Here is a 456,469-nt window from a genome sequence, read left to right on the forward strand (position 1 = left end):
GTTGGCCCGGATCCCGGCCGGCCCGCGCTCGGCCAGCGCCACCGGGATGAGCAGCTGCGAGCGGCCGAACTGCTTGCGCAGCAGCGCCCCGAGCCGGCTGTCGTCGTCGTGCCGGCCGGCCATCTCGGCGCTGAGCACGATCCCGTGGTGCGCGCCCAGCCGGTCGCCGAACTCCACGTCCTCGGAGGCGCGCAGCCGCTCGTCGAAGCCGCCGACCTCGTCGAACACCGCACGGCGGATCGCGCACAGCGCGAACAGCGTGGTGCGGACCCGCCCGGCGTGCCGCCGCCGCCAGTAGTGCCCGTGCAGCAGCCGGTACGCCTCGATCGGGCCGTCGTCGAACATCGGCTCGAGCGCGTAGATGCCGTGCACGCACACCACGTCGGGCTCGTCGCGCATGATCCGCAGCGCCACGCCGAGCGCGTCGGGCAGCGGCGCGCAGTCGGAGTCGACGAAGAACAGGATCTCGCCGCGGCTGGCCCGGATGCCGAGGTTGCGGGCCGCGGCCGGCCCCCGGTTCACCGGCGACTCGACCAGCCGGCAGCCGAACCGGCGGGCGATCTCCCGGGTGCCGTCGGTGCTGGCGTCGTCGACCACAATGACCTCGGCGACCGGCTCGCGCTGCGCACGGATCGCCGCCAGGCAGGCCCCGAGGGTCGTCGCGCTGTTGTAGGCGGGGACGATGACCGACACCTCGGGTCGCATGATCCGTAACTCCCTTGGTCACCACAAGGCGATCATGGCATTAAACATTCATGCACGTGCCTGTGTTGCCAGTCAAGCTATCGGGATCGTCACGGCCCAAGCAAGCGTTGCGGTGGGTAGTCCAGACGAGATACAGGGCCGGTTCAGAAACCATTTCGGCTGCCTCGCTAGGTTTCTGCCCATGCCCAACCTGATAGGCGTCGATGAGTGCGAGCGGCTCACCGCCCGCGAGACGCAGGACCTGTACCGCCGCTACGTGAACTCCAGTCAGGTCAGCCTGATGACGTCCTTCGGGTTCGGCCGCGAATTGGTCGACCGGGCCGAGGGCGCATATCTGCTGCAGCGCGACGGACGGCGCATCCTCGACCTGACCGGCGGCGTCGGGGTGCTCAGCCACGGGCACAACCACCCGCGCATTCTCGCCGCCCGGCAGCGCTTCGCCGAGCAGCGGCGGATGGAGGTGCACAAGACCTACTTCTCGCCCTACGTCGCCGCGCTCGGGCACAACCTCGCCCAGCTGCTGCCCGGCGACCTCACCATGTCGTTCCTGCCCAACTCCGGCGCCGAGGCGGTCGAGGGCGCGGTCAAGCTCGCCTACAAGTACCACGGCGGCAAGCGGCACACCATCCTGCGCGCCGATTGCGGGTTTCACGGCAAGCTGCTGGGCTCCGGCGGGCTCACCGGCCAGCCGCACTTTGCATTTCCCACCATTCCGGGAATCGCGACATTTACCTACAACGACATCTCCTCGGTCAAACAGGCAATTGCCGAGCACTCCGGCGACGTCTACGCGCTCATCGTCGAACCGTTCAGCGCGTCCACCGTCTCATGGTGCGACGAGGATTTTCTGCGCGAAATCCGGCAGCTGTGCACCCGGCACGACATCGTGCTGATTTTCGATGAAATCTACACCGGGTGGGGAAAAACCGGCGAACTGTTCTACTTCATGCGGTACCCCGGCCTCGTGCCCGACGTGCTGACCACCTCGAAGGCGTTCGGCGGCGGCAAATCCTCGATCTCCGCCTACGTCGCCCGCACCAAGATCTTCCGCAAGGCCTACGACAACCTCGGCGACGCGCTGCTGCAGAGCACCAGCACCACCTACTACGGCTTCGGCGAGGAGTGCGCGACCGCCATCGAGGCCATCGCCGTCGTCGTCGAGGACGACTACCCGGCCAAGGCCCGCGCCCTCGAACGGGTCCTCGAGCCGTCCCTGCAACGGCTCGCCAAACAATACCCGGACGCGGTCGGCCGGGTCGCCGGCGCCGGCGCGCTCTGGGGCGTCTTCATCGACGGCGGCCCCGCCCTGCTCGACCTCGTCGCCCGCCTCGCCCCCGGCGGCATGGCCCGCGACCCGCAGTTCAAGACCAAGCTCGTCACCTGCGCCGTCATCAACGCCCTCTACGAGGACCACGACATCTACACGTACTACACCCTCAACGGCCGCAACCCCCTCGTCATCGGCCCCGCCCTGATCACCGACCCGGCCGACGTCCAGCGCGGCGTCGACGCCCTCGGCGCGGTCCTCGACCAGGGCCTGACCCGGCTCGTCACCCGGTTCGTCAAGCAGAAGGTCGGCTCGCTGTGGTGATCACCGTGACCGGCGCCGCCGGCATGCTCGGCTCCCGCCTCGTCGACCGGCTGCGCGCCGACGGCCGGGACGTGCGCGGCGTCGACCTCCGCCCGGCCGGCACCGTCAGCCTCATCGGCGACGTCCGCGACCCCCACGCCATGGCCGAGGCGACCGGCGGCGCCGACGCGGTCATCCACTGCGCCGCCGCACTGCCCAGCTACCCCGCCGACGAGATCCGCTCGATCATCGTCGACGGCACCGGCACGGTACTGCGCGCCGCCGCCGACGCCCGAGTACCCCGGGTCGTCCACGTCTCCTCCACCGCCGTCTACGGCCTGCCCAAGACCGTGCCCACCCCCGAGGACCACCCCCGCCGGCCGGTCGACACCTACAGCGCCGCCAAGGCCGCGGCCGAGGAGGTCGCCGAGCGGCACCGCGCCGACGGCATGTGCCTGTCCGTCCTGCGGCCCAAGACCTTCCTCGGCCCCGGCCGCATGGGCCTGTTCGCCATGCTCTTCGAGTGGGCCGACGAAGGCCGCAACTTCCCCGTCCTCGGCCGCGGCGACGTGCGCATCCAGATGTTCGCCGTCGAAGACCTCGTCGACGCCGTCGCCACCGTGCTGGCCGCACCCGCCGACATCGCCAACGACACCTACAACCTCGCCGCCGCCGAATTCGGCACCCTGCGCGAGGACTTCCAGGCCGTCCTCGACGCCGCCGGGCACGGCAAACGGGTCGTCTCCGTCCCCGCCCGCCCCGCGCTGCTCGCCCTGCGCGGCCTGCAACGACTGCGCCTCTCACCCGTCTACGAACGGCTGCTGCACAAGCTCATGGCCGACTCGTACGTCAGCATCGACAAAGCCCGCGACCGGCTCGGCTTCGCCCCCAAACGGTCCAACCGCGACGCGATCCTCGCCACCTTCGACTGGTGGCGGCAGCAACGCGAACCGGCCGGGCCGGCCACCCGCCCCGCCCGCAGCGGCCGCACCAGCCGCGACCCGTGGCGGCAGGGCGCCCTGTCGGCCGCGAAGGTCTTCTTCTGAGGCCCGGCACCGATGTCCGCGGAGACCGTGGTCGACATCCCGGCCACCACACCGGCCGCCGTCCGCTCGGCGGCCTGGCAGCTGCTGCGCCTCGCCCGGCCGCGGCAGTGGGCCAAGAACCTGCTCGCCGTGCCGCTCGCGCTCATCGACGCGCCCGCCTGGAGCCTGCCCGCGCTGGCCCGCACCGGCTGGGCCGTGCTCGTCTTCACCCTCGCCGCCGTGCTCGTCTACGTCGGCAACGACATCGCCGACCGCCGGCTCGACCGCGAACACCCCGGCAAACGGCACCGCCCGATCGCCGCCGGGCACGTCTCGGTGCCCCTCGCCGTCGCCTTCGCCGGCACCGTCGCCGCCGCCCTCACCGCGGCCCTGCTCTTCGGGCCCGACCTGCCGCGCTGGCCGCTGCTGTCGTACCTGGCGATCAACGTCGCCTACAGCGTCTGGCTCAAACACACCGCACCCCTCGACATCTGCGTCGTCGCCGCCGGATTCGTCCTGCGGGTGGTGTACGGCTACGGCGCGGCCGGCACCGAACCGTCCCCGCCCCTGCTCGGCGCCGTCTTCACCGGCTGCCTCGTGCTCATCCTCGGCAAGCGCCGGCACGAGCTCACCGCCGTCGGCCCCGCCCACCGCCCGGCGCTGGCCGGCTACAACCTCGCCCTGACCGACCAGCTCCTCGGCCTCAACCTCGCCCTCACCGCCGGCGCCTTCCTGCTCTACCTCGCCACCGACGCGCCCCTGGACCCGTTCCGCGAGCCGGTGCTGCTCGTCGCCGCGCCCGCCGGCCTCTTCGCCGCGTTCCGCTACCTGCAAGGCGTGCACGTCCACCAGTCGGGCGGCGACCCGATCCGGGCGATCCTGCACGACCGCCTGATCCTGGCGTGTGTCTGCGTGGTCGGTCCCTTGCTGTCCGCCGCGCTCGTCCTGCACCATTACCCGACCCTGCTGAACTGGATGGGCAGATGAGCAGTCCCCTGGTCTCGGTCGTCGTCCCGAACTACAACTACTCCCGGGCCCTGCCGCTGTGCCTGCAGGCGCTGCTGGACCAGACGTACCCCAACCTCGAAATCATCGTCGTCGACGACTGCTCCACCGACGACTCCGCCGCGGTCGCCGCCTCCTTCGGCGTGCGCGTGCTGCGCACCACCAGCAACGGCGGCCCGGCCGCCGCCCGCAACCTCGGCGCCCGGCACGCCACCGGCGAGATCCTGTTCTTCGTCGACTCCGACGTCGCCGCCCACCCGGACGCGGTCGCCAACGCGGTCGAACTGCTCGCCGCCGACCCCGCCATCGGCGCGGTCTGCGGCAACTACGACCCGGTCCCGCTCATCCGCGACAGCCTGCTCGAGGAGTACCGCTGCCTGCAGCAGTCGTACTGGCTCATCGCCGACGAAGGCCGCATCGCCACCCTCTACACCGCCCTGCTCGCCATCCCGGTCACCGTCTTCACCGAGATCGGCCCGTTCAACCCCCGGCTGCGCGAGACCGAGAACGCCGACTACGGCCGCCGCCTCGCCCAGCACTACGAGATCTGGCTCTCGCCCCGGGTCCGCGGCGTCCACGACCACGACCACGACCTCGGCGTGCTGATCCGCAAAGTGTTCCTGCGCACCGCCCTGCACATGCCCATGTTCATCCGCAAGCCCGCCTTCCCCGGCGGAATCACCAGCGGCCCCCGCGCCTGGGTCAGCATCGCCGCCCTGCTCGCCGTGCTCGGCGTCGCCCTGCCCGTGCTGCTCGGCCCCGTCCTCACCGTGGTACCGCTGGCGTTCCTCGCCCTCTGCATCGCCGGCGACCTGCCGATGTACCGCTTCGTCGCCCAACTGCGCCCGCCGCTGTTCCTGGTGTACTTCGTGGCCATGCACTTCCTGCTCAACCTGGTCATCGCCGTCGCCGCCCTGGCCGGCATCGTGGCCTGGCTCGGCTCCGGCCGGTTCCGCACCCTCTACGACCGCCCGGAGCTGGCCCGGTGAACGCCGAACTGGTATCGGTGATCGTGCCGAACTACAACTACGCCGAATCGCTCGACCTCTGCCTGCGTTCCGTGCTCGACCAGACGTACCAAAACCTCGAAGTCGTGGTCGTCGACGACTGCAGCACCGACGAGTCGGTCGCCGTCGCCCAGGCCCTCGGCGTGCGGGTGGTCAGCACGGGCACGAACGGCGGCTGCGGCAACGCCCGCAACGTCGGCGCCGCCAGCACAGCGGGTGCGATCCTCTACTTCGTGGACTCCGACGTCAGCCTCGCACCCGACGCCGTCGAACGCTCCGTGCGACTGCTGCGCTCCGACCCGGCGATCGGCTGCGTCTGCGGCATCGAGGACCCCGAACCGCTGCTCCACGACACCCTCGTCGCCCGCTACCGCGGCCTGCAGTACCACTACTGGTCGATCACCGCCGAGGGCGACATCTCGCTGCTGTTCCCGGCGATGTGCGCCATCCGCCGCGACGTCTTCGACGACGTCGGCCTGTTCAACCCCGCCCTCAAACAGACCGAGGAGGTCGACTACGGCTACCGCCTTAGCCGCCGCTGGCGCATGGTCCTGACCGGCGACGTCCGCGGCCGGCACGACCACGACCACACCCTGCGCGGCCTGCTGCGCAAGCTGTTCCACCGCGGCCGGCTCCGGGTGCCGCTCTACCTGCGCGCCCGCCGGTTCGCGTCGGGCTTCGAAACCGCCACCCGCGCCTGGGGCAGCCTCGCCGCGTTCGCCGCCCTCGTCAGCGTGCCGCTGATGCTGCTCTCCCCATGGCTCGCCGCGGTACCGCTCACGCTGCTCGCCGCCTCGCTTGCCTGCGACGCCGGCATGTACCGCTTCGTGCACCACCGCGCCGGCACCGGCTTCCTCCTCCTCTTCGCCGCGCTGCACTACCTGGTCAACGTCACCATCACGGCCGGCGTGGCCGCCGGGGCCCTGCAGTGGCTGAGCTCCCGCGCGTTCCGCCACCTCTACGACGCCACGTTCCCCCTGCCGGCGGAGGCCACGGCATGACGGCGGTCACCTCGCCCTCACCGTCGCCCCAGGCGCCGGCCGCCGCGACCCGCCCCCGGCACGGCTGGCGGTTCTGGCTCTACAACATCCTCGTCGCGGCCGCCGCCGGGTGGCTGTGCTTCGTGCTGCTCCACCTGCTGATCAGCGGCCGGTGGTGGTTCTGGCTGATCATCGACGTCATGCCGCCCGCGGTACTGCTCATCGTCCCCGTGCTGCTCGCCGCCGGCGCCGCCCCGTGCCGCCGCTCACGCCGCCCCGTCGCCCTCCTCTCCTTGGCGGCACTGGTGATCGGCGCCCCGATCTCCGGCCTCAACTTCCGCGCCCTGGCCGGCGGCGACGGCCCCGCCCCGCCCGGCGCCCTGCGGGTGTTCAGCTGGAACACCGAGTACTGGGACAGCGACGGCGGCCCCTTCTACGACTTCCTGCGCGACCAGCACGCCGATGTCTACCTGCTGCAGGAGTACCTCCGCGACGGCGACATTCCCGGCCGGATCGACGACTCGTCCCGGCTGCGCGCCGAGTTCCCCGGCTACGACCTGGCGATCGCCGGCGAGCTGGTCACGCTGTCCCGCCTGCCGATCGTCCGCTCCTACCCGCTGCCGGCGGCCGTACCCACCACGGACACCGGCTGGCTGGGGGAGTACACCCGGGACAAGATCCTGCGCACCGACCTCTCCCTGGCCGGCGGCCACCAACTCTCGATCTACAACCTCCACATGCCGGTGCAGATCAACCCTACGAGCCCGTTCTCGGCCGCCTTCTACCGGACGATCCGCGAGCAGCGCGCCCAGCGCGAGCCGCAGTGGCGGGCGCTTGCCGCGGACGTCGCCGCCAACCCGGGCCCGGCCCTGGTGGCCGGCGACTTCAACACGACGCCGGCGATGGGCGACCTGAACAAGGTTCCCTCCCGCCTGCGCGACGCGAGCACCGCGCTGCCGGACCTGTACCCGACCACGTACCGCGACCGCCCGGGCCTGCCCCGGTGGTGGCGGCTGGACTGGGCCTTCGTGACCCGGGACGTGCGGGTGCACGACTACACCTTCGGCAGCTCCCACGGCCAGTCCGACCACCGCTTCCAGCTGCTGCAACTGTCTACGGCCCCGTAGCCACCGCCGTCCGCGGTGCGGCCGCCCGCCCGCGCACCTGCTGCCGGACGCCGTGACCACCAAGTCTCCGTGATCATGCATGGTGTCCGGTCCGATGTCGGGGTTTTTCATGATCCTGGAGACATATGGTACCTATAGGTGCACAATCACTCCGCGATCATGAGAAACGCGTGGTGTCAGTGGCCGGGCGGGCATGATCACGGAGACTTATGGCCGGTTTTGAGGCGCCGTGCTCGGGGTCGTCACCGGCCGCACGCCCGGGGCGCGGCAGTGGGCGTGGTCGGCCGACGCCGGCGAGTGGAGGCGGGCCGGTCGGGTCCTCGATCGTGTGCTCGGCCGCCACGCCCGCGCCGCCGCGAACTCCCGCGCCACCGCAAGCAGTCGCGCCCGGCGCTTCCAGCTGCTGCGGGGCGTCGTGACCACAAGTCTCCGTGATCATGCATGGTGTCCGGTCCGATGTCGGGGTTTTTCATGATCCTGGAGACATATGGTACCTATGGGTACACAATCACTCCGCGATCATGAGAAACGCGTGGTGTCAGTGGCCAGGCGGGCATGATCACGGAGACTTACGGCCGGTTTCGAGGCGCCTTGCTCGCGGCCGTCACCGGCCGCACGCCCAGGGCGCGGCAGTGGGCGTGGTCGGCCGACGCCGGCGAGTGAAGGCGGGCCGGTCGGGTTCTCGATCGTGTGCTCGGCCGCCACGCCCGCGTCGCCGCGAACTCCCGCGCCGCCGCAAGCAGTCGCGTCCGATTCAGCATGGTAAATGACGAAATATGCCAGCAAAGCGTGATTCCTCCTGAGCCGTGACGGACGGGCGGGTGGAGGAGGAGGGCGCGCGGTTCGCAGCCCCGCGCCCCGGGCCTCGGATTCGACCGGGCTCAGCGCCGCGCGCCAGCCAGGTGGCCGGCGAGGTGGTCGATCACCTCGCGCGCGTCGTCGGCGATGCCGTGGATGAACGTCGACTTGCGCCGCCGCAGCACGGGCAGCCCCAGCGCGTACAGCCCCGGGCTGGCCACCACGCCGCCGTCGTGGTCGAGCCGCCCCTTCGCGTCGAGCACCGGCACGTCGAGCCAGCTGTAGTCGGGCCGGAACCCGGTCGCCCACACGATCGTGCGGATCTCCCCGCCGCGCAGATCAAGCTGCAGCCGCGCCGTCGCCGGCACCCGGGTCGGCGCGAGCCGCTCGGCCGGCCCACCCCCGTCGGCCGCAAAGGCCGCGGAGGCGACAGAGGGCGCGGAGGCGACAGAGGGCGCGGAGGCGACGGAGGGCGCCGAGGTGGTCGAGGCCCAGGTGTCGAACGAGTCCAGCAGGCGGCCCAGCTTGAGGTCGGCCAGCGCGAACACGTTGCGCAGGCCGCCCGAGAACAGGGCGCGGCCGTCGCGCACCGCGGCCCAGCGGCCCACCAGGGCCACGCCCAGGTCGGTGAGCGCGTTGAGGTCCAGGGTGGCGCGGTGCGGGGTGCCGGCGAGCTGCGGCGAGGGCAGTCGCCGGGCCCGGGTCAGGTCGTCGATCTCGTCGTAGCGCTGGTCCCACACGCCCGCGGCGTCCATCCACCACAGCACGTCGCGGCCGCGGTACGTGCGGGGCATCCGGACGTGCTCGCCGACGGACAGGGTCACCGGGCGGCCCGAGCGCTGCAGCTCGGCGGCGAGTTGCACGCCCGTTGCCGAGGCGCCCACGACCAGGACGCCGCCGTCGGGGAGCTTCTCCGGGCCGCGGTAGTCGAACGGCGTGAGTTGCTCGACGGACGCCGGCACCGCGTCGTGGAACGGGGGCACCACCGGGCGGTTGCAGGCGCCGCTGGCGATGACGACCGTGCGGCAGGCGAGCTCGCCGGTGCTGGTCGTGACGCGGTAGCCGGCGTCGGTGCGGCGCAGCGATGTTACCTCGGTGCCCGTCCGGACGGGGGTGCGGGTGGTGGTGGCGTAGCGCTCGAGGAACTCGATCAGCTCGGCCATCGCCAGGTACCCGTCCGGGTCGGGGCCGTCGTAGGGCTGGCCGGGCAGGCGGCACAGCCAGTTGGGGGTCAGCAGCCGCAGGGAGTCCCACCGCTCGCGGCGCCACGAGTTGGCGACCTCGCCGCGCTCCAGCACGACGTGGTCGATCGAGCGGGCGGTCAGCTCATGGCTGGCGGCCAGGCCGGCGTGACCGGCGCCGATGACGACCGTGGTGACACGCTCGATGGCTCGGCCCCCCAAAAAAATCAGGCCCCCAACAAAACTCAGGCCGCGAAAACCCAGGGCCCCCAGAAACTCAGGCCGCGAAGACTCAGGCCCCCAACAAAACTCAGGCCCCGGAAAACTCAGGCCCAAATGCTCAGGCCGTCAAATCCAAGAAAGTCAGGCCCAAATGCACAGGGGAAGCACAGGTCTCGCGGTCCCGCTCCGGTCTCTTCGCAACGCTAGCATGCGCCAAAAAACGCGTAGCGTAGTGTGACCGGGTGGCGACGGTCAGGCGACTTCGACCGTCACGTCGGTCGGGTTGGTCAGGGCGTCGAAGACGGCGGAGCGCTTCTGTGACTGGGCGACCAGCGCCTCGATGTCCTCCTTGGACGCGTCGGCGTCGATGTGGAAGGTCACCTTGATGTTGTTGAAGCCGTTGCGCACGTCGCTGTCGACGCCGAGGATGCCGCGGATGTCGTGCTCGCCCTCGACGACCGACTCGACGGAGCGCAGCTGGATGCCGCGGTTCTGCGCGACCGAGGCCACGCCCGCGGTCAGGCAGCCGGCGAGGCCGACCAGCAGGAACTCGATCGGCGTGATGCCGTTGTCCTCGGCGGCGAAGACCTCGGGGTGGTCGGCGTCGAACACCGACTCCGACTTGTGGCTCTGCTCCTGGCCGAGGCCGAAGAACTGCTGGACGCGGGTGGTGCTGTGCACGCCGTTCGTCCATTTGGACGACGCCCGCCAGGTGAACTGCGCCGCCTCCGGCGCGTCCTTGAGCGCCGTCCGCGCGTCGAGCAGGGCCTGCACGTTGACGCCGTTCTCAACCGTGGTCATGTGACGCTCCCTTCGATCTATCCCATAATCCCGATCGGGATGGTTGACAGTACATCGGCCGAACGGTTCCGGCTATGATCGCGGGCATGGGACCAGCCTCGACGCGTGCAAACGCCGGTTCCGTCGGTCTCGTCGAGACACAGTACGCCGATCTCCCCCACCCGGTGCCGCTTGACTGCGGACAAAGCCTGCATCCGGTTCGCGTGGCCTACGAGACCTATGGCACGCTTTCGCCCGATCGGGACAACGTCATCCTGGTGTGCCACGCGCTCAGCGGCGACGCCCACGCGGCCGGCCGGTCGGCCGCGCCGGGGGAGAGCACCCGCGACGGGTTCGGGGCCGAGGACCGCGACGGCACGGCCGGCCGGGGTCTCGGATGGTGGGACGGCATGATCGGGCCGGGCAAGGCGTTCGACACCGACCGGTTCTACGTCGTGTCGACCAACCTGCTCGGCGGCTGCCGCGGCACCACCGGGCCGGCGTCGATCGACCCGGCGACCGGGCGGGCCTACGGCTCCGGCTTCCCGGTCATCACCGTCGCCGACATGGTGCGCACCGAGAAGGCGCTGCTCGACCTGCTCGGCATCGAGCGGCTCGCGGCGGTGGCCGGCGGGTCGCTGGGCGGCATGCAGGCCCTCGAATGGGCGATTCTCTACCCCGACCGGGTCGACGCGGTCGTGGCGATCGCCAGCACGCACGCGCTGCACCCGCAGGGCGTCGCCTGGAATGCGATCGCCCGCGAGTCCATCATGCGCGACCCGGACTGGCAGGGCGGGCACTACCACGGGACCGGCCGGGCGCCCGAGGCCGGCATGGGCGTGGCCCGGATGGTCGGCCACATCACCTACCTGTCCGGGGTGGCGCTCGACGACAAGTTCGGCCGGCGCCTGCAGTCCGCCGACGACGTGCGCTACACGATCACCGAGGCCGAGTTCGAGGTCGAGAGCTACCTGCGCCACCAGGCCGACTCGTTCGTGCGGCGCTTCGACGCCAACACCTACCTCTACATGTCGCGCGCGCTGACCTACTTCGATCTCGCCCGGCAGCACGGCGGCGGCTCGCTCGCCGCGGCGCTCGCCGGTGCGAAGGCCCGCACGCTGCTCATCGCGTTCAGCTCCGACTGGCTGTATCCGCCGGTCGCCTCCGGCGAGATCCACGACGCGCTGCGCGGCCTGGGCAAGCCGGTGGAGTACCACGTCATCGACGCGCCCTACGGCCACGACTGCTTCCTGCTGGAAGAGGCGCGCCAGACGCCCATCATCCGTCGATTCCTGGGGGAGGACGAGTCGTGACCGAGCAGGCCCGCGACTTCGGGTTCGAGACCCGGCAGCTGCACGCCGGGCAGCGCCCCGACCCCAACACGGGCGCCCGGGCGGTGCCCATCTTCCAGACCACGAGCTACGTCTTCGAGGACCCGGAGTCCGCGGCGGCGTATTTCAACCTGCAGGAGTACGGCAACACGTACTCCCGCATCATGAACCCGACGGTCGCGGTCTTCGAGGAGCGGGTCGCCAACCTGGAGGGCGGCGCCGGCGCGGTGGCGTTCGCCAGCGGGATCGCCGCCCAGGCGGCCGCGCTGTTCACGCTGCTGCAGCCGGGCGATCACGTGGTCTCGTCCCAGGCGTTGTACGGCGGCACGGTCAACCAGCTCAAGCACCTGCTGCGCAAGATGAACGTGGAGCTGACCTGGGTCGACCCCGACGACCCGGACGCGTGGCGCAAGGCCGTGCGGGACAACACCAAGGCGTTCTTCGGCGAGACGATCGGCAACCCGTCGGGCAACGTGCTCGACATCGCCACGGTGGCGGGCATCGCGCACGAGCACGGGCTGCCGCTGGTCGTCGACAACACGTTCGCCACGCCGTATCTGTGCCGGCCGATCGAGTGGGGCGCCGACATCGTCATCCACTCGGCGACGAAGTTCATCGGCGGCCACGGCACGAGCATCGGCGGCGTGGTCGTCGAGGCGGGCACGTTCGACTGGTCCAACGGGCGCTTCCCGGTGGTCGCCGACCCGTCGCCGGCCTACCACGGCCTGCAGTTCCACGAGACGTTCGGCACGTATGGGTACCTCATGAAGCTGCGCGCCGAGACGCTGCGCGACCTCGGCGCGGCGCTCTCGCCGTTCAACGCCTTCCTGTTCCTGCAGGGCCTGGAGACGCTGTCGCTGCGCATGGAGCGCCACGTCACCAACGCCCTCGCGGTCGCGGAGTTCCTGCAGTCGCACGAGCTCGCGGAGAACGTGACGTATCCGGGCCTGCCGGGCAGCACCTACCGGCCGCTGGTGGAGAAGTACCTGCCGCGCGGGGCGGGCGCGGTGTTCTCGTTCGACTGCGCCGGCGGCCGTGAGGGCGGGCAGGACCTCATCCGCGGCGTGACGCTGTGGTCCCACCTGGCCAACGTCGGCGACGCGAAGAGCCTGATCATCCACCCGGCCAGCACCACGCACCGCCAGCTCAGCGACGAGGAGCTGCGGGCGGCCGGCGTCGCGCCGGGCACGGTGCGGCTGTCGGTCGGCACGGAGTCCGTCGACGACCTGCTGTGGGACCTCGACCAAGGCTTCGCCAACGTAGCCAAGCAGCTGGGAGTGACGGCATGACGGATCTCGCCCGGTATCAGGATCCGCTGACGATCCAGCGGGTGCTGCACGGCGCCGGCACCATCGCGATCGTCGGCCTGTCCAACAACGAGCTGCGGGCCAGCTACTTCGTCGGGTACTACCTCAAGCGCCACGGCTACCGGGTGATCCCGGTCAACCCGCGGGTGAGCGAGATCCTCGGCGAGACCAGCTACCCGAGCCTCACGGACGTGCCGGTGCCGGTGGACATCGTCAACGTCTTCCGCGCCCCGGACGCGCTGCCCGGCATCGCCCGCGACACCGTGGCGATCGGCGCGAGCGCGCTGTGGTGCCAGTTCGGCGTGATCAACGAGGAGGGGGCGCGGATCGCCGAGGAGGGCGGCGTGACGGTCGTCATGGACCGCTGCCTGAAGGTCGAGCACGCGCGGTACGTCGGCCGCATGCACTGGCTGGGGTTCAACACCCAGCGCATCACCGCGGTCCGCGGCGGGCTGCAATAACGCTCCATCGCACAGCCCGCCGCGGACGACGCGATCACTTGGTGAAGCCGACGTCCACGTACTGCCGCTCGCTGCGCAGCCCGAACGAGCCGAAGTTGGCCAGGGTGGGCCGGACGGCGTTGATCTGCGGGGTCTGGAACAGCGGCACCGAGTGCCCGGCCTGCCACAGCAGCACGTCGGCCTGGTTGAGCAGGTCGACGGCCTTGGCCCGGTCGGTCTCCGCGCCGGCCTGATCGAGGAGCTTGTCGATCTCCGGCGTGCCGACCCGGCCGTAGTTCTGGTCGCCGTCGCTGCGGTACACCGGGAACAGCAGTGAGGGGTAGATGTTGTCGACCTGGCGGAACACGACCAGGTCGAAGGCGCCGATGTTGACGTATTTGGCGAAGAAGTCGTTGCCGGGCACCTTGCGCAGCTCCACCGCGATGCCGGCCTGGGCCAGCATGTTCTGGATCAGCTGCGCCTGGTCGGTGCTGCCGGTGGCGTTGACCACGTAGACGAGCTTGAGCTGCGCGCCGTCCTTGGTGCGGGTCTGCCCGTCCGCGGCGGCGACCCAGCCGGCCTGGTCGAGCAGCTGCTTGGCGTGGGTGAGGTCGAACCGGCCGGCGTCGCCGCTGTTGTCGCGGTACCCGTCCTGGCTGGGCATGAAGAAGTGGCTGCCGAGCGTGTTGACCTTGAACGGCAGGCCGGCGGACTGGGCCGTGGCCAGCGCGGTGCGGTCGATGGCGCTCTGGATCGCCTGGCGCACCCGCACGTCGGCGAGGGGGCCGTTGCGGCCGATGGTCAGCTGCGTCTCGTCCCAGCGCCCGCCGGTGCGGATGACGGTGTTGGCCGACCCGGCGAGGCGGCGGTAGGCGTCGGGCTGCCGGCCGGGTGCCTGGTCGATCTCGCCGTTGAGGTACGCCTCGGTGATGGCCGTGGAGTCCAGCGCGCGGAACACGATCGAGTCCAGCAGCGGCCTGGTGCCCCAGTACTGCTCGTTCGGCACGACGGTGATCGTCTGGGTGGTCTTGTCGAGGTTGCCGATCTTCCACGGGCCGCCCCATACCGGGATCTTCTCGATCCAGCCGGTGTTGAACTCCTCCGGCGTGTCGAGGGCCTCGCCGGGCAGCAGTGGCGTGAACAGCGACTGCCAGTCCGCGTAGGGCGTCTTGAACGTCACCTTCGCGGTCCGGTCGTCGGCGCCGCGCTCGACGGCGGTGATGACGTCGTAGCCGGTCGTGGTGGAGACCTGGAACCGTTCGTCGGTGCCGTTGAGGGTCTTCCACTGGGTGGCGAAGTCCTGCCAGGTGATGGGCGTGCCGTCCGACCAGGTGGCCTTTGGATTGATGTGGTACGTCGCGATCTGGCCGGCCCCGGCCTTGGCGACGTCGGCGGAGACGAGCACGTCGGGGTTCGCCGACGGCACGCCGTTGTCGTCGAGGAACCACAGCACCGGCTGGGTGAGCCCCAGGATCGCCTGCCCGTCGCCCTGCGTGCCGTCGACCTGGCCGATGTTGTACTGGGTGATCCACTGCTGGATCGACAGCTTCAGCGTGCCGCCCTTGCGCAGGCTGTCTCTTGGCTGCGGGTTGATGTCGCTGCTGCCCGTCTTCGGTGCCGCGCTGTGCTGCGCGGACGCGCCGCCGTCCGCGCCGCCGCACGCCGTCAGGCCGGCGCCGGCCAGCAGCAGCGCGGCCACGGCCAGCCCCGTGGAGTTCCTCATCGAACCCGCCTCTCGCCCTAGTTCATACCTTGTAGGCTTTATAGGTATACATCCTCTGTTACGTACATCGATATGATGAACGTTAATTTGGAGGTGTAGTGGTAGGGTTCCTTGCCAAGCGGCTGGCGTACTACGTCGTGCTGCTGCTCTCGGCCGCGTTCCTGTCCTACATGCTGGCGGCCACCGCGCTGTCGCCACGGGCGTATTTCCAGGCCCGGCTGCCCCCGCCGCCGGCCGCGCAGGTCGACCGGCAGCTGCGCGCCATCGGCCTCGACGACCGGCAGCCGGTCGTCGAGCGCTTCGCCGGCTGGGCCGGCCGCGCCGCCCGCGGCGACCTGGGCGTGAGCATCACCGGCACCTCCGTCAACGCCGAGCTCGGCCGGCGGATCGGGGTCAGCCTGCGGCTGCTCGTGCTCGGCACCACGCTGGGCATCGGCGCCGGGGTCTCGGCCGGCGCGTGGAGCGCGGTCCGGCAGTACCACCTCTCCGACCGCGCGTTCACCCTGGTCGCCTTCCTGCTGCTGTCCACGCCGACGTTCCTCATCGCCGTCCTGCTCAAGATCGGCGCGATCGCGGTGAACCAGGCCAGCGGCCGGCAGCTCATCGCGTTCACCGGCGAGTCGACGCTGGGCCTCACCGGCTCCGGCCCGGCCGTGTTCGCCGACCGGGCGGTGCACCTGCTGCTGCCGACGCTGTCCATCGGGCTCGTCGCGCTCGCCACCTACAGCCGCTACCAGCGCAGCGCCATGCTCGACGTGCTCGGCGCCGACTACCTGCGCACCGCCGAGGCCAAGGGGCTCTCCCGCGGCCGGGTGCTGGTCAAGCACGGCCTGCGCACCGCGCTCATCCCGATGTCGACGTTCTTCTCGTTCGGCTTCCTCGGCGTGCTCACCGGCGCCACGTTCACCGAGAAGGTGTTCGGCTGGCACGGCATGGGGGAGTGGTTCATCGACTCGGTGAACAACAACGACGTCAACGCGGTCGTCGCGGTCAACCTGTTCGCCGCGGTCACCGTCCTGTTCGCCGGGCTGCTCGCCGACGTGCTGCACGCCCTGCTCGACCCGCGGGTCCGGCTCGGCGGCCGCCGTGGCTGACACCCTCGCCGCCGAGGTTGCCGACGAGGCCGGGCAGGCGCCGCCGACCAGGCTGCGGGTCGTCGCCGGCCGGTTCCGCCGCGACCGGGCGGCGCTGGCCGGGGCCGCCATCGTCGCGCTGCTGTTCGTGCTCGCCTTCGCCGGGCCGCACCTGACGCACTGGTCGTACCGCGACATCGACTACACCGCCCTGCGCGCCGCGCCGTCCGCGGCCCACTGGTGGGGGACCAACGGCATCGGCCAGGACGTGTTCGCGCAGGACCTCCACGGGCTGCAGAAGTCGCTGCTCATCGGCCTGGCCGTGGCCGTCGTCGCGACCGCCCTGGCCGCCCTCGTCGGCGCCGTCGCCGGATACGCCGGCGGCTGGACCGACCGCGCCCTCGTCCTCGTCGTCGACCTGCTGCTGGTCTTCCCGTCGTTCCTCGTCGTCGCCGTCGTGTCGCCCCGGCTGCGCACCAGCGGCTGGGTCGGCCTCGCCGGGCTGCTCGCGGTCTTCGGCTGGATGATCTCGGCCCGGATCGTCCGGTCGCTCACCATCTCCCTCAAGGAGCTGCAGTTCGTCCGGGCGGCCCGGTTCATGGGCGTCTCCGGGCCGCGCATCATCGCCCGGCACGTGCTGCCGAGCACCACGTCGTTCCTCGTCATCGACGCCACCCTGGCCGTCGGCTCCGCCGTCATGACCGAGGCGTCGCTGTCGTACTTCGGCTTCGGCGTCCAGCCGCCGGACGTCTCCCTCGGCACGCTCATCGCCGACGGCACCTCGTCGGCCGTCACCGACCCGTGGATGTTCTTCTTCCCGGCCGGGCTGCTGATCGTCTTCGTCCTCGCGGTGAACCTCGTCGGCGACGGCCTGCGCGACGCCGTCGACCCCCGCTCCCGCCCGTCCCGCACGCCCCGGCCGCGGCCGGCCGCGCCGCCTCCGTCCACTTCGGACACCGGCACCGGGGACGGGGTGGTGCTCGCCGTGCGGGATCTGCGGGTGAGCTTCGGCGACGGGCCGCCCGCCGTCGACGGCATCGACCTCACCGTCCGGCGCGGCGAGGTGCTCGGCATCGTCGGCGAGTCCGGCTCCGGCAAGTCCGTCACCGTGCTCGCCGCCATGGGCCTGCTGCCCGCCGGCGCCGCCGTCTCCGGCAGCGTCGCGCTCGCCGGCGCCGAGGTCGTCGGCGCCGCGCCGCGCACCCTGCGGCGGCTGCGCGGCAACGTCGCCGCCGTCGTCTTCCAGGACTCGCTGTCGGCGCTCAGCCCGGTGTACCGCATCGGCGACCAGCTCGCCGAGGCCGTCCTCGCCCACCGGGACGTGCCCCGGGCCGAGGCCCGCCGCCGCGCCGTCGACCTGCTGCGCCTGGTCGGCATCCCCTCGCCGCAGTTGCGCGCCCGCGCGTTCCCCGACGAGCTCTCCGGCGGCATGCGGCAGCGGGTGATGATCGCCATGGCGATGGCCAACGACCCCGACCTCATCCTGGCCGACGAGCCGACCACCGCCCTCGACGTGACCGTGCAGTCGCAGATTTTGCGGGTACTCCGGGACGTGCGCGAGGCCACCGGCGCCGCCCTGGTGCTGGTGAGCCACGACCTCGGCGTGGTCGCCGGCATCGCCGACACGGTCGCCGTCATGCGCGCCGGCCGGATCGTCGAGCACGCGCCGGTGGAGCAGGTGTACGCCCGGCCCGCGGACCCCTACACCCGCGAGCTGCTCGCCGCGCAGCCCCGCCTCGACGCCGCGTTCACCCCGCGCCGCCCGCCCGCCGGCCCGCCGGTGCTGCGGGTCACCGGCCTGCGCCGCACCTTCGGCGTGCACCGCGGCCGGGTCTTCCCCCGCCGGGTCGGCACCGTCCACGCCGTCGACGGCGTCGACCTCACCGTCCACCCGGGACAGACACACGCGCTCGTCGGCGAGTCCGGCAGCGGCAAGACCACCACCCTGCTGGAGATCCTCGGCCTGCAGCCGCCCGAGGGCGGCACGATCGAGCTGTTCGGCCGGACCGTGGACCGGACGCTCACCGCCGCGGACCGCTCCGCGCTGCGCGCCCGCATGCAGCTGGTGTTCCAGGACCCGTTCGCGAGCCTCGACCCGCGCCTGCCGGTCGGCGACGCGATCGCCGAGCCGATGCTCGCCCAGCGCTACGACCCCGCCCGGGTCCGCGCCCGGGTGACCCGGGTGCTGCGCCTCGTCGGCCTGGAGCCGTCCCTGGCCCGCCGCTTCCCGCACGAGTTCTCCGGCGGCCAGCGCCAGCGCATCGCCATCGCCCGGGCCATCAGCGTCGAGCCGGACCTGCTCGTCCTCGACGAGCCGGTCTCCTCCCTCGACGTGACCGTCCAGGCCGGCGTGCTGGACCTGCTCGCCCGGCTGCAGGCGGAGCTCGGCCTGGCGTACCTCTTCGTCACCCACGACCTGGCCGTCGTCGCCCGGATCGCGGACGTGGTCAGTGTCATGTACCTCGGCCGCACCGTCGAGACCGGCCCGGTCGCCGGCGTGCTGGGCCGCCCCCTGCACCCCTACACCCGGGCCCTGCTGTCCGCCGTCCCGGTCCCCGACCCCGCCGCCGAGCGCACCCGCGAGCGCATCCTGCTGCCCGGCGACCCGCCCGCCGCCGACGTGCGGCCCACCGGCTGCCGGTTCCGGCCGCGCTGCCCGCTGTACCCCACCCTCGACCAGGCCGGGCAGGCACCCTGCGAGACCACCGATCCCCCGATGACCGGCGCCGCCCACCGCGCCGCCTGTCACCACACCGGTGGAGTGTGACGGGCGCCTCCGGGGAACGTCACAGGTCCTGTCCGGATCGGGACTGTCGGCCCTGGCCGGGTGGGACGTGCGGCCCTGCATCGCCCATCCGGGCAGATGGTCCGCTGAGCCCGTCGCCGCCGATGGTGCGGCGGGTCTGGAGGGTTCGCGTTCATGGCGGAAGTTGCGGTGCCCACGGCGGTCGACGCCGGCGACGGGGCCGCGGTCGAGGGCACGCTGAGCGCCGACCGTCAGGGGCCGTGGCAGCGGCTCGTGCTGGCGGTGTTCATCGCGGTGCCGTCGCTCGCGGTGCCGGCCGCCGTCTGGGTGGCCTGGGGGCGGGGGATCGGCTGGCGGGACGTGGCGATCGCGGCCGTGTTCTACGTGGTGACCGGCTACGGGGTCACCGCCGGCTTCCACCGGTACTTCACCCACGGCTCCTTCCGGGCCGGCCGCGGCCTGCGCGTCGCGCTCGCCGTCGCCGGCAGCATGGCGCTGGAAGGGCCGGTGGTCCGGTGGGTCGCCGATCACCGCATGCACCACCAGTTCTCCGACCGCGACGGCGACCCGCACTCGCCGTGGCGCTACGGCACGTCGGCCTGGGCGATCGCCCGCGGGCTGGTGTGGTCGCACGTCGGCTGGCTGTTCGCGCCCGTGCAGGCGCCGCTGCGCCGCTACGTGCCCGACCTGCTCGCCGACCGCGACATCGTGCGGGTGTCGCGCACCTTCCCGCTGTGGGTGGCCGTCTCGCTGCTGCTGCCCGCCGCCCTCGGCGGCCTGATCGGCATGTCCTGGCAGGCGGCGCTGACCGCGTTCTTCTGGGGCTCGCTGGTGCGCATCGGCCTGCTGCACCACGTCACCTGGTCGGTCAACTCGATCTGCCACGTCTTCGGCAAGCAGCAGTTCGCCTCCCGGGACCGCTCCACCAACGTGTGGTGGCTCGCCCTGCCGTCGTTCGGGGAGTCGTGGCACAACCTGCACCACGCCGAGCCGACCAGCGCCCGGCACGGGGTCCTGCGCTTCCAGCTCGACCCCAGCGCCCGGCTGATCCGCATCTGGGAGCGGCTGGGCTGGGTGTGGGACGTGCGCTGGCCCGACCCGGCCCGGATCGCGGCGAGGCGGCTGCCCTGATGCGGATCACCGGGACCGGCCACGCCGGCATGCTCATCGAGACCGCGGCCGGCAGCATCCTGTGCGACCCGTGGGTCAACCCGGCGTTCTTCGCCTCCTGGTTCCCGTTCCCGGACAACTCCGGGCTGGACTGGGAGCGGCTGGGCCGCTGCGACTACCTCTACGTCTCGCACCTGCACCGCGACCACTTCGACGCGGAGAACCTGCGCCGGCACGTGTCCAAGCGGGCGACCGTGCTGCTGCCCGAGTACCCGACCCGCGAGCTCGAGGACGAGCTGCGCGAGCTGGGCTTCACCGCGTTCCTGCGCACCCGCAGCAACGAGCCGGTCGCCCTCGACGGCGGGCTCACCGTGATGATCCAGGCGCTGGTGTCGCCGACCGACGGGCCGATCGGCGACTCGTCGCTGTGGGTGGAGCACGGCGGGGTACGCCTGCTCAACCAGAACGACGCCCGCCCGCGGGACCTGTCCGTGTTCGCGGCACTGGGCCACGTGCACGCGCACATGCTGCAGTTCTCCGGCGCCATCTGGTATCCGATGGTGTACGAGCTGCCCGAGGCCGCCAAGCGGGCGTTCGGCGTGCAGAAGCGGGAGCGGCAGTTCGACCGCAGCCTGCGCTACATCGACGAGCTGGCCGCCGACCGGGTCTTCCCGATCGCCGGGCCGCCGTGCTTCCTCGACGACGAGCTGTGGCCGAACAACGACCTCGGCACCGAGCCGGGCAACATCTTCCCCGACCAGCAGGTCTTCGCCGACCACTACGAGAAGCTCGGCCGGGACAACGCGGTCATCCTGCTGCCCGGCACCACGGCCACGGTCACCCCCGGCGGCTGCGACGTCGTGCAGCCCGTCGCCGACGTCCGCGCGTTCTTCGACGGCAAGGAGGCCTACCTGCGCGACTACCAGCGGCGGCAGCGGCCGGCCATCGAGGCGGCCAAGGCGTCCTGGCGGCACCCGGAGATCGACGTCCTCGCCGAGCTCCAGCGGCGGGTCCACCCGCTGCTCGCGCAGAGCGAACGGCTGGCCGACGGCATCGGGGGGCCGGTGCGCCTCGAGCTCACCGACGACGACGGCCGGGTCACCGACCGCATCCTGTTCGACTTCCCGGCCCGCGAGGTCCGCGCGGCCGGCGAGGAGAAGGTGCGTTACCGGTTCCGCACCGGCCGGCGCCTGGTCGAGCACCTGCTGTACACCGGCGAACCGGACTGGGTGAACAGCCTCTTCCTGTCCTGCCGCTTCACCGCGGCCCGCATCGGGCAGTACAACGAGTACCTCTACACGTTCTTCAAGTGCCTCAGCGCCGAGCGGCTGCAGTACGCCGAGGGCTGGTACGCCGAGCAGGACACCGACGACGAGGACATCGAGGTCGGCGACTGGCTCGTGCAGCGGCACTGCCCCCACCTGAAGGCCAACCTGGCCCGCTTCGCCCGCCTCGACGACGCCGTCCTGACCTGCCAGATGCACGGCTGGCGGTTCGACCTGCCCACCGGCCGCTGCCTCACCACCGCCGGATACCAGATCCGGGCCGGCCGCGCCCACCACCCCGCCGGAGAGACCTCATGACCGCCCTGACGCCCAAGCCGATCGCCGTCCGCTCCGCCCCGGTGCAGCGGGCGCCCCGCGGATCGGCGCTGGCCCGGCTGCTGCGCACCACCGACGCCAAGCAGATCGGGCTGATGTACCTCGTCACCTCGTTCGCGTTCTTCGCCGTCGGCGGGATCATGGCGCTGCTCATGCGGGCCGAACTGGCCCACCCGGGCCTGCAGTTCCTCTCCCTGGAGCAGTACAACCAGCTGTTCACCATGCACGGCACGATCATGCTGCTGTTCTTCGCCACACCGGTGGTGTTCGCCTTCGCCAACTACATCGTGCCGCTGCAGATCGGCGCGCCCGACGTGTCGTTCCCGCGGCTCAACGCGTTCTCGTACTGGCTGTTCCTGTTCGGCGGGTCGCTGACCATGATCGGGTTCATCACCCCGGGCGGCGCGGCGGACTTCGGCTGGTTCGCCTACTCGCCGCTGACCAGCGCCGCGAACTCGCCCGGCGTCGGGGCCAACCTGTGGATCGTCGGCGTCGCCGTCTCCGGCCTGGGCACCATCCTCGGCTCGGTCAACATGGTCACCACCATCATCACGCTGCGCGCGCCCGGCATGACGCTGTTCCGGATGCCGATCTTCACCTGGAACATCCTGGTCACCGCGCTGCTGGTGCTGCTGATCTTCCCGTTCCTGGCCGCCTCCGGCCTCGCGCTGCTCGCCGACCGGATGCTCGGCGCGCACGTGTTCGACCCGGCCACCGGCGGGCCGGTGCTGTGGCAGCACCTGTTCTGGTTCTTCGGCCATCCCGAGGTGTACGTCATCGCCCTGCCGTTCTTCGGGATCGTCTCCGAGGTCGTGCCCGTGTTCAGCCGCAAGCCGCTGTTCGGCTACAAGGGCATGGTCATCGCCACGCTCGCCATCGCCGGGCTGTCGCTGAGCGTGTGGGCGCACCACATGTACGCCACCGGCCAGGTCCTGCTGCCGTTCTTCTCGCTGCTGACGTTCCTCATCGCGGTGCCGACCGGGATCAAGTTCTTCAACTGGATCGGGACCATGTGGCGCGGCCAGCTCACGTTCGAGACCCCGATGCTGTTCTCGATCGGCTTCCTGACCACGTTCCTCTTCGGCGGGCTGTCCGGGGTGCTGCTGGCCAGCCCCCCGATCGACTACCACGTGTCGGACACCTACTTCGTGGTGGCCCATTTCCACTACACGCTCTTCGGTACGATCGTGTTCGCGGTCTTCGCCGGCGTCTACTTCTGGTTCCCGAAGATGACCGGCCGCCTGCTCGACGAGCGCCTCGGCAAGGTGCACTTCTGGCTCACCCTGATCGGCTTCCACGCCACCTTCCTGGGCATGCACTGGCTGGGCAACGAGGGCATGCCGCGCCGCTACGGCGACTACCTCGCCACCGACGGCTTCACCACCCTCAACGCGATCTCCACCGTCGGCGCCCTCATCCTCGGCGTCTCCACCCTGCCGTTCCTCTACAACGTGTGGATCTCCTACCGGGCCGGCCGGGTGGTGGAGGTCGACGACCCGTGGGGCCACGGCAACTCGCTGGAGTGGGCCACCTCGTGCCCGCCGCCGCTGCGCAACTTCGACCGCATGCCCCGGATCCGCTCCGAGCGCCCCGCCTTCGACGCCCGCCACGGCTCCGAGCGCGATTCCGGCGGCTTGACCGCGGTGGGCGGCCCCGCAACGGCGCAACAGCACGAATGAACGCCTAGGCGCGGACGTATGTCTCCGCGATCATGGCGCGCGCGGTGGCCGCACACCGGTTTGCCATGATCCCGGAGACTTGCGGTACACGGGGGTACATCACCACTCCACGATCATGAAAAACCGTTGGTGTCGGCGGCGGCCACAGCATGATCGCGGAGACTTCCCGTCGCTACGCTGCGCTCCACAGCGGCCGGCGCCGGCGGACGCGGCCGGCGGGGTCCGGCGCAGCCCTCGCCGCGCCGGGTTGACCCGGGTTCATCAGAGCTCCTCGCGGACCATGTCGATCGCGCCGACCGGGCACTCGGCGGCGCAGATGCCGCAGCCCTTGCAGTAGTCGAGGTCGATCTCGTAGCGGTTGCCCGGGCCCAGCTTGATCACCGCGTTGTCCGGGCACATGCCGAAGCAGTTGTCGCACTCGAAGCAGTTGCCGCAGGACAGGCAGCGGCGCGCCTCGAACAGCGCGGTGGCGCCGTCCAGGCCGCCGACCACCTCGTCGAAGGTGGAGGCGCGCCGGGCCAGGTCCAGCCGGGGCCGCACGGTGGCCGGGGCGTCGCTGTAGTACCAGGTGTTCAGCCGCTCGAAGCCGGCCAGGCCGGGGCGCGGCGCGGCCTCGGCCGCCGCGCCGCGCAGCCAGGCGTCGATCTCCCGGGCGGCGCGCTTGCCGTGGCCGACCGCGTCGGTCACCGTGCGCTCCGACGGCACCATGTCGCCGCCGGCGAAGACGCCCGGGTAGCCGGTCATGCGGTGCGCGTCGACCTGCACCGCGCCGTCGACGACGGCGATGCCGGGCGAGCCGTCCACGATGGACCGGTCGACCTCCTGGCCCAGCGCCAGCACGACCGAGTCGGCGGCCAGCTCCTCCACCTCGCCGGTCGGCTGCGGGAAGCCGCGCTCGTCCAGGCGCATCCGCTCCACCGTGATCCGCCCCGAGTCGGCGTAGGCGATCGTCGACAGCCAGCGCAGCCGCACGCCCTCGGCGATGGCGTCGTCGACCTCCTCGGCGTTGGCCGGCATCTGCGCGCGGGTGCGCCGGTAGACGATGACCGGGTCGGTGGCGCCGAGCCGGCGGGCGCTGCGGGCCACGTCGACGGCGGTGTTGCCGCCGCCGTAGATGACCACCCGCCGGCCCAGCCGCGGCGGCTCGCCCTCGGCGATGCCGTGCAGGACCGACAGCGCGTCGAGGACCCGGGCCGACTCGCCGGCCGGCACGTAGGCGCGCTTGGCCAGCTGGGCGCCGATGGCCAGGAAGACGGCCTCGAAGTCGGCGAGCGCGGCGACCGGGTCGTCGACGCGCCGCCCGAGCTCGATCGTCACGCCGAGGCCGGCGATCCGGGCGATCTCGGCGTCGAGCACGTCGCGGGGCAGCCGGTAGGCCGGGATGCCGTAGCGCATCATGCCGCCGGCCTCGTGGCCCGCGTCGCGGACGGTCACCGCGTGGCCGAGCAGCGCCAGATGGTACGCCGCGGCCAGCCCGCACGGGCCGGCCCCGACGACCAGCACCCGGTGCCCGGTCGGCGGCGCTGGCGTCGGCGGGCGCCAGCCCTGCTTGAGCGCCTCGTCGCCGAGGAACCGCTCGACGGCGTTGATGCCGACCGCCTCGTCGAGCTTGCCGCGGTTGCAGGCGGTCTGGCACGGGTGGTAGCAGACCCGGCCCATGACCGCCGGGAACGGGTTGTCCAGCATGATCTGCCGCCAGGCCTGCTCGTAGCCGCCGTCCTCGCCGTCGTAGAGCCAGCGCTGGACGTTCTCGCCGGCCGGGCAGGCGTCGTTGCACGGCGGCATGCGGTCGGCGTACACCGGCCGCTTGGTGCGCCACGCGCCGGTCTTGTTGGCCAGGCTCGAGCCGACCCCCAGCGTGATGGCGAACGGTTTCTCACTCATCGGAGGCTCCCGGGAGCAGGCCGAACCGCGCGATGTTGCGGTCGGCAATGGCCTGGATGCGGTCGAGCACGTCGCGGTGCGGCTCGGGGCGGAACAGGTGCGCGTAGCGTTTCTGCGGCCGGAGGTACTCCTCGACCGGGACCCGGTGGCGGATCGGCGTGGCGGCGGTGATGGTGCCGTGCTCGGCCTCCCACACCGGGAACAGCCCGGACTCGGTGGCCAGCCGCGCGATGCGGATCGTCGCCGAGGACTCGCTGCCCCAGCCCAGCGGGCAGGGCACCAGCACGTGCAGGTAGCGGGCGCCGCGCACCCGCATGGCCCGGTCCACCTTGTACTCCAGGTCGCGCAGGTCCGCGACGGTGGCGGTGGCGACGTAGGGGATGTCGTGGGCCAGCGCGATCAGCGGCGCGTTCTTGCCCTGGCCGAAGGCGTTGCCCGGCTCGGGGCCGACGGCGTCGGTGGTCGCGGTGCGGGCGGCCGGCGGGGTGGCGCCGGAGCGCTGCACGCCGGTGTTCATGTAGGCCTCGTTGTCGTAGCAGACGAACAACACGTCGTCGTTGCGCTCGAACATGCCCGACAGGCAGGCGAAGCCGATGTCGACGGTACCGCCGTCACCGCCCTGCCCGATCACCCGGATGTCGGTGCGGCCCTGCGCCCGCAGCGCCGCCGCGACCCCGGCCGCCACCGCCGGGGCGTTGCCGAACAGCGAGTGCAGCCACGGCACCCGCCACGACGACTCCGGAAACGGGGTGGAGAAGACCTCGAGACAGCCGGTGGCGTTGACGGCGACGAGCTTGCCGCCGGTGGCGCGCATCGCCGCGTCGAGCACGAACCGGGCGCCGAGCGCCTCGCCGCAGCCCTGACACGCGCGGTGGCCGGAGGTGATGGCGTTGCTGCGGGCCGCGTCGGACTGCACGGACCGGTCGTCGGCGGCCAGCAGCCGGTTGCCGACGACGAAACTGCCGGTCTGGTAGAACTTCACGCGTTGCGCCGGCATGGTGTACCCCTCTCAGCGCTCGGCGGTGGCGAGCAGGTCGGTGTCGAGGTCGAGGAACGTCAGCGGGTCGAGCAGGTCGCCGGCCGCGTCGGTGAGCATCGCCGCCAGCGACGCCTTGGTGACCGGCCGCCCGCCGAGACCCGCGATGACGGTGTACCGGGCGACGTCGACGCCGGCGAGCGCGGTGGCGACGTCGGCCGACACCACCCCGCCGACGCCGACCGCGAGGGCCCGGTCGAGCACGACCACCCGCCGGGCGCCGGCCAGCGCGGCGCGGACCGCGGCGAACGGGAACGGGCGGAACGTGGTGATGCCCAGCACGCCCACCGAGCGCCCGGCGGCGCGCAGGTCGTCCACGGTGTCCTTCAGCGTGCCCAGGACCGACCCGAGCGCGACGACGACGGTGTTGGCGTCGGCGTGGTACGGCGTGACGAGCTCGGCGCCGGGCCGGCCGAACACGCGGGTGAACTCCGCGCCCAGCTGCGGGATCCGCTCCAGCGCGCGCAGGTGCGTGCGGTGGGCGAGGTAGCGCACCTCGGTGTAGGCCTCCGGCCCGACCATCGCGCCGATGGTGACCGGGTCGGCCGGGTCCAGCGCCTGCCGCGGCACGAATGGCGGCAGGTACGCCCGCACCTGCTCGCGGGTGGGCAGGTCGACCGGCTCGAACGCGTGGGTGAGCACGAAGCCGTCCATGCACACCATGACCGGCAGCGACAGCTCCTCGGCCAGCCGGAACGCCTGGACGTGCAGGTCGGCCGCCTCCTGGTTGGATTCGGCGTAGAGCTGCAGCCAGCCGGAGTCGCGCTGGCTCATCGCGTCGCTGTGGTCGTTCCAGATGTTGATCGGCGCCCCGATCGCCCGGTTGGCGACCGTCATCACGATCGGCAGCCCCAGCCCGGCCGCGTTGAACAGCGCCTCCGTCATGTACAGCAGCCCCTGGCTGGCGGTCGCGGTGTAGACCCGCGCGCCCACCGCCGAGGCGCCGATCGCCACCGACATCGCGGCGAACTCCGACTCCACGTTGACGAATTCGCAGCCGGGCAGCGCGCCCGACTTCACCAGCACGCTGAGCGCCTCGACGATGTGGGTCTGCGGCGAGATCGGGTAGGCGCAGATCACCTGGGGCCGGCAGGCGGCGACGGTCTCGGCGACGCCGCGGGATCCCTCGAGCTGGACGGTCATCGCAGCGCTCCACTGGGTCGGTCGGCCTGGACCAGGTCGAAGGCGGCGCGGGCCGCGGCGACGTTGCCGTCGGCCAGCCGGTCGGCGAACCGGGCCCGGATCGCGTCGACGACCGCGTCGATCGGCACCAGCCCGGTCAGCGCGGCGAACCCGCCGAGCAGCGCGACGTTCGGCACCGGCCGGCCGAGGTGGGTCAGGGCGAGCTCGGTCGCCGGTACCACCGCGAAATGCCCCGGCGGCAGGCCCGGATCCGCGACCGGCGCGGCGGCGTTGAGCAGGACGTAGCCGGCCGGCTCGAGGCCGGCGAACACGTCGATCTGGTGCAGCAGCGTGGGGTCCTGCACGATCAGCCCGTCCGGGCGCAGCACCGGCTCGCGCAGCCGGATCGGCCGGTCGTCGACCCGGCAGAACGCGACCACCGGCGCGCCGGTGCGCTCCGAGCCGAAACTGGGGAACGCCTGGGCATACCGGCCGCCGGCGTGCGCGGCGACCGAGAGCAGTTCGGCGGCGGTGACCACGCCCTGACCGCCGCGCCCGTGGATCCGTACCGAGAACATGCGTCCATCGGACCGCGCCGGTCGCGCCCGGCCCAGTGCCCGCGGACCCCGGCCCGGCGGGACCAAAGGCCCGCCGGCGCGCACCCGGCGCACCGGCGGGCCGGCTCGGGCGTGGGTCAGCCGACGTTGAGCCGCGGCGGCAGCTCGTCCTTGTGCAGTTCGAGCCGCTCGTCCGCGTCCGGCCGCCACGCGCGCCGGGCCGTGGTGCAGGCCCGCCGCACGGCCGTGTGGACCGTCGCCACGCCGTCGCGCCAAGTGCGTCTCATCGCATCCACCTCCTTCCATCGCCAATGGTGGGGCGGCGACCGGGGCCCGGCAGGGTCGAAGGTCCCATCGGCGGCCGCCGGGAACGGGCGGGCCGGGCGGTCCCGCAATCGGGTGACCTTCGGCCCGTGTGCCCGGCACGGGCCCCGGCGCAGAGTGGCGTCGAAGCATCCATCAGGGAGGCGAGCAGCCATGACTGTCCCGCTGCTGGAACAGCACGCCATCCGTCACCTCGTCAAGCGGCTCGGCAAGCGCTACGCCGGCCGGCACGACGAGGAGACCATCCGCCGGACGGTCGAGGAGATCGAGCGGCGCTACCAGGACGCCAATGTGCACACCTTCGTCCCGCTGCTCGTCGAGCGCGACGCGAAGCGCGTGCTGGACCGGATGCGCTGATTTTCTTAGAGGAAGGTGACCGCGATGGGCGGGTCAACGATCGTCGGGATACTGCGGGAACGCGCCCGCACCGAGCGGCGCGTCGCGCTGGTCCCGGATGTCGTCGCCAAGCTGGCCGCGGCCGGCATCGGCGTGCTCGTGGAAACACACGCGGGCGACGGGGCCTGGTTCGGCGACGACGCCTACGCCGCCGCCGGTGCGACCGTGGTGTCGCGGCCCGAGGTGTACCGCGGCGCCGGCGTCATCGCCTGCGTGCAGCCCCCCGACGACGCCGAGGACGGGCTGAGCCCGGGCCAGACGCTGCTGGGCCTGCTCGCCCCGGCCGAGCATCCGGACCTGCTGCGCCGGCTCACCGGGCGCGGCGTCACCGCGATCAGCCTCGACCTGTTGCCGCGCACGCTCAGCCGGGCCCAGTCGATGGACGCGCTGACCTCGCAGGCCAACATCGCCGGCTACCGGGCCGCCGTGCTGGCCGCCGCCACCTACGGCGGGTTCTTCCCGATGCTGACCACCGCGGCCGGCACGATCCGGCCGGCCGCGGTGCTGGTCCTCGGCGCCGGCGTGGCCGGGTTGCAGGCGATCGGCACGGCCCGCCGGCTCGGCGCCGTCGTCACCGCCTACGACGTGCGGCCCGAGAGCCGGGCCGAGGCCGAGTCGGTCGGCGCCCGGTTCCTGCAGCTCGGCGTCGGCGACGCGACCGGCGCCGGCGGCTACGCCCGGGCGCTGAGCGCCGACGAGCAGGCCCGGCTCCAGCGGGCCCTCGACGAGCAGATCGGGCGCTTCGACGTGGTCATCACCACGGCCAAGGTGCCCGGCCGGCGCCCGCCGGTGCTCGTCACCGAGGCGGCGTTGAAGAACCTGCGCCCCGGCGCGGTCGTCGTCGACATCGCCGCCGGCGAACTCGGCGGCAACGTGGCCGGCTCGGTGCCGGACACGACCGTGGTCACCGACGGCGGGGTCACCGTCGTCGGCGCCGGCAACCTGCCCGCCGGCATGGCGCCCGCGGCCTCCACCGCTTACGCCCGCAACGTGGCCGCGCTGCTGACCCACCTGGTGCGCGACGGGGCCCTCACCATCGACCCGGCCGACGAGATCGCCGCCGCCGTCGTCGTCACCGTTCCCGCCGACGGAGGTACCCCGTGAACCTCGACCTGCTCACCGCCGTCACCGTGTTCGTCCTCGGCCTGCTCGTCGGGTTCGAGGCGATCAGCAAGGTGCCGGCCACGCTGCACACGCCGTTGATGTCCGGCGCCAACGCCATCCACGGCATCGTCGTGGTCGGCGCGCTGTTCATCACCGCGTCCGCCCGCGACACGGTCGGCTACGCCGTCGCCTTCGCCGCGGTGGCGTTCGGCGCGATGAACGTCGTCGGCGGGTACGCCGTCACCGACCGGATGCTGCAGATGTTCAAGCCCGCCAGAAAGGTCGAGCCCTGATGAGCGCCGTCGAGACCGCCATGCGGTACGTCCTGCTGGCCGCGGCCGCCTGCTTCGTGCTCGGCCTGCACCTGATGAACCACCCGGCCCGGGCCCGCCGCGGCAACCAGCTCTCGGCCGCCGGCATGGCCGCCGCCGTCCTGGCCGCCGTCGTGCTGCTCGTCGCCGACGGCGCGATCACCACCACCGGGTGGATCGTGTTCATCGTCGCCGCCGCTTTCGGCGCCACGGCCGGCCTCTACACCGCCCGGCGCGTGCAGATGACCGCTATGCCGCAGCTGGTCAGCCTGTTCAACGCGGTCGGCGGCGGCGCGGCCGCGCTGCTGGCCGTCGCCGACCTGCTGCACCCCGGCGCCGCCGGCCTGCCGGCCCGGGTCAGCCTCCCGGCCGCCCTGGACATCATCATCGGCGCTGTCACGTTCTCCGGCTCGCTCATCGCCGCCGGCAAGCTGCAGGGCATCGTGCCCGGCCGGCCGATCGTGTTCCCCGGCGCCCGCGCGCTCAACCTCGCGCTCGGGCTGGTGATGGCCGGCGGCGCCGCCTGGCTGATCGCCCGCCCGGACAGCCGGGTCGCCCTGGCCGCGCTCGTGCTCGCGGCGCTCGCCTTCGGCGTCACGATGGTCCTGCCGATCGGCGGCGCCGACATGCCGGTCGTCATCTCGCTGCTCAACGCCTTCACCGGCACGGCCGTCGCCATGGGCGGCTTCGTCCTCGGCGAGCCCAGCCTGATCGTCGGCGGCGCGCTCGTCGGCGCCTCCGGCGGCATCCTGACCAAGCTCATGGCCGACGCGATGAACCGCTCCATCCCCAACATCATCCTGGGCGGCTTCGGCACCGGCGACGCGGCCACGGCGAGCACCGCGGCGGGCGGCGGCTCGGTCCGGTCGGTGGCCGTCGACGACGTGGCGCTGCAGCTGGCCTACGCCAGCCGGGTCATCATCGTGCCCGGCTACGGCCTGGCCGCCGCGCAGGCCCAGCACGAGCTGGCCGAGCTCGGCACGGTCCTGGAGACGCAGGGCATCTCGGTGGAGTACGCCATCCACCCGGTCGCCGGGCGCATGCCCGGGCACATGAACGTGCTGCTGGCCGAGGCGAAGGTGCCGTACCCGCAGCTCAAGGACATGGACGAGATCAACCCGGAGTTCCCGCAGGCCGACGTCGCCCTGGTGGTCGGCGCCAACGACGTGACCAACCCGGCCGCCCGCCGCTCCGGCAACGCGATCTCCGGCATGCCGATCCTCGACGTCGACCGGGCCAAGAGCATCGTGGTCATCAAGCGCTCCATGGGCCACGGCTACGCCGGCATCGACAACGAGCTGTACACCGACCCGAAGACCGGCATGCTCTTCGCCGACGCCAAGCAGGGCCTCGCCGCCCTGGTCGCGGCGGTGCGCACCTTCGTCGCCTGACCCCGCACCGCTCCATTCCGCTGCCTCCCCGGCCGGGCGTCCGCTACGGCGCACCCGACCGGGGAGGCACTTTCGTCGCCTTGCCCGCGGCCACAGGAGCGACCGCCGACAGCACAGGACCGCCGCGCCGCGCATCACCGGCGCGGCTGCTCGTGTCCCGCGCTGCTCGTGTCCCGCGCTGCTCGTGTCCCGCGCTGCTTTGCCGCCGCGGCCGACGGCCGCTGCGACCACCACGCCGACCATAAGTCTCCGTGATCATGCCGGGCCGCAGCTCCGCACACGACATTTTCATGATCGTGGATGAAATATGTACCTATTGGTACCATAAGTCTCCGCGATCATGAAAAACCCGCGCGCCACCAGCGCCGCGCGCATGATCGCGGAGAGTTGCTGCCGCACCAGCGCGGCGGTGCGCGGGCAGCGCGGCGGTGCGCGGGCAGCGCGGCGGTGCGCGGGCAGCGCGGCGGTGCGCGGGCAGCGCGGCGGTGCGCGGGCAGCGCGGCGGTGCGGCGGCGGTGCGGCGGCGGGGCGGCGGCGGGGCGGCGGGGCGGCGGCGGGGCGGCGGCGGGGCGGCGGGGCGGCGGCGGGGCGGCGGCGGGGCGGCGGTGCGGCGGCGGGGCGGCGGCGGGGCGGCGGGGCGGCGGCGGGGCGGTGCTCGGGCGGCGGTGCGGTGTGGCGGTGCGCGGGCGGCGGGGCGGTGCGCGGGCGGCGGGGCGGTGCGCGGGCGGCGGGGCGGTGCGCGGGCGGCGGGGCGGTGCGCGGGCGGCGGGGCGGCGGGGGCGGGCGGCGGTGCGGAGCGCGGATGGGGCCGCGCGGGCGCGCGGCGCGGGTGGGGTGGCGCGGGCGCGCGGCGCGGGTGGATGGGGCGGGCGCGGGGCGCGGATGGGGCGGCGCTGGCGCGGGGTGCGGGTGGGGCGCGCGCGGGTGGGGTCGGTAAGGGTTGGCTGAGCGGCCGGGCCGTACCGGGGCGGGGCACACTTGATGTTGTGAATGCCCATCAAGAGGTCACGCGGTGGCGGTCGTTGCTGGCCAGCGAGCGGGACGCCGCGGAACTGTACGACCGGCTCGCCGCGGCCGAGACGGGGGAGCGGCGGGAGGTGCTGGCCGAGCTCGCCCGGGTCGAGCGGCGCCACGCCGCGCACTGGGAGGCGAAGCTGCGCGAGGCGGGCGCCGACGTGCCCGACCGCTCGCCGGTGACGCTGCGCACCCGCGCGCTCGGGCTGGTGGCCCGGACCTGGTCGGTGGCGTCGGTGCTGCCGCTGGTGGAGCGGGCCGAGAAGGCCGACGCCGGGCGCTACGACCGCGAGCCGGACGCCGCCGCGTCGATGGCGGCCGAGGAGCGCGGCCACGCCCGCACCCTCGCCGCGCTGGTGCAGGGCGACCGGCCCGAGCCGCAGGCCCGCATCGCCCGCCGCGAGCGGTGGCACCGCGGCGACCGGTCCGGCTCGCTGCGCGCCGCCGTCTTCGGCGTCAGCGACGGGCTGGTGTCCAACACCGCGCTCGTCATGGGCTTCGCCGGGTCCGGCTCGTCGCGCACCGTGATCCTGCTCGCCGGCGTCGCCGGGCTGCTCGCCGGCGCCTTCTCCATGGCGGCCGGCGAGTACGTGTCCATGTCCAGCCAGCGCGAAATGTACCAGCGGGAGCTCTCCCTGGAGGCGCAGGAGCTGTCCGAGAACCCGGCCGAGGAGCGCGACGAGCTGGTGCTGCTGTACCGGGCCAAGGGCCTGTCCCGGGTGGAGGCGGAGCGGCTGGCCGACCGGCTGATGGCCGACCGCGAGGTGGCGCTGGACACCCTGGCCCGCGAGGAGCTCGGCCTGGACCCCGGCGCGCTCGGGTCGCCGTGGTCGGCGGCGCTGTCGAGCCTGCTCGCGTTCGCCGCCGGCGCGTTCGTGGTCGTGCTGCCCTTCCTCATCGGCGGCGGTACCGCCGCCCTGGTCGCCGCCGTCGTGCTGTTCGTGCTGGCGCTGGCCGCGGTCGGGGCCGGCATCGGCGCGCTCAACGGCCGCGCGCCGATGCGTTCCGCCGTCCGGCAGCTCGCCGCCGGTGGCCTCGCCGCGCTGGTCACCTACGGCGTCGGACACCTCATCGGGGTCTCCCTGAGCTGAGCTGATGCAGCATCGCACGTCGCTCGCCAGCGGCGGCGGGTAGACGCACGACACTCGGCCGCCCCGGCGCTGGGCCGGGGGCGGTGGTGCGGCGACAGCGGCGGCGGGTAGACGCTCGGCACTCAGGCCGGCCCGCCCCGGCGCTGGGCCGGGGGGCGGTGGTGCGGCGACAGCGCGGCGGAGGCGGCGATCCCGGTCAGGCGCAGCTGCGAGGCGACCGCGGCCTGGTCGATGCGGGCGCGGGGGCCGCCGACCGCGATCGCGGCGACCGGCCGGCGGCCCGGGCCGACCAGCGGGACCGCGATGCCGACGGCGCCGGGCAGGTGCTCGCCGTCGCTGAACGCGATGCCCTCGCGCCGGACCCGGGCGAGCTCCACGGCGAGCTCGGCCGGGTCGGTGATGGTCCGGTCGGTGAACGCGGTCAGCGACCCGTCCGGGCCGGGGCGGTCCGGCGGCGGTGGCCGGTAGGCCAGCAGCAGCTTCCCGGCCGCGGTGGCGTGCGCGGGGCCGGTGACCCCGGTGAGCTGCACGAGGCGGCGGTGCCGGCCCTCGAAGAGGGTCTCCAGGTGCACCACCCGGCCGCCGTGCAGCACGCAGAGGCTGACCGTCTCCCGCACCTGGAGGTACAGCTCCATCAGGTGCGGCATCGTCGTGCGCCGCAGCGCGTCGTCGCGGGCGGCGCGGGTGGGCAGCGCGAGGCCGCTCGCGCTGATCCGGTAGCCGGCCGGGTCGCGCTCGATGAAGCCCTGCTGCTGCAGCGCCCCGGCCAGCCGGTGCACCGTCGTCTTGGGCAGTTCGGTGCGGCGGACCAGCTCCGCCAGCGACAGCGGCGCGGCGTCCGGGCTGGCCGCGATCTCGCCCAGGACCCGCAGGGCGCGACCGACGACCCCCTCGCCGATGGTCTCCACCGGTTGCGGCACGAGTGGTTGCGGCACGAGGTCATCGTGGGCGGGGCCCGGCCCGGGCGCCAGCGCCCGTTCCGGTGCCCGGGACAAAAGCACCGCGGCGGCGGGTGAGGCGGCGCGCGCGGGCGGCTCACCCGCATTGAGCGATTGTGCTCGATGGCTGACGGTGTGCAGGATGGTTGCGACCCGACCGGTCCGCGAAGGCGTGTCATGGACCCCACCAGCCCGTCCGGCTCCCGGCAGTACACCCTGGAAATCCTCAACCGCGCCATCGTGCTGCTGGAGGCCATGGCGAGCGACCGCCGGCCGCTCGGGCTGTCCGCGCTGTCGCGGCTGACCGGCATCCCGAAGACGACCACCGACCGGCTGATGGCCACGCTGTGCGCGCACGACCTCGTGGTCGCGCAGGGCCGGGGCTACCGCATCGGGCCCCGGATGGCGCGGCTGGCCGACCTGGTCCGCGGGCGCGCGGACGGCGAACTCGGCCGGCGGCTGACGCCCTGCCTCGTGGAGCTCTACGAGGCGACCGGCGACCTGACGGCGCTGGCCGTGCCGCACGGCGACGACGTGCTCGTGGTGCAGACCATCCGCGGCCCGCGCCACGCGGACCTGGCCTGGGACGAGCGGCCGGTCCCGGCGCACTGCCGGGCCCGCGGCCGGGTCCTGATCGCCGCCCGGGCCGCCGCGCCCGGCTGGCGCGCCACCGTCGGGTCGCTGCCGCGGTGCGACCCGCGGGCGCCGGTGGACGCCCGGTCCCTGGCCGCGGAGCTGCGGCGGGTGCGGCGGCTGGGGTACGCGCAGGACCGCGGCGACGGCGACCACGGCGTCATCGAGGTCGCCGTGCCGGTCTTCGGCCGCCGCGGCCCCGTCGCCGCCCTGGTCCGGGTGCGGCCGCCCGGCGGGCCGGACGATCCGGCCGCCGACGGCATCCACCGGCGGATCGCCGCCGCCGCGTCCGTCCTGGTGCAACGGCCCGGAGCGGCGCGACTGGACTAGGCGGTGAGCGTCCGCGGGTCAGGCGGTGCTCGCCGCGACCTCCTCGGGGGTGAGCCGCGGGCGGGGCGCCGCGGCGGCGCGGGCCGCGGGCGCGGGAGCGGGGTCGGCCGGCCGGCGGGTGTGCCAGTCGGTGACGGCCTGGTAGGCCGCGGCCACCTCCAGCAGGCGGTCCTCCTCGTACGGCCCGGCGCCGAGGATCGTGCCCACCGGCACCGCACCCGCGAAGCCGATCGGCAGCCCGAGCTCGGGCAGGCCGAGGATGTCGAACGGCACCGGCCCGGTCTGCAGCAGCACGTCGCAGCGGTTCAGCACGCCGTCGAGCACCTCGCGCAGCAGGTGGTGCTTGGCCCGCTGCCCGGTGATCCACTCGTCGCCGGACAGGAACAGCCCCTGCAGCCAGCTCAGCAGCGACACGCCGAAGAGCTTCGGGTCGCGCTGGAGGTACGGCAGGAACGGCTCGGTCCGCTCGCTGAGCCGGATGTTGTTGAACGTGCCGGTGAGCAGCCCCCAGTCGGCCGGATAGGTGACGTCGGCGACGCGCGCGCCGGGGATCGACCCGAGCGCGTCGAGGAACGCGCGGCGCGGCGCCACCACGGCCGGGTCGCCGGTGAGATAGTCCGGCGGTACCCCGATCGTGGTGGGCCGGCGCAGCGCGACCCGCCCCTTGCGCCGCACCGGCAGGGCCGCGGTGATGAGGTCCGGCACGGCGGGCAGCCCGAGCGTGCGCGTGTCGTTGGGGTCCGGCCCGGCCAGCACGGTGAGCATGATGGCCGCGTCGAGCGCGTCGCGGGCCAGCGGGCCGGAGTGGTCGCGGGTGTAGGACAGCGGGATCACGCCGTAGATCGAGGTGCGGCCCATGGTCGGCTTGAGGCCGGTGAGGTTCTGCTGGTTGGACGGGTTGACGATGCTGCCGCCGGTCTGGGTGCCGATCGACGACGTCGCCATCCGGCCGGCCACCGCGCACGCCGGGCCGGTCGAGGAGCCGCCCGGGTCGACCGACGGGTCGCCCGGCGTCCAGGCGTTCACCGTGGTCACGATGCCGTTCGGGGTGGTTGCCCGGGTCGTCGCCAGCGGGCCCATCTGCCCCTTGCCGATCACGATCCCGCCGGCCGCCTTGAGCCGGGCGACCGCCGTCGCGTCGTAGGCCGGGACGAACCCCGCGAAGACGAACGAGTTGGCCGTCGTGGCGACCCCGGCGGTGAAGTAGTTGTCCTTGATGCACAGCGGGATCCCGCTCAGCGGCCCGGTCCGGCGGCGGTCGGCGGCCCGGGCCGCGGCCCGCGCGGCGTCCGGGAGGGTCGCGTTGAACGCCTGGTAGACGCCGTCGAAGCGGGCGATGCGGTCCAGGTGCGCCTCGACCAGGTCGGCCGCGCTCAGCCAGCGCTTGCGCAGCAGCGTGGCGGCCTCGGCGAGGGTCGCCTCGGTCGGGTCCTTGCGCGCCTCGGGCCGCACCGCGACGTCGGGCAGCTCGACCGGCCGCGACGGCCCGGCCAGGCCCGGCGATGCGGCGGCGGCACCGCCCGGCAGCGCGGCGACGGCGGTGGCGCCCGCGGTGGCGGCGAGGAACGCGCGCCGGTTGAGTTCCCGGCTCATCGCGTCCACGCCTCGGTGATCGAAGGGTACTCCAGCGGCGCCGACAGCTGCTGGCTCAGCGCCGGGTCGCCGCCGCCGGGCCGCCACGTGTTGATCGCGGCCGGGTTGTTCAGCACGAACGAGCGCAGCGACGCGAGCACCTGGGCCCGGGTGGGCGCGCCGGTGGCCGGGTCGGGGGAGGTGGGCAGGAGGCTGAGGTCGATCCCGGAGACGGTCAGCCGGGCGACGATGTAGGCGTTGAGCTCGTCCGTGGACAGCGATGATGGACCGATGGCCATGTGCATCCTCCGCGGTGCGACGGTCGCGGCGGCACCGGCCGCCACGACGAAGATCGCATCGCCGCCCGGTTTCTCCCCCGCGACGCCGCCGTAACGATCACGTTTCTCGATGCGTTCGCCCGCTCACCGGCCGGGTGTCGCGGGCCGGGTGCCGCCGCGCGGCACCCGGCCCTGACCGGCCGGTTCGGCCCGGCTAGACCGCGGCGACCGTTGCCGCCGCGTCGACCAGGCCGGCGCCGCAGCCGCCGCTGCAGGTGCCCGGAATGGGCCGGGCGTGGGCCTGCAGCGCCGAGAGGACCTGCGCCGGCGTCAACGACGGGTGCTTGCTGAGCATCAGCGCCACGACCCCCGCCACGTGCGGCGCGGCCATGCTGGTGCCCATGTAGGTGTAGTAGATCGGGTTGCCCGGGGTGGTCGCGCCGTCGTTCAGGGTCGACAGGATGCCGTTCTGCGGCGTGGAGCGGGTGCCGGCCGGCTCGGTCTCCAGCCGGACCTCGCCGCCCGGGGCGGCCACCTCGACGGTGGTGCCGAAGTTGGAGTAGAAGGCCCGGTTGCCGTCGCGGTCCGTCGCCGCCACCGTGACCACGCCGGGGCAGTTGGCCGGGGTGAACCCGGAGGCGTTGGCGTTGGAGTTGCCCGCCGCCACGACCACGGTGGTACCGCGGCTGACGGCCGAGTTGATCGCGAGCCGGGTGGTCACCCCGCACGCGCCGCTGCCGCCGAGGCTCAGGTTGATGACCTTGGCCGGGTTGGGGTTGGCCGGCACGCCGGACACCGAGCCGCCGGAGGCCCACACGATCGCGTCGGCGATGTCGGAGGTCGTGCCGCCGCACTTGCCCAGCACCCGCACCGGCAGGATCTTGGCGTTGTAGGCGATGCCGGCCACGCCGACGCCGTTGTTGGCCAGCGCCGCGATCGTGCCGGCGACGTGCGTGCCGTGCCAGCTGGAGGTCTCGGCGGTCGTCTGGCCGCACTCGCCGGCCGAGTACCAGTCGCCCTCGTCCTGCGGGTTGGCGTCGCGGCCGTTGCCGTCGCGGGCGGTGGCCGAGCTGCTGATGAAGTCGTAGCCGGCCAGCCACTGCCCGTTGAGGTCGGGGTGCGTCGTCTTGCCGGTGTCGATGACCGCCACGGTCACGCCCGTGCCGGTGGCGAGGTCCCACGCCCCCGGCACGTTGATGCCGCCGGTCGGCTCGAAGTAGTCCCACTGCTGCGGGTAGTTCGGGTCGTTCGGCGTCGCCAGCGCGTACATCCGCGTGTCCGGCTCCACGGACTCCACCTCGCCGCGCGCCTGCAGCGCCGCCAGCAGCCCCGCCGTGCGCCGGCTGGCCGTGACGACGTGCCCGCCGACGGCGAGCTCGCGCTGATCGGTCAGCACCACGCCGAACCGGGCGCCGAGCGTCCGCAGCGCCGCGCCGCGATCGGCGCCGGCCTTGAACTGCACGATGTACTGCTCCGGCTCCCCGCCGTCCGGCACCCGGGCCTGCGCCGGCCCCGGCGCGACCAGTGTGGCCGCGGCCAGTGCCGCGGCCCCCGAGACGACCGCCACCAAACGGAATCGATTCATTTGGCCCCTCCTTGGCGGGGAGGCTAGCCGGATCGGCATCGATGTATCAATGATTATGGATCAAGATGGTCCGCCGTCAACTGGCACATGGAGCGAAATCCGGCCCCGACCGGCGCGGTCAGTGCTTGCCGTTGACTCCCAGGTGCGTGATGCCGAAGCCGTGGTCGTACTTGAGGCCGTACTTCAGGACGCGGTCGAGGCCGAGGTGGAGCAGGCCGATGGCCCCGGCGACGACGAGGGCGCTGAGGTGCCATCCGGCCCCGGCGGCGAGCAGCGCCAGCGGCAGCGGCGCGCTGTGCGCGAGGTTGTAGCACCAGGCGCCCACCTTGGGGCCGGCGACGTAGGCGAGCCAGGACAGGTCGGGGACGAGGAACAGCGCCGGGACGAGCCACCACGGCTGCCCGGTGCCGGCGAAGACGACGAGGGCGGCCACGGCGGTGCACAGGGCTTCGACCCGCAGCCAGGTCAGCGGCCGGCCGGTGACCACGCCGGGCGTTCCGGCCGGGACATCGGGGGAGTGCGGGGCGGGGACTTCCCGGTCAGCGGGTGGTTCGGCGATGGTCACGTCGGTTCTCCGGAGGGGGTCGAGTGGTAGGTGTGCAGGGCGGTGATCAGGGCGTCGACGAGGCAGCGGTAGCTGCGGGCCGTTTCGCCGAGGTGTCCGAAGGCGCCGGCGGCCTCGAGGCTGACGAAGCCGTGCATCGCCGACCGCACCCCGCGGGCGGCGTCGATGGCGTCGGCGCCGCGCAGCCCGAAGCCGGCGGAGACGTCGAGGAGGACCTGCAGGGCGTCGTCGCCGGCGCGACGGTCCTCCTCGTCGCCGGCCGCGGGCACTCGGGCGGTGGCGGCGTAGCGGCCCGGATGGTCGAGGACCCAGCGGCGGTAGGCGTCGGCGAACGCGCGGAACGCCTCCGGGCCGGACCGGCCGACGGCCGCCCGGGCCAGTGTGCCGCCGAGTTCGCGCTTGGCCCGGACGGAGATGCCCCGCTTGAGGGCGTCCAAGGAGTCGATGTGTTTGTAGAGGGACGGTGTCCGCACGCCGATCCGTCCGGCCACCAGGCCCATGGTCAGGCCGGCGAAGCCGACCTCGTCGGCGAGGTCCGCGGCGGCCGTGACGACCGCGGCCGGGTCGAGGCCACCCCTGGGCACCTGCGCTCCCCTGCAGTCGGCCGCGGATCCGTTCAGGCGCGGACGCGCTCCCGGAGGAAGCCGATGATGAGCCCGGCGATCTGGTCGGGGCACTGCGCGTGGGGATAGTGCCCGGCCCCCTTGAGCAGCTTGACGGCGCCGGTCCCGGCGGGCATCGCGGCGACGATCGCGTCGGCCTCGGCCCGGGGATCGGCGAAGTCGGGGTCCTCGAGGCCCATGATGACCAGCGCCGGGCAGGAGACGTGCGGCAGCTGGGCGGCCGCGTCGGCGGGGGAGGTCTTCAGGGTCTTGAGGAACTCGTCCTTCCGGCCGGGTTCGGACAGCTTGGCCCGCAGCCCCGCCATGTAGGCGTCGTAGTCGGCCGGCTTTTCCGGGTAGGCCACGTCCAAATAGCGCATCCACATGTCCAGGCTGCGCAGCAGCAGCACGCCGGTCATCGCCAGCGTGGCGCTGCGGTAGCGCCGGTTTCGCACCAGCCCGCCCAGGCTGTATTCGACCTTCTTGGTGAACGGTCCGATCTCGACGATGCCGCTGACCAGCTCCGGCGCCGTCGCGGCGGCGATGGTGGCGGACCCGCCCGACAGGGAGTGACCGACGATGACGGCCGGACCGCCGCCCAGGTGCCTGATCAGGGCGATCAGGTCGCCGGCGACGTCGGTGCGGGAGATCGACTTCCAGGCGCCGGGGCTCGACTCGCCGTGCCCGCGCATGTCCGCCGCCGCGACCCGGAACCCGGCCCGCACCAACTCCGGCACCACGAACCGGTAGGCCTGCCGGCGGTCTCCGAGGCCATGCGACAGCACGATCAGCGGCCCCTCGCCGGCCACGTCGTAGGCGATCCGCCCGCCCTCGATGTCGAAGAACTCGGTCATGTCCCCTCCAGAAAGCTATTGCCAATAGCCTGACGAGATATATTTATAGCCTAGTGCCTAGGGGATCTCAAGGGGCGGCCTGGGGCAGCATGCACAAAACGCCCACCCGGACGGGCCGGATGGGCGGCTGGTGGGGGGCGGAGCCGAGCGTCAGGAGAGCGCGGCCGCGTCCGGCTCGGTGCTCCAGTGCTCGAGGGCGTCGACGAGGGCCGCGACCAGGCGGCGGAAGCTGCGGTCGATGTTGTAGGGCATGGCGAACGCTCCGCTCGACTCCAGGCTGACGAACCCGTGCAGGGCGGAGCGGATGCAGCGGATGGCGTCGATCGCATCCGCGTCGGCGAGGCCGAAGCCGGACAGGACGGCGGTGAGCGTCTTGAGGTAGTCCTCCGCGACCCGCTCGTGCTCGGTGTCCCCCGGCACCGGCGGCACCTGGGCCAGCTGGTAGCGCGACGGGTGGGCGCGGGCCCACGCCCGCTGGGCGCCGGCCATGGCCATGATGGCGTCACCCCGGGACCGGCCGACGGCGGCCCGGCTGAGGGCCTCGGTCACCTCCCTGGCGGCCCGCATGGTGATGGCCCGGCGCAGGCTGGCAACCCCCTCGATGTGCTTGTACAGGGACGGCTGCCTGACCCCGAGCCGTTCGGCCAGGCTGGCCAGCGTCAGCCCGTCGAGGCCCAGCTCGTCGACCACCCGCTCGGCCTCCTCGACCACGGCCTGGCGGGTGAGGCCGGCCCTAGGCACCGATGCGGACGGCCGGACGAGCCGGCCAGGAAAGAGCCGATGTATTAGCCATAAAGCTATACTACGTAGCGCTACGGCACCCTATCAACCGGCACCCCGGGGATCAGCCCTCCGCCCATGGCCGGCGGGCGGTGCGCACGGTCGCGCCCGCCACCAGGGACTCCTCGACGGCCAGGGCGAGCAGGTGGTCCTGGCAGGCCTCGGCGAGCGGGTAGGGCGGCGGGGCGCCGTCGCGCGCCCACGCCCCGGTCCGCTCCAGCAGGGACGCGACGGCGATCTCGTCGTCGGCGAGGCGGGCGCCCTGCCACGGGTTACGGAACAGCACGGCGCCGCCGAGCGAGATGTGGTCGAGGTCGAAGCCCTCCAGGTTCATGTCGAGCCCGGTCTGGCGGCGGACCAGGTCCGACTCGACGACCGTGCGCGGGTCGCGCAGCTGCACGAGGTGGTCGTCGACGAGCTCGCCGGTGCTGCCGCGCACGACGATGCGGCTGCCGCGCAGCGGATTGTGCCACTGGTTGTCGGTGAAGTCGTAGAGGCCGGTCCGGTCGTCGCCGAAGTCGAACTGGGCCAGGGTGTTGCCCATCCGCTTGGGCGTGACGTCGTCGCTCCACCCGCTGCGGTGCATCGGGTCGGCCAGCGGGAACGTGCTGCGCCGCGCGGTCACCTCCGCGTCGGCGAAGCCGGCGCCGAGCATGTGCCGGATGATCGAGACGGCGTGGTACTGGTGGGTCGAGGACACCTGCACGTTGCTCACCGTGCCCAGCGCCCCGTCGCGGATCAGCGCGAGCCGGGCGGCGTGCCCCGGCAGGAGCAGGTACTGCTCGGCCACCTGCACCAGCCCGCTCGCGCCCACGCTCGACCAGAGGCTCAGCATGCCGTCGACGTCCAGGGCCGGCGGCGTCTCGCACAGCACCGGCAGGCCGAGCCCGACCGCCTCCCGGGCGACGCCGGGCGCGACGGTCCGCGGCACGGAGATCACCACGAAGTCGGGCCGCTCCCGGGCGACCGCGGCGGCGAGCGTGCGGTCGGTGGGCACCCCCCATTCCGCCTCGACCTCGGCACCCCGCTCGGCGGTGCGGCTGACCACGGAGGTGATCCGCAGCGTGCCTGGCAGCAGCCGGGCCAGCTTCAGGAACACCCCGGAGCGCCACCCGGTGCCGACGACGGCGTAACTGAACGGCTTCATGATGTTCGTTCCCCCTGGTGCGTCAGATGTGCGCGATGGTGAGGCCGAGGACGCCGGCCACCACGTCGAGGCGGCGGGACAGGTCGCCGTTGGCGAGGATGGCGTGGTGCGAGGGCAGCGCCTCGACGTACCGGTAGCCGTCCGCGACCCGCAGGACGGCGCCGTTGAGGCAGTCGGAGTTCTCGTACTGCGTGTAGCTCTCCAGCACCGCCGGGGCGACGGTGAGGGTCCGCATGTCGCTGGCGATCTTGACGATGGTGGTGTCCCCCTCGGGGAAACGCGCGTCGATCGCGTTGCCCTCGGGGTCGACGATCTCGAGCACCCGGGGCCGCAGCGTCCACCCGGTGGCGAAGGAGCGCGGCACCACGCCGAAGAAGCCGCAGTGTGCCACGAGGATGTGGTCCTCGGGCCGCTCGACCGGGGGGAAGTACGGGATGCGCTCGTGCTTCAGGGCCGCCTGTCCCATCAGGAAGGGGTACAGGTTGGTCATCATGACCGGCGCGCCGAGCGACTTGTGCACCAGGGTCTCGGTGATCATCGAGGTGAGGTCGGCCTCGCAGCCCCACATCAGGCCCCGCTCCTCGAAGAGCAGGTTCCAGGCCAGGCACGGCGTGGTGGTGGACGTGGCCGACTCGTTGAGGCAGTTGATCCCGGCGGCGATGACCTCGCCGGACTCGTCCAGCTCGTCGCTCAGCGCGAGGTAGAGCCGCAGCGCCTCGCCGCGGCCGCGCTTGCTGAGCCCGACGATCGGGACCGAGTCGCCCAGGCGCTCCCAGGCGGCCTCGACGCGGGCGTCGGTGACCGCGGCGGCGCGGGCGGCGAGGGCGCGGAAGCTGCGCCGCTCGATGGTGACACCGAACGCGCGCCGCATGTCCTCGACGCACTCGTCTTCCCACCAGTAGAACCGCTTGAAGATGTCGGGCTGCATGCCGGCGCCCAGGTCGTCCTGGTAGGCGAGCATCGTCGAGCGGGCCAGCGCCGCCTTCGTGGCCAGGGCCCGGCAGACGTCCTCGAGCTCCTGCCGCGACGTGGGGGCGATGGTGGCGACGCCCCGGCGGCGCAGGTGGTCGCGGATCTCCCAGTCCCACATCGAGACGGTGCCGAACTCCGACGTCACGACGAGGATCGGCACCTCGATCCGGCGGAACGCGGCGACCATGCGGTAGGCCAGGCCGCTGAGGTCGGCGACGACGACCGCGCTCGTGCCGGGCGGGACCGGGGCGTCGAGGTGGGCCGGCGGCAGCCAGTCCACGAGGTCGCCGGTCAGCCCGCGCAGGTGCGCCAGCTGACCGAGGAAGGTTTCGCCCGGATCCGGTTCGAGGTGTACGGGCAGCAGGCGGGGCTTGGTCATGGCGCGACCCTTCCGTTCGCCGACGGTTTGAGCACGACCTTGAGGGCGGCGGCGTCCTGTACCTTGTCGACCGCACGGGCGGCGTCGGCCAGGGGCAGCGTGTCGGAGACCATCCAGGCCAGGTCGATGCGGCCCTGGCCGACGAGCTCCGCGGCGCGCCGGCAGTCCTGCAGGGTGGAGGCGGTCGTGCCGGTGACGACGAGTTCCTTGTAGTGGATGGCGTTGGTGTCCAGCTCGACCGTGGGGCGGCCGCGCGGCAGGCCGCCGAAGAGCAGCACCCGCCCGCCCACCCCGGCCAGCCGGACCGCCTCGGACTGCAGCGCGTGCACCGGGGCGGCGGTGATCACCACGCCCGCGCCGGCGCCCCCGGTCGCCTCGGCCACGGCCGCGGCGAGGTCCTCGGCGGCCGGGTCCACGACGACGGCGGCGCCGGCCCGGGCGGCGGCGAGGCGCCGCTGCGGCGACGGGTCGGAGGCGAGGACCGTCTCCGCGCCCCGCGCCCGGGCCAGGGCGACGTGCAGCAGGCCGACGGGTCCGCAGCCGGCGACGAGCACGGTGTCGCCGGCGCGCACGCCGGCCTTCTCCTGGCCGCGCAGCACGCAGGCGAGCGGCTCGATGAGCACGGCGGCGTCGGGGTCGGCGGCGGCGTCGAGCGGGATCAGGTTGCCCTTGCGCACCGCCCGCGCCGGCACCACGACCCGGTCGGCGAACCCGCCGTCGAGGGTGATGCCGATGCCTTCGGTGGCCGGGCACAGGTTCTCGTTGCCGCCGCGGCACTGCGGGCAGTGCCCGCAGCCGATGTTGGGCGCCACGAAGACCAGGCCGCCCACGGCGAGGCCGGCGGGCAGGGCGCCGGGCGGGGCCTCGGCGATCCGGCCGGCGATCTCGTGGCCGGGCACCCGCCCGCGCCCGCCGGCGTAGGCGGCGTGCTCGCCCTTGAAGATGCGCACGTCGGTGCCGCAGACCCCGGCGCTCTCCACCGCGATCCGCACGTCGCCGGGCGCCAGCGGCGGGTCCGGCCGCTCGCCGTACACGAGCTCGCGCGGCCCCTCGTAGGTGACGGCGTGCATGCTCATGCCGCCGCCGCGCCGGACTGCCAGGACAGCGTGAGGCCCGGCGCCCGCAGCTCGGACAGCGCCACGGTGCGCCGCTCCAGCATCGACATCGTGCCCGCGAGGACCAGGGCGACGGCCCGGGTGCCCTCGGCCGCGCCGACCCGCACCGGCTCGCCGTCCATGGCCGCGAGGAACTCGACCATCTCCCGCGTGTAGGCGTCGGCGAACCGGTCGCGCCAGGAGCCGAACACCGCCTCGCCCCGGCGGGACGTGCCGCTGACGATGCTGGCCAGGCCGCCCGGGCCGGTGCCGCCGACCTGGATCATGCCGCCGGTGCAGGTCACCTCGACCCGGGCGTCGTAGCCGTAGTCGGCCGGGCACACCCCGGCGATGCTGGCGATGGCGCCGGATTCGAACGTCACCGTGGCGAGCAGCGTGTCGTAGAAGTGCTCCGTGGTGACCCCGCGCTCGCGGCCCTTGAAGTTGGCCACCCGCACGTGGATGTCGACCGGCTCGGCGCCGGCGAACCAGTTCACGGTGTCCAGGTCGTGGCTGTTGACCTCGGCCAGCATGCCGTTGGAGGTGCGGATGTCGTTGGCCCAGGCCGGCGGCAGGCCGGGGCCGTGGGTCAGCGACTTGATGATCATCGGCGCGCCGATCGTGCCGCCGCGCAGCAACTCGGCGGCCTCGATGAAGTCGCGGTCGAACCGGCGCATGAAGCCCAGCTGCAGGATCCGGTCGGAGCGCCGGAGCGCGGCGGTGATGCCGGCGCACTCGTCGAGGTTCATCGCCATCGGCTTCTCGAGGTGGACGTGGAGCCCGGCGTCGAGCGCCGCGACGGCCAGCGCCCGGTGCGTGAACGTCGGCGTGGTGATCACCGCGCCGTCGTAGGGGCCGTGCGCCAGCGCCTCCTCCAGCGTGGCGTACACGGCGCCGACCGCGTAGTCGGCGGCCAGCTTGCCGGCGGTGTCGAGGGACGGGTCCACGATGGCGGCGACCTCGGCGCGGCGGCCGGCGCGTTCGATGAGGTTCCTGGTGTGCAGCCGGCCGACGCGGCCCGCTCCCACCATGCACAGTCGTTTCCTGGACATCAGCTGGCCGCTCCAAGTCGGTCGGGGACTTCTCGGTCGGGGGCGCCGGCACCGGCCTGGTAGCCCCGCACCAGGCGGTCCGACCAGCGCTGGTAGTCGCCGTAGGCGGTGTCGTAGGCGGGTCGCACGTGGGGGTCCGGGATCCGGCCCGGCCCGTAGGCCGACGCCGGCAGCGGCGGGAGCGGCTCGCCGAGCGCGGCCATGGCCACCAGCGCGGCGCCCCGGGCGCCCGACTCGACGCCGGTGACCGGCCGGTAGGCGGTCGCGAGGACGTCGGCCTTGATCTGGTTCCACAGCCCGATGCGGGTGCCGCCACCGGTACCGATGACCTCCCGCACGGTGCTGCCGGGGGCCAGTGCGCGGGCGACCTCGGCGTAGCGGCGGTACTCGAAGGCGATCGCCTCCAGGGCCGCCCGGGCCAGGTGGCCGCGGCCGTGCACCGGGCTCAGCCCGATGACGGCGCCGCGCATCGCGGGCGCGGCCGGCGCGACCCGGCCCTCGAAGTGCGGGGACAGGATCAGCCCGGCGCTGCCCGGTGCGACGCCCGCGGCGGCCGCGGCCAGGTCCGCGTAGGCGGCCTCGCCGAGGACGGCGTGGCCGAGCATCTCCCGGCAGATCCACTCGACGAGCTGGCCGGCGCCGCCGACGTAGGACAGCGAGTACCACCGGCCGGGCAGCGCGGAGCGCATCGTCATCAGCGTGCCGCCGGTGTCGGGCGTGAACGCCGGCAGGCACACGCCGAAGACCGCGGCGGTGCCGGCGATGTCGAAGGCCTGCCCGGCGTCGAGCACGCCGGCGCCCAGCGCGCCCGCGGCGGTGTCGCCGCAGCCGGCCGCGACCGGGGTGCCCGGGCGCAGCCCGAAGTCGGCGGCGGCGGCCGGGGTCAGCTCCCCGACGACGCCGGAGCTTTCCACGATGCGGGGCAGCAGGCCGGGGTCCATGCCGGCGGCGGCGACGAGGTGCCCGTCCCACCGGCCGGTGCCGACGTCGGCCATCGCGGTGAAGTGCAGATGGGTCCCGTCGATGAACGCCTCGGACCCGGGCAGGCCGGCCAGGCGGCCGGCGACGTATCCGGCGGCGGTGACGAACTTGGCGGCCCGGCCGCACAGCCGTGGCTGGTGGCGCAGCCACCAGAGCATCTTGGGCCCGATGCTGATCGTCGGCGCGCACCCGGCGGCCGCGGCGATGCGGGCGCCGGCGGTGCGGTGCAGCTCCTCGACGACGGGGGCGCAGCGGATGTCCAGCCACGAGTCGAACGGCGCGAGCGGGCGGTGCGCCGCGTCGACGAGGCCGACGCCGGCCATCTGCCCGGCCACCGCGATCGCGCCGACCGCGGCGGCCACCGCCGGTACCGCCGCCAGACACTGCCGGGTGGCGGCCGCGGCGGCGGTGTAGAACTCGTCCAGGTCCTGCTCGGCGTGGCCCGGTGCGGGCCGGCGCAGGGCGATCGGCCGGGACGCGGTCGCGAGCTCGGTGCCGTCGAGGGCGAAGAGCGACGCCTTGACCACGCTCGTGCCCAGGTCGACGCCGAGAACGGCGGCGGGCGGCGCACTCATGGTGTTGCCGGTGTCTCGGGTGGGCGGCCGGGCTCGCTGCTGCCGCGGAACTTCGACAGGGCCTCCTTCATCTCGCCGAGCCGGGCCAGGTGCTCGGGCCCGCGCCGGACCGCCACCGCGGTGGCCATGACGTCGAAGAGCACCAGGCCGGCGAGGCGGCTCACGGTCGGCGTGTAGATGTCGGTGTCCTCGAAGGTGCGCAGCACGATGGCCACGTCGGCGATGTCGAACAGCGGCCCGGGGCCGCCGGTGACGCCGATGACCGTGGCGCCGCGGCGCTTGCCCTCCTGCGCGACGTCGAGCACCGACGTGGTCCGGCCGGTGTTGGAGATCGCGACGAGCACGTTGCCGGGCTGGCACATCGAGGCGGCCATGAACTGCTGGTGCAGGTCGACCGGCGCGGCGCACGGTACCCCGAACAGCACCGCCTGCTGCAGCGCGTCCTGCGCGATGATCCCGGACGCGCCGAGCCCGACGAAGAGCACCGCGCTGGCGCCCAGCAGCAGGTCGACGGCCTCCTCCACCGCGCCGGTGTCCAGCGAGCGGCGGGTGCGGTCCAGGCTGCTCAGCGTGTGGTCGAAGATCTTGGTGGCCACCGCGGCGACCGGGTCGTCGGGCTGGATCGCCGAGTGCGTCACCGGGATGCCGATGGCCAGGACCTCGGCGAGGGCGTACTTGAACGACTGGAACCCGTCGAAGCCCAGGCCGGTGCAGAAGCGCATCACGGTCGGCTCGCTCACCCCGGCGGTGCGGGCCAGCGCCGCCATGCTGGAGCGCATCACCGCCGTCGGGTCGTGCAGGACCAGCTCCGCGACCTTGCGCTCGGACGGACGCAGCTGGTCCAGCCGGCTGGTCAGCGTCTCCATCAGCGTGGCGTCGGCCATCACCTGGTTCATGCCTGCTCCAATGCTGCCAAGAGGTTCACCACTGCCTGACTCGTGGCCCGGCGGACGCTCGCCGCCGTGTATCCGCCGAGGTGCGGCGTCGCGATCACCCGCTCGTGCCGCAGGAGTGGGGTCAGCTCCGGCGGCTCGGCGTCGAAGGCGTCGACCGCATACGCAGACAGTGTGCCGTCCCGCAGCGCGGTGAGGACGGCGTGGTCGTCGACCAGCGCCGATCTGGCCGTGTTGACCAGGACGGCGCCGCGGCGCAGCAGCGCGAGCCGGTCGTCGTCGACCAGCGGCCGGCCGCCGTCGAGCGGCGGGCAGTGCAGCGTGACGGCGTCGGCGGCGGCCAGCAGCTCCTCGAGCCCGGTCATGCGCACCCCCGGGCCGGTGGAGACCGGGTCGGTGGCGAGCACCCGCGCGCCCAGGGCGGTGAAGAGCCGGGCTACCCGGGAGCCGACCGCGCCGAGCCCGACGACCCCGATCGTGCAGTCGGCCAGCTCGGCGCCGAGGGTGCGCTCCCAGCGCCCCCGGGCGACCCCGGCCGCGCTCCACGGCACGTGCCGCAGCGCCGAGAGCGTCAGGGCCAGCGTCAGCTCGGCGACGCCCTGGGCGTTGGCGCCCGCCGCCCGCTCGACCCGCACGCCGCGCCGGCGCGCCGCGGCGAGGTCGATGCCGTCGGTGCCGGCGCCGTTGCGGCTGATGACCCGCAGGCCCGGCGCCGCACCCAGGACGCGGTCGGTGATCCGCTCCACCCCGGCCAGCCAGCCGGCGCACCCGGGCAGCAGCTCGATCAGCTGCTCCTCGGTCGGCAGCCGGCCGGCCGGGCCGGCGACGAGGTCGTAGCCCTTGGCGCGCAACGGCTCCAGGTCGCCGGCCGCGGTCAGGCCCCGCTCGGTCAGCGAGCGGGGCGTCACCAGGATCCGCGGGCCGGCGCTCATCGCCGGGCCGCCGCCGCGAGGCGGTCGAGGGCCTCGAAGCGCGGCCCCGACGCCGGGATGTCGATGCCGAACACCTCGGCGATCACCTGGGTCCAGCCGTGCAGGAAGTACACCCAGCCGTCCTCGACCCGCACGTGCCCGGCGGCCCGGGCCTGGTCGAGGAAGACCAGGTCGCCGCGGTAGTTGAGGTCCCACGCGACGGCGTCGGGGGGGAACTGCGCGGCGCCGGTCAGCGGCGAGCCGGGCGCGTCCTTGCCCAGGCCGGTCGCGTTGACCACCAGCGAGCCCGGCTTCAGCCCGGCCAGCACCGCGTCGTTGTCGCCGGGGCCGGGGGTGTGCACGTATTCGAGCGGGACGTCGGTGCCCAGCCGCTCGTGCACGGCGCGCAGCGCGGCGAGCCGCTCGGGGCTGCGGTTGGACACGACGATGCGGGACGGGCGGTCCGCGCCGCGCTCCGGGCGGGAGAGGTACCAGCTGATCGCGATCGCCGAGCCGCCGGCGCCCATGAGGAACGCCTCGGCGCCGGAGCCGGCCCAGTGGCCGGGCGCCAGGAACGCCTCGATGGCCAGGCCGGAGGAGATCGGGTCCTTGGCGTGGCAGACCAGCGCGCCGTCCCGCTTGGACAGGCAGCTCGTCTCGCCCATCAGCCGGGCCAGCGGGTCGACGGTGCCGAACAGGTCCCCGCAGGCCTGGTAGAGGTCGATCTTGTGGGTCGTGACGAGGGCGCCGAGGCTCAGCGGGTCGCCGGCGATGAACTCGACGACCCGCCGGTACTGTTCGCGCGGCGCGTGCAGGGGGAGGTCGACGCCGGCCAGCCGGGCGTCGCCGAGCCCGAGCTCGCGCGCCCACAGCGGGAACACCGTCTGGATGGACGACCGGCCGGTCGTCACGCCGATGAAGTACAGGGTTGGCACGGTCGCCGGCCGGATGGACGGTCCCGCTGGGGCGGACAAGGCTCTGACCTCCTGGGATTGGCTGACGGGCGGGCGCGGTCGCGACCCGTCACGGCCGGCGGCGGTAGCCGGTGTGGCGCGGGTTGGGCCGGGTGGTCCAGCCGCCGTCCGGGTCGCAGACCACGAGCTGGGCCATGCCGCCGGCGTCGGCGATGAGCCCGTAGTCCTGGCCGGCGTCGGCGGCGTAGCAGAACAGCGTCACGAACGGCTCGGTGCCGACGTTGACGCTGCGGTGCACCCATTCGCCGGGCACGTGGACCGCCTGGCCGGGGGTGATCGCGATCGCCCGGCTCTCGCCGGACAGCGACTCGAGCAGGAGCACGCCGTGGCCGCTCAGGCAGTGGTACAGCTCGGCCCGGTCGGACTTGGCGTGCAGGTGCCCGCGGGTCAGCGCGAACTCGGCGCCGACCCTGGCCGGCAACAGGGTGCTGGTGCCGATGATCAGCGCGCCGGGGCCGGCCGCGTTGCGGTGCTCCTCGACGCGGTAGGCAAGGCTGTCCGAGCCGCGCTCGCGTAGTGCTTCTCCATACGCGGCCTCGTCGTGGTAGACGCCGCGCAGGTCGCCGAACGCCTTGTCGTATCCGCCGGTCCGGCCGTTCATGGTGCCGTCGGTGCCGATGGTCAGCAGCCCGGGCTCGCTGAGGTCGCCCGGCGTCATGGGGCGATCGGGGAGGGGTCAATGAGGGGCATGTAGTGAAACTACTAGCGAAGGCTTGCGGCAGTCAAGATCTGGGCGCTCGATGGCGAACGATGGGCCATTTTCTCGATGCGATGACAGTGGTACTACTACACAAATGGATCTCCCGACATCGCCCCCGGCCGCCGAAGGGCTCGTGCGCACCGTGCTGGGCGACCGCCCGGCCGGCGAGCTCGGCCCGTGCGACTACCACGAGCACCTGTTCCAGGTCTCGCCGCTGCTGCCCGGCGACGAGCTCGACGACGAGGCCGCCGGCCGGGCCGAGGCCGCCCGGCTGCACGCCGCCGGCATCGGCTCGATGATCGAGGCGACGCCGTGCGGGCTCGGCCGCGACCCGGCCGCGGTGGCCCGGGTCAGCGCGGCGACCGGGCTCGCGATCGTGCACGTCAGCGGCGCGCACCGGCAGGAGCACTACCCGGCCGGCCACCCGCTGCTCTCCTGCGACGAGGCCACCCTCACCGCCCGGTTCGCCGCCGACGTGCGCGACGGCCTGCCGCCCGGCGAGCCCGCGGCGGCGCTGCCGGCGCCCGGGCCGCCGGCGCTGGGCCCGCGGGGGGAGCCGGTCCGCGCCGGCATGCTCAAGGCCGGCGTCGGCTACTGGCGGATCAGCCCGTTCGAGCGGCGGGTGCTCGCCGCCGTCGGGGCCGCGGCCGGGCAGGGCGGGGTCGCGGTCATGGTGCACCTGGAGCACGGCTCGGCGGCGTGGGAGGTGCTCGCCCGGCTGGCCGAGGCCGGCCTGGCCGCCGACCGGGTCGTCCTCGCGCACGCCGACCGCAACCTCGACGCCGGGCTGCACGCCGAGCTCGCCGCGGCCGGCGCGTACCTGGGCTATGACGGCATGGCGCGCCACCGCGAGGCCCCGGACTCGGCGATCCTGGACTGCCTGGCGGCGGTGGCCGCGGCCGGCGGCGCCGACCGCCTGCTGCTCGGCGGCGACGTGGCGCGCCGCTCCCGGTACGTGGCCTACGGGGGCATGCCCGGCCTGGACTACCTGCCCCGGCGCTTCGTGCCGCGGGTCCGCGCGCGCCTCGGCGACGCGGTCACGGACCGGATCCTGGTGGCCAACCCGGCCCGGCTGCTGACGCTGCGCTGAAACGGCGCCCACCGGGGACCCTTGCGTAACGTGCTGGACATGGTGTAGTTCTACTACGTCAGTCCCGGGGGGTTTGGGCTGCTGGACCACAGCACCGCACCGTGCCGGCCGCATCGGCTCGCCGGCCCGTGCCACATCCATGTCATGCACCTGTGACGAACGTGCCCGGCCGGGTCACCCCGCCGGCCGCGGCGGCGAATCGCACCCGAATTTCAAGGCCGATGACCGCCACCGTCCCGTGCGGACGGTATCGAGCCCCACTCGCTAGTCGAAGGAGACACCCCATGACACTTGGACGAGCGGACGCCGCGCGGTCGGCGAGGTCCGGTCTGTCCCGCCGGACGTTCCTGCGGGGCGTGGCCGCGACCGGCGCCGTCGCGGCCGCCACGCCCTTACTCGACGCCTGCGGCTCGGACTCCGGCTCCGGCTCCGGCAAGGCCACGGTGACCTTCTGGACCTACCACCCGGAGGAGACCAAGTTCTGGCCGCAGGTGATCAGCGACTTCGAGGCGGCCCACCCCAACATCTCCATCAAGCAGCGCATCTTCGCCGACCCCGGGCAGTACATCTCGGCCATCCAGCCCGCCGTGGCCTCCGGCGACTACCCGGACGTCTTCCCGCCCTCGCTGTTCGTGCTCAACTTCGGCAAGCAGGGCGTGACCCGCGACCTCAACGCCGCGCTCGGCAAGCCGTTCACCGACCAGTTCTTCCCGTCGGCCAACGCGGCCTACATCGACGGCGACAAGCAGTACGGCGTGGGCTGGCAGGCGCAGACCTACGGCATGTTCTACAACCCCGAGCTGCTGGCCCGGGCCGGCGTGCAGTACCCGGAGACCTGGGACGACCTGCTCAACATCGCCAAGCCGCTGCAGGCGATCGGCGTCACGCCCTGCGTGCTGCCCGGCAACCCCGGCACCTACGCCAACGACTTCTTCCTGCCGCTGGTCACCCAGGCCGCCGACGACCCGAACGCCATGCGCAAGATGGACCTCCAGCAGGACGGCGCCACCTGGAACAGCCAGCCGGTGATCGACGCGCTGGGCATGTTCAAGAAGCTCATCGACGGCGGCGTCTTCCAGCCGGGCATCACCTCGACCACCATCCAGCAGGCGTACGCCCAGTTCTACACCGGCAAGGCCGCCCTGTTCTTCTGCGGCAACTTCGGCCAGGCGGCGCTGCAGCAGAGCGCGCCCGAGGCCTTCAAGAGCGCCTACAAGATCGGCCAGACCCCGGCCTGGAAGTCCGGGGCCAAGCACTGGTGCGGCAACCAGGCCGGCAACAACCTCGCCCTCAGCGCCAACAGCAAGAACCCGGACGCGGCGGTGGAGTGGTTCAAGTACATCTTCGAGTCCGGCCGGTACATCGCGTTCACCAACAACATCCAGGGCATCCCCTCCCTCAAGTCGCTGGCCGACCAGGTGACCGACCCGATCACCAAAGAGATGGCCTCCTGGCTCATCCAGGGCAACGGCTGCCCGCACACCTGCTACGGCACCGGCGCCTCCGACGCCGTCGCCAACCAGCTGTCCGCCCTGGTCAAGGGGGGTGTCACGGCTTCGGCGGCGGCGGCGAGCATCCAGACGGACGCGCAGCGGGCGCTCGGCCGGTGAGCCCGGGGTGACACGGAAGGACGCCATGAGCAACGAGCTTCGCGGGGCCGCGGCGCCGGCCGGCACCGCGCCGGTCCCGGCGGCCCGTCCGCCGGCACCGGCGCCGGTGCCGGCCGGGCGCAGCCGGGCCACCGCGCGACGGCTGAGGCAGCTGACCGGATTCCTGTTCGTCGTGCCGGCCGTCGTGCTGTTCTGCGGGTTCGTCGGCTATCCGTTCATCCGCAGCATCTACATCAGCATGACCCGCTGGTCGGGCATCGGCGCGCCGCAGTTCGTGGGCACCCGCAACTTCACCGCGGTCGTCCACGACCCGGTGTTCTGGGTCGCCCTGCGCCAGACGCTGCTGTTCGTCGGCGTGACGACGGTCATCCAGACCGTGCTGCCGCTGGGGCTGGCCGCGCTGCTCAGCGGCCGGACCCGGCGGGCCGGCGCGCTGCGGACCATCTTCTTCCTGCCGCACGTCATCTCGCTGACCACCGCCGGCATCATCTGGCAGAACCTCTACGACCCCAACTTCGGCGCCTTCAACCGGATCCTCGGCGCGGTGGGCCTCGGCGGCCTGCGGCAGAACTGGCTGGCCCAGGACCACACGGTGCTCTGGTCGATCGCCATGGTGGCGATCTGGGGCGGGATCGGCTACTACCTCATCATCTACGTCGCGGCGCTGCAGGGCATCTCGCCGGCGGTCTACGAGGCGGGCCGCGTCGACGGGGCGAACCGGTGGCACGAGTTCCGCTACCTCACCGTGCCGCTGCTGCGCCCGGCGACCGCCATCGTGCTCACGCTGAACCTCATCAACGGCCTGAAGACCTTCGAGGTGGTCTACGTGATGTCCGGCGGCGGGCCGAACCACGCGTCGGAGATGCTCTCCACGCAGATGTACAACGTCGCCTTCGGCTCCGCGGTCGGCGGGGTGCCGTCGTTCGGCTACGCGACCACCATCGGCCTGGTCATCATGCTGCTGGCGGTGGCCGCGGCGGTAGTGCAGATGCTCGTGGGACGGAGGGCGCGCGATGGCCGCTGACGTGGTGGCGAAACGGATCCGGCGCCGGCCGGTGGAGTGGCTGCCGGGCATCGCGCTGTGGATCGTCCTCGGTGTGCTGGCGGTGTTCTTCCTGTTCCCCTTCCTGTGGGTACTGGTGACGTCGCTGCGCCCCGCGTCGAGCGTCTACGCCGGCGGGCTGATCCCCGACCGGTGGACCTTCGGCGCCTACGGCGCGGCCCTGCACAACATCGACCTGCTGCGGCACATGGCGATCAGCCTCGGGGTGACCGTGGCCACGGTGGCGCTGGTGGTCATCGTCGCGACCCTCGCCGGCTACGGTTTCGCGCACTTCGCCTTCTTCGGCCGGGAGACGCTCTTCATCACCCTGCTCACCACCATGATGCTGCCCACCGTGGTCTTCGTGATCCCGCTGTTCATCGAGATGCGCACGCTGGGCCTCATCAACAACCCGGTCGGCCTGGTCATCGCCTACGCCGCGACCGGCTCGCCGCTGGCGATGTTCCTGATGCGGACCTTCTTCCGCAACCTGCCGCCCGAGCTCATCGACGCCGCGCGCATGGACGGCGCCGGCGAGCTGCGGATCTTCTGGTCGGTCATGCGGCCGCTGGCCGCGCCGGGCGTGGCCAGCCTGGTGGTCTTCCAGTTCATGCTGACCTGGAACGAGTTCCTCTACGCCAACACGTTCATCCGGCTGCCCGAGTGGCTGCCGCTGCAGCCGCTGCTGTACTCGCTGCAGGGCTCCTACGGCACCGACGTCCCGGTGCTCTGCGCCGGCATCGTCCTGTCCAGCCTGCCGGTCCTCATCGTGTTCGCCGGCATGCAGCGGCGCTTCGCCGAGGGCCTGACCCTCGGCGCGCTCAACGCCTGACCCTGGCCCTGCGAAAGGAATGCGAGTGTCGCAAGTGGACATCTTCGAACGGCGGCCGCTCACCGGCACCGGCCTGCGCGTGACCCCGGTCGGCGTGGGGTCCTCGTCCCTGGCCAGCATGCCGTCCCACTACGGCTACGAGGTCACCGAGGAGGCGGCGACCGCGACGGTACTGCGGGTGTTCGCCAGCGGCCTCAACCTCCTCGACACCTCCGCCGGCTACGGCAACGGCGAGAGCGAGCGGCGCATCGGCAAGGCCATCGCCGCGGCCGGCGGCCTGCCCGCCGGCTTCGTGCTCGCTTCCAAGGCCGACCCGGACCCGGTGACCAAGGACTTCTCCGGCGAGCAGGTGCGCCGCTCGCTGCACGGCAGCCTGGAGCGGCTCGGCGTCGACCGCCTCCCGCTCTACATGCTGCACGACCCGGAGCGGATCAGCTTCGCCGACGCGACGCGCCCGGGCGGCCCGGTCGACGTCATGGTCGCGCTGCGCGAGGAGGGGCTCGTCGACGCCATCGCCGTGGCCGGCGGACCGGTGGACCTCATGCGGCAGTACGTGGCCACGGACGCCTTCCAGGTGGTGCTGACGCACAACCGGTACAACCTGCTCAACCGCGCCGCCGAGCCGCTGCTGGCGGAGGCCGCCGAGCGCGGCGTCGGGGTGATCAACGCCGCGCCGTTCGGCGGCGGGCTGCTGGCGAAGGGGCCGGACCGGCACCCGCGCTTCGCCTACCGCGAGGCGGCCGCGCCGCTGCTCGACGCCGCCGCCGCGATGCAGCGGGCCTGCGCGGAGGCCGGCGTGACGCTGGCCGCCGCGGCGGTGCGGTTCTCGCTGCGCGATCCCCGCGTCGGGGTGACCCTGCTCGGCGCCAGCTCGCCCGGCCGGGTCGGCGACATCGTCGCGCAGGCCGCCGCGCCCGTCCCCGAAGACCTCTGGCCGGCGCTGGAGCGGCTCGTGCCGGCCGCCGAGCACTGGCTGTCCTGACCATCGGCACCGAGCGGGAATGAGTCTGCACATGCCCACCAGCAACGGCCCGGTCCGCACGCTGCGCGTCGCCGGCGACACGTTCCACGACGCCGACGGCCGCGAGGTCGTCCTGCGCGGCGTCAACCTCGGCGGCATCCTGCTCATGGAGAACGCCATCACCGGCTTCGCCGGCGTGGAGTCCACCATGCGGCGGCGGGTCCGCGAGCGGCTCGGCGGCGAGCGGTACGAGCTGTTCTTCGACCGGCTGATCCGCGCGATGTTCGACCACGACGACGCCCGCTTCCTGCGCTCCGTCGGCTTCAACTGCGTGCGGATCCCGGTGAACTACCGCCACCTGGAGTCCGACGACGAGCCGTTCGCGCTGCTGCCCGGCGCCTTCGACCACCTCGACCGGATCATCGGCATCTGCGCCGAGCACGGCCTGGGGGCCGTCGTCGACCTGCACGCGCTGCCCGGCGCCCAGAACCAGCACTGGCACTCCGACAACCCGACCCACCTCGCCCACCTCTGGGACCAGGCGGCGTTGCAGGACCGGGCCGTGTGGCTGTGGGAGCAGATCGCGGAGCACTACAAGGACTCCGCCGCCGTCGCCGGCTACAACCTGGTCAACGAGCCGGCCGACCCGACCCGGCGCAAGGCCGGCCCGCTGTACCGGCGGATGGTCGAGGCGATCCGCGCCCGCGACCCGTGGCACGTGCTGTTCCTCGACGGCAACACCTACGCCACCGAGTTCGACATCTTCGACGGCACCATCCCCAACGCCGTCTACACCGTGCACGACTACGTCGAGGCCGGCTTCCTGCCCGACGGTCGGTACCCGGGCCCGCACGCCGGGCAGACCGTCGACAAGGCGTACATCGAACGCTGCTTCCTGGAGCGCACCGAGTTCCAGCGCCGCACCGGCACGCCCGTCTTCGTCGGCGAGTTCGGCCCGGTGCACACCGGTATCGCCGAGGCCGACGCCGGCCGGGCCCGGATGCTGCAGGACCAGCTCGACGTCTACCGGCGCTACGGCGCGAGCTGGGCCTTCTGGACCTACAAGGCGGTGCGCGGCCAGGGGCTGGTCGGCCCCGGCGACGGCACGCCCTACGTGCGGCGGTTCGGCGACTTCATGGCCCGCAAGCACCGCTTCGGCGTCGACGCGTGGGCCAGCGACGGCACCGCCTCCGCCGAGGTCCGCCGGGCGGTCAAGGCGCTGCTGCGGGAGGAGTTCCCCGCCTACGCGCCCTACCCGCGCGGCCAGGACGACTGGGTCGACACCCTGCTGCTGCACATCCTGCTCGCCGATCCGCTCGGCGAGCAGTACGCGGAGCTGTTCGACGGCGCCTCCGCCGCCGACGTGGGGGAGCTGGGCGACTCGTTCCGGCTGGACCGCTGCGACCGGCGCGCGGACTTCGTCGACGTGTTCGCCCGCGCCTGCGGCACGGGTGACGCCGGATGAGGGCGCTCATCACCGGCGCGAGCGGCTTCCTCGGCGCGCGGCTCGCGCGGACGCTGCTGTCGGACTGCCCGGAGCTGACCGGCCTGGTGCTGGCCGACCGGGTCGAGCCGCCGCCGGACCTGCTCGCCGACGAGCGCGCCGAGTTCGCCGGCGGCGACCTGGCCGCGGGCCTGGCGCGGCCGGTCGCCGGCGCCGACGTCGTCTTCCATCTCGCGGCGGCGGTGAGCGCGGAGAGCGAGCGGGACTTCGACCTGGGCATGCGCAGCAACCTCCAGGCCACGCAGGGGCTCCTCGACGCGGTGCGGGCGGCCGGCCGCCGGCCCGTGTTCGTCTTCGCCAGCTCGCTCGCCGTCTACGGCGGGTCGGGGCGGTTCCCGCTGCCCGGCATCGTCACCGACGGCACGCTGCCGCTGCCGGGCAGCAGCTACGGTACCCAGAAACTGATCTGCGAATATCTGGTGCGCGAGTACACCCGCAAGGGCTACCTGCGCGGGCGGACCGCCCGGCTGATGACGGTCACCGTGCGGCCGGGCCGGCCCAACCAGGCGGCCTCGAGCTTCCTCAGCGGCATCATCCGCGAGCCGCTCGCCGGGCTGCCGGCGCGGTGCCCGGTGCCGCCCGCGACGACCGTCGCCGTGTCGTCGCCCGCGGCCACGATCGCCGGGCTGATCCGGCTCGCCGGCATCCCCGACGCCGAGTGGGGCGACCGGCTGGCGCTCAACCTGCCCGCGCTGACCGTGCGGGTCGCCGACATGGTGGCCGCCCTGGAGCGGGCCGCGGGCAAGGCCGCGGCCGGCCTGATCGACTGGGTGCCGGACCCGGCGGTGCAGGCCATCGTCGGCGGCTGGCCGGCCCGGTTCGACCCCGCCGCGGCGGCGTCGTTCGGCCTGGCGCCCGAGCCGGACTTCGACGCGATCGTGGCGCAGTACCGCCGGGACGCCGGGCGGTGACCGGGGTCCGCATGCCCGCGCTGCCGGCCGAGCGGCCGGTCCCCGACGAGCGGATGCGCGCCGCCGTGGCCGGCGCGCCCTGCCTGGTGGTGCTCGACGACGACCCGACCGGCACGCAGACCGTCCGCGGGCTGCCGGTCCTGACCGGCTGGGACGTCGAGGACATCCGCTGGGCGCTGCGGCAGGGTACCGACGGGATCTTCATCCTCACCAACAGCCGCAGCCTGTCCGCCCCGGCCGCCGACGCGGTCAACCGCGAGGCGGCCGCGGCGTGCCTGCGGGCCGCCGCCGCCGAGGGCCGGGCCATCACGTTCGCCAGCCGCAGCGACTCCACCCTGCGCGGGCACTTCCCGCTCGAGGTGACGGCCCTGAGCGCGGCCGTCGCGCCCGACGCGGTGATCATCGCGCCCGCCTACGTCGACGCGGGCCGGATCACCATCGACTCGGTGCACTGGGTGCGCTCGGGCGACGAGCTCGTCGCCGTGGGCGAGACCGAGTTCGCCCGCGACGCGACCTTCGGGTACACCCGCTCGAGCCTGCCGGAGTGGGTGGCGGAGAAGTCCGGCGGCGCGGTGCCGGCGGCGGACGTGGCGCGGATCACGCTGACCGACCTGCGGGAGGGCGGCCCGGACGCGGTCGCCGCCCGCCTCGCCGGCCTGCGGGGCGGCCGGATGGTGGCGCTCGACGCGGTGACCGACGACGACCTGCGGGTCTTCTGCCTCGCCGCGATCGAGGCCGAGCGGGCCGGCCGCCGGCTGCTCTACCGGGTCGGCCCGTCGTTCGTGCGGGCCCGCACCGGCCAGCCCCGCCACCCGCCGCTGAGCGACGCGGAACTGGCCGGGCTGGTCGCCCGCCCGCCGGGAACGGGCGGCCTGATCGTCGTCGGCTCGCACGTGTCGCTCACCACCCGGCAGCTGGAACGGCTCCGCCGCCGCGTGCCCGTGCGCGACGTCGAGGTCGCCGTCGGCGCACCGAGCCTCACCGCCGCCGTCCGGGCGGTGGCCGACGGCCTGGCCGCCGGGCACGTGGTCGTGCACACCCCGCGCGAGCTGGTCCGCGGCGCGACGCCGGAGGACAGCCTGGCGATCGCCCGGCAGGTCAGCGCGGACCTGAGCGACGTGGTGCGGCGCGGCATCGAGCGGGTCCGCCCGGCCTTCGTCGTGGCCAAGGGCGGCATCACCTCGGCCGACATCGCGACCCGCAGCCTCGGCATCCGCCGGGCCTGGATCCGCGGCACGCTCCTGCCCGGCGTGGTGTCGCTGTGGCAGCCGGCGCCGGGCGGCGGGCCGGCGGTGCCGTACGTGGTCTTCGCCGGCAACGTCGGCGACGAGCACTCCCTGGCCGACGTCGTGGAGCGGCTCGGGGCCTGAAGTCCCGCCGCCGGGGGCATGGATGCCCTGTCCGCGGCGGGTGGTGGCGGTCAGGGTGAGGTCATGACCAGCAGTCTGGCGGTGGTACGGCGGCCGAGGCCGGTGACGGTCACGGTGGGTCTGCTCGTGTTCCTCGCGCTCAGCGCGGTGGCCGGCGGCATCGGCCTGATCGACGGGGGCATCTCCGATCAGTTCCCCGCCGACTGGCTCGACCGCCTGCCGTTGATCGACAGCTGGCTGATCCCCGGCCTGGTCCTCGGCGTCGGCTTCGGCCTCGGTTCGTTCGTCGCCGCCTACGGCATGCTCACCCTCCGGGGCGGGCCCCGGCCGGCCGCGGCGCTGCGGTGGACCGGGCACCACTGGTCGTGGTCGGCGACGATCGCGCTGGGCGTGGGCCAGGTGGTGTGGATCGCCCTGGAGCTGATCTACCTGCCCGGCTGGTCGTGGCTGCAGGTGATCTACGGCGGCATCGGCGTCGCGCTGGCGGTGCTGCCGCTGCTGCCCGCGGTGAGCGCGCACCTGCGCCGGCCCTGACGGCGGGCGCCGTGGGCCGGTTCGGGTTCTCCTATGTCGGCGCCGCCTTCCTGCTCGCGCTGTTCGTGCCCAACCTGCTGTGGAGCCGGTATGCCCGGCCCGCCGGCTACGACCCCTCCGGCGAGCACCGCGCGCTGCGCATCGCCGAGCGGGCCGGGCAGGTGCTCACCGTGGCGGCCGCCGTCTGCTTCGCCGGCACCAACCTCCGCCCGTGGACGCCGTGGTCGTGGTGGCTGGTCGCGGCGGTGGCGGCCATGGTCGCCTACGAGGCCGGCTGGATCCGCTACTTCGCCGGCCCGCACACATCGGAAGCCTTCTATCGGAGTCTGCTCGGTGTGCCGGTACCCCTGGCCACCCTGCCGGTCGCCGCGTTCCTGCTCCTGGGCGTCTACGGCCGCCTGCCGCCGCTGATCGGCGCCGTGGCCCTGCTGGGGATCGGGCATATCGGCATCCATCTCCAGCATCGCCGCGCATCGCACTCTAGCGGAACCGGGCCCGATCGGTAGGGATAAGTGGCATTCCTGTCGATGCCGCGCCCCGATAAGCGGCTTTCGGAAACGGTTTCGTGTTTGCCGGAAACCCGGCCGCCTCCCGCAGAGCGCACGGCTGGAACACGCCGTTCGTACGTTGCTCGCGCGCTGAAGATCACGGCGCGAAAGGGAGAGCTTCCAACATGGTCCGTTTCATCCCTCTGCGGTTCCGGCGTGGATCGAGGGCGGCGCTGCCGGCCGCGATCCTCGCCGGCTGCCTGGCGGCGTCCACCCTCATCGCCGCCCCGGCCGCCGCCGACCCGATCGACGAGTCCGGAAACTCCAACGGCTTCGCGGTGGAGAACCTCCCGGACGGCGGCGCCCGGGTCACGCTGCGGCTCGACGAGCCGTTACCCGTCCGGGACGCCATCCCGGAGCTCGCCGTCGACGGCCGCGTCATCGGCGCGGCCAACGAGTCCGCCGACGGGCTCACGCTCACGGTCGACACCACCGACACGACGGTGACCCAGGCCAAGCGCGTCGAGGTCGCCTGGAACGGCGTGGTGCCCGGCACCCAGGCGGCGCCGAAGGCGGCCGCACCGGCGGCCACCGCGCAGAGCCGCGCCAAGAAGGCGGTCTACACCGATCCCGCGCAGCCCGGGCCGTACTCGGTCGAGCGGCTCGACTACGACCTCGGCGACACCGCGACCACGCTGTCCGGCCTGAGCAACCTGCCCGTCGAGATGCGGGCGGCGGTCTACGCGCCGGCCGGGGCGAAGGGCGCGCGGCCGGTCGTCATCTTCCTGCACGGGCGGCACTCCGCCTGCTACAACCCGACCACCCGGGGTACCAACAACACCACCTGGCCGTGCCCGGCCGGCTTCCTGCCCATCGACAGCTACCTCGGGTACACCGAGACCGCCGAGGCCCTCGCCACGCACGGCTACATCGTCGTGTCGATCAGCGCCGACGGCATCAACGCGAAGGACGCCAACTTCACCGACGACAACGGCGCGCTGGCCCGCGGGCAGCTGGTGCTGGCGCACCTGGACCTGCTGGCGTCGTGGAACGAGAGCAAGGGTCCGAAGCGGCATCCGCTGTCGGGCCGGCTGGACCTGGACAACGTCGGGCTGATGGGCCACTCCCGCGGCGGCGAGGGCGTGGTCGAGGCCGCGCTGCTCAATGCGGAGCGGGCCCACCAGTACGGCATCCGGGCCGTCCTGCCGCTCGCGCCGGTCGACTTCGGCCGGCCGACGCTGCCGGGCGTGCCGATGACGGTGATCCTGCCCTACTGCGACGGCGACGTCTCCAACCAGCAGGGGCAGCACTTCTACGACGACACCCGGTACTCCTACCGCGACGACGTGCTGCGCACGTCCATCATGGTGATGGGCGCCGACCACAACTTCTTCAACACCGAGTGGACGCCCGGCGTGTCGGTCGCGCCGTCCAGCGACGACTGGTCGCCGGCCAACGACGAGCTGTGCGGCAGCTCCGCCCCGACCCGGCTGGCCCCGGCCGAGCAGCGCGCCGTCGGCACCGCCTACATGGCCGGATTCTTCCGGCTCGTGCTGGGCGGCGAGGAGGCGTTCCTGCCGCTGTTCGACGGCACCGGCGGTACCGTTCCCTCGACCGGACGGGCCGTCGTCTACACCGAGGCCCAGCAGCCCCGCACCGCCCGGATGGACCTGGCCCCGCTGGAGCATCCGGCGCCGAACGTGACGGCGTCGGGCTTCGACCTCGCGGCGTACTGCTACAGCGTGTCCGCCCGGGTGCTGCCCGGCGACACGCCGTGCTCGTCGACCACCGCGACGTCGAAGATCCCGCACTGGACGCCGGCGACGTTCGCGCCGTCGGTGCCGCTGAGCCCGGTCCTGCGGCTGCAGTGGAGCGCCGCGTCGGCATCGCCCACCCTCCAGGTGGCGCTCGCGCCGGGGCACTACGACATCAGCGACTACGACGCGCTGACGTTCCGGGCGGCCCGGGACGAGTCGGCGACCGGCGACGTCGACCTCGACGTCACGCTGGTCGACGGCAAGGGCCGGTCGGCGACCGTGCGGGTCGGCGACGTCAGCCCGGCGCTGACCGCGTTCCCGTCGTCGGCGAACACCGCCAACGGGATCAGCCGGCTGGGCAAGACCTGGCTGCGCACGGTCCGGGTGCCGCTGGACGCGCTGCCGAAGGTGCACCTGGACGACGTCCGGTCCATCACGGTACGGCCGGCGACCCCGGCCGGCGGGGTGTACCTGTCGGACGTCACGTTCGACACGCCCGCCGTCGGCGCCGGCGTGGCGACCCGGGCGGAGCTGGTCAGCATCGCCGACGCCACGGTGAGCGAGGGCAACGGGCCGGGCACCGCGACGATGCGGCTCACGATCAGCAAGCCGCTGCGGGACCCGGCGACGGTCCAGGTGCAGACGGCGGCGAGCGGATCCGCGACCGCCGGTCAGGTGCCGGCGCAGTGGTTCCCGGTCACCCTGCCCAAGGGCGCGACCAGCGCCACGATCTCGGTGCCGATCACCGGCAACACCACCGTCAACACGGCGTCGCTGCAGTACAAGATCACCATCTCGGCGCCGACCGGCGTCGCGATCGGTGACGGCTTCGCCTGGCTGACGGTGCTCGACGACGACACCGCCTGACCTACCACCTCGCGCGACGGGCCGTCCGGACCTCAGTCCGGGCGGCCCGCCGTCATCCGCTCGGCGATCGTCCGCAGGATCTCCGGCTGGTGCTCGGTCAGGAAGAAGTGCCCGCCGGCGAACACCTCGAGCTCCGACCCGCCGGTGGTGTGCTCGCCCCAGGCGGCCGCCTCGCCGGTCGTCGTCTTCGGGTCGTCGTCGCCGGTGAACACCGTGATCGGGCAGGCCAGCGGCGGCCCCGGCACATAGCTGTAGGTCTCGGCCGCCCGGTAGTCGTTGCGGATCGACGGCAGCGCCATGCGCAGGAAGTCCTCGTCGCCGAGGATCGCGGCGTCGGTGCCGCTCAGCCGCCGCACGTCGGCGAGCAGCCCGGCGTCGTCGAGCAGGTGCACGGTTTCCTGCCGGTGCCGCGACGGCGCCCGCCGGCCCGAGACGAAGAGCCGCACCGGGACCGCGCCCGCGTCCCGCTCGAGCAGCCGGGCCACCTCGAAGGCGACGCTGGCGCCCAGGCTGTGGCCGAACAGGGCCAGCGGCCGGTCGGTGAACGGGCGCACCACCTCGAAGACGAGCCGGGCCAGCTCGGGCACGCCGGGCACCAGCGGCTCCCGGCGCCGGTCCTGCCGGCCCGGGTATTGGATGGCGACGACCTCGATGCCGGGCGAGAGCGCCCGCGACACCGGGAAGAAGAAGGTCGCCGAGCCGCCCGCGTGCGGCAGGCAGACCAGCCGCGCAGCGCCGGGGTCCGCCGGATGGTAGGTGCGCGTCCACAGGCCCCTGTCGATCCGCGGGGTCGTCATGCGAACCGATCCTAGTGTGTCATCCCGGGGTTGACAAGCGCCGCCCCGGTCCGTCACGCTGGGTTCCATGACCCGTAAACCCCGGGATGACAAATCGATGGATCCCGGCGCGTGGAAGGAGGTCCTCGCGCACCGGGACCCCGCCGACGCGGTCCAGGCGGCCCGCCGGTTCGACGAGAGCGGCCTGACGCCGGATCGGGTGCGGGCCGCCCTGGCCGACGGCGGCGACGCGCTCTACGCCGCGGCCCGCACCGGGGAGCCGGGCTGGGCCGAGGAGTTCGGCGGGCCGCTCGCGGTCGCGCTGCTGGCGGCCGAGGTCAGCGCCTTCGCCTCGCACCTCAACTCCCGGGCGGCCCGGCTGCGGTCCCTCGCCGTCAACCAGCTTCTCGACGACCTCAGCGCGGTGACCGTCGCCGAGCACCTCGGCGTCTCCCGGCAGAAGGTCTACGACCTCGCCCGCAACGACCAGACCGTTCCCTTCATCGATCGCGTCCCGTGGAGGCAACCATGAACCCGCCCGAGCTCGTCGCACTGCCCGATGAGTCCGTGAGCCCGCTCGTCCATCCGCTCGACCTGCCGCCCGCCCGCCGGGCTTTCTTCCACGCCTGGCTCATCGCGGTGCTCGCCGGGCCGGCCACCGTCGCGAGCCTGGTCGTGGTGTTCTGGTTCGTCGCCGAGGACCGGTGGGTCGCTCCGCCGGCCGGCCTCCTCGTCGCCGTCCTCGGCACCGCCGCGTCGGCCTACTTCCAGCGCGAGGCCTGGGCGTACATCCCGCGCAAGCGCCAGGACCGCGCCCGGCCGCTGCCGCTGTCCTGGGACCTCGGCCGCTACCTGGTCGTCGCGGCCAGCGCCGGCGCCGCGCTCGCGCTGCTCGGGCGCCGCCTGCTGGAGCCGTCGGTGCCCCAGCCGGTGGGCGCCTATGTCGTCGGCGCCTGCGCCGGCATCGTCGTCGTCATCGCCGCCGAGTTCGGGTGGCGGCTGGCGATGGCGGTCGCCGGCCGCGGCCGGCCGCGCGCCGCGCTGCTCCAGCTGCCCGGCCTGGCCGCCGTCGGCGTCGTCACCGCCTACCTCGGCGGCCTGCTGCAGGGCCGGGCGGCTCCGCGCACCTGGCACCTCTCCGACCTGCTCATCGGCGGCGCCGTGCTGGTCGCCGTGCAGGTCGCGGTCTGGATCGGCCGGGCCCGCGCCGCCCGGCGCTAGCCGCCGCGCCGGCCCGCTCTACCCTGTCACGTCGTGGAAGCCTCTCTGAGCCGGCGCGAACAGGTCAAGAACGCCGTGGACTCGGCGCCGTTCCAGCGCGCCATCATCGCCGTCATCGTCCTCAACGCCGCCCTGCTGGGCCTGATGACCTCGGACCGGACCGACGCGGACTTCCTCCATGTCCTCGACGCCGCCCTGCTCGGCGTGTTCGCCCTGGAGCTGGTGCTGCGCATCTACGCGCACGGCTGGCAGTTCTTCCGCGACCCGTGGAGCATCTTCGACCTGCTGATCGTGTGCATCGCGCTCGTGCCGGCCACCGGCGGCCTGTCGATCCTGCGCGCGCTGCGCATCCTGCGCGCCCTGCGGCTCATCACCGCCGTGCCGAGCATGCGCCGGGTGGTGCGGGGCCTGCTCGCCGCGATGCCCGGCATGCTCTCCATCGTCATGCTGCTGTGCCTGGCCCTCTACGTCGGCGCCGTGCTGGCCACCGAGCTCTACGGCGGCACCGCCCCGGAGTACTTCGGCGACCTCGGCACCTCCCTGTTCACCCTGTTCCAGGTGATGACCGGCGAGGCGTGGCCCGACATCGCCCGCGAGGTGCTCCCCGAGCATCCAACCGCGTGGATATTCTTCGTCCTCTACATCCTGATCTCGTCGTTCGTCGTGCTGAACCTCTTCACCGCCGTCGTGGTCAGCGCCATGGAGTCGGAGAAGGAGGACGAGCGCGCCGCCGAGGCCGGGTCCCCGCTGCTCGACGAGGTCCGTGCCCTGCGCGTCGAGATCGCCGAGCTCCGCGCCCACCACCTCGGCACCGGCCTGGTGCGCGAGGGCGCCCACGCCGACCAGCACAGCACCGTCTCCGGTTGACCGGCGCCGCCAGCGCGGACATGACTCTAACTGATGATGTGGATCGATAGCTAGGTGGCCGAAGGGGCAGCTTTCGGACCATGTGCCCGCTATGATCCGCGAGTATCAATGTTGATGCTCGTCAGTGGAGAGGTGCTCATTGAAAGCATTCAGCGGGCGGACCACACGGCGGCTGGCGATCCTCGCCGCAGTGTGTGTACCCGGTATCGGAATCCTCCCTCCAGTGGCCGAAGCCAAGGCTCCGGACGATCCGGCAACGCGGGCGTTCGCGCAGATCGCCGCCCTGCAGCAGATCAAGCAATCCCTCTCCGCGACCGAGCGCAAGCTCGACAGCCGGCTCGTCGTCGAGCTGCGCGGGCGTAAGGACAAGGCGACCACCGCCGCGACGCCGAAGGTGTCGACCGGCGTCGCCGTGACGAAGGCGGGCACCACCAAGGTCGACGTGCACAGCACCGCCGTCGACGACGGCCTGCTCGCGCGGCTGCGCGGGGTCGGCGCCGGCGTGCGCTACTCGTCGCCGAAGACCGGCACCGTGACGGTCGAGGCGCCGGTGACCGCGTTGACCACGATCGCGTCGTGGTCCGACGTGACGAGCGTCGGCCTGGCCGACGGGGCGATCACCGCCCGGGAGACCACGGTGCCGCGCACCACCAACGGGCCGCAGGAGTCCAAGGAGTCCAAGACCGCCCGGGTCGAGAAGGCGCTGAGCGCCGCCGCGCCCAAGCTGGCCGCCGGTCAGGGCTCGATCGTGTCCGAGGGCGACCGCACTCAGGCCGCCGACACCGCCCGCACCAAGTACAAGGTGACCGGCGTCGGCGTGAAGGCGTGCGTGCTGTCCGACGGCGTCGACTCGCTGGCGGCGTCGCAGGCGGCCGGCGAGCTGCCGCCCGACGTCGACGTGCTGACCAACCAGGACGGCTCGGGCGACGAGGGCACGGCGATGCTCGAGATCGTCCACGACCTCGCGCCCAACGCGAAGCTCGGCTTCGCCACCGCGTTCACCAGCGAGCAGAGCTTCGCCGACAACATCCGGGCGCTGCGCTTCACCGCGCACTGCGACATCATCGTCGACGACGTGCTCTACTTCCACGAGTCGCCGTTCCAGGACGGGCTCATCGCCCAGTCGGTCAACGCGGTGACCGCCGACGGCGCGTTCTACTTCAGCTCGGCCGGCAACGAGGGCAACACGCTCGACGGCACGGCCGGCAACTACGAGGCCGACTTCGCCGACTCCGGGCGCAGCGTCGGCAAGTTCGCCGGGCTGGCGCACGACTTCGACCCGGGCCCGGGCGTGCAGATCTTCGAGCCGCTGTCGCCGGGCAGCGCCGGGGTGCCGGTCACGCTGTGGTGGGCCGACCCGCTGGGCGCCTCCGCCAACGACTACGACCTCTACCTGCTCGACGCGGCCGGCAACGTGCTGTCGTTCTCCCAGGACGTGCAGGACGGCAACGACGACCCGTGGGAGATCCTCGGCACGGGCGGCGGCAGCGGGCAGCGGCTCGCGGTGGTGAAGTACTCCGGCGCCACCCGCTATCTCCAGCTCAGCGCGCTGCGCGGCCGGTTCACCGACTCGTCCGACGGGCTCAAGGCCTTCTCGACGCCGGGCGTCACCCGCGGGCACAGCGCGGCGGTGCAGGCGTTCTCGGTCGCCGCGGCGCCGGCCCACGACCCGCTGCCGTTCGACCTCGAGGCGGGCGACCCGCCGAACCCGGCCGGGCCCTTCCCGAACGTGTTCACCAAGGACTCCAAGCTGGAGCGCTTCACCTCGGACGGGCCGCGGCGGGTGTTCTTCAACGCCGACGGCACGCCGATCACCCCCGGCAACTTCAGCGCGACCGGTGGCGCCGTGCGGCAGAAGCCGGACCTCACCGCGGCCGACGGCGTGGCCACCTCGCTCGGTGACTTCTCGCCGTTCTTCGGTACCTCGGCCGCGGCGCCCAACGCCGCGGGCATCGCCGCGCTCACGCTGTCGGGCTCGCCGGGGCTGACCAACGCCGAGCTGCGCACCGCGCTGATCGGCACCGCCCTCGACCTGGCGCCGGCCGGCGTCGACACCCGGTCCGGCGCCGGGGTGATCCGGGCCGACCTGGTGCTCAACTACACCGGTGCGACGCCGCAGCCGCTCGTGCAGGCCGGCACGCCGACGGTCACCCCGGTCAACGGGGACGGCGACGCCTACCTGGAGCCCGGTGAGCGGGCCAACATCGTGCTGCCGGTGATCAACGTCGGCGACGGCAAGGCCACCGGGGTCAACGTCGTGGTCGACACCGACGACGCGCGGGCCACGGTGACGCCGCACGCCCGCTCCTACAGCAACGTCGGGCCCGGGGAGACCAAGACCAAGGACTACACGATCGCCCTCGCGGCCGACTACCCGGTCGGCCGGCCGGTGAAGCTGTCCGTCAAGATCTCCTTCGCCGGCGTGCTGTCGCCGACGGCGTCGACGCTCGTGATCCCGACCGGCCAGCCCTCGGCGACCGCGCAGACCTTCGCCTACAGCGGCCCGCCGTTGGCGATTCCGGACAACGACCCGACCGGCGCGTCCGCGACGATCTCGGTGTCCGGCGTCGGCTACGCGTCCGGGCTGACGTTCTCCGTCGACGGCGCGACCTGCACCGCCGACGTCGGGTCCACGACCGTGGGCCTGGACCACACCTACGTCGGCGACCTCGTCGGCACGCTCACCGCGCCCAGCGGCGCCACCGCGACGCTGTTCTCGCGCAGCGGCAGCAGCGGCAACAACCTGTGCCAGGTCGTCTTCGACGACGGCGCGGCCGCTCCGTTCACCTCGGTGAGCTCGAGCAACGCGCCGTTCACCGGCACCTGGCGGCCCAACGGCTCGCTCGCCGGGCTGCGCACCGGCTCGGTGGACGGCACCTGGACGTTCAAGGTGGCCGACGCGGCCGGCGCCGACACCGGCTCCATCCGGGCGTTCTCGCTGCACATCGCCGGTTTTGAGGCGAGCTGACCGACCCGTTCCACCGCTGTGAACCGAGCCGCCCCGGCACCGTCGCCGGGGCGGCTCGCCGTTGCTGGTATCGCAATGGATCGGATCCGGTGGTCGTTCGGGAGCGGCTGCGGATCAGTTCTGGCGGGACAGCGCGCGCATTGTCTGTCTCAACGATGCTGACCTTGGTCACGTCCGCTGGCGTGGTGTATGAGGCCAGCGCCTGATCATGCTGGTTGATGTCAGCCGGCCGCCGCCGCGGGCTGGGCGTCGGTGGCCACCCGCGGGGACAAGCGATCATCGACGCCGACCCCGGTGGCGGCGCGGCCGACCGGTGCGAATGTCGCACCCGTCGGGCGCGCCATCCGATCCGCGCGGCCGGGCCGGACGTATGTCTCCGTGATCATGATGCCCGCGGTGACCGCACACCGGGTTTGCCATGATCCCGGAGACTTGTGGTACACGGGGGTACATCAGCGCTCCACGATCATGAAAAACCGTTGGTGTCGACGCCGGTTGCGCATGATCACGGAGACTTCCGGCCCCTGCGCCGGGCCCCGCGGCGTGCGGCCGCCCGACGGGTAGGACGTGATCGCCGATCGTGCCCACCCCGGGGCGTTGGGACGCGCGGGCCGGGCACCGCTTGGTCGCCAGCGGGCATGGCGGCCAGCACGCAGTCCGAACCCACGGCCGGCTGGAGCACGGCGGTCACGGTCCGCGCCAACCGATCGTTCTTGCCAAGAGCTTGCGATAGCAGCAGACTGCCAATAGGGGCCGGGCGACGGTTCGCGGTATGGGGAGGACATCGTGCACATTCCGGACGGGTACCTGAGCCCGCAGACCAGCGCCGTGTTCGGCGCGGCGATGCTGCCGCTGTGGTGGCAGTCCGCCCGGCGGGTGAAAAAGGTGGTCAAGAGCCGCTACGTGCCCCTCGTCGCCCTGGGCGCGGCGTTCTCGTTCGTGGTGATGATGTTCAACGTGCCGATCCCCGACGGCACCACCGCGCACGCCGTCGGCGGCGGCCTGATCGCGATCCTGTTAGGGCCGTGGGCGGCGTGCATCGCCGTGTCCATAGCCCTGCTGATCCAGGCCCTGTTCTTCGGCGACGGCGGGATCCTGGCGTTCCCGGCCAACGCCTTCAACATGGCGGTGGTCCTGCCCTTCGTCGCCTACGGCGTGTACCGGCTGCTCACCCGCAACACCGCGCTCACCTCCCCCCGGCGGGTGTGGGCCGGCGCGGTCGGCGCCTACGTGGGGCTCAACGTGTCCGCCCTGGCCGCGGCCATCGAGTTCGGCGTGCAGCCCGACCTGTTCCACAAGGCCGACGGGACCCCGCTGTACGCCCCCTTCCACCTCTCCCAGACGATCCCCGCGATGCTGCTGGCCCACCTGGTCGTGGCCGGCGTCGTCGAGGGCGTGCTCACCGGGGGAGTGGTCGCCTACCTGCAGCGGGCCAACGTGCCGCTGCTGCGGATCAACGCACCCGAGGTACCCCTGACGCCTGACGAAGTGACCCGCAAGACCGTCAGCCCCGTGCGTGCGGCGCTGGTCACCCTCGGCATCATGGCCGTGCTCAGCCCGCTGGGCCTGCTCGCCCCCGGCGGCGCGTTCGGCGAGGACGCCCCCCAGGACCTCGACCTGGCCAAATACCATCTCGGCGCGGTGCCGGAAGGGCTGCAGCGCTACACCGACTTCTGGGGCAGCACGCTGCTGCCCGGCTACGGCGACGGCAGCTGGTGGCAGTATCTGCTCTCCGCCCTCATCGGCGTGGTCGTCGTCGCCGCCCTGGTCGGCGGCGTGACCTGGCTCATCGGCCGGATCCGCGGCGGCGAGCGGGAGGCCGCCGACCTCGACACGCCGCCGGTGCGCTCGTGACCGCCCCGGCGCCCGGCTGGCTGCTCGAGCCCGAGGTCGGGCTCTGCCCGTGCGGCTGCATCGGCAAGCGGCGCAAGGGCAGCTTCGTGGCCAAGACCCTGGCCGGCGCGTCCGGCGTGCTGCGCCAGGCCATCTTCTCCGAGGACGTCGCCGCCGGGCGGGGGCTGCTGCAGCGGCTCGACCCGCGGGTGAAACTCGTCACCATGGTCGGGCTGCTCGTCGTGGTGGCGCTGGTGCACTCGCTGCCGCTGCTCGTCGGCGCCTATCTGGCCACCGTCGCCCTCGCGGTCGCCTCCGGGCTGTCCCTCGGGTTCTTCATCAAGCGGGTGTGGCTGTTCATCCCGATCTTCACCGGGATCGTGGTGCTGCCGGCCACGCTGTCGGTGGTGACACCGGGCGACATCCTGCTGCCGCTGTGGCACTGGCACGGGCACACCCAGGGCGTCACCGAGCAGGGGCTGCACGGCGCCGGGCTGATCGTGGCCCGGGTGGCGACGTCGATCTCGCTGGTCGTGCTGCTGACCCTGACCACGCCGTGGGTGCGGCTGCTCGCCGCGCTGCGGGCGCTCGGCGTGCCGAAGATCTTCGTGCTCATCATCGGCATGGCGTACCGGTACCTCTTCCTCCTGCTCGACGCCGTCGACGACATGTACACCGCCCGCAAGGCCCGCACCCTCACCGCCGAGGCCGGCAAGCGGCGGGTCGCCGAGGGCCGCCGGTTCGTCGCGGCCGGGGCCGGCACCCTCTTCGGCAAGGCGCACCAGCTCTCCGAGGAGGTCCACCAGGCCATGACCGCCCGCGGCTACAGCGGCAACGCCCGCACGCTCAGCGGCTTCCGGCTGGGCGCCGCCGACGCCGTGTGGAGCGTGGCGGTCACCGCGCTCGCCGTCGCGCTGCTCGTCGCCGACCTCAAGGTGGGCCGGTGAACGTCTTCGAGTGCACCGACCTGCACTACGCCTATCTCGATCGGTTCACCGCGCTCGACGGCGTCAGTCTGCGCGTGGGGTACGGCGAGACCGTGGCCCTGCTCGGCGCCAACGGCTGCGGCAAGTCCACGCTGCTCAAGCTCCTCGACGGGCTGCTGTTCGCCGACCGCGGCACGTTCCGCGCGTTCGGCGCGGAGGTCACCGAGGACAAGCTCGAGGACGAGCAGTTCAACCACGGCTTCCGCGCCCGCGTCGGCTTCGTGTTCCAGAACTCCGACGCCCAGGTCTTCTCCCCGACGGTACGGGAGGAGATCGCCTTCGGCTGCCTGCAGCTGGGCCTGGACCGCGACACCGCCGCCGGCCGGGTCGACGACGTGCTGGCCATGCTCGACATCGCCGAGCTCGCCGACCGGGCGCCGTTCCAGCTCTCCGGCGGGCAGAAGAAGCGCGTCGCGATCGCCTCGGTGCTGGTCATGAACCCGGAGGTGCTGCTCTTCGACGAGCCGACCGCGGCGCTGGACCCGCGCACCCAGTTCTGGCTCATCGAGCTGCTCGAGCAGCTGCGCGCCGCCGGCAAGACCATCGTGCTGGCCACCCACGACCTGGACAGCCTGCCCGACCTCGCCGACCGCTGCGTCGTGTTCGGCGAGGACCACCGGGTCGCCGCCGACGCGCCGACCGCGGACGTCCTCGCCGACCGGGAGCTGCTGCTGGCCGCCAACCTCATCCACCGCCGCGCCGTGCGCCCCGCGCGGCCGTGATCGTGAGTTGTGGCACTGCGGCGTTCGGTGATTGACGGCCCGTGCCTCCCGGCCGTAGCGTCGGCCCGAACGACGGTGTCAGGAAGCCGGTGTGAAACCGGTACGGTCGCGCCACTGTGAGCCGTCCGCCCGCGCAGGGCGGCCGGCGAGTCAGACCCTCCACCGTCGGCCGCCACTACACAGAGGGACGCTCGATCCCTGAAGGAGGCCTCATGGAGAAGCGCATCATCGCCCGCGGCGCGCTGGCCGGGGTGATCGCCGGGCTGCTCGCGTTCGTGTTCGCGCGGATCTTCGCCGAGCCGCGCATCCAGGACGCGATCGACTACGAGTCGGGCCGGGACGAGGCGCAGGAGGCCCTGGACAAGGCGGCCGGGCTCAGCGTCTCCGAGCACGGCGGCGAGCTGTTCAGCCGTACCATTCAGGCCAACGTCGGCATCGGGGTCGGCATGATCGCCTTCGGGCTGGCGATGGGCGCGCTGTTCGCCGTCGCCTACACGATCTGCCTGGGCCGGGTCGGCAACGTGCGGCCGCGCACCCTCGCGCTGCTGCTGGCCGGGGCCGGGTTCCTGGCGCTCTACCTGGTGCCGTTCGTGAAGTACCCGGCCAACCCGCCCGCCGTCGGGCACGAGGAGACGATCGGCCAGCGCAGCGCCTACTACCTGATCATGGTGCTGGCGTCGGTGCTGTTCCTGATCCTGGCCGTCATCCTCGGCCAGCGGCTGCGCCACCGCTTCGGCACCTGGAACGCGGCCCTGCTGGCCGGCGCCGCGTTCGTGATCGCGGTCGGCGTCGTCATGGCGGTGCTGCCGGCCTTCGGCGAGCTGTCCTCCAACGTCGCCGAGTACGGCCACCACGCCACGGAGACGCCGCAGCCGCTGCGCGACCCGCAGGGCACGATCGTGTTCCCCGGCTTCGACGCCGACGTGCTGTACGACTTCCGGCTCTACTCCCTCGGCGCGCAGCTGCTGCTGTGGGCCGCCATCGGCCTGCTGTTCGCGCCGATGGCGGAGCGGCTGCTGGGCAACCGCCCGGTCCGCACGGCGCCGGTCCGGGAGACCACCCCGGCCTGAGGCCCGGGGGAGACCACAGGCGCGGCGGGGCCCGGAGGCTCCGCCGCGCCGCCGTCCGCGGGCCAGCCGGCGCGGCCCGCGGCCGCGGGTCTTCAGCCCATGGTCCGGGTTCACCCACGCCTGACCGGATCGGGCCGAGGTGCGAGCCGATCGTCTGATCATCCCCGAACGGCCGATCTCGCTACACTCAAGCGGTGCTGGTCAGCGACGTCATGACGGCGTTTCCGGCGTACATCCGGCTCGGCGCGACGATCCGCAGGGCGGCCGAGGTGGTCAGCGTGTCGGAGGTCGGCCAGCTCATGGTGCTCGACCACGACGGGCGCTTCGTCGGGTCACTGTCCGAAGAGGACCTCGTCCGGGCCATGCTGCCCGGCTTCGACGACGTGACCGAGGCCGGCGGCACGCTCGCCGACGCCTTCCGGGTCTTCCTGGAGCGCGGCCGGGCCCTCGCCGACCGCGTCATCGACCCCCTCGTGGTGCGCGACGCGGCGACGGTCCGCTCCGGCGACGAGCTCGCCCGGGCCGCGGTCGTGATGCTCGACCGCGGGATCCGGCGGCTGCCGGTGGTCGACGACGGGGCCCTCGTGGGCACGCTGTCGCGGGCCGATCTGTGCCGAGCGGTGATCTACCATTCCTGACCTGCGGCTGGTCCTCACCGATCGGCACACCCGGGAGAGCACCGAGCGGGTGTGCGCGTTACCGGCCACGCTCGGGCGGGACGCGGCCGCGGCGGCGGTGGTGCTGGACGACCGCGACGTCTCCCGCCGCCATGCCCGGCTCGACGTGGTCGAACAGCAGCTGGTGCTCACCGATCTCGGCAGTACCAACGGAACATTCGTCAACGACGAGCGAGTGACGCGGCGCGTGCTCGTGCCGGGGGACTTGCTGCGCATCGGCCGGTACGAGCTCGCGTGGGCGTTCTTCGACCCCGACGCGACGGCGTTCATCGATCCGGCCCAGCTGACCGCGCTGCGGCCGGCCGTGGCGCCGGGGGTCGCCGCGCGGCGGGTGGTGGAGGCCGCCGAGGCGCACAACCGGCGGGTCGGCCACGAGCTCGACGGGTTCCTGTCGCTCGCGCACGGGTTCCTGCCGGCCGAGCCGCCGCTGCTGGCCTTCCCGGAGTCGCACCGGGCCTGGGACGACATCACCGACCGGCTGCCGGAGCTGTTCCGCCGGCTGTCGCTGCGCCGGGCGTTCGACGCGATGCCGGTCCTCGACGCCCGGCCCGAGGCGCTGCCCGACCGCTACCTGCTGCGCGCCTCGACGCTGCTCGGCGTGTTCTCCCACGCCTACCAGTACATGGCGATCGACCCGCCGGCCGCCCTGCCCGAGTCGCTGCTGCGCCCGTGGACCACGGTGTCGCGCCGGCTGGGCAAGAAGCTCCCGGCCGTGTCGTACATCGACCTGTTCTTCTACAACTGGCGGCTGCGCGACCCGGCCGGCCCGCGCGCCCTGGACAACCTCGACCTGCTCGTGCCGACCTGGAACAACGCGGCCGAGCGGGTCTTCTACCTGGTCACCACCGAGTTCGCGATGGGCCTGACGCCGGTGCTGGGCGCCATGCTCGACGCGCAGGAGGCCGTGGTCGCCGACGACCCGGCCGCCCTGGAGCGCGCGCTGCTGGTGATCCTCGACCGGCTGCAGCACGTCACCCAGGCCATCTATCCGCAGATCGACCCCAACCCCCGCGCCCGGCACCCGCTCGACCAGGTGCTGTGGGCCAAGACGGTCGGCACCGCGGGCGTGCCCATCTTCGACGGCGCGCCCAGCCCGAGCGGCACCGCACAGCCGCAGATCCACGCCCTCGACGCGTTCCTGGAGCGCCGCGACTACGGATCGACGGTCGGGCAGCAGAGCGTCTACCTCGCCGGCTACTTCCCGCGGCACTGGCAGGAGCTGGTCGCCGCGCTGCGCGAGGTGTCGGTGCGGCAGTACGTCGAGGACACCCGCAACAGCGCGCTGCGCGGCATCTACAACGCGATGCTCGACGCCTATGTCGGCGACCGCGGCTGGATGGGCCTGCACCGCATCAAGGCCTACGGCTTCCTGGAGGTCGCGTTCAAGGTCGGCCGGCAGGTGACCACCGGCGCCCGGTTCACCGGCCTGTTCAAGGACCGCACCTGGGACAAGGTCGACGGCGAGCTGGCCGTCGTGCGCGAGGAGCGCCGCCCGCCGGTCGGCCCGCCGGTGGTGGCCGGCACCACCCGCCGGGGCCGGGTCGTCACCGGCGCGTCCGGCGCCTGGACCTGCTACCTGGACATCGACGTCGCCGGCCAGGGCGTGCACCACCTGCCCGGCGACCGGGTCGGCGTGCTGGCCGAGAACGACGACGACCTCGTCCGCCGGACCGTCGCCGCGCTGCAGGCCACCGGCGACGAGCTGGTGCCGCTCACCCCGGCGTGGCGGGCCGCGGTGTCCGGGCGGGCCGGCTACGGCGAGGTCGACGTGCTGCCGCTGCGGACGCTGCTGCGCTTCGCCCGGATCCGCCCGATCGGCCGGGACGTGGCGAAACGGCTGGTGCACCTGACCGCCGTGGGCGCCTGGCAGCGGGTGGTCGACGCGCGCATGGAGGACCAGTGGGAGCTGTGGGACGTCCTCAACCTGCTGTACGCGGCCGGATTCGACGTCACCCGGCTGTGGAAGGCCGGACCGGGCGACGGCGACGCGTTCTGCGCGGTGATCCCGCCCGAGCCGTTCCGGCTCTACTCGATCGCCTCCGCGCCGCCGCCCGGTGAGCCGGCCACCACGCTGCGGCTGGTGGTCGCCGGGCTGAGCTACACCTCGGCCCGCACGCCGTGGTCGTACCCGCGGGAGCGCCACGGCGCCGCGTCGCACTTCCTGCGCCGGGCGAGCGCCGAGGGCCGGCAGAAGCTGTCGCTGCAGATCGTGCCCACGCCCCGGTTCCGGCTGCCCGCCGACCCCGCCCGGCCGATCGTCATGTTCGCGGCCGGCTCCGGCATCGCCCCGTTCCTGGGCTTCGTCGCCGCCCGCACCGGGCCCGGCGAGAACCGGCTCTACTTCGGCACCCGCACGCCGGAGGAGTTCGCCGAGCACGCGGACCTCGACGCGGCGGCGGCCGCGGGCCGCCTGACGCTCTCCGTCGCGTTCTCCCGCGCCGACGCCGAGGTCGGCTTCGACGGCCAGCGCCACGTCGTGCGGGCCGGCCGGCGCCGCCGGGTCGACGACGTGATCCGCGCCGAGGCGGACGCCCTGTGGGAGCTGCTGCGCTCCACCGACGACGGCGGCCGCGGCGCGTTCGTCTACGTGTGCGGCAGCGCCCGGTTCTCGGTCGCGGTGATCGAGGCGCTGACCGCCGTCGTGCCGGGCGACGGCCGCGAGTTCCTCCGCCAGCTGGTCGCCGACGGCCGCCTGGGCCAGGACGTCTTCACCACCTACCTGGGCCACGCGCAGCAGGGCCCCCGCTTCGAGGTGTCGGAGCTGGCCCGGCACACCACCGCCGAGGCGGGCTACTGGATGGCGATCGGCGGCGCGGTCTTCGACGTCGGCGAGTTCCTGCACCTGCACATCGGCGGCCCGCACATCATCCGCAACCACGTCGGCCTCGACGCGACCGCCGCCTACCGCAAGGTACTGCACCACGCCCACGCCGAGATCGACGCCCAGCTCGCGATGTACCAGATCGGCCACCTGCGCCGGCTGCGCTTCGGCGCCCGGTGGGGCGTGGTGCTCACCGAGGACGGCCTGCGCTCGATGCCGCTGGAGGAGCTGTTCCGCACCTGGGTGCGGTTCGTCTACCTGCTCGTCGGCATGGAGAACGCGCTGAGCGCCGACTACGGTTTCACCACGGCGGTCACCACCCTGGGCGAAGACCCGCGGGAGCTGACGCCGTTCAAGGCGCAGTACGTCATCGAGGCCCACCGGCGGTTCCTGGTCAGCTACCTCGACGGGCTCGTGCACGAGGACCTGCGCACCCTGTGGCAGCTCACCGCCGGCTTCTGCGACCCGCACCTGGACATCCGCACCTTCGACACGGAGCTCGCCGCCGTCTCGGCCCGCCCGGAGGCGGCGCTCGTCCGCCACTCCGTGCCCGCCGTCAAGGAGCTGCTGCTCTCCGGCGACGACCTGCGGCCGGTCACGGCGCTGTGCCGGATCTACGCGTACGCCGACGTCCAGCTCCTGCGCGAGCTGAAAACCGCCGTGCTGAAGGGCATCCGCGCCTTCGAGACCCACGAGGCCGACGTCGTCGAGCGGTCCGGGGCCACGCTGCTGACCGCGGCGAGCGACGCGCTGGCCGCGGTCTCCACCTACTACCAGCGCCTGGCCGACCAGACCCGCGGCCACGGCATCACCGCCGCGGCCGCGGTCGAGGAGCAGATCCCGGCCGACCGCGGCATCCCCGGCCACGGCGGCCCCCTGGCGCTGCCCGGCTGACGCCCGCTACAGCCGGGCGAGGATCGCGCTCGTCGCGTATGCGTCCCGCACGCCGGGCGGACACACGGCGCGGCGGCTGGAAGTCTCCGCGATCATGCGCAACCCGGCCTCGACACTAACGGTTTTTCATGATCGCGGAGTGGTGATGTACCCCCGTGTACCGAAAGGTTCCGGGATCATGGCAAACCCGTGGTTCGGTCGGCGCGGGCGTCATGATCACGGAGACTTGCATCCGCCCGGCCCGGCCGTGCGACATCCGCGCCTCCCCCCGAGGGTCGGCGGTTGATCGCAGCGCACCGCCGGCCCTCGACCGCGCTCCGCGCGGCTCCGGTTGACAGAATATACCCCCTGGGGGTAAACCTGTTGTCGGAAGTTACCACTACCCGGTAGGGGTAACTTCGCGAGAAGGAGACCGTCATGACGACGCAGACCTGCGCGGCCCGCACGGTGAAGCGGTAAAGGGGGAGCAAAATGGAACCGATGGCTCACCACGCCGGGCACGACATGCACGCCGGGCACGACAAGCATGCCGGGCATGATCCGGAGATGTTCCGGCGCAAGTTCTGGCTGAGCCTCGCGCTGACCGTGCCGGTGGTGCTGACCAGCGACATGGTGATGGACTGGTTCGGCTACCGGCTCGACTTCCCGGGCGTGACCTGGGTGGGCCCGGTGCTCGGCTCGGTGGTGTTCCTCTACGGCGGCTGGCCGTTCCTGGTCGGCGGCGTCCGCGAGGTGCGCGACCGGGCGCCCGGCATGATGCTGCTCATCTCGATGGCGATCACCGTCGCCTACGTGGCGTCGCTGGCCACCAGCGCCGGCCTGTTCGGCCTGGACTTCTGGTGGGAGCTGGCCGCCCTGGTGACCATCATGCTGCTGGGTCACTGGCAGGAGATGAAGGCGATCGGCCAGGCGCAGGGCGCGCTCGCGGCGCTGGCGGCGCTGCTGCCCGACGAGGCCGACGTCGTTTCCCCGGGGGGTACCGTCCAGACGGTGCCCGTGGCGCACCTGCGCGTCGGCGACGTGGTCCTGGTCCGCTCCGGCGCCCGCGTGCCGGCGGACGGCCGGGTCGTCGAGGGCGAGGCCGAGCTCGACGAGTCGATGATCACTGGCGAGTCCCGGCCGGTCCATCGCGGCACCGGCGACCGCGTGGTGGCCGGCACGGTGGCCACCGACTCGGCGCTGCGGGTGCGCGTCGAGGCGGTCGGCGACGACACCGCCCTGGCCGGCATCGGCCGGCTGGTCGCCCAGGCGCAGCAGTCCTCCGGCCGGGCGCAGGTCCTGGCCGACCGGTTCGCCGCGGTATTGTTCTACGTCGCCACGGCGGCCGCGGCGGTCACGTTCGTGGCCTGGTGGGCCCTCGGCGAGCTGGGCGACTCGGTGGTACACACCGTCACCGTGCTGGTGATCGCCTGCCCGCACGCGCTCGGCCTGGCCATCCCGCTGGTGATCGCGCTGTCCACGGCGGTCTCGGCGCGGTCCGGCATCCTGGTCAAGGACCGCCTCGCCCTGGAGCGGATGCGGTCGGTCGACGCGGTACTGTTCGACAAGACCGGCACCCTGACCCGCGGCGCCCACGCCGTCGCCGGCGTCGCCGCCGCACCCGGCACGACCGAGGACGAGGTGCTGCGCCTGGCCGGCGCCGTCGAGGCCGACAGCGAGCACCCTCTCGCCAGGGCGATCGTCGCGGCCGCCGGCCCCCGCGCCGCCCGGGCGAGCGCCTTCCGCTCACTGACCGGCCGCGGCGTGCAGGCGACGGTCGACGGCACCCGCTACGCGGTCGGCGGCCCGGCCCTGCTACGCGAGCTGAACGCCAAGGTCCCCGACGACCTCGCCGAGCGAACCGCGGTGTGGTCGAAGCGCGGTGCCGCCGTGCTGCACCTGCTGCGCGTGGACGACAGCGGTGCCGAGGTGCTCGGCGCGCTGGCGCTCGAGGACGAGATCCGTCCCGAGGCCCGCCAGGCGGTCGCCGACCTGCGGGCGCAGGGCATCCGGCGGATCGTCATGATCACCGGCGACGCCCGCCCGGTTGCCGAGGCGGTCGCCGCCGACCTCGGCCTGGACGAGGTCTTCGCCGAGGTCCTGCCGGCCGACAAGGACCGCGCCGTCGCCGAGCTGCAGGCCCGCGGCCTCACCGTGGCGATGGTCGGCGACGGCGTCAACGACGCACCCGCGCTGGCCCGCGCCGACGTCGGCATCGCCATCGGCGCCGGCACCGACGTGGCCATCGAGTCCGCCGGCGTGGTACTCGCCTCGTCCGACCCGCGCGGCGTGACCGGCGTGATCCGGCTGTCCCGCGCGTCGTACCGCAAAATGATCCAGAACCTGGCCTGGGCCGCCGGGTACAACATCATCGCCATCCCCCTCGCAGCAGGCGTGCTGGCCTGGGCCGGCCTCACCCTGAGCCCGGCGGTCGGGGCGGTGCTCATGTCGGCCTCCACCATCGTGGTCGCCCTCAACGCCCAGCTCCTCCGCCGCGTCCGGCTGACCCCCGACCCGGCGTAACCAGTCCGCCCGCAGCGGGTGCACCACTGCCGCTCCCCGCTGCGCCGCGCGAACTCTCCGCGATCATGCGCGTTTCCGTCGCGATGCCGCAGTTTTCCATGATCGCGGAGAGTTTATGCACCTATAGGTACATAATCCATCCGTGATCATGAAAAAGTGCCGTGTGTGCTTTGAATTGGGCGTGATCGCGGAGAGTTATAGTCCGGCGTCGCCTGCGAGTCGGCATGAGCATGACCCCGCATAACCGAAATGTCGGATATGTCCGTCACGGAGTGGCGGACATATCCGTAGCGGGCGGTATGTCGTGCGGGTGGGTCCGTCGGAGGCGCGGGCGGCGGCGGTGAGCTGCGTGTTTGGTGCGGTGACAGGCGCGTCGCGCTTTCGGGCCGTGCGGCCTTCGGGAACCGTGACACTGTCATGGTCCTCCGAACCGTGACACTGTCATGGTCCTCCGAACCGTGACACTGTCATGGTCCTCCGAACCGTGACAGTGTCATGGTCCTCCGAACCGTGACACTGTCATGGTCCTCCGAACCGTGACAGTGTCATGGTCCCGGAACCGTGACAGTGTCATGGTCTTTCGAACCGTGACAGTGTCATGGTCCTCCGAACCGTGACAGTGTCACGCTCTTTCGAACCGTGACAGTGTCATGGTCTTCGGAACCGTGACAGTGTCATGGTCTTCGGAACCGTGACAGTGTCACCGGGACCGTGACAGTGTCACGGTTCGGGCGGGCGGCTTAGGCGGTGAGTTCGCCGGAGGACCGGACCGCGGCGGCGAGCAGCGCGGTCGGCACGGCCGCAGGCGCGTCCGGCGGAATCGGCCGGCCGTCGCGCCGGCCGACCCGGAAAACGCGGCGCTCACCCGGCAACAGGGTGACGACGGCATCGTCGACCGCGAGTTCCGCCGGCCCCAATCCCAGCGGCGCCGCGAGCCGGTCCGCGAACACGCACACGTCGCGCAGCAGTGTCACGGCGGTGACCGCGACCTGCAGCACGCCGTCCTCGACGGTGAGGTCCACCCGGCGCTGCGGCTTCACGGGCGTCAGGTCCCGGTCCGGCCGGTATGCCCAGGTGGTGCGGGCCCCGTCGGCGTCGACGACGAGCAACTCGGCCCGGGGGTCGGCGGGTCGGCCGAGTTCGGCGGCGATCGGCAGGCGAACGAGCCCGCCGGCCGGGCATTCGGGCTGTAGCCGGCCAAGGGCGAGCTCCCGCCCGTCGAGCCCGACCCGCCGGACGAGCACCTCTGGCCGCCACGGGGCGTCGGTGTCGTTGACGAGCACGAGCGCCAAGCCCTCGGCGCCGGTCGGGTCGTGGGTCGGGCCGGGGTCGACGGGCTGCACGGTGGCCAGGCGGGGCGCGAAGGCCCGGCGCAAGGAGTACCACAGCGGCTTCTCGATGCCGGCGTGGTCAACGGCCGACCAGCTGATGGCCGGCCAGCAGTCGTTGAGCTGCCACACGATGGCGCCGCCGCAGCGGGGGCGGGAGCGCAGCCACTCCACGCCGGTCGCCACCGCGCGGGCCTGGACGAGCTGGGTCGCGAAGTGCCAGTCGGGGCCGTCGGCCGGGGTGGGCACGTGCGGCTGCAGGCCGCGGGTCAGCTTGTGCATGCCGTCGATGGCGCGCAGGTGATGGCGGGTGAGCGGCGAGCCGGGGCCGGGCGTCTCGCCGTCGAGGACGCGCTCGAGGGTGGTCCAGGCGGCGGGGCCGCACCAGCCCATCTCGGCCACGAAGGCCGGGTCGTGGTCGCGGTAGTGGGCGTAGTCGGCCTCGTTCCAGGCGTCCCAGAGGTGGCTGGGGCCGTGGGTGTCGGCCAGCGGGTCGCGCTCGAGCGTGCCCGACCACGGCGAGTTCGGCAGGTACGGCCGGGTCGGGTCCAGCCGGGCGACAATCTCCGGCAGCAGGTCCAGGTAGTAGGTGGCGCCCCAGCCGCGCCGGCCGAGCTGGTCGGCCCAGCCCCAGTGGTGGCGGCCCAGGACGGTCTCGTTGCCGCCGCACCACAGCACGAGGCTGGGGTGGGCCGACATCCGGGTCACCGCCTGCTCGGCCTCGGCGGCGACCAGCGCGGCCGTCTCGTCGTCCTCGCAGTAGGCCGCGCACGCGAACAGGAAGTCGTGCCAGACCAGCATGCCCCGCTCGTCACACGCGTCGAGGAACGCCTCGGTCGCGAAGTGCCCGCCGCCCCAGACCCGCAGCAGGTTGGCGTTGCCGGCCACGGCCTGGTCGATGCGGGCCGTGACGCGCCGCGGCGTCGCGCGGCCGGCCAGGGTGTCGTCCGGGATCCAGTTGTACCCCCGGATCCGCACCGGACGGCCGTTGACCACGAGCGCCCAGCGGGTGCCGAGCGGGTCCGGCGTCTCGTCGACCGCCACGCTGCGCAGGCCGAGCCGGGCGGAGGCGGCGTCGAGCGTGGCGCCCTCGTGGTCGAGTTCGACCTGGAGACGGTACAGCGGCTGCCCGCCGAGGCCGACCGGCCACCACAGCTCGGGGTTGACCACGATCAGCGTGACGGCGACCTCGTCACCATCGACGACGCCCGAGCCCGAGGCGGCGGTCCGGCCGGCCGGGTCGGTCAGCTCGGCCCGCACCCGCGCGCCGGCCGGCGCGTCGACGCCGGCGTGCACCGTCACCCGGGCGGTGCCGTGGCCGGGCTCCAGCCGGACGAGGGGCCGGACGTGGGCGATCCGGGCCGAGTAGGTCTCGAGCCGGATGTCCCGCCAGATGCCGGCGGTGACGTAGTGCGGCCCCCAGTCCCAGCCGAAGTTCGCCGCGGCCTTGCGCACGTGCGCATACGGTTCGTCGTAGGGGCTGGGCAGCGGGCCGTGCGCGCGCTCGTGGGCGTGAGCGGCCGCCCAGGCCGAGCCGAACCGCACCTCGACGACATTCTCGCCCTCCCTCAGGAGGCCGTCGATGCTCCAGCGGTACGTCAGGTGCTGGTCCCGGCCGGCGCCGGCGAGCCGCCCGTTGACGTACACGTCGGCGATCGTGTCGAGGCCGTCGGCGACGAGGTCGGTGCGGGTGCCCGGGGCCGGCGACCAGTGGAAGGCGCGCCGGTAGGTCCAGTGCGAGTGGCCGACCCACAGCTGCGCGGCCTCGCCCCAGCCGGTGTCGGGGTCGGCGATGAGGCCGGCGGCGAGCAGGGCCGTGTGCACCTCGCCGGGCACGGGCGCGGGGACGGCCGCGGCGCGTACCGCCTCCGGGGTCTCCGGCGGACCCGCCGTCCAGGTCAGCTGCCACTCGCCGCCGAGGTCGAGGCGGGTGAGGGTGGTCGTCGTCGCTTGCGTGGTCAGTGTCATCCCTTGACCGCCCCTGCGGTGAGTGCTTCCTGCATGCGGCGGCTCGCCAGCGAGTACGCGAGGTACACCGGCAGCAGCGTGAGCACGGTGCCGGCGGTGAGCACGCCGAAGTTGGTGGCGTCGGAGACCAGCGTGGGCAGCGCGACCTGCACGGTGCGCACGTCCGGCCCGGTGCCGGTGATGGTGAGGGAGAAGAGGTACTCGTTCCAGAAGGTCAGCAGCTGCAGGATCGTCACGCTCACCAGGCCCGGCATCGCGATCGGCACGAACACGCTGCGCAGCAGCCGGAAATGCCCGGCGCCGTCGAGGGCGGCCGACTCCACCAGCGCCCGCGGTACCGTCCGCATGAACTGCGTCAGCAGCAGCACCGACAGCGGCAGTGCGCTCGCCGGCAGGAACAGCATCTGGAACTCGCGGGTGTAGAACAGGCCCATCCGGATCGCCAGGATGACCGTGGGGATCAGCGCGGCGAAGGGCGGGATGAGGAAGCCGGCCGAGAAGGCGCCGGTGATCGCGCGGGCGAGGCGATTGTCCTGGCGGGCCAGCGCATAGGCGGCCGGCACCGCGAGGCCCAGCGTCAGCGCGATCGCGACGAGGGAGATGTACACCGAGTTGAGCAGCGCCGGGCCGAGGTTCGCGGTCCGCCAGGCGGTGGCGAAGTTCCCCCACAGCCAGTGTGCCGGCGGCGCGAACGGCCGCGTGAAGATCTCGATGTTGGTCTTGAAGGCGCTGACGAGGAGGTAGTACAGCGGGAGCGCGAGCAGCAGCGCGTAGAGCCACGACAGCACGGTGGCGACCGGGCCGCCGGCTCGCCGCCGCCGAGGTTTCACCGTGGTCATCGCGTGTCCTCCGGGGAGGTGCGCAGCAGCGCGCGGATGAGGAGCATCCCGGCGATGCCGAGGACGAGCAGGACGACCCCGACCACCTGGCTGTAGCCGAGGTCGCGCTGGGCGAAGGCCTTCGCGTAGACGAGGTACGACAGCGTGGTGGACGAGGTGCCCGGGCCGCCCTTGGTCAGCAGCAGGATCAGCGCCGCCGAGGTGAACAGCGTCCAGAGGAACTGCAGCATCGTCAGCGTGCGCACGTAGTCCTTGACCATCGGGAACGCGATCTGCCACATCGTGCGCAGGCGCCCGGCGCCGTCGATGCGGGCCGCCTCGATCACGTCGGCGGGGAGGCTCGCCAGGCGGGCGGCGAAGAGCACCGCGGTCCAGCCGATGCCCCGCCACAGGTCGATGGCGATCAGGCTGGGCAGCGCGGTGGCCGGGTCGGCGAGCCACGGCGTGGCCCAGGCGTCGAGCCCGAGCAGGCGCAGCAGGCCGTTGACGCCGCCGTCGGGAGACAGCACCCCGTAGAAGATCATGCCGGTGATGGAGATCGAGATGAGCCCGGGGGAGAAGTACAGCACGGACAGGACCCGGTAGCCGCGGGGCCTGGTGCTGAGGTGGTAGCCGAGCATGAACGCCAGCGGGATCATCACCGGGATCACGACGGCGACCTGCACGGCGCTGTTGCGCACCGCGTCGCGGAACGCCGGGTCCCCGAGGACGTGGCCGATGTTCTCCGTGCCGACGTACGACGGCTGGTAGAGCAGCCCCTTCCAGCGCAGGGTCGCGATGACGAACATCGCGGCGAGCGGCCCGACGGAGAACACGGCGAACCACACCAGGGACGGGACGGTGAGCCACAGCACGCGGGGCGAGTGCAGGCCGTTGCCGCGCCGGCCCCGCCGTCGCCGGCCGGGCTCGGCCGCGGGCCGGGCGGGGGCGCCCGCCAGGACGCTGATCGATGACATGTGCGCGTTCCTTCGCGAGTGCCGGGGGCCGCCGCCGGGCGGCCCCCGATCGGCGGGTGGTTCAGCCCTTGGTGGCGGTGTCGAGGCCGGCGCAGATCTGCTGCGGCGTCGACTTGCCGTAGGCGCCGGTCAGGACCTGGATGATCCGGTCGGACGCGGCGCCGATCCACACGTCGGGCACGACCGCGTAGTCCACGGTGGCGTCCAGGCCCAGCGACTGGGTCAGCAGCGGATTGGTCGCGTACGACGTGAAGTCGCCGCTGGTCGGCGGCAGGATGCCGGAGTCCTTGACGAAGTCGCCGACCGCCGCGTCGGCGTAGAACTTCGTGACCAGCTTCCGCACGGTGTCGATCCGGCCCGGCTCGGCGCCGCGCTTGGTGATCATGAAGCCGACGCCGGTGAAGCCGCGGTACGCCGTCGGCTTCTTGAACGTCGAGCCGCCCGGCAGTGGGAAGCCGCCGAGGGTCGTGTGCTTGTCGATGCCGGTGCCGGAGGCGGTCGACTCGGTGTACGCCCACGATCCGGCCGGCATGATGGCGGCCTTGCCCGAGTAGTAGGACGCGTACATGTTGTCGGCGGTGAGCCCGGCGGCGTTGTCGACGAACACGCCGGCGTCGCGCAGCTGGGTGAACAGCTTGATGCCCTCGAGCACGGCCGGCGTGGCGCAGTAGCCGCCCTGCTGCATGACCTTCTCGATGGTCGCCGCGTCGGTGTAGGACTGTGCGATCTGGTAGAAGAGCTTCTGGCCGGTCCAGTCGTTGCCGCCGACCGCGAGCGGCCCGATGCCCGCCGCGCGCAGCTTCCGGGCCGCGGCGACGAGTTCGTCGGTGCTCGCCGGGATCTGCTCGACGCCGGCCTGCTTGAGCAGATCCGTGTTGTACCACAGCGGCCAGCTGAAACCGGAGAACGGCAGGCCCTGCAGCTTGCCGCCGGCGCGCCACTCGTCGAGCGCCACGGGCTTGATCTTGTCGGCGAGGCCCCAGTCCTTGACGTACTGGTCGGCCGGGACGGTGACGCCGGCGTCGAGCCAGCCCAGCGTCTTGTCGAACAGGTTGACGATCACCAGGTCGGGGGACTTGCCCGCGGCGACGGCGTTCTCGACCTGGTCGTCGATGGTCTCGAGCCCCTCGGTGAGGTTGACCTTGATGCCGGTCTCGGCGGTGAACGCGGTGAAGACGCGGTTCTGGGCGGCGGCCGCGGAGTTGCCCGACGCCCAGCGGGTGACGACGTCGATCGTGTCGCTCGCGCCGCCCTGGTCGCCGTTGCCGCAGGCGACCAGGGCGGGAGCGAGGGCGAGGGCGCTGACAATGACCGCGGCCACGGCGCGTGCGGCCCGCGGCCTGATGCGGTGGTCCATGAGAATCCTCGGCTTCTGTGCAGGGGACAGTGACAGCGCGAACGGTCGCCACGACCGGCGCTGTGAGGTGCTTGCTTTGCGGGGGAGGGGTGTCCCGGGGCGCGGTGTTGCGCTCCAGGGTCTACGACGGCAACCCCGAAAGTCAATGACTTAGATTAGTAATCTATTAAAGCCAAGCGCGGCTTCGCGTGTGGCGCGGCTTCGCGTGTGGCGCGGCGGTGCGCTGCCTAGAGGCTGGAACCGCGGACGATGAGCCGGGCCGGTGCGGCCCGCACGACGGTCGAGGCGGTGCCGGACAGCGCGTCGGCGAGGGTGTGGCCGACCTGCTCGCCGAGTTCCTGCACGTCGTGGCTCACCGCGCTCAGCGGTGGCACGGCCAGCTGGCACAGCGCCGAGTCGTCCCAGGCGACCAGGGACAGGCTCGCGGGCACGGCCAGGCCGCGGCGGCCCGCCTCGTGCAGCGCGCCGAGCGCCATCACGTCGTTGTCGAAGACCAGCGCGGTGGGCCGGTGCTCGAGCGCGGCGAGGGCCGCGACCGCCCGGACGCCCGCCGCCTCGGAGTAGTCGCCGTCGAACGACGTCGTGCGGATGCCGTGCTCGGCCGCCACCGCCTCGAACGTGCGCCGCCGGATGATGGTGTGCGCCATCTGCGCCGGCCCGCCGATGTGGCCCAGATGCGTGTGCCCGGCCGCGACCAGCTCGGTGACGACGTCACGCATGGCGACCTCGTCCTGCGTCCACACCGCCGACAGGCCGCCCGCGGTGACCGGGTCCCCGATGACGACGCACGGCAGCCCCAGCCCTTTGACCAGGGCGACCCGCTCGTCGCCGGGCAGCAGGTCGATCAGGATCAGCCCCTGCACCTGCCCGAGCCGGGCCCAGGCGCGCATCCGCTCGCCGGCGTCGTGCACGGTGGCGACCACCTGGAGCAGCACCGGCACGCCCAGCGGCACCAGGACGCGCTCCATCCCGGCGATGAACTCGTGGAAGAACGGCTCGGCGCCGAGCACCTCGGCGTCGCGCACGAGGGCCAGGCCGACCGGGGTGCCCGGGCGCGGGCGGGTCGCCGTGCCGGACGGTACCGCGGCCATCGGATCCTCCTCATGGGTTAGCCTTCGTCCCCGTAACGTAGTCGTGCGACAGCGTACGGCGAGACGAAGGGCGGTCGAGGGGTGGCGCGACGGGAGTCTGCGGCCGCGGGCCCGGGCAGCCGTGCGCTCATCGTGGACCTCATCCGGTCCTCCGGGCCGATCAGCCGGGTCGAGCTGGTCAACGCGACCGGCCTGACCCAGCCGACGATCTCCAACATCGTGCGCCGCCTCATCGACGACGGCGTCGTGCGCGAGACCGGCGACACGGTCGCCACCCGCGGCAAGCCCCGCGCCATGCTGGTCATCAACTCCCGCGCGGCCTACGGGGTGGGCATCCACGTCGGCGCCGACACCCTGACCTGCGTGGTGACCGACACCCGCGGCGGCACCGTCGGCCGCCAGCTCGTCGCCGCCCCCGCCGCCCCCCAGCACGTCGGCTCCCAGCACACCGGCGCCCCCGGCGGCCCGGCCGGCGGCCCGTCGGTCGGTGGCTCGGCCGGCGGGCCGTTGGTCGGTGGCTCGGCCGGCCGTCAGTTCGCCGGTGGCTCGGCCGGCCGGCAGCGCGTCGGCGGTCCCGTTGGCCGGGAGATCGCCGGCGGGTCGGCGGACGGTGGGCGGGAGGGCCTGGTCGACCGGCTCGCCGCGCTGTATCGCGACGTCACCGAGGGCCTGGGCCTGCCGCCGCAGAGCGTGGCCGGCCTGGCCGTGGTCGGGCCGGGCCCGGTCGACGTGGCCCGCGGCCGGTTCCTGGCCCCGCCCGGGCTGCACCGCCCCGGCGAGCCCGACCTGGCCGCCGCGCTGACCGCCCGCCTGGGCGTCCCGGTCCTCGTCGACAGCGACGCTGCGGCCGCCGCGGTCGGGGAGTTCTGGGGCCGGCAGGTGTCCCGCGAGCGCACCTTCGGCTGCCTGTACATGAACTCCGGCATCGGCTCCGGCGTCGTGCTCGACGGCGCCCTCCACCGCGGCGCCAGCTCCAACGCGGGCAAGCTCGGCCACATCTCGGTGGCCCGCGGCGGCCGGCGCTGCCCGTGCGGCAACCGCGGCTGCCTCGAGCAGTACGCCGCGCCCCACGTGCTCGTCGCCCGGGCCCGCGTCACGCCCGGCCTGGCGGACCGCCTGCACATCCGCCCCGACGACCCGGACGCCCGCGCCTTCGACGTGCTCGCCCGCGCCGCGGTCTACGCCGACCCGCAGGCCCGCGCCTTGGTCGACGAGTCCGCCGCGCTGCTCGCCGAGGGCGCCATCACGCTGGCCAACCTGTGGGACCTCGACACCCTGGTGCTCGCCGGCCCCGGCTTCGCGGTCGCCGGCTCCATCTACGTCACCGAGATCCGCCGCCGGCTCGCGGAATGGGCGTTCGCCCGCGACGTACACGGCGTCGAGGTCGACCTGTCCAGCAACCCACGCGACTCCGCGGCCATCGGCGGCGCCGCCCTGGTGCTGCAGGGCTCCGTCGCCCCCGGCCACGGCCCCCACGTCGCCGCCCGCGTATAGCCCCACCGGCCTGATCCTGCCGCCCGCCTTACGGCTCGCCCGCTCCGGCAGCGACCAGAAGTCTCCGCGATCATGCCCCACCCGCTGCCGACACCAGCGGTTTTGCATGATCACGGAGCGTCCATGTACCCCTGTGTACCGGAAGTCTCCTGGATCATGGCGAACCCGCCGCGCGGCTACCGCGTGGATCATGATCACGGAGACATTCACCCGCCGCGCGGCCGAGCCTGTCGCATGTTTCGCCCGAAGGCTGAGGCATCCGGAATGTCCGCGCTGCCATGTCGCCGGAGGTCGGTCGGCGTCGGGGGCCGCCGTGCTCCCGGGTTGACGGCGGACAGCGAGCCGCATAGATTGATGCGATCGGCGAACCAATAGATTAATAATCTAACTAAGTGGTGTGAGGCTGTGACCCTCCGCCACGACCGCCCCTGCCCTTCGCGGCGTTCGCCGAGGCCACCGACCGCCATTCGGATGGGCCGTGACCGGTGAACACGCCGGAATCCGCTTCCGCCAAGGAGCCCCCATGACTCACCGCACGACCCGGCGTGCCGCGCGCATCGCCGCCGGGTTCACGGCGCTCTGTGCCGTGGCACTCAGCCTGATCGTGGCGCCGACGGCGGCCCTGGCCGCGCGCACGATCCATGTCGCCAAGAACGGCAGCGACGCGAACGCCGGCACGCAGGCCGCGCCGTACCTGACCATCAACCGGGCGGCGCAGGAGGCGCAGCCCGGCGACACGGTCGTGGTCCACGCCGGGCTGTACCGCGAGACCGTCAAACCGGCCAGGGGCGGGACCGACGAGGCGCACCGCATCATCTACACCAACGCCGGCGACGGCGAGGTCGTCGTCAAGGGCTCCGAGGAGATCAACACCTGGGCCCGTTCGAGCGGCAACGTCTGGAGCGTCACCCTGCCGGGCTCGTACTTCGGCGACTACAACCCCTACGCCACCGGCCAGCCGCAGGGCGGCGACGGCGGCTTCTTCCCCGGCTACACCGCCGGCGACGTCTACCTCGGCGAGCAGGCCTATTACGAGAAGCCCGCGCTGAGCGACGTGCAGGCCGCGCCCAGCACCTGGTTCTCCCAGGTGTCCGGCGGCAACACCACGATCTGGGCCAACTTCGGCGGCGCCGACCCCAACGCCGGCCTCGCCGAGATCAACGTGCGCCGGCAGGTCTTCGCCCCGGACGCGTGGGGACTGGGCTACATCACCGTCGACGGCTTCACCGTCAAGCACGCGGCGAACACCTACTCGGACTTCCCGAGCAGCCCGTCGCGCCGCCAGGCCGGCGCCATCAGCGTCAACGGCGGCCTGCGCTGGAACATCCAGAACAACATCGTCGTCAACGCCCGCACCATCGGCATCGACATCGGCCTCGGCAACGACGAGTGGGCCGGCAACCGGCCCGGCACGACCCGGACGAACTTCCACGACACGAGCAAGTACGGCTCGCACATCGTGCGCAACAACTACATCGCCAAGTCCGGCCAGTCCGGCATCGCCGGCGTCTTCTCGTGGAACTCCGACATGCTCTACAACATGATCGAGGACACGAACTACCGCAACGAGTTCAGCGGCGCGGAGACCGCCCCGATCAAGGTCCACTACATGAACGAGGGCCTCATCAAAGGCAATTACATCAAGAACTCCAAGGGCGGCAACTCGGCGGGCATCTGGACCGACTGGGGCAACCAGAACGTCCGGATCACCGGCAACATCGTGATGAACTGCCCGTGGGGCTACTACGCCGAGGCCGTGCACGGGCCGATCCTGGTCGACAACAACGTGTTCATCGGCAACAGCGACATCCGCACGCTGGACGCCACCGGCATCGTCTTCGCCGACAACCTGTTCATCGACAACGGCCGGATCAACATCGACGGCAGCGGCCGCGACGCCTACTACTTCCAGCCGGGCACGATGAACGAGACGACCGCGCTCACGTCGCCGATGAAGGATTTCTGGTACAACAACCTGGTCCAGGGCTCGACCCTGCCCGACAACGCCACGAACAAAACGCACGTCAAGGAGGGCGACTTCACCGGCGCCCTGTCCAATGTGCGCTACACGGCGACCAACACGCAGATGTCGCTGACCTTCGACCTCAACACCACCGGCATCAGCGGCCTGACCCCGGTGACGAAGGCCCGGGTCGGCATCATCCCGCGGGCCAACGAGAGCATCGCCGCCGACGTGACCACCGACTTCTTCGGCGGCCCGATCAACACCGCCAACGTGATGGCCGGCCCGTTCGCCGCCGCCCACAGCGGCACGAACGCGTTCGCGCTGTGGCCGCCCGCCGGGCAGACCGTGCCGAAGCCGCCCGCGCCGCCCGCCGACGTGCCGGTGAACCTGGCCCGCGACCCGGGCGCCCGAGCGGTGGCGTCCTATCAGGACGGTACCCTCATCGCCGCCAACGCCATCGACGGCAACCCGTCCTCCCGATGGTCCAGCGACCACAGCAACGACACCAACGCGTGGATCTCCGTGGACCTGGGCGGCGCCTCCAGCGTGTCCACGGTGGCGCTGTCGTGGGAGACGGCATACGCCAGGGCGTACAAGATCCAGGTGTCCGACAACGGTACACAGTGGACGGACATCTATTCGACCACGGCCGGTCGCGGCGGGACCGAGACGGTGACGGTCGGCCGGACCACGCGTTACGTGCGCATGCAGGGGGTCACGCCGAACACGCAGTGGGGCTATTCGCTGTGGGAGTTCGAGGTGTACGGCACGGCGACCGCCACCGGCGCCGGCCCGGCGTTCTACGCCGACGCCAACTACGGCGGCGCCTCCGCGACGCTCGCCGCCGGCAGCTACGACCTGGCGCAGCTGCAGGCGGCCGGCATCGCCAACGACACCGTCTCGTCGATCAGGGTCCCGGCCGGCTACACCGTCACCGCCTACGCCGACGCCGGCTTCTCCGGCACCGCCTGGACCTTCACCGCCGACGCGCCGAACCTCGTCAACACCGGCAACAACGACGCCATCTCGTCGGTGCGCATCGCCCGGAGCGGGTCGTGAGGCGGGGCATGAAGGGCGCCGCCGTGATCCTCGCCGCCCTGCTGCTCGCCCCGGCCGCGCAGCGGATTCCCGCGGCCGCGGCCGACACGCCGGTGAACCTGGCCCGCAACCCGGGCGCCCGGGCGGTCGCGTCCTATCAGGACGGTACCCTCACCGCCGCCAACGCCATCGACGGCAACGCCTCGACCCGGTGGTCCAGCGACCACAGCAACGACACCGACGCCTGGATCTCCGTCGACCTGGGCGCCGCCGCGAGCGTCTCCACGGTCGTGCTGTCGTGGGAGACCGCGTACGCCAGGGCGTACAAGGTCCAGGTGTCCGACAACGGTACACAGTGGACGGACATCTACTCGACCACCACCGGCGACGGGGGCGCCGACACGGTCACCGTCGGCCGGACCACCCGTTACGTGCGCATGCAGGGGGTCACGCCGAACACGCAGTGGGGCTATTCGCTGTGGGAGTTCGAGGTGTACGGCACGACCGGCTCGACCGGCGGCGGCAGCGGCGCGGCCACGATCGCGCCGTCGAACAGCTACCCGCAGACCTACGCCGACTGGGCCAACGGCCTCCTCGCCGGCAACGGCAAGCAGGGCATCATCGTCTTCGGCAACCCGCGCAACGAGACCGTCGTATTCGACGACAAGCGGTTCTTCATGGCCCGCCCGGAGGCCCGCCCGCACCGCACCTTCAACACCGTCAGCCCGGACAACATCAACCGGATCCGCGACCTGCTGATCGCCGGGCAGTACCAGCAGGCCAACCAGCTCGCCGCCGACGTGCAGGGATACCAGGGCGGCGGCGAGGGCAGCAAGCACCCGGGCTTCAAGATGACCATGCAGCTGCCCGACAGCGGCCCGATCACCAACTACGTCCGCTCCACCGACTACGCAAACGGCGTGGTGTCGGTGAACTGGAACGACAACAAAGGCCGGTGGCAGCGCGACTCGTTCGTGTCCCGCACCGACGGGGTCACCGTGCAGTACCTGCCGGCGCCCAGCGGGCAGCGGCTGGACGTCAAGCTCGGCCTGTCCATCGACCCCGGCATGAACCTGACGAACAGGGGCGTCACCTACACCAACAACTCCACCACCGACTACCTCAACCTGCGGGCGAAGTACCCCAGCGGCAGCTACAACGCCGGCTACGAGGGCGTCACCCGGATCGTCACCGACGGCACCAAGGCGATGAGCGGCACCGACGTGTCGGTCACGAACGCGTCCTATGTGATGCTGCTGTCGCTGACCCAGCGCTACAACGGCACCTACAACGGCGGCGTCCCCGCCGAGCAGGAGTGGAACAAGCAGCTGCTGCAGGCGCGGCTCGCCTCGATCACCGACGGCTACCAGATCCTGCGGGACCGGCGCACCGCCAAGCACCGGGAGATCTTCGGCCGGGTGTCGTTCGACCTCGGGGCCGGCGCCGCGGACCGGGCGAAGCCGACCGAGCAGCTGCTCGCCGAGCAGAAGGCGTCGGCCAACCCGATCCCGGCGCTCTACGAGCGGATGTTCTCGGCGGGGCGGTACCACCTGCTCGCCTCCAGCAACGAGACGGCCGCGCCCGACCTGCTGGGCAACTGGACCGGCGACAGCAACGTCGGCTGGGACGGCTACTACCACCTCGACGCCAACCTCAACCTGCAGATCTCCGGCGGAAACATCGGCAACATGCCCGAGGCGATGGCCGGGTACTTCTACCTCAACCAGCAGTGGCAGAACGACTTCCGCACCAACGCCCGCAAGCTGCTCGGCACCCGGGGCATGCTCACCGGCGGCAACACGCCGAACGAGGAAGGGCTCATCTCCAACATCAATGACGATTACCCGTACCAGTACGTGACCGGCGGCGAGTCGTGGCTGCTGTACCCGTTCTGGGAGTACTACGAGGTGACCGGCGACAAGACGTTCCTCGCCAACCAGTACTACCCGCTGATCCGCGACATGGGCGACTTCTACGAGGACTTCCTCGTCAAGAAGGATGCCAACGGCAACTACGTCTTCGCCGGGTCCATCTCGCCGGAGAACCGCCCGCCGGGCGGCGTGCCGCTGGCGGTCAACTCCGTCTACGACGTCTCCGGCGCCCGGTTCGCCCTCTCCACGCTGATCCAGACCAGCCGGGCCCTCGGCCGGGACGCCGACAAGATCCCGGTCTGGCAGGAGAAGCTCGACCATCTCCCGCCGTACCTCATCAACAACGACGGCGCCCTCGCGGAATGGGCCTGGCCGGGCCTGGCCAACCAGAACCAATACCAGCATCGGCACTCCAGCGGGCTGATGCCGGTCTGGCCCTACCGGGAGATCACCCCGGAGACCAATCTCGCGCAGTACAACGCGGCCAAGGCGTTCCTGCAGCAAAAAGATGCCGGCAACTATGAAAACGCCGGCCACGGCCTGCTGCACGGCGCGCTCATCGCCGCCGACCTCAACAACGCCGACTCGGTCAACGCGAAGCTGCTGCGCTTCGCCAAGGAGGACTACTACTACTCGAGCATGGCCACGTCCCACTACAACAACCACAGCGTCTTCGCCACGGACGTGGTCAACTCGGTGCCCACGATCATGATGGAGATGCTCGCCGCCACCCAGCCGGGCACCCTGGAGCTGCTGCCCGCCCTGCCGAAGACGCTGAAACGGGGCTCCATCTCCGGCATGCTCGGCAAGGGCCAGTTCAAGATAGATAATCTCAGTTGGGATACCGACGCCCGCAAGGTCACGGTGACCCTGACGTCGAGCATCAACCAGAACCTGACCCTGATCCAGCGCTCCGGCATCGCCTCGGTCACCGCCGACGGCGTCACGGTGCAGAGCTCGCCGCTGGGCGGCATCGCCCGCGTCCTGCCGCTGCAGCAGGGCCGGACCGTCACCGTCGAGCTGACGCTGAGCGCCGCCGCCGTCAACCTGGCCCTGGGCAAGCCCGCCACGGCCTCGTCGGCGTCCAACGCCCAGCAGGCCGCCGCGATGGCGTTCGACGGGGACCAGTCCACCCGGTGGAGCGCGGGCCAGGACGCGAACAACTGGCTGCAGGTGGACCTCGGCGGCACGTACAACCTGCGCGAGGTGGACCTGCGCTGGGAGGCCTCCTACGCCAAGGCGTACAAGCTGCAGGCCTCCACCGACGGCTCGGCCTGGCGCGACATCTACACCCAGAACAACTCGCCCGGCGGCACTGAGAGGCTCGCGGTGAGCGGCCCGGCCCGCTACGTCCGCATGCAAGGCGTGACGAAATCCGCCCAGTGGGGCTATTCACTGTATGAGATGGAGGTGTACGCCTGATCCGGCGCTAACGCTCGTTCCCGGCGCGCAGCCAGCCGATGTAGTCGGCGGCTGCGCGCTCGGCGTCGTAGACGGGCCGATATCCGGTGTCCTGCCGGATGCGTGTGATGTCGAGGCAGGTGTACTGCCCGGTGCCGCCGGTGGGCAGGTCGATCCGGGCGTCCGGGACGACCCGCCTGATCGCGGCGATGACCTCGGCGTTGGTCGTGGCGCGGCCGGAGGCGACGTTGTAGGTGCGATGGTGCAACCGCCCGGCCAGCTGCAGCAGCGCGATGGCCCGGGCGCAGTCCTTGACGTAGCACAGGTCGATCGCGTCCTCGGCGTGCACGGGCGGGCGCAGCGGCCCGAGATCCGGCGCGGGGCCACGGACGGCGGCGTCGACGGGCAGGCCCAGTGGCCCGGGGTCCGGCGCGGCGCCACGGACGGCGGCGTGGACGGGCGGGCTCAGCGGCCCGAGAGCCGGCGCGGCACCACGGACGGCGGCGTGGACGAGCTGCGGGGCGGCGAAGAACGGGCTCGCGGGCCGGCCGAGCGGGCCCCAGACCGCGGAGATGCGGTAATTGATGATTTCGATGCCGGTGGCGTCGGCGAGGTGGTCGGTGAGCAGCTCGCCGACCTTCTTGAAGGCCGGGATGATGTGTCCCGCGATCATAGGCAGCGGCATGTCCTCGCGCAGCGCGCCTTCGGCGGCGACCCCGCCGTACACCCCGATGGTGCTGGCAACGCCGACCCGCGGCACGCCCCAGGCCTCGGCCGCCGCGATGACGTTGAGCAGGCTGTCGATCGCCTTGCGCGCGCCATCGACGGGCCGGTCGGCGCCGGGCGGCCACGGTACCGATCCCGCGAGGTGCACGATGCCGGTGATGGTATGGCGGCTGCCGATGTCGAGCAGCGCCGGCAGGTCGGTGATGTCGGCCCGCTCCACCGCCACCCGCGCGCCGTCGAGGCCGGCCGGCGGCCCGCCGGCGCGGCGCTGGACCAGCACGCACCCTTCGCCCAGGTCGACCAGCGCCCGCACGGTGTGTGAGCCGATGAAGCCCAGGCCGCCGGTGACCAGAATCATCGGGTCCGCCTTCCCGCAGTACCACTGATAATCAGTGCAACTGACGATCAGGCTAGAGATAGGGTTGGCGCGTGTCAACGACGGACGGCCCGGAGCCCGGCAGCCGGCTGGGCTACCTGCTCAAGCACGCGCAGCTGCGGATGGCCGAGCTCAACACGAAGGCGCTGGCCCCGCACGGCATCAACGGGCGGGAGCTGGCGGTGCTGCTGGTCCTCGCCGCCGCCGAGCCGATGTCGCAGCAGCAGGCCGCACAGCGGCTGGGCATCGACCGCACGACGATGGTCGCGCTGCTGGACGCGCTCGAGGCCAAGGGCCTGGTCGAGCGCCGCCCCGATCCCGACGACCGCCGCCGCAACGTGATCGGCCTGACCGGCACCGGCCAGCGCACCCTCCACCGCGCCCGCGAAGCGAGCGACGCCGCCGAGCGGGAGCTGCTCGCGCCGCTCAGCCGGTCGGCCGCGGAGCAGCTCCGCCGCGCGTTGCGGGCCATCGTGAGCCGGCCGGACTAGGAGCGAGCCTTGGTGGCGATGTGGTCGCGCAGGCGGTCGAGCGGCCAGGTGTTGACCACGTCGTCGGGGGTGAGCCAGCCGCGCTGGGCGGTGCCGATGCCGTAGCGCAGGTGGTCCAGGTGCACCGGCGCGTGGGCGTCGGTGTTGATGGCGAAGCGGACCCCGTGCCGCTTGGCGCGCAGGATGAGCTCGTCGGGCAGGTCGAGCCGGTCGGGGAAGCTGTTGACCTCCAGGATGGTGCCGGTGCGGGCGGCCGCGGCGAACACGGCGTCGAAGTCCGCGTCCAGCGGCGGGCGCTTGCCGAGCAGGCGGGTGGTCGGGTGGCCCAGGACGGTGACGTACGGGTTCTCGCACGCGCGCACGAGCCGTTTGGTCAGCTGGCCGGCCGGCTGGGTGAAGTGGGAGTGCACCGAGGCGACGCACAGGTCGAAGCCGGCCAGGAACTCGTCGGGCCAGTCCAGCTCGCCGTCCGGGCCGATGTTGAGCTCGGTACCGTGCAGCAGCGCCGGTCCGTCGCCGGTCTCCAGCTCGCGCAGCTCCCGGCGCTGGGCGAGCATCTTCGCGTCGGTCATGCGCTGCATCGGCATGTTCTTGGCGTGGTCGGTGACGGCGTAGTACTCGTAGCCGCGGGCCCTCGCCGCGGCCACCATCTCGGCCAGCGGCGCCACGCCGTCGGTGAGGTCGGTGTGGGTGTGCAGGTCGCCCCGGATGTCGTCCGCGGTCACCAGCGCCGGCAGCGTCCCCTCCCGGGCGGCCTCGACCTCGCCCCGGTCCTCGCGCAGCGGCGGCGGTACCCATTGCAGGCCGAGCCGCTCGTACACCGCCTCCTCGGTCTCCGACACCACGAGGCTGCCGTCGTCGACCCGGAACAGCCCGTATTCGGAGAGCTTGAACCCGGCCCGCACGGCGATCTCGCGGACCCGCACGTTGTGCGGCTTGGATCCGGTGAAATACTGCAGCGCCGCGCCCCACGCCGCGGGCTTGACCACCCGCAGATCCACCTGCAGGTCGCCCTCCAGCCGCACCGAGGACTTCGTCGCCCCCTTGGCCAGCACGTCGGCGACCGCCGGCAGCCGGGTGAAGGCATCCATCACCGGCCCCGCCCGCTTCGCCGCGACGAGCACGTCGACGTCGCCGACCGTCTCGCGGAACCGGCGCAGCGAGCCCGCCCAGGTGCACCGCTCGCACCCCGTCACCTCGCGCAGCGCCTCCACCACCTGCTCCGCGGCCGCGGTGGCCACCGACAGCAGCACCCGGCCGTGGCTGCGCTCGAGCACTTCGATGCCGTGCAGAATGTTCTCGGCCGCCTTGGCGCCGAACCCCCGGTGCCCGGACAGCTTGCCGGCGACGATCGCGTCCCGCAGCTCGTCGACGGAGGACACACCGAGCTCGTCGTGCAGCTGCACGGCCCGCTTCGGGCCCAGGGTGGGGATCCGGATCAGCTCCGGCACGCCGCCGGGCACCTGCCCACGCAGCGTGTCCACGACGGCGACATGACCGCTGCGGAGGTACTCCGCGATCTTCTCCGCGATCGAAGCACCGACGCCCGGAATCTGTCGCAGCCCGCCGTCATCCATGGTCGCGACGTCCACCGGGTGCCCGCCGACCGCACGGGCCGCCTTCTCGTACACCCGGCTCTTGAACTGCTCCCCGCCGGTGACGGTCAGCAGATCCGCATACTCCTGCAGCAGCGCCGCGACGGCGTCGTTCGCCCGCGCCATGCCTCCAGTCTAGGACCGGCCGCTAAGAGGCATTGCGTATCCTACGCCCGCCCAGTATGCTAACCCCAAGAAGATACACAACGTATCTTGTGAGGATCCTGCAGTCACGGTGCCATGCGGCGCCGGCCCTGGCGTGCGCCGCCCGCGGGGTCGGGGTCACCGCACCCGCACCCGCGGGTCGGTGCGGGTCGCGGTGCTCGGCGTGGCCGCCAGGGCGAGCCGCGGGGCGAGGTCGGGCCGACGCGCCCGGCCCGCAGCCACCGTGGCGCCTGTGCACCTTGCGGGCCGCAGGGCGCGCCCCGCACCTCGCACGCCGCGCTGGGCTGGGCCACCCGCGAACCGGCACCGCCAGCGCCGCTCCCGCGCGCCGCGTCCGCGCGCCGCGTCCGCGCGCCGCGTCCGCGCGCCGCGTCCGCGCGCCGCGTCCGCGCGCCGCTCCCGCGTGCCGCTCCCGCGTGCCGCTCCCGCGTGCCGCTCCCGCGTGCCGCGTCCGTGTGCCGCGTCCGCGCGCCGCGTCCGCGCGCCGCTCCCGCGTGCCGCTCCCGCGTGCCGCTCCCGCGTGCCGCGTCCGTGTGCCGCGTCCGCGCGCCGCGTCCGCGCGCCGCTCCCGCGTGCCGCTCCCGCGTGCCGCGTCCGTGTGCTGCTCCCGCTTCCGCGCGCTGCTCCCGCTTCCGCGCGCTGCTCCCGCGTCCGTGTGCTGCTCCCGCGCGGTCCGCGCGTCCATGGCGAGCGCGGTCCGCGGTCGGGGCCCATGCGGCGTATCGGGTTGCATGCGGTGGGGCGCTGCGCGTCGCCGAGCGCGGCGCACCCCGGCGCCGGCCCGCATCACTCGGGCAGCGGCGCCGCTGGGCGCCGTGCCTGTCGGTGGCTGCGTGTGCCCGGCCTGCGCGTCCCACATTCTGGGGCGGTCGCCGATCGCATCCCACCACTCGGGCGCTGCGCGCCGCGGGGCGCGGCGTGGCGACCGGAAGTCTCCGTGATCATGCGCAACCGGCACCGGCACCGACGGTTTTTCATGATCGTGGAGTGCTGATGTACCCCCGTGTACCACAAGTCTCCGGGATCATGACAAACCCGGTGTGCGGTCAGCGCGAGCATCATGATCCCGGAGACATACGTCCGGGGCGGCCGCGCGGATCGGCGGTCGTGCCCGGCGGGTGCGGCCATCCGCACCGGTCCGCCCTGCCGCGCCGCCCTCAGGGTCGACGACCGCCGCGGCCGTCAACGCCCCCCACGTGAAAGTCGCCGCGGGCGGCGGGTGCTGGCCGGCCACTCGCTGCGGGGGCGGGGGGTGTGGTCACGCAGGGTCTCCTTCCGGCAACTTTCCGGCCGTCGCTACTTGACGCGTGTCATGAGAACGCTAACACTCACCAACTACAACCGCGATGTCCGATGCGACGTAACCGGACTAGTTCCAGGTAAATGCCGTACACCCCCCGATGTTCGGCTATGCGTGGGTTGATGTGACCGTTCACTATCTCGAAGGGACAGACGCAGTGCTGAAGAGATGGTCGGCCGCGCTGGTCGGTGGGCTGCTGCTCGTCGGTGTGCTCGGCGCGTGCGGTGGAGAGAATGCCGGCTCCGCCGGTGGTGGGGACGGGAAGATCACCATGGGGTTCGCCCAGGTCGGCGCCGAGAGTGGGTGGCGGACGGCGAACACCAAGTCGATCCAGGATGCCGCGGCGGCCGCCGGCATCGACCTGAAGTTCTCCGACGCGCAGCAGAAGCAGGAGAACCAGATCAAGGCGATCCGCAGCTATATCGCGCAGAAGGTGGACGTCATCGCGTTCTCGCCGGTCGTCGAGTCCGGCTGGGACGCGGTGCTGCAGGAGGCCAAGGACGCGAAGATCCCGGTCATCCTCACCGACCGGGCGATCGACTCCAAGGACACCACGCTGTACAAGTCGTTCCTCGGCTCCGACTTCGTGCTCGAAGGCAAGAAGGCCGGCGAGTGGCTGGTCAAGGAGTACCAAGGCAAAACCGACCCGGTGAACATCGTCGAGCTGCAGGGCACCACCGGCTCGGCGCCGGCCAACGACCGCAAGTCCGGGTTCGCCGACGTCATCAAGGCCGACCCGAAGTTCAAGGTCATCGCCTCGCAGACCGGTGACTTCACCCGGGCCAAGGGCAAGGAGGTCATGGAGGCCTTCCTCAAGGCCAACCCGAAGATCGACGTGCTCTACGCGCACAACGACGACATGGGGCTCGGGGCGATCGAGGCGATCGAGGCGGCCGGCAAGAAGCCGGGCGTCGACATCAAGATCATCACGGTGGACGCGGTGAAGGACGGGATGACCGCGCTGTCCGAGGGGAAGATCAACTACATCGTCGAGTGCAGTCCGCTGCTCGGGCCCCAGCTGATGGATCTGGCCAAGAAGGTGGTCAACGGGGAGAGCGTGCCGCAGCGCATCCTCACCGAGGAGACCACGTTCACGCCCGAGCAGGCCAAGGCGGCCCTGCCCAGCCGCAAGTACTGAGCGGCCCGGGAGCCTGACCCAACCATGCTGACCATGACCGGCATCACCAAGCAGTTCCCGGGTGTCATGGCCCTGCGGGACGTGGACTTCCGCCTGTTGCCAGGCGAGGTCCACGCCCTCATGGGCGAGAACGGCGCCGGGAAGTCGACCCTGATCAAGGTGCTTACCGGGGTGTACGGCAACGACGCGGGCGAGATCGTCCTCGACGGCACCCCGGTGCGGTTCTCCGGGCCGCTGCAGGCCACCCAGGCCGGCATCAGCACGGTGTACCAGGAAGTCAACCTCTGCCCCAACCTCTCCGTCGCGGAGAACGTGTGCATCGGCCGGGAGCCGCGCACGCTCGGCCACATCCGCTGGCGCGCCATGCGCCGGCGGGCCGCGGACCTGCTGCGGCGGCTCGAGCTCGACGTCGACGTCTCGGCGCCGCTGTCCACGTATTCGCTCGCGATCCAGCAGATGGTGGCCATCGCGCGGGCCATCGACGTCGAGGCGAAGGTCCTCGTGCTGGACGAGCCCACGTCCAGCCTGGACGCCGGCGAGGTGGCCCAGCTGTTCCGGGTCATGCGCCGGCTCAAGGAGCAGGGCATCGCGATCCTGTTCGTCTCGCACTTCCTGGACCAGGTGTACGAGATCTGCGACCGCATGACGATCCTGCGCAACGGCCGCCTGGTCGGCGAGTACCGCGTCGCCGAACTGCCGCAGCTCGAGCTGGTCAGCCTGATGATCGGCAAGGAGCTGGCCGCGCTGGAGCGGCTGGAGGACCAGCCCAGGCGCACCCTGGAGCGGGCCGAGCCGGTGGTCGCGGCCGAGGACCTGGGGCGCACGGGGGCGATCGCCCCGTTCAGCCTGACCATCCACCGCGGCGAGGTCGTGGGCCTGGCCGGACTGCTCGGCTCCGGCCGTACCGAAGCGGCAAGGCTCTTCTTCGGCGCGGACAAGGCCGACAGCGGCCGGATCAGCGTCGCCGGCCGGCCGGTCGCCATGCACGGCCCGCGCACCGCGATCGAGCATGACCTCGCCTTCTGCCCGGAGAACCGCCGGGCCGACGGGCTCGTGGAGGACCTGTCGGTGCGGGAGAACATCGTGCTCGCCCTGCAGGCCGCGCGCGGCTGGTCCCGGCCGCTGTCCCGGCGCCGCCAGGACGAGCTGGTCGAGCGGTACATCACCGCGCTGGACATCCGCCCGGCCGACCCCGAGGCGCCGGTGCGCCACCTCAGCGGCGGCAACCAGCAGAAGGTGCTCCTCGCCCGCTGGCTCATCACCGAGCCGCGGCTGCTCATCCTCGACGAGCCGACCCGCGGCATCGATGTCGGCGCCAAGACCGAGATCCAGCGCCTGGTCACCGAGCTGTCCGACGGCGGCATGGCGGTGCTGTTCATCTCCGCGGAGGTGGAGGAGGTGCTGCGCCTCAGCCATCGCATCGCCGTGCTGCGCGACCGCCGCCTGGTCACGCAGCTGCCCAACACCGCCGACGTCGACACCGACCGGCTCATGGCCGCCATCGCCGAAGGAGGAGGTGGTACCCCGTGAAGCGCTTCGCCTGGCCGGCCGCCGTGCTGATCGTGCTGCTCGTCACGAACGTGTTCTTCTCGCCCGGGTTCTTCGGCATCGAACTGCGCGGCGGGCACCTCTACGGCTCCACTGTGGACATCCTGCGGGCCGCGGCCCCGCTCGCGCTGGTCGCGCTGGGCATGACGCTCGTCATCGCCACCGGCGGCATCGACCTGTCCGTCGGCGCCGTCGTCGCGATCGCCGGCGCCCTGGCCTGCCTGCGCATCAGCGGCCTGGCCGACCAGGGCAGCGTCGCCGGGGTGCTGCTCGCGGCCGGCCTCGCGCTGGCGCTGTCGCTGGTCCTCGGCGCGTGGAACGGCTTCCTGGTGGCCGTCGTCGGCATCCAGCCGATCATCGCCACCCTGATCCTCATGGTCGCCGGACGCGGGCTCGCCCAGCTCATCACCGACGGACAGATCATCACCGTCAACAGCGGGCCGTACAAGATGATCGGCGCCGGATATTGGCTGGGCCTGCCGCTGTGCGTGCTCATCGCGGCCGCCGTCATCGCCCTGTCGGCGGTGCTGGTGCGCCGCTCGGCGCTGGGCATGCTGCTGGAGGCGGTCGGCGGCAACGCCGAGGCATCCAGGCTGACCGGCATCCGGTCCCGCCGGCTGATCCTCGGCGTCTACGTCTTCGCCGCCGTGTGCGCCGGCATCGCCGGGCTGATGATCAGCTCGAACGTGTCCAGCGCCGACGGCAACAACGCGGGCCTGCTCATCGAGCTCGACGCGATCCTCGCCGTCGTCATCGGCGGTACGTCGCTGTCCGGCGGCCGGTTCTCGATCGCCGGCACCGTGCTGGGGGCGGTCATCATCAAGACCCTCGACATCACCATCTACACCGTCGGCGTCCCCCCGGAGGTCACCCTGCTGTTCAAGGCGATCGTCGTGATCGTGCTGTGCCTGGCGCAGTCGGCGAAGTTCCGCGCCGCGCTCCGGCGCCGCCGCCCGGCCCCGCTCGCCGCGCCCGCCAACGAGCAGGAGCGGGTGCGCGCATGACCCTCACCCTCAACCTGCTGCGCAAGCCGGCCATGGCGACCGCCGTCCTGTTGTGCCTGATGTACCTCGCGGGCGTGCTGCGCTACGACGGGTTCGACGACACGCAGGTCGTGCTGAACATCTTCATCGACAACGCATTTTTGCTGGTGGTCGCGGTCGGCATGACGTTCGTGATCCTCACCGGCGGCATCGACCTCTCGGTCGGCGCGGTCGTCGCGCTGTCCACGATGATCGCCGCGGAGCTGCTCCAGCGGCATGTTCATCCGGCGGTGGTACTCCTGGTGGTGCTCGCCACCGGCGCCGCGATCGGGCTCGGCATGGGCTGCGTCATTCATTTCTTCGACATCCAGCCCTTCATCGCCACGCTCGCCGGCATGTTCCTGGCGCGCGGCACCTGCTACGTCATCAGCACCGACTCGATCCCGATCACCGACGGCTTCTGGACGCACATGGCCCGCGACAAGGTGCGCTTCGGCGGGTTCCACATCTCCTACAGCGTGGTCGTCGCCGCCGTGGTGGTCGTCGCCGCGGCCTACGTCCTGGCGTACACCCGCCTCGGCCGCAACGTCTACGCGCTCGGCGGCAACCGGCAGTCGGCGCTGCTCATGGGCCTGCCGGTGGGGCGCACCCGGATCGCCGTCTACACCATCAGCGGCCTGTGCTCGGCCCTCGGCGGCGTGCTGCTGACCTTCTACACGCCCTCGGGCTACGGGCTGAACGCCCTGGGCATGGAGCTCGACGCGATCGCCGCCGTCGTCATCGGCGGTACCGTCCTCACCGGCGGCTCCGGCTTCGTGCTCGGCACCGTGCTGGGCGTCGGCGTGCTGGGCCTGATCCAGACCATCATCACCTTCCAGGGCACCCTGAGCTCGTGGTGGACCCGGATCGTCATCGGCGCGCTGCTGTTCGCTTTCATCGTGCTGCAGCGCGCGGTCACCCGGCGGCAGACCCGGTAGTGCGGAGCGGGACCGCCGGTTCGCCCGGCGGTTGATCGAGAGTGTCGGCGTCGTCGTCGATGGCCCGGATGCCGGCCCGCGGCACCGGCGTGCGACTCCCGGACATGCTCGCCAGCATCACCGAACCGGAACAACAACCGCGGAGCAGCCGGTGCCCGGTCAGTTCCGGGCGCTGCGCGGGTCGAACGCCGACTCCTGGGCCAGGCGCTGCCACAGCTCGCGCTCGGCGGCGCTCGGCTGGGCCGGGACGGTGATCCTGACCTCGGCGTACAGGTCGCCGGGTGCGCCCTTCGGGTTGGGCAGGCCCCGGCCGCGCAGCCGCAGCCGCCGCCCGGACGGCGAGCCGGCGGGCACCTGGACCCGCACCGGACCGGCCGGCGTCTGGACCGGCACGCGGGCGCCGAGGGCGGCCTCCCACGCCGCGACCGGCAGCTCGACGGTGATGTCGCGGCCGTCGACCCGGTAGTGCGGGTGCGGGGCCAGGCGCACCAGGAGGTACAGGTCGCCCCGCGGTCCGTCGCCGATCCCGGCCACACCCTGCCCGGCCAGCCGGATGCGCTGCCCGGCGGTCACGCCGGCGGGGACGGACACCTCGTAGTTGCGCGGGCCCGACGGGGTCTGCAGCGTGAGCCGCCGCCGGCCACCGGCATAGGCGTCCTCGACGGTCAGCTCGATCTCCGCCTCGATGTCGGCGCCCGGCATCGACGCGCCCGCGCCCGGAGCGAACCCGGCCGTACCGCCGAACAAACCACCCAGCAGATCCTCGAAGTCGATCCCGGCGAAGGACTGCGCGCCCGCGGTGCCCATGTTGGCGTAGGCGCGGCGTTCGTCACGGTCGAACGGCTCGGCGCCCGGTGCGGGGCCGTCGTAGTCCTCGGGGATGTGCCGCCACTGCTGGCCGTACTTGTCGTAGCGGACCCGCTTCTTGGGGTCGGAGAGGACCTCGTAGGCCTCGTTGATCTCCTTGAAACGCTCCTCCGCCCCCGGGTCGTCGTTGACGTCGGGGTGGAAGCGGCGCGCCAGCTTGCGGTACGCGCGCTGAATGTCCTGCTGGCCCGCCGACCGATCCACTTCCAGCCGCTGGTAGTAGTCCGCCGTCGTCGCCACCCTGTGCTCCTCTCGTGACCGGCTCGTCCACCGGGTAAAACTTGAGTCCCCTCGTATCAATTCCCGGGCGGCCAGTTTCGCAGGGCCAGGTCGGCGACCTGCTGCAGTTCGTCGCGGCCGGTGCCCCCGGCCGCCTGCACGGCGATGCCGTTGGCCAGGGCCATGATGTAGCGGGCGAGCGTCTCCGGATCGCTGCCCGGGGGCAGGTCCCCCTCGTCGAGGGCCCGCCGGAACCGGTCGCGCAGGCGGGACTGGCCCTCGTTGCGCCAGTCGACCAGGGCGTCGCGGGCGGCCCGCCCGGGGTCGCCGGCGGCCAGGCAGCCCTGGACGCCCAGGCACCCGGCGGGGTCGCCGGGGCGGGTGGAGGCCCGGACCGCGCCGGTGAGGAACGCCGTGGCCACCTCCCGGGCGGTCGGCTCGGCCAGCGCCCGGGCGGCGTAGGCGGCCGGGCCCTCGGTGTAGCGCTCCAGCGCCTTGCGGAACAGCTCCTCCTTGTTGCCGAAGGCGGCGTACATGCTGGTGCGGGTGATGCCCATGGCGCTGGTCAGGTCGGTGAGGCTGGCACCCTCGTAGCCCTGCGCCCAGAAGACCAGCACGGCGCGCTCGAGCGCCTCGTCGGCGTCGAAGCCGCGCGGCCGGCCGATCGGCGCCTTCCCGGTGGTTTCCACGGTACCGAGGGTACCCCTTCTGTACCGGACGGTCTCGAACTGCTTTCGTGATCATGATGTCCGCGGTGGCCGCACACCGGGTTTGCCATGATCCCGGAGACTTTCGGTACACGGGGGTACATCGCCACTCCGCGATCATGAAAAACCGTTGGTGTCGGTGCCAGTTGCGCGTGATCACGGAGACTTCCGGTCGCCGCGCCGTGCGGCGTCCGGCGGGTGGGAGGACGACAAGGCCGCAACGTCGCGGGGGCGCCGGCTGAGGATGTCAAGCGTTCGTCGGCAAACGGTCTGCGGCGTCACCGCTGTCCCCGGGCGGGCGTTGGCCGCGTGGAGACGGGGAGGGCCGATTGCTTGCCGCGCATACGAAACCGGCGGCCGCCGGAGCGGTGTACGGGCGCGCGCCGGTGCCGGAGCACACGGCGGCGCATGCGCTGGTACTGGTGCGGGCGCTGGCCGCGCGCCGGCTCCGCCGGCTGCGGCGGCCGCAGCTGCACGTCGTCGGGTGGGGCGCGCTGGACGCGGCGGCCGCGGGCGAACTGCGGGCCGGGCTGAGCACGGCGCCGGTGCTGCTGCTCGACCCGGCCGGGCGCGGCTCGATGCGGGACATGCTCGACGCCGCGGTCGATGACTGCGTGACGCGCGGGCGGGACGATCGGCCGCCGAAGCTTGCCCGGTACCGAATCATCGTGCGGATGCTCGGCGGTGAACTCGGCGTCAATGACGTGCTGCCGCCGCCGCGGACGTGGTGGGAGCGCGCCGTGCCGCCGTTTCTGACGGTCGCGGGGGTCGCCACGGCCGTGATGCAGGGCGCGGGGGCCGAGCACCAGCCGTTGTGGTGGCTGGGCCTCGCCATGTTCGTCGCGGCGATCGCGGTCGGTTCGCTGCACGGGGTGGCGCGGCCGCTGCTGAACCGGCGGTGGATGCGCCGGCTGCTCGGCCCGGACGCCGCGGACTGGTTCGAACGGCAGCGGCAGGGCCGGGGCGCGGATCCGGACGTGAACCGGCTGCTCGCCAGGGCGTTCCTGCTCGACCTGCGCGCCGAATGGGGGTGGGGGACGCTGCTGTCGTGGCGGCGGATGCGCGTCGATCATCCGGTACTGCTGCTGCCGGGCGACGGCACGGACCTGGCGGGCGTCTTCCTCGAGGAGTACGCACGGCTGGCGGCGCCGCCCGTCCTCCTCGTCACCGACCGGCCCGGCGGCACGCCGATCGACGTCGACGGGCTCGCCCGGCGGCCGGACGGGCCTTGGCGGGCCGGGCCGGTCCTGGTGCCGCCGCCCGGCCCCGGCTCGGGACGGCTGCGTGCGGTGTACCGCCGGGGGATCGCGCCGGCCGGCACCCGGCTGAGCGCGTTCGTCCTGGTGCCGGCGCTCGCCGCCGTCCTCGGCGTGGTCGCCGCCCGGCCGCCGTCGACCTGCTCCGGCCCGTTCGAGCCGGACGTCGTCGTGACCGATCGAGGCGAGCGGGTCGGGGTGCAGTACTGCGGGGACTCGTTCGCGGCCGCGTCGGACACCGAGGAGCAGCAGATCTACCGGCAGAACCGCGAGGTGCGCCGGCGGCACCCCGACCGGGCCGTCACGATCGTCCTGCTCACCTCGCTGACCCAGGATCCGCAGGCCGGTCCCGAGCGGTCCGTGCTGGCCGAACGCGAAGGGCTGGCCGGCGCGTACGCCGCCCAGATGAGCATCAACAGCGCGCCCGGCGTGCATCCGCTGGTGCAGCTCGCGATCGCCAACGCCGGCTACCACGCCCAGCACATCGGCGAGGTCACCGACCGGCTGCACGCGAAGCTGCGGGGCGACCCGCGGATGCTGGCCGCGGTGGCGACGGTCGACAGCACCGAACCGGTCCAGCAGGCGCTGCAGCGCCTGGCGGACCAGTCCCTGGTGCTGGCCAGCCCGACCATGACCGCCGACGACCTGCCCGCGAAGGTGCCGAACTTTCTCCAGATCACCTCGTCGAACAGCGAGCAGGTGGAGCTGGTGGCCGGCTACGCCGCGCACGCGGCGCCCGGAGCGCCGATCGACGTGGTGACCATGGCCAGCGCGCCCGGCGACCGGTACGTGGCGACCCTCGCCGGCGCCGCCCAGCGCTCGGGCATGCGGCTCGTGCCGTGGAGCCCGGGCGAGGCGGGCACCGACCTCACCGGCAGCTGCGGCGGCACACCGGCGCCGGTCGTCTACTACGCCGCGCGGTACGACCGGTTCCCCGACTTCGTCGACAACCTGCGCCTGGCGTGCGGCGGCCGGCATCCGCTCCTCGTCGCCGACGACTCCGTCTCCCGGTTCCTCGCCGACGACTCCCTCACCAGCCACCTGCCCCACGGCACCGACGTGGTCGTCACCGTCCGCGGCGACCTGCTGTCCTGCCGCGGGCTCGCCGCACCGGCGACCGCCGCCGAACGGGCCGAGGGCGTCGCCGCACGCCGGGCCGACCTGCTCGACGACTTCCGGGAGTACCTCGGCCGCTGCCGGGACACGCAGGACCGCCTGACGGATCTCGCGGGCGGCTGGGCGGTCACGGTGTACGACATCGTGCGCATGCTCTACGACGCCACCCGCCGGGTGACCCTGGCCACGCCGGGACTGCTCAAGCGCACCGGCGCGGCGCCCCGCGCGGCGCTCGCCGGCCTGCTGCTGCGCCAGGACCCGGCGGCGGGCCACACGTACCCCGGCTCGGTCGAACCGCTGCGCTGGGACGCCGGCGGCGCGGCCCACCGCAGCCTGTCGCTGCTGTGCATCCCGGAGCTGCGGACCCCGTTCGCCGGCACCGCTCCGGTCCCGGCGCCGGTCGCGTGGCGGCGCCATAACCAGAACGGATACACCACCGGCCCCGACGACTGCGCCGCCGGCCGGTGACGGCGCGGCAGGCGGCCGGTCAGTGCTGGGCCGGGTCGCGCCGCACGTGCGGGTGGGAGGGGCGCATGGCGCGCTCGACGATGGCGAGGGTGAGGCGGCGCGGCAGCAGTCCGGACAGGCGGCTGTTGAAGGCGTTGAAGCGGCCGTCGACGACGCTGGGAACATCGCGATCGAGGGCGCGCAGGGCGGTGGCGACGACCTGCTCGGGGGTGCGGTGCTTGCCGAAGCTGCCGTCCTCGGAGCCGGTGGCCGCGTGGAACGGGGTGGCCGTCGGGCCCGGGCACAGGGCCAGGACGCGGACGCCGCTGGGCCGGGTCTCCGTCCACAGGGCCTCGGTGAACGACAGGACGAACGCCTTGGTGGCGGCATAGACGGCCATGTGCGGCATGGGCTGAAACGCCGAGAGGCTGGCGACGTTGATGATCACGCCCCGGCCACGGGCGGTCATGCCGGGCAGGTAGGTGCGGGTCAGGTCGAGCAGCGCGGCGACGTTGAGCTGGACCTGGTCGTGCAGGCGGACGGGGTCGGCGGCGATGACGTCACCGTAGGTGCCGAAGCCCGCGTCGTTGATCAGAATGTCCACACCGCGGCCGAGCGCGTCGACCTGCGCGCCGAGCCGGGTGACCGCGTCCGGCCGGGTGAGGTCGGCCGGGAGCACGTCGACGCGCACCCGGTCCGCGGCGCGCAGCCGGGCGGCGAGCGCCTCCAGCTTGTCCCGGCTGCGGGCGACCAGGATGAGGTGGGCGCCGCGGGCGGCGAGTTCCCGGGCGAAGGCGGCACCGAGGCCGCTGCTGGCTCCGGTGATGAGGGCGGTCTGATCGGCGAGGTGCATGGCGAGGTGCTCCGTTTCCCGAAGGCCCGGCGAATCCCGGGCTCGGGACGGGATGCGCGAGCGTTGCCGGACGTGCGTCACCGTCGCTGTGACCGTCGTCTCAGTCCAGCGGCGCCGGCCGGTAGGCGACGCGGAGCCGCTCGGTGCGTCCCTGCCGCAGCGTGTGCAGCCAGGCCATCGCCGGCGGGCAGTGCTGCGGATCATGGGCCGGGTTGAGGAACTCGATCTCCCACAGCACGACCCCGCCGCTGGCCGCCGCGTGCACCAGTCGCAGGCTCACCCCGGCACCGAGCGTGTCGTCCATCATCGGCACCAGCACCGACATCCCGCCGGTCGACAAGCCGGCCATCGTCACGCGGGCGTCCGGGTGGAACCGGTCGCCGATCACCCGGCGGAGGTCGCCGTGCAGACCGGCCTGGATCGCCGCCTCCGCTTCGTGGCGGGTCGCCGTGGCCATGGCGCCGGAGTCCGCGTGCGCCACCGCCGCGGTATCCCGCAGCACGCGGCCCAGGGCACGCCGCCCGTCGCGCAGGCGGCTGCGGACCGTGTGTTCAGGCACCGCGCACAACTCGGCGATCTGCCGATATGAGGAGTAATCGGAGAAATAGCGCAGTACCGCAACATCACGCACCGGCTCGGGCAGCGCGGCCACCGCATGGTGCACCCAGTCGCGGGTCGCCGCCCGATCGAGCACCGCGGCCGGGTCGAGCCCATCGGCGGCCGGCATCAGCAGCGCGGGCTCGGCGACCGGCACGGCCCGGCGCGAGCGCAGCAGCATCCGGCAGTTGTTGCGCACGATGGACCGCAACCACGCCCCGGCCGCCTCCGGATCACGTAACTGCGGCAGGCTGCGCAGTGCGACGAGCACCGCGTCCTGCACGACGTCCTCTGCCTCGTCCACGTAGCCCAGCAGGGCGATCGCGACCGCCCGCATGCCGGCCAGGTGCTGCTGGATCAGCACCGCGAACGCGCCGTCGTCGCCGCTTCGCGCGGCACGGGCCAGTTCGGCATCCACAACGGAAACATATATGAGCATGACTTGCCGGCGTGCGGCATGATCGATGGGTGCGTCGTCTCCTCCTGGTCACCGCGTCCTCGGGCCGCATGCAGGCCATCCGGCGGTCACGAGTCATTCACTTCCAGCAATGCACCATGCCCTATCTGGCGGCGCTCACGCCGCCGGGCTGGGACATCGAACACGTGGACGAGGAGGTCGAGGAGGTCGACTTCACCCGGCACTACGACCTGGTGGGGATCACGTTCCACACGCCGAGCGCGCCGCACGCCTACGCGCTGGCCGACCGGCTCCGCGACCGGGGAACGCCGGTGGTGCTCGGCGGACCGCACGTGACGCTGCTGCCCGACGAGGCCGAGCGGCACGCCGACGCGATCTTCACCGGCGAGGTGGAGGACACCTGGCCGCGGTTCCTGCGCGAGTTCGAGGAGGGCCGGCACGCCAAGCGGTATGCGTGCGGCACGCCACCGTCGCTGGTGGGCGTTCCCCAGTCGCGCAAAGACCTGTTCCATCGCAAGGACCACTCCGGCGGCATCATGTTCGCGACCCGGGGCTGCCCGAGCAAGTGTGAGTTCTGCTCGATCATCGAGATGTACCGGGGCGGCCTGCGGCGGCGGCCGGTAGAGGAGGTGGCCGCGGAGTACGGCTCGTTCTCCGGCAAAGTGATCATCTTCTGGGACGACAACATCGCCGCCGACATCGAATACAGCAAGGAGCTCTTCCGCGCCATCACCCCGCACCGCAAGTGGTGGAGCAGCCAGGCGAGCATCCACGCCGGCCGCGACGACGAGTTCCTCGCCCTGGCCGCTCGCAGCGGATGCAAGCAGCTGTTCCTGGGGCTCGAGTCGGTGTCGCAGCGCAGCCTCAACCTGGCGCACAAGTCGTTCAACCGGGTGAAGGACTACCGGGACATCGTGCGGAACATCCAGTCCCACGGCATCGCCGTGCAGGTCGGGGTGGTGTTCGGGTTCGACGAGGACCAGACCGACGTGTTCGCCGACACCCTGGAGTTCCTCGAGGACGCCGCTGTGCAGAATGCGACGTTCAACATCCTCACGCCGTATCCGGGGACGCCCCTCTTCCGGCGGCTGGACGCCGAGGGCCGGATCACGACGTACGACTGGAGCCGGTACAACGCCCGGGCCGACGTCGTCTTCGTCCCCAGGCGGATGACCGCCCAGGAGCTCCTCGACGGCTTCACCTGGATCAACGACCGGTTCTACTCGCCGCGCAGCATCGCCCGGCGGCTGTCGAAGTCACCCACCGGCCTGTACTGGACGCTGCCGCTCAACCTGCGGTACCTCTACGCCTGGCGCAAGCACGGTGCCGCCCGGCTCGACGGCACCGCCCGGCTGCATGCCGCCGATCGGTCCTGAGGCGGGCACCGCCGGTCAGCGCTGGGCCGGGTCGCGGTGCACGTGCGGGTGGGAGGCGCTGGCGAACGCGATCGCGCCGGCCATGGCCAGGACCGCGGCCGCCTGGACCGCGAGCCGCACCCCGTCGGTGGAGAGCCGCTCGTGGAACGCGGTCACGCCGATCGCCACGCTGGCGGCCGGGTCGACGATGGTGATGGCGGTGAGCGGCACGGCGATCCGGCCGCTCTGGAACGCGTTCTGGTTGAGGGTGACCGCGCCGACGCCGACGATGACCAGCGCGTACACCTCCCCGCGGGAGAGCACGCCGAGCGGGTCGGTGGACAGCTGCGCGGTCAGCGCCTTGAGCAGCGACGCGCCGGTGCCGTAGAGCAGGCCGGTGGCGATGCCCAGCAGGGCGCCGCGCGGGGCGTCCCGGGCGCACCATCCGCCGACGAGGCAGGCGGCGAGGATCGGCCCGGCCCACAGCCCGACGCCGAGCCAGCCCGTCACCGACGGCTCGGACAGGCCGGTGCGGGGGTCGGCGGCGATGAGGAACGCGGCCAGGCCGGCCCCGCCGAGGGTGACCACCGCGAAGTCGGAGCGGTCGACGCGCCGGCGGTCCAGCGCGGCGGCCAGGGGTATGGCCAGGAACAGGTTGCTGACCAGCAGCGGTTCGACCAGGACGAGCGGCCCGAAGTGCAGCGCCACTCCCTGCAGGGCGGTGCCGGCCGCCTCCGGGATCCAGGCCAGCAGCCAGATCGGCTGATGCATCAGGCGCAGCACCAGCCGCGGGTCGAGCGGCCGCGCGGTGCGCTCCCGCTTGGCCGCGCGCTGCTCGAACACGGAGGCGACGGCGAACGCGGCGGCCGAGCCGAGCGCCGCGAGCACGGCTGCGATGGTCACGAGGCGGTCCCGTCGCGGCGGCGGGTCAGCGACCGGCGGGCGTGCGGACCGGGGCGGCGACGCCGGCGATGTCGGCCGCCGGGTCGGCGGCGAAGAGCGCCAGGCCGGCCTCGCGCTGCCGCCGGCCGCGTTCGCCGTCGAGCAGCGCCCCGAGCGCCGGCCCGAGCTCCGCGCGGCGGCGGACCAGGGTGGTCACGCCGGCCTCGGCCATGGTGACGGCGCTGGCCCGGCCGTGGCCGGGGATCGGCCGGTACGTCAGCACCGGCAGCCCGCTGGCCATGGCCTCCAGCGCGGTCAGCCCGCCGTTGTTCTCGACCAGGAGGTCGGCCGCCCGCAGCAGCCGCGGCATGTCGTCCACCCAGCCGAGGACGTGTCCGACGCCGCTGCCGTGCATTTGGCGGTACACCGTGAGATTGCGCCCCGTGACCGTCACCGGCACCGCGACGCCCGTGGCGGCGATGTCGGCCGCCGCCGCCCGCAATTCGCCGACGCCCCACGCCCCGGCGACGAGCAGCGCGAGCCGCTCGTGCCGCGACAGGCCGAACGCCTCCCGGGCCTGCGCCCGCTCGTCCGGCGACGCCGGGTGGCACCGGTCCGACACCACCCGGCCGGCCACCCGCACGTCGCTCGCGCCGCAGGCCACGGCCTGGTCGCGGCTGACGTCGTGGGCGGCAAGGTGCACGTCGACGCCGGGGGAGACCCAGGTCGGGTGCACCCCGAAGTCGGTCAGGTAGGTGACGACCGGCGCGGGGAGGCGCCCGTCGCGCCGCAGCGGGCCGAGCAGCTGGCTGGCGATGGGGTACGTCGACACGACCGCCCGGGCGTCGTCCGGCAGCGCCCGCAGCATCGCCGGGCGCACCGGGCGCAGCAGCGCGCGGGTGATCGGGCCGGCCCAGCGGAACCGGCGGCTGATCGCGAACAGCCCGTCGTAGACCCACGGCAGCCGCAGCAGCATCCCGTGGTACGTGCCGCGCAGCAGCCGGCCGAGCCGCCACGGGAAGACGTCGGTGACGTCGACGGTGTCGACCCGGAAGCCCCGCTCGCCCAGCCGGACCGCCAGCTCGCGGGTCGTGCCGTCGTGTCCGCCACCGACGCTGGCCGAGATCACCACGATGCGGGGCCGATGGTCGGGCTCCTCGGGCGCCCGCCGGGCGGGCAGCGCTGTCATGGCCGCGCGGTACCCGCGATCGCCTCCGCGTAACGGCCCTCGCGCGCTCCGGTCAGATGATCGCTGAGCCGGGTGAGCCGCAGCCCCTGCCGCGCGCAGTCGTCCGCGATCCCGGCGAGCGCGCCGAACCCGGAGCGCCACGACCCGGGCGCCGCCGCCCGGTCGCTGTCGTGCAGCAGCAGCGTCGCGCCGCCGCGGATGCCGCCGCGGCGCAGGTCGGCCAGGACCGACTCCGGCGTGGCGGCGGCCCGCCAGTCGCGGCCCCAGGCGCTCCAGAGCACCGGGCGCAGCCCCAGCCGGGCCGCGGCGAGCAGGCTCCCGGCGGACAGGATGCCGTACGGCGGGCGGAACCACTCGGGCGCGGTACCGCAGACATCGGAAATGAGCTCGGCGGTGCGGGCCAGTTGGTGGTGGACGCGCCACGGGGTCATCCGCAGGTGACTGCGGTGCGTCCAGCCGTGCACGCCGATCTCGTGACCGTCGTCGCGGATCCGGCGCAGCAGGTCCGGCGCGCCCTGCGCCGCGGCGCCGAGCACGAAGAACGTCGCGGGCACCCGCAGGTCGGCCAGCGCCCGCAGGAACTCGGGCGTGGACGCGGGATCCGGGCCGTCGTCAAAGGTCAGCGCGACGGTGTCCGGCCGCCCGAGGCCGCTGAGCCCGGGCAGCGCCCGCCGCCGTATCGTCTCCAGTGCCGTCACCGCCGGCCCGGCGTGCACCACCATCCCGGCCGCGGCCAGGCCACCCGCGGCAACCAGCAATCCCCTTCGCATGCCGGCCCGCTACCCGCCACGGCCCGGTTCATGTCGCCCGGTCACCGCCGCGCCGTCTCGGGCGGCGGTGACCGGGCGACGGCCGCATGGCGTCCGGCCGGGCGGCTTCAGCGCGGCAGCGGACCGGTGCGCAGGCCCTTGACCGAGCCGGTCAGGACGTCCTTGCCGGACGCCTCCACCACCACGCAGCCGGTCCGGCCGCCGTCACGCGGGGTAGCCAGCCATTGCGACCGCAGGTCGTGCCGGGCGGTTAGCTCGTCGGCGCTCAGGCCGAGGTAGGCCGCGGCCGCCTGCCGGCAGCTGGCGTCGTGGTCGCCGCCGTCCACAATGGACCCGACGTACTCCGCCGAGTGGGCCTCGGCGCACGTCAGGAACACCAGCACGCCGTCGGTGAAGCTCCCGCAGGTGATCGCCATCGGCCGGTCGCCGCTCATCGTGCCCTGCAGGCTGCCGGTGCGCAGCGCTTCGGTGCCGTCGGAGTCGCCGACGACGACCAGCGCGCACGCCAGCGAGGTGAAGTCCTCCCGCACGTAGTTGAGCCGGCGCAGCTCGACCCGTGCGTCCGCGAGCGGCCCGCCGAGGAACGCCTCGGCCGAGCGGTGGCAGCCGGCCTCGGCGCCGTCGGGGTAGAAGAAGTCGATGATCTCGGCCTCGTGCGAGCGGGCGCAACTCGAGGGCGCGAGCTTGCCGGGATCGGTCGTGCTCGCGTAACAGCCCTTGTCGCCGTAGGCATGATGATTCGGGGCGAAGTGCCGGTACAGCGCGAAACCACAACACGACACCACCAGTGCGACGGCCACACCGATCGCGATCTTCAGGCTCACCCGCGGAAAGTACACCGTGCGGCCGGATCGGTGGGGGCACGCCTGCTGGCATCTTGACATGTAGTTTTCGACATGTCAGTTTCTAGGGGTAGTCGCCGTCCGGAGTGGGGGAATCATGATCGGTACGAGCCGCGTCGCAGTCGTCACCGGCGCATCGAGTGGAATCGGCGCGGCAACCGCCCTGCGCCTGGCCCGCGGCGGACTCACCGTGGCGCTGGTCGCCCGCCGCGCCGACCGCCTCGCCGACGTCGCCGCGCAGATCGCCGGCGGCGCCGGCACGGCCGCGGTGTACCCGGCCGACCTGACCGAGGCGGCCGCCCGGGAGCAGGTCATCACGCGGATCGCCGCCGACCTGGGCCCGATCGGCGTGCTGGTCAACAACGCCGGCCACGGCTACTACGGCGCGTTCGCCGCCATGCCGTGGCCGGCCGCCCAGAACATGATCGAGCTCAACGCCGCCGCCCCGGTCCACCTCAGCGGCCTCGTCCTGCCCCACATGCTCACGGCCGGCGCCGGTCACATCGTCAACATCGGCTCGGGCGGCGCGCACGTGCACTTCCCCGGGCTCGCGATGTACACCGGCACGAAAGCGTTCCTCGCCGCCCACAGCACCGCGGTCCACCGCGAACTGCGCCGCGCCGGCGTCCACGTCAGCCTCCTGCGCTGCGGCGACGTCAGCACCGAGTTCTTCGACAGCATGGCGGCGCGCTCCATCCGGATTCCGCGCGAGCCGCGAAAGATCCCGGCCGAGCGCGTGGCCGAGGCGGTCTGGCGGGTCCTCCAACGACCGCGCCGCCTCGTGTGCGTGCCGGGCTCGATGCGACTCGTCGCCGGCCTCGAACAGTGGCTGGGCCGGCTGCTCGACCGGGCGCCCCTCGACCCCAACCTGCGCGCCCAGCTCACCGGGGCACGCCCGTAGCCAAGCGGTCCTGAGCCGCCGGGCGGGGTAGCGTGCCAGCGGTGGGGAGCACAGCGGTGCGGATCCGCACGGTCGGGCACGGGGCGCGGCCGATCGGGGCGTTCCTGGAGATCCTGGCCGAGGCGGGCATCGACACCCTGGTCGACGTGCGCCGGTTCCCGGGATCCCGCCGGCATCCGCAGTTCGGCCGGGACGCGCTCGCCGCCGCCGTGCGCGAGGCCGGGCTGGAGTACACCTGGCAGGGCGAGACGCTCGGCGGGCGCCGGCACGGGCGGCCCGGTTCCCGGCACACCGCGCTGCGCAACCCCGCCTTCGCCGCCTACGCCGACCACATGGACACCCCGGCGTTCCGGGGCGCCGTCGACGACCTGATCGCCCGGGCCGCCACCGAACTGCCGGCGGTGCTGTGCGCCGAGACGCTGTGGTGGCACTGCCACCGCATGCTCGTCGCCGACGCGCTGGTGATGCGGGGCGCGGAGGTCGAGCACCTCCTCGACGCCGGCACCCGCCAGCAGCACCGGCTCACCCCGGAGGTCCGCCGCGGCCCGGACGGCTGGCCGGTCTACGACGCCCAGCCGGTGCTCCCCGGCCTGTGACGGGCCGCCCGGCCCGGAGTGGTGCTCGGGGTGAACACGGGTGCTCACCTGCGCCGCGGCCAGGAGCACCCCGCGAGTCCGCGAGGGCCGCTCCGATGAAGCGTTAAGCTGGGTTTGAGCCTCGTCCAGCAGGTGCGGCGAGCCTTCCGGTGGGCTTGGAGGCTGCCAGTGGGCATCCGGTGTCTCATCGTCGACGACTCGAGCGCGTTCCTCGCGGCCGCCGAGCTCGCCCTGAGCAGTCAGGGGATCAGCGTTGTCGGCGTGGCGCACGACAGCGCCCAGGCGATGGACAAGATGGACGCTCTCCGGCCCGATGTCATCCTGGTGGACGTCTACCTGGGCGCGGAGAGCGGATTCGCCTTGGCCGAGCGGATCGCCGCGACCGCCCGGTCCGGCGGGCGGCCGGTGCACGTCATCCTGATCTCCAGCCACGCCCGGGACGAGATGGCCGAGTTGCTCCAAGACAGTCCCGCGGTGGCGTTCGTCGACAAGGCGGAACTCTCCGCGCAGACGATCCGCGGAGCCCTGGAGCACACCAGCGCGTAGCGGCGCGTCGGCGCCGCGAAAGCCGGGCTACGCTGGCGCTATGCGCGGCAGTCGGCTGTCGGCACTGGTCCGACCGACGCCCCCGTCCTGGTGGCGGGGGCTCCTCCTGGCGCTTCTGCTGCTGATCGTCGAGACCCTGCTCACCGCGCCGCTGCACGCCTTCACGCGGGAGACGACGCCGGGTGTCATCTACCTCGTCGGCGTCGTGGTCGTCTCGATCGTCTGGGGGCTGTGGCTGGGCATGGCCACCGCGCTGGCCAGCGTCGCCGTCTTCGTGTACTTCTACGTGAGCCCCATCGGCAACCTCGCCGACTCCGACGTGCAGGACGTGACGCCGCTGGTGGTCTTCGTCGGCGTGGCCTTCGTCGTCAGCGCGCTGGCCGACCAGTCCCGGATGCGCGCCGCGCAGGCTCAGGAGTCCGACCTCACCGCGGACATGGCCCGGCTGCTGCTCGACACCCGCGACGTCACCGCGGCGCTGCCCGCGGTCGCCGGGCAGATCGCGCACGCGCTGGACCTGCGGTCCGCCGCGATCGAGCCCGAACCCGTCGTGTGCGGCCGGCACCCTCCGCCGGACGGGACGGGCGGCGGCGAGCCCGCCGCAAGCTACCTGGCTCGCCCGGGGACCCTGCCGGTCGCGTGCCCGCTGTACTACGACGGCACCCTGCTCGGGACGCTGCGCGTGCCCGGCGACGTGTCGGACCGGCAGGCGGACCGCCTGCGCGAGCGGGTCGTCCCGCCGCTGGCGTCCCTGCTGCACGCGGCCTGCGAGCGCGAGTCGATGGTCAACGCCCTGTGGGACAAGGGCGAGGAACTGCAGCGGCGAGCCGCCCAGCAGGCGGCGTTACGCCGGGTGGCGACCCTCGTCGCCCGCGCGGTCAGCCCGGACGAGGTCTTCCACGCCGTCACCACCGAGGTGAGCCAGCTGCTGGACAACCACCACACGACGCTGCTGCACTACGAGCCCGACGACACCGTCACGGTCGTGTCCACCAACCAGCCCAACCTGGTGACCCTGGCCGGCCGCCGGTGGCCGATCGGGACGGCCGGCGAGAGCGGCAGCCGCGAGACCCGCAACGTCACCGAGCTGGTGCGGCGCACCGGCCGCCCGGCCCGCAACGACAACTGCGCCGACAGCGCCGACCCCGGCGACGACTTCCGGCGCAGCCTGGGCATCCACGCGGCGGTCGCGGTGCCGATCGTCATCGAGAACCGGCTGTGGGGCACCATCGCCGTCACCTCGACCCGGCCCGAGTCCCTGCCCCTGGACGCGGAGGCGCGGATCAGCGACTTCACCGATCTCGCCGGCACGGCCGTCGCCAACGCCGACAACCGCGCCCAGCTCATGGCCTCCCGCGCCCGGATCGCGACCGCGGCCGACGAGACGCGCCAGCGCATCGAGCGCGACCTGCACGACGGCGCCCAGCAGCACCTCATCGCGATCGGCCTCGAGCTGCGCACGGCGGAGGAGGCCGACCTGCCGCCCGAGCAGCTGCGGGCCTACATGGCGCGCGCCGCGACGAGCCTCACCGAGGTCACGACCGACCTGCGGGAGCTGGCCCGCGGCATTCATCCGGCCGTCCTGGGTACCGGTGGCCTCGCGCCCGCGCTCAAGGCGCTCGCCCGCCGATCCGCCGTACCGGTCGATCTCCACGTCGACATCGACCGCCGCCCGCCCAAGCCGGTGGAGATCGCGGCCTACTACGTGGTTTCGGAGTCCCTGACCAACACCGCCAAGCACGCGCGCGCGTCGGCGGTGCGGGTCGAAGCGACCACCCACGCCGGTATGCTGCAGATCACCATCACCGACGACGGCATCGGCGGCGCCGACCCGGCCCGCGGATCCGGGCTGACCGGCCTGCGGGACCGCGTCGAGACCCTCGGCGGCAACCTGACCCTGATGAGCGATCCCGGCGGCGGTACCTCGCTGGTCGCCACCATCCCGGACGGATCCGGTCCGCCACCGGCCTACCTGCCGCGCGTGCCGGCCCAGCGCTGAGCCGATCGCGGGCCGCGCCCGGTCAGTGCCGGTCGAGCGGGAACTCGGCCTGCAGGCGGGTGCCGGTACCGGCCGGGCTGTCCAGGACCAGCGTGCCGCCCAGCGCCTCGACGCGGTCGGTCAGCCCGGTGAGGCCCGTGCCGCGCTTCGGGTCCGCGCCGCCGACGCCGTCGTCGCGCACCGACAGGTACAGGTAGCCGCCCTGCACCCGCACGCGGACGTCGACGAGTTCGGATTCGGCGTACTTGGCGGCGTTCGTCAGCGCCTCCGCCACCACGTAGTACGCCGCCACCTCGACCGGCTCCGGTAGCCGGCCGTCCACCCGCACGTCGAGCCGCACGGCGACGGCGGAGCGGCGGGCCAGGGCGCGCAGCGCGGGCCTTAGTCCACCCTGGGTGAGGATCGCCGGGTGTACGCCGCGGGAGAGCTCCCGCACGTCGTCGACGGTCCCGCGCAGCCCGGCGGCCACCGCCGACAGCTGCTGGCGCAGCCGGGTGAGATCCGGCGGCACGTTCGCCTCCGCCTGGCGCAGGTCCAGCCCCAGCGAGATGAGCCGCTGCTGGATGCCGTCGTGCAGGTCGCGCTCGAGCTGCCGGCGGGTCTGGTCGGTCGCGAGCACCAGCCGGGCCCGCGACGCGACCAGGTTGGCGCTCTCCACGAGCGCGACCGCCTGGCGGACGATCAGCAGCGCGATGACCACGGTCTCCACGGAGATCTCCACGCCACCGATCGGGGAACCCCGGGCGAGCTGCACGATCAGCAGCACGCCGGTGCCGGCGACCGGGACGTACGGCAGCAGCAGGTGACCCCAGCGGGCGTGCGGGCGCGCCGCCCAGTGCGGCGCCTCGCGGGACGGGGTGAGCGCGGCCACCGCGACGAGCGCGTTGCCGGCGACGAATCCGGCGTCGGCCAGCGGTGGCATGCTCTGCGCACCGACGGACACCAGGTACGCGAAGACGCTGTCGGAGAACGACAGGCAGAACAGCCCCGCGCCGAGAATGATCAGCTGCGCCCGGTTCGCCGCCGACGCGGCCATGGCGACGAGCAGGATGACGATCACGGTCAGCAGCAGGTCGGTGACCGGGTAGGCGATCGCGACCCAGTAGGCGAGCGGGGTGGCCGCGCCGGTGCGCACCACCGACCCAAGCGCGGTACCCCAGGTGAGCACGAACAGCGCGCCCACGACGATGAGCCCATCGAGCACCATCACCAGCAGCGCCGGCCGTCGCCGCAGCGCGCCCTGCGCGGGCCGGTCGGCGGCCAGGGCGATGATCGCCGCGAGCGCGAACACCGGCAGGGCGAGATATCCGGCGTCCGCGGGTGACGGGGACGGCAGCCCGATGTGGTGGACCAGTTGGTACCACGACCAGATGAACTGCCCGATCGTCCAGCAGGCCGTCGCCGCGCCCATCCACAGCCGCCACCATCGCTGCGCGCCGGAGTACCGACCGGCGGTGATCCAGCAGGCGAGGGTGGCGGCGAGCGCGGCGAGGAACTGCCCGGAGTCGTCGACGAACAGCGACCACCAGGGGCTCAGCAGGCCCGAGCTGTCCAGGCCGACGACCGCGGCCACGGCCAGGGCGGCGACCGCGAGCGGGGCCGACCAAGGCCGGCCCCATAAATCGACCAATCCTGACCGAAGGTGATCAGAACGACACGTCGGCCACGCTACCGCACCCCTGTGGGCGACCGCCGCGTTTCTCCCCGATCGTCACGTTGCGGCCGGTTGACCAGCCGCCACCACCCGCCTTTTCACCCCGCCCGCCGGTGCCCTCAGGCGCCCACACCGAGACGCGCCCGCACCGCAGGGACGGCCGGCCTAACGGGACGCCCACCGCCCGATAAGTCACCCACCGCACGATAAGTAAACAACTGCACGATAAGTAACTCACTGAACGATAAGTAAATCACTGCACGATAAGTCAATAATCGCCCGATAAGTCACGACGCCTGGCGGCGTCATGACTTATAGGATTTTTCGCCTGACGGGTCATATATCCGATTCGGCGGCCATAAGTCTCCGCGATCATGCACGCGACCGCACAGGCACTCCGGGTTTCTCATGATCACGGAGACATAAGGTACCCATGCGTACGTTTTGTCTCCGTGATCACGAAAATCGCGTGGTGCACTCGGCCGGTTGAGCATGATCACGGAGACATAGCGCGGCCGACGCCGTTGCGATTGGCGGTTGTCGCCTCCGGTCTGGGGCAAAACCGGCGGCGGCCCTGATCGAGCTGCCGCTGCCCCGGCCGAACGTGTTCTCCCTGGCCCGGGCCTGCCTCGCACGGCTGCTCCGGTTGTTCGCCCTGGCCGCTTGCCGTGGCTCCGCTTGCCGTGGCTCCGCTTGCCGCGGCTCCGCTTGCCGGCCTCGTGCCGCAGGAGCCACCCGGCGCGGTCCGCACCGCATGGTCGGCGCTGCGCGAGACGGACCGCGACCTCGCCCGCTGCCGCTGCCGGGGCGTGGGCCGGGGCCGGGGTGTGGGCCGGGGCGCGGGGCGGGGCGTGGGCCGGGGCGGGCGGGGGTGTGGGCGTGGGCCGGGGCGCGGGCCGGGGTGTGGGCGCGGGCGGGGGTGTGGGCGCGGGCGGGGGTGTGGGCGTGGGCCGGGGCGCGGGCCGGGGTGTGGGCGCGGGCGGGGGTGTGGGCGCGGGCGGGGGTGTGGGCGCGGGCGGGGGTGTGGGCGCGGGCGGGGGTGTGGGCGTGGGCCGGGGCGCGGGCTGACTCAGCCGCCGTGGTCGGCGGCGGCCATGGCCTGCTGGCCGGCCAGCAGGCGGGACACGGCGTCGGCGGTCATCGGCTGGGCCAGGTGGTAGCCCTGGCCGAGCGTGTAGCCGAGCTCGCGCAGCACCGCCGCCTGCTCGGCGCTCTCCACGCCCTCGGCGACGGTGTCGAGGCCCAGGGCGTGGGCGAGCTGGATCACCGCGCGGGCCACCGCCTGGCGGGCGTTGGCGGCGGCCGGCTGGCCGTCGTCGATCTCGATGCCGTCCACGAACGACTTGTCCAGCTTGACGATCGCGGCGGGGAAGGCGCGCAGCAGGCTCAGCGACGACTCGCCGGTGCCGAAGTCGTCCAGGGCCAGGCGGATGCCCATGCGGTCCAGCTCGTACAGCGTCCGGGAGACCTGCTGGCCGCGCAGCACCGCCGACTCGGTGACCTCGAGCACCAGCCGCTTGCAGGGCAGGCCGCTGTCGGCGAGCGCGGCCCGCACGTCGGACACGAAGTCGGGGTCGTGCAGCTGCCGCGCGGACACGTTGAGCGCCGCCTCCTGCAGCGCGTCCGGGCCGAACGCGGACAGCCACGCGGCCGCCTGGCGGCAGGTCTCGCGCAGCACGAACCGGCCCAGCGGCACGATCAGGCCGGTCCGCTCGGCGGCCGGGATGAACTCGGCCGGGCTCACCACGCCGCGGGCCGGGTGGTGCCAGCGGACCAGCGCCTCGACGCCGATCATCCGGTGGTCGTCCAGCCGCAGGATCGGCTGGTAGAGCACCCGCAGCTCGTCGCCGTCCAGGGCCCGGCGCAGCTCGCCGCCGAGCTGCATGTGGGCCAGCACGGGCTCGCCCATGCCGTCGGCGTACCGCACGAAGCTCGCCTTGCCGCGCTGCTTGGCCGTGTACATCGCGACGTCGGCGTCGCGCAGCACCGAGTCGACGGTCGCGCCGGGCCGGGCGTCGGCGATGCCGATGCTCGCCTGCACCAGCAGCCGGTGCTCGCTGATCGGCCGGTCGAGCGTGGCCAGCAGCCGGCCGGCCAGCTCCTCGGGGTCGGGGCCGGCGCCGGTGAGCAGCACCGCGAACTCGTCGCCGCCGAGGCGCACCGGCAGGCCGCCGTCGCCGGTCTCGGCGCGCAGCAGCTGCGCGATCGAGACGAGCAGCCGGTCGCCGACGCCGTGGCCGAGCAGGTCGTTGACGGCCTTGAAGTCGTCCAGGTCGACCAGCAGCACCGAGGCCCGGCCGGTCGTGTCGAGCACGGTCGTGAGCCGGTCGCGGAACAGCGCCCGGTTGGCGAGCCCGGTGAGGCCGTCGTGGCTGACCTCGTACTGCAGCCGCTCCTCCTGGACCCGCGCGGTGCGCAGCAGCCGCACGTTCTCCCGGAAGGCGATGTACTGCCGGACCGTGACCAGCCCGGTCACCACCACGGCGGCGAGCACCACCACGCGGCCCGGCCAGCGCAGCGGCGCGCCGAAGGCGACCGCGATCAGCGGCACGTCGACCGCGGCCACGGCCAGGTAGGGCAGCAGCACGCCGCCGCGGGCCGGTGCGCGGCGCGGGCCGAGGCCGGCGCGCCACTGCGCCGCGACGCCGAGCGTGGCCAGCAGCGGGGTCAGCGGCATCACGAACGCCTGGGCGGGGACGGCGGCCTCGTAGCCGAACCGCACCGCGAGCACGGCCACGACCCCGCTGGTCACGCCGCCGCTGGCGGCGAGGAACCGCAGCGCGGCGCGGTCGACCGGGCCGCCCGGCACGTAGGACACCTTGGTCGCGGCGCCGACCGCGGCGAGGAACCCGAGCGCGACCAGCACCATCGCCTGCGGGCTCCACGGCTCGGACGCGCTCAGCATCGGGGCCAGCCCGAGGTACCACAGCACCGCCGCGCAGCCGAGGAACGCGATCGTGCGGTCCAGCAGCATCCGCCACCGCTCGGCGCCGCCGGCCGCGACGACCGGCACCCGGGCGATCGCCCAGATGGCGATGGCGAACCCCATCGCCACGCAGGCGGCGGCCGGCACCGGCATGGTCCGCGTGTGGGCCGTGGCGATGTGCGTGAGCATGTCCAGCGCCAGCCAGCCGTACCCGATGGTCATCATCGCCATGGCGACGAGCACGGCCCGCCAGAAGCGCCAGGCGACCGGGTCCAGGCGGGTGCGGCGGGACAGGTGCACGACGGACGCGGTGGAGATCGCGCCGGCGATCGGGACGAAGATGTAGGCGATCGCCTCGGTCGTGGCACCGATGGTGACGAATGCCACCCACCAGGCGGTGCCGAGGGCGGCGACGCCGGTCGTGGCCCAGACATACCGGACCGCGGGGCTGGCCGTCGACCGTAGCGCCTCCCGCGTCACGTTCCTGACAATATCGGGCACGTTGTGTACCGGATCTCACCCGAACGTTCGGAGTTCACCGATGCCCGCATCGAGCTACCAGCCGGTTCAGCGCCCGGCGGGGCCGAAGGGCCGGGGCGTTCCGCGGCTCGTCGCGGTGCTCGCGCTCACCCAGACGGTCGGCTACGGCGTGCTGTCCTACGCGTTCGCGGTGCTGCTCCCGCCGATGGCCGCGGACCTGCGGGTGTCGCCGGCGGTCGTGGCCGGGGCGTACACCACGTCGGTGGTGACCGCCGCCGCGGCCGCCGTGCCGGTCGGGCGGTGGCTGGACCGGCACGGGGGCCGGGCCCTGATGACCGGCGGCTCGGCCCTGGGCGTCGCGGCGGTGGTGGCCTGGTCGCAGGTCCGCACGGCCTGGCAGCTGTACGCCGTGTTCGCGGTGATCGGCGTGGCCATGGCGGCGAGCCTCTACGAGGCGGCGTTCCCGGTGCTCATCGCCGCCGCCGGGCCGGCCGGCCGGGATCGGGCGCTGGTCGCGGTCACGATCGTCGCGGGCTTCTCCTCCAGCGTGTTCTTCCCGCTCACCGGCCGGCTGCTGGAGCACCTCACCTGGCGCGCCACGCTGCTGGTGCTGGCCGCACTGCTCGCGGCGACGGCCGTGCCCGCCCACCTGTGGGCCGTGCCGGGCCGCCGCGCGCACGTCGCCGCCGCGCACGGCCACGCCGGCCCGCCGCCGGGCGAGGCGCTGCGCGACGCGCGGTTCTGGCTGCTGGCCGCGGCGTTCGTCGCCCAGGGTGCGGCGACGTCGGCGGTGGGCGTGCTGCTCGTGGCCTACCTGCGCCACGCCGGTCAGCCGGCCACGACCGCGGCGACGCTGTCCGGGCTGCTGGGCATCCTGTCGGTCACCGGCCGGGTGGCCACCGCCGGCGCCGCGCGCCGCCACGGCATGACGGCGGTGACCGCCGTGGTCTTCGCGATCCAGGCGCTCGGCGCGGCGCTGCTGCCGTTCGCGGCCGGGTCGGTGGGCTGGGCCGCGCTGTGCGTCACCGGCTTCGGCCTCGGCTTCGGCGTGGCCACGATCGCCCGGCCCGCCGTGCTCGCCGACCGCTACGGCGCGCATGGCTACGCCACCATCGCCGCCGCCATGAGCGTGCCGGTCACGCTGGCGAAGGCGGGCGCGCCGCTGGCCGGCGCGGCGATCGGCATCGGTGGCTTCCTGCCCTGGGTGGCCGGGGCGTGCCTGGTCGCCGCGGTGCTGCTGGGTGCCGTGCCGGGCCGCCGGGGGAACGGCCCGGCACGGCGGTGAGGGGGAGCGAGGCTCAGAGGACCAGCTGGGCGACGAAGCCGAGCAGGATGCTGCCGACGACGCCGATGCCGAGGTACAGCCCGAAGACCTTGTTGTTCACCACGCTGCGCACGGCCACCATGGCCGGGATGGTGGTGATCGCGCCGCCGAGCATGAAGCTGATCGCCGCGCCGCTGGCCATGCCCTTGTCGAGCAGGCCGCCGACGATCGGGATCGCGCCGACGCCGTTGAGGTAGAGCGGGATCGCGATGAGCGTGGCCAGCGGGATGGCGAGCAGGCCGACGTGGGCGCCGAGCGTGTCGGTGACGAAGCTGGTCGGCACGAACACCCGGATCACCGCCTCGAACACGCAGGCGAAGACCAGCCACTTGCCCAGGCTGAGGGAGTCCTTGCCGAAGTTGCGGGCGGTGATCTTCCAGTTGCGCCTGCTGCGCAGGCTGGCCTTCGCGGTGGGCCACCACGGGGTGTTGTCGTCGTCGTCCGCCGCGGGGGCGTCGCACGCGGCGGCGCACGCCGGCTCCGCCGGGCCGTCGCCGGTCGCGGTGGCCGGCCGGGCCGAGGTGACCGGCGGATCGGCCACGAGCACGCCGCCGGCACCGACCAGGGCCGGTTGCGCGGCGACGATCGAGGCGGCCGACACCTCCTCGGAGACCAGCGCCCGCTGGTCGACGCGGCCGTCTTCCGATTCCTCGCGCAGCACGTCCCGGAACATGCCGCGCCGCTCCAGCACGTAGATCAGCAGCCCCGCGCCGAGGCTGAGCACGAGCGCGCCGAACAGCCGGGCGGTGGCCAGCGGCAGGCCGATCTGGGCGGCGGTGAGCGCGAAGATCGGCGGGTCCATGGCCGGCGAGGCGATCCAGAAGGCCATGACCGCCGACAGCGGCACGCCGGTGCGCAGCAGCTTGCGGATGAGCGGGATGACGGTGAAGGAGCAGAACGGGCTCAGCGCGCCGATCAGGGTGGTGAACACGATGCCGAGCAGCCCGTGCTTCTTGAACGAGCGGCGGGCGATCACGTCGAGATACAGGATGTCGACCATGGCGCTGATGAAGACGGCCAGGAAGAAGTAGGGCAGCAGCTCGGCCAGATCCTCCCCGGCGATGCGGAGGATCTGCGTGATGTGGTCCATATGGCCGTCCTCAACGGTAGTGGGGTACCTCCATCAATCATCAACGATAATTGGTGGAGTTCGTCGAGGGCAATGGGTTAGATTAGTACCAATACAGGCCGATAGAACCCCACATTGTCGCGTTGTGGACGGCTCCGACGACCGGGCTTCCGCCGTACACCATCAGTCCATTGACACAGACTGGTGGAGGATGGAATTCTTCCCGCCAGGGCGGCCCGGTCGACGGCGATCGATGGCGCGCCCGCGCTGCCCGCCGATCCTCCGGGGAGGACGTCGTGTCCGATGAGCGTGTGTTGATCGTGTCGTCGTTCGAGGCCGAGCTGCAGCCGCTGGCGGCGGCCAGTTGCGCGGCGGCGATGCGGGCCGCGGGCGCGCGGGTGTCCGGCTGGGACGCGCACCTGTTCCCCGACCGGCCGCCGGAGGGCCCGTTCGACCTGGTGCTGCTCTCGGTGCAGCAGTTCGAGGGCCTGCAGCGCGGGGTGGACCTCAGCGCCCGGCTGCGCGCGGCGTACCCGGGAACGCCGATGGTGGCGTTCGGGCAGTATGCGCAGCTCAACAGCGGGCACTTCCTGGACCTGGTCGACGGGGTGGCCTTCGACGAGCCCGAGCGGCTCGCCGGGGACCTGTGCGGGGTGGCGGCCGGGTCGGGCGATCTGGCCGAGGTGCCGGCCCTGGCGACGCGCGGGCGGGTCAACCCGCGGCCGGCGCGGCGGCGCATCGACATCCCGGCGCCCGCGCGCGAGCTGTTCCCGTCGATCGTGCACTACCCGGTGCACCACGGCCCGTTCGGGCTGATGGGCAACATCGAGATCTCCCGGGGCTGCCACCACAAGTGCACGTACTGCTCCGTGTACGGCGCCTACGACGGCGGGGTCGCCCCCTACGAGCTGGACGGGGTCCTGGCCGACGCGCACCAGCTGGCCGACGAGGGCGTGCGGCACTTCTACTTCATCGACGCGGAGTTCTTCAACTCCCGCACCCTGGGCGTGGCGGCGATCCGGCGGATCGCGGCCGAGATCCCGGGCTCGACGTTCGAGTTCACCACCCGCGTCGACCACATCCTGGACTACCCGCAGATTCTCGAGGAGCTGGTGTCGCTCGGGCTGCGCCGGGTGACGTCGGCCCTGGAGTTCCCGTCGGATCGGATCCTGCGCATCTTCGACAAGGGCATCGACGTGGCGGACATGCGCCGGGCCATCGCCGAGGCGGCCCGGATCGGCTTCGAGCTCAACCCGACGTTCATCCCGTTCACGCCGTGGGTGCGCTACGAGGAACTGCTGACCTTCGAGGACTTCCTGATCGAGACCGGGCTGGCCCGCGTCGTCGAGCCGACCGCGCTGCAGACCCGGCTGCTGCTGTTCAAGGGCTCGCCGCTGCTGGGCTCCCCGTGGCTGCAGGACGTGGCCACGGTCGACCGCGGTTTCCACCTGGACTGGACCCACCCCGACCGGCGGGTGGAGTCGTTGTGGCAGGAGCGCCGCGCGGACGCCGAGGGCGCCGGCGCGGTGCGGTGCTGCGTCAAGTGCTGATCGGACACACGAGGCGAGGGCGGATACAGCGATGAGCGGGACACACAGGATCGTCGTGGAGACCGGGCAGGCGCTGCCGGAGCTGGACTGGCCGGGGGAACTGGCCGACCTCACCGACGCGTGGCCCTACCTGGGCCCGACGTGGCTGGCCGCGAACGAGCGGGCGATGCCGGAGGCCAAGCCGTGGCACACGGTGGCCAAGCGCGGCCACGGCGAGCTGGCGCTGCTGCCCGGCTTCGTGCTGACCGCTCCACCGGCGGTCGACCACGATCCGCGCACCTACCTGGGCTGGCAGCCGCCGTCCGGCGACTCGGTGTGCTGCGGGGTCGACGTGGCCGGCGCGCAGTCGGCGGCGGTGGACGCGATGGGGGAGCAGGCGTTCCTGCCGACCCTGTTGCTGGGCTCGCCGCTGGGGTATCGCACCGAGGTGGCGTACAACTTCTGGAGCCCCGGCCTGTTCGCGGCCATGGTGGAGCGGCTGGTGCCGGCCGCCTTCGACGCGGGCATCCGCTCCGTCGTCGCGCCGTGGATCCCCGACCGGGCGGGCAACGACGCGCTGGTCGCGGCGCTGCGCGAGGCCGGCGGGCACGCCACCTTCTGGGGCTACGAGGACTACGTGACGCTGTCCGCGGACTCGTGGGACGCGCACGTGGCCGGGCTGCCGACCAAGAAGCGGCAGCGGGTCAACGCCGACGAGCGCCGCGCGGCCGCCTCCGGCGTCGAGATCACCCGCGTCGACGGGGCCGACATCCGCCCGCACGTCTCCCGCATCGCCGAGCTGACCTGCCTCAACCGGGAGAAGAACGGCGCCGGCGAGCAGCCTGAGCACATCGAGACCATCCTCACCGGCCTGCTCGACGCGCGCGTGGACGTCCGCGCGTATTTCGGCCGCCTCGACGGCGAGATCGTCGCCTCCTGCGTGACCCTGCGCAAGGGCGACCGGCTCACCCCGAAGTGGGCCGGCTTCGACTACGCGCGCCTCGGCGAGCACAGCGGCATCTACTTCGCCATGGTCCTCAACGCCCCGGTCCGCGACGCCTACGCCGAGGGGCTGCACACCGTCGAGTTCGGCGCCGGCGCGCACGAGGCCAAGACCCTGCGCGGCTGCCAGTCGCGGGCCGTCACCACCGCCCTGGTCCTGGCCGACCCGGCCCTGCGGCCCGCCGCCGCCGAGCTGCTCGACGGCTTCGGCGCGGCCCGCCGGGTCGCCTTCGGCGACGCCCCGCCGGCGTCGCAGCCCCGAGCCCTGACGCTGCTGAGCAACGGCGGCGGCGCCTGCTGCGGCAACGGCTGACCACGGAAAGGGACATTGCGATGACACAGAGCGTGCAGGAGTACTACCGCGAGAAGGCCGCCGTCGCGACGTCGGGCGCGGCCTGCTGCGCCGGCGACGTCGGCGACACCGTCTTCGGCTCCACCGCCTACGGCCTGATCGGCCCCGGCGACGCCCCGGACACCGCGCTGCTGTCCAGCCTCGGCTGCGGCAACCCGACCGCCGTCGCGGAGCTGCGCGAGGGCGAGACCGTCCTGGACCTCGGCTCCGGCGGCGGCCTCGACCTGATCCTGTCCGCCCGGCGGGTCGGCCCGGACGGGCAGGTCTTCGGCCTGGACTTCCTGGAGGAGATGCTGGCGCTGGCCCGGCGCAACATCGCCGACGCCGAGATCGACAACATCGTGCTGCTCAAGGGCGTCATCGAGGCGATACCGCTGCCCGCCGACACGGTCGACGTGGTCATCTCCAACTGTGTGATCAACCTGTCGCAGGACAAGCCGGCGGTCTTCGGCGAGATCGCCCGGGTGCTGTCGCCCGGCGGCCGGGTGGGCATCACCGACGTCGTCGCCGAGGACCGGCTCACCCCGCAGGACCGCGCCGAGCGGGGCGGCTGGGCCGAGTGTGTCGCCGGTGCGCTGTCGATCTCGGAGTATCGCCAGGTCATCGCCGACGCCGGCCTGATCGACGCGGAGGTAACCTTCATCCAGGAGGCCGCCGACGGCTTGCACTCGGCGATCATCCGTGCCAGCAAGCCCGTCGACGCGGCCACCAGAGGTGACAGCGTGCCGAGCGAGCAGGCATGCTGCTAGAAGGCGCCGCCGCCCGGCGCGTCCGGCCAAGGAGATGTCGTGTCCGCCAGCTCGCCCACCGCCCAGCCACGACAGGTCGAACAGCTCGACCGGGAGACCGCCGAGACCTACGCGAAGTGGTTCCAGGCTTTGTCGGACCCCACGCGGATCATCATCCTGTCCTACCTGAGCCGCCAGCCCGACGCGGTCTCGGTCGGCACGATCGTCACCGACCTGGGCATGGGGCAGTCGACGGTGTCGCACCATCTCAAGGCCCTGCTCGACGTCGGGTTCGTCACGCGCGCCCGGGAGGGCACCGCCCGGCTGTATGCGGTGAACCACCGGTGCGTCACCCGGTTCCCGACCGCGGCCGACGTGGTCATGGGCCGTCCCCCGCGGGAGACCTGACCCGCCGGGCGACCGGCCCGGCCGCCGGCCGGCGCGGGTAGGCCGCCGTGTCCGTGACCGGCGCCGGGCGGCCGCTGCTGCTGCTCGTGGGCAGCGGGGACCGCCGCTACCGGGAGTACATCCTCGCCTCGGTCAGCCGGGAGTACCGGGTGTGGCTGCTCGACGCCCACGAGCCGAGCTGGCACCGGCCGTACCTCATCGGCCACACGACCCTCGACAGCCGCGATCCGGAGGCGCTGGTCGCGGCCGCCCTCGCCGTCCCCGCCGAGGCCGGTCCGCCCGCCGGGGTGCTGTGCTACGACGAGTGGACCGTGCACGCCGCGGCCGTCGCCGCGAGCAAGCTGGGGCTGCCCGGCCCCGACCCCGACGCGGTCGCCGCCTGCCGGGACAAGGCCGCCACCCGCGCCGCCCTCGCGGCCGCCGGGGTGCACCAGCCCGAGTCGGTCCCGGTCGGCGGCGTCGCGCAGGCCCGAGCCGCCGCGGAGCGCCTCGGCTACCCGGTCGTGGTCAAGGCCCGCGCCATGGCCGGCAGCATCGGCGTCGTCCGCGTCGACGACCCGCGGGCGCTGCCGGCCGCCTACGCCGCGGCGCACGCCCCCGGCGGCGGCGTGTTGGTCGAGCGGTACGTCGACGCCCCCGAGATCAGCGTCGACGCCGCCGTGGTCGACGGCACGGTCATCCCGCTCGCGGTCGCCCGCAAGACGGTGGGGCAGGCGCCGTTCTTCGAGGAGATGGGCCACCTGGTCGACGCCGCCGACCCGCTGCTGCACGACCCGGCCCTGCTGGCCCGGCTCACGCAGGTCCACGCGGCGATCGGCTACCGGCGCGGCCTCACCCACACGGAGTTCCGGCTCACCCGCGACGGGCCGGCCCTGATCGAGATCAACGCCCGGCTGGGCGGCGACTTCATCCCGTACCTGGGGCACCTGGCCACCGGCGTGGACCTCGCCATGGCCGCCGCCGACATCGCCGCCGGCCGGCCGCCGCGGCTCGCGCCCACCCGGCGCGCCGCGGCCGGGGTGCGTTTCCTCTACCCGCCCGGCGACGGCACGGTGGTGGGCATCCGCGTCGCCGACCCGCTGCCGGCCGGCGTGCACGCGGCGCTGGCGACCGCGGAGCCCGGCCAGCACCTGGCGCTGCCGCCGACCGCCTATTTGACGCGGTACGGCTACGTCATCGCCGCGGGCTCCGGCCCCCGCATTGTTTCGCGCACCCTGAAAGCCGCCCCCGACGTGATCGAACTCGACTACCGTCTCGATTCGTGAAAAGCGGAAATATTCGTTTTACATACCGTACATTGACAGATATCAATGCAGGATGCGACCCTTCCCAGTGACCGGCTAAATTGCGCGGGAAAGGGCATCGACATGATGAGGTTCATAGCGGTCAGCGGTTTTCTCGGTGCGGGGAAAACCACCACACTGGTCGCCGCGGCGGCCGCTCTGCAGGCCCGCGGGCGCCGGGTCGCGGTCGTCACCAACGACCAGGGCGCCGACCTGGTCGACACGAAACTCCTGCGCAGCAGCCTCGACGCGGTCGCCGAGGTCTCCGGCGGCTGCTTCTGCTGCCGGTTCGAAGACCTCATGAGCGTGGTCGAGCGGCTGCTGCTGGCCGGCGACGTGGACACGGTCATCGCCGAGGCCGTCGGCAGCTGCACCGACTTACAGGCGACCGTGGTGCGCCCGCTGCGCAAATATCACGGCGACCGGTTCACGGTCGCGCCTTTGGCCACCGTCGTCGACCCGCTGCGGCTGCGCGCGTTCGCCCGGGCCGCCGAGCGCGGCGAGCCGGAATCGGACCTGTCGTACCTTTTCGGCCGGCAAATCGCCGAGGCCGACATCATCGCGGTCAACAAGATGGACATGGTGTCGCCGGCCGAGCTCGACGGCGTCCTCGCGCGGCTGCGCGCGGTGCACCCGGCGGCGACCGTCGTCGGCTACTCCGCCCGCTCCGGGGCGGGTCTGCCCGAGCTGCTCGAGGCCTGGGACAAGGAGCCCAGCTGGGCCGAGGACCTGAGCATCGACTACGACCGGTACGCCGCGGCCGAGGCGCAGCTGGCCTGGCTCAACCAGGACTTCGTGCTGGAGGCCGCCGGCGGGCCGTTCTCGCCGGTGCGGTGGGGCCGCGCGGTGCTGACCCACCTCGCGGAGGCGGCGCGGCGCGACGGTGCCGAGATCGGGCACGCCAAGCTGACCGTCGAGACCGCGGCCGGCATGACGAAGATGAGCGTGACCGGCACGGGCACCGACCCGTCGGTCGACCTGGCCGTCGACGAGCCCGCGGCCGAGGGCCGGGCCGTCGTCAACGCCCGCGTCGCGGTCGAGCCCGAGGCGCTCGATGCCGCGGTGCTGGCGGCGGTCGCGCACGCCGACGCGACGGCCGGCGCCCGGTCGGTCGCGGCCGACGCGTCGTCGTTCAAGCCCGGCTACCCGCGGCCGGTGCACCGCCTCGCCGCCTCCGACGTCTGAGCCGGGCGCCGTGATGGCCGACCCTGCCACCGCCGCCGGCCCGGCGGCCCGGGCGCTGGACCCCGCCGCCGCCACCGAGCTGGCCGCGGCTTTCAAGGCGCTCGGCGATCCGGTGCGCCTGCGCCTGCTGTCGCTGATCGCCTCCAGCGAGGCCGGCGAGATCTGCGTCTGCGACCTCACGCCCGCCTTCTTCCTGACCGGCCCGACGATCTCGCACCACCTGCGGCAGCTGCGCGAGGCGGGCCTGATCGACGGCGAGCGGCGCGGCACGTGGATCTACTACCGGGTGGTACCGCACCGCCTGGCCCTGTTGTCCGCGCTGCTGGGCGCCCAGGCTGCGAAAGGCTTCTAATTTGGTAAATATGAAATCAGCCGTTCGTGCACGTCAGGGGCGGGTGCGGAGATCGACGACCCTGACCAGGTCTTGACGATCTTAACGGTAAATGAACACTGGGTGAATGGTCGCCCTCATCCTCGTCATGCTGATCGGACTGGCCGCCGCCAACGGCGCCAACGACGTGTCCAAAGGCGTCGCCACCCTCGCCGGCGCGGGTGTCACCGCCTACCGCACCGCCATCCTGTGGGGCACCGCCGCCACCGCGGTCGGCGCGCTGCTGTCCATCCAGCTCGGCCGAGGCATGGGGAAGCTGTTCTCCACCGGCATCTTCGCCGGCACCCCCACCAACGGGTTCGCCCTGGCCGTGCTCATCGGCGCCGCCTCGTGGGTGACCCTCGCCAGCATCACGAAGCTGCCCGTCTCCACCACCCACGCCCTCGTCGGCTCGCTCATCGGCGCCGGGCTCGTGCTGCAGTCCGGCGAGGTGCGGTGGGGCGGGCTGGTGCCCAAGGTGGTCGAGCCGCTGCTGCTGAGCATCGCCGTCGCGTACGTCATCTCGCTCGTCCTGACCATGCTGGTGAAGCTGCTGCGGTCCGTGACCGCGCCGAAGGCCGCCGCGACCGAGAAGGTCCCCGTCCCGGCGGGCGGGCCGGCCACGACCGAGAGCGAGACCGAGGCCGTCGCCGCGCCGGAAGCCGCGCCCGAGGCGCCACCGAGCCGGTTCGGCCCGATCAACGTCCTGCACTGGCTGTCCAGCGGCCTGGCCAGCGCCGCCCGCGGCCTCAACGACACCCCCAAGATCGCGGCGGTCGGCGGGTTCGCCCTCATCCCGGCGGGCTACTCGGCCAACGCGGTCAGCCTCGTCGTCGCGGTGGCCATGACCCTGGGCTCGCTGCTGGGCATCCGGGTCGCGCGCCGCCTCGGCGAGAAGGTGGTCAAGCTCAGCCACGAGGAAGGCTTCACCGCCAACCTGACCACGGCGGGCCTCGTCGGCCTCGGCGGCGTCTACGGCTGGCCCATGTCGACCACGCAGGTGTCCACCGGCGCGATCGTCGGCACCGCCGGGCTCAACCTGTCCCGGCTGTCCGGCAAGACGCTGCGCGACTTCGCCATCGCCTGGCTCGTCACCCCCATCTGGGGCGCCCTGGCCGGCGCCCTCGTCATGGCCCTGGCGAAGTGACGATGACCGCCGACGCCAGGCCCAGCGTCCTGTTCGTGTGCGTGCACAACGCCGGGCGCTCCCGGATGGCCGCCGGGTTCCTGCGCCCGGCGGTTCGAGACGCTGCTGGACGGCCTCGGCGTCAGCCCGGCACGCCCTGACCCAGCGGCAGCGGCAGCAGCGGCACCACCGCACCCGGCCGCCCGTCGTGACGGGCCGGGATGACGGCGAAACCGGCGGCGGTGGCCAGCCCGCGCAGCATCGCCGGCCCGGCGGGCGGCACCGGGTGCGCGCGGCCGTGCTCGTCGAGCCCGACCGGCACCAGGTGCGCCAGGCCGGCCCGGCCCGGGACGGGCGTCGCCAGCTCGACGGACGGCAGGGCCGGCAGCGGCCGGCCGGTGAGCCCCGCGACGACCGGCGCGACGAGCGTCAGCAGCGCCGGCACGGCGGCCCGCGCATCGGCGGGCAGCACCGCCAGCGGAACCGTCCGCCCGCCCGGGCCGGGCACCGCCGCGAGCAGCATGGGGCCCGGCCGGACCCGGACGGTGTCGACCACGGCGGTGGCGCCCAGGGCGCGCAGGTGCTCGTGCGTCGTGCCGCCGGCGCACACGATCAGGTCGGCGCCGCCGTCGACCGCCTCGCGCACGGCCGCCAGGGCGCCGGGGCCGGCGACGGGCCGAAGGCAGGCGGCACCGAGCCGGCGCAGCCAGGCCGGCAGCTGCGGGCCGGGCGCGATGACCGCGGCGCGGGGGCGGTCGCGCACGACGAGCGTGTCGTGGCCCGCCGCGGCCGCCAGGCCGAGCAGGGCGGGGGTGACCGGCGTACCGGCCGCGACGAGCCGCTCGCCGCGGGCCGCCTCCTCGCCGGGCAGCCGCCACTCCCGCTTCGGCCGCGGGGTGCCGCTGACCACGGCGTCGCCCACCCGCGCGTCCTCCGTGCGCAGGATGGCCTCGGTGCCCTCGGGGACCATCGCGCCGGTGGCGATGCTCACGCACCCGCCGTCCCGCTCGAGCGGGCCCGGCACCTCGCCCGCGAGCACCCGCCCGGCGAGGCGCCAGGGACCGGGGCCGCGCACGGCGTAGCCGTCGACGCTCGCGGTGGGGAACGCCGGGAGGTCGGCGCCGGCCCGCACGTCCGCGGCGAGCGTGGTGCCGTCGCAGCATCGCAGCGGGCGGGCCGCCGGGGCGAGCAGGGCCGCCCGGCCGGCGGTGTAGGCGGCGTGGCGGGCCCGCTCGAACGTCAGCCCGCCGGTCACGCCTTCGCGATGCGGCACGCGAAGCACTTGTAGGCCTGCTGGCCGGACAGGTTGTCGTAGAGGTGATCGTCGAGCAGGGTGTTGACCGCCTCGTAGCGCGGGTCGCCGAACACGTCGCCGACGCGCTGGGCCGGGCCGAACGTGTTGGGCACGAAAATGGTGTCCGGGCGGATGTGCGGCTCGACGAGCGCGGTGCCGGTGACCCGTCCGCGCGGGCTCTCCACGATGATGCTGTCACCGTTCTCGATGCGGTACCGCCGGGCTGTGTCGGGATGGATCTGCACCAGACGGATGCCGTTGAGCTGTTCCCCGGTGTAGGTCCAGTGCGTGACGGTCGCGAAATGCACCACGGACGGCCGTCCCGTCGTGCCCATGAGGGGGTACTGCCGGTGCACGCTCCCGTCGCCCGCCACCGCGATCCGCACGGGGTGGGTGACCGCCTGCGGGTTGACCGGGTTGGTGACGAACCCGTCCTGGTAGGCGATGGTCGGGTTGGCGCCGGTGACCTCGGGATGGGTGAAGAAGATCGGCAGCGCGTGGTGGCCGCTGGGCGCGAGCGACGACTCCAGGGCCGGCGTGTAGAGCTCGACCTTGCCGCTCGGGGTCAGGAACCGCTTGCCCTTGTTGGCCGGGTTGAGCGCCTCGGCCGCCCGGTACCAGCTCGGGTGGTCCAGGTACAGCGTGCTCACGCCCGGGTGGCTCGTCGTCGGGCACGGCCACCGCAGCGGCTCGGTGCGCCGGCGCAGCCGCTCGCGGGTCATGCCGCCCATGCCGGGCGTGTTGGCGACGAACGTGTCCCACAGCGTCTTGTAGTCGCGCCACGCGAGCGGGAACGCGTCGGTCCAGTAGCGGCCCGGGTTCCTGGTGTCGCGGGCGGCGATGGCGTGGGCCAGGTCGATCCAGATCTGCGGGTCGGTGCGGGACTGGCCGAGCGGCGGCAGGGCGGCGTCCTGCCAGCGGATCGCCCGGTCGTCGCGGCGCATGTACACGCCCTCGAACTCCAGGCCGCTCACCACCGGGAGGATGACGTCGGCGTAGTACGCGGCCTCCTCCATGAACAGCCCGGTGTAGACGTAGAACTCCAGCGCCGCGTACGCCTGCCGTACCTTGCCGGTGTTCGCGGAGCTGACCAGCGGGTTGCCCTCGGTGACCAGCGCCCGCAGTCGGTACGGCTTGCCGGTGAGGATGGCGTCGGCGAACGCGTCCGGGCCGACCGGCAGCGCGGTGCCCACCGGCGGGGTGGCGACCCGCAGCGCGGGCAGGTCCAGGCCCCCGGGCCAGGTGTTGTGCATGAAGTTGCAGCCGCCGCCGGGCACCCCGATGTTCCCGGTGATCGCGGCGAGCATGGCGATGGCACGGTACGTGTCGAACGCGCCGAGCTGGTGGGAGATCCCGGCGTTGCAGAAGATCGCCGCGGGGCGGGCGGTCGCGTAGTCCTTCGCGATGCGCCGGATCGTCGCGGCCGGCACGCCGGTGACGCCGGCCGCCCAGTCGGCGGTGTAGCGGTGCGCGAGGATGTGGTCGCGCAGCTCGGCGAAGCCGATCACCCAGCGGTTGACGAACGCCTGGTCGTACCGCCCGGTCGTGATGACCTCGTGCAGGATGCCCAGGATCAGCGCGAAGTCGGTGTGCGGCTTGGGTGCGATCCACTCGTCGGCCATGGCCGCCGTCGGGGTGCGCCGCGGGTCGACCACGACGAGCTTCGCGCCGGTGCGCTGCCGGCCGCGCAGCAGGTGCGCGAACGTGACCGGGTGGGTCTCGCCCTGATTCGTGCCGAGCATCAGGAAGTACCGCGCCGAGGCGAGATCCTCCTTGCCGGTGGACTCGTCCACGCCGTACCCGTTGGTGAAATTTCCCAGGCCGAACGTCGCGGCCAGCGCGTTGCCGCCGGCGTCGTTGCAGACCGGGCCGACGTCGGTGTCGTTGGGGCTGCCCAGCAGCGTGAACAGCCGGTGCACCAGGGAGCCGGTGCCGCGGGGGAGCCGCCCGCTCGTGCGGTTGGCGATCGCCCGCGCCTCGCCGGCGTCGCGCAGCGCGAGGAACTTGTCGGCGATGATGCCCAGCGCCTCGTCCCAGGAGATCGGGGCGAACGTCGAGTCCGGGTCGCCCTTGGCGCCGCCGGTGCGCTTCATGGGGCTGGTCAGCCGTAAGGGGTTGTACGCGAGCTGCACCATCATCGGGCCCTTGACGCACAGGTTGCCGTCCTGCACCGGGTCGTCCCGCTCGCCGAGGATGCCGATGACCCGCCCGGCCTTCAGGTTGACGGTGAGCCGGCACAGGCTGTTGCAGAACTGGCAGGCCCCGTGCACGACCGTGTCCGGTGCCAGCGCGGCCGACCCCTCCACGAAGTCGGGCATCGTCCCGCCGCTGGCCGATCCCGACGATCCGGGCGGGGCGCCCTGCGCCTCGTACGGCACCAGGGTCGGCAGCAGCGTGCCGGCCGCCGCGGCGCCGGCACCGCCCGCGAGGAGACGGCGGCGCGAGACCTGTCCGACCGGCTGCTGATCCGCTGCGCCCACGCCAACCCCCAGCGATCTCGCACCAATGGCAACGCCAAGCAGTCTCGCCAGCACGCCGCGCCATGGTCAACGTTCTTCAATGAATCTCGAATCAGCGACCGCCGGCCGGGCTTCGGGGCCGTCGGGGCGGCGTAACACCGCGGCGCGCCCGATCGCTGCTGTGTGTGGCACCGACCAGGCTCCGATGGGTCCGGCGCCACCGCCAACCGCGTCGGACCGGCCCGGGGGCGGCCGCACCCGCGGCCGCCCCCGGTCGCCGTCCGGGACCTGCTCCGGCGGGCGCCACACTCGGACGGCACCGCGCCGCCCGGTTTTGTCAGGCAGCTGATCAATGCCCTTTACCTGGTGTCTGTCCCGAATTGGAGGGTGCTGGCTAGCGTCCGGGCCGCTGGACTTGTTCCCCGAGAAGGGAAGAGCAGATGCACGTTCATCACCACGGCGGGGAGCCGCCGTCAGGGCCGGGAGCGGGACAGAGCCGGCGAGGCTTCCTGCGCACCGCCGCGCTGGCGGGCGCGGGGGCGGCGGCGCTCGGCGCGGTCGGTGCGACGCCCGCGTTCGCCACGGAGGGTTCCGACGGCAGCGCGAGCGGGTGGAGCGACGGCGTGGGCCGCTGGCGGCCCGACGCGGAGAGCCCGCAGTTCACGCTCGCCGTCATGCCCGACACCCAGTTCCTGTACTGGGGCAGCCAGAACAGCATCAACCGGGATCCGCAGGAGGAGTCCTTCCGCTACGTCATCAACAACAGCGGGAGCGACTCGGGCAACAACATCGTCTTCATGTCCCACCTGGGCGACCTCACCCAGGATGCCGACGCGTCGTCGTTCAAGGAGGTCGGCAAGGCATTCGACCTGCTCGACGCGCACGACGTCGCCTACAGCGTGGTGGCCGGCAACCACGACGTGAGCGGCGACGACACCCGCGGCTCGACGCCCTACCTGCAGACGCTGGGGCCGCAGCGGTTCAAGCGCGCGAAGACGTTCGCCGGGTCCGACCCGAGCGGGTACAACACCGCGCACATCTTCCGGGCGGGCGGTCAGGAGTGGCTGCTGCTGGCCATGGACTGGCGGATCTCGGCGCAGGGGTTCGCCTGGGCCAACCAGTTCATCAGGGACCACCCGAAGCTGCCGGTGATCGTCACCACGCACGAGATCGTCGGTTCCCTGTACGACGACAACGTGTACCCGTACCAGTACGGCGACGCCGACGACAACGCCGGGTTCTCCGCCTACGGCGACCAGGTCTTCCAGAAGCTCATCGCCAACAACGACCAGGTCTTCCTGACCCTCAACGGCCACTACTGGCCCCCGGGGCGCACGACCCGGCAGAACGCCGCCGGCAACGACGTCCACCTGCACATCACGAACTACCAGAACCGGTACTTCGGCGGCGCCGCCATGCTCCGGCTCTACCACTTCGACCTGGCCCGCAACACGATCGACGTCGAGACGGTCGCGCCGTGGATCCTGGCCCAGGACCCGGACAAGCGCAGCACGCTGGCCGCCCGGCAGGCGCGGCTGACCACACCCGTCGACTACTTCTCGATGTCGCTCGACTTCCGGCAGCGCTTCGCCAAGTTCGCCCCGGTGCCGGTCCGCTCGCCCCGCCCGGCCGACAAGCTGCTGGTGCCGGGCACCCTGGCGTACTGGCGCTTCGACGGCGGTGGCGCGAACGGCACCCCGGTCGCCGGGGACCTGAAGATCCGCGACCTGTCCGGGCACGGCAACGACCTGACCGTCCAGCCGGCCGGCGCCCCGGTCCCGGGCAGCCTGCGCGGCCAGGTCAGCAAGGTGACCGTCAGCGCCGAGAACGCGCCGAACGAGGTCGCCGTGAACCTCAAGGACGGCAACCCGTCGACCAAGTGGCTGGCGTTCGCCCGGTCCGGCTGGGTGGCCTACCAGCTGGCCAAGCCCGTCGCGGTGGTGTCCTACTTGCTGACCTCGGCCAACGACGCCCCGGGCCGCGACCCCAGGGACTTCACCCTGCAGGGCTCCAACGACGGCAACGCGTGGACCGACCTGGACCCGCGCACCGGGCAGACCTTCACCGGCCGGCTGGCCACCAACACGTACACCTTCACCAACACGACCGCCTACGGCTACTACCGGCTGAACATCACCGCGAACTCGGGCGAGCCGCTCGTCCAGCTCGCCGAGTGGGATCTCGGCGACGGCTCGAACCACGCGCTGACCTGGTCCGACGACTACCACCCCGACCAGCCCGGGCACGCCAGCCTGTCGTTCGCGGGCGGCAAGAACCCGCTGCACGGCGCCTACCTGACGACCGCCGCGAATGCCCCGCTCAACGCCGAGACGTTCGCCCGCGGGTACACCATCGAGGCGTTCCTGAAGATCCCGCTGGACTGGGACGGCACCAACAACGCCTGGATGGCGGTGCTCGGGCGCCGGGGCAAGGCCTCCGACGCCGGCAAGAGCGGCCGCAACACCGACCCGCAGGAGCCGGTCGCCACGCTCAGCATCTCCAACAACGGCCGCGAGCCGCAGTTCAACTGCTACCCGCTGAACCAGACCTATCCGACCACCAACTGGGGCCACGGCCTGCCCGAGGACACCTGGTGGCACGTGGCCGTGGTCAACGACGGCAAGCACACCGTGATGTACGTCGAGGGCAGCCCGGTGGTGGACAACCCGTCCACCGAGTCGACCGGTATCACCTCGCTCGGCCTGCCGTGGCTGCTGGGCGGCCACGAGTACGGCGGCAACATCGACCAGATCTTCCACGGCTGGATCGGCGACGTGCGGATCGTGAACCGCCCGCTCTCCGTCGAGCAGTTCCTGACCGGCAAGTAGCCGTCCCGGGCGACTCTCGTCCCGGGCGCTCCGTCCGGGACGCTCCGTCTCCGGGCCGCGTTGAACGATAAGTCGGGCGCTGGCGCGCCCGACTTATCGGACATATCACGATTTATCGCGATCCAATGCCGGGCGAGCGGTGCGACCATCCGGCTACGGGCCGGACCAGCCCTCCGCCAGCAGGTCGAAGACCGCGTTCATGGCGGCGAGCGGATCCGGGCCCATGCCCACGACGTCCGGGATCTCCAGCACATAGCGCGCCAGGGCGCGCAGGGCGGGGTCCGCCGCGTCGCGGCCGGCCTCGGCGGCGATGGCCTCGGCGAGCGCGCCCTCGCTGGCCGCCCACAGCTTGCGCTGGTAGTCGCGCAGGGCCGGGGTCGCCACGATCAGGTCGCGATACCGCCGAAGCTCCGGGCTCAGCTCGGTGGCGAACACTCCGCGCCCGGACATGAAGGCCCGCAGCGCATCCAGGATCGACGTGCCGGCCGGGCGGTCGCGGACCGTGGCGGTCAGCGCCTCGCGCCGCTGCGCGCCGTCGTCGAAGATCAGCGCCTCCTTGCCGTCCGGGACGTGCTTGAACAGCGTGGCGAGCGAGACGTCGGCCGCGTCGGCGATCTGGGCCACGGTCACCCCGTCGTAGCCGCGCTCGAGGAACAGCCGCAGCGCCGCGTCGGCCAGCGCCTGCCTGGTCTGCACCTTCTTGCGTTCCCGCCGGCCCACCGTGGTCATACCGCGACCTTACCACTCCGGTAGAACGACTCTGAAACTAGAGTGACTATGTTTTCAGAGTCATTCTAGATATGCTGACGGAGCGGACGGCACCCGCCGCCCCTCCACACCGGGAAGAGGTACCGGCAATGACCACCACGACGACCGCCCCGACCGGGGCCGGCGCCATCTCCACCCGCGCGATGTGGGCGATCCTGGGGCTGGTGCTCCTCGCCGACGCGCTCGACATGATCGACTCGACGATCACCAACATCGCCGCACCGACCATCGCCCGCGACCTGGCCGGCGGCGAGGGCCTGATCAAGTGGCTCGGCACCGCCTACATGCTGGCCATGGGCGTCCTGCTGGTCACCGGCGGCCGGCTGGGCGACAAGTTCGGCCAGCGCCGGCTCTTCCTGACCGGGATGGCGGGCTTCACCGCCGCCTCGGCCGTGGCCGGCCTGGCCCCCAACCCGGCCGTGCTGATCCTCGCCCGGATCGTGCAGGGCGCGTTCGGCGCGCTGCTCATCCCGCAGGGCGCGGCCATCATGACCAAGGCGTTCAGCCGCGACCTGCTGACCAAAGCGTTCAGCCTGTTCGGCCCGCTGCTCGGCCTGGCCACCGTCGGCGGGCCGGTCCTGGCCGGCTTCGTCATCGACGCCGACCTGTTCGGCCTGTCCTGGCGGCCGATCTTCCTCATCAACGTCGTCCTCGGCGTCGCCGGCCTCGCGATCGCCAGTCGGATCCTCCCCGCCGACGAGGGCGACCGGGCCACCGTCCTGGACGGCTGGGGCGCGGGCCTGCTCGCCGCGACGATGTTCGGCCTGCTGTACGGCCTGGTCGAGGGCTCCGCCAACGGCTGGTCCCCGGCGGCGATCCTCGCCGTGATCGGCGGGCTGGTGGCCTTCGTGCTGTTCGCCTACCGCCAGCGCACCGCGGCGTACCCCCTGATCAAGCCCTCGCTGCTGGGCAACCGCGGGTTCTCCTCCGGCCTGCTGACCGGCCTCGCCGTCTTCGCCGCCACCACCGGCCTGATCTACGTGCTGTCGCTGTTCATCCAGCAGGGCCTGCACGTCTCGCCGCGCAACGCCTCCTTCGCCCTGCTCCCGCTGACCCTGGGCATCATCGCCTCGGCGTTCGCCGCGATGGGCGGCCTGGTCGCCCGGCTCGGCCGTACCCTCATCTTCATCGGCCTGGCCGTGGTGCTCGCCGGTGGCGCCTGGATCCTCGCCCTGACCGTCACCGCCGGCACCGGCCTGAGCCTGTGGGCGCTCGCCCCCGCCCTGTTCGTGACCGGGGTCGGCATGGGCTGCTGCTACAGCACCGTCTTCGACGTCGCGCTCGGCGACATCGACCCCGACGAGGCGGGCAGCGCCAGCGGCTCGCTGAGCTCCGTCCAGCAGCTGGCCGCCGGCATCGGCTCGGCCGCCATCACCTCGATCTTCTTCCACGCCGCGGGCGCCGGCCTCGCCCACGCCGTCACGGTCACCCTGGTCGTCGCGCTGTGCCTCGTCGCGATCGGCTTCCCGCTCGTCACGCTCATGCCCCGCAATGCGCCGGCCGAGCCGGGGCCGGGCGGACATTGATGGACGACGGCCGTCACGATAAGGTTTGCTGAACGTGAACGGCCCTCGTTCAGTATTGGGGGCCCGACCGGGGGAGTGCGCCATGGGGCACGAGCGGGAATGGCGGGCGGCGCCCGGGACGTTCGAGCTCGGCACCGACGGGCCGGGCGCGATCGTGGTCGGCGTCGACGGCTCGGACTCGTCGCTGCGGGCCGCCGCCTATGCGGCCGGCCTGGCCCGCCGCCAGCGGTCCCGGCTCGTGGCGGTCTACGTGCGCGCCCTGCCCACCCCGATGCTGTCCATCGCCGACCGGTGCGGCGCCGCCGTCACCGCGGCGATCGCGGCCCAGGACGAGATCGAGACGGGACTGCGCGCCGCGGCCGGGGCGCGCGTCCCGCACCTGGACATCCCGGCCGAGCTCGTGGTGCGGCACGGGGATCCGTTCGCCGAGCTGACCGACGCCGCGATGGCGGTGCGGGCCGACGCCGTCGTCGTCGGCCGCTCGATGAGCGCCCGGCACCGCATCGCGGGCTCGCTCGCCGTCCGGCTGGTCCGGTCCGGCCGGTGGCCCGTCACCGTCGTGCCCTGATCGTCGCGTCCCGATCGCCCATGGTCGGTGTGCTCCGAAACATAACGCTCGAATATAAGCGCGTGATATAAAGTCGGCGTGTCGAAGATCCATCCGCCGGCGGAGCTCGACGGGGCCGCGCTGGCGAACAGCCTCGAGCGGGTCGTCTCGCTGCTGCGGCGGCTGGCGCTGGCCGATGGCATCTCACAGAGCAAGGCGACCACGCTGCGGACGCTGGAGACGTACGGTCCGTGCCGGCTGTCCGAGCTCGCGACTCTGGAGGGCGTCACGCAGCCGGCCATGACCCAGTTGGTGTCGCGCCTGGAGCTCGACGGCTACGCCGAGCGGCGCGCCTGCGCCGAGGACGCCCGGGTGGTGATGGTGCACCTCACCCCGGCCGGTGCGGACCTGCTGCGCCGGCGCCGCGACGCGCGCGCCCACCGGCTCATGGAACTGGCCGAACGCTTGACCGCCGACGACCGGGCCGCGCTGGCGGCCGCATCGTCCGCACTGGACCGACTCGTTGCCGCGCACCACACCGACCACCACAGGAGCACTCCCACATGAGCCACCAGCACGGACCCGTGACCGCCAGTCCCTTCCGGCAACCCAAAGCGGTGTGGGCGGTCGCGTTCGCCTGCGTCATCTCGTTCATGGGCATCGGCCTGGTCGACCCCATCCTGCCGGCGCTGTCGGTCAAGCTGCACGCCACGCCCAGCCAGGTGTCGCTGCTGTTCACCAGCTACCTGCTGGTGACCGCGGTCGCGATGCTCGGCACCAACCTGGTGTCCAGCCGCATCGGCCCCAAGCGGACGCTCATCGCCGGGCTGGTGCTCATCGTGGTGTTCGCCGGGCTGGCCGGCACCTCGCACAGCATCGGCGGCATCGTCGGCTTCCGGGCCGGCTGGGGCCTGGGCAATGCGCTGTTCATCGCCACCTCGCTCGCGGTCATCGTGGCGTCGGCGAGCGGCGGGTTCAGCGGCGCCATCATCCTCTACGAGACGGCCCTGGGCATCGGCATCGCGGTCGGCCCGCTGCTCGGCGGCACGCTCGGCGGGATCAGCTGGCGCGGCCCGTTCTACGGCGTGAGCGTGCTGATGTTCATCGCGCTCATCGCCACCATCACGCTGGTACCCAAGACTCCGACGCCCGCCCAGCGCACCTCGCTGGCCGCCCCGATCGCCGCGCTGCGCCACCGCGGCCTGCTGATCATGAGCCTGACGGCGGTGTTCTACAACTGGGGCTTCTTCACCATGCTGGGGTACGCCCCGTATCCGATGCATCTGTCCGAGCACAAGCTGGGCCTGGTGTTCACCGGCTGGGGCCTGCTGGTCGCCATCTTCAGCGTCGCCGTCGCCCCGCGCCTGCAGCGGCGCTTCGGCACGGCCAGGACGCTCTACGTCAACCTGTTCCTGCTCGCCGTGGTGCTCGCCGTCATCGCCGCGTTCACCGACTCGCCGACCACGGTCATCGTCGCCGTCATCGTCTGCGGCGCCTTCATCGGCGTCAACAACACCCTCACCACCCAGGCGGTCATGACGGTCGCGCCGGTACCGCGGCCGGTCGCCTCCGCGTCCTACGGCTTCGTGCGCTTCATCGGCGGCGGCGTCGCCCCCTACGCCGCCGGCAAGCTCGCCGACCACTTCAACATCCACGTCCCGTTCTACGTCGGCGCCGCGGCCTTCCTCATCGCGATCGCGGTGCTGGCCACCGGCCACCGCATCCTGACCGACGCCGAGACGGCGGCGGATGCGCCGGCCGCGCAACCGCAGGAGGCGCCCGCCGAGGTCGTCACCGTCGGGCGTACCGGCGAGGCGAACGGCAACCCGCCGATCGTCGTCGCCGTCGACGGCGGCCCGGCCGCCGCCGCGGTCACGGCCGCGGCCGTCGACCTGGCCGCCCGGCTGCACGCGCCGGTGGAGCTGCTGCATGTCCACGAGATCGCCGTCGTCGGCGAGGAGGCCGTCGACCGGGAGAGCTACGAGCAGGCCCGCGACCGGGTCCAGGCGTACCTGCGGGATCTGGAGGCGGCCGGGGTGCCCGCGTCCGGCCACATCCTGCGCAGTGTCGCCGACCACGGGCATGCCGGCAGCCTGATCGCCGGGTACGCCAAGGAGGTCAACGCCCAGCTCATCGCGATCGGCAGCCCGGCGCACACCGGCGTGGCCCACCTGCTCGACGGCAGTGCCAGCCAGCGGCTGATCACCGAGGCCGCCTGCCGCGTGCTGATCGTCCCGCCGGAGCCCGACCGGGCGATCGCCTCCGACGGGCAGCCCGCCATGCGCTGACTGGCCCGGGCGTGGCCGCCTGCGCCCTGCGGGTGGCTCTGCGCCGTCGGCGTTTCGATCGTGGCGGGTGCCAGCCTGGCGCCCGCTGCGCCGGTTGCGCCCGCTGCGCGGGTTGCCCGCGTTGCGCCCGCTGCGCCCGCTGCGCCCGCTGCGCGGGTTGCGTTCGTTGCGCTCGCTGCGACCGGAAGTCTCCGCGATCATGCGGACTCGCGGCCGTTCACCCGGGTTTTTCATGATCGCGGAGACATCGTGTACTCGTGGGTACCGTAAGTCTCCGTGATCATGGAAAAGCGTTGGTGTCGGCGGTGATGGGTGCATGATCGCGGAGACTTGTGGCTGGCCAAGTTGTGGCAAGAGCGGAATATGGGACATTTACTCCGTCAGGGTATAAGTCCGAAAAGTCGTGGCGCGGAGCGCCCGACTTTTCGTGTCGCTCATGGGCGCCGGCGACCTGCCGGCCGCGCTGGAGGCGTTCCGGGAGTCGCTGGAGCCCGGATCTACCTGCCCCGGCTGGCCGAACTCGCCGATGTGTTTTAAGGATGGTTTAGATCGCTATCGGGTACGGCCGGGCGGCGCCTACCATACCGGCGGCCGTCTTGATGGGGAGTGATCCGTGTCGTACACCGTGTTCAGCGAGCCCGCCGCCGGCCCGCCGCCGCGCCCCGGCCTGCTCGGGCGGCTCGGCAAGCGGGCCGTGTTCGCCGGCGTGGCCGTCGTCGCGGTTGCCGTCGCGGCCGTGGCCGTGTACCTGACCGGCGCCGCCGCCGATCCGGAACCGTCCAGTGCGGACAGTGCCCTCGCCGCCGCCTCACCCTCGGCGGCACAAGTCGAGTCGTCCGGCGCTCCGGCGTCCGCGCCCGCGTCGGCGGTACCGTCGGCCAGCGGGAAGCCTTCGAGCGCCGCCCCGCCGGCGGTTGCCGCCGGCGGCTGGGTCCCCATCGACCGCGCGGCCTGGCAGGCGCAGGTCGACGCGTACAAGGCGACGCAGACCGACCCCGTCCCGGCCGGCGTGGGCAACCTCGCGGAGTTCCGGGCGGACTGCCAGTACAGCCACTCGCTGGCCGACGACCCGATCGTCTTCCCCGGCCTGCCGGGCGCCTCGCACATGCACTCGTTCGTCGGCAACGAGGCCGCCAACGCCAGCACCGCGCCCGCGGACCTGACGAAGTTCACCGCCACCACCTGCAAGCCGACCCAGGACCACTCCGCCTACTGGGTGCCGACCCTCTACGACAACGCCACCGGCAAGCCGGTGGAGACGACGGGCTTCCGGGTGTACTACCGCTCGCTCATGAACACCTCGGCCGGCCAGATGCCGATGCCCAACGGCCTGCGCATGATCTCCGGCGACGCCAAGAAGCAGGAACCGACCCCGCGCGGGGCCCGGGGCCAGTTCTACTGCGCCTTCTACGGCCCGGGCGACCTCGACGGCGTCGCCCGCAGCAGCAACGGCAACTGGCCGATCTGCGGCGGCAACGCCACACTGCACTTTATGCTGCAGTTCCCGGACTGCTGGGACGGCCAGCACCTGGACAGCCCCAACCACAAGGACCACGTGGCCTACGGCGCCGGCAACGCCTGCCCGGCCAGCCACCCGGTGAAGATCCCGGCGATCACCTTCGACATCCAGTACGGCGCGAAGGGCACCCCGGAGGGCTACTACCTCTCCTCCGACAAGGAGGGCAAGAGCGCCTCGTCGATGCACGGCGACGCGTTCGTGATGTGGGACGTCACCACCATGAACAAGCGCACCAAGAACTGCATCCTCCAGCGCCGCACCTGCGACGACTTCGGGTATCAGGTCTAGCCGCGCGCGGTGGGCGTGGTTGCTTGTTGCGCCTTCGGCGCAGTGGGTGCTGCCCCTTGTTGCGCCTTTGGCGCGGTGCGTGGGGCTTCTTGTTGCGCCTTTGGCGCGGTGGTTGGGGTTTTTGTTGCGCCTTTGGCGCAGGGGCTGGGGTCCGAAAGCTAGCCACGCGCGACTTCGTCGCGGCGCTGTGTCTGGGGGGTTCCCACCCCAGGCCCCCCATGGCCGCTGCGCGGCCACTTTTGCTGCGCTGCGCGCCCCTGGCGTCTTGGGCGCTGCCCCTTGTTGCGCCTTTGGCGCGGTGGTTGGGGTTTGTTGTTGCGCCTTTGGCGCAGGGGCTGGGGTCCGAAAGCTAGCCACGCGCGACTTCGTCGCGGCGCTGTGTCTGGGGGGTTCCCACCCCAGGCCCCCCATGGCCGCTGCGTGGCCACTTTTGCTGCGCTGCGCGCCCCTGGCGTCTTGGGTGCTGTCGCCTGTTGCGCCTGCGGCGCAGTGGGCGCCGTTTGCTTGTTGCGCCTTTGGCGCTGTGGTTGGTGCCCACGGCGGCGCGTTGCGCGTGGCGCTCGGCGCGTGGCGCGTTGGGGGTGGGCAGGGGCTTGGCCCTGGCCCACCCCCCCGAGGGTGGTTAGGCCGGGGTTTCGGCGGTGGCGGTCAGGATCGCGCGGGCGAGGATGTGGCTGGTGATGGTGAAGCCTAGGACGGCGGGGGGGGGGCATCCGGGGCCACGCCGATGGAGTCGACGTCGAGGGCGTGGACGACGATCACGTAGCGGTGTGGGCCGTGGCCGGGTGGCGGGGCGGCGCCGATGAAGCGGGCGGCGCGGGCGTCGTTGGGTAGCTGGAACGCGGTCGGCAGGCCGGAGCCGGTGTCGTCGCCGTCGCCCTCGGGGAGGCTGGTGACGGTGGCGGGGATGTCGGCCACGGCCCAGTGCCAGAAGCCGGAGCCGGTGGGCGCGTCCGGGTCGTAGATGGTGACGGCGTAGCTCCTGGTGCCCTCGGGGGCGCCGGTCCACGACAGTTGCGGCGAGACGTCCTTGCCGCCGGGGATGCCGAAGATGCCGGACATCTGCGCGGCGCCGAACGGGGCGCCGTCGGTGACGGTGGTACTGGTGACCGTGAAGGTCGCCGCCTCGGGCAGGCGGGCGAACGGGTCGGCCGGCGAGCTGGCCCGCCGCTGGTCGGCCGAGGGCGGGCCGGCCCGCGACTACGTCGGCGAGCACCGCGCGCTGGAGGAAGCCGCGCTGGCCCGGGACGCGGACACCGCGGCCGCGCTGCTGGAGCGGCACGTCTCGCTGACCGTGGCCGGTCTCGGCGCCGGCGCGGAGCGGTGAGGAACCTCGGCTGGAGCGGCACGTGTCGCTAACTGTGGCCGGGCCCGCGGTCCGGCCGGCGAGGGCCGGGAGGAGTCGGCCGGGAGCGGTGCGGAACCACGGCGCGTCGGCGAGGATCGCCACTGCATGAGACAGCTGCTCCGGCTCGTGGTGCTGTGCGCCACGCTGACCGCCTGCACCGGCGCGCCCAACCCGCCCCGGCCGGTGCCGTCGCCGACGTTCGTCGCGGCCGGTGAATGCCCGCATCCGGCCGCGACCGCGACGACCGGGCAATCCGGCATCGGTGTCGGCTCTCCGGACGCCCCGGCGATCGGGCCGCTGACCTTTCACCCGTATTCGTACCAGCCCGGCTTCGTCACAAAGATGATCATCTATGCCGTGCGGGACCAGCCGCGGGCCGTCGCGCTCACCGGCCGGCGGTGCACGGATGGCCGGCCGTTGCGGTTCTGGTACGGCCGCAACGACCTGCCGCCGGCTCCGCCGCTGAGCGAGCAGCGGCTGCAGAGCCTCGGCGACCTCACCCAGGAGCTCCCGCCGGTCGCCGCCGGCGTGGCCCACACCGGTTACGTGCTGTTCAGCGGGGCCGGGCAGTGGGCGATCGCGGTGGAGGAGGGCGACCTCACCCTCGGCGTGCTGCTGGTGACGGTCAGGCCGGGATGAGGACGCCGTCGATGCGGCGGGGCAGGCCCGTGGTCGCGTCGCGCAGCTCCGCCGGCAGCGCGGCCTCCGGCGCGTCCTGCCAAGTGAGCGGGCGGAGGAAGCGGCGGATCGCGGTCGCGCCGACCGAGGTGTGCAGCGAGTTGCTCGCCGGCCAGCCGCCGCCGTGGTGCTGGGCCCAGGAGACCGCCACGCCGGTCGGGTAGCCGTTGTAGACGATCCGGCCGGCCCGCTCCTCCAGCGCCCGCTGCGCGGCCGGTTCCAGGGCCGGCTCGCCCGGGCCGGTGTGCAGCGTAGCGGTGAGCGACGACGGCAGCCGGCGCAGGGCCGTGGCCAGCGATACCGGGTCGCGGTAGCGGACCACGACCGCGACGGGGCCGAACGTCTCCTCGAGCATCCGGTCGGTGAGGTCGGCCTCGTCGACCTCCAGCAGCTCCGCGGCGATGCCCGGCGCTTCGGGCCGCCCCGCGGCGACCCGGGCGGTGCCGGCCTGCGCGGCCAGCTCCTCGACCCCGCGGCCGAACGCGGCGGCGATACCGGCGTTGAGCATGACCGCCGCCGGCTTGTCGCGCACCGCCGCGGCGGTCGCGGCGACGACCGCGTCGCCGGCCGGGCCGGAAGGGACGAACGCCAGGCCGGGCTTGGTGCAGAACTGCCCGGCGCCGAGGGTGAACGAGTCGGCGAAGCCGGCGCCGATGGCGGCGGCGCGCTCCCCGGCGGCGGCCTCGGTGACGACCATCGGGTTGACGCTGCCGAGCTCGCCGTAGAACGGGATGGGCGCCGGCCGCTCGGCGATGAGCGCCATGAGGGCCTCGCCGCCGCGCTGGGAGCCGGTGAAGCCGACCGCGGTGATCGCCGGGTGCCGGACCAGCCGGGCGCCGGCGGCGCGGCCGAAGACGAGCTCGACGGTGCCCTCCGGTGCGCCGGCCGCGGCGGCGGCCGCGCGGAGGAGGTCGGCGCACAGCCGGGATGTGGCCGGGTGGGACTCGTGCGCCTTCACCACGACCGGGCAGCCCGCGGCCAGGGCCGAGGCGGTGTCGCCGCCGGGGACGGAGAACGCGAGGGGGAAGTTGCTGGCGCCGAACACGGCGACCGGCCCGGTCGCCACCAGCATCCGGCGCAGGTCCGGCCGCGGGCCCATGGGGGTCGGGCCGGCGTGGTCGATGGTGGCCTCCAGGAAGCCGCCCTCGTCGACGACGCCGGCGAAGAACCGCAACTGATAGCACGTCCGGGTCAGCTCCCCGCCGAGGCGGGCGGGGCCGAGCGCGGTCTCCGCGTCCGCCGTCGCGACGATCGCGTCGCGGCGGGCCTCCAGCGCGTCGGCCATGGCGCGCAGCAGGTCCGCGCGCCAGCGCCGGTCGCGTTCGCGGATGCCGCGGTAGGCCACCGCGGCCCGGTCGCAGGCGGCGTCGACCTGCTCGTCGGTCGTCTCGGGGCCGACCACGGCGAGGACCTCGCCGGTGCGCGGGTCGATGCTGTGCACGTCCGTCATGGGTTCCTTCCGCAGCTGTCAGCAGGCTCGGGGTGGTCGGGGCCGGAAGCGGGTGCTGGGCGGAGTTGCCCGGCGGGCTCGGGGTGGTCGGGGCCGGAAGCCGGCGCTGGGCGGAAGCCGCCCAGCAGGCCCAGGGTGGCCGGGGCCGCGAGGGGGCGCTCGGTGAACGCCCCCAGGTCCGTCTCGGTCACCGCGCGCCCGCACGCGTGCGCCGTCACCGCCGCCACGCCGGCGCCGCACACCCGGCCCTGGCACCAGCCCATGCCGGTGCGGGTCAGCAGCTTCACGGTCCGCGCGTCGGTGGCGCCGAGCTCGCGGACGGCGTCCCGCACCGCGCTCACCGGCACCTCCTCGCAGCGGCAGGCGAGCACGTCATCGCCCAGGTCCTCGACGAGGTACCGCGGCACGGGGTGGACGGCGTGCAGCGCGCCGGCGAAGCGCCGTAGCGCCGCGCGGCGGGCGAGGAGGGCGCGCGGCACCGGCGCTCCGGCCGCCGCGTGGCCCGCGATCCGGCCCTCCACCACGGCCAGGTCCGCGCCGCCGATGCCGGTCGGTTCGCCGGCCGCCCAGACCCCGGCGACGCTCGTGGCCTGGGTGGCGTCCACGGCGACGACCAGGCTGCCGTCGGCGCCGATCGCGGTCGCGCAGCCCGCCTGCAGCGGCAGCTCGAGCCGCGGCGTGAAGCCCCAGCCGACGGCGAGCACGTCGCAGGCGACGGTCCGGGTCGTGCCGGGGCGGACCCGGCCCCGCCGGTCGAGGCGGGCTACCTCGACCGCCTCGAGCCGGTCGGCGCCGAGTGCCCGCACGACCGCGTGCCGGCGAAGATACGGGGTGCGGTGGCGGAGCAGTTGGGCGGCGTAGCCGAGGCCCTCGCCCAGCTTCGCGGCCGACGACGCCAGGGCGCGCGGGTGGCGGGCCAGGCCGGCCGGCGAGCCGGCCTCGGCGACGAGCGGCACCCGCGCCCCGGCGGCGAGCAGCCCGGCGGCGACGGGCAGCAGGAACGGCCCGGTGCCGGCCACCACCACGCGCCGCCCGGCGAGCACGCCGTGGGACTTGAGCAGCGCCTGCACCCCGCCGCCGGCCATGACCCCGGGCAGGTCCCAGCCGGGGAAGGGCAGCTGCCGGTCGTAGGCGCCGGTGGCCAGGACGAGCCGCCGCGCCCGCACGACGGCCGTGACGGACGACCGGGCCGGCTCGTCGCCCACCACGCAGGTCAGCGACCAGCCGCCGGCGTCGGGCACCACCGTCTGCACGTGGTGGCCGGTCCGCAGGAGGGGCTCGGTGCGGTGCCGCAGCCGTGCGAAGGTGCTCCAGCCGTGGTACAGCCGGAGGTCGGGCGCACCGCCGTGGCGCCAGTACTGCCCGCCCGCGCGGTCGCCCGCGTCGAGGAGCACCACCGAGGCGCCGGCCCCGAGGGCTGAGGCCGCGGCGGCGAGACCGGCCGGGCCGGCCCCGACGACGGCGATGTCGGCGTCGGTGTCGGTGTCGGTGTCAGCAGGCGAGGTCATCGCGGCCGGCTCCTTCCTGGCTCCGCACGACGTCGCCGGGCCGGGCTTCGGCCAGGCAGGCCCGCACCGAGGGGCGCCCGTTGACGGTGACCAGGCAGTCGAAGCAGATCCCGATGCCGCAGAACAGCCCGCGCGGCCGGCCCTCCCGCCGGGTCGTGCGCCAGGACCGCACGCCGGCGGCGGTCAGCGCCGCGCCGATCGTCCAGCCCTCCCGGCACGAGACCTCCCGGCCGTCGAAGCTGATCGTGAAGCTCATGCCGGCACCTCGGCGAAGCGCTCGGGCCGGAACGGGTGCAGCGGCAGGTCGGCCGGCTCGCCGCGCAGGCTCTGCGCGATGAGCCGCCCGGTCGCGGCGGACAGCCCGATCCCGGCGCCCTCGTGGCCGCAGGCGTGCCACAGCCCGGGCGCGCGCGGGTCGGGGCCGATGATCGGCAGGTGGTCGGGACAGTACGGCCGGAAGCCGCGATACGCGCGCAGGGCCACCACGCCGGCGAGGAACGGGAACAGCCGCACCGCGGCGGCGGCGAGCCGGCGGATGGCCTCGGGGGACCACGTGCGGTCGAAGCCGACGCGCTCGCGGGTCGCGCCGATGAGGACCGTTCCGGACGCGGTGCCCTCGACGACCGGCGAGGCCTGCAGCCCGGCGTCGTCGCTGGCCACGTCGGCGACGTAATCGGCGAAATACACCTTGTGGCGCACCACCCGCGGCAGCGGCTCGGTGACGAGGATGAACCCGCGGCGGGGCGCGACCGGGACCGGCGCCCCGGCCAGCTCCGCGACCGCGCCGGCCCAGGTGCCGGCGCAGTTGACGACCGCGCCCGCGGCCAGGGTGTGCCGCGGGGTCCGCACCCCGGTGACCCGGTCCCCGGCGCGGAGGAACTCGGTCACCGGCTCGCCGAACAGTGTGGTCGCGCCGGCGTCGCGGACCAGCCGCAGCAGCAGCGCGGTCGCGAGCATCGGCTGCACCTGCATGTCCTGCGGGTAGCGGAAGCCGCCGGCGAGGCCGGCGGCGATGTTGGGCTCGTGGTCGCGCAGGCCGTCCGCGGTCACCGGCTCCGCCGTGACGCCCGCGGCCGCCTGGTGCGCGGCCAGGCCGGCCAGGGCCGTCAGGGTCGTGTCCGAGGCGGCCACGACGAGCCCGCCCTTCGGGTCGAGCTCGGCCCGCGCGCCGAAGGTCGCGCCGCCGACCGGCACGCCGGCCATCGCCCGCCACAACTCGTTGGACAGCAGTGCGAGGTCGAGCTCCGGGCCGGGCTCCTTGTCGGAGACGAGCAGGTTGCCCTCGCCCGCGCCGGTGGTGCCGCCGGCCAGCGGCCCGCGGTCGACGACGCAGACGCTCAGCCCGGCGCGCACGGCGTGGTAGGCGCAGGCGGCGCCCACGATGCCGGCGCCGACGATCACGACGTCGAAGTTCACACCCGCCCCTTCGGAAAGTGGTAGGCGCAGGCGGCGCCCACGATGCCGGCGCCGACGATCACGACGTCGAAGCTCACACCCGCCCCTTGGGAAGTTGCCAGTAACAGTGCCATGTGACATTGTACAGACCATGACTGTCGAGCGCATTGCCTGGCACGGCGTCCTCGTGGCGACGGCGCTGCCGCTGACCGACGATCTCGCGGTCGACTTCGACCGCTATGCCGAGCACGTGGCGTGGCTCGCCGCCGAGGGCTGCGACGGCGTGACCCCCAACGGGTCGCTGGGGGAGTATCAGACGCTCACCCCGCAGGAGCGCTCCCAGGTGGTCCGCACGGCCGTCGCCGCCGCGCCGCCGGGCTTCACGGTCATGCCGGGCGTCGCCGCCTACGGCTCCGCCGAGGCGCGCCGCTGGGCGCAGGACGCGGCGGAGGCCGGCTGCGCCGCCGTGATGCTGCTGCCGCCCAATGCCTACCGGGCCGACGAGCGCGCCGTCGTCGCGCACTACCGCGCCGTCGCCGAGGTGGGGCTGCCGATCGTGGCGTACAACAACCCCATCGACACCAAGGTCGACCTCACTCCCGAGCTGCTCGCCCGGCTGCACGGCGAGGGCCTGATCGTCGGGGTCAAGGAGTTCTCCGGCGACGTGCGCCGCAGCTACCGCATCGCCGAGCTGGCGCCCGGGCTCGACGTGCTCGCCGGCGCCGACGACGTGACCCTCGAGCTGGTCCTGGCCGGCGCGCCCGGCTGGGTGGCCGGCTACCCGAATGCGCTGCCGCGCAGCTGCGCCGAGCTGTTCCGGGCGGCCCGCGCGGGCGACCTGGCCACGGCCCTGCCGCTCTACCGGGCACTGCACCCGCTGCTGCGGTGGGACTCGCGCACCGAGTTCGTGCAGGCGATCAAGCTGTCGATGGACCTCGTCGGCCGCTACGGCGGCCCCTGCCGGCCGCCGCGCCTGCCGCTCGTGGCCGAGCAGGAGCTGGCCGTGCGGGAGGCCACCGAGAAGCTCGCCGCCGCCGGACACCGGTGACCGATGCGCGCCAGCAGGGTCTTCGCGGCCGTCGACTCGCACACCGAGGGCATGCCCACCCGCGTCATCACCGGCGGCGTGGGCGTCATCCCCGGCGCCAGCATGGCCGAGCGCCGGCGGTACTTCCTGGAAAACCTCGACCACCTGCGCACGCTGCTGATGTATGAGCCGCGCGGGCACGGCGCCATGAGCGGCGCGATCCTGCAGCCGCCCACCCGCCCCGACGCCGACTGGGGGGTGCTGTACGTCGAGGTGAGCGGCTGCCTGCCGATGTGCGGCCACGGCACGATCGGCGTGGCCACCGTGCTGGTCGAGACCGGCATGGTCACCGTCACCGAGCCGGTCACCGAGATCCGCCTCGACACCCCCGCCGGGCTGGTCGTGGCCGAGGTGCGGGTCAGCGACGGCCACGCCGACGCGGTGACGCTGCGCAACGTGCCGTCGTTCGCGCACGCGCTCGACGCCGTGGTCGAGACCAAGACCTTCGGCCCGGTGCGCCTCGACGTCGCCTTCGGCGGGAACTTCTACGCCATCGTCGACCTCGACGCCCTCGGCATCCCGTTCACCCCGGCCGAGGCGCCGGTGCGCCAGCGCATGCTCGACGCGGGCCTCGAGCTCATGGACGCGGTCACCGAGCAGCTCGCCCCGGTGCACCCGGAGCAGCCGGAGATCGCCGGCTGTCACCACGTCTACCTCACCGCGCCCGGCTCGGACGCGGTCACGTCCCGGCACGCGATGGCGATCCACCCGGGCTGGTTCGACCGCTCGCCCTGCGGCACCGGCACGTCCGCCCGCATGGCCCAGCTGCACGCCCGCGGGGAGCTGGCCGTCGGCGCCGACTTCGTCAACGAGTCGATCATCGGCAGCCGGTTCGTCGGGCGGCTGGCCGGCACGACCACCGTCGGCGGCCGGCCCGCCGTCCTGCCCACCGTGACCGGCCGGGCCTGGATCACCGGCATGGGGCAGTATCTGCTCGACCCCACCGACCCGTTCCCGGCCGGCTTTCTGCTGTGATGGCCGCATGAACGGGACCTTCGAGCCGCTCGCCATCGACGGGCGCCCCAGCGTGCGCGGCCAGGTCATCCACGCCCTGCGGGCCGCGCTGATCGCCGGGCAGATGCGGCCGGGGGAGGTGTACAGCGCACCCGTGCTCGCCGCGCGCTTCGGCGTGTCGGCCACGCCGGTGCGGGAGGCGATGCTGGAGCTGGTCAAGGAGGGGCTCGTGCTCACCGTGCCGAACAAGGGCTTCCGGGTGCGCGAGCTCTCCGACCGCGAGCTGGACGAGATCACCGAGATCCGGATGCTGCTGGAGATCCCGGCCGCCGCCCGCGCGGCCGGCGCCGCCGCCCCCGCCGACCTGGCCCGGCTGCGCCCCGTGGCCGAGGCCGTGGTCGGCGCGGCCGGGCGCAAGGACCTCATCGGGTATCTCGACAACGACCGCCGCTTCCACCTCGGCCTGCTGGCGCTGGCCGGCAACGAGCAGCTGGTGGCCATGGTCGGCGAGCTGCGCGCCCGCACCCGGCTGTTCGGCCTGCAGCGCCTCGCCGACTCCGGCGAGCTGAGCGCGTCCGCGCGGGAGCACGTGCGCATGCTGGAGCTCATCGCGGCGGGCGAGACGGCCGAGCTGGAGCGGCTGATGCGCCGGCACATCGGGCACGTCCGGGGCAGCTGGGCCGGGCGCGACGAACCGGGCCCGTCGTGACCGCCCCCGTCATGACCGCACCCGTGGCCCTCTCGGCGATCGTGCTGCCCGACCGGCACCCGCCCGCGGCGTTCCTGGCCGACGTCGCGGAGGCCGAGCGGGCCGGCGTGCGCACGGTGTGGACCTACGACCACCTGATGTGGCCCGCGCTGCGGGACGGTCCGTGGTACGGCTGCGTGCCGCTGCTGGCCGCCGCCGCGACGACCACCGGCCGGGTGCGGCTGGGCAGCCAGGTCGCGACGCCCAACTACCGCCATCCGGTGCCCTTCGCCAAGGAGCTGATGACGCTCGACCGGCTCAGCGGCGGGCGGCTGGAGGTCGGCCTGGGCGCCGGCGTCGAGGGGCCGGACGCCGCCGTGCTCGGCGACCCGCCCCGCGGCCGGCGCGAGCGCACCGACCGCTTCGCCGAGTGGCTCGGGCTGCTCGACCGGCTGCTGCGCGAGCCGGTCACCACCGTGCGCGGCGAGCGGTACACCGCCGTCGAGGCCCACCAGCTGCCCGGCTGCGTGCAGGCGCCCCGGGTGCCGTTCACGGTCGCCGGCACCGGGCCGCGGGCCCTTGCCCTCGCCGCGCGGTACGGCCAGGCCTGGGTCACCTACGGCCCGTACGGCCCGCAGGTCGAGCCGGACGACTGGTTCGCCGCACTGACCGAGCAGTCCCGCCGCCTCGACGAGGCCCTCGCCGAGCAGGGCCGGGACCGCGGCGAACTGCGCCGGATCGCGCAGTTCGCCCTCGACGTGCGGTGGCCCTTTACCGATCCGCGGCGCTACGCCGACACCCTCGGCCGCCTGGCCGGGCTCGGCTTCGCCGAGGTGACCGTGCACTGGTGCCGCCCGGACGGGCGCGGCCTGCCCGCCGCCGCCCTGCCCTGGGTCGCCGCCGCGCATGGTCTGTGAGCCGGTCAGCGGGTGGTGAGGGCGCGGGCGAAGAACAGCAGGTTGGCGGGGCGCTCGGCGAGGCGGCGCATGAAGTAGCCGTACCAGTCGGTGCCGTACGGCACGTACGTGCGCACCCGGTACCCGTCGGCGGACAGGCGCCGCTGCTCGGCCGCGCGGATGCCGTAGAGCATCTGGAACTCGTAGGAGTCCGGCGCCCGGCCGGCCGCGGCCGCCGCCCGCCCGGCCGAGGCGATCATCCGGGGGTCGTGGCTGGCGACCATCGGGTAGCCCCGGCCGTCCATCAGGATCCGCAGGCACGCCTCGTAGGCGCGGTCGACGTCGCGCTTGTCGCGCAGCGCCACCGACGGCGGCTCGCGGTAGGCGCCCTTGACCAGCCGCACCCGCGAACCGGCGCCGGACAGCGCGCGGGCGTCGTCCGGGGTGCGGTGCAGGTAGCTCTGCAGCACCGCGCCGGTGCCGGGATGGTGCTCGCGCAGCGCGGCGAGGACGGCCAGGGTGGAGCCGACCGTGGAGGAGTCCTCCATGTCGAGCGTCATCGTCGTGCCGGCGCCGGTCGCGGCCGCGGCGACCGCCTCCGCGTTGGCCAGGGCCAGGTCGTGACCGCCGGGCAGCGCCTGGCCGAAGGCAGACAGCTTCACCGACACCTCGACCGCACCGCCCAGCCCGGCCGCGCCGATGGCCTCGAGCGCGCGCAGGTAGGCGTCGCGGGCCGCGGTGGCCTGGGCCGGGGCGGTGACGTCCTCGCCGAGGTGGTCGAGGGTGACGCTCAGCCCGTCGCCGGTCAGCCGGCCGGCCGCGGCCATCGCGTCGGCCAGCCGCTCGCCGGCGACGAACCGGTCGACGACCCGGCGGGTGGGCGGTGCCGCCACGACCAGCCGGCGCAGGCGCGGGCTGCGGGAGGCGGCCAGCAGGGTGCCGCCGAGCAGGGTCACAGCACGACCCCGCCCTGCACGACGGTGCGCCGCTGCGGCCCGGCCCACAGCACGGCCGGGTCGCGCAGCGGGTCCCCGTCGACGATGAGCAGGTCCGCGACGCAGCCCTCGCGGACCCGGCCGAGGTCGGCCCGGCCGAGCAGGTCGGCGTTGACCGACGTGGCCGAGCGCAGCGCGGCCGCCGGGCCGTCCACCTCGACCTGCAGCCGCAGCCCATTGAGCTGCTCGTCCTCCAGCACGCCCATGAGGTCGGTGCCGAAGCCGACCCGCACGCCGGCGGCCCGGGCCAGCTCGACCGCCGTCCGGCCGGCCGCCAGCACCTCGCGGTTCTTCTGCCGGGACACCGCCGGCATGCCGAGGTCGGCGCCGCGGCGGTCCATCGCGTCGTAGGCGGCCAGGGTCGGCACGAGGAACGCCCCGGCCGCCGCCATCGCCTCGGCCGTGGCGGCGTCGAGGAGGTTGCCGTGCTCGACGCTGCGGACCCCGTTGTCGATCGCGTGCCGGATCGCCTCGGGGGAGTAGGCGTGCGCGGCGACGTAGCTGCCGCGGCGGGCCGCCTCCGCGGTGACCGCCCGGATCTCCTCCGCGGAGTACTGCGGGACGCGGATCGGGTCGGTCAGCGACACCACCCCGCCCGACGTCATGATCTTGATGGCGTGGGCGCCCCGGCGGAACCGGTCGCGGACCGCGCGGCGCAGCGGGTCGACGCCGTCGACGACCTCGACCGAATGCGATCCGCAGCCGCAGACCTCGCTGTCGGCGGCGCGGACGTCGCCGTGACCGCCGGTCTGGCTCAGCGCCGCACCCGTCCACAGGTAGCGCGGGGCGGGCAGCAGCCCCTCGGCGATCGCCCGGGCCAGCCCGGCGTCCCCGCCGGCCGGGTCGCGCACGGTGGTGAAGCCGCGCGAGAGCGCCGCGCCCAGCCGGCGGGCCGCGGCCAGCGCCACGTAGCTCAGCGGCCGCGACTCCAGCGCCAGCATGTCCAGGTCGATGCCGTAGGCGTGGCAGTGCGCGTCGATGAGGCCGGGCAGCACGGTGCGGCCCCGGGCGTCGAGCACCCGGTCGGCCGGCCGCGGCGCGCCGCCGACGGCAACGATGCGCCCGTCCGCGACGTGCACCGGCCCCTCGACGAGGCCGTCCGACTCTCCGTCGAAGACCGCCGCGTTGACGATCGACAGCGTGCTCATGCGGCCGCCCCGCGCAGCCGGGCCGTGGCCGCCTCGTCGACGGCGAAGGTCGCCGGGTCGACGACCACGCCGTACTCGCGCTCAGCGGCGCCCGCGGAGACGAACCCGTTGCGCACGTCGGCGGCGACCCGGGCCGGTTCGCGCCGCAGCGGGTCGCCGTAGCCGCCGCCCCCGCCGGTGTTGTTCACCAGCACCTCGCCCGCCTGCAGCCGGTTGTAGCTGCCGCCCTGCACCACCTCGCGCTCGGTGCCGGGGTTGAGCACGATGTGGTTGTTGTCGCCCTCGCGGCCGCCGGCGATCGCCCACGGCTTGGTCCTGGTCTTGTAGACCAGGCAGATGCCGGTGGACGGGGCGGTGAACCGGTAGGACCGGCCCACGCCGACGCCGCCCCGGTATCGGCCCGCGCCGCCGGTGTCGGGCCGGTAGCCGTACCACTCGATGAACATCGGGGATTTGGTCTCCAGCACCTCGACGGGGTTGTTGCGGCAGCCGGGCTCCGAGAGGTGCATGATGCCGTCCGCGCCGTCGCCGCCGGCGTGCGCGCCGAAGCCGACCGCCTCGTTGGTGGCCTCCAGCCACGCCTCGCCGTTGCGCGGGTTGACGCCCAGCCCCATCATCGAGCAGACGTCGCCGCCGGAGCAGGCCGGGACGATGTCGGGCATGCCCTGGGCGAGGGCCTTGAGCACCACCTCGCCGCCGATGAGGCCGGTCCACAGGGTGAAGGTCGGCATCGGCGGTACCGCGTGCATGACCGACCCCGGCTCGGTGATGACCCGCAGCGGGCGGAAGTTGCCCGCCACCACCGGCGAGTCCGGGGTGGTCAGCGCCTTGAACACCAGGCTGCAGAAGGCGTGCGTCTGGCCCACCGGCAGGTTGATCGGGCCGCGCACGTCGCGGTCGCTGCCGGTCCAGTCGATGACCATCTCGTCGTCGGTGACGGTGACCGTGGCGTTGAGCTTGATCATGCGGTCGAGGTCGACGCCGTCGGAGTCGACGAAGTCGTACGCCGTCCAGGTGCCCTTCGGCAGCTTCGCCAGCGCCAGCCGGGCGAGCCGCTCGCCGTGGTCGTTGATCGCCCGCATGGCGGCGGTCAGCGTCTCCGCGCCGTACTTGGCGGCGATCTGCTGCGTGCGGCGTACCCCCGTGAAGCACGCCGAGACCTGGGCCTGCAGGTCGCCGATGGTGCGCTCGGGCAGGCGGCTGTTGAACCGGATGACGTTGAAGACGTCCTCGTTCGGCTCGCCCTCGCGGTAGAGCTTGGACGCCGGGAAGAACAGGCCCTCCTGGTACATGTCGGTGGAGTCCAGGACGTACCCGGGATCCTTCTGCTTGAGGTCGAGCACGTGGATGCGGCAGGAGGCGAAGCCGATCAGCTCGGCGCCGGCGTGGATCGGCGCGAAGACCAGCGGGTCGAGGGTGTGCGCCGAGGACCAGTAGGGGTAGTTGAGCAGGAAGACGTCGCCGGGGCGCAGCTTCGCCGCGCCGAGGAAGCGGACCGCCTCCTTGATGCCGTGGTCGTTGCCGCGGGTGAACACCGCGATGCCGGGCGCGTCGGCCACCACGTCGCCGGCCGCGTCGTGGATGCCGATGCCGTAGTCGTGGATCTCGTAGACGACGGTGTTGTACGCGGTGCGGCACAGGTTGCGGGCCATCTCCTCGGCGGCGGCCAGCAGGCCGTGGCGGATGACCTCGGTGGTGATCGAGTCGCTCATCGGTCGGTCGCCTCCCCTTCGGCGGCTACGGATATGACCAGCTCGCCGTGGTCGCCCACGAGCAGCCGGTCGCCCTCGTGGATCACGGTCGTGGCGGTGTGCTCGGCGATGACGGCCGGGCCGGCGATCTCGTCGCCGGCGAGCAGCGCCTCGCGGGTGTAGCGGGCGTAGGGCACCTGCGGCCGCTCCTGCGACACGTACACGGTGCGGGTGCCGTCCGGCTCCGGGGACCCGCCGCCACGCCGGCCCAGCCGGGGCAGCGACGGCTTGGCCACCACCCCGGTCGCGCGCAGCCGCAGGGTGGTGACCTCGATCGGGTCCGTCATGGTGTGGCCGTACTGCCGCTCGTGCAGCTCGGTGAAGGCGCGCTCGACGGCCGCGACCACGTCCCCGGCACCCTCCGGCGCCGGCACGGTCACCGTGTGCTCCTGGCCGGAATAGCGGACGTCCACGCTGCGGGTGAGCGTCTGCGCCGCGGGCGCGAAGCCCTCCGCGGCCAGCGCTCGCCGGGCCTCGTCGATCATCGCGTCGTAGCCGGCGGCCAGGCCGGCCGCGTCGAGCTCGGCCAGCGCCGTCACCGACGTGCGCGCGAAGTCGTGCTGGACGTCGGCGAACAGCATGCCGAAGGCCGAGAACGCGCCCTGCCCGGGCGGCACGATCACGGTGGGGATGGACAGCTCGCGGGCCACGTCGACGGCGACCAGGCCGCCGCCACCGCCGAACGACAGCAGCCCGAAGTCCTTGGGGTCGCGCCCCACCTCGACGGTGATCGCCCGGACCGCCCCCATGATCTTGGCGGTCGAGATGCGGATGATGCCGCGGGCCAGCGCCAGCGGCGTCATGCCGAGCCGGGCCGCCAGCGGCTTGAGCGCCGCCGTGGCGAGCGCGTCGTCGAGGGTGAGCCGGCCGCCGAGCGGGGTCTCCGCGCCGAGATAGCCCACGGCCAGCGCCGCGTCGGTGAAGGTCGGCTCGGCGCCGCCGAGGCCGTAGGAGGCCGGGCCCGGGTCGGCGCCGGCGCTGCGCGGGCCGACCTGCAGCGCGCCCGCCTCGTCGAGCCAGGCGATCGAGCCCCCGCCGGCGCCGATGGTGTGGATGTACAGCGAGGGCGTGTTGATCGGCAGCTGCTCGAACTCGGCGCCGGAGTGCAGCACCGGCTCGCCGTCGATGACCAGCGAGGCGTCCAGGCTGGTGCCGCCCATGTCGATGGTGATGAGGTTCGGCTCGCCGATGAGCGCGCCGAACGCGGTCGCGCCGATGACGCCGCCGGCCGGGCCGGACAGGATCAGGCTCACCGGCTGCTCCCGGGCGGCGCTCGCGGTCATCGCGCCGCCGCCGGAGCGGGTCATCAGGAACCGGCCGGTGAACCCGCCGTCGCGCAGCTCCCGCTCCAGCCGCTCGAGGTAGCGGCGCACGATCGGCTTGACGTAGGCGTCGAGCACCGCCGTGCTGGTCCGCTCGTACTCGCGGTACTCCCGCGACAGCTCGTGCGACAGCGTCACCGCCACGCCCGGCGCCGCCTCCGCGAGGATCTCGCGCATCCGCAGCTCGTGCGCCGGGTTGGCGTAGGCGTGCAGGAAGGCCACCGCCACCGAGTCGTAGCCGCGCTCGCCGATCGTGGCCGCGACCGCGCGGGCCGCGTCCTCGTCGAGCGGGCGGTGCACCGAGCCGTCGAACCGGCTGCGCTCGGGCACCTCGAAGGTGTCGTAGCGCTCCAGCAGGGCCGGCGGCGGGCGGTAGGTGATGTCGTAGTTGGTCCGCCGGTCGGTGCGCCCGAGCAGGTAGACGTCGCGGAAACCGGCCGTGCCGACCACGGCGGTCCGCGCGCCGGTCCGGGTCAGCAGCGCGTTGAGCCCGAGGGTCGTGCCGTGCGTGAACATCGTTACGCCGGACAGCGCGGCCCGGACCGTGCCGAAGGCGTTCAGCACGCCCTCGGTCGGCTGCGCCGGGGTGGTCGGTACCTTGTCGAAGCGGATCTCACCGGTGTCCGGCAGCAGTTCGACGACGTCGGTGAAGGTGCCGCCGACGTCGATGGCGACCCGGCTGGTCGTGGTCATGGTGTGCCTTTCGCGCTCATCCGTGCGGCGCGGTTCGTGAAAAAGACCGCGGCGGCCGGCCAGGTCCCGGTGTCCCAGGGCGCTGCTGAGCGCCCGTCCGGGCGACGGCCGGCCGGATCGTCTTCGCCGGTTGGCGCGGCGAGGAGTCGAACGCTGGCACAGCCGGTTTCGGGTGTCAACCGCCGCGGCGCGGGCGGGGCGGGGACGAATCCGGCATGGGAGCGCGCGTGCACAGCGGCGGCGCCGGGCGGTGTGCTGGGCGCACACCCACCGGCCGGGGGCCACCGTCAGCATTTGCCCACTCGCAACCCACAGGTTCGCCGGGAGCCACCGATGATCCGTAGTGTGCTGACCCTTCGCGCCGCCGCCGGCCAGTCCGGCGCGCTCGAGGCGTTCTATGCCGAACATCGGGTCCTCGAGCGCGCCCGGCAGTTTCCGGGGTGTCGAGACGCACTGTTGCTGCGATCCCTCGGCGGTGGCCGGGCCACGCACCTCGTCATAGCTGACTGGGACACGGCCGCGGACTACCGGCGCTGGGTCGACGATCCGTGGCGCGCTGCCCTGTCCCGGCAACTCGCCGCCGTGTTGGACACCGATCCGGACGAGCCGGTCGTTGGCGCACTCTACGAGCTCGTCGCGTTAGCTTGAGATAGGAGCACCTGTGACCCGAGCTTTCCGAGTGGCGGCGGTCGGCCTGACCGCCGCGCTCGCCATGAGTATCACGGCCTGCAGCAAACCGGCCAGCAGCGGCGCGGGCGGCTCGGCGCCGTCCGTGGCCGCCGACAAGCACCTGAACATCGGCTTCTTCGGCTTCGCGAAGGCGAACTCCTTCGCGCAGGCGGCCTGGGCCGGCGTCGAGTCGTACGCCAACCAGCACAACGCCTCGGCCACCTTCCTCGACTCCAACTTCGACGGCCCCACGCAGGTGAACCAGCTGCAGGACGCGGTGACGTCCAAGCGGTTCGACGTCGTGATCGTCCAGGCGAACGACGGCACCGCGATCGTCAACCCGGTCAAGCAGGCGGTCGCCGCCGGCATCGTGGTCGTCATCGAGTTCACCCCGGTCGGCGGCCGGTACGACACCGCCGACCCGCAGGTCCCCGGCACGATCAACATCATCGACCCGCCGACGGTCAATGGCGTCGGCCTGGCCAAGCTCGGCCTGGACGCCTGCAAGACCGTGGCCACCGGCGCCTGCACGGTCGCCTACTTCCAGGGCTTCGCGAACTACCCGCTCGACACCGCGCGGACCAACGCCGCGGTGGACGCGCTGAAGGCCGGCGGCGCCACGGTGATCTCGAACTTCGTCGGCGGCTACACCCCCGACACCGGGCGGGCCTCCATGCAGAACCTGCTGCAGTCCCACCCGGAGGTCAACGTGGTCATCGGCTCCTCCCAGGCGCTGGAGGGCGCCACGCCGCTGGCCAAGGACAAGAAGATCGCGTTCGTCGGCAACGGCGGCTCCACCCAGGCCTTCGGGTTCGTGGCCGACGGCACCTGGTACGGCGTCTACGATGTGCCCGAGAAGTCCGAGGGCGCCAAGGCCGCCGAGCTCGGCCTGGCCAAGGCCCGCGGCCAGAGCGTGCCCGAGTCGACCGTGGCCTGCACGGCGCTGACCACCTTCAACTGCCTCGGCACCAAGCAGACCCTGCAGGGCCTGACCGCCGACTACTCCGACTGACCCGGCCTCGGCCGCGGCGGCGCCCCCAGCGCGGGTGCGGCGCCGCGGCCCGACTCCTTCCAGGGGCGGCGATGACCACAACCGCGACACGGGCGCCCACCATCTCGGTGCGGGGCATCGGCAAGAGCTACAGCGGCGTGACCGTGCTGCACGACATCGACCTCGACATCGCGCCGGGCGAGGTCCACGGGCTGGTCGGGGAGAACGGCGCCGGCAAGAGCACCCTGCTCAAGATCCTCGGCGGGGCGATCCGGGCCGACCACGGCACGCTGAGCTTCGACGGCGAGCAGGTCAGCATCGGCCGGCCCCGCGACGCCATCGCGCACGGCGTCAGCCTCATCTCCCAGGAGGGCGCGCTGGTGCCGGCGCTCACCGTGCTCGACAACGTGTTCCTCGGCCGGTGGTCGCAGACCGCCGGGCTGCGCCGGTCCGGGGCCGACCGGAGCCGCTTCGCCGAGCTCGTCGAGTTGACCGGCTTCCAGGTCGACCCGCGCGAGCGGGTCGACCGGCTGCCGACCGGCGTGCAGCAGCAGGTCGAGATCCTGCGCTCGCTCGCCCGCGGCGCCCGGGTGCTCGCGATGGACGAGCCGACCGCCGTGCTCACCGAGCACGAGAAGGCGAACCTGCTGGCGCTCATCCGCCGTCTGGCCGACGGTGGCACGACCGTCATCCTGGTGTCGCATTTCCTTGACGAGGTACTGTCCGTCGCCGACCGGGTCACCGTGCTGCGCGACGGCGCGCTCGTCACCACCGGCGCCGCCGCCGAGCACTCGCCCCGCACCCTCGTCACGCACATGGTGGGCCGGGAGATCGACGTGCTGTATCCGGAGCCGGCGCCTGTGCCCGCCGGCGCGCCGGTCCTGCTCTCCGCCCGCGGCCTGCGCCGCGGCCTGGTGCAGGGCGTCGACCTCGACGTGCGGGCCGGGGAGATCCTCGGCATCGCCGGGCTGGTCGGCAGCGGCCGCTCCGAGACGCTCCGGCTGCTGTTCGGCGCCGACCCCGCCACCGAGGGCGCGGTCGAGGTGGACGGGGTCGCGCTGGGCCGGCTCACCCCGCGCCGCGCGATGGCCGCGGGCGTGGCGTTCGTGCCCGAGTCGCGCAAGGAGCAGGGCCTGGTGATGGCCCGCTCGGTGCGGGAGAACGTGGCGCTGCCCTCGCTGCCGCGCCGCCGGTTCGGCCCGTTCGTGCGCCGCGCCTCCGAGCGCTCGGCGGTCGAGTCGGCGTCGGCCCTGGTCGACATCCGGGCCGCGGCCAAGGACGCGGCCATCGAGACGTTCTCCGGCGGCAACCAGCAGAAGGCGCTGTTCGCCAAGTGGCTGCTGTGCTCGCCGCGGGTCCTCCTCGTCGACGAGCCCACCCGGGGCGTGGACATCGCCGCGAAGACCCAGATCCACCGCCTCATCACCGACCTGGCCCGCGACGGCATGGCCGTCGTGTGCGTCTCGTCGGAGATCGAGGAGCTGCTCGCCCTCTCCCACCGGGTGCTCGTCCTGCGGCACGGGCGGCCGGTCGGCGAGTATTCCCGCGGTACGGCCCCGGAGGTCGTCATCGCCGCCGCGTTCGGAGACGAAGGAGAGCCCACGTGAGCGTCGACGCAGTGACGCAGACGCAACCCACCGTGCAGGCCGCGGGCACGCTGTCACGGCGGGCGTCCCGGTTGCGCGACTACGGCATCCTGGTCGCCCTCGTCGCGATCGTGATCGCCCTGTCGGTCAGCACCGACACGTTCCTGACCACGTCGAACCTGATCAACCTGCTCGACCAGTGCGCGGTCGTCGGGCTGCTCGCGACCGGCGCGACGGTGTGCATCCTCAGCGGCGTGTTCGACCTCACCGCGAGCGCGTCGCTGGCCGTGTCGGCGATCGTCGGGGTCGAGATCGTGCGGCTGACCAACGTGGCGGTCGGCTTCGCGGCGGCCGTCGCGGCCGGGGCGCTGCTCGGGCTCATCACCGGGCTCGTGGTCGTGCGCAGCGGGGTCAACTCGTTCATCGCGACGCTGGCGACGAGCATCATCTACCGCGGCGTGGCGGTCGTGGTGACCGCGGGTTCCATCGTGTACCCGCTGAGCCGGCAGTCCGAGGACTTCGGCGCGCTCACCTGGCCGTCGCTGTTCGGGCTGACCTCGGCCACCATCGTGTTCGTCGTCGTGGTGGTGGCGATCGGCCTGCTGACCTCGTGGACGACGTTCGGCCGCCGGGTGTACGCGGTCGGCGGCAACGCCGAGGCCGCCCGCCTCTCCGGGGTGCGGGTCGGGTCGATCCACGTCTCGGTGTACGTCATCAGCGGGGTGTGCTCGGCGCTGGCTGGGCTCATCCTCGCCTCGCGGGCCGGTTCGGCCCAGTCGACCATGGCGACCGGGGCGGAGCTCACCGCGATCGCGGCGGCGGTCATCGGCGGCACGAGCATCCTCGGCGGCGAGGGAGCGGTCTGGCGCGGCGTCGTCGGCGCCTTCCTGCTGACCCTCATCGGCAACGGTTTCAACCTGCTCGGCTGGGACACGATCTATCAGCAGGTGCTGCAGGGATGCCTGATCCTGTTCGCCGTCACCACCGACCGCTGGCTGCGCAAACGCACACGGTAGCCGCCCCGGGGCCGCTGTACGCTGGGCCGATGCCTTCCCGCGCCGGCCGGCCCGCGCACGTCGGGGTGAGCGTGGACGCGGACCGCTGCCACGCGGTCGTCGTGCACGGATCCGCCGCCGTGCCGGTCGAGCCGGCCGCCCCGGCCCACGCCGACATCGACGGCACGATCGCCTCCGCCGTCCGGGCCGCGGTCGAGCTCACCGGCGCCGGCCCGGACGCGGTCATCGTGGACATCTCGCCGACGCTGCTCGACGCGGTGGTCCGCCCGGACAGCGAGCTGCCCCGGGTGGCGGCGGTCCGGATCGTCCCGCGGGCCGCCACCGACCCGGCGCTGGCCCGGTCCCCGGCCGAGCTGGTCGAGCGGCGGGTCGCCCGGCGCTTCACCGTGGCGGGCGGGCACGACCTGCTCGGCAACGAGCTGTGCCCGCTCGACCGGGGCCAGCTCGCGGCGGTCTGCGCCGAGCTGGCCGCCGGCTCCATCCGCCACGTGGCGATCGTCGGGGCCGGCTCGCAGGCCCGCCCGGCCCACGAGCGGGACGTCGCCGACGCGATCCAGGCCGCCGTGCCGGGCGCGCGCATCTCGGTCGCCAGCGAGTACGGCGGCCAGGGCCTGGTGGCCCGGGAGGCGACCGTCGTGCTGGACTGCGCCCTCGCCGTGCTCACCGAGCAGCTGCTCGACCGCTGCGAGCGCACCCTGGGCCGGCTGCCCGGCGGGATCCCGCTGCGGGTGGCCCGCGGCGACGGCGGCTACAGCACCCCGTCGCGCATCCGGGCCATGCCGGTCGTCGCGTTCGGGGCCACGGCGGCGCTGGAGCTGTGCGGCGCGGCGTACCTCGAAGGCCTCGACGACTGCCGGGTCCTGCTCTCCCGCGGCGGCGTCCAGGTCGCCGGGGAGGTGCGCCGGGGCCTGGCCCTGGTCAGCCCCGCCGAGCCGGCCGGCATCGGCACCGAGCTCGTGGTGCCGACCGCCGTGCTCTCGCCCGAGCCGGACCCGGCCCCCGGCGTCCCGGGCCGGGTGACCGACGGGCCGGTCGTGCGGGCGCAGGGCGACCCGTGGCTGCTCGCCTGCGTCGGCGCCGCGATCAGCCAGCCCACCTCTTGGCTCGACGAGGTCGCCTTCATCAAGTCCGCCGACCAGCTCGAGACCGTGCGCCGCGACGCCGAGGAGCGGGCCACCGCGTTCGTGATGGCCAACGGCGCCGCGCCCGGCACTGCCTACTTCGCGGAGGTGTCGACGGTGGCCGTGCCCTACAGCCCGGCCGGCACCGTGCGGATCCGGGTGCGCGTCGCGGGCGCGCCCGACACCGGCCTGTCCCGGACCGGCGGGGCATGACCGCGCAGGCGCCCGGCGGCTACCTCGGCGCGAACACCTGGATCGGCGCGGAGGACGTGCCGGCGCTGTACGAGGGGGCGAAGTTCTACTCCCCGGCCGTCGGCGACGCGAACCGGTCCTCGCTCACGTCGTGGCTGACCGGCCTGCTCGAACGGGCCGGACCGGTCCCGCTGCACCGGGTCGAGACGGTGGACCCCGACACGCCGTGCGTGTCGGTGTGCGTGCTCGGGTCCGGCTCGGCGATGGCCGACCTGCCGCCGGCCGGGGACGAGTTCGCCTCGGCGATCCGCCAGATCGAGCGGCTGCAGGGCGTCCGGTTCGGCGCCGTCTACCCGCTGGCCGCCGCCACCGTCAGCGCCCTGGCCCCGGTGGTCGCCGCCGCGCAGCTCGGCGTGCCGCTGCTGGACGCCGATGGCATGGGCCGCACCTACGCCCTCATCCACCACACGGCCATGCACCTGGCCGGCGTGTCGCCGACGCCGCTGGTCGCCTTCGGCCCGACCGGCGAGAGCGTGCTGGTGGAGTCGCTGGCCGGGCCGCGCGCCGACCGGCTGCTGCGGGCCAACGTCGACACCCTCGGCGGCTGGGCGGCGCTCGCGGCCTACCCCACGACGGTCGGCGTCCTGCGCCGCGCCGCCCTGCCCGGCACCGTGTCGCGGATCGCCAACGTCGGCCGGGTGCTGCTCCAGCGCACCGACCCCGACCTGCTGATCGGCCGGCTCGGCGCGGTCACCGGCTGCCGGCGGCTGGGCCGGGGCCGCATCGTCGACCTCGAGCAGCTCAGCCGGCCCAGCGACGGCACGATCCCGGCCCACCCGTCCAGCGTCGTGGTCGACGAGACCGGCGGGCTGCGCCGGCAGCTGCGCATCGAGCTGCGCAGCGAGATCGTGGCCGTCTTCGCCAACGGCGCGCTGATCGCCGGCGCGCCCGACCTGCTGTGCCTCGTCGATGTCGCCCGGGGCGCCCTCGCCACGCTCGACAGCCTCGAGCGCGGCGACCTGGTCGACGTGCTGGTGACCCCGGCCGACGCGGTCTGGTACTCCGACGAGGGCATGGACATGGTCGGCCTGGGCTCGCACGGCATCCCGCTGGAGCATCCGCGGCGGCGCGGGCGGTCCCGGTGAGCCAGCGCCCCTCGACCCTGCCGATCACCCTCGGCGAGCTGGTGAGCATCCAGCCGCTCGCCGGCGGCGACCGGCTGCACCTGGCCGACCCGTCGCGCCGGGTGGACCAGGTGGTGCTGGCCGAGACCTTCGAGCGGCTGCGCCGGTGCACCCCGCACGTGCTGGTCGTGCTGCACAACGAGGCGGCCACCGGCGGCTGGTCGCTGGCCGCCGCCCTGCACCTGGCCTGGGAGCGCAACGTCTCGGCGGTGGTGGTCTCCCGGGCCGTCGCCGGGGCGTCCAGCGCCGCCCTGGCCGAGCGGCTGAACATGTCGCTGCTCGCCATCGACGCCGACCCGGTCGACGTCGCGCTGCAGCTGGCCGGTCAGGTCAGCGCCCCGGCGGCGGCCCGGGCGCTGCGGCAGGCGCTGTGCGCGGCGCGGCTGGCCGAGCAGACCGGCATCCGCGGCGTCCTCGGCGTGCTCAACAGCGAGCTGCAGACCGTGCCGGTGGCCCTGGTGATGGGCGGGACGGCGGTGGCCGGCCGGGCCGCCGCGGTCCAGGACCGCGCCGGCGTGCAGCGGGTCGAGGTCGAGGTGCACGGCGCCGGCGAGCGGCCCTGGGCGCGGCTCGTCGCGGCCGTGCCGGCGCAGGGCCCGGCCGCCGCCGAGCAGGTCGAGGCGCTGCTGCGGCTGGCCCGCCCGTCGCTGCAGGCGGCCTGGGCACGGACCCGGCTGGACTCCTCCGTCCACGCCGCCCACGAGCAGGCCGCCTTCGGCCTGCTCCGGCGCCTGGCCACCGAGCCCGCCGACGGTGCCCGCGGCGACGCCGGCGACGTGGCGGTGCCGTCCTGGAGCAGTGAGCTGGGCTGGCAGGTCGACGGGGCCAACCGCGCGGTGTGGCTCGCGCCCGTCCACCCGGCCGGCGAGCCGGCCGAGGAGATCACCCACCTCGTGCGGGCCTCCTGGCAGCGGGGCCGCGCGAACTGGCCGCTGATCGTCGAGGGCGACGGCTGGATCTCCTGGCACAGCAGCGTGGACCCGGACGATGCGGCGCCGCTGCGCCGGGCCGTGACCGCCTTCCGCGACTCGGCCGCGGCGCACGGCCTGGTGCTCGGGATCGGGCGGGCCCACCCTGGCGTGGCCGGGCTGCTGCGCTCGGTCGCCGAGGCCCGGCTGGCCGCCCACGTCGCCCGGGAGAGCGGCCCCGGCGGCGTGCAGTGGTTCGACCAGGTCGGCCCGCCGGCGGCGCTGGCCTGGCTGCCGACCGCCGAGATCGGTCAGGTCGCCGACCTGACCCTCGACGAGCTGATGGCCGCCCGGGACCGCACCGCCCTCGTCCAGACGGTCCTGGCCGTCCTGGACTGCGGCGGCTCGCTCAGCCAGGCTTCCCAGCGCCTCGGCGTGCACCGCAACACGGTGCTGGCCCGGCTGGCCCGGGCCCGCCAGCTCGGGCTCACCTACGACGAGCCGGCCCAGCGGCTGGCGCTGCACGTGCTGTGCTACGCGCTGGCCTCGCTGTGGAGCCACCCACACAGCGAGGCCGGCGCAGAGGCCTGAGGCCTACCGGTCGAGGCCGTAGCGGGTCACCGCCGCCTCGGCGCTGACGTGGCCGTCGAGCACGTCGGCCCGCACGTCGCCGGCGGCGCGCTCGGTCGGGTCGCCGTAGCCGCCCCCGCCGCCGGTCGCGCAGCGCACCACGTCGCCGGCCTTCAGCGGAAGACCGTTGATCTTGAGGATGCGCCGCTCGTCCGGGCGCCCCGGGTTGATGACGACCTCGGGCCCGACCGCGTCCTCGCCGCCGAACAGGCCCCACGCGGGCTGGCGGGAGCGCTCGAACCACAGCGACACGGTGAGGTCGGTCTGCGCCTCGTACTGCCGGATCACGCCGTTGCCGCCGCGCCACCGCCCGGCGCCGCCGGAGTCGGGGCGGATGCGGTACTCCGTGATGCGCCACGGGTAGCGCGTCTCGTGCACCTCGATCGGGATGTCCTTGAGCGACCCGTTGACGTTGTTGATCAGCGCGCTCTCGCCGTCGGAGCCGTTCCACGCGCCCCAGCCGCCGACGGTCGCCTCGAGGCTCACGAACTCGCGGCCCACCCGCGGGTCGGTGCCGGCCGACAGGATGATCATCGAGTCGCCGTGGCTGGCCCCGGCGACGTGGTCGGGCAGGGCCGGCGCCAGGGCCCGGGCCACCATGTCGATGAGCAGGCCGAGGTGGGAGAAGTACCACTGGCAGGCGGCGGGGGAGCGGGCGCCCAGCACCGAGCCCTCCCGGACCTGGGTGGTCATCGTGCGGAACGAGCCACCGTTGCCCGGCAGGTCGGGGCTGACCAGCAGCTTGTAGCCGACCCGCAGCGCCGACACCGCCTGCGACACGCCGCAGTTCACCGGCCCGACGGTCTGGTCGGCCGACTCGGTGACGTCGAAGTCGATGGTCTCGCCGGACACCGTGATCCGCAGCCGGATCGGCACGGGCGTGTCGAGGTCGATGCCGTCGTTGTCGAGCACGCCCTCGGCGGCGTACACCCCGTCGGGGATCCGGGCGATCACCGCCCGCTCCAGCAGTTCGGTCTGGCGGAAGATCTCGTCCCGGGCCGCCTCCAGGGTGCGCAGCCCGAACCGGCGCACGATCTCCTGCAGCCGCTTCTCGCCCATCGTGATGCAGGCGATCATCGCGTGCATGTCGCCGGTGGTCGGATACGGGAAGCGGACGTTGGTGCCGATGGTGTCGATGACGTTGCGCACCGGCCGGCCGCCCTCGACGAGCTTCTGCGGGCCGAGGCGCAGCCCCTCCTGGAAGATGGTCACCGAGTCCATCGAGCCGCCGGGGTCCTTGGAGCCCACGTCGATCCAGTGCGCCCGCGAGGCGGTGAACCCGACCAGCGTGTCGCCGACGAACACCGGCCCGAAGATGGTGACGTCGTTGAGGTGGGTGCCGCCGAGGTAGCTGTCGTTGAGGATCCACACGTCGCCGGGCTGCCAGACCTCGCGGCCGAAGCGCTGCTCGGTGGCCATCGTGCAGGTCTCCAGGTTGCCGAGGAAGATCGGCAGGCCGGCGGACTGCCCGAGCACCTGGTGGTCGGCGTCGAGCAGGGCCACCACGCAGTCGCCGCACTCGTAGATGATCGGGGTGTACGCCGAGCGGATCAGCGTGGCGTTCATGTCGTCGGCCGCGGAGTTGAGCGCGTTGCGGATGATCTCGACCGTCACCGGGTCGACGTCGACCGCGTCGAGCAGAGCTGTCACTGGGAGTCCTTCCGGCGGATGAGCAGGGAGCCGATGTCGTCGAGGCGCACAGTGTGGTCGGGCGGCACGACGGTGGTCGCGGTGTCCTCGACGATGACCGCGGGCCCGTCGAAGGTGTGGCCGACGAACAGGTCGTCGCGGCGCACGACGATCGACTCCCGCGGCGCGCCGTCGAAGACGACCGTGCGGATGCGGTGCGGGAACTCGGGGCCGGTGGCCGTGGGCCACCGCTGCGGCTCGGGCCGGCCGAGGTCGCCGAACGTGGCGGTGCGCAGCGTGACGAGCTCGATCGGGGCGCCCAGGTTGGCGTGGCCGTAGCGGGACTCGTGCAGCGCGGCGAAGCGCTCCGCCAGCACGCCCAAAAAGCCCTCGCCGGCCGGCTCGGCCGCGCCGGTCAGCGGCACGGTGATGGTGTACTCCTGCGCGGCGTACCGCACGTCGACGGAATGGCTCGCGCTGCGCCGGTCGCCGGGCACGCCCTCGTGCGCCAGCGCGTCCAGGCCCTCCCGCTCCAGGCGGGCGAGGGTGGCCGCCATGTCCGCGCCGTCCAGGTCCGCGTCGAGGAAGAAGTACGGCTCCGTGTAGTCCTGCCGGATCCGCGTCTGCAGCATGCCCCACGCCGAGAACGCGCCGGGGAAGCGGGGCACCACGGTCTCGGCGATGCCGAGCTCGCGGGCCAGGAACACGGCGTGCATCGGCCCGGCGCCGCCGAAGGCGACCAGCGCGGAGTCGCGCGGCTCGATGCCGCGGGAGACGGTGATGGTGCGGATCGCCTGCGCCATCCGCGCGTTCGCCACGTCGCAGATCCCCTCGGCCATCGCGGTCGGGCTCAGCCCGAACCGCTCGGCGATCCCGGCGACGGCGGCGCCGGCCAGGCCGGTGTCGAGGGTCATCTGGCCGCCCGCGAAGCCGTCGGCGTCGATGCGCCCGAGCACCAGGTTGGCGTCCGTCACGGTCGGCTCGGTGCCGCCGCGGCCGTAGCAGGCCGGTCCCGGGCGGGCGCCGGCCGAGCGCGGCCCCACCCGCAGCCCGCCGGCCTCCACCCAGGCGACCGAGCCGCCGCCCGCACCCACGGTGTGGATGTTGACGACGCTCATCAGCATCGGCAGCCCCTCCAGCTTCGCCTCGGCCGACACGTCGGGCTCGCCGTCGACGATCAGCGAGACGTCGAAGGACGTGCCGCCCATGTCGATGCCGATGAGGTTCGGCCGCCCGGCCTGGCGGGCCAGCTCGGCGCAGGCGATGGCGCCGCCGACCGGCCCGGACAGCAGCGTCTGCAGCGGCCGCCGCCGCGCCGACTCGGCGGTGAGGATGCCGCCCGAGGACTGCATGACGTGCAGCGGTACGCCGAGCTCCCGGGCGGCCAGGCGCCGCTCGAGGTCGACGAGGTAGCGGCGCACGATCGGGCCCGTGTAGCCCTCGATCACCGCCGACGAGGTCCGCTCGTACTCGCGCCACTCCTTGGCCGCCTCGTGCGACACGGACACGGTGAAGTCCTCGCCGAGCTCGTCGAGCAGGATCTCCCGGGCGCGCAGCTCGTGCGCCGGGTTCTTGTAGCTGAACAGGAACGCCACGGCGATCGCGCCGTGGCCGCCGGCGCGGGCCCGCCGCGCGGCGGCGCGCACCGCCGCCTCGTCCAGCGGCGTCAGCTCGGTGCCGTCGGCGGCGATCCGCCCGCCGATGCCGACCACGTCGCGGCGCGGCACCAGCGGGACCGGCTTGCGGTAGTGCAGGTCGTACAGCCGGGTCCGCGGCCCCCGGGCGATGTGGTAGGTGTCCTCCACGCCGGCCGTGGCCAGCAGCAGCACCGGCACCCCGCGCCGTTCGAGGAAGGCGTTGAGGCCCTGGGTCGTGCCGTGGACGAGGAAGCCGATGTCGGCCGGGCGCTCCACGACCGCGTCGAGGCCCACGAGCACCCCCTCGCTGAGGTTGCCGGGCGTGGTGGACGCCTTCGTCGCCGCGAACACCCCCTGGTCCTGGTCGTAGGTGACCACGTCGGTGAACGTGCCGCCGATGTCCATCGACACTCGGTACCGCATGAGCCTGCCCCCTCGAAGTTCGGGTGTCCTCGCACGGTAGGGCGGGCGGCCCCCGCCGGACTGTGCGCGCGGCATAGCGGCGGCCGCCCCGCGCGTGCGGCGCGCACGGTCGGGGCGTTGCCGGCCCGGGTTCGATGACGGGCATGCCGAGAGACTGGGTCGCCGACATCGAGGCGGGGATCGCCGCCGTGGCCGCCGCCGCGGGGCCGGTCCGGGTCGCCGCCGCCGGGCCGCTCCCCGAGCGCCGGATCGCCTTCGTCACGCGCGAGCGCCGCCCGGCGGACACCGACCCGTGGCTGCCGTTCGAGGCCGCGCCCGGGGAGCTGTCCGCGGCGGCCGGCGTGCTGCGGGTCGGCCTGGGCGCCGCGGCCGGCCTCACCGCCGAGACCGCGCGCCGGGCCGCGACCGCCGCGGGCGCCCGGCTGTCGGGCGGCGCCGTCGCGGTCGAGCTCCCGCCGGACCGGCCCGACCTGGTGCCGGCGCTGATCGACGGCCTGGTCACCGGCTGCCCCGGCGCCGGCGTGACCCTGCACGTGCCGCCCGACCGGCTCGCCGCGGCGGAGGAGGGCCTGCTGGCCGCCGACGTGGCGCGGCTGGCCCGGCTGCTCGTCAGCGCCCCGGCGAACGTCCTCACCCCGCGCGCCGCGGCCGAGTGGGCCCGGGGGATCGCCGGCCGCGCCGGCCTGGCCTGCACCGTGCTCGACAGGCGGCAGGTCGTGGAGGAGGGGCTCGGCGGGCTCGCCGCCGTGGGCGCCGGGTCGGCGAACGGGCCGTACCTCGTCACACTGGACTATCCCGGCCCGGGATCGGCCGCCCCGGACGTCGCGCTGGTCGGCAAGGGCGTCACGTTCGACAGCGGCGGGCTGTCGCTCAAGTCCCCGGCCGCGATGCGGTCGATGCGCCTCGACGTCGCCGGCGCGGCCACCGTGCTGGCGGTGATGGCCGGGCTGCGCCGGGCCCGGTGCCCGCTGACCGTGCGGGCCGTGCTGCCGTTCGCCGAGAACCTGCCCGGGCCGGGCGCCACCCGCCCCGGCGACGTGGTGACCGCCTGGAATGGCACCCAGATCCAGATCCTCGACACCGACTTCGAGGGCCGGGTGCTGCTCGCCGACGCGCTCGCGATCGCCGCCGCCGGCCGCCCGGGCCTGCTCGTCGACCTCGCGACGCTCACCTACCAGGCCGAGATCGCGCTGGGCCCGCAGATCGCGGCGGTGCTCGGCCGCGACGACGGGGCCGTCGCCCGTCTCCTGGGCGCGGGCGCGGAGGCCGGTGAGCCGCTGTGGCGGCTGCCGTTCGCCGAGCGGTACCTCGACCAGGTGCGCATCCCGTCCGGGGTCCGCAACCACCCGCTGCACGACTCGGGCCGGGCGATCACCGCCGCGCTGTTCCTGGGCGAGTTCGTTCCGCCGGACGTGCCGTGGGTGCACTGCGACATGACCGGCCCGGCCTGGTCCGGCGACGCCTCCGCCGACGGCGCCACCGGCTTCGGGGCCCGCACCCTGCTCCGGCTCGTGCTGCCTGCGGCTTGAGCCGGTCAGAACACGCCGGGGACCCGCGCCTCGATGGTGGTGCCCTGGCCGGGCTGGGAGTCGATCAGCAGCTCGCCGCCGATCAGGTGGACCCGCTCGGCCATGCCCCGCAGGCCGTTCGGGACGCCGGTGGCCGGTCCCCGCGCCCGCTGCCGGTCCGGTTCGAAGCCGCGGCCGTCGTCGCTCACCGACAGCGCGACCGTGCCGCCGCGCCGCTCCAGCCGGATGACCGCGCCGGCCGCCTCGGCGTGCTTGACGATGTTGTGCACCGCCTCCTGCGCCACCCGGAACAGCGAGGTGCAGACGTGGTCGGGCAGCGGCAGATCCTGCGCGTCCACCCGGATCGGCAGGTTGGGCACGGAGCGGGCCAGGCTGGCCAGGCCGGCGGCGAGCCCGAGGTCGTCGAGCACCGGGCTGCGCAGCCCGGTGATGGCGCTGCGGGTCTCGCCGAAGGCGAGGTCCGCCAGCGACCGGGCCGCGTCGACCTGGGTGGCGACGTCGGCGATGTCGCCGTCCCGCAGGGCGGACTTCGCCGCCGACAGGTGGAAGCTGAGGCTGGCGATCGCCTGCGTCACGCCGTCGTGGAGGTCGCCGGCGATCCGGCGGCGCTCCGCCTCCTGCATCGCCACCGTGGTCGCCACCGCGCTGTCCCACCGGTCGCGGTAGCCGCCGGCGAGCGCGGCCACGGCCGACAGGCGCAGGCGCAGCCCGACCAGGTCGGCCACCGCCTGCGCGGTGGCGACCTCGGCGTCGCCGAAGGCCCGCCGCCGGCGGCTGAACACGGCGAGCACGCCGGCGCTGCCGGCGCCGGGCACCCGGGCCGGCACGCACAGCCGGGACACCGGTTCGCCCGCGCCCAGGCCGAGCACCTGCCGGTGGCGCGCGTTGCGGGGGTGGTCGTCGACCAGCACGACCGGGATCCCGTCGGCCGCCACCCGGCCGGTCACGCCGAAGCCGCGGGGCAGCCGCAGCTCCGGCCCGGCCGGCGCCGGGTGGCCGGCGCTCAGCACCAGCTCGCCCTCGTCGGCCACCAGGAACACCAGGCAGCCGTCGGCGTCCAGCGCGGCGGCGAGGCCGCGGGCGACCCGGTCGAGCACGGTGTCGAGCGACGGTTCGCGGGTCACCCACCGACGGACCTCGTCGATGAGGTCCGTCAATGGAAGAGCCCTTCGCGCAGCGCGATCGCGACGGCCGAGCCGCGGTCGTTGACCTCGAGCTTGCGGTACAGGCCGCGCAGGTGCGTCTTCACGGTGTCGTCGCTGACCACCAGGCGCGCCGCGATCGCCTTGTTCGACAGGCCGCCGACGAGCAGCGCCAGGACCTCGCTCTCGCGCTGGGTCAGGCCGAGCCGGGCGCCGGGCCAGAACTCCCCCTGGCGCAGGTGCGCGGCCGTCGCTGCCACCCGCCCGGCCAGGCCGGGGTCGATCACGACGTCGCCCAGCTGCACGCTCTCCAGGTGCCGGACCAGCTCGTGGCCGTCGATGCGCTTGAGCAGGTATCCGGACGCGCCGGCCCGCAGCGCCTGGAAGAGGTACTGCTCGTCGTCGTACACGGTCAGGAAGACGACCTTCGTCGCCGGCTGCGCCGCCCGCACGGCCTGGCACACGTCCAGGCCGCTGCCGTGGCGCAGCCGCACGTCGCAGAGCACGACGTCCGGCCGGTCCGCGCGCACGGCGGCGACCGCGGCCGCCTCGTCGCTCACCGAGCCGATCACCTCGACCGCGTCCGGGAACCGCGACAGCATCGCCCGCAGGCCCTGCAGCACCATCTCGTGGTCGTCGACCAGCAGGACCCGGATCGGGGTCCGCTCAGCCGGGCGCACCGGACACCACCGTGGACGGTGCGCGGCGCGCCCGCAGCCAGGCGCACCACTCCTCGACGCCCTCGCCGGTGCGGGCACTCACCTCGAGCACGGTGGCCGCCGGGTTGACCGCGCGCAGGTTCGCCCGGAACAGCGCCAGGTCGAAGTCCAGATGGGGCAGCAGGTCGACCTTGTTGACGATGACGAGGTCGGCGGCGCGGAACATGACCGGATACTTGAGCGGCTTCTCCTCGCCCTCGGTCACGGCGTAGACCATCGCCCGGACGGACTCGCCGACGTCGAACTCGGCCGGGCAGACCAGGTTGCCGACGTTCTCGATGATGACCAGGTCGAGCTCGGCGAGGGGGAGCCGGGGCAGCGCCGAGCGGATCATCGGCGCGTCGAGGTGGCACTCGCCGCCGAAGCCGTTGCCGGTGTTCACCAGCGTGATGGCGGCGCCGAAGCCGGCGAGCCGGTCGGCATCGAGGCTGGTCTCGATGTCGCCCTCGATGACGCCGACCCGCAGCTGCCCGGCCAGCCGTCGCAGGGTGTGCGCCAGGAGCGTGGTCTTGCCGGCCCCGGCCGAGGACATCAGGTTGATCACGAGCAGCCCGTGCGCGGCGAACACGGCCCGGTTCTCGGCCGCGCACCGGTCGTTCTCGTCGAAGATGCGCTCCAGCACCTCGACCCGCTCCACACCGGTGGCGTATCCGGAGTGGTCGTGCCCGCTGTGGTCGTCGCCGTGCTCGTGCCCGCTGTGGTCGTCGCCGTGGTCGTGCTCGGTGCCGTCGGCGTGGCGGTGGAATCGGCCCATGTCAGGCTCCCGAGAGATCGAGCGAAGTGATCAGGAACTCCTCGCCGGTGACCACCTCGAGGTCGACGCCGGCGCACACCGCGCAGGCGAAGACCGGGGTGGCGCCCAGCTCCTGGCGGTCGCCGCAGGCGCGGCAGGCGAGCCGGGCCGGCACGCGCTCCACGTCGATGCGCGACCCGGCGAGCGCGGTGCCTTCGGTGAACAGCGACCAGCAGTAGACGAGGGTGTCCGGAACGATCTGGCGCAGCTGCCCGATGGTGATGTGGATGGTGCGCACCTCGCGCCCCTCGGCGTGGCGCGTGACGACGTCGGCGATGGCCCCGCACAGCGACAGCTCGTGCATCGGCGGCTCCTATCTGCGCAGCGTTTCCGACGGGGACTCGCCCCATCGCTTGCGGTACAGCACGGCGAACGTGCCGAGGTGGTTGAAGCCCCAGTGCTGTGCCACCCCGGTGACCGTGACGCCGGCCGCCGGATCGGCGTCGACGAGCTCCTGGTGGGCCCGCTCCAGCCGGCGGTCGCGCAGGTAGGCCATGGGCGTGCAGCCCAGTTCGTCGCGGAACCCCTGCTGGATCGAGCGGATGCTGCCGCCCGTGTTCTCCGCCAGGTCGGCCATCGTGATCGGCTCGGACAGGTGCGCCTCGATGTAGTCCAGGGCGTGCCGGACCGCGCGCCGGCCGGGGCGGGTCGGCACGACGGCGAGCAGCGAGTGGAAGTTCGACGGCTGGACCAGCAGCAGGCTGCTCATGATGAACTCCTCCAGCGACCCGATCCCCTGCCCCGCGTGGGCCAGTGAGCCCTCGTAGAAGACCTCCGTGTGCAGCAGTTGGATGGCCCCGTTCCACCGCATCGCCGGGGCGGTGGTGAGGTCGAAGGTGGGTTCGAAGCCGACCTGGTGCGACAGCACCCGGCCGATGAGGCGCATGAGATGCCGCTCGAGCGCATCCTGCCGGATGTGCACGATCAGCTGCGGGGAGTCGTGGTCAAGCCGCAGTTGCAGGCGGTCCTGCGGGTTCGTCACGAGGGCCATGACGGTGTTGGCCTCGATGGCGAGGCCGTTGATGGTGCCGACCGCCCGGCCGTTGGTCGGCATGTGGACGGCATAGTAGGGCCCGCACTGCTCGATGTCGAGCGTGGCCGCCACGTGCAGGTCGAGGTAGAGCAGGCTGATGTCGCGCAGCCGCACGCCGTGCAGGTTGGCCGCGAAGCCGCGGGCGCCGACCTCGCCCAGGGTGAGCCGGGTGGGCGCCAGGGTCCGGCCGAGGAGGTGCTCGGCCTCGCCGGTGTCCTCGGTGTAGAAGACCTCGTGCCCGGTCAGCGCCGGCGGGACCCCGCGCGAGCGGATCCGCCGGCGGACCGGATCGAGCGTCCGCCGGGTGTCGATGAGGGCGAGCCTCGACAATCCGGACAACGGAGTTCGTCACTCTCTGTGCTGGCGGGAGTCCCGCAATCATGACAGTTGTGTACCCGATCGGGTACCCCCGGCCACGGCGTGGTTCGTGCGTTTCTGCCGCATATGCCGCGCTCCCCGGCTGCGCTTCTCGGATAGCCGATGGGGCGCCAACCGCGATAGTTGCGCGATCTCGATAGGACCTGCGCTTTCGCGATAGGCACTGATCACGCGGTGGGCCTAAAGTCCGGTGCCTCGGGCGTAACGCAACGGAAACGCCCCGGATCCGGTTTCCGCAATATCCGGAAAGCTGGGAGGTACCCGTGGTTTCTGCCCTGGACGCCAACCCCGACGCCCCCGTGGCACCGGAGCCCATCCACGACCTGCTCGCCCGGCTCGCCGAGCCCAGGACGGTCGAGTCGCTCAACCGGCTGCTCGACCACCTCGACCTGCTGGCGGTGCTGGTGGTCGGCCTGGACGGGCTGCTGAGCCGGGGCGACACGATCGCCGACTCGATCGGCGAGGCGGTGCGGGAGCTGCGCCCGGCCGGCTCGTCCATCGACATAGGACAGTTGCTCGGCCTCGGCCGGCAGCTGATGGACGCCGCCCCGGCGGTGCTCGCCATGCTGCCGGTGCTGGAGAGCGTCGCCGCCTCCGAGCTGAGCGACCCGCGCCTGATCGAGCTGGCCTCGACCGTCTCGCGCGCCGCGGTGCGCGGCGCGGCCGAGGCGAACCGCGAGCCGGCCAGGAAGGCCGGGCTCCGCACGCTGTGGCGCGCCTCCCGGGACGAGGACGTCGCGCGGGCGCTCGCCTTCGCCGTGACCGTCGCGAAGTCCCTCGGCCAGGAACTGGCCCGGGCCGAGCACCCGGCCGGCCCCACCCAGTCCTCGAACGCCTGATCCGGAAAGGTTCCGCGATGTCGTCAGTGCTCTGGTTCCAAGGCGGCGCGTGCAGCGGCAACACGATGTCGTTCCTCAACGCCGAGGAGCCCAACGTCGTCGACCTCATCACCGATTTCGGCCTCGACCTGCTCTGGCACCCGTCCCTCGGGCTGGAGCTGGGCAACAACGCCCAGCAGCTGTTCCGCGACTGCGCCGACGGCACCCGGCCGCTGGACATCTTCGTGTTCGAAGGCACGGTCATCAACGGCCCGGACGGGTCGGGGCGCTACGACATGTTCGCCGGCCGGGCGATGAAGGACTGGGTCACCGACCTGGCCGCGCAGGCGAGCGTGGTGGTGGCCATCGGCGACTGCGCCGCGTGGGGCGGCATCCCGGCGATGGCCCCCAACCCCACCGACTCGACCGGGCTGCAGTTCCACAAGCGGGAGAAGGGCGGCTTTCTCGGCCCGTCGTTCCGCTCCAAGTCGGGGCTGCCGGTCATCAACGTCCCGGGCTGCCCGGCCCACCCGGACTGGATCACGCAGATCATCGTGGCGCTGGCCACCGGCCGGGCCGGTGACATCGCCCTGGACGAGCTGCACCGGCCGCAGACGTTCTTCAAGACGTTCACCCAGACCGGGTGCACGCGGGTGCAGTTCTTCGAGTACAAGCAGTCCACGACCGCGTTCGGCGAGGGGACCCGGACCGGGTGCCTGTTCTACGAGTTCGGCTGCCGCGGGCCGATGACGCACTCGCCCTGCAACCGCATCCTGTGGAACCGCCAGTCGTCCAAGACCCGGGCCGGCATGCCGTGCATGGGTTGCACGGAGCCCGAGTACCCCTTCTTCGACCTCGCCCCCGGCACGGTGTTCAAGACGCAGAAGGTCAGCGGCGTCATCCCGCGCGAGGTGCCCGAGGGCAGCGATCACCTCACGTACATGGCCCACGCCACCGCCGCCCGCATCGCCGCGCCGCAGTGGTCGAAGGAGGACATGTTCGTCGTCTGACGAGGGCTCGAGCCCCGTCCCCGTATCAGCCTCTGGAGGAGGACCCATGACGGCAGTGGACCTGTTCGTCAGCCCGCTCGGCCGGGTCGAAGGTGACCTTGACGTGCGTGTCACCATCGAGGACGGCGTGGTCACGTCGGCGTGGACCGAAGCGGCGATGTTCCGCGGCTTCGAGATCATCCTGCAGGGCAAGGACCCACAGGCCGGTCTGATCGTGACCCCGCGGATCTGCGGCATCTGCGGCGGCAGCCACCTGTACAAGTCGGCCTACGCGCTGGACACCGCGTGGCGCACGCACCTGCCGCCCAACGCGACGCTGATCCGCAACATCGCCCAGGCGTGCGAGACGCTGCAGAGCATTCCGCGGTACTTCTACGCCCTGTTCGCCATCGACCTGACCAACAAGAACTACGCCCGCTCGCCGCTCTACGCCGAGGCGGTGCGCCGCTTCGCACCCTACGTCGGCGCCAGCTACGGCCCGGGCGTGGTGCTGTCGGCCAAGCCGGTCGAGGTGTACGCCATCTTCGGTGGCCAGTGGCCCCACTCGAGCTTCATGGTGCCGGGCGGGGTGATGTGCGCGCCGACGCTGTCGGACGTCACCCGCTCCATCGCCATCCTTGAGCACTGGAAGGTCAACTGGCTGGAGAAGTACTGGCTCGGCTGCTCCGTCGAGCGCTGGCTGGCGAACCGCACCTGGGAGGACGTGCTCGCCTGGGTGGACGAGAACGAGGCCCAGCACAACAGCGACTGCGGCTTCTTCATCCGGTTCTGCCTCGACGTCGGGCTGGACAAGTACGGCGCGGGGGTCGGCGACTTCCTCGCCACCGGCACCTACTTCCAGCCCGACCTCTACGAAAACCCGACCATCGACGGGCGCAACGCCGCGCTGATCAACCGCTCGGGCGTCTACGCCGGCGGCCGGTTCAGCGAGTTCGACCAGGCCCGGGTCCGCGAGGACGTGACCCACTCGTTCTACGAGGGCACCGAGGCGCGGCACCCGTTCGAGGGCGAGACCAGGCCGCTGGACCCGCAGGCCGCCCGGGTGCAGGGCAAGTACAGCTTCGCCAAGTCGCCGCGCTACGACGTGCCGGGCCTCGGCTACGTGCCGCTGGAGGCCGGGCCGCTGGCCCGCCGGATCGCCGCCGGCGCTCCCGGGGCGGCGGCGCACCAGGACGACGACCCGCTGTTCCTGGACATCCTGGCCAAGAAGGGGCCGTCGGTCTTCGTCCGGCAGCTCGCGCGCATGCACGAGGCGCCCAAGTACTTCCAGTGGGTGCGCAAGTGGCTGGACCAGATCGACCTGCACGAGCCCTTCTACACCAAGCCGACGGAGTACACCGAGGGCAAGGGGTTCGGCTCGACCGAGGCGGCCCGCGGATCGCTGTCGGACTGGATCGTCATCGAGGACGGCAAGATCGCCAACTACCAGGTGGTCACGCCGACCGCGTGGAACATCGGCCCGCGCGACGGGCAGGAGAAGCCCGGCCCGATCGAGCAGGCGCTGGTCGGATCGCCGATCGTGGACGAGGACGACCCGGTCGAGCTCGGCCACGTGGCCCGCTCGTTCGACTCCTGCCTGGTGTGCACGGTCCACGCCTACGACGGCAAGGGCCGGGAGCTGAGCAAGTTCGTCATCAACGGCTCGGTCTGAGCGGCGGCGGGCGGATGAGCGAGCCGGTGGCGTACGTCGACCAGATGGCGAGCTGGTCGCCGTGCGCCCTGCTCGTGGCCGGCTGCGGCAACCTGCTGCGCGCCGACGACGGCGTCGGGCCGGTGCTGATCCGGCACCTGTGGGAAGGCGGCGTGCCGGACGGAGTCCGGCTGGTCGACGGCGGCACCGCCGGCATGGACGTGGCCTTCCAGATGCGCGGCGCCGAGCGGGTGATTCTCATCGACGCGTGCACCAGCGGCGGCGAACCGGGGACCGTGTACCGGCTCCCGGGTCCCGCGGTCGAGCAGCTCCCGCCGCTGTCCGGGCTGCACACCCACTCCTTCCGCTGGGACCACGCTCTCGCGTTCGCCCGCTGGCTGCTCGGCGAGGGGTACCCGCGGGACGTGACCGTCTATCTCATCGAGGCGGCCGACTTCACGCCGGGCGGCGAAATCGGCCCGGCCGTCAATGAGGCGATGGGACGGGTGCTGGCGATGATCCGCGACGAGCCCGCCTTCACCCGGAGGGACGGTTCATGACCGAGCCGCGCCGCCCGCTGCCGATCGGGGCGTTCCCGCTGCCGTTCGGGTTCCTGCTGCTGCCGGCGGATCCCGGGCTGGAGCCGATCCGCGAGGGACTCCTCGCCGGCCGGCTGCCCGAGACCTGGCCGCCCGCCCTGCGCGCGCACGAGCTCGCCCTGGCGGGCGAGGACGAGGCGGCCCTGCGGGAGCTGACCGGCGACGACGCCGTCAGCCGGTTCAACCGCTTCGTGCTCGACCCGGACTCGGTCGAGCCGGAGGAGCTGCGCTCGGCCCTGGGCGAGCGGTTCTCGGGGCTCGTCGACCTCGTCGCGTTCGCGGTCGGCCGCACCGACGTCGTGCCCGAGGCGGCCGGGCTCACCGGCGAGCTCGCCGCGATGGCCCTCGCCGCCCAGGCGGTGGCGGCGCTCGCCGCCGACGACAGCGCCGGCGCGGTGTCCCGGCTGGAGCTGGCGATCGAGGCCGCCGCGCCGGTGTCCGCCGCGCTGACCGGCGTGCTGCACGGGGCCATCGCCCAGGCGCACAAGCACGGTGGCGCGCCGGCGGCCGCCATCGAGCACCTCACCGCCGGGATCGGCCTGCTGACCGGCACCGACCTCACCCTCGGCTGCGCCGAGCTGCACGTCGAGCTGGGCGCGACCTACCAGGAGCTGGCCGCGGAGCGGCCGGAGCTGCTGCACCGCGCGGTGCACCACTACCACTGCGCGCTGCAGCTGGTCACCAAGGAGCGGGCGCCCGAGCTGTACGCGGCCGCGCACGCCAACCTGGGCACCGCCTACCTCACCATGCCGATGGTCGAGGCGTCGGACCAGCTGCGGCTCGGCGTCGCGATCGGCTCGCTGCGCGCCGCGCTGAGCGTCTACGACCGCGACACCCACCCCCGGCAGTGGTCGAGCGTCCAGCTCAACCTGGCCAACGCGCTGGTGTACGCGCCGTCCGCGCACCGCGGCGACAACCTCGTCGAGGCGGTCGAGCTCTACGAGGCGCTGCTCGCCGTCCGCGACCGCGACCGCGACCCGCTCGGCCGCGCCCGGGTGCTGGCCAACCAGGGCAACGCGCTGGCCCACCTCGGCATGTTCGACCACGCCCGCGGCAAGCTGGTGGAGGCCCGGTTCATCTTCGAGGAGTTCCACGAGTACGACGCGGTCACCTCCGTGCGCGGGCTGCTCGACGAGATGGCCCGCACCGCGGCGAAGGCGGACGCCGATGCCTGAGCGCACCTTCGAGGAGCTGGCGAAGGCCGTCGACGACGCCGCGGCGGCGGTGGCGCGGCTGCACGGCACGCCGCGCCAGGCCGCCGACGACCTGCGCACCGCGATCGAGGCCGCGCACCGCGCCGCGCTGGTCACCATCGTGCGCCGGCTGCGGGCCGACGACGCGGGCCGGGCCCTGCTCTTCGAGCTCGTCGACGACCCGATGGTGCACCTGCTCTTCTCGCTGCACGGCATCATCCGGCCGGATCCGGCGACCGCCGCCCGGGCGGCCCTGGAGGAGATCCGGCCCGGCCTGCGCGGGCACGGCGGCGACGTCGAACTGGTCCGCATCGAGGACGGGACGGCGTACGTCACGCTCTCCGGCGCCTGCAACGGCTGCTCGATGGCGTCCGTCACCATGCGCACCGGCGTCGAGCAGGCGCTACGGGCGGTGCCGTCCATCCACGCCGTCGAGGTGGTGCCCAGCCCGCCCGCCCCGGCCGTCATACCCCTGTCGGCGGTGCGCCGGCGCGAGGAGACCCCGGACGAGCTCGCCGGCCACGGCTGGGTGCGCGCCCTGCCCGCCGCGCAGGTGCGCGACGGCCGGGTCAGCGCGCTCAGCCTCACCCGGCCCGACGGCCGGCCGGCGCCGGTCATCGTGGTCCGCCTCGGCGACGCCCTGTCCGCCTTCGACGACGAGTGCGCCCACCAGAGCCGCCCGATCGGCGCGGCCCTCGTCGACGCCGAGGCGGGCACCCTGACCTGCCCGTGGCACGGGTACTGCTACGACGCCCGCACCGGCGAGTGCCTGAGCGCGCCCGGCACCACTCTGGCCCAGCGCCCGCTGCGGCTGATCGGCGGCGACGTCTGGGTGCGGGTGGGCACGTGAAGACCGTCCGGTTCCGCACCGCCGCCCAGCGCGTGCCCCTGCCCGCCGAGGCCGGGACCGTGGCCGGCGCGGCCGGCGGCTGGCGGCCCGAGCGGTGGCTCGGCGCCCCGGCGTCGGGCGGGCTCGCCCTGCCCGCGGCCCGCCCCACCGCGTCCTGGCTCTACGCCCCGCGCGGGGTGCACCTCGGCCGGATCGGCGGGCGCGACGTCCTCGTGGTCGCGGACACCGGCAACCACCGGGTGCTCATCTGGCACGCGCTGCCCGACCGCGACGAGCAGCCGTGCGACGTGGTGCTCGGGCAGCCGGACGCGACCAGCGAGGGACCGGCGGCGGGCGGTACCAGCACATCGCGGGGCATGTTCCTGCCGACCGGCGTCTCCGTCCACGATGGACGGCTGATCGTCGCCGACGCCTGGCACCACCGCGTGCTCGTGTACGACGGGCTGCCCGAGTCGCCGTTCGCGCGCCCGGACCTCGTGCTCGGCCAGCCCGCCCCGGACCGGGTCGAGCCGAACGCCGGCGGACCGTGCCGGGCCACCACGATGTACTGGCCGTTCGGGGTCGGCGTCGTCGCCGGCCGGTTCTACGTCGCCGACACCGGCAACCGCCGGGTGCTCGGCTGGTCCGGCGGCGTGCCCGACTCGCCCGGCCGGGCGCCCGACCTGGTGCTGGGCCAGCCCGACGAGTCCGGCCGCGAGGAGAACCGGGGCGGGCCGCCCGGGCCGGACAGCTTCCGCTGGCCCCACGACGTCTGCGGCGACGGCGACCGGCTCCTGGTGGCCGACGCCGGCAACCACCGGGTCCTCGGCTGGCGCCCGCACCCGGACCGCGACACCGCCGCCGGCCTGGTCATCGGGCAGGGCGACCTGACCAGCACGACGGAGTGGCCGTACGGCCCGCAGCAGGCCGACCGGCTGCGCTCCCCGTACGCCGCGGACACCGACGCCGGCCGCCTCGCCGTCGCGGACACCGCGAACAACCGCGTGCTCATCTGGACCGGCGGCCCGCCCGGCGGGGGCGCGGACGTGGTGCTCGGCCAGCCCTCGTTCGCCGCCAACGGGGAGAACCGCTGGACCGGGGTGACCCCCGACTCGATGTGCTGGCCCTACGGGATCTCGCTGGCCGGCGACCGCCTCGCGGTGGCCGACTCCGGCAACAACCGCGTCGTGATCTGGCGGCACGGATGAGCACCGCCACCAGGGACCACCGCGAGTTCACCGTCACCGGCGTGGTGCAGGGGGTGGGCTTCCGCCCGTTCGTCCACCGCCTCGCCGTCGAGCTCGGGCTGACCGGCTTCGTGGGCAACGCCGCGCAGGCGGTGGTCGGCGAGGTGGAGGGCGACGCCGGCGCGGTGGCCGCCTTCCTGCGCCGGCTGCGCACCGACGCCCCGCCGCTGGCCCGGATCGCCCAGGTGCGGACCCGGACCGTCGCGGCACCGCCGCGGCCCGGCGGCGGCTTCGCGATCGTGGCGAGCTCCGCCGGCGCCGGCCCGCGGACACTGGTCGGCCCCGACGTGGCCACCTGCCCCGCGTGCCTGGCCGAGCTGTTCGACCCCGGCGACCGCCGGTACCGCCACCCCTTCATCACCTGCACCGACTGCGGCCCCCGGTTCACCATCATCCGCGACCTGCCCTACGACCGGCCGTCGACCACCATGGCCGGCTTCCCGATGTGCCCGGCCTGCCGCAGCGAGTACGAGACCGTCACCGACCGCCGCTACCACGCCCAGCCCATCGCGTGCGCCGACTGCGGGCCGGCGCTGTGGTTCGAGCAGGACGGCCTGCGGGTCACCGGCAGCGACGCCGCCGTCGCCGAGGCCCAGCGGGCGCTGATGGCCGGGCGGATCGTCGCGGTCAAGGGCATCGGCGGCTACCACCTGGCCTGCCGCGCCGACGACGAGGAGGCCGTGCGGCGCCTGCGCGAGCGCAAGCTGCGCGACCAGAAGCCGTTCGCCGTGCTCGCCGCCGACCTGGCCACCGCGCGGCGGCTGGCCTTCGTGGACGACGACGAGGCCCTGGCGCTGACCGGACCGGCCCGGCCGATCGTGCTGCTGCGCCGGCGCGGCGACGCCGCGGTGACGGCCGGGGTGGCCCCGGGCAACCCGTGGCTGGGCGTCATGCTGCCCGGCAATCCCGTGCAGCACCTGCTGCTCGCGCAGGTGCCGGGGCTGAGCCTGGCCCCGCCCGACGCCCTGGTCTACACCAGCGCGAACCTCAGCGAGGAGCCGCTGTGCTTCGACGACGAGGACGCGATCACCCGGCTGCCGCACCTGGCCGACGCCGTGCTCACCCACGACCGGCCCATCCATGTGCCGTGTGACGATTCGGTGGTACGCGTGGTGGACGGTCAGGAGCTGCCGCTGCGCCGCGCCCGCGGATACGCCCCGCTGCCGGTGCCGCTCGGCCGGGCGCTCCCGCCGGTGCTGGCCGTCGGCGGCGAGCTGAAGAACACGTGCTGTGTGCTCGACGGCGAGTACGCGTTCTGCTCGGCGCACATCGGCGACATGGGCAGCCTGGCCACCCTGCGCGCGTTCGACCGCGCGGCCGCTCAGCTGACCGCGCTGCGCCGGGTCACCCCCGTGGTCCTGGCCGCCGACGCCCACCCCGGCTACCAGACCCGCGCCTGGGCGGAGCGGCACGCCGCCGCGCCGCAGCTGGTGCAGCACCACCACGCGCACGTGGTCTCGCTGCTGGCCGAGCACGGCCGGATCGGCGAGCCGGTGATCGGGGTGGCCTTCGACGGCACCGGCTTCGGCACCGACGCGACGGTCTGGGGCGGCGAGTTCCTGCTCGTCGGCGCCGACCCGGCCACGTTCACCCGGGTCGGGCACCTGCTCCCGGTGGACCTGCCCGGCGGCGACGCGGCCGTGCGCAACCCGTGCCGGACCGCGCTGGCCTACCTCGCCGCGGCGGGCGCCGGCTGGGACCCGGACCTGCCGCCGGTCGCCGCCTGCGACCCGGCCGAGCTGTCCGTCGTGCGGCGGCAGCTGGCCACGTCCGCGATGCGGTCCTCGAGCATGGGCCGGCTGTTCGACGCGGTCGCCTCGCTGCTGGGCGTGCGGCAGCGGATCGGCTACGAGGCGCAGGCGGCCATCGAGCTGGAGGACCTGGCCGGCTCCGGCGCTGGGAACCCGGCGGCGCCGCTGCCCCCGTTCGGGCTCACCGGCGACGGCCTGCTCGACCACCGGCCCGTGATCCGCGGCCTGATCGAGCGGGTGCGGGCCGGCGCGGACCGGGCCGCGCTCGCCGAGGCGTTCCACCGGGCCGTGGCCGACGCCGTCGTGGCCGGCGCCACCCGGGCCGCCGAGGCCACCGGAGTGCGTACCGTGGGGCTGACCGGCGGCGTGTTCCAGAACGTGCGGCTCACCCGGCTGTGCCGGGACCGGCTGGGCGCGGCCGGCTTCGCCGTGCTCACCCACCGGCTGGTGCCGCCCAACGACGGCGGCCTGGCCCTCGGACAGGCGGTCGTGGCCGGATTCGTCGCGGCCCGTGCGGCGCAACCACAGAAAGGCGGGTGAGAGCCGATGTGCCTCGGAGTTCCCGGACGCATCGTCGAGGTGTGGCAGGAGGGCGGCGCGCCCATGGCGACCGTCGACTTCGCCGGCGAGCGGCGCCGCATCTGCCTGGCCTACCTGCCGGACCTCGGCCCGGGCGACTACGTGATCGCCCACATGGGATTCGCGCTGACCCGGGTCGACGAGCAGACCGCGCGGTCGACCGTCGAGCTGATGCGGGAGTACGGCGTGCTCCCCGCCGCGGAGGCGGTGTCATGACGGGCACCGCGGACGGCATCACCGCCGGCCTGCTCGACGGCAGCCTCGCCGACGACCTCGCCGCGGCGGCCCTGGCGCTGGCCCGCCGCTTCCACGCGGGCGCCACCCTGTGGTGCATCGCTCCACAGTGGACGCCGCACGCGCACCACATCGCGGTGGAGTTCGTGCACCCGGTCGTCGTCGGCAAGCGGGCGCTGCCCGCGGTCGCGCTCACCGGCCCCGACGTCGTCGCCCAGGCCCGGATGTGCGTGCGCAACGGCGACGTCGTGGTGGCCGTCGCCGCGGCCGGCGAACCCGGCGTGCTGGAGGTGATGCGGCGGGCCCCGGCGTGGGGTGCGCACACGGTGTGGATCGGCTCCGCAGACCGCCCGCCCGGCGGCGCGGCCGACCATGTGCTGTGGCAGGACGACCCGGACCCGCTGGCCCCGGCCACCGGCCGCTTCGTGCTGATGTACCACCTGCTGTGGGAGCTCACCCACGTCTGCTTCGAGCACCCCGGCCTGCTGAGCGGCGCCGAGGCGGAGTGCACCGACGACGTCTGCGTCACGTGCGGCGACGAGGGCCGGCTGGCCGAGGTGCTCCGGGCGCCCGAGACCCCGTTCGGGCCGGCCCGGGCCCGCACGGCCAACGGCGAGGAGGACGTCGACGTCACGCTGGTGTCGCCCGTACACCCCGGAGACCTGCTGCTGGTCCACGCCGGCTCGGCGCTGACCCGGCTCGACCCGGCGGTGCGGCGATGAGCGGCGCCGGCTTCCTCTACCCGTTCCTCACCGGCGCGGAGCGCGACCCCGCCGCGCTGCTGGCCGACCTGGCCGCATCCGCCCGGGCCAAGACCCGCGAGTCCGCGGCGCTGCAGCGGCGCACCCTGGCCGCCAACGCCGGGACGATCGCGCGGGCCGGCGCGGCGATGGCGGCCCGGTTCGCCGCCGGCGGCCGGCTGCTCGTGTTCGGCAACGGCGGCAGCTCGACCGACGCGGCCACCTTCGCCGGCCTGTTCACCGACCCGGTCGCCGGGCCGCCGCGCCCGGCCATCAACCTCGCGGCCGACCAGGCGGTGGTCACCGCACTCGGCAACGACGTCGGCTTCGACCTGGTCTTCTCCCGCCAGATCGCCGCCTACGCCGCCCCGGACGACATCGCGGTCGCCTTCTCCACCAGCGGCAACTCCGCCGACCTGATGGCCGGGCTGCGCGAGGCCCGCGACCGCGGCCTGCTCACCATCGGCTTCGCCGGCTACGGCGGCGGCGAGATGGCCGCCAGCCCGGCCGTGGAGCACTGCCTCGCGGTCGGCTCGCAGAGCGTGCACCGCATCCAGGAGAGCCAGGCGCTGCTCGGCTACCACCTCTGGGCCGCCGCCACCGGCGGGCCCGACCGAAAGGAGCCCGCCGATGGCCGCTGAGTCCACCATGGACCGCGAGAGCCTGGTGCTGGAGCGGATCTCCAAGGCCCGCAAGCGCCGGCCCCGGCTCGTCGACGAGGTCGTGACCCTGGCGCACGGCGCCGGCGGCAAGTCCTCGGCCGCCCTGATCGACGCCGTCTTCCTCGAGGCGCTGCGCGGCCCCGAGCTGGAGCAGCTCGGCGACGGGGCGGTGCTGACCCTGCCGTCGGGGGAGCGGCTGGCGTTCAGCACCGACTCGTTCGTGGTGTCGCCGCTGCGGTTCCCGGGCGGCTCGATCGGCCACCTCGCCGTGCACGGCACCGTCAACGACCTCGCGATGTGCGGCGCGGTCCCGCAGTGGCTGTCGTGCGCGTTCGTCATCGCCGAGGGCTTCCCGATCGCCGGGCTGCGCGAGATCGTGGCGGACCTGGCGGCGGCGGCCCGGGCGGCCGGCGTGCGGCTGGTCACCGGGGACACCAAGGTCGTGCCGGCCGGCGCCGCGGACGGGCTCTACATCACCACCGCGGGCGTCGGCGTCATTCCGGCCGGGCGGGAGCTGGGCCCGGCCGCGGTCCGCCCGGGTGACCGGCTGGTGCTCTCCGGCACGCTCGGCGACCACGGGATGGCGGTGCTGCTGGCCCGGGGCGACCTGGACATCGAGGCCGACATCCGCTCCGACACCGCGCCGGTGAACGGGCTCGTGGAGCGGCTGCTCGCCGCGGCGCCCGGCACCCGCTGGCTGCGCGACCCGACCCGCGGCGGGCTCGCCACCGTCTGCAACGAGCTGGCCGTCGACGCCGGGGTGGGCGTGATCCTCGACGAGGAGCTGCTGCCGGTGTCGCCGCTCGTGCAGGGCGCCTGCGACCTGCTCGGCATCGACCCGGTCTACGTGGCCAACGAGGGCAAGTTCGTGGCGGTCGTGCCGGCGGACGAGGCGGAGGCGGCGGTGGCCGCCCTGCGCGCCGATCCGCTGGGCGGCCAGGCCGCCGTGATCGGCGAGATCACCGAGCAGCCCGAGGGCGTCGTGGCGCTGCGGACCCCGTTCGGGGGCAGCCGCATCGTGGACATGCTCGTGGGTGACCCGCTGCCCCGGATCTGCTGAGGAGGGCCCGTCATGTGTCTGGGGATACCGGGCCGGATCGTCGACATGGTCGATCCCGCCGCGTACCTGGCCAAGGTCGACGTGAACGGCATCCGGCGCACCATCAGCGTGCGCCTGCTGGCCGGGCAGGACGTCGCCGCCGGGGACTGGGTGCTGGTCCACGTCGGCTTCGCGATGGCGAAGATCGACGAGCGGGAGGCCGAGCTGACCATCGAGGCGATGCGCCGGATGGGCCAGGCCTACGACGACGAGCTGGCCGCCTTCGATTCCACCGCCATCAGTCTGGAGCAGCGATGAAGTTCGTCGACGAGTTTCGTGACCCGGCCGCCGCCCGGGCGCTGGTCCGGTCCATCACCGAGCTGGCCGGCGACGGCGAGTTCAAGTTCATGGAGGTCTGCGGCGGGCACACGCACACCATCTACCGGCACGGCCTGGAGTACCTGCTGCCGCCGTCGGTCGAGCTGGTGCACGGGCCGGGCTGCCCGGTGTGCGTGATCCCGATGGGCCGGGTGGACGACGCGATGTGGCTGGCCGAGCAGCCGGGCGTCATCTTCACCACGTTCGGCGACATGATGCGGGTGCCGGGCAGCCGGGGCAGCCTGCTGGAGACCAAGGCCCGGGGCGCGGACGTGCGGTTCATCTACTCGCCGCTGGACGCCCTGCGCATCGCCGTCGACAACCCGGACAAGCAGGTGGTGTACTTCGCCGTCGGGTTCGAGACGACGGCGCCGTCCACCGCCGTCACGCTGGTGCGGGCCCGCGAGCTCGGGGTCACCAACTTCTCCGTGTTCTGCAACCACGTCACGATCGTGCCGCCGATCAAGGCGATCCTGGACTCGCCCGACCTGCGGCTGTCGGGGTTCATCGGCCCGGGCCACGTGTCCACCGTGGTCGGCAACCGGCCGTACCAATTCGTCCCCGAGGTCTACGGCAAGCCCATCGTGGTGGCCGGATTCGAGCCGCTGGACATCCTCGCCGCCGTGCACATGCTGCTGACCCAGATCCGGCAGGGCCGCTGCGAGGTCGAGAACCAGTACTCCCGGGTGGTGGCCGACGAGGGCAACCCGGCGGCGCTGGCGCTGCTGGCCGAGGTGTTCGAGCTGCGGCCGCACTTCGAGTGGCGGGGGCTGGGCTTCATCTCCCAGTCGGCGCTGAAGCTCGGCGGGCGCTACGCCGAGTTCGACGCCGAGCTGCGCTACGACATGCCCGGCGTGCGGGTGGCCGACCCGAAGGCGTGCCAGTGCGGTGAGGTGCTCAAGGGCGTCATCAAGCCGTGGGAGTGCAAGGTGTTCGGCACCGCGTGCACCCCGGAGACGCCGATCGGCACCTGCATGGTCTCGCCGGAGGGCGCGTGCGCGGCGTACTACAACTTCGGCCGGCTGCACCGCGAGACGGCGCTGCTCGTCGGCCGGTCGGGCCGGTGAGCCGCGAGGGCGAGCGGCTGTTCGCCCGCTACGCCTTCGCGCCCAACGACCTCGGCTACTGCGGGCCGGCCGACGCGCGGGCCCTGTTCGAGCTGGCCGCCAACGGCCACACGGCCGGCGACGTCGCGGCGATCGCCCGGCGGTTCTCCGGCGTGTGGCCGTATCTGGCGGTGCTGGCCGAGCTGACCGGGGGCGCCGATCCGCTGGACGAGACGCTGGTGCGGGCGTACTGGACGGGCACGCCCGCCCCCGGCGTCGCGGCGGCCGAGTTCGGCGCCCGCCTGCTGGACCGCCTCGGCGAGCGGGCCGGGCACTACTGGCACCACCTCGACGCGGCCCTGCAGCCGGAGGCCGCGCCGGACCACGGCTTCCACGTGTTCGGCGTCTACCCGTGGTCGCGGCTGCTCCCGGCCGGCCCGCCCGAGCAGCCGCTGCACGTGCTGGACTCGTGCCGGATCAGCTGGGGCCGGGTGGTGCGGGTGCGCGACGACCGCGTCGTGGTCCGCCGCCGGCCGCTGGGCTGGGACGGCGAGCGCCTCGAGCTGCTGGCCGAGCGCGAGCACGAGGCGAAGTACCGGATCAACGGCTGGAGCTTCGTCGCCGACCCGCGGCCGGGCGAGTGGCTGGCGCTGCACTGGGACTGGGCGTGCGACCGGATCACCCACGACGACGCGGCCCGGCTGCGGCAGGGCACGCTGGACCGGCTCGCGCTGACGAACGACCGCCTCAGCGGGGCCGGGCCACGGCGTGCAGCCGCCGCAGCGCCTCCGCGGTGACCCCGCCCCGCAGGTAGGTGGGCACGGGCGCGTCGAACAGGTCCATGGCCAGGTAGCTGGGCAGGACCGCGGCCGCGCCGGAGAACCGCGCGCCGCGGTGGTAGGCCGAGGTGACCACCAGGCACGGCAGCCCGGCCCGGACGGCGGCGTCGAGGCCGGGCGGCGAGTCCTCCACCGACAGCACCTCCTCGGGCCCGAGGCCGAGCGCGGCCACGGCCAGCCGGTAGGCCTCGGGATGCGGCTTGAGGTGCGTCACGTCGTCCGCGGTGACCACCGCCGCGAACGTGATGTCGCGGAACAGCCGCTCGAGCAGGACGCTCACCCAGGCCCGGGCGCCGGTGGTGGCCACCGCGACGGCGATCTCCTGGTCGCGCAGCTCGCGCAGCAGCTCGTGCACCCCGGGCCGGGCCATGAGCGTCCCGGTGTGCAGCCAGGCGAGGAAGTGCTTCGTCTTCGTCTCGTGCACCGCGCGGGCCAGCTCGGCGGCGTCTGGGTGGCCGCGGTCGGCGAGGTACGTCTCCAGCCGCCGCCGGCCGCCGGGGACGGCGAGCAGCCGGCCATACTCGGTCACGCTCCACTCGTAGGGCAGGCCGTGGTCGCGCAGGGCGAGGTTGAACGCGCGGCGGTGGCCGTCGCGCTCCGTCTCGGCGAGGGTGCCGTCGACGTCGAAGACCACCGCGCGCAGCCGGTACGACGGGCGCGTCCTCACCGCTGGTACACCTCCTGGGTGAGGTGGAACAGCAGCAGCTCCTGGGCGATCGCGAGCGGCGCGCTGCTGGTGCCGTCGCCGAGCCGGCCGAGCCCGTGCGGCATCGTCCGGCCGCCGGCCAGGCCGTCCCAGAGCGCCTTCTGCAGCAGCTGGGCCTCGCCGGCGGTGGCGTGGCCGTGCACGCGCAGGCAGTCGACCGGCGTGCCGTCGTCGTCGCGGATGATGTTGAGGTTCATCGCCGCGCGGACGTCGTCGAGGAGGATGCCGGTGAGCGGCGGGTGCTGGACGGTGGGCCGCAGCAGCAGCTCGGCGCTCAGCGGCGTGCCCGGCGGGTCGGCCCGGCCGGCGGCCGGGGCGAAGCGGACCACGATGTCGGCGTAGCGGCGCTGCGGCCGGATGTAGGCGGCCGAGTCGGGCTCCCGCCGGGCCAGCTCCTCGCGCACCTCGGCCTCGGTGTAGCCGCGGCTGGTGGTGTCCCGGACGATCTTCCAGCGATGCCGGATCTCCTCCGGCGGGTCGAGGAAGACGGTGATGTCGAAGCAGGCGCGGGACAGCTTGGAGTACAACGGGAACAGCCCCTCCACGATGACGAACTCGCGGGGCTGCACGTAGACCGGGCGGGCGAAGGTGCCGGTGCCGTGGTCGTAGACCGGTTTCAGGATCGGCTGCCCGGTGGCGAGCATCTGCAGGTGCTGTTCCATGATGTCGAGGTAGTTGGCCTCGGGGCGCAGCGCGGTCAGCGCCAGCGCGCGCCGCTCGGCCCGGTCGTAGCGGTGGTAGTCGTCCACGCACACGGAGGTGCACCGCTGCGGCCCGATGGCCGCGACGAGGCCCTCCGCGAGGGTGGTCTTGCCCGAGCCGCTGTCGCCGCCGAGCGCGAGCATGACCGGCCGGGCTCCGGCGGGCTCGACCGGGCGGGAACGCAACATGCGTACCAGCTTGTCAGGCATTCGCGCCGCCGTCAGCTGCCCCGGCCGGCCCGGGGTCGGCCAGCGCCACCAGCGCGTCGACGGTGAACCCGAGCGCGGCCAGCACCTGCTCGCCCGGGCCGGAGGCGCCGAACCGGTCGAGGCCGAGCACGTTGCCGGCGCCGGCGTGGGCCGCCCATCCTCCCGGCACGCCGGCCTCGACCGCGACCAGGCGGTCCGGCCGGCCGGTCAGGGCCTCCCGCTCGGCGGCCGGCAGCGCGGCGAACCGCTCCCGCCAGGGCACCGACACCACGCGGGTGGGCCGGCCCCGGGCGGTGAGCCGCTCGGCGGCGGCCACCGCCAGGGCCACCTCGGAGCCGGTGGCGAGGATGGTGACGGCCGGCGTTTCCACCGGCGGCCCGACGACGCGGGCGCCGCGCTCGGCGACGAACGAGACGCCGGCCGGGCCGAGGGGCGGCAGGGCCTGGCGGGACAGGATCAGCGCGGTCGGCCCGTCGGTGCGCCGCAACGCGCAGTGCCAGGCGGCCACGGTCTCGGCGTCGTCGGCCGGCCGCAGCACGGCGAGGCCCGGGATCAGCCGCAGCGACTCGATCTGCTCGACCGGCTGGTGCGTCGGTCCGTCCTCGCCCACCGCGATCGAGTCGTGGGTCAGCACGTGCACGACCGGCAGCCGCATCAGGGCGCCGAGCCGCAGCGCCGGGCGCAGGTAGTCGCTGAACGCGAGGAACGTGCTGCCCACCGGGCGCAGCCCGCCGTGCGCCGCGATGCCGTTGAGCGCGGCCGCCATCGCGTGCTCGCGGATGCCGAAGTGGATCCGGCGCCCGCCGTAGTCGCCGGCGGTGACCGCCGCGCCGGGCAGCGCGTCGAGGCCGGTCGACCCGGCCAGGTCGGCCGAGCCGCCGACGAGCTCCGGCAGGGCTTCGCCGGCCGCGGCGAGCGCCCGGGCCGAGGCCTGGCGGGTGGCGAGCCGCTCGCCGGTCGCCAGCCCGGCGAGCGCGGCGTCCACCGCGGCCGGCAGCGCACCGGCCTGGCCGCGCCGCCACCGCGCCGCCGCCTCGGGGCGCGTGCCGGCCCAGGCGTCGAACCGGGCCGCCCACTCGGCGCGGTGCGCGGCGCCGGCCGCGGCGAGCGCCCGGCAGCGGTCCCGCACCGCGGGCGGCACGTGGAACGGCTCGGGGGAGCGGCCGAGCCCGCGCCGGGCGGCCGCGAGGACCTCGGCGCCGAGCGGGCTGCCGTGGGCGGCCGGCGAACCGGCGACGCCGGGCGCGCCGTAGCCGATCACCGTGCGCACCGCGATGAGGCTGGGCCGGGGATCGAGCCGGGCCGCGCCGATCGCGCGGTCGATCGCGTCGACGTCGTTGCCGCCGGGCACGGCCGCGGTGTGCCAGCCGTAGGCGGCGAACCGCCCGAGCACGTCGTCGCGGCAGGACTGCGCGGCCGGGCCGTCGATCGTCACGTCGTTGTCGTCGTAGAGCACCACCAGCCGGCCCAGGCCGAGGTGTCCGGCGAGCGACGCCGCCTCGTGGCTGATCCCCTCCATCAGGCAGCCGTCGCCGGCGATGACGTACGTGCGGTGGTCCACCGCCTCCGGGAAGCGCGCGTGCAGCATGCGTTCGGCGAGGGCCATGCCCACCGCGGTGGCGAGTCCCTGGCCCAGCGGCCCGGTGGTGGTCTCGACGCCGGGCGTGTGCCCGTACTCCGGATGTCCCGGCGTGGCCGAGCCCAGTTGCCGGAACGCGCGCAGCTCGGCCATGGGCAGGTCGTAGCCGAAGAGGTGCAGCAGGGCGTACAGCAGCGCGGAGCCGTGCCCGGCGGACAACACGAACCGGTCCCGGTCCGGCCAGTCCGGGCGGCCCGGATCGTGGCGCAGGTGGCGCGACCACAGCGCCCACGCCATCGCCGCGCAGCCCATCGGCATGCCCGGGTGGCCGGAGCGGGCCGCCTCCACCATGTCGGCGCTCAGCAGCCGGATCGTGTCGACGGCCAGAGCGTCCAGCTCCGCCCCGCCCTCGCGGCCGGTCACGCCCGGGCCTCCGTTCGCCGCCCGGCGGCCGCGTGCGGCTCGGCCACGGCCGCGGCGCGCTGTTCGGCCACGGCCGCGGCGCCCTGTTCGGCCACGGCCGCCGCGCGCAGCTCGGCCACGGCGGCCGCCCGCCCGGCCGGGTGGCGCGACAGCCAGCTGCCGGAGATGAACACGCCGGCACCGGCCGCGGCCGCGCGCCGGACGGTGACGTCGGTGATGCCGCCGTCGACCTCCAACTCGATCGGGCCGCCGTGGCCGTCGAGGAGCGCGCGTACCGCCGCGATCTTCGGCTCCATCGCCGGCAGGTACTCCTGCCCGCCGAAGCCGGGGTTCACGGTCATCACCAGGACGAGGTCGGTCTCGTCGAGCACGTGCGCGACGGCGCCGGCCGGGGTGTGCGGGTTGAGCGCCACGCCGGCGCGCGCACCGAGGCGCCGGATGCCGGCCAGCGTGCGGTGCAGGTGCCGGCACGCCTCGGCGTGGACGATCACCAGCTCGCAGCCGGCGCGCACGAAGTGCGGCGCGGCCTCGTCGGGCGCCTCCACCATGAGGTGCGCCTCGAACGGCAGGTCGGTCGCGCGCCGGCAGGCCGCCACCACGTCCGGCCCGACGGTGATGGGCGGCACGAACCGCCCGTCCATCACGTCCCACTGCACCCGGTCGGCGCCGGCCGCGGCCAGCGCCCGGCATTCGTCGCCGAGCCGGGACTGGTCCGCGGCGAGCATGGAGGGCACGATCACGGCCGCGTTCACGACCGGCCCCGCCGTTCCATGAGGCGCAGGATCATCGGGGTGAGGATGAGCTGCATCGCGAGCTCCATCTTGCCGCCGGGCGCGACGATGACGTTCGGCCGCGACATGAACGAGTCGTGCAGCATCGACAGCAGGTAGGGAAAGTCGATGCCGCGCGGGTCGGCGAAGCGGATGACGACGAAGCTCTCGTCGGCGCTCGGGATGAACCGGGCGATGAACGGGTTGGACGTGTCCACCGTCGGCACGCGCTGAAAGTTGATGTGGGTGCGGGAGAACTGCGGGCAGATGTGGTGCACGTAGTCCGGCATGCGGCGCAGGATGGTGTCCATCACCGCCTCGCCCGAGTAGCCGCGCTGGGTCCGGTCGCGGTGCAGCTTCTGGATCCACTCGAGGTTGATGATCGGTACCACGCCGATGAGCAGGTCCACGTGCCGGGCCACGTCGACCTCGAGGTCGGCGAAGCCGCCGTGCAGCCCCTCGTAGAGCAGCAGGTCGGTGCCGGCCGGGATGTCCTGCCACGGCGTGAACGTGCCCGGCGGCCGGCCGAAGGGCCGGGCCTCCTCGTCGTCGTGCAGGTACCGCCGGATCTTCCCGGTGCCGGCCCGGCCGTAGCCGGCGAACAGCGCCTCCAGCTCGGGCAGCAGGTTCGCGTCCGGCCCGAAGTGGCAGAAGTGGTGGTTGCCGGACGCGGCGGCGTCGGCCATCATCCGCTGCATCTCCGTCCGGTCGTAGCGGTGGAACGAGTCGCCCTCGACGATCGCCGCGGTCAGCCCCTCCCGGCGGAAGATGTGCTGGAACGTGCGGGTCACCGACGTGGTGCCGGCGCCCGACGACCCGGTGATGGCCACGACGGGGTACATGGCCGACATCAGCGGCCGGCCCGGAACATCGACCGGACGTTGAACAGCGAGCCGTCGAAGGCGCCGCCGGCGGGCTCGCGGTGGTAGCGCTCGATCCGCTCCACCTCGGCCCGGGAGCCGAACACCAGCGGGGCGCGCTGGTGCAGCGCGGTGGGGGCGAGCTCCATCACCCGTTCCCGGCCGGTGCTGGCCAGGCCGCCGGCCTGCTCGACGAGGAACGCGATCGGGTTGCACTCGTACATGAGCCGCAGCCGGCCGGGCCGGTCGGCGTTGCGGGTGTCGGCCGGGTAGAGGAACACCCCGCCGCGGGTCAGGATGCGGTAGGCGTCGGCGACGAGCGACGCGACCCAGCGCATGTTGAAGTCCTGGCCGCGCGGGCCGGACCGGCCGGCCAGGCATTCGGCGATGTACCGCCGCACGGGCTCCTCCCAGAAGCGCTCGTTCGAGGCGTTGATGGCGAACTCCCGGGCCTGCTCGGGTATGCGCAGCTTCGGCTGGGTGAGCACGAAGGCGCCGACCTCGCGGTCGAGGGTGAACGCGTCCACACCGTCGCCGGTGGTCAGCACGAGCAGGGTGGCCGGCCCGTAGAGGGCGAACCCCGCGCCGACCTGGGCCACGCCGGGCTGCAGGAAGTCGCCGAGCCCGGGCTCCTCGCCCGGGCGCGGGGCGCGCAGCACGGAGAAGATGGTGCCGACCGAGATGTTGACGTCGATGTTGCTCGAGCCGTCGAGCGGGTCGAACAGCAGCAGGTACTTGCCCCTGCGGTACGGCGCGGGAATCGGCAGGATGTCGGGCAGTTCCTCGGACGCGAGCCCGGCCAGGTGCCCGCCCCACAGCGTCTCGGCCACCAGCACCTCGTTGCTGGCCAGGTCCAGGCGGTGCTGCGCCTCGCCGTGCACGTTCTCGCTGCCGGCGCCGCCGTGCAGGCCGGCGAGCCGGCCCCGGTTGACCTGGTTGGCGATGATCTTCACGGCGGTGGCGATCGCGTTGAGCAGCCCGGAGAAGTCGCCGGTCGAGTCGGGGTGCCGGTGCTCCTGCTCGATGGTGTGCCGGGTCAGCGTGATGCGCCCGGTCCGCGGCGATTCCATGCCGGTCACGGACGCACCGCCGGCGCCGGCTCGGGCGTGTACCGGTGGGCGGCGGCCGCCCGGGCGCAGTTTGCCGCCAGGGCCGCCTGCGCGACGGCGGTGGCGCCGGGATCGCCCTGCCAGGTGACGAGGGCGTCGTCGACGAGGGCGCGGCCGAACGAGAAGGTCAGGTGCCACGGCGCGGCCTCCTCGGCGGCGAGCTCGTTGATCGCCCGGAGGTTGGCGCAGGCCGGCTCGTTGCGCTGGCCGCCGGACAGGAAGGCGATGCCGGGCACGGCCGGCGGGACGTGCGCGCGCAGGGTCTGCAGCGTGCGCCGGGCGACCTCGGCCGGCGCGGCGGGCGTCTCGCTGAAGCTGCCCGGCACGACCATGTTCGGCTTGAGCACGATCGCGCGCGGGTCGACGCCCATCACGTCGAGCTCGGCGAACACCTGGGCCAGCACGGCGGCCGTGGCCCGTTCGCAGACCGCGATGTGGTGGTCGCCGTCCATGATCACCTCGGGCTCGACGATCGGCACCAGCCCGGCCTCCTGGCACAGCGCCGCGTACCGGGCCAGGCCGTGCGCGTTGGCGCGGATGCCGCGCCGGTTGCCGTCCTTCGTGGACGCGCCGCCGGGGGTGGCGCAGATCGGGGCGTTGAAGACCGCGCGCCACTTCGCGAAGGTGGCGCCCTGCGCGCGGTAGCGCTCGAGGCGCCCGCGCAGCCCGTCCAGCCCCTCGGTGACGCTCACCCCGTCGGTGAACGGCAGCTGGCTGACGCCGGTGTCGACCTTGATGCCGGGCTGGATGCCGCGTTCGCGGGCGGCGACCGCGAAGGGGGTGCCGTCGGCGAGCGACTGGCCCAGGGTCTCGTCGCAGAGGATGATGCCGGAGATCCAGCGGCCGAGGCCGGGCGTGGTCAGCAGCAGCGCCCGGTAGTCCCGGCGGCTGGCCGGGGTGGCGTCCACGCCGGCGCGCTCGAGCCGCCGCGACATCGTCGCGATGCTCTCGTCGGCGGCGAGGATGCCGGTGCCCGGCCCGACCAGGCCGGCGGCGGTTTCCAGGAGATCAGACACGGGGGCTCCCAACGGTCCAGCCGCGTCGGCGGCATTGGGCGAGGGTGCCGACGTTATGGGTGAGCCGGGCCGGTCGGCTTCACCCGTGCGGGCGTAGCCCGGGGTGAGCCCGCGGTCCCCCGGAACGCCAGGGCGCCGGCCTGGCGCGGGTCGGTCAGGTGGGCCAGGAACAGCTCGGTGGTGGCGGTCGGGGCGGTGGACGTGATCGCGTGCCAGGGCCGGCGCAGCGGGGTGCCGCGGGCCGGCACCCGGCGCAGGGCGCCGCCGCGCAACTGCTGCTCGACGGCGTCGGCGGAGACGAGCGTGACGCCCAGCCCGAGTACCGCCGAGGACACCACGGCACCGACCGAGCCCAGCGTCAGCAGGGGTGGCTCGATCTGCAGCGCCTGGTGCAGCGCGAGCGTCGCCTCCCGGGTGCCCGAGCCCACCTCCCGCAGCAGCCAGGTCGCGGTGGCGAGGTCGGGCTCCGGCCCGGCCGCCGCCACGACCACCAGCGCGTTGGCCCGCGTCGCCCGGGTGACCAGGCCCGGCCCGGGCCGGCCGCCGATGACCACGTCCAGCCGGTGGTCGGCGAGCAGCGCCGAGATCCGGTCGCGCACGCCCACGTCGAGCGTCACCGCGACCTGCGGGTACCGCCGCCGGAAGGAAGCGAGCAGACCCGGCACGAGCGACTCTCCGGCCGTGGTGACGGCGCCGAGCCGCAGCCGCCCGCGCTCCGCCGCCGGGCCCCGCCGGGTCGCGGCCACGCCCTCGTCGATGAGCCCGAGGATGCGCCGGGCGTAGCCGGCGAACACCTCGCCGGACTCGGTCAGCCGCAGCCCCCGCCCGTCGCGCTCGAACAGCACGACGCCGACCTCGCGCCGCAGCGCGGCGAGCGAGGCGGACACGGCCGACTCGGTGACCGAGAGCCGCTGCGCGGCGGCCCGGGCCGAGCCGGAGTCGACCACGGCCAGGAAGGTCTGCAACCGCACGGGCGTCATACGGGGGATGATAGACAAGTAAATGCTCAAGTGAGGACGGCAAAAGCTCGCTGGACACCTTGAGTGTCGGCCCGGCACCCTCGACCCCATGACGAGTGAGCAACGGTGGGACCCAGGGGTCCACAGCTACGCCAGCATGGGCTACTACGACGCCGGCTACGTCCCCCGCGACACCGACGTGCTCGCCGTGTTCCGGGTGACCCCGCAGCCCGGGGTGGACCCGGTGGAGGCGGCGGCGGCCGTCGCCGGCGAGTCCTCGACCGCGACCTGGACCGTGGTGTGGACCGACCGGCTCACCGCGCACACCCACTACCAGGCCAAGGCCTACCGGGTCGACCCGGTGCCCGGCCGCGACGGCGAGTACCTGGCACACATCGCCTACGACCTCGACCTGTTCGAGGAGGGCTCGATCGCCAACCTGACCTCGTCCATCATCGGCAACGTCTTCGGCTTCAAGCCGCTCAAGGCGCTGCGGCTGGAGGACATGCGGATCCCGGTGGCCTACGTGAAGACGTTCCAGGGCCCCGCCCACGGCATCGTCATGGAGCGGGAGCTGCTCAACAAGTACGGCCGGCCGCTGCTCGGCGCCACCGTCAAGCCGAAGCTCGGGCTGTCCGCCCGCAACTACGGCCGGGTGGTGTACGAGGCCTGCCGGGGCGGGCTCGACTTCACCAAGGACGACGAGAACATCAACTCGCAGCCGTTCATGCGCTGGCGCGACCGCTTCCTCTACTGCATGGAGGGCGTGAACCGGGCGGTGGCGGAGACCGGCGAGATCAAGGGCCACTACCTCAACGTCACCGCGGCGACCGTCGAGGACATGTACGAGCGCGCCGAGTTCGCCAAGGAGCTCGGCAGCGTCGTCGTCATGATCGACCTCACCGTCGGCTACACCGCCATGCAGTCGATGGCCCGCTGGGCGCGCCGCAACGGGGTGCTGCTGCACCTGCACCGGGCCGGGCACGCCACGTACACCCGGCAGAAGACCCACGGCGTGAGCTTCCGGGTCATCGCCAAGTGGTGCCGGCTGATCGGCGTCGACCACATCCACGCCGGCACGGTGGTGGGCAAGCTGGAGGGGGATCCGGCGACGACCCGCGGCTTCTACGACACGCTGCGCCTCGACCGCGTCCCGGCCAACCCGGCCCACGGCATCTACGTCGAGCAGGACTGGGCGAGCATGCCCGGCGTGCTGCCGGTCGCCTCGGGCGGCATCCACGCGGGGCAGATGCACCAGCTCGTCGACCTGCTCGGCGAGGACGTGGTGCTGCAGTTCGGCGGCGGCACGATCGGCCACCCGATGGGCATCGCGGCCGGCGCCGAGGCCAACCGCGTGGCGCTGGAGGCGATCATCAAGGCCCGCAACGAGGGCCACGACCTGCTCCGGGAGGGCCCCGCCATCCTGCGCGCCGCCGCCCGGCGCTGCCGCCCGCTCGACGCGGCGCTCGCCACCTGGGGCGAGGTCACCTTCGACTACGCCTCGACGGACGCCCCGGACGCCGTCCCCACCGCCAGCCGTTAGGAGCCGAACCATGTACCTGCGCCACGGAGCCTTCTCCTACCTGCCGGAGCTGACCGACGACGAGGTGGCCGCGCAGATCCGCTACGCGCTCGGCAACGGCTGGCCGGTCTCCGTCGAGTACACCGACGACCCGCACCCGCGCAACGTGTACTGGGAGCTGTGGGGCCTGCCCATGTTCGACCTCGCCGAGCCCGACCCGGTGCTGCGCGAGATCCAGGACTGCCGCGCCGCCTTCCCGCGCCACTACGTGCGGGTCCTCGCCTACGACGCGCGGCTCGGCCGCCAGACCACGGCGCTGAGCTTCCTCGTGCAGCGCCCCGGCCGGGAGCCGGGCTTCCGGCTGGAGCGCACCGAGGCCAACGACCGCGTGCAGCGCTACGCCCTGCGGCCCTACGCCACCGACGCCCCGCCCGGGGCCCGCTACGAGACGCCATGACCGGCGGCTTCGCCCTGCGGCCCGCCGAACCGGCCGCGGAGGAAACGCTCGACGCCGCGGCGCTGGTCGATCTCAACGCCGACGAGACCAGCCGCCGGGCGCGGGCGGTGCTGGCCGGGTTCGAGCGCGACATGGTCGGGCTGGCCGGGGTGAAGCGGCGCCTCGCGGAGATCGCCGCCCTGCTCATCGTGCGCCGGGCCCGGGCCCGGTTCGGCCTGTCGGACTCCAGGCCGTCGCTGCACATGAGCTTCACCGGCGGCCCGGGCACCGGCAAGACGACCGTGGCCCTGCGGATGGCCGAGATGCTGCACGCCCTGGGCTACCTGCGCACGCCGCGGGTGGTCGCGGTGACCCGGGACGACCTCGTCGGGCAGTTCATCGGCCACACCGCGCCCAAGACGAAGGAGGCCATCGCCCGGGCCGCCGGGGGAGTGCTGTTCATCGACGAGGCCTACTACCTGCACCGCCCGGAGAACGAGCGCGACTACGGCCAGGAGGCGGTGGAGATCCTGCTGCAGGAGATGGAGTCCGGGCGCGGTTCGCTCGCCGTCATCTTCGCCGGGTACGCCGACCGGATGGACGCCTTCCTGTCGTCCAACCCCGGCCTCAGCTCGCGGGTGGCGCACCACATCCACTTCGACGACTACACCCACGACGAGCTCGTCCGGATCGCCGAGCTGATCCTGGCCCGCGACGACTACGCGTTCAGCCCCGACGCGCGGCTGGCGTTCGAGTCCTATGTGGAGCTGCGCACGGCGATGCCGCGCTTCGCCAACGCCCGCAGCATCCGCAACGCCCTCGAACGCTGCCGGCTGCGGCAGGCGACCCGGCTCGCCGCCGCACCCGGGCCGGTCGGCCGGACGGACCTGATCACCCTGACCGAGGCCGACGTCCGGGGCAGCAGCGTGTTCGCCCAGGCCGGCTGAGCGGCTGTATGATCAACTCCATGAGCCGGCCGTCCATCGCGCAGACCGACGAGCAGATCGGGTTCCACTGGCTGAGCGAGAACGGGCGGCCCGTCGGCCTCGCGGAGCTGGTCCGGACCGATCCCGAGCCCGACCGCCTGCTCCCGACCCACCTGGCCGCCCTCGACGACGCGCTGATCGACGCGGCCGGGCGGTTCGGCCGGCTGCTCGGCGGCGGCGAGCCGGCGACCACCGAGACCCAGCGGCTCGACCTGCGCGAGCTGCACCGGGTGCTCGACCGGCTGTGCCTGGAGTATTCCGCCGCGCTGGCCGTGGTCGGATCCGAGGCGGAGCTGCGCGCCGGCCTGATCGTCGGCACCGCCCAGCTGTTCGCGATCCGGGCCCGGATGGCGCTCGGCGTGTCCGGACCCACGCCGCTGGCCGGCACGCTCACCGACCCGGGCGTCGGGGTGGTGTCCGGGCACGGCCGGCTCGTGGTCGTGGACGAGCGCGAACCGTGGCGCGGCGCCCGCTGGGTCGTCGAGTCCGAAACCGGCGCCCGGTTCCCGCTGACGCTGTCGATGCTGCGGTACGACAGCTCCGGCGTGAACCGGGAGGCGGCCCTGGACGAGCACCGGGAGGCCCTGCGCCGGGTCGCCGCCGCCGCCGACGAGCCCGGCGCCGACCCGTTCATCGCCGCCGGATCGGTCGAGTGGCTGCTCTACGACTGGCTGATGGCGCACCGGGAGTCGGGCTCGAGCGGCGCCATCGAGCTGCGCGGCAACCGCCTCGACGACGCCGGGCTGATCGTGACCGCCGCCGCCGCGCTCGTGCGCTGCCGGACCCGCGTCGACCCGGCGCTCCCCGACGTGCCGACCCGCCGTCGCTGATTTTCCCGGTACCGTATCGATCGGGATGGATCGCCACGCTGCGGAAACGGCCTTGGGTGATCGATAGCGGGTTAGGCGGGAGAGCCGAAGGCGCCGGCGGGGTTGTCAGGATCAGTTGGCGTCAACGGTTTTGTGGCGCGTCGGTCCAGGGCGTCGGCGAGGTCGTGGCGGCCGAGTTCGCGCAGCTGGGCGAGGAACTGTTGGCGGTGGCCGGAATGGTGGACGTGGACTCTGGGGGCGGCACGTTCGACGAGGCTCGTGATGAGTGTTTCGTCGCCGATGCCGCGGAGTTGCTGGAGGAGCTTCGTCACTCCTTCGGTGTTGGTGACGTCGACGTCGGCGGTGGCGCGTTCGGCGAGCAGCTGTGTCCAGCCGGGGGCGTTGAGGGCGCGCACCGTGTGGATGAGTGTCGCCGCCTGGTACGGCTCGGCGATCGGGGATTGGCGGACGACGCGGGCGACCAGGTCATAGGCGAGTGGGCGGGTGTCGGGGTGATCGAGCGCTTTCAAGAGGTTGGCGATGCCGAAGAGGTTCGAGATCTCGACAACCTCGACTTCCGGGACGGCTCGTTCGGCCAGGGTCTTGGCCAGGATGTCGTCGCCCGTGGTGCGCAACTGCTCCAGCAGGTAGGCGACGCCGCCCGCGTCGGTGACATCGACGTCGGGGGCGGCGCGGCGGGCCAGGATGGCGGCCTGATCGTTGGCGTCGAACTCACGCAAGACCTGGAGCAGCCTGGCGACACCGAGCGCGTATGTGACCTCGACGGCCTCGGCGACGCGGCCGGCGACATCCTCTGCGTAGCCGTCGAGACCGATTTTCCGTAGCGTCTCGATGATCGTCGCCACATCGAAGGGCTTGCCGTAGGGGAGATTGAGTTCGTGGGCAGCGACGTTGCGTTCGTCGGTTTCGGGTGAGGCGAGGTTGAGACGGTTGAGGAGGTCGTCGACTTCTTTGGCGCTGGCCTCGGCGCGAGCCTTGGCTCGGTCCAGATCCTGCTCGGCCCTGCGCAGTTTGGCCCGCAGTTCGGTGATCTCCCGTTCGAGTTTGGCGGCTTGCGCTTGAGCCGCGGCGTGGTGCTCCTGCTGGATCTGCACGAGCGTCTCTTGAAGTTCGGCAAGCTCGTGTTCCAGCCTGGCGACCTTGGTCTCAGATTCGCGCAGGTCCGCTTCGGCTTTGTCCCGTTTGTCGTAGGCCTGCCGGATCTGCGGCCCATGGGGCTGGTTCCTGGACCGTTTCACCTCCAGCGCGTCGCGGTTGAGGCGGTAGTAACGTTCGCGGGTCTCGGCAGCGACCGGCTCGCCGGTTATTTGTGCCTTTTCTTCCAGCAGCAGATCGACAAACGTCCGATTGACGGGAACCAGCACCCCGTGCAGGTATCTGGACACCGAGCTCGGGTTGATCCCTTCGAGCTTCTTGTCCGCGGCGCGTTTCACGATTTGTTTCGGCGCCAAGCCGACGGCGTCCCACAAGTCGTTGATCTCTTGAAGCCAGGCTAGCATTCGCGGATCGGGTCGCTCGGCGTCATTGGCGCGGATGCTCGGCAGGTTGTCGGACACATATCGATTGTGACCGGCGGGTCCGACCTGCATCAAGACGTCGGCCCCGATCGTGCTGTTGCCGATCCCTGGAATGCACAGATTCGCCCGTTGCGCAACCACTGCAAAAGTTGCATGAACGCTGCAAGGAATGGGGTCGTGCAGGGCGCGTTTCACTATTTGCACAAAACTGAGGCGCTCGGATGCTGAACGGCAAGTCCTTCCGACCCGGTCGGGCTTCGACTCTCGGACTCAGGAGACATCGATGCGGAACCGACGCGCCGTTCCCGCGCTGCTCACCCTGCGGGCAGCGGTCATCCTCGCCCTCACGGCCATCACTGCTGCGGTGGCCGGATCCCTCGCTTTGCGGGCCAATGGTTCTCTGCCGCAGGCACTGCTGACTGCCGGCGGCGCCGCGCTGACCGTGATCGGCATCCTCGACAAGCTCATCGCCAAGGACACCTCCGAGTAGCCACTCCGGATGCGGCGTAATCATCCTGCGGATAGCGCAACATAATCCGATCGCGGGTGAACCGGAGGAACGACCGGGCCGGTGGATCGGGCTGACCGCTCGGACAATTCCCCCGATCTGGGGATCGGTTTCCGTCGATCAGCCGAGGCTTTCCGGCTAAGAACATCACGTTCATGTGGCGGGTTCATGATCGAAGCGGGTGCTGCGCGGCGTAGCGACCGGAAGTCTCCGCGATCATGCCGTACCCGGCGCCGATACCAACGGTTTTTCATGATCGCGGAGTGCTGATGTACACCCGTGTACCGGAAGTCTCCGGGATCATGGCAAACCCGTGGTTCGGCCGCAGCACCACGCATGATCACGGAGACATTCGTCCGGCTACGCCCGTCTGGTCTTGGCACCGCGGGCCTGGCAGGGCCGGGGCCGCCCTTTAGGCGTGCCCCGGCCCGGTGTCTGACGGGAGCAACGGTCGTCAGTTGCACGGACCGGAGTCATGTGTCCCATCGTGGGAGCAGGCTTGGCACGAAGTGTGGATCTCCAGGTCAGGGGCCGTGCATAGGCTCGGCCCATCGGACCCCGGCAGGGATGCACCAGGGAGGACACCATGGACGAGTACGGCTACGGCTACGACGGCGACGGCGACGGCGACTACGGCTATGACGGCGGCGGAGACTACGGCGGCGGAGACTACGGCGGCGACTTCGATCCCGGCGCGGCGAGCCTGATCAGCGACGGCGGTGGCGACATCGGCTACGACGGCGGGTTCGACCCGGGCGCGGGCAGCATGATCAGCGACGGTGACATCACCGACGTGCTGTAGGCGGCGGCGCGGTAGCGGCCGGGTGCCTGGCCACGGGCGCGGGTGAAGGCGCGGCTGAAGGCCGGCACCGAGTGGTAGCCGACGGCGGCCGCGATGGCCTCGACGGGGTCCTGGGTGGTGCGCAGGCGGGCGGCGGCGAGGTCCATGCGCCACTGGGTGAGGTAGGCGGCGGGGCTCTGGCCGATGGCGGCCGGGAAGCGCCGGGAGAGCGTCGCGCGCGACACGGCGATCGCGGCGGCGAGCGTCGCGGTCGTCCACGGCCGGGCGGGGGCGGCGTGGATGTGCTCCAGCGCCCGGCGGACGATCGGGTCGCCGAGCATACCCAGCCAGGTGCCGCGCGGCTCGGCCGGGCGGGTGGGCAGCCAGGCCCGCACCAGCTGGATGAGCATGATGTCGACCAGGCTGTTGAGCACGGCCGTGGTGGCGATCTGGGGATGGGCCAGCTCGCGGCCGAGCAGGCGGACGGTGTCGTCGAGGCCGGCCGCGCCGTCGTCGGCGCCGACGTGCACGAAGCCGGGCAGGGCGCGCAGGACCTGGGTGCGGGCCGTGTGGTCGCAGTCGTAGTGGATGGTGACGATCCGGGTGCGCGCGGGCCGCGTACCCAGCGCGATCACCTCGCCGGAAGCTGCCGCCGGGTCGTACGGCTCGGGCCGGGCGCCGGTCGCGCTGCCCAGGGTGTGCCGGGTACCGGCCGGGAGCAGCACGACGTCGCCCGCGGCCAGCTCCAGCGGGTCGCGGCCGGCGACGGTGAGCCACGCGCTGCCGGCGGTCACCGCGTGCAGCGCTGCGCCGGGGTAGTCGTCCAGCGCGATGGACCAGCTGCCGCCGGCCTCGATGCGAGCGCCGAGGGCGCCGCGGACGCCGGACACGGCGAGCACGTCTGACACCAGATCCATGCGCGCAATCCTACGGACTGAGGCAATCGGCGAAGTTTTTGCGGCAGTGGAGCATCGACTGCCGCAGACGGTGCTTCGTATGGTTCTCGCTGTGAAGGAATGGATGAAGGCCCTTGTCGCGACGGGCTATGGACCGCCCGGCCAGCTCTCGATCGCCGACGTGCCGGTGCCCCGGCCGGGGCCCGGGCAGATCCAGGTGAGGATCGCCGCCGCGACCGTCAACCCGACCGACATCCGGGTGATCACCGGGGCGTTCGGCGACGCGGTGCGGCTCGAGTTCCCGTATACCCTCGGCACCGACTTCGCCGGCACCGTCACCGAGGCCGGGCCCGGCGTGACGCGGTACGGGGCCGGCGACGAGGTGTTCGGCCAGGCGGTGCCCCGGCCGCTGCGCGCGGTGGCCGCGCCCACCCGGCCGTCGCTGGGCACCGGCGCGCTGGCCGAGTACGCGGTCTTCGAGGCGGACACGCCGCTGCTGGCCCACCGCCCGGCCGGGGTGCCCGCCGACCAGGCCGCCGCCCTGGCCATCGCCGGGCTGACCGCCCAGGCGCTGATGACCACCGCCGAGATCCGGCCGGGCGAGTCCGTCCTGGTCATCGGGGCCACCGGCGGGGTGGGCACGACCCTGGTCCCGCTGCTGGCCGCCGCGCGGGCCGACATTGTCGCCACCGCCGCCACCGGCGCCGGTGGTGAGCTCCTGCGCCGCCTTGGCGCCGGCCGCGTCATCGGGGTCGACGCGTCGCAGTACCCCACCGGCATCGACGTCGTCTTCAACCTGGCCCTCTTCGCCGACCGCGTGGCGGCCGCGGCCCGGGCGATCCGGCCGGGCGGACGCCTGATCTCGATCATCTACCCGGCGCCGGCCCCGGAACAGCTCGGCCGCGACGACGTGGACCTGCGCTTCGTCATGGACCTGGAGGGCCGGCTCGGCGGCATGCGCGGCGTCGCCGAGGCGGCCGCCTCCGGCGCCCTGGTGGCCACCATCGGGCGCCGGTACGGTCTCGACGAGGCGGTGCGGGCGGCCGTCGACTACGCCCGTGGCGGCACGCTTGGCAAGATCGTCGTGACGATGTGAACGGAAAACGAGGGGGAAACGCGATGGCGGACGGCTCACTGCACGTTCGAGGCGCACGGCTCGCCTACAGCGACGAGGGCACCGGACCGATCGTGATCAGCGCGCACGGGCTCCTGCAGAGCCGGGCCAACGACCGCGCCGCCGGGCTGGTCGACTGGGCGGCCCTGCCGGCCGCCGGCTACCGGCTGATCTCGTACGACGCCCGCGGCCACGGCGAGTCCGAGGGGACCCCGGAGCCCGGGGTGTACCGGTGGACGTCGCTGGCCGAGGACCTGCTGGCCGTGGCCGACCACTTCTCGCCCGGCGAGCCCGTCCGCGCCATCGGCGTCTCGATGGGCACCGGCACCATCCTGTCCGCGCTCGTGCGGGCCCCGCAGCGCTTCGCGGCCGTGACGCTCGGCGCGCCGCCGACCGCCTGGCAGACCCGCGCGGCGCAGGCGGCCATGTACGAGGAGTTCGCGCGGCTCGTCGAGGAGTCGAGCGCCGACGACTTCGCCCGGATGCTCGCCGCGGCGCCGGTGCCACCGATCTTCGAGCGCCTGGAGAGCTTTCCCGGGCTCCCCGCCGTGGCCGCCGACCTCCTCCCGTCGGTCCTGCGCGGCGCCGGCGGGTCGGACCTGCCGGCGGAGGACCTCGTCGCGGCGCTGTCCGTCCCGGCGCTGATCCTCGGCTGGGAAACGGATCCGGGCCACCCGGTCGTCACCGCCGACCGGCTCGCCGAGCTGCTCCCGGCCGCCGAGCTCCACCTCTCCGCGACGGTCGAGGACATCCGCACCTGGGCCGCCCGCGCCGCCGCCTTCTTCGCCGCCGGGTGACCGGTCCGCCGGATTCCACATTTTCTCCACGCGGGTTGCACATCCGCTGCCTAGGTTCCGGCCATGGCAGTTCAGCAACGCAGCGCCGTGACCGCGATCGCCGGGGTGGACGCGATCGTGAACCGCGACCGGGTCAACCACCTCAACTGCCGCAAGGCCCAGGTGCTCGCGTTCGTGGCCGGCCGCAGTCCCTGGTGGGAGCTGCTGCTGCACGGCGCGCTCGGCTCGACGTTCGACGTCTACCGGCACTGCTACCGCCGTAAGGGCTACCGCTGGGACTACCCGGCGCCGTACGTGCGCGACGAGGACCTCGCCGCGCTCGGCTGGTTCTGCGGGCGCCAGGCCCGGGCCGACCTCGACGAGGTCCGGGCCGCCCTGCCCCAGTACCTGGCCAACGACCAGCCGGTGCTCTTCATGGCCCCGCGCGCCGACTTCCCCTACTGGGTCGACTTCATGCGCCGCCACGGCACCATCGAGGCCGAGTACCGCGAGCTGCACTCGTTCATGGTCTGCGGGCTGAGCGCGGACGGCGAGACGGTGCTCATCGTCGACAACACCACCGACAACCACGAGTACACGAGCTTCCTGATCCCGATGGCGGACCTGGCGGCCGGCTACGCGCGGGAACCCGAGCGCTGGTTCACCGACTGCCAGACGCTGCTGCGGGTCGGTGAGCCGGACCTGGCCGAGCTGGCGCTGCGCTACCACGCCGCCGTGTCCGGCTACGCCGACCGGTTCGAGATCTACGAGCTCATCGCCGACAGCCTGCCGGTCGAGCGGGCGGCGATCGCGGAGACGTACCGTACCCCGTCGGTCAACAGCCTCGCCCTGCTGGCCGGCTCCCGGACCATGTTCTGCCGGTTCCTGCGGCGCACCTCGCACGCCCCGGAGGTGCCGGCGCGCTACGAGCGGCTCGCCGCGGCGATCGGCGCGGCGCAGGAGCGGGCCGGCCGTTACCACGCCGGCGCCGCCGGCGTCTCCCTCGACGAACTGCGCCGCCGCCTGCGCGCGCTGCGGGCCCAGGAGGAGCAGGCCGCCCGGGCGCTGCGCGACGACCTGCGCCGCGCGCCGGTGACGTTCCACGCGGCCGGTGGCTGAGCCGATGCGACCGATGTACGTCTTCAGCGGCGTCGGGGACACCGGCGCCAAGCCGCTGGACCGGCTGCGTGAGCTGGCCGCCCGCCCGGAGAACGCCCGGTTCTTCCGGGCCGTCACCGCGGCCGTGCGCGACGCCTTCGACCACGTCGGCGAGCGGGCGTGGCGGCGCGACCTGCCGGGCGGGCTGCCGCTGGCCGACTGGCTGCGCGGCGGGCCGGCGCCGCCACCGGCCCTGGAGCACTCGCTGGTGCAGGGTGTCTGCGCTCACGTGTACCAGCTGTGCCTGCTCCAGCCGGGGCCGGGGACGGAGCCGGACGGCGAGCCGGTCGCGGCGGTCGGGCACAGCATGGGCGTGCAGGCCGCCATCGCCGCCGGCCACCGGGGGCTGGACCGGCGGGGGTTCGTCGCGTTCAGCCGGATCTCGGCCGGGCTGGCCACGATGATCCTGCTGCGCTGCCACGAGGTGTTCCAGCCGCGCGGCGCGGGCCGGCGGCTCGCCGCGGCCTACGCGGCCCGGGCCGGCGCGGCGGCCACCCCGCCGGCGGCGATGGCCGCGATCACCGGCATCGCCGAGGCCGACCTGCGGGGGCGGCTGGCGGCGCACCCGGGCGACGAGGGCCCGGCCGAGGTCGCCATCGTCAACGCGGAGCGCTCGCACGTGCTGGCCGGCACCCCCGACGCGCTCGCCGGCTTCTGGCTGGCCAACGCCGAGCGGTTCGCCGCGGACCGGGTCCGCTGGGCGTTCCTGGCCAGCACCGCGCCGTTCCACTCGAGCCTGCTCGCGCCGGCCGCCGCGCTCATCCGGGCGGACCGGGCCGCGATCGGCTACGAGGTGCGCGGCGCGGCCCTGTCGGTGCCCGTCTACGTCGCCGAGGCCCCGCACAACCTGCAGGAGCGCGGCGACCTGTGGCTGGACTTCCTGGAGCAGGCGGTCTGCCGGCCGGTCGACTGGCGCGCCACGGTCACCACCGCGGCCGAGGCGACCCGGCCCGACCGGGTGGTCGACTTCGGCCCGGGCGCCGCGGCCCGGCTGTTCACCCGGGAGAGCCTGCGCGCCGCCGGATACCGGCTGCGCTTCCAGGCCGTGCGCGGCCTCGACTGACCAAGGAGGACGTCAATGCGTGCACTCGTGTTTCCCGGCCAGGGCGTGCAGCGGCCGGGGATGGGCGACGACCTGTTCGACGCGGCCAAGGACCTCGTCGAGGAGGCCGACGAGATCCTCGGCTGGTCCGTGGCGCGGCTGTGCTGGGACGACCCCGACGGCCGGCTGCGCGACACCCGCTACGCCCAGCCGGCCATCTACCTCGTCAACGCCCTCGAGGCGCGGACGCTGCCGCCCGGGCGGTACTCCTGGTTCGCCGGGCACAGCCTCGGCGAGTTCAACGCCCTCGTCGCGGCCGGCGTCATCGACCTGATGGCCGGGCTGCGCCTGGTCGCCGCCCGGGCCGAGCTGATGGCGGGCGTCACCGGCGGCGCGATGGCGGCGGTCACCGGCCTGCCGGCCCGCATGGTCGAGGCGACGCTGCGCGGGGCGGGGCTGCGCGGGGTGTACGTCGCCAACCGCAACTCCGACCGGCAGGTCGCCGTCGCCGGAGCGCGGGACGAACTGCGCCGGGCCGTGCGGGCGCTGCAGGACGCGGGCGCCCGCCGGGTCACCCCGCTGCCGGTCAGCGGCCCGTTCCACACCCCGCTCATGGCCGAGGCGGGCCGGGGGTTCGCCGAACTGCTGCGCGGGGAGGCGTTCGCGCCCGGCCACACGCCGGTCATGTCCAGCGTCACCGGCGCGCCGTTCGACCCGGCCGAGGCCGCGGACCTGCTCGCCCGGCAGGTCGCCGCGCCGGTCGAGTGGGTCGCCGCGGTGCGGGCCCTGCGCGCGGCCGGCGTGACGGACTTCGACGAGGTCAACGGCACCACCCTGACCACCCTGATCGGCCAGATCGGCTGACGTCCAGCTGCGAGCGAGGTAGGCAATGGCGAAAGACATCGCGATCATCGGCATGTCGGTCGAGGTACCGCAGGCGCGGGACATCCACGCCTTCTGGGACATCGTCCGCACCGGCCGGACCCTCACCCGGCCGTTCCCGGCGCAGCGGCGCGCCGACGTCGAGGAGTACGTGGCGTACCAGCGGCAGTCGGCGGTCGGCGACTGGGGCACCGACCGGGTCGAGTTCTACCCGGGCGCGTACCTCGACCACATCGACCGGTTCGACCCCGAGTTCTTCGGCATGACCCCCCGGCAGGCCGCGGTCACCGACCCGCACCAGCGGCTGATCCTGCGCACGATGTACCTCGCGCTGGAGGACGCCGGCTACACGGGTGCCCGGGTCGCCGGCACCCGCACCGGCGTGTTCGTCGGGTTCGCCGCCAACCCCGGCTCCTCGTACCTGGAGTACTGCGCCCGCATCGACCCGGGCCTCACCCAGCTCGGGCTCACCGGGAACATCCCCACGATGCTGGCCAACCGGCTGTCGTACCTGCTCGACCTGCACGGGCCCAGCCTGGTCGTGGACAGCGCGTGCTCGGCGTCGCTGGTGGCGGTGCACCTGGCCGCCAACGCGCTGCTGGCCGGCGACTGCGACCTGGCCGTCGCGGCCGGTACCCGGGTGGTGATGATGCCGGTGAAGCACCCCAACACCCGCATCGGCATCGAGTCCTCCGACGGCATGACCCGCACCTTCGGCGAGGCCGCCGACGGCACCGGCTACGGCGAGGGCTCCGGCGTCGTCGTGCTCAAGCGGCTCGACCGGGCGCTGGCCGACGGCGACCAGGTGTACGCCGTGATCAAGGGCAGCGCCGTCAACCACGACGGCCGCTCCGACAGCATGACCGCGCCGGACCCGGCCGCGCAGGCCCGGCTGCTGCTGGCCGCCTGGGCCGACGCCGGCGTCGCCCCCGACAGCATCGGCTATCTGGAGGCGCACGGCACCGCCACCCGCATCGGCGACCCGATCGAGCTCGACGGGCTGACCCGGGCCTTCCGCGCGCACACCGACGCGGTGCGCGGCTGCGCGATCGGCACCGTCAAGGCCAACGCCGGGCACCTCTTCGAGGGCTCCGGGGTGCTGGGCCTGATCAAGGCGGCGCTGACGCTGCGGCACCGGCAGCTGCCGCCGCTGGCCGGCCGCACCACCCTCAACCCGCTGCTGGACTTCGACACCGGCCCGGTCTACGTGCCGGAGACCGCCGAGCCGTGGACGGCGGGCGACGCGCCCCGCCGGGCCGCGGTCAGCGCCTTCGGGCTCGGCGGCACCAACGCGCACGTGGTGCTGGAGGAGCACGTCGAGCCGCCGCGACCCGCCGGGCCGGGGCCGTGGCTGTTCACGCTGAGCGCGCGCGGCGAACCGGCGCTGCGCCGGCTGATCGGGCGGTACCTCGACCTGCTCGGCGCCGGCCTGGCGCCCGGCGTGACCGTGCGCGACGTGTGCTACAGCGCGAACCGGTCCCGCTCCGGGCATCCGCACCGCATCGCGTTCCCCGTGCGCGACCTCGCCGACCTGCGCGCTGGGCTGGCCGCCGCGGCGGAGGGCGGCCCCACCGGCGACCCGGGGGAGCTCGGCCGGGCCTACCTCGCTGGCGCCGAGGCCGACCTGCTCGCCCCCTACGCCGGGCAGGGCGCGCGGACCGTGTGGCTGCCCGGGTACTCCTTCGAGGAGCAGCGCTGCTGGATCGACTTCCCGGCGGACTGGGCCGCCACCGGCCGCGGCGGCGTGGCCGCGACCCGCCACCCGGTGACCCACGACGTCGGCTTCGCGCTGGCCGGGCCCGCGCCCGACGCCACCGGGGCGGCCGCCGGGGCGAGCGTGCTCGCGCTGGTCGACCCCGCCACCGGCGCCGAGCCGGTCCTCGCCGCGGCGCTGCCGCAGGCCGCGTTCGTGCGGCTGGGCGCGGCGGACGGCTTCCGGCTCGACGAGGCGGACCTGGAGCGGGTCGCCGACCTCGCCATCGAGGGCGACTACCTCCACGTCGTGCACGCGCTGGCCTTCGAGTCCGGCCCGGTGCGCGACGCCGCGGGCCTGGACGTGCGGCTGCACAAGAACCTGTCGTCGCTGCTCATGCTGGCCAAGGGGCTGATGTCGGCCGGTGCCCGGCTCACCCTGACCGTGCTCACCCGCCGCGCGGTCGCCGCGGTGGCGGCCGAGCCCGGGGTGGTCGCCGAGAACGGTGCGCTGGTGGGGCTGGCGCGCTCGATCGGGCGGGAGTACCCGTACCTCACCGTCCGGGTGGTCGACACCGACGTGGACGTGCCCGCCGAGCGGCTGCGCGACGAGCTGCTGTGCACCGACCCAGGCGTGCACCTGCTGCGCGGCGGGTACCGCTACCACGAGCGCTTCGCGGAGCTGCCCGAGATCGCCACCGAGCCGGAGCGCCGGCCCTACCTGCGCCCCGGCGGCACCTACCTGGTCACCGGCGGTACCGGAGCGATCGGACTGGCGGCGGCGAGGCACTTCGCCGCCGTCGAGCCGGGCATCAACCTCGTGCTGACCAGCCGCTCCGGCCTGCCGGAGCGCGAGCGCTGGGAGGCGGTGGAGGCAGACGGGCCCGGCTCGGCCGTCGCCGGGCGGATCCGGGCCGTGCGGGAGATCGAGGCGCTCGGGGCGACCGTCACGGTGGTGGCCGCCGACGCCGGCGACGAGCGCGCGATCGCGGCCGTGCTCGAGCGGATCCGCGAGCGGCACGGGCGGCTCGACGGCGTGGTCCACGCCGCGGGGGTGGCCGGCATCAGCCCGATCGTCGACTACGACGTGGCCGAGTTCGAGTCGGTACTGCGGGGCAAGCTGCGCGGCGCGTTCCTGCTCGACCGGCTCACCGCCGGCGACCGGCCCGACTTCGTGCTGCACCTGTCCTCGGTCGCGGCCACCATGCCGGCGCTGGGCCAGGCCGCCTACGCGGCCGCCAACTTCTACCTCGACAACCTCGCCACCGCCAACCCCGATCCGCGCTGCCACGTGCTGGCCATCGACTGGGTGTCGTGGCGGGAGGCCGGCATGGCGGTCGAGCACAACGTCAACGACGACCTGTCGTTCAAGTCCATCCCCACCGCGCAGGGCGTCGCGCTGCTGGACGACGGGCTGCGCTCGACCCGGCGGCGGTTCCTCGCCGGCGAGATCAACTACGGCAACGAGCTGACGCACGCCATCCTGGTGGCCCCGGTGGTCCTCGAGCCCGCGATCCGGGAGAAGCTCGCCGCCGGGCTGGCCGAGTCGGAGGCCCGGTCCCGGCTGGCCGTGCAGCGCACCCGCGCGGCGATCGAGGCCGTCGACGTCGAGCTCGACGGCCGGCCCGACGGCCGCTACAGCGACCTGGAGCGGCTGGTCGGGCGGTGCGTGGCGCACGCCTTCGGCGTGCCGCGCGTCGACGTGGAGGCCGACCTGCGCGACATGGGCGCCGACTCGATCACCGCGCTCACCGTCGCGGCGAACATCAGCGCCTGCATCGAGCAGCCGTTCGACGCGGTCGACCTGCTCACCGAGCGGACCGTGGCCGGGATCGCGCGGTTCATCGACGACACCTACGGCCTGCCGGCGGCGGCCCAGCCGCAGCTCGCCGCGGGGTGAGCGACCTGACCCGGGGGCCGGTCCTGACCGCCATCGTCAGGTTCGGCCTCCCGCTCGGCGCGGCGAACCTCGCGCAGCAGGGGTACCTGCTGGTCGACAGCGTCATCGTCGGCCGGTACACGGGTGTCACCGGGCTCGCCGCGGTCGGCGCCGGCCAGCCGCTGTTCGCGCTGATGACAGGGGTGTTCTTCGGCGCGGCGACGGCGTTCTCGGTGCGGCTCGGGGGCCGGCTCGGCGCGGGGGCCGGCCCCGGCCGGGCCGCGGCCGGGGCGCTCGCCGCGGTCACCGCCGGCTGGTCGGCCGCGTGCCTGCTGCTGACCGTCGCGCTCACCGGGCCGGTGCTGCACCTGCTCGGCGTCGAGGGCGCGGTGGCGGCCGGGGCGCGGCGGTTCCTGCTGGTGCTCGCGGCGGGCCTGCCGGCCGTCTTCGGCCTGGGCGCGGTCACCGCCGCCCAGCGCGGGCTGGGCGACGCCCGGTCGGCGCTGCGGGTGACGGTGCTGACCAGCGTCCTCAACGCGGCCCTGGCGTGGTGGTTCGTCGGGCCGCTGGGCTGGGGCGTGACCGGCGCGGCGGCGGCCACCGGCGTGGCCAACCTGTTCGGGCTCGCGGCCGGCCTGGCCCAGCTGCGCCGCCGCTGGCCGGCCGCGGGCGCGGCGGAGCCCGGCGGGGTCGGCGCCGAGCTGCGCGCGGCGCTGGGCCTCGGCCTGCCGCTGGCCGGGCAGCAGGCGCTGATCGGGCTCGGAGTGCTGGTGCTGGTGCTCATCGTCGCCCGCTACGGCACGGTCGCCCTGGCCGCGGTGACGGTGGTGGCCCGGCTGGAGCTGTTCACCGGCCTGCTGTTCGCGAACCTGTCCGGGGCGCTGACCGTGTTCGTCGCCCAGAACCACGGCGCCGGCCGGGCGGACCGGGTCGGCGACGGGCTGCGCCGCACGCTGTGGCTGACCGTGGCGCTGACCGCCGCCGTCACGGCCGCCCTGCTGGTGCGGCCCTCGGCCGTGGCGGCGGCGTTCGGCGGCGACGGCGCCACCCAGGCGGTGATCGCCCGGTACATCGTCGTCGCCTACCCGTTCTTCGTGCTCTACACCGCGATGGTGGTGACGCACGGCTGGCTGATCGGGCTGGGCCGCACCGGGCCGCCGCTGGTCTGCACCGTCGTTTCCTTCGTGGCGGTACGGCTGCCGCTGACGTACCTGCTGGGCCGCTGGCACGGCGTGGACGGCATCCTGTGGGCGGTCGTGGTGAGCTGGGCGGTCGGCGCGGCCTACACCGCGCTCGTGGTGCGCGCGCCCGCGCCGGCGGTGGCCGCCGCGGAGTAGGCGGGGGCGGCCGGGCTCCGCTCGCGCAGGATGCGCCGCTCCAGCTCGCGCAGGGCGGGCCCGGCGCCGAGGCCGAACTCCGTGGCGAGGCGGCGCCGGATGCGGGCCAGCACGGCCAGCGCCTCCGCCGAGCGGCCGCAGTGGTGCAGGGCCGTGGCGAGCTGCGCGGCGACCCGCTCGTCGTAGGGGTGCTCGGCGGCCAGCTCCCGCAGCGGGCCGAGCAGCGCGTCGTGGCCGCCGCGGTCCAGCAGGTGCTCGTTGGCGTCGAGGATGGCCGCGCGCCGCTCGTCGGCGAGGCGGCGGCGCACCCCGGCCAGCCACCCGTCGGCGGCGCCGCTGAACGGTTCGCCGGACCAGACGGCGAGGGCCTGCTCCCACAGCCCGGCCGCGTCGGCGCCGCCGCCCGCGGCCCGGGCCCGGGCCGCCAGCCGCCGGAAGCGCAGCAGGTCGACGGCGTCCTCCTCGACGGCCAGCCGGTAGCCGCCGGTGCGCCGCTGGATGCTCACCGCCCCGCCGGTCGGTTCGAGCAGCGCGCGCAGCCGGCCGAGGTAGCCGTAGAGCAGGTTCGTCACCGAGGCCGGCGCGCGATCGCCCCACACCCGGTCGGCGAGCTGCGCCCGGGACACCACCCGGTTCGCCTCGACCGCGAGGACGGCCAGGACGCTGCGCTGCCGGGCGTGGCCCAGCTCGAGCGGCCGGTCGCCGATCGCGACCTCGATCGGCCCGAGCAGGCGGACCGTCACCGGGTGCGGCGGTGCTGGACGTGCGGACATGTGGTCGCTCCCCAATGCTTCGTGCCCCCTTGGTCCCGCTTCAGCACACCGGGGGAACCGGCGTGTTGCCAGGCAGTTACGGCGGTAACTCCAAGGTGCCGGTCGCTCTGCCGGGTGCCGGGCCGGGTCGCGGCCATACAGTTCCGGCATTCCCCGCTCCACCCACGCACTTGGAGGTGCGTCATGCCCATCGGCAGGTACCGGCTGGGACCGGCGGCGTCGTTCTGGACGACGAGCGAGAAGGAGGCGCGCTGGCAGTACGCGGAGATCTTCGAGCACGGCTGCTACGCCGACGTGGCGCTGCCCGAGCGCGCGTTCGTCGTCGACGTGGGCGCGAACATCGGGCTGTTCTCGTACTTCATCATCCGCGCCTTCCCGTCGGTCCGGGTGCTCGCGTTCGAGCCCATGCCCGAGACGCTGGACGCCCTGCGGCGCAACGTCCGCGCGCACGGCCTGGCCGGCGTCGCGATCGAGGAGTGCGCGCTGGGGGAGCGCAGCGAGGAGAAGGCCGAGTTCACGTACTACCCGCTGCTGCCGGGCAACTCGACCCGCTACCCGCACGAGAAGGAGCTGCAGCGCTCGGTCATGTCCCGCATCGAGCCGCCGGAGGCCGTCCACCGGGAGCTCACCGGCTACCCGGTCGCCGTGGCGGTCGAGCGGCTCTCGTCGTTCCTGCCCGCCGGCCGCCCGGTCGACCTGCTGAAGATCGACGTGGAGGGCGCCGAGCTCGACGTGCTGCGCGGTGTGGACGCCGAGCAGTGGCCGCTCGTCAGGCAGGTCACGCTCGAGGTGCAGGATCTCGGCGGGCGGCTGGCCGCGGTGTGCGATCTGCTGCGCGGCCAGGGTTTCACGGTCTCGTGCGGGCCGTCGCCGATGATCCCGCCGGCGGTGCGGACGTACCTCGTGCATGCGCGGCGTTCGATGTGATGTGCGTCATACTCGACGGTGATCAACGGTGGAAATTTTCGGAAACTTGCGGGTGAACGGCGGTGACGGAGATCAATCGGTGGTGGCGTGGGCACGCTCCCATGACGTACGTGTTTCGCATAGGCTGCGCCCAGGAGCACGGGACCAGGGGGTGGCCGATGGCGATGCACGCCGAGCGAAACATTCCGGAAGATCACCGGGAATTCGGCGCGCTGCTGGCCGCGTCGCGGCGGGCCCGGGGTCTCACCCAGGAGGCGCTGGCCGAGCTGACCGCCCTCAGCGTGCGCGCCATCCGCGAGATGGAGCGCGGCCGGGTCAGCTCGCCCCAGCAGCGCACGGTCGGCATCCTCGCCGACGCGCTCGGCTGGTCGGACGCCGAGCGCAACCGGTTCCTCGTCGCCGCGCGGGTCGGGCGGCTGCGCCGCGTGGTCGCCGCCGGGCCGCGCGCCGCCCCGGCCGCGCATGCCGGGTTTCCGTCGCCGCCCGCCGAGCCGGCCCAGCCCGGCCTCGCCGCCCTGCCGTGGCGCGGGCCCGCCGAGCTGCCCGCGGCCGTGGCCGACCTGACCGGCCGGTCCGCCGAGCTGGCCGCCCTGCGCGCGTTCGCCGTGCAGGCGCGCGCCGGGCGGCTCGGCGGCACGTCGCTGGTCTCGCTGCACGGGCCGCCCGGCACCGGCAAGACCAGCCTGGCCGTCGCGGCCGGGCACCGCTTCGGCGCCGACTTCCCCGACGGCCAGCTCTTCGTCGACCTGCGCGGCCCCGCCGACGACCGCCGCGACCCGCACGACGTGCTCGGCGGCTTCCTGCGCTCGCTGGGCGTCGACGACGAGCGGATTCCGGCCCGGCCCAGCGAGCGCGCCGGGCTCTACCGCACCGTCACCCGCCGGCGCCGCCTGCTCGTCCTGCTCGACAACGCCGCCGACGAGGCCCAGGTCCGGCCGCTGCTGCCGGCCGGCCAGCAGTGCCTCGTGCTGGTCACCAGCCGCCGGCCGCTCTCCGGGCTGGAGGCGGTGCACCGCATCGCCCTGGCCGAGCTGCCGCCCGACGCGGCCCGCGCCATGATGCGCACGATCGTCGGCGCCGCCCGCGCCGCGCGGGAGGCCGAGCAGGTCGACCGGCTGGTCGCCCTGTGCGGCCGGCTGCCGCTGGCCCTGCGCATCGCCGGCAACCGGCTGGCCAGCCGCCCCGGCTGGCGGATCGAGCAGCTCGTCGGGCAGCTCGGCGACCAGCGCCACCGGCTGGCCGGGCTCACCGCGGGCGACCTCGACGTCCGGGCCGCCTTCGAGGTGTCCTACCAGCAGCTCACCCCGGCCGCGCGGCAGCTGTTCCGGCTGGGCGCACTGGTGCCCGGCGACACGTTCGGGGCCGAGCTCGCCGCGGCGCTGGCCGGAGTCACCGTCCCCGAGGCCCGGCGCACCGTCGAGGAGATCGTCGACACCGGCCTGCTGCTGTCCAGCGGCGAGCGGTACCGCTTCCACGACCTCATCGGCCTCTACGCCCAGGAGCGCCTCGCCGCCGACGAGACGCCGGCGCGGGCGGCGGCCGCCCGCGAGCGGATGGTGACCTGGCTGCTGCGGCGCACGGCCGAGGCGGGCGCGGTGTTCCTGCCGGCCGTCGCCGGGCCGCCGCGGCCGGCCGGTGCGGACACCGAGGCCCGCGCCTGGCTGACCGCCGAGGCGCCGAACTGGACCGCCGCGCTGCGCGACGCCGCCGCCCTCGGCCGGCACGACGACGTGGTGCGCACCGCGATCGCCCTGCACTGGTACTCCGACCTGGCGCACGGCCACCCCTGGGACGAGGTGTTCCGGATCGGCGCCGCCTCGGCCGAGGCCACCGGCCGGGTCGCCGAGCAGGCGGTCCTGCTCAACTTCCTCGGCTGGGCGCTGGGCTACCTCGGCCAGCGCCACGAGCAGGCCCTGCACAGCCACGAGCGGGCGCTCGCGCTCGCCCTGCGGTGCGGCGACCGGCTGGAGCAGGCGTGGGCCCGCGGCTACGCCGCCATGATGCACGGACTGCTCGGCCGGCCCGGGCCCGCCGTGCCGCTGGCCCGGCAGGCCCTCGAGCAGTTCCGCGAGCTCGGCCACGGCCTGGGCGAGCACTACGCGCTCGGCGCGCTGGCCAGCGTCCTGGGCGCCCTGGGCGACCACGCCGGCGCGCTGGAAGCGCACCGGGCGGTGCTGCGGTTCTACCGCCGCGACAGCGGCCTGACCGCGGCCGGCGTGGCGGTCTGCAGCGCCGCGATGCTGCGCTACATCGCGCAGGACCTCGCCGGGCTGGGCCGCTGGGCGGCCGCCGCCGAGGCCTACGCGCAGGCCGCCGGGCTCTCCGCCGGCTCCGGGGTCCTCGGCGAGGCGCACGCCGCCTTCGGGGAGGGCATCGCACTGCGCGAGCTGGGCCGGGCGGACCAGGCCCGCGACCGGCTGCGCCGGGCCGCGGAGCTCTACGCGCGGCTGGGCAGCCCGCGGGGCGAGGCACAGGCCTTGCACGCGCTGGCCGGGCTCACCCCGGCCGCGGACGAGGCGCGGGCCCTGCTGCGCCTCGCCGCCGAACGCTGCGCCGACCTGGACGCACCGCCGTTGTCGTGAAACGTTTCACGCGAGCGCGGTGGCGAGCCAGTCGTAGATCCGGGCGTACGCCAGCCGCTGGCCGCCGGCCTGGCAGTGTGCCCCCGCGCCCTCGGCCGTGGTGAACGGCAGCAGCGTCTTGTCGCAGGTGAGGTGGTCGAACAGCAGCTCCGGCTGGCCCTGGAAGAACAGGTCGTCCTCGCCGGCGCAGACGAGCGTCGGGCAGCCGATCCGCTCGGCGACGCCGTCGTGCAGGTGGTAGTCGAGGTAGGCGGCGCAGAACTGCCGGGGCGTGGCCACGCGGAACGCGTACATGCCCTGCTCCATGGCCCATCGCATGGTGCCGCTGGCCGCCATCAGCCGCTCGATCTCGGCGTCGAACTCGGGGTCGTGCGGCGCGCGCAGCCGGGCCTCGGCGGCGTCGCGGTCGCCGGGGATCCCGGACGTGACGATGTCGCCGAGGTCGAAGAGGCCGTCGACGGCGATGAGCGCGGCGGCCCGGGGCTCGAACGCGGCGGCGCGGGGCATGAGGACGCCGCCCATGCTGGCGCCGAGCAGCGCGATACGGTCCGGGTCGACCTCGTCGCGGGTCAGCGCGTAGTCGATGACCGGGCCGACCACCGTTTCCCAGTCGGGCCGGAACACGAGGCCCTGCTTGTGCCGGGTGCCCGGCTGGCCGGGGCCGTCGAAGGCCAGCACGTGGTAGCCGCGCTCGACCGCGGCGACCGCGTAGACATACATCTCCTCGACCGTGCCGTCGAAGCCGTTGCACATCACGACGGTGGGGCGCCGCTCGCCCGTTTCGCCGGCCCGGTAGAAGTACCCCGGCAGCAGGGTCCCCTCGTAGGGGATCTCGACCGGCTCGATCGCCGGCGTGCTCAGCCCGGCCGCGGCGCGGAAGCACTCGACGCTGCGCTCGTAGGCGTGCAGAATGCGCGGGTCGCCGGCCCGGCCGTGCAGGAAGAACTCGGCGGACCGGTAGTAGTTCGAGGCGCGCAGGTAGCCGTCGCGCGCGCTGATCCGGTGGCCGGCCGCGGCGGCGCGATCGGCCTCGGCCGCGACCCGGTCGGCGGTGGCCAGCCACTCGTCGTGCCAGCTGTCGTAGTCGCCGGCGGTGATGGCCTGCGAGGTGACCACGACCTCGCCGATGTCGGCGAGGCCGTAGGCGGTGTGGCCGAGGCTGCGCAGGGTCTCGAACCAGAACTGCGGGTGGTCGGGGAACAGGATCGGACGCACGGTGCGCTCCTTAACGCAGACAATTTCGGCGTTAGTGACCCTACGCCGCGGGTCGGCTTATCGCAAACGCCGACTGCGTTAAGGTGTGTGCCATGGAAGGCGACGCGCCGCGGGCCCGGCGCACCGGCGGGCGCAGCGCTCGCGTCCGGCAGGCGGTGCACCAGGCCGCCGCCGAACTGATCGCCGAGCGCGGCTACGCCAACTTCACCGTCGTCGACGTCGCCCAGCGCGCCGGCGTCGCCGACACGAGCATCTACCGGCGCTGGGGCAACCTCGAGGCGCTCCTGGTGGACGTCGTGGCCGAGACGGTCAGCGCCGAGTCGCCGATGCCCGACACCGGCACCGCGCGCGGGGACCTGCGCGCCTTCGCGGCCAAGCTCGCCGCCGACATCCAGGGGCCGGCCGGCCTGGCGATGCTGCGCGCCGTCAGCGCCGCGACCACCGCCGGGCAGGCCGGCCAGGCGGCCCGCGACCGGGCCCTGAACCAGCGCGCGCAGGAGCTGCAGGCGATGCTGGACCGGGCCCGGGAGCGCGGCGAAACGACGCCCGCGATCACCGACGTGGTCGACCTGATCCTTTCGCCGCTCTACATCCGGGTGCTGTTCGGCATCGGCGGCATCACCGGCGACTACCTCGACACGCTCGTCGACCGGGCCTGCGCCGCGTGAACGGCCTCGTCCCCGCGCCGGGCCATCGGCGCGGGGACGAGGAGGTCGTCAGCGGCGGGCGGTCAGACCTTGGTCCACTTCTGGTTCCCGGCGCCGGTGCAGGTCCACAGCTGCAGCTGCGAGCCGTTCGCGGTGCCGTGGCCGGCCACGTCGACGCACTTGTTGGCGTTGGTGTTCACCAGGTCGCCGGCGGCGGAGAGGGTGAACTGCTGGGCGGCGGTGCCGTTGCACGTGTACAGCTGCACGGCCGTGCCGTTGGCGGTGCCGGCCGCGGCGGCGTCCATGCACTTGCCCAGGGCGCGGACGGTGCCGTCCGAGCCGATCGTCCACTGCTGCGCCGCCGTGCCGTTGCAGTCGTAGACCTGCAGCCGGGACCCGTCCGCCGGGTTGGCGGCGGGCACGTCGATGCAGCGGCCGCTCTCGGTGCCGCGCAGCGCGTTCGTTCCGCCGGTCGGCGGGGTCGAGGTCGTGCTGACGTGCACGTAGTCGACGAGCATGCGGTTGACCGACGGCGTGCTGCCGTCCGGGCTGCCCGGGAAGCTCCCGCCGACCGCGAGGTTCATGATGATGAAGAACGGGTGGTCGTACACCCACGGGTTGCCGCGGGTGCTGGACGGGGTGGCGCGGAAGTACTCCGAGCCGTCGATCGTCCAGATGATGAGGTTCGGCGACCAGTCGACCGCGAAGTTGTGGTAGGCGTTGCCCAGCGGCTGGCCGATGTTGCGGGTGCCGCCCACCGCGTTGCCGCCGGAGTAGCCCGGGCCGTGGATCGTGCCGTAGACGGTGTTCGGGTCGCGACCGACGTTCTCCATGATGTCGATCTCACCGTCGCCCGGCCAGTTGCTGCCGCCGAGCATCCAGAAGGCCGGCCAGAGGCCGTTGCCCTTCGGGACCTGGATGCGGGCCTCGATGTGGCCGTACAGCTGGGTGAACTTGCCGGCCGTCTGGATCCGGCCGGAGGTCCACTGGCAGGTGCCGTACCAGCAGCTGTGCCCGCCGCTCTCCCGGCGCGCCTCGATCACCAGGTGACCCTGGCCGTCCTGGTAGACGTTGCTGGTGCCGCTGTTGTAGTACTCGAGCTCCGAGTTGCCGAAGCCGCCACCACCGGTGTCGAAGTTCCACTTCGACGAGTCGACCCCTTGCCCCGACGCTCCGCTGAAGTCCTCGTTCCACACGACCGCCGCCTGCGCGACGCCCGGTCCCGACACGACCGCCAGGCCGGTCGCGACGACCGTCGCGAGCAGCGCGGCGGAGGCCAACGATTTGAGTCTTCGCACCTGCATACCTCCCTGCGGGTCCCCTCTGGGCAAGGCGCCCCCGCGGACCCTCGGGCGGAAGGGCCGGGCGCCAAGGGATCTGTGAGGTTACTTAACAGATCTATCGCAGGCTATGTCTGCCATGGCGCGCCGTCAATACGGGACTTGAATCAAGGCCCAGCGGTACCGGTGGCGGCCTGGGTCCGGCCGTTGGCGTAGACGGCTTGCCTGAAGTAGCTCCAGGGCACCGCCTGCCCCTGCCCGCGGCAGGTCCAGTCCGCGCCCGGCCGGTACGCCTCGATGAAGCCGGGCACCGCCGCGTCGACCGCCTGGCTGTCGAAGATGTCCAGAACCTGCCGCAGCGGCCCCGTCTGCAGCGCGATCCGGACCGCGTCGTCACCCTTGAAGTGGCCGTCGAGCCGCTTGTCGATGAACTTTCCGACGGGGTTCTTCACGTAGAAGGCGCGGCACGTCCGGTCGATGAGGTCGAGATAGGCCCGGACGGTCGAAGGGGTCATCTCGGTGAACGAGTGGATGTTGATGCACAGGTCGAAGGGGGCGGCTCCGCTCAGCTCGGCGATGTCCTCGACGTCCACGAACCTCAGCTTGGCGAACTGCGTGCCGTCCAGCACCTTGCCGAGGTAGCTGCGGCTCAGCCGCAGGGTGTTGGTCAGGTCCACGATGCAGTACTCGGCGACGTCGTGATTGGACAGCAGGGTATGGCAGGTGCGGCCGTAACCGGCGCCGATCTCGAGGACGCGGCTACCGGCCAGCTCGACGTGCCGCTCGATGAAGCCGAGCTCCAGGACCGCCTGCAGATAGTCCATGCACAGCTCTTCTCCCCGGTGCCGGACCGTGAGCGGGTCGCCCAGTTCGCGCCCGTTGATCCGGCTGAGCTTGGCCCACTCCAGCGGGCCGAGGTTCAGGGCGAGGCTGTAGAGCAGGGTCTTGAGGTACCGGATGCCGTTCGCGGTGGGGTTCCACAGCGAGATGTTGTAGTTGCGCTGATCGGACTTGAAGTTGGTCAGGTCGAGGGATGCGTCCTCGTTGACCCACTCCTTGGAGATCAGCTCCCACTGCGGGCTGGCCTGAAACTCGTGTGTCATCTGCGTCCCTTCATCCGTTCGCGGCGGCGAACCGCGGGGTCAGGCGGCCGTGCATTCGATGACCGCCCAGTCGCCGGAGACCGGCGTGTTCGTCAGCCGGAACCCGCAGTCCGCGGTCAGCCTCCGCCACTCGATGAGGTTGCGCTCGCGGCCGCCCATCACGGTCAGCATGTCCAGGTCGAGGAACTTCGCCGGATCCCAGGTGTTCAGCGGCGCGACGACCTGCTCGAGGATCATCAGGCGGGCCGGCGCCGGGCCGATCGCCGCGCGGACCCGCCGCAGGATGGTGGCGGCATCGTCGTCGGGCCAGTCGTGCAGCACCGCCTTGAGCACGTAGAGGTCGCACCCGGCCGGCAGGTCGTCGGTGAGGAAGCTGCCGCCGACGAGCTCGACCCGGTCCGTGACGCCCCGCTCCGCGAGCAGCGCCGGGGCGCGCCGCACCACCGACGGCCGGTCGAACAGCACGCCGGTGCTCTCCGGCAGGCGCTGGAGCAACGCGGCCAGGAAGTCGCCGTGCCCGCCCCCGATGTCCGCGATCCGCCGCGGCGAGCCGAAGTCGTAGCGCCGCAGGTAGATGCCGCCGATCCGGCGGCTGGCCGCGGTGATGGCGTCGTCGAAGACCGCCTCGTGCTCCGGGTTGTCGTGCAAATGATCCCAGAAGGTCTTGCCGAAGACGGTGTCGAACGCCGGGCCGCCGGTGCGCACGCTGTGGCCCAGCGCGGAGTACGCCTTGGTGAACATCTCGGAGGCGTCCAGCAGCACCGCGTCGCGCACCGAGTCCGGCACGTCGCAGCGCAGACCCTCGGCGATCGGGGTGAGGCCGAACACCTCGGACTCCACCTCGACGAAGACGCCGATCATCGCGGCGCAGCGCAGGATCCGGAACAGGGCCGGGGCGTGGCAGCCGGTGGCGGCGGCCAGTTCGGTGACCGGCCGGGGGCCGGCGGCCAGCTCGTCGGCGATCTTGAGGGTGGCGAGGACGTGGACCATCGCCGTCATCCGCTGGCCGTTGGCGAGCAGCATCAGGCGGAGCCTGGGCGAGAGGTCCGCGCCGGCACCGGGGACCATGGCGTCGACCGATCGCTGTTCAGCCATTGCGTGACTCTCCATCCAGAAGGTGGGCGGCGAAGGCGCCGGCGGGCGGGCCGAACTGCAGTACCACGTGCCCGGCGGCGGAGTTGACATCTCGCCAGGCGCGCTGCACCGGATCGTTCTCGTGCTGTCCACGCACGCCGCCGACCCGGAAGAGCCGGTCGACGGCGTCGGCCAGGAGCTCCGTGGCGATGGCGAAGTCCCGGGGCGAGCGAACCTGCTCCGCGTCGCCCCAGGCGCCGGCGTCGGCGACCGCCGCGGCGCGCTCCAGCAGCAGCTGTGCCGCGTCGACCTCGCCCGCGCTCCGGGCCAGGGCCTGCTGGACAACGGCGCTGTCGCGGGCCCGGCCGCCGCCGACGTCCGTCTTCGCCGCCATGCGGGCGGTCCAGTGCCGCAGGGCCGCCCGGGACGTGCCGAGCACCGGTGCCGCGAACGTGATGCCGTTGACCAGCTTGAACGGCACCCGATGGCACCGGGCGTCGGATCCGGTGCCGGTCCCGGCCATCAAGGCCTTGTGGGAGAAGGACCGGTGCGCCGGCACGAACGCGTCGTCCACGGCCACCGACCGGCTGCCGGTGCCGCGCAGCCCGACGGTGAACCAGGTGTCGACGACCCGGTAGTCCGGCCGCGGCAGCAGGAAGAAGCGGTACTCGGGGCGGTCGGCGGCCGGGGCGAGCGCGCCCAGCATGGTCCACTGCGCGTAGTCCACGCCCGTCGCGAAGCCCCACTGCCCGCTGAGCCGCCAGCCGCCCGGTACGGCCTCGACGCGCCCGGCCGGCGGGATGGAGCCCGCCAGCGGGACGTCGGGGGACGCGTTCCAGATGTCGTGCTGGCCCTCTGCCGGCAGGTGCGCGGTCATCCGGCCGACGATGGCGAGCACGGCGGCGTTCCACGCGGTCGCGGCGCAGCCCTCGCCGACCAGCGTGACGGCGGTGAGCAGGTCGGCGAAGGTGCCGGCCGTGCCGCCCCACCGGGCCGGGACCAGGTGGCGGGCGAACCCCGTGGCGAGCAGCTCGTCCACCACCGCGGAGGACAGGCGTCGGCGGCGGTCGGCGTCGGCGGCGTGGCCGCCGGCCAGCGCCGCCAGCCGGGCGGCGCCGGCCGGCGGCGCACCGGACGGACGGCCGGCGACGGCGGTGCTGCCCACCGCGGGCGTGGTGGCGGTCACCGCGCCACCCCGCTCGGCGCCCGTCCGGCCACCTTCACCAGCTCCGGTACCAGGTCCGCCGGGGTCGGCAGGTCCAGTATGTCGGCCCGCAGCCGTTCGGCGTTCTCCCGGTACGAAGGCCGGTTCAGCAGATCGAACAGGGCCGCGCGGATCGTCTCGGCCGCGGTCCGCGGCTCGCCGGCCAGCTCGATGCGGACCAGATGCCGGCCGGCGCCGAGCTGCTCGAGCCGGTCGCCGGTCATCATCTGCTCGGGCCGCGGCGAGATCACCAGCTGCGGCGTGCCGCTGGCCAGCGCCGTCATCGTGGTGCCGCCGCCGCCCTGATGGACGATGGCGCTGCAGCTGGGCAGCAGCAGGTGCAGCGGCAGCGACGACGCGACCCGGGTCCGGGGCGGCAGCGCGCCGAGCCGGTCCAGCTGCGCGGGCGCGACCGCGAAGACCACCTCGATCTCGATGTCCCGCGCGAGGGCGGCGACGGCCGCGACGACGTCGTCGAAGACATCGGGCACCGCGCTGGCCTTGGTGCGCCCCGCGGTGATCCCCCAGGTGACGCAGATCCGCGGCAGGCCGGTCGCCTCGGGCGGGTCGCGCAGCCACGGCGGCACCCCGCCCCGGCCGTTGTAGGGCACGTACCGGCAGTCCAGCCGCGGCTCGGCGGAGGGCAGCCGCATCCGCGGCGGGCACGGGTCGATCCAGGCGACCGGGTCGGGGCGGGGCGGGACGCCGAAGCGCTCGAACAGCCGCCGGTAGCCTTCGACCGGTTCGCCGGTGAACAGGTTCCGCTCGTGCCGCGGGACGGCGATGTTGCCCCACAGGGTGCCGACCGTCGGCACGTCCGTCACCGCGCCCGCCACCTGCGCCGCGAAGGTGATCGCGTCGTGCACGATGAGGTCGGGACCCCACGATCGGGCGTAGCCGACCAGCCCGTCGACCATCGCCTCGGCGGTCCGGATCTGCTTCTCCCCGAGCGCTTCGTACATCTCCCGCTGCTCGCTGGTGAGCAGGTGCGGCCGGCCGTGCCAGTCGCAGGTCCAGCGGGGCTGGACGTGCCAGGACCGCAGTCCGGCGACGGCCCCGGTGGCGGTGAGATCCGGTTCTTCGGCCAGCGGCACGGCGCAGAGCCCGGCGGCGTCGGCGGTCTCGGTGAGGCCGGGCGCCACCGCGACGCGCACCTCGTGCCCCGCGGCCTGCAGCGCCCAGCCGAGCGGCACCATCGGGTACAGGTGCGATGGCCAGGCCCATGTCGTCAGTAGCACTCGCATGTCTTCCACCTCGTCGTCGGCGGCCACAGCTGCGTGCCGATGCTGGCGGGCCGGGCTCGACGGCCGCCGGAGCGGTGCTGGAGCGCGGGCCGACGCCGCGGCCGCCCGGATCGAGCGCCGCTCGAGCGCCGCTCGGCACGGTGTCGGTGGCGGCGGCCGGCCCGGCCGCGGTGACGGGAGGCGGTACGAATGGTTGGGACAACGCCCGGTGGCTCGACGGCACGGGTGCCGGTCCTCGTCGTGGGCGGCGGCGTCGTCGGCCTGTCCGCCGCGCTGTTTCTGCACTCGCACGGCGTGCCGGCGGTGGTCGTCGAGCGTCATCAAGGCACCTCGCTGCTGCCCCGGGGACGGATGCTGACGTTGCGCACGATGGAGCTGTTCCGCGGCCTCGGCCTGGAGCGCCGCCTGCGTGACGCGCCGCCGTCGGTGTTTCGCGACTGGCCCGGGAGCGTGCGCGCGGAAACCCTGAACGCGGTGCGGTTCGCGCAGTCGACCCGGGCGCCCGAGTCGAGCACCGCCGGGCTCAGCCCGTGCGGCCCGCTGCTGATCGACCAGAGCGAGGTGGAACCGATCCTGCTGCGGGAGCTGCGGCGGCGGGGCGTGGACGTCCGGCTGCACCACGAGCTGGTCCGGTTCGCCCAGGACGCCGACGGGGTGCGGGCGACGGTGGTCGACCGGGGCGGCGGCGGGCCGTACGAGGTCCGCGCGCGGTTCATGGTCGCGGCGGACGGGCACCGGTCGGGGGTGCGGGAGGCGCTGGGCATCGGCGTGCACGGCGAGGGCCGGCTCGCCGAGATGGCGAACATCGCGTTCCGGGCCGACCTGTCCGGACCGCTGCGCGGCCGGCGGCTCGCGCTGTGCTACGTCGACCGCCCGTACCCGCAGACCCTGCTGGCCCGCCTCGACCGGGGCGACCGCTGGACGCTCATGGTCCCGTTCCGGCGGGCCGAGGGCGAGACCGGGCCGTCGTTCACCCCGGAGCGCTGCGTGGAGCTGGTCCGGGCCGCGATCGGCGCGGACGACGTGGCGGTGGAGCTCATGCCCGCCTATCCCGGCGACGGACGGCTGGTGCACACGTGGGAGCTGGCCGCCTGGGTGGCCGACCGGTACCGCGCCGGCCGGGTGTTCCTGTGCGGCGACGCCGCGCATGTGGTGCCCCCGGCCGGTGGGCTCGGCGCCAACACCGGCATCCAGGACGCGCACAACCTGGCGTGGAAGCTCGCCGCGACGCTCGACGGCAGCGCCGGCCCGGGCCTGCTGGACAGCTACGAGCAGGAACGGCGGCCGGTCGCGGACCTCACCGCGGCGTGCTGCCTGCAGCGCCAGCGGCAGCGCACCCGGGGCACCGAGCTCACCATCGATCCGCTGGCCGCGGCGGTCGGCTACGAGTACCGCTCGGACGCGGTGCTGAGCGACACCGCCGAGGCGCCGGTGGCCCGCCCGCCGGCGGCGCTGGCGGCCCAGCCGGGCACCCGGGTGCCCCACGTGCCGCTCGTCGGCGACTCCGCGGCGGCATCGATCCTGGACCTGCTGGGCAATCGGTTCACGCTGCTGGCCGGCGCGCAGGGCGCGGGCTGGGACGAGCCGGCACGGCTCGCCGCCGCCGCCCTGGGCGTCCCGGTCGCCGTGCTGCGCGCCGGCCGGGACTTCCGGCCCGCGTGGGCGCAGTGGGAGGCCCGCTACCGCACCGGCCCGGCGGGCGGCGTGCTGGTGCGGCCCGACGGGTTCGTCGGCTGGCGTGCCGCCGCGCCGACCACCGCGCTCGCCGGCGCCCTGGCCGGTCTGCTCGGCCGCGTCGCACCGGCGTCGACCCCGCCTCGACCGGCCGGTGACAGCGTGACCGGCGCGGCCGTACGGGCCGCCCCACAACGGTCTGGAGAGTGATCGCATGGCGGACGTCGAACAGCGCCCGAACGCCCGGGCGGCGATGCGACTGCACGAGCTCGCCAACAGCCTCGGCGTCGCGGCGGCGGTGCAGGCCGCGGCACAGCTCGGCATCGCGGACAGCCTCGGCGAACAGCCGGTGCCGGTGGCCGACCTGGCCCGAGCGGTCGGCGCCGACGAGGGCGTGCTGCACCGGCTCATGCGGGCGCTGGCACACCACGGTGTCTTCCGCGACGCGGGTCAGCACCGGTACGCCCACACCGAGCTGTCCCGGCTGCTGCGCACCGACGCCCCGGGCAGCCGGCGCGACATGGTGCTGCTGGCCGGCATGCCCTGGGCGTGGGAGGTGTGGCCGCGGCTCGGTGATGCCGTGCGCACCGGCAAGGCGGTGTTCCCGGCGATCTACGGCAAGGACCAGTTCCGCTACCTGAGCGAGGACGCGCCAGACGCGGCGGCGGTGTTCAACCGTGCGATGACGAACGGGAGCGTGATCACCGGCCGGGCGGTCGCCGACACCCTCGACGTCGCGGACGTCCGGACCGTCGCCGACATCGGCGGCGGCCACGGCCTGGTGCTGCGTCACCTGCTCGAACGCCACCAGCGGCTGTCCGGCGTCCTGATGGATCTGCCGTCCGTCGTGGCCGGGGCGGAGGCCGCGCTGCGACCCGGCGGCGGGCTGGCCGGCCGGTGCCGGATCGTCGGCGGTGACTGCCGGGCGGAGGTGCCTTTCGTGGCCGATCTCTACCTGCTCAAGCACGTGCTGCACATGTGGGACGACGACCAGGCCGCCGCCGCGCTGAGCGCGATCGCCCGAAGCGCGCCCTCCGGCGCGCGGGTCGTCGTGGTCGAGCAGCTCGTCGACGCGAGCCCCGAGCCCGGCATCGCCGCGGTGATCGACCTGCTCATGCTGCTCAACATGGGTGGCAAGGAGCGCACCCGTGACGACTTCGCCGCGCTGTTCGAGCGGTGCGGCCTGCGCCCGGCCGGCGTCACCGCGACACCGAGCATGGTGCACCTCATCGAGGCGGTCGTGCGGTGACCGCGGACACGAGCACGGAGCCGGTCGCGGCGCCCCCGGGTCCGCCGCCGCGGCCGCGCCCCACGCCGGCCGGCCGCCTCGCCGAGCTGCGCCGCCTCTGCGACCCGGGGCAGGCGGAGACCGCGGCCGGCCGGCGCCAGCATCCGGCCGGGAAGCGCACCGCCCGCGAACGCGTCGCCATGCTGGTCGACGACGGCTCGTTCGTGGAGGTGGACGCGCTGGCGCGGCCGGCGCGCGGCGCGGACGCCGGCGGGCCGGACCGCCGCGGCGACGGTGTCGTGGCCGGGTACGCGACGGTGGACGGCCGCCCGGTGTGCGTGTTCAGCGAGGACTTCAGCGTCTTCGGCGGCACGCTCGGCGAGGTCTCGGCCGGGAAGATCATCAAGGTGATGGACATGGCGCTGCGGGTGGGCTGCCCGATCATCGGCATCAACGACGGCGGCGGCGCGCGGATCCAGGAAGGCGTCGTCGCGATGGGCATGTTCGCGGAGATCTTCTACCGCAACGTCCAGGCCTCCGGCGTGGTACCGCAGATCTCGCTGATTCTCGGCCCGTGCGCCGGCGGCGCCGCGTACTCGCCGGCGATCACCGACTTCACGATCATGGTCGAGGGCATCTCGCGCATGTTCCTGACCGGTCCGGACGTCATCCGGGCGGTCACCGGGGAATCGGTCAGCCTGGACGAGCTGGGCGGCGCCGCCGTGCACAGCTCGACCTCGGGCAACGCGCACTACCTGGCGCGCGACGAGCCCGACGCCATCGCCTACGTCCAGGACCTGCTCGCCTACCTGCCGAGCAACAACCTCGACGCCGTACCGCGGCGGCCGGGTGCCGCAACCCCCGCGACCGGGCCGGCGGACCTGGAGCTCGACCTGATCGTGCCGGCCGCGCCGAACCAGCCCTACGACATGCACGAGGTGATCGTCCGGCTGCTCGACGACGGGGACTTCCTGGAGGTGTCGGAGCTGTTCGCGGCGAACGTCATCGTGGGCTTCGGGCGGATCGACGGCCGCAGCGTCGGCATCGTGGCCAACCAGCCGATGCGGCTCGCCGGCTGCCTCGACATCGACGCCGCCGAGAAGGCGGCCCGGTTCGTGCGCACCTGCGACGCGTTCAACGTGCCGGTGGTGTCGCTCGTCGACGTGCCCGGCTTCCTCCCCGGCACCCAGCAGGAATGGGCCGGCATCATCCGGCGCGGTGCGAAGCTGATCTACGCCTACGCCGAGGCGACCGTGCCGCTGATCACGGTCATCACCCGGAAGGCGTACGGCGCCGGCTACGACGTCATGGGCTCCAAGCACCTCCGCGCCGACCTCAACTTCGCGTGGCCGACGGCGGAGATCGCGGTGATGGGGGCGGGCGGAGCGGTCAACATCATCCACCGCCGCGAGCTCGCGGCCGCGAGCGACCCGGACGGCCTGCGGGCCCGGCTCGTCGCCGACTACGAGGACCGGTTCGGCAATCCGTATGCGGCGGCCGACCGCGGCTACCTCGACGAGGTGATCGAACCGTCGGCCACCCGGCACCGGCTCGCCGCCGGCCTGCGGCTGCTGGAGAACAAGCGGGTGATCGGCGCGCCCAGGAAGCACGGCAACATTCCGCTGTGACCCGCGCCCGCCCGTGGCCGGCGCAGCGGCTCAGCGGGCCGCCTCGATCATGCCGAGCACCTCGGCCGGCAGCGGCAGCGCCGCCACCTCGTCCCGCACCGCGGCGGCCCGCCGGGCGCCGTCGGCGGTGAGCAGCCGCTCGACGGCCCGGCGCAGGCCGCCGGCGTCGCCCTCCTCGGCCGGGTCGCACATGATGCCGGCGCCGCAGGCGTCGACCCGCTCGCTGAAGGCCGCCAGCACCGGCGCGAGGGGCACCATCAGCTGCGGTACCCCGGCCGCGACCGCGGTCAGCCCGGTGCCGGTACCGCCGTGGTGGACCAGCACGTCGCAGGTCGGCAGCAGCAGGTGGAACGGCAGCGACTCCACCACCCGGGTCCGCGGCGGCAGCGCCGGCAGCCGGTCGCGGTGCGCGGCGGTCACCGCCAGGACGATCTCGAGGTCGAGATCGGCCAGCACGGTCAGGACGTTGGCGAATACCTCCGGCATGGCCTGCGGGCGGTGCCGGGCCGCGGTCATGCCCCAGGTCAGACAGGCGCGGGGCGCGCTCGGGCGGCGCCACAGCCAGGACGGGTGCTCGCCGGGGCCGTTGTAGGGCACGAAGCGCGCCGAGATCCGCTCGACCGGGGCGGGCCACTGCAGGGCCGGCGGGCACGGGTCGATCCACCCGTGCGGTCCGGCCGGCGGGGCGACGTCGAGGCGCGCGAACAGCTTGGCGTAGCCCGGCACCGGCTCGCCGGCGAAGTCCTGCAGCTCGTTGCGCATGATCATCGGCGAGCCGAACATGTGGCTGAACGCCGGGACGCCGAGCGCCGCGGCGGCCACGGCGCCGGCGTAGGCGACGCTGTCGTGGACGACGACGTCCGGCCGCCATGCGCGGGCGAAGTCCATGAGCTCGTCCAGCATGGTCTCGGCCATGGCGAACTGTTTGTCGGCGAGGGCCGCGAAGACGGCCCGGGCGCCGTCGTCCAGCGCCTCCGGCGAGCCCGCCCACCGGCGGGGCCAGCGTTGCTCGCCCCGCCAGGCGGCGAGGTCGGCCCGACCGGACATCTGCCCGGACGGGCGGTCCTGCCCGACCCCGACGGCGGTGAGGCCGGCGCCGGTGATCGCCGGGGCGCACCCGGGCGGCGCCGCCACCCGTACCTCGTGACCGGCCGCGAGCGCGGCCCACGCGAGCGGCACCATCGGAAAGAGGTGCGACCCTCCGGTCCAGGTGACGAACAGCAGTCGCATCGGTCGTTCCCTTCGTGCGTGATTCGGGCGGTTTATCGCGGGGCCCGGGCCGGCCGCGGGGCGGGTACGTCTGGTGCGAGCCGGCGAACCTCGTCCCACAGGTCGCGGAGCGAGTCCTCCAGCCGGCGGGCCGGCGCCCAGCCGAGCAGCCGCCGGGCGGCGCCGATGTCCACGCGCAGCCACTCGGGGCCGCGCCCGCCCTCGGCCGCCGGGCGGGGCCGCTCGACGACCCGGCACGCCACCTCACTCACCCGGACGAGCAGGTCGACCAGGGCGCGGATGTCGGTCGCCACGCCGCTGCCGATGTTCAGCAGCGCCGGGCCCGTCCGGGCCGCCGCGGCGGCCCGGACGGCCGCCGCCGCGTCGAGGGCGTCGACGAAGTCGCGGTGCGCTCGCAGCGCGGTGAGCTCGACCACGGCCGGCGCGTCGCCGCCGTCGGCGCGCCGCAGGCGGCGGGCCACCCGGCCGAGCAGGCTCGACGGCGGCGATCCCGGGCCGGCGAGATTGGCCAGCCGGAGCACGACCGCGTCGATCCGCCCGGCCCCGGCCGCCGCCAGCACGGCCTCGCTGCCCTGCAGTTTGGTCCGTCCGTACTGGGTCGCCGGCGCAGTCGGGGTCGTCTCGGCCAGCGCCCGGCCGAACGGCTGCGGCGTGTACTCGTTGACCGAGCCGATGTGCACCAGCCGGGGCGTGTGGACCGTCCGGCTCAGCGCCGCCACCACGTTGCGGGCCAGCGTCACGTTGCCGGCGATCATCTGGGCCTCGTCGACCTCCCAGACCGCGCCGGCCGCGTTGACCACGACCTGCGGCCGCAGGTCGTCGACGACCCGGGCGAGCGCGTCCGGCTCGCCGGCGGCCAGGTCCATCGCGATGGCCCGGGCACCGCGGGGCCGCCGGCAGACCGAGGTCACCTCGAAGCCGTCACCGGCGAACGCGGCGACGACGTGCCGGCCCACGAAGCCGGTACCACCCAGCACGAGCGCGCGTCCGCGCGGTGCTCCGTGCGCTGCCGGACCACGGGAACCGTCCTCAGCCATGCGACCCCTCCGCTTCGCCGGTCCGGCCGGTGCGGATCCGTGCGGCTCACCCACGGTGCACTGGCGCGCTCGACCCGGCGTCGATGCCCGGTCGAGTGCGCGCTCGACCGCGCGTCGATGCGCTTCGGGCACATTGCCGAGGTATGGAGATCGTCGAGCTGCCGGTGCCGGACGCATACCTCGTGACCCCGCGGCACCTGCGCGACCCCCGGGGAGCCTTTTTCGAGATCTTCCGGGCCGGCGCGGTCGGCGCGGCGCTGGGCCGGCCGTTCCCGATAGCGCAGGTCAACTTCTCCACCTCGCGGCGCAACACGCTGCGCGGCATCCATGGCACGATCACGCCGCCGGGGCAGGCGAAGGTCGTGATGTGCGTCCGGGGCGCGGTCCTCGACGCCGTCGTCGACCTGCGGGTCGGCTCGCCGGCGTTCGGCCGGTGCAGCGTGAACCGGCTCGACAGCCGCTCCGGCGCGGCGGTCTGCGTCGCCGAGGGCCTCGGACATGCGTTTCTCGCCCTGAGCGAGGAGGCGTGCGTGGGCTACCTGTGCTCGACCGAGTTCGTCGCCGGCACGCAGGTGGACGTCAATCCGCTGGACCCGTCGCTCGACCTGCCGTGGCGCACGGTGACGAGCGATCTGGTGCTGTCCGCGAAGGACCGTGACGCCATGTCGGTGGCGGAGGCGGCCGCGGCGGGCAAGCTGCCCGCGTACGACGAGTGCCGGCGGCTGTACGCGCGGGCCGGCGCGGACCCGGCCCCGCCGGTCGGCCCGCCGGCGCAGCGCCCGCCGGTCAGTCCGCAGACCCTGCGCCGGTGAGCCGCTCCAGCACCGCGACCAGCTCGGCCGGCGATGGCTGCCGGCGCATTTCGGCGCCGAGCCGGGCGGTCCGCGCCCGGTACCGCGGATCGCCGAGCAGGTCCCGGACGGCTCCGGCGACCGTTTCGGGCGCCCGCTGGTCCTCGCCTTCGAGGGTGATGCCGATGCCGCAGGCCCGCACCCGCGCGCCGAACATGGCCAGGGCCGGGTTGAACTGCGGCAGGACGAGCTGCGGCAGGCCGAATGCGATCGCCGTCAGGCCGCTGCCGGAACCGCCGTGGTGCGCCACCAGGTCACACGTGCCGGCGAAGAGGTTGAACGGCACCGAGTCGACCAGCCGGGCCTGGCCGGCGCCGCGCCCGGGCCGGTCGTCCGCGCCGGCGCCGAGAACGATCGTCTCCACCTCGGGCAGGCTGTCCAGCACGGGCAGCAGCGTGTCGAGGACGGCCCGCCCACCGAGCGCGGCCGACATGCTGCCCAGCGAGACACAGATCCGGTGGCGTGCGCCGCGGCGGCCGACCCATCCGGGCACCGAACCGGCGCCGTTGAACGGCACGAAGCGGATCGGCCGGGCCGGCGCCGCGTCCGGGCAGGCGAAGCTCGGCGGGGACGGGTCGAGCACCAGCGCCGGTTCGGGCAGCCCGTCGGGCAGCCCCAGCCGGTGGCAGATGTCGCCGAGCGCGCGCCGGGCGGGCTCACGAGCCTGCGTGGACATCGTTTCCGGCCCCCAGCGGTGCACCACCGCGGGAATGCCCAGCAGCGCGCCGACGATGAGGGCGCTGAACTCCAGCGGGTCGCCGATGATCAGGTCCGCCCGCCACCGCCGGGCGAGGTCGAGATGCTGCTCGACCACCGCGTCGACCCGCTGCCGCCAGCGGTCGGCGAGCTGCTCCCACGTCGGCTGCCACGGGGCCGCCCCGCCGGTGTGCTGCCGGGCCACCTGCGCCATCCGGGCGCGCCGCTCGGCCTCGTGGGCCTCGCTGCCGACCGTCGCGGTGGACAGGCCCATCGGGCCCGCGGCCGCCACGAGGTCGGGCTGGCCCGCGACGAGCACCTCGTGGCCGCCCGCGCGCAGCGCCATCGCCAGCGGCACGATCGGCAGGAGATGACTGGTGACCGACACACAGGTGATAAGGACCCGCACGCCGCCTCCCTGTCTGTTCGCCGGGTCGGTGGAGATCGCCTCAGGCGGTCAGGCCCTCGAGCACGGTGACCACATCGGCGGGCGTGGGCATTTCCTTGATCTCGTCGCGCAGCTGCTCGGCACTCTTGCGGTGGGCCGGGTCCTCGAGCACGGCGCGCACGGCGTCGCGGACCGCCGCCGGGTCGTTCTGGGTCTCCGCCTCGTCGAGCATCCGCCCGGCGCCCACCTGCTGAATCCGCTCGGCCACCACGAACATGTCCGCGACGCCGGGCAGCACCACCTGCGGCAGGCCGAAGGCGCACGAGGTGAGGGTCGTGCCGGCGCCGCCGTGGTGGACGACCGCGTCGCAGGTGCCGAGGAACAGGTTGATCGGGACCGGATCGACGACCCGGACCGAGTCCGGGATCGAGGTGAGCTGGTCGCGGTACTCCGGCTCCAGGGTCACGATCGTCTCGGTGTCCTCGATCTGGCTCAGCCCGTCGATGACCGTCTGGAACAGCGGAATCCCGTTGAGCGCGGCGGTGAGGCGCCCGAACGACACGCAGATCCGCCGGCCGCGCGGCTCGGCCAGCGCCCAGTCCGGCAGGGAGCCGGTGCCGTTGAACGGGATGTACCGCTCCGGCTGGCTGGCCGGCGCCTCGGGCACCTGCAGGCTCGGCGGGCAGGGATCGAGCACCAGGGCGGGCCTGGGCAGCTCGGCCAGCCCGATGCGGCCCATCAGGGTGCCCATCGTGCGGCGCGCCATCTCCTGGCCGGGGTTGCCGCTGGGGTCGATGCCCCACCGGTGGCTCACCGTGGGTACGCCGAGCACGCCGCCCACGACGAGGGCGCTGAACTCCAGCGGGTCGGAGACGATGAGGTCGGGCCGCCACTCGCGGGCGAACTCGAGGTATCGCGAAACCATGTACCGGCAGTGGATCAGCCAGATCTTGTTGACCGCGTCCCAGTGCCCGTCGCGGACCCGGATGCGCCCGACCTCGATCGGGCGCTTGCCGTCGGGCAAATTGGCGGTCAGCGGCTCCAGCGCGTCGAAGTAGTCGCCGACGATCGCGGTCGACAGCCCGGCGGCATGGGCGGCCCCGGCGATGTCGGGCTGGCCCGCGACCAGGACCTCGTGACCGCTCGCGCGGAGCGCCCAGCCGAGCGGAATCATGGGAGCGAAGTGGGTGGACACCGGGGTGCCCATGATCAGTACGCGCATCGGTGCTCCTCGTCCTGCGGGACCGTCCACGGGGTGGCGTTGCGCGGTCCACCCTGGACGCCGCGGATCGAGCGGGCCTGGCGGCCGGCTGGAGCGGTGCCGATCGCCGCTCCGGCCGGAGCGGGGCGGACGACCCCGCTCCGGCCGGCGGCCGGCTCAGCCGGTCTCGTCGGCGGCGGCGGCGAGCATCTGGTAGAGGCTGCGGCGGGTGTCCAGCAGGAGCTGCCGCACTTGGGCGATCCGGGCGTCGTCGGCCGCGTCGAGGGCGTGGCGGACAGCGGTCAGGACGTGCTCGCAGAGGGTGCCGATCTCCACGAGCCGCTCGTCGGGGGCCGGTGTGGTGTCGGCCCAGACGGCGGCGAGCGCGTCCCAGTTGTCGTTGACGTAGACCTCGCCCTGCTCGCTGAGCTGGTAGGTCTTCCGGCCGAGGGTCTCTTCGGTGCGCACGATGCCTTCTTCCTCCAGCAGTTGCAGGGCCGGGTAGACGCCTCCCGGACTGGGCTTCCAGCCGCCGTTGCTGCGCTCGGTGATGCGCTGGATGAGCTGGTAGCCGTTGAGCGGCTGCTCGGCGAGCAGGGTCAGCACCGCGGAACGGATGTCGCCGCGGTTGGTGCGGCGGCGGGCCGGGGCGATGCCGGCGATGCCGGCGATCCCGGCGAGGCTCGCCGCGGGCGGCAGGGCCAAGGTGCTGGCGGGCCGGTTGGGCGGGAACACCCGGTGGCTCGCCGGCGCGGTGGACGGCCCCTGCTCGGCCGCCGCGGCGATGGTCTCGGCCGGTCGGGCCGTGCCGACCTCCGGCGTGGTCTCGGCCGGTCGAGCCGTGCCGACCTCCGGCGTTGTTTCGGCGGGTTTGGGCGAATTCATGGTCAGTGGTCCCTCCGGTTGCTTTTTCCGAGATACGGTCTAGTCTACTAGACTATCGAGATGTTCTATAGAACACTCTACACCTGTCACGCCGATCCACAACCCGGAAGGAGTTCACATGAGCGAGCAGTCCGCGGCGACAGCGCCGCCGAAGCAGAGGCCGGGCATGTCACCCAGGGCCCGCTGGGTCTCCGCCAGCGCGCTGGCCACCCTGCTGCTGGCCAGCCTTGATCAGAACGTGGTCGGCAGCGCCGCCTGGCCGATCGCCCAGGACCTCGACCCACAGCGCGGGCTGCAGTTGCTGCCCTGGCTGTTCACGGTGTACATCCTGGCCTCCACCGCCACCCAGCCGCTCTACGGCAAGCTCAGCGACATCTACGGCCCGAAAGCGGTCTTCGTCTTCTCCACCAGCCTGTTCGTGGCCGGTTCGGCGCTGTGCGGCCTGTCCCAGAACATGATCGAGCTCATCGTGTTCCGCGCCGTGCAGGGCATCGGCGCCGGTGGCCTGGTCGGCGTCACCCTCGTCATCATCGCGGTGATCTCCCCGCCCCGGACCCGGGCCAAGCGCTCCGGCCTGGGCGGCGCGGTGATCGGCGGCGGCACCATTGCCGGGCCGCTGCTCGGCGGGTTCATCGCCGATCACGCCACCTGGCGCTGGCTGTTCTACATCAACCTGCCGCTCGGCATCGCCGCGCTGATCATCATGCTGATCGCGTTCCAGATGCCCAAGCAGCAGCGCCGCGAGCCCGTCGACATCGGCGGCGCGGTCCTCATCGCGCTGGCCACCAGCGTCATCCTGCTCATCACCGACTGGGGCGGCAACCGCTATTCCTGGTCCTCGCCGACGATCATCGGCCTCGCCGTCGTGGGCGTGGTCACCTTCGCCGTCTTCGTCTGGCAGGAGCGGCGCACGCCCGCACCGATCCTGCCGTTCTCCCTGTTCCGCAACCCCGTCTACCGCATCGTCAGCCCGCTGCAGTTCCTCACCGGCCTGTCGATCATGTCCGCGCCCGTCTACCTCGGCACCTATCTGCAGATCGGCCGCAGCCAGACGCCTTCACACTCGGCCCTGTTCACCGTCCCGCTCGCCGCCGGCCTCATCGTCATGTCGACCTTCGGCGGCATCTGGATCTCCCGCTTCGGCCGCTACCGCATGATCCTGCTCGTCGGCAACGTCCTGTGCACCGTCGCATTGTTCATGCTCGGCGTGCTCAACAGCTCCACGCCCGTCTGGTACATCGCCCTCGACCTGCTGCTGCTCGGCGCCGGGCTCGGCAGCCTCATCCAGGTCACCACCCTGGCCGTGCAGAACGCCATGCCGCCCAGCCAGCTCGGCGTGGCCACCATCTCGGTCCGGTTCAGCAATCGCATCGGCCAGGCCTTCGGCACCGCGATCCTCGGCGCCCTGCTCAACACGCTGTTCCTCGCGCAACTGCCCGCGCAGTACACCAACACCGTCGCCCACGGCGCCGTCGACATCGGCCAGATCCACGAGCTGTCCGCGCAGGCCCAGCACGTCGTCCGGGAAGCGTTCGTGACCGCGAGCAACCAGCTCTATCTCATCGCCGCGGCGCTGTCCCTGGTCACGGTCGTGCTGTCGATCTTCGTCCGCGAAACCATCCAGGACGCCGAAGCGGCCGGCGTCGGCGAGCCCGACCCGGTCCTGGCCCCGGCCGCCGCGGCCGACAGCCCCGCCGACGACACCGGGCCCGGGCTCTCCGCCCGTTCCTGACCACCGCGCCCGCACCGGAGCGCCCCGTCGGACCATCGACGGGGCGCCACATCCGCTCCGGTCCGTCGGTCACGACCGGGCGAGCGCGGTCAGCGACGGCACCAGCGCGGCCGGCGGCGGGCTCGCCGCCATCTCCGCGGCCAGGTCCTCCGCGTTGCCGCGCCACTCCGGCTCGCTCAGCAGCGCCGCGACCGCGGACTCAATGGCCTGCGCGGTCTGCTCCGCCTCGCGCAGCAGCACCCCGGCGCCGACCGCGGAGATCCGCTCGCCGTGCTCGACCAGGTAGGGCGCCTGCGGCAGGACGAGCTGCGGGCGGCCGAACGCGGTCGCGGTGAGGGCGGTGCCGGCGCCGCCGTGGTGTACCACGGCCGCCACCCGATGCATCATCAGGTTGAGCGGCACCGACTCGGCGACTCGCACGTTCGCCGGCAGGCCGGTCAGCTCGCGGCGGCGGTCGGGCCCGGTGGCGACCACGACCTCGTCCACCCCGCGCACACCGGCCACGGCTCGCACCACGTTGGCGAGCACGGCCGCCCCGTCCAGCGCCACGGTCCGGGTGCCGAGACAGACGCAGACCCGCCGGGGCGGCCGGCCTTCGCGCCGCAGCCAGGCCGGGTACTCGCCCGGGCCGTTGTACGGCACGAACCGGACCGGAGCGCCCGCGCTGATGCCGGGCTGCTGCAGCCGGGGCGGGCAGGGATCGACGACCAGATCCGGCGGGCGCGGACCGGCGCCGAGCCCGAACTCCGCGCAGACCGGCTCGAGCGCGGTGCGGGCGTGCCGCCAGCGGGTGTCGCTGAGCGCGTCCACGCCCCACCGATGGTGGACCACCGGGATGGCCAAGCCGGCGCCGACGATGCCGGCGGCGAACTCGAGCGGGTCGGCGAGGATCAGGTCGGGACGCCAGCGCCCGGCGATGCCGAGATAGTGCGGGACCACCTGCCGCATCCGGTCGCGCCACCGCTCGGCGAAGCTGTCCCAGAGCGCCTGCCCCTGCGGCGCCGGCGTGGACGCCGCCCGCCGGCGCCGGCCGACGTCGTCGTAGGCGGCGCCCAGCAGGGCCACCGGGAAACCGGCGCCGCGGGCGGCATCGCCGATGTCGGGCTGGCCGGCCACCAGAACCTCGTGGCCGGCCGCGCGCAGCGCCCAGGCCAGCGGCACCATCGGCGTGAGGTGGGTCGGCTGCGGGGAAACCATCACGAGTATGCGCATCATCCCACCTCACGCGAGCAGGCCGAGCCCGCCGTCCACGGTGATGACCTGCCCGTGGACGGCGGCGGCCTCGGGCCGGCAGAGCAGGGCGACGACGTCGGCCACCTCGCCCGGCCGGGTGAGCCGGCCGGCAGGGGTGCGGGCCACCACCCGCGCCGCCGCCTCCGAGGCGGCGCCGGCGGCGTCCTTGGACAGCTTGCCGGCGGCGACCGCGTTCACCGTGATGCCGTGTCCGGCGACCTCGACGGCGAGGTAGCGCACCAGCGTCTCGAGGGCGGCCTTGGCCATGCCGAGGCCGAGATAGCCGGGGACGACATACCGCCCGCCGCTGCTGGAGATGGCGATGATGCGACCGGTGCCCGGACGCATCAGGCGGGTGAGGTGTCCGGCGCCGTACAGCAGCGGCCCGACCGCCACCCGGTGCTCCGCCGCGCAGGCGTCGGCGTCGGGATCGGCGGTCGGCGTCGGGTGGAACACCGACGCGTTGTGCACGAAGATGTCGAGCCGGCCATGGCGGTTCTCCACATCGGCGAGCAGCCGTCGCACCTCGTCGGGCCGGCCGACGTCGGCGCGGACGAGACGCAGCGCGGCGCGCTCGCCGGTGAGCCCGCGCACTGCCCGCTGCGCCGACGCGTCGTCGCGTACATAATTGAGCAGTACCTCGCAGCCCGAACGGGACAGCTTGTCCGCGATGGCGAGGCCCAGGCCGCGGCTGGCCCCGGTCACGAGCGCGACCCGGCCCGTGAGGTCCAGCGCGGTGCGGTGTGGCATCGTGGTGGTGCGTGCGTCGACCAACAACTGCGTTCCCCATCTCCGTGCGGCGGTCGGTGTCGCGGGCCAGCGTGCCGAGCGCAGGTCGAGGCCGATTCGACCGCCGACAGAGTCGCAAATGGCGATAATTGGAGGTGGCCGCCGCCGTGAACCGACCGGTCCCGGGCGGGGCGCCCTTCGGCGTGTACAACCTTCGATACATACCCGCTACTTGCGGTTAGCGCGCCCCTTGCAATCAAATTAGTGCGGTGGGTAACGTGAGTGCCCGGACGTCCGGTCCATCGAAATAACTCGCGGGTCGCTCTGCACATTGCCGGAAGAAGACGCAACCGGGGACTAGTATGGCCTTCTTCAAGGTTCTGGGCTCTTTGGAAGTACTTTACGAGAAAGGTGTGTGCACGCCGACGGCACCGAAGGTCCGCCGGGTTCTGGCCCATCTCCTCATGAATGCAAATCAAATTGTCCACATTGATTCGCTCATCGACGAGCTCTGGGCCGAGAGCCCGCCGTTGAGCGCCACGACCACCACCCAGACGTACATCTACCAATTACGCAAACTCATCGCCAAGAAAGGGCTGGCGGCCGACGGGGAAATGCTCGTCACCCGGGCGCCGGGCTATCTGCTGCGGGTGCGGCCGGGGCAGCTGGACGCCGACCGGTTCACCCAGCTCACGACGCAGGGCCGGGCGCTGCTCGACAAGGGGATGGCGGCGGAGGCATCGGACCGGCTGCGTACCGCGCTCGACCTCTGGACGGGACCACCGCTGTCCAACGTCACGCTCGGCAATCACCTGCGCGCCTACGCCGCGTACCTGGAGGAGGAGCGGTTGCGTGCCACGGAGCTGCGGATCGAGGCCGACATCCGGCTCGGCCGCTACCGCGAGCTGATCGGTGAGCTGCGTTCGCTGGTCATCGCCCAGCCCCTCAACGAGTGGTTCCACCGGCAACTCATTGGCATCCTCACCCAGTGCGGGCGGCGCAACGAGGCGCTGCAGGCCTACCAGAACCTCCGTGCCGTGCTCAACGACGAGCTCGGACTCGAGCCATCGGCGGAGGTCCAGTTGCTGCATCGCGACATCCTGGCCATCGGCTGACCCGGCCGGGTGCCGACGGCACCCGGCCAAGTCACTCCGGCACATGCGCCACCGCGCGGGCCCAGCCCGCGCCGGCGCGGGCGATCTTCACCGGAAAGCACGAGACGGTGAAGCCGGATGGCGGGAGCCGGTCGAGGTTGGTCAGTCGTTCGATCTGACAGTACTCGCGCCGGCGCCCGGCGAAATGGGCCGGCCAGAGCACTCGCCGGTCGCGGTCGCGCCGGTACTGCTCGATGATGTGCGTGAATGGGGCGTCAAGGCTGAAAGCGTCGGTGCCGATCACCTTGACACCCAGGTCGAGCAGCAGCTCCGTCGCCGGTCCGTCGAGGCCGGTGAATTGGGTGAAGTAATCGGGCGTGCCGTGCCGGCCGGCCGCACCGGTGTGCAGCAGCGCGATGTCCATGGGCTGCGGTTGGTAGCCGATGCGGGCGACCGCGGCGGCGATGAAATCGGCGCCGACGGTTCCCGTTCCGGCGCCCGTGACGTCCAGCACGAACGCCGGCCGGTGAAACCAGTCCAGCGGCATTTGGTCGATGGTGCGTGGCGTGCCGTAGGTGGTGCGGGTGCCGTAGTGCGCGGGCGCGTCCACGTGGGTGCCGGTATGCGTGCTGGCCCGCACGAAGTCGATGTCGAGGAACTCGGCGTCGGGCAGCTCCGCCGGGTCGAAGTCCAGCCCGAAACGCTCGCGCATGCCGGCGGCCATGTGTTTGGCGCCGGCCGCCGGGCTGAGGTTCTCGTGGGTCACCGGGTCCGGCTCCCACAGCTGTGCGTCGATCGGCACGGAAAGGTCGATGATGGGCACCGCGGCCTCCTGAGTCAGGTGCGCTGGACGGCGTCCCAGAGGGACGCCAGCGAATCGGTGATCTCCCGGCGCGGCTGCCAGCCGAGCAGCCGCCACGCCGCGCCGATGTCGAGCCGTTGCCACGCCGCGCCCCCGTCGCGGCGGGCCCCGGCCGCCGCCCCGGCGGAATCCGCGGCGACGATCCGGGCGCCGACCCCGCTGACCTCGACCAGCCGTTCGACGAGCCACCGGACCTCCACGGCGCGGCCGCTGCCCACGTTCACGGGCACCCCGCTCACGCCGGCGGTCACGCTCGCGGCCACGGCGTCGGCGAGGTCGCGCGCGTCGAGGAAGTCCCGCCGGCCGTGCAGCGGCGGCAGGTGCAGCACCGGGTCCGCCGTCCCGGCGGCCGCGGCCAGGTCGGCCGCGACCCGGCCGAGCAGGCTCACCGGGGGAGCGCCGGCGCCGACCACGTTGGACGCGCGCAGCACCAGCCCGCCGACCCGGCCGGAGCGGAACGCGGCGAGCGCCACGCGGCTGCCGAGCAGCTTCGTCCGCCCGTACGGGGTGACCGGATCGGCCGGCGTGCGCTCGTCCACGCTGGTGCCCGGGGGCACCGCGGCGTACTCGTGGACCGAGCCGAGCTGGATCAGGCGGCACCGCCAGGGCAGCGCGACCAGCGCGCGCACCAGCCGGTCGACGAGGACGACGTTGCGCAGCCGCATCTGCTCCTCGTCGAGGCCCCAGACGCCGCCGGCGGCGTTCACCACGACGCCGATCCGCTCGCGGTACAGCAGATCGGTCAGCTCGGCGACGGGAGCGTCCAGCAGATCCAGCCGGACCGGGTAACTCGGCGGTGCCGGCGCGCCGCGCGGCGCCACCGCCCACACCCCGCAGCCGCGGTCGGCGAAGGCGGCGGACACGTGCCGTCCGACGAACCCGCTCGCGCCCACGACCAGCACCCGGTCCGGCCGCGGCCCGGCCACCCGGGCGCCGCCCGCGCTCACCGGCGCCGGGCCGCCGCTCATCGCAGCACCTCGACGCGGGTGTCGTCGCCGATGACCAGCCGGTGGCGCGACACCTCGGCGGCCGCCGCGATGTACGAGGACCGCCCGATGAACGACCCGGAGATGTCGCGCACGCCCCGAACCGACACCCGGTCCAGGATGATCGACGAATCCACGCCCGCGTGCTGCAGCACACAGTCCGCGCCGAGCGCGGTGTATGGCCCGACGTAGCTGTCCGTGACCTGCGCGTTCGCGCCGATGATGGCCGGGCCCTCGATGTGTGAGCGGATGATCCGCGCGCCGGGCTCGACGACCACTCTTCCGGAGAGCCGGCTGGCCTCGTCGACGTGGCCGAGGATCCGCGGCACGATGCGCTCGACCAGGACCCGGTGGCACTCCAGCACGTCCTCGATCCGCCCGGTGTCCTTCCAGTAGCCGCGGTAGCGGACCGCCCGCACGTCGGCGCCGTCGGACACCAGCAGCTGCAGCGCGTCGGTGATCTCGAGCTCGCCGCGCCGGCTGGGCCGCAGGCGCCGGACCGCCGCGTGGATGGCCGGGGTGAGGAAGTAAGCGCCCGTGACGGCGAGATCGCTGACGAACCGGTCGGGCTTCTCGACCAGCCCGGTGACCCGGGCCGCCTCGTCGAGCACCGCCACGCCGAACGCGGCGGGGTCCGGCACGGCGGTGACCACGACCTGGGCGTCCGGCCGCCGCGCGTGGAAGGCCGTCGCGGCGTCGCCCAGCCCCGCGGCGAACACGTTGTCGGCCAGGTACATGACGAAGTCGTCGTCGGCCAGGAAGTCGCGGGCGATCAGCACGCAGTGCGCCAGCCCGAGCGCGGCCTCCTGCGGCACGTATGTGACGTTCAGCCCGAGCCGGCCGCCGTCGCCGACGGTACGGCGGATCTCACCGCCGTTGGGCCCGACGACGATCCCCACGTCCTTGACGCCGATCTCGGCGAGGTTCTCCAGGCAGTAGAGCAGGACCGGCTTGTTGGCCAGCGGCACCAGTTGCTTGGGCATGGAGTAGGTCAGTGGCCGCAGCCTCGTGCCCGAGCCCGCGGAAAGTACCAGCGCTTTCACGACTCGTCCCCCCAGGTGTCCCGGTCACCACCGGGGCACGTCGAGGATCTCGACGACCGCCGCGGTGCAGGTGAAGCCGGCTCCTCCGCCGAAGAGCAGGATGCGGTCGCCGGCGGCCACCTCGCCGGTCTCGACGACGTGGGCCAGGCCGGCGAACTGGTCGCCGGACCCGACGTGCCCGGTGGTGCGGCCGAACGCCCAGCTGGTCCGCTCGTCGGGGACGCCGAGCAGGTGGTACAGCTCGTGTCCGGTGCCGCGGCGCGACACCGGGATGACGGCCCATCGCAGCTGCTCCGGGGTGGTGCCGGAGTCCTCCAGTGCCCGGTCCTTGGCGGAGACCAGCAGCTCCAGGTAGCGGTGGATCAGATCCGGGTACACGCCGGTCGACACATAATCGACGGTGCGCCGCACCAGGTCGATGGGGCCGGTCGGGCGGTGCCCGGACAGCGGTTCCAGGCCGCGGGCCAGGCCCTCGAGGGAGTTGTCCGCCGCCGTGGCGGTGGACAGCACGCGGGCGAACCCGGAGGTGGTGGAGAGCACCAGCGCCGCGGCGCCGTCGCCGTACATCGTCACGTCGACGCAGTTCCAGCGGTCGATCATCGGATCGCTGAACCGGTCCGCGGTGGTCAGCAGCGCCGCGGTGCCGCCGGCCCCGCCGGCCCCGCCGGCCGCGAGATACCGCGCGGCGAGATCGATCGACCACATGCCGCCGTTGCAGCGCTGCAGCACCTCGAACGCGGGCACCAGCCGGCCCACCGCCTCGTTCGCGACGTAGCTCGCGACCGGCCAGCAGTCGGCGCCCTGGAACCACAGGCTGCTGTGCACCACGAGGGCGACGTCGTCGGGCGAGGCGCCGGCGCGCTTCAGCGCGGCCTCGGCGGCGCGGACCGCCATCCGGGGCGGCGCGTCGGACTCGTCGTCGGAGGCCACCGTGACCGAGTCGATGCCCAGCAGGTCCCGCCGCTCGCGGGGCAGTATGCCGGCCGCGACCGCCGCGTCCGTCGTGCGCGGTTCGGGCAGCCAGGCGGCGACGCCGCTGATGTAGAGATCAGTCCATTGCATGACACGTCCTTCGGGTTGCGATCGGGTGGTTGAGCTCAGCGGCCGCCGGCGACGGTGACGACCTCGCCGTGCACGTTGCCGTTGGCCGCGGAACCGAGGAACAGCGCGACGTTGGCGATGTCCTCGGGCGCGCTGAGCCGCCGGGCCGGCGTGCGGGCGAGCTCGCCGTCGCGGACCTCGGCCGGGAGGACCGCGGTGACCCCCTGCGTGGTGGTGAGGCCCGGGCACACCACGTTCACCAGGACACCGCAGCGCCCGCAGTCCCAGGCGAGGCTGCGGGCGAGCCCGTGCAGCGCCGACTTGCCGGCGCCGTAGATCTCCTGGCCCGGTGCGCCGTCGGCGGCGACGTGCGAGGAGATCAGCACGATGCGACCCCAGCCCCGCTCGCGCATGCCGGCCAGGGCGAGCTGGACGGTGCGGACCGTGCCGGCCAGGTTGTGGGTGAGCAGCGGAAGCCACTGCGTGGCAGGCCACTCGTCGAACCGCTCCTGCGGCGCCCGGCGCCGGCCCCGGAACAGCGCGTTGGCCACCAGCACGTCGACGCCGCCCCACCGCTGCGTCAGCTGTTCGACCGCGAGTCGCGGCGAGTCCGGCTCGTCCAGCGCGTACCGGAGGTGACACGCGCGGTCCTCGGCCGCGCCGAGCTCGTCGGCGATCCCGCGGGCCGCGGCGGCGTCCGAGCGGTAGGTGAGCGCCACCCGGGCGCCCTCGCGGGAGAAGGCGCGGGCCGTCGCCGCGCCGATGCCCTTGGTACCGCCGGTGACGAGGACCGTCTTGTCGCGCAATCCCAGATCCATGTGACGCCTCCGTGTCGCCGCCCTTCGCCCGGGCCTGTGGACGGGCCCACCGCCGCGTCCGCGCAGCCATGCTCTGCCCGCCGCTTCAAACCTGGCTCGAACGCTGTCCGAGGCGGCGCGGGTGCATCCACCGGGCCTTGAAACAGCCGCGAGCCGCCCCCGGCACTGTCGTGTTCCGGCCGGGACGCGGATGGGCGTCGCCACTTGCGGCCAGGACGCGATGGGCGTCGCCACGAAGGGGTTTGGTGCGATCAGATGCGAGCAACGACTTCGGACCGGGCAGCGTGGCCGGTGCCGCCCGATGAGGCCAACACGTGGGTCCTCTGCCAGCGATGCCGGGCGGTCGTGTACGGACCGCGGCTGACGCGCATGGCGATGGTGTGCCCGGAGTGCGGCCGCCACGGCGCGTTGACCGCCGAGCAACGCGTCGGGCTGCTGGCGGATGCGGGCTCGGTCGCCCCGCTCGTGCCGCCGGGGCCCGATCCGCGGGAGGACGCCGCCGACGCGGATCCGCTCCGGTTCGTCGACAGCCGGCCGTACCCGGAACGGTTGCGCGCGGCCCGCTCCGGCACCGGCATGGCCGAGGCGGTGCTGTGCGTCCGCGCCGCGATCGACGGGCATCGCGTGGTGATCGCCGCGATGGACTTCCGCTTCCTCGGCGGCAGCCTGGGCGCGGTCGTGGGCGAGCTGATCAGCCAGGCCGCGGAGACCGCGCTGGCCGAGCGCGTTCCGCTGCTGGTCGTCACCGCCTCGGGCGGCGCCCGGATGCAGGAGGGCGCGATCGCGCTGATGCAGATGGCGAAGACGAGCGTCGCCATGCAACGGCTCGACCGGGCCGGCATCCTCACCATCTCCCTCATCACCGACCCCACCTTCGGCGGCGTCGCCGCCTCGTTCGCGACGCTGAGCGACGTGATCGTGGCCGAGCCCGGCGCCCGGCTCGGGTTCGCCGGTCCGCGGGTCATCGAACAGACCATCAAGCAGCGGCTGCCGGCCGGGTTCCAGACCGCCGAGTTCCTGCTGAAGAAGGGCTTCGTCGACCTCGTCCGGCCGCGGGCCGCGCTGCGCGCCACGCTCGGGCGGCTGCTGGCGGCCGGCCGGCGGCCCGGGCCGGCGGGGCTCGCCGCGGACGCCGACGGCGGCGATCCGGCGGTGCGCGACCCGCGTGGGCTCGCCCGGCGCGACTCGTGGCAGGTGGTTCGGCTCGCGCGCCGGGTCGAGCGGCCCACCACGCTGGACTACATCGGGCTGATGCTCGACGAGTTCGAGGAACTGCACGGCGACCGGCTCGGCGGGGACTGCGCGTCGATCGTCGCCGGCGTCGGGCGGATGGCCGGTGCGCCGGTCGTCGTGATCGGGCATCAGAAGGGGCACGGCGCCGCGGAGCTCGCCCGGCGCAACTTCGGGATGGCGAGCCCCGAGGGCTACCGCAAGGCCGCCCGCGTGCTGCGGCTGGCCGGCAAGCTCGGGATACCGGTGCTGACCCTGATCGACACCCCCGGGGCGTACCCGGGGGTCGAGGCGGAGGAGCGCGGCCAAGCGGTCGCCATCGCCGAGAACCTGCGGCTGCTCGCCGGCCTGCCGGTGCCCGTCGTGGCGGTGATCACCGGCGAGGGCGGCAGCGGCGGCGCGCTGGCGCTCGCGATGGCCGACGAGGTGCTGATGCTCGGCAACGCCGTGTACTCGGTGATCACGCCGGAGGGGTGCGCCGCGATCCTGTGGAAGGACCCCGGCCAGGCGCCGGCCGCGGCGTCCGCGCTGCGGATCACCGCCCGGGACCTGCTCGAGCTCGGCGTCGTCGACGGCGTGGTGCCGGAGCCGCCGGGCGGGGCGCAGGCCGATCCGCCGGCCATGGCCGAGGCGGTGCGGCGCGCGGTGCTGCTGCGCTTCGGCGCGCTGCGGGAGCAGGAACCGGACCGGCTGGTGCGCGGCCGCCAGGCGCGGTTCCGGGCGATCGGCGCCACGGCGGCGACGGCGGTCGGAGCACGCGGATGAACGCCGACGGCGCCCGCGAAACGGAGCACGCCGCCGGCTGGCGCGCCGACGAGCGGGGCGACCTGGCCGCGCTGGACGCGGTCCACGACACGGTGCTCAAGCTGCTGGCCGGGGTCCCGCTGCCGCCCGCCCGGCTGCGGCTGCGGGTGGGCGAGGTCGACCTCGAGGTGGGCTGGGACCGGACCCCCGACGCCCCGGTGGCGGCGCACCACCCGCCCGCCCCGGTGGCGGCGCACGCTTCGGCCGCCCAACTGGAGGCGCACGCTCCGGCCGCCCCGGTGGACGGGCACGGGCCGGTCGCCGCGGCGACGGCGACGGACCACCTGCACGCGCCTACGGTCGGCACGTTCTACGTGGCGCCGGAGCCCGGCGCGCCGCCGTTCGTCGAGCCGGGTGGCCTGGTGGCGCCCGGCCAGCAGGTCGGCATCGTGGAGGCGATGAAGCTCATGATTCCGGTGGAGGCCGACCGGCACTGCCGCATCCTGCGGGTGCTGGTCGGCGACGGCACCGCCGTGGAGTTCGGGCAGCGGTTGTTCGCGGTCGCCCCGGTGGACGCGGCATGACCGGCCGCGAGCCCTGGTTCCGCACGCTGCTGATCGCCAACCGCGGCGAGATCGCGCTGCGGATCGCCCGCACCTGCCGGGAGGCCGGCATCAACGTGGCGGCGGTGTACTCGACCGAGGACGCCGACACGACGCTCGTGCGCACCGCGGACGTCGCGGTGCGGATCGGGCCGCCACCGGCCCGGCAGAGCTACCTGAACATGGCCGCGATCCTGGAGGCCGCCCGGCGCTGCGGTGCCGACGCCATCCACCCCGGCTACGGCTTCCTCGCGGAGAACGCCGACTTCAGCGCCGCGTGCGCGGCCAACGGCATCGCCTTCGTCGGCCCCTCCGCCGCAGTGATCGCCACCCTCGGCGACAAGGTGCGCGCGCGGATGCTGCTGGCCGGCCACGGCATGCCGATGCTGCCCGGAAGCCTGCACCCGGTCGGTGACGTGACCGAGGCGGCCGCCGTCGCCGGGCAGACCGGCTTTCCGCTCATCATCAAGGCGGCGGCCGGCGGTGGCGGCCGCGGCATGCAGGTGGTGCACGAGCCCGCGCAGCTCGCCGAGCGGTACCGCGGCACCCGATCGGCGGCGCAGCAACTGTTCGGCGACCATCGCGTGTACATCGAGCGGTACATCGCCGGCGCGCGGCACGTGGAGATCCAGATCCTCTGCGACGCGTTCGGCAACGCGCTGCACCTCGGCGAGCGGGACTGCTCGGTGCAGCGCCGGCATCAGAAGATCGTCGAGGAGACCCCGGCGCCCGGGTTGCCGCACGCGCTGGTGCAACGCATGGCGGCGGCCGCCATCGAGGGTGCCCGCGCCGCGGGCTACGTCGGGGCCGGCACGTTCGAGTTTCTCGTCGACGAGGCGCAGAACTTCTACTTCATGGAGGTGAACTGCCGCATCCAGGTCGAGCATCCGGTGACCGAGATGGCGACCGGCATCGACCTAGTCCGCGAGCAGCTGCGGATCGCGGCCGGGCACCCGATCCAGCTGCGCCAGGCCGACATCCGCCCGCGCGGCGCGGTCATCGAGTGCCGGGTCAACGCCGAGGACCCGGACCGCGGCTTCGCCCCGGCGCCGGGCCGGCTGACCGAGTTCAGCCCGCCGGCCGGGCCGTTCGTCCGGGTCGACACCTACGCGCATCCGGGCTGCCGGATCTCCGCCGCCTACGACTCGCTGCTGGCGAAGGTCGTGGTGGCCGCGCCGGACCGGGAGCAGGCGATCGCCCGGATGCACCGGGCGCTCGCCGAGTTCCGGGTGAGCGGGCCGGGGGTCACCACCACGATCCCGTTCCTGCACCGGGTGCTCGACGATCCCGCGTTCCGCCGCGGCGCGCACGATACGCGGCTGGTGGCCTCGATGCTCGACGGCGCAGACCGCCGCGCGGTGCCGGCGTCCGCGCCCGCCTGAGCCGGGGCGCCCGGGTTCCGCCGCGAATCGAGCCGGAGTCGAGGCCGACCGGCGACAGTCGAAGCCAGACAGAACAGGCGCGAGAACGGTGAAAGGATCCACAGTGGACACAAGCACACCGGATGTCGTCGAGTACCAGCGCGCCGTCGAGGCGCCGGCCGAGGTGGTCTTCGCCCGGCTGGCGGACGTGGCGCGGTGGCCCCAGCTGCTCGGTGGCGTCGTGCACGCCGAGTATCTGCGCCGGGCGGGCGCCCACGAGCGGATCGCCGTCTGGGAGCTCGCCGGCAAGGACGAGGTCCGCGCCTGGCAGGCCGAGCGGACGCTCGACGCCGAGCGGCTGCTGATCGCGTTCACCGAGCAGCCGGCCTGGCTGGGCGGCGCGGCGGTGCGGGGCGAGTGGGCGGTGCGGCCCCAGCCGGACGCCACGGCCGTGGTCACGCTCCGGCTGCGGTACCGTGCGGCGGAGCGCGACGACGCCGCCGACGAGCTGGCCCGGCACAGCGCCGAGTGGCTGGACGCGGTGCAGCGGGCCGCCGAACGCGCCGACCTCGACGAGGTCACCCTCGACTTCGAGGATCCCGTCTTCGCCGGCGGTGCGGTCCCGGACGCGTGGAAGGTCCTCTACGAGGCCGACAAGTGGCCGGAGAAACTCGACCACGTCAAGCGGCTGGAGATGACCGAGGACGTGCCGAACATCCAGTTCTTCGACATGGACACGCTCGGCAAGGACGGTCGCACGGTCACCACCCGCTCGGTGCGGGTCTGCCTGCCGCAGCGGCTCATCGTCTACAAGCAGATCACGCCGCCGCCGCTGATGGAGGCGCACACCGGGCACTGGCGCTTCACCCCGACGCCGGAGGGCATGATCCTCGGTGCCCGGCACACCTGCGTCATCCGCCCGGACCGGCTGGACGTCCTCGGCGCCGGCACGACGCTCGAGGGCGCGCGCCGCTACCTGCGCCGCTTCCTCAGCGCCAACAGCACGACCAACCTGCGGCTGGCCAAGGCGTTCGCCGAGGAGCGGGCCGGCGCCTAGTGCCCACCGCGCCCGGAGGCCCGCCCGGCGTCCGGGCGCGGTGCCGTCCGGCCGGATCGCCGCCCGTGGCCCCGGCCGTACCGAGCCTTCCAGACCTGGCCCGCGACGAGGCGGAGGTATCACGTGCCCGAAATCAAGACCGACTGCTGCATCGTCGGCGGCGGACCGGCCGGTCTCACGCTGGCGCTGCTGCTGCTGCGCTCGGGCGTCGAGGTGGCGGTGGTGGAGCGCGGCTCCAGCCTGGAGCGCAGCTACCGCGGCGAGATCCTGCAGCCGGGTGGCTCGCGGATCCTGGACTCCCTCGGGGTGCTCGACGCCGCCGAGCGCCGGGGCGCCTGCCGGCTCTCCGGCTTCGCGTTCCTGGCCGGCGACAGGCAGGTGTTCGGCATCGACTACGGCGAGCTGCCCGGGCCGCACAACTACCTGCTCGCCATGCCGCAGCGGCACCTGCTCGCCGAGCTGCTGGCCCGCTGCGCCGAACACCCGCGGTTCACCTACCTGCCGGGCAACCGGGTGCACGCGCTGCTGCGCGACGGTGCCCGGATCACGGGCGTGGCCATCACCGGCGACCCCGCCACCACGGTGCATGCCCGAGTGGTCGTCGGGGCGGACGGGCGCTACTCCAAGGTCCGCCAGCTCGCCGGGGTGGACAACGTCCGGCTGGAGCTGTTCGAGCAGGATCTGCTGTGGTTCCGGCTGCGGGTGCCGGCGGACCGGCGGCCCGGGCGCGTCGAGATCGGCCGCGGCCGCGGCGGCGCGGTGCTGCGGCACGACTCGTATCCGGACTTCGTGCAGCTCGGCTGGACCCTGCCGCACCGCGGCTACGGTGCCGTCGCCGACCGCGGCATCGACGACGTCAAGGCGATGATCACCGAGACGGTGCCGCAGTACGCGGACCTGATCGCCGAGCAGATTCGCGACCTGGGGGACCTGTCGCTGCTCGACGTGTTCGCCGCGACCGCCGACCGCTGGGTCCGGGACGGGCTCGTGCTCATCGGCGACGCGGCGCACACGCACGGGCCGCTCGGCGCGCAGGGCATCAACCTCGCCATCCAGGACGCCGCGCTGCTGCATCCGGTCCTCGTGCGCGCGCTGCGCGAGGACGATCAGAGCGAGGCCGTGCTCGGCGCGTTCCCGGCCGCCCGCCGCCCCGACGTCGACCGGGTCATGCGGGTGCAGACCAGACAGGCCGAGGCGATGTTCGCGGCGGCGCCGTCCGGGCCGCCGGCGGCCCGCACGGCGCGCCCGCCGGCCGCGGCCGACATGACCGCCTGGATCGCGTTCGGCAACCCGGCGATCACCGTGCACGACGAACTCTTCCTCGAATCCTGACCATCCGCCGCGGCGACCAGAGGGGACATCATGACGATCGCTCCGCAGCACCGGCTGACGCTCGCCGAACTGCGCGCCGAGATCGAGCAGTTCTACGCCGAGCACTTCCACCTGCTCGACTCGGGGGCCGCGGCCGAATGGGCGCGGACGTTCACCGAGGACGGCGTCTTCGTGCCGCCGGGCGGCAAGGCGCCGGTTCGCGGCCGCGAGGCGCTCGCCACCGGTGTCGCCGCCGGCTACCAGCGGCTGCTGGCCGCCGGCGAGGTGCACCGGCACTGGCACGGCATGGTGGCGGTGCATCCGCGCGCGGATGGGACGGTGCAGGTGCGCTGCTACGCCCTGATCCTGGCCACCCCGCGCGGCGGCCCCACCCGCACGCACCTGAGCTGCTTCGCCGAGGACGTCTTCGTCCGGGAGGAGGGACGCCTGCTGCTGCGCGAGCGGCGGGTGTCCCGCGACGACTCCGACGACTGATGCCGCGAAAGGTCCGCCCGCGTCGCTGCGGCGACGCGGGCGGACCTCGTTGCCGGGGCGATCACAGGTCCAGCGTGACGCCGTAGGCGACGAGCCACCGGTTGAGCCACAGCGCCATCTCCAGTCCGCCCCGGTCGTACGGCAGGCTCACCTCGCCCGCCGGGCGTCCCGCCGCGGCCCGCGCGCGCCGCAGGTCCAGCAGCGGCAGCACCGGGGCGTCGCGATCGGCGAGCACCGCGGCGAGCTCGGCCCGCAGCGCCCGCTCGTAGCCCGGGTCCTGGATGGCCGGGTACGGCGTCTTCACCCGCCACCGCACCGAGTCCGGCAGCAGGTCGGCGACGGCCGCCCGCAGCAGGCTCTTCTCCCGGCCGTCGAAGGCCTTCATCGACCACGGCACGTTGAAGACGTACTCCACGAGCCGGTGGTCGCAGAACGGCACCCGGACCTCCAGCCCGACCGCCATGCTCATCCGGTCCTTGCGGTCCAGCAGCGCCCGGACGAACCGGGTCAGGTTGAGGTACGTCACCTCCCGCATCCGCCGCTCGGTGGCGTCCTCGCCGGGCAGCACCGGCACCTCCGCGACGGCGTCGGCGTAGGCCGCCCGGCGTCGCTCGGCGAGGTCCAGCTTCTCGGTGAGCCCCTCATCGAGCAGGCCGAGCCCGCCGAAGTACCGCGCGGAGCCCGGGGTCAGCCACGGAAACGTGGTGCCGCGCAGCGCGGCCGGATTGCGGAACCACCGGTACCCGCCGAACAGCTCGTCGGCGGCCTCGCCGGAGAGCGCCACCGTCGAGTGCTCCCGGATCGCCCGGAAGAGCAGGTACAGGGAGGGCCACATGTCGCCCCAGTACGCCGGCGGCTGGTCGTTGGCCCGCAGCACCGCGGCGCGGACCCCGGGCTCGACCAGCTCGGCGCTGTCCAGCAGGACCTCGCTGTGCTCGGCGCCTACGTGCCGGGCCGCCTCGCGGGCGTACGGCCGGTCGGTGCTGCCCCGCACCGCGTCGGGCTCGAACCGGTCGATCGCGGCGGCGAAGTCCACAGCGAACGACCGCAGCGGTCCCAGCCCCTGCCCGGCCAGTGCCCGCGCCGCGAGCGCCGTCACGGCCGAGGAGTCCAGGCCGCCGGAGAGCAGGACACACAGCGGCACGTCCGCGATGAGCTGCCGCGACACCGTGTCCTGCAGCAGCTCGCGCACGGTGGCGATGGTCGTGGGGAGGTCGTCGGTGTGCTCGTTCGCGGTGAGCGTCCAGTACCGGTGGACGGCCGTGCCGTGCCGGCCCACGGTGACGGCCTCGCCCGGCCGGACCTCCAGCATGCCGCCGAACACGGCGGCGCCCGGCGTTTTCACCATGTCGAGCACCTCGCACAGCCCGTCCGCGTCCACCCGCCGGGACACCAGCGGACAGGCCAGGATCGCCTTCGGTTCGGAGCCGAACAGCACCCCGCCGGGCAGCGGGTGGTAGTACAGCGGCTTGACGCCCATGCGGTCGCGCACGAGCAGCAGTTCGGCGCGGTCCGGGTCCCACACCGCGAGCGCGAACATCCCGTTGAGCCGCTCCGCGAAGCGCTCGCCCCACTGCAGGTACGCCCGGAGCACGACCTCCGTGTCGCTGTCGGTGCGGAACCGGTGGCCGTGGCCGCGCAGCTCGGCGCGCAGCTCCCGGTAGTTGTAGACCTCGCCGCAGAAGCTCAGCACGGCGCGGACCCGGCCGTCGTCGTCCGCGACCATCGGCTGCCGCCCGCCGGCCAGATCGATGACGGCCAGCCGCCGGTGCCCGAGCGCCACGTGCCGGTCGAGCCAGAGCCCTTCGTCGTCGGGGCCGCGGCAGGACAGCGTGTCGGTCATCGACCGCAGCACCGGCCGCTCCTGGAGAAGATCACGGTCGAAGTCGAGCCATCCGGTGATACCGCACATCCCATTGCCCTTCTCAGAGTTGACCGCCGGGCAGCCCCGGCATGCCTTGTGGGGCCGGGGCTGCCCGGGGAAACTCGGGCGGCCCCGGGGCGCCTCGTGAGCACCCGGGGCCGCCCGGATCTTCGGCCGCGGCCCGGCCGTACCGGACCGCGGCGGGCCGGGCGAAGCCGGCGTCCGGGGCCGGCTAGCCGACCTGCGGCCGGCTTTCGTTGATCTCCTTGAGCAGCTGGCGCGGCGTGAGCGCATCGCCGACGATCGTCTCGGGCAGGCTGATGTTCAGTTCCCGTTCGATCCGGCTGACCGTGTTGAACAGCGCCAGCGAGTCGTAGCCCAGATCCTCGAACGTCTGGTCGTGGATGTCCCCGCCCAGATCCACCTCCTCGTCCTCTCCGGCGCACTCGCGCAGGGCCTCGACCAGCTCTTCGAGCGTGTACTCCGCCATCGCCTGCACTCTCTTTCTCGTCGTTCTTCCCGATGGTTGGGCGCGCGGCCGGGCGGCCACGTCAGGCGGCGCAGCGCCGCAGGACCATGGCCGAGTTGTGGCCGCCGAAGCCCCGCGCGACGACGAGCGCGCAGCCCGGCGAGGCCGGCCGAGGCTCGTCCGCGACGAGGTCGATCAGGTCCGCGTGGGCCGGTCGGCGCACGTGCACGGTCGGCGGGACGACGCCGTCGCGCAGGGCGAGGGCCGCGGCCGCGAGGTCCAGCGACCCGCCGCCGCCGAGCAGCCGGCCGGTCATCGTCTTGGGCACGGTGACGGCCACCGCGCGAGGGCCGAACACCGCGGCCAGCGTCTCCGCCTCGAGCCGGTCCAGCTCGGCCACCCCGGAGCCGTCGGCGAACACGACGTCCACCTCGGCCGGCGCCGTGCGGGCCTGGGACAGCGCCGTCTCGATCGCGCGCCGCAGGCCGGGGGAGCGCCCGGCGCCGGGGCGGGGGTCGAAGGTGGCGGCGTACCCGGCGATCTCGGCGTACCGGCGGGTGACGCCCCGCCGCGCCGCCGCGTCCTCGTCCTCGATGACCAGCAGCGCGCCGCCCTCGCCCGGGACCCAGCCCGACGCGTCACGGTCGAACGGGAGGTACGCCCGGGCCGGGTCCGGCTCGGGGCTCAGCTGGCGGGATCGGGTCAGGCACAGCCACGACCAGGGGCTCAGCGAGCCGTCCACCCCTCCGGCGAGCATGAGCGGGGTCCCGTGCCGGGTGTTGCGCCGGGCCTTGGCCACCGCGTCGAGGCCGCCCGCCTGCTCCGCGACGAGCGCCCCGCCGGCGCCGCGGATGCCGTGCCGGATGGAGATCTGGCCGGTGTTGACCGGATAGAACCAGGCGAACGACTGGTACGCGCTGACGTACCGGCTGCCCCGGCTCCACAGTGCCTGCAGCTCCCGATGGCCGAACTCGAACCCGCCGCCGGACGCGGCCGTGATCACGCCGCAGCCGTACTCGGGCAGCGCGGACGGGTCCGCCTCCGCATCGGCGAGCGCCTCCTCGGCGGCCACCAGCGCGAGCCTCGTCATGTGGTCGGTCTGCGGCAGCAGGCGGTTGGGCAGCAGCCGGGCGAAGTCGAGGTTCACCTCCCCGGCGACCTGCGCCTGGTAGCCGGACGGATCGAATCGGCTGACCCGCGCCACGCCGGTCTCGCCGGCGAGCGTCGCCCGCCACCACGCGTCCACCCCGAGGCCGTTCGGCGCGACGACGCCGAGCCCGGTGATCACCGTGCGGCCGGAGGCGGCGGCGCGCCGCGGCGCCGCCGGCCGGGCGACCGGGGCGCTCATCGCGCGCCCAGCGCCGGTTTGGCGAGCACGACCGCGCTCTGGAAGCCGCCGAACCCGCTCGCCACGCTCAGCGCGACGTCGACCGGCTGCTCGCGGGCGGTCAGCGGCACGTAGTCCAGGTCGCAGCGCGGGTCGGGGTGGTGCAGGTTGGCGGTGGGCGGCACCACCGAGTGCTCGATGGCGAGGGCGCACGCGGCGAGCTCGATCGCGCAGATGGCGCCCAGCGAGTGCCCGATCATCGACTTGATCGAGCTGACCGGCACGTCGTAGGCGTGGGCACCGAGGCTCGCCTTGAACGCGTTGGTCTCGTGCAGGTCGTTCTGCTTCGTGGCGGAGCCGTGCGCGTTGACGTAGTCGATCGCGGTCGGGTCCAGCCGCGCGGCGTCGAGGGCCGAACGGATCGCGTCGGCCATCTCGCGGCCGTCCGAGCGCAGCCCGGTCATGCTGTAGGCGTTGCACCGCAGCCCGTAGCCCAGGATCTCGGCGTAGGCGCGAGCGCCGCGGCGGCGGGCATGGGTCAGCTCCTCCAGGACGAACACGGCGGCGCCCTCGCCGAGGGTGAATCCGTCGCGGGTCAGGTCGAACGGCCGGGACGCGGTCCCGGGCGTGTCGTTGCGGGCGGTCGTGGCCTTGATGGCGTCGAAACAGGCGACCGTGATCGGCGAGATCGCGGCGTCGGAGGCGCCCACGACCACAACGTCGGCGACGCCGTCGAGGATCAGGTCACTGGCGTGGGCCGCCACGTCGACGCCGGAGGTGCAGCCCGTGGAGACGACGCACACCGGTCCTTCGGCCTCCGCCAGCCAGGCGATCTCGGCCGCCATCGAGGAGGGCAGGAAGTAGTCGTAGAGGTACGGGCTGCCGTGCGCGTCGTCGACCTGCCAGAGCCGCCCCTCGTCGCTGACGACGGAGTACTCGTGGTCGAGGCTCATCGTCATGCCGCAGGCCGTGCCCATGACCACGGCGGTCCGCGCCGGCTCGAGCGAGCCGCGGATCCCGCTGTCGTCCAGGGCCTCCGCGGCCGCCACGACGGCGAACTGGGTCGTGCGGTCCCACCGGCGGATCTGGCGCCGGCTCAGGCCGGCGGCCACGGGATCGAAGTCCACCTCGGCCGCGACCCGCGACCGGAACTGTCCGGCATCGAACGTCGAGATGGCGCGCGTCGCCGTACGCCCGGAGGTGAGCAGGTCCCAGAATTGCTTGCGGCCCACACCACCCGGCGCCACGACGCCGATTCCGGTCAGGACGACCCGTCGTTCACCACGGGTATCTGACACTGCATCTCCCTCTGTCGCGCTCACCAGGCACCCGGGCCGGCCGGTCCGCGGTGCGCCGTGCGTCCGAGCCTGCCGACCGATCTTCAAGAGCACGTCGAAGCCGGATCGACAGGCCGCGATGCCACCCCAGCGCGCCTCAAGCCGGTGCTGCGAACATCCGGCCGGAAACGCAAATCTCAGCGCTGGGAGGCAGCAAAGTGACTGGCATTACCCAGGTGCTCGTGGTCGGCGCCGGACCGGTGGGGCTGACCGCGGCGCATGAACTGGCCCGGCGGGGCGTGCGGGTGCGGCTGATCGACGCGGCGTCCGGGCCGGCGACGACCAGCCGGGCCACCTCGTTGCACGCGCGGACGCTGGAGACCTTCGACCAGATGGGCATGGTCGAGGAGCTGCTGGCCCGGGGCCTGCGGGTGGAGGCGTTCACCCTGTACCAGAACGGGCGCCGGCTGGCCCGGCTCGGCACGAGCTACGCGCCCAATCCCACCCGGTACCCGTTCACCCTCGCGATCCAGCAGGTGACCACGGAGGAGGTCCTGCGCACGGCGCTGGAGAAGCACGGCGTGGTCGCCGAGTGGGGGGTCCGGCTCGCGGAGCTGCGCCAGGACGGCTCGCAGGTGCACGCCGAGCTCCACCACGCCGACGGGACCGTCGAGACCGTCCGCACGCCGTGGCTGGTCGGCTGCGACGGCGGGCACAGCACCGTGCGCCGGCAGCTGGGCATTCCGCTCGTCGGTGACGCCAACGAGACGTGGATGCTCGCCGACGCGGAGGTGTCGGTCGACCTGCCGCGGGACAGTCTCTATCTGGTACGGCAGCAGGGACACAACATCCTTATGGTGCCGCTGCCCGGCGAGCGCCGCTGGCGGCTGATCGACACCCGCGACGTGGCCTACGACGGCGACAACGGCGCGCTGCGCCAACGCCTGGCCGGCAAGCTCTCGGCGGGGCTCGGGCAGCCCCGGGTGCGGGTCGGGGAGCCGGAGTGGGTCTCGGTGTTCACCGCCCAGCAGCGCATGGTCAACCAGATGCGGGTCGAGCGGTGCTTCGTCGCCGGCGACGCCGCCCACGTGCACAGCCCGGCCTCCGGCCAGGGTCTCAACACCGGCATCCAGGAGGCGTTCAACCTCGGCTGGAAGCTCGCGATGGTCGTGCACGGCCGGGCCGATGCCGCCCTGCTGGACACCTACAGCCTCGAGCGGGTGCCGGTGGGTGCCGCGCTGCTGGACTCGACGAAGAACGCCGCCCGCCTGGTGGCGCTGCGCAACGCCGTCGCCGGCGCCACGCAGCCGCTGTTCTTCGCGCTCGTGCGTGCGATCACGCCCCTGCGGGTGAAGATCCAGGAGCAGATCCTCGGCAAGATCTCGGCGCTGAACGTCGCGTATCCGGACAGCCCGCTGACGGCGGCGGGCACCGGCTCCGGCAACGGCGCCCGGCCGCGCCCGGGCGAGCGCGTCGCCCGGGTCATGCCGGCGGGCTGCGGGGCGGACGGCTGGCGGATGCTCCTCGACGAGCTGCGCGACCCGCGGTGGAGCCTGCTCGCCGGGCCGGAGCTGGCCGGCGCGGCGGAGCTGGCGGCGGCCGGCCGGGGCACCGCCGGATGGCTGTCCGTGCGGGTGGCCGACGAGCGGGCCGACCCGGGCGGCGTGCTACGCGCCGACCTCGGCCTGGAGGGGGCCGGCTGGCTGCTGATCCGGCCGGACGGGTACCTCGCGGCGCGGGGCGGCTCGTTCACGTTCCCGGCGTTCGCCGCGGCACTCGAGCCGGTGGCCCTCACCGGGCAGGTCGCGGCCGGATGAGCAGGCCCGCGCCGCCGGGAGCCGCGGCGCGCACCCGGCCCCGGCGGCGCGCACCCGGCCCCGGCGGCGCGCACCCGGCCCCGGCGGCGCGCGCCGGGGCCGGGCGGGGTGCGGGCCGGGGCTCAGGCGGCCGGCCGGGCCGCCTCCTCGGTCCGCACGACGTCGTAGAGCCCGCGCTCGAACTGGGCGAGCGATCGCATCGCCCGCGCCGCGGCCAGCTGCATCAGCGCGGACACCGCGGCCGCGTGGTGCTCCCGGCTCTCCCACTCCGCCACCTCGACGAACACGGAGGGCTCGTCGGCGGCGCGCAGGAGCTGGAACCGGCGGGCCCCCGGCTGGGCCCGCATGAACGCGGCCACCTCGTCGTGGACGCGCTGGAACTCGCCGACGTCTCCGCCGACCGTGACGCGATTGACCAGTACGATCATGGTTGTCTCCCCTCGGTTCGGGCGACCGCCCCGGGCGTGCCCGCGGCCGGGTCGATGAGCTGCTCACGAAGCTGGCGCCGCTGGACCTTGCCGAAGTCGGCGCCGGGAATGGTGGCGATCGTGGTGATGTGCCGGATGCGCTGGTGCGGCGGCAGCTGGCGGTTCGCGAACGCCGCGATCTCGGCCAGCGGCGTCGCGGCGGAGCGGTCCCGGGGCACGACGAGCGCGTAGGGAACCCGGCCGAGAATCGGGTCGGGATAGTCCACGACGGCGCAGTCCCGCACGGCCGGATGGGTGGTCAGCAGCCGCTCGATCTCGGTCGGTGAGACCAGTTCGTTGCCCACCTTGAACAGGTCCCCGAGCCGGTCGACGAGCCGGAGATAGCCGTCCTCGTCCTGGTAGCCCACGTCGCCGGTGGACAGCCAGCCGTCGGCGTCCACGAGGGGCTCGTCGCTGCCGAGGTAGCCGACGGCCACCTGCGGCCCGCGCACCTGCACCTCGCCGCGCCGGCCCGCCGGCACCGGAACGCGGGTGTCGATGTCCACGACACGGCACTGGGTCTGCAGCACGGCGGGGCCGACCGAGCCGAGCTTGGGCCGCTCCCGCTTGTCCGAATGGGTCAGCGCGGCGTTCTCCACCATGCCGTACCCCTGGATGACCGGGACGCCGAAATGCGCCGAGAGCGCCGAGGCGGTCGACGGCTTGAGATCCGTGCCGCCGGTGCGGACCACCTCGACCGTCTCGAACCGCAGGTCCGGCAGGCGCTGGTCGATGGCCAGCCGGGCGAGCTGCCCGGGCTGCGCGTAGAAGCACCGGGCGCCGTAGGCGTTGGCCATCGCGATCGCGGTCGCCGGGTTCGGGTCCGGGCAGAGCACCTGGGTGGCGCCGGCCGAGATGGCGCCGTTGAGGTGCATGCAGTGGTAGATCGGCAGGTGGTTGAGCACGATCCCGAGCCGCTCGAGCTCATGCGCGTTCGCCGTCTGCACCGCGTTGGCGACGAGGTTGCGATGCGACAGCTGCACCGCGCGCGGCTCGCCCGTCGTGCCGTGCGTGAAGTGCAGGTAGGCCACGGACGCGGGGTCGGCCCGGCGGCGGGGCGGCGCCGGATCCGCGGCGGCGAGCAGGTCGTCGAGCACGAGTACGCCCGGCTCGTGGGCCGGCGCCCCCTCGTCCACGATGACGAACCGAAGGCCCGGCAGCCGGTCCGCGGCCGGGGCGATCCGGGCGTACAGCGCCTGCGTGAGGAACGCGAGCCGGACGTCGCAGCCGCGCAGCACCGACTCGATGCCGGCGGTGCGGAGCATCGGCTTGACCGTGACCGCGACGTTGCCGCTGCGCAGCACCCCGTAGAGCGAGACGGGAAACGAGGTGCAGAGCGTCGGCGTGACGGCGATCCGGCAGGGCCGCTCGCCGACCAGGTCCACGATCGCGGCGGCCAGCCGGCTGACCCGCGCGTCCAGTTCGCCGAACGACACGTCGTCGAGCGTCGTGCGGATCGCGGCGCGGTCCGGTGTCCGCGCCGCGGTCCGGGACAGCATCTCGTCGAGGGTGAGCGTCGTCGGGATGGTGGGTGTGCCGAGAGTGCGCTGCCGCACGGGGTCTCCTCTCGTCGGTACGCACGAATCGCCCGCACTCTCGCAGCACCGGATCGACCGGCGGTCGAGCACAGCTGGACCTGGGCCCCCGTGGCGGCGCCGTCCGGCGCTTGAAGCGCGCTCGATCGCCGGCCCGCACGCTCGACGCGCCGAGTGTCACCCTCATCCGGCGCGCCCGGGGCATCCCGACGGCGGGCCGGCCTGCCCCCGGAGGCAGCATTGACCGACTTCCTAACCCTGCCGGCGGCGCCGAGCTGGGTGATGGCGAACCGCTTCACCCGCGCGGCCCTCGCCGGCGACAGTGACGTCACGTCGTTCGACCAGCTGCACGACTGGGTGCGGCAGCGCCGCGCGGCGTACCGCTTCGAGGTCGAGCGCATCCGCTTCGACCAGCTCGTCGGCTGGCACCGGGCGCCGAGCACCGGCAACCTCGCCCACGACACCGGTCGCTTCTTCAGCATCGAAGGGCTCCAGCTGCGCACGGACGCCCATCCGGAGGGCGGCTGGTCCCAGCCGATCATCAACCAGCCCGAGGTCGGGGTGCTGGGCATCCTCGCCCGCGAGTTCAACGGCGTGCTGCACCTGCTGATGCAGGCGAAGATGGAGCCGGGCAACGTCAACGTGGTGCAGCTCTCGCCGACAGTGCAGGCCACCCGCAGCAACTACACCGGCGCGCACCGCGGACAGGCGGTGCAGTATCTGGAGTACTTCATCGGTCCGCGCCGCGGCCGGGTCCTCGCCGACGTGCTGCAGTCCGAGCAGGGCTCGTGGTTCCTGCGCAAGCGCAACCGCAACATGGTGGTCGAGGTGACCGGTGACGTGCCCGTGGGCGGCGACTTCTGCTGGTTGTCGCTGGGCCAGGTCCAGCGGCTGCTGCGGGAGGACAACATGGTGAACATGGACGCCCGCACGGTGCTGTCCTGCCTGCCGTTCACCGCCGTGGACACCGACGGCGACGGCTTCCGCGGCGCCTTGCAGCGCTCGATCGCCGGCTGGCCCTACGAGCGGCACACGCTGGTCGAACTGATCAGCTGGCTCACCGACGTGCGCGCGCGGCGCGATTTCGCGCAGACACCGATCCCGCTGAACGCGGTGGAGCACTGGGTGCACGAGCCGGACGTGATCCGGCATCAGGACGACCGCTACTTCACCGTGATCGCGGTCGACGTCCGGGCCACCGCCCGGGAGGTGACCCGCTGGACCCAGCCGCTCTTCGCGCCGCGGTCGCGGTCGATCATCGCCTTCCTGGTCCGGCGGATCCGCGGCGTCCTGCACGTCCTCGTGCATGCCCGGGTGGAGGCCGGGTCCGCGTCGATCGCCGAGTTCGCCCCGACCGTGCAGTGCGACCCGGCCAACTACACCGGGGCGTTCGCCGGGCTCCGGCCGCCCTTCCTCGACGTGGTCGCCGGCGCGGCGCCCGAGCGCATCCGCTACGACGTCGTGCAGTCGGAGGAGGGCGGCCGCTTCTACCACGCCGAGATCCGCAACCTCATCGTCGAGGTGGGCGACGACTTCCCGCTCGACGCGCCCGACGACTACCGGTGGATGACGGTCCGGCAGATGACGGAGCTGCTGCGGCACAGCAACTATTTCAACGTCGAGGCGCGCGGGCTCGTCGCCTGCCTGCACTCGCTATGGTGAGGTGGGGGATCCTCGGCTGCGCGGACATCGCCCGGCGTAAGACGCTGCCGGCGCTGGCCGGGCTGCCGGGCACGGCCGTGTCGGCCGTCGCGAGCCGGGACCGGGGGCGGGCCGAGCGGCTCGCCGGCGAGATCGGCTGCGCGGCGGTCACGGGCTATGCGGCGCTGCTGGAGCGCGCCGACGTGGACGCCGTATACCTGCCGCTCCCGCCCGGCCTGCACGCGCGGTGGGCGGACCGGGCCCTGCGCGCCGGCAAGCACGTGCTGGTCGAGAAGCCGCTCGCGACCCGGCGCGCCGACGCGGAACGACTGTTCGACCTGGCCAGATCGCACGGGCGGGTGCTGATGGAGAACATGACGTTCGTCCACCACGCCCAGCACCGGGCGGTCGTGGGGCTGCTGGCTGACGGCGCGATCGGCGCACTGCACGGGTTCGACGGCCGCTTCACGATTCCACCGCGGCCGGACGGCGACATCCGCCTGGTCGCGGACCTCGGCGGCGGCGCGCTGCTCGACCAGGGGGTGTACCCCGTGCGCGCCGCGCTGTACCTGCTCGGCGAGGGCCTGCAGCACGTCGGCTCGGTGCTGCGCGGCCCGTCGCGGGATACGGTCGATCTCGCCGGCCGGGCGCTGCTGCTCTCGCCGGCGGGCATCCCGGCGTCCATCGAGTTCGGCATGCTGGGGCCGTATCGGGCCGGCTACGCGCTCACCGGCGCGCGCGGCCGGATCGTGGTGCCGCGCGCGTTCACCCCGCCGGACGGGCACGCTCCCGTCGTACGGCTGGAACGGGACGGTCGCCAGGAGGAGCGCACGCTGCCGCCGGACCGTCAGTTCCGCAACGCGATCGCGTGCTTCCTCGCCGCCGTGCGGGGCGTGAGCGCTCTCGACGACTACGAGGCCGCCTCCCTGCACCAGGCCGATGTCGTGGACAAAATTCTGACGTTGGCCCGGCGAGCGCCGTGTGCGCGGTAACCTGCAAATTCATATCCGGCGATGCGACGGGGGTGCGGCAGTGGGACTGGGACTTGTCGGGTGGTACGACTGGCCTACATTCGACGCGCGCCGATGACGGGGCCGACGAGATCGTATTCACGCGTGCTCGTCGTCGATGACAACGCGCTGTTCCGCGACGGGCTGCGCGCGATGATCGATCTCGAGCCCGGGCTGGTCGTCGTGGGGGAGGGGAAGTCGTTCGACGACGCGGTCGCGCTCGCGGCCGACCAGCGGCCCGACGCCGTCATCCTGCAGGCGGAGTGTCCGGGCGGAGGGCTCGTCAGCACGGTGCACCAGCTCAGGCGCCTGCTGCCCGCGATGACCATCATCGTGCTCTGCGCCCGCCACCATCCGGCCGTGCTGCGCCGCTCGCTCGGCAAGGGCATCGACGTCTGGCCGGTGAAGGCGGTGACCCGGCGGAAGCTGATCACCAAGCTGCGGGAGATCGACAAGGTCCGCCAGGAGGCCACCTGCCTGGCCGTCTGGGCGCCCGAGCCGGCGGATCAGGCGCTCAACGGGTCGAAGGTGCTGCTGTCGGACCGGGAGCGCCAGGTGCTGGGACTCGTCGCGATCGGCCTGAGCAACGCACAGATCGCCAGTCAGCTGGACATCGTCGAGGGGACGGTCAAGCGGCACCTGCGCAACATCTTCGCCAAGCTCGGGGCCCGGTCGCGCATCGACGCCGTCAACCGGGCCGTCGCCGCGGCACTGCTGCTCCCGCCGGGGACGCTGGACTCGAACTGGGCGTGGCTCAACGGGCTCTGGATGTGAACTCGACGATGGACTCGATCATGTAGTCGACCATGTCCGTCGTGACCCCGGGGTAGACGCCGATCCAGAAGGTGGACTCGGTGACGATGTCGGAGTTGCGAAGATCGCCCACCACGCGGAACCGCACGTCCTCGTAGGCCGGGTGCCGGGTGAGGTTGCCGCCGAAGAGCCGCCGGGTGCCGATCCGCCGCGACTCGAGGAATGCCACCAGGTCGCTGCGGGTGTAGCCGGCGTCGGGCAGCACGGTGATGACGAATCCGAACCAGCTCGGGTCGCTGTCCGGCGTCGCCCGGGGGAGCATCAGGCCGGGAACGTCCGCCAGGCCGTCCCGCAGGCGCTGCCAGTTGCGCCGGCGCGCCTGGCCGAACTCGGCGATCCGGCGCAGCTGGCTCAGCGCGAGGGCGCCCTGGATGTCGGTCGACTTCAGGTTGTACCCGACGTGGGAGAAGATGTACTTGTGGTCATAGCCCGCCGGTAGGGTGCCCAGCTGATAGTCGAAGCGCTTCAGGCACTTGTTGTCCTCACCCGGCTCACACCAGCAGTCGCGGCCCCAGTCACGCATCGACTCCACGATGCGGGCCAGCTCCAGGCTCCGGGTCAGCACGCAACCGCCCTCGCCGCTGGTGATGTGGTGCGCGGGATAGAAGCTCACCGTGGTCAGGTCGCCGAACGTGCCGGTGAGCCGGCCGCGGTAGGTGGAGCCGACCGCGTCGCAGTTGTCCTCGATGAGGAACAGCCCGCGCTCGTCCGCGATCCGTGCGATCTCCTCGGCCTGGAACGGGTTGCCCAGGGTGTGCGCCATCATGATGACCCGGGTCCGGTCGGACAGGGCCGCCTCGACCCGTTCGGCGGTCGTGTTGTAGGTGCCGAGCTCCACGTCGACGAAGACCGGGGTGAGGCCGTTCTGCACGATCGGGTTGACCGTGGTCGGGAAGCCGGCGGCCACGGTGACGACCTCGTCGCCGGGGCGCAGCCGCATCTCCTTGAGCTTCGGCGACGTCAGGGCGGCCAGGGCCAGCAGGTTCGCCGAGGAACCGGAGTTGACCAGGTGGGCCTTGCGGAGCCCGAAGTACCGCGCGAAGGCGCTTTCGAACCGCCGCGCGCTCGGCCCGGCGGCAATGCGCAGGTCCAGCGCGGCCTCCACGATCGCCACCCGGTCGTCCTCGTCGAGCACCGCGCCGGACGCCAGGATCGGCGTCACGCCGGGGACGAAGTCGGCGGACTTCTGCTCCTGGTGGTACTTGCGGACCTGCTCCAGCACCAGAGCCCTGGTGTCGCCATCCATGTGTCGCCTCCAGCCGAGAATCAGACGCCCCGACTGTGCCGACCGCCGGTCGAGGACAGGTCGAACCGGACTGGTGCGTCCGGCGCGAGCGGGATTCGAGCGCCCCGGGGCACGATCACCGCAGCCGGCCGGCCGAGCGGCCGCGGAAGGGAGCGCCAGCATGGGGCCAGCACCACCCGCCGCCGTTCCCGCCGGCCCGCGCCCCGTCGCCCTGCTCTTCGCCGGGCAGGGCGCGCAGCACCCCCGCATGGGCGCCGGCCTCTACGACGCCGAGCCCGGGTTCGCCGCGGCCATGGATACCGTCCTCGGGCATCTGGACGGCGCCGGCCGGCGCCTGCGGCGGGCCTGGCTGGACACCGGCACCGCCGTGGACGGGACGCTGGAGGCCCAGTCGCTGCTGTTCGCCCTCGGGTACGCCATCGGCCGGATGGTGACCGATTGGGGGGTACGCCCGGCCGTGCTGCTCGGTCACAGCGTCGGCGAGCTCGCCGCGGCGGCGCTGGCCGGGGTCTTCGACGTCGGCGACGCGATCCGGCTCGTGGCGCATCGCAGCCGCTGTGCCGAGCGGGCCGGCCTCGGCGGCATGCTCGCGGTCGCCGCCGGGGCCGCCGAGATCACGCCCCTGCTGCCGGAGGGCACGGCGATCGCGGCGGTGAACGCGCCCCGGAACACGGTCGTCGCGGGCCCGGCCGCCGCGTTGCCGGCCGTCGGGCGGCGACTGCGCGACGCGGGGCTCGCCTACCTGCCGGTGCGCTCCGGCACGGCGTTCCACAGCCCGATGATGGCGCCGGTGGTGGCTGCCACGCTGCCCATGCTGGCCCGCACCCGGCTCCGCCCGCCGCGCATCCCGCTGGTGTCCGGCTGCACCGCCGCTGAGCTGCTCCCGGACCAGGCGACGGACCCCGCCTTCTGGGCGGCCCAGCCGATGGCCTGCGTGCGGTTCTGGCCGGCCCTCGACACGCTGCTCGCCCGCGGCCGGCTCATGCTGCTGGACACCGCGCCCCGGGCGGCACTGGCCACCATCGCGCGGCGCCATCCGGCGGTGGCGTGCCGCGCCAGCGAGGTCGTGGCCGTGCTGCCGGGCCGCCCGGGCGACGACGCGCGGGCCGCGCGGGCCGCGGCGCAACGCCTGCGCCAGGAAGGCCACCGCATCGCCGAGCACCGGTAGCGTTCTTCGACCCGCAGAGGAGTCATTCGTGCGAGTGTTGCTCACCACCATTGCGCTGTACGGCCACTTCTTCCCGATGGTGCCGCTGGCCTGGGCGCTGCGGTGCGCCGGGCACGAGGTGCTGGTGGCCGTGCCGGCGGCCGACTTCGCGGACGCGGTGACCGCGGCCGGCCTGCCCGTCGCGGTCACCGCCGGCCTGAGCCGGCAGGACTACACCAGCGCCAACGGCACCGGATCCGTCGCGGAGCGGGAAGCCGGGCTCGAGGCCAGCCTGGCGGCGAGCGGCCGCGGCTGGGCCCGGCTCGCCGCGGAAACGCTGGACGGCATGCTCGACGTCGTACGGGCGTGGCGACCGGACCTGGTGCTCAGCGAGCCGTGCGAGTATGCGGGCCGGCTCGCCGCGGCCCGCCACCGCTTGCCCTGGGTCGAGCAGAGCTGGGGTCTGGCGGCACCGCCGGAGTTCCGCGCGGCCGCCGCCCGGCAGCTCGCACCGCAACGGCTCGAGCCGCCCGCGGGCACGCTGCACCAGTGCCCGAGAACCCTGCAGCACCCGGACGCGCCGCCCGGCACCTACATGCGGTACATCCCCTACAACGGGCGATCGGAGCTGCCGGACTGGCTGGCCGGCGCGGGCGGCGACCGCCCGCTGGTCTGCCTGACCTTCGGCAGCGTCCTGCCAACCGCCGCGGCCGGACCGGAAAAACTCATCGCCGGCGTGGTCGCGCAGCTGTCCGACCTGGGCGTGGAAACGGTGCTCGGCATCGACGACGCGCTCGCCCGGACGCTGCGGCCGGCACTGGGCGACCGTGTCCGGCACGCCGGCTGGATGTCCCTGGACATGGTACTGCCGCACTGCGCCGTCGCGATCCACCACGGCGGCACCGGCTCGGCGATGACCTCCCTGGTCCACCGGGTACCGCAACTGCTGCTCCCCCAGGCCACCGACCAGTTCGGCACGTCACAGCGCTTCTGCGCCACCGGCGTGGCCCGGCGGCTGCTGCCGGACGAGGTCACCGGCGCGGCGATCCGCGACGCCGTTGTCGAACTGCTGGAAAAGCCCGACTACCGGGAGCATTCGTGCGCCCTCGCCGACGAGCTGGCCGCCCAGCAAGCACCGGCGGACGTGGTGACCGTCCTCGAACAGCTCGCCCGGACCGGGCACCGGTAAGGGCGGAAGAAAGACCAGGTGCTAGAGCGTCGGCCAAGTAATCGATCAGGCGGCTGTCTGGTCGGGTTGGCGGGCGATGATGTGGAGGTTGTGGACCACGGCGGTGCGGCGGAGGTCGAAGAGGTTCTTGCGGGTGCCTCGGTAGCGGGCGCGGTGTCCTTGCCAGTGGCCGATGTGGGCCAGGGCGTGCTCGACAGCGACGCGTTCGCGGAGTTGCGCACGCCCGGCCGGGGTGGCCTGCCGCTCGCGGAGTTCGGCCAGGAGTGCCTCATCGGGGTGGACGGCGATGCTGCGTCCGCTGCTGCTGGTGGTGCACCGGCTCCGCAGCGGGCAGGCGGCGCAGGTGGCCTTCGGGAACGTGACGGTCTTGCCCGGGGTGAACGGGATGGTCGCCTGGTTGGGGCAGGTCAGCTGCCCGCGGTCGAAATCCAGCCGGAAGTCGGTCTTGGTGTAGCGGCCGTTGCTGTTGCGGACTCGCCACGCCTTGCAGAAGATCGCCAGGGTGTCGCCGCGGTCGCGGACCAGCGTGGAGGGCAGGTAGGCCCGGTCGATGTGCAACTCGGCCAGGGTGGTGTCCGCGGCGGCCAGGTCGGCGGTGATGGCGTCGGTGACCGTCGCCTCGGGCACGTTGGCCGGGGTGATCCCGACCGCGGCGATCAGACCGGTGTCCAGGTCGCGCAGCACGTGCCGCTTGTACCCGTCGAACAGCCTGGAGCGTGATTTGCGGCCGTGGCGCATGTCCGGGTCTTCCACGCTGATCCGCCGGTCCTTGGCCACCCCACGACGCAGCGTGCCGGCATCGGTGTCCACGTCCTGGTCGCGAACCTGCCGGGCCACCGCGACCGCGGCCACCGCGGCGGGTGCCGGCTGTGGCTGGGCGGCCACGAACCCGGCCACCGCCTCCAGCGCCCCCAGCACCGTGGCCAGGGCGTGGTCGCGGGCGGCCGGGTCGTCCCAGTCCAGGTCCAGGGCCGCCTTCAGACTCGACCCGGCCAGGACCGGCGCACCGGCCTGCCCGGCCAGCACCCCGATCCCCCCGGCGGTTCCTTCGGCCAGCCCCCACCCCTGCTGGACCGCGATCACACCCAGGGCCTTGCGCAGGGCGTGTCCCATCAAGTTCAACGTGTCCTCGACCCGGCCCACTCCCCACAACGGGCTGGAGTCCAACGCCGCCCGCAACGCCCGCCCCGCCGCCGGGGTAGCGGCCAGTTCCACGGTCCGTTCGATCAACCGCCGGTCCAGGTCCGCGCCGATCAGCCGGTTGCGGAAATTCTGCAACGTGCCCTTCGCGAACGGCGGTTCCTGCACGTCGAGGCAGTCCAGCACCAACTGCCAGCGCCGGTCCATCACCAGCGCCTCGATCACCTCGTCATCCGAGACACCGGTGTACGCCTGCAGGATCGTGGCCAGAGCCAACCGCGCGGGTGGTACCGGCGGCTGCCCCTTCACCCCCGGCCCGTACAACCCGGCCAGTTCCTCCTGGAACTGCTCGTCGAACAACTCATGGCGACGCTGCCGCAACATCACGAACAGCTTCGCCCGCCGCACCCGCCGAACGATCTGCGCCTCAGCCGCCGACAACTCCACCGCCGGACGCCACACCCCCGGCCGCATCAACCAACCCCACTCCCGGGTCCACACAGGCGCCTACCGCCCACCAACCCGGCCTACCACGTGCGCTGGCCACCTCAACAGCGCCACACCGAAGAGATCCGACGAATACTTGGCCGACGCTCTAGCGGCGCTCGTCCGGGTCGAGGAGCGCGGCCGTCACCTGCTCGCGTAACCAGTCGGCGGCGGCGGGCAGGGGCCAGTGCAGGTCCTCGGTGAGCCGGAAGTAGGAGGCGTCGGCGACGAAGTACCACAGGATGTCCGTGGCCTTTTCCACGGTGAGGCCGGGCCGCAGCGCGCCCATGTCGGAGAGGCGGTGGGCGACCCGGGTCAGGCCGCCGTGGATGGCCGCGTTGGCGAGCTCCAGGCACTCCCGCACCTTGGGCTCCTGCGGCGCGGCGGCGACCACCTGGCGGATGAGCCCGGACCAGCGCTCGAACCGGGCGCGCCGCGCGTCGACGATCAGCCGGATCAGCTCCCGCGGCTCGGCGATCGACTCGATGGCGCCGCTGATCTCGGCGATCTGGTCGTCCTCGGTGCCGGCCTGGATGAGGTCGCGGAGCAGGCCGTTCTTGCCGCCGCCGACCGCGTAGACGGTGGCGGGGGAGACCCGGGCGGCCCGCGCGATCTCCTCGACCCGCGTGGCGAAGTAGCCCTTGGACACGAACAGCTCGTGCGCGGCACAGCGGATGGCATCGTGCGTCGCCTGCGCGTACTCGGCCCGCCGGCCCCTCAGGGGACTCGCCACGCCAATCATCATAGGCTTCGGGTGGCCGGCTCTCGTCGCTATAGGATAGCCCGATCGATAGAGCTGACTATGATGGGGAGAAGATCGTGGATCTCGCGGAAGTCAACCGCGGCGTCATCGCCGAGTTCCGGGCCAACGGCGGCAAGGTCGGCGGCCGGTTCGCCGGCGCTCACGTGCTGCTGCTGCACACCGTGGGCGCCCGCTCGGGCGAGGAGCGGATCAACCCGGTGGGCTACACCTCCGACGGCGGCGACATGGTGGTCGTCGCCTCGTTCGGCGGTGCGCCGGTCAACCCGGCGTGGTACCACAACCTCAAGGCGAACCCCCGCATCGTCGTGGAAGTGGGCACCGAGACCCTCGGCGTCGTGGCGAGCGAGGTGCCCGCCGAGGACTACGAGCGCGTCTGGGCGGTGGTCACCGCGGCGATGCCGGGCATGGCGGACTACCGGACCATGACGACCCGCCGCCTGCCCGTCATCCGGCTGACGGCGGTCGATCGATGAGGTCCAGCGACACCGTCCACAGCCGCCGGGCGGCGCCGGGGTCCAGCGCCCACTGTTTGACGCCGTGGCTGTTGCCGAACAGGTCCGCGTCGTCGGCGACGGTGTAGGCCTCGCGTCCGTCGTCGAGGTAGTGGCCGCCGGTGTGGCCGAACTCGGGGGCCACCGCGGCGACGAGCGTGGTGGCGGCGCCCTGCTGGGCGGTCTTCCAGACGAAGGCGCCGGACGCCTCCGCCGCGGCCAGGTATGCCAGCTGCTGTGGTGTGAAGTCCCGTTGCAGGCCGGTGGCGACGCCGCCGGGGTTGACCGCGTTCGCGACGATGCCGTCGGCCTGCCATCGGCGCGTGGCTTCGACGGCGAAGAGCGCGTTGGCCGTCTTCGATTGTGCGTAAGCGGCCTGCGGGTCGTACTCGCGCCGCTCGAAGTGGAGGTCGTCGAAGACGATCGGGGACCTCATGTGCGCCGTGGAGCTGACCGAGACGATGCGGGCCTCGCCGCGTTCCCGGGCTCCGGCGGCGAGGGCGTCGTGCAGGCCCAAGCTCAGCGCGAAGTGGCCGAGATGGTTGGTGGCGAACTGCAGCTCCCAGCCCTCCGGGCTGCGGCTCAGCCGGCTGACGACGACGCCGGCGTTGTTGATGAGCAGGTGCAGCGGCCCGGTCCACCGGCCGGCGAACCCGGCGATGGAGGACCGGTCGACGAGGTCCAGCGCGCTGACGTGCACGTTGCCGGCGCCGGTCGACGCGGCGATGTCCTCGGCGGCCCTGGCGCCCGCTTCGGTGTTGCGGACCGCGAGGGTGACCTCGGCTCCGGCGCGGGCGAGGGACCGGGCCGTTTCCACGCCGATGCCCGACGACGCGCCGGTGACGACGGCGCGGACACCGGAGAGGTCGAGGCCGGCGACGACGTCGTCGGCGGTGCTGCCGGCGTCGAACCGAGTGGTGATCAACCGCATGTCAACTGACTATACAACTGAGGCTCAGTTTGTCTAGTGAGTCTAGCCACTGGTACCCTGATGATCGTGAGCGAGAGCGACGAGAGCGGTCGGCGCGAGCGGGTCCTGGCGGCCGCGCTGGCGACCTTCGCCCGCTACGGCTACCGGAAGACCTCGATGGACGACGTCGCCCGCGCCGCGGACATCTCCCGCCCGGGTCTCTACTTCCTGTTCAGCTCGAAACAGAGCCTGTTCCGGGCCGCCGTGACGCAAGCCCTCGACGACGACCTCGAAGCCGCGAAGCGGACCCTGGACGACACCGCCCGTCCGCTGCGCGATCGGTTGATCGAAGCCTTCGACTCCTGGACGGGTCGTTACGTCGGGCCGATGGCCAAAGACGTGGCCGTCCTCATGGACACCAACCCGGAGCTGCTCGGATCCATCGTCACCGATTACCCGGAACGCTTCGCCGCGATGGTCACCGAAGCCGTCGCGACCGGCGTGCCCCGCGAGCGCGATGCGCTGGCGCAGGACACGGCCCAGACGTTGCTGAGCACCGTCAGTGGCGTCAAGCACGAGGTGGCCACCCGAGAACAGTTCGTCGCGCGGATGACCGTCGGCGTGGACCTGCTCCTGTCGGCCCTCGATTGCCGCGTGCGGCACGGAGCGTGACCCTCAGGCCAGCCGGCTGCCGGTGAAGCCGACGCTGATCGGGATCAGGGCGGCCTTGGCGGTGCCGGTGAGCTGGTCGCCGCTGACGGTGGCGGTGCAGTTCACCTTGAGTTTGAACGGTTCGGTGAGGGCCGCCTTGAAGCTGATGCGGTCGTCGTCGATCCGGCCGTGCGTGATCGGCGTGCCGTTGAGGTCGCCGGAGAGGGTCTTGCCGGCGCCGGTCAGCCGGAGCGTGGCCGGCCGGTCGCCGCCCGGGGTCTGCACGGTCAGGGTCCAGGTGCCGTCGACGTCGGCGGGGCCCGAGCCGCGCGGAGCGGCGACGGGCTCGGCGGCGGGGGCGTGGCCGGCGGGGCGGGGACGGACGGCGCCGGCCGGGTACCGCAGGCCGTGGCCGAAGCGGAACAGCGGCCCGGCGGTGTCGAACGGCACGTCCGGGCGGCTGGCCGCGACCGCGGCGGTCGACGAGGGCAGGTCGAAGGGCAGGGCGCCCTCGGGGGCGGCGTAGCCGAAGACGACGTCGAGGAAGGCCTCGTCGCTGCTGCCGTAGCTGCCCAGCAGCGCGGCGGCCGCGGCGGCGATCTCGGGGACGGCGGCGGGCCGGTCGAGGTAGAGGTCGACGACGGTGGACACCTGCCGGTAGAGCGCGGCCTGGCGCGCCCGCTCCGCGGGGGCGTACTCGAGCGTGCCGGCGTGGAACAGCGACTCGAACGCCCCCTGGCGCGGCTCGAAGGGCGCCTTGAGCCGGATCAGCGCCACGTCCGCCTCGGCGGGGGAGGAGACGACCGTGGCGTAGCGGGCCAGCAGCCGGGCGTCGACGTGCTCGGCGTAGACGCGCAGCCCGGTGGCGAGCGGCAGCCGGCCGTCCCGGTTGGTCAGCAGCGTGTAGGCCCGCCGTTGTGCCGCGGCGCCCGCCGACACGAAGGTCGGGCGGCCGACCGTCGACTCGGCCCGGTCGGGGTCGGCGAACGGGTTGTCGAACAGGCCGAGCTCGAACTTCTGGCGCAGCAGGCGGCGGGCGGACGCCTCGATGCGCTCCTCGCTGACCCGGCCCTCCTCGACCAGGCGTACCACCAGCTCGGGGACGGACTCGCCGCCGAACTGGTCGCAGCCGGCGTCGATGACCCGCTGGACGCGATCGAGGACGCCGAGCCGCTCGACGCCCCAGGCCCGGGCCGGCACGGTCTGGCCGAGCATCGCCGAGTCGGTCACGATGGCCCAGTCGGTGCACACGATCCCGTCGAACCCCAGTTCCTCGCGCAGCAGGCCGGTGATGACGGCGCGGTCGAAGGCGAACCCCACCTCCTCGTACTCCGTGCCGACGGGCATGCCGTAGTAGGGCATGACCTGCGCGGCGCCGGCCCGGATCGCCGCCTCGAACGGCGCCAGGTGGTAGCGGAAGCGGCCGCCCGGGTAGACCTGCTCGCGGCCGTAGGGAAAGTGCGGGTCCTCGCCGTCGCGCTGCGGCCCGCCGCCCGGGAAGTGTTTCACCATGGCGGCCACCGACGTGGGGCCGACGGTCTCGCCCTGCAGGCCGCGGACGTATGCGACGCCGAGTTCGGCGGTCAGGCCGGCGTCCTCGCCGAAGGTGCCGCTGATCCGTCCCCAGCGCGGCTCGGTGGCGACGTCGATCTGGGGGTGGATGGCGACGCGGATGCCGACGGCCGTGTACTCCTGGCGCACGACATCGGCGAACCGGGCGACGAGATCGGGCGAGCGCAGCGCGGCCAGGCCGATGGGCTCCGGCCACTGGGAGAAGGCCCCCGCCATCGCCGAGGCGAGCGGATTGTCGGTGAAGTGGTGCCGCGGGTCCGAGGCCAGCGTGATCGGGATGCCCAGCCGGGTGTCGAGGGCGCGCCGCTGGAGGCGGTTGTGCCACTCGGCCGTCGTGCGGGCGTCGGCCGCGGTGCCCAGCAGGTTGAGGTGGGTGAGGCCCAGGCCGCCGATCAGCTGCTCCGTGCCCTCGATGCCCAGCTCGGGGACGCCGTCGGTCAGCGTGCCGTCCGGCCCGATCACCGTCGTGGCGTGGAACATCAGGGCCGCTTTCTCGGCCAGGGTCATCCGCGCGAGCAGGTCCGCCACCCGAGCCTCGGTCGTCATCGGCATGCCGGTCATGATGCCCGGGCATCTCGCGGCTCGTCAACAGTACCGTCGAATAAACGACGTCGGTGTAGATATGAGTCGGGAACGCCGACCGGCTACGGTGCCAAGGATGGAGACGGAAGGAAAGCCGGCCGGGCCGGCCGACGGCGCGGGGCGCCGGCGCGGGCTCGTCGAGGCCGACATCCTGGAGGTCGCGGCCCAGTTGTTCGCCGCCCGCGGCTTCGCGGCGACGAGCATGCAGGACATCGCGGCCGCGCTGGGCACGAGCCGCCCCGCGCTGTACCACTACTTCCCCGGCAAGGAGGCCATCCTCGCCCGCCTCATCGACGGGCTCGCCGAGGCGACGAGCACCGCCGTCGAGCAGGCCGCCGGTCCCGGCCCGGCCGACGAGCGGCTGGACCGGCTCGTGCGGGCGCTCATCGCGCCCATCGCGGCCGCGCCGGGCCGCTTCCGCCTCATCCTCACCAGCGACCTCGCCGAGGAGTTCCGCGGCGCCGCGACGGCCACCGACGTCCGGCGGCTGGTGGTGAACAGCGTGGGGGAGGTGATCGCCGACGGCATGGCGTCGGGCGTCTTCCGGCGCTGCGACCAGCGCGTGGCCACGTTCGCCATCCTGGGCATGATCAACTGGGTGGCCTGGTGGTACTCCGAGTCGCGCGGCCCCGCGGTCGACGCCCTCGGCGACAGCCTCGCCGACCTCGCCGTCGCGAGCCTCCGCGCGCCGGGCGGCGAGCGCGCCGGCACGGATGCCGCCGCCGTGCTGGCCTCGATCCGCCGCGACCTGGACTTCCTGGAGCGGCACCTCGCCTGATCAACGTCGGCGTTGATTTTTTGACGCCCATGTTGACGAGGGTCGCCCGGAGCGGGCACGATGCCTCGCATGGCTCTGACGGCGGCGGTCATCGGCGGCGGACCCGGCGGGATGACCGCCGCCCTGCTGCTCAAGCAACGGCACCCGGACTGGTCGGTCGAGGTCTTCGAGCGCAACCCGGCCGACGCGACCTTCGGCTACGGCGTGGGCCTGCGGGCCGGCGTCCTGGCCCAGCTCGCCGATCTCGCGCCGGCCTGCGCCGCCGACCTCGAGGCCGTCGCGCACCCGCTCAACCGGCAGAGCGTCCGGCGCGACGGCGTCACGGTCAGCGTCAGCAACGCCCACGGCGTCGGCATCTCCCGCAGCGCCCTGCTCACGGTCGTCGGCCGGCACGCCGAACGCGCCGGCGTCGTCGTCCGCACCGGACGGACGATCGGCGTCGCCGACGTGGCCGGTGCGGACATCGTCATCGGCGCCGACGGCGTGGGCAGCGAGACCCGCGGGGCCCTCGCCGACCGGATCGGGGCGAGCGCGCACCCCGGCGAGCTGCTCTACCTCTGGTGCGGGGCGTCGCTGGCGCTGCCCGCGATGACCCTCAACCTCACCCGGACCCCGTCCGGCCCGCTGACGGCCCACGTCATGCCGTACGGACCCGACCGGGTGACCTTCCAGGTCGACGGTGCGGCCGAGACGATCAAGAACTGGGACGACGGGTCGCCGGTCATCGCGCGGCTGGAGGAGCAGTTCGCCGATCTGCTCGGCGGGCAACGCCTCGCCACCAAGCAGGCCGGCTGGTCGGCGTTCACGACGGTGCGCTGCGCCGCGCGCTCGGCCGGCCGGGTGGTGCTGATCGGCGACGCCGCGCTGACCGCGCACTACACCGTCGGCTCGGGCACGGCGCTGGCCATGGCGGACGCCTTCGCGCTCGTCGAGGCGCTCGACGGGGAGGCGTCGATGCCGGCCGCGTTCGCCGCCTACGAGGACGCGCGCCGCGCGGCGACCGACCGGCTGCAGCGCCGGGCCCAGCGCAGCGAGCGCTGGTGGACGACGCTCGGCATCCGCTACGACGCGCCGCTGCCCGTGCTGCTGGCCGGCTACCTCACCCGCACAGGCGCGCTCGGGCTTTCCGACCTGGCCCGGCTGGACCCCCGGCTGGTCGCCGAGCTGGCGCCGGACGGCACCGATCCGCACGACATCGCCGGCCGGTACGCCCCGGGCGGTGACGCGGAGCCGGTCACGGTCGCGGTCCCGGCCGGCGGCCTCGACGAGATATCCGGCCGGTTCGGCGGCTCCGCCACCCCGGTGCGGCTGGCCGGACCGCCCGGCCGCGACGCGGTGCTGGACCGCATGGAGCTGGCCGAGCTGCTGCGCGCCCGCGCCGTCACGACCATCGTCCAGGGCACCGCCGCCGACGTCGCCGACCTGGCGCTGGGCGCGTTGTGCCGGCGAACCGACTACGTAGAGGTCGCTCAGGAGGCTTCATGTCAGGACTCGTAGACGCCGTGCCGTACCCGGCCGACTTCGCCCGGCGCTACCGCGACGCCGGGCTCTGGGGCCGGCGCACCATCGGCGCCGAGCTGCACGCCACGGCGCTGCGCCACCCCGACGTGGAGGCGGTGGTCACGGCCGAGCGCCGGGTGACCTACGGCGAGCTCGACCGGCGCTCCGACGCCATCGCCGCCGAGCTGGTGCACCACGGGCTGCGGACCGGCGACGCCGTCATCCTCCAGCTGGGCAACACGGTGGAGGCGATCGAGGCCTTCTACGGCCTGCTGAAGATGGGCGCCGTGCCGATCTGCAGCCTGGTGCCGTTCCGCCACCACGAGATCGACGCCATCGCCACGATCGCCGGCGCCCGGGCCCACCTGGTCCAGGCCGACATCCCCGGCCGCGACCTGCTGGCCTTCGCCGCCGAGGTGCGCTCGTCGGTGGCCACGATGGAGCTGACGTTCAGCGTGCGCGGCGGCGACGGCGCGGCGATCCGGCTGGACACGGCGCCCGCCCGGGACCGCGCGCCCGAGCCGCCCGCGATCGACGCCGAGGACGTGGCGCTGCTGCAGCTGTCGGGAGGCACCAGCGGTACCCCCAAATTGATCCCGCATCTGCACTGCTCCTACTGGTACTACGGGCGGGCCTCCGCGCAGCGCTGGGACTACCGGGCCGGCGACCGGGTGGCCCATTTCCTACCCGTGTTCCACAACTCCGGCCTGCACGCCGGGCTCTTCGCCGCGCACTCGGTCGGGGCGACGCTCGTGCTGTCCGTGTGGTCGCCCGCCGCCGTGCTGGACACGCTGCGGGCGGAGCGGATCACCCACTTCGGCACGCTGACCTCCCTGATCACGGAGATCTGCGACGACCCCGCGTTCGCCGCCGCCACCGCGACGCTGCGCCGGCTGTCGCTGGCCCTGCCCCGGGTACCGGAAGAGCTCTTCGACCGGCTCGACACCGAGGCCTACCGGGTGTGCCAGTTCTACGGCATGAGCGAGGGCTTCTCCACCTCGATGCCGGCGGACGCGCCGGTGGCGATGCGGCGGGAGACGGTCGGCTACCCGCTGTCGGAGCTCGACGAGTTCCTGGTCGCCGATCCGATGACCGGTGCACCGGCCGACGACGCCGTCGGCGAGCTGTGCGTCCGGGGGCCATACACCCTGCGCGGCTACTACCGCGCCGAGGACCACAACGCGCGGGCGTTCACCCCGGACGGCTTCCTGCGCACCGGCGACCTCGCCCGCGTCATCACGATCGACGGGCGCCGGTGCCTGCGGATCGAGGGGCGGGTCAAGGACCTCGTGAGCCGCGGCGGCGAGAAGATCAACGCCGAGGAGATCGAGGAGCTGCTCCGCCAGCACCCCGGCATCGCCGACGCCGCCCTGGTCGGCCTGCCCGACGCCCGGCTCGGCCAGCGGGCCTGCGTCTTCGTCATCGCGGCGCCCGGCGCCACGCCGACGCTGGACTCGGTGACCGACTTCCTCAGCCAGCGCGACGTGGCCCGGTTCAAGTGGCCCGAGCGGCTCGAGGTGATCGACGAGTTCCCGCGCACCCCCGTGGGCAAGCTCGCCAAGCGGCTGCTCGTCGAGCGGCTTGCCAGCGGATCGGAGGTGCTCTGATGCGACTGGGCACGGTGGACGGCCGGGCGGCGATCCTCGGCGACGACCGGCGCTGCCTGGACGTGGCGCGCGCGTCGGACGGGCGGTTCCCCGCCGACCCGGTGGCCCTGCTCGAGCGGTGGGACGAGTTGCGGGACTGGGCCGCCACGCGGGCGCCGGGGCCGGGATGGGGCTCCTACGAGGACGCGCGGCTCGGCGCCCCGGTACCCCGCCCCCGGCAGGTGTTCGCGCTGGCGGTGAACTATCTCGACCACGCGGCCGAGGCGGCCGCCGCGGCGCCCGAGGCGCCGTACGTCTTCACCAAGTTCCCCTCCTGCATCACCGGCCCGTTCGACGACGTGGTCCTGCCCAGCGACCGCGCCGACTGGGAGGTGGAGCTGGTGGTGGTGATCGGCCGCCGGGCCGAGCGGGTCGCGGAGGCCGAGGCCTGGGACCACGTCGCCGGCCTCACCGTCGGGCAGGACATCTCGGAGCGGCGGGTCCAGTTCCGCAAGCCGCTGCCGCACCTGGACCTCGCGAAGTCCTTCCCGACGTTCGGCCCGATCGGGCCGGCGCTGGTCACCCTCGACGAGATCCCCGACCGGGACGACCTGCCGATCCGCTGCGCCGTCAACGGCGAGCGCATGCAGGACGCGACGACCGCGAGCATGGTCTTCCCGGTCGCGCGGATCGTCGCCCACATCTCCCGGCACGTGTCGCTGCTGCCGGGCGACCTCATCTTCACCGGGACGCCGGCCGGGGTCGGCTCGACCCGCGACCCCCGCCGCTACCTCGCCCCGGGCGACGTGATCACCAGCGAGATCGCCGGGCTCGGCCTCATGCGCAACACCTGCCGCGGGCAGGAGATCGGGTGACGACATGCCACTGCACCGCCTGACGAAGCTCACCGTCGCCGTGCCCGACGTGGCCGGGTCGACGGACTTCTACCGCGACTTCGGCCTCGACCACCTCGGCGCCGGCCGGTTCGCCACGGCCGACGGCGGCGAGCAGCTCGAGCTCGTCGCCCGCCCGCGCCGGGGCCTGGTCGAGCTCGGCCTCGGCTGCGACGACCCGGACGACCTCGACCGGATCGCCGCCAACCTGACCGGTGCGGACCACGCCTTCCAGCGAACGCCCGAAGCCGTCGTCACCACCGACGAGGGCAGCGGGGTCCGGGTGCGCGTCACCATTTCCCCGCGGTACGACCAGACGCCGCCGGACGAGCCGCGGGTGAACGCGCCGGGAGCCGACCGCCGGCGCGACGAGCGCGCCCCCGGCAGCATGCGCGCCGGCCAGGTCCGGCCCCGGCGCCTGGGCCACGTCGTGGTCGGCAGCGTCGACACCGCCCGCAGCGAGCACCTGTTCATCGACCTGCTCGGCTTCCAGGTCAGCGACACCGTCCGGCACGTCGGCAAGTTCGTCCGCTGCTCCACCGACCACCACAACCTCATGGTCGCCGCCGCCCCGGCCCGATTTCTGCACCACACGTCGTGGCAGGTCGACGACGTCGACGAGGTCGGCCGCGGTGCCGCGCACATGGTGACCCAGGACCGCACCCGCCACGTCTGGGGCCTGGGCCGGCACAACGTCGGCGGCAACTTCTTCTGGTACCTGCGCGACCCCGCGGGCAACTTCGCCGAGTACTACAGCGACCTGGACATCATCACCGAGCGGCTGCGCTGGGACGCGCTCGAGTGGCGGGGGAGGTCCAGCCAGTGCGCCTGGGCGCCGCCGCCACCGCGCGACTTCCACCTCCCCGACGACGTCGCCGAGCTGATGATGCGGGGCGAGGGCTAGTGGACACGCTGGTCCTGCGCGCCGCGACCGTGGTCGGCACCCGCACCGGCACGCTCACCCCGGCGGTCGACCTCGTCATCCACAATGGACGGATCGGGGCCGTCGGGGGCGACGCTCCCGCCGGCGCGGTCACGGTCGACGCCACCGGCCTGTTCGTCGTGCCCGGGTTCGTCGACATGCACGCCCACCCGCTGCAACTGGGCGACCCGGCCGGAGCGCTCGAGCTCATGCTGGCCCACGGCATCACCGGATTCCGTCAGATGGCCGGCAGCGCCGCCCTGCTGCGCGACCGGTCCGCGCTGCGGCTGCCCGAGGCCGCGCCGCGGCTGCTGGCCATGCCCGGCGACGTGCTCACCCCGGTCAACGCCGCCACGCCCGAGGCCGCGGTCGCCACTGTGGCCGCCCAGCACGCCGCGGGCGCCGACTTCGTGAAGCTCGCCGCCCTGCCCGCCGCCGCGCTCGAGCCGGTCCTCGCCGAGGGCCGGCGGCTGGGCATCCCGGTCGCCGGCCACCTGCCCAGCGGCGCCGACGTGGTCGCGGCCGCGCGCGGCGGGATGCGCAGCATCGAGCACCTCGGCCCCGGCACCGGCATGCTCTGCGCCTGCTCCGGCGACGCCGCCGTGCGGGCGGCGCAGGGCGGCGGCCCCCGCCTGCGGCTGCCACCGCCCAGGATGCCGTTCCTCGATCAGGTCATGCGCCGGATCACGGAACGGATCGTCATCAACCCGCTCGTCCTGGCCCGCGAGTCCTCGGTCGAGCTCTACCGGCGCGCCATCGACACGTTCGACGCCGACCAGGCCCGCGGCCTCGCCGGGCGGTTCGCGGCCGAGGGCACCTGGCACTGCCCGACCCTGATCCGCCAGCGCACCACCCACCTCGCCGACCACGCCGAGTTCCGCGCCGACGCCAACCTCCGCTACGTGCATCCCCGCGCCGTCAAACGGTGGCGGGCGTCGGCCGACACCTTCGGTCGCCGGCCCGAGGCCCAGCGGTCCGCCTTCGCCGCCGTCTACGCCACCCACCGCATCCTGACGAAGCTCTTCGACGAGGCCGGCGTCCGCCTCCTGGCCGGCAGCGACGCCTGCGGCGCGATCTGGAACATCGCCGGCGCCGCGCTGCACCAGGAGTTCGACGAGCTCTCCGCCGCCGGGCTGTCCCCGCTGCGCGTCCTGCAGACGGCGACGCTCAACGCCGCCGAGTTCCTCGGCACGACCGCGACCATGGGCACCGTCGAGCCGGGCCGCGACGCCGACCTGGTGCTGCTGCGCGCCGACCCGCTCGCCGACAGCCGGCACCTGCACGCGATCGCCGGCGTGGTCCGGGCCGGGCGCTACTACGACGCCGCGGCGCTGGCCGCGATCCGGGACCGGGTCGCCGCGAACCGAACCGTGCGATGATCACGGACCCGATCGCGCCGGCGGCGGAGCGGCTGTCCCGGGGGCCGCTGTTCCGGCTGCTCTCGCCGCTGCTGGCGGCGAACCTGGCGCTGTTCAGCACGTACCTCGGCGCCGCGGCCGTCCTGCTGCCGACCCAGGTGGCCGGGATCGATCCCGATCCGGTGCGCAAGGCGCTCAACCTCAGCATCGTGACCGGCTCGGCGGCCGTGGTCGCCCTCCTCGCCCAGCCGCTGACCGGGGCCCTGTCGGATCGCTCCGGCCGCCGCAACCCCTGGATCGCCGGCTTCGGGCTGTCGGCCGCGGCCGGGACGCTGTGGGTGGCCGGCGCCGGCTCGATCGTGCTGCTCGTCGGGGTGTGGTGCCTGGTCACCGTGCTGCTGAACGGCTTCCAGGCGGTCATCACGGCGGTGGTCCCGGATCGCGTCCCTCGCGGCCAGCGCGGCGTGGCCAGCGCCTTCGTCGGGGTGGCGACGCCGGTCGCCGCGATCGTCGGTGTCGGATCGGCCAGCCGCCTCATCGACCGCCCGGCGCTGGCCTATGCCGTCTTCGGCCTGATGGTCGCCGGTTCAGCGGTACTGTTCGTGACGCTCAACCCTGAGCGGCGGCGCCCGCGCGCCGAGGTGGTCCCGATCCGCGGCCAGCTGCTCACCGCCGCCAACGCCCTGCGCCACCGCGACTTCCTGCTCGCCTTCCTGTCGCGGGCCGCCGCGATGATGGCGTACCTCATCGTGTTTCACTACCTGCTCTTCATCCTGGAGTCCCGCGTCCGGCTTCCCGCCCGCTGGGAGGCGGCGGACGCGCTCGCCGTGCTCACCGTCATCGCCGGGACCGCGATGGTGACCGGCACCGTCGTCGGCGGCCTGCTGTCCGACCGGCTGCGACGGTACCGGCTCTTCGTCGTCATCGCCGCCACCCTCCTGATCGTCGCCGCCGTCCCGCCGATCCTCTCGACCGGCCTCCCGGCGATGATCGTCTACGTGTCGGTCATGGGGCTGGGGTTCGGGTGCTTCCTCGCGGTCGACACGGCGATCGCCACCCTGGTGCTGCCCCGCGCCGACGACGCGGCCCGCGACATGGGCATCCTCAACATCGCCAACGCGGCGCCGCAGACCCTGGCCGCCTTCGTCGCGGGGCTCGTCGTCGCCGCCCTCGGCGGTGGCCCGGACGCCTACGCGGCGCTCTTCGTGGCGAGCATCGGCTTCGCCGCGGTCAGCGGCCTGGTGATCCTCGGGATCCGCGGCGTCCGCTGACCGCGAGCCGAATCCCAGGGACCGGGGAAGACCGGCGGGTGGCTTTGATCCGTGAGGGTCGCGGCCACCCGCAGCCGGTGTTCATCCGGGCCACGCTCAGCCGCAGCAGGCGTCGCCGGCCGGTCCGCCGCTGGTGTCGATGACGGGCAGCAGGGTCAGCGGGGCGGTGAGGAGGCCGCCGCTGACGCCGGTGGACAGGCCGCGACCGGCGGGGGCGGCGACCGGGGTGGGTCCGCAGCAGCTGCCGCCAGCGGTGATGGTGGTGGCGTCGAGGGGTAGGTCGCTGCTGCAGACGCCGGTTTCGGGCAGGTCGAGCCGGACGTCGCGGGCGGCGGCCCAGTCGCCGGCCAGCGCCGCGACGACGGAGCGGGCCTGTTCGTAGCCGGTGGCGAGCAGGAACGTGGGTGCGCGCCCGTAGGACTTGACCCCGATGGTGTAGAAGCCGGGCTCGGGGTGGGTGAGTTCGTCGACGCCGTGCGGCGGGACGGTGCCGCAGGAGTGCACGTTCGGGTCGATCAGGGGCGCCAGGGCCCGGGTGGAGCCGAGGATCGGGTCCAGGTCGAGGCGCAGCTCGGCGGCGATGGTGTGGTCGGGGCGGAAGCCGGTCGCGGACACGATCCGGTCGGCGGTGATCCCGCGGGTGCCGTCGGACACGGTGACCCGGTCGTCGTCGGTGGCGGTGAGGGCCTGGATGGAGAAGCTCGTGACGAGCTCGATGGTTCCGGCTTCGACGTGTTCGCGCAGCCGGGTGCCGATCGCGCCGCGGGCCGGCAGGGCGTCGGCGGTCCCGCCGCCGTAGGTGCGGGCCGGGCCGGCCGGGCGGATCGCCCACACCACGGAGGTGCCGGGCGCCTGGGCGGCGAGCTCGGCCAGCAGGAGCAGGGTGTTGGCGGCGGAGTGCCCCGCGCCGACGACGAGGGTGCGCCGCCCGGCGAACCGGTCCCGGCCGGCGCCGAGCACGTCCGGCAGCGCCGACTCCACGAACCCGGCGGCGGCCGTCTCGCCCCGGGCGGGGATGCCGGAGGCGCCGAGGACGTTCGGCGTGGTCCAGGTGCCGGAGGCGTCGATGACCGCGCGGGCGAGTACCTCGGCACCGTCCGCGAGCCGGACGAGGAACGGTGCGGTGTCGCGGCCGGCGGTGCGCAGCCGGTCGAGGCCGAGCCGGGTCACGGCCTGCACGCGGGCGCCGTAGCGGAGGTGTGGCTTGAGCGCGGGCAGGCCGGCGAGGGGCTGCAGGTAGTCGCCGGCGAGCTGGGCGCCGGTCGGCAGGACGTCCGGGTCGGGCTCGACCCAGCCCACGTCGGCCAGCAACCGCCGGGCGGCCGCGTCGACGTTGTACCGCCAAGGGGAGAACAGCCGGACGTGACCCCATTCCCGCACGGCGGCGGCGGGCCGGTCGCCGGCCTCGAGGACGGTGAACGCGAGGCCGCGCTCGGCGAGGTGGGCCGCGGCGGCGAGGCCGACCGGGCCGGCGCCGATGACGACGACCGGCCGGCCGTCGAGCGGGTTGGTCATATCGGACATTCCCTTCGTTGTTTTGAAGAATGTCGAAACAAGAGGGCCGACGGTACCCACGGGATGGGGGACGCCGGGGGATGATCTAGCTGATGTGCGGGCTGCGGCGCTCGAGGAAGACCACGTCGCGCCACCGGTTGCCCTGGGCGGCGTGCCGGGCGACGCGTTCGCGGACGCCGACGGTGCGGAACCCGGCGGCGTGGTGCAGCGCCAGGCTGGCGGTGTTCTCCGGGAACACCCCGGACTGGATGGTCCAGATGCCGGCCGCCTCGGTGGAGGCGATGAGCGCGTCGAGCAGGGTCCGGCCGACGCCGCGGCCCTGTGCGGCGGGGCCGACGTAGACGGAGTGTTCGACCACGCCGGAGTACACGGCGCGGGCCGACACGCGGGAGACGGCGACCCACCCGAGGACGGTCTCGGTGCCGTCGACGGCGACGAGGCGGTGGTCGGGCAGCTTTCCCGCGTCGAACGCGGTCCAGTCGGGGGCGGTGTGCTCGAAGCTGGCGTTGCCGCCGTCGAGCCCGGCCTGGTAGATCGCCAGGACCGGGTCGGCGTCCGCCGCGGTCATCGGCCGCACGAGGACGGCGGTGCGGGCGGGAGTGGTGGTCATGCGCAGTCTCCGGGTCTCTCCGCTCGCCCGGCCGGTTTCGCCGTTTGTCACGATCTAGGGGGAAACGGTACCCGGGCCGGCGGTGACGAGCAACGCCGTGGCGACGACGAGCCGGGCGACGGCGGTGAGGGTGGCGATCTCGACCCGGTCCGGGGTGCCGGCCGGGCTGTGGTAGCCGGCCATCCCGGCGCCGATCCCGGCCGCGGCGAGGCCGGCGGCGGCGGAGCGGCGCCCCGGCGACGGTCGCGGCCATCCGCTCGCTGGAGACCTGGCCGAGGGCGGCTTGCAGCCGGTCGGCGATGGGCGCGGCGGGTGGGCGGGCCGGGCCGCTCATCCGCAGCAGCCCTGACCGGACGCGACCGCGTCGGCCTTCGCCGCGCTGCCGCAGCACGAGCCCTCGGAGGCCGCCTCGCCGGACGTGCCGCAGCACGGCGCGCCCGCGGCGGTCGGCTCGGCCGGGTCGAGCGTGGCGACGGCCGGGTTGCCGCAACAGCCGCCCGTCCCGGCGACGGTCAGCGCGGCCGCCGGATCGCCGGCGAACCCGCCGGTCATGGAGGTCGTGTCCGTGTCGCTCATGATCCCGTCCTTTTGCGGTGGTACCAGCCTGTCTCGATGTCTGTCGAATCATACTTGCCCGCTGATTCGATAACTGTCAAGGTAGACGCATGCCGAAACAGTCACCGGCGCCGACTTGACGCGAGGAACTAGCTCGGCAATCATTGAGTCAATGAACGTTGAGCTTTTCTCGCTGGGGGCACGGGCCCGGGTGCATGCCGCGCTCGGCGATCCGGCCCGGCTCGCGATCGTCGACGCGCTCACCCTCGGCGATGCCTCGCCCGGGGAGATCGGCCACGACCTGGGGCTGCCGACCAACCTCGTCGCCCACCACGTCAAGGTGCTGCAGGACGCCGGTCTGGTCACCCGGACCAGGTCCGAAGGCGACCGGCGCCGCACCTACCTGCGGCTCGTCCCCGGGGTCCTCGCGACGCTCGCCCCGCCCAAGCCGGCCGGCGCGGAGCGGGTCGTGTTCGTCTGCACCCACAACTCGGCCCGCTCGCAACTGGCCGCGGCGCTGTGGCGGGACCGGGTCGGCGGCCCGGTCGCCTCCGCCGGCACCCATCCGGCCGCCCGCGTCCACCCGCGGGCGGTGAAGGTCGCGCACCGGCACGGCCTGGCCCTCGACCCGGCCGGCACCGCCCACGTCGCCGACGTCGTGCACGACGGCGACCTCGTCATCGCCGTCTGCGACAACGCCCATGAAGACCTCACCGCCCCGGGCGGGCCGGTCCGGCCGCGGCTGCACTGGTCGGTGCCCGACCCGGTCCGGGCCGGCACCGACGCCGCATTCGAGGCCGCCTACACCGATATCGCCGACCGCATCACCCGCGTGGCGCCGGCGGTCGGTGCGGCACCATCGAGCTCTCCGGACAGGAACCAGCATTCGTGAACCCGACCCTGTGGCGGCGCCTGCTCGCCGAGTTCGCCGGCACCGCGCTGCTCGTGGCCGCCGTCGTCGGCTCCGGCATCATGGCCACCACCCTCAGCCCCAACGACGTCGGCCTGCGCCTGCTGGAGAACTCGATCGCCACCGCGCTCGCCCTCGGCGCGCTCATCCTCACCTTCGGACCGGTGTCCGGGGCACACTTCAACCCGGTCGTCTCCGCCGCGGATTGGTTCCTCGGCCGCCGCGCCGGCACCGGCCTGCCGGCCCGGGACCTCGGCGGCTACGTGGTGGCCCAGGTGCTCGGCGCGATCGGCGGGGCGATCCTGGCCAACCTGATGTTCCGGCTGCCCGCGGCCGAGCTGTCGACCAGGCAGCGCACCGGCGGTGACCTGTGGCTCGGCGAGGTGGTCGCCACCGCGGGCCTGCTCCTGCTCGTCTTCGCACTGACCCGATCCGGCCGCGCCGCCATCGCCCCCGCCGCGGTCGGCGCCTACATCGGCGCCGCCTACTGGTTCACCTCGTCCACCTCGTTCGCCAACCCGGCCGTCACCATCGGCCGCGCGTTCACCGACACCTTCGCCGGGATCGCCCCAGCCTCCGTGCCGGGGTTCGTCCTCGCCCAGCTCGTCGGGCTGGCCGTCGGCGTCGGGCTGCTGCTGGCGCTGTATCCGTCCGTCCGCGACGTCGCCGTCGCCCAGAACGGCGACGAACGCATGTCCGACCTCGGGAGGAACCGAACCGCATGAGCCCCACCAAGCCCACCGTCCTGTTCGTGTGCGTGCACAACGCCGGCCGCTCCCAGATGGCCGCCGGCTGGCTGCGCCACCTCGCCGGTGACACCGTCGAGGTCCGCTCCGCGGGATCCGAGCCCGCCGACCGGATCAACCCCGTCGCCGTCGAGGCCATGCGCGAGGTCGGCATCGACATCACCGCCAACACCCCGCGCAAGCTCGACTGGGACACCGCCGAGTCCTCCGACGTGCTCATCACCATGGGCTGCGGCGACGTCTGCCCCGTGTTCCCCGGCAAGCGCTACCTCGACTGGCAGCTCGACGACCCCGCCGGCCAGAGCATCGAGGCGGTCCGCCCGATCCGCGACGAGATCAGGCGCCGGGTCGAGCGGCTGCTGTCCGAGCTGCCCGTCACCACCGCCGGCGCGTGAAGGGCCGGCTCAGTCGCGGCAGCGGGCGCAGGTGCCGAAGATCTCCAGTGTGTGGCCGACGTCGATGAAGCCGTGCTCGGCGGCGATCCGCTCGGTCCATCGCTCGACCGCCGGGCCCCGCACCTCGACGGTGGCGTTGCACAGGCGGCAGACCAGGTGGTGATGGTGCACCCGGCCGCACCGCCGGAACAGCTGCTCGCCGTCGGGGCCGCGGGCCACGTCGACCTCGCCGGCGTCGTGCAGCAGTTGCAGGGTGCGGTACACCGTGGTCAGCCCGACCTGCGCCCCGCGCTGGAGCAGCAGCGCGTGCAGCTGCTGCGGCGTGCGGAAGTCCGCCACCTCGTCCAGCAGGGCCAGCACCTCGTACCGCTGCCGGGTGTTGCGCGCCGCTCCCGTCATGCCCGTCCGCCTCACTCCGCCGTTCTTGGAAATGAATTTCAGTGTAGACAGAGTCCCCGGCCGGCGGCGTGGCAGGGGCGGGAGGGCTCGGGATTCGCTGGCCAACCATCACCAAGATACCCATGATATATTTCGGCAGCCGATTGAAGGAGTGCCGGGATGTCGCTGACCGACGACGTGTACCGACGGCTCAAGGAACAGATCCTGGCGGTTGCGCGCACGCCCGGCGACATGCTGAACGAGGCGCAGCTCGCCGACGAGTTCGGCGTGTCCAAGACGCCGGTGCGGGAGGCGCTGCGGCTGCTGTCCCAGACCGGCTGGGTGGTGGTGATTCCGCGCAAGGGCTACATCGTCCGGCCGGTCGAGCTGCGTGACGTGCGGGACATCTTCGCCATCCGGCGCATGCTGGAGCCGCCGCTGGCCGAGCTGGCCGCCGGGCAGGCGTCCGAGCGGCAGCTGGACCACCTCGAGACCCTGCTCGAACAGCAGCGGGAGGCGGGCGTCGACCAGGCGCTGGAGGCCGCCCGCTCGTTCCATCTGATGCTCGCCGGCATCGCCGGCAGCCGGCGCGTGCACCTCATCCTCGAGGACCTCGTCGACGAGGTCCGCCGCCTGCACTACCTGCTGCCGCACGTGGAGGGCTACATCAGCTCCAGCGACGAGGTCGGCTGGCACGCCCTGATCGTCGCGGCGCTGCGCGAGAAGGACGGGCCGCGCAGCGCCGCGCTCGTCAGCGACCACCTCAACGAGGTGGCGAAGACGCTCGTCAGAGGCTTCGCCGGGGTCTGAGGCCGGGCACCCCGATCGCCTCCAGGCCGCCGGTGTCGTCGTCCTCGTCGCCGAGCGGATGATGGCAGTGCACCGTCCGCTCGCCGAGCCTGGACACCGGCAGCGGCGCGGCGCAGGCGTCGTCCGCGCGCCCGCACCGGTAGCGGTACGGGCAGCCGGTCCTCGGCGGCGGCGCCGTCTCCGCGCTCGGCCCCACCTGGCGGCGCAGCCGCTGCTCGACCGGATCGGGCACCGGCGCGGCGGCGAGCAGCCGCACCGTGTAGGGATGGCGCGGGTCGGCGCACACGTCGGCGGCGGGCCCGCGCTCCATGGCCTGGCCCTGGTAGAGCACCAGCACCCGGTCGGACATGTGCCGCACGACCGACATGTCGTGGGAGATGAAGAGGTACGCCATCCCGAACTCCTGCCGCAGCTCGCGCAGCAGGTTGAGAATCTTCGCCTGGACGGAGAGGTCCAGGGCGCTGACCGCCTCGTCGCAGATGATCAGCTTGGGGCGCAGGATCAGCGCGCGGGCGATCGCGATCCGCTGGCGCTGCCCGCCGGAGAAGTTCGCCGGGAAGCGCGCCGCGTCGCCGGCGCTCAGGCCGACGTGCACCAGCGCGGCCTCGACCTCGCGGCGGCGTTCGCGGCGGCCCAGCTGCGGGCGGTGCACGAGCAGCGGCTCCTCGAGCGTCTGCCCGATCGTGCGCATCGGGTTGAGCGAGCCGAACGGATCCTGGAAGACCACCTGGATGTCGCGGGTCAGCCGGCGGCGGCGGGCCCGGGTCGCCCGGGTGATGTCCTCGCCTTCGAAGACGATCCGGCCCTCGGTCACCGGCGCCGTGCCGAGCACGGCGTTGCCGAGCGTCGACTTGCCCGAGCCGCTCTCGCCGACGATGCCGACCGTCTCGCCGGGTGCCACGTCCAGGTCGACGTCCCGCAGCGCGGTGAACGGCGGGCGGCGCCGGCCCTGCGGGTAATCGACCCGCAGCCCGCGCACGCTCAGCAGCTCGGTCATCGGGCCTCCAGCAGCGCATCGGTGTGCAGGCAGCGCGCCGCGTGGTCGGCCGCCACCGCGACCAGCGACACGTCGCCCGCGTGACACTCGTCGCCGGCGTAGCGGCACCGGGACCCGAAGTGGCAGCCGGCCGGCCACCGGCCGGGCTGCGGCACGTTGCCCGCGATCGTGGGCAGCGGGCGGCCCACGGTGGCCAGCCCCGGATACGACGCCAGCAGCGCGTCGGAGTACGGGTGGGCCGGCCGGCGGTACACCTGCTCGATCGTGCCCGTCTCGACGATCTGGCCGGCGTACATCACCAGCGTGCGGTCGCAGATGTCGGCGAGCACGCCCCAGTCGTGGGTGACCAGGATGACCGCCATGCCCAGCCGTTCGCGCAACTCGCGCAGGAGGGCCAGGATTTCCGCCTGTACGGTGACGTCGAGGGCCGAGGTCGGCTCGTCGGCGATCAGCACCTTGGGGTTGGCGGCGAGCGCCAGGGCGATGCCGACGCGCTGGGCCATGCCGCCGGAGAGTTCGTGGGCCCGCCGTGGCAGTACCGCCCCGGGATCGGGAAAGCGCACCATCCGCAGCAGCTCGATGGCCCGCTCGTCCGCCTGCGCCCGGGTCATCCGCGTGTGACGCCGGATGGCCTCGCGCAGCTGGCTGCCCACCGTGTAGACCGGATCGAGGCCGTTGAGCGGGTCCTGCGACACCAGGGCGATGCCGGCCCCGCGCCTGCGGGACAGCTCCCGCTCCGAGAGCCGGGTCAGGTCGGCGCCGTCGAAGAGGACCGCCCCCGCGGTGACCTTCCCGCCGGCCGGCAGCAGGCCGAGGATCGCCCTGATCGTGGTGCTCTTGCCGCAGCCCGATTCCCCGACGATCCCGATGCACTCGCCGCTGCCGAGCCTGAAGCTGACGTCGGAGACGACGGTCGTGTCGGTACCGCCCCGGTGCAGGCTCACGGTCAGCCCCCGCACGTCGAGGACGCCGGCCCCGGGCGCGGCCGCCGCGACGTCGGTCCCGCCGCGGCGCCGGGGTGCGGACCGCAGGGGGACCGGCGGCGCCGAGCGGCCGATGGTGGCGTCGCGGATCGCGTCGCCGAGCAGGCTGAACGCGACCACGGTGAGGGCCACGATGCCGCCGGTCGGCACCAGCAGCCACGGGTTCTGCCCGCTCACGTTGGCCGCCTGCGTGACCAGGTTGCCCCAGGTCGGCCCGGCCGAGTCCGGGCGCAGCAGGCCGAGGAAGGACAGGCCGCTCTCGACCACCAGTGCGGCGGCCGCGAACAGCGAGGCCTGCACGATGATCGGGCCAGCCAGGCTCGGCAGCAGGTGGCGGCGCAGGATGGCCGGGGTGCGCAGGCCCGACAGCACCGCCGCGCGGACGAACAGCTCACCCCGGCCGGCGATGGTCGAGCCGCGGACGACGCGGGCGATGCCGGGCGTGTGCAGCAGGCCCAGCGTGATCATCGCGATCGTGTTGTTCCCCGGGAAGATCGCCACGACCATGAGCAGCACGATGATCCCGGGGATGGCGAAGATGAGGTCCGCGACCCGCATGATCACGCGGTCGACCCAGCCGCCCAGGTAGCCGCCGACGAGGCCGAGCGGGACGCCCACCGCGAGCGCGGTCACGACGGCCGTCACCACGTCCATGAGGGCGGAGCGCCCGCCGTAGAGCAGCCGGCTCGTCACGTCGCGGCCGAGCTGGTCGGTGCCGAGCCAGTAGGTCGAGCCCGGGCCGGCGAGGGCGTGCCCGAGGTCCTGCGCCAACGGATCGTGCGGGGCGATCAGGGGCGCGGCGGCGAGGGCCGCGACGAGCAGCACGAGGTAGCCGGCGCAGATCGTGCCCAGCGGATGGCGCCGGGCCGTCCGCCACGACCAGAGGCCGGCGGGCACGACGGTGGTCATCGGGCCGCCCGCGCCCGTGGGTTGAGCACGCGGTAGGAGACGTCGACCACCAGGTTGACGGCGATGACGAAGACGGCGAAGTACAAGGCGATACCTTCGATCTTCGGCAGGTCGTGCGCCACGCCGGCGATGACCGCCACCTGGCCCAGGCCCGGAATGGCGAACACGTTCTCGATGAACACGGTGCCGCCGAGCAGGCCGATGAACATCAGGCCCAGGGCGGTGACCACCGGAATGGCCGCGTTGCGCAGGGCGTGCTTGAAGATGATCGAGGTGTTGGACAGCCCCTGGGCCCGCAGCGACACGATGAAGTCCTTCGCCAGGACCCGCAGCATCGAGTCGCGGGTCTGGCGGGCGAGGAACGACGTGGCCGCCGCCGACAGCGTGATCACCGGCAGCGCGATGCTCTGGGCCCAGCGGACCGGATCGGTGGCCAGCGGGGCGTAGCCGGTGGCCGGGAACAGCCCGGCCTGGACGGCGAAGACCTCGATGAGCACCACGGCGAGCCAGAAGTTGGGGATCGCGAACGAGGTGATCGCGACGACGTCGAGCAGCCGCCCGATCACCCCGCCCCGCACCGCGCTGTAGACGCCGACGCCGATGCCGAGCACGCCCGAGACCACGAGCGTGGCCAGGATGATGGACAGGCTCGGGCCCAGCCGCGCGTTGAGCGCGTCGGTGATCGGCTGGCCGTCGAACAGCCCGTTGCCGAGGTCGCCCCGCAGCAGGCCGCTCAGCCAGTGCCAGTACTGCGCCGGCAGCGGGCGGTCGAGACCCAGCTGGTGCTTGACCTGCTCGTACTGCTCCGGGGTGGCCGCGGTGTCGTTGCCGAGCACGGCCGTGATCGCGCTGCCGGGGGCGAGCGAGGCGAACACGAAGGTCAGCCCGGTGACGGCGAGCAGCAGCGCGATCGACGAGAGCGTCCACTGGGCGACGGTGCGAAACATCCGGGTCCCTCCCTCACGCGGCGGGTTGCAGCTCGTACAGCGAGACGAACGACGTCGGCGGTCGGACGTCCGCGCCCGTGACCTTGGGGCTCACGTAGGTCGGCAGCTCCTGGGCGACCACCGGCACGAACCACGCCTGCTCGACCAGGTGGCGCACGATCTGCTTGTCGAGGTCCGCCTTGGCGGTACCGGAGGCGAGCACGTCCTGGCCGTAGAGGCCCTGCAAGGTCGGATCGGCGTAGTGGTACGGGTTGTAGGCCGCGTTCGGCAGGAACAGGCTGGTGCCCAGGGTCGCGATCGGCCGGACGTTGACGTTGTTCGTGAACGCCGGGAACTTGCCGCTGAGCGCCTGCTGCACGTAGGCGTTGCCGTTCGCGATCTCATTGATCTTGACGGTGACGCCGATCGCCTTCCACTGCTGGGCCAGCGCCTGCGCGAGCAGGTTCTGGTTGTTGGTGGTGGTCGTGACCATGTCCATGGAGAAGCCGCCCGCGTATCCGGCCTGGGCGAGCAGGTCCTTCGCCTTCGCCACGTCGTGGGGGTAGTAGTTCTCCAGCGTCTGGTCGTAGCCGTCCCGGCCGGCCGTCGCCACCTGGGACGTCGCCGTGTTGCCCGGGAAGAGCGCCTTGACGATGGCGTCCCGGTCGGTGGCGTAGTTCAGCGCCTGCCGTACCCGAACGTCGGCGAGCGGCTTCGCCGTCGTTCCGCCGCGGTCGGCCAGCGTCACGACGGTCACGTTGTTGGTGACCGAGGCCGGGCCGTAGAAGAAGCCGGCGGTCTTCGCCGCGCTCAACGTGGAGGCGTCACCGAGGGCCAGGTCGATCTGGCCGGTCTGCAGCGCCTGCAATGTCGCCTGCGGGCTCTGGATGACCTTGATGACGACCTTCTTGTAGTGCAGCGCGGAGGGGTTGTAGTAGTTCGGGTTCGGCAGGTACGTGTAGACGCTGCCGATCGTCGTGTTCTCGGCGCTCAGCACGTAGGGGCCGGCGCCGAAGGTCCGCGTGCCGAGGCTTTCCGGCGACTTGAGCCCGGCCGGGCTGATCACCTCGCCGGCCATGACGTCCTGGGTCAGGTTGTAGGGCCAGTCGGGATTGGGCGCCGCCGTCTTGATGGTGACCTCGAGCGGGCCGGTCGCGGTGATGGTGGCCCCGGCGAAGAGGGCACGGTTCTGGCCGCCCTGCGTCTGCAGGTAGGTGAAGTGGTCGGTGACGGCCTGCGCGGTCAGGGCCGAGCCGTCGGAGAACTTCACGCCCTCCCGCAGGGTCAGCACGAACGTCGTGTTGTCGGTGCCGACGTACTTCCAGCCGGTGGCCAGGCCGGGCTTGTACTGGCCGTCGCCGCCGAGCACGATCAGCGGCTCGTAGGCGACCTCGTTGAAGAAGATGCTCGAGTTGCCCAGCGACTTGGCCGGGTCGAGGGTCGGAGGAGCGGCCGGGAAGCCGACGGTGAGCAGCTCGCCGACCTTGCCGGCGGGCTTGCGCGGGGTGGTGTCCGACGACGCTCCGGTCGAGCCCGAGCACGCGGCGAGGAGGAGGGCGGTCGCGGCAACGGCGGTCGCGGCGAGCGGACGTCGGCGCCGGGCCGTCGGTGCGTATGGGGTGTGATGCATGGACTCTCCAGCGGACGGGGTGTGGTCCGGAACAACGTGTGGTGTCAGGCGGCGATCGGAGCGCTGACCGAGCGGCCGAGGAAGGCGGCCAGCCGGTCGGCCGCGGTGGCGCCGTCGGGCACCGGCTGGGGCTCGGCCACGGGCTTGCCCTCGCGCGACGAGCCGTCGAGCTTGGCGTGGTAGTGCGCCATGACGCTCTCGACGAGCTCGGGGTCGTAGTCGACCGGCTGACCGGTCGCCACGGCCAGGTCCCAGAGGTGGGCGACCAGATCGGCGACGCGCTTCTCCGCCAGGGCCTCCACGGTGAACGAACCCATCCTGGTCGTGACCGGGCGCTTCAGGTCCCCGGCCTGGGTGACCAGGTGGTAGCAGGCCGCGAGCCGCTCGAGCACGACCGACTTCGGATCGGCACCGAACTGGCCGGTCCGCGGGTTCTTGGGCGGGATCTCGCCGTGGATCCACGCCATGACGAGCAGATCGCCGTCGAGGATGTGGTTGAGGATGTCGTGCACGGTCCACTCCGAGCACGGAGTGGGCAGCAGCAGCTGGTCATCGGTGATCGAACCGACGATCTGGGCCGCTACGGCTTGGGCGCGGGCGAACTGAGCGATCCGATCCATGTGACCGAGTCAACAAACATTCCGGCCGTATGTCAATAATATTGCGCTGATATTTCACTGGTCAGCAGGTCACTAGGTGACTTGCCGAACGCCCCGGCGGCTAGCGCCCGGGGCGCCGGTCGATGATGCGGCGCATCTTGCCGACCGAGCGTTCGATGCCGTCGGGCGGCGGGACGTCGACCTCGACCGTGACGCCGATCGTCGCCTTGACCCGGCCCGCCAGCTCGCGCCCGGCCGCATCTCGTTCGTCCACGGCTCGGCGCCGAAGATGCCGATCTCGATCGACGTCGACCGGGGGTCGATGCCCTGGCGGGCCATCTCACGTGTCGAGGTCGTCACGCATGTAGGCGACCACCGTCGGCTTGCCCGTCGTTCGCACCGACCACCGCAGGCGGCGCAGCTGTGCCGAGCCCTGGCGGGGCCGCGAAGTCTACTGGTCACTTGGTAACCTGGGTGGGCGTCGATCGCAGGGAGGGGAGGGCCGCATGGCCGAGCCGTTCGAGTCCGGAGAGGCCTACCAGCGAATCCGTACCGGAGCAGCCGACCAGGTGCTGCACGACATCCGCGACCAGATCCTGTCCGGGCGGCTGCGCCGCGGGACCAGGCTGCCGTCGGAGAAGGAGCTCGCCGCGCACTACGCGGTGAGCTCGCCGACGATCCGCGAGGCCATCCGGGCGCTCAGCGCGATGAACCTCGTGTCGGTCCGGCACGGCGCCGGCACCTACGTGGTGGCCGAGTCGTCGGCGCTGATGGCGTCGGCGATCAACGCGGTGGTCGAGCTGGAGCGGGTCGACCTCCCCGAGATGTTCGACCTGTCGGAGGTCATCTACCTGAAGGCGGCGCAGAACCTGCTCAGCGACCCGCAGGGACGCTCGCTGTCCGCGCTGCGGGAGGCGGCCGAGGCGTTCGACCCGGCGATGAGCGACGAGCAGTTCGAGCTGACGCTGCGCCGGTTCCTCACCGAGCTCGTCGCGCTGTCCGGCAACAAGCTGCTGATCGCGATCGCCGGGCATCTCATCGAGGTGCAGATCACCGCCGCGCGGCGCGCCGCGGAGCGCACGCCCGAGGCGTGGCGGCGCATCGCCGGCCCGCTGCGCGACGAGCGCGTGGCGATCGTCGAGGCCCTGGCGCAGCGCAACGGCGAGGCCACCGAGAAGGCGATCCGCAGATACATGGAGCGCGGCCGCGAGCTCGTCACGCGCCACGCGGCCGAGTGACGGCGCGGTGCCGGCTCCGTCCGCTCAGCGGTGCGTGATCGGGATGGTGGCCAGCAGCGACGTCCCGGCGCCGGGCGGACTGGTGATCGTCATCTGTCCGCCGAGCGTCTCGACGCGGTCCCTGAGGCTGGTGAGCCCGGTTCCCCGATCGGGGTCGGCCCCGCCGACGCCGTCGTCGCGGATCGCGATCCGCAGCGCCTCCTGTTGTCGCTCCACGTCGACGTGAACGACCGACGCGTGCGCGTGCTTGGCCGCGTTCGTCAGTGATTGCGACACCACGTGGTATGCGGCCACTTCCACGGGCGCGGACAGCCGGAGGTCGGCGCCGACGTGCAGGTCGACCGGGACCGGGCAGCGGCGGGCGAGCGCCTTGAGCGCCGGCTTCAGGCCCGCCGTGGTGAGGATCGCGGGATGGATCCCCCGGGCGAAATCCCGCATCTGATCCAGGACGTCGTTGAGGTCCACCGACACCTGCGCCAGCTGCTTCTGCATCGGCTCGGGCGCGACGCCGCACTCCGTGGCCGTGCGCAGCTTGAGGCCGATGGCGATGAGCTGTTGCAGGCCGCGCACGTCCAGGTCGCGCTCGATGCGCTGGCGTTCCTCGTCGGCGGCGGCGGCGATGCGCGCGCGGGACGCGATGATCTGGTCGCGGTGGTCGGCGTTGACGATCGCCGTGGCGACGAGGTCGGTGAAGTCCTTGAGCCGGGCCTCCGCGTCGGCGGGCAGCGACCCGGGCTGCACCGACGTGACGGCCGCCGCGCCCCACGGCCGGCCCTCGACCACGACCGGCACGCCGACCGCGGCGCGGGTGGCCGGTCGGCGCTCGCCGGCCTCGGGAGGGCCGGGTGTATCCACGTGATCGTCGATCCGGGCGGCGCGGCCGGTGCGCCGCACCAGTTCGGCGACGCTCCTCGCCGCGCTCCGCCCGCCCCGGCCGACCGGCGGCGACAGCTGCGGCCGGCTGGTCGACACGACGGTGACCACGTCTTCGGGCTCGAAGCGCATCAGTACCGCGGGGCGATCGTCCAGCAGCCGGCCGACCTCGGCCGTGACCGTGTCGAACACCTCCGGCGGGCTGACGCCGCGCGCGACGAGCGTCGCCACCCGCCGCAGCGCGGCCTGCTGCCGCGCGAGCCGCTCCAGGGCCTCACCCCTGTCCTCCAGCGAGTTGAGCATGGCGGTGCGCTCACTCGCGGCGCGCAGCAGCGCCGTCAGCGATGGCACCACCCGCTGCCCCAGCCGCTGCGCCTGTCGCTCGGACAGCGTCGCGGACACGCGCAGGGTCCCGAGCGAGGTGCCGCCGTCACGCAGCGGGAACGTCAGGCGCCGCGCATCGCCGCGAACGTCCTGCGCCGGGCCGGGACGGTCCGCGACGTTCGTGATCTCGACCGCGGTGGCGGGCAGGCCGAGGGCGCGCGCGATGCGCTGCGCGACCGCGGGCAGGACCAGCGATACATCGTCAACGTTCAATACCAGGCGAGCCAATTCGGCGGTCAGGTCGGACTCCTGTGCCTCGATCGCCCGCAGTCTCGACAGGTCCGCGAGGCCACTGGTGAGCACCGCGACCGCGAGGAAGACCGTGAGCTGGAACCAGTCCCGGCTGTCGGTGGCGGCGAACCGGCCGACCGGTTGAACGTGGAAGAACACGTACGCGAGCGCGCTGACCACCGCCGTCGCCACGCCGAGCCAGAGTCCCCAGAGCATCGAGATGAACAGGACACCGATCAGGTAGATCGCGCTCGCGGTCCGCGTCTCGATCGCACTGAGCGGGTATAGCAGCAGCGTCTCGCCCACGATCACGAGGACGGCGACCGCGACTCCCCACGTGTAACGCGGCGGCGTGGGGCGCACCAGCCGCAGGAGCGGACCAGGACCCACGGTCCAACTCTAGTCGCGGCATCCGCATTCCGGCCCGTCTCGGGCGCGCCCTGCCGGATGTCGAGGGTGATGTTCGAGGCGTGGCGACCGCCGAGATGGATCCGCCGCGCGGCGGCGAAGAGCCGGGTCGTCGCGGGTGGTCCGCGGGGGAGGCGAGCGGCGGTCCGCGTCGCGCCTGCGCCACGCGGCGAGGACGCCCACGAGCTCGTGGAGCGGCTGCCGCTTCGCCGACGCGTGGGCATGCAGCGCGCCGCTCGCCGGTCCGGGACCAAGGTCCCTGACGGAACGCGAGCGGGCCGAGCAGGCTGGAGGTGGAAGCAGAACCGGCGAGTGCGGGAAGCGAGGTGCGATGGCGATGTCGACGATCATCACGACGCGCCCGTGGCCGGCACCGACCACGGACACGGCCGACATGGCGCTGCGCATGGCCGGCGCGGAACGGCGGATCGAGGCGCTGGCGACCGCGCTGCGCGCGCTGCTGGACCAGGCGACCGCGGACCAGGGGCGCGCGGCGGCGCTGGGCCGGGCGGCGCTGGACGACGTGGGGCTGCCGCACGGCGGCGGCCGGTGCGAGCCCGAGGAGGAGCGATGCACGCCAAGGACATCATGAGTACCCCGGCGCGGACGGTGCACGCCGACGCGCCGGTCGCCGAGGCGGTGGCGCTGCTGGAGCGGCAGTCGATCACCGCCGCCCCGGTCGTCGACGAGCACGACGTGCTCGTCGGGCTGGTCAGCGAGCTCGACCTGCTGCGGCACCAGGCCTCCCCGGCCGCCCGGGCCGGCGCGGCGGAGGCCGGGGCCCGGCGGGTGCGGGACGTGATGTCCGGCCTGCCGGTGACGGCGTGGCCGGACGCGGAGGTGACCGACGTGGCGTCGGTCATGGTCGCCCAGGACGTGCACACCGTCCCGGTGGTCGTCTCCGGGCACGTCGTCGGCGTCGTCAGCCGCTGCGACGTGCTGCGCACGCTGCTGCCGACCGACGCCGCCGCGCGGCGCGAGGCGCAGCGGCGCCTCGACGTCTACGCGGACGGGCGGCGGCGCTGGCCGGTGACCGTGGACGACGGCGTCGCGACGATCGGCGGCGAGTTCGACGACGACACCGAGCGGGCCGTCGCGGAGGCGCTGGTGCGGACCACCGCGGGCGTCGGCGCCGTGCGGGTCACCGCGCCGTCGGGCTGAGCCGGGCCGGGGCCAGGGCCGGGCCGTGGGCGACGAGGACCGGGCAGGCGGCGTGCTGCAGCACGCGGCGCGTCACCGACGGGTTCGGCGGCTGCGCCCGGTCGGCCGCGCAGCGGGTGCCGACGACGAGCAGGGAGGCCCATTGCGACGCGACGGCCAGCGCGTGCACCGGGTCGCGGGGCTCGTCCCGGACCTCGACGTCCAGTTGGGGGTACCGCCGGCACCACGGCGCGGCGGCTTCGTGCAGCGCGTCGCGGACGGCGGCCCCGTCGGCGCTGAGGTCGCAGCCGCGACCGGCGCCCGGATGCCACAGGCCGGGATGCGACCACGCCTGGACGATGACGAGGCGGCTGCCGCGGGCCGCCGCCTCCGCGAAGGCCAGGCGCAGCGCGCGGGCGGCGGAGTCGGAGCCGTCGAAGCCGGCGACGACGGGCGCACCGCGCGGCAGCGCGGCGTCCGGGGCGGCCCAGCGTCGTGCGTCGTGGACGATGAGCACCGGGGCGTCCGCCCGGGTGCCGAGCGCCTGGCTGACCGAGCCCAGCGGCTTGGCGCCGCCCGTGCCCGCGCCGGCGCCCCGGCCGCCGACGACGACCAGGCAGGCCTCCTCGGCGAGCGCGCGCAGCACCTCGATCGGCGTGCCCGGGCGGGTGGCGCCGACCGCTTCGATCCCGACCAGCCACCGCCGCGCCTCGGCGGCCGCCCGGGTCGCGACGTCCGGGCCGGCCGGCGCGCCGCCGGGCAGCGCGGTCACCGCGAGCAGTGTGCGGGTCAGCCGATGGGCCTCGTCGGCGGCCCAGCGCAGCGCGCCGATGCTGTCCGCGGATCCGTCGATACCGGCGACGACCGGACCGTATTTGTAGACCATGGCGAACCCTTTCCGTGCGTGCCGGAAATGTCTTCATTTCATGCTCTCTCGGGAGACCGGGTCCGCCACAAGGCCGAAGGTCCCGGTCGCCGGCCGAATCGCACCCGCTCGACGCATGAACCGCGGCGCGTGGGGCAGCCACGCCGTGCCGCGCCGTCACCATGAAGGAGGAGCGCATGACCACCGTGCTGCATCGGGCGGCGCAGGACGCCGGGCTCGCGCCGTCGATCCTCAACACCCAGCCGTGGCGCTGGCGCGTGGCGGGCGAGGCGCTCGAGCTCTACGCCGACGCGGCCCGCCGGCTGCCGCACGTCGACCCCGACGGGCGCCTGATGGTGCTCAGCTGCGGCACGGCCCTGCACCATGCGCGCGTGGCCCTCGCCCACGCCGGCCGCGAGCCGGCGGTCGACCGGCTGCCGGAGCCCGGCCGGCCGGAGCTGCTGGCCCGGCTCCGGGACCTGCGGGCGCGGCCGGTGACCCCCGAGAGCATCCTGGCGTACCGCTGCATCCGGCAACGCCGGACCGACCGCCGGACGTTCGCCCCGGGCGCCCAGGTCCCGGGCGCCGCCCTCGACCGGCTCCGTGCCTCCGCCGAGGCGGAGCACGCGCGGCTGTATCCGCTGCAGCGGCAGGACGTCGTGTATCTGCGCTACGCCGTCCAGGGCGCGGAGCGGGTCGGCGGCCGCGACCCGAACGCCGCCGCGGACGCGCGGCGATGGACTCACCGCGGTGCCGATGCTGCCGATGGGGTACCGCCGGAGACCGTCGCGGCGGCCGCCGACCGGCAGGTGCCGCTGCGCGACTTCGGCCTCGGCGACGAGGCGGCGCTGGCGGCGGGCCCGGGCGACGACGACGGCGCGGAGTACCTCGTCATCGCCACCGACGGCGACGAGCCGCTGGACTGGCTCCGCGCCGGCGAGGCCACCAGCGCCGTGTGGCTGGCCGCCACCGGGCAGGGCCTGGCCGCCTCGCCGCTGAGCGACGTGGTGGAGATCCCCGGCGCGCGGGCGCTGGTCCGCACCCTCCTGCGCCCGGCCGCCCAGCCGCAGCTCATCCTGCGGCTCGGCGTCGCGCAACGGGTCGAACCGCCGCCGGGGAGCCCGCGCCGCCCCGTCACCGGGATCTTCGACGCCAACTGACCGGACGCCAACTGACCGGGGGTGCCTCATGGCGGGGGAAGAGATCGTCGTCGGCGTGGACGGCGAGCCGCCGTCGCTGGCCGCGGTGCGGTGGGCCGCCGCCGCGGCGGCGCGGCGGGCCGCGTCGCTGCGGGTGGTGCTGGCCTACCACTGGCGGGTGCCGGCGGCCCTCGCGCCGCGCGGTGAACTCGCCGAGACCGCGCAACAGCTGGCGGAGCTGCTCGTGGCCAACGCGGCCCAGGACGCCCGCGACGCCTCCCCGGGCCTCGACGTCCGCCCCGAGGCGGCGCTCGGGCTGCCGGCCGAGGTGCTGCTGCGGGCGGCGACCAGCGCGTCGCTGCTCGTGGTCGGCACGCGGGGCCGGCACCGTGCCACCGGGGCCGTGCTCGGCTCGGTGAGCCAGCAGGTCGCGGCGCACGCCACCGGCCCGGTCGCCGTCGTGCGCGGGCGCGCGTACCCGTCCGGCGGGATCGTGGTCGGCGTGGACGACTCGGCCGCCGCCGGTGCCGCGCTGGAGTTCGCCTTCGCCGAGGCCGCGCGGTGGGGAACGGACGTGGCCGCGGTCCGGGCGATCGAGACCACGATCTCGCCGCCGGCGCTGGGCCTGCCCCCGCTGCTGCACGACATCGCCGAGACCACGCGGGCCCTGACCGAGGCGGCCGCCGGGCGGGTGGCCGAGGCCGGGCGCCGGCACCCGGACGTGCCGTGGGAGTTCCACGGCATCGCCGGCGACGCCGCCGACGTGCTGTGCGACCGGTCACGGCAGGCGCGGCTGGTCGTCGTGGGCAGCCGCGGCCACGGCGGCTTCGCCGGGCTGCTGCTCGGCTCGGTCGGCCTGCGCCTGCTGCACCGGGCCGACTGCCCGGTCCTCATCGTCCACGCCCGGCCGTAGCCCGGCCGGTCAACGCCGTTCATCCTGCCTGGGTGGGCCGCGGGCGCGCTTCGCGATGGTCTGCTGACGCGTAGCGATCGGCGACACCGCGTCGCGCCGGGCGGCTGGCGGCATCTGGCTCTAAGCCCTGCCCGGTCCGCGTGCACCGGCAACGGCACCAGCAGGCAGGACGAACATGCCACGCACAACCAATCCGACAACACGCGGCACCGCGGTCGGCCGCGCCACCGTTCGACCGCCGGTCCGGCCGCCGCGGCGCAGACGCCCGGGACTGATGGCGATCGCGGTCGCCGCATCCCTCGCCCTGCTCCTCGGACTCGCTGCCGGCGGAACGTTCCTGTACTACCGGAGCATCGACTCGGGCATCAAACGCACCGACGCGTTCGGTACCAATGGCCAGACCGGACTGCAGCAGGCGCACCAGGAAGCGGCCCGACCGCCGGCCGAGGTGGTCGGCGCCCTGAACTTCCTGCTGCTGGGCAGCGACTCCCGCGCCCCCGACGACCCGGACCACCGGGGCAGCGCGGGCAGCGGGCGCACGGACGCGATCATGCTGCTGCACGTCGACGCCGGCCACCGCAAGGCGTACCTGATCTCGTTGCCGCGCGACCTGTACGTGCACATCCCCGCGAGCCCGACCGATCCGCGCCTGGGCAACAAGAACGCGAAGATCAATGCGGCGTTCGCGTGGGGCGGCGTGCCGCTCACGGTGCGCACCGTGGAGGCGTACACGTCGGTGCGCGTCGACCACGTCGTCCTCGTCGACTTCGCCGGGTTCCAGCAGGTGACCGACGCGCTCGGCGGCGTCGACCTGACCAACGACTGCGCCTTCACCTCGATCGCCGAGCCCTACCGGCATTTCCCGCAGGGCGTGAACCACCTCAACGGCGCCGCCGCCCTGGACTACGTGCGCCAGCGCCAGCAGTTCCCGGACAGCGACTTCACCCGGATGCGCCACCAGCGGGAGTTCCTCAACGCGTTGCTGAGCAAAGCGATCGGCACCGACACGCTGCGAAACCCGTTCAAGCTCAACGCGTTCCTCAAGTCGGTGACGAAGGCCATCACCGTCGACCAGGACTTCTCCCTCGCCGATACCGCATTCGCGCTCCGCGACATCGGCAGCGCGGACCTGACCATGCTGGTCAGCCCGAACCGCGGCGGGGCGACGGTGAACAAGGAGAGCGTGGTGATGCCCGATCCGGCCCGGGCGAAGCCGCTCTACGACGCCGTCGTCAAGGACACGGTCGGCGACTGGATCGCGCAGAACCCGCAGGCCACCACCGCGACCACGACCGGCGGATGCCCTGCCCGCTGACGACTCCGGCCGGCGACAGGTCGGCGGGTTTGCCATGACCCCGGAGACAGTCTCCGGGATCATGGCAAACCGGTGGTGCGGCCGCTGCGGGCATCATGATCACGGAGACATACGTCCGCCCCGGGCCGCGCTGATCGGATGGTGCGCCCGACGGGTGCGACATCCGCAACGTCCGTCCCGCCGCGCCGCCCGACATGAACCACCACGATCAGGCGCTGCCCGCATACACCACGCCAGCGGACGCGACCACGGTCCGTCGCACGTTTCGCGGGTGCGGGGTCGCGCCGGGGCCGTCCAATGGCGGCGTGGGGGAGCGTGGCGGCGCGATGGGCCGGCCGTGCGGTTCGTGGGTGGGGCGTCGCGCCTGGAACGTCGGCGCGATGGGTCGGCCGTGCGGTTGGCGGGTGCGGGGTCGCGCCTGGAACGTCGGCGCACGGGCCGGTCGGGTGGGCCGGGAATCGTGGGACTGTGCCGGTCCGGCGGCGCGCGGCGGCGGCACAATGGGGGAGTGCGCATCGCCTTTGCCGCTGACGACAGCAACGCGACCACCGAGGCCGTGATCGAGCACCTCGTGTCCGCCGGGCACGAGGTGATTCGCATTGCCGATGAGCCGTGGCCGGATCTCGGTGCCTGGGTCGGGCGGGCCGTTGTCGAGGGGCGGGCCGATCTCGGCGTGGTCATGTGCTGGACCGGCACCGGTACGGCGATCGCGGCCAACAAGGTGCCCGGGGCGCTCGCCGCCGTGGCGTGGGACCCGTGGGTGGCCCGCGGTGCGCGGCTGTGGAACGACGCGAACGTGCTCGCGATGAGCCTCAAGCGGCTCGCGCCCGACGTGGCGGTCGAGGTGCTGCGCGCCTTTTTGGAAGTACCGTCGCCGGATCCGGACGAAGCGGAGAACATCGCCCTGCTGAAGGGGTTCGACGCCGGTCGGTGACCAATCCGTTATCCGGTCAATGCGTCGCGGGGTGCAACCGCCCCGCGGAGCCCGGGGTCATTGGTCAGTGAACGGCGACGCACATCGCCGTCCACGCGACGCAGCGACCTGACGGCTCCGTCGACGCCCGACGACCCACCCGGTGGGCGTGGTGCATGCCCACGCCCGCGCACAGCGCTGTGCACAGTGGAGGGTCCATAGTGGACGTCGGCTGATTCGTGCTGCCCGCGTGTGCCCGAACCGATCCGCGGCACCACAACCGCGGCAGCCGGAAAGGTCCGACACGTGAATATGCGAGCAGGTGCGCTGGTGACCGGTGCGGTCACCGCGACCCTTGTGCTGTCCGCCTGCGGCGGCTCCAGCAGCGACGATACCAGCAAGAACGGTGCGCAGAAAGGCAGCGGCTACAACGCCGCCATCACCGATGTGCTCAACCCGTCAGACAAGAAGGGCGGCACGCTCAAGCTCACCATCCACGACACTCCCGACTCGCTGGACCCGGCGATCGCGTACTACGCGCAGGAGTGGAACTTCATGAAAGGCTACTTCGTCCGCGCGCTACTGACCAACGAGGCCAAGCCCGGCGTCGACGGGCTGAAACTGGTGCCGGACCTGGCCGCGGCCATGCCATCCATTGAGGACGGTGGCAAGAAGTACACCTTCAAGCTCAAGCCGGGCGTGAAGTTCGAGGACGGCAGGCCGATCACCTCGAAGGACATCAAGTACGGCATCGAGCGCATCTTCGCCCTCGAGGTCATCAACGCCGGCCCGAAGTACCTCATCGACGTGCTCGACGAGGGCCAGCAGTACCCGGGGGTGTACAAGGACAGCGACCCGGACAAGCTCGGCCTGGCCTCGGTGCAGACGCCCGACGACAGCACGATCGCGTTCACCCTGAAGCAGCCCAACAGCAACTTCCCCTACCTGCTGGCGATGCCGGCCGCGGGCCCGGTCCCGCGGGCGTCGGACACCGGCGACCAGTACGCCAACCACCCGGTCTCCTCGGGCCCGTACAAGTTCGAGTCGTACGACGTCGGCAAGAAGCTGGTTCTGGTCCGCAACGACCAGTGGGACCCGAGCACCGATTCGGTCCGAAAGGCGCTACCGGACCGGATCGAGGTCCTTTACGGTACGGCGGTCGAGGAGATCGACAACGAACTGCTCTCCGGCGAGGTCGACCTCGACATCGCCCAGACCGGCGTCCAGCCCGGCACGCAGGCGAAGGTGCTGCTCAACCCGGACCAGAAGAAGAACGCCGACGCGCCCGTCACCGGGTTCATCCGGTACGTCGCCATCAACACCAAGGTCGCGCCGTTCGACAACATTCACTGCCGCAAGGCCGTGCAGTACGCGACCGACAAGGTCGCCCTGCAGACCGCCCGCGGCGGCGCGGAGGCCGGCGGCGACATCGCCACCAACATGCTGCCGCCGACGATCGCCGGCCACGACGACGCCGACGACGTCTTCAACACCAAGTCGGGCCATCCGCAGATCGACAAGGCCAAGGAGGAGCTCGTCGCCTGCGGCAATCCCGACGGTTTCGACACGGTCATCGCGACCCGCAACTCCGGCAAGGAACCGAAGACGGCCGAGGCGCTGCAGCAGTCCCTGGCCGCGGTCGGCATCAGGGCCCGGCTCGACCCGCAGGACGCGTCGCTGTACTTCCGGTCCATCATCGGTTCACCGTCCAATGTGCACGCCAAGGGTTACGGTCTGATGATGGCCGGCTGGGGCGCGGACTACCCGACGGCCGGCGGCTTCCTGCAGGTGATCGTCGACAGCCGGGCCATCTCGGACTCGGGCAACAACAACTACGCCGAGCTGTCCGATCCGGCCATCGACAAGCTGATCGACCAGGCCGGCGCCGAGGCGGACCCGGCCAAGAACGCCGACCTGTGGAAGCAGATCAACAAGCTGGTCTCGGAGACGGCGACGTACATGCCGTTCACCTATGACAAGGCGCTCAACCTGCGCAACCCGCGGCTGACCAACGTGTTCGTCACCCAGTACTACGGGATGTACGACTTCGGCAGCCTGGGCGTCATGAGCTGACCGCTTCGGGAGTGCCCGGGCCGGCGAGGGACGGTCCCGGGCACAGCGGTGACGCGGCCGGCCGTTCTTCCTCCTTGGGACGCCCGGCCGCGTCCGGCCCGGGTCCGTGGCCCGACGGACCCGGGCCGCTACCGCCGGGGCCGGGTCCGGAGCCGGGCGTCGTCCATGGCCTGGCGGTCCCGGGCCGCTACCGCCGGGGCCGGGTCCGGAGCCAGGCGTCGTCCATGGCCCAACGGTCCCGGGCCGCTACCGCCGGGGCCGGGTCCGGAGCCGGGCGTCAGCTCCGGTGGCGCGGCGCCGCTTGGTCTTGGCACCGCGGACCTGGCAGGGAGGGCCGTCAAGGCCCGACCGGTGTCTGGCGGGAGCAACGGTCGTCAGTTGCACGGACCCGAGTCCGCACAAGATTAATACCGGACGATGAGCGCGATCCGCTCGTCGGCGGCGAGGCTGCCGTCGCCGACAAAGGTCACCTCGCCGCCCTGGCGGGCGACCGATTCCACAATGTCGTCGACCGCGTCGTCGACCAGGACGTGCGGTGCGCCCTGATGTGGTTCCTGGTCCGGTGGGTGCAGGTGGTCCTCGTGGACCCAGGCGGCGGTGTGGTAGGTCTCCTCGACCAGCAAATGGGCGCCGCGACCCTGGCGCGCCAGAGCCCAGACCTCGGCCAGCCCGGAGGCGAAACGGTTCGCGCCGCGGGACGCGTCGAGCGCCTCCAGGGCGACCACCTGCTGCATGGTCGTGTAGGCGGCCAGCCGCGGGCCGAGCAATTGGTACACCTCGTGCGCGCCGGCGTGGTCGTAGTTGCCGGCCACCGTTCCGGCAAACGGTCTGCCCCACTCCTCGGCGAAGTAGGCCAGATACCGTTCGACGCCGAGGACGAAGACCGGACGGGTGTCGAGGTTGTCGATGCGGGTCAGGGCGGTGGCGATGTCGCGGAAGAACTGGCGGTGCCGCTCGGCCTCGTGCTTGCTGGGCTCCTGACCGTAGTCGCGGGGCAGGCCGACCAGGCCGCCGGGACCCTCGTGCGTGAACGGGAAACCGTGCGAGTGAACCTCGACCAATTCGGCGCCGTCGCCGCTCCACAGCCGGGTCGGCTGCTCGGAGAGCACCAGCGCCCAGTACCGGTGGTGCCGGGCCGCGTCGGCGACCACGTCCCGGACCTCGTACGTGTCGGCGATGACCACGCGTTCCTGGACCGGGCTCTCCAGCAGGCGGACGTGCACCTGACCGGGCGACGCGAACAGTGCCAGCCCCTCGCCGGTGTGCCGCATGTCGACGTGCTCGGCGGCGTCGGCGATCTCGTCGTACACCTGGTTCGCCACGTCGCGCGGAACGGTCTCGTCGGTCTCCAGCCGGCGCCGGGCCTCCGACAGCAGGTTGCGCAGCCGAATCGGATCCTGCTGGTTCGCCGGTGCCGTGCGGTGGGTCGGCATCAGCAGCGAGACCGCCGGGTACCCGCTGGGGGTGAGCTTCGCCAGATCCTTCACGGTCATGCGTCCAACGTGTCCCCCGGAAACGCCGGGCAGACTCGCCCGCCGGGGGTGAGCGGGAATATCGGTCCGGTCCCGGCGGTTCGGTGGAGCGATTGGAGGCTCCGATGAAGGTGCGTAACTCGCTTCGGTCGCTGAAGAACAAGCCGGGTTCGGTTGTGGTCCGCCGCCGCGGCCGGACGGTCGTGGTGAACCGGACCAATCCGCGCTGGTCTTCTCGCCAGGGCTAAATATCGCAGATTGTTGTTTTGTCTGGGTCGGTGCTGGCGAAGCTCGACCGGGAACGGGCCCGGCTGCCCCGAACGGGCGGCCGGGCCTTGCCACGTCCGCGGTTGCGCCGGCCGCATCACGCAGCGAACGAATCGCTCCGTGATCATGCGGCTCTCGCCGGCGCGTAGCGGGTTTGCCATGATCGCGGAGACATATGGTACCTATGGGTACATAGTCCTTCCGTGATCATGGAAAACGCGTGGTACGGGCGGCGACTTCGGCATGATCGCGGAGAGTTCCGGTCCCGGTGCCCCGGGCCGGCGAGCTGGTGGCCCACGGTGGCCCCGCCGGGCCGCGGCCATCATCGTCTCCGCGGTGCGGAGAGGCGCTGCGGGCGTTCGGCGGTGGTCAGGTCCGCCGGGCTGAGCATGGCGAGCTTGTCGGCGTCGGCCGTGCCGGGCGGCCGGGGCGGTGAATATCACGACCCGCAGGTCGTCGCCGTGGACGCTGACCGACGACATGGGCAAACTCGCCGGGTGGGCGGCCGGCACCTTCCGGGACCGGTGCGAGCGCGACGCCGCCGTCGAGGTCGGCGGGCGGCGGCTGCGGCCGGGGCGGCGGGTGTTGCCGCTGACGCACACGGCGAACGAGGCGCACGGCGGGTTCGACCTCGACCGGCCGGAGCCGGTCGGGCAGCGGCAGCTCCGGTTCGGTGCCGGCCGTCATTTCTGCCTCGGCGCGCCGGTCGGGCGGAGGTGGCCTGCCTGGTGGCGGCGCTGCTGAGGGCCGGAGGGCCGTGGCGGGTCGTCGAGCGGAGCGCTGATCCCGGCGTACCACCGGCTGATGATCGAACTGGTCTGAGCGGGCCGCGGCCGTCAGAGGCGCAGCTGGGCGATGAAGGCCGCCGCGGCCTCCTTGTCATCGCGCGGCTCCGGCGCGAAGTGCGCGATGAACGCGTGCTGGAAGCAGGCGCCGAGCACCAGGCCGGCCAGGGCCTCCGGGTCGGCGTCCGCGGCGATGCGGCCCAGCGCCTGCTCCGCCCGCAGGTAGGCGGCGAGGCCCTCGTTGGCCAGGTGCGGGCCCAGGCGCTGGGCGCGCAGCCGCTCGCGGTGCGCGGCGACGATCGCCGGGTCGGAGAAGATCGAGGCGAACATCGGGAACCCGTCCCGGTAGAAGGTGATGCAGACCGTCGCCAGCTCGGCGAGGATTTCGCGGACCGAACCGGTCCCGGCCCGGGCCGGCAGGGTCTGCAGCAGCGGGATGAACTGCGGCGCCCGCTCGTGCAGCACCGCGACCATCAGCTCCAGCTTGTCGCGGAAGTGCTTGTAGAGCGTCGCCTCGGAGAAGCCGGCCGCCCGCGCGATCTCCTTGGTGGTGACGTTGGCCAGGCCGCGCTCCCGCAGCACGCGCGCGGCCGCGTCGAGGATCACGTCACGCGTGGCCACGGCGGCCCTTCCGGAAGCTCGGCACGTGTGCCATTGTAGGGGTTAGTAAGTACTTACTAACGCTTGGGGGGACAGGGCCATGAAGCTCACCGTGTTCGGCGCGACCGGCGGCATCGGCCGGCAGCTCATCCGCCAGGGCCTGGACCGTGGCCACGAGATGACGGCGGTGACCCGCCGCCCGGCCGGCGACCTGGGCTGCGAGGTGGTGGTCGCCCCGCTCGACGACGCCGAGGCCCTGGCCGGAGCCGTCGCCGGCCGCGACGCCGTGCTGTCGGCGCTCGGCATCCGCGTGCCGGAGATGAGGGCGAGGCGGGCCAAGGACAAGGCCGCCCGCAGTACCGTCCAGGCCGACGGCGCCCGCGCCCAGGTCGCCGCCATGCAGGCCACCGGCGTCCGCCGCCTGATCACCGTCGACGCCTCCGGCCGGGTCGCGGACGAGGGCGACGGCCCGGTCATGCGCCTGATCGCCAAGCCCCTGGTGCAACGCGTGCTGCGCGAGGGCTTCGAGGACCTCGCCGCGGCCGAGGCGATCCTGCGCGCGAGCGACCTGGACTGGACCCTGATCGCCCCGCCCCGGCTGACCGACGGGCCGCACCGGGCGTACCGCACCGTCCTGGACATCAACGTGCGCGGCGGCCGCCTCCTGTCCCGCGCCGACGTCGCCGACGCCATGTTCCGCGCCCTGGAGGAGCCGACCTGGATCCACCGCCGGGTCAACATCGCCTACTGATGCGGTAGAAGGGAGGGGTTGGAAACCGATCAACCCCCGGGAGGGCCCATGTCGCTCGACGTCGTTGCGCTGCGGCGGGAGTTTCCGTCGCTTCGGTCCGGGATTGCGCACTTCGACGGGCCCGGTGGGACGCAGACGCCCGAGGTGGTGGCGGCGGCCGTCGCGGCGGTGCTGACCGGGCCGCTGTCCAACCGGGGGCGGGTGGTGGCGTCGGAGGTCAACGCCGACCGGGCCGTCGCCGCGTTCCGGCAGGCCTACGCCGACCTGCTCGGGGTGCCGGCCGGTGGGATCGTCCACGGGCGCAGCGCCACGCAGCTGACGTACGACTTCTCCCGGGCGCTGGCCAAGGACTGGCGGGTCGGGGACGAGGTGGTGGTCAGCCGGCTCGACCACGACGCGAACGTCCGGCCGTGGGTGCAGGCGGCGACCGCCAAGGGTGCGGAGGTCCGCTGGATCGACTTCGACCCGGCGACCTCGGAGCTCGACCTGGGCAGCGTCGAGGCGGTCATCACCCCGCGGACCCGGCTGGTGGCGATCACCGCCGCCTCCAACCTCATCGGCACCCGGCCGCCGGTGCGGGCCGTCGCCGACGTCGCGCACGCCGCCGGGGCGCTGGTGTACGTCGACGGCGTGCACTACGCCGCGCACCAGGCCGTCGACGTGCCCGCGCTCGGGGCCGACCTGTTCGTCTGCTCGCCGTACAAGTTCCTCGGGCCGCACTGCGGGGTGCTCGCCGCCGATCCGGGGCTGCTGGAGACGCTCCGGCCGGACAAGCTCGTCCCGTCCACCGACGCCGTGCCCGAGCGGTTCGAGCTGGGCACGTTGCCGTACGAGGTGATGGCCGGCGCCACGGCCGCCGTCGACTTCCTGGCCGGCCTCGCGCCCGGTGCCGGCGGCGACCGGCGGTCGCGGCTGCGCGCCGCCATGCACGCCGTCGACGAGCACGAGCGGCGCCTGCTGGGGATGCTCGAGGCCGGCCTGGCCGAGCTCGGCCCCGCCGTCGTGGTCCACTCGCGCGCCGCCGAGCGGACGCCGACGCTGCTGCTGACGCTGCCCGGGCGGGCGACCTGGGACGCGTACGAGTTCCTGGCCCGCCGCGACGTGCTGGCCCCGGCCGGCTCCTTCTACGCCTACGAGCCGTTCCGCCGCCTCGGCCTGGACGACCCGCACGGGCTGCGGCTGGGGCTGGCCCCCTACACCGACGACAGCGACGTCGCCCGCGTGCTCGACGGCCTCGCGGCGTTGCTCAAGACAGCGTCCGCGTGATGGCCCGCGCCGTCCGCTCGTCGGCGGCGACCAGGATGCGCAGCCGCAGCCACGGCTGATGGGCCGGGCGGGTCTGCGTGGCCAGCAGCGACAGCCGCCCGAGCCGGCGGTGCACGATGCGCTTGTGGGCCGGCTCCAGCACCTGGACGTGGTGCTCGTCCCACCAGGCCCGGAACGTCTCGCTGCGCCCGGTCAGCTCGTCGACCAGGGCCGCGTAGGCCGGGTCGTCGAGGTGCCGCGCGTACTCGGTACGGAAGTCCTGCAGGTTGGCCCGGGCGGTCGGCGCCCACGACTCGTGGCCGCGGTCCCACGAGCTGTCGAAGAACCACCGCAGCAGGTTGCGCTCCCGCGGCGGCCGGGTCAGCAGATCGCCCATGATCGGCGGCTGGGTCGCCGCCGAGCTCGCCCTGCTGGGCAGCCCCCGGGTCAGCGGGGCGGTGCTGGTCGACGCGGTCGGCATCGACGCGCCCGGCGAGCCGATCGCCGACATCTCCGGGCTCACCGCGGCGCAGCTGGCCGCCCTGACCTTCTACGAGCCCGAGCGCTTCCCGCCGGACCCGTCCCGGCCCGGCCCCGACCTGTCGGCGCTGGCCGCATACACCGGCATGACGATGGCCGACCCGACGCTGCGCGACCGGCTCGGCGGCCTCGACCTGCCCATCCACGTCATCTGGGGCGCCGCCGACGGCATCGCCGGCCCCGGCTACGGCCAGGCCTACGCCAAGGCCATCCCCGGCGCCCGCTTCTCGCTCATCCCCGTAGCCGGCCACCTGCCGCAGATCGAGGCGCCCGAGCAGCTGCTCGAGACCATCGGGAGCGCGACATGACCACCGACCTCACCGTGACCCGGATCGCGCACAGCTGCCCCATCACCTACGTCATCCAGGGCGGCGACCGCACCGTCTGGTTCGGCGGCGACACGCTGAAGATCCCCGAGCTGGACACGCTGCCGGACCGGTTCGGCCGCTTCGACCTGGCCCTGTTCCCGACCAACGGGCTGCGCATCCGCCCGCTGGGCGGCCGGCAGGTCGTCATGAGCGCGACCGAGGCGGCGGAGCTCGCCGCGACGCTGCGCCCCACGGTGGCGGTGCCGCACCACTACGCCTTCACCAGCGGCTGGCTCGGCAACCGGCAGATCACCCAGGGCGAGCGCGAGCCGCTGCGGTTCGCCGGCGCCGTCGCGGCGCTCGCCCCGGACACGATCGTCCGGGTCGTGCTCCCCGGCCAGCCGGTGCGCGTGCCGTGAGCGACTACCGGCCCGAGCTCCCCGGCGACCTCCCGCCCGGGGAGCGGCCGATGCTCGAGCACGTGCGCACGTTCTTCAGCGCGCTGGCCCGGTTCAGCACGGCGGACAGCGCCAAGGGCCTGGTCCAGCTGGTGGAGCTGCCCGTGCCCTGACCGCGACGATCACCCCGCGTCCCGCGGCCCTCACCCGGAGGCGCCACCCCACGGCGTGAGTTGAGTCACCAGCCGTTGGCTGATCTTGCCACGTGTGCAAGTTTGACCTGTGGTAAGCCGTCAGGTAACGGGGATGTTGCACGTCTGAAGCGGACGTCGCACGACGGTGAGGTGGTCGAATTGGGACGCGGGGGATCGGCACGAACAACACCCGTCGGCTGGGCGGCGCACCGGCGGGCGGTGGACACGCTGCGCGCCTCCTACGCCGCCATTCCGCCCGGCGACACCGTGCGGCTGGCGAAGAAGACCTCGAACCTGTTCCGGCCGCGCGCCGAGGTCCAGCACGGCCTCGACGTGAGCGGCCTGGCCGGGGTGATCGAGGTCGACCCGGCCGGGCGCACCGCCGAGGTGCAGGGCATGTGCACCTACGAGGACCTGGTCGACGCCACCCTGCCGCACGGGCTGATGCCGGCGGTGGTGCCGCAGCTGCGCACGATCACGCTGGGCGGCGCGGTCAGCGGCCTGGGCATCGAGGCCACCTCGTTCCGCCACGGGCTGCCGCACGAGTCGGTGCTGGAGATGGACATCCTCACCGGCGCCGGCGAGCTGCTCACCGTGCGCCCCGGCGACGACGAGCACGCCGAGCTCTTCTCGGCGTTCCCCAACTCGATGGGCAGCCTCGGCTACGCCGCCCGGCTGCGCATCGAGCTGATGCCGATCGGCGCCGCCGTGCAGCTGTCCAACGTGCGCTTCGACGACGTCGACGAGCTGCTCGGCGTCATCGGCGAGGTGATGAAGACCGGCGAGCACGACGGCCGGCCGGTCGACGTCATGGACGGCGTCGTGTTCCGCCCCGGCGAGTCCTACCTCGTGCTGGGCTCGTTCACCGACACGCCCGGCCCCACCAGCGACTACACCGGGCAGGACATCTACTACCAGTCGCTGCGCGCGAAGGCCACCGACCGGCTCAGCGCCTACGACTACCTCTGGCGGTGGGACACCGACTGGTTCTGGTGCTCCGCCGCGTTCGGCGCGCAGGTCCCCGCCGTGCGCCGGGTCTGGCCCAGGCGATATCGGCGCTCCGACGTGTACCACCGCATCGTCCGCCTCGAGAACCGCTACGGCGTCGCCGCCCGGGTCGGCCGCTGGCGGGGCCAGCCGGACAACGAGCGGGTCGTGCAGGACGTCGAGATGCCACTGGAGCGCACCGGCGACTTCCTGCGGTGGTTCGCCCGCGAGGTGCCGATGTCCCCGCTCTGGCTGTGCCCGCTGCGCCTGCGCGAGCGCGAGTGGCCCCTCTATCCGATGCATTTCGGTCAGGGGTACGTCAACGTCGGCTTCTGGGGCACCGTTCCGATCGCGGACGGCGCCGCCGACGGCGACGTCAACCGGGCCATCGAGGCCAAGGTCTTCGAGCTCGGCGGCCACAAATCCCTGTACTCCGACGCCTACTACGACCGGGAGACCTTCGACCGGCTCTACGGCGGCCCCGCCTACCAGGCCGCCAAGGACCGCTACGACCCCGATCACCGACTGACCGACCTCTACGACAAGGTTGTGGGGCGCAGATGACCAGCACCTACCGTTCCGGAAGCACGCACGGATCCGTTCCCGGCCGGCCCCGCCGACGGCCTCCCGTGCCCACCGTCGCCGACATCGTCAGCGCCGTGACCATCGGCGAGCCGAAGGTCCGCATCACCGCCTACGACGGCAGCGCGATCGGCCCCGAGGACGCCTCGATCGGGCTGCACGTCGCCTCCGAGCGTGGCCTGTCCTACGTGCTCACCGCCCCCGGCGATCTCGGCATGGCCCGCGCCTACGTGAGCGGCGAGCTCGAGGTGCGCGGCGTGCACCCCGGCGACCCCTACGAGGCCCTCAGGCAGCTCGGCACCGGCCTGCAGGTGCACCTGCCGTCCCCCGCCGAGGCGCTGCGGCTGGTCCGCGGCCTGGGCTGGGAGCGGCTGCGCCCGCCGCCGCCCCCGCCGCAGGAGGCCACCCCGGCGTGGCGGCGCACCCTGGCCGGCCTGGGCCTGCGCCACGCCCGCGGGCGCGACGCCGAGGCGATCCACCACCACTACGACGTGTCGAACCGGTTCTACGAGATGGTGCTCGGCCCGTCGATGACGTACACCTGCGCGGTCTTCCGCTCCGAGACCGACACTCTCGAACAGGCCCAGGCGAACAAATACGACCTGGTCGCCGGCAAGCTCGCCCTCAAGCCGGGCCAGCGGCTGCTCGACGTCGGCTGCGGCTGGGGCGGGATGGTGCGGCACGCGGCCCGCGAATACGGCGTGCGCGCCCTCGGCGTCACCCTGTCGAAGGAGCAGGCGGCCTGGGCCCAGGCGGCGATCGAGCGCGAGGGCCTCGGCCACCTCGCCGAGGTGCGCTACCTGGACTACCGCGACGCGCCGCTGGAGCACTTCGACGCGGTCAGCTCGATCGGCCTCACCGAGCACATCGGGGTCAGGAACTATCCGCGGTACTTCCAGGCGCTCCGCGATCGGCTCAAGCCCGGCGGCCGGCTGCTCAACCACTGCATCACCCGCCCCGACAACCGGGCCTCCCACAAGCCCGGCGCCTTCATCGACCGGTACGTCTTCCCCGACGGCGAGCTGGCCTCGCCCGGCCGGCTGGTCAGCGCCGTGCACGACGGCGCCTTCGAGGTGCAGCACGAGGAGAACCTGCGGCTGCACTACGCGCTCACCCTCACCGGGTGGAACCGCAACCTGGTCGAGAACTGGGACGCCTGCCTCGGCGAGGTCGGGATCGGCACCGCCCGGGTCTGGGGCCTGTACATGGCCGGCTCGCGGCTCGCCTTCGAGCGCAACGAGATCCAGCTGCACCAGATCCTGGCCACGAAGACCACCAAGGACGGCGTGTCGTCCTACCCGTTGCGGCCCGACTGGACCGCCTGATCCGGGTTCGTACCGGGCGCCGCCGGTTCCGGCCGGCGGCGCCCGGGCTGTCCGAATTGTTCCTCACGGCTTTCTCTCAGGGAGAATCCAGTTTCGCGGAAGCTCAGGTGTGCAATCTGGACACCATGAGTGACCAGGACCGCGCACCGCACGACCCCGAGGCACCCGCCGCCTCGGCGCACTCACCGTTCCCGCCGGCCGCACCGGAGCCCGCCGCGCCATCGCAGCCGTCGCCGACGGCGTCCTGGCCCCCGCCCGCGCAGCCCGCCCCGTCGTCCGCCCCGCCCGCCCCATCTGCGTCGGCCCAGTCCGCCGCTGCCTCGGCCCAGCCCGGCTCGGCTTCCGCGGGGCCCGGTTCCGGTTCGGCCTGGCCTGCCCCGTCGCCGGCTCAGCCCGCCTCTGCCCCGCCTCAGTCCGGCTCTTCGTCGGCCTGGCCTGCCCCGTCGTCGGCCCAGGCCGGCTCGGCTTCCGCGCAGCCCGGTTCCGCTTCGGCCTGGCCCGCGCCGTCGGCGGCCCAGCCCGGATCGGGGGGTTCATCCGGTTTCCAGGCCGGCTCGGGGCCTTCGTCCGGTTCGCCTGTCTGGCCTGGTTCGTCCGGGCCTTCCGGGTTTTCGGCCTGGCCGCCGCCGTCCGCTTCCGCGCCGGCTTCCGGCGCTCCGACCTCGGGCTTCCCGGCGTCCGGGGCGCCGGCTTCGGGCTATCCAGCCTCGGGCTACCCGGCTTCCGGGGTGCCGGCGACCGGTGTTCCCGGCTCGGGGGCGCCCGCCGGGTCGCCGTGGAGCCGGCCCGCCACGAACGGTCACTCGCTCGGCGGTGCGGGGAACTCGGCGACGCAGCAGCTCGGCACGGTCGGGACCAGCACCGCCTCGTTCCCCACGACGCCGTTGTCGGCGCAGGGTTCGTACCCCCAAACCGGAAATGTCGGTTATGGACAGCCCGGTCTGCCTTATGGCGCCGTTGGGGGACCCGGCTACCCGCCGCCTCCTGGCCAGCCGGGCTACGGGCAACCGGGCTACGGCCAGCCGGGGAACCGTCCGGGACGCGGCGGGCGGGTCGCGCTCATCGCCGTGTTCGCGATCGTTCTCGCCGTCGTCTCCGCCTTCGGCGGCGGCCTGGTCGCCACCCAGCTCGCCGACGACCGCCCGGCCGCCGCGCCGACCGTCGTCACCCGCGACCCCGCCCCGAACCTGGACCGCTCCTCCGTCGGCGCGGTGGCCGACAAGGTGCTGCCCAGCGTCGTGGACATCAGCACCGGTGAGGCCGAGGGCTCCGGCGTGATCATGACCGCCGACGGCCAGGTCGTCACCAACAACCACGTCGTGGAGGGCGCCCGCCAGCTCACCGTCACGTTCAGCACCGGCAAGACCGCCCCGGCCACGGTCGTCGGCACCGACCCGGCCGGCGACATCGCGGTGATCAAGGTGCAGGGCGTGTCCGGCCTGACCCCGGCGAAGTTCGGCGACAGCGACGCGCTGCGCGTCGGCGACACCGTGCTCGCCGTCGGCAGCCCGCTCGGCCTGCAGGGCTCGGTGACCGCGGGCATCGTGAGCGCGCTGCACCGCACGATCTCCGGCGAGCAGGGCGGCAAGTCGATCGCCGACGCCATCCAGACCGACGCCGCGATCAACCCGGGCAACTCCGGCGGCGCCCTGGTCAACCTCAACGGCGAGGTGGTCGGGATCAACACCGCGATCGCCACCGCCGGCCAGAACAGCAACGGCAACATCGGCGTCGGCTTCGCCATCTCCGCCAACCGCGCCCGCTCCTCCGCCGACCAGCTGGCCAAGGGCGGCAAGGTCAGCCACCCGTACCTCGGCGTGCAGCTCACCGACGGCACCAACGGCGCCCTGATCGGCGGCGTGGTCGCCGGCGGCCCGGCCGACAAGGCGGGCCTGAAGACCGGCGACACCGTGACGAAGTTCGGCTCGTCCACCATCACCGACGCGACCTCGCTGATCAACGCGGTCCAGGCCGCCAAGGCGGGCGACCAGGTGCCGGTCACCATCGACCGCAACGGCAGCACCCAGTCCATCACGGTGACCCTGGGCGAGACCCCGTAACCAAGCTCGATTCCCCTCTCGCAGCAGCGGCCCGCGTTCGCCACACGCGGGCCGCTGCGCCGTCTTGGGGCCCGTTCCGATCTCGCCCGGTGCTCCATGATCCACACGTGGTTGACCTGCTGATTCGTGACGAGACGGCGGCCGGGCGGGCGCCGGGCGGCTGGGTGGTGCCCGGCCTGCCGGACACGATCACCGCCCCGGGAACCGGCACCGCTGGCCGCCTTGCCCGCCGGCGACCAAGCGGTGCCCGGCCGCCGCGTCCCAACGCCCCGGGTCGGGCACGATCGGCGATCACGTCCTGCACGTCGGGCGGCTGCACGCCGCGGGTCCCGGCGCAGGGACCGGAAGTCTCCGTGATCTGTGCAGCCCGGCATCGACACCAACGGTTTTTCATGATCACGGAGCGCTGATGTACCCCCGTGTACCGCAAGTCTCCGGGATCATGGCAAACCCGTGGTGCGGTCAGCGCGGGCGTCATGATCACGGAGACATACGTCCGGCCCGGCCGCGCGGATCGGCGGTTGCGCCCGCCGGGTGCGACATCCGCACCGGTCGGCCGCGCCGCCCCGGGTCGGCGTCGATGATCGCTTGTGCGCCGCGACACCATCACCGACCCGGTTATCGTCCGTCCCTAGCCGGGGCGGTGGCGGCGCCACTCCTCGTAGGCGGCGACGGCGGTCGGCAAGGTGGGATAGAAGCGGTCGGCGCCGACCGAGGCGGTGAGGCCGAACGCGTCGAGCTGGTCCTGCAGGTCGCGTTTGACGCGGGCCAGCGCGAACACGACCCCGCGCCGGGCCAGCTCGGCGCGGACGCCGTCGAGCGCCTCCAGCGCGGTGATGTCGACCTCGACGTTGGCCTCCATGTTGAGCAGGAACCAGTCGATCGGGGCGCGCGAGGCCGCGGCGAGCGCCCGGCGCCGGAAGTCCTCGGCGTTGGCGAAGAACAAGGGGGAGTCGTACCGGTACACCAGCAGACCGGGAATGGTCTTCGCCTGCGGGTAATCGTCGATGTCGTGCATGCCGGCCAGATCCGGCACCAGACCCTCGATCGCGTCGTGCGGCCGGGCGACCCGGCGCAGCAGGTCGGCCACGGACAGCCCGATGGCCAGCAGCACCCCGTAGAGGATGTCGAGCACCAGCACGCCGGCGAACGTCGCCAGGGCGAGCAGCAGCTCGCTGCGCCGGAACGCGGCCAGGCGCCGGAACCCCGCGACGTCGATCAGTTGTACCGCGGCGTAGACCACGAGCGCGCCGAGTGCCGCGACCGGGAACAGCTCGAGCAGCGGCCCGGCGAACAGCAGCACGCCGACCACGGCCACCAGCGAGACCAGCGAGGACAGCTGGGTGCGCCCGCCCGCGGCGAAGCCGATCGCGGTCCGGCTGCCGCTGCTGCTGATCGGGAAGCCCCGCAGGGCGCCGGTGGCCACGTTCGACACGCCGAGGGCGAGCAGCTCCTGGTTGACGTCGATGCGGTAGCCGCCGCGCGCGGCGAAGGAGCGCGCGGTGAGCACGGTGTCGGTGTACCCGACGACCATCAGCCCGATCGCCGGTAGCACCAGCCGGGTGAGGTCACCGGCTCCCGGCAGCGACGGCACGGGCAGCCCTTGCGGGATCGGCCCGACGACCGCGATGCCGTGCCCGCGCAGCCCGAACACGGCCACCGCCACGGTGGCCAGCAGCACGGCGAGCAGCGGCCCCGGCAGGTGCGGCAGCCGCCAGCGGGCCAGGAACAGCAGGGCCAGCACCACCAGCGAGAACACCAGCGTCGCCGGCCGCAGCCGGTCGAGCTGCCGCACGGCGGACAGCAGCTGCTCGACGAGCGTGTCGCCGGCCACCGGTATCCCGGTCACCTTGCCCAGCTGGCTGACGATCATGATCACCGCGACCCCGGCCAGGTACCCCACCAGGATCGGCTTCGACAGCAGGTCGGCCAGGAAGCCCAGCCGGGCGGCGTACGCGACCAGGCAGAGCACCCCGACGACCACGGCCAGCGCGGCGGCCAGCGCCGCGTAGCGGCCCGGGTTGCCGGCCGCGAGCGGGCCGACCACGGTGGCGGTCATCAGCGCGGTGGTCGACTCCGGCCCTACGGACAGGTGCCGCGAGGTGCCGAGCAGGGCATACGCGGCGAGCGGTGCGAGCATCGCCCACAGCCCCGCCACCGGCGGCAGGCCGGCGAGGGTCGAGTACGCCATCACCTGCGGCACCAGGTAGGCGGCCACGGTGAGCCCGGCCAGCGCGTCCCCGCGCAGCCAGGACTTCCGGTAGCCGCGGAACGCCGCGACGCCCGGCAACACCCGTCCCGCTCTGCTCATCAACCCACGATAGGGACCCCCTCGATGCCGGCGGGGCACGTGGAGCGGTCTGTGCTGCGCGGGGTGAGGTTCATCGCAGGGCCGTCCCGGGGGCGTGGTCCAGCAGCGGCAGTTCGTCGCGGGTGGGCAGGCCCTCCCAGTCGCCGCGGGTGGCCACCGCGAACGCGGCGGTGGTCACCGCGCGGTCCAGCCGGCCGCCCTGGTCGAGCCCGTCGAGCAGGCCGGAGAGCAGCCCGGCGACGAACGCGTCTCCGGCACCGACCGTGTCGACGACCGCCACCCGGCGGGCCGGGCGGTGCACGGCGCCGGTGGCGGTGTGACTGGTGGCGCCGTCCGCGCCGTGCTTGACCACGACCTCGCGGATCCCGGCCGCGAGCAGCGCCGGCACGTCCCCGACGAGCGCCACCTCGTCGTCGGACGCGACGAGCACGTCGACGCCGGCGAGCAGCGGCCGCAGGGCGGCGGTCGCGGCGGCGTCGGACCACAGCCGCCGTCGGTGGTTCACGTCGAGACACACCGTGGCGCCCGCGGCCCGGCCACGCCGGACCGCGGTGCGCACCGCCTCCGCCGGCCCGGCACCGAGCGCGCAGGTGATCCCGGTGACGTGCACGATCCGCGGCCCGCCCGCCTCGAACGCGGCGTCGGCGTCGGCGGCGGTCAGGGCCGAGCCCGCCGAGCCGGTGCGGTGGTAGGTGACCCGGTCGAGGCCGGGCAGCCGCGGCTCGAACAGGATCAGCCCGGTCGGCCGGTCACCGTCGACCCGGGACCAGGTCAGGTCGACCCCCTCGGCCAGCAGCGTGCGGCGAACCAGCGCGCCCGGCTCGTCGGCCCCGGTGACCCCGGCCCAGGCGACGCGGTGACCGAGCCGGGCCAGCCCGATCGCGACCGTGGACTCGGCGCCCGCCACCGACAGCCGCGCGGTCCCGCCGAGGCGGATCGCCCCATCCATCCGGAACGCCGCCATCGCCTCCCCGAGCGTGAGCGCGTCGACGGTCACGGCGCCGCCACCGCGGGCCCGGCACCGGCACCCACGCCGGCGCCGATGCCGATGCCGGCACCGGTCCTCGGGCCGTCGTCGGTGCAGATCGCGGCGATCGTCGTCATGGTGTTGCCACCGCGGCGAGGAAGGTGGTGGCCCGGTCGCGCAGGGCGGTCCGGGAGCCGCCGCGGAGGGCGTCACCGAGCAGCGGGGAGCCGACGCCGACGGCGACCGCGCCGCGGCGGAGATACTCGGTGGCCGCCGCCGCGTCGACGCCGCCGACCGGGACGAAGGGCGTGCCGGGGAACGGGTCGCGCAGCGCCGACAGGTATGCGGGGCCGCCCAGCGACGCCGGGAACAGCTTGATCGCGGCCGCCCCGGCGGCGCCGGCCTGGTAGACCTCGGTGGGGGTCAGCGCGCCGGCGAGGACGGGCGCCCCGGCCCCGATCACGCCGGGCGCGAGCGCGGGGGTCACCAGGAAGGCGGCCCCGGCGTCGGTGGCGGCGCGCGCGTCGGCCGGGGACAGGACCGTGCCGGCGCCGAGACCGAACCCGGGGCCGAGCTCGGCCCGGGCCCGCCGGATGACGCCGAGGGCGTCGGCGCCGGTCAGCGAGACCTCGATGAGCGCCACACCGGCGGCGGCCAGGGTCAGCACGGCGGTCAGCGCCGCGTCGGGGTCGGGGCCGCGCAGGATCGCCAGGAGGCGGTGGGTGCGCAGCTCGGCGAGCAGGTCCAACGGTGTCACCTCGCGCGTTCGGCGGTCAGGGTGAGCCGCCAGGCGACCGCGCCGCCGGCGGGGACGACGGCGACGGGCGCGTCCTCGGCCACGTCGAAGGCGGCGCCGAGCATCGGTTCGACGCCGATGCTGCGATACGGCTCCGGGGCGGGCCAGCCGCGCAGGTTGCGCCACAGCGCCGTCGAGAGCGGCTGGCCGTCGCACTCGAGGGCGAACGTCAGCCGGTCGGCGCCGTCGACCACGGTGCTGCGCGCGCAGCCGACCAGGATCGCGCCGACCGCCGTGCCGTCGTCGGGGCCGAGGCGGTCGAGCGGGGTCCCGGCCGGCGCCGGCCAGGGGCCTTCGGCGGGCGGGTCGGGGTCGGGGCGGTCGAGCGGGATCCCGGCCGGCGCCGGCCAGGGGCCGTCGGCGGGCGGGTCGGCGTCGGGGTAGACGCGGGTGCGGGTGCCGGCCGGCGCGTCGAGGCGGGCGGCGGGGGAGAGGTCGAGCAGGGCGTGGGCGGCCCATACGAACCGGAAGCCGGCCGGGGCGGAGAGCCGGTAGTCGGCGACGACGGCACCGGCGCGGTGCTCGATGTGCCGCCGCAGCACGAACCCCGGGGTCTCCACGACGAGCGCGGCCGGGTCGCCGTGGTCGGGGGTGTCCGGGCGCCAGGGGCGGGACCAGACGGCGCCGTGGTCGGGTCTGCCGCGCACGGTGGGCAGGCACTCCTCGAGGCCGCCCGCGTCGACGAACGGATCGCCGGGGCGGACGGTGTGGCGGCCGGGGGCGGGGCGGTGCCACAGCCACTCGCGGCCGCCGCCGGAGAGTGAGGTCCAGCGGCCGCCGTGGCCGGCGTCCCAGCGGGCGGTCAGCGGCACGGTCACCATTCGGCGAACGACCCGTCGGCGTGCTGCCAGATCGGATTGCGCCACGCGTGCGGGGTGCGGGCGGCGGCGCGGACCGCGGCCTCGTCGACGGTGATGCCCAGGCCGGGGCGGTCGAGGCGGGCGATGTGCCCGTCGGTGAAGCGCAGCGGCTCCGGGTCGACCAGGTAGTCGAGCAGGTCCGAGCTGCCCCGGTGGTAGTGGATGCCGATGCTCTGCTCCTGGATGAGGAAGTTGGGGGTCGCGAGCGCCACCTGCAGGCTGGCGGCGAGGGCGATCGGGCCGAGCGGGCAGTGCGGGGCCAGGACGGCGCCGTAGGTCTCGGCCAGGGCCGCGATCCGGCGCACCTCCGAGATGCCGCCGGCGTGGGAGAGGTCGGGCTGCACGACCGCGATCCCGGCCTGCAGCGGGGCGAGGAACTCGGCCCGGCCGTAGAGCCGCTCGCCGGTGGCGACCGGCACCGGCGAGCAGGTGACGATGTCGTGCAGGTGGTGGACCTGGTCGGGCAGGACCGGCTCCTCGACGAAGAACGGCCGGAGCGGGGCGAGCTCGGGCAGGATGCGGCGCACGGCGGCGGCGCCGGCCCGGCCGTGGAAGTCCAGGGCGATGTCCCGCTCGTCGCCCAGCGCCGTGCGGGCGGCGGCGACCCGCTTGACGATCGCGTCGATCTCGGCGGCGGTCGGGATCGCGGTGAGCCGGCCGGACGCGTTCATCTTGACGCCGGTGAGGCCGGCCGCGGCCTGCGCCGCCGCGGCCTCGGCGATCTCGGCGGGCTCGTCACCGCCGATCCAGGAATAGACCCGGACCCGGTCGCGCACCGGGCCGCCGAGCAGCGCGTGGACGGGCGCGCCGTAAGCCTGGCCGGCGATGTCCCACAGTGCCTGGTCGAGCCCGGCGACGGCGCTGGAGAGCACCGGGCCGCCGCGGTAGAAGCCGCCCTTGGTGAGCACCTGCCAGTGCTGCTCGATGCGCAGCGGATCCTGCCCGAGGAGATACTCGGCGAGCACCTCCACGGCGCTGCGCACCACCTCGGCGCGGCCCTCGACGACGGGCTCGCCCCAGCCGACGACGCCGTCGTCGGTCTCCACGCGGCAGAACAGCCAGCGGGGCGGGACGAGGAACGTCTCGATGCGCTCGATCTTCACCGGTGGTCCTTCGGTGCGCGGAGCTTCTCGACGTCACGGACGGCCTTGGCGAGCAGGTCGCGCATCGCGGACTCGGCCGCGGACTCGTTGCGGGACCGGATCGCGTCGACCACGGCACGGTGGCTGGGCACGGGGTCGTCGTGGGCGCCGCCGTGCACGAGGCGGTCGCGCTCGGCGAGGCCGGTCTCCATCACGACCTCCATGCGCACCAGCAGCTCGTTGTGGGTGGCCGACAGTAGCGCCCGGTGGAAGATGAGGTCGGCGGCGACGGCGTCGGCCGGGTGGCCGTGCGCGTCGATCATGGCTTTCAGCGCCTCCTCCAGGGCGCTGAAGTCCTCGTCGACGGCCCGGGACGCGGCCAGCCGGGCGGCGGCCGGCTCGATGATGCTGCGGACCTCGTGCAGCTTGTCCAGCAGTCGCGGATCGGCGCCCAGCTCGAACTGCCAGCGGATCACGTCGGCGTCGAGCAGGTGCCAGTCGGCCCGGGGCCGCACGAAGGTGCCGCGCTTCTGCCGGGCGTCGACGATGCCCTTGGCCGAGAGCACCTTGAGCGCCTCGCGCAGCGCGGTGAGGCTGACGTCGAGCTCCTCCTGCAGCGCCGTGAGGTTGAGCGTCTCGCCCTCGGCGATCTCGCCGGCCAGGATCCGGCGGGCGATCACCTCGACGGTCTGGCCGTGCACGCCGCGGCCCGCGTAGTTTGCCAAAGCTCCTCGCACCCTCTCGCTCGTCGTTGCCGATCCGTCACGCTGAGGTTTTCATCGCGGTCCAGCCGCCGTCCACCACCAGGCTCGCGCCGGTGACATAGGCGGCGTCGGGCGAGGCGAGGAAGGCGACGACGGCGGCGACCTCCTCGGGCGTGCCGAACCGCTTGGCAACAGTCTCGGCGATGCTGCGGCGACGGTCCTCCTCGCCGATGCCCTCCCAGGCGGGGGTGAGGATGGGGCCGGGCAGCACCGTGTTGACCCGCACGTCCGGGCCATACTCGACGGCGAGCTGCCGGCCGAGCGCGACGAGGCCGCCCTTCGCCGCGGCATATGCGGGGCGGCCGGGCAGGCCGACCAGGGCGTGCACGGACGACACCAGCACCACCGCGCCGCCGCGCTGCCGCAGGTCGGGCAGGCAGGCGCGCAGGCCGAGGAAGGCGCCGGTGAGGCTGACGGCGAGCTGATGGTCCCAGGAGGCGCGGCTGGTGCGGTGCGCGGGCGCGACCTCGACGGCATAGGCGTTGCTGACCAGGATGTCGACCGGCCCCAGCCCGGTGCGCACGGCGGCGGCCGCGGCGGCCCAGGCCTCTTCATCGGCGACATCGGCGACCACGGAGAGTGCCCGGGCTCCGCCGGCGGTCAGCTCGGCGGCGAGCGGGGCGGGATCCCGCACGTCCATGAGCCCGACCGCGGCGCCCTCGGCCGCGAGCCGGCGCGCGGCCGCCGCCCCGATGCCTCCGGTCGCACCGGTGACCAGCGCGGTCCTGCCCTCTAGTCGCCGCATGAGCCGATCCGTCTCCCGTGCGGGCCTCGCGTCGAGGCGCCGATTAACCATTAATTACGAATACATCTTGACAGCATCGGCGGCCTCGATGCAACCTCTTGATGACCCCGTTCACATGACCGACACCCCGCGATGTCACGCAGTGTGTCGCTGAGGAAGGGACACCCCTGTGAGCGACTTCGACCCCGGTCGCCGCCGATTCCTTGGACACCTCGGTCTGCTCGGCGTCGGCGCGCTCGGCGCCGGATCGTTATTGAGCGCCTGCGCCAGCTCCGCCAGCGGGCCGTCGGGCAAGGCCGCCGGCGCCGTCACCCTGCAGTCCAACCTGTCCTCCCCGCAGGCCAAGACCGCGATGGAGCAGCTGATCGCCGACTTCAACAAGCTCGGCAAGGGCACCGCCACACTCAACACCATCGCGTCGGAGACCTTCCGCACCCAGCTGCCGACCTACCTGACCTCCGCCAACCCGCCCGATCTCTACACCTGGTATGCGGGCTCGGTCGCCAACGACTACGCGAGCAAGGGCCTGCTGCTCGACGTCTCCGACGTGTGGCAGGACCTCGGCGACTACCCGGCCGCCCTGCGCACGCTGTCCACCGACAGCGGCGGCAAGCAGGTCTTCGTGCCGATGAACAACTACTGGTGGGGTTTCTTCTACCGCAAGTCCAACTTCGCCAAGTGGGGCGTGCAGGAGCCCAAGACCTGGGCCGACTTCGTCGCGCTCTGCCAGACCCTGCAGGGCAAGGGCATCCCGCCGATCGGCATCGGCCTTGGCGACACCCCCTGGGTCGCCTCCGCCTGGTTCGACTACCTCGACATCCGCATCAACGGCGCGCCCTTCCACCGCGAGTTGCTCGCCGGCAAGCAGCGCTTCGACGACCCGAAGGTCAAGGCGGTCTTCACCAGGTGGGCCGAGGTCCTGCCGTTCTTCGACCCCAAGGGCAAGGCATATCCGTTCCAGGAGGCCACCACCGCCCTGCTCGGCGGCAAGACCGGCATGTTCCTGATCGGCACCTTCTTCGCCGACGCCGCGCCCAAGGACGCCCTCGGCGACATCGACTTCTTCCGTTTCCCGGTCATCGATCCTTCGGTACCACTAGCAGAAGAGGCCCCGACCGACGGCTTCTTCGCCAGCGCGAAGTCCGCCAACCCGGCGGCCACCAAGGCGCTGCTGCGCTACTTCGCGAGCGTCGAGGCGCAGGAGACCTATATCAAGTCCAGCTCCGGCATCGTCCTGCCCGCCAACCCCAAGGCGAAGGCCGCCGACACGCCCCTGGTCGCCAAGGGCAAGGCGATGCTCGGCGAGGCCAAGGAGCTGACCCAGTTCTTCAACCGCGACTCCAGCGACGCCCTGCAGCCCACCGCCGACACGGCACTGACGAAGTTCATCGACAAGCCCGATCAGATCGACGCGATCCTGCGCGAGTGGCAGACCAGCGCCGACAAGGTCTTCAAGGGCTGACGTGACCGCACCCGCTACCGCGCTCCGACGGCGCCGGCCCGGGCACCTGCCGGGCCGGCCGCCGGGCGCCGACGTCCGCGCCGGCCGGCGGCGACGGTCCGGGCTGTCGCCGCTGCTCGCGGCGTTCGTCCTGGTGCCGTTCGCGATCGAGAGCATCTGGGTGTTCTGGCCGGCGCTGCAGGGCTTCTGGTTCTCGTTCACCCGCTGGGACGGGATGACCCCGCCGCGGTTCATCGGCATCGGCAACTACACCGAGCTGGCCGGCGACCCGACGTTCCGCGGCGCCCTGCTCAACACCGTCATCTGGCTGGTGCTCTTCGGCGGCCTGTCCGTGGTCGGCGGCTTCGGCATGGCCCTGCTACTGCAGCGCGACCGGCGCGGCGTCGGCTTCTACCGGGCCGCCCTGTTCACGCCGGTGGTGTTCTCGCTCGTCGTCACCGCCCTGGTGTGGCGGGTCTTCTACCAGCCCGACGGGCTCGCCGACACCATCCTGCGCGCCGTCGGGCTGGGCAGCCTCATCCGGCCGTGGCTGGCCGACCCGCAGACCGCGCTGTATGCGGTGATCCTGCCGGCGCTGTGGCGGCAGATCGGCTACGTGATGGTGCTCTACCTGGCCGGGCTCAAGGCCATCGACCCGGCCCTGCACGAGGCCGCCCGGGTCGACGGCGCGAGCGCCTGGCAGCGGCTGTGGCGGGTCACCGTGCCACAGCTCAGGGGCGTCAACGCGGTGGTGCTCTCCGTCATCGTCATCGACTCGCTGCGCTCGTTCGACATCGTGTGGTCGCTGACCCGCGGCGGGCCGTATCACTCCTCGGAGCTGCTGAGCACGTACATGTACTCCACCGCCTTCCAGGGCCTGCGGCTGGGCTACGCCTCCGCCATCGCGGTCGTCATCTTCGTGCTGGCCCTGGCCGTCATCCTCGGCTACCTCGTCCGCGCGTTCCGCGAGGAGGAATCATGAGCGGGCCGCGCGGCGCGCTGCGCACCGGCGCGTTCCACACCGCCATGGCGCTGCTGTCGGCGCTGTGGCTGGCGCCGGTGCTGTGGGTCGTGGTCATGTCCACCCGCACGTTCGACGACATCGCCGCCAACGGCGTGGGCAGCCTGCCGCACTCGTTCACGCTGTCCACCTACCGGCAGGCCTGGACCGACGGCGGGGAGCTGCAGGCCCTCGTCAACAGCCTGATCGTGACGGTGCCGTCGGTGGTGCTGACGCTCGCGCTGGCGGCCGTCGCCGCGTTCGCGCTCAGCCGGTATCGCATCCCGGGACGGCGCACCATCCTGCTGCTGATGCTCGCCGGCAACCTGCTGCCGCCCCAGATCCTGCTCATCCCGGTCGCCAAGTTCAGCGAGCTCACCGGCCTCTACGACACCCTGTGGGCGCTGATCGCCGTCCAGGTCGGCTTCGGGCTCGGCTTCTACACGTTCGTGCTGCACGGCTTCATGCGCGACCTGCCCGGCGAGATCCAGGAGGCGGCCACCATCGACGGCGCCGGGCCGGCGCAGATCTTCGCCCGGATCGTGCTGCCGCTGACCCGCCCGGCCCTGGCCGCGCTCGGCGCGCTGTCGTTCACCTGGATCTTCAACGACCTGCTGTGGGCGATCACCGTGCTGCGCACCGACACCAAAATGCCGGTCACCCCGGCGCTGCTCGGGCTGCAGGGCCAGTTCGTCTCCTCGTGGAGCGTCATCGCCGCCGGCACCGTCATCGCGGCGGTGCCGACGGTCGCGGTCTTCCTGCGCTTCCAGCGCCACTTCGTGTCGGGTCTGGCGATCGGGGCGGTCAAGTGATCGGGCGCTGGACGCTGCGCGGGGCCGCCAGCGAATACACCGTCGCCGTCCCCGATCACGGGCGGTGGCTCGAGCTGGTCGCCTGGGGGCCGCCCGGGGTGTCGGACGGCCCGTCGCCGGTCGCCTACGACGGGCCGGTGCCGTTCCTGACCGGGGGTGACGCGGCGCCGGTGGAGCACGCCACCGAGACCGGCCGCCCGTTCGCCGGCGCCGACCTGGTCGTCGGTTCCCGCGCGGCGCCGCGCTTCACCGGCGCGGACGCCGACGCCGACGGCGAGGGCGGGCACGCGCTGGCGGTCCGGTTCGCCGACGACGTCAACGGGCTGCGGGTCACGCTGCACTACCGCATCCCGCCCGGCACCGACGTGGTCGAGCGCTGGGTCGAGCTGGCCAACGACGGGCCCGAGCCGCTGCGGCTGGAGCGGGCCGGCTCGGCCGGGTTCAGCGTGCCCACCCCGCACGGCGCGCGAGTCAGCTACCAGTGGGGGCAGTGGGCGCAGGAGTTCCAGCTCGACCACGTCGACCTGGGCCACGGCGCGTTCTTGGTCGGCAGCGCCCAGGGCGTGCCCGGCCACCGCTATGCGCCCTGGCTGGCCGTGCGCGACCGGGGCGACGAGGCGCAGGCCTGGGGCTTCGCCCTCGCCTGGACCGGGTCGTGGGAGATCGAGGCCGAGCGCGACACCGGCGGACTCACCCGGGTGCGGGTCGGCCGGCGGCTCGTCGACGGGCCGCTCGAGCTCGCCCCCGGCGAGCGGCTCACGCTGCCCACCGCCGCCGGGGCGTTCAGCGCCGAGGGCCTCGCCGGGCTCGCCCGCGCCTGGCACGGCTACCAGCGGCGGCTGGCGGGGGAGCGGCTCGGGGCCCGGCCCGTGCTGTACAACTCCTGGGAAGCGACCTATTTCGCCGTCGACGCCGGCGGCCAGTTGGAGCTGGCCCGGATCGCGGCCGAAATCGGGGTCGAGACGTTCGTCGTCGACGACGGGTGGTTCACCGGCCGGGACGACGACACCGCGGGCCTGGGCGACTGGACGCCCGACCCGGCGAAGTTCCCGGGCGGCCTCGACGCGTTCGTCGCCGACGTGCGAGGGCTGGGGCTGCGGTTCGGGCTGTGGATCGAGCCGGAGTGCGTCAACCCGCGTTCCCGGCTCTACGCCGAGCACCCCGGCTGGGTGTATTCGGTCGACGGCCGGCCGCTGACCGAGATCCGCAACCAGTATCTGCTCGACCTCGGCCGCCCCGAGGTCGCCGAGTGGGTCCACGGCACCGTCGACGGCCTGCTGCGCAAGCACGCCATCGACTACCTCAAGTGGGACTTCAACCGGCCCCGCACCGAGGCCGGCCGGGCGGCGGACATCGACGGGGGCCACGTGACCAACCTGTATCGCGTCCTCGACGAGCTGCGGCGCGACCACCCGCACGTGCTCGTCGAGGCGTGCGCGGGCGGCGGCGCCCGGACCGACCTGGGCATGGCGGCCCGGGCCGACGTGTTCTGGCCCAGCGACAACACCGGCCCGCTGGACCGGCTGGCGATCCAGCACGGCTTCCTGCACGCCAACGCCCCGCACCTGCTGAGCTCCTGGGTGACCGACGCGCCCGGGCTGTTCGACCCGCGGCCGCGCTCGCTCGCGTTCCGCTTCGTCCTCGCCATGGCCGGCGTCCTCGGCGTCGGCGCCGACATCCGGCACTGGAGCGCCGGGCAGCGGGCCGAGGCGGCCGGCTGGATCCGGCGGTACAAGGAAATCCGCGACATCGTCGTGCACGGCAGCGTGCACCTCATCGGCGGGCCGGGCCAGGACCGGTGCGCCGTGCAATACACCGCGCCCGACGAGCGGACCGTGGTGGTGCTCGCCTGGCACACCGGCCGGCTCGACGGCGCCGGGCTGCTGCCCGCACGGCCGGTCCGGCTCCCGCTGCGCGGCCTCGCCCCGGCCGCCCGCTACCGCGCAGGAGAACGGCAGTTTTCGGGCAGTCACCTCGGCTCCGTCGGCCTGCCCGTGCAGTGGACCGCGACGCACGACGCCGACGCCGTCGTCCTGCACCGCATCGCCTAGGACAGGAGTAACCGCTATGCGCCTGATCCGTGCCGTGACCGCCCTTGCTCTCGCCGCCCTCGGACTCGTGGCCACCGCCGCGCCCGCGTCCGCCGCGCCGGCCGAGGACCAGGGCGCACCCGACTACTACGACAGCGGCCTCGCCCCGACGCCGTACATGGGCTGGAACACCTACTTCGGCCTGGGCGGCGACCCCACCGAGGCCGAGGTCCGCTCGGTCGCCGACTTCCTCGTCACCAGCGGCCTGCGCGACGCCGGATATCGGTATGTCTGGATCGACGGCAACTGGGCCGCGCCCACCCCGCGCGACGGCGCCGGCCGGCTCGTCGCCGACCCCGCCCGGTTCCCGGCCGGCATGGGCGCGCTCGCCGCCTACATCCACGCCCGCGGACTCAAGGCCGGCATCTACACCGACGCCGGGCCGTACATTCCCGGCCAGTGCGGCCTGGGCAGCGGCGGGCACTACGACGCCGACGTGCGCCAGTTCGCCGCCTGGGGCTTCGACGCGCTCAAGGCCGACTGGCTGTGCGGGCGGGCCGCCGGGCTCGACCCGGAGACGACGTTCCGCCAGCTCTCCGCGGCGGTGCGGCACTCGCCCCGGCCGATGCTGCTCAACATCTGCAACCCGGTCAGCAGCGACTGGGGCGGCGGGCCGTATACCCCGCAGCAGCTGTCGACGTGGAGCTACACCTACGCGCCGACGGTCGCCGACTCGTGGCGCACCTACACCGACGTCGGGCTGGTCGACCCGACGCCGCAGTGGCAGTACCAGTGGGTGCTGCGCAATATGGACGTCAACGCCTACCACCCGGCCGCGACCGGCCCCGGCCACTACAACGACCCCGACTACCTGGTGCCGATGCGGCCGATGCCGGGCGGCGGCTACGAGCTGACCTTCGACGAGTCCAGGACGCAGCTGGGCATGTGGGCGATGATGGCCGCGCCGCTGATCATCGGCTCCGACCCGCGCGGCCTGCCGCAGCCGATGATCGACGCGCTGCGCAACCCGGAGATTGTCGCGGTGGACCAGGATCCGCTGGTGCGGCAGGGCGTGAAGGTCGCCGACACCAGTGGGAGCACCCAGGTCTGGAGCAAGGTCCTGGCGGGCTCCGGCCGGCGGGCGGTGGCGCTGCTCAACCGCGGCGACACCGCGCAGGACATCACCGTGGCCTTCGGCAGCGTCTCGCTGGGCGGCCCGGTCCGGGTCCGCGACCTGTGGGCGCGCGCCGACGCCGGCTCGTTCACCGGGTCCTACACGGCCACCGTTCCCGCGCACGGCGTGGCGATGCTGCGCCTCGACGGCACCGACCAGGTCACCGGCGCCGACCTCGGCGGCTCCGCGAGCGCGAGCCCGGCCCTGGTGCGCACCGACGACACGCATGCCGCCGCCTTCGTCCGCGCCGCCAACGGTTCGCTCGCCTGGACCCGCCGCAACGGCACCGCCTGGCCCGGCACCTGGCAGTCGCTCGGCGGCCCGACCGGCGGGAAGATTCTCGGCCAGCCCGCGGCATACGGCTCGCCCGGCGGGCGGATCGACGTGTTCGTGCGCGGTAGCGACAACGCCGTGTGGCAGCGCACCTTCGACGGCACCCGGTGGGGCGCCTGGCGCTGCCTCGGCGGCACCGTCACCGACGCGCCGACCGTCGCCTGGTCCGGCCCGGGCAACTGGACCGCGGTCGCGACCGGCGCCGACGGCCTGGTCTGGACCCGCACCGCGACGACGGGCTGGACGAGCATCGGCTCACCCGACGGCCGCGCGATCTACGGCCGCCCGAGCGCGGCCGTCGACGACGCCGGCGTGGTCCACGTGGCGATCCGATCCCGGACCGATTCGGTGTGGGAGCGCACCGGCGGCGGCACCACCTGGGCCGCGTGGAGCGAGCTGGGCGGGACGGTCAGCGGCAGCCCGACGCTGCTGGCGACGTCCGGCCGGGTGTACCTGTTCGTGCTCGCCGCCGACAACAAGCTCTGGCAGCGCAACTACGTCGACGGCGCGTGGGGCGGCTGGTTCGGCCGCTCCGAATACAGCACCGACGCCTTCCGCGGCGCCCCGGCGGCGGCCGCGGGCGCCAATGGCAGCGCCTGGCTCGCCGTGCGCGGCGTCGACGGCCGGGTGCACCAGACGGTCCTCTGACCTCGCCGCATACCGGCCCGGGCCCGACCGGCACGCTCGATGAGCGCGACGGCGGGCCCGCGCCCGGTGTCAACGCCGGATTCCGCGGCAATTGCCGGCCCGGGTCGCGGCGTGTCCGACCGGCGTGTGTCTGATCGGGGTGTGTCTGATCGGGGTGGTCACCAGCCGCCGCTGATGAACTGGCCGGGTTCGCGGCCCGGGTTCGCGGCGGCGAGCTCGGCCGTGAGCAGGGCCATGACCTCGAGGCCGTTCATGAGCGTCCGCACCTGCTCCGCGGACAGGGTGCGCCGCACTGCGGCGGCCAGCAGCTGCTCGCGGTGTGTGCGGTCCTCCTCGAGGGCCGTCCGGCCCCGGGCGGTCAGCGACAGCAGCTTCTTGCGGCCGTCCACCGGGTGCGGTGCGGAGGAGACCAGCCCGAGCCCGAGCAGATCGGTGACCGTCGCGGCCATCGTCTGATGGCGGACGTGACGCCGCTGCGCCAGGTCGGCCGTGGTCATGGCGCCGTGCCGATCCAGCAGATCGAGCACGGCCGCCGTCGCCGGCGGCACGCGGTCCTCGGCCCGGGAGGCTCGGACCAGGTCGCCGACCGTCGCCCGCAGTTGCCGCGCGACCTCGGCCGCTCGCTCCGTGACGTCCATGTTGCCAATCTTACAGGCGAGACTGTACAGATAGAACTGTACAGTCAAACCTGTAAACAGCATCGTCGGAGCGGAGTCCGCAGTGAAGATCACCAAGCACGCCCACGCCTGTGTCGAGCTGGAGAGCGACGGCCGGCGGATCCTGATCGACCCGGGCACGTTCACCCCGAACGCCGCCGAGCTCGTCGACGCGGCGACCGCCGTCCTCGTCACCCACGAGCATTTCGATCACGTCGACGAAGGGCTCCTGACCACCGCGCTGCGGCGGCGCGACGACCTTGTGGTGTGGGGGCCCGAGGCGGTGACCGGCCGATGGCTCGCGGACCACCCGGGCCGGGTCCATACGGTCCGCGGCGGAGACCGGTTCACCGCCAACGGGCTGAGCGTCGAGGTGCACGGCGACGTCCACGCGACCATCCATCCCGACATCCCGCTGGTCGCGAACGTCGGTTACCTCGTCGAAGGCTCGGTGTACCACCCGGGCGACGCCTACCACGTGCCCGCCGCCGAGGTGTCCACGCTGCTGCTGCCCACGAGCGGGCCGTGGACGAAGCTCGGCGAGGCGGCCGACTACGTCCGCGCCGTCGGGCCCCGGACCGTCGTGCAGATCCACGAGCTCATGCTCAGCGACCTCGGGCAGCGCTCGGTCGCCACGTTCCTCGGCCCGGCGATGCTCAGCGCCGTCCCGCTGACCCAGCTCGCCGCGGGCGAGTCGCTGGACGTGTAGGGGGCAGGGATGCGATTCGCCACGATCCGCGAGGGCGGGACCCTGTCGGGCGCCGTCGTGCACGGCCGGCGGGTCGTCAAGGTCGACGCCGGCACGGCGGTCGAGGCGTTCCTGCGCCGCGACCGCCTGACCGAGCTGGCCGAGTACGACTACGACCGGGTGCGCCTCGCCAGCGTGTCGCCGGCGCCCGCGCACATCCTGTGCGTTGGCCTCAACTACCGATCGCACATCGAGGAGCTGGGCCGGCCGGCGCCGCAGTATCCGGCCGTCTTCGCCAAGTTCGCCAGCACCCTCACCGGCCCGGGCGACGACATCGTCCTGCCGTCCATCAGCGACCACATCGACGGCGAGGTCGAGCTGACCGTCGTCATCGGCCGGACGGTGCGCCGCGAGCCCGTGGAGAGCGCGGCCGGCGCGATCGCCGGCTACACCGTCGCCAACGACCTCTCGCTGCGGGACTGGCAGCACCGGACCAGCGAGGCGCTGCAGGGCAAGGTGTTCGACGGGTCGACGCCGCTCGGCCCGGTCCTGGTCACGCCCGACGAGCTCGACGTGACCGACGCCCGGCTCACCTTCAGCGTGGACGGCGAGGTTTGGCAGACCGGATCCACCGGCGACCTGTTGTTCCGGCCCGCCGAACTGGTCTCGTACTGCAGCATGTTCGTCACGCTGCGGCCCGGCGACCTCATCCTGACCGGAACGCCCGCGAAGACGCCGGCCGCCGGCCCGTCGCTGGCCCCGGGCTCGACCATGGTCACCACCATCGACGGGATCGGCTCCGCGATCAACCGGACCGTTGCGGACGCCGACGGCACGTCGCCCGCCTGATCTCGGACCGAATCGTGGAGTGGCGGTGTTACGGTACGCTCGCGCCGTCATGGGACGAGGCCTGTTCAGCGCGATCCGGTTCGCGGTCGTCGCGGTGCTGGCGGCCGGTGCGGTCAGCGGGCTGATCCGGCTCTACGCGCCGGCGCTCGGCACCGGGAGCGCGGCCGAGCGGCAGCTGACCTTCCTGCGCGCCGAGCTCGACCACGGCGCAGGGGAGACGGCGCAGGGGTTGTTCCCCGAGGGGTACTTCTTCCTGCATGCGCTGTACGGGATCGCCTGGGTCGACGTCGGGCGGCACCGCACGGACCGGGCGCCGGCGCTGCGGGAGGCGCGGTGGGCACTGTCCAGGCTGGACGGTCCACAGGGGACGGCGCCGTTCAGCGCCGAGCTGTCCCCGGCCCACGGCGCCTTCTATGCCGGGTGGACCAATTGGCTGCGGGGCGGGATCCTGAGCCTGCAACCCGCATCGGACCGGGAACCCGCCGACGTGGAACGGTTCGAGCGGGGCTCGCGGGAGATCGCCGCCGCGTTCGACGCCTCGGACACACCGTTCCTGCAGGCGTACCCGGGGCAGTCGTGGCCCGTGGACTCGACCGTCGCCATCGCGTCGCTGCGGTTGCACGACGCGGTGCGGCCGGCGCTCTACGGTCAGACCGTTGCGCGCTGGGTGGACCGGGCGCGCGGGCGGCTCGACCCGGCGACCGGGCTGCTGCCGCACGTCACCGACCCGGCGACCGGCGAACCGTTGCAGGGGGCGCGGGCCAGCTCGCAGAGCGTGATCCAGCGGTTCCTCGCCGACATCGACCCCGGGTTCGCCCGCGAGCAGTACCTGCGGTTCCGGGAGCTGTTCGTGGTGCGGCCGCTGGGGCTGGGGCCGGCCGTGCGCGAGTATCCACAAGGGACGGACGGGGGCGGCGACGTCGACAGCGGACCGTTGCCGCTCGGGGTGTCGCTGTCGGCGACCGTTGTGACCATCGGTGCGGCAGTGGTGCAGGGGGATCGGTCGCTGGCCGCGGCGCTGTCCAGTTACGGCGAGCTGGCCGGGGTGCCGATCGACACCACGCGCACGAAACGGTATGCCCTCGGGCTCCTGCCGATCGGGGACGCGTTTCTGGTCTGGGCGCGCACCGCCGAACCGTGGGTGGCGCCGCCGCCGTCACCGCCCCCGCCGGTCATCGGTCCGGTCTGGCGGATACCGTTGACCCTGGTACTGGCCCTTTTGGTCATACCGCTGGCCGTGGTCGTTCGCCGGCACCGCAAGGCCGAGCGGGCAAACCCGCGACCCGGCGGGCCATGAAAGCTGAAGGCCGGGCCAGGCGGCGGCCGTCTCGGCAGGCCGGGCAGAATGGCGGCATGGACGAACAGCGGTACTGCCGCCTGCGCGTGATCGGCGAGAACCTCGACCTCGCCGGTCCGCCCGCCGCCCTCCGCGCGCTCGCCGCGGTGCTACGAGGCGCCGGCCCGGCGATCGAGGTGCCGATCCGCAACGGTGCCGTGGCGCAGGAGCGCGGCGCCGGTCCGCTCGCGATCGCGCTGCGTGGCGCCCCGACGCTGCACCTCAGCGGCGGCGACGACGGGCTCGCGGCGGTGTGGGCGGCGCTGGAAACGGTCGCGGCGGAGACCGAGACCGCCGAACCGGGCGGCACCGCACCGCACCGCCACGTCGAGCCGGACGGCAGCCGCGCCCTCGTGGTCACCGGCGACCGCGACGGCGACCACGAGGACCCATTGCTGGGCCTGTAAACCCGAGCGACGCCCGGTTCGGTCAGCGGCTCGTGCGGCGCTCCCAGACCGCGGCGAGGGTGGCGTAGGAGGCCGGGTCCTCGACCGGCGGGTCGGCGAGGTCGGGCCGCCACTGCGGGCTGAAGACCATGCCCGGCTCGACGAGCTCCCAGCCGTCGAGCAGGCCGAGCAGCTCGGGGCCGTCGCGCACGACCATCGAGGTGCCGGTGCGGGTATAGAGGTCGGCGAGGCGGCGCATCTCCGCCGGGCGGGCACTCGCGGTGGCGTGTGAAACCGCCAGCAGACTGCCCGGCGCGAGCGTGTCGTGGTAACGGCGCAGCGCGGCGCGCAGCTCCGGGGTGTCGGGCACGAAATGCAGCATCGCGATCAGCAGCAGGCAGACCGGCCGGTCGAAGTCGAGCTGGGCGCGCACCTGCGGGTCGTCGAGGATACGGTCCGCCTCGTGCAGGTCGGCCTGGACCACCGCGGTGCGGGGGTCGCCGGTCAGGATCTGCCGGGCGTGCACGACGGCGGTCGGGTCGATGTCGACGTACACCACCCGGGCCTGTGGATCGGCTTCCCGGGCGATCTCGTGCACGTTGCCCTCGGTCGGGATGCCCGAACCGATGTCGAGGAACTGGCGCACCCCGCGGGACACCGCGTAGCGCACCGCCCGGCGCAGGAAGCCGCGGTTCGCCCGGGCGATCCGCGGGATGGACGGCACCAGGTCGACGGCGCGCTGCGCCACCTCACGGTCGACCGCGAAGTTGTGCCGGCCGCCGAGGTAGCGGTCGTAGATGCGGGCGGCGCTCGGGCGGTTCGGGTCGACGCTCATAGGTCTGATGTTCCCGGAAATCCCGAAGACCGAAACCCATAGTGACGATAGTCCTACTCTTAGTGAAGTGCATTGGACGGTACGGCTGGCCGACGGCCTGCTGGAGGTGGCCCCGGACGCCTTGGTGGTGACCGGCGACGACGGCCGCATCCGGCTGGCCAATGCCGCCGCGCGCGACCTGTTCGGCCGGGAGGACCTGGTCGGGCGCTCCGTGGACGTGCTCGTGCCGGACGATGGGCCGTCGATGGTGCCGCGGCTGCGGGCGTACATGTCCGCCGCCCACCCGGCGCGGCGCCCCGGCCAGCCGCTGAGCATGGTCCGCGGCGACGGGGAACGGTTCCTGGCCGACATCGCGCTATCGGTCGTCGAGGTCGGCGACGAGAGCGGACCGTTACTGGTCGCCACGATCCGCGACACGTCGGCGGCCGGGTTCGACCCGGTGCAGTCGCTGCTCGCCTCGATCGTGCAGTCGTCGCACGACGCGATCGTCACCACCGACCTCGACGGCCTCGTGCTGTCGTGGAACCCCGGGGCGGAGCGACTGTACGGGTACGCCGCCGGGGAAATGGTCGGCCGATCGAAGGACGTGATCATACCGCCCGACCGGCGCCCCGACGAGGCCGAGATTCGCGCCGTCGTGGCCGCCGGTGGCCGGGTCGACCGGTACCGCACCCTGCGCCTGCGCCGCGACGGCACCGAGTTCACCGTGTCCATGCTGGTCTCGCCGCTGATCGGGCCCGACGGGCGGACCGCCGGCGTCACCACCATCACCCGCGACATCAGCGACCGCGAGCGCGCCGAGGCGCAGATGCAGGCGCTGCTCGATGCCGCGCCCGACCCGCTGGTCGGCGTGGACGAGCGGGACCGGATCGTGCTGGTCAACGCCTCCGCCGAGCGGCTGTTCGGCTTCCCGCGCTTCGACCTCACCGGCCTGCCGGTCGCGGCGCTGGTGCCCGGTGGCGTGCGCACCGCGCCGGCCGTCGCCCGGCGCAAGGAGGGCGGCGAGGTTCCCGTCGACATCACGCTGAGCACCCTCAACACCGACGACGGCGTGATCACCCTGGCCAGCCTGCGGGACATGACCGAGCGGCTGGCCGCCGAGGCCGAGCGACGGCGGTTGCACCTGGAGGCGGAGCGGCAGAAGGATGAGGTACGCCAGCAGCGCACGCAGCGCCTGGAGAGCCTCGGCCAGCTGGCCGGCGGCATCGCGCACGACTTCAACAACCTTTTGGCGGTCATCCTCAACTACGCCGAGTTCATCGTCGAGGACGGCGCCGACACCCCGTTCGCCCTCGACGCCGAGCAGATCCTGCGGTCCGCCCGGCGCGGCAGCGAGTTGACCCACCAGCTGCTCGCGTTCGCCCGCCGGGAGGTGATCCGGCCGAAACCGCTGGACGTCAACCGGGTCGTCGCCGAGGTGCAGCAGATGCTCACCCGGTCCATCGGCGAGCACATCACGCTGCGCACCGACCTCGCCGAACCGCTGCCGACCGTCGTGGCCGACCCGGGCCAGCTCGAGCAGGTCCTGGTCAACCTCGCGGTCAACGCCCGCGACGCGATGCCGGCCGGTGGCCACCTGACCATCGACACCGGACTGGTCCTGGCCGGCGACGAGCACAGCGTCGTGCGCGACGGGCTGAAGCCCGGACCGTATGTGCGGATCCGCGTGTCCGACACCGGCACCGGCATGCCGCGCGAGGTCATCGAGCAGGCGTTCGAACCGTTCTTCACCACCAAGCCCAGCGGCGAGGGCACCGGCCTCGGCCTGGCCACGGTCTACGGCATCGTGGTCCAGGCCGGCGGTACCGTCCACATCTACTCCGAGCCCGGCGTCGGCACCACCATCACGATCCTGCTGCCCGCCAGCGACGCCGAGCCGCGGACCGACGACGCCGCGCGCGCCGCCCGCCCGCCGGGCCGCGGCCAGACGATCCTGGTCGCCGAGGACGAGCCCGCCCTGCGCGAGGTCACCACCCGCATCCTGCGCCGCGGCGGCTACACGGTGCTGGCCGCGGCCGACGGCGTCGCGGCCCTGCAAATGGCGTCCGAACACGGCGGACCGATAGACCTTTTGCTCACCGACGTGGTCATGCCCGGCATGCTGGGCCGCGTCCTGGCCGAGCGCCTGCAGCGGTTGCGCCCGTCCACCCGCGTGCTGTTCATGTCCGGTTACGCCCAACCGGTGCTGACCAGCAACGGCATTTTGGATCCGGGGGTACACCTGCTCGAAAAGCCGTTCACCGGCCCCGACCTGCTGAACGCGGTCGGCGACCAGCTCGCCGCCGTCCCCCGCTGAGCAGACATCGGTAACCTTTGATATAGTGCCCGCGTCCGATCTTGGCGGCACCCCGAGAGGTGGGCACTACGGCCATGTCCGCGCTCAGTCGCACGGCCGGGATCGCGGCCTTCCTCACCGTGCTCGGCGCCCTCCCTCCGGTTCGCCACCGGCAACGACGAGCCGCCGGAGAACCATTACCACCAATGGCAGGTCGCGCCGCTGGTGTCCTACAACGGCTTCCCGGCCGGGCTGCGCGCCGCGCTGTTCGCGCACGACTTCGGCGACGCCACGATCGCCGTCAAGGACGACACGTTCGCCGGCAACCTCGAGCGGGCCATGCCGCGCCACGACACCACGGACTGCAGCGGTACCGGCGGCCCCGGCTCCGGACCGTGCATCCCCAGCAACGCCCCAGACTTCGCCTTCGACTACACGCGGGACGAGGGCTCGCCCGGCGACCCGAACCCCAGCCCACCACCACCACCGCCGCCACCACCGGCGACGCTCAAGGTCATGGTCGTGGGCGACTCGATGACCCAGGGCCACGAGGGCGACTACACCTGGCGGTACCGGCTGTGGCAATGGTTCGCCGACCAGCACGTCGCCGTGGACTTCGTCGGACCGTACACCGGCACCGTGCCGCCCGACCCCGCCGCGCCGCCGGGCCCGCCGCTGCTGCAGGGCGAGACGGCGCCGCCCGGCCTGCCGCGCACCTCCGGGGCCTACGCCGCCGGCGTGCCCGCCTTCGACAGCGCCCACTTCGCCGTGTGGGGCCGGCAGGCGGCGCAGGACAAGGACCTGATCCGCCAGCAGGTCGCGAACTTCCGGCCCGACCTGCTGCTGGTCGGCCTCGGATTCAACGACATGGGCTGGTTCGTCAGCGGCCCGGAGGGCACCCTCGCCAGCATGAGGACGCTGGTGGACCAGGCCCGCGCGGCGAAGCCCGACCTCAAGTTCGCGCTGGCCAACGTGCCGCAGCGCACCCGCATCGGCGGCCGGGACGACCTGATCGTCAACACCGACCGGTACAACGCGATGCTGGCCGCCGCGATCCCGTCCTGGAGCACCGGCCAGTCCCCGGTGAAGCTCGTCGACTGGCGCGGCAACTACGCCTGCGAGGTCGACGGCTGCCCGGGCGGCTACGACGGCCTGCACCCCAACGCCCTGGGCGAGTACCAAATCGCCCACGCCTTCGAGCTGACCCTGCGCAACGGGTTCGGTATCGGTTCGAGCGTGCCCGCCGTCCCGGCGACCGTTCCTACCCGGCCGACCCCGGTGCCGGGCAACGTCGTGGCCCGATCCAGCCCCACCGGCGTCACGGTCACCTGGGACCCGGTCTTCGGTGCCTTCGGGTACACCGTCCGCTCGCGCCTCGTCGGCGCCAGCACCTGGAACGAACTGCGCTCCGGCGCGAACCGTTACGACACCACCTGGACGCTCGACGGGCAGCAGTGGGAGTACCAAATCCGCACCGACAACGGCGACCAGCTCAAGTCCGCCTGGTCGGGCACGTTCAGCGCGACCGCCCACCCGCAGACCGCCCCGCCACCGGTCGGCATCGTCACCCACGCCACCGCCACCGGCGCCGACGTCGGCTGGGGCGCCCCGAGCGGCCCGTACACCGCGACGATCGAACGGTACGGCGTGATCACCTTCGACAAGGACACACCGGGCGCCTTCCTCAGCGACGTCGGCATCCACGGCCTGTCCGCGCACATCGACGGCCTGACCCCCGGCCACCACTACGTGGTCGCGGTCGAAGCCTGGAACGCCGCCGGCGGCGGTTTCCCCGGCCTCGGGCGGCTGGTCACCATCGGCGCGGGCGCCCCGCCCACCCCGGCCAACCTCCGCGTGGTCTCCACCGACCCGACCACGGTCCAGCTGACGTGGGACGGCTCCGCCCAGGCGGCCGGCTACCGCATCTGGATCCGTAACGTCAACAACGGCAGCCCGTCGGCCGCCGACGAAACGGTCGTGGACGGCCCGAGCTACGGCATCGCATACCTTTTCCCGGGTATCTGGAACTACGAGTTCTGCGTCACCGCCGTCAACGGCGCCCTGGAGTCCGGCAAGTCCAACTGCGTCGTTCCGCCACGCCTGCCCGGCTACTGACCGCGGGCTACCGCTGTTCGGTCACGCGCCGAGGCTGGCGCCGGGTGCCTCAGGACGTTCGGTCGGTGTAGCCGCGGCCGAGGTAGAACGTGGTCCACCGGCCCGGTCCGGGGCCGGCGGCCTTCAGTTCGCCGGTGCCGGTGTCGAACAGCAGGGACTCCGCGCCGTTGTCGCCGCTCGGGGCCGACACCACCAGGCCGCGGCCCGCTTCGGTCTGGTGCTCGCCGCCGCAGGTGACGCCCTCGGTGGCGGCGAGGAAGCGCAGGAGCGCGGCCCGGTGCTCGGGGTCGAGGATCCGTTCCTGGTTGAGGTCGGCGACGCCGGCGAGGGCCGCCGAGGGACCGGCCTCGCGCGGCCGGTACAACTCCTCGGCCATCGCTGCCGGGTTCGCCGCGGGCAGCCGCCGGAGCGGGCGCTCGGCGGGCCCAAAGGTCTGGTCCTCGTGCTCGGGGCCGAGCGCGTCCGGATGCGCCTCGAAGTACGCGCGCGAGGCCTCATCCGGGTACTGCGCGGTCGAACGGTCGGCGACCCGGCGGCCCGAGCCGTCGGCGGCGCTCCACAGCTGTACGTCGAGCTCCCAGCTCGCCGTCACGGCCGCCGGCGTGCCCGTGGCCTCCTTGGTGATGCCGTCCTCGGTGCGCACGGACAGGTGCTCGTAGCGGCCGGGTGCACCGTCGTACTTCGCCGGCACGATTCGGTCCGCGAGGTCGGCCAGGCAGCCGGCCGAGCCCCGGACCGGTTCGGACGCCGAGCCGGAGGGGCGCTGAACGGTCGCCGCGCCGGAGGGGCTCTGGACGGGCGGCGGGCCGGGAGCGGGCCGGCGCCCGGGCAGCGCGAGCGCGACGGCGGCGGCCACGACCACGACGACCGCGAGCGCGACGGCGAGGACAGCCCGGCGGGACGGGCGGTCCGCGACGGCGACCGGGTAGGCGGTGATGTCGGCGGCGGCGCGCCGCAGGACCGCGTCGGCGTCGCCGGCGCCGATGGGCACGCCCCGGGCCGGGTCGGCGTCCGCCAGCCGCGCATCGACCTGCTTGCTCATCGCGTTCCTCCGATCCGGGTGGGCGCGGCGGCGGGCCGTTCGCGCAGCAGGTCCGTCAGCCGCCGGCGGGCCCGGTGCAGGCGGACCTTCGCGGCGGTCGTGCCGCAACCGAGGACCAGCGCGGCCTCGCGCACCGACAGCTGCTCCCAGACGACCAGCCGCAGGATCTCCTGATCGTCGTCGGACAGCCGGGCCAGCGCGGCGCGCACGTCGACCAGGCGCGCGATCGCGTCGTTCCGGTCGGCCGCCGGCAGCTCGGCCAGCTCGAGCGGGGGCGGAGCGGACCGTTCGGCGCGCCAGTGGTTGGCCAGCAGCCGCCGCGCGACGCCGTACAGCCACGGCAGCGTCCGCTCCGGCACCTCCCACCGGCGCCGCCACGCGACCAGGAAGACCTCCTGGGCGAGTTCCTCCGCCGCGGCGGTGCCGCCGAGCCTCCGCAGGCCGTACCGCACGACGTCGGCGTAGTGCCGGGCGTAGATGCCGCGGAACCAGCCGGCGTCGCGTTCGTCGACGACGTTCATACCCCTCTCTGTGTCCGGCGGGGCGCAAAGGTTACCGATATCGCGTCGCGCGGCCAGCATGAAACCGGACTTGCGTTCCGGTATTGTGCTGTCCGACGTCGAGGGGGATCGATGACCGTTAGTCTTCCGTACCGTACCGCCGAAATCACCCTGACCGTGCTCGGCGAGGACGACCGGCCGCTCGCCGGCCACGCCGTCACCGTCGACCAGACCCGCCACGCCTTCGCGTTCGGCAACATCGGGTTCGACTTCGTCGACCTGGTCGGCGGCCCGGCGCCCGCGGGCAGCGAGGGCGTCGAGGACTTCGGCGGCGCACCGGGCCTCGGCCTCGGCCACCTCGGCGAGCTGTGGCTCAATCTGTTCAACACCGCGACCCTGCCGTTCTACTGGGGACGGTATGAACCACGCCGCGGCGCGCCCGACACCGAGCGGCTCACCCGGACCGCGCGGTGGTTCGCCGACCGCGGCGTGACCGTCAAGGGCCATCCGCTCGTGTGGCACACGGTCCAGCCGCCGTGGCTGCTCGAGCTCGCCCTGGCCGGCGACCTGGACGAGGTGGAGCGGCTGCAGCGCGCCCGGATCCGCGACCTGGCCGGCGGGTTCGCGGGGCTCATCGACGCCTGGGACGCGATCAACGAGGCCGTCATCATGCCGGTCTTCGCCAACGGCGACAACGCCGTCACGCGGCTCGCCCGGGCCCGCGGCCGCATCCACATGGTGCGCCTGGCGTTCGAGGAGGCCCGCGCCGCCAACCCCGCCGCCACCCTGGTGCTCAACGACTTCGACCTGTCGTCGGCCTACGAGTGCCTCATTGAGGGCGTGCTGGAGGCGGGCGTGCGCATCGACGCGATCGGTCTGCAGACGCACATGCATCAGGGGTACCGCGGCGAGGAGTACACCCGTGATGTCCTGGATCGGTTCGCCCGTTACGGTCTGCCGCTGCACCTTACCGAGACCACGCTGGTGTCGGGCCACCTCATGCCGGCGGACATCGAGGACCTCAACGACTACCAGATCCCGGAGTGGCCGAGCACGCCGCAGGGCGAGGCCCGCCAGGCCGACGACGTGGTGCGCCACTACCGCACCCTGTATGCGCACCCGGCGGTGCAGTCCATCAACTACTGGGGCCTGACCGACGCCGGCGCCTGGCTCGGCGCCCCGGCCGGTCTGGTCCGCGCGGACGGTTCGCGCAAACCCTCCTACGACGCCCTCGAATCCCTCATCAAGGGGGAGTGGTGGCTGCCGCCGACCCGGCTGCACACCGGCGCCGACGGCACGCTCACCGTCCGCGGCCATTTCGGCGACTACACGGTCGAGGGCATACCGTTCACCGTCGCCCCGGACCGTTCCGCCGTCACGGTCCGCCTGCCGTAGCCGGTTCTACGGCACGAGGCGGTCGGCGTGGCGTGGCCGATCCGCTCGTCCGGCCCGCGTGGGTCAGGTGGCGTGCAGTTCCCGCAGGGCCGCGTGGACCACGCCACCGGTGCGGGACAGGGCCGCGCGGGCGGCGGCGGGCGGGGTCTGGGCGAGCAGGGCGACCAGGGCCGCTTTCGGCTCGCCGCCGGCCTCGGCGAGCGCGGCCGCGCACCTGGTCACGTCCAGGCCGGTGGCCTGAACCAGCATGCGCACCTGCCGGTCACGCAGCTTGCGGTTGCTGGCGACCATATCGGTCATAAGGTTCGAGTACGTGCGGCCGAGGCGGACCATTACCGCCGTCGACAGCGTATTCAGAACCATTTTCTGGGCCGTGCCGGCCTTCATCCGGGTGGAGCCGGTAATCGCCTCCGGGCCGGTGTCCACCGCGATGACCACGTCGGCCAGCTCCGCCAGGGGCGCCGCCGGGTTGGCGGTGAGCAGCACGGTGCCGGCGCCGGCGGTCCGGGCGGCGCGCAGGGCGCCGCGGACATACGGGGTGGCGCCGCTGGCGGCGACGCCGAGGGCCACGTCGCCGGCGCCTGTCTCGGCGGCGGCCGCCGCGCCCAGGTCGGCGTCGTCCTCCGCGCCCTCGACGGCGGTGTGCAGCGCGGACAGGCCGCCCGCGAGGTGGGCCACCACCTGGTCGGGGCCGGCGCCGAACGTCGGGTAGAGCTCGGCGGCGTCCAGCATCGCCATCCGGCCCGAGGTGCCCGCGCCGAAGTAGTGCAGGCGCCGCCCGCCCCGCAGCGCCGCCACGGCCAGCTCGGCGGCCGCGGCGATCGCGGGCAGCACCGCGGCCACGGCCGGGGCGACCTTCTGGTCCTCGGCGTTGATCAGCCGCACCATGTCCAGTGTGGACAGACGGTCGATGTGCACCGTATCCGGATTGCGCTCTTCGGTGGGCGGCACGCTCATGGACGACCCCACTCGGGTCTGGTGTGTTGGTTGCGCTCCTCGGCGGCCGGGGCGGTCATGAGCGGCCCCGGTCGGTCCTGGTTCGCCGGTTGCGCACCGCTTCGCGGGTCGCCTCCAGCGCCGTTCTGGTCTGTTCGTAGGTCCGTTGCGCCACACCGACGAACACACAGTCCACGACGGTGAGCTGAGCCAGCCGGCTGGCCATCGCACCGGACCGGAACGTGGTCTCGCGGGCGGCGGTGGTCAGCACCAGATCGGCGACGCGGGTGATCGGCGACTTGGGGAAATTGGTCAGCGCCACCGTCGTCGCACCCCGCCGGCCGGCCTCGGTGAACGCCTCGATGGTGTCCACGGTCGTGCCGGTGTGCGAGATCCCGACCGCGACGTCGCCGCCGCGCAGCAGCGCCGCGCTGGTCAGCGCCACGTGCAGGTCCGACCAGGCGAAGGCGGTCAGGCCGATGCGGTGCAGCTTCTGCTGGAAGTCCTGCGCGACGAACGCGCTCGCGCCGACGCCGTAGATGTCGATCCGGCGGGCCTCGGCGATCGCGGCGACGACCCGGCCGAGCGCGTCGAGGTCGAGCTGCGCGGCGGTCTCCTCGACGGCGCGGGCGTCGGCGAAGGCGATCGTCCGGACCACCTGCGCGAGGTCGTCGGAGCGGCTGATGTCGCTGCCGATCGCCTCCTGGGCCGGGCCGTCGTGGGCCCGGCCGGCCTCGGCGGCCAGCCGCAGGCGCAGCTCGGGGTAGCCGGCCACGCCGATGGCCCGGCAGAACCGGATGACCGTGGTCTCGGAGGTATGGGCGCGCCGGGCGAGCTCGGTGATGGTCATGGCCGCGGCGGTGGCCGCCTCGTCGACGATGATCGCGCCGACCCGCTGCTCGGCGCGCGACAGCGAGGGCAGGAGCCCCCGGATCCGCACCACCGTGGAGATCGGCCGGCTACGGTCGGCCGCCTCCGTGCCCGTCATGTGGAAAATTTTCCGGTACCGTCGCGTTTTCGTCAATAATGTACGGTGACGGGATGGGCAAGCCCCTCGTCATCGGCGTGGACGCGGGCGCCACGACAACCCGCTGCGTGGTGAGCGACCTCGACGGCACCATCGTCGCCCGCGGGACGGCGGGCGGCGCGAACCAAAACTCCAGCGGCACAGCGCTCGCCGCCGACCAAACCTCCGCACGAGCGCCCTTCGGTGCGGACCAAACCTCCGTACGAGCCTCCTTCGGTGCGGACCAAACCTCCGCACGAGCGCCTTTCGGGGCGGACCGAATGCCGAGCGGTGTGCCGTTTGGTGCGGACCGGAACTTCAGTGGTGTGACGCGCGTGCCGTTTGGTGCGGACCGGAATTCCGGTGGTGCGGCGCCCGGTGAGGCGTTGACGGCCGCGCTGCGCGAGGCGGTCGCCGGCCTGGACCCGGCCCGGGTGGCGCTGGGCGTGATCGGCGTTGCCGGCGCGGGCGCCGCCGGTCGGGACGCTGCGCGGGCCGCCGTCCTGGACGCGTGGCGCGCGGCGGACCTGCCGGGCCGGGTGGTGACCGTCACCGACCTCGAGGTCGCCTTCGCCGCCGGCACCCCGGCGCCGGACGGTCTGCTCCTGCTCGCCGGCACGGGCGCGGTCAGCGCCGCGTTCGCCGGCAGCCGGCTGTCGCGCCGCTGCGACGGTTTCGGCTGGCTCGCCGGCGACGAGGGCTCGGCGGTCTGGCTCGGCCGCGAGGCGCTGCGCGCCGTCCTACGCGCGCTCGACGGCCGCGGCCCGCAGACCGCACTCGTCGCGGCGGTCAGCCGGGTCCTCGGCACGGCCGCAGCCGAGGAATCGGTCCTGACCGACACCCCGATGCTCGGCGGGGTCGCGGCGTCTGGTCCGGTTCTCAGCGCGGCCGACGACCCAGACGAAAGGGCCCAGGCGCTGTTGCGGATCGTCTATGGTCGCCCGCCGGCCGCGCTCGGCAGGCTCGCGCCGGTGGTGAACGACCTTGCCGCCCGCGGCGACCCGGTCGCCCTGGCGCTTGCCCGGGAGGCCGCCGGTCACCTGCTGCACGCCCTCCACACCGTGGCCCGTGGCGGCGTCCCCGGCGGTGGCCCGGTCGTCGTGGCGGGTTCGGTCCTGCTGTCACCCGGCCTGGTCCGCGATTTGGTATGCGCCGGAATCCAGGAGCGCTTCGGCATGGCACCGATCGAGGCCCGCGACGGTGCGGCCGGCGCCGCGTGGCTGGCGCTCGGCGAGCTCGACGCCCCCGCGGACCGGCGCGCGACGCATGCGCGATTGACCGCGACGCCGCGGTAGAATCCTCCGCCTCGCGGTCAACCGCGGGCCGGGTTACCACCGCACACGGTCGGCCGCACCGCGCCAAGCCGGGGACGGCCGGCGCCCGATGAGGTCAAAGGGTCAGCGCCACCAGTGGACCGAATCGACGTACATGGTCTGCGGGAAGACCGTTGAGGGCGGCGGGTTGCCCGGCCAGCGGCCGCCGACGGCCACGTTGAGCAAAAGGTATGCCGGGTGGTCGAACACCCAGTCCTGCTTGGCGCCGAGGTCCTCCGGTCGCAGGGTCGCCTGCACCACGCCGTCGACCGACCACTGCAGGACGCCGGGCCACCACTGCAGCTCGTACCGGTGCGGGGCCTTGTCGGGGCCTCCGGCGGGGCGGGCGGTGAATGCGCGCTCCCAGCCGCGCGGGGAGCCGTCCGGGCCGTGGATCGTGCCGTGGACCAGTCCGGGTTCGGCGTCGCCGAGGGTCTCCATCAGGTCGATCTCGCCCGCCTGGGGCCAGCCGGCCGTGCCCACGTCGGCACCGAGCATCCAGAACGCGGGCAGCAGGCCGCGGCCGGACGGTACCTGCAGCACGCCCTCGATGCGGCCGTAGACGGCCGAGTAGACGGAGCGCAGCCTGGCCGAGGTGTACTTCCCGGCGTCCGACCGCGCGGAAATGGCCAGCTTGCCGTCGCCGGTGAGCGAACCGTTTTCCGGCCGGTCGGTGTAGTCCTGCAGCTCGCCGTTGCCCCAGCCGTTGGCGCCCAGGTCGTGCCGCCACGCCGCCAGCCGTGCGGTGCCCGCCGGGCCGTCGAACTCCTCGGACAGTTCGGCCTTGAGCGGTTCGGTGCCGGTGCGGGCCATGGTCGCGGTGACGGCGCTGACCCCGGCCAGGTGGGTGGCGCCGGCGATGGTGACCCGGGCCGTGTCGCCGGTGACCGGTACGAGCACGAGCGCGTGCCGCACCCGCCCGGCGCCCGTGGCGGCCAGGCGCACGTGCTGCTGGGCGCCGCCGTCGAGCGTCACCGTCAGGTCGGCTGCCGGTGCCCCGCCGCGCTCGGGCGCCGCGAGGGACAGGACCACCGCATAGGTGCCGGGCTGCGGCACGGGCAGCGCGAAGACCGGGTTGCCGCCGCGGACGTACCGATAGGGCCCCGGGTTGCCGGCCGTGACCGCCTTCGGCGGGGCACCGCCCTGCACGACGGCGGCGTCCGGATCCCATTGGTTGCCGACCGCATCGGTGACCGTTTCCGGGCCGGCGGTCCATCGGTGCGTCCAGCCGACGCCGGCGTTCACCTGGGCCGAGGAGGTGCGGGTCAGCACCCGCCCGAACCGCTGCGGGCCGCCACCCGTCGCGGCCACCGCCAGGCCGGCCAGGACCGCCACCGCGATCCCGGCGATTGCGGCCCGGCGGGTGCGGGGGCTGAGCGACGCCATGTGGACCAAGGCTACGGCGAGGTCGCGGCCTTCAGCAGTGTCGGCTTACCGACCTCAGCGCCGTGTCCCGCCGCCGCCGACCGACTGCGGCCGGTATCAGCATGGCCGTGTGCGTGGACCGTGTTGGCCGGCGGACGCGACGCGGCGAAGCGGGCGCCGCCCGGCGATTTGACCGGCCGACAGCGACCGGTGCAGGACCAGCCAGCCGAGCGCCGCGGTGACCACCGGGCTCATGACCGCCAACTCGGCCGGGCGCTGGCCGCCGCGGAGCACGGCACAGCGACCGGAAGTCTCCGCGATCATGCACAACCCGGCACCGACACCAACGGTTTTCATGATCACGGAGTGCTGATGTACACCCGTGTACCACAAGTCTCCGGGATCATGAAAAACCCGTGACACGGCCACCACGTGCATCATGATCACGGAGACATACGTCCGACCCGCCCCGCGCAGATCGGATGGTGCGACGTCCGCACCGTCCGCCCGGCCGCGCCGCCGAGGGGTCGGCGTGAACCCCCACGATCAGGCGCCGCCCTCCTACACCACGCCAGCGGACGCGACCATGCGAGCGCCAAGGCCGTGCGGCCGTGGGGGGCCAACGCCGTGCGGGGGCAAGAGCGCCGACGCCGTGGGGCCGTGGGGGGCCAACGCTGTGCGGGGGCAAGAGCGCCGACGCCGTGGGGCCGTGGGGGGCCAACGCTGTGCGGGGGCAAGAGCGCCGAGGCCGTGGGGCCGTGGGGGCCAACGCTGTGCGGGGGCAAGAGCGCCAACGGCGCGCGGCCGTGGGAAGACCGACGCTGTGCAGAGGTGAGAGGAGCCCGGACCAGGCCGGTGTGAGCGAAAACGCTCTCAAGTCGTGACGGAAACCGCCGATCGGCAGAGGCGAGGGCAGCGCGTGCGCGCGCTCCGGTACGAGAAGGGGTGTCATGGTCCGGAACCTTCCGATCGCCGCGAAACTCGCGTCGACGGTGGCCGTCGTCTGTCTGCTGCTCGTCGGCGTCGGCACGCTGGGCATCGTCCAGCTCGGCGACGCCCAGGCGCGGCTGCGCGCGATGTACGAGGACAACCTCCAGGACACCGCCGACCTCGACGACGTCGCCGTGGCGTTCCGGTCCGTGCAGAACGAGGTCGGCAACCTGGCGCTGGCCGACGAACCGGCCGACCTGCGGACCGCGCTGAGCTCGATCACCGACGCGCACGCCACGCTCGACGACGCCTGGCGGCGGTTCAAGACGCCGCCCGTCGCGGGTGACCCCGCCGACCTCGACGCGTTCGAGAGCGCGCTGGCCGACTACCGCAAGGTGCTCGACCAGGAGCTGATGCCCCTGGCCCAGGCGCCGAACTCGGACGACGCCGCGGTCACCGCGCTGCGCAAGTCCAAGGCCGACCCGCTCAGCGCCACCGCCCAGCAGGCGCTCGACCGGCTCGACGCGGCCGTCGACGCGAAGGCCAAGGCGACCCTCGCCGCCTCGCAGAACTCGTACAACGGCTCCCGCACCCTGATCATCGCCCTGATCGCCGCCGCGGTGCTGATCGCAGCGGTCCTGGTCGCGATCGTCAGCCGGATGATCTCCCGGCCGCTGCGGGCGACCGTGCAGGTCCTCGAGTCGGTGGCCGAGGGCGACCTGAGCGGCCGGCTAGAGGTCTCCGGGCGCGACGAGGTCGGCCGGATGGGCGCCGCGCTCAACCGCGGCCTGGAGCGCCTCGGCGGCTCCCTGCGCGACGTCGACGGCAACGTCGGGCGGGTCTCCACCGCGGCCGAGCAGCTCACCGCAGCCGCCGGCGCGATGAACGCCAGCGCCGTGCGCTCCGCCGACGAGGCCCGCACCGCGTCGCAGGCCACGGACGAGATCAGCCAGGACATCGGTACCGTCGCCACCGGCTCGGAGGAGATCGGCGCCTCGATCCAGGAGATCGCCCGCAGCACCTCGGCCGCGGCGGCGACCGCCGACCACGCGGTGCACGAGGCCGCGGAGGCCGCCGGCGTGCTCAACCGCCTCGGCCAGTCCTCCGGCGAGATCGAGACCGTCGTGCGGCTTATCACCACCATCGCCGAGCAGACCAATTTGCTCGCGCTGAACGCCACGATCGAGGCCGCACGGGCCGGCGCCGCCGGTAAAGGCTTCGCCGTGGTCGCCACCGAGGTCAAGGACCTGGCCCAGGAAACCGCCCGGGCCACCGACGACATCGCCCAGCGGGTCGGCGCGATCCAGCGCGACTCGGCCGCCGCGGTCGCCGCCATCCAGCAGATCGGCGGCGTCATCACGACCATCCGCGACGCGCAGGCCAGCATCGCCGCCGCCGTTGAGGAGCAGTCCGCGACGACCGCGGAGATGAACCGTTCGGTGAGCCAGGTCGCCGGCCGGGCCCAGCAGATCAACGCCAACGTGACCAGCGTCGCCGCGGTGGCCGACGAGACCACCGGCGTGGCCCGGGGCACGGCGGACACCGCCACCGAGCTCAACGCCATCGCCGCCGACCTGCGCCGCACGGTCGCCGTGTTCCGCTACTGAACGAATACCGAACCTTTACCCGGTCGCGCTGGCCACCCACACGGTCAGGGTGGCCAGGAAGTCGCCGCGGGCGCCGGCGGCGCGCAGCGCGGCGAACCATTCCTCGCGCAGCGCCGGCGGGACCAGGCCGGCGTCCGCCGGGATCATCGGGTTGAGCATCGGCAGGACCGCGGCGGCCGAGATCGGATCGGCGAAGTACAGCGCAACCGGGACCGCGCCGACCTCGGCCAGGCCCGCCCGGACCAGCCGGCGGCGCAGCGTGCGGCCCATGTCCAGGTGCCCACGGGCGGCCGAGGTCAGCAGGTGGTCGCGGACCGCGGCGACGAGGTCGCGGGGCAGGCCGTCGACGGCCGCGGACTCCCAGTCGGTGTCGACCAGGCAGACCCGGCCGCCGGGGCGGGTGACCCGGGCCAGCTCCGCGACGGCGGCGTCCGGGTCGGCGAGGGAGTGCAGGACCCGCTCGCAGCGCACCGCGTCGAAATGGCCGTCCGGGAAGTCCAGGGCGGTCACGTCGCCGTGGCGGTACACCACGAGGCTGCCGTCGTGGCGCTGCCGGGCGGCGCTCAGCGCGGTCTCGGAGTGGTCCAGCGCCACCACCTCGCCGGTGCCGCCGAGGCGGGCGGCCAGCAGCCGGGCCGCCTCGCCGGTGCCGGCGCCCGCCTCGAGGATGCGCTGGCCGGGGGAGAGGTGCAGGGCGGCGAATGCCACCTCGCGGACCCGCTGGATCTCCGGGTTGGCCGCGATCTGGTCCAGCGCGGTGATGAGGCGCTCGGCGACCGGCGCGTCCGCGCCGTCCAAGCCGGTCGAGGCGTCAGCCGGGAGATCGGAGGCCATCTCGCCAGTGTTGTGCAGCGCCGGGCGGCTCGGCTGCCCGCCGGACGATCGTCAATCCGACAGTCGGCGCATCGCCAGGTTTCGCAAGATTTGGTGGTACCACGAAAAAGGCGGCACGTTCATCGAGGGATCCTTGGCCCGCTCGTCCCATCGGCGCAGCGTGACGGCGTCGGCGGCGAACTCGAGCGCGGCGAAGCGCGCCGCCTGCTCCGCCGGCATCGGTCCGCCCTGGACCCCGAGGGTGAACCGGCTCGCCTCGGACAGGCGCTCGTAGTAACCGGGCTCGACCGCGCACAGGTAGCGCTTGGCGGCGACGTGCAGCCGGACCGGCTCGCAGACCGCCGGACCGAACCATTGGGCCAGCCAGTCGGCGCCGGTGTCGCTGTGGTGGTTGTCGGTGCCGGCCATGAGGTCCGCGCCGGTGACCACGCCGTGGAAATGGCCGACGTCGTGCAGCAGCGCCGCGGCGACCAGCGCGTCCGGCGCCCCGTCACGGACCGCGAGCGCGGCCGCCTGCAGCATGTGCTCGGCCTGCGTGACCGGCTCACCCAGGTAGTCGCGGGCGCCCTCGCCGTCGAAGAGACGCTGCAGCTCGTCGATCACGTCGATGTCCACGGCGCCGATTGTGCCGCCCGCCGGTGAATCCCGGCTGAACGCGTGTTCTATTGCCTGGTTGGAGGTGCCTGCGCGTCCCAAACGCCGCGCGGCGCGGGGACCGGAAGTCTCCGTGATCATGCGCAACCCGCCGCCGACACCAACGGTTTTTCGTGATCGTGGAGTGGCGATGTACCCCTGTGTACCGAAAGGTTCCGGGATCATGGCAAACCCGTGGTGCGGCCATCGTGAGCATCATGATCACGGAGACATAGGTCCGGCCGGGCCGCGCGGATCGGATGGCGCGCCCGGCGGGTGCGACATCCGCACCGCACCGCGCCGCCGCACCGCGCCGCCGCACCGCGCCGCCGCACCGCGCCGCCGCACCGCGCCGCCGCACCGCGCCGTCCCGGGATCGGCGCCGATGAGGGCCGCGCCGCCTCCCGGTGGCGGCGCGTGGGAACCCTATGCCTGGAACCAGATCCGCAGCTGCTTGGCGGCCTGGGCCAGAGCGACCTTTCCGGCGTCCAGGGTGCCGGACATGGCGAAGAACCCGTGGATCATGCCCTCGTAGCGGGCGACGGCGACCGGGACGCCGTCGTGGGCGAGTCGCGCGGCGTAGCGTTCGCCCTGGTCGCGAAGGGGGTCGTACTCGGCGGTGATGACCAGCGCGGGCGGGAGGCCGGCCAGCGACTCGGCCTGCAGCGGGGAGGCCAGCGGGTTGTAGGCGTCGTCGGGGTCGGTCAGGTAGTGCGAGCGGTACCACGCGACCGAGTGATGGTTGAACAGGTACGGGTCTTCGCTGGTGCGCATCGACTCGTCCGCAGCGGATTGGTCCGACTGGTCGGTATTCGGGTAGACCAGCAGCTGCCCGGCCAGGCGCGGGCCGCCGGCCTCGTAGGCCATCAGGGTCAGGGCGGCGGCCAGGTTGCCGCCCGCGCTGTCGCCGCCGACCGCGATGCGGGCCGGGTCGGCGCCGAGCGCGGCCGCGTTCTCCACCACCCATTCGGTCGCGGCCCAGCAGTCCTCGATCGCGGCGGGGAACGGGTGCTCGGGCGCGAGCCGGTAACCGGTGACCGCCACGATGCAGCCGGCCGCGTTGGCCAGGCTGCGGGCGATGCCGTCGGCGGTGTCGACGGTGCCCAGCACCCAGCCGCCGCCGAAGAAGTACATCAGCACCGGCAGCGACGGCTCGGCGCTGGGCCGGTAGACCCGCAGCAGCAGCTTCCCGCCCGGGCCGGGCAGCCAATGGTCGGTGACCTCGTGAACCTTTTCCGGGCTGCCGCCGGCGGCGCGGATCGAGGCCAGGTCGGCGGCGCGGGCCGCCTCCAGCGTCATCGTGTAGAGCGGGGGGACCCCGTCGCGCTCCTTGCGGTCGCGCATTTCCTGTACCTGCGGGTCGAGCGGCATCGACTGCATCCCCCCAATTCGGTCGGTTTCACAGCTCGGCGGACAGCCGCCGGATCACAGCGGTAGCCGCGATCCTATGGCTGAGCGCGTTGCCGTGCAGCCCGTCATCACCGGTGAGGGTTTCACCGCCGCCGATCGCGGGGTGTTCCGAGAGATCGACGTGGACGGTGCCGAGGTCGGCGGCCAGCTCATTCGTGCGCCGGGCCAGCACCCCCATCCGGCGCACGAAACCCTTGCCCAGCCAGGCGGGCATCGACGGGTACTCCCGCATCACGAACACCGACATCGTGATCACGGTCGCCCCGGCCCGCTGCAGCGGCCGGACGATCGCGGTCAGCGTGGCGTCGACCGCGTCCGCGCGGGCCTCATAGCCGGGGCGCATGGCGTCGTTGGCGCCGCAGACCACCAGCGCCAGGTCGGGGCCGAAGTCCAGCGCCGGTGAAAGTTGCACGGCGTGCACCTCGGCGACCCGCAGGTTGCGCCGGGCGAGGTTGAGATACGCCAGGTCCGGCCGGGCCGCGGCGAGCGCGTCGCGCAAAAGGTCCGCGAACCCGCCCGGCTGCTCGACCACACTGTCGCCGAGCACGGCGAAGCGGCGCCACGGATGGCCGGCGAGCGAACCGTTGACGTAATGGTCGAGCGCATACTCCGGTGCCATGTAGGCCTTTCGGCTCATGTTGGGAGGGGGCGGCGTACCGATAGGCTAACGCCTATGGGCAGGCGGCGGTGACACAACTGGGAACCGGACCGCTGCTCCTCACCACATCGGACTACCGGTGCCGCGCGCAGACCGCGCTGCCGCCCGAGGTGTGGGACTTCATCGAAGGCGGCGCCGAGGACGAGCGCACCCTCGAGGCCAACGAGCGGGCCTTCGACCGGGTCCGGCTGCGCCCGCGGGTGCTCGCCGGCGTCCCGGATGCCGATACGTCGATCTCACTCTTCGGCACGCGCTACGCGACGCCGGTCGGGGTGGCGCCCACCGCCTACCACCGGCTCGTCGACGACGAGGGCGAGGTCGCCACGGCCCGGGGCGCGTCCGCGGCCGGCGCGCTGTTCGTGGTCGGCATGCTCGCCAGCCGCACGCTGGAGGACGTCGCGGCGGCCTCCTCGACCGGATTGTGGCTGCAGCTGTACTGGCTGCGCCGCCGCGACGTGATGCGGTCGCTGGTCGAGCGGGCCGAGGCGGCCGGCTACGGCGCCGTCATGCTGACCGTCGACGTGCCGCGGATGGGCCGGCGCCGCCGCGACATGCGCAACGGCTTCGCGATCGGCGGCGGCGTCGCCGCGGTGAACATCGATCCGGGCGTGATGGCCTCGGCGCACGTGCGCGAGCCGGGCCAGTCCGCGCTCGCCCGGCACACCGCCGACGCGTTCGACCCGTCGCTGTCCTGGGCCGACCTGGCCTGGCTGCGCGGGCGCACCGGGCTGCCGCTGGTGCTCAAGGGCATCCTGACCGCCGAGGACGCGGAGCTGGCCGTCGCGCACGGCGCCGACGCGATCGTGGTGTCCAACCACGGCGGCCGGCAGCTCGACGGCGCGGTCGCCGGCCTCGACGCGCTGGCCGAGGTGGTCGACGCGGCCGGCGGCGCCTGCCCGGTGCTCTTCGACGGCGGCGTGCGCCGCGGCACCGACGTCCTCGCCGCGCTCGCCCTGGGCGCGCGGATGGCGCTGCTGGGCCGCCCGCCGCTGTGGGGACTCGCCGTGGGCGGCGCCGACGGGGTCGCGGGCGTGCTGCGCACCGTCACCGAGGAGCTGGCGCACGCGATGGTCCTGTCCGGGCGGGCCACGCCCGGCGCGCTGGACCGCACGGCGGTGCGGATGTCGTCGATCGCAGGAGGCGATGCCTGATGGTGGTGTTGTCGCGCGGGGAGCTGCACGTCTCGGTCGTCGACCCGGTGTCGGCGTCGATGAACTTCCTCAACGAGGTCGCGGGGCGCTTCCCCGACGCCATCTCGCTGGCGGCCGGGCGGCCGTTCGACGAGTTCCACTCGGTCGCCGACATCGACAAGCACATCCAGGCGTATCTCACGCACCTGCGCGAGCGCGGGCTGAGCGGGGCGCACAGCCGGCAGCTGCTGACGCAGTACGGCCGCACCAACGGTCACGTCGGCGACCTCATCGCCCGGATGCTCGACGTCGACGAGAACATCCAGGTGCCCGCCGCCGCCGTCATGGTCACCACCGGCTGCCAGGAGGCCATGGTCATCGCCCTGCGCGGGCTGTGCGCGGGCCCCGACGACGTGGTGCTGGCCGCCGAGCCGTGCTACGTCGGGCTCACCGGCGCCGCCCGGATCCTCGGCGTCGAGGTGGTCGGCGTGCCCGAGTCCGCCGACGGCTTACGGCCCGAAACGGTCCGCGCGGTCGCCGCCGCCACCCGGGCCCGCGGGAAGCGGCCGCGCGCGCTGTACCTGGTGCCGAACTTCGCCAACCCGTCCGGGGTCTCGCTGCCGGTTCCGGTCCGCCGGGCGCTGCTCGCCGCGGCCGCCGACGAGGACCTGCTGATCCTCGAGGACGACCCCTACGGCCTGTTCGGCCTGGACGACGAGCCCCGCCCGACGCTCAAGTCGCTCGACAGCGACCAGCGGGTCATCTACCTGGGCTCGTTCGCCAAGTCGTACTTCCCCGGCGCCCGCGTCGGCTACCTCGTCGCCGACCAGCCGGTCGTGGACGAGGCCGGCCGCCACACGCTGCTGGCCGAGGAGCTGTCCACGGTCAAGAGCATGCTCACCGTCAACACCTCGGCCCTGTCCCAGGCCGTCGTCGGCGGCATGCTCATCGACTGCGGCTTCAGCCTGCGCACCGCCAACCAGGCGAAGATCGCCTTCTACCGGCGCAACCTGCAGACCCTGCTCGCCGCGCTGCACCGGCGCTTCGCCGGCACGGGCGTGCGCTGGAACAGCCCCAGCGGCGGATTCTTCGTCGTCGTCGACGTGCCGGTCGACGCGACCGAGGAGCTGCTGGAGGTCTCCGCCCGCGAGCACGGCGTGCTGTGGACCCCGATGCGGTTCTTCTACATCGACGGCGGTGGCACGCACGCGATCCGGCTGTCCTGCAGCGCCCTGGAGCCGGAGCAGATCGAGGAAGGGGTGCTCCGCCTGGCCGGCCTGCTGCGGTGACCACGGTCGACATCTGGCTCGTCGACTGCCGGGCGCCGTTCGCCGAGCGGCTCGACGCCGCGGAGTCGGCCCGCCGCGACGCCCTGCGCGACCCGGACGACCGGCGCCGCTTCGCCGCCGCCCACTCGGCCCTGCACCGTATCGTGACCCGCCGCCTCGGTGTGACGGAGGTGGCCTGGAGATACGGTCCGAACGGCAAACCGTTCGTGGCCGGCGGCGGGCTGCAGTGCAACCTTTCGCACTCGGGGGAGTACGCGCTGGTCGCCGTCACCGTGCACCGGCCCGTCGGGATCGACCTGCAGGACGTGGTGCCCGGCCTCGACCACGCGGCCATGGCCGGCCGGTACTTCCCGCCGGTCGAGGCCGACCTCGTGCAGCGCCTCGGCCCGGCGGAGTTCGTGTCGCTGTGGGCGCGCAAGGAGGCCGTGGTGAAGGCGGCCGGCGGCCGGCTCATCCGCGGCCTGTCCGTGCCCGTGGCCGGGGACCCGCCGCCGCCGGTCGACTACGACGGCGTCCGCTACACCGTCGCCGACCTCCCGGCACCGCCAGGCTTCCGGGCCTCGGTCGCGCTCGCCGGCCCGGAGCCCTTCGTCATCCGAACGAACTGACGCACAGGTAGCGCAACGCCGGGTCGTAGTCCACGAGCGTCACCGGGCCGTCGACCGCGGCGAGGGCCTCCCAGCCGCCGGTCATCGGCTGTGCCGGGTCGGCGTGCACGACGGCGTCCGCCTTCACGTCCAGGTCCGCCAGGTGGCCGCCGAGGACGACGGTGCCGGGCCCGAGGTCGCCCAGCAGGGCCGGGACGTCGGCGCGGGCGACCTGTGTGTGGATCCGCGGCACCGCCGCCTCCATTGTGGATAGACCGAGGAGCAGCGCGACCGCGCAGTGCTCCGCCGGCACCTCGACCGGCACGCCCGGGTCGTAGGGCAGCGCGGACTGCTCGGCGACGACCAGCAGCGACCGCTCGTAGGTGCCGGAGCGGGCGTAGTCGTGCAGCAGCCGCAGCGCGGTGTGCGCGCCCGCGCGGCCCTGGTCCGACACCGCGAACGCCATCGGTCCGCCCGGGCACAGGTGGCTCAGGTACGTCGCGGTCGCCCGGCCGGGCGCGACGTCCGGGATGTCGTAGGCGAGCACCAGCGCGTCCACCGGCTCGGCGGGCAGCAGCGCCGCGGCCATCTCGCCGTAGGACTGGCCGCCGGGCATGGGCGCGGGCGGGCCCAGCTCGTACGGCCGCAGGAGGTCCGTCAGGTAGACCGACAGGCGCTCGGCGTGGGCCGCGTCGGCGGCCTGCCCGGCCGGGGCCGGGAACCGCCGGGAAGTCGCGGCGCGCAGGCCCCACGGCATGGTCACTCCTCCGGCAGCAGGTTGCCGGCGACGTAGTCGGCCAGGGTGCCGACCGTCTCGAAGTTGTCGCGCCCCAGGTCCTCGACGCTGATCTCCCGCTCCAGGCGGTCCTCCAGCTCCAGCACCAGCTCCAGGCCCGTGGTGGAGCTCATCCCGAGGTCGTCCATCAGCGTGGTGGCCTCGGACGCGTCGGCCACCTCCCGCTTGAGCACGCGGGGCAGCAGCGCGCAGATCGTCTCCACGACGTGCTCGCGCAGCGCCGGGTCGATGGTGGCGGTGTCGGACACGGCAGTTCCTCCGGATTTCAATGAGCGGTCAGTGCTCGAAGACCATGGCGGAGAACGTGGCGCCCCGCCCCGCCCCGGCCGCGGCGACCACGTAGCGGTCCCCGGGCCGCAGCAGCCCGCGCTCGACCGCGGTGCGGTGGTTGATGAACGCGTCGGCGCAGAACACGTGGCCGTAGTCGGCGACGTGGTCGAGCAGCACCCGGTCGAGCGGGAAGCCGATCCGCGTGCAGGTGCGCTTCCAGGCCACGGTGTTGACGTTGTGCGGCAGGATCACCGCGATGTCGGCCAGGGCGAGCCCCGCCTCCGCGACCGCGGCGGTGACCGCCTCGCCGAGCGCGTCGTGGTAGATGCGCTGGAACTCCGCGGCCACCTCCTCGAGGTCGCCGTCGAACTCGCCGCGCAGCCGGGCCACGTAGGACAGCAGCCGGTCCCGCTCGCCGCTCGCCGAGACCAGGCACGCGGACGCGCCCTCGCCGAACATCGACGTCTCCGGCACGAACTGCGCCTCGCCGGTGAACGCCTTCTCCCCGGCCACCACCAGCGCGAGCCCGTCGTCGCCGTCGCCGGCCAGCAGCCGCCCGGCCAGGTCGACGGCGAGCAGCCCCGACGCGCACGCCTGCTGCCCGACGGCGAAGGCCGCGGCGTGGCCGAGCCCGGCGCCTTCGAGCACCTCGTGCAACGGGTTGCGCGGATACGGTACGACCACCGGAAAGGTCCGCGCGTAGAGCACGTAACGGACCCGGGCCGCCTGCTCGGGGCTCAGCGCCAGGTCGTCCAGGGCCAGCCGGAGCAGCCCGGCCAGCGGTTCGGTGGAGCGGGCCGCCGAGCCGATCTTGTGGTAGCGGCGGAACACCCGCACCTGCATCGGCGTCAGGTCGAACGCGTCCGCGTACGACTCGATCGGCACCCGGTCGGCGGGCACGAACGTGCCCACCGCGGCCAGTGCGGTCATCGGTCCTCACTTTCGACAAGCCCGATCGCCTCGTGTACTGCGAGCGCCTCCGCCCGCCGCACGAGCGCCTCGGCGCCGCCCCGGGCGAGCCGGCCCGCGTCGGTGAAAACGGTGAGCAGGAAGCCGCCCGGCGCGTCGTCCACGTCGACGCTGAGCGGGTCGAACGGGTCGTCCTGCGCCACCGTCCAGCGGAAGGCGCCGGGCGGCGCGGCCCGCAGCTCGTCCACCGTGGGCAGCGGCCCGGCGAAGCCCTGCCGGGTGGCGACCCGCCGGTCGTTGAACCACAGCCCGGCGTCCGGGTCGGCGCCGGCCTCGGCGAACAGGGCGGCGGTCGCGTCCGGGTCCACGTAGGCGTACTTGTAGGCGGCCATCGCGGCCGCGCCGACCCGGCGCAGCGCCTCGGCGAACGGCACCCCGGCGACGTCGGCGGCGCAGATGCCGCGCTGCGCGACCATCGCCACCACGGTCTCGAAGCCGCGCCGGAACCGGTTGCTCACCATCGGCCGCAGCACCGCCGGGCCGCCGCCGGCCTCGGTGGCGGCCTGCGCCAGCAGCGTCATGAGCACCTGCGAGGAGTCGGCGTCGGCGCGCTCCGACAGCACGTGCAGCGCCGGCGGGAGCACCCGGCTGCGCAGCTCCCCCCGGTAGAAGCGCGGACCGTCCACAGCGGACGGTGGCCGCGCGGGCGGCAGCAGTTTCACGGTCCGCTCCCAGTGCCGCAGCGCGGAGGCGTTCTGCCGCTGCCCGGCCGGCCCGGCCTGCCAGCGGGCCTGCTCGAGCGGCTGGGTGCCGGCGACCGGGGGCAGGGGCGCCGCCCGCCGGCCGGCGACCTCGGCCAGGAAGAGACGCCCGCCGAGCCCGTCGGTGACCAGGTGCGTCATGACCGTCGACAGGTGGGTGGGCGTGCCGCGGTGCCGGACCACGCCCATGCGCACCGGCCACTCCTCGACGAAGTCGTACGGCCGGGCCCGGTCCCGCGCGTCGAGCGCGACCACGAACGCCTCCGGGTCGTCGGCGTCCGGGCAGTCGTAGACGTCCAGGCCGATGGTGCCCCGGTCGGCGACGCTCTGCAGCACCCGCCCGCCGGGCCCGAAGCGCAGCCGGGTGCGCATCGGCTCGTACCGCCCCATGATCCAGCGCAGCTCGCCGGCGACATCGCTCAGGGTGGTGCCCGGGGCCAGCCGCGACCAGCCGCCGATGGGCAGCCAGGAGCGCTGCCGCAGCATCGTCAGCCAGATCTCGCGCTGGCCCCAGGACAGCTCCCCGACGCCCCCGCCGGCCCCGCCGAAGCGCACCGGAATGCGCGCGGCCGGGCGCAGCGCACGGGGCGGGGCCTGCAGGTCAGGCATTCGCCATCTCGGCGAGGTGACGCTGGCGCATGAGGAACTTGCGCACCTTGCCGGTGGGGCCGACGACGATGTCGTTGTCGGGGAACACGACCACCTTGCGCAGGGTGGCCGCGGCGGCCGGGGTGAGCGCGCCGCGCACCTCCTCGGTGTGGTCGCGCGACGGGTCGGCGCCGGCGTGCAGGGACAGCAGCACGTCGGTGACGACCGTGCCGTCCCCGGTGCGGACCGAAACGACCGTGCAGTCGCGCACCTCCGGGACGGCCCGCAGGATCCGCTCCTCCGACATGGCCGTGTAGAGCCACTCGCCGCCGCCGAGGTCGACCGAGTCGACGGCCCGGTCGACGTGGTAGTAGTAGCCCTCCTCGTCGCGGTACATGAGGTCGCCGGTGAGGTAGTAGCCGTTGAGCCGGTTCCGGTACGTGTTCACGTGGTCGTTCCAGTAGCCGGGCGCCAGCGTCGGCGACTTGAGACCGAAGTGGCCGACCTTGCCGACCGGTACCTCCTCGCCGGTCTCCGTGTCGAGCAGCTTCACGTCGGCGAACACGTGCGGGACGCCCACGCAGCGGCCGTAGCGCTCGGTGTCGTTGCGGTGCGTGATGTGGAAGGCGGAGTGGCCCATCTCGGTGGAGCCCAGCCCGTCGACGAAGCTCGAGCCCTTGACCCGGGTGACGCCCTCGCGGGTGACGACGTTGCGGGTGCCGGCGTTGACCAGGTTGCGGATGTGCGGTTCGTGCGCGCAGTCGCCGGTGTTGAACCACAGCGAGACCGTGTCCAGGTCGTGCGCGGCGAGGTCGTAGCGGGCCAGCTCCGCCCAGGTGACGGCGAAGCCGAACACCCCGGTCGGCTTCCACCGCTCGATGGCCGACAGCACTGCGGCGCCGTCGTCCTGCCGGGACAGGAACAGCAGCCGGGAGCGGTTGCTCAGGGCGTGGTTGATGGTCATGATGCCGGCCGCGTGCGGGGCCGGCAGGGCGCTGAGGATCCGCTCCGTGCCCTGCGCCCGCGGCCCGCTGAGCCGGATCCGCCGGGTGGCGTGGAACAGGCTGGCGTGGGAGTGCACGACGGCGGTGGGCATCCGGGTGGTACCGGAGGAGTGCGTGATGGCGATCGGGTCCTCGGCGTCGTGGCGGAACGCGACCGGCGCGGCGGCCGGGTCGCCGGTGCCGGTCTCGGCCACGTCGTGCACGGCGATGCCGCCGAGGTCCTGCCCGGCCAGCCGGTCGAGGTGGGCGGCGTCGGTGAGCAGCGCGACGCCGCGCAGCTTGCGGATGTACTCGGCGGCGATCTCGCCCGGGATGTTCGGGTTCATCAGCGCCGGGATCGCGCCCAGCCAGGTCAGGCCCATCCAGTTGAGGAACGTGTCCGCGGCCGCGGTCACGTAGATGGCGACCGGGTCGCGGCGGCGGATGCCCGCTGCGTGCAGCCACGCGGCCCGCGCGGCGGCCCGGGTGTAGAGCTCCCCGAGGGTCAGCTCGTGCCACGCCGGGAAGTCGTCGACCGGCGTATCGAAGGCCATGCCGGGCCCGTCCAGCGGCGCGCCGTGCTCGACGAGCTTGTGCAGCACGTTGCCGGCCCCGACGCTCGGGTCGGCGGCCAGCGCCGCCCGGATGTTCGCAGACGCCATGGTGTGTCTCCTCATCTCGCCGACATGAAGGGCTTCAGGACGACCTCGGTGCCGTCGGCGCGCAGGCTCGACGGCACGTCGGGAAACTCGTAGCGCTGCGCGGGCCGGCCCGGCACGACGGTCCAGGCCTCACCGGTGCCGGAGCCGGCCGCGACCGTCTCCACGGCGCCGGCGACCTCGTCGGGGGTCAGCAGCGGGATCTTCTGCTTGCGCAGCAGGCGGCCGGTGATGCCGAGGAACGGGGTGTCGGTGAAGCCGGGGCACACCGCGTTGATGCGCACCCCGCGCGGCGCGAGCGGCGTGGACATCGCCCGCACGTAGGCGACGGCGGCGGCCTTGGTCAGCGCGTACACCGGGTTGGCCTGCTCCGGCCCGAGCGCGGCCAGGGAGGCGACCACCACGATCTGGCCGCCGGCCGCCTGCAGCGAGGGCAGGGCGGCGTCCACGCCGAACACCACCGCGTCGAGATTCACGCCGATGGCCCGGTGGTACCGCTGCGTGTCGATGCCGGGGTCGGGCGGCACGTCGGACTGGATGCCGGCGGCGAGCACGAGCACGTCCAGCGACCCGTGCGCGTCCACCGCGCGGGCCACCATCGCCGCGTTGCCGGCCGGGTCGGCGACGTCGGCGCGGACCGCGGTGCCGCCGATCTCCTTCGCGACCCGCTCGGCGGCGTCCGGGTCGAGGTCGGCGACGACGACGGCGTGCCCGAGCGCGGCCAGCCGCGCGCAGATCGCCGCGCCGATCCCGCCGCCGCCCCCGGTGACCAGTGCCGCGCCCACCTCAGCCCTCCTGCCCAAGCTTCGCCACGTCCTCGACGGCGGCGCGGATCTGTTCGCGGGTCGGCTGCAGGGCCAGGTCCAGGGCCCGGGCGAACGGCAGCACCGCCCCGTCCGGGCGGGTGACCCGCCGCGGCGGCGCGACCAGCCGCATGCCCTCGGCGGCGGAGGCGAGGATCTCCCCGGCGATGCCGCACGAGCGGTTCGAGTCGTCGACGACGACGAGCCGCCCGGTCCGCTCCAGCGACGCGGCCAGCCCCGCCCAGTCGAACGGGTGCAGGGTCCGTGGGTCGAAGACCTCCACGGACACGGTCCCGGCCAGGTCCTCGGCGACGGCGAGCGCGTCGTGGACCAGGTGGCCGACGGCGACCACGGTCACGTCGTCGCCGGGCCGGTGCACCCGGCCCACCCCGAGCGGGATCGGCTCGAGCGCGGCGAAGTCGACGTCGGCGCGCACCCCGACCGCGCCGGCCGGGGCGAACACCACGACCGGGTCGTCGTCGCGGATGGCGGAGACCAGCAGCCCGTAGGCGTCGGCGGGGGTGGCCGGCACGACGGTCTTCACGCCCACGTGCGCGAAGAGGCTGTAGGGGTGGTCGGAGTGCTGCCCGGCCCACCCGCCCCGGGAGCCGGAGCTGGGCAGCAGGTAGGTGACCGGCACGCCGACCTGCCCGCCGGTCATCAGCGAGAACTTGTGCGCCTGGTTGGCGATCTGCTCGAAGGCGAGGAACAGCAGCGCCGGGATCTGGAACTCGATCAGGGGGCGCTGGCCGGCCATCGCGGCGCCGGTGGCGAAGCCGGTGAACGCCTGCTCGGAGATCGGCATGTCCACGACCCGGTCGCCGCCGAACCGTTTGTGCAGCCCGGTGGTCACGTTGCTCACCGCGACCCGCACGTCCTCGCCGAACACGCACACGGCCGGGTCGCGCTCCATCTCGGCGGCGATCGCCCGGTTGAGCGCCTTCAGGTACGACAGGATCGGCATCGCTCAGGCCCCCGCCCTGGCCCGCAGGCCGTCCGCGTAGAGGTGGTCCAGCGCGCCGGCCGGGTCGGGCGGCGGGCTGTCCTTGGCGAAGCGGACCGCGGCCTCCAGCACCCGCTCGATCTCGGCGTCGATGCGGGCCCGCTCGGCGGGCGCCAGCCGGGCGCCCTGGATCTCGACCGGGTCGCGGCCGCGGCCCAGCGCCACCTCGTCGTCGGTCCGGTAGCGCGGGCGGGCCGCGTGCTCCCAGGTGTGGTGCGCGTCGAAACGGTATGCGACGCACTCGACGAACGACGGACCTTCACCGGCCCGGGCGCGCTCCACGGCGGCGCCGGCTGCCCGCAGTACCGCTTCCGGATCGGCACCGTCCACGGTGGACGCGGGAATGCCGAATGCCTGTGCGCGGCCGGTGATGCTGCCGGCGACCGCGTCCGCGACCCGGGTGGACGTGGCGAAGCCGTTGTTCTCGCACACGAACACCACCGGCAGCCGCCACAGGGCGGCCAGGTTGAGCGTCTCCAGGACCACGCCCTGGCTGACCGCGCCGTCGCCGAAGTAGGTCACCGCGACCCGGTCGAGCCCGGCCCGCCGGGCCGCCCACGCGGCGCCGGTGGCGATCGGGACCGCCGCGCCGACGATCGCGTTGGCGCCGAGGATGCCCAGGCCGAAGTCGGCGGCGTGCATCGAGCCGCCGCGGCCCCGGTTCAGGCCGGTGGCCTTGCCGGCCAGCTCGGCCATGGTGCGGGCCGGGTCGGCGCCCTTGGCCAGGACGTGGCCGTGGCCACGGTGGGTGCTGGTGATGACGTCGCCGGGCCGCAGCGCGGCGCAGGTGCCGGCCGCGATGGCCTCCTGGCCGAGGTACGGATGGATGCCGCCGACGATCGTGCCGTCGCGCACGAGCTCGATGGCCCGCTCCTCGAAGCGGCGGATCAGGCGGACCGTCCGGTACAGCCCGGCGGCGTCAGTCACCACGGATCTCCTTACGCCGCAACGGCTTCGGCGCCGGTGCGGGCCTCGATCTCGGCCACGATCCCGCTCCACAGCTTGGCCCGGGCGCTCAGCGCGAGATTGATGGTGTCGGCGCACTCGTTCCACTTGGCCTCGTCGTCGCCGCACAGGTCGGTGACCATCTGCATGGCCATCGGCGTGTGCTCCTCGCCGTCGACCTCGATGTGCCGGGCCAGGTAGTCCACGAACGTGCTCAGCTGCCCGTCCTGCTCGTTGACCTTGATGACCTGCTGGAACATGTCCGGGATGAGGTCCTCGCGGCCGAAGGCGAACGCCGCGGCCTGGCAGTGGATCGGCGCGCTGTCGATGAGGTGCCAGGTGAGGGAGACGAACTCCCGGGCCGGGGCCGGCACGCCGGCGCGCTCCATCGCCTCCGGCACCGGGGTCTTGGCGCGCAGCAGGTCGATGAACGCGTCGATGACGCCGCGGTCCGCGCCCGCCTCCGCCATGCCCTCCAGGTAGAGCTCGAAGTGGCTGATGAAGCCGCCGCGCAGCTCGTCGCTCTCCTCGACCAGCACGATGTCGTTGATGAGCCGGCGGCTGCCCGTCGGCCCGGTCGGAATCCAGGGCACCTCGACGCAGGTGAGGTTGCGCTGCAGCGACTTGAGCAGCGACATGAAGTCCCACACCGCGAAGACGTGGTGCTCAAGGAAGGTCCGGATCGCCGGCAGGCCGTCGAGCCGGGCGTAGATGGGGTGGGTGATGACCTCGGTGCGGGTGCCGGCGATCAGCTCCTCCAGCCGGTCGATGCCCGGGTGCCGCTGACCCCAGTCGTAGCGGGACATGTCAACTCCTCCAGTGGTTGGGTTAGGCGTTCCGCCACAGCACCGGGCAGAACTCGGGATCGGCGTAGTCCGGCCGGCCGTCGGTGGTGCGGCGGACCAGCACGTCGTGGTTGTAGACCACGACGTCCCCGTTTGACAGATGGAAGGGGCGGTACTCGTTGTCGCCCGGCTGCAGGTGGAACGAGATCGCCCGGCGGGGGTCGGCGCTGACGTTCGCGCCGCTGCCGTGATACGTGCGGCAGTGGTGGAAGCTCATGTGTCCCTTGGGGATCAGCATCGGGATCTTCGCGACCTCGACGTGGTTGTACGCCGCGTTGTCCTGCAGCATCCGCTCCAGGTCGTCGTTGTCGCGGTCGGCGAAGTGCCTGGTCGTCGAGTCGTCGGCGCCGATCTCGTCCCACCGGTGGCTGCCGTCGACCATGGTGATGGTGCCCATCTCCACGCCGCAGTCGTGGAACGGGATGAACGCGGTGAGCATCTCCTCGGAGGTGCACGACTGCCAGTAGTGCTTGTCGAAGTGCCAGGGGACCAGGTTGGACCGTTCGCCGGCGATCGGCGGCTTGTAGATGAGCGTGGACTGGAAGACGCGGATCTCGTCCGCCTTCGCCAGCCGCGCCGCGACCGCGCCGACGATCGGCTTGCGCAGGATCCGCGCGATCGCGTCGTGCTCGTAGTGGATGTAGTCGTTGTGCCGCTGGACCGCGCCGTTCGTGGGCTCCCAGTAGGCCAGCCGGGGCGGGCGCAGCGGTAAGGTCCGCGACCGCTCGCCGGCGTAGAACCGTTCGCTGGCCGTGGTGAGCTCGTCGACCTCCTCGTCGGTGAACAGCTTCCGGGTGAGGTACCACCCGCTGCGCGCGTACTCCTCGACCTCCTCGTCGGTGGGCAGCAGCGCCTGCTCCTCCTCCGACAGCGCGAAGTCCTCCGTTACCGAAATGGTCACCGTGCGGTCCCTTCCGAGAGTGTCGTGTCGCGGATCGCCGCCAGCTCGCGCTCCTTCGCCGCGTACAGCGCGGGAATGTTGCTGGTGCCGAACGTCCGCGCACCGTGGCGGTCGATGAGCTCGTTGAAGTACGTGCGCCGGATGTGCGTCGACTTCGCGAAGATCTGGTACATCTGGCCCCAGTGGTCGCGGTCCACGAGGATGCCCAGCGGCGCCAGTTCCTCGACCGGCACGTCGACCTCGCCGAGCCGCGCCGCGAGCATCTCGTAGTAGCTGGCCGGGGTCTGCGCGAACTGCACGCCCCGGGCGCCGAGCGCGCGGACCGCGGCGACGATGTCGTGCGTGCTGAACGCGATGTGCTGCACGCCCGGGCCCTCGTGCCAGGCGAGGAAGTCGTCGATCTGCCCGGCCCGGCGGCTGATGTCGGGCTGGATCAGGGTGAAGGTGACCCCGCCGGACGGGCTCTGCACCACCTTGGAGTGCATGCCCTGCTCGCCGACCTCGATGTACTCCTGGAAAATCATCTGGAAGCCGAAGACCCGCTCGTAGTAGGCGACGGTCGGGTCGAGATCCCCGGCCTGCAGGCAGACCGCCGCGTGGTCGATCGCGTGCAGCAGGTCGTCCTCGGCCGGCTCCCCGGCCCGCCTGGTCCGGGCCGCCTTCGCGGAGCCCCGGCGGGCCGGACCGGGCATATGCGGCCGACATGGTCACCAGCCCGGGCAGGAACTGCGGGTCGCTGCGGTCGCGCTGCACCAGCCGGTGCGTCACGTCGCCGAAGCCGGACACCTCGGCCACCACCACGCTCGATCCGCCGTGCTCGATCCGCTGCGGCTCCTCGACCGGGGTCGCGCCGGCCGCGACCGCCTCGGCGAAGGCCGCCTCCGCGTCGGTGCAGCCGAAGGCGATGACCGCCACGCCGTCGCCGTGCAGGGCGGCCGCGCGGCTGGCGCGGTGCCCGCTGCCCAGGCCGGAGGTGAGCAGGATCCGGATGTCGCGCTGTCCCAGCAGCACGCTGCGCTGCCCCACCAGGCCGGTCTCCGGGCCGCCCTGCCCGTAGACGTGGAATCCGTATGTGGCGCAGAGCTGGTCCGCGGCGGCGCGCGCGTCGCCGACGAACAGCTCGATGTGGTCGGTGTCGAGGATTTCCATTCCCAGCGTCCCTTTCGGGTGTTCCCTTGCGGGAGATTTGGTACGGGCGGGTCAGGCCTTGGTCCACGCCGAGCTCGGCGGCCCGAAGACCAGGCTCACGTTGTGGCCGCCGAACCCGAAGGAGTTGGACAGCGCGTGGACCAGCGGCGCGGGCCGGGGCGCGCGCACGTGGTCCAGGTCGCAGGCCGGATCGGGTTCGTCGAGGTTGTGGGTGGGTGGCAGCACGCCGCGGCGCAGCGCCTCCACCGTCACCGCGGCCTCGGCGACCCCGGACGCGCCGAGCATGTGCCCGGTGACGCCTTTGGTCGAGCTGACCGGCGGGGTGTGCGGACCGAATACGGCCCGGATGGCGAGCGACTCGGCGACGTCGCCGAGCTTGGTGGACGTACCGTGCGCGTTGACGTAACCGATGTCGCCGGGGGCGAGCCCGGCGTCGGCGACGGCGCGGCGCATGCACTCGGCGGCGGCGGTGCCGTCCGGGCGCGGCGTCGTGGGGTGGTGGGCGTCGTTCGTGGCGCCCCAGCCGAGCAGGTCGGCGTGGCGGGCGGCGCGGCGGGCATCGGCGTGCTCGGGCCGTTCCAGGACGAACACGCCGGCGCCCTCGCCGAGCACCAGACCGTTGCGGCGCCGGTCGAACGGGCGGCTCGCCTGCGCCGGATCGGCCCAGCCGCGGGCCAGCGCCCGGGCGTTGCCGAACGTGTCGGCGAGCGTCGGGAACAGCGGCGCCTCGCTGCAGCCGCAGACGACGACGTCGGCCTCGCCGGCGCGCAGCAGCCGCAGCCCCTCGCCGATCGACTGGGCGCCGGCCGCGCAGGCGGTGCCGATCGAGGAGCTGTACCCCTGCAGGCCGTACTTCATCGCCACCCGCGCGGCGCCCATGTTGGGCAGCATCCCGGGCAGCAGGTAGGGGCTGACCCCGGCCCGGCCGCGCTTGTCGCGCTGCACCGCCTGGGCGTCGAGCGTGGCGAGGCCGCCGGTGCCGGACACGATGACCGCGACCCGGTATGGGTCCACGTCCCGGCCGGCCACGATGCCCGCGTCGGCGAGCGCGTCCTCGGCCGCCTTGAGCGCCATGACGATGTACCGGTCGACCAGGCGCGCGTCCGGGCCGGGCAGCACCGACAGCGGGTCGATCGGCGGGCCGAACGCGGCCACGTCCACACTGCCCGCGAGGGGATGGTCCGGCGGCGGGCCGGACAGCCCGGACCGCCCCTCGCACATCGCGTCGAAGACCTCGGCCCCGGTACCGCCGACCGGCGTCACCAGCCCGATACCGGTCACCGCCGCGTGCCTGTTCATGACGTGCCTCCGTGTGCGACGACGACCGCGGCCGCGCTCTCGCCGGTCTCGTCGCGGTCGAGCTCGATGAGCAGCACCCGATCGGCGTCGCCGTCGGCGAGCAGCCCGCGGGCGGCGTCCACGCCGGACGCGGCGTCGCAGACGCAGCTGACCGGCCCGCTCAGCGCGTGGCGGGCGGCGATGTGGCCGAGGACGGCGTTGGGTACCGATTGGAAGAAGAACAGCGGACCGACCCGGGCGCCAGTGTCGACGGCCTGCGCGACGTGCGCCGCGCTGTCGACGTCGCCGAGGTCGGTGACGAGCACGATCGCCGTTTCCGGCGGGATCGCGGGAGCGTCCGGCGAAAGGCCGGCGAGGCAACGGTCCGCCACGGCCGCCACGATCGGGTTGAAGTTCGAGTGGATGAAGCCGGCCAGGCGGGGCGGTTCGGTGTCGCCGTCGCCGGGCCAGCCGGCCGCGGCGAGGACCGCGAGGCCGGCGCCCCGGGCGCGCTGCGCTAAGCCGTTCATGCCACGGCGCCCAGCAGCAGCGCGGTGTTGGCGCCGCCGAACGCGGCGTTGAGGGTCAGCGCGTAGCCGGGCGCGGCCGGCCGGGCGCCGTCGAGCACGAGGTTGAGCCGGCACTGCGGGTCCGGCTCGAGGAACCCGGCGTTGACCGGGGGCCGTCCCTCGCGCAGCGCGTGCAGCGTCACCGCGAGCTCCAGCACGCCCGAGGCCTCCAGGGCCTGGCCGTGCAGCGCCTTCGTCGAGGACAGCGGGACGGCGGCGGCGTGCTCGCCGAGCGCGGTGCGGAGCGCGGCCGTCTCGGCCACGTCGCTCTGCGGGGTGCCGGAGCCGTGCGCGTTGACGTAGCCGACCTCGTCCGGCGCGATCCCGGCCCGGCGCAGCGCGCCCGTGATCGCCCGGGCCATCCCGCGCCCCTCGGGGTGCGGCTGGCACGGGTGGTGCGCGTCGCCGGCCCGGCCCCAGCCGGCCAGCCTTGCCAGGGGTACCACCGCGCGATCACGGGCCGCCGCGGCGGACTCCAGCACCACGGCGCCGGCGCCGTCGCCCAGCAGCAGGCCGCGCCGGTGCGCGCTGAACGGGCGGACCTGCCCGTCGGCGGCGAACGCCCGGCCGGCGTCGAAGAGCGCGAACTGGTCGGCCTCGACGAGGTACCCGCCGGCGACCACGACCCGGGTCGCCTCGCCGCGGGCGATGAGACCCGCCGCGTCGGCGATCGCGGTGCTCGCCGCGACGCAGGCCGACGTGTAGGCGCGGGCGGCGCCCAGCCCGGCGCCGGCGGCCAGGGTGGTGGCGAATGCGGTGCCGCCGTGGTCCGGGCGCCGGGCGAGCGGGGCGCGGGCCAGCCGGGGGTCGCCGTGCACGGCCAGGAACAGCGGCGCGTCCGCGCGCTCGGCGGTGCTCAGTTTGGCCTCGTCGCACGCCTCGGCGACGAGCGCGGCCAGCTCCGCGGGGAGGTCCGGCTCCCCGGGCATCGTGGCGGCCACGCCGACCCGGCGGCCGGTGACGTCGAAGCGGGCGACGGGGGCGAACGCCGGCACCCCGGCGTCCAGCCCGGCGCCGAGCGCGCCCATGCCCCGGCCGAACGCGCTGAGCACGGTCACGCCGGTGATCAGCACGTCCGCGGTAGCCGTTGTCATCGTCGAATCACCGGGCGTCCGTCTCGGCCTTCATCTCCCGCAGGACCTCGACCGCCCGGCTGACCGTCGACATCCGGGCCAGCTCCTCGTCGGAAAGGTCCAGCGCGCCGCCGTAGTGCTGCTCGAGCTGGTGGATCAGCCAGGCCAGCTCCAGCGAGTCGATCCCCTCGGCGACGTCCTCGGGCCGCCGGTCACCGTAGGTGGCCAGCATCGCGAGGACCTCGTCGCGGCTCGGTACCGCGGCCACGCTCAGCTGCCCGCGGTCGCCGCGGCGGCCCGGCGCTCGGCGACGGCGGCCACGAACTCGCCCACCGTCATGCCGGCGAGCTTCTCGGCCTCGTCGTCGTCGAAACGTACCCCGAAACGGTCCTCCACCCGGACCGAAAGCTCGGCCAGCGACAGCGACTCGAGGTCGGCGCCGGCCGGGCCGAGCGCGGTGTCGTCGTCGATGTCGTCGATGCTGTAGTTCATCTCGACCAGTGAGTCCAGTAAGAACTGCCGGATCTCGGTCGTGTTCTCGTCGCTCATCTCGGGGCGTTTCCTTCCTTGACGGACGCCGCGACCAGCAGGGCGCGGTCGCGGACGAGCTTGCCGGTGGCCGTGCGGGGCAGCTGCTCGACCACGCGCAGCACGCGGGGGCGCTTGAAGGCGGCCAGCCGCTCGGCGAGCAGGGCCTGCACCTGGTCGGCGGTGGTGTCCTCGCGCAGCATCACGTAGGCCTCGATCGCCTTGTCGTAGGTGACCACCGCGGAGGCCACCCCGGGCAGCGCCGCCAGGGTGTGCTCGACCTCGGTCAGGTCGACCTTGAGCCCGCCGACCGAGACCTGCGAGTCGTTGCGCCCGTGGATCACGAACCGGCCGGTGGCCGCGTCGACGGTGCCGGCGTCGCGGGTGTGCAGCCAGCCGCCGGACCAGCGGGTCGGGTCGGACAGGCCCAGATACGGCGAGGCGGGCAGCGACACCAGCAGCTCGCCGGCCTCCTCCCGGACCCGCAGGCCGGGGGCGGGGGTGAGGGCGGGGCGGAACTCGCCGAACAGGTCGGTCGCGATGACCCCGACCTCGGTCATGCCGTACATGTTGCCCAGCCGGATGCCGAACCGGTCGACGAAGCCGGCGTACACCTCGGGGCGGACCAGTTCGCCGCCGGTGGTCATGCCGGTCAGCTGCGGCAGGCGCGGCGGACGCGGCCCGGAGGAGAGCAGCTCGATGTGGAAGGGCACGCCGAGCAGGGTGGTGGGCTCGGGTGCGGCGGCGACCGCGGTGAGGATCCCGTCGGCGGTCATCCGCGCGGGTACGACCAGTTGCGCGCCCGCGTGCAGACCGTACAACAGCCCGCCGACGAGCCCGAGCACGTGCACCATCGAGGCCATGCACACGATCCGCTCGCCCGGCTGTGGTACGCCCGCGCCGATGGCGACGTAGCGCTCCAGCTCCTCGACCAGGTTCGCCGCGGTGCGCGCGATGACCTTTGACGGTCCGGTGGAGCCGGAGCTGAGCTGAACCAATGCGTGCGGGGTGTCGGCGGGGCGGCCCGGGTAGGTGGCGACGCGCTCCTCGACGTCCTGGAAGCCGCGCAGCGGGCCGCCGGTGGCGTGTTTGGCGGACACGACCGCCTGCGGGGCGAGCCGCTGCAGGGCGGCGTCGATCTCGAACGGGGTGAGCCGGTGGTCCAGCAGCGCCGCCCGCGCGCCGAGGCGCCAGCAGGCCAGCAGATTGGTCACGAACGCGAGCGAGGGGGCCAGGCACAGCGCGACGGAGTCGCCGGGGCCGTTGCGGCCGATGCCGGCGGCGGCCAGGACGGTCTGCTTCTCGGCGACCAGGCGGCGCAGCTCGGCGCGGGTCACCGGGGTGTCGAAGACGAGCGCCGGCGAGCCGGCGGGGCGGCCGGCGCCATCCGCCAGCAGCACCTCGTCGACCCAGCCCGGGTCGAGGGCCGGTGCGGTCACCGAAACAACCCCTTTCCGTTGCTGCCTTGTCGTTTCCTGCCGTCCGCCGCGGCATCCGGGCGCGACGCATCGGCGGCCCGGTGCGCCGATTCCGCCACGCGGCGGCCGGGCGCGTCCGGGGCCGCTGGGGCACACCGCACACAGGGTCGTGCGGCCGAGCGCCGGCCCGCATCGGCCGCCGATCAGCGTGCACAACCCCCGGATGTCACACTGCGAACGTCGAGGGCGCACGGCCGCTCGTGCCGGTCGTCTTTGCCCGAACACAAGTGCCCGGCTGCATTACGCAGAGAATAGGCACCTCGACTAGGCATAGACCTTACGCAATCAAGACTGTTTCACAAGAGTGCGCAGCCTGAGCATGTGACAGGATGTCCGTTCTGTCACAGCACATCCCAGGAAAAATCGTTTGGATCGATACGATCGACATTCCCGTGTATCCGCAGGTCAGAGCCCTGGCGGCGCGATCCGAGGGTCGAACATTCGGACATTCGTCGCGCGATCGGACGGTCCGGTCGAGTTCGCCGGTACCCCTCCCAACCGGCCTGCCCACGGGTCGTTCGCGCATATTCAGGCTAACCAGGTATCCGGGTCGGCCGCCGTTCGGCCCGTTGTCGGGAGAGCGCGTTCCGGAACTGACCGCGGTCATTGACAACGGCCGTCCGACCGTCCATACAATGACCGCGCTGGCGCCGTCTTTCCGGCCGCGTCCATTCCGTATGCCGCTCATTCGGAGATTTGCGACTGTGAAAGCCGATACCGGTTCTGCATACCCGTCCGCACCCGCCGGGCCGGGGCTCAACGCCGCCGTCGAGCGGTATTACGACACCACCCTCGACCTCTACGAGGACCTGTGGGGCGAGCACGTCCACCACGGTTTCTGGGACGCCGGCGAGCGCCCCGGCAACGACGCGGAGCGGCACGCCGCGACCGACCGGCTGGTGCGCGAGCTGGTCGCGTTCGCGGGCCTCCCGACCGGCGCCCGCGTCCTCGACGTCGGCTGCGGCATCGGCGGCCCGGCGCTGCATCTCGCCGGCCCGCACGGCTGCACCGTCGAGGGCGTCACCCTCAGCGCCGCCCAGGCCGCCCGCGCCAACGAGAAGGCGGCCGCGGCCGGCCTCGCCGACCGGGCCCGCTTCCACCAGCGCGACGCGCTCGACAACGGCTTCCCCGACGCGTCCTTCGACGCGTTGTGGGCCGTGGAGAGCCTCATGCACATCGCCGACCGGGCCGCGTTCTTCGCCGAGGCCATGCGCCTGCTGCGCCCCGGCGGCATCCTCGCCCTCGCCACCTGGTCGGTGCGCGACGGCGAGCTCAGCGACACCGAACACCGCGTCGTCGACCAGATCCTGCGCCACCAGGTGATGCCGAGCTTCTCCTCGCTGGAGGAGCACGAGCGGCTGGCGGCCGCGGCCGGCTTCACCGACGTGTCGTCGGTGGACTGGAGCGCCAACGTGGCCAACTCCTGGGAGCCGACCTTCGCCCAGGTGCGCGAGCTCGACAACGGCCGGGCCATGATGCGCGACCTGGCCCGCGACCGCGGCGTCGACGTGCTCGGCTTCTTCTACGCCGGGCCGCTGATGCTCAAGGGCTTCAGCACCGGCGCGATGACCTACGGCGCGGTCCGCGCCGTCAAGCCCGTCCCTCCGGGCGGCCGCTGACATGGACACGCCGACGCAGCTCGCGGTCGCCGAGCTGCTGCGCGAGGCCACGGGCGAGGACGCCGAGTGGCTCGCCCGCCTCGGCCCGGCGACCCGGCTCGACGGCGACCTATTCGTGGACAGTCTGGAGCTGACCGCGTTCGCCGAGCGGCTCGCCGCCCGGTTCGGCCCCGGCGTGGACCTCGCCGGCCACATCGCCGGCCTCGGCCTCGACGCGCTGCTCAGGCTGAGCATCGCGGACGTCGCGTCCTATGTGGACGCCGCGGGCGGTACCGGATGAGCCGGTTCCTGTTCGTCTCGCTGCCGCTGACCGGGCACGTCAACCCGATGGCCGCGGTCGCCGCCGCCCTGCAGCGGCGCGGGCACGAGGTGATGTGGGCCGGCTCGGAGTCATTCCTGCGGCCGCTCGTCGGCGACGGCGCGCGGATCCACCCGATCCCGCTGCGCGCCCACCGCGGCCAGGCCGAGCGCGGCCTGGCCGCGACCCGCTCGCGGTGGGAGGGCTACATCGTCCCGCACGCGAAGGCGACCCGGAAGGGCATCGAGGCCGCCGTCGCGGACTTCGCGCCCGACGTGCTCGTCGTCGACCAGCACGCGATCGCCGGCGCCATCGTCGCGCACTCCCACGGGCTGCGCTGGGTCTCCGTCGCGCCCACCACCATGGAGCTGACCCGGCCGTTCCGCCGCGGCCTGCCCAGGCTCGAGGAGTGGATCGGCACGCAGCTCGCCGCCGCCTGGTCCGCCGCCGGCCGCCCCGGCGAACCCCCGCACGACCTGCGCTTCTCCCCGCACGGCGGGATCGCCTTCACCGCCGGCGCCCTGGCCGGCGACCCGGCCGACCGGCCGTCCAATGTGGAGCTCGTCGGCCCGGCCATCGGCGAGCGCGCACCCGACCCCGACTTCCCGGCCGGCTGGCTCGACCCGGACCGCCGCCACGTGCTGGTCACCATGGGCACCCTGTCGATGGACCTGGCCAAGGGCTTCTACCAGCGCATGGCCGACGCCCTCGCCCCGCTCGGCGACCGGCTGCAGGCGATCGTCGTCGCGCCCGACGGCACCCTCGACGGCGCGCCGGAGCACGTGCTGGTCCGCCGCCGGGTGCCAATGCTGGACCTGTTGCCGAGCCTGCACGCCGTCGTCGCGCACGGCGGCCTCAATACGGTCTGCGAGGCACTGGTCCACGGCGTGCCGCTCATCATCGCGCCGATCAAGGGCGATCAGGCGCTCAACGCCAACGCCGTCGCGGCGGCCGGCGCCGGGACGCGGGTCTCCTTCGACCACGTCCGCCCGGACGCGCTGCGCGCCGCCGTGCTGCGGCTGCTCGACGACCCGGCCTACGCCGCGGCCGCCCGCGCGGAGGGCGACCGGCTGCTGGCCGGCGGGGGAGCCGAGGCGGCCGCCCGCATCCTCGAGGCACACCACAACGATTGAGGACGATCCCGTGAAAGTACTGCGCGACACCTGGCTCATCTTCCAGCGCCACATCCTGCTCATGGTCCGCTCGCCGCTGTGGGTCTTCCTCGGCATCGCGCAGCCGGTGGTGTACCTCATCCTGTTCGCCCCGCTGCTCAAGCCGGCCCTGGCGTCGATGGGCGCGAACTCGATGATCGACGCCTACCGCGTCTACGTCCCCGGCATGCTCGTCGCCCTGGCCATCGGCGGCGGCCTGTACGTCGGCTTCGGCCTGCTCGGCGACCTCGCCAACGGCGTCATCGAGCGCTCCCGGGTCACCACCGTCAGCCGGGTCGCGCTGCTGCTCGGCCGCGCGCTGCGCGACGTGGTGACCGTCATCGTCCAGTCGGTGCTGATCACCATCCTGTCGCTGCCGTTCGGGCTCATCACCAACATCGGCAACATCCTGCTCGGCTACGCGATCCTGGCGCTGATCAGCCTGTCCGCGGCGTCGATCTCCTACGGCATCGCCATCAAGGTGAACAACCCCAACGTGCTCGGCCAGGTCATCAACAACGTGGCGCAGCCGCTGATGCTGCTGTCGGGCACCCTGCTGCCGCTGGCGCTCGCGCCGCTGTGGCTGCGCACCGTCGCCGACTACAACCCGTTCAACTGGGCCGTCACCGGCATGCGGGCCCTCTACGCCGGGCACCCGGGCGACACCCACGTGTGGGGCAGCATCGTCTTCTGCGGCGCGCTCGTCGTGGTCGCGGTCGCCTGGTCGGCCAACCTCTTCGCCCGCTCGGTCAAGTAGGTCAGGAGAATAGCGATGATCAAGACCAAGGGCCTCAAGAAGTCCTACAAGACCCGGCAGAAGCGGCAGACCACCAGCGTCGAGGCCGTGAAGGGCATCGACCTCGACGTCGCCGAGGGCGAGATCTTCGGTTTCCTCGGCCCCAACGGCGCCGGCAAGACCACCACCCTGCGCATGCTGGCCACCCTCATCCAGCCCGACGACGGCGAGGCGACCATCGCCGGCGCGAACCTGCGCACCGAGCAGGCCCAGGTGCGGCGCAACATCGGTTTCGTGGCGCAGGGCGGCGGTACCACCGACGACGTCACCGCCCGCGAGGAACTCGTGCTGCAGGCCCGCATGTACGGCCTGGGCCGCACCGAGGCCGCCCAGCGCGCCGAGGAGGCGATCGCCGCCTTCGACCTGACGGACTTCGCCGACCGCAAGTGCAAGACCTACTCCGGCGGCCAGCGCCGCCGCGTCGACATCGCCCTGGGCATCATCCACCGCCCGCAGGTGCTGTTCCTCGACGAGCCGACGACCGGCCTGGACCCGCAGAGCCGCGCCCACATGTGGGACGAGATCCGGCGGCTGCGCACCGAGGGGATGACGGTCTTCATCACGACCCATTACCTCGACGAGGCCGACGCCCTGTGCGACCGCATCGCCATCATCGACCACGGCGAGGTGGTGGCCGAGGGCACGCCGGACGAGCTGAAGCGGGAGATCTCCGGCGACGTGGTCACCATCGGGGTGGGGGAGCTGTCGGAGCAGGCCGCGGCGGTGCTCAAGGACCAGCCGTTCGCCCGCGGGCTGGAGGTTCGCGACGACGGCGAGGTGCGGCTCACGGTCGACGCCGGCGACACGGCGATCCCGCAGATCATGCGGGCGCTGGAGGGGGCCGGCGTGCCGCTGTCCACGATCGAGCTGCACCGGCCGACGCTGGACGACGTGTTCCTGACCAAGACGGGCCGCTCGCTGCGCGACTGAGCCCTTGGCCGCCGGCGGGCTTGCTCGTGTCGCTTGCTCGTGTCGCTTGCGCTTGTCGCTTCGCTTCCGCGAGCCCGCCCGCGTCGCTGCCGGCGGTGTTGGTTCGGCGGCTTGGGCTCGGCAATCCCGGCCCGGCGGCCTTGGTCGGGCGGCCTCGGTCCGGCGTGCCGGCCCGGGGCGGATGTATGTCTCCGTGATCATGATGCTCGCCGTGGCCGCACCACGGGTTTGCCATGATCCCGGAGACTTGTGGTACACGGGTGTACCTCAACGCTCCGTGATCATGAAAAACCGTTGGTGTCGGCGGCGGTGCGGCATGATCGCGGAGACTTCTGGTCGCTGTGCTGTTCTCGGCGGCGTCCAGCGCCGGCAGTGAGAAACCGTGATCGCAAATCACGCTCGGCGTGGGTGTCCCGGCGTGCTGGATGTGGTGGCGCGCGGTTCTCGCGCGGAGCCGGACGTCTCGGGCCGAGAGGGCAGCGGAGCCGGCATATACGAAATATCGGATAAGTCCGGACGCGAAGCGTCTGGACTTATCCGCGTCCCGGCCCGGCGGCCGGTCCGAACCGCGCCCGGCGCGTGGCCGTGCGCGCCCGGCTGCCGGGCCGTTCGAAACGGTTCGCCCCGCCGCGCGTCGTGCTGGCATTTCCAATGCGCGGAAGGAGCGTCCGGCCGCCCATTCATCCGCACCCCGAACCAGCGACCGACAGAAGCATCGTCCCCGGCCCGCATCAGTGTCAACCATTGCTTTTTCAGTTAACTGCTAACCTCACCGACACATGCGAAACCCATTTGGAACACGGCGTCGTGTGCGGTGGCGACCGGATTGTCAGGGTCCAAACGGACAAATGCGCGGCAAGGCCCGGCGACCCTTTCCGTGACCCTATCTCTGGCGCGCAATGGTTCAAATGTCGAGCGACGGCAATTCGGACAGCTGCGAGCGGACCGATTCCACGAAGCGCTCGACGTGCGGGCGGTCCCAGCCCGGCCGGTACACCCGCATGATCAGGTCCAGCGACGTCAGCCCGCGGGCGATGAGATAGAACCCGGGACCGGTCGTGCGGGCCGGCTCGTACCATTCCACCGTGGACGGCTCCGGGCTGTCGGCCGATGGGAAGCCGGGCGGCGCGATGATGGCGTTGTAGGAGTAGCCCGGGTCGGCGTCCTGGTGCTCGGCGCGGATCGCCACGATCGCGTCGGGGGAGCACACGCCGTTCTTCAGCGCGTTGAAGGTCTTCCAGTGGGCCCGCGGCGCGGCGGTCTCCAGCGGCTCGTCCGGGTCGAGGTCCAGCAGCAGCGGTACCCATTGGTTCAGGCTGGTGACCACGCCCGCGTGCCGCTCGTCGAACCGGTTGGACGACATCGGGAACATCAGGTGGGTGCGTTCGCCGGTGGTCGCGCACACCGCCCGGTGGTAGACCGCGATCAGCAGGCTGGCCAGGCTCACGCCCAGCTTCGCCGCCGCGTCGTGCGCCTGCGGCAGCGGTATGCCGGTGTGGATCGTGGCGCCGACCCGTTCCGGACCGGGCCCGCCGGCCACCGCGCGCGGGGCCGTGGCAAGGGTCCGCCGCCAGTACCGCTCCGCGTTGCGCAGCCGCCCGCCGCCCTCGTCGCCCTGCTGCTCCAGCGCCAGCTCCAGCGGTCCGGTCGCGGGTGGCAGGTCCTCGCCGGCGAGCAGCCGCCGGAAGTCGTCCTGCATCACGAGCAGGGCCGCGCCGTCGGCGGCCATATGGTTGACGATCAGCAGCACCTGCGCCGGACGGTCGCCGTCCAGCAGCAGCCAGGCCCGCCACGGCAGCTCGCGCATGAAGTCGATGGCGTGCTGCTGCTCGCGCTCCTCGAGCCCGGCCAGCTCGCCGGCGTCGGCGGTGCCCTGCCGGACCGATTCCAGCACCGCGGCCTCGGTGTCGGCCTCCTCCGCCGGCAGCCACTGCCGCAGCGAGCCGTCGTCGCCGATCGCGTACCTGGTCCGCAGGGAGCCATGGCGCATCGCGAGCCGGGCGAGCGCCCGCCATACCGTTTCGGCGTCCACCCCGTCCGGGAGGTCCCAGACGACCGGCGCGAGGTTGGCTTCCCACCGCCGTTCCTGCGGCATCTTCTCGATGTCGCGCCAGACCGATAACTGCCCGACGGTGGCCGGGAAGGTGTGCTCGACCGCCATCGGTCTGCCTCCAGGATCGTTTTTGGTCTGCCGCCAGCGGTGCGGCTGGGGCGGGCGGCCCGGGCCCCGGTGTTTCGTCGGGCCGCCCGCGGCAGTGTTCACCGGGGCCGCTGCCGGCCGAGGGGCGCGGCGAGACGGCTTCCGGTGGTGGGAAGGGTCAGCTCGGAGTTGCGGCAGTGGTTACCGGGGCCGTTGCCGGCCGAGGGGCGCGGCGAAGCGGCTTCCGGCGGTGGGAAAGGTCGGCTCGAGACGGAGTTGCGGTAGCCGTTGCCGGCCGAGGGGCGCGGCGAAGCGGCTTCCGGCGGTGGGAAAGGTCGGCTCGAGACGGAGTTGCGGTAGCCGTTGCCGGCCGAGGGGCGCGGCGAAGCGGCTTCCGGCGGTGGGAAAGGTCGGCTCGAGACGGAGTTGCGGCAGCCGTTGCCGGCCGAGGGGCGCGGCGAAGCGGCTTCCGGCGGTGGGAAAGGGTCAGCTCGAGTCGGAGTTGCGGCAGCCGTTGCCGGCCGAGGGGCGCGGCGAAGCGGCTTCCGGCGGTGGGAAAGGGTCAGCTCGAGACGGACTTGCGGCTGGAGACCGAGGCGCGGCTGGAGACCGACTTGCGGCTGGAGACGGAGCGGCTGGAGACGGAGCGACCCGAGACCGAGCGGCCCGACACGGACCGGCTCGAAACGGACCGGCTGGAAACGGAGCGGTTGATCTTCGACATGGTGAACCTCCTCAGACGGTGCACGCATTGACCGTATGAATGCGTGCGTGCGGCGATCCCGGCGCCGGCCGATCGGCCGGTGGAATCGGCGCATACCAGGAATGGCCATTCGCGGAACGTCCGCGATCGATGGCCGATTGAAGCATCGCGCCGCGCTCCCACCGTGTCAACCGCTGAGGCGTCTTCGGCGTCATTCAATGTCTTCGTCGGCCGCGGCGGGTAATCGGACGTACCGTTCGTTGCCCGGCGCCGATCGCCGAAGCGCATTTTCCCACGTCTGGCGGCCATTGTGCGGCATCCGGACGGGCGCCGGTCGTCAGGGCTCAAACGGACAAATGTCCCGGCGCCCCGAGAGGTGGTCCGAAATGCGACACATCGCGGGCGAATCGGTCGGCACCCTATTCCTCACCCTTTTCCGGCGCGGTGAGGGAAAGGAAATACGGGCTCAATATCCGCCGCCCGCCGCAGGGCTTACGGCAGGCGGATGGACTGTGGCGTGTGGAAGACATCGGCCGGGTCGTACTGCCGCTTGACCCGCTGCAGGCGCGGGTAGTTCGCGCCGTAGTACGCCGCGGGCCAGTCGGAGAGGTCGCGGTCGGCGTAGTTCTGGTACACCTCGCCGGTCAGGTGCGGCCGCAGCGCCCCCGCGAAGTCGTCGACCCAGGCCACGTTCGCGTCGGTCTCCGCGTCGGTGGCCCACTGCGCGATGATCGAGACGTAGTGCAGCGGATCGCGGTGCGCGAACGCCGTGGCGTCGGCCGGCACGCGGGCGATCGCGCCGCCGGCGAGCAGGTCGAAGCGGACCATCGAGAAGCCCGACGGGGCTTGGCGGAACCGGTCCACGAGCACGTCGAAGGCGGCCTCGTCGAAGCCCTGCTCGGTGAAGTACCCGCCGCGCCACTTGGACTGCAGGCCGTAGACGATCTCGTCGCCCATGACGGTCATCATCTCGAGGTAGTCGCACTCGCCGATGGTGCTGAACGCGGGCTCGCCCAGGGCCAGCACGGGCGCGAACGCCTCGTGGCCCGCGGCGGGCGGTCCGACGTACATGCCGTACATGGCGATGACCGGCTCGCCGTCCGGATACGGTTCGGTGGTCAGCAGCAGGCACAGGGCCAGCTTGTCGTCGGTCCGGCCGGCGTAGAGGTCGCGGTAGGCGCGGAAGATCTCGCCGGCCCGCTCGTACGGCCAGGCGATGATCCCGCCGACGACCGTCTTCGGCAGCGGGTTGAGCCGGTAGGTCAGGCTGGTCACCACGCCGAACCCGGCCCCGCCGGCGCCGCGCAGCGCCCAGAACAGGTCGGGGTGCTGCGTCCCACCGGCGCGCAGCAGCTTGCCGTCGGCGTCGACCATCTCCACCGCCAGGAGGTGGTCGCAGCCGAGGCCGAAGGTCCGCCCGAGCGGGCCGTAGCCGCCGCCCAGGGTGTAGCCGGCGTTGCTCACGGTCGGGCATTCGCCGCCGGGCCCGGCCAGACCGTATTCCAGCCCGTCCGGCCCGGTGAAGGCGTACTCGGCGTAGGTGACCTGGTCGATCTCGCGCCAGCCGGCGCCGGGCCCGACCGTGACGGTCGCGGCGGCCGGGTCGAAGGCGATGTCGCGCATCCCGCCGACGTCGACCACGACGCCGCCCTCCACAAGGGACAGGCCGCTGGCGTGGTGCCCGCCGCCGCGCACGGCCAGCGGCAGCTCCTGGTCGCGGGCGAAGCGGACCACGGCCGCCACGTCGGCCGCGTCCTCGCACTGCGCGATGAGGGCCGGACGGGTCCGGACCCTGGTGTTGAACAGGACGCGCACGCCCTCGTAGGCGGGGTCGTACGGGGTGATCAGCGAACCGCGGAAGGACGAGAGCCCGGAGAGGTCAAGCCGCACCGGGCGATCTTGCCACCGTCACGCGGACCGGGCAAGCGCCGGGGCGCACGAGCACGCCGAGTCAGCCGCCGGCCGGCGGGAGGTAGAAGGCCGAGACGTCCTCCGCGAGCAGGTCGAGGACCGGAACGCCCTGGTCGAGCGCTGCGGCGAAGGCGGCCCACGAGTCGAGCCGGTAGCCGCCCGCCTCCGGGAACTCGGCGCCGGTGAGATAGCGCGGCAGCAGGAACGCGTTCTGGACGAGCCAGTGGACGTACCCGCCCTCCTCGCCCCAGCCCGGCAGGCTCCTGGTCGAGGCCAGGTAGGCCCGCAGCTCGGCGGCGCTGGCCCAGCGGACCATCCGCGACTCGTTGGTCAGGTGCCGGATGTACGGGTTGTACAGCAGGGTCCCGCCGAGGCCGAAGTGCTCCCGGAACTGCTCCCACAGCAGCCGTTCGTCGCTGCCGGAGTACGCCATCACCTCGGCCGCCGGTTCGGTCTCCAGCAGGTGATGCAGGTAGGCCCACGTCGTCATCGGCGTCAGCAGCCGGTTGGCGTCCTTGCTGAGCAGGGTCTGGACGATGGCGGAGGCATTGCGCTCCAGGTCGTGCAGCGCCAGGTGCGGCACGACCTTGATGGCGGCCAGGACGCTGTACAGCGACGGGTTGCTCTCGCCGTAGAAGACGCGCGCCACGGACCAGGGGTCGGTCGGCCGCAGCGCGCTCCCGGCGGGGCCGGGCCGGGCGGAGGCCACGAAGTCCTGCAGCGAGGCCACCTCCGGCGCCGCCCCTGGGTCGACGCGGCGCATCCAGCGGCGCAGGTCGGCGGCGAACGACCGGCTGAGCTCGGCCCGGCCGGGGACGCCGAAGTCGTCCAGGCAGATTGTCACCCGCACGCCCCGGACGGCGAGGGCGCCGGCGGTGAGGGCCTGCACGGCGTTGATGAGCGACGCCCGGGCGCGCAGCCGCACCGGCCAGTAGAGCAGGCGGGGCCGCTGCGGCTCGGACGCCCAGTCCACGCCCCAGCCGTAGCGCCGTTCGAGCTGGCGCAGCAGCGGCAGCACGGCCTCGGGCGCGGTGTTCCCCGGCTGAGAGAAGAGCTCTCGTTCCCACTCCAGCTGCCGCACCCGGCGGCGGGGGTCGACGCGCGGGCCGGAGGACGGCACCTCGAGCCGGTCGGCCAGGGCGGGGAACAGCCGGTCGCCGTCGATGTCGGTGTAGAAGGTGACGATGCCCGGGAGCCGGTCGGGCAGGCGCAGCGGGGCCGCGTCGTGCAGCGCCCAGAGGACCCGCACCGGGCGGAACCGGGCGACCGCGCGCAGGGCGCCAGTGACGAGGTCGTCCCAGCCGCTGTACCCCACGACGACCACCACGTCGCCGTTGATCAGTTCGGCGAGCGCATCGCACGTGGCCTCCGGCACGCTCGCGTCGGACTGGGGCTCGTGCAGCAGCGGCTCGCGGTGCTCCGCGCCGATCGGGCGCCAGAAGCCGTGGAGGTGGAACACCTGCACGGCGCCGTCGCTGTCGGGCCGGCGGCTGGGCCGGCCGTCGGGCGAGACCGCGACGCTGACCGACTGGCGTCCGGTCCGCCGCACCGCCACCTCGATCAGCGGATCCAGGTTGGTCGTGAGCAGGCCATTGCGGAACTCGTCGGGGCGTCCGGCCAGCAGCCGGCCGACGGCCTGCACCCCGGGCGGTACCTCCCACCAGTCGAGGCTGTGCTCCAGCCGTTCGCCGAGACGCAGGTCCACCCGCTGCCAGATACCGTGCGTGGCGAGCGGGGACGAGGACAGGTCGGGCGCGCGGTATGCGGCGAGCACGCCCTGCTGCACCACGACGTCGAACTCGCCGGGCGAGCGCCGGGCGGTGAAGACGCGGCGGTACGTGAGGTACACCTCGATCGGCAGCGCATACGGCCCCAGCGCCTCCCGCGCCTGGCGCAGCGCCTGCGTCAGCTCGCCGTCGTCGCCCAGGCCGGCCGCGTAGCGCTCGGCGAGCTCGATGAGTTCCTCCAGCCCGGGCACCGCCGGCATGGTCATCCCGGCGCCGAGGATCAGCGTGACCGTGCCACCGCGGCGGATGCCGGAGACGATCTCGTCGATCAGCCTGTCCTCCATCTACTCTCCCCGGGCCCGGGCGTGCAGGGACGTCCAGAGGTCGCGCGGCCGGCTGGACAGCGCCTCGCCCGCCGGGGCGTCGGTGAGCAGCAGCAGGCCGCCGTCGATGTCGGCCTCCAACTGCTCGGGGCCCCAGCCGAGATAGCCGGAGAACAGCCGTAACCCCGCGAGCACCGGGCCGAGGGGCGCGGGGTCGGCGGACAGCGAGATCACGCCGAGCCGGTCGCGCAACGGCCGGAACCGTAGCGGCGGCTCCGCGTCGGGGCGGAGCCGGGCGACGGCGATGAATCCCTCGTAGCGGCTCAGCGGCCCGGCGTCGAACAGCACCGCCGGCGTCGTCAGCAGCCGTCGCCACTCCCGCGGGATGTCGGCCGGCAGCGGGTCCATGGTCGGCGCGTTGATCCGCACCCCGACGGCGCCACGGGAGCGATCGTGGCGCAGGATCAGCACGGCGGCCTGCCACAGGTCGCGGTCGTCGACGCCCGAGGCCGCGACCACGATCCGCCCGACGAGGTCGCGGTGGTGCCGGGCGGCGTTGCGCGCCAGGGCCAGCTCGTCGCCGGCGGAGCGCAGCTCCGGCAGCTCGAACCCGCGCTCGCGCAGCCGCAGCGCCACCTCCCGCCAGACGGTGCGCACGTCGAGGATCGCGGGCCGGTCGGGCAGGCCGCCGCGCAACACTCGCAACAGTTCGCCGGTGAATGCGGTGTACGGCTCGCCCGGGGGCGCGAACGCGTTGCGGTTGCGCGGTGCCGACACGAGCAGGGCGGTCTCGTCGGTACCCGCCTGGTCGGCGACGGCCTCGGTGCCGGACTCACCGGCGGCGAGGTGACCGGCGGCCCGGCCCGCGTAGCAGCAGTCGATGATCACCAGGCGGCGCCGGGCCCGGCTGCCCGCCACGGCCCGGCGGATGTGCTCGAACGGCAGGCCGGCTTCGTACGGTACCGCCGGATCGGTGTCCCGCAGCGCGAGCACCAGGCTCCCGTCGATCGGGTCGACCAGCCCGTGGCCGGCGTAGTAGACGACGAGCATTCCCTCCGCCGCCGCCTCGTCCGCGGCGCGCCGCACCGTGCGGCTCGCCTCGCGGGGGTCGTCCGGGTCGGGCAGCACCGTGCAGTGCTCCGGTGCCAGCCCCCACAGGTCCGGATCCTGCAGGGCGCCGGCGATCGCGCCGAGATTCCGGGTGACCGCCGGAAGCTCGGGCAGCCACTCGTAGCGCGCGCCGCCGAGGAGCACCGCCCGTGAGGCCCGCGGATCCGCCAGCTCCATCTACTCCTCCGGGGTCCGGGCGTGCAGGCTCGCCCACAGCTGCGACGGGCGGCCCGACAGCGCATCGAGGGCGGGGGCGTCGGTGACCACCAGCGTGCCGTCGGCGACGGCGGACTCGAGCCGGCCGGGTTCCCAGCCAAGGTATCCCGCGAACAACCGCACGGCCGCGAGGTCCGCCTCCAGCGTGTCCGGTCCGGCGGACAGCGGCAGCGTGCCGAGCCCCTCCCGCAGGTGCACGAACGTCGCGGGCGGCTCCGCGCCCGGGCGCAGCCGCGCGATGGCGACGGGGCCGTCGGCGCGGCCCAGCGGCCCGCCGTCGAAGAGGACCGCGGGCGCGGCGAGCAGCGGCAGCCAGTGCGGCGGGGTCCCGGCCGGTGCCGGATCACCGGTCGGCCGGTCGATCCGGATGCCGATGGCGCCGCGGATCTCGTCGTGGCGCAGGATCAGGATCACCGCCCGGTCGAGCCCGGGGTCGCCCGCAGCGGCGGCGGCCATCAGGATTCGCCCGGCCAGGCGGCGCGCGGCGTTGCGGACCAGCGGCAGGTCGTCGCCGGTGGAGCGCAGCTCGGGCCGCTCGAACCCGCGCTCGTCCAGCCGCCGCGTCAGCTCCTGCCAGACGGTGTGTACGTCGAGGATCGCGGGCCGTTCGGGCAGGCCGCCGCGCAGCACCGCCAGCAGTTCGCCGGTGAACGCGGTGTACGGCTCGCCCGGCGGCGCCTGCGCCAAGCGGTCCCGCGGCGCCGACACCAGCAGGGCGGCATCGGCGGTGCCGGCCCGGTCGGCGACGATGCCGGTGCCCGCCGCCGAGGGCGGGTCCATGTCGGCCGCGCCCGAGAAGCAGCAGTCGAGGACGATCAGGCTACGCCGGGCCAGGACGCCGTCGAGCGCCCGGCGGACGTGCGCGAAGGGCAGCCCGGACTCGTACGGTACCGCCGGATCGGTGTCCCGCAGCCCCAGCAGCAGCGTGCCGTCGAAGGGGTCGATGAGGCCATGGCCGGCGAAGTACACCAGCAGCAGCCCGTCCGGCTGCGTCTCGCGGGCGGCCTGACGCAGGGCCCGGCTGACCTCCCGCGGATCGTCCGGGTCGGCGAGCACGGTGCAGCGCTGCGCGGGCAGCCCCCACAGGTCCGGGTCCTGCAGCGCCGCGGCGAGCCCGGCGAGGTTCCCCGCGACGGCCGGCACGGGTGGCAACTGCTCATACCGCGAGACGCCGATGAGGACCGCGCGGGAGCCGTGCGGATCGGCCGGCTCGTCCGGGCCGAACCGGAAGGGCTCCGGGTCGTCGGCCCAGCTCTCCCACGCCCGCGGCCACTGCCCGGCCGGCGGCGGCACGGTCGTGGCCGGGATCTGCGCGGCGAGCCGGCGGTACCGGCCGCCGAGGCGTTCCAGGACGATCTTCGCGACCCGGGCGAAGGGCAGCCGGGCCGCGACGCGGCCCTGGTCGGGCTCGCTGCTGGCCAGCACGTTGAAGTCCAGCGTGCCGCCGAAGGCCGCGGTCACCTGGTCCGACACGTCGGCGAGCACCGCGAGGACACGGCGCGCCTCGGTCCGCGTCAGCGTGGCCAGCAGTTCCTCGCGGACGCCGGGGCGGAACTCGAACAGCGGCTCGTCGTGGTCCCACGCCACGCGCACGAGCAGGTCGGAGAGCATGACCTCGGCCAGGTGCACGGTGCTCGAGCGGGGCAGTACGGCGCGTTGCACGAGCCGCATGACGGCCGGCGTGAGCGGTGCGGCGGACAGGTGACAGGCGAGCTCGAAGGCGGTGGGGGAGGCGTTCTCCCGGAAGGCGTTGACGATCGCCGGGGCCCGCTTGGCCGCGACGCGCGGATGGGGGACTCCGGAGCGGGCCGGGGGCGGGCCGCCGGCCGCGTTCCCGACCGGCCCTCCGCCCAGCGGCATCACCTTGAGCGCGGTGGGTTTGCTCCACGGCCGGGCCACCAGGTCGAACCAGTTGCCCAGCCAGTCGGGATCGAGCGCGAGCACCGGCACGGCGAGCCGCCCGGCCAGCGGCTCGAAGGGCGGGTTCACGCTGATCTGCCAGCTCGTCGACGGCGCCACCGGCCGCGGGCTGCCGACCTGCGCGGGGATCGCGCGGACCTTCGTGCGGTGCCACAGCTGCTCGGGCAGCAGCTGCACGATCGCCACCGGGCACTTGCGGGACCAGATGTCGATCATGTCGGAGATGTTGGGCGACAGCCAGCCCTCACCGATCCCGTCCGTCACCAGCAGCACGGCGCTGCGCCCGCCCAGGCTCGCGACCTCCCGCGGGTTACGGCTGCGCCCGGCGCGGCGCCCGTGCCGCCAGTTGCCCATCGCGCGCAGCACCGGCTCGCGCTCGTCGGTGTCGACGCCCCACACGTCCACCCGCCGGAACAGACCACTGTTCTGCAGCAGGTCGTGGAACTCGCCGACGGTCCGTCGCCACAGCCCCATCGAGATCGACCGGTCGAACACGAGGGTGAGCTCCAGGAAGCGGCGCCGGCCGCGGGCGAACACCGGCAGCAGCGTGCGCGCCTCCGCGCTGACCCGCGCGGTCTCGGTCTCGTCGATGGCGGCGATGCCGCCCAGCCGGCTGAGCTCCTGTATGCCGCGCAGCTCCCGGGTGATGGCCAGCCGGTTGCGGATCGCGGGCTCGCCCGCGAGGCGCAGGGGATCGCCCGCCGCGGATCCGGCTCCGTGCTCGTCCGGCAGGTGCAGCGTCGCGAACGACCCGTCGCCGGGCGGCGGGCCGGCGACCTGGCCGGCGTCGTCGGGCTCGCGCCCGTCGCGGCCCCGGCGCGGATCGTGCCGCCCGCCGGGCGCGACCGCGACCGCCGGGTCGGCCGAGGCGCCGACCCGGCCGAGCAGCCAGACGGCGTCGAGCACCTCCTGCGGCAGCATGTCGGTGCGGGCGGCCAGCAGGTCGACGAGCGGGGCGAGCGAGGGATCAGTCATCGACGGGCCGGTTCAAGGGCCGCAGCGCCTCGCGAACCGCTTCTTCCGTCGCATGTGGATTGTTCTGGCCCCCGGAGGCGAGGAACACCGCGTTCAGCAGCTGGTCCGCGGCCAGGTCGTCGCCCTGGTTGAGCTTGGCGAGGAAGTCGTGGATGTGTGGTACGGCCGCCTCGAGCTGGTCAGCGCCGAGGTGCGCCTCGACGATGTCGCGCAGCCGCTGCTCGTCCGGCTGGGGCATGGTCAGGCGGATGCACCGGCGCAGGAAGGCCGGGGGGAAGTCGCGCTCGCCGTTGCTCGTGAGCACGACGACCGGGAACTGCAAGCAGCGCACGAGACCCCGCTCGACCGTGGTGACGCTGCCGTCGTGCAGCCGGACCTGGGCGGTGGGCTGGTCGGCCAGGCGGGCCAGCTCGGTGATGACGAACTCGGCCTCCTCGAAGATGGTCAGCAGGTCGTTGGGCAGGTCCACGTCGCTCTTGTCGATCTCGTCGATCAGCAGGACCCGCGGGCGCTGCCACGGGATCAGCGCGCTGCCGAGCGGGCCGAGCCGCAGGAACCGCCCGACGCCGGTCTCCTCGTTCGCGGGTTCGCCCTGGCCGGCGGTGGTCGCGAGGTTCGCCCGGCTGAGCGCCTGGAGCCGGCCGATGGCGTCGTACTGGTACAGGCCGTCGCCGAGCGTGGAGCGGCTCGTGATCGGCCAGTAGAGCACGGCGCCGAGGTCGAGCTCCGTGGCGATGCTGTAGGCCAGCGTGGACTTGCCGGTCCCGGCCTTGCCGGTGATGAGCAGCGGCCGGCGCAGCAGCAGCGCGGAGTTGACGATGTCGAGCATCTTCGGGTCGAGCTTGACCGGCGAGCCGCCCCGGGAGAACCGCCCGAGCCGCCGCTGCCGCGACGCCTCCGCCGGGGTGGGCGGCGTCGCCCAGCCGGTGCCCTCGGGGGGCGCGCCGTCGTACGTGCGCCACGGCGGCGGCTCCGGGAACGGGGCCGGCCCGGACTCGGGAACGCTGCCCGTGCCGCGGTAGATCCACCAGTCGCGCTCGACGACGTCCTCTTCGGGTTCGGTCATCCCTGCGGTACCTCCGTGGCGGGAAGCGCGAGGTCGGTGAACGGCTCGGGCGAGCTGGTCGGATCGTCGTAGAGCAGCACCACGTGCCGGCCGCAGTGGTGGGCGTCGTGCGGCGCGCCGGCGGCGGCGCGGCGCAGGCCGAGGACTCTGGCCGGCAGGTCCGCGAGCCGCCCGTCCCCGTGCAGCTCGGCGACGGCGGCGCGCAGGTCCGCCACGGCGCCGCCGTCCCGGCGCCAGATCGCGATGGGCACGCCGGCGCGGATGAGCGCGGCCAGCGGATCCGACTCGGCGGATTGGCCGTCCGTGTCGGGGTAGCCGAACTCGAGCCCGGCGCAGACGGTGTCGTCGCCGCGGCCGGCCAGCCACGCGAACAGCGCCTCGCCGCCGGCGGCCTCGAACAGGAAGTCGTCCGCGCCCATCGCCTCCGGCCGGCTCCGGTGCAGCCAGCACGTCCGCCCGCCCGCATCGACGCGGCCCCACAGCCGCCGCCATTCGGGGACGGCGAAGAAGAACTGCAGGCGGTCCAGCGATCGGATGACGATCGGCCACTGGGCGTGCAGCGCGGCGCGGGTACTGCCGAATCGCACGGTCCAGTCGTCGACCCGGGCGCCCAGCTGCGACCAGGGCAGGAGGAACTCGACGAAGACCGCCTCGAAGTCGCCCGCCAGCAGCTCCGCACCGATCTCGTCGAGCAGCGACTCGCCGCGCCGGGTGAGGTCCTGGTGCTCGACGGGCCGGTCGGGCTGGATCTTGTGGACCACGATGCCGTCGAAGTACAGCCACGCGGAGAGGCGGAACCGCGGTGTCGGCTCCTGCCCGCGGGCAGGCGTGCCCACCTCGTCGATCTTCACCATGATCCGGGCCTCGGACCTGGGCCGGGCCGCGCTCAGCGGCCGCCCCGGCCGGCGCGGTGCGACGCCGGCCGCCCACTCCCGCAGGCTTCTGCCCAGCTCCCGCGGGACGCCGGGCAGCCCGGCGAGCGCGACGACGAACCGCACCAGCGGCGTCTCGGCCGGCCGCTGGGTGCTCGTACACGCGTCCTCCAGCCGCCAGGCGGTCCGCAGCAGGCCGCCATCCGTCGCGACGCGGCGCACCGCGGCGTCGTTGCCCAGCGCCTTGCTCCAGGGCACGTCGGCGGGCATCGCGCTGAGCAGATCGGCCAGGTCACGGCGCTGCGCGGTGCTCAGCAGGCGGCTCAGCGGCGTCTCGGCGTCCAGGAACTCGTCGAGCCGTTCCGCGGTCTCGTCGCCGTCGGTCAGCCGGATCACCTCGATCAGCGCCTGCGGGCCGCCCCACTGGCCGATGCACGCGGTGGCCGCGTGCACCGCGCGCATTCTCGGCTCCGCGGCGTCGGCGAGGCCCAGGTGCGCGCCGAGGCTGCGCTCCAGCAGTTCGCGCAGCATGGCGAAGTTCGCGTCCGTCTGGCACGCCGTGGTCCTGGCCAGCAGGTTGACCACCGCTTCGGGCGGCGGGCCGTCCGCGACCAACGTCCGGCCTCTCAGACCAGCGCCAGCTCGGCGGCGAGCCGCTCGAAGTCCTGGACCGCGTGGGAGCGCGGGCCGAAGACCGTGCGTAACGCCCGGATCAGCGCCGGGTAGCCGCCCGGGTGGTCCTCCAGCACGGGCAGCAGGGCGAGGATCTGCTGCCGGGTGCCGCCCGACCGGGAGACCAGCGCGGCGAGGTCGTCCGGCAGCTGCTGGATCACGGTGTCCCAGGTGTCGGGGTTGGTGATGCGGGGGACGGCGAGCAGCGCCGCGGTGATCCGCTCGCGATCGTCGGGCGCCAGGGCCGGCGTCGGGGGCGCGGGCTGCGCCGGTCGCGCCGCCTTGCGGGTGCGCGGGGCGGGGGTGCTCGCCGCGACCTGGGGCGGCTGGGCGGCGCGTTCGGCGGCGGCCTTGCGGCGGGCGGTCACCAGGGAGGCGGTGGAGACCGACAGGCTCAGGATGCCGACCACGAAACTGCCCAGGCCGGCGAACTGGGTGGCGCGCGGCAACGTCTGACGGGACAGGAAGATCACGATCGCCGTCCCGATCAGGACGACCGAGACACCGGCGGCGATCTGCAGGACTCGGTTGGACGGACGCCGGCTCATCCTGCCGATTATCGTGCCCGCCGCGGACCGGCGTATAGACGGCTGTTCAGCGGCGGGGGCCGGTCGTTCGGCTGATCGACTCCGCATGAGTGGTCTGCCGGACGACCGGCCCGGCCGGGCCGTGGGTGGGCCGTCAGGAGAAGAGGGCCTTCTCCGCCCGCTGAGCCTTGCGGCGGACCTGGGGGACGGTCTCCAGGGCCCGGCGGCCGTGCTCGTCGGCGCGGGCGTGCAGCAAGCCGTAGGTGAACCCGTTCTCGCTGGCCAGGTGCACCCGCACGCCGTACTCGCGCAGCAGGGCGCCGGTGACCAGCGCATCCTGGTGCGCGCCGAGCGCGTCCTGCAGGTCCGTGATCCGGTCGGCCAGCCGGGTGGCCCGCTTGCCGGAGATCGGGACGAGCAGCTCCGCGGCGTACCGGGCCCGCTTGTAGGCCTTTCGCGCCTCGTGCAGCCGCTCGTTGGAGCCGGCCGGGCCGGTGGCGGCGGCCAGCCGGGCGTCCGCGCGGCGCACGGCCTTGCGGGCGCGGCTCAGCAGGCGGCTCTTGGTGAGGCGGTCCGGCTCGGCGGTGCGGGTCACGAGGGCGTCGAGATCGGTGAGCAGCGCGGTGTACCGCGGGCTGTCCAGGCCCTTCGTGAGCTCCGTGCGCCCGGCGGCGGCCCGGGCGGCCAGCAGCGACGTGATCCGGGCCGACACCGGGCCCAGGACCAGCACGTCCGGCTCGGCGGTGAGCAGGCCCTTCAGGCGATCGGCCATCACGTCGCAGTCGCGGACCTCGCCGAGCAGGCCGGTGACCCACTTGACCTCCTCGTGCAGGGCGTCGAGGTCGCCGGTGAGCAGGGGGGCGAACGACCGCAGCGTCGAGCGCAGCCGCCGGGTCGCCACGCGCATCTTGTGCACGGCCTCGGGGTCGCCCTCGCGCACGTGCGGGTCCTGCTCCACCATGGCGTCGCGCTGGGCGGTCAGGTAGGCGGCCAGAGCGCGGCGGGCCGTCGAGCCGCTCGCGGGGGCGTCGGGCGCCGGGTAGTCCTCGCCGAGGGCCTGGGCCAGCTTCGACGGGCTCTTCGCCGGGCGGGCGCCGGCCCGGCGCAGCACGGCGTCGAAGCAGGCGAGGTCGTCGCGGGCCCCGTCGACGAGCTCGATCTCCAGCTCGTGCCACTCGCGGGTGGCGCCACCGCGCAGCGACTCGGTGGTCACGTGGTCGTCGGCGACGAGGGCGACGGTGCTGCCGTCGGCGGCGTGCAGGGCGCGCTCGACGCGGTGGGTGCGGATCCGGGCGACGGGCGTGAGGTCCTCGCCGCGGGCGAGCGCGCGGACCTGGTCGGTCACGGCGCGCGGCGGCGTGCGCTGCGGGCTGCGCGCCGGGACCTGCAGCTCGCTGCGCTCCCCGCCGGTGGGGCGCTTGAGGTGCCATCCGGCGTCGTTGCCGCCCGTACGGCGGCGCAGCGTCACCCGGCCCCGGGCCAGGCGCAGGCCCTCCGTGTCGTAGTAGACGGCGTCGAGCCGCTGGTCGTCAGGCTCCCCGACGCTCGTCACGGCGCCGACCCCGGTGAGGTCGGGCAGGGCGAAACCGTCCGGGAGCTCGTACTTGCGTTCCACTTCGAGTTTTCCGGCCATGGAGCCATTCTCGCAGTGAACCGGCCGCCACGCGAAGATGAACGTGCGATAAACGAGAGGTGCATCCTGATCTGCTTGCGCTGCTCGACGCGCATATGGCGGAGCTCACCGCCCTCCGTCACATTCTCGCCGCCCCGCGCCCGGTGCACCCCGGCGAACGCTTCGCCGCCGCCCTCGAGGCGGCCCGAGCCGCCGAACGCTATGCGCGGATCACCGCCGAGGCGCTTCGCGCGGGCGCCGCGACGATAGTCTGACCGCGTGCTCGACCTGAGGCTGGACAACGCCCGCACGCTCGACGATCCGGCACCGCACCCGATCGGCATCCGCGACGGCCGCATCACCGACGACGTCGCCGCCGCCCGCGAGGTGATCGACCTGGGCGGACGGCTGGTCACGCCGCCGCTGGTCGAGCCGCACATCCACCTCGACGCGGTGCTCACCGTGGGCCAGCCGCGGCCCAACGTGACCGGCTCGCTGTTCGAGGGCATCGCGATCTGGGCCGAGCGGGTCCGCGACCTCACGATCGAGGACGTCAAGGAGCGCGCCGCCGAGGCGCTGCGCTGGCAGCTGGCCAACGGCGTGCTGGCCGTGCGCAGCCACGTCGACGTGTGCGACCCGCAGCTCAAGGCGCTGCGCGCGCTCGCCGAGCTGCGCGAGGAGCTGCGCGGCACGATCGAGCTGCAGCTGGTCGCCTTCCCGCAGCAGGGCATCCTGGGCTTCCCCGGCGGCGAGGACCTCATGCGCGAGGCGGTCGCGCTCGGCGCGGACGTGGTCGGCGCCATCCCGCACTACGAGCTCACCCGCGAGGACGGCGTCGAGTCGGTGCGGTTCGCCTTCGCGCTGGCCGCCGAGCACGGGCTGCGCGTCGACATCCACTGCGACGAGACCGACGACGAGCACTCCCGGTTCGTCGAGGTGATGGCCGCCGAGACCATCCGGCGCGGGCTGACCGGCCGGGTCACCGCCAGCCACACCACGGCGATGCACTCGTACAACGCGGCATACGCCTACCGCCTCATCGGCAACATCGCCCGGGCGGGCCTGCACATGGTGACCAACCCGCTCGACAACGCGGTGCTGCAGGGGCGCTTCGACACCGGCCCGGTGCGCCGCGGCCACACCCGGGTCAAGCAGCTGCAGGAGGCCGGCGTCAACGTGAGCATCGGCCACGACTCGATCATGGACCCGTGGTATCCGCTCGGCTACGGCGACCCGCTGCAGGCCGCCTTCGTGCTGGCGCACCTGGGGCACATGAGCGGCGACGCCGAGCTGCGCCGCCTCATCGACATGATCACGGTCAACCCGGCGGCCGCGCTCGGGCTGGACGACTACGGCCTGCGCCCCGGCGGCCCGGCCGACCTCGTCGTGTTCGACGCGCCGACGCCCGCCGACGCGCTGCGTCTGATTTCGCCGCGGTACCTCGTGCTGCGCGCCGGCGCGGTCGTCGCCCGCACCGAGCCGGCGCGCACCACGATCAGCTGGGCAGGGTCAGCTCGGACGGTCGACTATCTGCGCCCTTCAACACCGTGAACCCGAGCCAGTAGAGGGCCGCGGCGAGCACGAACCCGACCTCGAACGTGCTGTCGCCGAAGCCCGGCACGGCCGTGGGCACCGGCCCGGTGTACTCCACCTGATTGGAGAACAGCCAGATCGACACCGCCATGGCGATGGCCATCGCGGCCACGCCGGCCCACGGGTTGTGCTTGCGGTCGAAGAGGAAGCCGTCGACCGGGGTGCCCCGGCGCAGGTACCAGTCGGTCAGGTACACCCCCAGCCACGGCCCGATCCAGTAGGAGATGACCAGCAGGAAGTTCTCGTAGTCGTGGGCCGCGTTCTTCAGCCCGGACCAGGCCAGGACGAAGCCGACGACCCCGAAGACGAGGGCCACCACCGCCCGGCGCAGCCCCAGCGGCAGCCGGATCCCCAGCGCCAGGAACGACATCGCGCCGGAGTAGATGTTGATGACGTTGGCCGAGATCGCCCCGATCGTGATCGCCAGCAGCGTCAGGTCGGCGACCAGCGTCGGCAGGTGCCCGGTGAAGTCGGCGGTCGGGTTGTCGCTGGCCGTGCCGGCGATCGTCACCGAGGCGGCGCCGGCCGACTCCAGCAGCACGCACGAGACGAAGACGCCCAGGGCCGCCCACAGCCCGACGGCGCGCCGGTTGGACTCGGCGGGCAGGTAGCGGGTGTAGTCGGTGGCGTACGGGTTCCAGCCGGCCGCGTAGCCGAACGCGGCGCCGACGGTGAGCAGGAAGCCGCCGATCCCGCCCGCGTTGCCGGCCGCCGCGCCGGGGGAGGACTTGGCGAACGTCCAGCCGATCGCGAGCAGGAACGCCACCGCGAGGACCGGGAAGGCGTACCGCTCGAACGCGTGCACCAGGTTGTGCCCGAAGAACGCGATCGCGATCTGCGCCGCCACCACGATGACCAGCGCCGCCGTCTTCGGCATCCCGGTGAGCGTGGCCAGGGCGAACGCGCCGCTGACGCTGTTGACCGCGAACCACCCGACGCCAGCCACGATCGCGTTGAGCCCGGCCGGCAGGGCGTTGCCGAGGAACCCGAACGAGATCCGGCTGAGCACCATTTGCGGTACCCCCGCGGCAGGACCGCGCGCGGAGAGCACTCCGTGCGTCAGGGAGCCCAGCGCGGTCCCGACCACGATGGCGAGCACCGCCTGCCAGAACGTCTGCCTGAACACCAGGACCGAGAGCACTCCGACGAAGACGGTGGCGAACTCCAGGTTCGGCGACATCCATGTCCAGAACAGGTCCAGCGGCCGGCCGTGGCGCTCGTTGAGCGGGATGAACTCGGCGCCGCCGGGCTCGACGGCGGCGACGCGCGCACCGTACTCACCCTCGCGGACCTCGGCGGTGACGGTCATATGGCACCCTCCGATCGTATTGAGATCCATCTTCGGCCGGATTGTTACCGCACGATTACGAACGGGTGTGCGATCGGGGTCACCCGGCCCGGTTATCGGGCCGCCGGCCCCGCCGGACGTAACCTAACCCCGTGGGGGTCGTCAGGCAGCGGGTGCGCTTCGCGATCCGGCTGCTGCGGGACTGGCGGCTCACCGTGGCGTGGGGCAAGTCGCTGCTGCGCTCGTTCGCGACCAGCTTCGCCGTGCTCGCCGTCACCTTCTGGCTGCTGCCCGGCGTGCGGGCCAGCGGCGGCCCCTGGTCGCTGGTCGAGCTCACCATCCTGCTCGCCGTCGTCGGCACCGCGATGCGCCTGGTCCTGCTCGGCGTCGCGGTCATCGTCGGCGGCGTCGGCGTGCTGGCCGTCGGCGTGGTCATCCAGGCGGTCGTCATGTTCACCGCGCTGCGGCTGGCCGAGGGCGTCAGCGTCGACACCTTCGCCGACGCCTGGGTCGCCAGCTGGCTCGCCGCCGCGCTCACCGCGCTGGTCAACTGGCTCGCCGACGCCGGCAGCGAGGACGTCTTCCTCGGCCAGGCGCTGCGGCAGATGGCCCGCCGGCACCGCGGCCTGCCGGCCACCGACCCCGGGGTGCTCATCGTGCAGCTCGACGGCCTCTCCGCGCCGCTGCTGTCCTGGGCGGTCAAGGCCGGCAACCTGCCCAACCTCGGCAAGTGGCTGCGCACCGGCACGCACGCGCTACAGCCCTGGCACACCGGCCTGCCGGCCACGACTCCGGCCAGCCAGGCGGGCATCCTGCACGGCGACTTCTCGCAGATTCCCGCGTTTCGATGGTACGAGAAGGAAAACGCCCGCCTCATCGTCACCAACCGCCCCCGTGACGCCGCCGACGTCGAGTCGCGCATCTCCACCGGCCGCGGCCTGCTCGCCGACGGCGGGGTCAGCATCAGCAACGTCTTCTCCGGCGATGCGCCGACCAGCCTGCTCACCTTCAGCAACGCGGCCCTGCCCGGCCGCTCCGCCCGCGGTTACCTCGCCTTCGTGGCCAGCCCCTACGGCTTCGCCCGCGCGCTCGTGCTCTCCGTCGGCGAGATGCTCAAGGAGATCCAGCAGGCCCGCCGGCAGCGGTTCCGCAACGTCTACCCCAGGGTGCCCCGCACCGCCGCCTACGTCGCCCTGCGCGCGGTGACCAACGTGCTCCTGCGCGACCTCAACGTCTCCCTCATCGCCGAGCAGATGAGCAACGGCGCCCCGGTCGTCTTCTGCGACTTCGTCGACTACGACGAGGTCGCCCACCACGCCGGCCCGCTGCGCCCCGAGGCGATGCAGACCCTCGAGGGCCTCGACCGGGTGCTGGGCACGCTGCACCGCCTGGCCCGGGTCGCCGGCCGCGACTACCAGATCGTGGTCCTCTCCGACCACGGCCAGAGCCAGGGCGCGACGTTCTCGCAGCGGTACGGCGTAACGTTGGAACGCCTGATCGCCGACCTCGCCGGCAACGGCAGCGCGGCCGCCACCGGCGGCCCGAACGACGAGGAGTGGGGCCGCGCCAACACGCTGCTCGCCGGCGTGTCCAACCAGACCCGCTCGTGCGGCCCGGTCACCCACCGCCCCCGCGGCGATGTGGTCACCGTCGCCTCCGGCAACCTCGCCATGCTGTACCTCACCGAGGTCCCCGGCCGCGCCGACCTGGCCACCATCGAGGAGTTACGCCCCGGCCTGGTCGACGGCCTGGCCAAGCACCCCGGCATCGGCCTGGTCGTGGCCGCCACCCCCGACGGCCCGGTCGCCATCGGCCCGTCCGGCCGCCACCGCTTACGCGACGCCCGCGTCGAGGGCGACGACCCCCTGCTGCCCTACGGCCCGCACGCCGCCGCCGACCTGCTGGCCCACCAGGCCATGTCCCACGTCGGCGACCTGGTCGTGCTCAGCCGCGTCGACCCGGGCACGGAGGAGGTCGCCGCCTTCGAGGAACTGGTCGGCTCGCACGGCGGCATCGGCGGCTGGCAGACGGAGGCCGTGCTCGTGTACCCGGCCGACTGGCCGCTGCTCGCCGCCGACCCGCGCGGCCCGGTCGCCATCCACCGCCAGCTCGTGGCCTGGCTCGACGACCTCGGCCTGCGCACCCCGCCCTCGCCCCTCACCCCACCCACCCCTTCCCCCGCCGCCTCTTCCCCCGCGCCCGCCTCTTCCCCCGCCGCCGCACTGCCCGACCAGCCCCCGGCTCCCGCCGCGTCCCCCGCCGCCGCTCCGCGCCCTCCGCGTTGATCGCCCGCCGCCGCACGTAACGCCGCCCCCGTCCCCGCCCGCCTCGGCCGCCCGCCCTGCCCCGCCTCGGCCGCCCCGCTCTGCCCCGACCCGGCCGCCCTGCCCGACCACCCCCGGCTCCCGCCGCGGCTCCGCGCCCTCCGCGTTGATCGCCCGCCGCCGTGCATAACGCCGTCCTGCCCCGCCACGCCCCGCCGCCACGCCCCGCCGTCCTGCCCCGCCCCGGCCCGCCGCCACGCCCCGCCGTCCTGCCCCGCCACGCCCCGCCGTCCTGCCCCGCCCCGGCCCGCCGCCCCCGGCCCGCCCTGCCCGCCATGACCCCCGCCTGCCGCGGCTCGCTCCTGCCTGCTGCGCTCCGCCTCTGTCTACTGCGGCTTGGCCCTGCCTGTTGCAGTCCGCCGTCACCTGCTCCGTCCGCCCCCGCCTGCTGCGGTCCGCTCCCGTCGGCGTGGCGCGCAGCGATAAGTCTCCGGGATCATGAACGCGAACGCTGTGACACCAGGCTTTTTCATGATCGCGGAGACTTATGGTACACATAGGTACATTTCCTCTCCACGATCATGAGAAACGGCGCTACGCGGCGACTCGCGCGCATGATCGCGGAGACTTATTGCTGCTGCGCGTCCTGGTGCTTGCCCGCTGCGGGCGGTGATGATCGAAAAGTCGGGCGCTCCGCGCCGCGACTTTTCGGACTTATGCCCCGTCAGGCGATAAATCCGTTAAGTCGTGGCACGGAGTGCCCGACTTAACGGATCAACGACCGCGTGGGGATCGCGAGGGATCACGCCGAACCGGAGGGGCTCACTGGTCCGGACTCGATCGCCGGTGACGCCGGGGGTTTCCGCGCCGCGGTCGGGCGCACGAGGCGCGGCGAGCTCCGAGCGGAGCGTTGCGAATGAGCGGAGCGTTGCGAATGAGCGGCGAGCCGTCGTGGGCGTGGCCCCGCCGCCGGGGGACGAGTCGCTGCCCGCGGTCATGCCGCTGCTGGTGGAGCCCGCGCGTGGTGGCGGGGGAGAAGGCTAGGAGAGTTCCTGGGGGGCCTCGGTGTGGGACTGGCGGCGGCGTTCGAGCCAGCCGGCGAGCTGGCCGGCGGCCAGCACGATGATGATGGCGGCGACCACGCCCTGCCAGGGCTGGGGGAAGACGTTGCGGCTGAGCAGTCCGATCGCCGAGTACGTGGCGGCCCACAGCGCGCACGCGGCGATGTTCGACACGATGAAGGTACGCCACGCCAAACCCACGATCGCGGCCGTGAGCAGCACCGGAATGCGGCCGCCAGGGACCAGGCGGGAGACCAGCAGGGCGCTCACCGGGCGGCGGTGCAGCCGTTCGCGGACCTGCTCGGCCAGGCGCCACGGCTGGCGCAGCAGGCGCAGGCGGCGGGTCAGGGCCTCGCCGCCGGCGCGGCAGATGGCGAAGGTGACGGCGTCGCCGAGGTAGGCGCCGAGGCCGCCGGCCGCGACCACGATGGGCAGGGTCACCGGGTTGTAGTGCGCGGCGAGGACGGCGGTGGCGCTCACCGCGGCGCCGGTCGGCAGGACCGGCAGGATCGAGCCGACCGCGACGACGCCGAAGGTGATCGCCAGGGCGGTGACCAGGGCGGAGAACGTGATCACGAAACGGTCAGGCTCTCGCCGGGGGCCAGCACGCGCACCCGCGTGCCGGGGGCGGCGGTGGCGGTGTGCGCGGCGAACTCCTCGCCGGGGCGGGCGAAGCGGTCCGGGCGCACCCGGTGGCAGCCGATCGGCCAGAGCGTGCCCCAGTGGATGGGTACCGCGTGGGCCGGGGTGACCATCCGCATCGCCTCGGCGGCGCCGGCCGGGTCGAGGTGGCCGGGGCCGAGGGTCCAGCCCCAGCCCCACACCGGCACCAGCGCCACGTCGACCGGGCCGAGCTCCTTCATCTCGTCGAACAGACCCGTGTCGCCGCCGAACCAGGCCGACCGATCGCCGCCGACCACATAGCCGAGCGCCACCGCGCGGATTCTCGACGCGGGGGTACGGCCGCCGTCGTGCGCGGCCGGCACCGCCCGGACCGTGACGCCGCGGACGTCGGTCTCCTCGCCGGCGCGCAGTTCGGTGAAGTCGCGCTCGCCGAGCCGCCCGCGTAGGAACGACGCCGCGCCCCTCGGCACGATGAGCCGGGTCGAGCGCGGCAGCATCCGCAGCGACGGCAGGTCGCAGTGGTCGGAGTGCAGGTGCGACACGACCACCGCGTCCGGCGGGTGGGCCAGGACCGGCCGCGGCCCGCGCCGCCGGTGCAGGTGCGCCAGCCGGTTGCGCAGGACCGGGTCGGTCAGGATCGTGACGTCCCGCTCGCGGATCGCCACGGTCGCATGACCCCACCAGGTGACTTCCATGAACCCATCTTGCCCCGGCGCGCCGGGGACCGGACCAGAAGGTCGCCGCGTGCCCGCCTGCGAAGACCCGGCGGGCCGGGGACCGGACCAGAAGGTCGCCGCGTGCCCGCCTGCGAAGACCCGGCGGGCCGGGGACCGGACCAGAAGACCAACTGGGCGGGGGACCGGACCAGAAGACCCAGCGGGCCGGGGACCGGGTCAGAAGGTCGAGGCCTGCGGGTCCAGCGCCCCCTCGACGGCGAACCGCTCCATCTCCGACAGCAGCTCCCAAGTGTCCGAGATCGGCAGGTACGCGGTGTCGACCTCGGTGGTGATCTGCGCCGTCCCCGGCACGTCGTCGATGTTGAGCATGAGCTTCTCGTTGAAGTACACCATCGGGACCTCGCTGACCCGCTCGGTGGCCGGCCGCGCCGCCCGGATCGCGGCCTCGTCCGGGACCGTCTCCGGGGCGCGCAGCGCGAGGCGCCGCTCGTTGTGGAGCACGGCCAGGTCGATCGGCTCGCCGTGGTCCTTGCCGATCCGGTCGATCAGGGCCAGGCGGGCGGCGTTGTCGTAGTAGGCGTACTTCGACGCGCTCATCGACGCCTGCCCGGCGCGCCGCACCGCCTCGGCCGCGGTGACGCCCTTGACGTCGACGACGACGAGCCCGTTCTGGGCCAGGGGCGAGACCACCTCGGCGAGGCCGGGGCGGAACCGGTTGCTGACGATGACCTGCGAGACGAACGGGGAGCCGCCGGTCACCCGGCCGAAGGCGACGGCGTAGGCGGCCAGCACCACCGGCGCGGCGTCGACCCCGAGGTGCGCGGCGAGCCGCTCGGCGGCCAGGTGCAGGGCGGGGGAGCGGAAGACGAGCTGGCGGAAGCGGGCCCCCTCCGGGTCGCGGTACCCGGCGAAGCGCTGCGGGTCGATCGCGCGCAGCTGCGCCTCCCAGTACCGCATGGCGTTGTCGGTGTGCCGGGCGGCGCGGCCCTGGGCGGCGGCGAGTTCGAGCGGGCCCATGGCGGGCGGGAGGTCGGTGCCGCGCCGGGCCAGGTCGCGGACCATGATGCCCAGCCCGCCGCCGTCGGTGGCGACGTGGCAGACCATGACCACCACGTGCGTGACCGGCCCGTCGGCGCCCGCGCGCACGACCGCCATGCGGATCGGCCACTCGCGGGTGTAGTCGAAGTTGCGGGCCCGCCAGCCGGCGTACACCTCGGCGGCGAGGGCCCCGGCGGAGCCGGCGTCGGGCGCGGTGTGCACCTCGAGGGCCGCCTCGCCCCGGTCGAAGACCTCCTGGGTGGTGGTGCCGTCGGGGGCGATGCGCAGCAGGGCGCGCATCGCCGGGTACCGACTCAGGAAGAATCGCAGCTCCTCGACGAAATCGCCGACCGCGCGGCCGTCCTGGACCGGCACGACGCCGCCCATGCTCATCGACGAACCGACCTCGACCATGGCCCGCCAGACCTGCTGCTGTCCCCAGGTGAGCTCCCCGATTCCTGCCCCTTGGCCCGTGAAGGGCACACTGATGCGTTCCATGGCGTGATGCTGCCCAGAGGGATCGACTTAGGCAAGACAACGAATGGGTCATGCCGTGTGCTGGACGGCCAGTCCTGCCGGCTCGGCCGCCGCCGCGGCGCGGGCGGCGACCGCGGGCGGGGTCAGCGGGGGCGAGTAGAGGTACCCCTGGCCGAACCGGTAGCCGAGGCTCCGCAGCATCTCGGCCTGCGCCTCGGTCTCGATGCCCTCGGCGACCGCGTCGAGGCCGAGGGCCTGCGCCATGCGGATCACCGCGGTCGCCACCGCCTCCTGCCGGCCGGCGGTGGTGATCTCGTCGACGAACGAGCGGTCCAGCTTCAGCGCGGTCACCGGGCAGGTCAGCAGCAGCCCGAGCGACGACGCGGCGGTGCCGAAGTCGTCCAGGGCGATGCGGATGCCGTGGTCGCGCAGCGCCTGCAGGGCGGCGATCGCGGCCGCGTCGACCACGGCCGTCTCGGTGACCTCGATGACCAGCCGGGCCGGCGCCAGGCGGGCGTTCTCCAGCGCGGCGAGGACGTCGGCGACGAAGTCGGGCTCGGCGAGCTGCCGGCCGGACACGTTGACCCCGACGTAGGCGGGCGCGGCCGGGCCGAGCTCGCGCAGCCAGCGGGCCTGCTGCGCGCACGCCTCGAGCAGCACCCAGCGGCCCAGCGGCACGATGAGCCCGGTCTGCTCGGCCGCGGGCACGAACTCGGTCGGCGGCAGCGTTCCCAGCTGCGGGTGGCGCCAGCGCACCAGCGCCTCGGTGCCGAGGGTGTAACCGTCCTCCAGCCGGACGATCGGCTGGTACCGCAGGCAGAGCTCCCCGGCGTCGATCGCCTCGCGCAGCCGCGCGCCGAGCTCGGCGTGGGCGACGATCCGGGTGGTCATCCCCGGCACGTAGACGAAGTGGCCGCCCTTGCCGCGCTCCTTCGCCGCGTACATGGCCAGGTCGGCATTGCGCAGCAGGGTGTCGACCTCGTCGCCGGGCGCGGAGGCGGCCACCCCGACGCTGGCCCGCACCAGCAGCTCGTGCCCGGCCGCCGACACCGCCGCGGTGAGCACGTCGCGGACGCGCTGCGCGACGCACACCGCCCGCTCGCCCTCGACGCCGAGCAGCAGGGCCGCGAACTCGTCCCCGCCGAGCCGGGCGACCGCGTCCTCCTGCCGCACCGCGCCGCGCAGCCGGGCCGCGACCGTGGTGAGCACCTCGTCGCCGACCGCGTGGCCCAGGGTGTCGTTGATGAGCTTGAAGTCGTCGAGGTCGATGAGCAGTACCGTGACCGGCCCGGCACCGCGCAGCGCCGCGCCCAGCAGCTCGGTGAAGCAGGCCCGGTTGACCAGCCCGGTCAGCGCGTCGTGGGTGGCCTGGTGGCGCAGCCGCCGCTCGTGGGCCCGCACCGAGGCCAGCAGCCGGGCGTTGTCGCGCAGCGCGACCAGCTGCCGCAGCCCGACGACCGCGCTGACCGCGATCGCGCCCGTGGCCACGGCCGGGATGTCCCGGTGGTCGTTGTAGGCGACGACGGCCAGCAGCCCCAGGGTCGCCCCGACCGCGAAGTAGGGGAGTTTGCTGTACGGCCGGACGCGCAGCTGCTGCCGCGGCGCGCCCGCCGGCCCCCACTGTGCCAGCGCGGCGAAGGCCACCAGCAGCGCGTCGAGCTGGGTCAGGGCCTCCTGGAAGCCGACCAGGCGGGGCTGCGCCGCGACGATGGGCGACAGGGCCGAGCTCATCCCGCCGGCCAGCAGCGTCAGGGCGAGCAGGCCCATCGAGCGGCCGCTGACCGGGCCGCTGCCGAGCATGACGACCTTGAGCACCGCGACCAGCGTGATCAGGCAGGTGAGCCCGACCAGCGACAGCCCGAGCACCACCCGCACGTCGTGGTTGCGCTCCACCATCGGCCGCAGCGCCAGGTGCCACAGGAACAGCGCCGTGGTGAACAGGACGGTCAGCGAGTCGAGCCCCAGCCGTATCCACTCGCCGCGGGAGCGGGCCCGCACCGGCAGGCGCAGCAGGGCGTACAGCGCCCACACGATGCCCAGCACCAGCAGCGGCGCGCCGACCTCGGCCAGCCGCAGCGCCCGCGCCGAAGCAGGGTCGAGCCCGGCCGGGGTCGCGATCGCCGCCCCGACCGCGACCAGCGCGGTGCCGCAGCTCAGCCGGCGCCAGAACCGCCGCCCGGCGGGCGCGAGCCCCGGCACGTCGCCGGCCAGCCAGATGACGATCGCGGAGAGTGTCAGCGCCGACGGTACGAGCACGCACGGGACCGCCGTGGGCACCGGCCGGCCGGCGGCGTACAGCACCGCCCAGCCGAGCCCGGCCACGAGGCACCCGGCGACGGCCACGACGATGCGCCGGGCCGTCGGCTCCCGCCCGGTCCCGCGCCCGGCCACCAGCACCACAGCCGCCGTATCGGCAGCCGCGCCCGGTTCCTGCGCATTCCGGCGCCCCGGTCTCGTCTAGCCTGTCGGATGGTCAGCGTTCGGGAAGGGGCACGGTGGCGGCAGGGGGCGACGGGGTCGACAGCCGGCGGACGGACACCCGGGAGCGGGTGCTCGCGGTGGCGCTGGAACTGTTCGCGCGGCGGGGCTACCGGGTCACGTCGCTGCGGGAGCTCGCCGAGCACTTGGGCGTGACGAAGGCGGCGGTGTACTTCCACTTCCGTACCAAGGAGGAGATCCTCACCGCCATCCTGACCGGATACCTGGACGGCATCGCGGCCATGATCGCCGACGCCGCCGCGGAGGGGCCGCTCACGCCCGAGGGCCAGGAGCGGCTGCTGCGCCGGTTCGCGGCGCACCAGCGGGGGTGGGGGCCGGACCTGATGCTGCTGGTCCGGCTGAACCAGACCGAGATCCGTGGCCTGCCGATCGGCGCGGAGGCCCAGCAGGTCATGCACTCGCTGGTGGAGACGCTGGCGCCGGAGGGCGCCGGGCCGCGGGAGCGGCTGCGGGTCCGCACCGCGCTGGCCGCCTTCCCCCTCGCCGCGGCCGCCGCGCTGCCGGACGGGGACGGCGACCCGGACCTGGGCGCGGACCCCGAGGCGCTGCAGGAGTTCGCGCTCGCCCTCTGCCTGGAGATCCTGCGCGGCGGAGGGCGGGCGGCCGGCTGAGCCGGCCGCCCGGGCCGGTCAGAACGCTTCGATCCCGGCCGCGGCGTTCGCGGCCATCGCGGGCTCGCCGGGCTCCGGCTGGCCGCCGCGCAGCGGCACGTGCCGGATGAACAGGGCCACGACGAAGCCGGCCGCGGCGACCGCGCTGCCCCATAGGAACAAGGCGGTGATGCCGTCGGTGACGGCCTGCTGGAAGACGTGCCGGGCGGCCTCCGGCAGTGTCCGCAGGGCCTGCGGGGTGATCGAGTTGGACCCGCCGGACCCGCCACCCGCCCCGGTGGCGGGCAGCGCCGCGGTGACGTGGTGGGTGTAGATGGCGCCCAGCACGGACACGCCCAGCGAGCTGCCCATGTTGCGCAGGAAGGTCGACGCGCCGGTGCCCGCGCCCATGTCGCGCGGCTCGAGGCTGTTCTGCGCGATCAGGGTGCTGGTCTGCATGAGCCCGCCCATGCCGGCGCCGAGGACCACCATGTAGAGCGCGGTGACCGTCTGTGACGTGCCGGTGTCGACCGTCGCGAACAGCAGCATCCCGGCGGCCACCACGGCCGAGCCGGCGATCGGGAAGATCCGGTAGCGGCCGGTCCGGCCGATCACGCCGCCGGCGCCGATGCTCACCACCATCACCGCGATCATCATCGGCATCAGCAGCAGGCCGCTGTTGGTCGCCGACGCGCCCTGCACGAACTGCTGGAACTGCGGCAGGTAGACGACCGCGCCGAACATCGCGAAGCCGGAGATGAAGGCGAGCGCGCCAGCGAGGCTGAAGTTGACGTTGGCGAACACCCGCAGCGGCATGATCGGCTCGGGCCGGCGCCGCTCCACCACGATGAACGCGACCAGCCCCGCGAGGGTGAGCGCGGCCAGGCCGAGGATCTGCGGCGAGGCCCAGTCGTACTCGGTGCCGCCCCAGGTCGTGATCAGCACGAGCGCGGTGATCCACACGGCGAGCAGGCCGGTGCCGAGCCAGTCGATGCGCGCGTGGCCGGTGCCACGGGGCAGCTTGGCCAGGGTGATCCAGCTGATCACGAGGGCGACCGCGCCGAGCGGCAGGTTGACGTAGAACGCCCACCGCCACGACAGGTGATCGGTGATGAACCCGCCGATGAGCGGGCCGCCGATCATCGCGACCGGCATGACCGCCATCATGATGCCCTGGTACTTGGAGCGGTCCCGGGGCGGGATCATCTCGCCGATGATCGCCAGCACGCCGACGATCAGGCCGCCCGCGCCCAGGCCCTGCAGCGCCCGGAAGCCGATCAGCTCGGCCATGTTCTGCGACATCCCGCACAGCACGGAGCCGACCAGGAACAGCGCGACGGACGCCACGAAGATCGGGCGCCGCCCGTAGAGGTCGCCGAGTTTGCCCCAGATCGGCGTCGCGATCGTGGTGGCCAGGATGTAGCCGGTGGTGACCCAGGCCAGGTGATCCAGGCCGCCGAGGTCGCCGACGATGGTCGGCAGCGCGGGCGCCACGACCATGTTGTCGAGCATGGCCAGCAGCATGGCGATCACCAGGCCACTCATCGTGACCAGGATCTCGCGGTGACTGAACCCGAGCCCTGGCGTCGGGCGCGCGGGCGTAGCCGGGGCAGTGGGAGTCTCCATCGCCAGCCTCTCTGGGGAAACCGCAGCAACGCCTCCAACATACTAGCTAACCTGCCGACCGGCTAGTTAAGTGCGGCGAGATCGGGCGGAACCCACCCGGAGCGCGCCTCCGGCGAGGCGAGCGTCGCCGGGCGGTAGAAGCGCAGGAGCAGCTTCTTGTCCAGCACGTCCGGGTTGCGGGCGCAGAACGCGTCGAACGAGCCGTCCGCGGGGGACATCCGCCGGGCGATGACTTCGACCCAGGCGCGGCTCATGGTGACGTGGTACTTCTGGGGTGCCCCCGCATAGCGGGTCGTCCGCCGGATGCCGTCGCTGACCAGCGCGACCGCCTCGGCCGCGCCGACGGCAACCGTTTTTACCGGGTGACGGAGCCGACCTGCTTGACCTGGCGCAGGGACGGCGTCGACTCCAGCCGGGCCACGCCCGGCAGCGGCCCGATCCGGCTCGTCATGTAGTCGTACAGCGCCGCCATGTCGCGGCAGATCATGGTGATGACGACGTTCGTCTCGCCGGTCGTGGCCGCCGCGAACACCACCTCGGGATGCCCGGCCAGGGCCGCGCCGACGGTCTCCAGGTGGGCGGGGACGACGTTGAGCCACAGCAGGAAGCGGGCGCGGTGGCCGAACAGGTCCGGGTGCAGCTCCACGTCGAAGAAGATCGCCCCGATCGCGCGCAGGTGCTCCAGCCGCCGGCGCACCGTCGACTCCGACCAGCCGGTCGCCGCGGCCAGCTGCGGGTAGCCCAGCCGCCCGTCGCGGTTCAGCGCGGCCAGCAGCGGCCGGTCGGCGTCGCTGAGCACCGGCACCGTGTCGGGCGGCGGCGGGGCCGGGCGCAGCCGAGCGATCTGCTCGGGGGTGAGCGCGGAGTCGCGGGCCTCGCCGCCGACCGCGCCGCCGGCGAACTGGTGCACCAGGCAGTACGCCCGCACCGACACCAGGCGCGGGGTGCGCGGCAGCTTCTGCAGCAGCAGGGCCTCCCGGTCGGCGGTGTCCGGGCTCTGCACGACGCAGATGACCTCGGTGCCGCCCGAGGCCAGGGTGACCCAGGTGGTGTCCGGCCGGCGGGCCAGGGCCTCGGCGACGGCGGAGGCGCTCTCCGGCGTGGTCTGCAGCCGGATGAGCCACATGTCGTAGCCGAGCCGGACCCCGTCGGGCAGGCCGGCGACGCGCACGCCGCCCTCGGTGCGCAGCCGGCGGTACCGCCGCGCGACCGTCTGGTCGGAGACGCCGAGGACCTCGGCGAGCGTGCTGAACGGCACCCGCCCGTCGAGGCGCAGCGCGTCGACGATGGCATGGTCCAGTGCGTCGATATCCACCAGCCAACGGTAGCCGAAGTCGGAATCCGCCGCCTTGGCCGCGCTGAGTACCCAGAACCCGCCCCGCGACCGCACCGTCGGGGCATGCGTAAATGGTCTGCCCTGATCGCCGTCTGTATCGGCACGTTCATGCTGCTCGTCGACGTCACCATCGTCACCGTCGCGCTGCCCGCCGTGGCCCGCGACCTGCACGCCGGACTCGGCGGCCTGCAGTGGGTGCTCGACGGCTACGCCCTCGCCCTCGCCGCGGTGCTGCTCGCCGCCGGCGCCGTCGCCGACCGGCACGGCCGCCGGCGGGTCTACCTCGGCGGCACCGTCCTCTTCGCGGCCGCCTCCCTGCTCTGCGCGCTCGCGCCCAACCCGGGCCTGCTCATCGCCGCCCGCTTCCTGCAGGGCCTGGGCGGCGCCGCGATGTTCGCCACCACCGTGGCCATCCTCAGCGTCGCCTACACCGGCCGTGACCGCGGCGTCGCGTTCGGCATCTGGGGCGCGGTCAACGGCGCCGCCGCGGCGGCCGGACCGATCGCCGGCGGCCTGCTCACCGAGCACTACGGCTGGCACTGGATCTTCCTGGTCAACATCCCGGTGAGCCTGATCGCCGTCGGGTTCACGCTGCGCGGCGTGACCGAGTCCCGAGGCCGCGCCGGCGCCCGGCTGGACCTGGCCGGCACCGTCACCTTCACGGTGAGCGCCGCGGCCGCCATCTACGGGCTGATCCGCGGCGGCGACGCCGGCTGGACCGACCGCCTGACGCTCGCGTCCTTCGCCCTGGCCGCGTTCGCGCTGGTCGCCTTCGTCGCCGTGGAGCGCATGGCCGCCCACCCCATGCTGGATCTGGCCCTGTTCGCCAAGCCGTCCTTCGCCGCGCTCATGGTGGCGGCGGTACTCGTACAGGCCGCGGCCTTCGCGTACCTCCCGTTCACCACGGTCTGGCTGCAGCAGTTCCTCGGCAAGGGGCCGGTCGACGCGGGCCTGCTCGGCGCCCTGCCGCTGTCCGCCGCGAGCTTCATCGTCGGCGCCCTCGGCGGCCGCTTCCTGCAGCGCGTCTCCCCGCGCTGGACGATCGGGATCGGCACGCTGCTCATCGCCGCGGGCGCCTTCGCGCAGGCCCGCCTGACCGCGGCCAGCCCGGCCACCGTGCTGATCCCCGGCCTGATCCTGGCGGGCCTGGGCGTGGCCGCGGTCCTGCCGACCCTGGCCTCGGCCGTCCTGGCCGCGGTGCCGCACGAGCGCAGCGGCATGGCGGGCGGCGCGGTGAACACCTTCCGCCAGCTGGGCTTCGCCCTCGGCGTGGCGGTGTTCGGCTCGATCTTCGCCGACCGGCTGGCCGCGCACACGCCCCCGACCCTCGGCACCGCCGCCGACGCGGTGAACCACGTCCTGATCGCGGCCGGCGCCGTGGCCGTGGCCGCCGCGGTCCTGGTCCTGGTGCTGGTCCGCGCCGGCCGCCCCGCCTGGGAGCCCCAGCCCGAGGCCACCCCCGGCACCCCGCAGGCGGCGGCCTCCGCTCGCTGATCCGCGATCGCCCTGGTGCTGAAGTCCCAGCACCAGGGCGCGCGCCGTCGACGCGGCGGACGGTGGGCGAGCCGACCGTCCGCCGGAGGCGACACGGCATGCACCGGCACACCGCGCCCGCCGCCCGCGGACCTCGTGGGACGCCGCGCCCCGGCGCATCAGCGCACGCATTGTGTCGCGGCGCGGTCGCTGATCCGTCCGCGCCCGCCGCGCGCGGACCTCGTGGGATGCCGCGGCGCATCAGCGCACGTATTGCGCCGCGGCGCGGTCGTTGATCCGTTAAGTCGGGCACTCCGTGCCACGACTTAACGGATTTATCGCCTGACGGGGCATAAGTCCGAAAAGTCGTGGCGCGGAGCGCCCGACTTTTCGATATTCGCCGTCCGTAGCGGGCGAGTGCGACGGAGTGCCCGACTTTTCGATCATCACCGCCTGCCGCCGGCGAGCGCCGAAGTGCGCAGCAGCAATAAGTCTCCGCGATCATGCGCGCGAGTCGCCGCGAAGCGCCGTTTTTCATGATCGTGGAGCGGAAATGTACCTATGTGTACCATAAGTCTCCGCGATCATGAAAAACCCTTGGTGTCACAGCGGCCGCGTTCATGATCACGGAGACTTCTCGCCTGCGCGCCACGCCCCGGCGTCGGTGTCGCGCCGACCGCTGGAGTGCGGGCCGGCTGGCGACCGGACCTGGTCGCGGGCCCTGCCGGTGCGCACGCCGTGCTGGGCGAGCCGGCCCGACCGGCTACCGCGCGCCCTGGTGGGCGAGCGGGCCCGGTCGGCTACTGCGGGCCGTGCTGGGCGAGCGGGCCCGGTCGGCTACCGCGGGCCGTGCTGGGCGAGCGGGCCCGGTCGGCTATCGCGCGCGGTGCTGGGCGAACCGGCCCGGCCGGCTACCGCGCGCCCCGCCCCGCCGCTGGGCTGGCAAGGCGGACCTAGAGGCCGGCCAGGCGGGCGCGCTCCTCGGCCTCGGCGCGGGCCAGCCAGTCGCGGTCGTCCAGGACGCCCTTCTTGGCGTTGAACAGCCGGATCCACAGCCCGGCGGCCCAGGCCGCCTCCACCTCGGGAGGCGTCCAGGGCCGCCCGGCGGCGCGCTGGTAGGCCTCGAGGAACGCCGCGCTCTCCTCGACCGTCGCGCCGATGCGCGCCTCGCCGGCCGGCCACATCGCCGCCGCGACCCCGGCGACGACCGCCTCCGGCTCGCTCACCGCGCTGTCCCAGTCGTGCACGGCCACGGGCTCGTCGCCGCGCCACCAGACGTTGTGCGCCTCGAAGTCGCAGTGTCCGACCACCGGAGGCGCGTCGAACCGGCCCAGCCGCTCGCGCACCGCGATCGCCGCCTCATCGTGCCAGCTCGGCACCGAGTGCAGGTCCGCGTCGCGGTCGTCGGGCCGCGGCCAGATCGCCCCGTCGCGGTGGTGCCAGCGGATCCACGGCGGCGACGGCGCCAGCGACGGTACCTCCCGCGGGTCCGGCGCCGCCCGCACGAGCCGGGCCAGCAGCGCCGCGAACGCGCCGGCCCAGGCCACGCCCTCCGGGCGGCCCGAGGGGTCCGCCGCGGGCGGGGCAACGGCCGGCTCGGCGCTCAGGGCGAACTCGCCGAGCCGGGCGGGGCCGGCGATCGGCTCGGGGCAGGGGAAGCCGGCCCGCCACAGGTGCCGGTGCACCTGCGCGCAGCCGGCCAGGCGGTCCTCCCACGGCCGGGCCTTCACCACCACCGTGCGGCCGTCGGCGAGGCGCAGCACGTGCACCTCCGACAGGAAGCCCGTCTCCAGCAGCGTCTCGGTCACGGCGCTGCCCAGCCAGTCGCCGATCCAGGTGTAGGGGACCGGCCAGCGCCGGAAGGCCGTGGTCACGACAGCGGCAGCCAGGCGAGCACGTCGCGGATCTTGGTGTCCCAGAACTGCCAGTCGTGGTCGCCGGGGGAGAAGTCGGCGGTCAGCGGGACGCCGTGCCCGGCGCACGCGTCGCGGAACAGCTCGTTGCTCGGCAGCAGCGCGTCCTGCGTGCCGCACGCGATGTAGAGCGGCGGCGGGTTGCGCACCTCGCCCAGCAGGTGCAGCAGGTCGTCGCCGGTGCCCGCGACCGCCGGCGGGTCGCCGAAGATGCGCTCGTACATCCGCGGGTCCTCGGGGCGGTGCGCACCGGCGGCGAGCCGCCCGGCCAGGTCGAGCGCGCCGGAGAGGCTGGCCGCGGCGCCGAACCGGTCGGGGTGGCGCAGCGCGAGCTTGAGCGCGCCGTACCCACCCATGGACAAACCGGCCACGAAGGTCTTCGCCGGGTCGGCGGAGAGCCGGAAGAAGCCGCGGGCCGCGCGCGGCAGCTCCTCGGCGACGAACGTCCAGTACGGCCGGCCCCAGACCTCGTCGGCGTAGAAGCTGCGGTGCACCTGGGGCATGACCACGGCCAGGCCCAGCTCGGCGACGTACCGCTCGATCGACGTGCTGCGGGTCCACGCCGTGTCGTCGTCGCTGAGCCCGTGCAGCAGGTAGAGGGTCGGGAACTCGCCGGTGCGACCGCTGCCGCCGATGCCGATGTGGCCGGCGGCCGACTCCGGCAGCAGCACCGTCATCGATGTGCCGAAGCCGAGCGCCGCGGAAAAGAAGTCGCAGCGGACCAATGCCATGCTCGATACTCCAATCGGTACGCCGTTCAGGGAGCGCCCATGCCCGGACGCCGGCGCGCGAACCTCGCCCTGGCCGCCCTGTCCATCTCGACATTCACCTTCGTCACCACGGAGGTGCTGCCCGTCGGGCTGCTCACCCTCATGGCCGACGACCTCCACCGGTCCCGCTCGCAGGTCGGTCTGTTGATGACAGGCTATGCCGCGGTGGTCGTGCTGATGTCCCTGCCCCTGGCCCGGATCACCCAGCGGGTCCCGCGCCGGCTCCTGCTCGGCGTCACGCTCGGCGTGTTCTCCGCCGCCACGCTCGTCACCGCCCTCGCCCCCGGCTACGGCCTGCTGCTCGCCGCGCGGCTCCTCGTCGCCGCCACCCAGGCGCTGTTCTGGTCCGTCGTCGCCTCGACCGCCACCGGCATGTTCCCGCCCTCGCAGCGCGGCCGGACGGTGGCCCGGATGTCCATCGGCGCCGCGCTCGCCCCGGTGCTGGGCGTGCCGATCGGCACCTGGCTGGGCCAGCAGGCCGGGTGGCGCTTCGCGTTCCTGGTCATGGCCGCGATCGGCGTCGCCACCTGCGCGGTCGTGGTGGCGCTGCTGCCGTCCGGGCCGCCCGGTGCGCAGCACGGCGCGCGCGGTGCGGCGCCCGACCTGCGGCGCTACCTCGTGCTGATCGTCTGCACCGCGATCGGCGTGACCGGCGCGCTGACCGCCCAGACCTACGTGACGCCGTACCTGCTGGACGTCACCGGCTTCGCCGCCGCCGCCCTCGGCCCGCTGCTGCTGGTGACCGGCATCGCCGGCTTCCTCGGCACCGTCGCGGTCGGCCGCTTCCTCGACCGGCACCCCTGGCCGGCCCTGGTCACCCCGCTGGCGCTCATCACCGGCGCCCTGCTGGTCCTCTACTGGCTCGGCGCGGTGCCGCCGGTCGCGATTGCCGCCTTGGCCGTGGCCGGCTTCTCGTTCAGCGCCATGGCCGCCGCGGTGCAGAACCGGGCCCTGCAGGTCGCGCCGGGCAGCACCGACCTGGCCTCGGCCGGCAGCGGCTCGGCGTTCAACGTGGGCATCGCCGCCGGCTCGTTCCTGGGCGGCCTGATCATGGACCGCGCGGGCGTCCACGCGGTGGCCCTGGCCGGCGCCTGCATCACCGCGGTCGCCCTGGCCGTCCTGCTGGCCGAGCCGCGGCTCGTGCCGGGAAGTCGGCGAATTGACAGCGGTTAACGTATTTTCCGCCGTATTCCTGTCTCCTTGCCGCGCGCCACTGGATTGGTTCAAGAAAGAGATCGAGAAGTCGCCTGTCGGATCTCCTACATTCGTCCGGTCCGGGTGGGTCGAAACGGACCGGACTTCGGCCCGAAGAGGTGCTGTAACCTGCGAAAACGACCATGGTGAGGTATACCGCAGGTCGGGCGTTCGGCCGGTCCGGATGATCGCGAGTTATGCCTACGATCAGGACTGCCGAACGCGGCGCGGGAACGGTGCCGAATGCGCCGTCCCGCCGGGATGCCTGAAGATCGGAGGCCGGGTCGTTGCTGGACACCGCCGTGCCCCGATCGGTAAGAACCGGCGCCGTCGACGGCGGCGCGCCCAAGCCCGGCCGCGCGGAGCGGCGCAAGCTCAAGCTGCAGGCCAAAGAGGCCGCGACGCACCGGGCGTATGAGGACTGCAACGAGATCACCGGCGTGCTCACCACGCCGCGGCTGGCGCAGCAGCCGGTGGTGTACCGCAAGGTCGGCGGCCCGTGGCGGCGGGTGATGCTGTCGCTGCTCATCGCCGCGAACTTCCTGACCGGGCTGGTGTTCATCGGCTGGCTGCTGCTGCCGGAGCACATCCCGGGCGGCCGCGGGTTCGGCTACGGCGCCGACGACTGGCACCTGATCGTCGCGCGGGTCGCGTTCTGCTTCGTCGTCCTCGTCGAGGGGGTACGGCTGCTGCAGAACTTCGCCGTCTGGGTCTTCGCCTGGCGGGCCCGCGACCCGGTCCCGATGGTGCCGGAGCCCGGGCTGCGCATCGCGATGCTCACCACGATCGTGCCGGCCAAGGAGCCCATCGACGTCGTCGAGCGGTCGCTGCGGGCGATGCAACAGGTCCGCTACGACGGCCAGGTCGACATCTGGATCCTCGACGAGGGCGACGACCCCCGGGTCAAGGCGATGGCCCGGCGGCTCGGCGTGCACCACTTCAGCCGCAAGGGCCGGCCCGAGTTCAACCAGGAGCACGGCGCCTTCCGGGCCAAGACCAAGTCCGGCAACCACAACGCCTGGCGGGCCACCCACGAGCACGTCTACGACGTGGTCGCGCAGATGGACCCCGACCACGTGCCGCTGCCCAGCTTCCTGGAGCGCACGCTGGGCTACTTCCGCGACCCCGACGTCGCCTTCGTCGTGGCCCCGCAGGTGTACGGCAACATGTACAACAACTGGGTCGTGCACGGCGCCTCGGTGCAGCAGTACCTCTTCTCCGGCCTGATCGAGCGCGGCGGCAACGGCCTCGACGCGCCGCTGCTCATCGGCACCAACCACCTGTACCGCCCGCTCGCCTGGGCGCTGATCGACGGCTACCAGGACTCGATCATCGAGGACCACCTGACCAGCATGGTCGTGATGGGCGCGAAGAACCCGCTCACCGACCGCAAGTGGCAGGGTGTCTACACCCCCGACGTCATCGCCGTCGGCGAGGGCCCCACCAGCTGGACCGACTACTTCAACCAGCAGAAGCGCTGGGCCTACGGCGTGTGGGAGATCCTGCTGCGCCGCTCCCGGCCGCACCTGAAGAAGCTCCGCGCGCCCCAGCGGCTGTGCTACGGGCTGGTCCAGTCGTACTACCCGAGCGTCGCCCTGTCCGCGGTGTCGGGCGTGGTGGCCACCAGCGTCTACCTCGGCCTGGGCATCAACGCCGCGCAGATCCAGTGGCAGCTGTGGGCCGGGCTGTGGGCGGCCAGCATGGGCACCTGGGCGGTCCTGTGGCTGTGGCTGCGCCGGTTCAACCTGGCCCGGCACGAGCGCCGGGAGATCGGCGTCCACGGCATGCTGCTCGCCCTCTTCGCCGTGCCGATCTACGTCGCCGCCGGGTTCGCCGGGCTGCTGCGCCGGCCGCTGGCCTACGCGGTGACCGCCAAGGGGCGGCTGCGCAGCGTCGACGGGCCCAGGACGTTCCGCACGCACTTCGTCTGGGCCCTCGTGGGCGTGGCCATGCTGGCGTCCAGCTTCGTCTTCGGGTACGACTCCCTGGTCCTGCGCTTCTGGGCGGTGCTCAGCGTGGTCGTCGGCGTGATCCCGCCGCTGATCGCCTTCGGGACGTGGCTGCGCGAGCGCGGCGCCGTCGAGCCGGAGGAGGACCCGGTGACCTCGGGCCTGGTCGTCACGATCCGGGCCACCGCGTCGACCGCCGTCTCGATCGAGGACCTCCCGACCGTGCACGGCTTCCCGGCGGTCCCGCATGCCGGGTTCCCGCTGCCCCACCAGGCCCGGCCCCAGGCCCAGGGGAGCCCCGCATGATCACCCTGCCGCGGATCATGCTGGCCGCGCTGCTGCTCATCGGCGGGTACGTCTTCGTCGTCGCCCCGCGCGTCGACGCCTACACCACCCCGCGGGCGCAGTGGCAGCCGCAGGTGGCCGAGCCGCGGCCGTCCTTCTCGCCGGCGCCGAGCACGCCCGGCAAGCGCCCCCAGCCGTTCCCGCAGGCGGGCACCGCGTTCTTCGGCATCTTCACCGAGAAGGGCCCCGGCGACCTCACCGACTACAACGGCTTCGTCCAGGCGGCCGGCAAGAACCCGCAGGTCATGATGTTCGCCTCCGGGTGGGGCGCGCAGAAGCACTTCGACCGGCAGCCGTTCGACCGCATCGTCAACCGGGGCATGCTGCCCATGCTCGGCTGGGAGCCGTGGGACTACCGGGCCGAGTCCAAGCAGGACCACGACCGCGGCACCCAGCCGGCGTACCGGCTGTCGAAGATCAGCGGCGGCGACTACGACGCCTACATCACCGAGTGGGCGCGCGGCATCAAGGACCTCGGCTACCCGGTCGCCATCCGGTTCGCGCACGAGATGAACGGCTACTGGTATCCGTGGTGCGAGTCCGCCAACGGCAACCAGCCCGGCGACTACGTGCGGGCCTGGCGGCACGTGCACGACCTGTTCGCGCGGATCGGCGCCGAGAACGTCATCTGGGTGTGGAGCCCCAACGTCGTCTACGAGAATGCCACGCCCCTGTCCGAGCTGTACCCGGGCGACGCCTACGTCGACTGGGTCGGGCTGTCCGGCTACTACGGCACCGCGGGCATGGAGACGTACCAAACCTTCGACCAGATCTATCGGCCCACCCTCGCCGAGCTGAAGACCATCAGCAAGCGCCCGATCGTCGTCACCGAGACCGCCGCCACGGATGCGCAGGGGCGCAAGGCCGACTGGATCACCGACCTGCTCAAGACGCTGCCGAAGCACCCGGAGATCATCGGTTTCTTGTGGTACGAGTCGGTCAAGGAGACGGACTGGCGCATCGCCGCCTCGAAGGCCGCGTCCACCGCCTTCGCCGAGGGCATCGCCCAGCCCTACTACGGGGCCCGCTGGTCGCCGGACGAGGTGCCGCGCACGACCCTGCCGGCCACCGCCCAGTCCTCGGCGTCGCCGTCCCCGTCGCCGTCCCCGTCGGCGTCGGCGTCGGCGTCGGCGTCCCGATCCAACTAAGACCATTTCTCGAGGAGCATGCATGGTGAGGTCGTCGTGGTGAGCCCGGCGCCCGGCGGCTACGTGGTCGGCATCGACCTCGGCACGTCGAACACGGTCGCGGTGATCCGCTCGCCCGACGGGCGGCGCCGCCCCGTGCTCTTCGACGGCGCCCCGCTCATGCCGTCGTCGGTGTTCCTGCAGGACAACGGGCAGCTCGCGGTGGGCCGCGACGCGCAGCGGCTGGCCCAGCTGGACCCGGGCCGCTACGAGCCCAACCCCAAGCGCCGCATCGACGAGCCGGCCGTGCTGCTCGGCAACACCGAGGTGCCCACCGTGCACCTTTTGGCGACGGTACTGCGGGCCGTCGCGCGCGGAGTCAGCGAGATCACCCGCATCGCGCCCCCAATCGTGCTCACCTACCCCGCGTCGTGGGGCCAGACCCGCCGCAAGCTGCTCTACGACGCCGCCGTCGCGGCCGGCTGGCCCCAGATCAGCATGATCCCCGAGCCGGTCGCCGCCGCCCGCTACTTCATCAGCGCCCTCAATCACCCGCTGCCCCGCGGCGCCGCGATGGTCGTCTACGACTTCGGCGGCGGCACCATCGACATCGCCGTGGTCCGCAACGACCCGCAGGGCTTCACCGTCGTCGGCTCCGGCGGCCTGGAGGACGTCGGCGGCCTCGACCTCGACGCCGCCCTGGTCGAGCGGCTCGGGGAGGTGCTGCGGACCGCCGAGCCGGCCGTGTGGCGCCGGCTGCAGGACCCGCAGACCTCCCAGGACCGCCGCGACCGGCGCCTGTTCTGGGAGGACGTCCGCGGCGCCAAGGAGATGCTCTCGCGCACCACGGTCGCCCCCGTCGCCGTGCCCGGCGTCGAGGCCGCGCTGCACCTCACCCGCGAGGAGCTCGAGAGCCAGATCGGCCCGATGATCGCGCGTACCGTCGCCGAGACCGCCCGCGTCGTGCGCGGCTGCGGCCTCCAACCGGGCCAGCTCGCCGGCATCCTGCTCGTCGGCGGCTCGTCCCGGGTCCCGCTGGTCGCCCGGATGCTGCACCGCGAGCTGCAGGTCGTGCCCACGGTCCTGGAGCAGCCGGAGCTGCCGGTCGCCGAGGGCGCGGTGGTCCACCCCGCGGAGCTGACCACCGATGGCCGCTTCGGCGTCGCCACCGGCTCGGCCTCGGTCGGCCGCCCGTCTTCCCCGGTCAGCGCGCCGCCGTCCGGGGCGGGGGACATGACGGGCGTCGAGGCGGCCTACCCGGTGTCCGGGATCCCCGTGTCGTCGATGCCGTCCCCGGTCTCCGCGGTCCCGGTCTCGGGCGGCCCCCGCTCGGTCGCGCCGGTCTCCGCGGCGCCCGCCCTGTCGGCCGCGCCCGTCTCACCGGCCACCTCGTCGCCCGCCCCGGTCGGGTATGCCTCCTCGGCCGCCCCGGCCACCATCGCCGAGCCGGAGACGCCGCCGACTCCGGTCCGCCGGCGCCGCGGGCTGATCATCGCCGCCGTCGTCGCGGTCGCCGTCCTCGCCGCCGGCGGCGCGTGGGCCTTGCAGTCCTTCAACGGCGGCGCCGGCGGTGACGGCCCGTCCACGCCGGTATCGCCGATCGGTAAGTGGGAGGCGCTGCCGTCCGTGCCGACCGAGCTGGACGGCGACCCGGTCGCGTTCGAGGGGGCCGGTGCCGCCGTGGTCCGCAACAAGCTGTACGTCATCGGCGGCTGGACCGCCGAAGGTCTGCGCCCGAAGCTGAACTCGGTATGGATCTACGACCTGAGCCAGGGCGCCGGCGGCAAGTGGGAGCACGGCCCGTCGCTGACCGAGCCGCTCAGCCACATGTCCGTCGTCGTTGACGGCACGAACAAGATCTATGTCATCGGCGGGTGGAACGCGAGCGGCGCCACGGACGAGGTCTGGACGCTGTCGCCGGACAAGCCGGACGCGTGGCAGCCCGGCCCGAAGCTGCCCCAACCCCGCAACTCCGGCGCGGCGGCGTTCGACGGGACCCACATCGTCTTCGCCGGCGGCACGAAACCCGGCGAGGGCAACGTGCCGGCCGACGACATCTGGGAGCTGGGCGCCACGGGCTGGAACCCGATCGGCACGCTGTCCGTGGCGCGGGCGAAGCTCGCCGCGGCCACCGACGTCGCCGGGACGACCTGGTTCATCGGCGGCGCCGGCCAGGACACCATCGACATCGTGGCGCACGACAAGCTCCAGCCGAACCCGGGCCTCAAGCTGGACCACCCGCGCGAGGGCCCGTCCGCGTTCAACATCGGGGGCTTGGGCCTGTGTGTCCTCGGCGGCCACGACGGCGGGGATTTCTACGACTGGTGGTGCGAAGACGGCAGCCAGACCCCGAAGCTACCGAAGCAGCCCCAGCCCCGCGCGGGCATGGCGGTCGCGGTCAGCAACACCACCATCTACACGATCGGCGGGTACTACCCGCGAACGAACGGCAGCAACACGGTCGAGGCGTTCAAGTTCACCAGCGGCTGACGCTCGCCGGTCGGTCGTCCGAGGTCGGCTTGGCCCAATGAAATGCGGTCCGAATTGGAACTTCCGAGGGCCAATCCGCGCGGGTTGAATGGCTCGCGTGATCGTCGTTGACATGTGGTTCGACCCGAAGTGTCCCTGGGCCTGGAACGCCTCCCGCTGGCTGCTGGAGGTCGAAACGGTCCGGCCCGTGGAGGCCCGCTTCCACGTGATGAGCCTCTGGCTGCTCAACCAGGGCCGCCAGGGCCTCGAGCCGTGGCGGCCGGGCGCCTCTTCGACGGCTTCCGGCTGATGGTGGAGACCCCGGGCTTCTACGAACTCAAGCGCGGCAACCGCACGTCCCCGGCCGTCGACTGACCCGGGCGCGGCTCAGCCGGGGGGGTTTGAGCCGCGGGGTCAGGCCGGGGTTCGGACCGCGGTGAACGAGGGGCGCTTGCGCAGCTCGAAACCGATCGACTCGTAGAGCCGGATCGCGTTGGTGTTGGTGGCGGACGCGTGCAGGAACGGCCGCTCGCCGCGGGCCCGGATGCCGTGGGCCACCGCCTGGACCAGCCGGGTGGCCAGACCGCGGCCGCGGAAGGCCGGGTCCGTGCACACCGCGCTGATCTCGGTCCAGCCGGGCGGGTGCAACCGCTCGCCGGCCATCGCGACCAGCGCGCCGTCGTAGCGGATCCCGAGGTAGGTGCCGAGCTCGACCGTTCGGGTCCGAAACGGTCCGGGCTGGGTGCGCTCCACCAGGTCCAGCATCTCGGGCACGTCCGCGGCGCCGAGCACCACCGCCTCCGGATCCGGTCCGGCCGCCACGGCGACGCCGACCATCTGCACGCCGTCGAACGAGCGCACCGGGCCCCACTCGGCCGGCGGCGGGGGCATGTCGCCGGTCAGCCAGACCTCCGTGTCCGGCCCGGCCAGCTTGGCCAGGTCCGCCCACGCCTCCGGGCCGGCGTCGGGGGCCAGGCCGTAGAACGGCGCCACATCGGCCCGGTAGCGCGCCGCCCGGCCGATGATCTCGGCAAAGGTCCGGTGCGGGCCGTTGAGCGCGGACCACACCGGCGCGTCGAGCCCGTGGCCCGTGCCGGCTCGTTCGTCAGGTTCCATCGTGCAAGATCTTTCCATAGTGGCCGTGCGCCGGTGTGATCGACGGTATGGCCGGGGGACGCGGTGTAGGGTCCGACGGGTGGAGCATGACGGGTTCGTGGTGCGCCCGATCGGCCGGGTCGAGTCGCCGCTCACCGACCGCAAAGGCGCCCCGCGCCAGAGCGACGAGAGCGCCCCGGAGGCGTGGCTGGTCTTCGAGGAGCGGGTCCGGCCCGCGCTCGCCGACCTCCGCCCGGGCGACCAGATCGTGCTGCTCACCTGGCTGCACCGGGCCGACCGGGACGTGCTGGCGGTCTACCCGCGCGGGGACCGGACCCGACCGGAGACCGGCGTGTTCAGCACCCGGGCGCCGGACCGGCCCAACCCGATCGGCCTGCACCGGGTGGCCGTGCTCGCGGCCGACGGACTGCGCCTGCGGGTCACCGGGCTCGAGGCCATCGACGGCACCCCGCTGCTCGACGTGAAGCCGATCCTCCGCGGCGTCGACGAGCGCTGACCCGGGCCTCACGCGTGGTCGCCGGCGGGGGCGCCGGAAAGGTCCAGGGACGGCAGCGCGGCCAGCAACCGCTGCGTGTACTCGTGCGCCGGCGTGTTGAACACCGCGTTCACCGGCCCGTCCTCCACGACCCGGCCGCCCTGCATGACCAGCACCCGGTCCGCCAGGTGGTGCACGACGCCCAGGTCGTGCGAGATGAACAGCAGCGCGGTGCCGTCCGCGGCCTGCAGGTCGCACAGCAGGTCGAGCACCTGCGCCTGGATCGACACGTCCAGCGCCGACACTGGCTCGTCGCAGACCAGCACGTCGGGGCGCGGACCGATGGCCCGGGCGATCGTGACCCGCTGCCGCTGCCCGCCGGACAGGGCGCGCGGCCGCCGCCGCAAATGGTCCGCGCCGAGACCGACCCGCTCCAGCAGCTCGACCACCCGGTCGCGGCGGGTCCGGCCGCGCTCGTCGAGCGGTTCGCCGACGATGTCCTCCACGGTGTACCGCGGGTCGAACGAGCTCAGCGGGTCCTGGGAGATGACCTGCAGCCGGCGGCGGCGGGACCGGCGGCGCCGCTCCGGGATGCCGCTCCACGGCTCGCCGTCCAGCCGGACCGTTCCGGCGGTCGGGTCGAGCAGGCCCAGCGCGATGCGGGCGACCGTGGTCTTGCCCGAGCCGGACTCGCCGACGATGCCGAGCGTCTCGCCACGGCGCAGCGCGAAGGTCACGTCCTCGACCGCGGTCCGCGCACCGAATCGGTGGTGGATCCCCTCGGCGGAGAGCACCTCCGCGCCGGGCTCGGGGCGCGGCGGCAGCGGCTCCCGGGTGGCCGAGGAGAGCCGCACGCCGCGGGACTCGGCGGTCGGCACGGCGGCGAGCAGCAGCCGGGTGTACTCGTCCTCCGGCGCGCGCAGCACCCGCTCGGTCGGCCCCTGCTCCACGATCCGCCCGTCGCGCATGACCAGGACCCGGTCGGCGATGCCCGCGACGACGGCCAGGTCGTGGCTGACGAGCAGCAGCGCGTGGCCCTCGGCGCGGCGCTTGGCCAGCAGCCGCAGCAGCTGCGCCTGCACGGTCACGTCCAGGGCGGTGGTCGGCTCGTCGGCGATCAGCAGCGGCGGGTCGGCGGCGATGGCCGAGGCGATGAGCGCGCGCTGGCGCAGCCCGCCGGACAGCTCGTGCGGATACGACCCGGCCCGGTCCGGCGGCACGGTGACCGATTCCAGCAGCGCGGCGATCCGGGCCGGCCGCTCGCCGGCCGTGCCGATGCGGTGGGTGCGCAGCGCCTCGCCGATCTCCCGGCCGACCGTGTTGAGCGGGTCGAGCGAGACCAGGGCGTCCTGCAGGACGAGGCCCACCAGGCGCCCGCGCAGCCGCTGCCAGTCCCGGTCGGAGTAGCCGGTGGTGTCGCGCCCGGCGACCGAAAGGCCGCCGTGGCGGACCGTTGCCGTGTCGCCGGCCAGCCCGACGAGCGTCCGCGCGGTCACGCTCTTGCCCGACCCGGACTCGCCGACGATGGCCACGCACTCGCCGGGCGCGACGGTGAAGCTGATCCCGCGCACCGCGTGCACGCCGCCGGGGAAGGACACGTGCAGGTCGGTGACCGCGACCAACGGGTCCACTGTGGACATCAGTGCCTGCCTTCGAAGCGGGCCTGCAGCCGGCGGCCGACGGCGGTGAGCGAGACGACGGTGGCGGTCAGCGCCAGCCCGGGCAGGATCGCCGACCACCACGCGACCCGCAGGTAGCTGCGGCTCTCGGCCAGCATCGCGCCCCATTCCGGCGACGGCGGCTGCGGGCCCATGCCGAGGAAGGACAGCGAGGCCGCGTTGACGATCGCGCTGCCCAGGCCGATGGTGGCCAGGATCGGCAGCGGCCCGAGCACGTTGGGCAGGATGTGCCGCACCGCGAGCCGGGCGCCGGACAGGCCGAATGTTCTGGCCTGCTCGACGTAGCCGGCCCGGCGGACCAGCAGGGTCTGCGCGCGCACGATGCGGCCGTAGCGCGGCGCGAAGGCGAGCGCGATCGCCAGGATCAGGCTGGGCGTGCCGGGCTCGGTGAAGGCGATGAACAGCAGCGCCAGGAGTACCTCCGGGAAAGCCGACAACACGTCCAGCGCGCGGCTGAGCACCTCGTCCACGGCGCGCGGCGACAGGCCGGCGACGAGCCCGACCAGGGCGCCGGCCACGACCGACAGCCCCGTGGCGGCCAGGCCGATGCTCAGCGAGTACCGGGCGCCGTAGACGACCCGGGTGAACACGTCCCGGCCGAGCTGGTCGGTGCCGAACCAGTGCGCGCCGCTGGGCGCCTGCAGCGCGGTGAGCGGATCGGCGGCGAGCGGGTCGGTGCCGGTCAGCAGCCGGGGCGCGAGCACCGCGACCGCGACGAGCACGAGGAACGCCGCGGGCACGACGAGCGCCGGCACGCGCCGGCCGGCCCTGACGTCCGCTGTGGACGGAACGGGCAGCGAGATGTCCACTGTGGTCAGCCCTTCCGCAACCGCGGGTCGATGATGAGGTACGCCAGGTCGGCCAGCGTGCTCAGGACCACGTAGATCCCGGCGGCCAGCATCACCACGGCCAGCACGACCGGGATGTCCTTGCTGCTGACCGCTTCGGTGGCGACCTGACCCAGCCCGGGCCGGCCGAACACCTGCTCGACGACCACGGCGGCGCTGAGCATGAAGCCGATGAGCGTGCCGCCGAGCGTGACCGCGGGCAGCAGCGCGTGGCGCAGCGCGTGCCGCCACACCAGCGCGAAGCGGGTGAGGCCGCGGGCGCGGGCGGTCACCGCGAAGGGCTCCTCGAGCGCCCGTTCGAGACCTTCCCGGATCACCTGGCTCAGCAGCGCGCCGATCGGCAGGGCGAGCGAGAGCGCGGGCAGCACCAGCGCCGCGGCGTCGCGGTCGCCGGAGACCGGGAACCAGCCGAGCCGGAACGAGAACAGGCTCAGCAGCAGGATGCCGATGAGGAAGCTGGGCGCGGAGATGACCGACAGCTCCAGCACCGAGATCAGCCCCCGCAGCCAGCGCGGCCGGCCGCTGGTGAGCACCGCCAGGCCGACCGCGATGACGATGCTGAAGAGGCTGGCCAGCAGGGTCAGTTTCACGGTCGGCAGGATCTGGCTGCCGATGATGTCGGCGACCGGCCGCTGCAGCAGGTAGGAGCGGCCGAGGTCGCCGTGCGCCAGCCGGGCCAGGTAGTCGAGGTACTGGACCACGGCCGGCCGGTCCAGACCGAGGTCCGCGGCGATCTGCGCGCGGATCGTCGGGGTGTCCGGACCGTTGCCGACCAGCGTGTCGACGGTGTCGCCGGGCGCCAGCCGCAGCGCCAGGTACGCGGCGGTGGCGGCGGCCCAGAGGACCACCGCCGCACTTGCCAGCCGCCGCAGGATCGGCCTGAGCATCGCTACTTGCCGATCCAGACGTTGTAGGCGCTGCCCGGCACCCCGGCCGTCGGCTCGAACCCGAGCCCGCCGACCTTCTTCTGCGCCGCGATCTGGTCCGCCGGCGCGTACAGCGGCAGCAGCGTCACGTTGTCGGTGACGGTCAGCTGCTGCAGCTTGAGGTAGATCTCCTTGCGCTTGGCGGTGTCGGTCGTGGCGCTGGACTGGGCGACGAGCTGGTCGATCTCGGGGGAGTTGTAGCCGTGCCGGTTGATCGGCGCGCCCTTGGGCAGGATCAGGGTCAGCGCCGCGCCGGCGTCGGTGTCGGCCCGCGAGTTGTCGAAGATCTCGAACTCGTTCTTGTTCAGCGCGTCGGTCGCGGTGCCCTGGTCGACGATCTTCACCTGCAGGTCGATGCCGGCCGACTGCTTGACCGCGGCCTGGATAGCCTGGGCCAGGATGTCGCGCTTGTCGCGCACGAACGGCGCGGAGAGCACGATGCGGACCGTGAGCCGCTGGCCGTCGCGGGTCCGGAACCCGTCGGCGTCCTTTGTGGACCAGCCCGCCTGGTCGAGCAGCGAGTTCGCCTCGGCCGGGTTGTTGCCGTAGCTCTTCTCCAGCGAGGCGTCGTAGAACGGTCCGGACGGGCTGAGGATGCTCCAGGCCCGGGTGGCGGTACCGCGGTAGACGCCCTGCAGCACCGCGTCGAGGTCGACCGCGTCGCGGAACGCCTTGCGCACCCGGATGTCGTCGAACGGCGCTTTGGTCTCGTTGAAGTAGTAGCTGTAGGCGGTGCCGCTGTTCAGCGACCTGCTGAAGGTCAGGTTCGAGTCGGCCTTGACCAGCTCCTGCTCGGTCGCCGGCACGCCCTCGACCACGTCGACCTGGCCGGACGTCAGCGCGCCGACGCGCACCGACGACTCCTTGAGGAAACGGTACGTTATCTCGTCCAGGTAGGCCGCACCCTGGTGCCCGGCGTTGGCCGGCGCCCAGTTGTAGTTCGGGTTGCGCTTGTAGTGCACCTCCTGGCCCTTGGTGTAGCGGTCCAGGATGAACGGTCCGGTGCCGAACACATCCGGTCCGCCGGCCTTCAGGTTGGGGCTCTTGAACGAGTTCGGGGCGATCTGCGCGCCCTGCGGCGAGGCGAAGAAGTCCAGGATGAGCACGTCGGGCTGCTTGAGGTGGACCTCGATCGTGGCCGGGTCCACGGCGGTGGCGTCCTTGTAGTTCTTCAGCTGGGTGGACAGCACCGAGGGGGCGTATCCGGGGACCTGCAGCTGGTCGAGGTTCGCCTTGACCGCGGCGGCGTCGAACTTCTCGCCGTCGGAGAATGTCACGTCGTCGCGGAGCTTGAAGGTGTAGGTCAGGCCGTCGGCGGAGACCTCGTAGGACTTCGCCAGCCAGGGCACGTAGCCGCCCTTGTCGTCGTGGGTGAGCAGCGCCTCGAAGCTGTTCCAGACCAGCAGGCGGGCCTTGGCCTGGGCGTACTGGTGCGGGTTGAAGGTGACCGGTTCGGTCTCGATGCCCCAGGTGAGCTTGCCGCCCTGGACGGGCGCGCCGGCCGCGGCGCCGGCATCGTCCGGCGTGCCCTGGCAGCCGGCGAGGAGTAAGCCGGCCACGGCGAGACCGGCAAGAAATCTGCGCATGGAGAGTCCCCAAAATGGACGCGAAGACGAGGAATGACGTATCTGGATCAACGGGTGTACGTCTTCGCCAGTGGAGCAGCGCCGCACGCCGGGTGTCAACGAACCGAGGTCTGCGTCACGAAACACTGGCGTAATTCATAGCTTGCACGTAGGATTAGTCGGCTTCAGGGCTCCGGACCGCGGAGGAACAACGCATGACCGAACCACTGCACCTGGCCGTGGCGCTCGACGGCGCCGGCTGGCATCCGGCCGCCTGGCGGCAGCCCGGTGCCCGGCCCGGCGAGCTGTTCAGCGCCGGCTACTGGGCGGATCTGGTCCGGCTCGCCGAGCGCGGCAAGCTGGACTTCGTCACCATCGAGGACCGCTCCGCACCGGCACCCGATGCGGCGCCCGACGACGACCGCACGGACCTGGTCCGCGGCCGCCTCGACGCGCTGCTGATCGCCGCCCGGGTCGCCCCGCTGACCTCCCGCATCGGGCTCGTCCCGACCGTGGTCGCCACCCACACCGAACCGTTCCACGTCTCCACCCAGCTCGCCACGCTCGACTACCTCAGCCACGGCCGCGCCGGCTGGCGGGTCCAGGCCGCCCCCGAGGTCGACCGGACCATTCCGGACCTTTTCCAGGAGGCGGCAGACCACGTCGAGGTCGTGCGCCGGCTCTGGGACAGCTGGGCGGACGACGCCGAGATCCGCGACGTGGCCACCGGCCGGTTCATCGACCGCGACCGGCTGCACTACATCGACTTCGCCGGCCGCCACTTCAGCGTCAGGGGCCCGTCGATCACGCCGCGCCCGCCGCAGGGCCAGCCGCTCGTCGCCGCGCTCGCGCACTCCCGGTTGCCCTACGAGTTCGCCGCCGCCAACGCCGACGTCGTCTTCGTCACCCCGGCCGACGCCGAATCGGCGCGGGCGATCGCGGCGGAGGTGCGCGGGCTCACCGACCGCCCGCTGAAGATCTTCGCCGACCTTGTCGTCTATTTGGGGGTACGACCGGAAGGCGAGCTCCCCGCCAGCGACGCCCACGTGTTCGAGGGCGCCCCCGGCGACCTGGCCGACCTTTTGCAGTCCTGGCAGGCCGCCGGGCTGGACGGCTTCCGGCTGCGCCCCGGCGTGCTCCCGGCCGACCTGGAGTCCATCGTGGACGGTCTGGTGCCGGCGCTGCGCGAGCGCGGCCTGTTCCGGACCGAATACACCGCCGACACCCTGCGCGGCCACCTCGGCCTGTCCCGCCCGGCGAACCGTTACGCGGCGGTGGGCGCATGACCAGGCAGGTGATCCTCGCCGCCCACTTCCCGGGCGTGAACAACACCACGGTGTGGAGCGACCCGGCGTCGGGCAGCCAGATCGCGTTCGACTCGTTCGTGCGCCTGGCCCAGACCGCCGAGCGCGGCAAGTTCGACTTCTTCTTCCTCGCCGAGGGCCTGCGCCTGCGCGAGCAGCGCGGCCGCATCCACGACCTCGACGTGGTCGGCCGCCCCGACTCCCTCACCGTCCTCGCCGGGCTCGCCGCGGTGACCACCCACCTCGGGCTCACCGCGACGGTCAACGCGACCTTCAACGAGCCGCTGGACCTGGCCCGCCGGCTCGCCACCCTCGACCACCTCTCCGGCGGCCGGGCCGGGTGGAACGTCGTCACCTCGTCCGACGCGTTCACCGGCGAGAACTTCCGCCGCGGCGGCTACCTCGACCGCGCCGACCGCTACAGCCGCGCCGCCGAGGTCCTGCGGACCGCCCGGGAGCTGTGGCAGACCTGGCCCGCCGACGAGGTCGTCGCCGACGCGGTGACCGGCGTCTTCACCCGCACCGCGAACCCGGGCGCGTTCGTCCACAAGGGACGGCACGTCGACATCGCCGGCGCCTTCGGCGTGCCACGCAGCCCGCAGGGCCGGCCGCTGATCATCCAGGCCGGCGACTCCGGCCCGGGCCGCGACTTCGCCGCCGCGGACGCCGACGCCATCTTCTCCCGGCACGGCACCCTCCAGGACGGCAAGGCCTTCTACGCCGACGTCAAGGGCCGCATGGCGAAGTTCGGTCGTACCCCGGACCAATTGAAGATCCTGCCGGCGGCCACCTTCGTGCTCGGCGACACCGAGGACGAGGCCCGCGAAAAGGCCCACCACGTCCGCCGCCAGCAGGTCAGCCCGCAGACCGCGATCCTGCTGCTGGAACAGCTGTGGAACAAGGACCTCAGCGACTTCGACCCGGAGGGACCGCTGCCGCCGTTCGACCCGGTCCCCGAGGCGGACTCCATCATCAAGGGCCGCGCCCGGATGTACGACGACCCGGTCGCCACCGCGAACCAATGGCGCGCCCTGGCCGCCGAGAAGGGTCTCGGCATCCGCGACCTGATCATCGAGGTCACCGGCCGGCAGACCTTTGTCGGCACCCCGGCATCGGTCGCCGCGACCATTGACGAGCTCGTCCAGAACGACGCCGCGGACGGGTTCATCCTCGTGCCGCACATCGTCCCCGGCGGCCTCGACGAGTTCGTCGACACCGTCGTGCCGCTGCTGCAGGAGCGCGGCGTGCTGCGCACCGAATACACGACCACCACGCTGCGCGGGCACCTGGGCCTGGACCATGACTGACCCGGTCTTCCACTGGTTCCTGCCGACCGGCGGCGACGACCGGGCGGTCGGCCCGGGCAGCCACGGCGGCATCATCGGCGGCCAGGACGTGGCCACGCTCCCGCGCTCGGCCACGCACCGCCCGCCGACCCTGGAGTACCTCGGCGAGATCGCCCGTGCCGCCGACCGGCTCGGCTATGCGGGCGTGCTCACGCCCACCGGCGTGCACTGCGAGGACGCCTGGCTCACCACGGCCGCCCTCATCGCCCAGACCCGGCGGCTCAAGTTCCTCGTCGCCTTCCGGCCCGGGCTCATCGCCCCGGTCCTCGCCGCGCAGATGGCCGCCACCTTCCAGCGGCTGTCGTCCGGCCGGCTGCTGCTCAACGTCGTCATCGGCTCCAGCGCGGCGGAGCAGCGCGGCTACGGCGACCCGCTGGACCACGACGCCCGCTACGAGCGGGCCGGCGAGTTCCTCGACGTGATTCGGTCCGCCTGGCGCGGCGAACCGTTCGACCATTCCGGTGCGCACTACACCGTCGAGGGCGGCCTGCTGCGCGAGCCGCCCGAGACCATCCCGACCGTTTATCTGGGCGGTTCCTCGCCCGCCGCGGTACGGCTGGCCGCCCGGCACGCCGACGTGTACCTCACCTGGGGCGAGCCGGTCGAGCAGGTGGCCGAGAAGATCGCCAAGGTGCGCGTCGAGGCGGAGACCCAGGGCCGTTCACTGCGGTTCGGCATCCGGCTGCACGTGATCACCCGCGACACCGCCGACCGCGCCTGGGACGACGCCGAGCGGCTCATCGCCGGCCTGGACGACGAAACGGTACGCCAACGCCAGGCCAGCCTGCGCGCCCTGGACTCGGAGGGCCAGCGCCGGATGCTCGACCTGCACGGCGGCGACCGCGACCGACTGGTCGTCGCGCCGAACCTCTGGGCCGGTATCGGTCTGGTCCGCGGCGGCGCCGGCACCGCCCTGGTCGGCAGCCACGCGGAGGTGGCCGCCCGGATCGCCGAGTACCGGGCGGTGGGCATCTCCGAGTTCATCCTGTCCGGCTACCCGCACCTGGAGGAGGCCTACACCTTCGCCGAGGGCGTGCCGGCCCTGGTGCCGTGACGGGCGCCGGCCCTGGTGCCGTGATGGGCGTGCCGGCCGTGGTGCCGTGATGGGCGTGCCGGCCGTGGTGCCGTGATGGGCGTGCCGGCCGTGGTGCCGTGATGGGCGTGCCGGCCGTGGTGCCGTGATGGGCGTGCCGGCCGTGGTGCCGTGATGGGCGTGCCGGCCGTGGTGCCGTGATGGGCGTGCCGGCCGTGGTGCCGTGATGGGCGTGCCGGCCGTGGTGCCGTGATGGGCGTGCCGGCCGTGGTGCCGTGATGGGCGTGCCGGCCGTGGTGCCGTGATGGGCGTGCCGGCCGTGGTCCCGTGACCGCGGTCGATCAGGCGTTGCGGACCTGACCCGCGCAGTAGGACGCCACGCCGGCCCACTCCTGGCCCAGCACACCGGTCGAGGCCGACTCCAGCGACGCGTTCTTGCGCACCACCTCACCGAAGAAGTCGAGCATCTTCGGCTCGCCGAACTTCTTCGCCAGGCAGCTCACCGAGATCAGCGCGATCCCGTACCGCGCGTCGATCTCCTCATTGGACGCGCTCTGCGGCGGCGGCCCCATCGTGATCGAACCGTCCCAGCCGTGCTTGACGAAGTGCCGCACGTCGGGCAGCCGCCCCCGCAGCGTGCTGCCGTCCCGGTCGGAGATGTAGTCGGCGATGCCCTCGACCAGCCACCAGTCGTCGATGCCGCCGTAGTCCTCGCCGACGGTCACCACGTGGCCGAACTCGTGCGACAGCAGGCTCAGCAGCCAGCTCTGGCCGGCGTCGCTCGCCTGCATGACGATGCCGCGCGGCCCGGCCGAGTATCCGTCGTAGGACGCCCCGATGTCACCGTTGTCCCACCACGACTTCCACTCGCCCTCGCCGGCGACGTACACGATGTACCACTTCGGCGGCGGGTCCCAGTGCGCATACCGATCGGCGATGTCGGCGGCCTGGTCGGCCTTGGTCAGCACGCGCTGCAGCTTGCTCGCGTTGGCCCCGGAGCCGGCGACGATGACCCGCCGCCCGGTGACCGCCTGCAGCGAGGAGGCATCCCAGGGTTCCGAGGTTTGCTCGTACTTCGCGATCGACGCCTTGCCCCCGGTAATGGTCCACGAGGTCTGGACCACCTGCGGGAACAGCTGCGTGCAACCCTTGCCGAAGCAGTAGTCCCAGCGGACCAGCACGGACCAGGTACCGTCGGCGTTCTGCGCCGGCTTGTCCACCAGCGTCGGCGTCCAGCTCTGCACGCCCAGCGCGCGCAGCGAACCGAATCGCCGGTTGAACCCGTCCTGCAGCCCGCCCCCGGCCGCCGCGAGGTAGCCGTCGTGGTTCCCGGCCAGCAGCGCCTGCGACTGCTGGGTCAACACGCCGAGGATCTGGTCCGAAACGGTCGGCTCGCCCTTGCTCGGCGCCGCCGCGGCGCCGCTCGCTCCGGACCGCCCGGGCAGCGGATGCCCGTTCGCGGTGAGCGTTGCCGGTCCGCCCGTCCCCGCCGACGCGATCCACACGAGCAGCGCGAGCACCAGCACGGCCGCGACGACGACCCCACCGACGAGCAACGGTCGACGCCGCGCCCGCGGCGCTCCGGGCCCGATCGGCGCTCCGGGCGCCCCAGGCCCGATCGGCGCTCCGGGCGCTCCGGGTCCCATCAGCGCCGCGGGCGCTCCGGGCCCCATCAGCGCTCCGGGCGCCCCGGGCCCGATCGGCGTTCCGGGTCCCATCAGCGCTCCGTGCGCCCCAGGCCCGATCGGCGCTCCAGGTGCTCCGGGACCCATTGGCGCCCCGGGACCCATCGGCGCCGCGGGTGCTCCAGGCCCCATCGGCGTCCTCGGCCAGTAGGGCGCAGCCATCACCGGCGCGCCGAACCCGGTCGCTCCTGGCCCTTGGCCGCCAAGCCCTGCGGGACCGGCGGACCCGGGCGTCAACGGTCCGGTCGGCGCCGTCGAGGGGATAGCACCGGGCGGCGCGAAGTGGGGCACTGCCGGGGACTGCGGCGGCGCGAACATTTCCGGCCCGCGCTGCTGCGGAATCACTACGCCGGAGGGCGTGGTCGCTTCGCCAACGGTCGCCGGCGGCGCCGATACGAGGGCAACGGCCGGCCCGTCGGCGGTGAGCGCGGCGCCCGGCACCACAGCCGGCGCGGCCGTGGTCGGCGGCGCAGCCAGAAACGGTCCGGTCGGGGCCGATGGTTGGTCGGACCATTCCGGCGGAGCGGTCTGGGTTGGGGCTGCGGCCGGGAGCGGTTCGGTCCAGGCTGGTCGTTGGTCGGACCATTCCTGCGGAGCGGTCGGTGCTGCGGTTGTGGCGGGGAGCGGTTCGGCGGAAGCCGGCTCCTTTTGGTCCGCTGCGACCGGAACCGGCGGCCGCTCCGGGTTTTCCCCGTGAATCACGCACGCACCGTACTGGATGCGAGCCGTCCTCGGGAATCGCCGGTCCGGCCAGCGTGCCCGTCGGTTACTGGACGTGATGGTGGTCATAAGGTTTCCGGACGCGGCGGTCCGGTTGCGGGCGGGCACGTAGCGTCGCGGCCATGGCCAGCGGCATCGACGCGCTCGTGTTCGACTTCGACGGTCTGCTCATGGACACCGAGAGCACGTTGCTGGAGTGCTGGCGCGCCGAGTGGCGGCACCACGGCCTGCGACTGGACGAGACCAGGTTCTTCGCCGACCACGGCGGCGACGTGACCGAGCAACGGTATGCCGACTTGGCCGCCGCGGTCGGACCGAATTACGACCGGGTGGCCAGCCACGCCCGCCGGATCGCGCACCGCGACGCCCTGCACGCCCGGCTCGGCCTCGCGCCCGGCATCCGCGAGTGGCTCGACGAGGCGGGCGTGCTGGGCCTGCCGGTGGCGGTGGCCAGCAGCTCGCCGCGCTCGTGGGTCGAGGGCCATTTGGTCCGCTCCGGCGACCTGGATCGGTTCGCGGTCCGGGCGTTCGGCGACGAGGTGCCCGGCCACAAGCCGGACCCGGGCGTCTACCTGCTGGCCCTGCGCCGCCTCGGGGTGGCGCCCGGCCGGGCGGTGGCCTTCGAGGACACCCCGCACGGCGTAGCCGCGGCCAAGGCGGCGGGCCTGCGCTGCATTGCCGTGCCGAACGCCTACGCCGGCCCGGAACGGTTCGCCGCCGCGGACCTGGTCCTCCCGTCGGCCGCCCAACGGTCCCTTGCCGACGTCCTCGCGGCCATACCGTTACCGTGAGGGCGTCAGGGTCTTGGCGGCCCTGCCGGAACCGTTCCGGGCGTTCGGCCTTGGCGGCCCGACCGTAACTGCTCCGGGCGTTCGGCCTTGGCGGCCATACCGTAACGGTGAGGGGCGCCAGGGTCTCGGCGGCGTTACCGTAACCGTTTCCGGGCGTTCGGTCTTCGGCCCGCGGTCGCCGTGCTCCGCGCAGCGGCCGGAAGTCTCCGTGATCATGCGCAACCGGCATCGACACCAACGGTTTTTCATGATCGCGGAGTGCTGATGTACCCCCGTGTACCACAAGTCTCCGGGATCATGGCAAACCCGGTGTGCGGCCGCCGTGAGCATCATGATCACGGAGACATACGTCCGGGCCGGCCGCGCGGATCGGCGGTTGTGCCCGGCGGGTGCGACATCCGCACCGTTCCGCCCCGGCATGGCGATCGGCGGTTCCGGGGTGCGCGGGGGCGCTACTGTCGATCGAGGAACGCCCGGCACGAACGGTGGACGATGTCGGGCGTTGCGCCGATGGCATCCGCAATCGATGTACGGTTCGGTCTGGGGCATGTGGCAATGTGGGGTTTGCGGCACGAGCAACACCGGTGACGGTGGGGCCTGTGCGGGCTGCGGTGCGGTCCGGGCGCCGCTGGAGCCGGGACCTGGGTTCGGAACCGGGCCGGGGACGCTGCCTGCCGACCCGCCCGTGGCCTGGCCCGCCTCCGCGCCCGCAGACGAGTTCGGCTCGTGGTCGCCGTCGTCGGCCGCCGGCAACATGCCCGCGCCCGCATACGGTGCCGGCCCCGCCGACGCCGGATGGGCGCAGAACCCCAGCCCCGCACCGAGCGGTGGCGTCGCCTGGCCGATCGCCGGTTCGGACGCGCCCCAGGCACCGCCGCTCGGCCAGCCGGATCCGGCACGGGCGATAAGTCCGGCACAAGGGATAAATCCGATAAGTGCCGGACCGGGCGGCAACCCCGGCCAAGAACTGTGGGCTCCAGCGCCGCCCACAACCGGCGCGCCGGCGCAGTGGCCGGCCACGGAGCCGCCGCCGGCGGCCGGCGGCCCGACGCAGTGGCCGGCCGCGGGGGTGTCGCCCACGACCGGCGTGCCGTCCCAATGGCCCGAGTCGGCCGCGCCGGGCCACCCGACGCAATGGCCGGAGCCGGCCGCGGGTCAATGGCCGGGTGCCGGCCAGCCTCAGGCGTGGCCGCAAGGTCAGGTTTCCGCGCCGCCGGTGAATCCGGGGCTCAACCAGCCGGTCGGTCCGTCGGGGGTTCAGCAGCCGTGGCAGCCCGAGCCGGGCGTGCAGGTCATCGAGGCGGGCCAGCAGCAGCGGCGGCAGCTGTGGATCTTTCCGGCCGTGGTGGCTGTCGTGTTGCTGCTCGCCGCGGGCACGGTCGCGTTCGTGCTGCGTGACCGGTGGCTGCCCGGTGGCACTGCCGCGCCGACCGCCGGGCCCACCGATGGGCCGGCCAGCGCGGGGGCGACGAGCGGGTCGACGGGGGAGCCCACGCCGACCCCGACGCAGCCCCAGCCGGCGGTCACCACGCAAGGGCCGCCCACGTTGCCGGGCGCGGTCGGCAGCGTCCGGCTCGACCCCAGCCTCGATCCGGTGCAGGCGCCGGCCGTGGCGGCGGTGTTCGACAAGTACTTTTCGGCGGTCAACGCGCGTAACGCCAGTGCGGCGCTTGCCGTCATGGACCCGGGCGGGTCGATCAACCAAGGGGACCCGAGCGCGGTCAAGCGGTTCAGCGACGGTATCAGCACCAGCACCGACGACGACATTCTGCTGCTGTCCCTCGGGCCCGACGGTACCGGCAAGGGAGCGCTGCAGGCCCGGGTCACGTTCCGCAGCCACCAGGTGGCCGGCAAGGGGCCCAAGGGGCGCGAGTCGGAGACCTGCACCCGCTGGGACGTGACCTACTCGCTGACCCAGCCGGGCGGCGGGGAGTACCGCATCTGGGGCAGCACCAACGCCGGAAACCGGCCCTGCTGAATGGGCAGGCGCGCGAGCGCGGTGGTCGTGGCCGGCGTGAGCCTCGGGGTGGCGTTCGGGATCCGGGCCGTCTTCGGGGGACGGCTGGACAACACCGGGGCGCTGCAGCAGGACTCCGGCACCGCGCTGTACGCGTCGGCGGTCTACGCGGCCGTGGTGTTCCTACGGCCGCGCATCCCGCCGCTGGTGGCCGGCGCGTGGGCGCTGGGGTTCTGCTGGGCTGTCGAGGCGCTGCAGCTCACGAGCGTGCCGCGGACGCTTTCGGAGTACAGCATCGTGTTGCGGTTGATGCTCGGCAGGGCCTTCGACTGGACCGATGTGTGGTGGTATCCGGTCGGCATCGTTCCGCTGGTCGCCGCCGAGGTGTGGAGGGCGTCAGGTGGCCGCGATCACGCTGGCCCACAGCAGCGCCACCAGGACGCCGCCGAGGGCGGCGCGGTAGTAGACGAACGCGGCGATCGAGTGGCCGGCGACGAAGCGTAGCAACCAGGCGATGCTGACGTACGCCACGATGAAGCTGATCACCGTGCCGACCGCCGTGGGCACCCAGCCGACCGTCGCGCCGATCTCGCCGGCCCGCTGCACGCCCTCCAGCGCGCCGGCCGCGGCGAGCGCCGGGATGCCCAGGAAGAAGGACAGGCGGGTCGCGGTGACCCGGTCGAGGTGGCGCATGAGGCCGGCGCTGATCGTGGCGCCGGAGCGGGACACGCCCGGCACCAGCGCGATGCACTGCGCCAGGCCGATGACCAGCGCGTCCTTCCAGGTCACGTCGGCCTCGCCGCGTTTCTGCCGGCCCAGGTACTCGGCGAGGACCATGACCAGGCTCCAGATCACCAGGGCGCCGGCCACGAACCACAGGCTGCGCAGCGCGCCCTCGATGAGGTCCTTGAACACCAGGCCGATGATGGCGATCGGCACCGAGCCGATGATGACGTTGACCGCCATCCGCCAGTCCTCGTGCTGGCGGCCCTGTGCGCTGCGCAGGCCACGGACGAAGCCGGTGACGAACCGGATGATGTCGTTGCGGAAGTAGATCACCGCGGCGAGGATCGCGCCGACCTGGATGACGGCGGTGAACGCCGTGACCCCCTTGTCGTCGATCGGGATGCCCATCAGCTTCTCGGTGATGGTCAGGTGACCCGTCGACGACACGGGGAGGAACTCGGTGACGCCCTCCACGACGCCCAGCACGATCGCTTCCCAGATCTGCAACGCCCGTCCTCCTCGCCTGCGGCCCACCCGCCGCAGGCGAACATACCGGACGCTCGCTGAGAGATCACCCAGGCGGCGTCGTCGCGGGCCGGTGGTGGTTGGTGTAGCCCTCCTCGAGCGCGGCCCGCAGGTCGGCCAGGTGCTCGGTGTCGTCCGGCAGGCCGAGGCGATCGAGCAGCTCAAGGGCCGGGTCGATCTCCAGCGAGCCGTAGACGTCGTGGTAGCTGTACAGCACGCCGCTGAACACGGCCGGGCGCAGCCGTTCAACGTCGGCCGCGGCGGTGTACACCGGGTACTTCAGCGGCCACGGCACCGGCCCGCTGATTCGCAGCACCGCCGCCGCCCGGCGCAGCAGCGGCTCCTCGGCGCCGGACAGGGCCTCGGTGTCGCGGGCGAGCACCTCGGTGAAGGCGCGCTCGACCGTGGTGATGTCCTCGAACCAGTCCGACCACAGCGAGCGCAGCACGGCCTCGCTCGGCGCCGGCCGCTCCAGGTGCTCGCGGATCGCCTGCCAGTGCGTGTCCCACAGCGCCTCGTCCCCGGCGGCGTTGACGAACCAGCGCAGCTCGACGAGCACCCAGTAGGTGTTGAGCAGCTCGAGCAGGCCCAGGCCGAGCTCCAGCTTGTCGGCCGGCGCGAGCTCCTCGTCGGCGCGGATCAGAGGCATCAGCTCCCGGGCGGCGTCCTCCGGGTCGTCGTCCGTGCTCAGGTCGTGAGCGGCCAGCCAGTGACGGGTGCGTTCACTTCGTGCGGTCTCCACGATCGAAAAGTATCGCCGGTGGCGGCGATTCGCGCGCGGCCGGTCACAACGGTTGGACGCCGACGGGCAGCGGGCCGCGCGCCACCCGGTCGATCAGGGTCGCGCGCATCGCCTCGGCGGCGTGCGGCAGGACCGATCCGCGGCGCTGGGCCAGGGCGATGGTGCGGTGCACGCCGGGGGCCACCAGCGGGGCGCTGTGCAGCAGCGGGCGGTTGGCCAGGGCCATGCTCGGCACCAGCGCGACGCCCAGGCCCGCCTCGACGAAGGCGAGCACCGCGTCCATCTCGCCGCCCTCGACGGCGTAGCGGGGCACGAAACCGGCCCGGCGGCACGCCTCGAGCGTGGTGTCGCGCAGGTCGTACCCCGTGCGGAACATCACCAGCGGGGTGTCGCGCAGCTCGGCGAGGACGATGCGCTCCGACAGCGGCGCCACCGAGGCGACCACCAGGCTCTCGCGCAGCACCGGCACCGTCTCCAGGGCCGGGTCGCTGCCGCGGGCCGGCTCCACGACCAGGGCCAGGTCGAGCTCGTGCCCGACGAGCCGGGCGACGAGGTCCTGGGAGCCGCCCTCGTCGACGTGCAGCTCGATGTCCGGGTGCAGGGCGTGGAATTCGCGCAGCACCAGCGGTACCAACGAGGTGCACAGACTCGGCGTCGCGCCCAGCCGCACCCGTCCGCGGCGCAGGCCGACCACCTCCTGGACGGCGTCCCGCGCGATGTCGGCGTCGGCGACCACCCGCCGGGCGAGGGGCAGCAGCGTCTCGCCCGCGGTGGTGAGCACGACGGTGCCGCGGGAACGGTCGAACAGCGGGGCGCCGAGCGTGGCCTCCAGGGTGTGAATTTGTTTACTCAGTGTCGGCTGGCTCACACCGAGCCGCTCGGCCGCCCGCGTGAAATGTCGCAGTTCGGCGGCAGTTACGAAGTATCGAAGCTGTTGCAGCTGCACCGTCATAGCCTACGGCTATCAGCGGTGCGCACATCATGCATTGGACGAATCGCGAGGCCCCGCCCTAGCGTCGGCCGGGTGGCGGTAATGACGGCAGAACGGACTCATCCCGCGATCCGCAACAAAACGTCTTCGGTAGCCCTGAAGATCCTCATGGCGGTGAGCGGCATGCTGCTGGTGCTGTTCCTGCTCGCGCACATGGCCGGCAACCTGAAGATCTTCGTCGGGGCGACGGCGTTCGACCACTATGGACACTGGCTGCGCGACCTCGGCGCGCCGCTGCTGCCGCGCACCGGGTTCCTCTGGCTCCAGCGCACCGGGCTCACCGTCGCGGTGCTCGCGCACATCTTCGCCGCCGCCGTCCTGGCCCGCCGCGCCCGGCGGGCCCGCCCGGTCCGCTACGCGCACCGGCCCAAGGTGCAGGGCAGCTACGCGGCCCGCACCATGCGCTGGGGCGGCGTGATCATCGTGCTGTTCGTCGTCTTCCACATCCTCGACCTGACCACCGGCACGCTGAACCCGGTCGCCGACAAGCAGCACCCCTACGCCAACGTCGTCGCCGACTTCGCGCCGTCGCGCTGGTACGTGACGCTCTTCTACGCCTTGGCCATCGTGGCCGTCGGCCTCCACCTGCGGCACGGGATCTTCTCCGCGCTGCGTACCCTCGGCCAGCAGTCCCCGCGCGGCGAGCGCGCCGCCCGCGCGGTGGCCCTCGTCCTGTCGCTGGTGGTGGTCGTCGGCTACCTCTCCGTGCCGTTCGCCGTGATCACCGGATTGGTGCAGTGACATGACGTTGTGGATCGAAGGCGACCCCGTCGCGGACGGCGCCGCCCCCGACGGCCCCGTCGAGACCCGCTGGGAGCGGCGGCAGTTCTCGGCCAAGCTGGTGAACCCGGCCAACAAGCGCAAGCTGACCATCATCGTGGTCGGCACCGGCCTGGCCGGCGGCTCCGCGGCCGCGACGCTCGCCGAGGCCGGCTACAAGGTCCGGTCGTACTGCTACCAGGACAGCCCCCGCCGCGCCCACTCGATCGCGGCGCAGGGCGGCATCAACGCCGCCAAGAACTACCGCAACGACGGCGACTCGGTGTACCGCCTCTTCTACGACACGGTGAAGGGCGGGGACTTCCGCGCCCGCGAGTCCAACGTCTACCGCCTCGCCCAGGTGTCGGTGAACATCATCGACCAGTGTGTGGCGCAGGGCGTGCCGTTCGCCCGGGAGTACGGCGGCCTGCTGGACAACCGCTCGTTCGGCGGCACGCAGGTGTCGCGCACCTTCTACGCCCGCGGGCAGACGGGCCAGCAGCTGCTGCTCGGCGCCTACCAGGCCCTCGAACGGCAGATCGCCGCCGGCAACGTGGAGATGAACGCCCGCCACGAGATGCTCGAGCTCATCATCGTGGACGGCCGGGCCCGCGGCATCGTGGTGCGCGACCTCGTCACCGGCGAGATCACATGCGACTTCGCCGACGCCGTGGTGCTCGCCTCGGGCGGCTACGGCAACGTGTTCTTCCTGTCCACCAACGCCAAGGGCTGCAACGTCACCGCGTCGTGGCGGGCGCACCGGCAGGGTGCGCTGTTCGCCAACCCCTGCTACACGCAGATCCACCCGACCTGCATCCCCGAGTCCGGCACGCACCAGAGCAAGCTCACGCTGATGAGCGAGTCGCTGCGCAACGACGGCCGGGTGTGGGTGCCGGCGCGGGCCGGCGACCACCGCGCCCCGGCCGACATCCCCGAGGACGAGCGGGACTACTACCTCGAGCGGATCTATCCGTCGTTCGGCAATCTGGTACCGCGGGACATCGCCTCCCGCGCCGCCAAGAACGTCTGCGACGAGGGCCGCGGCGTCGGCCCCGGCGGCCTGGGCGTCTACCTCGACTTCGCCGACGCGATCGCCCGGCTGGGCCGCCCGGCGGTCGAGGCCAAGTACGGCAACCTGTTCGAGATGTACGAGCGGATCACCGGCGACGACCCGTACGTCACCCCGATGCGCATCTACCCGGCCGTGCACTACACGATGGGCGGCCTGTGGGTCGACTACGACCTGCAGTCGAACATCCCCGGCCTGTTCGTGATCGGCGAGGCCAACTTCTCCGACCACGGCGCCAACCGGCTCGGCGCGTCCGCGCTCATGCAGGGCCTCGCCGACGGGTACTTCGTGCTGCCCAACACCATCAACGACTACCTGGCCGCCGGGCCGTTCGCCGCCGTCTCCCGCGACGATCCCGCGGTCGTGGCGGCGCGGGCGTCGGTCGAGGAGCGCATCGCCAAGCTGCTGGCCGTGAACGGGGACCGGACCGTCGACTCGTTCCACCGCGAGCTCGGGCACATCATGTGGGAGTACTGCGGCATGGAGCGCACCGAGGAGGGCCTGACCAAGGCCATCTCCCTCATCCGGGCGCTGCGCGAGGAGTTCTGGACCCGGGTCAAGGTGCCCGGCACCGGCGAGCGGCTCAACCAGAACCTGGAGCGGGCCGGGCGGGTCGCCGACTTCTTCGAGCTCGCCGAGCTCATGTGCGTCGACGCCCTGCACCGCGCCGAGTCCTGCGGCGGGCACTTCCGGGCCGAGAGCCAGACCCCCGACGGCGAGGCGCTGCGCCACGACGACCGGTTCTCCTACGTCGCGGCCTGGGAGTTCGCCGGTACCGGCGAGCCGCCGGTCCTGCACAAGGAAGCCCTCGAGTTCGAATACGTCCACCCGACCCAGCGGAGCTACAAGTAGATGGACATCAAGCTGCGCGCCTGGCGCCAGGCCGGCCCGTCCGAGCGGGGCCGGATGGTGACCTACGAGGTCAAGGACGTCTCACCCGACGCCTCGTTCCTCGAGATGCTCGACGTGCTCAACGAGCGGCTCATCCTCGCCGGCGACGAGCCGATCGCGTTCGACCACGACTGCCGCGAGGGCATCTGCGGCATGTGCGGCATGATGATCAACGGCGTGGCACACGGCCCGCTCAAGGCCACCACCACCTGCCAGCTGCACATGCGCCACTTCTCCGACGGCGAGACGATCGACGTCGAGCCGTGGCGCTCGGCCGCGTTCCCGGTCGTGCGCGACCTCGTCGTGGACCGCCGCGCCTTCGACTCGATCATCCAGGCCGGCGGCTACATCACCGCCCCCACGGGCGCCGCGCCGGACGCGCACGCCACCCCGGTACCCAAGGCGGACGCGGACGCGGCCTTCGAGGCCGCCACCTGCATCGGCTGCGGCGCGTGCGTGGCCGCCTGCCCGAACGGCTCGGCGATGCTGTTCACCGCCGCGAAGGTCGGCCACCTCGGCCTGCTGCCGCAGGGCCAGCCGGAGCGCGACACGCGGGTGCTGAACATGGTCGCCGCCCACGACGCGGCGGGCTTCGGCGGCTGCACCAACACCGGCGAGTGCACCTCGGTCTGCCCCAAGGGCATCCCGCTCACCCTGATCGGGAGACTGAACAGCGACTACCGGAAGGCGGCGTCCGGGCGCCGCGGATAAAGTACCGACTCATGCATCTGTCGGAGCTGGCCGGGCGGCGGGTCGCCGTCTGGGGCACGGGCCGCGAGGGCGTCGCCGCGATCGAGGCGATCGCCGCCGCCGGCCCGGCCTCCCTGGTCGTCGTGCAGGACAAGACCACCTACCTGGCCACCACGTGGGAGGGCCGGCTGGCCGAGCTCGCCCCGCTCTACGAGGGCGAGGCGATGGGCCCCGCCCTCGACGGCGTCGAGATCCTCGTGCGGTCCCCGGGCGTGGGCGAGTCCAACCCCTGGATTCAGCGCCTGCGTGCTCGCGGAGTCTCCATCACCGGGGGTACCGCCCTGTGGATGGCCGACCACGCCAAGCAGACGATCGGCGTGACCGGCAGCAAGGGCAAGAGCACCACCACCACCCTGATCTCGCACCTGCTCACCGCGACCGGCCGCCCGAACGAGCTCGGCGGCAACATCGGCATCGCGGTGCTCTCGCTGCCCCCGGCCGAGCGCTACGTGCTCGAGCTGTCCATGTACCAGTGCGCCGACCTGCGGGACTCCCCGCGCGTCGCGGTCCTCACGTCCCTCTTCGAGGAGCACCTGGACTGGACCCGCGACGGGCTACCGTCGCAGTACTACGCCCACAAGCTCAACATCGCCGCCCACGGCCCGGAGTCGGTCGTCTACAACGCCACCGACCCGGTCCTCTCGGCGGAGCTGGCCGCCCGCCCCGGCCTGCCCCTCGTGCCCGCCGCCACCGGCAACTCGTTCCACATCGAGGACGGCTGGGTCGTCCGCGCCGGCGAGCGGCTCTTCCCCCGCGACGCTTTTCCGCTCCGGGGTACCCACAATGCCGGCAACCTGTGCGTCGCCCTGGCCGCGCTGGAGGCGGCCGGCGTCGACGTCGCGGGGGAGCGTTCCGTGATCGAGGCCGCCCTGCGCACGTACACCCCGCTGCCGCACCGCCTCACCCCGATCCCCGACCCGTCGGGCGTGGAGTTCGTGAACGACTCGCTCTCGACGGCCCCCCAGACCACGATCTACGCCATCGAGGCCTACGCCGGCCGCCCCTTGGCCGTGATCGTCGGCGGCCAGGACCGCGGCATCGACTACACCCCGCTGCGCGACTACCTGCGGGACAAGGCGGTGGACATCACGCTGATCGCCGTCCCCGACAGCGGCGAACACATCCTCGACGTCGTTGGCGACCTGCCCACCGTCCGCCGCGTGGTCGCCGAGGACCTGCCCGACGCCGTCCTCCGCTCCCGCACGCTGGTCCCGCCCGGCGGCGTCGTCCTGCTGTCGCCGGCCGCCCCGAGCTACGGCCGCTACGACAACTACGAGGCCCGCGCGAAGGCCTTCATCGCCGCCATCGAGGCCACCCGCCCCACCCTTTAGCCCACCTTCGCCCGCTACCACCCTTCGGCGTCGGGGACCGCCGCTGCCGCGCGCCTTCGCCGCGCCGCTGCCCTCACGTTCGGGACCGCCGCTGCCGTTGGGCGTTCGTGACCGTCGCTGCCCTTTGTGTTTGTGACCGTCGCTGCCCTTGCGCTCGGCATCGCCGCTGCTCCTATGGCGCTCGGCTTCGTCGCTGCTCCTATGGCGCTCGGCTTCGTCGCTGCTCCTTGGGGTTCGGGATCGCGGCTCCTCGTCGGCGATCGGCAGCCTTGCTGGCCTTCGGTGTTCGGCAGCGTCGTTGGCCGCGCATGTCCGCCGCCGCCCCGCACTTCGCCCGGCCCGGCAAGGCAACGCCGATCGACCCGACGCGATGCCGCCTGACGCGCCCCGTCCGGATGTCGGCAGCCCTGCCGGGGCCGCCGCACCCATAAGTCTCCGCGATCACGCTGTCTCGGGCGGCGTTCGCCGAGTTTTTCATGATCGTGGAGTGTCTATGTACCCATAGGTCAATGCCACTTAGCTTAAGTTGATCTTTGGGTGGTGGTGTGT

The 456,469-nt window shown here is 73.5% G+C and carries 391 protein-coding genes and 6 pseudogenes (1 of these 397 cut by a window edge); 213 read left to right on the top strand and 184 right to left on the bottom strand.

The genetic code is table 11. The features are described 5' to 3' along the window. Nucleotides 1–705: the 5' portion of a glycosyltransferase family 2 protein gene (locus ACQPXD_RS18280; protein ID WP_432839966.1), read on the bottom strand. It extends 297 nt beyond the left edge of the window; only the first 705 of its 1,002 coding nucleotides appear in the window; its start codon is at nt 703–705; the stop codon falls past the left edge of the window. A gap of 280 nt (nt 706–985) precedes the next feature. Here ACQPXD_RS18280 and ACQPXD_RS18285 point away from each other — a divergent pair, with 280 nt between their 5' ends. From ACQPXD_RS18285 to ACQPXD_RS18310, 6 genes are read left to right on the top strand one after another with little or no spacing between them, the layout of a single operon-like run. After that, nucleotides 986–2,296 carry an aspartate aminotransferase family protein gene (locus ACQPXD_RS18285; protein WP_432843890.1) on the top strand — a complete coding sequence of 437 codons (1,311 nt, stop codon included), beginning with the start codon at nt 986–988 and terminating at the stop codon, nt 2,294–2,296. Next, on the top strand, nt 2,290–3,321 hold the full coding sequence (locus tag ACQPXD_RS18290; protein ID WP_432839968.1) for an NAD-dependent epimerase/dehydratase family protein: 1,032 nt from the start codon (nt 2,290–2,292) through the stop codon (nt 3,319–3,321). Before ACQPXD_RS18285 ends, ACQPXD_RS18290 begins: the two co-directional genes overlap by 7 nt. Before the next feature lie 12 nt (nt 3,322–3,333). Beyond that, on the top strand, nt 3,334–4,287 hold the full coding sequence (locus tag ACQPXD_RS18295) for a UbiA prenyltransferase family protein (RefSeq protein ID WP_432839970.1): 954 nt from the start codon (nt 3,334–3,336) through the stop codon (nt 4,285–4,287). After that, on the top strand, nt 4,284–5,294 hold the full coding sequence (locus ACQPXD_RS18300) for a glycosyltransferase family 2 protein (protein WP_432839972.1): 1,011 nt from the start codon (nt 4,284–4,286) through the stop codon (nt 5,292–5,294). Before ACQPXD_RS18295 ends, ACQPXD_RS18300 begins: the two co-directional genes overlap by 4 nt. Continuing rightward, nucleotides 5,291–6,313: a glycosyltransferase family 2 protein gene (locus tag ACQPXD_RS18305; RefSeq protein WP_432839974.1), complete on the top strand. Its 1,023-nt coding sequence runs from the start codon at nt 5,291–5,293 to the stop codon at nt 6,311–6,313. The genes ACQPXD_RS18300 and ACQPXD_RS18305 overlap by 4 nt, the downstream gene beginning before the upstream one ends. Continuing rightward, nucleotides 6,310–7,419 carry an endonuclease/exonuclease/phosphatase family protein gene (locus ACQPXD_RS18310; RefSeq protein ID WP_432839976.1) on the top strand — a complete coding sequence of 370 codons (1,110 nt, stop codon included), beginning with the start codon at nt 6,310–6,312 and terminating at the stop codon, nt 7,417–7,419. Before ACQPXD_RS18305 ends, ACQPXD_RS18310 begins: the two co-directional genes overlap by 4 nt. Nucleotides 7,420–8,300: 881 nt before the next feature. Here the strand turns inward: ACQPXD_RS18310 and ACQPXD_RS18315 are convergent. After that, the gene (locus ACQPXD_RS18315; RefSeq protein WP_432839978.1) at nt 8,301–9,620 is read right to left on the bottom strand and encodes an NAD(P)-binding domain-containing protein; all 1,320 of its coding nucleotides are present in this window, start codon (nt 9,618–9,620) and stop codon (nt 8,301–8,303) included. 252 nt (nt 9,621–9,872) lie between these two features. Further along, nucleotides 9,873–10,421, bottom strand: coding sequence for an OsmC family protein (locus ACQPXD_RS18320; RefSeq protein WP_432839980.1), 549 nt, complete (start codon nt 10,419–10,421; stop codon nt 9,873–9,875). An 86-nt stretch (nt 10,422–10,507) separates the two neighbouring features. Here ACQPXD_RS18320 and metX point away from each other — a divergent pair, with 86 nt between their 5' ends. Genes metX through ACQPXD_RS18335 form a run of 3 tightly spaced genes read left to right on the top strand, consistent with a single transcriptional unit; the run spans nt 10,508 to nt 13,499 of the window. Next, nucleotides 10,508–11,713: a homoserine O-acetyltransferase MetX gene (gene metX / locus ACQPXD_RS18325; protein ID WP_432839982.1), complete on the top strand. Its 1,206-nt coding sequence runs from the start codon at nt 10,508–10,510 to the stop codon at nt 11,711–11,713. Continuing rightward, nucleotides 11,710–13,020, top strand: coding sequence for an O-acetylhomoserine aminocarboxypropyltransferase/cysteine synthase family protein (locus ACQPXD_RS18330; protein WP_432839984.1), 1,311 nt, complete (start codon nt 11,710–11,712; stop codon nt 13,018–13,020). Before metX ends, ACQPXD_RS18330 begins: the two co-directional genes overlap by 4 nt. Beyond that, nucleotides 13,017–13,499 carry a CoA-binding protein gene (locus ACQPXD_RS18335; protein WP_432839986.1) on the top strand — a complete coding sequence of 161 codons (483 nt, stop codon included), beginning with the start codon at nt 13,017–13,019 and terminating at the stop codon, nt 13,497–13,499. Before ACQPXD_RS18330 ends, ACQPXD_RS18335 begins: the two co-directional genes overlap by 4 nt. A gap of 34 nt (nt 13,500–13,533) precedes the next feature. On the opposite strand, the gene ACQPXD_RS18340 is transcribed toward ACQPXD_RS18335, so the two are convergent. Continuing rightward, the gene (locus ACQPXD_RS18340) at nt 13,534–15,201 is read right to left on the bottom strand and encodes an ABC transporter family substrate-binding protein (RefSeq protein ID WP_432839988.1); all 1,668 of its coding nucleotides are present in this window, start codon (nt 15,199–15,201) and stop codon (nt 13,534–13,536) included. Nucleotides 15,202–15,299: 98 nt separating this feature from the next. Between ACQPXD_RS18340 and ACQPXD_RS18345 the strand changes: the two genes are divergently transcribed. From ACQPXD_RS18345 to ctaD, 6 genes and pseudogenes are all read left to right on the top strand, one after another. Next, nucleotides 15,300–16,295 (top strand): ABC transporter permease, encoded by a 996-nt coding sequence (locus ACQPXD_RS18345; protein ID WP_432839990.1) that lies wholly within the window; start codon nt 15,300–15,302, stop codon nt 16,293–16,295. Next, nucleotides 16,288–18,015, top strand: a pseudogene (locus ACQPXD_RS18350) (dipeptide/oligopeptide/nickel ABC transporter permease/ATP-binding protein); the annotation flags it as partial. The gene ACQPXD_RS18345 and the pseudogene ACQPXD_RS18350, both read left to right, overlap by 8 nt. A gap of 39 nt (nt 18,016–18,054) precedes the next feature. Continuing rightward, the gene (locus tag ACQPXD_RS18355; protein ID WP_432843892.1) at nt 18,055–19,041 is read left to right on the top strand and encodes an ABC transporter ATP-binding protein; all 987 of its coding nucleotides are present in this window, start codon (nt 18,055–18,057) and stop codon (nt 19,039–19,041) included. 153 nt (nt 19,042–19,194) lie between these two features. Beyond that, nucleotides 19,195–20,151 carry an acyl-CoA desaturase gene (locus ACQPXD_RS18360; protein WP_432839992.1) on the top strand — a complete coding sequence of 319 codons (957 nt, stop codon included), beginning with the start codon at nt 19,195–19,197 and terminating at the stop codon, nt 20,149–20,151. Further along, nucleotides 20,151–21,713, top strand: a complete 1,563-nt coding sequence (locus ACQPXD_RS18365) for a Rieske 2Fe-2S domain-containing protein (RefSeq protein ID WP_432839994.1) — start codon at nt 20,151–20,153, stop codon at nt 21,711–21,713. The genes ACQPXD_RS18360 and ACQPXD_RS18365 overlap by 1 nt, the downstream gene beginning before the upstream one ends. Further along, nucleotides 21,710–23,410, top strand: coding sequence for an aa3-type cytochrome oxidase subunit I (ctaD, locus tag ACQPXD_RS18370; RefSeq protein WP_432839996.1), 1,701 nt, complete (start codon nt 21,710–21,712; stop codon nt 23,408–23,410). Before ACQPXD_RS18365 ends, ctaD begins: the two co-directional genes overlap by 4 nt. A gap of 261 nt (nt 23,411–23,671) precedes the next feature. Here the strand turns inward: ctaD and ACQPXD_RS18375 are convergent, their stop codons facing one another. The 5 genes from ACQPXD_RS18375 to ACQPXD_RS18395 form a co-directional block, all read right to left on the bottom strand. Then, the gene (locus ACQPXD_RS18375) at nt 23,672–25,294 is read right to left on the bottom strand and encodes an NAD(P)-binding protein (RefSeq protein WP_432839998.1); all 1,623 of its coding nucleotides are present in this window, start codon (nt 25,292–25,294) and stop codon (nt 23,672–23,674) included. Then, a complete protein-coding gene (locus tag ACQPXD_RS18380) occupies nt 25,287–26,291 on the bottom strand; it encodes a thiamine pyrophosphate-dependent enzyme (protein WP_432840000.1) in 1,005 nt (334 codons plus the stop codon). Before ACQPXD_RS18380 ends, ACQPXD_RS18375 begins: the two co-directional genes overlap by 8 nt. A gap of 12 nt (nt 26,292–26,303) precedes the next feature. Further along, a complete protein-coding gene (locus ACQPXD_RS18385; RefSeq protein WP_432840002.1) occupies nt 26,304–27,473 on the bottom strand; it encodes a transketolase C-terminal domain-containing protein in 1,170 nt (389 codons plus the stop codon). After that, nucleotides 27,470–28,030, bottom strand: coding sequence for a 2-oxoacid:acceptor oxidoreductase family protein (locus tag ACQPXD_RS18390; RefSeq protein ID WP_432840004.1), 561 nt, complete (start codon nt 28,028–28,030; stop codon nt 27,470–27,472). Before ACQPXD_RS18390 ends, ACQPXD_RS18385 begins: the two co-directional genes overlap by 4 nt. A 116-nt stretch (nt 28,031–28,146) precedes the next feature. After that, a complete protein-coding gene (locus ACQPXD_RS18395; RefSeq protein WP_432840006.1) occupies nt 28,147–28,296 on the bottom strand; it encodes a hypothetical protein in 150 nt (49 codons plus the stop codon). Between the two features lie 190 nt (nt 28,297–28,486). Between ACQPXD_RS18395 and ACQPXD_RS18400 the strand changes: the two genes are divergently transcribed. The 5 genes from ACQPXD_RS18400 to ACQPXD_RS18420 all read left to right on the top strand — a co-directional run bounded on the left by ACQPXD_RS18400 (nt 28,487) and on the right by ACQPXD_RS18420 (nt 33,640). Further along, a complete protein-coding gene (locus ACQPXD_RS18400) occupies nt 28,487–28,690 on the top strand; it encodes a three-helix bundle dimerization domain-containing protein (RefSeq protein WP_432840008.1) in 204 nt (67 codons plus the stop codon). A 24-nt stretch (nt 28,691–28,714) separates the two neighbouring features. Continuing rightward, nucleotides 28,715–29,833, top strand: a complete 1,119-nt coding sequence (locus ACQPXD_RS18405; RefSeq protein ID WP_432840010.1) for an NAD(P) transhydrogenase subunit alpha — start codon at nt 28,715–28,717, stop codon at nt 29,831–29,833. Further along, nucleotides 29,830–30,126, top strand: a complete 297-nt coding sequence (locus ACQPXD_RS18410) for an NAD(P) transhydrogenase subunit alpha (protein ID WP_432840012.1) — start codon at nt 29,830–29,832, stop codon at nt 30,124–30,126. The genes ACQPXD_RS18405 and ACQPXD_RS18410 overlap by 4 nt, the downstream gene beginning before the upstream one ends. After that, nucleotides 30,126–31,535, top strand: coding sequence for an NAD(P)(+) transhydrogenase (Re/Si-specific) subunit beta (locus tag ACQPXD_RS18415; RefSeq protein WP_432840014.1), 1,410 nt, complete (start codon nt 30,126–30,128; stop codon nt 31,533–31,535). The genes ACQPXD_RS18410 and ACQPXD_RS18415 overlap by 1 nt, the downstream gene beginning before the upstream one ends. Nucleotides 31,536–32,521: 986 nt before the next feature. Continuing rightward, nucleotides 32,522–33,640 carry a VIT1/CCC1 transporter family protein gene (locus ACQPXD_RS18420; protein ID WP_432840016.1) on the top strand — a complete coding sequence of 373 codons (1,119 nt, stop codon included), beginning with the start codon at nt 32,522–32,524 and terminating at the stop codon, nt 33,638–33,640. Between the two features lie 122 nt (nt 33,641–33,762). Here the strand turns inward: ACQPXD_RS18420 and ACQPXD_RS18425 are convergent, their stop codons facing one another. Then, nucleotides 33,763–34,575 carry an IclR family transcriptional regulator gene (locus ACQPXD_RS18425; protein ID WP_432840018.1) on the bottom strand — a complete coding sequence of 271 codons (813 nt, stop codon included), beginning with the start codon at nt 34,573–34,575 and terminating at the stop codon, nt 33,763–33,765. Between the two features lie 180 nt (nt 34,576–34,755). On the opposite strand from ACQPXD_RS18425, the gene ACQPXD_RS18430 reads away from it, so the two are divergent. Beyond that, nucleotides 34,756–35,541: an IclR family transcriptional regulator gene (locus ACQPXD_RS18430; protein WP_432840021.1), complete on the top strand. Its 786-nt coding sequence runs from the start codon at nt 34,756–34,758 to the stop codon at nt 35,539–35,541. A gap of 18 nt (nt 35,542–35,559) precedes the next feature. Here the strand turns inward: ACQPXD_RS18430 and ACQPXD_RS18435 are convergent, their stop codons facing one another. The 16 genes from ACQPXD_RS18435 to ACQPXD_RS18510 form a co-directional block, all read right to left on the bottom strand. Continuing rightward, the gene (locus ACQPXD_RS18435) at nt 35,560–37,134 is read right to left on the bottom strand and encodes an amidase (protein WP_432840023.1); all 1,575 of its coding nucleotides are present in this window, start codon (nt 37,132–37,134) and stop codon (nt 35,560–35,562) included. Continuing rightward, nucleotides 37,131–37,412, bottom strand: coding sequence for a hypothetical protein (locus ACQPXD_RS18440; protein WP_432840025.1), 282 nt, complete (start codon nt 37,410–37,412; stop codon nt 37,131–37,133). The genes ACQPXD_RS18435 and ACQPXD_RS18440 overlap by 4 nt, the downstream gene beginning before the upstream one ends. A gap of 193 nt (nt 37,413–37,605) precedes the next feature. Further along, nucleotides 37,606–38,976, bottom strand: a complete 1,371-nt coding sequence (locus tag ACQPXD_RS18445; protein ID WP_432840027.1) for a S8 family peptidase — start codon at nt 38,974–38,976, stop codon at nt 37,606–37,608. A gap of 118 nt (nt 38,977–39,094) precedes the next feature. Continuing rightward, on the bottom strand, nt 39,095–39,541 hold the full coding sequence (locus ACQPXD_RS18450; protein WP_432840029.1) for a DUF4260 domain-containing protein: 447 nt from the start codon (nt 39,539–39,541) through the stop codon (nt 39,095–39,097). Beyond that, a complete protein-coding gene (locus ACQPXD_RS18455) occupies nt 39,538–40,125 on the bottom strand; it encodes a TetR/AcrR family transcriptional regulator (RefSeq protein WP_432840031.1) in 588 nt (195 codons plus the stop codon). The genes ACQPXD_RS18450 and ACQPXD_RS18455 overlap by 4 nt, the downstream gene beginning before the upstream one ends. Before the next feature lie 32 nt (nt 40,126–40,157). After that, on the bottom strand, nt 40,158–40,997 hold the full coding sequence (locus ACQPXD_RS18460; protein ID WP_432840033.1) for an alpha/beta fold hydrolase: 840 nt from the start codon (nt 40,995–40,997) through the stop codon (nt 40,158–40,160). Nucleotides 40,998–41,147: 150 nt separating this feature from the next. Continuing rightward, on the bottom strand, nt 41,148–41,738 hold the full coding sequence (locus tag ACQPXD_RS18465) for a TetR/AcrR family transcriptional regulator (protein ID WP_432840035.1): 591 nt from the start codon (nt 41,736–41,738) through the stop codon (nt 41,148–41,150). Nucleotides 41,739–41,841: 103 nt separating this feature from the next. Beyond that, complete coding sequence (locus ACQPXD_RS18470; protein WP_432840037.1) at nt 41,842–42,924, bottom strand: Gfo/Idh/MocA family protein; 1,083 nt, start codon at nt 42,922–42,924, stop codon at nt 41,842–41,844. A gap of 22 nt (nt 42,925–42,946) precedes the next feature. Beyond that, on the bottom strand, nt 42,947–44,275 hold the full coding sequence (locus ACQPXD_RS18475; protein WP_432840039.1) for a hypothetical protein: 1,329 nt from the start codon (nt 44,273–44,275) through the stop codon (nt 42,947–42,949). Then, nucleotides 44,272–45,351 (bottom strand): zinc-binding dehydrogenase, encoded by a 1,080-nt coding sequence (locus ACQPXD_RS18480; RefSeq protein WP_432840041.1) that lies wholly within the window; start codon nt 45,349–45,351, stop codon nt 44,272–44,274. Before ACQPXD_RS18480 ends, ACQPXD_RS18475 begins: the two co-directional genes overlap by 4 nt. After that, nucleotides 45,348–46,421, bottom strand: a complete 1,074-nt coding sequence (locus tag ACQPXD_RS18485) for a Gfo/Idh/MocA family oxidoreductase (RefSeq protein ID WP_432840043.1) — start codon at nt 46,419–46,421, stop codon at nt 45,348–45,350. The genes ACQPXD_RS18480 and ACQPXD_RS18485 overlap by 4 nt, the downstream gene beginning before the upstream one ends. Beyond that, complete coding sequence (locus tag ACQPXD_RS18490; RefSeq protein ID WP_432840045.1) at nt 46,421–47,977, bottom strand: xylulokinase; 1,557 nt, start codon at nt 47,975–47,977, stop codon at nt 46,421–46,423. The genes ACQPXD_RS18485 and ACQPXD_RS18490 overlap by 1 nt, the downstream gene beginning before the upstream one ends. Beyond that, a complete protein-coding gene (locus ACQPXD_RS18495; protein ID WP_432840047.1) occupies nt 47,974–48,873 on the bottom strand; it encodes an SIS domain-containing protein in 900 nt (299 codons plus the stop codon). The genes ACQPXD_RS18490 and ACQPXD_RS18495 overlap by 4 nt, the downstream gene beginning before the upstream one ends. Beyond that, a complete protein-coding gene (locus ACQPXD_RS18500; RefSeq protein WP_432840049.1) occupies nt 48,870–49,802 on the bottom strand; it encodes an NAD(P)-dependent oxidoreductase in 933 nt (310 codons plus the stop codon). The genes ACQPXD_RS18495 and ACQPXD_RS18500 overlap by 4 nt, the downstream gene beginning before the upstream one ends. Next, nucleotides 49,799–50,755 (bottom strand): shikimate dehydrogenase family protein, encoded by a 957-nt coding sequence (locus ACQPXD_RS18505; protein WP_432840051.1) that lies wholly within the window; start codon nt 50,753–50,755, stop codon nt 49,799–49,801. The genes ACQPXD_RS18500 and ACQPXD_RS18505 overlap by 4 nt, the downstream gene beginning before the upstream one ends. 49 nt (nt 50,756–50,804) lie before the next feature. Then, nucleotides 50,805–51,413 (bottom strand): glucose-6-phosphate isomerase family protein, encoded by a 609-nt coding sequence (locus ACQPXD_RS18510; RefSeq protein WP_432840053.1) that lies wholly within the window; start codon nt 51,411–51,413, stop codon nt 50,805–50,807. Between the two features lie 136 nt (nt 51,414–51,549). On the opposite strand from ACQPXD_RS18510, the gene ACQPXD_RS18515 reads away from it, so the two are divergent. The 11 genes from ACQPXD_RS18515 (at nt 51,550) to ACQPXD_RS18565 (ending at nt 64,421) form a co-directional block, all read left to right on the top strand. Beyond that, a complete protein-coding gene (locus ACQPXD_RS18515) occupies nt 51,550–52,545 on the top strand; it encodes a phosphotriesterase family protein (protein WP_432840055.1) in 996 nt (331 codons plus the stop codon). A 284-nt stretch (nt 52,546–52,829) separates the two neighbouring features. Further along, on the top strand, nt 52,830–54,155 hold the full coding sequence (locus tag ACQPXD_RS18520; RefSeq protein WP_432840057.1) for an ABC transporter substrate-binding protein: 1,326 nt from the start codon (nt 52,830–52,832) through the stop codon (nt 54,153–54,155). 25 nt (nt 54,156–54,180) lie between these two features. Further along, nucleotides 54,181–55,179 (top strand): carbohydrate ABC transporter permease, encoded by a 999-nt coding sequence (locus tag ACQPXD_RS18525; protein WP_432840059.1) that lies wholly within the window; start codon nt 54,181–54,183, stop codon nt 55,177–55,179. Further along, entirely contained in the window at nt 55,169–56,029 is an 861-nt protein-coding gene (locus ACQPXD_RS18530; RefSeq protein ID WP_432840061.1) for a carbohydrate ABC transporter permease, read from the top strand. The genes ACQPXD_RS18525 and ACQPXD_RS18530 overlap by 11 nt, the downstream gene beginning before the upstream one ends. Nucleotides 56,030–56,054: 25 nt before the next feature. Further along, nucleotides 56,055–57,011 carry an aldo/keto reductase gene (locus ACQPXD_RS18535; protein WP_432840063.1) on the top strand — a complete coding sequence of 319 codons (957 nt, stop codon included), beginning with the start codon at nt 56,055–56,057 and terminating at the stop codon, nt 57,009–57,011. A gap of 31 nt (nt 57,012–57,042) precedes the next feature. Beyond that, entirely contained in the window at nt 57,043–58,455 is a 1,413-nt protein-coding gene (locus ACQPXD_RS18540; RefSeq protein WP_432840065.1) for a glycoside hydrolase family 5 protein, read from the top strand. Then, nucleotides 58,452–59,405, top strand: coding sequence for a D-erythronate dehydrogenase (gene denD / locus ACQPXD_RS18545; protein WP_432840067.1), 954 nt, complete (start codon nt 58,452–58,454; stop codon nt 59,403–59,405). Before ACQPXD_RS18540 ends, denD begins: the two co-directional genes overlap by 4 nt. Further along, nucleotides 59,402–60,775 (top strand): four-carbon acid sugar kinase family protein, encoded by a 1,374-nt coding sequence (locus tag ACQPXD_RS18550; RefSeq protein WP_432840069.1) that lies wholly within the window; start codon nt 59,402–59,404, stop codon nt 60,773–60,775. The genes denD and ACQPXD_RS18550 overlap by 4 nt, the downstream gene beginning before the upstream one ends. A gap of 63 nt (nt 60,776–60,838) precedes the next feature. Further along, nucleotides 60,839–61,309, top strand: coding sequence for a hypothetical protein (locus ACQPXD_RS18555; protein ID WP_432840071.1), 471 nt, complete (start codon nt 60,839–60,841; stop codon nt 61,307–61,309). Between the two features lie 11 nt (nt 61,310–61,320). After that, nucleotides 61,321–61,815 carry a hypothetical protein gene (locus ACQPXD_RS18560; RefSeq protein WP_432840073.1) on the top strand — a complete coding sequence of 165 codons (495 nt, stop codon included), beginning with the start codon at nt 61,321–61,323 and terminating at the stop codon, nt 61,813–61,815. A gap of 167 nt (nt 61,816–61,982) precedes the next feature. After that, on the top strand, nt 61,983–64,421 hold the full coding sequence (locus ACQPXD_RS18565) for an alpha/beta hydrolase family protein (RefSeq protein WP_432840075.1): 2,439 nt from the start codon (nt 61,983–61,985) through the stop codon (nt 64,419–64,421). Nucleotides 64,422–64,453: 32 nt separating this feature from the next. Here ACQPXD_RS18565 and ACQPXD_RS18570 read toward each other — a convergent pair whose 3' ends face one another. Next, nucleotides 64,454–65,218 carry a thioesterase II family protein gene (locus ACQPXD_RS18570; protein ID WP_432840077.1) on the bottom strand — a complete coding sequence of 255 codons (765 nt, stop codon included), beginning with the start codon at nt 65,216–65,218 and terminating at the stop codon, nt 64,454–64,456. A gap of 67 nt (nt 65,219–65,285) precedes the next feature. Here ACQPXD_RS18570 and ACQPXD_RS18575 point away from each other — a divergent pair, with 67 nt between their 5' ends. The 11 genes from ACQPXD_RS18575 to ACQPXD_RS18625 all read left to right on the top strand — a co-directional run bounded on the left by ACQPXD_RS18575 (nt 65,286) and on the right by ACQPXD_RS18625 (nt 81,758). Then, complete coding sequence (locus ACQPXD_RS18575) at nt 65,286–65,729, top strand: hypothetical protein (protein ID WP_432840079.1); 444 nt, start codon at nt 65,286–65,288, stop codon at nt 65,727–65,729. Next, nucleotides 65,726–66,418 (top strand): hypothetical protein, encoded by a 693-nt coding sequence (locus ACQPXD_RS18580; RefSeq protein ID WP_432840081.1) that lies wholly within the window; start codon nt 65,726–65,728, stop codon nt 66,416–66,418. Before ACQPXD_RS18575 ends, ACQPXD_RS18580 begins: the two co-directional genes overlap by 4 nt. A 33-nt stretch (nt 66,419–66,451) precedes the next feature. Next, nucleotides 66,452–67,285: an ion transporter gene (locus ACQPXD_RS18585; RefSeq protein ID WP_432840083.1), complete on the top strand. Its 834-nt coding sequence runs from the start codon at nt 66,452–66,454 to the stop codon at nt 67,283–67,285. A 223-nt stretch (nt 67,286–67,508) separates the two neighbouring features. Then, nucleotides 67,509–70,253, top strand: coding sequence for a S8 family serine peptidase (locus ACQPXD_RS18590; RefSeq protein ID WP_432840085.1), 2,745 nt, complete (start codon nt 67,509–67,511; stop codon nt 70,251–70,253). Between the two features lie 786 nt (nt 70,254–71,039). Continuing rightward, the gene (gene cbiM, locus ACQPXD_RS18595; protein WP_432840087.1) at nt 71,040–72,107 is read left to right on the top strand and encodes a cobalt transporter CbiM; all 1,068 of its coding nucleotides are present in this window, start codon (nt 71,040–71,042) and stop codon (nt 72,105–72,107) included. Then, on the top strand, nt 72,104–73,033 hold the full coding sequence (cbiQ, locus tag ACQPXD_RS18600) for a cobalt ECF transporter T component CbiQ (protein WP_432840089.1): 930 nt from the start codon (nt 72,104–72,106) through the stop codon (nt 73,031–73,033). The genes cbiM and cbiQ overlap by 4 nt, the downstream gene beginning before the upstream one ends. Next, nucleotides 73,030–73,794: an energy-coupling factor ABC transporter ATP-binding protein gene (locus ACQPXD_RS18605; protein WP_432840091.1), complete on the top strand. Its 765-nt coding sequence runs from the start codon at nt 73,030–73,032 to the stop codon at nt 73,792–73,794. Before cbiQ ends, ACQPXD_RS18605 begins: the two co-directional genes overlap by 4 nt. A 212-nt stretch (nt 73,795–74,006) precedes the next feature. Continuing rightward, nucleotides 74,007–74,864: a CbtA family protein gene (locus ACQPXD_RS18610; RefSeq protein WP_432840093.1), complete on the top strand. Its 858-nt coding sequence runs from the start codon at nt 74,007–74,009 to the stop codon at nt 74,862–74,864. 194 nt (nt 74,865–75,058) lie between these two features. Beyond that, the gene (locus ACQPXD_RS18615; RefSeq protein WP_432840095.1) at nt 75,059–75,502 is read left to right on the top strand and encodes a CBS domain-containing protein; all 444 of its coding nucleotides are present in this window, start codon (nt 75,059–75,061) and stop codon (nt 75,500–75,502) included. 49 nt (nt 75,503–75,551) lie between these two features. Then, on the top strand, nt 75,552–79,256 hold the full coding sequence (locus ACQPXD_RS18620) for an FHA domain-containing protein (RefSeq protein ID WP_432840097.1): 3,705 nt from the start codon (nt 75,552–75,554) through the stop codon (nt 79,254–79,256). A 480-nt stretch (nt 79,257–79,736) separates the two neighbouring features. Continuing rightward, entirely contained in the window at nt 79,737–81,758 is a 2,022-nt protein-coding gene (locus tag ACQPXD_RS18625) for a copper-translocating P-type ATPase (protein WP_432840099.1), read from the top strand. A gap of 740 nt (nt 81,759–82,498) precedes the next feature. Here ACQPXD_RS18625 and ACQPXD_RS18630 read toward each other — a convergent pair. The 5 genes from ACQPXD_RS18630 to ACQPXD_RS18650 form a co-directional block, all read right to left on the bottom strand. Continuing rightward, entirely contained in the window at nt 82,499–85,054 is a 2,556-nt protein-coding gene (locus tag ACQPXD_RS18630; protein WP_432840101.1) for a glycoside hydrolase family 2 protein, read from the bottom strand. Beyond that, complete coding sequence (locus ACQPXD_RS18635; RefSeq protein ID WP_432840103.1) at nt 85,051–85,893, bottom strand: carbohydrate ABC transporter permease; 843 nt, start codon at nt 85,891–85,893, stop codon at nt 85,051–85,053. The genes ACQPXD_RS18630 and ACQPXD_RS18635 overlap by 4 nt, the downstream gene beginning before the upstream one ends. Next, a complete protein-coding gene (locus ACQPXD_RS18640) occupies nt 85,890–86,849 on the bottom strand; it encodes a carbohydrate ABC transporter permease (protein WP_432840105.1) in 960 nt (319 codons plus the stop codon). The genes ACQPXD_RS18635 and ACQPXD_RS18640 overlap by 4 nt, the downstream gene beginning before the upstream one ends. A gap of 61 nt (nt 86,850–86,910) precedes the next feature. Beyond that, entirely contained in the window at nt 86,911–88,206 is a 1,296-nt protein-coding gene (locus tag ACQPXD_RS18645; RefSeq protein ID WP_432840107.1) for an ABC transporter substrate-binding protein, read from the bottom strand. 227 nt (nt 88,207–88,433) lie between these two features. Further along, nucleotides 88,434–89,297, bottom strand: a complete 864-nt coding sequence (locus tag ACQPXD_RS18650) for a LacI family DNA-binding transcriptional regulator (RefSeq protein WP_432840109.1) — start codon at nt 89,295–89,297, stop codon at nt 88,434–88,436. A gap of 132 nt (nt 89,298–89,429) precedes the next feature. Between ACQPXD_RS18650 and ACQPXD_RS18655 the strand changes: the two genes are divergently transcribed. The 3 genes from ACQPXD_RS18655 (at nt 89,430) to ACQPXD_RS18665 (ending at nt 97,088) form a co-directional block, all read left to right on the top strand. Next, nucleotides 89,430–90,791, top strand: a complete 1,362-nt coding sequence (locus ACQPXD_RS18655) for an ROK family protein (RefSeq protein WP_432840111.1) — start codon at nt 89,430–89,432, stop codon at nt 90,789–90,791. 523 nt (nt 90,792–91,314) lie between these two features. After that, complete coding sequence (locus ACQPXD_RS18660) at nt 91,315–93,816, top strand: galactose-binding domain-containing protein (protein ID WP_432840113.1); 2,502 nt, start codon at nt 91,315–91,317, stop codon at nt 93,814–93,816. Then, nucleotides 93,813–97,088: a glycosyl hydrolase family 95 catalytic domain-containing protein gene (locus tag ACQPXD_RS18665; RefSeq protein ID WP_432840115.1), complete on the top strand. Its 3,276-nt coding sequence runs from the start codon at nt 93,813–93,815 to the stop codon at nt 97,086–97,088. Before ACQPXD_RS18660 ends, ACQPXD_RS18665 begins: the two co-directional genes overlap by 4 nt. A gap of 7 nt (nt 97,089–97,095) precedes the next feature. Here the strand turns inward: ACQPXD_RS18665 and ACQPXD_RS18670 are convergent, their stop codons facing one another. Next, entirely contained in the window at nt 97,096–98,151 is a 1,056-nt protein-coding gene (locus tag ACQPXD_RS18670) for an NAD-dependent epimerase/dehydratase family protein (RefSeq protein WP_432840117.1), read from the bottom strand. A 71-nt stretch (nt 98,152–98,222) separates the two neighbouring features. Here ACQPXD_RS18670 and ACQPXD_RS18675 point away from each other — a divergent pair, with 71 nt between their 5' ends. Next, the gene (locus tag ACQPXD_RS18675; protein ID WP_432840119.1) at nt 98,223–98,660 is read left to right on the top strand and encodes a MarR family winged helix-turn-helix transcriptional regulator; all 438 of its coding nucleotides are present in this window, start codon (nt 98,223–98,225) and stop codon (nt 98,658–98,660) included. Here ACQPXD_RS18675 and polX read toward each other — a convergent pair. Continuing rightward, complete coding sequence (polX, locus tag ACQPXD_RS18680; protein WP_432840121.1) at nt 98,657–100,381, bottom strand: DNA polymerase/3'-5' exonuclease PolX; 1,725 nt, start codon at nt 100,379–100,381, stop codon at nt 98,657–98,659. The two genes, ACQPXD_RS18675 and polX, sit on opposite strands and share 4 nt — an antisense overlap. A gap of 1,496 nt (nt 100,382–101,877) precedes the next feature. Here polX and ACQPXD_RS18685 point away from each other — a divergent pair. The 4 genes from ACQPXD_RS18685 to yjfF are packed head-to-tail and all read left to right on the top strand — an operon-like array spanning nt 101,878 to nt 106,366. Next, nucleotides 101,878–102,858, top strand: a complete 981-nt coding sequence (locus ACQPXD_RS18685) for an ABC transporter substrate-binding protein (protein ID WP_432840123.1) — start codon at nt 101,878–101,880, stop codon at nt 102,856–102,858. Nucleotides 102,859–102,882: 24 nt separating this feature from the next. Continuing rightward, complete coding sequence (locus ACQPXD_RS18690; RefSeq protein ID WP_432840125.1) at nt 102,883–104,388, top strand: sugar ABC transporter ATP-binding protein; 1,506 nt, start codon at nt 102,883–102,885, stop codon at nt 104,386–104,388. Further along, complete coding sequence (locus ACQPXD_RS18695) at nt 104,385–105,410, top strand: ABC transporter permease (protein ID WP_432840127.1); 1,026 nt, start codon at nt 104,385–104,387, stop codon at nt 105,408–105,410. The genes ACQPXD_RS18690 and ACQPXD_RS18695 overlap by 4 nt, the downstream gene beginning before the upstream one ends. Next, nucleotides 105,407–106,366 carry a galactofuranose ABC transporter, permease protein YjfF gene (gene yjfF / locus ACQPXD_RS18700; RefSeq protein WP_432840128.1) on the top strand — a complete coding sequence of 320 codons (960 nt, stop codon included), beginning with the start codon at nt 105,407–105,409 and terminating at the stop codon, nt 106,364–106,366. The genes ACQPXD_RS18695 and yjfF overlap by 4 nt, the downstream gene beginning before the upstream one ends. Nucleotides 106,367–106,525: 159 nt before the next feature. On the opposite strand, the gene ACQPXD_RS18705 is transcribed toward yjfF, so the two are convergent. Both ACQPXD_RS18705 and ACQPXD_RS18710 read right to left on the bottom strand, forming a co-directional pair. After that, nucleotides 106,526–107,473 carry a DnaJ C-terminal domain-containing protein gene (locus tag ACQPXD_RS18705; RefSeq protein ID WP_432840130.1) on the bottom strand — a complete coding sequence of 316 codons (948 nt, stop codon included), beginning with the start codon at nt 107,471–107,473 and terminating at the stop codon, nt 106,526–106,528. 56 nt (nt 107,474–107,529) lie between these two features. After that, nucleotides 107,530–108,141, bottom strand: a complete 612-nt coding sequence (locus ACQPXD_RS18710; protein WP_432840132.1) for a TetR/AcrR family transcriptional regulator — start codon at nt 108,139–108,141, stop codon at nt 107,530–107,532. A gap of 404 nt (nt 108,142–108,545) precedes the next feature. On the opposite strand from ACQPXD_RS18710, the gene ACQPXD_RS18715 reads away from it, so the two are divergent. Further along, the gene (locus ACQPXD_RS18715; RefSeq protein ID WP_432840134.1) at nt 108,546–110,999 is read left to right on the top strand and encodes a hypothetical protein; all 2,454 of its coding nucleotides are present in this window, start codon (nt 108,546–108,548) and stop codon (nt 110,997–110,999) included. Nucleotides 111,000–111,018: 19 nt separating this feature from the next. Here ACQPXD_RS18715 and ACQPXD_RS18720 read toward each other — a convergent pair whose 3' ends face one another. Both ACQPXD_RS18720 and ACQPXD_RS18725 read right to left on the bottom strand, forming a co-directional pair. Next, nucleotides 111,019–111,831, bottom strand: coding sequence for an SDR family NAD(P)-dependent oxidoreductase (locus tag ACQPXD_RS18720; RefSeq protein WP_432840136.1), 813 nt, complete (start codon nt 111,829–111,831; stop codon nt 111,019–111,021). 100 nt (nt 111,832–111,931) lie between these two features. Further along, nucleotides 111,932–112,846, bottom strand: a complete 915-nt coding sequence (locus tag ACQPXD_RS18725) for an RNA polymerase sigma factor (RefSeq protein WP_432840138.1) — start codon at nt 112,844–112,846, stop codon at nt 111,932–111,934. 50 nt (nt 112,847–112,896) lie between these two features. Between ACQPXD_RS18725 and ACQPXD_RS18730 the strand changes: the two genes are divergently transcribed. After that, nucleotides 112,897–114,222: a B12-binding domain-containing radical SAM protein gene (locus ACQPXD_RS18730; protein WP_432840140.1), complete on the top strand. Its 1,326-nt coding sequence runs from the start codon at nt 112,897–112,899 to the stop codon at nt 114,220–114,222. A gap of 15 nt (nt 114,223–114,237) precedes the next feature. Here ACQPXD_RS18730 and ACQPXD_RS18735 read toward each other — a convergent pair whose 3' ends face one another. From ACQPXD_RS18735 to ACQPXD_RS18750, 4 genes are all read right to left on the bottom strand, one after another. Then, nucleotides 114,238–115,104, bottom strand: coding sequence for a DMT family transporter (locus tag ACQPXD_RS18735; protein ID WP_432840142.1), 867 nt, complete (start codon nt 115,102–115,104; stop codon nt 114,238–114,240). Nucleotides 115,105–115,129: 25 nt separating this feature from the next. Next, nucleotides 115,130–116,272 carry an MGDG synthase family glycosyltransferase gene (locus tag ACQPXD_RS18740; protein WP_432840144.1) on the bottom strand — a complete coding sequence of 381 codons (1,143 nt, stop codon included), beginning with the start codon at nt 116,270–116,272 and terminating at the stop codon, nt 115,130–115,132. Next, nucleotides 116,269–117,042 (bottom strand): polysaccharide deacetylase family protein, encoded by a 774-nt coding sequence (locus tag ACQPXD_RS18745; RefSeq protein ID WP_432840146.1) that lies wholly within the window; start codon nt 117,040–117,042, stop codon nt 116,269–116,271. Before ACQPXD_RS18745 ends, ACQPXD_RS18740 begins: the two co-directional genes overlap by 4 nt. A gap of 107 nt (nt 117,043–117,149) precedes the next feature. Further along, nucleotides 117,150–117,866 carry a septum formation family protein gene (locus ACQPXD_RS18750; protein ID WP_432840148.1) on the bottom strand — a complete coding sequence of 239 codons (717 nt, stop codon included), beginning with the start codon at nt 117,864–117,866 and terminating at the stop codon, nt 117,150–117,152. A gap of 115 nt (nt 117,867–117,981) precedes the next feature. Here ACQPXD_RS18750 and ACQPXD_RS18755 point away from each other — a divergent pair, with 115 nt between their 5' ends. The 4 genes from ACQPXD_RS18755 to ACQPXD_RS18770 all read left to right on the top strand — a co-directional run bounded on the left by ACQPXD_RS18755 (nt 117,982) and on the right by ACQPXD_RS18770 (nt 121,926). Next, nucleotides 117,982–118,785 carry an SDR family NAD(P)-dependent oxidoreductase gene (locus ACQPXD_RS18755; RefSeq protein WP_432840150.1) on the top strand — a complete coding sequence of 268 codons (804 nt, stop codon included), beginning with the start codon at nt 117,982–117,984 and terminating at the stop codon, nt 118,783–118,785. Nucleotides 118,786–118,826: 41 nt separating this feature from the next. Next, the gene (locus tag ACQPXD_RS18760) at nt 118,827–119,381 is read left to right on the top strand and encodes a DUF488 domain-containing protein (RefSeq protein WP_432840152.1); all 555 of its coding nucleotides are present in this window, start codon (nt 118,827–118,829) and stop codon (nt 119,379–119,381) included. A 168-nt stretch (nt 119,382–119,549) separates the two neighbouring features. Next, entirely contained in the window at nt 119,550–119,927 is a 378-nt protein-coding gene (locus ACQPXD_RS18765) for a response regulator (RefSeq protein ID WP_432840154.1), read from the top strand. 40 nt (nt 119,928–119,967) lie between these two features. Next, nucleotides 119,968–121,926 carry a DUF4118 domain-containing protein gene (locus ACQPXD_RS18770; RefSeq protein ID WP_432840156.1) on the top strand — a complete coding sequence of 653 codons (1,959 nt, stop codon included), beginning with the start codon at nt 119,968–119,970 and terminating at the stop codon, nt 121,924–121,926. 22 nt (nt 121,927–121,948) lie between these two features. Here the strand turns inward: ACQPXD_RS18770 and ACQPXD_RS18775 are convergent, their stop codons facing one another. Both ACQPXD_RS18775 and ACQPXD_RS18780 read right to left on the bottom strand, forming a co-directional pair. Continuing rightward, nucleotides 121,949–123,499 carry a sensor histidine kinase gene (locus ACQPXD_RS18775; protein ID WP_432840158.1) on the bottom strand — a complete coding sequence of 517 codons (1,551 nt, stop codon included), beginning with the start codon at nt 123,497–123,499 and terminating at the stop codon, nt 121,949–121,951. A gap of 1,150 nt (nt 123,500–124,649) precedes the next feature. Continuing rightward, nucleotides 124,650–126,986, bottom strand: a complete 2,337-nt coding sequence (locus ACQPXD_RS18780) for a putative bifunctional diguanylate cyclase/phosphodiesterase (RefSeq protein ID WP_432840160.1) — start codon at nt 126,984–126,986, stop codon at nt 124,650–124,652. A 61-nt stretch (nt 126,987–127,047) separates the two neighbouring features. Here ACQPXD_RS18780 and ACQPXD_RS18785 point away from each other — a divergent pair, with 61 nt between their 5' ends. Next, nucleotides 127,048–128,271 (top strand): MFS transporter, encoded by a 1,224-nt coding sequence (locus ACQPXD_RS18785; protein WP_432840162.1) that lies wholly within the window; start codon nt 127,048–127,050, stop codon nt 128,269–128,271. A gap of 13 nt (nt 128,272–128,284) precedes the next feature. Here the strand turns inward: ACQPXD_RS18785 and ACQPXD_RS18790 are convergent, their stop codons facing one another. After that, on the bottom strand, nt 128,285–129,400 hold the full coding sequence (locus ACQPXD_RS18790; RefSeq protein WP_432840163.1) for a permease: 1,116 nt from the start codon (nt 129,398–129,400) through the stop codon (nt 128,285–128,287). Nucleotides 129,401–129,675: 275 nt separating this feature from the next. On the opposite strand from ACQPXD_RS18790, the gene arsL reads away from it, so the two are divergent. The 9 genes and pseudogenes from arsL to ACQPXD_RS18835 form a co-directional block, all read left to right on the top strand. Then, a complete protein-coding gene (arsL, locus tag ACQPXD_RS18795; RefSeq protein ID WP_432840165.1) occupies nt 129,676–130,929 on the top strand; it encodes an arsinothricin biosynthesis radical SAM protein ArsL in 1,254 nt (417 codons plus the stop codon). Nucleotides 130,930–130,960: 31 nt separating this feature from the next. After that, the gene (locus tag ACQPXD_RS18800; protein ID WP_432840167.1) at nt 130,961–132,223 is read left to right on the top strand and encodes a GNAT family N-acetyltransferase; all 1,263 of its coding nucleotides are present in this window, start codon (nt 130,961–130,963) and stop codon (nt 132,221–132,223) included. A 20-nt stretch (nt 132,224–132,243) separates the two neighbouring features. Next, entirely contained in the window at nt 132,244–133,011 is a 768-nt protein-coding gene (locus ACQPXD_RS18805) for a methyltransferase domain-containing protein (protein ID WP_432840169.1), read from the top strand. Between the two features lie 39 nt (nt 133,012–133,050). Next, a complete protein-coding gene (locus ACQPXD_RS18810; protein ID WP_432840171.1) occupies nt 133,051–133,398 on the top strand; it encodes an ArsR/SmtB family transcription factor in 348 nt (115 codons plus the stop codon). Nucleotides 133,399–133,445: 47 nt separating this feature from the next. Continuing rightward, on the top strand, nt 133,446–134,663 hold the full coding sequence (locus tag ACQPXD_RS18815; RefSeq protein ID WP_432840173.1) for an ATP-grasp domain-containing protein: 1,218 nt from the start codon (nt 133,446–133,448) through the stop codon (nt 134,661–134,663). A gap of 102 nt (nt 134,664–134,765) precedes the next feature. Then, nucleotides 134,766–135,866: a GTP-binding protein gene (locus ACQPXD_RS18820; RefSeq protein ID WP_432840174.1), complete on the top strand. Its 1,101-nt coding sequence runs from the start codon at nt 134,766–134,768 to the stop codon at nt 135,864–135,866. Between the two features lie 13 nt (nt 135,867–135,879). Next, nucleotides 135,880–136,218: an ArsR/SmtB family transcription factor gene (locus ACQPXD_RS18825; protein ID WP_432840175.1), complete on the top strand. Its 339-nt coding sequence runs from the start codon at nt 135,880–135,882 to the stop codon at nt 136,216–136,218. A gap of 106 nt (nt 136,219–136,324) precedes the next feature. After that, nucleotides 136,325–137,383 carry an inorganic phosphate transporter gene (locus ACQPXD_RS18830; RefSeq protein WP_432840176.1) on the top strand — a complete coding sequence of 353 codons (1,059 nt, stop codon included), beginning with the start codon at nt 136,325–136,327 and terminating at the stop codon, nt 137,381–137,383. A 2-nt stretch (nt 137,384–137,385) separates the two neighbouring features. Beyond that, nucleotides 137,386–137,484 (top strand): annotated as a pseudogene (locus ACQPXD_RS18835) (heat-shock protein HtpX); the annotation flags it as partial. Between the two features lie 20 nt (nt 137,485–137,504). On the opposite strand, the gene ACQPXD_RS18840 reads toward ACQPXD_RS18835, so the two are convergent. Then, nucleotides 137,505–138,635, bottom strand: a complete 1,131-nt coding sequence (locus ACQPXD_RS18840) for a molybdopterin molybdenumtransferase MoeA (protein WP_432840177.1) — start codon at nt 138,633–138,635, stop codon at nt 137,505–137,507. Next, nucleotides 138,614–141,136, bottom strand: coding sequence for a molybdopterin-containing oxidoreductase family protein (locus tag ACQPXD_RS18845; RefSeq protein ID WP_432840178.1), 2,523 nt, complete (start codon nt 141,134–141,136; stop codon nt 138,614–138,616). The genes ACQPXD_RS18840 and ACQPXD_RS18845 overlap by 22 nt, the downstream gene beginning before the upstream one ends. A gap of 419 nt (nt 141,137–141,555) precedes the next feature. Between ACQPXD_RS18845 and ACQPXD_RS18850 the strand changes: the two genes are divergently transcribed. Continuing rightward, a complete protein-coding gene (locus tag ACQPXD_RS18850) occupies nt 141,556–143,943 on the top strand; it encodes a LamG-like jellyroll fold domain-containing protein (protein WP_432840179.1) in 2,388 nt (795 codons plus the stop codon). A gap of 153 nt (nt 143,944–144,096) precedes the next feature. Here the strand turns inward: ACQPXD_RS18850 and ACQPXD_RS18855 are convergent, their stop codons facing one another. Further along, entirely contained in the window at nt 144,097–144,672 is a 576-nt protein-coding gene (locus ACQPXD_RS18855; RefSeq protein WP_432840180.1) for a TetR/AcrR family transcriptional regulator, read from the bottom strand. A 128-nt stretch (nt 144,673–144,800) separates the two neighbouring features. On the opposite strand from ACQPXD_RS18855, the gene ACQPXD_RS18860 reads away from it, so the two are divergent. The 5 genes from ACQPXD_RS18860 to ACQPXD_RS18880 all read left to right on the top strand — a co-directional run bounded on the left by ACQPXD_RS18860 (nt 144,801) and on the right by ACQPXD_RS18880 (nt 150,879). Then, nucleotides 144,801–146,237, top strand: coding sequence for an MFS transporter (locus ACQPXD_RS18860; RefSeq protein ID WP_432840181.1), 1,437 nt, complete (start codon nt 144,801–144,803; stop codon nt 146,235–146,237). Nucleotides 146,238–146,319: 82 nt separating this feature from the next. Continuing rightward, nucleotides 146,320–146,805 carry a universal stress protein gene (locus tag ACQPXD_RS18865; protein WP_432840182.1) on the top strand — a complete coding sequence of 162 codons (486 nt, stop codon included), beginning with the start codon at nt 146,320–146,322 and terminating at the stop codon, nt 146,803–146,805. 78 nt (nt 146,806–146,883) lie between these two features. Continuing rightward, nucleotides 146,884–147,351, top strand: a complete 468-nt coding sequence (locus ACQPXD_RS18870) for a MarR family winged helix-turn-helix transcriptional regulator (protein ID WP_432840183.1) — start codon at nt 146,884–146,886, stop codon at nt 147,349–147,351. Between the two features lie 17 nt (nt 147,352–147,368). Beyond that, nucleotides 147,369–149,072 carry an MFS transporter gene (locus ACQPXD_RS18875; protein WP_432840184.1) on the top strand — a complete coding sequence of 568 codons (1,704 nt, stop codon included), beginning with the start codon at nt 147,369–147,371 and terminating at the stop codon, nt 149,070–149,072. 613 nt (nt 149,073–149,685) lie between these two features. Then, nucleotides 149,686–150,879, top strand: a complete 1,194-nt coding sequence (locus tag ACQPXD_RS18880; RefSeq protein WP_432840185.1) for a DUF1996 domain-containing protein — start codon at nt 149,686–149,688, stop codon at nt 150,877–150,879. A gap of 622 nt (nt 150,880–151,501) precedes the next feature. Here the strand turns inward: ACQPXD_RS18880 and ACQPXD_RS18885 are convergent. Then, nucleotides 151,502–152,013 (bottom strand): annotated as a pseudogene (locus ACQPXD_RS18885) (YbhB/YbcL family Raf kinase inhibitor-like protein). On the opposite strand from ACQPXD_RS18885, the gene ACQPXD_RS18890 reads away from it, so the two are divergent. After that, the gene (locus tag ACQPXD_RS18890) at nt 151,931–152,206 is read left to right on the top strand and encodes an FCD domain-containing protein (RefSeq protein WP_432840186.1); all 276 of its coding nucleotides are present in this window, start codon (nt 151,931–151,933) and stop codon (nt 152,204–152,206) included. The pseudogene ACQPXD_RS18885 and the gene ACQPXD_RS18890 overlap by 83 nt on opposite strands. Before the next feature lie 126 nt (nt 152,207–152,332). Beyond that, a complete protein-coding gene (locus ACQPXD_RS18895; protein WP_432840187.1) occupies nt 152,333–152,866 on the top strand; it encodes a hypothetical protein in 534 nt (177 codons plus the stop codon). Here the strand turns inward: ACQPXD_RS18895 and ACQPXD_RS18900 are convergent. From ACQPXD_RS18900 to ACQPXD_RS18915, 4 genes are read right to left on the bottom strand one after another with little or no spacing between them, the layout of a single operon-like run. Then, the gene (locus ACQPXD_RS18900) at nt 152,853–154,355 is read right to left on the bottom strand and encodes an aldehyde dehydrogenase (NADP(+)) (protein ID WP_432840188.1); all 1,503 of its coding nucleotides are present in this window, start codon (nt 154,353–154,355) and stop codon (nt 152,853–152,855) included. The two genes, ACQPXD_RS18895 and ACQPXD_RS18900, sit on opposite strands and share 14 nt — an antisense overlap. Beyond that, nucleotides 154,352–155,863 (bottom strand): NAD(P)/FAD-dependent oxidoreductase, encoded by a 1,512-nt coding sequence (locus ACQPXD_RS18905; protein ID WP_432840189.1) that lies wholly within the window; start codon nt 155,861–155,863, stop codon nt 154,352–154,354. Before ACQPXD_RS18905 ends, ACQPXD_RS18900 begins: the two co-directional genes overlap by 4 nt. After that, nucleotides 155,847–156,119, bottom strand: coding sequence for a (2Fe-2S)-binding protein (locus ACQPXD_RS18910; protein WP_432840190.1), 273 nt, complete (start codon nt 156,117–156,119; stop codon nt 155,847–155,849). The genes ACQPXD_RS18905 and ACQPXD_RS18910 overlap by 17 nt, the downstream gene beginning before the upstream one ends. Beyond that, complete coding sequence (locus tag ACQPXD_RS18915) at nt 156,116–157,279, bottom strand: NAD(P)/FAD-dependent oxidoreductase (protein ID WP_432840191.1); 1,164 nt, start codon at nt 157,277–157,279, stop codon at nt 156,116–156,118. The genes ACQPXD_RS18910 and ACQPXD_RS18915 overlap by 4 nt, the downstream gene beginning before the upstream one ends. A 130-nt stretch (nt 157,280–157,409) precedes the next feature. Here ACQPXD_RS18915 and ACQPXD_RS18920 point away from each other — a divergent pair, with 130 nt between their 5' ends. Genes ACQPXD_RS18920 through ACQPXD_RS18935 form a run of 4 tightly spaced genes read left to right on the top strand, consistent with a single transcriptional unit; the run spans nt 157,410 to nt 160,904 of the window. After that, a complete protein-coding gene (locus ACQPXD_RS18920) occupies nt 157,410–158,306 on the top strand; it encodes a dihydrodipicolinate synthase family protein (protein WP_432840192.1) in 897 nt (298 codons plus the stop codon). Between the two features lie 3 nt (nt 158,307–158,309). Then, complete coding sequence (locus ACQPXD_RS18925) at nt 158,310–159,320, top strand: proline racemase family protein (protein ID WP_432840193.1); 1,011 nt, start codon at nt 158,310–158,312, stop codon at nt 159,318–159,320. A 7-nt stretch (nt 159,321–159,327) separates the two neighbouring features. Further along, nucleotides 159,328–160,008, top strand: coding sequence for a GntR family transcriptional regulator (locus ACQPXD_RS18930; protein ID WP_432840194.1), 681 nt, complete (start codon nt 159,328–159,330; stop codon nt 160,006–160,008). Between the two features lie 11 nt (nt 160,009–160,019). Beyond that, nucleotides 160,020–160,904, top strand: a complete 885-nt coding sequence (locus ACQPXD_RS18935) for an LLM class flavin-dependent oxidoreductase (RefSeq protein WP_432840195.1) — start codon at nt 160,020–160,022, stop codon at nt 160,902–160,904. Nucleotides 160,905–160,909: 5 nt separating this feature from the next. Here ACQPXD_RS18935 and ACQPXD_RS18940 read toward each other — a convergent pair whose 3' ends face one another. The 4 genes from ACQPXD_RS18940 to ACQPXD_RS18955 are packed head-to-tail and all read right to left on the bottom strand — an operon-like array spanning nt 160,910 to nt 166,792. After that, complete coding sequence (locus tag ACQPXD_RS18940) at nt 160,910–161,833, bottom strand: proline dehydrogenase family protein (RefSeq protein WP_432843894.1); 924 nt, start codon at nt 161,831–161,833, stop codon at nt 160,910–160,912. Between the two features lie 2 nt (nt 161,834–161,835). After that, nucleotides 161,836–163,026 (bottom strand): amidohydrolase family protein, encoded by a 1,191-nt coding sequence (locus tag ACQPXD_RS18945; protein ID WP_432840197.1) that lies wholly within the window; start codon nt 163,024–163,026, stop codon nt 161,836–161,838. After that, complete coding sequence (locus ACQPXD_RS18950; protein ID WP_432840199.1) at nt 163,023–164,738, bottom strand: hydantoinase B/oxoprolinase family protein; 1,716 nt, start codon at nt 164,736–164,738, stop codon at nt 163,023–163,025. The genes ACQPXD_RS18945 and ACQPXD_RS18950 overlap by 4 nt, the downstream gene beginning before the upstream one ends. Beyond that, nucleotides 164,735–166,792 carry a hydantoinase/oxoprolinase family protein gene (locus ACQPXD_RS18955; protein ID WP_432840201.1) on the bottom strand — a complete coding sequence of 686 codons (2,058 nt, stop codon included), beginning with the start codon at nt 166,790–166,792 and terminating at the stop codon, nt 164,735–164,737. Before ACQPXD_RS18955 ends, ACQPXD_RS18950 begins: the two co-directional genes overlap by 4 nt. A gap of 333 nt (nt 166,793–167,125) precedes the next feature. Between ACQPXD_RS18955 and ACQPXD_RS18960 the strand changes: the two genes are divergently transcribed. The 7 genes from ACQPXD_RS18960 to ACQPXD_RS18990 all read left to right on the top strand — a co-directional run bounded on the left by ACQPXD_RS18960 (nt 167,126) and on the right by ACQPXD_RS18990 (nt 175,050). Continuing rightward, nucleotides 167,126–167,440, top strand: coding sequence for an antibiotic biosynthesis monooxygenase family protein (locus ACQPXD_RS18960; RefSeq protein WP_432840203.1), 315 nt, complete (start codon nt 167,126–167,128; stop codon nt 167,438–167,440). Nucleotides 167,441–167,453: 13 nt separating this feature from the next. Continuing rightward, nucleotides 167,454–168,473 carry a sugar ABC transporter substrate-binding protein gene (locus ACQPXD_RS18965; protein ID WP_432840205.1) on the top strand — a complete coding sequence of 340 codons (1,020 nt, stop codon included), beginning with the start codon at nt 167,454–167,456 and terminating at the stop codon, nt 168,471–168,473. 71 nt (nt 168,474–168,544) lie between these two features. After that, entirely contained in the window at nt 168,545–170,059 is a 1,515-nt protein-coding gene (locus tag ACQPXD_RS18970) for a sugar ABC transporter ATP-binding protein (RefSeq protein WP_432840207.1), read from the top strand. Then, nucleotides 170,056–171,054, top strand: a complete 999-nt coding sequence (locus ACQPXD_RS18975) for an ABC transporter permease (RefSeq protein WP_432840209.1) — start codon at nt 170,056–170,058, stop codon at nt 171,052–171,054. The genes ACQPXD_RS18970 and ACQPXD_RS18975 overlap by 4 nt, the downstream gene beginning before the upstream one ends. A 29-nt stretch (nt 171,055–171,083) precedes the next feature. Next, the gene (locus tag ACQPXD_RS18980; RefSeq protein ID WP_432840211.1) at nt 171,084–172,388 is read left to right on the top strand and encodes a hydantoinase/oxoprolinase N-terminal domain-containing protein; all 1,305 of its coding nucleotides are present in this window, start codon (nt 171,084–171,086) and stop codon (nt 172,386–172,388) included. Next, nucleotides 172,385–173,512 carry a DUF917 domain-containing protein gene (locus tag ACQPXD_RS18985; protein ID WP_432840213.1) on the top strand — a complete coding sequence of 376 codons (1,128 nt, stop codon included), beginning with the start codon at nt 172,385–172,387 and terminating at the stop codon, nt 173,510–173,512. Before ACQPXD_RS18980 ends, ACQPXD_RS18985 begins: the two co-directional genes overlap by 4 nt. Next, nucleotides 173,509–175,050 (top strand): PucR family transcriptional regulator, encoded by a 1,542-nt coding sequence (locus ACQPXD_RS18990; RefSeq protein ID WP_432840215.1) that lies wholly within the window; start codon nt 173,509–173,511, stop codon nt 175,048–175,050. The genes ACQPXD_RS18985 and ACQPXD_RS18990 overlap by 4 nt, the downstream gene beginning before the upstream one ends. Nucleotides 175,051–175,053: 3 nt before the next feature. Here ACQPXD_RS18990 and ACQPXD_RS18995 read toward each other — a convergent pair whose 3' ends face one another. Together ACQPXD_RS18995 and ACQPXD_RS19000 are read right to left on the bottom strand one after the other, a co-directional pair. Next, nucleotides 175,054–176,739, bottom strand: a complete 1,686-nt coding sequence (locus ACQPXD_RS18995) for a hydantoinase B/oxoprolinase family protein (protein ID WP_432840217.1) — start codon at nt 176,737–176,739, stop codon at nt 175,054–175,056. Next, complete coding sequence (locus tag ACQPXD_RS19000; protein WP_432840219.1) at nt 176,736–178,778, bottom strand: hydantoinase/oxoprolinase family protein; 2,043 nt, start codon at nt 178,776–178,778, stop codon at nt 176,736–176,738. The genes ACQPXD_RS18995 and ACQPXD_RS19000 overlap by 4 nt, the downstream gene beginning before the upstream one ends. A 143-nt stretch (nt 178,779–178,921) precedes the next feature. Here ACQPXD_RS19000 and ACQPXD_RS19005 point away from each other — a divergent pair, with 143 nt between their 5' ends. After that, complete coding sequence (locus tag ACQPXD_RS19005; protein WP_432840221.1) at nt 178,922–180,307, top strand: M17 family metallopeptidase; 1,386 nt, start codon at nt 178,922–178,924, stop codon at nt 180,305–180,307. 5 nt (nt 180,308–180,312) lie between these two features. Here ACQPXD_RS19005 and ACQPXD_RS19010 read toward each other — a convergent pair whose 3' ends face one another. Genes ACQPXD_RS19010 through ACQPXD_RS19030 form a run of 5 tightly spaced genes read right to left on the bottom strand, consistent with a single transcriptional unit; the run spans nt 180,313 to nt 184,324 of the window. Next, nucleotides 180,313–181,464: a GAF domain-containing protein gene (locus ACQPXD_RS19010; protein ID WP_432840223.1), complete on the bottom strand. Its 1,152-nt coding sequence runs from the start codon at nt 181,462–181,464 to the stop codon at nt 180,313–180,315. After that, nucleotides 181,461–182,129 carry a response regulator gene (locus ACQPXD_RS19015; RefSeq protein WP_432840225.1) on the bottom strand — a complete coding sequence of 223 codons (669 nt, stop codon included), beginning with the start codon at nt 182,127–182,129 and terminating at the stop codon, nt 181,461–181,463. The genes ACQPXD_RS19010 and ACQPXD_RS19015 overlap by 4 nt, the downstream gene beginning before the upstream one ends. Next, a complete protein-coding gene (gene hypB, locus ACQPXD_RS19020; RefSeq protein ID WP_432840227.1) occupies nt 182,116–182,922 on the bottom strand; it encodes a hydrogenase nickel incorporation protein HypB in 807 nt (268 codons plus the stop codon). Before hypB ends, ACQPXD_RS19015 begins: the two co-directional genes overlap by 14 nt. A 1-nt stretch (nt 182,923) precedes the next feature. Then, nucleotides 182,924–183,265, bottom strand: coding sequence for a hydrogenase maturation nickel metallochaperone HypA (locus ACQPXD_RS19025; protein WP_432840229.1), 342 nt, complete (start codon nt 183,263–183,265; stop codon nt 182,924–182,926). A gap of 9 nt (nt 183,266–183,274) precedes the next feature. Then, nucleotides 183,275–184,324 (bottom strand): AraC family transcriptional regulator, encoded by a 1,050-nt coding sequence (locus ACQPXD_RS19030; RefSeq protein ID WP_432840231.1) that lies wholly within the window; start codon nt 184,322–184,324, stop codon nt 183,275–183,277. 311 nt (nt 184,325–184,635) lie between these two features. Between ACQPXD_RS19030 and ACQPXD_RS19035 the strand changes: the two genes are divergently transcribed. The 15 genes from ACQPXD_RS19035 to ACQPXD_RS19105 are packed head-to-tail and all read left to right on the top strand — an operon-like array spanning nt 184,636 to nt 198,924. Then, nucleotides 184,636–185,211, top strand: a complete 576-nt coding sequence (locus ACQPXD_RS19035; RefSeq protein WP_432840233.1) for a DUF1641 domain-containing protein — start codon at nt 184,636–184,638, stop codon at nt 185,209–185,211. Between the two features lie 17 nt (nt 185,212–185,228). After that, complete coding sequence (locus ACQPXD_RS19040) at nt 185,229–186,200, top strand: hypothetical protein (RefSeq protein WP_432840235.1); 972 nt, start codon at nt 185,229–185,231, stop codon at nt 186,198–186,200. Between the two features lie 46 nt (nt 186,201–186,246). Then, complete coding sequence (locus ACQPXD_RS19045; protein ID WP_432840237.1) at nt 186,247–187,851, top strand: nickel-dependent hydrogenase large subunit; 1,605 nt, start codon at nt 186,247–186,249, stop codon at nt 187,849–187,851. A 14-nt stretch (nt 187,852–187,865) separates the two neighbouring features. Then, nucleotides 187,866–188,390 carry a hydrogenase maturation protease gene (locus tag ACQPXD_RS19050; RefSeq protein WP_432840239.1) on the top strand — a complete coding sequence of 175 codons (525 nt, stop codon included), beginning with the start codon at nt 187,866–187,868 and terminating at the stop codon, nt 188,388–188,390. After that, complete coding sequence (locus ACQPXD_RS19055) at nt 188,387–189,604, top strand: hypothetical protein (protein ID WP_432840241.1); 1,218 nt, start codon at nt 188,387–188,389, stop codon at nt 189,602–189,604. The genes ACQPXD_RS19050 and ACQPXD_RS19055 overlap by 4 nt, the downstream gene beginning before the upstream one ends. Continuing rightward, nucleotides 189,597–190,472, top strand: a complete 876-nt coding sequence (locus tag ACQPXD_RS19060) for a NifU family protein (protein ID WP_432840243.1) — start codon at nt 189,597–189,599, stop codon at nt 190,470–190,472. Before ACQPXD_RS19055 ends, ACQPXD_RS19060 begins: the two co-directional genes overlap by 8 nt. Beyond that, nucleotides 190,469–191,659, top strand: coding sequence for an NHL repeat-containing protein (locus ACQPXD_RS19065; RefSeq protein WP_432840245.1), 1,191 nt, complete (start codon nt 190,469–190,471; stop codon nt 191,657–191,659). The genes ACQPXD_RS19060 and ACQPXD_RS19065 overlap by 4 nt, the downstream gene beginning before the upstream one ends. Beyond that, nucleotides 191,656–193,989, top strand: a complete 2,334-nt coding sequence (hypF, locus tag ACQPXD_RS19070; protein ID WP_432840247.1) for a carbamoyltransferase HypF — start codon at nt 191,656–191,658, stop codon at nt 193,987–193,989. The genes ACQPXD_RS19065 and hypF overlap by 4 nt, the downstream gene beginning before the upstream one ends. 6 nt (nt 193,990–193,995) lie before the next feature. Next, nucleotides 193,996–194,244, top strand: coding sequence for a HypC/HybG/HupF family hydrogenase formation chaperone (locus ACQPXD_RS19075; protein ID WP_432840249.1), 249 nt, complete (start codon nt 193,996–193,998; stop codon nt 194,242–194,244). Continuing rightward, a complete protein-coding gene (locus ACQPXD_RS19080) occupies nt 194,241–194,984 on the top strand; it encodes a hypothetical protein (protein WP_432840251.1) in 744 nt (247 codons plus the stop codon). Before ACQPXD_RS19075 ends, ACQPXD_RS19080 begins: the two co-directional genes overlap by 4 nt. Next, entirely contained in the window at nt 194,981–195,643 is a 663-nt protein-coding gene (locus ACQPXD_RS19085; RefSeq protein WP_432840253.1) for a D-sedoheptulose-7-phosphate isomerase, read from the top strand. Before ACQPXD_RS19080 ends, ACQPXD_RS19085 begins: the two co-directional genes overlap by 4 nt. Beyond that, nucleotides 195,633–196,724 carry a hydrogenase expression/formation protein HypE gene (gene hypE / locus ACQPXD_RS19090; RefSeq protein ID WP_432840255.1) on the top strand — a complete coding sequence of 364 codons (1,092 nt, stop codon included), beginning with the start codon at nt 195,633–195,635 and terminating at the stop codon, nt 196,722–196,724. Before ACQPXD_RS19085 ends, hypE begins: the two co-directional genes overlap by 11 nt. A 12-nt stretch (nt 196,725–196,736) precedes the next feature. Next, nucleotides 196,737–197,021: a HypC/HybG/HupF family hydrogenase formation chaperone gene (locus tag ACQPXD_RS19095; RefSeq protein WP_432840257.1), complete on the top strand. Its 285-nt coding sequence runs from the start codon at nt 196,737–196,739 to the stop codon at nt 197,019–197,021. After that, entirely contained in the window at nt 197,018–198,148 is a 1,131-nt protein-coding gene (gene hypD, locus ACQPXD_RS19100) for a hydrogenase formation protein HypD (RefSeq protein ID WP_432840259.1), read from the top strand. Before ACQPXD_RS19095 ends, hypD begins: the two co-directional genes overlap by 4 nt. Continuing rightward, nucleotides 198,145–198,924 carry a DUF6390 family protein gene (locus tag ACQPXD_RS19105; protein WP_432840261.1) on the top strand — a complete coding sequence of 260 codons (780 nt, stop codon included), beginning with the start codon at nt 198,145–198,147 and terminating at the stop codon, nt 198,922–198,924. The genes hypD and ACQPXD_RS19105 overlap by 4 nt, the downstream gene beginning before the upstream one ends. On the opposite strand, the gene ACQPXD_RS19110 is transcribed toward ACQPXD_RS19105, so the two are convergent. Genes ACQPXD_RS19110 through ACQPXD_RS19145 form a run of 8 tightly spaced genes read right to left on the bottom strand, consistent with a single transcriptional unit; the run spans nt 198,875 to nt 207,320 of the window. Continuing rightward, nucleotides 198,875–199,633 (bottom strand): HAD family hydrolase, encoded by a 759-nt coding sequence (locus ACQPXD_RS19110; protein WP_432840263.1) that lies wholly within the window; start codon nt 199,631–199,633, stop codon nt 198,875–198,877. The genes ACQPXD_RS19105 and ACQPXD_RS19110 overlap by 50 nt on opposite strands. Beyond that, the gene (locus tag ACQPXD_RS19115; RefSeq protein WP_432840265.1) at nt 199,630–200,583 is read right to left on the bottom strand and encodes a phosphoribulokinase; all 954 of its coding nucleotides are present in this window, start codon (nt 200,581–200,583) and stop codon (nt 199,630–199,632) included. Before ACQPXD_RS19115 ends, ACQPXD_RS19110 begins: the two co-directional genes overlap by 4 nt. Next, complete coding sequence (gene tkt, locus ACQPXD_RS19120) at nt 200,576–202,585, bottom strand: transketolase (protein ID WP_432840267.1); 2,010 nt, start codon at nt 202,583–202,585, stop codon at nt 200,576–200,578. The genes ACQPXD_RS19115 and tkt overlap by 8 nt, the downstream gene beginning before the upstream one ends. After that, nucleotides 202,582–203,337: a ribulose-phosphate 3-epimerase gene (gene rpe, locus ACQPXD_RS19125; RefSeq protein ID WP_432840269.1), complete on the bottom strand. Its 756-nt coding sequence runs from the start codon at nt 203,335–203,337 to the stop codon at nt 202,582–202,584. The genes tkt and rpe overlap by 4 nt, the downstream gene beginning before the upstream one ends. Next, nucleotides 203,334–204,197 carry a phosphoribulokinase gene (locus tag ACQPXD_RS19130; protein ID WP_432840270.1) on the bottom strand — a complete coding sequence of 288 codons (864 nt, stop codon included), beginning with the start codon at nt 204,195–204,197 and terminating at the stop codon, nt 203,334–203,336. Before ACQPXD_RS19130 ends, rpe begins: the two co-directional genes overlap by 4 nt. An 8-nt stretch (nt 204,198–204,205) precedes the next feature. Beyond that, complete coding sequence (locus ACQPXD_RS19135; protein WP_432843896.1) at nt 204,206–205,285, bottom strand: class 1 fructose-bisphosphatase; 1,080 nt, start codon at nt 205,283–205,285, stop codon at nt 204,206–204,208. A gap of 5 nt (nt 205,286–205,290) precedes the next feature. Then, a complete protein-coding gene (locus ACQPXD_RS19140) occupies nt 205,291–206,340 on the bottom strand; it encodes a class I fructose-bisphosphate aldolase (RefSeq protein WP_432840272.1) in 1,050 nt (349 codons plus the stop codon). Between the two features lie 53 nt (nt 206,341–206,393). Further along, a complete protein-coding gene (locus ACQPXD_RS19145) occupies nt 206,394–207,320 on the bottom strand; it encodes a LysR family transcriptional regulator (protein ID WP_432840274.1) in 927 nt (308 codons plus the stop codon). 88 nt (nt 207,321–207,408) lie between these two features. Here ACQPXD_RS19145 and ACQPXD_RS19150 point away from each other — a divergent pair, with 88 nt between their 5' ends. The 4 genes from ACQPXD_RS19150 to ACQPXD_RS19165 are packed head-to-tail and all read left to right on the top strand — an operon-like array spanning nt 207,409 to nt 211,073. Next, nucleotides 207,409–208,842 carry a form I ribulose bisphosphate carboxylase large subunit gene (locus ACQPXD_RS19150; RefSeq protein WP_432840276.1) on the top strand — a complete coding sequence of 478 codons (1,434 nt, stop codon included), beginning with the start codon at nt 207,409–207,411 and terminating at the stop codon, nt 208,840–208,842. Nucleotides 208,843–208,852: 10 nt separating this feature from the next. Next, nucleotides 208,853–209,278, top strand: coding sequence for a ribulose bisphosphate carboxylase small subunit (locus ACQPXD_RS19155; RefSeq protein WP_432840278.1), 426 nt, complete (start codon nt 208,853–208,855; stop codon nt 209,276–209,278). Next, a complete protein-coding gene (locus tag ACQPXD_RS19160; RefSeq protein WP_432840280.1) occupies nt 209,275–210,204 on the top strand; it encodes an AAA family ATPase in 930 nt (309 codons plus the stop codon). The genes ACQPXD_RS19155 and ACQPXD_RS19160 overlap by 4 nt, the downstream gene beginning before the upstream one ends. A 20-nt stretch (nt 210,205–210,224) precedes the next feature. Beyond that, on the top strand, nt 210,225–211,073 hold the full coding sequence (locus ACQPXD_RS19165) for a hypothetical protein (protein WP_432840282.1): 849 nt from the start codon (nt 210,225–210,227) through the stop codon (nt 211,071–211,073). A gap of 71 nt (nt 211,074–211,144) precedes the next feature. Here the strand turns inward: ACQPXD_RS19165 and ACQPXD_RS19170 are convergent, their stop codons facing one another. Then, complete coding sequence (locus tag ACQPXD_RS19170; RefSeq protein ID WP_432840284.1) at nt 211,145–212,629, bottom strand: hypothetical protein; 1,485 nt, start codon at nt 212,627–212,629, stop codon at nt 211,145–211,147. 244 nt (nt 212,630–212,873) lie between these two features. On the opposite strand from ACQPXD_RS19170, the gene ACQPXD_RS19175 reads away from it, so the two are divergent. Next, a complete protein-coding gene (locus ACQPXD_RS19175) occupies nt 212,874–213,080 on the top strand; it encodes a hypothetical protein (RefSeq protein ID WP_432840286.1) in 207 nt (68 codons plus the stop codon). A gap of 604 nt (nt 213,081–213,684) precedes the next feature. Beyond that, nucleotides 213,685–213,900, top strand: a complete 216-nt coding sequence (locus ACQPXD_RS19180) for a hypothetical protein (RefSeq protein ID WP_432840288.1) — start codon at nt 213,685–213,687, stop codon at nt 213,898–213,900. Here ACQPXD_RS19180 and ACQPXD_RS19185 read toward each other — a convergent pair. Next, complete coding sequence (locus tag ACQPXD_RS19185) at nt 213,831–214,796, bottom strand: AraC family transcriptional regulator (RefSeq protein ID WP_432840290.1); 966 nt, start codon at nt 214,794–214,796, stop codon at nt 213,831–213,833. The genes ACQPXD_RS19180 and ACQPXD_RS19185 overlap by 70 nt on opposite strands. Nucleotides 214,797–214,887: 91 nt before the next feature. Between ACQPXD_RS19185 and ACQPXD_RS19190 the strand changes: the two genes are divergently transcribed. From ACQPXD_RS19190 to ACQPXD_RS19220, 7 genes are all read left to right on the top strand, one after another. Beyond that, nucleotides 214,888–215,871 (top strand): NADP-dependent oxidoreductase, encoded by a 984-nt coding sequence (locus ACQPXD_RS19190; protein ID WP_432840292.1) that lies wholly within the window; start codon nt 214,888–214,890, stop codon nt 215,869–215,871. A 23-nt stretch (nt 215,872–215,894) separates the two neighbouring features. Continuing rightward, the gene (locus tag ACQPXD_RS19195) at nt 215,895–216,686 is read left to right on the top strand and encodes an alpha/beta fold hydrolase (RefSeq protein WP_432840294.1); all 792 of its coding nucleotides are present in this window, start codon (nt 215,895–215,897) and stop codon (nt 216,684–216,686) included. A 63-nt stretch (nt 216,687–216,749) separates the two neighbouring features. Next, complete coding sequence (locus ACQPXD_RS19200; RefSeq protein WP_432840296.1) at nt 216,750–217,784, top strand: hypothetical protein; 1,035 nt, start codon at nt 216,750–216,752, stop codon at nt 217,782–217,784. Nucleotides 217,785–217,797: 13 nt separating this feature from the next. After that, nucleotides 217,798–218,886: a hypothetical protein gene (locus ACQPXD_RS19205; RefSeq protein ID WP_432840298.1), complete on the top strand. Its 1,089-nt coding sequence runs from the start codon at nt 217,798–217,800 to the stop codon at nt 218,884–218,886. Nucleotides 218,887–218,901: 15 nt separating this feature from the next. After that, nucleotides 218,902–219,729, top strand: coding sequence for an ACP S-malonyltransferase (locus ACQPXD_RS19210; RefSeq protein ID WP_432840300.1), 828 nt, complete (start codon nt 218,902–218,904; stop codon nt 219,727–219,729). Nucleotides 219,730–219,754: 25 nt separating this feature from the next. Next, nucleotides 219,755–223,339 (top strand): SDR family NAD(P)-dependent oxidoreductase, encoded by a 3,585-nt coding sequence (locus tag ACQPXD_RS19215; RefSeq protein WP_432840302.1) that lies wholly within the window; start codon nt 219,755–219,757, stop codon nt 223,337–223,339. Then, nucleotides 223,336–224,655 carry an MATE family efflux transporter gene (locus ACQPXD_RS19220; RefSeq protein ID WP_432840304.1) on the top strand — a complete coding sequence of 440 codons (1,320 nt, stop codon included), beginning with the start codon at nt 223,336–223,338 and terminating at the stop codon, nt 224,653–224,655. The genes ACQPXD_RS19215 and ACQPXD_RS19220 overlap by 4 nt, the downstream gene beginning before the upstream one ends. On the opposite strand, the gene ACQPXD_RS19225 is transcribed toward ACQPXD_RS19220, so the two are convergent. After that, entirely contained in the window at nt 224,601–225,428 is an 828-nt protein-coding gene (locus tag ACQPXD_RS19225; protein WP_432840306.1) for an AfsR/SARP family transcriptional regulator, read from the bottom strand. The two genes, ACQPXD_RS19220 and ACQPXD_RS19225, sit on opposite strands and share 55 nt — an antisense overlap. A 183-nt stretch (nt 225,429–225,611) precedes the next feature. On the opposite strand from ACQPXD_RS19225, the gene ACQPXD_RS19230 reads away from it, so the two are divergent. Continuing rightward, nucleotides 225,612–226,355 carry an FkbM family methyltransferase gene (locus tag ACQPXD_RS19230; protein WP_432840308.1) on the top strand — a complete coding sequence of 248 codons (744 nt, stop codon included), beginning with the start codon at nt 225,612–225,614 and terminating at the stop codon, nt 226,353–226,355. Nucleotides 226,356–226,519: 164 nt separating this feature from the next. Then, a complete protein-coding gene (locus ACQPXD_RS19235) occupies nt 226,520–228,937 on the top strand; it encodes an ATP-binding protein (RefSeq protein WP_432840310.1) in 2,418 nt (805 codons plus the stop codon). A 6-nt stretch (nt 228,938–228,943) separates the two neighbouring features. Here ACQPXD_RS19235 and ACQPXD_RS19240 read toward each other — a convergent pair whose 3' ends face one another. Beyond that, nucleotides 228,944–230,152, bottom strand: a complete 1,209-nt coding sequence (locus ACQPXD_RS19240) for an alpha/beta hydrolase family protein (protein ID WP_432840312.1) — start codon at nt 230,150–230,152, stop codon at nt 228,944–228,946. A 92-nt stretch (nt 230,153–230,244) separates the two neighbouring features. Between ACQPXD_RS19240 and ACQPXD_RS19245 the strand changes: the two genes are divergently transcribed. After that, the gene (locus tag ACQPXD_RS19245; protein WP_432840314.1) at nt 230,245–230,820 is read left to right on the top strand and encodes a TetR/AcrR family transcriptional regulator; all 576 of its coding nucleotides are present in this window, start codon (nt 230,245–230,247) and stop codon (nt 230,818–230,820) included. Nucleotides 230,821–230,882: 62 nt separating this feature from the next. On the opposite strand, the gene ACQPXD_RS19250 is transcribed toward ACQPXD_RS19245, so the two are convergent. The 5 genes from ACQPXD_RS19250 to ACQPXD_RS19270 all read right to left on the bottom strand — a co-directional run bounded on the left by ACQPXD_RS19250 (nt 230,883) and on the right by ACQPXD_RS19270 (nt 236,704). Next, on the bottom strand, nt 230,883–232,097 hold the full coding sequence (locus tag ACQPXD_RS19250) for a ricin-type beta-trefoil lectin domain protein (RefSeq protein WP_432840316.1): 1,215 nt from the start codon (nt 232,095–232,097) through the stop codon (nt 230,883–230,885). Between the two features lie 149 nt (nt 232,098–232,246). After that, nucleotides 232,247–233,182, bottom strand: a complete 936-nt coding sequence (locus ACQPXD_RS19255) for a putative sugar O-methyltransferase (protein ID WP_432840318.1) — start codon at nt 233,180–233,182, stop codon at nt 232,247–232,249. 39 nt (nt 233,183–233,221) lie between these two features. Next, nucleotides 233,222–234,277 (bottom strand): methyltransferase, encoded by a 1,056-nt coding sequence (locus ACQPXD_RS19260; protein ID WP_432840320.1) that lies wholly within the window; start codon nt 234,275–234,277, stop codon nt 233,222–233,224. Beyond that, nucleotides 234,270–235,442 (bottom strand): acyl-CoA dehydrogenase family protein, encoded by a 1,173-nt coding sequence (locus ACQPXD_RS19265; RefSeq protein WP_432840322.1) that lies wholly within the window; start codon nt 235,440–235,442, stop codon nt 234,270–234,272. Before ACQPXD_RS19265 ends, ACQPXD_RS19260 begins: the two co-directional genes overlap by 8 nt. After that, nucleotides 235,439–236,704: a nucleotide disphospho-sugar-binding domain-containing protein gene (locus tag ACQPXD_RS19270; RefSeq protein WP_432840324.1), complete on the bottom strand. Its 1,266-nt coding sequence runs from the start codon at nt 236,702–236,704 to the stop codon at nt 235,439–235,441. The genes ACQPXD_RS19265 and ACQPXD_RS19270 overlap by 4 nt, the downstream gene beginning before the upstream one ends. A gap of 189 nt (nt 236,705–236,893) precedes the next feature. Between ACQPXD_RS19270 and ACQPXD_RS19275 the strand changes: the two genes are divergently transcribed. The 3 genes from ACQPXD_RS19275 to ACQPXD_RS19285 all read left to right on the top strand — a co-directional run bounded on the left by ACQPXD_RS19275 (nt 236,894) and on the right by ACQPXD_RS19285 (nt 241,234). Continuing rightward, nucleotides 236,894–238,588 carry an FAD-dependent monooxygenase gene (locus tag ACQPXD_RS19275; RefSeq protein ID WP_432840326.1) on the top strand — a complete coding sequence of 565 codons (1,695 nt, stop codon included), beginning with the start codon at nt 236,894–236,896 and terminating at the stop codon, nt 238,586–238,588. 4 nt (nt 238,589–238,592) lie between these two features. Continuing rightward, nucleotides 238,593–239,627, top strand: coding sequence for a methyltransferase (locus ACQPXD_RS19280; RefSeq protein WP_432840328.1), 1,035 nt, complete (start codon nt 238,593–238,595; stop codon nt 239,625–239,627). An 86-nt stretch (nt 239,628–239,713) separates the two neighbouring features. Continuing rightward, on the top strand, nt 239,714–241,234 hold the full coding sequence (locus ACQPXD_RS19285) for an acyl-CoA carboxylase subunit beta (protein WP_432843898.1): 1,521 nt from the start codon (nt 239,714–239,716) through the stop codon (nt 241,232–241,234). Between the two features lie 30 nt (nt 241,235–241,264). On the opposite strand, the gene ACQPXD_RS19290 is transcribed toward ACQPXD_RS19285, so the two are convergent. Continuing rightward, nucleotides 241,265–242,464, bottom strand: a complete 1,200-nt coding sequence (locus ACQPXD_RS19290) for a nucleotide disphospho-sugar-binding domain-containing protein (protein ID WP_432840330.1) — start codon at nt 242,462–242,464, stop codon at nt 241,265–241,267. Between the two features lie 32 nt (nt 242,465–242,496). Continuing rightward, the gene (locus ACQPXD_RS19295; protein ID WP_432840332.1) at nt 242,497–243,501 is read right to left on the bottom strand and encodes an NAD-dependent epimerase/dehydratase family protein; all 1,005 of its coding nucleotides are present in this window, start codon (nt 243,499–243,501) and stop codon (nt 242,497–242,499) included. A gap of 143 nt (nt 243,502–243,644) precedes the next feature. Between ACQPXD_RS19295 and ACQPXD_RS19300 the strand changes: the two genes are divergently transcribed. Beyond that, nucleotides 243,645–244,313 carry a dTDP-4-dehydrorhamnose 3,5-epimerase family protein gene (locus ACQPXD_RS19300; RefSeq protein WP_432840334.1) on the top strand — a complete coding sequence of 223 codons (669 nt, stop codon included), beginning with the start codon at nt 243,645–243,647 and terminating at the stop codon, nt 244,311–244,313. Here ACQPXD_RS19300 and ACQPXD_RS19305 read toward each other — a convergent pair. The 3 genes from ACQPXD_RS19305 to ACQPXD_RS19315 form a co-directional block, all read right to left on the bottom strand. Then, the gene (locus tag ACQPXD_RS19305; RefSeq protein WP_432840336.1) at nt 244,288–245,457 is read right to left on the bottom strand and encodes a nucleotide disphospho-sugar-binding domain-containing protein; all 1,170 of its coding nucleotides are present in this window, start codon (nt 245,455–245,457) and stop codon (nt 244,288–244,290) included. The genes ACQPXD_RS19300 and ACQPXD_RS19305 overlap by 26 nt on opposite strands. 40 nt (nt 245,458–245,497) lie before the next feature. Next, nucleotides 245,498–246,658: a nucleotide disphospho-sugar-binding domain-containing protein gene (locus ACQPXD_RS19310; RefSeq protein ID WP_432840338.1), complete on the bottom strand. Its 1,161-nt coding sequence runs from the start codon at nt 246,656–246,658 to the stop codon at nt 245,498–245,500. A 156-nt stretch (nt 246,659–246,814) separates the two neighbouring features. After that, nucleotides 246,815–247,522 (bottom strand): PadR family transcriptional regulator, encoded by a 708-nt coding sequence (locus tag ACQPXD_RS19315; protein ID WP_432840340.1) that lies wholly within the window; start codon nt 247,520–247,522, stop codon nt 246,815–246,817. A 118-nt stretch (nt 247,523–247,640) separates the two neighbouring features. On the opposite strand from ACQPXD_RS19315, the gene ACQPXD_RS19320 reads away from it, so the two are divergent. Continuing rightward, complete coding sequence (locus ACQPXD_RS19320) at nt 247,641–249,254, top strand: MFS transporter (RefSeq protein WP_432840342.1); 1,614 nt, start codon at nt 247,641–247,643, stop codon at nt 249,252–249,254. 69 nt (nt 249,255–249,323) lie between these two features. Here ACQPXD_RS19320 and ACQPXD_RS19325 read toward each other — a convergent pair whose 3' ends face one another. Beyond that, nucleotides 249,324–250,451, bottom strand: a complete 1,128-nt coding sequence (locus tag ACQPXD_RS19325; protein WP_432840344.1) for a nucleotide disphospho-sugar-binding domain-containing protein — start codon at nt 250,449–250,451, stop codon at nt 249,324–249,326. A gap of 24 nt (nt 250,452–250,475) precedes the next feature. Next, nucleotides 250,476–251,264 carry an SDR family NAD(P)-dependent oxidoreductase gene (locus tag ACQPXD_RS19330; protein WP_432840346.1) on the bottom strand — a complete coding sequence of 263 codons (789 nt, stop codon included), beginning with the start codon at nt 251,262–251,264 and terminating at the stop codon, nt 250,476–250,478. Nucleotides 251,265–251,578: 314 nt separating this feature from the next. Between ACQPXD_RS19330 and ACQPXD_RS19335 the strand changes: the two genes are divergently transcribed. Beyond that, entirely contained in the window at nt 251,579–252,331 is a 753-nt protein-coding gene (locus tag ACQPXD_RS19335) for an AfsR/SARP family transcriptional regulator (RefSeq protein WP_432840348.1), read from the top strand. Between the two features lie 31 nt (nt 252,332–252,362). Here the strand turns inward: ACQPXD_RS19335 and ACQPXD_RS19340 are convergent, their stop codons facing one another. From ACQPXD_RS19340 to ACQPXD_RS19360, 5 genes are read right to left on the bottom strand one after another with little or no spacing between them, the layout of a single operon-like run. Further along, complete coding sequence (locus tag ACQPXD_RS19340; RefSeq protein WP_432840350.1) at nt 252,363–253,133, bottom strand: cyclase family protein; 771 nt, start codon at nt 253,131–253,133, stop codon at nt 252,363–252,365. Between the two features lie 14 nt (nt 253,134–253,147). After that, the gene (locus ACQPXD_RS19345) at nt 253,148–254,140 is read right to left on the bottom strand and encodes an NAD-dependent epimerase/dehydratase family protein (protein ID WP_432840352.1); all 993 of its coding nucleotides are present in this window, start codon (nt 254,138–254,140) and stop codon (nt 253,148–253,150) included. Continuing rightward, nucleotides 254,137–255,201 carry a glucose-1-phosphate thymidylyltransferase gene (locus ACQPXD_RS19350; RefSeq protein WP_432840354.1) on the bottom strand — a complete coding sequence of 355 codons (1,065 nt, stop codon included), beginning with the start codon at nt 255,199–255,201 and terminating at the stop codon, nt 254,137–254,139. The genes ACQPXD_RS19345 and ACQPXD_RS19350 overlap by 4 nt, the downstream gene beginning before the upstream one ends. A gap of 24 nt (nt 255,202–255,225) precedes the next feature. Further along, nucleotides 255,226–256,263 (bottom strand): ketoacyl-ACP synthase III family protein, encoded by a 1,038-nt coding sequence (locus tag ACQPXD_RS19355; protein ID WP_432840356.1) that lies wholly within the window; start codon nt 256,261–256,263, stop codon nt 255,226–255,228. Nucleotides 256,264–256,298: 35 nt separating this feature from the next. Next, nucleotides 256,299–257,060 carry an SDR family NAD(P)-dependent oxidoreductase gene (locus tag ACQPXD_RS19360; RefSeq protein WP_432840358.1) on the bottom strand — a complete coding sequence of 254 codons (762 nt, stop codon included), beginning with the start codon at nt 257,058–257,060 and terminating at the stop codon, nt 256,299–256,301. A 255-nt stretch (nt 257,061–257,315) separates the two neighbouring features. On the opposite strand from ACQPXD_RS19360, the gene ACQPXD_RS19365 reads away from it, so the two are divergent. The 6 genes from ACQPXD_RS19365 to ACQPXD_RS19390 all read left to right on the top strand — a co-directional run bounded on the left by ACQPXD_RS19365 (nt 257,316) and on the right by ACQPXD_RS19390 (nt 263,860). Next, a complete protein-coding gene (locus ACQPXD_RS19365) occupies nt 257,316–259,055 on the top strand; it encodes an acetyl-CoA carboxylase carboxyltransferase subunit alpha (RefSeq protein ID WP_432840360.1) in 1,740 nt (579 codons plus the stop codon). Then, nucleotides 259,052–259,618 carry an acetyl-CoA carboxylase biotin carboxyl carrier protein gene (locus tag ACQPXD_RS19370; RefSeq protein WP_432840362.1) on the top strand — a complete coding sequence of 189 codons (567 nt, stop codon included), beginning with the start codon at nt 259,052–259,054 and terminating at the stop codon, nt 259,616–259,618. Before ACQPXD_RS19365 ends, ACQPXD_RS19370 begins: the two co-directional genes overlap by 4 nt. Further along, nucleotides 259,615–261,018: an acetyl-CoA carboxylase biotin carboxylase subunit gene (locus ACQPXD_RS19375; RefSeq protein ID WP_432840364.1), complete on the top strand. Its 1,404-nt coding sequence runs from the start codon at nt 259,615–259,617 to the stop codon at nt 261,016–261,018. The genes ACQPXD_RS19370 and ACQPXD_RS19375 overlap by 4 nt, the downstream gene beginning before the upstream one ends. A gap of 103 nt (nt 261,019–261,121) precedes the next feature. Continuing rightward, the gene (locus tag ACQPXD_RS19380) at nt 261,122–262,054 is read left to right on the top strand and encodes an SRPBCC family protein (RefSeq protein WP_432840366.1); all 933 of its coding nucleotides are present in this window, start codon (nt 261,122–261,124) and stop codon (nt 262,052–262,054) included. 123 nt (nt 262,055–262,177) lie between these two features. Next, the gene (locus ACQPXD_RS19385) at nt 262,178–263,386 is read left to right on the top strand and encodes an FAD-dependent monooxygenase (RefSeq protein WP_432840368.1); all 1,209 of its coding nucleotides are present in this window, start codon (nt 262,178–262,180) and stop codon (nt 263,384–263,386) included. A 30-nt stretch (nt 263,387–263,416) separates the two neighbouring features. After that, nucleotides 263,417–263,860 carry a nuclear transport factor 2 family protein gene (locus tag ACQPXD_RS19390; protein ID WP_432840370.1) on the top strand — a complete coding sequence of 148 codons (444 nt, stop codon included), beginning with the start codon at nt 263,417–263,419 and terminating at the stop codon, nt 263,858–263,860. A gap of 61 nt (nt 263,861–263,921) precedes the next feature. Here the strand turns inward: ACQPXD_RS19390 and asnB are convergent, their stop codons facing one another. The 4 genes from asnB to ACQPXD_RS19410 all read right to left on the bottom strand — a co-directional run bounded on the left by asnB (nt 263,922) and on the right by ACQPXD_RS19410 (nt 268,818). Further along, complete coding sequence (gene asnB, locus ACQPXD_RS19395; protein ID WP_432840372.1) at nt 263,922–265,715, bottom strand: asparagine synthase (glutamine-hydrolyzing); 1,794 nt, start codon at nt 265,713–265,715, stop codon at nt 263,922–263,924. A 241-nt stretch (nt 265,716–265,956) separates the two neighbouring features. Beyond that, nucleotides 265,957–266,214, bottom strand: coding sequence for an acyl carrier protein (locus ACQPXD_RS19400; protein ID WP_432840374.1), 258 nt, complete (start codon nt 266,212–266,214; stop codon nt 265,957–265,959). A gap of 61 nt (nt 266,215–266,275) precedes the next feature. Beyond that, the gene (locus ACQPXD_RS19405) at nt 266,276–267,541 is read right to left on the bottom strand and encodes a beta-ketoacyl synthase N-terminal-like domain-containing protein (RefSeq protein WP_432840376.1); all 1,266 of its coding nucleotides are present in this window, start codon (nt 267,539–267,541) and stop codon (nt 266,276–266,278) included. Further along, a complete protein-coding gene (locus ACQPXD_RS19410; protein WP_432840378.1) occupies nt 267,538–268,818 on the bottom strand; it encodes a beta-ketoacyl-[acyl-carrier-protein] synthase family protein in 1,281 nt (426 codons plus the stop codon). Before ACQPXD_RS19410 ends, ACQPXD_RS19405 begins: the two co-directional genes overlap by 4 nt. 197 nt (nt 268,819–269,015) lie before the next feature. On the opposite strand from ACQPXD_RS19410, the gene ACQPXD_RS19415 reads away from it, so the two are divergent. Further along, a complete protein-coding gene (locus tag ACQPXD_RS19415; protein ID WP_432840380.1) occupies nt 269,016–270,614 on the top strand; it encodes an FAD-dependent oxidoreductase in 1,599 nt (532 codons plus the stop codon). A 122-nt stretch (nt 270,615–270,736) separates the two neighbouring features. On the opposite strand, the gene ACQPXD_RS19420 is transcribed toward ACQPXD_RS19415, so the two are convergent. Together ACQPXD_RS19420 and ACQPXD_RS19425 are read right to left on the bottom strand one after the other, a co-directional pair. Further along, on the bottom strand, nt 270,737–271,042 hold the full coding sequence (locus tag ACQPXD_RS19420) for an antibiotic biosynthesis monooxygenase family protein (RefSeq protein ID WP_432840382.1): 306 nt from the start codon (nt 271,040–271,042) through the stop codon (nt 270,737–270,739). Beyond that, a complete protein-coding gene (locus ACQPXD_RS19425; protein WP_432840384.1) occupies nt 271,039–272,637 on the bottom strand; it encodes a class I adenylate-forming enzyme family protein in 1,599 nt (532 codons plus the stop codon). Before ACQPXD_RS19425 ends, ACQPXD_RS19420 begins: the two co-directional genes overlap by 4 nt. Before the next feature lie 261 nt (nt 272,638–272,898). Here ACQPXD_RS19425 and ACQPXD_RS19430 point away from each other — a divergent pair, with 261 nt between their 5' ends. From ACQPXD_RS19430 to ACQPXD_RS19440, 3 genes are all read left to right on the top strand, one after another. Next, nucleotides 272,899–274,278 carry an NDP-hexose 2,3-dehydratase family protein gene (locus tag ACQPXD_RS19430; RefSeq protein ID WP_432843900.1) on the top strand — a complete coding sequence of 460 codons (1,380 nt, stop codon included), beginning with the start codon at nt 272,899–272,901 and terminating at the stop codon, nt 274,276–274,278. After that, complete coding sequence (locus ACQPXD_RS19435; protein WP_432840386.1) at nt 274,272–275,249, top strand: Gfo/Idh/MocA family protein; 978 nt, start codon at nt 274,272–274,274, stop codon at nt 275,247–275,249. The genes ACQPXD_RS19430 and ACQPXD_RS19435 overlap by 7 nt, the downstream gene beginning before the upstream one ends. A gap of 123 nt (nt 275,250–275,372) precedes the next feature. After that, nucleotides 275,373–276,041: a response regulator transcription factor gene (locus ACQPXD_RS19440; protein ID WP_432840388.1), complete on the top strand. Its 669-nt coding sequence runs from the start codon at nt 275,373–275,375 to the stop codon at nt 276,039–276,041. On the opposite strand, the gene rfbH is transcribed toward ACQPXD_RS19440, so the two are convergent. Continuing rightward, the gene (gene rfbH, locus ACQPXD_RS19445) at nt 276,022–277,326 is read right to left on the bottom strand and encodes a lipopolysaccharide biosynthesis protein RfbH (protein ID WP_432840390.1); all 1,305 of its coding nucleotides are present in this window, start codon (nt 277,324–277,326) and stop codon (nt 276,022–276,024) included. The two genes, ACQPXD_RS19440 and rfbH, sit on opposite strands and share 20 nt — an antisense overlap. 160 nt (nt 277,327–277,486) lie before the next feature. Here rfbH and ACQPXD_RS19450 point away from each other — a divergent pair, with 160 nt between their 5' ends. Next, the gene (locus tag ACQPXD_RS19450; RefSeq protein ID WP_432840392.1) at nt 277,487–278,494 is read left to right on the top strand and encodes an acyltransferase domain-containing protein; all 1,008 of its coding nucleotides are present in this window, start codon (nt 277,487–277,489) and stop codon (nt 278,492–278,494) included. 28 nt (nt 278,495–278,522) lie between these two features. Next, a complete protein-coding gene (locus ACQPXD_RS19455; protein WP_432840394.1) occupies nt 278,523–279,662 on the top strand; it encodes a nucleotide disphospho-sugar-binding domain-containing protein in 1,140 nt (379 codons plus the stop codon). Between the two features lie 45 nt (nt 279,663–279,707). Here the strand turns inward: ACQPXD_RS19455 and ACQPXD_RS19460 are convergent, their stop codons facing one another. Then, on the bottom strand, nt 279,708–281,276 hold the full coding sequence (locus tag ACQPXD_RS19460) for an IS1182 family transposase (protein WP_432824780.1): 1,569 nt from the start codon (nt 281,274–281,276) through the stop codon (nt 279,708–279,710). Nucleotides 281,277–281,397: 121 nt separating this feature from the next. Continuing rightward, nucleotides 281,398–282,021, bottom strand: coding sequence for a TetR/AcrR family transcriptional regulator (locus ACQPXD_RS19465; RefSeq protein ID WP_432840396.1), 624 nt, complete (start codon nt 282,019–282,021; stop codon nt 281,398–281,400). Between the two features lie 86 nt (nt 282,022–282,107). On the opposite strand from ACQPXD_RS19465, the gene ACQPXD_RS19470 reads away from it, so the two are divergent. Further along, nucleotides 282,108–282,524 (top strand): nitroreductase family deazaflavin-dependent oxidoreductase, encoded by a 417-nt coding sequence (locus ACQPXD_RS19470; protein ID WP_432840398.1) that lies wholly within the window; start codon nt 282,108–282,110, stop codon nt 282,522–282,524. On the opposite strand, the gene ACQPXD_RS19475 is transcribed toward ACQPXD_RS19470, so the two are convergent. After that, nucleotides 282,496–283,473, bottom strand: a complete 978-nt coding sequence (locus ACQPXD_RS19475) for an SDR family NAD(P)-dependent oxidoreductase (protein WP_432840400.1) — start codon at nt 283,471–283,473, stop codon at nt 282,496–282,498. The two genes, ACQPXD_RS19470 and ACQPXD_RS19475, sit on opposite strands and share 29 nt — an antisense overlap. Nucleotides 283,474–283,539: 66 nt before the next feature. On the opposite strand from ACQPXD_RS19475, the gene ACQPXD_RS19480 reads away from it, so the two are divergent. Beyond that, nucleotides 283,540–284,124: a TetR/AcrR family transcriptional regulator gene (locus ACQPXD_RS19480; RefSeq protein WP_432840402.1), complete on the top strand. Its 585-nt coding sequence runs from the start codon at nt 283,540–283,542 to the stop codon at nt 284,122–284,124. 3 nt (nt 284,125–284,127) lie between these two features. Here ACQPXD_RS19480 and ACQPXD_RS19485 read toward each other — a convergent pair whose 3' ends face one another. Continuing rightward, nucleotides 284,128–286,227, bottom strand: a complete 2,100-nt coding sequence (locus ACQPXD_RS19485) for a glycoside hydrolase family 3 protein (protein ID WP_432840404.1) — start codon at nt 286,225–286,227, stop codon at nt 284,128–284,130. Nucleotides 286,228–286,333: 106 nt separating this feature from the next. On the opposite strand from ACQPXD_RS19485, the gene ACQPXD_RS19490 reads away from it, so the two are divergent. The 7 genes from ACQPXD_RS19490 (at nt 286,334) to ACQPXD_RS19520 (ending at nt 294,565) form a co-directional block, all read left to right on the top strand. Next, nucleotides 286,334–287,035 carry a TetR/AcrR family transcriptional regulator gene (locus tag ACQPXD_RS19490; RefSeq protein ID WP_432840406.1) on the top strand — a complete coding sequence of 234 codons (702 nt, stop codon included), beginning with the start codon at nt 286,334–286,336 and terminating at the stop codon, nt 287,033–287,035. Nucleotides 287,036–287,104: 69 nt separating this feature from the next. Further along, nucleotides 287,105–288,532: an FAD-dependent monooxygenase gene (locus tag ACQPXD_RS19495; protein WP_432840408.1), complete on the top strand. Its 1,428-nt coding sequence runs from the start codon at nt 287,105–287,107 to the stop codon at nt 288,530–288,532. After that, entirely contained in the window at nt 288,517–290,142 is a 1,626-nt protein-coding gene (locus tag ACQPXD_RS19500) for an AMP-binding protein (RefSeq protein WP_432840410.1), read from the top strand. Before ACQPXD_RS19495 ends, ACQPXD_RS19500 begins: the two co-directional genes overlap by 16 nt. Further along, nucleotides 290,142–290,996, top strand: coding sequence for a fumarylacetoacetate hydrolase family protein (locus ACQPXD_RS19505; protein WP_432840412.1), 855 nt, complete (start codon nt 290,142–290,144; stop codon nt 290,994–290,996). Before ACQPXD_RS19500 ends, ACQPXD_RS19505 begins: the two co-directional genes overlap by 1 nt. 4 nt (nt 290,997–291,000) lie before the next feature. After that, nucleotides 291,001–291,918, top strand: a complete 918-nt coding sequence (locus ACQPXD_RS19510) for a VOC family protein (protein WP_432840414.1) — start codon at nt 291,001–291,003, stop codon at nt 291,916–291,918. After that, nucleotides 291,918–293,315, top strand: coding sequence for an amidohydrolase family protein (locus ACQPXD_RS19515; protein WP_432840416.1), 1,398 nt, complete (start codon nt 291,918–291,920; stop codon nt 293,313–293,315). Before ACQPXD_RS19510 ends, ACQPXD_RS19515 begins: the two co-directional genes overlap by 1 nt. After that, nucleotides 293,312–294,565: an MFS transporter gene (locus ACQPXD_RS19520; protein WP_432840418.1), complete on the top strand. Its 1,254-nt coding sequence runs from the start codon at nt 293,312–293,314 to the stop codon at nt 294,563–294,565. Before ACQPXD_RS19515 ends, ACQPXD_RS19520 begins: the two co-directional genes overlap by 4 nt. A gap of 96 nt (nt 294,566–294,661) precedes the next feature. Here the strand turns inward: ACQPXD_RS19520 and ACQPXD_RS19525 are convergent, their stop codons facing one another. The 4 genes from ACQPXD_RS19525 to ACQPXD_RS19540 form a co-directional block, all read right to left on the bottom strand. After that, complete coding sequence (locus tag ACQPXD_RS19525) at nt 294,662–296,080, bottom strand: NAD(P)-binding domain-containing protein (RefSeq protein ID WP_432840420.1); 1,419 nt, start codon at nt 296,078–296,080, stop codon at nt 294,662–294,664. Nucleotides 296,081–296,165: 85 nt separating this feature from the next. After that, nucleotides 296,166–296,690, bottom strand: a complete 525-nt coding sequence (locus tag ACQPXD_RS19530; protein ID WP_432840422.1) for an N-acetyltransferase family protein — start codon at nt 296,688–296,690, stop codon at nt 296,166–296,168. Between the two features lie 54 nt (nt 296,691–296,744). Next, complete coding sequence (locus tag ACQPXD_RS19535; protein ID WP_432840424.1) at nt 296,745–296,873, bottom strand: hypothetical protein; 129 nt, start codon at nt 296,871–296,873, stop codon at nt 296,745–296,747. 147 nt (nt 296,874–297,020) lie between these two features. Beyond that, nucleotides 297,021–297,266 carry a hypothetical protein gene (locus tag ACQPXD_RS19540; protein WP_432840426.1) on the bottom strand — a complete coding sequence of 82 codons (246 nt, stop codon included), beginning with the start codon at nt 297,264–297,266 and terminating at the stop codon, nt 297,021–297,023. A gap of 151 nt (nt 297,267–297,417) precedes the next feature. On the opposite strand from ACQPXD_RS19540, the gene ACQPXD_RS19545 reads away from it, so the two are divergent. Genes ACQPXD_RS19545 through ACQPXD_RS19555 form a run of 3 tightly spaced genes read left to right on the top strand, consistent with a single transcriptional unit; the run spans nt 297,418 to nt 299,296 of the window. Further along, nucleotides 297,418–298,137, top strand: a complete 720-nt coding sequence (locus tag ACQPXD_RS19545; protein ID WP_432840428.1) for a helix-turn-helix domain-containing protein — start codon at nt 297,418–297,420, stop codon at nt 298,135–298,137. After that, nucleotides 298,134–298,880 (top strand): aquaporin, encoded by a 747-nt coding sequence (locus tag ACQPXD_RS19550; protein ID WP_432840430.1) that lies wholly within the window; start codon nt 298,134–298,136, stop codon nt 298,878–298,880. Before ACQPXD_RS19545 ends, ACQPXD_RS19550 begins: the two co-directional genes overlap by 4 nt. Next, complete coding sequence (locus tag ACQPXD_RS19555; protein WP_432840432.1) at nt 298,877–299,296, top strand: arsenate reductase ArsC; 420 nt, start codon at nt 298,877–298,879, stop codon at nt 299,294–299,296. Before ACQPXD_RS19550 ends, ACQPXD_RS19555 begins: the two co-directional genes overlap by 4 nt. 9 nt (nt 299,297–299,305) lie before the next feature. On the opposite strand, the gene ACQPXD_RS19560 is transcribed toward ACQPXD_RS19555, so the two are convergent. Then, complete coding sequence (locus ACQPXD_RS19560) at nt 299,306–299,695, bottom strand: Fur family transcriptional regulator (protein WP_432840434.1); 390 nt, start codon at nt 299,693–299,695, stop codon at nt 299,306–299,308. Between the two features lie 159 nt (nt 299,696–299,854). Here ACQPXD_RS19560 and ACQPXD_RS19565 point away from each other — a divergent pair, with 159 nt between their 5' ends. Continuing rightward, nucleotides 299,855–300,484: a GntR family transcriptional regulator gene (locus ACQPXD_RS19565; protein WP_432840436.1), complete on the top strand. Its 630-nt coding sequence runs from the start codon at nt 299,855–299,857 to the stop codon at nt 300,482–300,484. Here ACQPXD_RS19565 and ACQPXD_RS19570 read toward each other — a convergent pair. From ACQPXD_RS19570 to ACQPXD_RS19595, 6 genes are all read right to left on the bottom strand, one after another. Continuing rightward, nucleotides 300,462–301,481 carry an oligopeptide/dipeptide ABC transporter ATP-binding protein gene (locus tag ACQPXD_RS19570; RefSeq protein WP_432840438.1) on the bottom strand — a complete coding sequence of 340 codons (1,020 nt, stop codon included), beginning with the start codon at nt 301,479–301,481 and terminating at the stop codon, nt 300,462–300,464. The two genes, ACQPXD_RS19565 and ACQPXD_RS19570, sit on opposite strands and share 23 nt — an antisense overlap. After that, a complete protein-coding gene (locus ACQPXD_RS19575; protein ID WP_432840440.1) occupies nt 301,478–303,373 on the bottom strand; it encodes a dipeptide/oligopeptide/nickel ABC transporter permease/ATP-binding protein in 1,896 nt (631 codons plus the stop codon). Before ACQPXD_RS19575 ends, ACQPXD_RS19570 begins: the two co-directional genes overlap by 4 nt. Next, the gene (locus ACQPXD_RS19580) at nt 303,370–304,320 is read right to left on the bottom strand and encodes an ABC transporter permease (protein ID WP_432840442.1); all 951 of its coding nucleotides are present in this window, start codon (nt 304,318–304,320) and stop codon (nt 303,370–303,372) included. The genes ACQPXD_RS19575 and ACQPXD_RS19580 overlap by 4 nt, the downstream gene beginning before the upstream one ends. 13 nt (nt 304,321–304,333) lie before the next feature. After that, nucleotides 304,334–305,929: an ABC transporter substrate-binding protein gene (locus tag ACQPXD_RS19585; protein ID WP_432840444.1), complete on the bottom strand. Its 1,596-nt coding sequence runs from the start codon at nt 305,927–305,929 to the stop codon at nt 304,334–304,336. A 44-nt stretch (nt 305,930–305,973) separates the two neighbouring features. Then, nucleotides 305,974–306,549, bottom strand: coding sequence for a TIGR03086 family metal-binding protein (locus tag ACQPXD_RS19590; RefSeq protein ID WP_432840446.1), 576 nt, complete (start codon nt 306,547–306,549; stop codon nt 305,974–305,976). Nucleotides 306,550–306,649: 100 nt separating this feature from the next. Further along, nucleotides 306,650–306,802, bottom strand: coding sequence for a hypothetical protein (locus tag ACQPXD_RS19595; RefSeq protein ID WP_432840448.1), 153 nt, complete (start codon nt 306,800–306,802; stop codon nt 306,650–306,652). Nucleotides 306,803–307,034: 232 nt separating this feature from the next. On the opposite strand from ACQPXD_RS19595, the gene ACQPXD_RS19600 reads away from it, so the two are divergent. After that, entirely contained in the window at nt 307,035–307,766 is a 732-nt protein-coding gene (locus ACQPXD_RS19600) for a FadR/GntR family transcriptional regulator (RefSeq protein WP_432840449.1), read from the top strand. Nucleotides 307,767–307,790: 24 nt separating this feature from the next. Here ACQPXD_RS19600 and ACQPXD_RS19605 read toward each other — a convergent pair whose 3' ends face one another. Beyond that, nucleotides 307,791–309,644 (bottom strand): sensor histidine kinase, encoded by a 1,854-nt coding sequence (locus tag ACQPXD_RS19605; RefSeq protein ID WP_432840451.1) that lies wholly within the window; start codon nt 309,642–309,644, stop codon nt 307,791–307,793. 355 nt (nt 309,645–309,999) lie between these two features. Here ACQPXD_RS19605 and ACQPXD_RS19610 point away from each other — a divergent pair, with 355 nt between their 5' ends. Both ACQPXD_RS19610 and ACQPXD_RS19615 read left to right on the top strand, forming a co-directional pair. Next, the gene (locus tag ACQPXD_RS19610) at nt 310,000–310,254 is read left to right on the top strand and encodes a hypothetical protein (protein WP_432840453.1); all 255 of its coding nucleotides are present in this window, start codon (nt 310,000–310,002) and stop codon (nt 310,252–310,254) included. Continuing rightward, a complete protein-coding gene (locus tag ACQPXD_RS19615) occupies nt 310,233–310,823 on the top strand; it encodes a CBS domain-containing protein (protein ID WP_432840455.1) in 591 nt (196 codons plus the stop codon). Before ACQPXD_RS19610 ends, ACQPXD_RS19615 begins: the two co-directional genes overlap by 22 nt. Here ACQPXD_RS19615 and ACQPXD_RS19620 read toward each other — a convergent pair. Then, nucleotides 310,804–311,688: a universal stress protein gene (locus ACQPXD_RS19620; RefSeq protein ID WP_432840457.1), complete on the bottom strand. Its 885-nt coding sequence runs from the start codon at nt 311,686–311,688 to the stop codon at nt 310,804–310,806. The two genes, ACQPXD_RS19615 and ACQPXD_RS19620, sit on opposite strands and share 20 nt — an antisense overlap. Before the next feature lie 176 nt (nt 311,689–311,864). On the opposite strand from ACQPXD_RS19620, the gene ACQPXD_RS19625 reads away from it, so the two are divergent. The 5 genes from ACQPXD_RS19625 (at nt 311,865) to ACQPXD_RS19645 (ending at nt 318,020) form a co-directional block, all read left to right on the top strand. Then, complete coding sequence (locus tag ACQPXD_RS19625; protein ID WP_432840459.1) at nt 311,865–312,827, top strand: Acg family FMN-binding oxidoreductase; 963 nt, start codon at nt 311,865–311,867, stop codon at nt 312,825–312,827. A 28-nt stretch (nt 312,828–312,855) separates the two neighbouring features. After that, nucleotides 312,856–313,719 carry a universal stress protein gene (locus ACQPXD_RS19630; RefSeq protein WP_432840461.1) on the top strand — a complete coding sequence of 288 codons (864 nt, stop codon included), beginning with the start codon at nt 312,856–312,858 and terminating at the stop codon, nt 313,717–313,719. A gap of 274 nt (nt 313,720–313,993) precedes the next feature. Further along, nucleotides 313,994–315,034 carry an LCP family protein gene (locus ACQPXD_RS19635; RefSeq protein WP_432840463.1) on the top strand — a complete coding sequence of 347 codons (1,041 nt, stop codon included), beginning with the start codon at nt 313,994–313,996 and terminating at the stop codon, nt 315,032–315,034. A 508-nt stretch (nt 315,035–315,542) separates the two neighbouring features. After that, complete coding sequence (locus tag ACQPXD_RS19640) at nt 315,543–315,968, top strand: RpiB/LacA/LacB family sugar-phosphate isomerase (RefSeq protein WP_432840465.1); 426 nt, start codon at nt 315,543–315,545, stop codon at nt 315,966–315,968. Nucleotides 315,969–316,259: 291 nt separating this feature from the next. Further along, on the top strand, nt 316,260–318,020 hold the full coding sequence (locus ACQPXD_RS19645; protein WP_432843902.1) for an ABC transporter substrate-binding protein: 1,761 nt from the start codon (nt 316,260–316,262) through the stop codon (nt 318,018–318,020). Nucleotides 318,021–318,424: 404 nt separating this feature from the next. On the opposite strand, the gene ACQPXD_RS19650 is transcribed toward ACQPXD_RS19645, so the two are convergent. Continuing rightward, nucleotides 318,425–319,513, bottom strand: a complete 1,089-nt coding sequence (locus ACQPXD_RS19650) for a hypothetical protein (protein ID WP_432840467.1) — start codon at nt 319,511–319,513, stop codon at nt 318,425–318,427. A 104-nt stretch (nt 319,514–319,617) separates the two neighbouring features. Between ACQPXD_RS19650 and ACQPXD_RS19655 the strand changes: the two genes are divergently transcribed. Together ACQPXD_RS19655 and ACQPXD_RS19660 are read left to right on the top strand one after the other, a co-directional pair. After that, a complete protein-coding gene (locus ACQPXD_RS19655; protein WP_432840469.1) occupies nt 319,618–319,740 on the top strand; it encodes a 50S ribosomal protein L36 in 123 nt (40 codons plus the stop codon). Nucleotides 319,741–320,191: 451 nt separating this feature from the next. Beyond that, on the top strand, nt 320,192–320,503 hold the full coding sequence (locus ACQPXD_RS19660) for a hypothetical protein (RefSeq protein WP_432840471.1): 312 nt from the start codon (nt 320,192–320,194) through the stop codon (nt 320,501–320,503). Nucleotides 320,504–320,595: 92 nt separating this feature from the next. Here ACQPXD_RS19660 and ACQPXD_RS19665 read toward each other — a convergent pair whose 3' ends face one another. Further along, complete coding sequence (locus tag ACQPXD_RS19665; RefSeq protein WP_432840473.1) at nt 320,596–321,165, bottom strand: TetR/AcrR family transcriptional regulator; 570 nt, start codon at nt 321,163–321,165, stop codon at nt 320,596–320,598. Between the two features lie 79 nt (nt 321,166–321,244). On the opposite strand from ACQPXD_RS19665, the gene ACQPXD_RS19670 reads away from it, so the two are divergent. Together ACQPXD_RS19670 and ACQPXD_RS19675 are read left to right on the top strand one after the other, a co-directional pair. Further along, nucleotides 321,245–321,895 (top strand): NAD(P)-dependent oxidoreductase, encoded by a 651-nt coding sequence (locus tag ACQPXD_RS19670; protein ID WP_432840475.1) that lies wholly within the window; start codon nt 321,245–321,247, stop codon nt 321,893–321,895. 48 nt (nt 321,896–321,943) lie between these two features. Further along, complete coding sequence (locus ACQPXD_RS19675) at nt 321,944–323,161, top strand: cysteine desulfurase-like protein (RefSeq protein WP_432840477.1); 1,218 nt, start codon at nt 321,944–321,946, stop codon at nt 323,159–323,161. Here the strand turns inward: ACQPXD_RS19675 and ACQPXD_RS19680 are convergent. Continuing rightward, nucleotides 323,142–323,537, bottom strand: a complete 396-nt coding sequence (locus tag ACQPXD_RS19680) for a hypothetical protein (protein WP_432840479.1) — start codon at nt 323,535–323,537, stop codon at nt 323,142–323,144. The genes ACQPXD_RS19675 and ACQPXD_RS19680 overlap by 20 nt on opposite strands. On the opposite strand from ACQPXD_RS19680, the gene ACQPXD_RS19685 reads away from it, so the two are divergent. From ACQPXD_RS19685 to ACQPXD_RS19715, 7 genes are all read left to right on the top strand, one after another. Beyond that, the gene (locus tag ACQPXD_RS19685) at nt 323,536–323,988 is read left to right on the top strand and encodes an alpha/beta fold hydrolase (protein ID WP_432840481.1); all 453 of its coding nucleotides are present in this window, start codon (nt 323,536–323,538) and stop codon (nt 323,986–323,988) included. The two genes, ACQPXD_RS19680 and ACQPXD_RS19685, sit on opposite strands and share 2 nt — an antisense overlap. Next, nucleotides 323,985–324,407 (top strand): MBL fold metallo-hydrolase, encoded by a 423-nt coding sequence (locus ACQPXD_RS19690; protein WP_432840483.1) that lies wholly within the window; start codon nt 323,985–323,987, stop codon nt 324,405–324,407. The genes ACQPXD_RS19685 and ACQPXD_RS19690 overlap by 4 nt, the downstream gene beginning before the upstream one ends. Continuing rightward, nucleotides 324,404–324,559 carry a hypothetical protein gene (locus tag ACQPXD_RS19695; protein ID WP_432840485.1) on the top strand — a complete coding sequence of 52 codons (156 nt, stop codon included), beginning with the start codon at nt 324,404–324,406 and terminating at the stop codon, nt 324,557–324,559. The genes ACQPXD_RS19690 and ACQPXD_RS19695 overlap by 4 nt, the downstream gene beginning before the upstream one ends. A 240-nt stretch (nt 324,560–324,799) precedes the next feature. After that, nucleotides 324,800–326,131 carry an FAD-binding oxidoreductase gene (locus ACQPXD_RS19700; RefSeq protein WP_432840487.1) on the top strand — a complete coding sequence of 444 codons (1,332 nt, stop codon included), beginning with the start codon at nt 324,800–324,802 and terminating at the stop codon, nt 326,129–326,131. Further along, entirely contained in the window at nt 326,128–327,474 is a 1,347-nt protein-coding gene (locus ACQPXD_RS19705; RefSeq protein WP_432840489.1) for a class I SAM-dependent methyltransferase, read from the top strand. Before ACQPXD_RS19700 ends, ACQPXD_RS19705 begins: the two co-directional genes overlap by 4 nt. Before the next feature lie 1,067 nt (nt 327,475–328,541). After that, entirely contained in the window at nt 328,542–329,534 is a 993-nt protein-coding gene (locus ACQPXD_RS19710) for a S1C family serine protease (protein WP_432840491.1), read from the top strand. Between the two features lie 107 nt (nt 329,535–329,641). Then, nucleotides 329,642–329,944, top strand: a complete 303-nt coding sequence (locus ACQPXD_RS19715) for a hypothetical protein (RefSeq protein ID WP_432840493.1) — start codon at nt 329,642–329,644, stop codon at nt 329,942–329,944. A gap of 221 nt (nt 329,945–330,165) precedes the next feature. Here ACQPXD_RS19715 and ACQPXD_RS19720 read toward each other — a convergent pair whose 3' ends face one another. From ACQPXD_RS19720 to ACQPXD_RS19750, 7 genes are all read right to left on the bottom strand, one after another. After that, the gene (locus ACQPXD_RS19720; protein WP_432840495.1) at nt 330,166–331,845 is read right to left on the bottom strand and encodes a SulP family inorganic anion transporter; all 1,680 of its coding nucleotides are present in this window, start codon (nt 331,843–331,845) and stop codon (nt 330,166–330,168) included. A gap of 70 nt (nt 331,846–331,915) precedes the next feature. Then, complete coding sequence (locus ACQPXD_RS19725; protein ID WP_432840497.1) at nt 331,916–332,842, bottom strand: sugar kinase; 927 nt, start codon at nt 332,840–332,842, stop codon at nt 331,916–331,918. A 103-nt stretch (nt 332,843–332,945) separates the two neighbouring features. Continuing rightward, complete coding sequence (locus ACQPXD_RS19730) at nt 332,946–333,569, bottom strand: bifunctional 4-hydroxy-2-oxoglutarate aldolase/2-dehydro-3-deoxy-phosphogluconate aldolase (protein WP_432840499.1); 624 nt, start codon at nt 333,567–333,569, stop codon at nt 332,946–332,948. Next, on the bottom strand, nt 333,566–334,429 hold the full coding sequence (locus ACQPXD_RS19735; RefSeq protein ID WP_432840501.1) for a hypothetical protein: 864 nt from the start codon (nt 334,427–334,429) through the stop codon (nt 333,566–333,568). The genes ACQPXD_RS19730 and ACQPXD_RS19735 overlap by 4 nt, the downstream gene beginning before the upstream one ends. Continuing rightward, nucleotides 334,423–335,571 (bottom strand): galactonate dehydratase, encoded by a 1,149-nt coding sequence (dgoD, locus tag ACQPXD_RS19740; RefSeq protein ID WP_432840503.1) that lies wholly within the window; start codon nt 335,569–335,571, stop codon nt 334,423–334,425. Before dgoD ends, ACQPXD_RS19735 begins: the two co-directional genes overlap by 7 nt. Further along, nucleotides 335,568–336,275, bottom strand: a complete 708-nt coding sequence (locus tag ACQPXD_RS19745; RefSeq protein WP_432840505.1) for a FadR/GntR family transcriptional regulator — start codon at nt 336,273–336,275, stop codon at nt 335,568–335,570. The genes dgoD and ACQPXD_RS19745 overlap by 4 nt, the downstream gene beginning before the upstream one ends. Nucleotides 336,276–336,312: 37 nt before the next feature. After that, nucleotides 336,313–337,059, bottom strand: coding sequence for an SDR family NAD(P)-dependent oxidoreductase (locus ACQPXD_RS19750; protein WP_432840507.1), 747 nt, complete (start codon nt 337,057–337,059; stop codon nt 336,313–336,315). Between the two features lie 169 nt (nt 337,060–337,228). Here ACQPXD_RS19750 and ACQPXD_RS19755 point away from each other — a divergent pair, with 169 nt between their 5' ends. The 5 genes from ACQPXD_RS19755 to ACQPXD_RS19775 are packed head-to-tail and all read left to right on the top strand — an operon-like array spanning nt 337,229 to nt 344,497. Next, on the top strand, nt 337,229–338,521 hold the full coding sequence (locus tag ACQPXD_RS19755) for an ABC transporter substrate-binding protein (protein WP_432840509.1): 1,293 nt from the start codon (nt 337,229–337,231) through the stop codon (nt 338,519–338,521). Nucleotide 338,522: 1 nt separating this feature from the next. After that, nucleotides 338,523–339,482, top strand: coding sequence for a carbohydrate ABC transporter permease (locus tag ACQPXD_RS19760; protein ID WP_432840511.1), 960 nt, complete (start codon nt 338,523–338,525; stop codon nt 339,480–339,482). Further along, a complete protein-coding gene (locus ACQPXD_RS19765; protein ID WP_432840513.1) occupies nt 339,479–340,312 on the top strand; it encodes a carbohydrate ABC transporter permease in 834 nt (277 codons plus the stop codon). Before ACQPXD_RS19760 ends, ACQPXD_RS19765 begins: the two co-directional genes overlap by 4 nt. Further along, a complete protein-coding gene (locus ACQPXD_RS19770) occupies nt 340,309–342,363 on the top strand; it encodes an alpha-galactosidase (protein WP_432840515.1) in 2,055 nt (684 codons plus the stop codon). The genes ACQPXD_RS19765 and ACQPXD_RS19770 overlap by 4 nt, the downstream gene beginning before the upstream one ends. 16 nt (nt 342,364–342,379) lie before the next feature. Beyond that, the gene (locus tag ACQPXD_RS19775) at nt 342,380–344,497 is read left to right on the top strand and encodes a glycoside hydrolase family 27 protein (RefSeq protein WP_432840517.1); all 2,118 of its coding nucleotides are present in this window, start codon (nt 342,380–342,382) and stop codon (nt 344,495–344,497) included. A 158-nt stretch (nt 344,498–344,655) separates the two neighbouring features. Here the strand turns inward: ACQPXD_RS19775 and ACQPXD_RS19780 are convergent, their stop codons facing one another. Next, entirely contained in the window at nt 344,656–345,135 is a 480-nt protein-coding gene (locus tag ACQPXD_RS19780; RefSeq protein WP_432840519.1) for a MarR family winged helix-turn-helix transcriptional regulator, read from the bottom strand. An 82-nt stretch (nt 345,136–345,217) separates the two neighbouring features. On the opposite strand from ACQPXD_RS19780, the gene ACQPXD_RS19785 reads away from it, so the two are divergent. The 4 genes from ACQPXD_RS19785 to ACQPXD_RS19800 are packed head-to-tail and all read left to right on the top strand — an operon-like array spanning nt 345,218 to nt 348,433. After that, entirely contained in the window at nt 345,218–345,862 is a 645-nt protein-coding gene (locus ACQPXD_RS19785; RefSeq protein ID WP_432840521.1) for an MBL fold metallo-hydrolase, read from the top strand. A 9-nt stretch (nt 345,863–345,871) separates the two neighbouring features. Then, nucleotides 345,872–346,690 (top strand): fumarylacetoacetate hydrolase family protein, encoded by an 819-nt coding sequence (locus ACQPXD_RS19790; protein ID WP_432840523.1) that lies wholly within the window; start codon nt 345,872–345,874, stop codon nt 346,688–346,690. Between the two features lie 49 nt (nt 346,691–346,739). Continuing rightward, nucleotides 346,740–347,987 (top strand): hypothetical protein, encoded by a 1,248-nt coding sequence (locus ACQPXD_RS19795; RefSeq protein ID WP_432840525.1) that lies wholly within the window; start codon nt 346,740–346,742, stop codon nt 347,985–347,987. Nucleotides 347,988–348,043: 56 nt separating this feature from the next. Further along, nucleotides 348,044–348,433 carry a hypothetical protein gene (locus tag ACQPXD_RS19800; protein WP_432840527.1) on the top strand — a complete coding sequence of 130 codons (390 nt, stop codon included), beginning with the start codon at nt 348,044–348,046 and terminating at the stop codon, nt 348,431–348,433. Nucleotides 348,434–348,455: 22 nt separating this feature from the next. Here ACQPXD_RS19800 and ACQPXD_RS19805 read toward each other — a convergent pair whose 3' ends face one another. Then, nucleotides 348,456–349,247 carry an SAM-dependent methyltransferase gene (locus ACQPXD_RS19805; protein ID WP_432840529.1) on the bottom strand — a complete coding sequence of 264 codons (792 nt, stop codon included), beginning with the start codon at nt 349,245–349,247 and terminating at the stop codon, nt 348,456–348,458. Between the two features lie 67 nt (nt 349,248–349,314). Between ACQPXD_RS19805 and ACQPXD_RS19810 the strand changes: the two genes are divergently transcribed. From ACQPXD_RS19810 to ACQPXD_RS19820, 3 genes and pseudogenes are all read left to right on the top strand, one after another. Next, nucleotides 349,315–351,543 carry a PAS domain S-box protein gene (locus tag ACQPXD_RS19810; RefSeq protein WP_432840531.1) on the top strand — a complete coding sequence of 743 codons (2,229 nt, stop codon included), beginning with the start codon at nt 349,315–349,317 and terminating at the stop codon, nt 351,541–351,543. 198 nt (nt 351,544–351,741) lie between these two features. Next, a pseudogene (locus ACQPXD_RS19815) lies at nt 351,742–351,849 on the top strand (NPP1 family protein); the annotation flags it as partial. A 189-nt stretch (nt 351,850–352,038) separates the two neighbouring features. Continuing rightward, nucleotides 352,039–353,637, top strand: a complete 1,599-nt coding sequence (locus ACQPXD_RS19820; protein WP_432843904.1) for a fibronectin type III domain-containing protein — start codon at nt 352,039–352,041, stop codon at nt 353,635–353,637. Nucleotides 353,638–353,686: 49 nt separating this feature from the next. Here ACQPXD_RS19820 and ACQPXD_RS19825 read toward each other — a convergent pair whose 3' ends face one another. Continuing rightward, nucleotides 353,687–354,679, bottom strand: a complete 993-nt coding sequence (locus tag ACQPXD_RS19825; RefSeq protein WP_432840533.1) for a hypothetical protein — start codon at nt 354,677–354,679, stop codon at nt 353,687–353,689. Continuing rightward, nucleotides 354,676–355,200 (bottom strand): RNA polymerase sigma factor, encoded by a 525-nt coding sequence (locus ACQPXD_RS19830; protein ID WP_432840535.1) that lies wholly within the window; start codon nt 355,198–355,200, stop codon nt 354,676–354,678. Before ACQPXD_RS19830 ends, ACQPXD_RS19825 begins: the two co-directional genes overlap by 4 nt. A gap of 111 nt (nt 355,201–355,311) precedes the next feature. Between ACQPXD_RS19830 and ACQPXD_RS19835 the strand changes: the two genes are divergently transcribed. Then, on the top strand, nt 355,312–356,574 hold the full coding sequence (locus ACQPXD_RS19835) for an endo-1,4-beta-xylanase (protein ID WP_432840537.1): 1,263 nt from the start codon (nt 355,312–355,314) through the stop codon (nt 356,572–356,574). Nucleotides 356,575–356,637: 63 nt separating this feature from the next. On the opposite strand, the gene murQ is transcribed toward ACQPXD_RS19835, so the two are convergent. Next, nucleotides 356,638–357,531, bottom strand: a complete 894-nt coding sequence (murQ, locus tag ACQPXD_RS19840) for an N-acetylmuramic acid 6-phosphate etherase (protein WP_432840539.1) — start codon at nt 357,529–357,531, stop codon at nt 356,638–356,640. Between the two features lie 55 nt (nt 357,532–357,586). Next, the gene (locus ACQPXD_RS19845) at nt 357,587–358,498 is read right to left on the bottom strand and encodes a MurR/RpiR family transcriptional regulator (RefSeq protein ID WP_432840541.1); all 912 of its coding nucleotides are present in this window, start codon (nt 358,496–358,498) and stop codon (nt 357,587–357,589) included. A 53-nt stretch (nt 358,499–358,551) separates the two neighbouring features. Between ACQPXD_RS19845 and ACQPXD_RS19850 the strand changes: the two genes are divergently transcribed. Continuing rightward, complete coding sequence (locus ACQPXD_RS19850) at nt 358,552–359,811, top strand: N-acetylglucosamine kinase (protein ID WP_432840543.1); 1,260 nt, start codon at nt 358,552–358,554, stop codon at nt 359,809–359,811. A gap of 102 nt (nt 359,812–359,913) precedes the next feature. Here the strand turns inward: ACQPXD_RS19850 and ACQPXD_RS19855 are convergent, their stop codons facing one another. After that, nucleotides 359,914–361,215, bottom strand: a complete 1,302-nt coding sequence (locus tag ACQPXD_RS19855) for a glycoside hydrolase family 16 protein (RefSeq protein WP_432840545.1) — start codon at nt 361,213–361,215, stop codon at nt 359,914–359,916. Between the two features lie 929 nt (nt 361,216–362,144). Here ACQPXD_RS19855 and ACQPXD_RS19860 point away from each other — a divergent pair. Beyond that, nucleotides 362,145–363,731, top strand: coding sequence for a methyl-accepting chemotaxis protein (locus tag ACQPXD_RS19860; RefSeq protein ID WP_432840547.1), 1,587 nt, complete (start codon nt 362,145–362,147; stop codon nt 363,729–363,731). Between the two features lie 15 nt (nt 363,732–363,746). On the opposite strand, the gene ACQPXD_RS19865 is transcribed toward ACQPXD_RS19860, so the two are convergent. From ACQPXD_RS19865 to ACQPXD_RS19880, 4 genes are all read right to left on the bottom strand, one after another. Continuing rightward, complete coding sequence (locus tag ACQPXD_RS19865; RefSeq protein ID WP_432840549.1) at nt 363,747–364,565, bottom strand: methyltransferase domain-containing protein; 819 nt, start codon at nt 364,563–364,565, stop codon at nt 363,747–363,749. Nucleotides 364,566–364,616: 51 nt separating this feature from the next. Further along, nucleotides 364,617–365,180, bottom strand: a complete 564-nt coding sequence (locus ACQPXD_RS19870; protein ID WP_432840551.1) for a phosphonate degradation HD-domain oxygenase — start codon at nt 365,178–365,180, stop codon at nt 364,617–364,619. Between the two features lie 444 nt (nt 365,181–365,624). After that, nucleotides 365,625–366,569, bottom strand: coding sequence for an alpha/beta hydrolase (locus tag ACQPXD_RS19875; protein WP_432843906.1), 945 nt, complete (start codon nt 366,567–366,569; stop codon nt 365,625–365,627). Between the two features lie 28 nt (nt 366,570–366,597). Beyond that, nucleotides 366,598–367,245: an SGNH/GDSL hydrolase family protein gene (locus ACQPXD_RS19880; protein ID WP_432840553.1), complete on the bottom strand. Its 648-nt coding sequence runs from the start codon at nt 367,243–367,245 to the stop codon at nt 366,598–366,600. Nucleotides 367,246–367,295: 50 nt separating this feature from the next. Between ACQPXD_RS19880 and ACQPXD_RS19885 the strand changes: the two genes are divergently transcribed. The 3 genes from ACQPXD_RS19885 to ACQPXD_RS19895 are packed head-to-tail and all read left to right on the top strand — an operon-like array spanning nt 367,296 to nt 370,293. Next, nucleotides 367,296–368,417: an alpha-hydroxy acid oxidase gene (locus ACQPXD_RS19885; RefSeq protein ID WP_432840555.1), complete on the top strand. Its 1,122-nt coding sequence runs from the start codon at nt 367,296–367,298 to the stop codon at nt 368,415–368,417. Beyond that, the gene (locus ACQPXD_RS19890) at nt 368,417–369,685 is read left to right on the top strand and encodes a PLP-dependent aminotransferase family protein (RefSeq protein WP_432840557.1); all 1,269 of its coding nucleotides are present in this window, start codon (nt 368,417–368,419) and stop codon (nt 369,683–369,685) included. The genes ACQPXD_RS19885 and ACQPXD_RS19890 overlap by 1 nt, the downstream gene beginning before the upstream one ends. Next, nucleotides 369,682–370,293, top strand: a complete 612-nt coding sequence (locus ACQPXD_RS19895; RefSeq protein WP_432840559.1) for a 4'-phosphopantetheinyl transferase family protein — start codon at nt 369,682–369,684, stop codon at nt 370,291–370,293. Before ACQPXD_RS19890 ends, ACQPXD_RS19895 begins: the two co-directional genes overlap by 4 nt. Here the strand turns inward: ACQPXD_RS19895 and ACQPXD_RS19900 are convergent. The 18 genes and pseudogenes from ACQPXD_RS19900 to ACQPXD_RS19985 form a co-directional block, all read right to left on the bottom strand. Continuing rightward, nucleotides 370,277–371,029, bottom strand: coding sequence for a 2-hydroxy-acid oxidase (locus tag ACQPXD_RS19900; protein WP_432840561.1), 753 nt, complete (start codon nt 371,027–371,029; stop codon nt 370,277–370,279). The two genes, ACQPXD_RS19895 and ACQPXD_RS19900, sit on opposite strands and share 17 nt — an antisense overlap. 2 nt (nt 371,030–371,031) lie before the next feature. Beyond that, nucleotides 371,032–371,316: an acyl carrier protein gene (locus ACQPXD_RS19905; RefSeq protein ID WP_432840563.1), complete on the bottom strand. Its 285-nt coding sequence runs from the start codon at nt 371,314–371,316 to the stop codon at nt 371,032–371,034. A gap of 28 nt (nt 371,317–371,344) precedes the next feature. Then, a complete protein-coding gene (locus ACQPXD_RS19910; RefSeq protein ID WP_432840565.1) occupies nt 371,345–372,268 on the bottom strand; it encodes a 3-oxoacyl-[acyl-carrier-protein] synthase III C-terminal domain-containing protein in 924 nt (307 codons plus the stop codon). Then, on the bottom strand, nt 372,265–373,617 hold the full coding sequence (locus ACQPXD_RS19915) for a condensation domain-containing protein (RefSeq protein WP_432840567.1): 1,353 nt from the start codon (nt 373,615–373,617) through the stop codon (nt 372,265–372,267). The genes ACQPXD_RS19910 and ACQPXD_RS19915 overlap by 4 nt, the downstream gene beginning before the upstream one ends. After that, on the bottom strand, nt 373,610–375,241 hold the full coding sequence (locus tag ACQPXD_RS19920) for an AMP-binding protein (RefSeq protein WP_432840569.1): 1,632 nt from the start codon (nt 375,239–375,241) through the stop codon (nt 373,610–373,612). Before ACQPXD_RS19920 ends, ACQPXD_RS19915 begins: the two co-directional genes overlap by 8 nt. 11 nt (nt 375,242–375,252) lie before the next feature. Beyond that, nucleotides 375,253–376,023 carry an SDR family NAD(P)-dependent oxidoreductase gene (locus ACQPXD_RS19925; protein ID WP_432840572.1) on the bottom strand — a complete coding sequence of 257 codons (771 nt, stop codon included), beginning with the start codon at nt 376,021–376,023 and terminating at the stop codon, nt 375,253–375,255. Nucleotide 376,024: 1 nt separating this feature from the next. Further along, on the bottom strand, nt 376,025–377,005 hold the full coding sequence (locus ACQPXD_RS19930) for an alpha-ketoacid dehydrogenase subunit beta (RefSeq protein ID WP_432840574.1): 981 nt from the start codon (nt 377,003–377,005) through the stop codon (nt 376,025–376,027). Nucleotides 377,006–377,008: 3 nt separating this feature from the next. Continuing rightward, nucleotides 377,009–377,971 carry a thiamine pyrophosphate-dependent dehydrogenase E1 component subunit alpha gene (locus ACQPXD_RS19935; RefSeq protein ID WP_432840576.1) on the bottom strand — a complete coding sequence of 321 codons (963 nt, stop codon included), beginning with the start codon at nt 377,969–377,971 and terminating at the stop codon, nt 377,009–377,011. A gap of 11 nt (nt 377,972–377,982) precedes the next feature. Next, nucleotides 377,983–378,795 (bottom strand): DUF3050 domain-containing protein, encoded by an 813-nt coding sequence (locus ACQPXD_RS19940; protein ID WP_432840578.1) that lies wholly within the window; start codon nt 378,793–378,795, stop codon nt 377,983–377,985. Between the two features lie 22 nt (nt 378,796–378,817). Next, nucleotides 378,818–379,729 carry a phytanoyl-CoA dioxygenase family protein gene (locus ACQPXD_RS19945; protein WP_432843908.1) on the bottom strand — a complete coding sequence of 304 codons (912 nt, stop codon included), beginning with the start codon at nt 379,727–379,729 and terminating at the stop codon, nt 378,818–378,820. A gap of 2 nt (nt 379,730–379,731) precedes the next feature. Further along, nucleotides 379,732–380,427 carry a VOC family protein gene (locus ACQPXD_RS19950; protein ID WP_432840580.1) on the bottom strand — a complete coding sequence of 232 codons (696 nt, stop codon included), beginning with the start codon at nt 380,425–380,427 and terminating at the stop codon, nt 379,732–379,734. Between the two features lie 148 nt (nt 380,428–380,575). Next, a pseudogene (locus ACQPXD_RS19955) lies at nt 380,576–380,884 on the bottom strand (VOC family protein); the annotation flags it as partial. Between the two features lie 51 nt (nt 380,885–380,935). Continuing rightward, nucleotides 380,936–382,183: a beta-ketoacyl-[acyl-carrier-protein] synthase family protein gene (locus ACQPXD_RS19960; protein ID WP_432840587.1), complete on the bottom strand. Its 1,248-nt coding sequence runs from the start codon at nt 382,181–382,183 to the stop codon at nt 380,936–380,938. Then, complete coding sequence (locus ACQPXD_RS19965) at nt 382,180–382,692, bottom strand: beta-ketoacyl synthase chain length factor (protein WP_432840589.1); 513 nt, start codon at nt 382,690–382,692, stop codon at nt 382,180–382,182. Before ACQPXD_RS19965 ends, ACQPXD_RS19960 begins: the two co-directional genes overlap by 4 nt. Then, nucleotides 382,689–383,825, bottom strand: coding sequence for a beta-ketoacyl-[acyl-carrier-protein] synthase family protein (locus ACQPXD_RS19970; protein ID WP_432840591.1), 1,137 nt, complete (start codon nt 383,823–383,825; stop codon nt 382,689–382,691). The genes ACQPXD_RS19965 and ACQPXD_RS19970 overlap by 4 nt, the downstream gene beginning before the upstream one ends. A gap of 7 nt (nt 383,826–383,832) precedes the next feature. Beyond that, a complete protein-coding gene (locus ACQPXD_RS19975) occupies nt 383,833–384,072 on the bottom strand; it encodes a hypothetical protein (RefSeq protein WP_432840593.1) in 240 nt (79 codons plus the stop codon). 2 nt (nt 384,073–384,074) lie between these two features. Continuing rightward, nucleotides 384,075–384,353: an acyl carrier protein gene (locus tag ACQPXD_RS19980; RefSeq protein ID WP_432840595.1), complete on the bottom strand. Its 279-nt coding sequence runs from the start codon at nt 384,351–384,353 to the stop codon at nt 384,075–384,077. After that, a complete protein-coding gene (locus ACQPXD_RS19985) occupies nt 384,350–385,771 on the bottom strand; it encodes a class I adenylate-forming enzyme family protein (RefSeq protein ID WP_432840597.1) in 1,422 nt (473 codons plus the stop codon). The genes ACQPXD_RS19980 and ACQPXD_RS19985 overlap by 4 nt, the downstream gene beginning before the upstream one ends. Nucleotides 385,772–386,514: 743 nt before the next feature. Here ACQPXD_RS19985 and ACQPXD_RS19990 point away from each other — a divergent pair. The 5 genes from ACQPXD_RS19990 to ACQPXD_RS20010 are packed head-to-tail and all read left to right on the top strand — an operon-like array spanning nt 386,515 to nt 390,604. Next, entirely contained in the window at nt 386,515–387,429 is a 915-nt protein-coding gene (locus ACQPXD_RS19990) for a methyltransferase domain-containing protein (RefSeq protein ID WP_432840599.1), read from the top strand. A gap of 1 nt (nt 387,430) precedes the next feature. Then, the gene (locus ACQPXD_RS19995; protein ID WP_432840601.1) at nt 387,431–387,709 is read left to right on the top strand and encodes a hypothetical protein; all 279 of its coding nucleotides are present in this window, start codon (nt 387,431–387,433) and stop codon (nt 387,707–387,709) included. Next, nucleotides 387,706–388,860 (top strand): glycosyltransferase, encoded by a 1,155-nt coding sequence (locus tag ACQPXD_RS20000; protein ID WP_432840603.1) that lies wholly within the window; start codon nt 387,706–387,708, stop codon nt 388,858–388,860. The genes ACQPXD_RS19995 and ACQPXD_RS20000 overlap by 4 nt, the downstream gene beginning before the upstream one ends. Before the next feature lie 10 nt (nt 388,861–388,870). Then, nucleotides 388,871–389,635 carry an ABC transporter permease gene (locus ACQPXD_RS20005; RefSeq protein ID WP_432840605.1) on the top strand — a complete coding sequence of 255 codons (765 nt, stop codon included), beginning with the start codon at nt 388,871–388,873 and terminating at the stop codon, nt 389,633–389,635. Nucleotides 389,636–389,650: 15 nt separating this feature from the next. Further along, the gene (locus ACQPXD_RS20010; protein WP_432840607.1) at nt 389,651–390,604 is read left to right on the top strand and encodes an ATP-binding cassette domain-containing protein; all 954 of its coding nucleotides are present in this window, start codon (nt 389,651–389,653) and stop codon (nt 390,602–390,604) included. A gap of 904 nt (nt 390,605–391,508) precedes the next feature. Here ACQPXD_RS20010 and ACQPXD_RS20015 read toward each other — a convergent pair. After that, nucleotides 391,509–392,765, bottom strand: a complete 1,257-nt coding sequence (locus tag ACQPXD_RS20015) for a condensation domain-containing protein (RefSeq protein WP_432840609.1) — start codon at nt 392,763–392,765, stop codon at nt 391,509–391,511. A 530-nt stretch (nt 392,766–393,295) separates the two neighbouring features. Here ACQPXD_RS20015 and ACQPXD_RS20020 point away from each other — a divergent pair. Then, nucleotides 393,296–393,499, top strand: a complete 204-nt coding sequence (locus ACQPXD_RS20020; RefSeq protein ID WP_432840611.1) for a hypothetical protein — start codon at nt 393,296–393,298, stop codon at nt 393,497–393,499. Between the two features lie 440 nt (nt 393,500–393,939). Here the strand turns inward: ACQPXD_RS20020 and ACQPXD_RS20025 are convergent, their stop codons facing one another. The 8 genes from ACQPXD_RS20025 to ACQPXD_RS20060 all read right to left on the bottom strand — a co-directional run bounded on the left by ACQPXD_RS20025 (nt 393,940) and on the right by ACQPXD_RS20060 (nt 406,399). Beyond that, nucleotides 393,940–395,337: an FAD-binding oxidoreductase gene (locus ACQPXD_RS20025; protein ID WP_432840613.1), complete on the bottom strand. Its 1,398-nt coding sequence runs from the start codon at nt 395,335–395,337 to the stop codon at nt 393,940–393,942. 61 nt (nt 395,338–395,398) lie between these two features. Further along, a complete protein-coding gene (locus ACQPXD_RS20030) occupies nt 395,399–397,429 on the bottom strand; it encodes an SIR2 family protein (protein ID WP_432840615.1) in 2,031 nt (676 codons plus the stop codon). Continuing rightward, nucleotides 397,430–398,695, bottom strand: a complete 1,266-nt coding sequence (locus ACQPXD_RS20035; RefSeq protein ID WP_432840617.1) for a YqgE/AlgH family protein — start codon at nt 398,693–398,695, stop codon at nt 397,430–397,432. Continuing rightward, nucleotides 398,696–401,629 (bottom strand): YqgE/AlgH family protein, encoded by a 2,934-nt coding sequence (locus tag ACQPXD_RS20040; RefSeq protein ID WP_432840619.1) that lies wholly within the window; start codon nt 401,627–401,629, stop codon nt 398,696–398,698. Continuing rightward, nucleotides 401,622–402,695, bottom strand: coding sequence for an AAA family ATPase (locus tag ACQPXD_RS20045; RefSeq protein ID WP_432840621.1), 1,074 nt, complete (start codon nt 402,693–402,695; stop codon nt 401,622–401,624). Before ACQPXD_RS20045 ends, ACQPXD_RS20040 begins: the two co-directional genes overlap by 8 nt. Beyond that, nucleotides 402,692–404,182 carry an effector-associated domain 2-containing protein gene (locus ACQPXD_RS20050; RefSeq protein WP_432840623.1) on the bottom strand — a complete coding sequence of 497 codons (1,491 nt, stop codon included), beginning with the start codon at nt 404,180–404,182 and terminating at the stop codon, nt 402,692–402,694. The genes ACQPXD_RS20045 and ACQPXD_RS20050 overlap by 4 nt, the downstream gene beginning before the upstream one ends. A gap of 11 nt (nt 404,183–404,193) precedes the next feature. After that, nucleotides 404,194–404,787 carry an effector-associated domain 2-containing protein gene (locus ACQPXD_RS20055; protein ID WP_432840625.1) on the bottom strand — a complete coding sequence of 198 codons (594 nt, stop codon included), beginning with the start codon at nt 404,785–404,787 and terminating at the stop codon, nt 404,194–404,196. Nucleotides 404,788–404,920: 133 nt separating this feature from the next. Beyond that, nucleotides 404,921–406,399, bottom strand: coding sequence for a CHAD domain-containing protein (locus ACQPXD_RS20060; protein WP_432840627.1), 1,479 nt, complete (start codon nt 406,397–406,399; stop codon nt 404,921–404,923). Nucleotides 406,400–406,458: 59 nt separating this feature from the next. Between ACQPXD_RS20060 and ACQPXD_RS20065 the strand changes: the two genes are divergently transcribed. Continuing rightward, nucleotides 406,459–406,653, top strand: coding sequence for a hypothetical protein (locus ACQPXD_RS20065; RefSeq protein WP_432840629.1), 195 nt, complete (start codon nt 406,459–406,461; stop codon nt 406,651–406,653). A gap of 4 nt (nt 406,654–406,657) precedes the next feature. Then, nucleotides 406,658–407,929 carry a cytosine deaminase gene (locus tag ACQPXD_RS20070; RefSeq protein ID WP_432840631.1) on the top strand — a complete coding sequence of 424 codons (1,272 nt, stop codon included), beginning with the start codon at nt 406,658–406,660 and terminating at the stop codon, nt 407,927–407,929. On the opposite strand, the gene ACQPXD_RS20075 is transcribed toward ACQPXD_RS20070, so the two are convergent. Further along, nucleotides 407,874–409,280, bottom strand: coding sequence for a purine-cytosine permease family protein (locus ACQPXD_RS20075; protein WP_432840633.1), 1,407 nt, complete (start codon nt 409,278–409,280; stop codon nt 407,874–407,876). The genes ACQPXD_RS20070 and ACQPXD_RS20075 overlap by 56 nt on opposite strands. Nucleotides 409,281–409,411: 131 nt before the next feature. On the opposite strand from ACQPXD_RS20075, the gene ACQPXD_RS20080 reads away from it, so the two are divergent. Continuing rightward, on the top strand, nt 409,412–411,544 hold the full coding sequence (locus tag ACQPXD_RS20080; protein WP_432840635.1) for an alkaline phosphatase family protein: 2,133 nt from the start codon (nt 409,412–409,414) through the stop codon (nt 411,542–411,544). Nucleotides 411,545–412,563: 1,019 nt separating this feature from the next. On the opposite strand, the gene ACQPXD_RS20085 is transcribed toward ACQPXD_RS20080, so the two are convergent. From ACQPXD_RS20085 to ACQPXD_RS20100, 4 genes are all read right to left on the bottom strand, one after another. After that, nucleotides 412,564–413,160: a DedA family protein gene (locus tag ACQPXD_RS20085; RefSeq protein WP_432840637.1), complete on the bottom strand. Its 597-nt coding sequence runs from the start codon at nt 413,158–413,160 to the stop codon at nt 412,564–412,566. Further along, complete coding sequence (locus tag ACQPXD_RS20090; RefSeq protein ID WP_432840639.1) at nt 413,157–413,903, bottom strand: MBL fold metallo-hydrolase; 747 nt, start codon at nt 413,901–413,903, stop codon at nt 413,157–413,159. The genes ACQPXD_RS20085 and ACQPXD_RS20090 overlap by 4 nt, the downstream gene beginning before the upstream one ends. Nucleotides 413,904–414,101: 198 nt before the next feature. After that, nucleotides 414,102–415,421, bottom strand: coding sequence for a condensation domain-containing protein (locus tag ACQPXD_RS20095; protein ID WP_432840641.1), 1,320 nt, complete (start codon nt 415,419–415,421; stop codon nt 414,102–414,104). Between the two features lie 48 nt (nt 415,422–415,469). Then, nucleotides 415,470–417,797 carry a putative bifunctional diguanylate cyclase/phosphodiesterase gene (locus ACQPXD_RS20100; protein ID WP_432840643.1) on the bottom strand — a complete coding sequence of 776 codons (2,328 nt, stop codon included), beginning with the start codon at nt 417,795–417,797 and terminating at the stop codon, nt 415,470–415,472. Between the two features lie 98 nt (nt 417,798–417,895). Between ACQPXD_RS20100 and ACQPXD_RS20105 the strand changes: the two genes are divergently transcribed. After that, complete coding sequence (locus ACQPXD_RS20105) at nt 417,896–418,510, top strand: TetR/AcrR family transcriptional regulator (RefSeq protein ID WP_432840645.1); 615 nt, start codon at nt 417,896–417,898, stop codon at nt 418,508–418,510. Nucleotides 418,511–418,528: 18 nt separating this feature from the next. On the opposite strand, the gene ACQPXD_RS20110 is transcribed toward ACQPXD_RS20105, so the two are convergent. From ACQPXD_RS20110 to ACQPXD_RS20120, 3 genes are all read right to left on the bottom strand, one after another. Beyond that, the gene (locus ACQPXD_RS20110; protein ID WP_432840647.1) at nt 418,529–420,034 is read right to left on the bottom strand and encodes an MDR family MFS transporter; all 1,506 of its coding nucleotides are present in this window, start codon (nt 420,032–420,034) and stop codon (nt 418,529–418,531) included. A gap of 143 nt (nt 420,035–420,177) precedes the next feature. Next, nucleotides 420,178–420,369: a hypothetical protein gene (locus ACQPXD_RS20115; RefSeq protein ID WP_432840649.1), complete on the bottom strand. Its 192-nt coding sequence runs from the start codon at nt 420,367–420,369 to the stop codon at nt 420,178–420,180. Between the two features lie 101 nt (nt 420,370–420,470). Next, nucleotides 420,471–421,430, bottom strand: a complete 960-nt coding sequence (locus ACQPXD_RS20120) for an Lrp/AsnC family transcriptional regulator (protein WP_432840651.1) — start codon at nt 421,428–421,430, stop codon at nt 420,471–420,473. An 84-nt stretch (nt 421,431–421,514) separates the two neighbouring features. Here ACQPXD_RS20120 and ACQPXD_RS20125 point away from each other — a divergent pair, with 84 nt between their 5' ends. Beyond that, nucleotides 421,515–422,945, top strand: a complete 1,431-nt coding sequence (locus tag ACQPXD_RS20125; RefSeq protein WP_432840653.1) for an MFS transporter — start codon at nt 421,515–421,517, stop codon at nt 422,943–422,945. Nucleotides 422,946–423,877: 932 nt separating this feature from the next. Here the strand turns inward: ACQPXD_RS20125 and ACQPXD_RS20130 are convergent. Both ACQPXD_RS20130 and ACQPXD_RS20135 read right to left on the bottom strand, forming a co-directional pair. Continuing rightward, nucleotides 423,878–424,798, bottom strand: a complete 921-nt coding sequence (locus tag ACQPXD_RS20130; RefSeq protein ID WP_432840655.1) for a phosphotransferase — start codon at nt 424,796–424,798, stop codon at nt 423,878–423,880. Continuing rightward, a complete protein-coding gene (locus ACQPXD_RS20135) occupies nt 424,795–425,568 on the bottom strand; it encodes an alpha/beta hydrolase (protein WP_432840657.1) in 774 nt (257 codons plus the stop codon). The genes ACQPXD_RS20130 and ACQPXD_RS20135 overlap by 4 nt, the downstream gene beginning before the upstream one ends. A 39-nt stretch (nt 425,569–425,607) precedes the next feature. Here ACQPXD_RS20135 and ACQPXD_RS20140 point away from each other — a divergent pair, with 39 nt between their 5' ends. From ACQPXD_RS20140 to ACQPXD_RS20160, 5 genes and pseudogenes are all read left to right on the top strand, one after another. Beyond that, nucleotides 425,608–426,780, top strand: a complete 1,173-nt coding sequence (locus tag ACQPXD_RS20140; protein ID WP_432840659.1) for an MFS transporter — start codon at nt 425,608–425,610, stop codon at nt 426,778–426,780. 308 nt (nt 426,781–427,088) lie between these two features. Next, nucleotides 427,089–429,056 (top strand): glycosyltransferase family 2 protein, encoded by a 1,968-nt coding sequence (locus ACQPXD_RS20145; RefSeq protein WP_432840661.1) that lies wholly within the window; start codon nt 427,089–427,091, stop codon nt 429,054–429,056. Next, nucleotides 429,053–430,243: a glycoside hydrolase family 26 protein gene (locus tag ACQPXD_RS20150; protein ID WP_432840663.1), complete on the top strand. Its 1,191-nt coding sequence runs from the start codon at nt 429,053–429,055 to the stop codon at nt 430,241–430,243. Before ACQPXD_RS20145 ends, ACQPXD_RS20150 begins: the two co-directional genes overlap by 4 nt. Before the next feature lie 18 nt (nt 430,244–430,261). Then, nucleotides 430,262–432,712 (top strand): Hsp70 family protein, encoded by a 2,451-nt coding sequence (locus ACQPXD_RS20155; protein ID WP_432840665.1) that lies wholly within the window; start codon nt 430,262–430,264, stop codon nt 432,710–432,712. Between the two features lie 88 nt (nt 432,713–432,800). Further along, nucleotides 432,801–432,950 (top strand): annotated as a pseudogene (locus tag ACQPXD_RS20160) (DsbA family protein); the annotation flags it as partial. A 155-nt stretch (nt 432,951–433,105) separates the two neighbouring features. Here the strand turns inward: ACQPXD_RS20160 and ACQPXD_RS20165 are convergent. After that, entirely contained in the window at nt 433,106–433,807 is a 702-nt protein-coding gene (locus ACQPXD_RS20165; RefSeq protein ID WP_432840667.1) for a GNAT family N-acetyltransferase, read from the bottom strand. Nucleotides 433,808–433,886: 79 nt separating this feature from the next. On the opposite strand from ACQPXD_RS20165, the gene tsaA reads away from it, so the two are divergent. Then, the gene (gene tsaA, locus ACQPXD_RS20170; protein ID WP_432840669.1) at nt 433,887–434,303 is read left to right on the top strand and encodes a tRNA (N6-threonylcarbamoyladenosine(37)-N6)-methyltransferase TrmO; all 417 of its coding nucleotides are present in this window, start codon (nt 433,887–433,889) and stop codon (nt 434,301–434,303) included. An 8-nt stretch (nt 434,304–434,311) separates the two neighbouring features. Here tsaA and ACQPXD_RS20175 read toward each other — a convergent pair whose 3' ends face one another. Genes ACQPXD_RS20175 through ACQPXD_RS20190 form a run of 4 tightly spaced genes read right to left on the bottom strand, consistent with a single transcriptional unit; the run spans nt 434,312 to nt 439,321 of the window. Next, nucleotides 434,312–435,922 (bottom strand): dipeptide ABC transporter ATP-binding protein, encoded by a 1,611-nt coding sequence (locus ACQPXD_RS20175; protein ID WP_432840671.1) that lies wholly within the window; start codon nt 435,920–435,922, stop codon nt 434,312–434,314. Further along, entirely contained in the window at nt 435,922–436,770 is an 849-nt protein-coding gene (locus ACQPXD_RS20180; RefSeq protein WP_432840673.1) for an ABC transporter permease, read from the bottom strand. Before ACQPXD_RS20180 ends, ACQPXD_RS20175 begins: the two co-directional genes overlap by 1 nt. Nucleotides 436,771–436,775: 5 nt before the next feature. Then, nucleotides 436,776–437,696: an ABC transporter permease gene (locus ACQPXD_RS20185; RefSeq protein ID WP_432840675.1), complete on the bottom strand. Its 921-nt coding sequence runs from the start codon at nt 437,694–437,696 to the stop codon at nt 436,776–436,778. A 2-nt stretch (nt 437,697–437,698) separates the two neighbouring features. Further along, nucleotides 437,699–439,321 carry an ABC transporter substrate-binding protein gene (locus ACQPXD_RS20190; RefSeq protein WP_432840677.1) on the bottom strand — a complete coding sequence of 541 codons (1,623 nt, stop codon included), beginning with the start codon at nt 439,319–439,321 and terminating at the stop codon, nt 437,699–437,701. Between the two features lie 194 nt (nt 439,322–439,515). On the opposite strand from ACQPXD_RS20190, the gene ACQPXD_RS20195 reads away from it, so the two are divergent. From ACQPXD_RS20195 to ACQPXD_RS20205, 3 genes are read left to right on the top strand one after another with little or no spacing between them, the layout of a single operon-like run. Then, nucleotides 439,516–440,586, top strand: a complete 1,071-nt coding sequence (locus ACQPXD_RS20195; protein WP_432840679.1) for an LLM class flavin-dependent oxidoreductase — start codon at nt 439,516–439,518, stop codon at nt 440,584–440,586. Then, on the top strand, nt 440,583–441,911 hold the full coding sequence (locus tag ACQPXD_RS20200; protein WP_432840681.1) for an NtaA/DmoA family FMN-dependent monooxygenase: 1,329 nt from the start codon (nt 440,583–440,585) through the stop codon (nt 441,909–441,911). Before ACQPXD_RS20195 ends, ACQPXD_RS20200 begins: the two co-directional genes overlap by 4 nt. Then, on the top strand, nt 441,904–443,004 hold the full coding sequence (locus ACQPXD_RS20205; protein ID WP_432840683.1) for an LLM class flavin-dependent oxidoreductase: 1,101 nt from the start codon (nt 441,904–441,906) through the stop codon (nt 443,002–443,004). The genes ACQPXD_RS20200 and ACQPXD_RS20205 overlap by 8 nt, the downstream gene beginning before the upstream one ends. A gap of 320 nt (nt 443,005–443,324) precedes the next feature. Here the strand turns inward: ACQPXD_RS20205 and ACQPXD_RS20210 are convergent, their stop codons facing one another. Further along, a complete protein-coding gene (locus ACQPXD_RS20210; protein ID WP_432840685.1) occupies nt 443,325–444,539 on the bottom strand; it encodes a hypothetical protein in 1,215 nt (404 codons plus the stop codon). A 971-nt stretch (nt 444,540–445,510) separates the two neighbouring features. Between ACQPXD_RS20210 and ACQPXD_RS20215 the strand changes: the two genes are divergently transcribed. The 3 genes from ACQPXD_RS20215 (at nt 445,511) to ACQPXD_RS20225 (ending at nt 448,640) form a co-directional block, all read left to right on the top strand. Further along, the gene (locus tag ACQPXD_RS20215) at nt 445,511–446,179 is read left to right on the top strand and encodes an HAD family hydrolase (protein WP_432840687.1); all 669 of its coding nucleotides are present in this window, start codon (nt 445,511–445,513) and stop codon (nt 446,177–446,179) included. Nucleotides 446,180–447,395: 1,216 nt separating this feature from the next. After that, nucleotides 447,396–448,157: a hypothetical protein gene (locus tag ACQPXD_RS20220; protein WP_432840689.1), complete on the top strand. Its 762-nt coding sequence runs from the start codon at nt 447,396–447,398 to the stop codon at nt 448,155–448,157. Next, a complete protein-coding gene (locus ACQPXD_RS20225; RefSeq protein WP_432840691.1) occupies nt 448,158–448,640 on the top strand; it encodes a DUF2809 domain-containing protein in 483 nt (160 codons plus the stop codon). It begins immediately after the preceding gene. Here ACQPXD_RS20225 and ACQPXD_RS20230 read toward each other — a convergent pair. From ACQPXD_RS20230 to ACQPXD_RS20240, 3 genes are all read right to left on the bottom strand, one after another. Next, nucleotides 448,533–449,369 carry an undecaprenyl-diphosphate phosphatase gene (locus ACQPXD_RS20230; protein ID WP_432840693.1) on the bottom strand — a complete coding sequence of 279 codons (837 nt, stop codon included), beginning with the start codon at nt 449,367–449,369 and terminating at the stop codon, nt 448,533–448,535. The genes ACQPXD_RS20225 and ACQPXD_RS20230 overlap by 108 nt on opposite strands. Nucleotides 449,370–449,433: 64 nt before the next feature. Beyond that, nucleotides 449,434–450,129: a hypothetical protein gene (locus ACQPXD_RS20235; protein WP_432840695.1), complete on the bottom strand. Its 696-nt coding sequence runs from the start codon at nt 450,127–450,129 to the stop codon at nt 449,434–449,436. Between the two features lie 43 nt (nt 450,130–450,172). After that, nucleotides 450,173–451,081, bottom strand: a complete 909-nt coding sequence (locus ACQPXD_RS20240; RefSeq protein ID WP_432840697.1) for a LysR family transcriptional regulator — start codon at nt 451,079–451,081, stop codon at nt 450,173–450,175. 81 nt (nt 451,082–451,162) lie between these two features. Here ACQPXD_RS20240 and ACQPXD_RS20245 point away from each other — a divergent pair, with 81 nt between their 5' ends. From ACQPXD_RS20245 to murD, 4 genes are read left to right on the top strand one after another with little or no spacing between them, the layout of a single operon-like run. Then, complete coding sequence (locus ACQPXD_RS20245; RefSeq protein WP_432840699.1) at nt 451,163–451,861, top strand: succinate dehydrogenase cytochrome b subunit; 699 nt, start codon at nt 451,163–451,165, stop codon at nt 451,859–451,861. A 1-nt stretch (nt 451,862) separates the two neighbouring features. Continuing rightward, nucleotides 451,863–453,800, top strand: coding sequence for a fumarate reductase/succinate dehydrogenase flavoprotein subunit (locus ACQPXD_RS20250; protein ID WP_432840701.1), 1,938 nt, complete (start codon nt 451,863–451,865; stop codon nt 453,798–453,800). Beyond that, nucleotides 453,801–454,550 (top strand): succinate dehydrogenase/fumarate reductase iron-sulfur subunit, encoded by a 750-nt coding sequence (locus ACQPXD_RS20255; protein WP_432840703.1) that lies wholly within the window; start codon nt 453,801–453,803, stop codon nt 454,548–454,550. It abuts the gene before it with no gap. 11 nt (nt 454,551–454,561) lie between these two features. Beyond that, a complete protein-coding gene (gene murD, locus ACQPXD_RS20260; RefSeq protein ID WP_432840705.1) occupies nt 454,562–455,920 on the top strand; it encodes a UDP-N-acetylmuramoyl-L-alanine--D-glutamate ligase in 1,359 nt (452 codons plus the stop codon). Nucleotides 455,921–456,469: the final 549 nt, after the last annotated feature.

Source organism: Dactylosporangium sp. CA-092794, assembly GCF_050948465.1.
Classification (GTDB): Bacteria; Actinomycetota; Actinomycetes; order Mycobacteriales; family Micromonosporaceae; genus Dactylosporangium.

What these genes read in the sequence shown, in the direction of transcription:
- ACQPXD_RS18285 (WP_432843890.1), top strand. Translation starts at nt 986, where the DNA reads ATGACGTCCTTCGGGTTCGGCCGCGAATTGGTCGACCGGGCCGAGGGC.
- ACQPXD_RS18295 (WP_432839970.1), top strand. Translation starts at nt 3,334, where the DNA reads ATGTCCGCGGAGACCGTGGTCGACATCCCGGCCACCACACCGGCCGCC.
- ACQPXD_RS18300 (WP_432839972.1), top strand. Translation starts at nt 4,284, where the DNA reads ATGAGCAGTCCCCTGGTCTCGGTCGTCGTCCCGAACTACAACTACTCC.
- ACQPXD_RS18310 (WP_432839976.1), top strand. Translation starts at nt 6,310, where the DNA reads ATGACGGCGGTCACCTCGCCCTCACCGTCGCCCCAGGCGCCGGCCGCC.
- ACQPXD_RS18320 (WP_432839980.1), bottom strand. Translation starts at nt 10,421, where the DNA reads ATGACCACGGTTGAGAACGGCGTCAACGTGCAGGCCCTGCTCGACGCG.
- metX (WP_432839982.1), top strand. Translation starts at nt 10,508, where the DNA reads ATGGGACCAGCCTCGACGCGTGCAAACGCCGGTTCCGTCGGTCTCGTC.
- ACQPXD_RS18335 (WP_432839986.1), top strand. Translation starts at nt 13,017, where the DNA reads ATGACGGATCTCGCCCGGTATCAGGATCCGCTGACGATCCAGCGGGTG.
- ACQPXD_RS18340 (WP_432839988.1), bottom strand. Translation starts at nt 15,201, where the DNA reads ATGAGGAACTCCACGGGGCTGGCCGTGGCCGCGCTGCTGCTGGCCGGC.
- ACQPXD_RS18360 (WP_432839992.1), top strand. Translation starts at nt 19,195, where the DNA reads ATGGCGGAAGTTGCGGTGCCCACGGCGGTCGACGCCGGCGACGGGGCC.
- ACQPXD_RS18365 (WP_432839994.1), top strand. Translation starts at nt 20,151, where the DNA reads ATGCGGATCACCGGGACCGGCCACGCCGGCATGCTCATCGAGACCGCG.
- ctaD (WP_432839996.1), top strand. Translation starts at nt 21,710, where the DNA reads ATGACCGCCCTGACGCCCAAGCCGATCGCCGTCCGCTCCGCCCCGGTG.
- ACQPXD_RS18375 (WP_432839998.1), bottom strand. Translation starts at nt 25,294, where the DNA reads ATGAGTGAGAAACCGTTCGCCATCACGCTGGGGGTCGGCTCGAGCCTG.
- ACQPXD_RS18380 (WP_432840000.1), bottom strand. Translation starts at nt 26,291, where the DNA reads ATGCCGGCGCAACGCGTGAAGTTCTACCAGACCGGCAGTTTCGTCGTC.
- ACQPXD_RS18385 (WP_432840002.1), bottom strand. Translation starts at nt 27,473, where the DNA reads ATGACCGTCCAGCTCGAGGGATCCCGCGGCGTCGCCGAGACCGTCGCC.
- ACQPXD_RS18390 (WP_432840004.1), bottom strand. Translation starts at nt 28,030, where the DNA reads ATGTTCTCGGTACGGATCCACGGGCGCGGCGGTCAGGGCGTGGTCACC.
- ACQPXD_RS18395 (WP_432840006.1), bottom strand. Translation starts at nt 28,296, where the DNA reads ATGAGACGCACTTGGCGCGACGGCGTGGCGACGGTCCACACGGCCGTG.
- ACQPXD_RS18400 (WP_432840008.1), top strand. Translation starts at nt 28,487, where the DNA reads ATGACTGTCCCGCTGCTGGAACAGCACGCCATCCGTCACCTCGTCAAG.
- ACQPXD_RS18405 (WP_432840010.1), top strand. Translation starts at nt 28,715, where the DNA reads ATGGGCGGGTCAACGATCGTCGGGATACTGCGGGAACGCGCCCGCACC.
- ACQPXD_RS18415 (WP_432840014.1), top strand. Translation starts at nt 30,126, where the DNA reads ATGAGCGCCGTCGAGACCGCCATGCGGTACGTCCTGCTGGCCGCGGCC.
- ACQPXD_RS18430 (WP_432840021.1), top strand. Translation starts at nt 34,756, where the DNA reads ATGGACCCCACCAGCCCGTCCGGCTCCCGGCAGTACACCCTGGAAATC.
- ACQPXD_RS18435 (WP_432840023.1), bottom strand. Translation starts at nt 37,134, where the DNA reads ATGAGCCGGGAACTCAACCGGCGCGCGTTCCTCGCCGCCACCGCGGGC.
- ACQPXD_RS18440 (WP_432840025.1), bottom strand. Translation starts at nt 37,412, where the DNA reads ATGGCCATCGGTCCATCATCGCTGTCCACGGACGAGCTCAACGCCTAC.
- ACQPXD_RS18445 (WP_432840027.1), bottom strand. Translation starts at nt 38,976, where the DNA reads ATGAATCGATTCCGTTTGGTGGCGGTCGTCTCGGGGGCCGCGGCACTG.
- ACQPXD_RS18460 (WP_432840033.1), bottom strand. Translation starts at nt 40,997, where the DNA reads ATGACCGAGTTCTTCGACATCGAGGGCGGGCGGATCGCCTACGACGTG.
- ACQPXD_RS18470 (WP_432840037.1), bottom strand. Translation starts at nt 42,924, where the DNA reads ATGAAGCCGTTCAGTTACGCCGTCGTCGGCACCGGGTGGCGCTCCGGG.
- ACQPXD_RS18475 (WP_432840039.1), bottom strand. Translation starts at nt 44,275, where the DNA reads ATGACCAAGCCCCGCCTGCTGCCCGTACACCTCGAACCGGATCCGGGC.
- ACQPXD_RS18480 (WP_432840041.1), bottom strand. Translation starts at nt 45,351, where the DNA reads ATGAGCATGCACGCCGTCACCTACGAGGGGCCGCGCGAGCTCGTGTAC.
- ACQPXD_RS18485 (WP_432840043.1), bottom strand. Translation starts at nt 46,421, where the DNA reads ATGTCCAGGAAACGACTGTGCATGGTGGGAGCGGGCCGCGTCGGCCGG.
- ACQPXD_RS18490 (WP_432840045.1), bottom strand. Translation starts at nt 47,977, where the DNA reads ATGAGTGCGCCGCCCGCCGCCGTTCTCGGCGTCGACCTGGGCACGAGC.
- ACQPXD_RS18495 (WP_432840047.1), bottom strand. Translation starts at nt 48,873, where the DNA reads ATGAACCAGGTGATGGCCGACGCCACGCTGATGGAGACGCTGACCAGC.
- ACQPXD_RS18500 (WP_432840049.1), bottom strand. Translation starts at nt 49,802, where the DNA reads ATGAGCGCCGGCCCGCGGATCCTGGTGACGCCCCGCTCGCTGACCGAG.
- ACQPXD_RS18510 (WP_432840053.1), bottom strand. Translation starts at nt 51,413, where the DNA reads ATGACGCCGGGCGACCTCAGCGAGCCCGGGCTGCTGACCATCGGCACC.
- ACQPXD_RS18515 (WP_432840055.1), top strand. Translation starts at nt 51,550, where the DNA reads ATGGATCTCCCGACATCGCCCCCGGCCGCCGAAGGGCTCGTGCGCACC.
- ACQPXD_RS18520 (WP_432840057.1), top strand. Translation starts at nt 52,830, where the DNA reads ATGACACTTGGACGAGCGGACGCCGCGCGGTCGGCGAGGTCCGGTCTG.
- ACQPXD_RS18525 (WP_432840059.1), top strand. Translation starts at nt 54,181, where the DNA reads ATGAGCAACGAGCTTCGCGGGGCCGCGGCGCCGGCCGGCACCGCGCCG.
- ACQPXD_RS18530 (WP_432840061.1), top strand. Translation starts at nt 55,169, where the DNA reads ATGGCCGCTGACGTGGTGGCGAAACGGATCCGGCGCCGGCCGGTGGAG.
- ACQPXD_RS18540 (WP_432840065.1), top strand. Translation starts at nt 57,043, where the DNA reads ATGCCCACCAGCAACGGCCCGGTCCGCACGCTGCGCGTCGCCGGCGAC.
- denD (WP_432840067.1), top strand. Translation starts at nt 58,452, where the DNA reads ATGAGGGCGCTCATCACCGGCGCGAGCGGCTTCCTCGGCGCGCGGCTC.
- ACQPXD_RS18555 (WP_432840071.1), top strand. Translation starts at nt 60,839, where the DNA reads ATGACCAGCAGTCTGGCGGTGGTACGGCGGCCGAGGCCGGTGACGGTC.
- ACQPXD_RS18565 (WP_432840075.1), top strand. Translation starts at nt 61,983, where the DNA reads ATGGTCCGTTTCATCCCTCTGCGGTTCCGGCGTGGATCGAGGGCGGCG.
- ACQPXD_RS18570 (WP_432840077.1), bottom strand. Translation starts at nt 65,218, where the DNA reads ATGACGACCCCGCGGATCGACAGGGGCCTGTGGACGCGCACCTACCAT.
- ACQPXD_RS18575 (WP_432840079.1), top strand. Translation starts at nt 65,286, where the DNA reads ATGACCCGTAAACCCCGGGATGACAAATCGATGGATCCCGGCGCGTGG.
- ACQPXD_RS18580 (WP_432840081.1), top strand. Translation starts at nt 65,726, where the DNA reads ATGAACCCGCCCGAGCTCGTCGCACTGCCCGATGAGTCCGTGAGCCCG.
- ACQPXD_RS18610 (WP_432840093.1), top strand. Translation starts at nt 74,007, where the DNA reads ATGGAGAAGCGCATCATCGCCCGCGGCGCGCTGGCCGGGGTGATCGCC.
- ACQPXD_RS18625 (WP_432840099.1), top strand. Translation starts at nt 79,737, where the DNA reads ATGGCTCACCACGCCGGGCACGACATGCACGCCGGGCACGACAAGCAT.
- ACQPXD_RS18630 (WP_432840101.1), bottom strand. Translation starts at nt 85,054, where the DNA reads ATGACACTGACCACGCAAGCGACGACGACCACCCTCACCCGCCTCGAC.
- ACQPXD_RS18635 (WP_432840103.1), bottom strand. Translation starts at nt 85,893, where the DNA reads ATGACCACGGTGAAACCTCGGCGGCGGCGAGCCGGCGGCCCGGTCGCC.
- ACQPXD_RS18640 (WP_432840105.1), bottom strand. Translation starts at nt 86,849, where the DNA reads ATGTCATCGATCAGCGTCCTGGCGGGCGCCCCCGCCCGGCCCGCGGCC.
- ACQPXD_RS18645 (WP_432840107.1), bottom strand. Translation starts at nt 88,206, where the DNA reads ATGGACCACCGCATCAGGCCGCGGGCCGCACGCGCCGTGGCCGCGGTC.
- ACQPXD_RS18650 (WP_432840109.1), bottom strand. Translation starts at nt 89,297, where the DNA reads ATGGCCGCGGTACCGTCCGGCACGGCGACCCGCCCGCGCCCGGGCACC.
- ACQPXD_RS18660 (WP_432840113.1), top strand. Translation starts at nt 91,315, where the DNA reads ATGACTCACCGCACGACCCGGCGTGCCGCGCGCATCGCCGCCGGGTTC.
- ACQPXD_RS18670 (WP_432840117.1), bottom strand. Translation starts at nt 98,151, where the DNA reads ATGATTCTGGTCACCGGCGGCCTGGGCTTCATCGGCTCACACACCGTG.
- polX (WP_432840121.1), bottom strand. Translation starts at nt 100,381, where the DNA reads ATGGCGCGGGCGAACGACGCCGTCGCGGCGCTGCTGCAGGAGTATGCG.
- ACQPXD_RS18690 (WP_432840125.1), top strand. Translation starts at nt 102,883, where the DNA reads ATGCTGACCATGACCGGCATCACCAAGCAGTTCCCGGGTGTCATGGCC.
- yjfF (WP_432840128.1), top strand. Translation starts at nt 105,407, where the DNA reads ATGACCCTCACCCTCAACCTGCTGCGCAAGCCGGCCATGGCGACCGCC.
- ACQPXD_RS18720 (WP_432840136.1), bottom strand. Translation starts at nt 111,831, where the DNA reads ATGCACCTCGCCGATCAGACCGCCCTCATCACCGGAGCCAGCAGCGGC.
- ACQPXD_RS18740 (WP_432840144.1), bottom strand. Translation starts at nt 116,272, where the DNA reads ATGACAGCGCTGCCCGCCCGGCGGGCGCCCGAGGAGCCCGACCATCGG.
- ACQPXD_RS18745 (WP_432840146.1), bottom strand. Translation starts at nt 117,042, where the DNA reads ATGCGAAGGGGATTGCTGGTTGCCGCGGGTGGCCTGGCCGCGGCCGGG.
- ACQPXD_RS18755 (WP_432840150.1), top strand. Translation starts at nt 117,982, where the DNA reads ATGATCGGTACGAGCCGCGTCGCAGTCGTCACCGGCGCATCGAGTGGA.
- ACQPXD_RS18770 (WP_432840156.1), top strand. Translation starts at nt 119,968, where the DNA reads ATGCGCGGCAGTCGGCTGTCGGCACTGGTCCGACCGACGCCCCCGTCC.
- ACQPXD_RS18785 (WP_432840162.1), top strand. Translation starts at nt 127,048, where the DNA reads ATGCCCGCATCGAGCTACCAGCCGGTTCAGCGCCCGGCGGGGCCGAAG.
- ACQPXD_RS18790 (WP_432840163.1), bottom strand. Translation starts at nt 129,400, where the DNA reads ATGGACCACATCACGCAGATCCTCCGCATCGCCGGGGAGGATCTGGCC.
- ACQPXD_RS18800 (WP_432840167.1), top strand. Translation starts at nt 130,961, where the DNA reads ATGAGCGGGACACACAGGATCGTCGTGGAGACCGGGCAGGCGCTGCCG.
- ACQPXD_RS18805 (WP_432840169.1), top strand. Translation starts at nt 132,244, where the DNA reads ATGACACAGAGCGTGCAGGAGTACTACCGCGAGAAGGCCGCCGTCGCG.
- ACQPXD_RS18820 (WP_432840174.1), top strand. Translation starts at nt 134,766, where the DNA reads ATGATGAGGTTCATAGCGGTCAGCGGTTTTCTCGGTGCGGGGAAAACC.
- ACQPXD_RS18825 (WP_432840175.1), top strand. Translation starts at nt 135,880, where the DNA reads ATGGCCGACCCTGCCACCGCCGCCGGCCCGGCGGCCCGGGCGCTGGAC.
- ACQPXD_RS18830 (WP_432840176.1), top strand. Translation starts at nt 136,325, where the DNA reads ATGGTCGCCCTCATCCTCGTCATGCTGATCGGACTGGCCGCCGCCAAC.
- ACQPXD_RS18850 (WP_432840179.1), top strand. Translation starts at nt 141,556, where the DNA reads ATGCACGTTCATCACCACGGCGGGGAGCCGCCGTCAGGGCCGGGAGCG.
- ACQPXD_RS18855 (WP_432840180.1), bottom strand. Translation starts at nt 144,672, where the DNA reads ATGACCACGGTGGGCCGGCGGGAACGCAAGAAGGTGCAGACCAGGCAG.
- ACQPXD_RS18860 (WP_432840181.1), top strand. Translation starts at nt 144,801, where the DNA reads ATGACCACCACGACGACCGCCCCGACCGGGGCCGGCGCCATCTCCACC.
- ACQPXD_RS18865 (WP_432840182.1), top strand. Translation starts at nt 146,320, where the DNA reads ATGGGGCACGAGCGGGAATGGCGGGCGGCGCCCGGGACGTTCGAGCTC.
- ACQPXD_RS18890 (WP_432840186.1), top strand. Translation starts at nt 151,931, where the DNA reads ATGCCGGACATCTGCGCGGCGCCGAACGGGGCGCCGTCGGTGACGGTG.
- ACQPXD_RS18895 (WP_432840187.1), top strand. Translation starts at nt 152,333, where the DNA reads ATGAGACAGCTGCTCCGGCTCGTGGTGCTGTGCGCCACGCTGACCGCC.
- ACQPXD_RS18900 (WP_432840188.1), bottom strand. Translation starts at nt 154,355, where the DNA reads ATGACGGACGTGCACAGCATCGACCCGCGCACCGGCGAGGTCCTCGCC.
- ACQPXD_RS18905 (WP_432840189.1), bottom strand. Translation starts at nt 155,863, where the DNA reads ATGACCTCGCCTGCTGACACCGACACCGACACCGACGCCGACATCGCC.
- ACQPXD_RS18910 (WP_432840190.1), bottom strand. Translation starts at nt 156,119, where the DNA reads ATGAGCTTCACGATCAGCTTCGACGGCCGGGAGGTCTCGTGCCGGGAG.
- ACQPXD_RS18920 (WP_432840192.1), top strand. Translation starts at nt 157,410, where the DNA reads ATGACTGTCGAGCGCATTGCCTGGCACGGCGTCCTCGTGGCGACGGCG.
- ACQPXD_RS18925 (WP_432840193.1), top strand. Translation starts at nt 158,310, where the DNA reads ATGCGCGCCAGCAGGGTCTTCGCGGCCGTCGACTCGCACACCGAGGGC.
- ACQPXD_RS18930 (WP_432840194.1), top strand. Translation starts at nt 159,328, where the DNA reads ATGAACGGGACCTTCGAGCCGCTCGCCATCGACGGGCGCCCCAGCGTG.
- ACQPXD_RS18935 (WP_432840195.1), top strand. Translation starts at nt 160,020, where the DNA reads ATGACCGCACCCGTGGCCCTCTCGGCGATCGTGCTGCCCGACCGGCAC.
- ACQPXD_RS18945 (WP_432840197.1), bottom strand. Translation starts at nt 163,026, where the DNA reads ATGAGCACGCTGTCGATCGTCAACGCGGCGGTCTTCGACGGAGAGTCG.
- ACQPXD_RS18950 (WP_432840199.1), bottom strand. Translation starts at nt 164,738, where the DNA reads ATGAGCGACTCGATCACCACCGAGGTCATCCGCCACGGCCTGCTGGCC.
- ACQPXD_RS18955 (WP_432840201.1), bottom strand. Translation starts at nt 166,792, where the DNA reads ATGACCACGACCAGCCGGGTCGCCATCGACGTCGGCGGCACCTTCACC.
- ACQPXD_RS18960 (WP_432840203.1), top strand. Translation starts at nt 167,126, where the DNA reads ATGATCCGTAGTGTGCTGACCCTTCGCGCCGCCGCCGGCCAGTCCGGC.
- ACQPXD_RS18970 (WP_432840207.1), top strand. Translation starts at nt 168,545, where the DNA reads ATGACCACAACCGCGACACGGGCGCCCACCATCTCGGTGCGGGGCATC.
- ACQPXD_RS18980 (WP_432840211.1), top strand. Translation starts at nt 171,084, where the DNA reads ATGCCTTCCCGCGCCGGCCGGCCCGCGCACGTCGGGGTGAGCGTGGAC.
- ACQPXD_RS18985 (WP_432840213.1), top strand. Translation starts at nt 172,385, where the DNA reads ATGACCGCGCAGGCGCCCGGCGGCTACCTCGGCGCGAACACCTGGATC.
- ACQPXD_RS19000 (WP_432840219.1), bottom strand. Translation starts at nt 178,778, where the DNA reads ATGCGGTACCGAGTGTCGATGGACATCGGCGGCACGTTCACCGACGTG.
- ACQPXD_RS19005 (WP_432840221.1), top strand. Translation starts at nt 178,922, where the DNA reads ATGCCGAGAGACTGGGTCGCCGACATCGAGGCGGGGATCGCCGCCGTG.
- hypB (WP_432840227.1), bottom strand. Translation starts at nt 182,922, where the DNA reads ATGGGCCGATTCCACCGCCACGCCGACGGCACCGAGCACGACCACGGC.
- ACQPXD_RS19025 (WP_432840229.1), bottom strand. Translation starts at nt 183,265, where the DNA reads ATGCACGAGCTGTCGCTGTGCGGGGCCATCGCCGACGTCGTCACGCGC.
- ACQPXD_RS19040 (WP_432840235.1), top strand. Translation starts at nt 185,229, where the DNA reads ATGTCGTCAGTGCTCTGGTTCCAAGGCGGCGCGTGCAGCGGCAACACG.
- ACQPXD_RS19045 (WP_432840237.1), top strand. Translation starts at nt 186,247, where the DNA reads ATGACGGCAGTGGACCTGTTCGTCAGCCCGCTCGGCCGGGTCGAAGGT.
- ACQPXD_RS19050 (WP_432840239.1), top strand. Translation starts at nt 187,866, where the DNA reads ATGAGCGAGCCGGTGGCGTACGTCGACCAGATGGCGAGCTGGTCGCCG.
- ACQPXD_RS19055 (WP_432840241.1), top strand. Translation starts at nt 188,387, where the DNA reads ATGACCGAGCCGCGCCGCCCGCTGCCGATCGGGGCGTTCCCGCTGCCG.
- ACQPXD_RS19060 (WP_432840243.1), top strand. Translation starts at nt 189,597, where the DNA reads ATGCCTGAGCGCACCTTCGAGGAGCTGGCGAAGGCCGTCGACGACGCC.
- hypF (WP_432840247.1), top strand. Translation starts at nt 191,656, where the DNA reads ATGAGCACCGCCACCAGGGACCACCGCGAGTTCACCGTCACCGGCGTG.
- ACQPXD_RS19075 (WP_432840249.1), top strand. Translation starts at nt 193,996, where the DNA reads ATGTGCCTCGGAGTTCCCGGACGCATCGTCGAGGTGTGGCAGGAGGGC.
- ACQPXD_RS19080 (WP_432840251.1), top strand. Translation starts at nt 194,241, where the DNA reads ATGACGGGCACCGCGGACGGCATCACCGCCGGCCTGCTCGACGGCAGC.
- ACQPXD_RS19085 (WP_432840253.1), top strand. Translation starts at nt 194,981, where the DNA reads ATGAGCGGCGCCGGCTTCCTCTACCCGTTCCTCACCGGCGCGGAGCGC.
- hypE (WP_432840255.1), top strand. Translation starts at nt 195,633, where the DNA reads ATGGCCGCTGAGTCCACCATGGACCGCGAGAGCCTGGTGCTGGAGCGG.
- ACQPXD_RS19095 (WP_432840257.1), top strand. Translation starts at nt 196,737, where the DNA reads ATGTGTCTGGGGATACCGGGCCGGATCGTCGACATGGTCGATCCCGCC.
- hypD (WP_432840259.1), top strand. Translation starts at nt 197,018, where the DNA reads ATGAAGTTCGTCGACGAGTTTCGTGACCCGGCCGCCGCCCGGGCGCTG.
- ACQPXD_RS19115 (WP_432840265.1), bottom strand. Translation starts at nt 200,583, where the DNA reads ATGCCTGACAAGCTGGTACGCATGTTGCGTTCCCGCCCGGTCGAGCCC.
- ACQPXD_RS19130 (WP_432840270.1), bottom strand. Translation starts at nt 204,197, where the DNA reads ATGTACCCCGTCGTGGCCATCACCGGGTCGTCGGGCGCCGGCACCACG.
- ACQPXD_RS19135 (WP_432843896.1), bottom strand. Translation starts at nt 205,285, where the DNA reads ATGGAATCGCCGCGGACCGGGCGCATCACGCTGACCCGGCACACCATC.
- ACQPXD_RS19145 (WP_432840274.1), bottom strand. Translation starts at nt 207,320, where the DNA reads ATGACGCCCGTGCGGTTGCAGACCTTCCTGGCCGTGGTCGACTCCGGC.
- ACQPXD_RS19150 (WP_432840276.1), top strand. Translation starts at nt 207,409, where the DNA reads ATGACGAGTGAGCAACGGTGGGACCCAGGGGTCCACAGCTACGCCAGC.
- ACQPXD_RS19155 (WP_432840278.1), top strand. Translation starts at nt 208,853, where the DNA reads ATGTACCTGCGCCACGGAGCCTTCTCCTACCTGCCGGAGCTGACCGAC.
- ACQPXD_RS19160 (WP_432840280.1), top strand. Translation starts at nt 209,275, where the DNA reads ATGACCGGCGGCTTCGCCCTGCGGCCCGCCGAACCGGCCGCGGAGGAA.
- ACQPXD_RS19165 (WP_432840282.1), top strand. Translation starts at nt 210,225, where the DNA reads ATGAGCCGGCCGTCCATCGCGCAGACCGACGAGCAGATCGGGTTCCAC.
- ACQPXD_RS19175 (WP_432840286.1), top strand. Translation starts at nt 212,874, where the DNA reads ATGCGGAACCGACGCGCCGTTCCCGCGCTGCTCACCCTGCGGGCAGCG.
- ACQPXD_RS19180 (WP_432840288.1), top strand. Translation starts at nt 213,685, where the DNA reads ATGGACGAGTACGGCTACGGCTACGACGGCGACGGCGACGGCGACTAC.
- ACQPXD_RS19185 (WP_432840290.1), bottom strand. Translation starts at nt 214,796, where the DNA reads ATGGATCTGGTGTCAGACGTGCTCGCCGTGTCCGGCGTCCGCGGCGCC.
- ACQPXD_RS19195 (WP_432840294.1), top strand. Translation starts at nt 215,895, where the DNA reads ATGGCGGACGGCTCACTGCACGTTCGAGGCGCACGGCTCGCCTACAGC.
- ACQPXD_RS19200 (WP_432840296.1), top strand. Translation starts at nt 216,750, where the DNA reads ATGGCAGTTCAGCAACGCAGCGCCGTGACCGCGATCGCCGGGGTGGAC.
- ACQPXD_RS19205 (WP_432840298.1), top strand. Translation starts at nt 217,798, where the DNA reads ATGTACGTCTTCAGCGGCGTCGGGGACACCGGCGCCAAGCCGCTGGAC.
- ACQPXD_RS19210 (WP_432840300.1), top strand. Translation starts at nt 218,902, where the DNA reads ATGCGTGCACTCGTGTTTCCCGGCCAGGGCGTGCAGCGGCCGGGGATG.
- ACQPXD_RS19215 (WP_432840302.1), top strand. Translation starts at nt 219,755, where the DNA reads ATGGCGAAAGACATCGCGATCATCGGCATGTCGGTCGAGGTACCGCAG.
- ACQPXD_RS19225 (WP_432840306.1), bottom strand. Translation starts at nt 225,428, where the DNA reads ATGTCCGCACGTCCAGCACCGCCGCACCCGGTGACGGTCCGCCTGCTC.
- ACQPXD_RS19230 (WP_432840308.1), top strand. Translation starts at nt 225,612, where the DNA reads ATGCCCATCGGCAGGTACCGGCTGGGACCGGCGGCGTCGTTCTGGACG.
- ACQPXD_RS19235 (WP_432840310.1), top strand. Translation starts at nt 226,520, where the DNA reads ATGCACGCCGAGCGAAACATTCCGGAAGATCACCGGGAATTCGGCGCG.
- ACQPXD_RS19245 (WP_432840314.1), top strand. Translation starts at nt 230,245, where the DNA reads ATGGAAGGCGACGCGCCGCGGGCCCGGCGCACCGGCGGGCGCAGCGCT.
- ACQPXD_RS19255 (WP_432840318.1), bottom strand. Translation starts at nt 233,182, where the DNA reads ATGACACACGAGTTTCAGGCCAGCCCGCAGTGGGAGCTGATCTCCAAG.
- ACQPXD_RS19260 (WP_432840320.1), bottom strand. Translation starts at nt 234,277, where the DNA reads ATGGCTGAACAGCGATCGGTCGACGCCATGGTCCCCGGTGCCGGCGCG.
- ACQPXD_RS19270 (WP_432840324.1), bottom strand. Translation starts at nt 236,704, where the DNA reads ATGCGAGTGCTACTGACGACATGGGCCTGGCCATCGCACCTGTACCCG.
- ACQPXD_RS19275 (WP_432840326.1), top strand. Translation starts at nt 236,894, where the DNA reads ATGGTTGGGACAACGCCCGGTGGCTCGACGGCACGGGTGCCGGTCCTC.
- ACQPXD_RS19280 (WP_432840328.1), top strand. Translation starts at nt 238,593, where the DNA reads ATGGCGGACGTCGAACAGCGCCCGAACGCCCGGGCGGCGATGCGACTG.
- ACQPXD_RS19290 (WP_432840330.1), bottom strand. Translation starts at nt 242,464, where the DNA reads ATGCGACTGCTGTTCGTCACCTGGACCGGAGGGTCGCACCTCTTTCCG.
- ACQPXD_RS19295 (WP_432840332.1), bottom strand. Translation starts at nt 243,501, where the DNA reads ATGGCTGAGGACGGTTCCCGTGGTCCGGCAGCGCACGGAGCACCGCGC.
- ACQPXD_RS19300 (WP_432840334.1), top strand. Translation starts at nt 243,645, where the DNA reads ATGGAGATCGTCGAGCTGCCGGTGCCGGACGCATACCTCGTGACCCCG.
- ACQPXD_RS19310 (WP_432840338.1), bottom strand. Translation starts at nt 246,658, where the DNA reads ATGCGCGTACTGATCATGGGCACCCCGGTGTCCACCCACTTCGCTCCC.
- ACQPXD_RS19315 (WP_432840340.1), bottom strand. Translation starts at nt 247,522, where the DNA reads ATGAATTCGCCCAAACCCGCCGAAACAACGCCGGAGGTCGGCACGGCT.
- ACQPXD_RS19320 (WP_432840342.1), top strand. Translation starts at nt 247,641, where the DNA reads ATGAGCGAGCAGTCCGCGGCGACAGCGCCGCCGAAGCAGAGGCCGGGC.
- ACQPXD_RS19325 (WP_432840344.1), bottom strand. Translation starts at nt 250,451, where the DNA reads ATGGTTTCCCCGCAGCCGACCCACCTCACGCCGATGGTGCCGCTGGCC.
- ACQPXD_RS19335 (WP_432840348.1), top strand. Translation starts at nt 251,579, where the DNA reads ATGGCCTTCTTCAAGGTTCTGGGCTCTTTGGAAGTACTTTACGAGAAA.
- ACQPXD_RS19345 (WP_432840352.1), bottom strand. Translation starts at nt 254,140, where the DNA reads ATGAGCGGCGGCCCGGCGCCGGTGAGCGCGGGCGGCGCCCGGGTGGCC.
- ACQPXD_RS19355 (WP_432840356.1), bottom strand. Translation starts at nt 256,263, where the DNA reads ATGCAATGGACTGATCTCTACATCAGCGGCGTCGCCGCCTGGCTGCCC.
- ACQPXD_RS19360 (WP_432840358.1), bottom strand. Translation starts at nt 257,060, where the DNA reads ATGGATCTGGGATTGCGCGACAAGACGGTCCTCGTCACCGGCGGTACC.
- ACQPXD_RS19365 (WP_432840360.1), top strand. Translation starts at nt 257,316, where the DNA reads ATGCGAGCAACGACTTCGGACCGGGCAGCGTGGCCGGTGCCGCCCGAT.
- ACQPXD_RS19370 (WP_432840362.1), top strand. Translation starts at nt 259,052, where the DNA reads ATGAACGCCGACGGCGCCCGCGAAACGGAGCACGCCGCCGGCTGGCGC.
- ACQPXD_RS19375 (WP_432840364.1), top strand. Translation starts at nt 259,615, where the DNA reads ATGACCGGCCGCGAGCCCTGGTTCCGCACGCTGCTGATCGCCAACCGC.
- ACQPXD_RS19390 (WP_432840370.1), top strand. Translation starts at nt 263,417, where the DNA reads ATGACGATCGCTCCGCAGCACCGGCTGACGCTCGCCGAACTGCGCGCC.
- ACQPXD_RS19400 (WP_432840374.1), bottom strand. Translation starts at nt 266,214, where the DNA reads ATGGCGGAGTACACGCTCGAAGAGCTGGTCGAGGCCCTGCGCGAGTGC.
- ACQPXD_RS19405 (WP_432840376.1), bottom strand. Translation starts at nt 267,541, where the DNA reads ATGAGCGCCCCGGTCGCCCGGCCGGCGGCGCCGCGGCGCGCCGCCGCC.
- ACQPXD_RS19420 (WP_432840382.1), bottom strand. Translation starts at nt 271,042, where the DNA reads ATGATCGTACTGGTCAATCGCGTCACGGTCGGCGGAGACGTCGGCGAG.
- ACQPXD_RS19430 (WP_432843900.1), top strand. Translation starts at nt 272,899, where the DNA reads ATGGCGAACCGCTTCACCCGCGCGGCCCTCGCCGGCGACAGTGACGTC.
- ACQPXD_RS19435 (WP_432840386.1), top strand. Translation starts at nt 274,272, where the DNA reads ATGGTGAGGTGGGGGATCCTCGGCTGCGCGGACATCGCCCGGCGTAAG.
- rfbH (WP_432840390.1), bottom strand. Translation starts at nt 277,326, where the DNA reads ATGGATGGCGACACCAGGGCTCTGGTGCTGGAGCAGGTCCGCAAGTAC.
- ACQPXD_RS19450 (WP_432840392.1), top strand. Translation starts at nt 277,487, where the DNA reads ATGGGGCCAGCACCACCCGCCGCCGTTCCCGCCGGCCCGCGCCCCGTC.
- ACQPXD_RS19460 (WP_432824780.1), bottom strand. Translation starts at nt 281,276, where the DNA reads ATGCGGCCGGGGGTGTGGCGTCCGGCGGTGGAGTTGTCGGCGGCTGAG.
- ACQPXD_RS19475 (WP_432840400.1), bottom strand. Translation starts at nt 283,473, where the DNA reads ATGCGGTTGATCACCACTCGGTTCGACGCCGGCAGCACCGCCGACGAC.
- ACQPXD_RS19485 (WP_432840404.1), bottom strand. Translation starts at nt 286,227, where the DNA reads ATGCCGATGACGACCGAGGCTCGGGTGGCGGACCTGCTCGCGCGGATG.
- ACQPXD_RS19490 (WP_432840406.1), top strand. Translation starts at nt 286,334, where the DNA reads ATGGAGACGGAAGGAAAGCCGGCCGGGCCGGCCGACGGCGCGGGGCGC.
- ACQPXD_RS19495 (WP_432840408.1), top strand. Translation starts at nt 287,105, where the DNA reads ATGGCTCTGACGGCGGCGGTCATCGGCGGCGGACCCGGCGGGATGACC.
- ACQPXD_RS19500 (WP_432840410.1), top strand. Translation starts at nt 288,517, where the DNA reads ATGTCAGGACTCGTAGACGCCGTGCCGTACCCGGCCGACTTCGCCCGG.
- ACQPXD_RS19505 (WP_432840412.1), top strand. Translation starts at nt 290,142, where the DNA reads ATGCGACTGGGCACGGTGGACGGCCGGGCGGCGATCCTCGGCGACGAC.
- ACQPXD_RS19510 (WP_432840414.1), top strand. Translation starts at nt 291,001, where the DNA reads ATGCCACTGCACCGCCTGACGAAGCTCACCGTCGCCGTGCCCGACGTG.
- ACQPXD_RS19520 (WP_432840418.1), top strand. Translation starts at nt 293,312, where the DNA reads ATGATCACGGACCCGATCGCGCCGGCGGCGGAGCGGCTGTCCCGGGGG.
- ACQPXD_RS19525 (WP_432840420.1), bottom strand. Translation starts at nt 296,080, where the DNA reads ATGACCAACCCGCTCGACGGCCGGCCGGTCGTCGTCATCGGCGCCGGC.
- ACQPXD_RS19530 (WP_432840422.1), bottom strand. Translation starts at nt 296,690, where the DNA reads ATGACCACCACTCCCGCCCGCACCGCCGTCCTCGTGCGGCCGATGACC.
- ACQPXD_RS19535 (WP_432840424.1), bottom strand. Translation starts at nt 296,873, where the DNA reads ATGGCCGGCTACCACAGCCCGGCCGGCACCCCGGACCGGGTCGAGATC.
- ACQPXD_RS19540 (WP_432840426.1), bottom strand. Translation starts at nt 297,266, where the DNA reads ATGAGCGACACGGACACGACCTCCATGACCGGCGGGTTCGCCGGCGAT.
- ACQPXD_RS19545 (WP_432840428.1), top strand. Translation starts at nt 297,418, where the DNA reads ATGAACGTTGAGCTTTTCTCGCTGGGGGCACGGGCCCGGGTGCATGCC.
- ACQPXD_RS19555 (WP_432840432.1), top strand. Translation starts at nt 298,877, where the DNA reads ATGAGCCCCACCAAGCCCACCGTCCTGTTCGTGTGCGTGCACAACGCC.
- ACQPXD_RS19560 (WP_432840434.1), bottom strand. Translation starts at nt 299,695, where the DNA reads ATGACGGGAGCGGCGCGCAACACCCGGCAGCGGTACGAGGTGCTGGCC.
- ACQPXD_RS19565 (WP_432840436.1), top strand. Translation starts at nt 299,855, where the DNA reads ATGTCGCTGACCGACGACGTGTACCGACGGCTCAAGGAACAGATCCTG.
- ACQPXD_RS19570 (WP_432840438.1), bottom strand. Translation starts at nt 301,481, where the DNA reads ATGACCGAGCTGCTGAGCGTGCGCGGGCTGCGGGTCGATTACCCGCAG.
- ACQPXD_RS19575 (WP_432840440.1), bottom strand. Translation starts at nt 303,373, where the DNA reads ATGACCACCGTCGTGCCCGCCGGCCTCTGGTCGTGGCGGACGGCCCGG.
- ACQPXD_RS19580 (WP_432840442.1), bottom strand. Translation starts at nt 304,320, where the DNA reads ATGTTTCGCACCGTCGCCCAGTGGACGCTCTCGTCGATCGCGCTGCTG.
- ACQPXD_RS19585 (WP_432840444.1), bottom strand. Translation starts at nt 305,929, where the DNA reads ATGCATCACACCCCATACGCACCGACGGCCCGGCGCCGACGTCCGCTC.
- ACQPXD_RS19590 (WP_432840446.1), bottom strand. Translation starts at nt 306,549, where the DNA reads ATGGATCGGATCGCTCAGTTCGCCCGCGCCCAAGCCGTAGCGGCCCAG.
- ACQPXD_RS19600 (WP_432840449.1), top strand. Translation starts at nt 307,035, where the DNA reads ATGGCCGAGCCGTTCGAGTCCGGAGAGGCCTACCAGCGAATCCGTACC.
- ACQPXD_RS19610 (WP_432840453.1), top strand. Translation starts at nt 310,000, where the DNA reads ATGTCGACGATCATCACGACGCGCCCGTGGCCGGCACCGACCACGGAC.
- ACQPXD_RS19615 (WP_432840455.1), top strand. Translation starts at nt 310,233, where the DNA reads ATGCACGCCAAGGACATCATGAGTACCCCGGCGCGGACGGTGCACGCC.
- ACQPXD_RS19620 (WP_432840457.1), bottom strand. Translation starts at nt 311,688, where the DNA reads ATGGTCTACAAATACGGTCCGGTCGTCGCCGGTATCGACGGATCCGCG.
- ACQPXD_RS19625 (WP_432840459.1), top strand. Translation starts at nt 311,865, where the DNA reads ATGACCACCGTGCTGCATCGGGCGGCGCAGGACGCCGGGCTCGCGCCG.
- ACQPXD_RS19630 (WP_432840461.1), top strand. Translation starts at nt 312,856, where the DNA reads ATGGCGGGGGAAGAGATCGTCGTCGGCGTGGACGGCGAGCCGCCGTCG.
- ACQPXD_RS19635 (WP_432840463.1), top strand. Translation starts at nt 313,994, where the DNA reads ATGGCGATCGCGGTCGCCGCATCCCTCGCCCTGCTCCTCGGACTCGCT.
- ACQPXD_RS19645 (WP_432843902.1), top strand. Translation starts at nt 316,260, where the DNA reads ATGCGAGCAGGTGCGCTGGTGACCGGTGCGGTCACCGCGACCCTTGTG.
- ACQPXD_RS19650 (WP_432840467.1), bottom strand. Translation starts at nt 319,513, where the DNA reads ATGACCGTGAAGGATCTGGCGAAGCTCACCCCCAGCGGGTACCCGGCG.
- ACQPXD_RS19655 (WP_432840469.1), top strand. Translation starts at nt 319,618, where the DNA reads ATGAAGGTGCGTAACTCGCTTCGGTCGCTGAAGAACAAGCCGGGTTCG.
- ACQPXD_RS19670 (WP_432840475.1), top strand. Translation starts at nt 321,245, where the DNA reads ATGAAGCTCACCGTGTTCGGCGCGACCGGCGGCATCGGCCGGCAGCTC.
- ACQPXD_RS19675 (WP_432840477.1), top strand. Translation starts at nt 321,944, where the DNA reads ATGTCGCTCGACGTCGTTGCGCTGCGGCGGGAGTTTCCGTCGCTTCGG.
- ACQPXD_RS19685 (WP_432840481.1), top strand. Translation starts at nt 323,536, where the DNA reads ATGATCGGCGGCTGGGTCGCCGCCGAGCTCGCCCTGCTGGGCAGCCCC.
- ACQPXD_RS19680 (WP_432840479.1), bottom strand. Translation starts at nt 323,537, where the DNA reads ATGGGCGATCTGCTGACCCGGCCGCCGCGGGAGCGCAACCTGCTGCGG.
- ACQPXD_RS19690 (WP_432840483.1), top strand. Translation starts at nt 323,985, where the DNA reads ATGACCACCGACCTCACCGTGACCCGGATCGCGCACAGCTGCCCCATC.
- ACQPXD_RS19705 (WP_432840489.1), top strand. Translation starts at nt 326,128, where the DNA reads ATGACCAGCACCTACCGTTCCGGAAGCACGCACGGATCCGTTCCCGGC.
- ACQPXD_RS19720 (WP_432840495.1), bottom strand. Translation starts at nt 331,845, where the DNA reads ATGAGCAGAGCGGGACGGGTGTTGCCGGGCGTCGCGGCGTTCCGCGGC.
- ACQPXD_RS19735 (WP_432840501.1), bottom strand. Translation starts at nt 334,429, where the DNA reads ATGGTGACCGTGCCGCTGACCGCCCGCTGGGACGCCGGCCACGGCGGC.
- ACQPXD_RS19750 (WP_432840507.1), bottom strand. Translation starts at nt 337,059, where the DNA reads ATGCGGCGACTAGAGGGCAGGACCGCGCTGGTCACCGGTGCGACCGGA.
- ACQPXD_RS19765 (WP_432840513.1), top strand. Translation starts at nt 339,479, where the DNA reads ATGAGCGGGCCGCGCGGCGCGCTGCGCACCGGCGCGTTCCACACCGCC.
- ACQPXD_RS19775 (WP_432840517.1), top strand. Translation starts at nt 342,380, where the DNA reads ATGCGCCTGATCCGTGCCGTGACCGCCCTTGCTCTCGCCGCCCTCGGA.
- ACQPXD_RS19780 (WP_432840519.1), bottom strand. Translation starts at nt 345,135, where the DNA reads ATGGACGTCACGGAGCGAGCGGCCGAGGTCGCGCGGCAACTGCGGGCG.
- ACQPXD_RS19790 (WP_432840523.1), top strand. Translation starts at nt 345,872, where the DNA reads ATGCGATTCGCCACGATCCGCGAGGGCGGGACCCTGTCGGGCGCCGTC.
- ACQPXD_RS19795 (WP_432840525.1), top strand. Translation starts at nt 346,740, where the DNA reads ATGGGACGAGGCCTGTTCAGCGCGATCCGGTTCGCGGTCGTCGCGGTG.
- ACQPXD_RS19800 (WP_432840527.1), top strand. Translation starts at nt 348,044, where the DNA reads ATGGACGAACAGCGGTACTGCCGCCTGCGCGTGATCGGCGAGAACCTC.
- ACQPXD_RS19805 (WP_432840529.1), bottom strand. Translation starts at nt 349,247, where the DNA reads ATGAGCGTCGACCCGAACCGCCCGAGCGCCGCCCGCATCTACGACCGC.
- ACQPXD_RS19820 (WP_432843904.1), top strand. Translation starts at nt 352,039, where the DNA reads ATGGTCGTGGGCGACTCGATGACCCAGGGCCACGAGGGCGACTACACC.
- ACQPXD_RS19825 (WP_432840533.1), bottom strand. Translation starts at nt 354,679, where the DNA reads ATGAGCAAGCAGGTCGATGCGCGGCTGGCGGACGCCGACCCGGCCCGG.
- ACQPXD_RS19830 (WP_432840535.1), bottom strand. Translation starts at nt 355,200, where the DNA reads ATGAACGTCGTCGACGAACGCGACGCCGGCTGGTTCCGCGGCATCTAC.
- ACQPXD_RS19835 (WP_432840537.1), top strand. Translation starts at nt 355,312, where the DNA reads ATGACCGTTAGTCTTCCGTACCGTACCGCCGAAATCACCCTGACCGTG.
- murQ (WP_432840539.1), bottom strand. Translation starts at nt 357,531, where the DNA reads ATGAGCGTGCCGCCCACCGAAGAGCGCAATCCGGATACGGTGCACATC.
- ACQPXD_RS19845 (WP_432840541.1), bottom strand. Translation starts at nt 358,498, where the DNA reads ATGACGGGCACGGAGGCGGCCGACCGTAGCCGGCCGATCTCCACGGTG.
- ACQPXD_RS19850 (WP_432840543.1), top strand. Translation starts at nt 358,552, where the DNA reads ATGGGCAAGCCCCTCGTCATCGGCGTGGACGCGGGCGCCACGACAACC.
- ACQPXD_RS19855 (WP_432840545.1), bottom strand. Translation starts at nt 361,215, where the DNA reads ATGGCGTCGCTCAGCCCCCGCACCCGCCGGGCCGCAATCGCCGGGATC.
- ACQPXD_RS19860 (WP_432840547.1), top strand. Translation starts at nt 362,145, where the DNA reads ATGGTCCGGAACCTTCCGATCGCCGCGAAACTCGCGTCGACGGTGGCC.
- ACQPXD_RS19865 (WP_432840549.1), bottom strand. Translation starts at nt 364,565, where the DNA reads ATGGCCTCCGATCTCCCGGCTGACGCCTCGACCGGCTTGGACGGCGCG.
- ACQPXD_RS19875 (WP_432843906.1), bottom strand. Translation starts at nt 366,569, where the DNA reads ATGCCGCTCGACCCGCAGGTACAGGAAATGCGCGACCGCAAGGAGCGC.
- ACQPXD_RS19880 (WP_432840553.1), bottom strand. Translation starts at nt 367,245, where the DNA reads ATGAGCCGAAAGGCCTACATGGCACCGGAGTATGCGCTCGACCATTAC.
- ACQPXD_RS19890 (WP_432840557.1), top strand. Translation starts at nt 368,417, where the DNA reads ATGGTGGTGTTGTCGCGCGGGGAGCTGCACGTCTCGGTCGTCGACCCG.
- ACQPXD_RS19900 (WP_432840561.1), bottom strand. Translation starts at nt 371,029, where the DNA reads ATGCCGTGGGGCCTGCGCGCCGCGACTTCCCGGCGGTTCCCGGCCCCG.
- ACQPXD_RS19910 (WP_432840565.1), bottom strand. Translation starts at nt 372,268, where the DNA reads ATGACCGCACTGGCCGCGGTGGGCACGTTCGTGCCCGCCGACCGGGTG.
- ACQPXD_RS19915 (WP_432840567.1), bottom strand. Translation starts at nt 373,617, where the DNA reads ATGCCTGACCTGCAGGCCCCGCCCCGTGCGCTGCGCCCGGCCGCGCGC.
- ACQPXD_RS19920 (WP_432840569.1), bottom strand. Translation starts at nt 375,241, where the DNA reads ATGGCGTCTGCGAACATCCGGGCGGCGCTGGCCGCCGACCCGAGCGTC.
- ACQPXD_RS19930 (WP_432840574.1), bottom strand. Translation starts at nt 377,005, where the DNA reads ATGCCGATCCTGTCGTACCTGAAGGCGCTCAACCGGGCGATCGCCGCC.
- ACQPXD_RS19940 (WP_432840578.1), bottom strand. Translation starts at nt 378,795, where the DNA reads ATGTCCCGCTACGACTGGGGTCAGCGGCACCCGGGCATCGACCGGCTG.
- ACQPXD_RS19950 (WP_432840580.1), bottom strand. Translation starts at nt 380,427, where the DNA reads ATGCCCGGTCCGGCCCGCCGGGGCTCCGCGAAGGCGGCCCGGACCAGG.
- ACQPXD_RS19960 (WP_432840587.1), bottom strand. Translation starts at nt 382,183, where the DNA reads ATGAACAGGCACGCGGCGGTGACCGGTATCGGGCTGGTGACGCCGGTC.
- ACQPXD_RS19965 (WP_432840589.1), bottom strand. Translation starts at nt 382,692, where the DNA reads ATGAACGGCTTAGCGCAGCGCGCCCGGGGCGCCGGCCTCGCGGTCCTC.
- ACQPXD_RS19970 (WP_432840591.1), bottom strand. Translation starts at nt 383,825, where the DNA reads ATGACAACGGCTACCGCGGACGTGCTGATCACCGGCGTGACCGTGCTC.
- ACQPXD_RS19980 (WP_432840595.1), bottom strand. Translation starts at nt 384,353, where the DNA reads ATGAGCGACGAGAACACGACCGAGATCCGGCAGTTCTTACTGGACTCA.
- ACQPXD_RS19995 (WP_432840601.1), top strand. Translation starts at nt 387,431, where the DNA reads ATGGACACGCCGACGCAGCTCGCGGTCGCCGAGCTGCTGCGCGAGGCC.
- ACQPXD_RS20000 (WP_432840603.1), top strand. Translation starts at nt 387,706, where the DNA reads ATGAGCCGGTTCCTGTTCGTCTCGCTGCCGCTGACCGGGCACGTCAAC.
- ACQPXD_RS20010 (WP_432840607.1), top strand. Translation starts at nt 389,651, where the DNA reads ATGATCAAGACCAAGGGCCTCAAGAAGTCCTACAAGACCCGGCAGAAG.
- ACQPXD_RS20015 (WP_432840609.1), bottom strand. Translation starts at nt 392,765, where the DNA reads ATGGCGGTCGAGCACACCTTCCCGGCCACCGTCGGGCAGTTATCGGTC.
- ACQPXD_RS20030 (WP_432840615.1), bottom strand. Translation starts at nt 397,429, where the DNA reads ATGGAGGACAGGCTGATCGACGAGATCGTCTCCGGCATCCGCCGCGGT.
- ACQPXD_RS20035 (WP_432840617.1), bottom strand. Translation starts at nt 398,695, where the DNA reads ATGGAGCTGGCGGATCCGCGGGCCTCACGGGCGGTGCTCCTCGGCGGC.
- ACQPXD_RS20040 (WP_432840619.1), bottom strand. Translation starts at nt 401,629, where the DNA reads ATGACTGATCCCTCGCTCGCCCCGCTCGTCGACCTGCTGGCCGCCCGC.
- ACQPXD_RS20045 (WP_432840621.1), bottom strand. Translation starts at nt 402,695, where the DNA reads ATGACCGAACCCGAAGAGGACGTCGTCGAGCGCGACTGGTGGATCTAC.
- ACQPXD_RS20055 (WP_432840625.1), bottom strand. Translation starts at nt 404,787, where the DNA reads ATGAGCCGGCGTCCGTCCAACCGAGTCCTGCAGATCGCCGCCGGTGTC.
- ACQPXD_RS20060 (WP_432840627.1), bottom strand. Translation starts at nt 406,399, where the DNA reads ATGGCCGGAAAACTCGAAGTGGAACGCAAGTACGAGCTCCCGGACGGT.
- ACQPXD_RS20075 (WP_432840633.1), bottom strand. Translation starts at nt 409,280, where the DNA reads ATGACCGTCACCGCCGAGGTCCGCGAGGGTGAGTACGGTGCGCGCGTC.
- ACQPXD_RS20090 (WP_432840639.1), bottom strand. Translation starts at nt 413,903, where the DNA reads ATGGAAGTCACCTGGTGGGGTCATGCGACCGTGGCGATCCGCGAGCGG.
- ACQPXD_RS20095 (WP_432840641.1), bottom strand. Translation starts at nt 415,421, where the DNA reads ATGGAACGCATCAGTGTGCCCTTCACGGGCCAAGGGGCAGGAATCGGG.
- ACQPXD_RS20110 (WP_432840647.1), bottom strand. Translation starts at nt 420,034, where the DNA reads ATGAGTGGCCTGGTGATCGCCATGCTGCTGGCCATGCTCGACAACATG.
- ACQPXD_RS20115 (WP_432840649.1), bottom strand. Translation starts at nt 420,369, where the DNA reads ATGAGCCGCGCCTGGGTCGAAGTCATCGCCCGGCGGATGTCCCCCGCG.
- ACQPXD_RS20125 (WP_432840653.1), top strand. Translation starts at nt 421,515, where the DNA reads ATGCGTAAATGGTCTGCCCTGATCGCCGTCTGTATCGGCACGTTCATG.
- ACQPXD_RS20135 (WP_432840657.1), bottom strand. Translation starts at nt 425,568, where the DNA reads ATGGCATTGGTCCGCTGCGACTTCTTTTCCGCGGCGCTCGGCTTCGGC.
- ACQPXD_RS20140 (WP_432840659.1), top strand. Translation starts at nt 425,608, where the DNA reads ATGCCCGGACGCCGGCGCGCGAACCTCGCCCTGGCCGCCCTGTCCATC.
- ACQPXD_RS20150 (WP_432840663.1), top strand. Translation starts at nt 429,053, where the DNA reads ATGATCACCCTGCCGCGGATCATGCTGGCCGCGCTGCTGCTCATCGGC.
- ACQPXD_RS20155 (WP_432840665.1), top strand. Translation starts at nt 430,262, where the DNA reads ATGCATGGTGAGGTCGTCGTGGTGAGCCCGGCGCCCGGCGGCTACGTG.
- ACQPXD_RS20165 (WP_432840667.1), bottom strand. Translation starts at nt 433,807, where the DNA reads ATGGAACCTGACGAACGAGCCGGCACGGGCCACGGGCTCGACGCGCCG.
- ACQPXD_RS20175 (WP_432840671.1), bottom strand. Translation starts at nt 435,922, where the DNA reads ATGTCCACAGTGGACCCGTTGGTCGCGGTCACCGACCTGCACGTGTCC.
- ACQPXD_RS20185 (WP_432840675.1), bottom strand. Translation starts at nt 437,696, where the DNA reads ATGCTCAGGCCGATCCTGCGGCGGCTGGCAAGTGCGGCGGTGGTCCTC.
- ACQPXD_RS20190 (WP_432840677.1), bottom strand. Translation starts at nt 439,321, where the DNA reads ATGCGCAGATTTCTTGCCGGTCTCGCCGTGGCCGGCTTACTCCTCGCC.
- ACQPXD_RS20195 (WP_432840679.1), top strand. Translation starts at nt 439,516, where the DNA reads ATGACCGAACCACTGCACCTGGCCGTGGCGCTCGACGGCGCCGGCTGG.
- ACQPXD_RS20200 (WP_432840681.1), top strand. Translation starts at nt 440,583, where the DNA reads ATGACCAGGCAGGTGATCCTCGCCGCCCACTTCCCGGGCGTGAACAAC.
- ACQPXD_RS20205 (WP_432840683.1), top strand. Translation starts at nt 441,904, where the DNA reads ATGACTGACCCGGTCTTCCACTGGTTCCTGCCGACCGGCGGCGACGAC.
- ACQPXD_RS20215 (WP_432840687.1), top strand. Translation starts at nt 445,511, where the DNA reads ATGGCCAGCGGCATCGACGCGCTCGTGTTCGACTTCGACGGTCTGCTC.
- ACQPXD_RS20225 (WP_432840691.1), top strand. Translation starts at nt 448,158, where the DNA reads ATGGGCAGGCGCGCGAGCGCGGTGGTCGTGGCCGGCGTGAGCCTCGGG.
- ACQPXD_RS20240 (WP_432840697.1), bottom strand. Translation starts at nt 451,081, where the DNA reads ATGACGGTGCAGCTGCAACAGCTTCGATACTTCGTAACTGCCGCCGAA.
- ACQPXD_RS20245 (WP_432840699.1), top strand. Translation starts at nt 451,163, where the DNA reads ATGACGGCAGAACGGACTCATCCCGCGATCCGCAACAAAACGTCTTCG.
- ACQPXD_RS20250 (WP_432840701.1), top strand. Translation starts at nt 451,863, where the DNA reads ATGACGTTGTGGATCGAAGGCGACCCCGTCGCGGACGGCGCCGCCCCC.
- ACQPXD_RS20255 (WP_432840703.1), top strand. Translation starts at nt 453,801, where the DNA reads ATGGACATCAAGCTGCGCGCCTGGCGCCAGGCCGGCCCGTCCGAGCGG.
- murD (WP_432840705.1), top strand. Translation starts at nt 454,562, where the DNA reads ATGCATCTGTCGGAGCTGGCCGGGCGGCGGGTCGCCGTCTGGGGCACG.